The organism is Micromonospora cremea (genome assembly GCF_900143515.1).
GTDB lineage: Bacteria > Actinomycetota > Actinomycetes > Mycobacteriales > Micromonosporaceae > Micromonospora > Micromonospora cremea.
On record NZ_FSQT01000002.1, the window covers coordinates 2,901,372 to 3,356,388 of the forward strand.

At 71.6% G+C, this 455,017-nt stretch carries 432 protein-coding genes, 2 tRNA genes, 1 other RNA gene and 7 pseudogenes (2 of these 442 only partly in view); 273 read left to right on the forward strand and 169 right to left on the reverse strand.

Annotation, left to right across the window (positions count from 1 at the left end; translation table 11 throughout):
- Both BUS84_RS27080 and BUS84_RS27085 read right to left on the reverse strand, forming a co-directional pair.
- Positions 1–1,450: the 5' portion of a transposase gene (locus BUS84_RS27080; RefSeq protein ID WP_074316694.1), read on the reverse strand. Its footprint begins 971 nt before the window's first position; the window shows 1,450 of its 2,421 coding nt (coding positions 1–1,450); its start codon is at positions 1,448–1,450; its stop codon lies off the left edge, out of view.
- 39 nt (positions 1,451–1,489) lie between these two features.
- Entirely contained in the window at positions 1,490–2,449 is a 960-nt protein-coding gene (locus BUS84_RS27085) for a DNA primase (RefSeq protein WP_074316696.1), read from the reverse strand.
- Between the two features lie 168 nt (positions 2,450–2,617).
- Here BUS84_RS27085 and BUS84_RS27090 point away from each other — a divergent pair, with 168 nt between their 5' ends.
- On the forward strand, positions 2,618–2,959 hold the full coding sequence (locus BUS84_RS27090) for a PadR family transcriptional regulator (RefSeq protein ID WP_074316698.1): 342 nt from the start codon (positions 2,618–2,620) through the stop codon (positions 2,957–2,959).
- Between the two features lie 101 nt (positions 2,960–3,060).
- Here BUS84_RS27090 and BUS84_RS27095 read toward each other — a convergent pair whose 3' ends face one another.
- The 10 genes from BUS84_RS27095 to deoC all read right to left on the reverse strand — a co-directional run bounded on the left by BUS84_RS27095 (position 3,061) and on the right by deoC (position 14,968).
- Positions 3,061–3,735, reverse strand: coding sequence for a permease prefix domain 1-containing protein (locus BUS84_RS27095; protein ID WP_074316700.1), 675 nt, complete (start codon positions 3,733–3,735; stop codon positions 3,061–3,063).
- 68 nt (positions 3,736–3,803) lie between these two features.
- On the reverse strand, positions 3,804–5,645 hold the full coding sequence (gene cydC, locus BUS84_RS27100; protein WP_074316701.1) for a thiol reductant ABC exporter subunit CydC: 1,842 nt from the start codon (positions 5,643–5,645) through the stop codon (positions 3,804–3,806).
- Entirely contained in the window at positions 5,642–7,318 is a 1,677-nt protein-coding gene (gene cydD / locus BUS84_RS27105; RefSeq protein ID WP_074316703.1) for a thiol reductant ABC exporter subunit CydD, read from the reverse strand. Before cydD ends, cydC begins: the two co-directional genes overlap by 4 nt.
- Complete coding sequence (locus tag BUS84_RS27110) at positions 7,315–8,322, reverse strand: cytochrome d ubiquinol oxidase subunit II (RefSeq protein WP_074319150.1); 1,008 nt, start codon at positions 8,320–8,322, stop codon at positions 7,315–7,317. The genes cydD and BUS84_RS27110 overlap by 4 nt, the downstream gene beginning before the upstream one ends.
- A gap of 10 nt (positions 8,323–8,332) precedes the next feature.
- Positions 8,333–9,583, reverse strand: coding sequence for a cytochrome ubiquinol oxidase subunit I (locus tag BUS84_RS27115; protein ID WP_074316705.1), 1,251 nt, complete (start codon positions 9,581–9,583; stop codon positions 8,333–8,335).
- Between the two features lie 196 nt (positions 9,584–9,779).
- Positions 9,780–10,685: a M56 family metallopeptidase gene (locus BUS84_RS27120; RefSeq protein WP_074316707.1), complete on the reverse strand. Its 906-nt coding sequence runs from the start codon at positions 10,683–10,685 to the stop codon at positions 9,780–9,782.
- Between the two features lie 10 nt (positions 10,686–10,695).
- The gene (locus tag BUS84_RS27125; protein ID WP_074316709.1) at positions 10,696–11,157 is read right to left on the reverse strand and encodes a BlaI/MecI/CopY family transcriptional regulator; all 462 of its coding nucleotides are present in this window, start codon (positions 11,155–11,157) and stop codon (positions 10,696–10,698) included.
- Positions 11,158–11,751: 594 nt separating this feature from the next.
- Positions 11,752–12,579 carry an aldehyde dehydrogenase family protein gene (locus tag BUS84_RS27130; RefSeq protein WP_074316711.1) on the reverse strand — a complete coding sequence of 276 codons (828 nt, stop codon included), beginning with the start codon at positions 12,577–12,579 and terminating at the stop codon, positions 11,752–11,754.
- A complete protein-coding gene (locus BUS84_RS27135) occupies positions 12,572–14,002 on the reverse strand; it encodes an aldehyde dehydrogenase family protein (RefSeq protein ID WP_074316713.1) in 1,431 nt (476 codons plus the stop codon). Before BUS84_RS27135 ends, BUS84_RS27130 begins: the two co-directional genes overlap by 8 nt.
- Positions 14,003–14,008: 6 nt before the next feature.
- Positions 14,009–14,968: a deoxyribose-phosphate aldolase gene (deoC, locus tag BUS84_RS27140; protein ID WP_074316715.1), complete on the reverse strand. Its 960-nt coding sequence runs from the start codon at positions 14,966–14,968 to the stop codon at positions 14,009–14,011.
- Between the two features lie 136 nt (positions 14,969–15,104).
- On the opposite strand from deoC, the gene upp reads away from it, so the two are divergent.
- Entirely contained in the window at positions 15,105–15,737 is a 633-nt protein-coding gene (upp, locus tag BUS84_RS27145) for a uracil phosphoribosyltransferase (protein ID WP_074316717.1), read from the forward strand.
- Positions 15,738–15,811: 74 nt separating this feature from the next.
- Positions 15,812–16,489 carry a GOLPH3/VPS74 family protein gene (locus BUS84_RS27150; protein WP_074316719.1) on the forward strand — a complete coding sequence of 226 codons (678 nt, stop codon included), beginning with the start codon at positions 15,812–15,814 and terminating at the stop codon, positions 16,487–16,489.
- Positions 16,490–16,547: 58 nt separating this feature from the next.
- On the opposite strand, the gene BUS84_RS27155 is transcribed toward BUS84_RS27150, so the two are convergent.
- Together BUS84_RS27155 and BUS84_RS27160 are read right to left on the reverse strand one after the other, a co-directional pair.
- Entirely contained in the window at positions 16,548–18,266 is a 1,719-nt protein-coding gene (locus tag BUS84_RS27155; RefSeq protein WP_074316722.1) for a phospho-sugar mutase, read from the reverse strand.
- A 47-nt stretch (positions 18,267–18,313) separates the two neighbouring features.
- Positions 18,314–20,374: a serine/threonine-protein kinase gene (locus tag BUS84_RS27160; RefSeq protein ID WP_074316724.1), complete on the reverse strand. Its 2,061-nt coding sequence runs from the start codon at positions 20,372–20,374 to the stop codon at positions 18,314–18,316.
- 206 nt (positions 20,375–20,580) lie between these two features.
- Between BUS84_RS27160 and BUS84_RS27165 the strand changes: the two genes are divergently transcribed.
- A complete protein-coding gene (locus tag BUS84_RS27165; protein ID WP_074316726.1) occupies positions 20,581–22,164 on the forward strand; it encodes an acyl-CoA mutase large subunit family protein in 1,584 nt (527 codons plus the stop codon).
- Positions 22,165–22,706: 542 nt separating this feature from the next.
- On the forward strand, positions 22,707–23,966 hold the full coding sequence (locus BUS84_RS27170; protein ID WP_074316728.1) for an amidohydrolase: 1,260 nt from the start codon (positions 22,707–22,709) through the stop codon (positions 23,964–23,966).
- Here the strand turns inward: BUS84_RS27170 and BUS84_RS27175 are convergent.
- Positions 23,923–24,864 (reverse strand): DUF4349 domain-containing protein, encoded by a 942-nt coding sequence (locus tag BUS84_RS27175; protein WP_074316730.1) that lies wholly within the window; start codon positions 24,862–24,864, stop codon positions 23,923–23,925. The two genes, BUS84_RS27170 and BUS84_RS27175, sit on opposite strands and share 44 nt — an antisense overlap.
- Positions 24,865–24,977: 113 nt before the next feature.
- Here BUS84_RS27175 and BUS84_RS27180 point away from each other — a divergent pair, with 113 nt between their 5' ends.
- The 5 genes from BUS84_RS27180 to BUS84_RS27195 are packed head-to-tail and all read left to right on the forward strand — an operon-like array spanning position 24,978 to position 28,449.
- Complete coding sequence (locus tag BUS84_RS27180; protein ID WP_074316732.1) at positions 24,978–25,607, forward strand: MBL fold metallo-hydrolase; 630 nt, start codon at positions 24,978–24,980, stop codon at positions 25,605–25,607.
- Positions 25,608–25,611: 4 nt separating this feature from the next.
- Positions 25,612–26,574, forward strand: a complete 963-nt coding sequence (locus BUS84_RS27185; protein ID WP_074316734.1) for a hypothetical protein — start codon at positions 25,612–25,614, stop codon at positions 26,572–26,574.
- A 6-nt stretch (positions 26,575–26,580) separates the two neighbouring features.
- Complete coding sequence (locus BUS84_RS40765) at positions 26,581–26,703, forward strand: hypothetical protein (RefSeq protein WP_280175151.1); 123 nt, start codon at positions 26,581–26,583, stop codon at positions 26,701–26,703.
- Positions 26,700–27,440 carry an SCO6745 family protein gene (locus BUS84_RS27190; RefSeq protein ID WP_074316737.1) on the forward strand — a complete coding sequence of 247 codons (741 nt, stop codon included), beginning with the start codon at positions 26,700–26,702 and terminating at the stop codon, positions 27,438–27,440. Before BUS84_RS40765 ends, BUS84_RS27190 begins: the two co-directional genes overlap by 4 nt.
- Before the next feature lie 49 nt (positions 27,441–27,489).
- Positions 27,490–28,449: a GNAT family N-acetyltransferase gene (locus tag BUS84_RS27195; RefSeq protein WP_074316738.1), complete on the forward strand. Its 960-nt coding sequence runs from the start codon at positions 27,490–27,492 to the stop codon at positions 28,447–28,449.
- 72 nt (positions 28,450–28,521) lie between these two features.
- On the opposite strand, the gene BUS84_RS27200 is transcribed toward BUS84_RS27195, so the two are convergent.
- Positions 28,522–28,977, reverse strand: coding sequence for a gamma-glutamylcyclotransferase family protein (locus BUS84_RS27200; protein WP_074316740.1), 456 nt, complete (start codon positions 28,975–28,977; stop codon positions 28,522–28,524).
- 106 nt (positions 28,978–29,083) lie between these two features.
- Between BUS84_RS27200 and BUS84_RS27205 the strand changes: the two genes are divergently transcribed.
- Positions 29,084–30,487 (forward strand): NAD(P)H-quinone dehydrogenase, encoded by a 1,404-nt coding sequence (locus tag BUS84_RS27205; RefSeq protein WP_074316742.1) that lies wholly within the window; start codon positions 29,084–29,086, stop codon positions 30,485–30,487.
- On the opposite strand, the gene BUS84_RS27210 is transcribed toward BUS84_RS27205, so the two are convergent.
- Both BUS84_RS27210 and BUS84_RS27215 read right to left on the reverse strand, forming a co-directional pair.
- Positions 30,465–31,097, reverse strand: coding sequence for a DUF998 domain-containing protein (locus BUS84_RS27210; RefSeq protein WP_074316744.1), 633 nt, complete (start codon positions 31,095–31,097; stop codon positions 30,465–30,467). The two genes, BUS84_RS27205 and BUS84_RS27210, sit on opposite strands and share 23 nt — an antisense overlap.
- A gap of 92 nt (positions 31,098–31,189) precedes the next feature.
- Positions 31,190–31,810, reverse strand: a complete 621-nt coding sequence (locus tag BUS84_RS27215; RefSeq protein ID WP_074316746.1) for a DedA family protein — start codon at positions 31,808–31,810, stop codon at positions 31,190–31,192.
- Positions 31,811–32,324: 514 nt separating this feature from the next.
- Between BUS84_RS27215 and thrS the strand changes: the two genes are divergently transcribed.
- Positions 32,325–33,557: a threonine--tRNA ligase gene (thrS, locus tag BUS84_RS27220; protein ID WP_074316747.1), complete on the forward strand. Its 1,233-nt coding sequence runs from the start codon at positions 32,325–32,327 to the stop codon at positions 33,555–33,557.
- Positions 33,558–33,619: 62 nt separating this feature from the next.
- Here thrS and BUS84_RS27225 read toward each other — a convergent pair whose 3' ends face one another.
- The 4 genes from BUS84_RS27225 to BUS84_RS27240 all read right to left on the reverse strand — a co-directional run bounded on the left by BUS84_RS27225 (position 33,620) and on the right by BUS84_RS27240 (position 38,399).
- A complete protein-coding gene (locus BUS84_RS27225; protein ID WP_244298905.1) occupies positions 33,620–35,554 on the reverse strand; it encodes an ABC transporter ATP-binding protein in 1,935 nt (644 codons plus the stop codon).
- Positions 35,555–35,718: 164 nt separating this feature from the next.
- The gene (locus tag BUS84_RS27230; RefSeq protein ID WP_074316749.1) at positions 35,719–37,452 is read right to left on the reverse strand and encodes an ABC transporter ATP-binding protein; all 1,734 of its coding nucleotides are present in this window, start codon (positions 37,450–37,452) and stop codon (positions 35,719–35,721) included.
- Complete coding sequence (locus BUS84_RS27235) at positions 37,446–37,928, reverse strand: MarR family winged helix-turn-helix transcriptional regulator (protein WP_074316751.1); 483 nt, start codon at positions 37,926–37,928, stop codon at positions 37,446–37,448. Before BUS84_RS27235 ends, BUS84_RS27230 begins: the two co-directional genes overlap by 7 nt.
- 24 nt (positions 37,929–37,952) lie before the next feature.
- Positions 37,953–38,399 (reverse strand): DoxX family protein, encoded by a 447-nt coding sequence (locus BUS84_RS27240; protein WP_074316753.1) that lies wholly within the window; start codon positions 38,397–38,399, stop codon positions 37,953–37,955.
- 81 nt (positions 38,400–38,480) lie between these two features.
- Here BUS84_RS27240 and BUS84_RS27245 point away from each other — a divergent pair, with 81 nt between their 5' ends.
- Positions 38,481–39,041, forward strand: coding sequence for a TetR/AcrR family transcriptional regulator (locus BUS84_RS27245; protein WP_074316756.1), 561 nt, complete (start codon positions 38,481–38,483; stop codon positions 39,039–39,041).
- A gap of 97 nt (positions 39,042–39,138) precedes the next feature.
- On the opposite strand, the gene BUS84_RS27250 is transcribed toward BUS84_RS27245, so the two are convergent.
- Positions 39,139–40,578: a GuaB1 family IMP dehydrogenase-related protein gene (locus BUS84_RS27250; RefSeq protein WP_074316758.1), complete on the reverse strand. Its 1,440-nt coding sequence runs from the start codon at positions 40,576–40,578 to the stop codon at positions 39,139–39,141.
- 106 nt (positions 40,579–40,684) lie between these two features.
- The gene (locus BUS84_RS27255; protein ID WP_074316760.1) at positions 40,685–41,281 is read right to left on the reverse strand and encodes a LysE/ArgO family amino acid transporter; all 597 of its coding nucleotides are present in this window, start codon (positions 41,279–41,281) and stop codon (positions 40,685–40,687) included.
- A gap of 69 nt (positions 41,282–41,350) precedes the next feature.
- On the opposite strand from BUS84_RS27255, the gene BUS84_RS27260 reads away from it, so the two are divergent.
- Positions 41,351–42,244 (forward strand): LysR family transcriptional regulator ArgP, encoded by an 894-nt coding sequence (locus tag BUS84_RS27260; protein ID WP_074316761.1) that lies wholly within the window; start codon positions 41,351–41,353, stop codon positions 42,242–42,244.
- Between the two features lie 60 nt (positions 42,245–42,304).
- Here the strand turns inward: BUS84_RS27260 and BUS84_RS27265 are convergent, their stop codons facing one another.
- Entirely contained in the window at positions 42,305–44,053 is a 1,749-nt protein-coding gene (locus tag BUS84_RS27265; RefSeq protein ID WP_074316763.1) for an acetyl/propionyl/methylcrotonyl-CoA carboxylase subunit alpha, read from the reverse strand.
- 148 nt (positions 44,054–44,201) lie between these two features.
- Here BUS84_RS27265 and BUS84_RS27270 point away from each other — a divergent pair, with 148 nt between their 5' ends.
- The 3 genes from BUS84_RS27270 to BUS84_RS27280 all read left to right on the forward strand — a co-directional run bounded on the left by BUS84_RS27270 (position 44,202) and on the right by BUS84_RS27280 (position 46,668).
- Positions 44,202–44,813 carry a PadR family transcriptional regulator gene (locus BUS84_RS27270; protein WP_074316765.1) on the forward strand — a complete coding sequence of 204 codons (612 nt, stop codon included), beginning with the start codon at positions 44,202–44,204 and terminating at the stop codon, positions 44,811–44,813.
- A 122-nt stretch (positions 44,814–44,935) separates the two neighbouring features.
- Positions 44,936–45,895, forward strand: a complete 960-nt coding sequence (locus BUS84_RS27275) for an ATP-binding cassette domain-containing protein (RefSeq protein WP_074316767.1) — start codon at positions 44,936–44,938, stop codon at positions 45,893–45,895.
- Positions 45,896–45,912: 17 nt separating this feature from the next.
- Entirely contained in the window at positions 45,913–46,668 is a 756-nt protein-coding gene (locus tag BUS84_RS27280) for an ABC transporter permease (RefSeq protein ID WP_074316769.1), read from the forward strand.
- A 114-nt stretch (positions 46,669–46,782) separates the two neighbouring features.
- Here the strand turns inward: BUS84_RS27280 and BUS84_RS27285 are convergent, their stop codons facing one another.
- From BUS84_RS27285 to BUS84_RS27295, 3 genes are all read right to left on the reverse strand, one after another.
- Entirely contained in the window at positions 46,783–47,436 is a 654-nt protein-coding gene (locus BUS84_RS27285; protein ID WP_074316770.1) for an O-methyltransferase, read from the reverse strand.
- The gene (locus BUS84_RS27290; RefSeq protein ID WP_074316772.1) at positions 47,433–48,101 is read right to left on the reverse strand and encodes a Maf family protein; all 669 of its coding nucleotides are present in this window, start codon (positions 48,099–48,101) and stop codon (positions 47,433–47,435) included. Before BUS84_RS27290 ends, BUS84_RS27285 begins: the two co-directional genes overlap by 4 nt.
- A gap of 264 nt (positions 48,102–48,365) precedes the next feature.
- Complete coding sequence (locus tag BUS84_RS27295; RefSeq protein WP_074319152.1) at positions 48,366–49,502, reverse strand: S8 family serine peptidase; 1,137 nt, start codon at positions 49,500–49,502, stop codon at positions 48,366–48,368.
- Positions 49,503–50,429: 927 nt separating this feature from the next.
- Here BUS84_RS27295 and BUS84_RS40955 point away from each other — a divergent pair.
- Positions 50,430–50,582 carry a hypothetical protein gene (locus BUS84_RS40955; protein WP_159451071.1) on the forward strand — a complete coding sequence of 51 codons (153 nt, stop codon included), beginning with the start codon at positions 50,430–50,432 and terminating at the stop codon, positions 50,580–50,582.
- A gap of 292 nt (positions 50,583–50,874) precedes the next feature.
- Here BUS84_RS40955 and BUS84_RS27305 read toward each other — a convergent pair whose 3' ends face one another.
- Positions 50,875–51,333: a hypothetical protein gene (locus BUS84_RS27305; RefSeq protein ID WP_074316773.1), complete on the reverse strand. Its 459-nt coding sequence runs from the start codon at positions 51,331–51,333 to the stop codon at positions 50,875–50,877.
- An 88-nt stretch (positions 51,334–51,421) separates the two neighbouring features.
- Positions 51,422–51,634 carry an acyl-CoA carboxylase subunit epsilon gene (locus BUS84_RS27310; protein WP_074316775.1) on the reverse strand — a complete coding sequence of 71 codons (213 nt, stop codon included), beginning with the start codon at positions 51,632–51,634 and terminating at the stop codon, positions 51,422–51,424.
- A gap of 90 nt (positions 51,635–51,724) precedes the next feature.
- On the opposite strand from BUS84_RS27310, the gene BUS84_RS27315 reads away from it, so the two are divergent.
- Positions 51,725–53,725 (forward strand): serine/threonine-protein kinase, encoded by a 2,001-nt coding sequence (locus BUS84_RS27315; protein ID WP_074316776.1) that lies wholly within the window; start codon positions 51,725–51,727, stop codon positions 53,723–53,725.
- A gap of 89 nt (positions 53,726–53,814) precedes the next feature.
- Complete coding sequence (locus BUS84_RS27320; protein WP_074316778.1) at positions 53,815–54,048, forward strand: hypothetical protein; 234 nt, start codon at positions 53,815–53,817, stop codon at positions 54,046–54,048.
- A 108-nt stretch (positions 54,049–54,156) separates the two neighbouring features.
- Here the strand turns inward: BUS84_RS27320 and BUS84_RS27325 are convergent, their stop codons facing one another.
- Positions 54,157–54,912: a GH25 family lysozyme gene (locus BUS84_RS27325; protein WP_074316780.1), complete on the reverse strand. Its 756-nt coding sequence runs from the start codon at positions 54,910–54,912 to the stop codon at positions 54,157–54,159.
- A gap of 329 nt (positions 54,913–55,241) precedes the next feature.
- On the opposite strand from BUS84_RS27325, the gene BUS84_RS27330 reads away from it, so the two are divergent.
- From BUS84_RS27330 to BUS84_RS27345, 4 genes are all read left to right on the forward strand, one after another.
- On the forward strand, positions 55,242–55,985 hold the full coding sequence (locus BUS84_RS27330; RefSeq protein ID WP_074316781.1) for a M50 family metallopeptidase: 744 nt from the start codon (positions 55,242–55,244) through the stop codon (positions 55,983–55,985).
- A 159-nt stretch (positions 55,986–56,144) separates the two neighbouring features.
- The gene (locus BUS84_RS27335; RefSeq protein ID WP_074319155.1) at positions 56,145–57,128 is read left to right on the forward strand and encodes a ketopantoate reductase family protein; all 984 of its coding nucleotides are present in this window, start codon (positions 56,145–56,147) and stop codon (positions 57,126–57,128) included.
- 62 nt (positions 57,129–57,190) lie between these two features.
- Positions 57,191–57,694, forward strand: a complete 504-nt coding sequence (locus BUS84_RS27340) for a SigE family RNA polymerase sigma factor (protein ID WP_074316783.1) — start codon at positions 57,191–57,193, stop codon at positions 57,692–57,694.
- The gene (locus tag BUS84_RS27345; protein WP_074316785.1) at positions 57,687–58,559 is read left to right on the forward strand and encodes a hypothetical protein; all 873 of its coding nucleotides are present in this window, start codon (positions 57,687–57,689) and stop codon (positions 58,557–58,559) included. Before BUS84_RS27340 ends, BUS84_RS27345 begins: the two co-directional genes overlap by 8 nt.
- A gap of 99 nt (positions 58,560–58,658) precedes the next feature.
- On the opposite strand, the gene BUS84_RS27350 is transcribed toward BUS84_RS27345, so the two are convergent.
- Complete coding sequence (locus BUS84_RS27350; RefSeq protein ID WP_074316786.1) at positions 58,659–60,242, reverse strand: acyl-CoA carboxylase subunit beta; 1,584 nt, start codon at positions 60,240–60,242, stop codon at positions 58,659–58,661.
- 84 nt (positions 60,243–60,326) lie between these two features.
- Here BUS84_RS27350 and BUS84_RS27355 point away from each other — a divergent pair, with 84 nt between their 5' ends.
- Both BUS84_RS27355 and BUS84_RS27360 read left to right on the forward strand, forming a co-directional pair.
- Positions 60,327–61,202 (forward strand): biotin--[acetyl-CoA-carboxylase] ligase, encoded by an 876-nt coding sequence (locus BUS84_RS27355; protein ID WP_074316788.1) that lies wholly within the window; start codon positions 60,327–60,329, stop codon positions 61,200–61,202.
- A gap of 135 nt (positions 61,203–61,337) precedes the next feature.
- A complete protein-coding gene (locus BUS84_RS27360) occupies positions 61,338–61,910 on the forward strand; it encodes a PH domain-containing protein (protein WP_074319157.1) in 573 nt (190 codons plus the stop codon).
- A gap of 42 nt (positions 61,911–61,952) precedes the next feature.
- On the opposite strand, the gene BUS84_RS27365 is transcribed toward BUS84_RS27360, so the two are convergent.
- The 3 genes from BUS84_RS27365 to BUS84_RS27375 all read right to left on the reverse strand — a co-directional run bounded on the left by BUS84_RS27365 (position 61,953) and on the right by BUS84_RS27375 (position 63,823).
- Positions 61,953–62,513 (reverse strand): MaoC/PaaZ C-terminal domain-containing protein, encoded by a 561-nt coding sequence (locus BUS84_RS27365; RefSeq protein ID WP_208869739.1) that lies wholly within the window; start codon positions 62,511–62,513, stop codon positions 61,953–61,955.
- Positions 62,510–63,223, reverse strand: coding sequence for a GtrA family protein (locus BUS84_RS27370; protein WP_074316790.1), 714 nt, complete (start codon positions 63,221–63,223; stop codon positions 62,510–62,512). Before BUS84_RS27370 ends, BUS84_RS27365 begins: the two co-directional genes overlap by 4 nt.
- Before the next feature lie 63 nt (positions 63,224–63,286).
- Positions 63,287–63,823, reverse strand: a complete 537-nt coding sequence (locus BUS84_RS27375) for a GtrA family protein (protein ID WP_084757860.1) — start codon at positions 63,821–63,823, stop codon at positions 63,287–63,289.
- A gap of 439 nt (positions 63,824–64,262) precedes the next feature.
- On the opposite strand from BUS84_RS27375, the gene BUS84_RS27380 reads away from it, so the two are divergent.
- From BUS84_RS27380 to BUS84_RS27395, 4 genes are all read left to right on the forward strand, one after another.
- On the forward strand, positions 64,263–66,107 hold the full coding sequence (locus BUS84_RS27380) for a phosphoenolpyruvate carboxykinase (GTP) (RefSeq protein WP_074316793.1): 1,845 nt from the start codon (positions 64,263–64,265) through the stop codon (positions 66,105–66,107).
- Between the two features lie 37 nt (positions 66,108–66,144).
- Positions 66,145–67,005 (forward strand): hypothetical protein, encoded by an 861-nt coding sequence (locus BUS84_RS27385; RefSeq protein WP_074316795.1) that lies wholly within the window; start codon positions 66,145–66,147, stop codon positions 67,003–67,005.
- A 440-nt stretch (positions 67,006–67,445) separates the two neighbouring features.
- Entirely contained in the window at positions 67,446–68,588 is a 1,143-nt protein-coding gene (locus tag BUS84_RS27390; RefSeq protein WP_074316797.1) for an NAD(P)/FAD-dependent oxidoreductase, read from the forward strand.
- Between the two features lie 31 nt (positions 68,589–68,619).
- Positions 68,620–69,390, forward strand: coding sequence for an isoprenyl transferase (locus tag BUS84_RS27395; protein WP_074316799.1), 771 nt, complete (start codon positions 68,620–68,622; stop codon positions 69,388–69,390).
- Positions 69,391–69,395: 5 nt separating this feature from the next.
- Here the strand turns inward: BUS84_RS27395 and otsB are convergent, their stop codons facing one another.
- The 3 genes from otsB to BUS84_RS27410 all read right to left on the reverse strand — a co-directional run bounded on the left by otsB (position 69,396) and on the right by BUS84_RS27410 (position 71,246).
- Complete coding sequence (gene otsB / locus BUS84_RS27400) at positions 69,396–70,220, reverse strand: trehalose-phosphatase (protein WP_074316801.1); 825 nt, start codon at positions 70,218–70,220, stop codon at positions 69,396–69,398.
- 67 nt (positions 70,221–70,287) lie between these two features.
- On the reverse strand, positions 70,288–70,641 hold the full coding sequence (locus tag BUS84_RS27405) for a hypothetical protein (RefSeq protein ID WP_074316803.1): 354 nt from the start codon (positions 70,639–70,641) through the stop codon (positions 70,288–70,290).
- 161 nt (positions 70,642–70,802) lie between these two features.
- Positions 70,803–71,246 carry an XRE family transcriptional regulator gene (locus tag BUS84_RS27410; protein ID WP_074316805.1) on the reverse strand — a complete coding sequence of 148 codons (444 nt, stop codon included), beginning with the start codon at positions 71,244–71,246 and terminating at the stop codon, positions 70,803–70,805.
- 264 nt (positions 71,247–71,510) lie between these two features.
- Here BUS84_RS27410 and BUS84_RS27415 point away from each other — a divergent pair, with 264 nt between their 5' ends.
- The 6 genes from BUS84_RS27415 to BUS84_RS27440 all read left to right on the forward strand — a co-directional run bounded on the left by BUS84_RS27415 (position 71,511) and on the right by BUS84_RS27440 (position 76,870).
- On the forward strand, positions 71,511–71,855 hold the full coding sequence (locus BUS84_RS27415) for a hypothetical protein (protein WP_074319161.1): 345 nt from the start codon (positions 71,511–71,513) through the stop codon (positions 71,853–71,855).
- Between the two features lie 31 nt (positions 71,856–71,886).
- Complete coding sequence (locus BUS84_RS27420) at positions 71,887–72,222, forward strand: hypothetical protein (protein WP_074316807.1); 336 nt, start codon at positions 71,887–71,889, stop codon at positions 72,220–72,222.
- 419 nt (positions 72,223–72,641) lie between these two features.
- Positions 72,642–74,057, forward strand: coding sequence for an RNA 5'-3' helicase PhoH2 (gene phoH2, locus BUS84_RS27425; protein WP_074316810.1), 1,416 nt, complete (start codon positions 72,642–72,644; stop codon positions 74,055–74,057).
- Positions 74,058–74,334: 277 nt separating this feature from the next.
- The gene (locus BUS84_RS27430; RefSeq protein WP_074316812.1) at positions 74,335–75,024 is read left to right on the forward strand and encodes an aggregation-promoting factor C-terminal-like domain-containing protein; all 690 of its coding nucleotides are present in this window, start codon (positions 74,335–74,337) and stop codon (positions 75,022–75,024) included.
- Positions 75,025–75,142: 118 nt separating this feature from the next.
- Positions 75,143–75,796, forward strand: a complete 654-nt coding sequence (locus tag BUS84_RS27435) for a rhomboid family intramembrane serine protease (RefSeq protein ID WP_074316814.1) — start codon at positions 75,143–75,145, stop codon at positions 75,794–75,796.
- Between the two features lie 105 nt (positions 75,797–75,901).
- Complete coding sequence (locus BUS84_RS27440) at positions 75,902–76,870, forward strand: NAD(P)/FAD-dependent oxidoreductase (protein ID WP_074316816.1); 969 nt, start codon at positions 75,902–75,904, stop codon at positions 76,868–76,870.
- Positions 76,871–76,913: 43 nt separating this feature from the next.
- Here the strand turns inward: BUS84_RS27440 and BUS84_RS27445 are convergent, their stop codons facing one another.
- A complete protein-coding gene (locus BUS84_RS27445; protein WP_074316818.1) occupies positions 76,914–77,609 on the reverse strand; it encodes a TetR/AcrR family transcriptional regulator in 696 nt (231 codons plus the stop codon).
- Positions 77,610–77,746: 137 nt separating this feature from the next.
- Between BUS84_RS27445 and BUS84_RS27450 the strand changes: the two genes are divergently transcribed.
- A complete protein-coding gene (locus tag BUS84_RS27450) occupies positions 77,747–78,664 on the forward strand; it encodes an NAD-dependent epimerase/dehydratase family protein (RefSeq protein WP_074316820.1) in 918 nt (305 codons plus the stop codon).
- A gap of 34 nt (positions 78,665–78,698) precedes the next feature.
- Here BUS84_RS27450 and BUS84_RS27455 read toward each other — a convergent pair whose 3' ends face one another.
- Together BUS84_RS27455 and glpX are read right to left on the reverse strand one after the other, a co-directional pair.
- Entirely contained in the window at positions 78,699–79,670 is a 972-nt protein-coding gene (locus BUS84_RS27455; RefSeq protein ID WP_074316822.1) for a DMT family transporter, read from the reverse strand.
- Positions 79,667–80,698 (reverse strand): class II fructose-bisphosphatase, encoded by a 1,032-nt coding sequence (glpX, locus tag BUS84_RS27460; RefSeq protein WP_074316824.1) that lies wholly within the window; start codon positions 80,696–80,698, stop codon positions 79,667–79,669. The genes BUS84_RS27455 and glpX overlap by 4 nt, the downstream gene beginning before the upstream one ends.
- A gap of 159 nt (positions 80,699–80,857) precedes the next feature.
- On the opposite strand from glpX, the gene BUS84_RS27465 reads away from it, so the two are divergent.
- From BUS84_RS27465 to BUS84_RS27470, 3 genes are all read left to right on the forward strand, one after another.
- Positions 80,858–81,619, forward strand: a complete 762-nt coding sequence (locus BUS84_RS27465; protein WP_074316826.1) for a DUF4245 domain-containing protein — start codon at positions 80,858–80,860, stop codon at positions 81,617–81,619.
- Between the two features lie 93 nt (positions 81,620–81,712).
- On the forward strand, positions 81,713–81,844 hold the full coding sequence (locus BUS84_RS40770) for a hypothetical protein (protein WP_280175152.1): 132 nt from the start codon (positions 81,713–81,715) through the stop codon (positions 81,842–81,844).
- 18 nt (positions 81,845–81,862) lie between these two features.
- On the forward strand, positions 81,863–82,729 hold the full coding sequence (locus BUS84_RS27470) for a hypothetical protein (protein ID WP_074316828.1): 867 nt from the start codon (positions 81,863–81,865) through the stop codon (positions 82,727–82,729).
- A gap of 43 nt (positions 82,730–82,772) precedes the next feature.
- Here BUS84_RS27470 and BUS84_RS27475 read toward each other — a convergent pair whose 3' ends face one another.
- Positions 82,773–82,994: an exodeoxyribonuclease VII small subunit gene (locus tag BUS84_RS27475; protein WP_074319162.1), complete on the reverse strand. Its 222-nt coding sequence runs from the start codon at positions 82,992–82,994 to the stop codon at positions 82,773–82,775.
- A 46-nt stretch (positions 82,995–83,040) separates the two neighbouring features.
- Positions 83,041–84,255, reverse strand: a complete 1,215-nt coding sequence (gene xseA, locus BUS84_RS27480) for an exodeoxyribonuclease VII large subunit (RefSeq protein ID WP_074316831.1) — start codon at positions 84,253–84,255, stop codon at positions 83,041–83,043.
- Positions 84,256–84,418: 163 nt separating this feature from the next.
- Between xseA and BUS84_RS27485 the strand changes: the two genes are divergently transcribed.
- Positions 84,419–85,405, forward strand: coding sequence for a 4-hydroxy-3-methylbut-2-enyl diphosphate reductase (locus BUS84_RS27485; RefSeq protein WP_074316833.1), 987 nt, complete (start codon positions 84,419–84,421; stop codon positions 85,403–85,405).
- A gap of 58 nt (positions 85,406–85,463) precedes the next feature.
- Positions 85,464–85,907, forward strand: a complete 444-nt coding sequence (locus tag BUS84_RS27490; protein ID WP_074316835.1) for a hypothetical protein — start codon at positions 85,464–85,466, stop codon at positions 85,905–85,907.
- 53 nt (positions 85,908–85,960) lie between these two features.
- On the opposite strand, the gene BUS84_RS27495 is transcribed toward BUS84_RS27490, so the two are convergent.
- The gene (locus BUS84_RS27495) at positions 85,961–87,124 is read right to left on the reverse strand and encodes a DNA recombination protein RmuC (protein ID WP_074316837.1); all 1,164 of its coding nucleotides are present in this window, start codon (positions 87,122–87,124) and stop codon (positions 85,961–85,963) included.
- Between the two features lie 54 nt (positions 87,125–87,178).
- Here BUS84_RS27495 and BUS84_RS27500 point away from each other — a divergent pair, with 54 nt between their 5' ends.
- Positions 87,179–88,024, forward strand: coding sequence for a hypothetical protein (locus tag BUS84_RS27500; protein WP_074316839.1), 846 nt, complete (start codon positions 87,179–87,181; stop codon positions 88,022–88,024).
- 64 nt (positions 88,025–88,088) lie between these two features.
- On the opposite strand, the gene ppc is transcribed toward BUS84_RS27500, so the two are convergent.
- On the reverse strand, positions 88,089–90,875 hold the full coding sequence (gene ppc, locus BUS84_RS27505) for a phosphoenolpyruvate carboxylase (protein ID WP_074316840.1): 2,787 nt from the start codon (positions 90,873–90,875) through the stop codon (positions 88,089–88,091).
- 263 nt (positions 90,876–91,138) lie between these two features.
- Between ppc and BUS84_RS27510 the strand changes: the two genes are divergently transcribed.
- On the forward strand, positions 91,139–92,179 hold the full coding sequence (locus tag BUS84_RS27510) for a S66 family peptidase (protein WP_074316841.1): 1,041 nt from the start codon (positions 91,139–91,141) through the stop codon (positions 92,177–92,179).
- Positions 92,180–92,342: 163 nt separating this feature from the next.
- Here the strand turns inward: BUS84_RS27510 and BUS84_RS27515 are convergent, their stop codons facing one another.
- Positions 92,343–93,257 (reverse strand): cyclase family protein, encoded by a 915-nt coding sequence (locus BUS84_RS27515; RefSeq protein WP_074316843.1) that lies wholly within the window; start codon positions 93,255–93,257, stop codon positions 92,343–92,345.
- 374 nt (positions 93,258–93,631) lie between these two features.
- Between BUS84_RS27515 and mfd the strand changes: the two genes are divergently transcribed.
- The 5 genes from mfd (at position 93,632) to BUS84_RS27540 (ending at position 101,342) form a co-directional block, all read left to right on the forward strand.
- The gene (mfd, locus tag BUS84_RS27520; RefSeq protein ID WP_074316844.1) at positions 93,632–97,279 is read left to right on the forward strand and encodes a transcription-repair coupling factor; all 3,648 of its coding nucleotides are present in this window, start codon (positions 93,632–93,634) and stop codon (positions 97,277–97,279) included.
- Positions 97,280–97,413: 134 nt separating this feature from the next.
- Positions 97,414–98,190 carry a hypothetical protein gene (locus tag BUS84_RS27525; RefSeq protein ID WP_074319164.1) on the forward strand — a complete coding sequence of 259 codons (777 nt, stop codon included), beginning with the start codon at positions 97,414–97,416 and terminating at the stop codon, positions 98,188–98,190.
- A 2-nt stretch (positions 98,191–98,192) separates the two neighbouring features.
- Positions 98,193–99,185, forward strand: a complete 993-nt coding sequence (locus tag BUS84_RS27530) for a nucleoside triphosphate pyrophosphohydrolase (RefSeq protein WP_074316846.1) — start codon at positions 98,193–98,195, stop codon at positions 99,183–99,185.
- Positions 99,186–99,277: 92 nt separating this feature from the next.
- Positions 99,278–100,897: a DUF885 domain-containing protein gene (locus BUS84_RS27535; RefSeq protein WP_074316848.1), complete on the forward strand. Its 1,620-nt coding sequence runs from the start codon at positions 99,278–99,280 to the stop codon at positions 100,895–100,897.
- On the forward strand, positions 100,890–101,342 hold the full coding sequence (locus tag BUS84_RS27540; RefSeq protein WP_074316849.1) for a hypothetical protein: 453 nt from the start codon (positions 100,890–100,892) through the stop codon (positions 101,340–101,342). The genes BUS84_RS27535 and BUS84_RS27540 overlap by 8 nt, the downstream gene beginning before the upstream one ends.
- 41 nt (positions 101,343–101,383) lie before the next feature.
- Here BUS84_RS27540 and nudC read toward each other — a convergent pair whose 3' ends face one another.
- Together nudC and BUS84_RS27550 are read right to left on the reverse strand one after the other, a co-directional pair.
- Positions 101,384–102,250 carry an NAD(+) diphosphatase gene (nudC, locus tag BUS84_RS27545; RefSeq protein WP_074316851.1) on the reverse strand — a complete coding sequence of 289 codons (867 nt, stop codon included), beginning with the start codon at positions 102,248–102,250 and terminating at the stop codon, positions 101,384–101,386.
- Positions 102,247–102,939: a hypothetical protein gene (locus BUS84_RS27550; protein ID WP_074316853.1), complete on the reverse strand. Its 693-nt coding sequence runs from the start codon at positions 102,937–102,939 to the stop codon at positions 102,247–102,249. The genes nudC and BUS84_RS27550 overlap by 4 nt, the downstream gene beginning before the upstream one ends.
- A 213-nt stretch (positions 102,940–103,152) precedes the next feature.
- On the opposite strand from BUS84_RS27550, the gene eno reads away from it, so the two are divergent.
- Genes eno through BUS84_RS27570 form a run of 4 tightly spaced genes read left to right on the forward strand, consistent with a single transcriptional unit; the run spans position 103,153 to position 106,241 of the window.
- On the forward strand, positions 103,153–104,436 hold the full coding sequence (gene eno / locus BUS84_RS27555) for a phosphopyruvate hydratase (RefSeq protein WP_074316856.1): 1,284 nt from the start codon (positions 103,153–103,155) through the stop codon (positions 104,434–104,436).
- Positions 104,437–104,468: 32 nt separating this feature from the next.
- Positions 104,469–105,110 carry an FtsB family cell division protein gene (locus BUS84_RS27560; RefSeq protein ID WP_074319165.1) on the forward strand — a complete coding sequence of 214 codons (642 nt, stop codon included), beginning with the start codon at positions 104,469–104,471 and terminating at the stop codon, positions 105,108–105,110.
- A gap of 34 nt (positions 105,111–105,144) precedes the next feature.
- Positions 105,145–105,702, forward strand: a complete 558-nt coding sequence (locus BUS84_RS27565; protein WP_074319166.1) for a DUF501 domain-containing protein — start codon at positions 105,145–105,147, stop codon at positions 105,700–105,702.
- Positions 105,699–106,241 carry an amino-acid N-acetyltransferase gene (locus BUS84_RS27570; RefSeq protein WP_074316858.1) on the forward strand — a complete coding sequence of 181 codons (543 nt, stop codon included), beginning with the start codon at positions 105,699–105,701 and terminating at the stop codon, positions 106,239–106,241. The genes BUS84_RS27565 and BUS84_RS27570 overlap by 4 nt, the downstream gene beginning before the upstream one ends.
- Here the strand turns inward: BUS84_RS27570 and BUS84_RS27575 are convergent.
- Complete coding sequence (locus tag BUS84_RS27575) at positions 106,238–107,119, reverse strand: CE1 family esterase (RefSeq protein WP_084757608.1); 882 nt, start codon at positions 107,117–107,119, stop codon at positions 106,238–106,240. The genes BUS84_RS27570 and BUS84_RS27575 overlap by 4 nt on opposite strands.
- Positions 107,120–107,228: 109 nt before the next feature.
- On the opposite strand from BUS84_RS27575, the gene BUS84_RS27580 reads away from it, so the two are divergent.
- From BUS84_RS27580 to BUS84_RS27645, 14 genes are all read left to right on the forward strand, one after another.
- Positions 107,229–108,263: an ArsR/SmtB family transcription factor gene (locus tag BUS84_RS27580; protein ID WP_084757609.1), complete on the forward strand. Its 1,035-nt coding sequence runs from the start codon at positions 107,229–107,231 to the stop codon at positions 108,261–108,263.
- Between the two features lie 40 nt (positions 108,264–108,303).
- A complete protein-coding gene (locus BUS84_RS27585) occupies positions 108,304–109,233 on the forward strand; it encodes a Ppx/GppA phosphatase family protein (protein ID WP_074316860.1) in 930 nt (309 codons plus the stop codon).
- A gap of 76 nt (positions 109,234–109,309) precedes the next feature.
- Positions 109,310–109,843 (forward strand): hypothetical protein, encoded by a 534-nt coding sequence (locus tag BUS84_RS27590; protein ID WP_074316863.1) that lies wholly within the window; start codon positions 109,310–109,312, stop codon positions 109,841–109,843.
- A gap of 59 nt (positions 109,844–109,902) precedes the next feature.
- Complete coding sequence (locus BUS84_RS27595) at positions 109,903–110,235, forward strand: PadR family transcriptional regulator (RefSeq protein ID WP_074316865.1); 333 nt, start codon at positions 109,903–109,905, stop codon at positions 110,233–110,235.
- Positions 110,232–111,245, forward strand: coding sequence for an HAAS signaling domain-containing protein (locus BUS84_RS27600; RefSeq protein WP_074316867.1), 1,014 nt, complete (start codon positions 110,232–110,234; stop codon positions 111,243–111,245). The genes BUS84_RS27595 and BUS84_RS27600 overlap by 4 nt, the downstream gene beginning before the upstream one ends.
- Before the next feature lie 130 nt (positions 111,246–111,375).
- A complete protein-coding gene (locus BUS84_RS27605) occupies positions 111,376–111,858 on the forward strand; it encodes an LppU/SCO3897 family protein (protein ID WP_244298747.1) in 483 nt (160 codons plus the stop codon).
- A gap of 212 nt (positions 111,859–112,070) precedes the next feature.
- Positions 112,071–112,757 carry a dienelactone hydrolase family protein gene (locus BUS84_RS27610; RefSeq protein WP_074316869.1) on the forward strand — a complete coding sequence of 229 codons (687 nt, stop codon included), beginning with the start codon at positions 112,071–112,073 and terminating at the stop codon, positions 112,755–112,757.
- On the forward strand, positions 112,750–113,490 hold the full coding sequence (locus BUS84_RS27615) for a uracil-DNA glycosylase (protein WP_425293468.1): 741 nt from the start codon (positions 112,750–112,752) through the stop codon (positions 113,488–113,490). Before BUS84_RS27610 ends, BUS84_RS27615 begins: the two co-directional genes overlap by 8 nt.
- 20 nt (positions 113,491–113,510) lie before the next feature.
- The gene (locus BUS84_RS27620) at positions 113,511–114,308 is read left to right on the forward strand and encodes a DUF4129 domain-containing protein (RefSeq protein WP_074319170.1); all 798 of its coding nucleotides are present in this window, start codon (positions 113,511–113,513) and stop codon (positions 114,306–114,308) included.
- Positions 114,305–114,886, forward strand: a complete 582-nt coding sequence (locus tag BUS84_RS27625; RefSeq protein ID WP_074316873.1) for a hypothetical protein — start codon at positions 114,305–114,307, stop codon at positions 114,884–114,886. The genes BUS84_RS27620 and BUS84_RS27625 overlap by 4 nt, the downstream gene beginning before the upstream one ends.
- A complete protein-coding gene (locus tag BUS84_RS27630; RefSeq protein WP_074316875.1) occupies positions 114,886–115,893 on the forward strand; it encodes an AAA family ATPase in 1,008 nt (335 codons plus the stop codon). Before BUS84_RS27625 ends, BUS84_RS27630 begins: the two co-directional genes overlap by 1 nt.
- On the forward strand, positions 115,893–117,326 hold the full coding sequence (locus tag BUS84_RS27635) for a DUF58 domain-containing protein (RefSeq protein WP_074316877.1): 1,434 nt from the start codon (positions 115,893–115,895) through the stop codon (positions 117,324–117,326). Before BUS84_RS27630 ends, BUS84_RS27635 begins: the two co-directional genes overlap by 1 nt.
- Before the next feature lie 84 nt (positions 117,327–117,410).
- Positions 117,411–117,971: a hypothetical protein gene (locus BUS84_RS27640; RefSeq protein WP_425293510.1), complete on the forward strand. Its 561-nt coding sequence runs from the start codon at positions 117,411–117,413 to the stop codon at positions 117,969–117,971.
- Between the two features lie 103 nt (positions 117,972–118,074).
- Positions 118,075–119,406, forward strand: a complete 1,332-nt coding sequence (locus BUS84_RS27645; protein ID WP_074316881.1) for an NAD(P)/FAD-dependent oxidoreductase — start codon at positions 118,075–118,077, stop codon at positions 119,404–119,406.
- Positions 119,407–119,487: 81 nt separating this feature from the next.
- Here BUS84_RS27645 and BUS84_RS27650 read toward each other — a convergent pair whose 3' ends face one another.
- Positions 119,488–121,362, reverse strand: coding sequence for a DUF6311 domain-containing protein (locus tag BUS84_RS27650; protein ID WP_143728528.1), 1,875 nt, complete (start codon positions 121,360–121,362; stop codon positions 119,488–119,490).
- 101 nt (positions 121,363–121,463) lie between these two features.
- On the opposite strand from BUS84_RS27650, the gene BUS84_RS27655 reads away from it, so the two are divergent.
- From BUS84_RS27655 to BUS84_RS27670, 4 genes are all read left to right on the forward strand, one after another.
- A tRNA-Leu gene (locus tag BUS84_RS27655) sits at positions 121,464–121,547 on the forward strand.
- A gap of 111 nt (positions 121,548–121,658) precedes the next feature.
- On the forward strand, positions 121,659–122,474 hold the full coding sequence (locus BUS84_RS27660) for a Bax inhibitor-1/YccA family protein (RefSeq protein WP_074316883.1): 816 nt from the start codon (positions 121,659–121,661) through the stop codon (positions 122,472–122,474).
- 145 nt (positions 122,475–122,619) lie between these two features.
- Entirely contained in the window at positions 122,620–123,378 is a 759-nt protein-coding gene (locus BUS84_RS27665) for a Bax inhibitor-1/YccA family protein (protein WP_074316884.1), read from the forward strand.
- Between the two features lie 46 nt (positions 123,379–123,424).
- Positions 123,425–123,745 carry a hypothetical protein gene (locus BUS84_RS27670; RefSeq protein ID WP_074316886.1) on the forward strand — a complete coding sequence of 107 codons (321 nt, stop codon included), beginning with the start codon at positions 123,425–123,427 and terminating at the stop codon, positions 123,743–123,745.
- 12 nt (positions 123,746–123,757) lie between these two features.
- Here BUS84_RS27670 and BUS84_RS27675 read toward each other — a convergent pair whose 3' ends face one another.
- The 3 genes and pseudogenes from BUS84_RS27675 to BUS84_RS27685 all read right to left on the reverse strand — a co-directional run.
- Positions 123,758–125,020 carry an acetyl-CoA C-acetyltransferase gene (locus tag BUS84_RS27675; protein ID WP_074316888.1) on the reverse strand — a complete coding sequence of 421 codons (1,263 nt, stop codon included), beginning with the start codon at positions 125,018–125,020 and terminating at the stop codon, positions 123,758–123,760.
- A gap of 78 nt (positions 125,021–125,098) precedes the next feature.
- Entirely contained in the window at positions 125,099–125,911 is an 813-nt protein-coding gene (locus tag BUS84_RS27680; RefSeq protein WP_074316890.1) for an SGNH/GDSL hydrolase family protein, read from the reverse strand.
- Positions 125,894–126,960: pseudogene (locus tag BUS84_RS27685) on the reverse strand (SGNH/GDSL hydrolase family protein); the annotation flags it as partial. The pseudogene BUS84_RS27685 and the gene BUS84_RS27680, both read right to left, overlap by 18 nt.
- Before the next feature lie 150 nt (positions 126,961–127,110).
- On the opposite strand from BUS84_RS27685, the gene BUS84_RS27690 reads away from it, so the two are divergent.
- Both BUS84_RS27690 and BUS84_RS27695 read left to right on the forward strand, forming a co-directional pair.
- Positions 127,111–127,467 carry a YkvA family protein gene (locus tag BUS84_RS27690; RefSeq protein ID WP_074316895.1) on the forward strand — a complete coding sequence of 119 codons (357 nt, stop codon included), beginning with the start codon at positions 127,111–127,113 and terminating at the stop codon, positions 127,465–127,467.
- Positions 127,468–127,539: 72 nt separating this feature from the next.
- Entirely contained in the window at positions 127,540–128,910 is a 1,371-nt protein-coding gene (locus BUS84_RS27695) for a cystathionine beta-synthase (RefSeq protein ID WP_074316897.1), read from the forward strand.
- Positions 128,911–129,002: 92 nt separating this feature from the next.
- Here the strand turns inward: BUS84_RS27695 and BUS84_RS27700 are convergent, their stop codons facing one another.
- The 5 genes from BUS84_RS27700 to BUS84_RS27720 form a co-directional block, all read right to left on the reverse strand.
- Positions 129,003–129,959 carry a S1C family serine protease gene (locus BUS84_RS27700; RefSeq protein ID WP_074316899.1) on the reverse strand — a complete coding sequence of 319 codons (957 nt, stop codon included), beginning with the start codon at positions 129,957–129,959 and terminating at the stop codon, positions 129,003–129,005.
- 113 nt (positions 129,960–130,072) lie between these two features.
- Positions 130,073–130,588 carry a GNAT family N-acetyltransferase gene (locus tag BUS84_RS27705; RefSeq protein ID WP_074316901.1) on the reverse strand — a complete coding sequence of 172 codons (516 nt, stop codon included), beginning with the start codon at positions 130,586–130,588 and terminating at the stop codon, positions 130,073–130,075.
- On the reverse strand, positions 130,585–131,514 hold the full coding sequence (locus tag BUS84_RS27710) for a ribonuclease Z (RefSeq protein WP_074316902.1): 930 nt from the start codon (positions 131,512–131,514) through the stop codon (positions 130,585–130,587). Before BUS84_RS27710 ends, BUS84_RS27705 begins: the two co-directional genes overlap by 4 nt.
- 390 nt (positions 131,515–131,904) lie before the next feature.
- Positions 131,905–132,567 carry a peptide-methionine (S)-S-oxide reductase MsrA gene (gene msrA / locus BUS84_RS27715; RefSeq protein ID WP_074316904.1) on the reverse strand — a complete coding sequence of 221 codons (663 nt, stop codon included), beginning with the start codon at positions 132,565–132,567 and terminating at the stop codon, positions 131,905–131,907.
- Between the two features lie 72 nt (positions 132,568–132,639).
- Entirely contained in the window at positions 132,640–133,074 is a 435-nt protein-coding gene (locus BUS84_RS27720; protein WP_074316905.1) for an HIT family protein, read from the reverse strand.
- A gap of 67 nt (positions 133,075–133,141) precedes the next feature.
- Between BUS84_RS27720 and BUS84_RS27725 the strand changes: the two genes are divergently transcribed.
- From BUS84_RS27725 to ilvA, 4 genes are read left to right on the forward strand one after another with little or no spacing between them, the layout of a single operon-like run.
- On the forward strand, positions 133,142–134,284 hold the full coding sequence (locus tag BUS84_RS27725) for a cystathionine gamma-synthase (RefSeq protein ID WP_074316907.1): 1,143 nt from the start codon (positions 133,142–133,144) through the stop codon (positions 134,282–134,284).
- Between the two features lie 12 nt (positions 134,285–134,296).
- The gene (locus BUS84_RS27730) at positions 134,297–135,706 is read left to right on the forward strand and encodes an amidase (protein ID WP_074316909.1); all 1,410 of its coding nucleotides are present in this window, start codon (positions 134,297–134,299) and stop codon (positions 135,704–135,706) included.
- A gap of 46 nt (positions 135,707–135,752) precedes the next feature.
- Entirely contained in the window at positions 135,753–136,664 is a 912-nt protein-coding gene (locus BUS84_RS27735; protein WP_074316912.1) for a DUF4328 domain-containing protein, read from the forward strand.
- Positions 136,661–137,881: a threonine ammonia-lyase gene (gene ilvA, locus BUS84_RS27740; protein ID WP_074316914.1), complete on the forward strand. Its 1,221-nt coding sequence runs from the start codon at positions 136,661–136,663 to the stop codon at positions 137,879–137,881. Before BUS84_RS27735 ends, ilvA begins: the two co-directional genes overlap by 4 nt.
- A 61-nt stretch (positions 137,882–137,942) precedes the next feature.
- Here ilvA and greA read toward each other — a convergent pair whose 3' ends face one another.
- Positions 137,943–138,440, reverse strand: a complete 498-nt coding sequence (greA, locus tag BUS84_RS27745; RefSeq protein ID WP_074316915.1) for a transcription elongation factor GreA — start codon at positions 138,438–138,440, stop codon at positions 137,943–137,945.
- A 168-nt stretch (positions 138,441–138,608) separates the two neighbouring features.
- Positions 138,609–139,049, reverse strand: a complete 441-nt coding sequence (locus BUS84_RS27750; RefSeq protein WP_074316917.1) for a DUF4307 domain-containing protein — start codon at positions 139,047–139,049, stop codon at positions 138,609–138,611.
- 196 nt (positions 139,050–139,245) lie between these two features.
- Here BUS84_RS27750 and mca point away from each other — a divergent pair, with 196 nt between their 5' ends.
- The 7 genes from mca (at position 139,246) to purE (ending at position 148,210) form a co-directional block, all read left to right on the forward strand.
- Positions 139,246–140,127, forward strand: coding sequence for a mycothiol conjugate amidase Mca (gene mca / locus BUS84_RS27755; RefSeq protein ID WP_074319172.1), 882 nt, complete (start codon positions 139,246–139,248; stop codon positions 140,125–140,127).
- A 48-nt stretch (positions 140,128–140,175) separates the two neighbouring features.
- Positions 140,176–140,469 carry a hypothetical protein gene (locus BUS84_RS27760; protein WP_074316919.1) on the forward strand — a complete coding sequence of 98 codons (294 nt, stop codon included), beginning with the start codon at positions 140,176–140,178 and terminating at the stop codon, positions 140,467–140,469.
- 233 nt (positions 140,470–140,702) lie between these two features.
- Entirely contained in the window at positions 140,703–143,183 is a 2,481-nt protein-coding gene (locus tag BUS84_RS27765; protein WP_208869927.1) for a putative bifunctional diguanylate cyclase/phosphodiesterase, read from the forward strand.
- A gap of 131 nt (positions 143,184–143,314) precedes the next feature.
- Positions 143,315–144,202: a hypothetical protein gene (locus BUS84_RS27770; protein WP_074319173.1), complete on the forward strand. Its 888-nt coding sequence runs from the start codon at positions 143,315–143,317 to the stop codon at positions 144,200–144,202.
- Positions 144,203–144,294: 92 nt separating this feature from the next.
- Positions 144,295–146,331 (forward strand): thioredoxin domain-containing protein, encoded by a 2,037-nt coding sequence (locus BUS84_RS27775; RefSeq protein WP_074316922.1) that lies wholly within the window; start codon positions 144,295–144,297, stop codon positions 146,329–146,331.
- A 158-nt stretch (positions 146,332–146,489) separates the two neighbouring features.
- Entirely contained in the window at positions 146,490–147,665 is a 1,176-nt protein-coding gene (locus tag BUS84_RS27780) for a 5-(carboxyamino)imidazole ribonucleotide synthase (RefSeq protein ID WP_074316925.1), read from the forward strand.
- A 53-nt stretch (positions 147,666–147,718) separates the two neighbouring features.
- Positions 147,719–148,210 (forward strand): 5-(carboxyamino)imidazole ribonucleotide mutase, encoded by a 492-nt coding sequence (purE, locus tag BUS84_RS27785; RefSeq protein WP_074316927.1) that lies wholly within the window; start codon positions 147,719–147,721, stop codon positions 148,208–148,210.
- Positions 148,211–148,604: 394 nt separating this feature from the next.
- On the opposite strand, the gene BUS84_RS27790 is transcribed toward purE, so the two are convergent.
- Positions 148,605–153,500, reverse strand: a complete 4,896-nt coding sequence (locus BUS84_RS27790; RefSeq protein WP_074316929.1) for an SCO7613 C-terminal domain-containing membrane protein — start codon at positions 153,498–153,500, stop codon at positions 148,605–148,607.
- Between the two features lie 151 nt (positions 153,501–153,651).
- Complete coding sequence (locus tag BUS84_RS27795; RefSeq protein ID WP_074316931.1) at positions 153,652–155,079, reverse strand: UDP-glucose dehydrogenase family protein; 1,428 nt, start codon at positions 155,077–155,079, stop codon at positions 153,652–153,654.
- A 249-nt stretch (positions 155,080–155,328) separates the two neighbouring features.
- Between BUS84_RS27795 and BUS84_RS27800 the strand changes: the two genes are divergently transcribed.
- Both BUS84_RS27800 and BUS84_RS27805 read left to right on the forward strand, forming a co-directional pair.
- Positions 155,329–156,498: an acyl-CoA dehydrogenase family protein gene (locus tag BUS84_RS27800; protein ID WP_074316933.1), complete on the forward strand. Its 1,170-nt coding sequence runs from the start codon at positions 155,329–155,331 to the stop codon at positions 156,496–156,498.
- 228 nt (positions 156,499–156,726) lie between these two features.
- Entirely contained in the window at positions 156,727–158,019 is a 1,293-nt protein-coding gene (locus BUS84_RS27805) for a multidrug effflux MFS transporter (protein WP_208869741.1), read from the forward strand.
- 75 nt (positions 158,020–158,094) lie between these two features.
- On the opposite strand, the gene BUS84_RS27810 is transcribed toward BUS84_RS27805, so the two are convergent.
- On the reverse strand, positions 158,095–158,757 hold the full coding sequence (locus BUS84_RS27810) for a hypothetical protein (RefSeq protein ID WP_074316934.1): 663 nt from the start codon (positions 158,755–158,757) through the stop codon (positions 158,095–158,097).
- 23 nt (positions 158,758–158,780) lie between these two features.
- On the opposite strand from BUS84_RS27810, the gene BUS84_RS27815 reads away from it, so the two are divergent.
- Entirely contained in the window at positions 158,781–159,299 is a 519-nt protein-coding gene (locus BUS84_RS27815; RefSeq protein WP_074316936.1) for an acyl-CoA thioesterase, read from the forward strand.
- 193 nt (positions 159,300–159,492) lie between these two features.
- Entirely contained in the window at positions 159,493–161,475 is a 1,983-nt protein-coding gene (locus BUS84_RS27820; RefSeq protein ID WP_074316939.1) for an acetoacetate--CoA ligase, read from the forward strand.
- Between the two features lie 22 nt (positions 161,476–161,497).
- Here BUS84_RS27820 and BUS84_RS27825 read toward each other — a convergent pair whose 3' ends face one another.
- Positions 161,498–162,187, reverse strand: coding sequence for a TIGR03089 family protein (locus BUS84_RS27825; RefSeq protein WP_074316941.1), 690 nt, complete (start codon positions 162,185–162,187; stop codon positions 161,498–161,500).
- Between the two features lie 154 nt (positions 162,188–162,341).
- Between BUS84_RS27825 and BUS84_RS27830 the strand changes: the two genes are divergently transcribed.
- Both BUS84_RS27830 and BUS84_RS27835 read left to right on the forward strand, forming a co-directional pair.
- On the forward strand, positions 162,342–163,487 hold the full coding sequence (locus BUS84_RS27830) for a glycosyltransferase family 4 protein (protein WP_074316943.1): 1,146 nt from the start codon (positions 162,342–162,344) through the stop codon (positions 163,485–163,487).
- Positions 163,488–163,549: 62 nt separating this feature from the next.
- Entirely contained in the window at positions 163,550–164,641 is a 1,092-nt protein-coding gene (locus BUS84_RS27835) for a mannose-1-phosphate guanylyltransferase (RefSeq protein ID WP_074316945.1), read from the forward strand.
- On the opposite strand, the gene BUS84_RS27840 is transcribed toward BUS84_RS27835, so the two are convergent.
- On the reverse strand, positions 164,610–165,227 hold the full coding sequence (locus BUS84_RS27840; RefSeq protein ID WP_084757612.1) for an NUDIX hydrolase: 618 nt from the start codon (positions 165,225–165,227) through the stop codon (positions 164,610–164,612). The two genes, BUS84_RS27835 and BUS84_RS27840, sit on opposite strands and share 32 nt — an antisense overlap.
- A gap of 39 nt (positions 165,228–165,266) precedes the next feature.
- On the opposite strand from BUS84_RS27840, the gene BUS84_RS27845 reads away from it, so the two are divergent.
- Together BUS84_RS27845 and BUS84_RS27850 are read left to right on the forward strand one after the other, a co-directional pair.
- Entirely contained in the window at positions 165,267–166,325 is a 1,059-nt protein-coding gene (locus tag BUS84_RS27845; RefSeq protein ID WP_074316947.1) for a hypothetical protein, read from the forward strand.
- Between the two features lie 290 nt (positions 166,326–166,615).
- Entirely contained in the window at positions 166,616–167,602 is a 987-nt protein-coding gene (locus BUS84_RS27850) for a winged helix-turn-helix domain-containing protein (RefSeq protein WP_074316949.1), read from the forward strand.
- Between the two features lie 16 nt (positions 167,603–167,618).
- Here BUS84_RS27850 and BUS84_RS27855 read toward each other — a convergent pair whose 3' ends face one another.
- Entirely contained in the window at positions 167,619–168,707 is a 1,089-nt protein-coding gene (locus BUS84_RS27855; protein ID WP_074316951.1) for a coenzyme F420-0:L-glutamate ligase, read from the reverse strand.
- Complete coding sequence (gene cofD, locus BUS84_RS27860; protein ID WP_074319176.1) at positions 168,704–169,651, reverse strand: 2-phospho-L-lactate transferase; 948 nt, start codon at positions 169,649–169,651, stop codon at positions 168,704–168,706. The genes BUS84_RS27855 and cofD overlap by 4 nt, the downstream gene beginning before the upstream one ends.
- Before the next feature lie 99 nt (positions 169,652–169,750).
- On the opposite strand from cofD, the gene BUS84_RS27865 reads away from it, so the two are divergent.
- The 6 genes from BUS84_RS27865 (at position 169,751) to BUS84_RS27890 (ending at position 176,416) form a co-directional block, all read left to right on the forward strand.
- A complete protein-coding gene (locus tag BUS84_RS27865) occupies positions 169,751–170,716 on the forward strand; it encodes a hypothetical protein (RefSeq protein WP_074316952.1) in 966 nt (321 codons plus the stop codon).
- Between the two features lie 228 nt (positions 170,717–170,944).
- The gene (locus BUS84_RS27870; protein WP_074316954.1) at positions 170,945–173,455 is read left to right on the forward strand and encodes a bifunctional FO biosynthesis protein CofGH; all 2,511 of its coding nucleotides are present in this window, start codon (positions 170,945–170,947) and stop codon (positions 173,453–173,455) included.
- Positions 173,456–173,616: 161 nt separating this feature from the next.
- Positions 173,617–173,895 (forward strand): hypothetical protein, encoded by a 279-nt coding sequence (locus BUS84_RS27875; protein ID WP_074316956.1) that lies wholly within the window; start codon positions 173,617–173,619, stop codon positions 173,893–173,895.
- 50 nt (positions 173,896–173,945) lie between these two features.
- Entirely contained in the window at positions 173,946–175,340 is a 1,395-nt protein-coding gene (locus BUS84_RS27880; RefSeq protein WP_074316958.1) for a DUF4331 domain-containing protein, read from the forward strand.
- A gap of 20 nt (positions 175,341–175,360) precedes the next feature.
- Positions 175,361–175,690, forward strand: a complete 330-nt coding sequence (locus tag BUS84_RS27885; protein ID WP_074316960.1) for a phospholipase — start codon at positions 175,361–175,363, stop codon at positions 175,688–175,690.
- Between the two features lie 468 nt (positions 175,691–176,158).
- The gene (locus tag BUS84_RS27890) at positions 176,159–176,416 is read left to right on the forward strand and encodes a WhiB family transcriptional regulator (protein ID WP_007455784.1); all 258 of its coding nucleotides are present in this window, start codon (positions 176,159–176,161) and stop codon (positions 176,414–176,416) included.
- Between the two features lie 54 nt (positions 176,417–176,470).
- Here the strand turns inward: BUS84_RS27890 and BUS84_RS27895 are convergent, their stop codons facing one another.
- Positions 176,471–176,920, reverse strand: coding sequence for a metallopeptidase family protein (locus BUS84_RS27895; protein WP_074316962.1), 450 nt, complete (start codon positions 176,918–176,920; stop codon positions 176,471–176,473).
- 153 nt (positions 176,921–177,073) lie between these two features.
- Here BUS84_RS27895 and BUS84_RS27900 point away from each other — a divergent pair, with 153 nt between their 5' ends.
- Complete coding sequence (locus BUS84_RS27900) at positions 177,074–177,442, forward strand: DUF3499 domain-containing protein (RefSeq protein WP_074316964.1); 369 nt, start codon at positions 177,074–177,076, stop codon at positions 177,440–177,442.
- Between the two features lie 137 nt (positions 177,443–177,579).
- Here the strand turns inward: BUS84_RS27900 and BUS84_RS27905 are convergent, their stop codons facing one another.
- Both BUS84_RS27905 and BUS84_RS27910 read right to left on the reverse strand, forming a co-directional pair.
- Positions 177,580–178,986 carry an NAD(P)/FAD-dependent oxidoreductase gene (locus BUS84_RS27905; protein WP_074316966.1) on the reverse strand — a complete coding sequence of 469 codons (1,407 nt, stop codon included), beginning with the start codon at positions 178,984–178,986 and terminating at the stop codon, positions 177,580–177,582.
- On the reverse strand, positions 178,971–180,317 hold the full coding sequence (locus BUS84_RS27910; protein WP_074316968.1) for an aspartate aminotransferase family protein: 1,347 nt from the start codon (positions 180,315–180,317) through the stop codon (positions 178,971–178,973). The genes BUS84_RS27905 and BUS84_RS27910 overlap by 16 nt, the downstream gene beginning before the upstream one ends.
- Positions 180,318–180,812: 495 nt before the next feature.
- On the opposite strand from BUS84_RS27910, the gene BUS84_RS40270 reads away from it, so the two are divergent.
- Positions 180,813–181,133 (forward strand): DUF5753 domain-containing protein, encoded by a 321-nt coding sequence (locus BUS84_RS40270; RefSeq protein ID WP_244298748.1) that lies wholly within the window; start codon positions 180,813–180,815, stop codon positions 181,131–181,133.
- 84 nt (positions 181,134–181,217) lie between these two features.
- A complete protein-coding gene (locus BUS84_RS27920) occupies positions 181,218–181,412 on the forward strand; it encodes a DUF397 domain-containing protein (protein ID WP_074316969.1) in 195 nt (64 codons plus the stop codon).
- 88 nt (positions 181,413–181,500) lie between these two features.
- Here the strand turns inward: BUS84_RS27920 and BUS84_RS27925 are convergent, their stop codons facing one another.
- Entirely contained in the window at positions 181,501–182,013 is a 513-nt protein-coding gene (locus BUS84_RS27925; RefSeq protein WP_074316971.1) for an Lrp/AsnC family transcriptional regulator, read from the reverse strand.
- Between the two features lie 205 nt (positions 182,014–182,218).
- Here BUS84_RS27925 and BUS84_RS27930 point away from each other — a divergent pair, with 205 nt between their 5' ends.
- From BUS84_RS27930 to BUS84_RS27970, 8 genes are all read left to right on the forward strand, one after another.
- On the forward strand, positions 182,219–183,403 hold the full coding sequence (locus BUS84_RS27930; RefSeq protein WP_074316973.1) for a polyamine ABC transporter substrate-binding protein: 1,185 nt from the start codon (positions 182,219–182,221) through the stop codon (positions 183,401–183,403).
- Positions 183,404–183,407: 4 nt separating this feature from the next.
- Entirely contained in the window at positions 183,408–184,559 is a 1,152-nt protein-coding gene (locus BUS84_RS27935) for an ABC transporter ATP-binding protein (RefSeq protein ID WP_074316974.1), read from the forward strand.
- Positions 184,556–185,470, forward strand: a complete 915-nt coding sequence (locus BUS84_RS27940) for an ABC transporter permease (RefSeq protein WP_074316976.1) — start codon at positions 184,556–184,558, stop codon at positions 185,468–185,470. Before BUS84_RS27935 ends, BUS84_RS27940 begins: the two co-directional genes overlap by 4 nt.
- Positions 185,471–186,313: an ABC transporter permease gene (locus tag BUS84_RS27945; protein WP_074316978.1), complete on the forward strand. Its 843-nt coding sequence runs from the start codon at positions 185,471–185,473 to the stop codon at positions 186,311–186,313. It begins immediately after the preceding gene.
- On the forward strand, positions 186,310–187,731 hold the full coding sequence (locus BUS84_RS27950) for an NAD(P)/FAD-dependent oxidoreductase (RefSeq protein ID WP_074316980.1): 1,422 nt from the start codon (positions 186,310–186,312) through the stop codon (positions 187,729–187,731). Before BUS84_RS27945 ends, BUS84_RS27950 begins: the two co-directional genes overlap by 4 nt.
- Positions 187,731–188,933: a saccharopine dehydrogenase family protein gene (locus tag BUS84_RS27955; protein ID WP_074316981.1), complete on the forward strand. Its 1,203-nt coding sequence runs from the start codon at positions 187,731–187,733 to the stop codon at positions 188,931–188,933. Before BUS84_RS27950 ends, BUS84_RS27955 begins: the two co-directional genes overlap by 1 nt.
- Positions 188,930–189,943: an agmatinase gene (gene speB, locus BUS84_RS27960; RefSeq protein WP_074316985.1), complete on the forward strand. Its 1,014-nt coding sequence runs from the start codon at positions 188,930–188,932 to the stop codon at positions 189,941–189,943. The genes BUS84_RS27955 and speB overlap by 4 nt, the downstream gene beginning before the upstream one ends.
- An 892-nt stretch (positions 189,944–190,835) precedes the next feature.
- The gene (locus BUS84_RS27970) at positions 190,836–191,288 is read left to right on the forward strand and encodes an endonuclease domain-containing protein (RefSeq protein WP_244298749.1); all 453 of its coding nucleotides are present in this window, start codon (positions 190,836–190,838) and stop codon (positions 191,286–191,288) included.
- A gap of 201 nt (positions 191,289–191,489) precedes the next feature.
- On the opposite strand, the gene BUS84_RS27975 is transcribed toward BUS84_RS27970, so the two are convergent.
- Genes BUS84_RS27975 through BUS84_RS27985 form a run of 3 tightly spaced genes read right to left on the reverse strand, consistent with a single transcriptional unit; the run spans position 191,490 to position 194,665 of the window.
- Complete coding sequence (locus BUS84_RS27975) at positions 191,490–191,834, reverse strand: DUF779 domain-containing protein (RefSeq protein ID WP_074316991.1); 345 nt, start codon at positions 191,832–191,834, stop codon at positions 191,490–191,492.
- Positions 191,834–193,339, reverse strand: coding sequence for an aldehyde dehydrogenase (gene adh / locus BUS84_RS27980; RefSeq protein WP_074316993.1), 1,506 nt, complete (start codon positions 193,337–193,339; stop codon positions 191,834–191,836). The genes BUS84_RS27975 and adh overlap by 1 nt, the downstream gene beginning before the upstream one ends.
- A 48-nt stretch (positions 193,340–193,387) precedes the next feature.
- Positions 193,388–194,665 carry a GAF domain-containing protein gene (locus BUS84_RS27985; RefSeq protein ID WP_074316995.1) on the reverse strand — a complete coding sequence of 426 codons (1,278 nt, stop codon included), beginning with the start codon at positions 194,663–194,665 and terminating at the stop codon, positions 193,388–193,390.
- Between the two features lie 237 nt (positions 194,666–194,902).
- Between BUS84_RS27985 and BUS84_RS27990 the strand changes: the two genes are divergently transcribed.
- The 6 genes from BUS84_RS27990 (at position 194,903) to BUS84_RS28015 (ending at position 200,314) form a co-directional block, all read left to right on the forward strand.
- Positions 194,903–195,568, forward strand: a complete 666-nt coding sequence (locus tag BUS84_RS27990) for a response regulator transcription factor (protein ID WP_074316996.1) — start codon at positions 194,903–194,905, stop codon at positions 195,566–195,568.
- Positions 195,565–196,629, forward strand: a complete 1,065-nt coding sequence (locus BUS84_RS27995) for a sensor histidine kinase (RefSeq protein ID WP_074316998.1) — start codon at positions 195,565–195,567, stop codon at positions 196,627–196,629. The genes BUS84_RS27990 and BUS84_RS27995 overlap by 4 nt, the downstream gene beginning before the upstream one ends.
- 120 nt (positions 196,630–196,749) lie before the next feature.
- Positions 196,750–197,778 (forward strand): threonine ammonia-lyase, encoded by a 1,029-nt coding sequence (locus BUS84_RS28000; RefSeq protein WP_084757613.1) that lies wholly within the window; start codon positions 196,750–196,752, stop codon positions 197,776–197,778.
- Positions 197,775–198,905, forward strand: coding sequence for a D-alanine--D-alanine ligase family protein (locus BUS84_RS28005; protein WP_074316999.1), 1,131 nt, complete (start codon positions 197,775–197,777; stop codon positions 198,903–198,905). The genes BUS84_RS28000 and BUS84_RS28005 overlap by 4 nt, the downstream gene beginning before the upstream one ends.
- A complete protein-coding gene (locus BUS84_RS28010; RefSeq protein ID WP_074317001.1) occupies positions 198,902–199,573 on the forward strand; it encodes a M15 family metallopeptidase in 672 nt (223 codons plus the stop codon). The genes BUS84_RS28005 and BUS84_RS28010 overlap by 4 nt, the downstream gene beginning before the upstream one ends.
- Positions 199,574–199,636: 63 nt before the next feature.
- Positions 199,637–200,314 carry an RlpA-like double-psi beta-barrel domain-containing protein gene (locus BUS84_RS28015; protein ID WP_074317002.1) on the forward strand — a complete coding sequence of 226 codons (678 nt, stop codon included), beginning with the start codon at positions 199,637–199,639 and terminating at the stop codon, positions 200,312–200,314.
- Between the two features lie 62 nt (positions 200,315–200,376).
- Here the strand turns inward: BUS84_RS28015 and gabT are convergent, their stop codons facing one another.
- Together gabT and BUS84_RS28025 are read right to left on the reverse strand one after the other, a co-directional pair.
- Positions 200,377–201,648: a 4-aminobutyrate--2-oxoglutarate transaminase gene (gene gabT, locus BUS84_RS28020; RefSeq protein WP_074317004.1), complete on the reverse strand. Its 1,272-nt coding sequence runs from the start codon at positions 201,646–201,648 to the stop codon at positions 200,377–200,379.
- Positions 201,649–201,652: 4 nt separating this feature from the next.
- Positions 201,653–203,089 carry a gamma-aminobutyraldehyde dehydrogenase gene (locus BUS84_RS28025; protein WP_074317005.1) on the reverse strand — a complete coding sequence of 479 codons (1,437 nt, stop codon included), beginning with the start codon at positions 203,087–203,089 and terminating at the stop codon, positions 201,653–201,655.
- 142 nt (positions 203,090–203,231) lie between these two features.
- Between BUS84_RS28025 and BUS84_RS28030 the strand changes: the two genes are divergently transcribed.
- Positions 203,232–204,671: an aldehyde dehydrogenase family protein gene (locus tag BUS84_RS28030; protein WP_074317007.1), complete on the forward strand. Its 1,440-nt coding sequence runs from the start codon at positions 203,232–203,234 to the stop codon at positions 204,669–204,671.
- On the opposite strand, the gene BUS84_RS28035 is transcribed toward BUS84_RS28030, so the two are convergent.
- Positions 204,668–205,246: an SUKH-3 domain-containing protein gene (locus BUS84_RS28035; RefSeq protein WP_342199018.1), complete on the reverse strand. Its 579-nt coding sequence runs from the start codon at positions 205,244–205,246 to the stop codon at positions 204,668–204,670. The genes BUS84_RS28030 and BUS84_RS28035 overlap by 4 nt on opposite strands.
- 106 nt (positions 205,247–205,352) lie before the next feature.
- On the opposite strand from BUS84_RS28035, the gene BUS84_RS28040 reads away from it, so the two are divergent.
- The 10 genes from BUS84_RS28040 to ahcY all read left to right on the forward strand — a co-directional run bounded on the left by BUS84_RS28040 (position 205,353) and on the right by ahcY (position 215,172).
- Positions 205,353–205,955 carry a DinB family protein gene (locus tag BUS84_RS28040; protein WP_074317008.1) on the forward strand — a complete coding sequence of 201 codons (603 nt, stop codon included), beginning with the start codon at positions 205,353–205,355 and terminating at the stop codon, positions 205,953–205,955.
- Between the two features lie 56 nt (positions 205,956–206,011).
- On the forward strand, positions 206,012–206,314 hold the full coding sequence (locus BUS84_RS39110; RefSeq protein WP_208869742.1) for a hypothetical protein: 303 nt from the start codon (positions 206,012–206,014) through the stop codon (positions 206,312–206,314).
- A gap of 59 nt (positions 206,315–206,373) precedes the next feature.
- On the forward strand, positions 206,374–207,033 hold the full coding sequence (gene nfi, locus BUS84_RS28050; RefSeq protein ID WP_208869743.1) for a deoxyribonuclease V: 660 nt from the start codon (positions 206,374–206,376) through the stop codon (positions 207,031–207,033).
- A 162-nt stretch (positions 207,034–207,195) separates the two neighbouring features.
- Entirely contained in the window at positions 207,196–208,260 is a 1,065-nt protein-coding gene (locus tag BUS84_RS28055; RefSeq protein ID WP_074319179.1) for a hypothetical protein, read from the forward strand.
- Positions 208,261–208,328: 68 nt separating this feature from the next.
- Positions 208,329–209,714, forward strand: coding sequence for a phosphomannomutase/phosphoglucomutase (locus BUS84_RS28060; protein WP_074317014.1), 1,386 nt, complete (start codon positions 208,329–208,331; stop codon positions 209,712–209,714).
- A 61-nt stretch (positions 209,715–209,775) separates the two neighbouring features.
- Positions 209,776–209,961: a Trm112 family protein gene (locus BUS84_RS28065; protein WP_074317016.1), complete on the forward strand. Its 186-nt coding sequence runs from the start codon at positions 209,776–209,778 to the stop codon at positions 209,959–209,961.
- A complete protein-coding gene (locus BUS84_RS28070; RefSeq protein WP_074317020.1) occupies positions 209,958–211,154 on the forward strand; it encodes an SIS domain-containing protein in 1,197 nt (398 codons plus the stop codon). The genes BUS84_RS28065 and BUS84_RS28070 overlap by 4 nt, the downstream gene beginning before the upstream one ends.
- 67 nt (positions 211,155–211,221) lie before the next feature.
- Positions 211,222–212,229, forward strand: coding sequence for a cation diffusion facilitator family transporter (locus BUS84_RS28075; protein ID WP_074317022.1), 1,008 nt, complete (start codon positions 211,222–211,224; stop codon positions 212,227–212,229).
- 3 nt (positions 212,230–212,232) lie between these two features.
- Complete coding sequence (manA, locus tag BUS84_RS28080) at positions 212,233–213,396, forward strand: mannose-6-phosphate isomerase, class I (protein WP_074317024.1); 1,164 nt, start codon at positions 212,233–212,235, stop codon at positions 213,394–213,396.
- Between the two features lie 276 nt (positions 213,397–213,672).
- Positions 213,673–215,172, forward strand: coding sequence for an adenosylhomocysteinase (gene ahcY, locus BUS84_RS28085; protein WP_074317026.1), 1,500 nt, complete (start codon positions 213,673–213,675; stop codon positions 215,170–215,172).
- A gap of 110 nt (positions 215,173–215,282) precedes the next feature.
- Here the strand turns inward: ahcY and BUS84_RS38735 are convergent, their stop codons facing one another.
- Positions 215,283–215,441, reverse strand: coding sequence for a hypothetical protein (locus BUS84_RS38735; RefSeq protein ID WP_167627083.1), 159 nt, complete (start codon positions 215,439–215,441; stop codon positions 215,283–215,285).
- 157 nt (positions 215,442–215,598) lie between these two features.
- Between BUS84_RS38735 and efeU the strand changes: the two genes are divergently transcribed.
- The 8 genes and pseudogenes from efeU (at position 215,599) to hpf (ending at position 225,087) form a co-directional block, all read left to right on the forward strand.
- Complete coding sequence (gene efeU, locus BUS84_RS28090; protein ID WP_167627084.1) at positions 215,599–216,555, forward strand: iron uptake transporter permease EfeU; 957 nt, start codon at positions 215,599–215,601, stop codon at positions 216,553–216,555.
- Between the two features lie 22 nt (positions 216,556–216,577).
- Complete coding sequence (efeO, locus tag BUS84_RS28095) at positions 216,578–217,711, forward strand: iron uptake system protein EfeO (protein ID WP_074317028.1); 1,134 nt, start codon at positions 216,578–216,580, stop codon at positions 217,709–217,711.
- Positions 217,712–217,736: 25 nt separating this feature from the next.
- Positions 217,737–219,014, forward strand: a complete 1,278-nt coding sequence (gene efeB, locus BUS84_RS28100) for an iron uptake transporter deferrochelatase/peroxidase subunit (protein WP_074317029.1) — start codon at positions 217,737–217,739, stop codon at positions 219,012–219,014.
- Positions 219,015–219,235: 221 nt separating this feature from the next.
- Positions 219,236–219,925: an MtrAB system response regulator MtrA gene (gene mtrA / locus BUS84_RS28105; RefSeq protein WP_074317032.1), complete on the forward strand. Its 690-nt coding sequence runs from the start codon at positions 219,236–219,238 to the stop codon at positions 219,923–219,925.
- Positions 219,926–220,036: 111 nt separating this feature from the next.
- A complete protein-coding gene (mtrB, locus tag BUS84_RS28110) occupies positions 220,037–221,695 on the forward strand; it encodes an MtrAB system histidine kinase MtrB (RefSeq protein WP_425293469.1) in 1,659 nt (552 codons plus the stop codon).
- A complete protein-coding gene (locus BUS84_RS28115) occupies positions 221,692–223,497 on the forward strand; it encodes an LpqB family beta-propeller domain-containing protein (protein ID WP_074317033.1) in 1,806 nt (601 codons plus the stop codon). The genes mtrB and BUS84_RS28115 overlap by 4 nt, the downstream gene beginning before the upstream one ends.
- Positions 223,494–224,206: pseudogene (locus BUS84_RS28120) on the forward strand (ComF family protein). The gene BUS84_RS28115 and the pseudogene BUS84_RS28120 overlap by 4 nt, the downstream one beginning before the upstream one ends.
- A 245-nt stretch (positions 224,207–224,451) precedes the next feature.
- A complete protein-coding gene (hpf, locus tag BUS84_RS28125; protein WP_074317035.1) occupies positions 224,452–225,087 on the forward strand; it encodes a ribosome hibernation-promoting factor, HPF/YfiA family in 636 nt (211 codons plus the stop codon).
- Positions 225,088–225,175: 88 nt separating this feature from the next.
- Here the strand turns inward: hpf and BUS84_RS28130 are convergent, their stop codons facing one another.
- Entirely contained in the window at positions 225,176–226,282 is a 1,107-nt protein-coding gene (locus BUS84_RS28130) for a GNAT family N-acetyltransferase (protein ID WP_074319181.1), read from the reverse strand.
- 2 nt (positions 226,283–226,284) lie between these two features.
- Positions 226,285–227,436, reverse strand: coding sequence for a GNAT family N-acetyltransferase (locus tag BUS84_RS28135; protein ID WP_074317039.1), 1,152 nt, complete (start codon positions 227,434–227,436; stop codon positions 226,285–226,287).
- A 168-nt stretch (positions 227,437–227,604) separates the two neighbouring features.
- Between BUS84_RS28135 and secA the strand changes: the two genes are divergently transcribed.
- A complete protein-coding gene (secA, locus tag BUS84_RS28140; protein WP_074317040.1) occupies positions 227,605–230,532 on the forward strand; it encodes a preprotein translocase subunit SecA in 2,928 nt (975 codons plus the stop codon).
- Between the two features lie 497 nt (positions 230,533–231,029).
- On the opposite strand, the pseudogene BUS84_RS28145 reads toward secA, so the two are convergent.
- Positions 231,030–231,617: pseudogene (locus BUS84_RS28145) on the reverse strand (Rv3235 family protein).
- A 105-nt stretch (positions 231,618–231,722) separates the two neighbouring features.
- Complete coding sequence (locus BUS84_RS28150; protein WP_074317042.1) at positions 231,723–231,950, reverse strand: helix-turn-helix transcriptional regulator; 228 nt, start codon at positions 231,948–231,950, stop codon at positions 231,723–231,725.
- A 216-nt stretch (positions 231,951–232,166) separates the two neighbouring features.
- Between BUS84_RS28150 and BUS84_RS28155 the strand changes: the two genes are divergently transcribed.
- Positions 232,167–232,676, forward strand: coding sequence for a DUF6912 family protein (locus BUS84_RS28155; RefSeq protein ID WP_074317045.1), 510 nt, complete (start codon positions 232,167–232,169; stop codon positions 232,674–232,676).
- 19 nt (positions 232,677–232,695) lie between these two features.
- On the opposite strand, the gene BUS84_RS28160 is transcribed toward BUS84_RS28155, so the two are convergent.
- Positions 232,696–233,760 carry a hypothetical protein gene (locus BUS84_RS28160; RefSeq protein ID WP_074317047.1) on the reverse strand — a complete coding sequence of 355 codons (1,065 nt, stop codon included), beginning with the start codon at positions 233,758–233,760 and terminating at the stop codon, positions 232,696–232,698.
- 352 nt (positions 233,761–234,112) lie between these two features.
- Between BUS84_RS28160 and pruA the strand changes: the two genes are divergently transcribed.
- The 11 genes from pruA (at position 234,113) to BUS84_RS28215 (ending at position 243,760) form a co-directional block, all read left to right on the forward strand.
- Entirely contained in the window at positions 234,113–235,741 is a 1,629-nt protein-coding gene (gene pruA / locus BUS84_RS28165) for an L-glutamate gamma-semialdehyde dehydrogenase (RefSeq protein WP_074317049.1), read from the forward strand.
- A gap of 58 nt (positions 235,742–235,799) precedes the next feature.
- Positions 235,800–236,603: a tryptophan 2,3-dioxygenase gene (locus BUS84_RS28170; RefSeq protein ID WP_143728531.1), complete on the forward strand. Its 804-nt coding sequence runs from the start codon at positions 235,800–235,802 to the stop codon at positions 236,601–236,603.
- 143 nt (positions 236,604–236,746) lie between these two features.
- A complete protein-coding gene (locus BUS84_RS28175) occupies positions 236,747–237,262 on the forward strand; it encodes a PadR family transcriptional regulator (RefSeq protein WP_074317053.1) in 516 nt (171 codons plus the stop codon).
- A gap of 64 nt (positions 237,263–237,326) precedes the next feature.
- Positions 237,327–238,448 (forward strand): peptide chain release factor 2, encoded by a 1,122-nt coding sequence (gene prfB / locus BUS84_RS28180; protein WP_074317055.1) that lies wholly within the window; start codon positions 237,327–237,329, stop codon positions 238,446–238,448.
- A gap of 118 nt (positions 238,449–238,566) precedes the next feature.
- Positions 238,567–239,247 carry a cell division ATP-binding protein FtsE gene (ftsE, locus tag BUS84_RS28185; RefSeq protein ID WP_030331491.1) on the forward strand — a complete coding sequence of 227 codons (681 nt, stop codon included), beginning with the start codon at positions 238,567–238,569 and terminating at the stop codon, positions 239,245–239,247.
- A 67-nt stretch (positions 239,248–239,314) separates the two neighbouring features.
- Positions 239,315–240,190, forward strand: a complete 876-nt coding sequence (gene ftsX, locus BUS84_RS28190; RefSeq protein ID WP_074317057.1) for a permease-like cell division protein FtsX — start codon at positions 239,315–239,317, stop codon at positions 240,188–240,190.
- A 150-nt stretch (positions 240,191–240,340) separates the two neighbouring features.
- Positions 240,341–240,820 carry an SsrA-binding protein SmpB gene (smpB, locus tag BUS84_RS28195; RefSeq protein ID WP_074319182.1) on the forward strand — a complete coding sequence of 160 codons (480 nt, stop codon included), beginning with the start codon at positions 240,341–240,343 and terminating at the stop codon, positions 240,818–240,820.
- A gap of 105 nt (positions 240,821–240,925) precedes the next feature.
- Positions 240,926–241,301, forward strand: a transfer-messenger RNA (tmRNA) gene (gene ssrA, locus BUS84_RS28200).
- Between the two features lie 121 nt (positions 241,302–241,422).
- Positions 241,423–242,100, forward strand: coding sequence for a hypothetical protein (locus tag BUS84_RS28205; protein ID WP_074317059.1), 678 nt, complete (start codon positions 241,423–241,425; stop codon positions 242,098–242,100).
- Positions 242,101–242,234: 134 nt separating this feature from the next.
- Positions 242,235–242,750 carry a hypothetical protein gene (locus tag BUS84_RS28210; protein WP_244298751.1) on the forward strand — a complete coding sequence of 172 codons (516 nt, stop codon included), beginning with the start codon at positions 242,235–242,237 and terminating at the stop codon, positions 242,748–242,750.
- Positions 242,751–242,803: 53 nt separating this feature from the next.
- Complete coding sequence (locus tag BUS84_RS28215) at positions 242,804–243,760, forward strand: hypothetical protein (RefSeq protein ID WP_074317061.1); 957 nt, start codon at positions 242,804–242,806, stop codon at positions 243,758–243,760.
- Between the two features lie 27 nt (positions 243,761–243,787).
- Here BUS84_RS28215 and mdlC read toward each other — a convergent pair whose 3' ends face one another.
- Both mdlC and BUS84_RS28225 read right to left on the reverse strand, forming a co-directional pair.
- Complete coding sequence (mdlC, locus tag BUS84_RS28220) at positions 243,788–245,383, reverse strand: benzoylformate decarboxylase (protein WP_208869744.1); 1,596 nt, start codon at positions 245,381–245,383, stop codon at positions 243,788–243,790.
- Between the two features lie 142 nt (positions 245,384–245,525).
- Entirely contained in the window at positions 245,526–246,326 is an 801-nt protein-coding gene (locus BUS84_RS28225; RefSeq protein ID WP_074317064.1) for an S-methyl-5'-thioadenosine phosphorylase, read from the reverse strand.
- Between the two features lie 173 nt (positions 246,327–246,499).
- Between BUS84_RS28225 and BUS84_RS28230 the strand changes: the two genes are divergently transcribed.
- The 3 genes from BUS84_RS28230 to BUS84_RS28240 all read left to right on the forward strand — a co-directional run bounded on the left by BUS84_RS28230 (position 246,500) and on the right by BUS84_RS28240 (position 247,698).
- Positions 246,500–247,090, forward strand: coding sequence for a YqgE/AlgH family protein (locus tag BUS84_RS28230; RefSeq protein WP_074317068.1), 591 nt, complete (start codon positions 246,500–246,502; stop codon positions 247,088–247,090).
- A gap of 109 nt (positions 247,091–247,199) precedes the next feature.
- Positions 247,200–247,272, forward strand: a tRNA-Ala gene (locus BUS84_RS28235).
- A gap of 84 nt (positions 247,273–247,356) precedes the next feature.
- Positions 247,357–247,698, forward strand: a complete 342-nt coding sequence (locus BUS84_RS28240; RefSeq protein WP_074317069.1) for a VOC family protein — start codon at positions 247,357–247,359, stop codon at positions 247,696–247,698.
- 86 nt (positions 247,699–247,784) lie between these two features.
- Here the strand turns inward: BUS84_RS28240 and BUS84_RS28245 are convergent, their stop codons facing one another.
- Positions 247,785–247,907 carry a ribosomal protein bL36 gene (locus BUS84_RS28245; RefSeq protein WP_074317072.1) on the reverse strand — a complete coding sequence of 41 codons (123 nt, stop codon included), beginning with the start codon at positions 247,905–247,907 and terminating at the stop codon, positions 247,785–247,787.
- Positions 247,908–248,046: 139 nt separating this feature from the next.
- Here BUS84_RS28245 and BUS84_RS28250 point away from each other — a divergent pair, with 139 nt between their 5' ends.
- Positions 248,047–248,976: a lytic polysaccharide monooxygenase auxiliary activity family 9 protein gene (locus BUS84_RS28250; protein WP_074317074.1), complete on the forward strand. Its 930-nt coding sequence runs from the start codon at positions 248,047–248,049 to the stop codon at positions 248,974–248,976.
- Positions 248,977–249,003: 27 nt separating this feature from the next.
- Here the strand turns inward: BUS84_RS28250 and mgrA are convergent, their stop codons facing one another.
- Complete coding sequence (gene mgrA, locus BUS84_RS28255; RefSeq protein ID WP_074317077.1) at positions 249,004–249,999, reverse strand: L-glyceraldehyde 3-phosphate reductase; 996 nt, start codon at positions 249,997–249,999, stop codon at positions 249,004–249,006.
- Between the two features lie 70 nt (positions 250,000–250,069).
- Here mgrA and BUS84_RS28260 point away from each other — a divergent pair, with 70 nt between their 5' ends.
- From BUS84_RS28260 to BUS84_RS28295, 8 genes are all read left to right on the forward strand, one after another.
- Positions 250,070–251,050, forward strand: a complete 981-nt coding sequence (locus BUS84_RS28260) for an aldo/keto reductase (RefSeq protein WP_074317079.1) — start codon at positions 250,070–250,072, stop codon at positions 251,048–251,050.
- Between the two features lie 5 nt (positions 251,051–251,055).
- Complete coding sequence (locus tag BUS84_RS28265; protein WP_074317081.1) at positions 251,056–251,553, forward strand: hemerythrin domain-containing protein; 498 nt, start codon at positions 251,056–251,058, stop codon at positions 251,551–251,553.
- Between the two features lie 64 nt (positions 251,554–251,617).
- Positions 251,618–252,862: a histidine kinase gene (locus tag BUS84_RS28270; RefSeq protein ID WP_074317084.1), complete on the forward strand. Its 1,245-nt coding sequence runs from the start codon at positions 251,618–251,620 to the stop codon at positions 252,860–252,862.
- Complete coding sequence (locus tag BUS84_RS28275) at positions 252,859–253,509, forward strand: response regulator transcription factor (RefSeq protein WP_074317086.1); 651 nt, start codon at positions 252,859–252,861, stop codon at positions 253,507–253,509. Before BUS84_RS28270 ends, BUS84_RS28275 begins: the two co-directional genes overlap by 4 nt.
- An 80-nt stretch (positions 253,510–253,589) precedes the next feature.
- Positions 253,590–254,666, forward strand: coding sequence for a hypothetical protein (locus BUS84_RS28280; protein ID WP_074317088.1), 1,077 nt, complete (start codon positions 253,590–253,592; stop codon positions 254,664–254,666).
- 55 nt (positions 254,667–254,721) lie between these two features.
- Positions 254,722–256,182: a magnesium chelatase ATPase subunit I gene (locus BUS84_RS28285; RefSeq protein ID WP_074317089.1), complete on the forward strand. Its 1,461-nt coding sequence runs from the start codon at positions 254,722–254,724 to the stop codon at positions 256,180–256,182.
- Positions 256,183–256,184: 2 nt separating this feature from the next.
- Positions 256,185–258,137 carry a vWA domain-containing protein gene (locus BUS84_RS28290; protein ID WP_074317091.1) on the forward strand — a complete coding sequence of 651 codons (1,953 nt, stop codon included), beginning with the start codon at positions 256,185–256,187 and terminating at the stop codon, positions 258,135–258,137.
- A 112-nt stretch (positions 258,138–258,249) separates the two neighbouring features.
- Positions 258,250–258,711, forward strand: a complete 462-nt coding sequence (locus BUS84_RS28295; protein WP_074317093.1) for a hypothetical protein — start codon at positions 258,250–258,252, stop codon at positions 258,709–258,711.
- A gap of 104 nt (positions 258,712–258,815) precedes the next feature.
- Here the strand turns inward: BUS84_RS28295 and BUS84_RS28300 are convergent, their stop codons facing one another.
- Entirely contained in the window at positions 258,816–259,805 is a 990-nt protein-coding gene (locus tag BUS84_RS28300) for a GlxA family transcriptional regulator (protein ID WP_074317095.1), read from the reverse strand.
- A 71-nt stretch (positions 259,806–259,876) separates the two neighbouring features.
- Between BUS84_RS28300 and BUS84_RS28305 the strand changes: the two genes are divergently transcribed.
- The gene (locus BUS84_RS28305) at positions 259,877–261,181 is read left to right on the forward strand and encodes an MFS transporter (RefSeq protein WP_074317097.1); all 1,305 of its coding nucleotides are present in this window, start codon (positions 259,877–259,879) and stop codon (positions 261,179–261,181) included.
- A gap of 37 nt (positions 261,182–261,218) precedes the next feature.
- Here the strand turns inward: BUS84_RS28305 and BUS84_RS28310 are convergent, their stop codons facing one another.
- From BUS84_RS28310 to BUS84_RS28320, 3 genes are read right to left on the reverse strand one after another with little or no spacing between them, the layout of a single operon-like run.
- Entirely contained in the window at positions 261,219–261,923 is a 705-nt protein-coding gene (locus tag BUS84_RS28310) for an RICIN domain-containing protein (protein ID WP_074317099.1), read from the reverse strand.
- Positions 261,924–261,968: 45 nt separating this feature from the next.
- Positions 261,969–262,253: a DUF427 domain-containing protein gene (locus tag BUS84_RS28315; protein ID WP_074317101.1), complete on the reverse strand. Its 285-nt coding sequence runs from the start codon at positions 262,251–262,253 to the stop codon at positions 261,969–261,971.
- A gap of 49 nt (positions 262,254–262,302) precedes the next feature.
- The gene (locus BUS84_RS28320; protein ID WP_208869745.1) at positions 262,303–262,773 is read right to left on the reverse strand and encodes an aminoacyl-tRNA deacylase; all 471 of its coding nucleotides are present in this window, start codon (positions 262,771–262,773) and stop codon (positions 262,303–262,305) included.
- A gap of 93 nt (positions 262,774–262,866) precedes the next feature.
- Between BUS84_RS28320 and BUS84_RS28325 the strand changes: the two genes are divergently transcribed.
- From BUS84_RS28325 to BUS84_RS28340, 4 genes are all read left to right on the forward strand, one after another.
- Positions 262,867–264,264: an FAD-binding oxidoreductase gene (locus BUS84_RS28325; protein ID WP_074317106.1), complete on the forward strand. Its 1,398-nt coding sequence runs from the start codon at positions 262,867–262,869 to the stop codon at positions 264,262–264,264.
- Positions 264,261–265,604, forward strand: coding sequence for a class I SAM-dependent methyltransferase (locus tag BUS84_RS28330; protein WP_074317107.1), 1,344 nt, complete (start codon positions 264,261–264,263; stop codon positions 265,602–265,604). Before BUS84_RS28325 ends, BUS84_RS28330 begins: the two co-directional genes overlap by 4 nt.
- A 90-nt stretch (positions 265,605–265,694) precedes the next feature.
- Positions 265,695–266,252, forward strand: coding sequence for a winged helix-turn-helix domain-containing protein (locus BUS84_RS28335; RefSeq protein WP_074317108.1), 558 nt, complete (start codon positions 265,695–265,697; stop codon positions 266,250–266,252).
- Positions 266,245–267,123, forward strand: coding sequence for an SRPBCC family protein (locus tag BUS84_RS28340; protein WP_074317109.1), 879 nt, complete (start codon positions 266,245–266,247; stop codon positions 267,121–267,123). The genes BUS84_RS28335 and BUS84_RS28340 overlap by 8 nt, the downstream gene beginning before the upstream one ends.
- Positions 267,124–267,215: 92 nt before the next feature.
- Here BUS84_RS28340 and BUS84_RS28345 read toward each other — a convergent pair whose 3' ends face one another.
- Entirely contained in the window at positions 267,216–267,533 is a 318-nt protein-coding gene (locus BUS84_RS28345) for a helix-turn-helix domain-containing protein (RefSeq protein ID WP_074317111.1), read from the reverse strand.
- Positions 267,530–267,868, reverse strand: a pseudogene (locus BUS84_RS28350) (type II toxin-antitoxin system RelE/ParE family toxin). Before BUS84_RS28350 ends, BUS84_RS28345 begins: the two are co-directional and overlap by 4 nt.
- Positions 267,869–267,958: 90 nt before the next feature.
- On the opposite strand from BUS84_RS28350, the gene BUS84_RS28355 reads away from it, so the two are divergent.
- The 4 genes from BUS84_RS28355 (at position 267,959) to BUS84_RS28370 (ending at position 272,936) form a co-directional block, all read left to right on the forward strand.
- Positions 267,959–268,192 carry a zinc-ribbon domain-containing protein gene (locus BUS84_RS28355; RefSeq protein ID WP_074317112.1) on the forward strand — a complete coding sequence of 78 codons (234 nt, stop codon included), beginning with the start codon at positions 267,959–267,961 and terminating at the stop codon, positions 268,190–268,192.
- 668 nt (positions 268,193–268,860) lie between these two features.
- On the forward strand, positions 268,861–271,245 hold the full coding sequence (locus BUS84_RS28360; RefSeq protein WP_244298752.1) for a putative bifunctional diguanylate cyclase/phosphodiesterase: 2,385 nt from the start codon (positions 268,861–268,863) through the stop codon (positions 271,243–271,245).
- A gap of 50 nt (positions 271,246–271,295) precedes the next feature.
- Positions 271,296–272,054 carry a MerR family transcriptional regulator gene (locus BUS84_RS28365; protein ID WP_074317113.1) on the forward strand — a complete coding sequence of 253 codons (759 nt, stop codon included), beginning with the start codon at positions 271,296–271,298 and terminating at the stop codon, positions 272,052–272,054.
- Positions 272,055–272,162: 108 nt separating this feature from the next.
- Positions 272,163–272,936, forward strand: coding sequence for a hypothetical protein (locus BUS84_RS28370; RefSeq protein ID WP_143728534.1), 774 nt, complete (start codon positions 272,163–272,165; stop codon positions 272,934–272,936).
- A 7-nt stretch (positions 272,937–272,943) separates the two neighbouring features.
- Here the strand turns inward: BUS84_RS28370 and BUS84_RS28375 are convergent, their stop codons facing one another.
- Positions 272,944–274,092, reverse strand: coding sequence for a serine hydrolase (locus BUS84_RS28375; protein WP_074317116.1), 1,149 nt, complete (start codon positions 274,090–274,092; stop codon positions 272,944–272,946).
- A 78-nt stretch (positions 274,093–274,170) separates the two neighbouring features.
- A complete protein-coding gene (locus BUS84_RS38370) occupies positions 274,171–274,329 on the reverse strand; it encodes a hypothetical protein (protein WP_159451072.1) in 159 nt (52 codons plus the stop codon).
- A gap of 153 nt (positions 274,330–274,482) precedes the next feature.
- Here BUS84_RS38370 and BUS84_RS28380 point away from each other — a divergent pair, with 153 nt between their 5' ends.
- Positions 274,483–274,767: a putative quinol monooxygenase gene (locus BUS84_RS28380; RefSeq protein ID WP_074317117.1), complete on the forward strand. Its 285-nt coding sequence runs from the start codon at positions 274,483–274,485 to the stop codon at positions 274,765–274,767.
- 20 nt (positions 274,768–274,787) lie between these two features.
- Here BUS84_RS28380 and BUS84_RS28385 read toward each other — a convergent pair whose 3' ends face one another.
- The gene (locus tag BUS84_RS28385) at positions 274,788–276,338 is read right to left on the reverse strand and encodes a gluconokinase (protein WP_074319185.1); all 1,551 of its coding nucleotides are present in this window, start codon (positions 276,336–276,338) and stop codon (positions 274,788–274,790) included.
- Between the two features lie 233 nt (positions 276,339–276,571).
- On the opposite strand from BUS84_RS28385, the gene BUS84_RS28390 reads away from it, so the two are divergent.
- From BUS84_RS28390 to BUS84_RS38375, 5 genes are all read left to right on the forward strand, one after another.
- Entirely contained in the window at positions 276,572–277,711 is a 1,140-nt protein-coding gene (locus BUS84_RS28390; protein WP_074317119.1) for a hypothetical protein, read from the forward strand.
- A gap of 56 nt (positions 277,712–277,767) precedes the next feature.
- The gene (locus BUS84_RS28395; RefSeq protein ID WP_074317123.1) at positions 277,768–278,295 is read left to right on the forward strand and encodes a WapI family immunity protein; all 528 of its coding nucleotides are present in this window, start codon (positions 277,768–277,770) and stop codon (positions 278,293–278,295) included.
- Positions 278,296–278,424: 129 nt separating this feature from the next.
- A complete protein-coding gene (locus BUS84_RS28400) occupies positions 278,425–279,573 on the forward strand; it encodes an epoxide hydrolase family protein (RefSeq protein WP_074317125.1) in 1,149 nt (382 codons plus the stop codon).
- Positions 279,574–279,661: 88 nt separating this feature from the next.
- On the forward strand, positions 279,662–280,462 hold the full coding sequence (locus tag BUS84_RS28405) for a PPOX class F420-dependent oxidoreductase (protein ID WP_074317127.1): 801 nt from the start codon (positions 279,662–279,664) through the stop codon (positions 280,460–280,462).
- Between the two features lie 92 nt (positions 280,463–280,554).
- Complete coding sequence (locus BUS84_RS38375) at positions 280,555–281,799, forward strand: hypothetical protein (protein WP_159451073.1); 1,245 nt, start codon at positions 280,555–280,557, stop codon at positions 281,797–281,799.
- Between the two features lie 30 nt (positions 281,800–281,829).
- Here the strand turns inward: BUS84_RS38375 and BUS84_RS28415 are convergent, their stop codons facing one another.
- From BUS84_RS28415 to BUS84_RS28425, 3 genes are read right to left on the reverse strand one after another with little or no spacing between them, the layout of a single operon-like run.
- Complete coding sequence (locus tag BUS84_RS28415; RefSeq protein WP_074317132.1) at positions 281,830–282,267, reverse strand: VOC family protein; 438 nt, start codon at positions 282,265–282,267, stop codon at positions 281,830–281,832.
- A gap of 20 nt (positions 282,268–282,287) precedes the next feature.
- A complete protein-coding gene (locus BUS84_RS28420) occupies positions 282,288–282,656 on the reverse strand; it encodes a VOC family protein (protein ID WP_074317135.1) in 369 nt (122 codons plus the stop codon).
- Complete coding sequence (locus BUS84_RS28425) at positions 282,625–283,371, reverse strand: tyrosine-type recombinase/integrase (protein WP_143728535.1); 747 nt, start codon at positions 283,369–283,371, stop codon at positions 282,625–282,627. Before BUS84_RS28425 ends, BUS84_RS28420 begins: the two co-directional genes overlap by 32 nt.
- 155 nt (positions 283,372–283,526) lie before the next feature.
- Here BUS84_RS28425 and BUS84_RS37780 point away from each other — a divergent pair, with 155 nt between their 5' ends.
- From BUS84_RS37780 to BUS84_RS28440, 3 genes are all read left to right on the forward strand, one after another.
- Positions 283,527–283,727 carry a hypothetical protein gene (locus BUS84_RS37780; RefSeq protein ID WP_074317140.1) on the forward strand — a complete coding sequence of 67 codons (201 nt, stop codon included), beginning with the start codon at positions 283,527–283,529 and terminating at the stop codon, positions 283,725–283,727.
- A 739-nt stretch (positions 283,728–284,466) separates the two neighbouring features.
- Positions 284,467–285,246, forward strand: coding sequence for an alpha/beta hydrolase (locus BUS84_RS28435; protein ID WP_244298753.1), 780 nt, complete (start codon positions 284,467–284,469; stop codon positions 285,244–285,246).
- Positions 285,236–285,697 (forward strand): hemerythrin domain-containing protein, encoded by a 462-nt coding sequence (locus BUS84_RS28440; RefSeq protein WP_074317145.1) that lies wholly within the window; start codon positions 285,236–285,238, stop codon positions 285,695–285,697. The genes BUS84_RS28435 and BUS84_RS28440 overlap by 11 nt, the downstream gene beginning before the upstream one ends.
- On the opposite strand, the gene BUS84_RS28445 is transcribed toward BUS84_RS28440, so the two are convergent.
- Positions 285,690–286,187: a TetR-like C-terminal domain-containing protein gene (locus tag BUS84_RS28445; protein WP_074317147.1), complete on the reverse strand. Its 498-nt coding sequence runs from the start codon at positions 286,185–286,187 to the stop codon at positions 285,690–285,692. The genes BUS84_RS28440 and BUS84_RS28445 overlap by 8 nt on opposite strands.
- Before the next feature lie 123 nt (positions 286,188–286,310).
- Positions 286,311–286,631, reverse strand: a complete 321-nt coding sequence (locus BUS84_RS28450) for a GYD domain-containing protein (protein WP_074317149.1) — start codon at positions 286,629–286,631, stop codon at positions 286,311–286,313.
- A 208-nt stretch (positions 286,632–286,839) separates the two neighbouring features.
- Here BUS84_RS28450 and BUS84_RS40775 point away from each other — a divergent pair, with 208 nt between their 5' ends.
- Positions 286,840–286,968 (forward strand): hypothetical protein, encoded by a 129-nt coding sequence (locus BUS84_RS40775; RefSeq protein ID WP_280175153.1) that lies wholly within the window; start codon positions 286,840–286,842, stop codon positions 286,966–286,968.
- Positions 286,969–287,107: 139 nt separating this feature from the next.
- Here the strand turns inward: BUS84_RS40775 and BUS84_RS28455 are convergent, their stop codons facing one another.
- Positions 287,108–289,198, reverse strand: coding sequence for an MMPL family transporter (locus BUS84_RS28455; protein ID WP_208869930.1), 2,091 nt, complete (start codon positions 289,196–289,198; stop codon positions 287,108–287,110).
- 151 nt (positions 289,199–289,349) lie between these two features.
- Between BUS84_RS28455 and BUS84_RS28460 the strand changes: the two genes are divergently transcribed.
- Positions 289,350–290,660, forward strand: coding sequence for a sensor histidine kinase (locus BUS84_RS28460; RefSeq protein ID WP_244298754.1), 1,311 nt, complete (start codon positions 289,350–289,352; stop codon positions 290,658–290,660).
- The gene (locus BUS84_RS28465; RefSeq protein ID WP_074317153.1) at positions 290,612–291,256 is read left to right on the forward strand and encodes a LuxR C-terminal-related transcriptional regulator; all 645 of its coding nucleotides are present in this window, start codon (positions 290,612–290,614) and stop codon (positions 291,254–291,256) included. Before BUS84_RS28460 ends, BUS84_RS28465 begins: the two co-directional genes overlap by 49 nt.
- 189 nt (positions 291,257–291,445) lie before the next feature.
- Here BUS84_RS28465 and BUS84_RS40780 read toward each other — a convergent pair whose 3' ends face one another.
- Positions 291,446–291,811, reverse strand: a complete 366-nt coding sequence (locus BUS84_RS40780) for a transposase (RefSeq protein WP_143728536.1) — start codon at positions 291,809–291,811, stop codon at positions 291,446–291,448.
- A 49-nt stretch (positions 291,812–291,860) separates the two neighbouring features.
- Between BUS84_RS40780 and BUS84_RS28475 the strand changes: the two genes are divergently transcribed.
- The 4 genes from BUS84_RS28475 to BUS84_RS28490 all read left to right on the forward strand — a co-directional run bounded on the left by BUS84_RS28475 (position 291,861) and on the right by BUS84_RS28490 (position 298,401).
- On the forward strand, positions 291,861–292,979 hold the full coding sequence (locus BUS84_RS28475; RefSeq protein WP_074308194.1) for an IS630 family transposase: 1,119 nt from the start codon (positions 291,861–291,863) through the stop codon (positions 292,977–292,979).
- 110 nt (positions 292,980–293,089) lie between these two features.
- Positions 293,090–294,265 (forward strand): RNA-guided endonuclease InsQ/TnpB family protein, encoded by a 1,176-nt coding sequence (locus BUS84_RS28480; RefSeq protein ID WP_208869746.1) that lies wholly within the window; start codon positions 293,090–293,092, stop codon positions 294,263–294,265.
- A gap of 293 nt (positions 294,266–294,558) precedes the next feature.
- Positions 294,559–296,685 (forward strand): MMPL family transporter, encoded by a 2,127-nt coding sequence (locus BUS84_RS28485; protein ID WP_244298755.1) that lies wholly within the window; start codon positions 294,559–294,561, stop codon positions 296,683–296,685.
- Between the two features lie 375 nt (positions 296,686–297,060).
- Positions 297,061–298,401 (forward strand): nicotinate phosphoribosyltransferase, encoded by a 1,341-nt coding sequence (locus BUS84_RS28490; protein ID WP_074317159.1) that lies wholly within the window; start codon positions 297,061–297,063, stop codon positions 298,399–298,401.
- Between the two features lie 90 nt (positions 298,402–298,491).
- On the opposite strand, the gene BUS84_RS28495 is transcribed toward BUS84_RS28490, so the two are convergent.
- Together BUS84_RS28495 and BUS84_RS28500 are read right to left on the reverse strand one after the other, a co-directional pair.
- Positions 298,492–299,577, reverse strand: coding sequence for an endonuclease/exonuclease/phosphatase family protein (locus BUS84_RS28495; protein WP_074317161.1), 1,086 nt, complete (start codon positions 299,575–299,577; stop codon positions 298,492–298,494).
- Positions 299,578–299,893: 316 nt separating this feature from the next.
- Positions 299,894–300,436, reverse strand: a complete 543-nt coding sequence (locus tag BUS84_RS28500) for a hypothetical protein (RefSeq protein WP_143728537.1) — start codon at positions 300,434–300,436, stop codon at positions 299,894–299,896.
- 211 nt (positions 300,437–300,647) lie between these two features.
- Here BUS84_RS28500 and BUS84_RS39120 point away from each other — a divergent pair, with 211 nt between their 5' ends.
- Positions 300,648–300,911: a hypothetical protein gene (locus BUS84_RS39120; protein WP_074317165.1), complete on the forward strand. Its 264-nt coding sequence runs from the start codon at positions 300,648–300,650 to the stop codon at positions 300,909–300,911.
- Here BUS84_RS39120 and BUS84_RS28510 read toward each other — a convergent pair.
- The 3 genes from BUS84_RS28510 to BUS84_RS28515 form a co-directional block, all read right to left on the reverse strand.
- Positions 300,893–301,246 carry a nitroreductase/quinone reductase family protein gene (locus tag BUS84_RS28510; RefSeq protein WP_074317166.1) on the reverse strand — a complete coding sequence of 118 codons (354 nt, stop codon included), beginning with the start codon at positions 301,244–301,246 and terminating at the stop codon, positions 300,893–300,895. The genes BUS84_RS39120 and BUS84_RS28510 overlap by 19 nt on opposite strands.
- Positions 301,247–301,655: 409 nt before the next feature.
- Positions 301,656–301,820, reverse strand: a complete 165-nt coding sequence (locus tag BUS84_RS39125; protein WP_208869747.1) for a hypothetical protein — start codon at positions 301,818–301,820, stop codon at positions 301,656–301,658.
- A 174-nt stretch (positions 301,821–301,994) separates the two neighbouring features.
- Positions 301,995–303,422: a hypothetical protein gene (locus BUS84_RS28515; RefSeq protein ID WP_143728538.1), complete on the reverse strand. Its 1,428-nt coding sequence runs from the start codon at positions 303,420–303,422 to the stop codon at positions 301,995–301,997.
- A 238-nt stretch (positions 303,423–303,660) separates the two neighbouring features.
- Here BUS84_RS28515 and BUS84_RS28520 point away from each other — a divergent pair, with 238 nt between their 5' ends.
- The 4 genes from BUS84_RS28520 to BUS84_RS28535 all read left to right on the forward strand — a co-directional run bounded on the left by BUS84_RS28520 (position 303,661) and on the right by BUS84_RS28535 (position 307,886).
- Positions 303,661–303,978: a hypothetical protein gene (locus BUS84_RS28520; RefSeq protein ID WP_074317168.1), complete on the forward strand. Its 318-nt coding sequence runs from the start codon at positions 303,661–303,663 to the stop codon at positions 303,976–303,978.
- A gap of 202 nt (positions 303,979–304,180) precedes the next feature.
- Positions 304,181–304,486, forward strand: coding sequence for a hypothetical protein (locus BUS84_RS28525; protein ID WP_074317170.1), 306 nt, complete (start codon positions 304,181–304,183; stop codon positions 304,484–304,486).
- Positions 304,487–305,613: 1,127 nt separating this feature from the next.
- The gene (locus tag BUS84_RS39130) at positions 305,614–306,486 is read left to right on the forward strand and encodes a DUF2637 domain-containing protein (protein ID WP_208869748.1); all 873 of its coding nucleotides are present in this window, start codon (positions 305,614–305,616) and stop codon (positions 306,484–306,486) included.
- 464 nt (positions 306,487–306,950) lie between these two features.
- A complete protein-coding gene (locus tag BUS84_RS28535) occupies positions 306,951–307,886 on the forward strand; it encodes a replication-relaxation family protein (protein ID WP_074317172.1) in 936 nt (311 codons plus the stop codon).
- Positions 307,887–308,388: 502 nt separating this feature from the next.
- Here BUS84_RS28535 and BUS84_RS28540 read toward each other — a convergent pair.
- Both BUS84_RS28540 and BUS84_RS28545 read right to left on the reverse strand, forming a co-directional pair.
- Positions 308,389–311,019: a hypothetical protein gene (locus BUS84_RS28540; RefSeq protein WP_074317174.1), complete on the reverse strand. Its 2,631-nt coding sequence runs from the start codon at positions 311,017–311,019 to the stop codon at positions 308,389–308,391.
- The gene (locus BUS84_RS28545; protein ID WP_208869749.1) at positions 311,016–312,566 is read right to left on the reverse strand and encodes a hypothetical protein; all 1,551 of its coding nucleotides are present in this window, start codon (positions 312,564–312,566) and stop codon (positions 311,016–311,018) included. Before BUS84_RS28545 ends, BUS84_RS28540 begins: the two co-directional genes overlap by 4 nt.
- Positions 312,567–313,259: 693 nt before the next feature.
- Between BUS84_RS28545 and BUS84_RS37795 the strand changes: the two genes are divergently transcribed.
- The 12 genes from BUS84_RS37795 (at position 313,260) to BUS84_RS28600 (ending at position 327,345) form a co-directional block, all read left to right on the forward strand.
- Positions 313,260–313,580 carry a hypothetical protein gene (locus tag BUS84_RS37795; protein WP_143728539.1) on the forward strand — a complete coding sequence of 107 codons (321 nt, stop codon included), beginning with the start codon at positions 313,260–313,262 and terminating at the stop codon, positions 313,578–313,580.
- Entirely contained in the window at positions 313,577–314,776 is a 1,200-nt protein-coding gene (locus BUS84_RS28550) for a DEAD/DEAH box helicase (protein ID WP_074317177.1), read from the forward strand. The genes BUS84_RS37795 and BUS84_RS28550 overlap by 4 nt, the downstream gene beginning before the upstream one ends.
- Entirely contained in the window at positions 314,773–315,552 is a 780-nt protein-coding gene (locus BUS84_RS37800) for a hypothetical protein (RefSeq protein WP_143728540.1), read from the forward strand. Before BUS84_RS28550 ends, BUS84_RS37800 begins: the two co-directional genes overlap by 4 nt.
- Positions 315,549–317,048, forward strand: a complete 1,500-nt coding sequence (locus BUS84_RS28560; protein ID WP_074317182.1) for an ATP-binding protein — start codon at positions 315,549–315,551, stop codon at positions 317,046–317,048. Before BUS84_RS37800 ends, BUS84_RS28560 begins: the two co-directional genes overlap by 4 nt.
- Positions 317,049–317,708: 660 nt before the next feature.
- Positions 317,709–318,491: a ParB/RepB/Spo0J family partition protein gene (locus tag BUS84_RS28565; protein WP_074317185.1), complete on the forward strand. Its 783-nt coding sequence runs from the start codon at positions 317,709–317,711 to the stop codon at positions 318,489–318,491.
- The gene (locus BUS84_RS28570; RefSeq protein ID WP_074317187.1) at positions 318,488–319,411 is read left to right on the forward strand and encodes a ParB/RepB/Spo0J family partition protein; all 924 of its coding nucleotides are present in this window, start codon (positions 318,488–318,490) and stop codon (positions 319,409–319,411) included. Before BUS84_RS28565 ends, BUS84_RS28570 begins: the two co-directional genes overlap by 4 nt.
- On the forward strand, positions 319,408–320,790 hold the full coding sequence (locus BUS84_RS28575; RefSeq protein ID WP_143728541.1) for a DNA methyltransferase: 1,383 nt from the start codon (positions 319,408–319,410) through the stop codon (positions 320,788–320,790). The genes BUS84_RS28570 and BUS84_RS28575 overlap by 4 nt, the downstream gene beginning before the upstream one ends.
- 1,184 nt (positions 320,791–321,974) lie before the next feature.
- On the forward strand, positions 321,975–322,325 hold the full coding sequence (locus BUS84_RS28580) for a transposase (protein ID WP_074317191.1): 351 nt from the start codon (positions 321,975–321,977) through the stop codon (positions 322,323–322,325).
- 355 nt (positions 322,326–322,680) lie between these two features.
- Positions 322,681–324,732, forward strand: a complete 2,052-nt coding sequence (locus BUS84_RS28585; protein ID WP_159451075.1) for a DEAD/DEAH box helicase family protein — start codon at positions 322,681–322,683, stop codon at positions 324,730–324,732.
- A gap of 2 nt (positions 324,733–324,734) precedes the next feature.
- Positions 324,735–324,998 carry a hypothetical protein gene (locus BUS84_RS28590; protein WP_074317195.1) on the forward strand — a complete coding sequence of 88 codons (264 nt, stop codon included), beginning with the start codon at positions 324,735–324,737 and terminating at the stop codon, positions 324,996–324,998.
- The gene (locus BUS84_RS28595; protein WP_074317196.1) at positions 324,995–326,968 is read left to right on the forward strand and encodes an AAA family ATPase; all 1,974 of its coding nucleotides are present in this window, start codon (positions 324,995–324,997) and stop codon (positions 326,966–326,968) included. The genes BUS84_RS28590 and BUS84_RS28595 overlap by 4 nt, the downstream gene beginning before the upstream one ends.
- A 2-nt stretch (positions 326,969–326,970) precedes the next feature.
- On the forward strand, positions 326,971–327,345 hold the full coding sequence (locus BUS84_RS28600) for a hypothetical protein (RefSeq protein WP_074317198.1): 375 nt from the start codon (positions 326,971–326,973) through the stop codon (positions 327,343–327,345).
- 276 nt (positions 327,346–327,621) lie between these two features.
- Here BUS84_RS28600 and BUS84_RS38380 read toward each other — a convergent pair whose 3' ends face one another.
- The gene (locus tag BUS84_RS38380; RefSeq protein WP_159451076.1) at positions 327,622–327,789 is read right to left on the reverse strand and encodes a hypothetical protein; all 168 of its coding nucleotides are present in this window, start codon (positions 327,787–327,789) and stop codon (positions 327,622–327,624) included.
- Between the two features lie 127 nt (positions 327,790–327,916).
- Here BUS84_RS38380 and BUS84_RS39135 point away from each other — a divergent pair, with 127 nt between their 5' ends.
- From BUS84_RS39135 to BUS84_RS28610, 3 genes are all read left to right on the forward strand, one after another.
- The gene (locus BUS84_RS39135) at positions 327,917–328,579 is read left to right on the forward strand and encodes a DUF262 domain-containing protein (RefSeq protein WP_280175154.1); all 663 of its coding nucleotides are present in this window, start codon (positions 327,917–327,919) and stop codon (positions 328,577–328,579) included.
- Positions 328,580–328,984: 405 nt separating this feature from the next.
- Positions 328,985–329,581, forward strand: a complete 597-nt coding sequence (locus BUS84_RS39140; protein WP_208869751.1) for a hypothetical protein — start codon at positions 328,985–328,987, stop codon at positions 329,579–329,581.
- A gap of 411 nt (positions 329,582–329,992) precedes the next feature.
- Complete coding sequence (locus tag BUS84_RS28610; protein WP_143728542.1) at positions 329,993–330,460, forward strand: SLAC1 family transporter; 468 nt, start codon at positions 329,993–329,995, stop codon at positions 330,458–330,460.
- Positions 330,461–330,686: 226 nt separating this feature from the next.
- Here the strand turns inward: BUS84_RS28610 and BUS84_RS36825 are convergent.
- A pseudogene (locus BUS84_RS36825) lies at positions 330,687–331,539 on the reverse strand (IS5 family transposase).
- A gap of 680 nt (positions 331,540–332,219) precedes the next feature.
- Between BUS84_RS36825 and BUS84_RS28625 the strand changes: the two are divergent.
- Complete coding sequence (locus BUS84_RS28625) at positions 332,220–332,696, forward strand: YDG/SRA domain-containing protein (protein ID WP_084757619.1); 477 nt, start codon at positions 332,220–332,222, stop codon at positions 332,694–332,696.
- Between the two features lie 208 nt (positions 332,697–332,904).
- On the opposite strand, the gene BUS84_RS28630 is transcribed toward BUS84_RS28625, so the two are convergent.
- The 3 genes and pseudogenes from BUS84_RS28630 to BUS84_RS41355 form a co-directional block, all read right to left on the reverse strand.
- Positions 332,905–333,351 (reverse strand): flavoprotein, encoded by a 447-nt coding sequence (locus tag BUS84_RS28630; RefSeq protein ID WP_244298756.1) that lies wholly within the window; start codon positions 333,349–333,351, stop codon positions 332,905–332,907.
- 44 nt (positions 333,352–333,395) lie between these two features.
- Positions 333,396–333,944, reverse strand: coding sequence for a hypothetical protein (locus BUS84_RS37810; protein WP_244298757.1), 549 nt, complete (start codon positions 333,942–333,944; stop codon positions 333,396–333,398).
- A gap of 520 nt (positions 333,945–334,464) precedes the next feature.
- Positions 334,465–334,893, reverse strand: a pseudogene (locus BUS84_RS41355) (helix-turn-helix transcriptional regulator); the annotation flags it as partial.
- Here BUS84_RS41355 and BUS84_RS28645 point away from each other — a divergent pair.
- From BUS84_RS28645 to BUS84_RS28655, 3 genes are read left to right on the forward strand one after another with little or no spacing between them, the layout of a single operon-like run.
- Positions 334,883–335,128 carry a hypothetical protein gene (locus tag BUS84_RS28645; protein WP_074317210.1) on the forward strand — a complete coding sequence of 82 codons (246 nt, stop codon included), beginning with the start codon at positions 334,883–334,885 and terminating at the stop codon, positions 335,126–335,128. The pseudogene BUS84_RS41355 and the gene BUS84_RS28645 sit on opposite strands and share 11 nt — an antisense overlap.
- Positions 335,125–335,388, forward strand: coding sequence for a DivIVA domain-containing protein (locus BUS84_RS28650; protein WP_074317212.1), 264 nt, complete (start codon positions 335,125–335,127; stop codon positions 335,386–335,388). Before BUS84_RS28645 ends, BUS84_RS28650 begins: the two co-directional genes overlap by 4 nt.
- Entirely contained in the window at positions 335,385–335,672 is a 288-nt protein-coding gene (locus BUS84_RS28655; protein ID WP_074317214.1) for a hypothetical protein, read from the forward strand. The genes BUS84_RS28650 and BUS84_RS28655 overlap by 4 nt, the downstream gene beginning before the upstream one ends.
- 135 nt (positions 335,673–335,807) lie before the next feature.
- Here the strand turns inward: BUS84_RS28655 and BUS84_RS28660 are convergent, their stop codons facing one another.
- Positions 335,808–336,227 (reverse strand): hypothetical protein, encoded by a 420-nt coding sequence (locus BUS84_RS28660; protein ID WP_244298758.1) that lies wholly within the window; start codon positions 336,225–336,227, stop codon positions 335,808–335,810.
- A 175-nt stretch (positions 336,228–336,402) separates the two neighbouring features.
- Between BUS84_RS28660 and BUS84_RS28665 the strand changes: the two genes are divergently transcribed.
- The gene (locus tag BUS84_RS28665; RefSeq protein WP_074317220.1) at positions 336,403–336,642 is read left to right on the forward strand and encodes a hypothetical protein; all 240 of its coding nucleotides are present in this window, start codon (positions 336,403–336,405) and stop codon (positions 336,640–336,642) included.
- A gap of 302 nt (positions 336,643–336,944) precedes the next feature.
- Complete coding sequence (locus BUS84_RS38385; RefSeq protein WP_159451077.1) at positions 336,945–337,100, forward strand: hypothetical protein; 156 nt, start codon at positions 336,945–336,947, stop codon at positions 337,098–337,100.
- 8 nt (positions 337,101–337,108) lie between these two features.
- Here BUS84_RS38385 and BUS84_RS28670 read toward each other — a convergent pair whose 3' ends face one another.
- From BUS84_RS28670 to BUS84_RS28680, 3 genes are all read right to left on the reverse strand, one after another.
- Positions 337,109–341,095 carry an AAA domain-containing protein gene (locus tag BUS84_RS28670; protein WP_159451078.1) on the reverse strand — a complete coding sequence of 1,329 codons (3,987 nt, stop codon included), beginning with the start codon at positions 341,093–341,095 and terminating at the stop codon, positions 337,109–337,111.
- Positions 341,096–341,281: 186 nt separating this feature from the next.
- Positions 341,282–341,917 (reverse strand): DUF1643 domain-containing protein, encoded by a 636-nt coding sequence (locus tag BUS84_RS41360; protein WP_074317224.1) that lies wholly within the window; start codon positions 341,915–341,917, stop codon positions 341,282–341,284.
- 8 nt (positions 341,918–341,925) lie between these two features.
- Positions 341,926–342,180, reverse strand: a complete 255-nt coding sequence (locus BUS84_RS28680) for a GntR family transcriptional regulator (protein WP_074317225.1) — start codon at positions 342,178–342,180, stop codon at positions 341,926–341,928.
- 347 nt (positions 342,181–342,527) lie between these two features.
- Here BUS84_RS28680 and BUS84_RS28685 point away from each other — a divergent pair, with 347 nt between their 5' ends.
- The 4 genes and pseudogenes from BUS84_RS28685 (at position 342,528) to BUS84_RS28700 (ending at position 343,721) form a co-directional block, all read left to right on the forward strand.
- Positions 342,528–342,782 carry a hypothetical protein gene (locus BUS84_RS28685; RefSeq protein ID WP_074317227.1) on the forward strand — a complete coding sequence of 85 codons (255 nt, stop codon included), beginning with the start codon at positions 342,528–342,530 and terminating at the stop codon, positions 342,780–342,782.
- Positions 342,779–343,042 carry a DivIVA domain-containing protein gene (locus BUS84_RS28690; RefSeq protein ID WP_074317228.1) on the forward strand — a complete coding sequence of 88 codons (264 nt, stop codon included), beginning with the start codon at positions 342,779–342,781 and terminating at the stop codon, positions 343,040–343,042. Before BUS84_RS28685 ends, BUS84_RS28690 begins: the two co-directional genes overlap by 4 nt.
- A pseudogene (locus BUS84_RS40965) lies at positions 343,039–343,283 on the forward strand (hypothetical protein); the annotation flags it as partial. The gene BUS84_RS28690 and the pseudogene BUS84_RS40965, both read left to right, overlap by 4 nt.
- A 27-nt stretch (positions 343,284–343,310) precedes the next feature.
- Positions 343,311–343,721, forward strand: coding sequence for a GIY-YIG nuclease family protein (locus tag BUS84_RS28700; protein ID WP_074317230.1), 411 nt, complete (start codon positions 343,311–343,313; stop codon positions 343,719–343,721).
- A gap of 55 nt (positions 343,722–343,776) precedes the next feature.
- Here the strand turns inward: BUS84_RS28700 and BUS84_RS38390 are convergent, their stop codons facing one another.
- From BUS84_RS38390 to BUS84_RS28710, 3 genes are all read right to left on the reverse strand, one after another.
- Complete coding sequence (locus BUS84_RS38390; protein ID WP_159451080.1) at positions 343,777–343,929, reverse strand: hypothetical protein; 153 nt, start codon at positions 343,927–343,929, stop codon at positions 343,777–343,779.
- A gap of 171 nt (positions 343,930–344,100) precedes the next feature.
- Complete coding sequence (locus BUS84_RS28705) at positions 344,101–344,514, reverse strand: hypothetical protein (protein ID WP_074317232.1); 414 nt, start codon at positions 344,512–344,514, stop codon at positions 344,101–344,103.
- The gene (locus tag BUS84_RS28710) at positions 344,511–346,973 is read right to left on the reverse strand and encodes an AAA family ATPase (protein ID WP_084757621.1); all 2,463 of its coding nucleotides are present in this window, start codon (positions 346,971–346,973) and stop codon (positions 344,511–344,513) included. The genes BUS84_RS28705 and BUS84_RS28710 overlap by 4 nt, the downstream gene beginning before the upstream one ends.
- Positions 346,974–347,076: 103 nt before the next feature.
- On the opposite strand from BUS84_RS28710, the gene BUS84_RS28715 reads away from it, so the two are divergent.
- The 7 genes from BUS84_RS28715 to BUS84_RS28745 all read left to right on the forward strand — a co-directional run bounded on the left by BUS84_RS28715 (position 347,077) and on the right by BUS84_RS28745 (position 359,767).
- Entirely contained in the window at positions 347,077–347,877 is an 801-nt protein-coding gene (locus tag BUS84_RS28715; RefSeq protein WP_074317235.1) for a hypothetical protein, read from the forward strand.
- The gene (locus BUS84_RS28720; RefSeq protein ID WP_074317237.1) at positions 347,874–349,004 is read left to right on the forward strand and encodes a hypothetical protein; all 1,131 of its coding nucleotides are present in this window, start codon (positions 347,874–347,876) and stop codon (positions 349,002–349,004) included. The genes BUS84_RS28715 and BUS84_RS28720 overlap by 4 nt, the downstream gene beginning before the upstream one ends.
- Entirely contained in the window at positions 349,001–350,515 is a 1,515-nt protein-coding gene (locus BUS84_RS28725; protein ID WP_074317239.1) for a hypothetical protein, read from the forward strand. The genes BUS84_RS28720 and BUS84_RS28725 overlap by 4 nt, the downstream gene beginning before the upstream one ends.
- A 61-nt stretch (positions 350,516–350,576) precedes the next feature.
- Positions 350,577–352,916, forward strand: coding sequence for a GmrSD restriction endonuclease domain-containing protein (locus BUS84_RS28730; RefSeq protein ID WP_074317241.1), 2,340 nt, complete (start codon positions 350,577–350,579; stop codon positions 352,914–352,916).
- A gap of 5 nt (positions 352,917–352,921) precedes the next feature.
- The gene (locus BUS84_RS28735; RefSeq protein ID WP_084757863.1) at positions 352,922–354,316 is read left to right on the forward strand and encodes an AAA domain-containing protein; all 1,395 of its coding nucleotides are present in this window, start codon (positions 352,922–352,924) and stop codon (positions 354,314–354,316) included.
- 76 nt (positions 354,317–354,392) lie between these two features.
- Positions 354,393–357,752 (forward strand): helicase-related protein, encoded by a 3,360-nt coding sequence (locus BUS84_RS28740; protein ID WP_143728545.1) that lies wholly within the window; start codon positions 354,393–354,395, stop codon positions 357,750–357,752.
- Positions 357,749–359,767, forward strand: coding sequence for an AAA family ATPase (locus BUS84_RS28745; protein WP_074317244.1), 2,019 nt, complete (start codon positions 357,749–357,751; stop codon positions 359,765–359,767). The genes BUS84_RS28740 and BUS84_RS28745 overlap by 4 nt, the downstream gene beginning before the upstream one ends.
- A 59-nt stretch (positions 359,768–359,826) precedes the next feature.
- On the opposite strand, the gene BUS84_RS40275 is transcribed toward BUS84_RS28745, so the two are convergent.
- From BUS84_RS40275 to BUS84_RS28775, 9 genes are all read right to left on the reverse strand, one after another.
- On the reverse strand, positions 359,827–360,168 hold the full coding sequence (locus BUS84_RS40275) for an NUDIX domain-containing protein (RefSeq protein WP_244298759.1): 342 nt from the start codon (positions 360,166–360,168) through the stop codon (positions 359,827–359,829).
- A gap of 15 nt (positions 360,169–360,183) precedes the next feature.
- Positions 360,184–360,348: a hypothetical protein gene (locus BUS84_RS40280; protein WP_244298760.1), complete on the reverse strand. Its 165-nt coding sequence runs from the start codon at positions 360,346–360,348 to the stop codon at positions 360,184–360,186.
- Positions 360,338–360,490 carry a hypothetical protein gene (locus BUS84_RS38395; protein WP_159451081.1) on the reverse strand — a complete coding sequence of 51 codons (153 nt, stop codon included), beginning with the start codon at positions 360,488–360,490 and terminating at the stop codon, positions 360,338–360,340. Before BUS84_RS38395 ends, BUS84_RS40280 begins: the two co-directional genes overlap by 11 nt.
- Positions 360,491–360,504: 14 nt before the next feature.
- Complete coding sequence (locus tag BUS84_RS28755) at positions 360,505–360,822, reverse strand: hypothetical protein (RefSeq protein ID WP_143728546.1); 318 nt, start codon at positions 360,820–360,822, stop codon at positions 360,505–360,507.
- Positions 360,819–361,673 (reverse strand): hypothetical protein, encoded by an 855-nt coding sequence (locus BUS84_RS37815; RefSeq protein ID WP_143728547.1) that lies wholly within the window; start codon positions 361,671–361,673, stop codon positions 360,819–360,821. The genes BUS84_RS28755 and BUS84_RS37815 overlap by 4 nt, the downstream gene beginning before the upstream one ends.
- Positions 361,674–361,713: 40 nt before the next feature.
- Positions 361,714–362,763 carry a PDDEXK family nuclease gene (locus BUS84_RS28760; protein ID WP_074317248.1) on the reverse strand — a complete coding sequence of 350 codons (1,050 nt, stop codon included), beginning with the start codon at positions 362,761–362,763 and terminating at the stop codon, positions 361,714–361,716.
- An 18-nt stretch (positions 362,764–362,781) separates the two neighbouring features.
- Positions 362,782–363,750 (reverse strand): DUF4268 domain-containing protein, encoded by a 969-nt coding sequence (locus BUS84_RS28765; protein ID WP_074317249.1) that lies wholly within the window; start codon positions 363,748–363,750, stop codon positions 362,782–362,784.
- Between the two features lie 124 nt (positions 363,751–363,874).
- Positions 363,875–365,290, reverse strand: coding sequence for an ATP-binding domain-containing protein (locus tag BUS84_RS28770; RefSeq protein ID WP_074317250.1), 1,416 nt, complete (start codon positions 365,288–365,290; stop codon positions 363,875–363,877).
- Positions 365,291–365,318: 28 nt separating this feature from the next.
- Positions 365,319–366,224 carry a helicase domain-containing protein gene (locus BUS84_RS28775; RefSeq protein ID WP_074317251.1) on the reverse strand — a complete coding sequence of 302 codons (906 nt, stop codon included), beginning with the start codon at positions 366,222–366,224 and terminating at the stop codon, positions 365,319–365,321.
- Positions 366,225–366,851: 627 nt separating this feature from the next.
- Here BUS84_RS28775 and BUS84_RS36830 point away from each other — a divergent pair.
- Positions 366,852–367,661 carry a ComEA family DNA-binding protein gene (locus BUS84_RS36830; protein WP_084757624.1) on the forward strand — a complete coding sequence of 270 codons (810 nt, stop codon included), beginning with the start codon at positions 366,852–366,854 and terminating at the stop codon, positions 367,659–367,661.
- Between the two features lie 718 nt (positions 367,662–368,379).
- Here BUS84_RS36830 and BUS84_RS28795 read toward each other — a convergent pair.
- Both BUS84_RS28795 and BUS84_RS28800 read right to left on the reverse strand, forming a co-directional pair.
- A complete protein-coding gene (locus BUS84_RS28795) occupies positions 368,380–368,733 on the reverse strand; it encodes a nucleotidyl transferase AbiEii/AbiGii toxin family protein (RefSeq protein WP_074317257.1) in 354 nt (117 codons plus the stop codon).
- 82 nt (positions 368,734–368,815) lie between these two features.
- Positions 368,816–369,424, reverse strand: a complete 609-nt coding sequence (locus BUS84_RS28800) for a type IV toxin-antitoxin system AbiEi family antitoxin domain-containing protein (protein WP_074317259.1) — start codon at positions 369,422–369,424, stop codon at positions 368,816–368,818.
- A gap of 206 nt (positions 369,425–369,630) precedes the next feature.
- On the opposite strand from BUS84_RS28800, the gene BUS84_RS28805 reads away from it, so the two are divergent.
- Together BUS84_RS28805 and BUS84_RS28810 are read left to right on the forward strand one after the other, a co-directional pair.
- Positions 369,631–369,978, forward strand: coding sequence for a hypothetical protein (locus BUS84_RS28805; protein WP_143728549.1), 348 nt, complete (start codon positions 369,631–369,633; stop codon positions 369,976–369,978).
- The gene (locus tag BUS84_RS28810) at positions 369,933–370,535 is read left to right on the forward strand and encodes a hypothetical protein (protein ID WP_074317263.1); all 603 of its coding nucleotides are present in this window, start codon (positions 369,933–369,935) and stop codon (positions 370,533–370,535) included. Before BUS84_RS28805 ends, BUS84_RS28810 begins: the two co-directional genes overlap by 46 nt.
- A 340-nt stretch (positions 370,536–370,875) precedes the next feature.
- On the opposite strand, the gene BUS84_RS28815 is transcribed toward BUS84_RS28810, so the two are convergent.
- Positions 370,876–371,685 (reverse strand): hypothetical protein, encoded by an 810-nt coding sequence (locus tag BUS84_RS28815; protein WP_074317265.1) that lies wholly within the window; start codon positions 371,683–371,685, stop codon positions 370,876–370,878.
- Between the two features lie 169 nt (positions 371,686–371,854).
- On the opposite strand from BUS84_RS28815, the gene BUS84_RS28820 reads away from it, so the two are divergent.
- A complete protein-coding gene (locus BUS84_RS28820) occupies positions 371,855–372,484 on the forward strand; it encodes an 8-oxoguanine DNA glycosylase OGG fold protein (RefSeq protein ID WP_342199596.1) in 630 nt (209 codons plus the stop codon).
- Positions 372,485–372,489: 5 nt separating this feature from the next.
- Here the strand turns inward: BUS84_RS28820 and BUS84_RS28825 are convergent, their stop codons facing one another.
- The gene (locus BUS84_RS28825) at positions 372,490–372,858 is read right to left on the reverse strand and encodes a DUF4180 domain-containing protein (RefSeq protein WP_074317270.1); all 369 of its coding nucleotides are present in this window, start codon (positions 372,856–372,858) and stop codon (positions 372,490–372,492) included.
- Positions 372,851–373,303 carry a helix-turn-helix domain-containing protein gene (locus BUS84_RS28830; protein WP_208869753.1) on the reverse strand — a complete coding sequence of 151 codons (453 nt, stop codon included), beginning with the start codon at positions 373,301–373,303 and terminating at the stop codon, positions 372,851–372,853. Before BUS84_RS28830 ends, BUS84_RS28825 begins: the two co-directional genes overlap by 8 nt.
- Positions 373,304–373,507: 204 nt before the next feature.
- Between BUS84_RS28830 and BUS84_RS28835 the strand changes: the two genes are divergently transcribed.
- Positions 373,508–376,768, forward strand: coding sequence for an ATP-binding protein (locus BUS84_RS28835; protein WP_074317274.1), 3,261 nt, complete (start codon positions 373,508–373,510; stop codon positions 376,766–376,768).
- A 67-nt stretch (positions 376,769–376,835) separates the two neighbouring features.
- On the opposite strand, the gene BUS84_RS28840 is transcribed toward BUS84_RS28835, so the two are convergent.
- The 4 genes from BUS84_RS28840 to BUS84_RS41365 form a co-directional block, all read right to left on the reverse strand.
- Entirely contained in the window at positions 376,836–377,693 is an 858-nt protein-coding gene (locus BUS84_RS28840; RefSeq protein WP_074317275.1) for an ABC transporter permease, read from the reverse strand.
- Positions 377,690–378,703, reverse strand: coding sequence for an ATP-binding cassette domain-containing protein (locus BUS84_RS28845; protein WP_074317276.1), 1,014 nt, complete (start codon positions 378,701–378,703; stop codon positions 377,690–377,692). The genes BUS84_RS28840 and BUS84_RS28845 overlap by 4 nt, the downstream gene beginning before the upstream one ends.
- A 41-nt stretch (positions 378,704–378,744) precedes the next feature.
- A complete protein-coding gene (locus tag BUS84_RS28850) occupies positions 378,745–379,299 on the reverse strand; it encodes an NADPH-dependent FMN reductase (RefSeq protein ID WP_074317278.1) in 555 nt (184 codons plus the stop codon).
- Between the two features lie 62 nt (positions 379,300–379,361).
- Positions 379,362–380,066: a zinc ribbon domain-containing protein gene (locus BUS84_RS41365; protein ID WP_425293470.1), complete on the reverse strand. Its 705-nt coding sequence runs from the start codon at positions 380,064–380,066 to the stop codon at positions 379,362–379,364.
- Between BUS84_RS41365 and BUS84_RS28860 the strand changes: the two genes are divergently transcribed.
- A complete protein-coding gene (locus BUS84_RS28860) occupies positions 379,957–381,162 on the forward strand; it encodes an IS256 family transposase (RefSeq protein WP_244298909.1) in 1,206 nt (401 codons plus the stop codon). The two genes, BUS84_RS41365 and BUS84_RS28860, sit on opposite strands and share 110 nt — an antisense overlap.
- A 5-nt stretch (positions 381,163–381,167) precedes the next feature.
- On the opposite strand, the gene BUS84_RS28865 is transcribed toward BUS84_RS28860, so the two are convergent.
- Entirely contained in the window at positions 381,168–382,289 is a 1,122-nt protein-coding gene (locus tag BUS84_RS28865) for an IS630 family transposase (RefSeq protein WP_143728552.1), read from the reverse strand.
- A 143-nt stretch (positions 382,290–382,432) separates the two neighbouring features.
- On the opposite strand from BUS84_RS28865, the gene BUS84_RS28870 reads away from it, so the two are divergent.
- A complete protein-coding gene (locus tag BUS84_RS28870; protein WP_074317284.1) occupies positions 382,433–382,948 on the forward strand; it encodes a GNAT family N-acetyltransferase in 516 nt (171 codons plus the stop codon).
- A 31-nt stretch (positions 382,949–382,979) separates the two neighbouring features.
- Here the strand turns inward: BUS84_RS28870 and BUS84_RS28875 are convergent, their stop codons facing one another.
- Positions 382,980–383,966, reverse strand: coding sequence for an aldo/keto reductase (locus tag BUS84_RS28875; protein WP_074317286.1), 987 nt, complete (start codon positions 383,964–383,966; stop codon positions 382,980–382,982).
- Positions 383,967–384,046: 80 nt separating this feature from the next.
- Positions 384,047–384,799 (reverse strand): SDR family oxidoreductase, encoded by a 753-nt coding sequence (locus tag BUS84_RS28880; RefSeq protein WP_074319190.1) that lies wholly within the window; start codon positions 384,797–384,799, stop codon positions 384,047–384,049.
- Positions 384,800–384,901: 102 nt separating this feature from the next.
- Here BUS84_RS28880 and BUS84_RS28885 point away from each other — a divergent pair, with 102 nt between their 5' ends.
- Positions 384,902–385,744: a helix-turn-helix transcriptional regulator gene (locus BUS84_RS28885; protein ID WP_074317287.1), complete on the forward strand. Its 843-nt coding sequence runs from the start codon at positions 384,902–384,904 to the stop codon at positions 385,742–385,744.
- On the opposite strand, the gene BUS84_RS28890 is transcribed toward BUS84_RS28885, so the two are convergent.
- The gene (locus BUS84_RS28890; protein WP_074317288.1) at positions 385,702–386,709 is read right to left on the reverse strand and encodes an ArsR/SmtB family transcription factor; all 1,008 of its coding nucleotides are present in this window, start codon (positions 386,707–386,709) and stop codon (positions 385,702–385,704) included. The genes BUS84_RS28885 and BUS84_RS28890 overlap by 43 nt on opposite strands.
- A 130-nt stretch (positions 386,710–386,839) precedes the next feature.
- Between BUS84_RS28890 and BUS84_RS28895 the strand changes: the two genes are divergently transcribed.
- Complete coding sequence (locus BUS84_RS28895; protein WP_074317290.1) at positions 386,840–387,370, forward strand: nuclear transport factor 2 family protein; 531 nt, start codon at positions 386,840–386,842, stop codon at positions 387,368–387,370.
- A 78-nt stretch (positions 387,371–387,448) separates the two neighbouring features.
- Here the strand turns inward: BUS84_RS28895 and BUS84_RS28900 are convergent, their stop codons facing one another.
- The 3 genes from BUS84_RS28900 to BUS84_RS28910 form a co-directional block, all read right to left on the reverse strand.
- On the reverse strand, positions 387,449–388,144 hold the full coding sequence (locus tag BUS84_RS28900) for a hypothetical protein (protein ID WP_074317291.1): 696 nt from the start codon (positions 388,142–388,144) through the stop codon (positions 387,449–387,451).
- Positions 388,145–388,225: 81 nt separating this feature from the next.
- Positions 388,226–389,077, reverse strand: a complete 852-nt coding sequence (locus BUS84_RS28905; RefSeq protein WP_074317293.1) for an aldo/keto reductase — start codon at positions 389,075–389,077, stop codon at positions 388,226–388,228.
- A gap of 133 nt (positions 389,078–389,210) precedes the next feature.
- Positions 389,211–390,176, reverse strand: a complete 966-nt coding sequence (locus BUS84_RS28910) for a LysR family transcriptional regulator (protein ID WP_074317294.1) — start codon at positions 390,174–390,176, stop codon at positions 389,211–389,213.
- 51 nt (positions 390,177–390,227) lie between these two features.
- Between BUS84_RS28910 and BUS84_RS28915 the strand changes: the two genes are divergently transcribed.
- Together BUS84_RS28915 and BUS84_RS28920 are read left to right on the forward strand one after the other, a co-directional pair.
- Positions 390,228–391,151, forward strand: coding sequence for a serine hydrolase (locus BUS84_RS28915; protein WP_074317295.1), 924 nt, complete (start codon positions 390,228–390,230; stop codon positions 391,149–391,151).
- A gap of 154 nt (positions 391,152–391,305) precedes the next feature.
- Positions 391,306–392,283, forward strand: coding sequence for an MBL fold metallo-hydrolase (locus BUS84_RS28920; RefSeq protein WP_074317297.1), 978 nt, complete (start codon positions 391,306–391,308; stop codon positions 392,281–392,283).
- 47 nt (positions 392,284–392,330) lie between these two features.
- Here the strand turns inward: BUS84_RS28920 and BUS84_RS28925 are convergent, their stop codons facing one another.
- Genes BUS84_RS28925 through BUS84_RS28935 form a run of 3 tightly spaced genes read right to left on the reverse strand, consistent with a single transcriptional unit; the run spans position 392,331 to position 394,738 of the window.
- On the reverse strand, positions 392,331–392,870 hold the full coding sequence (locus BUS84_RS28925) for a DUF1697 domain-containing protein (protein WP_074317298.1): 540 nt from the start codon (positions 392,868–392,870) through the stop codon (positions 392,331–392,333).
- Positions 392,871–392,900: 30 nt separating this feature from the next.
- Positions 392,901–393,584 carry a response regulator gene (locus BUS84_RS28930; RefSeq protein WP_074317300.1) on the reverse strand — a complete coding sequence of 228 codons (684 nt, stop codon included), beginning with the start codon at positions 393,582–393,584 and terminating at the stop codon, positions 392,901–392,903.
- Positions 393,581–394,738, reverse strand: a complete 1,158-nt coding sequence (locus BUS84_RS28935; protein WP_244298761.1) for a sensor histidine kinase — start codon at positions 394,736–394,738, stop codon at positions 393,581–393,583. The genes BUS84_RS28930 and BUS84_RS28935 overlap by 4 nt, the downstream gene beginning before the upstream one ends.
- Before the next feature lie 169 nt (positions 394,739–394,907).
- Here BUS84_RS28935 and BUS84_RS28940 point away from each other — a divergent pair, with 169 nt between their 5' ends.
- Genes BUS84_RS28940 through BUS84_RS28950 form a run of 3 tightly spaced genes read left to right on the forward strand, consistent with a single transcriptional unit; the run spans position 394,908 to position 399,164 of the window.
- On the forward strand, positions 394,908–395,693 hold the full coding sequence (locus tag BUS84_RS28940) for an ABC transporter ATP-binding protein (protein ID WP_074319192.1): 786 nt from the start codon (positions 394,908–394,910) through the stop codon (positions 395,691–395,693).
- Positions 395,687–398,125 carry an ABC transporter permease gene (locus BUS84_RS28945; RefSeq protein ID WP_074317302.1) on the forward strand — a complete coding sequence of 813 codons (2,439 nt, stop codon included), beginning with the start codon at positions 395,687–395,689 and terminating at the stop codon, positions 398,123–398,125. The genes BUS84_RS28940 and BUS84_RS28945 overlap by 7 nt, the downstream gene beginning before the upstream one ends.
- A gap of 55 nt (positions 398,126–398,180) precedes the next feature.
- Positions 398,181–399,164 carry a hypothetical protein gene (locus BUS84_RS28950; RefSeq protein ID WP_074317303.1) on the forward strand — a complete coding sequence of 328 codons (984 nt, stop codon included), beginning with the start codon at positions 398,181–398,183 and terminating at the stop codon, positions 399,162–399,164.
- A 1-nt stretch (position 399,165) separates the two neighbouring features.
- On the opposite strand, the gene BUS84_RS28955 is transcribed toward BUS84_RS28950, so the two are convergent.
- The 4 genes from BUS84_RS28955 to BUS84_RS28970 are packed head-to-tail and all read right to left on the reverse strand — an operon-like array spanning position 399,166 to position 402,205.
- Positions 399,166–399,729: an SOUL family heme-binding protein gene (locus BUS84_RS28955; RefSeq protein ID WP_074317304.1), complete on the reverse strand. Its 564-nt coding sequence runs from the start codon at positions 399,727–399,729 to the stop codon at positions 399,166–399,168.
- Between the two features lie 33 nt (positions 399,730–399,762).
- Complete coding sequence (locus BUS84_RS28960) at positions 399,763–400,512, reverse strand: YqeB family protein (RefSeq protein WP_074317305.1); 750 nt, start codon at positions 400,510–400,512, stop codon at positions 399,763–399,765.
- Between the two features lie 2 nt (positions 400,513–400,514).
- Positions 400,515–401,312: an ABC transporter permease gene (locus tag BUS84_RS28965; RefSeq protein ID WP_074317306.1), complete on the reverse strand. Its 798-nt coding sequence runs from the start codon at positions 401,310–401,312 to the stop codon at positions 400,515–400,517.
- Positions 401,309–402,205 (reverse strand): ABC transporter ATP-binding protein, encoded by an 897-nt coding sequence (locus tag BUS84_RS28970; RefSeq protein ID WP_074317307.1) that lies wholly within the window; start codon positions 402,203–402,205, stop codon positions 401,309–401,311. The genes BUS84_RS28965 and BUS84_RS28970 overlap by 4 nt, the downstream gene beginning before the upstream one ends.
- Positions 402,206–402,337: 132 nt before the next feature.
- On the opposite strand from BUS84_RS28970, the gene BUS84_RS28975 reads away from it, so the two are divergent.
- The 4 genes from BUS84_RS28975 to BUS84_RS28985 all read left to right on the forward strand — a co-directional run bounded on the left by BUS84_RS28975 (position 402,338) and on the right by BUS84_RS28985 (position 405,167).
- Positions 402,338–403,591 (forward strand): sensor histidine kinase, encoded by a 1,254-nt coding sequence (locus BUS84_RS28975; protein ID WP_074317309.1) that lies wholly within the window; start codon positions 402,338–402,340, stop codon positions 403,589–403,591.
- On the forward strand, positions 403,570–404,298 hold the full coding sequence (locus BUS84_RS28980) for a response regulator (RefSeq protein ID WP_074317311.1): 729 nt from the start codon (positions 403,570–403,572) through the stop codon (positions 404,296–404,298). The genes BUS84_RS28975 and BUS84_RS28980 overlap by 22 nt, the downstream gene beginning before the upstream one ends.
- Positions 404,299–404,350: 52 nt before the next feature.
- Complete coding sequence (locus tag BUS84_RS37820) at positions 404,351–404,596, forward strand: DUF234 domain-containing protein (RefSeq protein ID WP_143728555.1); 246 nt, start codon at positions 404,351–404,353, stop codon at positions 404,594–404,596.
- 103 nt (positions 404,597–404,699) lie between these two features.
- Positions 404,700–405,167 (forward strand): hypothetical protein, encoded by a 468-nt coding sequence (locus tag BUS84_RS28985; RefSeq protein ID WP_074317313.1) that lies wholly within the window; start codon positions 404,700–404,702, stop codon positions 405,165–405,167.
- A gap of 96 nt (positions 405,168–405,263) precedes the next feature.
- Here BUS84_RS28985 and BUS84_RS28990 read toward each other — a convergent pair whose 3' ends face one another.
- The gene (locus BUS84_RS28990) at positions 405,264–406,052 is read right to left on the reverse strand and encodes a D-Ala-D-Ala carboxypeptidase family metallohydrolase (RefSeq protein WP_074317315.1); all 789 of its coding nucleotides are present in this window, start codon (positions 406,050–406,052) and stop codon (positions 405,264–405,266) included.
- Positions 406,053–406,356: 304 nt separating this feature from the next.
- Here BUS84_RS28990 and BUS84_RS28995 point away from each other — a divergent pair, with 304 nt between their 5' ends.
- Both BUS84_RS28995 and BUS84_RS29000 read left to right on the forward strand, forming a co-directional pair.
- The gene (locus BUS84_RS28995; protein WP_074319193.1) at positions 406,357–406,992 is read left to right on the forward strand and encodes a DUF6642 family protein; all 636 of its coding nucleotides are present in this window, start codon (positions 406,357–406,359) and stop codon (positions 406,990–406,992) included.
- A 42-nt stretch (positions 406,993–407,034) separates the two neighbouring features.
- Positions 407,035–407,499: a PPOX class F420-dependent oxidoreductase gene (locus BUS84_RS29000; RefSeq protein WP_074317317.1), complete on the forward strand. Its 465-nt coding sequence runs from the start codon at positions 407,035–407,037 to the stop codon at positions 407,497–407,499.
- Positions 407,500–407,582: 83 nt separating this feature from the next.
- On the opposite strand, the gene BUS84_RS29005 is transcribed toward BUS84_RS29000, so the two are convergent.
- A complete protein-coding gene (locus tag BUS84_RS29005; protein ID WP_074317319.1) occupies positions 407,583–408,224 on the reverse strand; it encodes an NAD(P)-dependent oxidoreductase in 642 nt (213 codons plus the stop codon).
- Positions 408,225–408,276: 52 nt separating this feature from the next.
- Positions 408,277–409,509, reverse strand: coding sequence for a serine hydrolase domain-containing protein (locus tag BUS84_RS29010; protein ID WP_074317321.1), 1,233 nt, complete (start codon positions 409,507–409,509; stop codon positions 408,277–408,279).
- A gap of 89 nt (positions 409,510–409,598) precedes the next feature.
- On the opposite strand from BUS84_RS29010, the gene BUS84_RS29015 reads away from it, so the two are divergent.
- The 4 genes from BUS84_RS29015 to BUS84_RS29030 all read left to right on the forward strand — a co-directional run bounded on the left by BUS84_RS29015 (position 409,599) and on the right by BUS84_RS29030 (position 412,219).
- Positions 409,599–410,192, forward strand: coding sequence for a pentapeptide repeat-containing protein (locus BUS84_RS29015; RefSeq protein ID WP_074317323.1), 594 nt, complete (start codon positions 409,599–409,601; stop codon positions 410,190–410,192).
- 195 nt (positions 410,193–410,387) lie between these two features.
- A complete protein-coding gene (locus tag BUS84_RS29020; protein WP_208869754.1) occupies positions 410,388–411,353 on the forward strand; it encodes a hypothetical protein in 966 nt (321 codons plus the stop codon).
- A 90-nt stretch (positions 411,354–411,443) separates the two neighbouring features.
- Complete coding sequence (locus BUS84_RS29025; protein WP_074317325.1) at positions 411,444–411,881, forward strand: nitroreductase family deazaflavin-dependent oxidoreductase; 438 nt, start codon at positions 411,444–411,446, stop codon at positions 411,879–411,881.
- 116 nt (positions 411,882–411,997) lie between these two features.
- Positions 411,998–412,219, forward strand: a complete 222-nt coding sequence (locus BUS84_RS29030) for a hypothetical protein (protein ID WP_244298762.1) — start codon at positions 411,998–412,000, stop codon at positions 412,217–412,219.
- A 137-nt stretch (positions 412,220–412,356) separates the two neighbouring features.
- On the opposite strand, the gene dacB is transcribed toward BUS84_RS29030, so the two are convergent.
- Both dacB and BUS84_RS29040 read right to left on the reverse strand, forming a co-directional pair.
- Positions 412,357–413,937, reverse strand: coding sequence for a D-alanyl-D-alanine carboxypeptidase/D-alanyl-D-alanine endopeptidase (gene dacB, locus BUS84_RS29035; protein WP_074317327.1), 1,581 nt, complete (start codon positions 413,935–413,937; stop codon positions 412,357–412,359).
- Positions 413,938–414,037: 100 nt separating this feature from the next.
- Positions 414,038–414,757, reverse strand: a complete 720-nt coding sequence (locus BUS84_RS29040) for an MIP/aquaporin family protein (RefSeq protein ID WP_074317329.1) — start codon at positions 414,755–414,757, stop codon at positions 414,038–414,040.
- 109 nt (positions 414,758–414,866) lie between these two features.
- Between BUS84_RS29040 and BUS84_RS29045 the strand changes: the two genes are divergently transcribed.
- Both BUS84_RS29045 and BUS84_RS29050 read left to right on the forward strand, forming a co-directional pair.
- Positions 414,867–415,940 carry an NAD(P)-binding domain-containing protein gene (locus BUS84_RS29045; protein ID WP_074317331.1) on the forward strand — a complete coding sequence of 358 codons (1,074 nt, stop codon included), beginning with the start codon at positions 414,867–414,869 and terminating at the stop codon, positions 415,938–415,940.
- A gap of 195 nt (positions 415,941–416,135) precedes the next feature.
- On the forward strand, positions 416,136–416,417 hold the full coding sequence (locus BUS84_RS29050; protein WP_074317333.1) for an adhesin: 282 nt from the start codon (positions 416,136–416,138) through the stop codon (positions 416,415–416,417).
- Between the two features lie 7 nt (positions 416,418–416,424).
- Here BUS84_RS29050 and BUS84_RS29055 read toward each other — a convergent pair whose 3' ends face one another.
- On the reverse strand, positions 416,425–417,525 hold the full coding sequence (locus BUS84_RS29055; RefSeq protein ID WP_074317335.1) for a beta family protein: 1,101 nt from the start codon (positions 417,523–417,525) through the stop codon (positions 416,425–416,427).
- A gap of 91 nt (positions 417,526–417,616) precedes the next feature.
- Here BUS84_RS29055 and BUS84_RS29060 point away from each other — a divergent pair, with 91 nt between their 5' ends.
- The 4 genes from BUS84_RS29060 (at position 417,617) to BUS84_RS29075 (ending at position 421,472) form a co-directional block, all read left to right on the forward strand.
- A complete protein-coding gene (locus BUS84_RS29060) occupies positions 417,617–418,510 on the forward strand; it encodes a sulfotransferase domain-containing protein (protein ID WP_074317337.1) in 894 nt (297 codons plus the stop codon).
- Positions 418,511–418,837: 327 nt separating this feature from the next.
- Complete coding sequence (locus BUS84_RS29065; protein ID WP_074317339.1) at positions 418,838–419,230, forward strand: cupin domain-containing protein; 393 nt, start codon at positions 418,838–418,840, stop codon at positions 419,228–419,230.
- 48 nt (positions 419,231–419,278) lie between these two features.
- The gene (locus BUS84_RS29070) at positions 419,279–421,078 is read left to right on the forward strand and encodes a glycoside hydrolase family 15 protein (protein WP_074317341.1); all 1,800 of its coding nucleotides are present in this window, start codon (positions 419,279–419,281) and stop codon (positions 421,076–421,078) included.
- 19 nt (positions 421,079–421,097) lie between these two features.
- Complete coding sequence (locus tag BUS84_RS29075; protein ID WP_244298764.1) at positions 421,098–421,472, forward strand: pectate lyase; 375 nt, start codon at positions 421,098–421,100, stop codon at positions 421,470–421,472.
- A 52-nt stretch (positions 421,473–421,524) separates the two neighbouring features.
- On the opposite strand, the gene BUS84_RS29080 is transcribed toward BUS84_RS29075, so the two are convergent.
- Both BUS84_RS29080 and BUS84_RS29085 read right to left on the reverse strand, forming a co-directional pair.
- Positions 421,525–422,715 carry a threonine synthase gene (locus BUS84_RS29080; RefSeq protein WP_074317343.1) on the reverse strand — a complete coding sequence of 397 codons (1,191 nt, stop codon included), beginning with the start codon at positions 422,713–422,715 and terminating at the stop codon, positions 421,525–421,527.
- A 14-nt stretch (positions 422,716–422,729) separates the two neighbouring features.
- Positions 422,730–423,779 carry a DNA polymerase ligase N-terminal domain-containing protein gene (locus BUS84_RS29085; RefSeq protein WP_074317345.1) on the reverse strand — a complete coding sequence of 350 codons (1,050 nt, stop codon included), beginning with the start codon at positions 423,777–423,779 and terminating at the stop codon, positions 422,730–422,732.
- A 94-nt stretch (positions 423,780–423,873) separates the two neighbouring features.
- Between BUS84_RS29085 and BUS84_RS29090 the strand changes: the two genes are divergently transcribed.
- From BUS84_RS29090 to BUS84_RS29095, 3 genes are all read left to right on the forward strand, one after another.
- On the forward strand, positions 423,874–424,659 hold the full coding sequence (locus BUS84_RS29090) for an aldo/keto reductase (RefSeq protein WP_074317347.1): 786 nt from the start codon (positions 423,874–423,876) through the stop codon (positions 424,657–424,659).
- Positions 424,660–424,785: 126 nt separating this feature from the next.
- On the forward strand, positions 424,786–424,938 hold the full coding sequence (locus BUS84_RS38740; protein WP_167627085.1) for a hypothetical protein: 153 nt from the start codon (positions 424,786–424,788) through the stop codon (positions 424,936–424,938).
- A complete protein-coding gene (locus BUS84_RS29095) occupies positions 424,938–425,903 on the forward strand; it encodes a golvesin C-terminal-like domain-containing protein (RefSeq protein ID WP_074317349.1) in 966 nt (321 codons plus the stop codon). Before BUS84_RS38740 ends, BUS84_RS29095 begins: the two co-directional genes overlap by 1 nt.
- A 49-nt stretch (positions 425,904–425,952) precedes the next feature.
- Here the strand turns inward: BUS84_RS29095 and BUS84_RS29100 are convergent, their stop codons facing one another.
- Positions 425,953–426,108, reverse strand: a complete 156-nt coding sequence (locus BUS84_RS29100) for a cellulose binding domain-containing protein (protein WP_342199599.1) — start codon at positions 426,106–426,108, stop codon at positions 425,953–425,955.
- 900 nt (positions 426,109–427,008) lie between these two features.
- Entirely contained in the window at positions 427,009–428,430 is a 1,422-nt protein-coding gene (locus BUS84_RS29105; protein WP_143728556.1) for a hypothetical protein, read from the reverse strand.
- Between the two features lie 613 nt (positions 428,431–429,043).
- On the opposite strand from BUS84_RS29105, the gene BUS84_RS29110 reads away from it, so the two are divergent.
- Positions 429,044–430,003, forward strand: coding sequence for a TAXI family TRAP transporter solute-binding subunit (locus BUS84_RS29110; protein WP_074317353.1), 960 nt, complete (start codon positions 429,044–429,046; stop codon positions 430,001–430,003).
- Positions 430,004–430,040: 37 nt separating this feature from the next.
- Here BUS84_RS29110 and BUS84_RS29115 read toward each other — a convergent pair whose 3' ends face one another.
- Both BUS84_RS29115 and BUS84_RS29120 read right to left on the reverse strand, forming a co-directional pair.
- Positions 430,041–431,522, reverse strand: a complete 1,482-nt coding sequence (locus BUS84_RS29115) for a sensor histidine kinase (RefSeq protein ID WP_074317355.1) — start codon at positions 431,520–431,522, stop codon at positions 430,041–430,043.
- A gap of 6 nt (positions 431,523–431,528) precedes the next feature.
- Positions 431,529–432,212: a response regulator transcription factor gene (locus tag BUS84_RS29120; RefSeq protein WP_074317356.1), complete on the reverse strand. Its 684-nt coding sequence runs from the start codon at positions 432,210–432,212 to the stop codon at positions 431,529–431,531.
- 164 nt (positions 432,213–432,376) lie between these two features.
- Between BUS84_RS29120 and BUS84_RS29125 the strand changes: the two genes are divergently transcribed.
- The 5 genes from BUS84_RS29125 (at position 432,377) to BUS84_RS29145 (ending at position 435,910) form a co-directional block, all read left to right on the forward strand.
- Entirely contained in the window at positions 432,377–433,399 is a 1,023-nt protein-coding gene (locus BUS84_RS29125; protein WP_074317358.1) for a tripartite tricarboxylate transporter substrate-binding protein, read from the forward strand.
- 1 nt (position 433,400) lies between these two features.
- Positions 433,401–433,862 carry a tripartite tricarboxylate transporter TctB family protein gene (locus tag BUS84_RS29130; RefSeq protein WP_074317360.1) on the forward strand — a complete coding sequence of 154 codons (462 nt, stop codon included), beginning with the start codon at positions 433,401–433,403 and terminating at the stop codon, positions 433,860–433,862.
- Between the two features lie 20 nt (positions 433,863–433,882).
- Complete coding sequence (locus BUS84_RS29135; protein WP_084757629.1) at positions 433,883–435,481, forward strand: tripartite tricarboxylate transporter permease; 1,599 nt, start codon at positions 433,883–433,885, stop codon at positions 435,479–435,481.
- A gap of 85 nt (positions 435,482–435,566) precedes the next feature.
- Complete coding sequence (locus BUS84_RS39155) at positions 435,567–435,716, forward strand: hypothetical protein (RefSeq protein ID WP_208869755.1); 150 nt, start codon at positions 435,567–435,569, stop codon at positions 435,714–435,716.
- Positions 435,716–435,910, forward strand: coding sequence for a hypothetical protein (locus BUS84_RS29145; RefSeq protein ID WP_074317361.1), 195 nt, complete (start codon positions 435,716–435,718; stop codon positions 435,908–435,910). The genes BUS84_RS39155 and BUS84_RS29145 overlap by 1 nt, the downstream gene beginning before the upstream one ends.
- A 162-nt stretch (positions 435,911–436,072) precedes the next feature.
- Here the strand turns inward: BUS84_RS29145 and BUS84_RS29150 are convergent, their stop codons facing one another.
- Positions 436,073–438,007 (reverse strand): NHL repeat-containing protein, encoded by a 1,935-nt coding sequence (locus tag BUS84_RS29150; protein ID WP_143728557.1) that lies wholly within the window; start codon positions 438,005–438,007, stop codon positions 436,073–436,075.
- A 491-nt stretch (positions 438,008–438,498) separates the two neighbouring features.
- On the opposite strand from BUS84_RS29150, the gene BUS84_RS40785 reads away from it, so the two are divergent.
- Positions 438,499–440,550, forward strand: a complete 2,052-nt coding sequence (locus BUS84_RS40785) for a ligand-binding sensor domain-containing protein (RefSeq protein ID WP_074319195.1) — start codon at positions 438,499–438,501, stop codon at positions 440,548–440,550.
- 130 nt (positions 440,551–440,680) lie between these two features.
- Here the strand turns inward: BUS84_RS40785 and BUS84_RS29160 are convergent, their stop codons facing one another.
- Positions 440,681–442,630, reverse strand: a complete 1,950-nt coding sequence (locus tag BUS84_RS29160; RefSeq protein WP_143728558.1) for an NHL repeat-containing protein — start codon at positions 442,628–442,630, stop codon at positions 440,681–440,683.
- 214 nt (positions 442,631–442,844) lie between these two features.
- Between BUS84_RS29160 and BUS84_RS29165 the strand changes: the two genes are divergently transcribed.
- The 8 genes from BUS84_RS29165 to BUS84_RS29200 all read left to right on the forward strand — a co-directional run bounded on the left by BUS84_RS29165 (position 442,845) and on the right by BUS84_RS29200 (position 450,568).
- Positions 442,845–443,039: a hypothetical protein gene (locus BUS84_RS29165; protein ID WP_074317368.1), complete on the forward strand. Its 195-nt coding sequence runs from the start codon at positions 442,845–442,847 to the stop codon at positions 443,037–443,039.
- A 249-nt stretch (positions 443,040–443,288) separates the two neighbouring features.
- Positions 443,289–444,530 carry an ABC transporter substrate-binding protein gene (locus BUS84_RS29170; RefSeq protein ID WP_074317370.1) on the forward strand — a complete coding sequence of 414 codons (1,242 nt, stop codon included), beginning with the start codon at positions 443,289–443,291 and terminating at the stop codon, positions 444,528–444,530.
- Positions 444,531–444,592: 62 nt separating this feature from the next.
- Entirely contained in the window at positions 444,593–445,522 is a 930-nt protein-coding gene (locus BUS84_RS29175) for a carbohydrate ABC transporter permease (RefSeq protein ID WP_074317372.1), read from the forward strand.
- Positions 445,519–446,418: a carbohydrate ABC transporter permease gene (locus tag BUS84_RS29180; RefSeq protein WP_074317374.1), complete on the forward strand. Its 900-nt coding sequence runs from the start codon at positions 445,519–445,521 to the stop codon at positions 446,416–446,418. The genes BUS84_RS29175 and BUS84_RS29180 overlap by 4 nt, the downstream gene beginning before the upstream one ends.
- Positions 446,415–447,419 (forward strand): hydroxyacid dehydrogenase, encoded by a 1,005-nt coding sequence (locus tag BUS84_RS29185; RefSeq protein WP_074317377.1) that lies wholly within the window; start codon positions 446,415–446,417, stop codon positions 447,417–447,419. Before BUS84_RS29180 ends, BUS84_RS29185 begins: the two co-directional genes overlap by 4 nt.
- A gap of 55 nt (positions 447,420–447,474) precedes the next feature.
- Positions 447,475–448,365: a Gfo/Idh/MocA family protein gene (locus BUS84_RS29190; protein WP_074317379.1), complete on the forward strand. Its 891-nt coding sequence runs from the start codon at positions 447,475–447,477 to the stop codon at positions 448,363–448,365.
- 123 nt (positions 448,366–448,488) lie between these two features.
- A complete protein-coding gene (locus BUS84_RS29195) occupies positions 448,489–449,505 on the forward strand; it encodes an NAD-dependent epimerase/dehydratase family protein (RefSeq protein WP_074317381.1) in 1,017 nt (338 codons plus the stop codon).
- A 10-nt stretch (positions 449,506–449,515) separates the two neighbouring features.
- On the forward strand, positions 449,516–450,568 hold the full coding sequence (locus BUS84_RS29200; protein ID WP_208869756.1) for a dihydrodipicolinate synthase family protein: 1,053 nt from the start codon (positions 449,516–449,518) through the stop codon (positions 450,566–450,568).
- A 51-nt stretch (positions 450,569–450,619) separates the two neighbouring features.
- Here BUS84_RS29200 and BUS84_RS29205 read toward each other — a convergent pair whose 3' ends face one another.
- On the reverse strand, positions 450,620–451,840 hold the full coding sequence (locus BUS84_RS29205; RefSeq protein ID WP_074317382.1) for a response regulator: 1,221 nt from the start codon (positions 451,838–451,840) through the stop codon (positions 450,620–450,622).
- A gap of 81 nt (positions 451,841–451,921) precedes the next feature.
- Between BUS84_RS29205 and BUS84_RS29210 the strand changes: the two genes are divergently transcribed.
- The 4 genes in view from BUS84_RS29210 to BUS84_RS29225 are tightly spaced (each overlapping or abutting the next) and all read left to right on the forward strand, a layout consistent with a single transcriptional unit that may run on beyond the window.
- On the forward strand, positions 451,922–453,097 hold the full coding sequence (locus tag BUS84_RS29210; RefSeq protein WP_208869757.1) for a DegT/DnrJ/EryC1/StrS family aminotransferase: 1,176 nt from the start codon (positions 451,922–451,924) through the stop codon (positions 453,095–453,097).
- A complete protein-coding gene (locus BUS84_RS29215) occupies positions 453,094–453,990 on the forward strand; it encodes a dihydrodipicolinate synthase family protein (RefSeq protein WP_208869758.1) in 897 nt (298 codons plus the stop codon). The genes BUS84_RS29210 and BUS84_RS29215 overlap by 4 nt, the downstream gene beginning before the upstream one ends.
- On the forward strand, positions 453,981–454,727 hold the full coding sequence (locus tag BUS84_RS29220) for an amidohydrolase family protein (protein WP_208869759.1): 747 nt from the start codon (positions 453,981–453,983) through the stop codon (positions 454,725–454,727). Before BUS84_RS29215 ends, BUS84_RS29220 begins: the two co-directional genes overlap by 10 nt.
- Positions 454,724–455,017, forward strand: partial view of an amidohydrolase family protein gene (locus BUS84_RS29225; RefSeq protein WP_074317386.1) — the 5' portion only. It continues 465 nt past the right edge of the window; only the first 294 of its 759 coding nucleotides appear in the window; the start codon lies at positions 454,724–454,726; its stop codon lies beyond the right edge, outside the window. The genes BUS84_RS29220 and BUS84_RS29225 overlap by 4 nt, the downstream gene beginning before the upstream one ends.

Consider the following 455,017-nt stretch of genomic DNA (forward strand, 5'->3'; position numbering starts at 1 on the left):
GCTCACCGTTGGTCTTGGGGCGGGGCGGGATGACCGTGCGCTGCCGCTCGGCCCGCGCGTTGTTGATCGCCGCGGTGGTCAGCGTCGGCCGGAACGGCTCGCCCGCCTCGGCCGGTGGCACCGCGCCGCGCTGCGACGGCGCGATCGGGGTGATCCCGGGCGGCGGTGGCGGTGGCGAGGAGACCGGCCGGTTGGTCGGACCGTCGATGCGGCTCGGGAGAGGCTCGCCGCGCCCGGGCGGGGCGGACACCGGCGGGCCGGCGACCGCTGCGGGGGCGACCGGAGCGGGTGCGACCGGCGGCGGGGTGATCGGCGCGGGGGCGACCGGCGGTGGCCCGAGCGGGCGCGGCGACGCGAGCGGAGCGCCGCCCGGGATCGGTTCGGGGCGGCTGCGCCGGCCTCCGCTGGGCGCGGGCTCGGCGGCGGCCGGAGTCGGCCGGACCGCACGCAAGCCGGTGCCGGTGGTGGACAGGCCGGCCAGCTCGCCGACCGACTCGCCACGGCGGGCGGCGGCGCGGCGGCCGGGTGCCGGCGCGGGCGTGCTGGCCCGCGCGCTGAGGGCGCTGACCAGCGCCTCGCACCCGGCGTCGCAGGCCCGGACGGAGGCGACCGCCTGCCGGACCGTCTCGGCCACGGCGGAGGTGAGCGCCCGGTTCACCGCGGCGCGGCGGGGCGTCTCGGAGATGGCGACCCGCAGCGCGGTGACCGCCTCGTTGATTTCGTCGGCGTCGGCCACCCCGTCCGCGGCGAGGTGCGCGGCGATGGAGTCCGCGGCCACCGAGACCTCACGGCCCCGGGCCACGGTGCCGCCCAGCATGCCCGGCTCGGGCAGCGCGTCGAGTACCGCCAGCGAGACCGGCTCGGCCGGGTCCGGGTATGCGCGCAGCGCCGCCGGGTAGAGCTCGCGCAGCACCTCGCGCAGCGCGACGGCGGCGGAGTGCCGGCCGCTGGCCAGCGCGGCGTGCGCCGAGAGCACCTGCTTGTAGCCGGCGAGATCCCGGGGCGCCGGCAGGGTGACCGCGGAGAGCGCGCCCGCCTGCAACGCGCGGGCCAGACCGACGGCCCGCCGTTCGGCTGGCGGCGACTGCATCTCCTCCAGGGAGTCGTCGTCGGCGAACCGCTCGGCGAAGTCGTCCACCGAGTCGTCGTCCGCGATCGCCAGCGGCCGACCCGCCGCGCTCAGCAGCGAGGTGACCGTGTGGTCGTCGCTGTCGGCGGCGATGGCCGCACCGCTCGGCCCGCCCGACCGCTCCACGAGCAGCGCGACGAGCTGGGCGTAGCCAGCCGCGTCGTCGCCGATCTCGCAGACATGCAGCAGACGGCCTGCGTCGTCGACCACAGCGGACGTCAGCGTCGAACCGGCCGAGGCCGGTCGGTCAGCCGGATCCGCCGAGGCCAGACCGCAGTACACGCGCACGAGCGCCACGGCGTCGTCCTCCTCCCGGGACAGGTCTTTCCTCTGCCAGCAACTGATGCTCCCCGGTACGGGTCAGTCGCGCCAGTCCACGACCGCAGAGATCTTGCCGACAATGGTGCGCCAACCCAAACTTGCGGTCTGTGCCCCGATTTTCTTGAGCCGTCGCCGACCCATGAAGCCGCCGATCCCACCGTTGGCGGTCGCCCGCAGCGCCTCGTCCAGGTCGTCGAGGCTGGAGTCGGCGGAGAGCATGTCCAGCACCGCAGGCAGCCGCAACGCGTACGACAGGTCACGTGCGGCCTCGCCGGCCTTGATCAGCAGGGTCGAATCCCAGGTGTCGTGCCCGCCGCGCAGGTTCTCCACGACGAGGTCGAGCTCGTAGGTGTCCTCGTCGAGCGGCGCGATGTCGGCCGGCTCCACCCGTTCGGACAATTCATTCCAGCTGTCCAGTTGGGACAGATCATTTGGAGCGCCGGAGCGGATGAAACTGACCAACGACTCGGGGGTCTTGAACAGCAGCAGCTTGCCCCGGTGGCTGAGGAAGATCGGCACTTCCTCGCCGTCGGCCTCGTCCGTGACGGTCTCGTCGTCCGCCTCGTCGACCGCGTCCGCGCCGTCGCGACGCCGTCGCGACGGCGTCTCCTCGTCGCTCTCGGCGAACTCCTCGGCCAGCTTCTCGTCGAGGATGACGACGGTCTCGTCGTCCTCCTCCTCCTCGATCACCTGGCGACGGGCGAGGAACGGGTCGTCCTGGTCGCGCTCGGTCACGTCGGTCGGGGTCAGCTCGTTCGCCGGCCGGTACGCCCGCAGCGTGAAGCCGCTGCCGGCGGGCAGGGCGATCTCCACCGGGTCGATGTGCAGCTCGTCCCAGAGCGACCGGTCGGTCGACGCCGACGCGCGGCCGGTCTCCTCGGCCTCGTCGAGATCTGGCTCGGCCGGGCCGGTGGTGTCGTCGAGCTCGGGCTCGTCGGCGTCGGGCCGTTGGGGCGACTGGCGGGCCACGCTGACCTCCGTGTGCTTCGGGTTGCCCACCCGCCGGCGTCTCGGACGGCGAGTGACTCTGGGCACATACCCTAGTCGGCGACCCTGGGTGACCGGTGCCGCACCCCGGTGACCGATTGGCGCACCGGGTCGGGCCTGCGGGTCGTCGCGGGTGCCTCCGGTGGCGTACCGGCGATTCGACAAGTAGCGTAGCTACGCATGAAGGCCCAGGAGTTGCACGGCCATCTCGACGCACTGCTGCTCGCCGTGCTCGAACAGGGCGCGCTGCACGGGTACGCCATCATCGAGGCGCTGCGGGCGCGCAGCGACGGCAGCCTCGACCTGCCCACCGGCACCATCTATCCGGCGCTGCGCCGGCTGGAGCGCGCCGGGCACGTGGCGAGCACCTGGAGCACGGTCAACGGCCGGGAGCGGCGGACGTACCAGCTCACCGACTCCGGTCGGCAGGCGCTGGCCGGGGAGCGCGCGGGTTGGCACGAGTTCCGCGTGACGGTCGGCCGGTTCCTCGACCCCGGCAGCCCACCCAGCACCCCGGCCTGAGCCGCTCGGCGGCCGTGGCCCGGTGCGCCCACCGGCCCGGCGCACCACGGTCAGCCACTGGCCTCGCGCCGACGGACGGGTGTGCGGCGGGTCGCCGTGGTTCAGCGGACGGTGGCCAGCAGCCAGCCGCGCGCCGCGCGGGCGAGTGAGAAGTAGGCGCCCCCGACCAGCACCGCGCCGATGATCATCGGCGGCCAGCTCAGCGCCGCGTCCCAGAGCCCGAGCGACCAGGCGAAGAGGGCGGTGCCGGCCAGCATGCCGAGGACCAGGATGCCGGTCAGGCCGGCGCCCACCGCGCGCTGCGCCATGGCCAGACCCGGCCGCGGGGACCGGGCGCTCGCCGCCACCACCAGCAGACCGGCCACCGCGAGCAGCAGCGCACCGCCCCAGATCCAGTTGACCGAGGCGGAGAGCAGCAGGTAGACGGCCGGCGGGTGCGGGCCGTCGCTCCAGCTCGCCCCGTGCCAGGTCAGGTCGCCGGCCACCACCAGCACTCCGGCCACCGCCAGCATCCGCAGGGAGAGCCCGCGCAGCGCACCCACCGCCAGCTCGGCCTGCCAGGAGGGGAGCAACTGCGCCGGGGAGCCGAACTCGGCCACCGCGCGCCGCTGCGCCTCGGTGGGCGGCACGCCATCCTCGCGGTACGCCTCGACGGCGTCCAGCAGGCCGTGCCGGGCCTCGGTGAGCAGGTCGGACTTCAGTCGGGCCGGCCCCTGCAGCCGGGCAGCAAGCTCCCGCAGGTGCTCCTCCACCAACACGTCCTCACAGCGCGGCATGGCACCACCCTGCCACGGACGGCGGTGCGCCGACGTCCGGGAGAACCCTGGTCCGTCCCGGAGCCCGGTCAGGGGGTGAGAGCCAGGTACCCGCGTTCGGCCGCCGCCTGGAGCAGCCACTGGTCCCGGTACCAGCCGGGGGCGGTGACCAGCTCGGCGTGCCGACCGCGCTGCACCACCCGGCCGCCGTCGAGGACGACGATCTCGTCCAGCCCGGCCAGCCCGCTGAGCCGGTGGCTGATCAGCAGTACCGAGTGCCCGGCGGGGGTGGCGGCGAGGGCGGAGGCGAGCACGGCGTCCGCGGCGGTCGGGTCCAGCCCCTCGGTGGGCTCGTCGAGCACCAGCACCGGCGGCGCGGCGAGCAGGGCCCGGGCGAGCGCTAGCCGTTGCCGCTGGCCCCCGGAGAGCTGGCCGCCCTCCTCGCCGACCAGCGTGTCCCACCCTGCCGGCTGGGCGTGCACCCACTCCAACAGGCCGGCCGCGGCGGTCGCCGCGATCAGCTCCTCCTCGCTGGCCCCGGCACGGCCGAGCAGCAGGTTCTCCCGCACCGTGGCGTGAAAGACGTACGCCTCGGCGAGCAGCCCGCCGACCGCGCGGGGCAGCTCCTCCTCGGCGTACGCCGACAGGTCGCGGCCGTCCAGGGTGACCCGGCCGGACGTGGGCTGGACCGCGCCGGTCAGCACGGCGGCCAGGGTGCTCTTGCCGGCTCCGCTCGGGCCGACCACCGCGATCCGGCGCCCGGCGGGCAGGTCCAGGCTCACCCGGTCGAGCGCGGGCGCGGCCCCGGCCCGGTACCGCACGGTCACCTCCGCGAAGCGCAGCTCGTGCGCGCCGCCTCCATCCACGGCACCGACGGTCAGGTCCGCGGCGGCACGCGGGGGAGTCGGCAGGTCCGCGTCGAGCAGGGCGGCCACCCGGGCCAGGCCGGGCCGCAGCTGGGTCCACTGCCGGGCCGCCGAGACCAGGGCCAGCGCCACCTCGACGGCGGCCAGGGTGCCGACGGCCAGTACGCCGACCAGCACCCCCGGCACGTCTGCGGCCAACGCGGCCAGCACCACCCCGGCGGCGGTCAGCCCGGCGACCAGCACCCCGGCCGCGTCGACCGCGAACCCGGTGGCGGCCAGGCGGCGTTCCAGCCGGGCCAGCCGGCCGGCCCGCTGCTCGGCGGCCCGCAGCGCGGCGTCGGTGGCGCCGAAGGCGGCCAGGTCCGCGGCGCCGTGGGTGAGGTCGACCGCGTCGGTGGCCAGCGCGCCGCGCAGTGGGGCCACCTCCGCCGCGTTGCGCCCGGTGACCGCGGTGGCCAGCGCGGGCAGCGCCACCCCGGCGATCAGCAGCCCGGCGGCGAGCGCGCCGGCGGCCGGCAGCGAGATCAGCGCCGCCCCGGCCACCGCGAGCACCCCGACCAGTGCCGCCGCCGAGCCCGGCACCAGCACCCGCAGCAGGAGATCCTGCACCGCCTCGACGTCGGAGACCAGCCGGCTGAGCACGTCGCCGGAGCGGTGCGCGGCGGTGCGGCGGGCGGCGAGCGTGGCGAAGACCCGGGCCCGGACGTCGGTGATCATGCAAAGGACCGCGTCGTGCCCGGCGAGCCGTTCGGTGTAGCGGAACACGCCCCGGCTGATCGCCAGCGCCCGGACCGCGACGATCGCCACGGTGAGCCGGTCCAGCGGCGGCTGGCCGGCGGCGCTCATCAACAGCCAGGTCGCGGTCGCCATCAGGGCGAGCCCGGCGAACTCGGTGGCGGCGGCGAGCAGTCCCGCGCCCACCAGCCGGCCCAGGTACGGCCGGGCCAGGCGCAGCACCGTCCGCTCGGCGGTCGCCCGCCCGGCCGGGGCCGCGTCGACCACCGGCTCCGGTGGCTCGGCCGGCGGGCCCGGCCCGCCGGCCGGCGGCTCGGGTGCCGCGTTCATCGGATCACCTTCCCGGTCGGTTCGGGCGTCAGCTCGGTGACCCGGCCATCCTCGATCCGCAGGATCCGGTCGGCGTCGGCCAGCAGTGCCGGGCGGTGCGCGACCAGCAGCGCGGTCCGCCCGGCGACCAGACGGCGGGTGGCGTCGAGCACCACCGCCTCGGCCGCGGTGTCCAGGCGTGCGGTGGGCTCGTCGAGCAGCACCACCGGGGCGTCCCGGAGGAACGCCCGGGCCAGGGCCACCCGTTGCCGCTGCCCGCTGGACAGCCCGTGCCCACGCTCGCCGAGCAGCGTCTCCAGCCCGTCCGGCAGGCCGGCCACCACGTCGTCCAGTGCCGCGTCGCGCACCGCGGTGGTGAGCGCGTCGGGCGGGGTGTCCCGCGCGCCGAGCCGGATGTTGTCGGCCAGCGAGGCGGCGAAGAGATGGGCCCGCTGCGGCACCCAGGCGAGCTGGCGCCGCCAGGCGTCCGGGTCGGCGGTGGCGAGGTCGACCCCGTCCACGGTGACCCGGCCGCTGGTCGGGGTAATGAAGCCGAGCAGCAGGCCGAGCAGGGTGCTCTTGCCGGCGCCGCTGGGTCCGATGATGGCGATCCGCTCACCGGGCCGGACGGTCAGCGTCACGTCCCGCAGCGCGGTGGTCCGCTCGTACGCCACGGTCACCGACTCGAAGCTGATCTCGCCACGGCCGTCCGGGGTGGCCGCGCCCTCGGTGGCCCGGGGTGCGGCGGGCGCGGCGGAGATGGTGAGCGCCTCGTCCAGCGCGGTGAGCCCCTCCATGCTGGCGTGGAAGCGGCTGCCGGCGGCGCGCAGCGGGAGGTACGCCTCCGGGGTGAGCAGCAGCACCAGCAGCGCGGTCTGCAGGGCCAGCCCGCCGCCGAGCAGCCGGATGCCGACCGGCACCGCGACCAGGGCCACGGAGAGGGTGGCGACCAGCTCCAGCACCAGCGCGGAGAGGAACGCGATCCGCAGTGTCTTCATGGTGGCGACCCGGTGCCCGTCGGCCATCCGGCGGACCACCTCGGTCTGCGCCCGGGCCCGGCCGAACGCGCGCAGCGTGGGCAGCCCGGCGACCATGTCCAGGAAGTGCCCGCCCAGCAGGGAGAGCCGGCGCCACTGCCGCTCCGTGGCGGCCTGCGCCTGCCAGCCGAGCAGCGCGCCGAAGACCGGGATCAGCGGCAGGGTCAGCGCGATGATCACCGCCGAGCCCCAGTCGGCGAAGACGACCCGGGCCAGCACCGCCACCGGCACCGTCACGCTGAGCACCAGCTGGGGCAGGTACCCGGTGAAGTACGCGTCCAGCGCGTCCAGCCCGCGCCCGGCCAGCGTGGCGAGCTGACCGGCCCGTTGCCCGGCGACCCAACCCGGCCCGTGCCGGCCCACCGCGCCGAGCAGGTCGGCCCGCAGCGCGGCCTTGACCGTGGCGGCGACCCGCGCCGAGACCGTGCCCTGCGCCCAGACCAGCGCCGAACGGGCGAGGACCGCCACCGCGAAGCCGGCCAGCGCAGGCCGGTTGAGGCGGCCGTCGACGGCGGTGGCCAGCACCGCCGCCAGCGCGGTGGCCTGCGCCACGATCAACCCGGCGGCGAGCACCCCGAGCAGGGCGAGCACGGCAAGATCGCGCCGGGCCGCGGGGACCCGGCGCAGCAGACGCGGGTCGAAGGGACGGCGGTTCACCAGTACACCGGTGCCCTGCCGTCGGTCCGTCCCCGGAAAACCCACCAGCACATCGCCTGGAAGCCTAGTAGGGCCGGCAGCAGCGGCAGCGCCACCCAGCCGAGTAGCCGCAGCGTCGGCGCGCTGGCGGCGGCGTCGGCCACCGTCAGCGAGGCACCCGGGTCCGTCGTGGACACCAGCACGTAGGGCCAGAGGGCCGCGCCGACCAGCGCCACCGGCAGCGCCAGAGCCGCGCCGGTGGCGACCAGGGCCCACCCCGGCCGCCGTCGGGCCAGCGCCGCGCGGGCCACCAGCAGCGCCGCGACCAGCAGCACCGGCAGCAGTACGGCCACCGCCGGCCGCTGGACGGCGTCGCGTACCCGGGCGGAGAGCAGCCCCACGACGGTGGCCAGGGCGACCGCGGTGAGCGCCACCGGCACCAGCCGGCGGGCCGACCGGCCGACCACGGCGGCGTCGGCGGTCGGCAGCCGCAGGGTGAGGAAGGTCGCACCGTGCACCGCGACCAGGGCGACCATGGCCAGCCCGGCGGCGGCCGCGAACGGGGTGGCCAGATGCGACACCCCGACGACGTGCCCGTCGGCCTCGCGGGGCACGCCCTGCAGCAGCGCGGCCAGCAGCACGCCCCAGCCCAGCGCGGCGAGCACGCTGCCGATCACCACCACCCGGTCCCAGCGGGCCCGGATCCGTTCGTCGGTCGGTCGGCTGCGCAGTTGCACTCCCGCGGTCACCAGGACCACACCGACCAGCGCGCCGGCGACCGCCGGGTAGCACCCGGAGAGCAACTCGCCCTCCAGCACCGGAAAGGCTCCGAAGAGGATGCCCACGGCGGCCACCAGCCAGACCTCGTTGCCGAGGAAGAACGGGCCGAGCGCGGTGAGCGCGGCCCGTCGCCCGGCCGGGCCACCGCCGCGGGCGAGCAGCAGCCCGACGCCGTAGTCGTAGCCGGCGAGCACCAGGTAGGCGCCGAAGAAGAGGCCGAGCAGGGCGTACCAGGCGAGGTCCACGGTGATCTCCTCAGGCGAGGGCGGGTTCGGGGTGAGCCGGCTCGTTCGGCGGTGCCGGCGGGCGGCCGAGCGGCGGGTCGCCCGCGCCACGGGCCGCGTGCCGGGCGAGCAGCACCCAGTTGGTGACGGCGAGGGTGCCCAGCAGGAGGCTGAAGCCGATCAGCGAGGCGAGCATCACCGGTGCGCCGACCGGGGAGACCGCCTGGTCGGTGGGGAGCAGCCCGTACGCCACCCAGGGCTGGCGGCCGACCTCCCGGGCGATCCAACCGAGGATCACCGCGACGAACGGCAGCGGCAGGGCGAGCAAAACCAGCCAGAGCGGGAAGCGCAGCCGGATGATCCAGTCCCGGAAGAGCAGCGGAAGCAGCAGCCAGACGCAGCCGAGCGTGAAGCCGATCAGGATCATGAAGCCCAGCCCGACACTGGCCAGCACGGGTGGGGTGTAGTCGCCGGGGCCGAACCGCGCCGTCCACTCGGCGATCAGCGCCTGGGCTTCCGGGCCCTGGCCGAACTTGGTCGGCTGCACCTCCCCGACCGGCCCGAACTGGGCGAACCCGAAGCCCTGCACCAGGGTGATCGCCAGCGCCGCGGTGATGAGGCCGATCCGCAGCGAGGTGCGAAAGAGCGCGTAGTCGAGGGTGCGCCGGATCAGGTGCCAGGCGCTGACGGCCGCCATCAGCATGCCGCCGACCAGCAGCGCGGCCGAGACCACGTGACCGAACGCCATGCCGAGGCTGGGATTGGTGAGCAGCGCACCGAAGTCGGTGAGGTGGGCGATGCCGTCGCGCACCTCGTACCCGACCGGGTGCTGTAGCCAGGAGTTCGCCACCATGATCCAGAACGCGGAGGCGTACGCGGTGAGCGCCACGCCCCAGAGCAGCGCGAGGTGGACGCCCTTGCGGAGCCGGTGCCAGCCGAAGATCCACATCCCGAGGAACGTGGACTCCAGGAAGAACGCCACCAGCGTCTCGATGGCCAGCGGGGCGCCGAAGACGTTGCCGACGTAGCGCGACAGGCCGCTCCAGTTCAGCCCGAACTGGAACTCCATCACGATGCCGGTGGCGATGCCGAGCACGTAGTTGATCACGTAGAGCTGGCCCCAGTACCGGGTGAGCCGCTCCCACGCCGGGTTGCCGGTGAGCACCCAGGCGGTCTGCATCCCGACGAGCAGGGTGACCAGCCCGAGCGTGACGACCACGAACAGGAAGTGGATCGAGGTGGTGGTGGCGAACTGCAGGCGGGCGAGGAGCAGGGTGTCCATGACCGGCTCTCCGTAGCGTTGGCTGCCTTGTCGTAGCCACCCTACACGTAGGTTGCCTACATGTTAGTTACTACGCCTTGTCGTAGATGACTCTACGACAAGGCGTAGTAGTTGTGGGGGGAGTTGGCCCTGGGCGTGACGGTGGGATCAGGAGCGCGCGCAGCGCCGGCGGGCGCCGGGCGTGGGCTGGGGCGGGTCAGCTCAGGAAGAGGGTGATCGGCAGAGCGACCAGCGTGGTGGCGACCGCGAGGGCGGTGGCGCCGAGCACCCGGGGCGGCCGGTCGCTGACCAGCAGCCGCTGTACCCGTACGTCCAGGTCGCGGTCACCCATCCCCAGTGCGCCCGCCGGAGTGATCCGGTGACCCGCGGCGGCGAACCGGCGCAGCGCGCCCGCCAGCGGCGCCTCGGCGTGCAGCTCGCGCGCCTTGTCGTCGGCGCGCATCTCGACCAGCAGGGCGACCCGCTCGTGCGCGTCGCGGACCCAGCGGAACCACGGCAACGCGCGGCGGAGCGCGGTGAACGGCAGCAGCACCAAGTCGTGCCGCTCGTGGGCGTGCGCGCGCTCGTGACTGAGGACCGCGGCGAGCTCGGCCCGGTCCAGCAGGCTCAGCGTGCCCGCGCTGACCACCACCTGCGGCTTCACTCCCGGCAGGCAGTACGCGGCCGCGCTCGGATGGTCGAGCACCAGCGCGCCGGGCGCGGCCGGGTCGTTCCGGGCGACCAGGGTGAGCAGGTCCCGGTGCCGGCGCTGGGCGCGTAGCGTGCCGTGGATGCTGCGCACGGTCGTGGTGACCAGCACCGCGCCGATGCCGAAGCCCACTCCAACGCTGGCCAGGTGGAAGGCGGTCACCCCGACCGGCAGCGTGCCGTGGCCGAGGTCGGTGGCCAGAGCGAGCAGTGCGCTCCCGGTCGGCAGGTCGTAGGCGGTCAACCCGAGCGCCATCGGCAGGCCCATCGCCGAGAGGCCCAGCGCCAACCCGACGGCCTGCCAGCAGACGATCGCCACCCGGGGGCTGCGCCACGTCCAGGTGGAGCTGGCCAACACCTGTGCGGTCAGATAGCAGGCCAGCATGGTGGCGGCGAAGTGCACGGCGTAGGCCATGGCGCGCGCCCTACCGCTCCGCTGCCTCGTCGGCCGGCCGTCGGCCCGCCGGCCCGTCCACCTGGTCGGTCAACTGCGCGCCGGCTCCCGCGGAGCCGTGCCCGGTCAGCCCGGCCTCGCTCCCCAGGGCCGCGCGCAGCACCTCGGCCTCGGTGCCGGTCACCGAGTGGGCGAAGCGCACCAGTGCGGCGTCGCGGCTGCCGCCAAGGTCGAGGGCGTCGAGCATGAGCTGGGCGATGTGCGCCTCACGGCTGGCCGCCGGCCGGTACCGCCAGGCCCGGCCCTCCCGCTCCCGCTGCACCATGCCCTTGCCGGCGAGCCGGTCCAGCACGGTCATCACCGTGGTGTACGCCAGCTCGCGGCCGTCGAGCGCGTCGGCCACCTCGCGCACGGTCACCCCGTCCGACGTGCCCGGGACCACGTCCCACAGCACGTCCATCACCGCACGCTCAAGATCGCCCAACCGAGTCACCCCGCAATCCTACCCCCGGTAGTAGACCCCCACCCCACAAGCCCGCCCCGACCCCACCCCGAACCCCACCCCCGACCCCCACCGTGCCCACCCCACCCACCCCGCCAGGTTGATCATGAGGTTGACGTGCCCCAGCGAGATCAAACCCCCCGCCAACCTCATGATCACCGGGGAGGGCCGGCGAGCCGGTCAAGATCCGCACAAGAGCGGGGAAGTTGTTGCCTCGGGCGCCCCGGAGGCAGCAACTTCACCGAAGTTGCGCGGATCTTGAAACGGCGCGCCGCCAGAGCGAGCGGATCGGCGCGGACGTCGGGAGCCTGCCAGCGGCCGGGGGAGGAGGACTGCGCCAGCACACCGGGGCTTGAGGGGCGCATGCGGAGGGTTGCGCGGAATCGGGGACCCTCTGCCATCACCCCCGCTGGCCGGTGACCCAACCCAGGGCACCGGCCAGCAAGACGAAACACCCGGGCGGACCGGGCCCACGTCAGGTTTTCCGGGGAGCCCCGCCCGCGCAGGGATCAAGCCTGACCGCCCGGAGCGGGTGGGGCTCCCCGGGAAACCCCAAGGCCGGGAACGGGAACGGAATCACACCCGTCACACCCCCTTGGGGTGCCACACCGTCTTGGTCTCCAGCAGGGTGGTCATCCGAGTCACGCCGGGGTCGGCGGACCAGTCGTGGTCGGCGGCCGGGGCCGGACGGAGCACCCGCTTCAGGTTCTCCGCCGCCTTGATCTCCAGGTCGGAAGCCAACTCGGCGTCGGTCACCCCGCTGAGGTCGATCGCGTTGACGTCCATGTGCGCGGCCAGCGTCGGCGCGGTCTCGGTGATCCGGCCGGTGAGGATGTTCACCACCCCGCCGGGCAGGTCGGAGGTGGCCAGCACCTCGGCCAGCGTCACCGCCGCCAGCGGCTCGGTCGGGGAGGCCGCCACCACCACCGTGTTGCCGGTGACGATCGCCGGGGCGATCACGCTGACCAGGCCGAGCAGCGCCGGGCGCTCCGGGGCGACGACCGCCACCACGCCGGTCGGCTCGGGCGCGGAGATGTTGAAGTACGGCCCGGCGACCGGGTTGGCGCCGCCGTACACCTGGGAGAGCTTGTCGGCCCAGCCGGCGTACCAGACCCAGCGGTCCACCGCGGCGTCCACCTCGTCGCCCGGCACGCCGAGGGCGACGAACTGCTCGCGGCGGCCCTCCAGCATCTCGGCGGCCCGGTAGAGGATCTGACCCCGGTTGTACGCGGTCGCCCCGGCCCAGCCCTTCACGGCGGCGCGGGCGGCGACCACCGCGTCCCGGGCGTCCTTGCGGGAGGCCAGTGACACATTCGAGGACTGCACGAGATACGACCGTCCCGACTCGCTGCGCGGGAACTTCCCGCCGATGAAGAGCTTGTACGTCTTGCGTACCGCGACCCGCTCAGACATTGAGGTAGCCCTCCAGCCCGTGCCGGCCGCCCTCGCGACCGTAGCCCGACTCCTTGTAGCCGCCGAACGGCGAGGTGGGGTCGAACTTGTTGAACGTGTTGGCCCAGACGACCCCGGCGCGCAGCCGGTCGGCCATCCAGAGGATGCGGGAACCCTTGTCGGTCCAGATCCCCGCCGAGAGCCCGTACGGCGTGTTGTTGGCCTTCTCCACGGCCTCGGCCGGGGTACGGAAGGTGAGCACGGACAGCACCGGGCCGAAGATCTCCTCGCGGGCGATCCGGTGCGCCTGGGTGACGCCGGTGAAGATCGTCGGCGCGAACCAGAAGCCGCGGTCGGGCAGGTCGCACGGCGGTGACCAGCGTTCGGCGCCCTCGGCCGAGCCGGCGTCGGACAGCTCGCGGATCCGCTCCAACTGGGCGGCGGAGTTGATCGCGCCGATGTCGGTGTTCTTGTCCAGCGGGTCGCCGACCCGAAGGTGGGCCATCCGCCGCTTCAGGGATTCCAGCACCCGGTCGGCCACGTTCTCTTGGACCAGCAGGCGGGAGCCGGCGCAGCAGACGTGCCCCTGGTTGAAGAAGATGCCGTTGACGATCCCCTCGACCGCCTGGTCGATCGGTGCGTCGTCGAAGACGATGTTGGCGGCCTTGCCGCCCAGCTCCAGCGTGAGCTTCTTGCGGGTGCCGGCGACGGACCGGGCGATGGCCCGCCCGACGTCGGTGGAGCCGGTGAAGGCGACCTTGTCCACGTCGGGGTGCTCGACCAGCGTCCGGCCGGTGTCGCCGGCGCCGGTGATGATGTTGACCACGCCGGCCGGCAGCTCGGCCTGCTGGCAGATCTCGGCGAAGAGCAGCGCGGTCAGTGGGGTGGTCTCGGCCGGCTTCAGCACCACCGTGTTGCCGGCGGCCAGCGCCGGGGCGATCTTCCAGGCCAGCATCAGCAGCGGGAAGTTCCACGGGATGACCTGCGCGGCGACCCCGATCGGCTTCGGGTCAGCCCCGAAGCCCGCGTGCTCCAGCTTGTCGGCCCAGCCGGCGTAGTAGAAGAAGTGCGCGGCGACCAGCGGCAGGTCGACGTCGCGGGACTCCTTGATCGGCTTGCCGTTGTCCAGCGACTCCAGCACGGCCAGCTCGCGGGACCGCTCCTGGATGAGCCGGGCGATCCGGAACAGATACTTGGCCCGGTCCCGGCCCGGCATCGGACCCCAGACCTTGTCGTACGCCTTCCGGGCGGCGCGCACCGCGCGCTCCACGTCCTGCGTGCCGGCCTCAGCGACCTCGGCCAGCACCTCCTCGGACGCGGGGTTGATCGACTTGAAGCTGCCGCCGTCGGTCGGGTCGACGAACGTGCCGTCGATGAACAGCCCGTACGTGGGCTTGAGGTCCACCACCGAGCGGGACTCGGGGGCGGGTGCGTATTCGAACATCGGCTCTCAGTCCAGGGTGAAGTAGTCGGGACCGGAGTAGACGCCGGTCGTCAGCTTGGTGCGCTGCATCAGCAGGTCGTTGAGCAGGCTGGACGCGCCGAAGCGGAACCAGTCCGGGTCGAGCCAGTCCGCGCCGACGGTTTCGTTGACCATCACCAGGTACTTGATCGCGTCCTTGGTGGTCTTGATGCCGCCGGCCGGCTTCACGCCGACCTGTCGCCCGGTGGCGGCCCGGAAGTCGCGGACCGCCTCCAGCATCACCAGGCTCACCGGCAGTGTCGCGGCGATCGGGACCTTGCCGGTGGAGGTCTTGATGAAGTCGCCGCCGGCCAGCATGGCCAGCCAGGAGGCCCGGCGCACGTTGTCGTAGGTGGCCAGCTCGCCGGTCTCCAGGATCACCTTGAGGTGGGCGTCCCCGGCGGCTTCCTTGGTGGCCACGATCTCGTCGTAGACCTCCTTGTAACGGCCGGCCAGGAACGCGCCCCGGTTGATCACCATGTCGATCTCGTCGGCGCCGGCCGCGACGGCGGCCCGGGTGTCGGCGAGCTTGATCTCCAGCGGCGCCTGGCCCGACGGGAAGGCGGTCGCCACGCTCGCCAGGTGTACGCCGCTGCCGCGCAGCACCTCCGCCACGTACGGGACCATCGCGGGGTAGACGCAGACGGCGCCGACATGCGGGCAGGACGGGTCGGCCGGGTCCGGGCGGACCGCCTTCGCGGCCAGCGCACGTACCTTGCCCGGGGTGTCCGCCCCTTCAAGGGTGGTCAGGTCCACCATCCGGATCGCCAGGTCGATCGCCTGCGCCTTGGCGGTGGTCTTGATGGAGCGGGTGCCGAGCTGCGCCGCCCGCTGCTCCGCGCCGACCTGGTCCACGCCGGGCAGGCCGTGCAGGAAGGTCCGCAGAGCGGTCTCGGATCGTCCCAGCTCGGAGAGCTCCGACCGGGCCGACGTCGTTGTCGCCGTCATGCGCTGAAGTCTACGCGCCGGAACGGTGCGTGATCTTGCTCACGTGGTCCCGCTGGGGCGGGTCCGGCGTGAGCGGCGTCGCTGGTCCGACCGCACCCGCACCACCCCGCGGGACGGACCGGTAGGTTGAGCGATCGTGGATGTACACGTCATTGACCACCCGCTGGCACAGTCACGGCTGACCGCCATGCGGGACGCGCGCACCGATTCCTCGACGTTCCGGGCGGCGCTGCACGAACTGACCACCATGTTGGTGTACGAGGCGGCACGCTCCTTCCCCGTCGAGCGGTACCCGGTGCAGACGCCGGTCACCGGCACCGTCGGCACCCGGCTGGCCAACCCGCCGCTGCTGGTGCCGGTGCTGCGGGCCGGCCTCGGCATGGCGGACGCCGCGCTCGGCCTGCTGCCCGAGTCCTCGATGGGCTTCGTCGGCCTGGCCCGGGACGAGGAGACGTACGAGCCGCGCGCGTACATGGAGTCGCTGCCCCGGGATCTGGCCGGCAAGCCGGTGCTGGTGCTCGACCCGATGCTGGCCACCGGTGGTTCGCTGGAGCACTCCTGCCGGCTGCTGGCCGACCGGGGCTGCACCGACATCACCGTGCTCTGCGTGCTCGCCGCGCCGGTCGGCATCGAGCGGCTGGAACGCTCCGGTCTGCCGTTGCGCCTGGTCACGGCTTCGATCGACGAGGGGCTCAACGACCGGATGTTCATCGTCCCCGGGCTCGGCGACGCCGGCGACCGCCAGTTCGGCGGCATGCCCCGGTTCTGACTCTTTACCCCGGTCGGTGCCGGGTCCGGCGGGTCCGCACACGGTGGTGCGCGGACCCGCTACCGTCTCCGGCCATGACTGGTGTTGCGCTCGCCGAGGAGCTTCTCCTCCTCGCCTACGACGACACGACCGGCAAGGCGACCATGCCGCGGATCAGCCTGGACCTCGGTATGGCCGCCGCGGTGCTGGTCGAGCTGGCCCTGGCCGGCCGGATCGCGTACGCCGACGGTTCCCTGACGGTGGTCGACCCGACACCCACCGGCGAGCCGGTCACCGACGAGGTGCTCGGCCGGATCGCCGCGGACACCCCGCACACCCCGGCCTCGTGGGTGCAGCGGCTGCGGCACGGCCTGCGCGACCGGATCCTCGGTGACCTGTGCCAGCAGGGTGTGGTCCGGGACATCGACGAGACCGAACTGGGCTTCATCCACGTGCACCGTTACCCGGTGGTGAACACCTCGGTGGAGGCGGACACCCGGCAGCGGCTGGCCGAGGCGCTGACCGGCGCGGCGGCGCCGGACGAGCGGACCGCCGCGTTGGCCACCCTCGTCGTGGTGCTGCGGATGGAATCCGCGCTCGGTATGAGCGGCGATGCCGCCGCCGACGCCCGCCGCCGGCTCGAGGAGATCGCCACCGGCGCCGGGTTCTCCGGCGAGGTGAGCATCGACGACTCGGTGGTCCGCCCCTCCGTCGGGCTGGTCGTCGCCGCCCTGGCGAAGGCCGTCGACCAGGCTCTCGGAAAACGCCACTGACCTGTTGGGAAGGGCCCCCTCCCATCCACCAGGGGGTGATAAGGGGCCCTTCCTCGCACTACAGGCCGAGGGCGGCGGCGATCTCGGTGCGGAGCTGCGCGATCGCCGCGGCGGCGCGGGCTCGCGCGGCGGCGACATCACCGTCGGACACCGGCTCGACCACCTCCAGGTACGCCTTGAGCTTCGGCTCGGTCCCGGACGGGCGGATCACCACCCGGGCGGTCCCGGTGCGCAGGATCACCACGTCCGCCTCGGGGAGCAGGTCCTGGGTGCTGTCGACCGGGTGCCCGAGCAGCGTGGTCGGGGTGGCCGCCCGGATCCGGGCCATCGCGTCGGCGATCTCCCGCAGGTCGTCCACCCGGACGGAGAGCTGGTCGGTGTGGTGCACGCCGAACTCGGCGGCCAGCTCGTCCAGCCGGTCCGTCAGCGTGCGGCCCTGCGCCTTGAGGCCGGCGGCCAGCTCGGCCACGGTCAGCGCGGCGGTGATGCCGTCCTTGTCCCGGACGTGGTCCGGGTCGACGCAGTAGCCGAGCGCCTCCTCGTACCCGTAGACCAGCGGCGCGCTCCCGCCGCCCGCCCGGACGATCCACTTGAAGCCGGTCAGCGTCTCGTCGTAGGCCAGGCCACGCGCCGCGCACATCGCCCGCAGCAGTGACGACGAGACGATGGTGGTGGCGTAGAGCCCGGTCACCCCGCGGCGCATCAGGTGGTCGGCCAGCAGCGCGCCCACCTCGTCGCCGCGCAGCATCCGCCAGGTCTGCCGGTCATCGCTCGCGGCTGCGGGGCTCGCCGGCTCACTCCTCGCACTCGGAGCACCGGTCCGGACCACGACCGCGCAGCGGTCCGCGTCCGGGTCGTTGGCGATGGCGAGGTCCGCGCCGGTGGAGTCGGCCAGCGCGATCAGCAGGTCCACCGCGCCCGGCTCCTCCGGGTTGGGGAACGACACGGTGGGGAACGCCGGGTCCGGCTCGGCCTGCTCGGGCACCACCCCGGGCACCGGGAAGCCGGCCCGGGCGAAGGCGGCGGTGAGCACCGCGGCACCGACCCCGTGCAGCGGGGTGTACGCCACCGTCAGGTCCCGCGGCCCGTCCGGCGCGATCACGGCGGTGGCCCGCTCGACGTACGAGGCGACCAGGTCGTCACCCAGCACCTCACCGGCCCGGCCCAGCGGCACCTCAGTCAGCGGGCCGACCGCCCGGATGGCGGCCTCGATGCCGGCGTCGGCCGGCGGCACGATCTGCGCTCCGGCGCCCAGCTCCCCGCCCAGCTCCGCACCGAGGTAGACCTTGTAACCGTTGTCCTGTGGCGGGTTGTGGCTGGCCGTGACCATCACTCCGGCCACCGCGCCGAGCTTGCGCACCGCGTACGCCAGCACCGGGGTGGGCAGCGGGCGGGGCAGCAGCAACGCCGGCCGCCCGGCCCCGGTGGCCACCTGGGCGGTCCGCTCGGCGAACTGGCGGGAGCCGTGCCGGGCGTCGTACCCGATCACCAGCGGGCCGGTGCCGCCCTGGGCGGCGAGCCAGCCGACCAGGCCGGCGGCGGCTTGGGTGACCACGGCGAGGTTCATTCCGTTCGGGCCGGCGCGCAGCGGGCCGCGCAGGCCCGCGGTGCCGAAGGTCAGCGGCCCGGCGAACCGGTCGGCCAGCTCCGGGGCGCTCGTCGGCAGCCTGTCCAACATCGCCGTCAGCTCGTCCCGGCTGGCCGGGTCGGGATCGTCGGCGAGCCAGCGCCGGGCTTGCTCGCGAATGTCGTCGATGTCAGTGGTGTCCGCCGCCATGCCCCTTGATAGCACGGCGGCGATCACCGCTGTCGGTTCCCTCCGGCTCAGCCGTTTCCGGTGAGCTGGAACGTCCGCACCATCTCGTCGAAGATCGGCTTGCTCTCGGCGAACTTGACCTCGTTCGAGGAGAGGTAGAACGAGTAGACCTTGCCCTCGCTGACCACGCCGCGCCAGATGCCGTGCCGCTGCGTGTCGCCCTCGCCGCAGGTGTACTCGAACTCGGCGGCCGGCTTGCCGGCCAGGTCCTTCTCGGCCATCGCGACCCGGTTGTACGGCTTGGGGCACGACTTCGCCTTCTTGAGACCGCCCTCGGCGATCTCGGCCCAGCGCATCGAGGTCGTGCTGAACTTCTCGGTGAGGACGCGCACCTTCCGGCCGCTGTCCTCCGGGTCGACATAGTCGAAGTAGAGCCCGCCGGTGGCCTTCGTCCAGCCCTTCGGCACCATGACCTGGATGCCGCGGGCGGAGTGCTCCTGCATCTCCAGGTCGGCGCCGGCCGGAGCGGACGCGCTCGGCTGCGCCTGCGTGCCGGTCGGAGCCGGATCGTCGCCCCCGCTGAACAGCGCGACCGAGCCGAGCAGCAGCACCAGGGCCAGGCCGCCGGCCGCGGCCAGCTGCACCTTGCGCGGCCAGCTCCTGACCGTGGTGACCAGCTGGCCACCGGTGGCGCGGACCTTGTCCAGAGCGCCGCCGCCGCCCGACGGCGCGGGCGTGGCCCAGGGCTGGCCGGTGCCCGGCACCGACCACTGGTTGCCGCCGCCGTACGTGCCGCCGATGCGCTGGGTGGCCTCCGGCGCGCCGCCGTAGCCGCCCTGCTGGGCGGCGTTGGGCCGGCTGCCGTAGCTGACCCGCTGGGTGGCGTCCGGGTGCCCGCCGGCGTCCACCCGCTGGGTGGCGTCCGCGGTGCCGCCGTAGGTGCGCCCGGCGCCCGGTCGGCCGGGAACGGGCATCGCGCCGGTGGGCGTGTGCAGTGGGCCGGCCAGCGCGTCGGCGCTGGTCTCGTCGAGCCCCGTGGCGCCGGCCGCGTTGGCGGGCTGCGGGCGTTCGCCCCGGCGCAGCGACGCCAGGCGGTCGGTCAGGGACTCGCCCGGGGCAAGCATCGCCGGGCCGCCGATCTGGCTGTCCGGCTTCGGCTCTGGCCGGGCCGGTGGGGCGACGGGCGCCGGGCGCTGCTGCACCGGAACCACGGCGTACGGGTCGGTCACCGAGTGCACGGCGGTGGCGGTGCTGCCCAGCGGGCCGGCGAGCAGCTCGCGCAGCATGGCCCGGGAGGTGTGCACGTCCAGCCGGCGGGCCGGGTCCTTCTCCAGCAGGCCCATCAGCACCCGGGTCAGGGGGCCACTGCGCTGGGGCGGGGCGGGCGGGTCCTCGACCACGGCGTGCATGGTCTCGATCGGGTCACCCTTGTCGAACGGTGGTCGCCCCTCGACCGCTGTGTAGAGCGTCACACCCAGCGAGAACAGGTCGCTCGGCGGGCCGAACTCCTGGCCCATGGCCCGCTCGGGCGAGATGAAGTGCGGCGAGCCGAGCACCATGCCGGGGGTGGTGAGCTGCACGTCGGTGGGCATCCGGGCGACGCCGAAGTCGGTCAGCACGCAGCGCCCGTCGGTGCAGATCAGCACGTTGGCCGGTTTGACGTCACGGTGCAGCACGCCGATCGCGTGCGCGACCTCCAGCGCGCCGAGCAGCGCGATGCCGATCTTGGCGACCGCGCGGGGCGCGACCGGCCCGTCCTCGATCACCATGTCGGCGAGGCTGCGGGCGTCCAGCAACTCCATCACGATCCAGGGCCGACCGGCCTCGGTGACCACGTCGTACACCTGCACGACCGCGGGGTGCTGGATGGCGGCGGCGGCGCGCGCCTCACGCAGCGTGCGCTCGTACATGGCGTCGCGGTCGCTGGGGGCCAGCCCCGGGGGCAGGACGACCTCCTTCACCGCCACGTCGCGGCGCAGCAGTGTGTCTGTGGCGCGCCACACCGTACCCATGCCGCCGTTGCCCACCGAGGACCGCAGCGAGTACCGGCCACCAATGGTGGTGCCGGGCGCCGCACGTCCGTTGGCGGGACTTACCTGTCCGCCGCTCCACGTCGGGATCTGAGTCACAGAAAAGCCACCGGGGGAAATCGAGGGGGGCTGGGACACAACCCCCCTATCTTGCTGGTTCCGACGCCCGATGCGAAAGCCGACGCGACGGACGTTTATCGAAGTCGACAGAACGTGCCCTGTCGTTCACCTCCTGTCGACCGGTCGGGACGCACTGTGCGGTATCCCTCACCCGACGACACGCCCAGGCGTCCTACCATCCGGGGATGAGCGAACGGCGGTCAAGCGAATCCGGTTTCCCGATCAAGGGCGTCTACACGGCGGCCGACCTTCCGGAGGACCTCGACTCCCGGCTGGGCGCCCCCGGCGAGTTCCCGTACACCCGGGGGGTCTACCCCACGATGTACACCTCCCGCCCGTGGACCATGCGTCAGTACGCCGGCTTCGGCACCGCCACCGAGTCCAACGCGCGGTACCACCAGTTGTTGCGGGCCGGCACGATGGGCCTCTCGGTCGCCTTCGACCTGCCGACCCAGATGGGCTACGACTCGGACGAGCCGATCGCCCACGGCGAGGTCGGCAAGGTGGGCGTGGCCATCGACTCCATCGAGGACATGCGGCTGCTCTTCGCGGACATCCCGTTGGACAAGGTCTCCACCTCGATGACCATCAACGCCCCCGGATCCGTGCTGCTGCTGCTCTACCAGCTCGTCGCCGAGGAGAACGGGGTGCCGGGCACGGCGCTCAACGGCACCATCCAGAACGACATCCTCAAGGAGTACATCGCCCGGGGGACGTACATCTTCCCGCCGAAGCCCTCGCTGCGCCTGGTGGCCGACACCTTCGCGTACTGCCGCAAGGAGGTGCCGAAGTGGAACACCATCTCCATCTCCGGCTACCACATGGCCGAGGCCGGCGCGACGCCCGCGCAGGAGATCGCGTTCACCCTGGCCAACGGCGTGGAGTACGTCCGGGCCGCGCTGGCCGCCGGGCTCGCGGTGGACGACTTCGCACCCCGGCTGTCGTTCTTCTTCGTGGCCCGCACGACGCTGCTGGAGGAGGTGGCGAAGTTCCGCGCCGCCCGCAGGATCTGGGCCCGGCTGATGCGTGACGACTTCGGCGCCAAGGATCCGAAGTCGATGATGCTGCGCTTCCACACCCAGACCGCCGGCGTGCAGCTCACCGCCCAGCAGCCGGAGGTGAACCTGGTCCGGGTTGCCGTGCAGGGGCTCGGCGCGGTGCTCGGCGGCACCCAGTCGCTGCACACCAACAGCTTCGACGAGGCGATCGCGCTGCCCACCGAGAAGGCCGCCCGGCTCGCCCTGCGTACCCAGCAGGTGCTGGCGTACGAGACGGACCTGACCGCCACCGTCGACCCGTTCGCCGGCTCGTACGTGGTGGAGGCGATGACGGCCGAGATCGAGGCCGCCGCCGTCGAGTTGATGGAGCGGGTCGCCGACCACGGCTCGGCGGTGGACGCGATCGAGGCCGGGTTCCAGAAGCGCGAGATCGAGCAGTCCGCGTACCGGATCGCGCAGGAGATCGACTCGGGTGAGCGGGTGGTGGTCGGTCTCAACCGGTTCGCGGTCGACGAGGAGGAGCCGTACGAGCCGCTGCGGGTCGACCCGACGATCGAGGCGGCCCAGGCCGAGCGGCTGGCCCGGTTGCGCGCCGAGCGGGACGCCGACGCGGTGGCGCGTGCCCTGACCGAGCTGCGGGCCGCCGCCGACGGCACGGACAACGTGCTGTACCCGATGAAGGAGGCGCTGCGGGCCCGCGCCACGGTCGGTGAGGTCTGCGGGACGCTGCGCGAGGCGTGGGGGCTGTACCGGCCCACCGATCGGTTCTGATCGGCCGACCGGCCGTTCTCCCAGGTCAAGGCGGGTTTGTTCGGCCCGGGCAGAGCTACAGTCGGAAGCGGATCCTCCACCGGCCGGGCCGAGGCGGCGTGGCCCCCGACGGCGTCCGGGGTGTGTCCACCGGGTTTGGGGGTACCCCGCCCGGGTGAACGGGGACGCACACCCTGTGCGGTCATCGCTGACGAGCGCGTGTGAGCGTCTTTTCCGGCTCGTTGCGGAGCGTGGTCGGCTTATTGTCGGAGTGTCAGTTCATCAGCCCGACTAATGCGACAATTCGCAACGTGGGCCGCGAGTGGCGCCGATTTCGTGACCACCGAGATCGGTTACGCGTTGTAGGAGGTGAGGGGCAGATGACGGCGTCCGACCGTGATCTACCTGCTGTCCCACGCATCTCCGAGCGCCCTCAGCAGGGCATACGTGACGCTGTGCGGTCTGATCATCACCGTAACGAGGTTGCGCAGCGTCACCGCCGGAGGTCTAGGCTGTCTGCTGTCCCCGATGATCCATCCATCTCTAGTGATCGAGAATTCGACGTGACGAGTGCGTTGACGCTGCCCACCGGCAGCCAGCTGGCGTCGTCCTGGCCGGAGCTGCCGCCCGGGTCCCAGCCCCTGCCCCGCGACCTGGACCACCTCCTCGCACTCCGGGTACCCGGGCTGATCGCCACCCGCCGTCACATCCACTCGCACCCCGAGCTCTCCGGCACCGAGTTCGAGACGGCCGCCCTGATCGCCCGGGAGCTCTCCCTGGCCGGGTTGAGTCCGCGCCTGCTGCCCAAGGGCAACGGCGTGATCTGCGACGTCAACGGCCGTCCGGACGGCCCGGTCGTCGCGCTGCGCGCCGACATCGACGCCCTGCCGCTGGACGACCCCAAGGACGTGCCCTACCGGTCCACGGTGCAGGGCGTCTGCCACGCCTGCGGGCACGACGTGCACACCTCGATCCTGCTCGGCGTCGGCATGCTGCTGGCCCAGCTCGCCGACCTCGGCGAGCTCGACGGCCGGGTCCGACTCATCTTCCAGCCGGCCGAGGAGATCCTGCCCTGCGGCTCCCTGGAGGTCATCGAGGCCGGCGGCCTGGACGACGTGGTGCAGATCTTCGCGCTGCACTGCGACCCGAACCTGCCGGTGGGTCAGGTCGGCCTGCGGGTCGGCCCGATCACCGCGGCAGCCGACAACGTCACCGTCCGGCTCAGCGGCCCGGGCGGCCACACCGCCCGCCCGCACCTCACCGTCGACCTCGTCGACGCGCTCGGCCGGCTGATCACCGAGGTGCCCGCCCTGGTCAGCCGCCGGGTGCCGGCCAACAGCGGGCTGCTGCTGGTCTTCGGCCACGCCTCGGCCGGCACCCGCTACAACGTCATCCCCTCCGAGGCGTCCGCCTCCGGCACCCTGCGGGTGATGGATCGCGACACCTGGGAACAGGCTCCCAAGATCGTGGCTCAGGTCGTCCGGGACGTGATCGCGCCGACCGGCGCGACGGTCGACCTGGAATACCTGCGCGGCCGGCCGCCGGTGTGCAACGACGCGCGGGCCATCCAGGTGCTGACCGCCGCCACCGCCGCCGCGCTCGGCCCGGACGGGATCGCCGAGACCCCGCAGAGCATGGGCGGCGAGGACTTCTCCTGGTACCTGGAGTACGTCCCCGGCGCCCTCGCCCGGCTCGGCGTGGGCCGTTTCGGCCCCAACGTCGACCTGCACCGCGCGTCCTTCGACGTGGACGAGGGGGCCATCCCGGCCGGCGTACGCGTCATGGTGCAGACCGCGCTGCGGGCACTGGCGGCGGTGCGCTGACCGGAGCGACCAGGGCCGGGGTCTTCTTCCGCCGGCGCAGCACCAGCAGCAGCACCGCCAGCGGTACGCCGAGCGCCACCAGCCAGGGCAGCAGCGCGCCCAGCACGGTGAGCAGGACGGTCAGCGAGACGACGAACGCCTTCCAGCCGCCCTTCAATCCGACCAGGAAGCCGGTCTCGGTCTTCTCCTCGGCGGTCTTCGCCGCCGGCCCGGCCAGCGACACGGTGATCGTGGAGAGGGCGGTCAGGTCGGCCAGTCGCCGCTTCTTGGCCTCCAGCGACGCCAGGTCGGCCTCGCGGCGACCCAGCTCGTTCTCCAGCGACACCAGGTCGGTGATCGAGGTGGCTCGGGCGAGCAGCCGGCGGGCGCTGTCCACCCGGGCCCGCTGACTGGTGATCCGGGCTTCCAGGTCGATGGTCTCCTCGGTGGCGTCCTGGGTGCTGATTTCCCGGCTCTGCTGCTTGCCGAGCTTTGCAACCTCCTCCACCACGCCGGCGAACTTCGCTGCCGGCACCCGCAGCTGCAACTCCGCCACCGCGTCAGCCTCGGCGCTGCGCCGCTGATCGCCGCCGATGAAGCCCCCCGCCCGGGTGACCGCGGCGGCGACCTCACGGGCAGCGGCATCCACATCGTCCACCTGCACCCGCATGGTTCCGTTGTAGATGATGGCCCGCTGGTCGACCCGCAGGTCTGGAGCGCCGGCCCCGGCCGCCTCCGGTGCCCCGGCGGCGCTGTCCTTGTCCGCCCCGCCGTTGTTCGCCCCCGGCACCTCGGCCGCCGTGTCTGCCGCGTCCCGTGCCCCGCTGTCGCCGGCGCCGCACGCTGTCAACGCGAGCGCCGCCGCCAGTGCCGTTGCCGCCAGCAGTGCGCTGCGGCGCCGTCCCGTCCGTCCGTCCATCCCGCTCCCATCGTCGTCAGCCGGTGTGGCGATACCTCGGACGCGGCGCGCTCGTCGGCTGGTTCCGGCAGACTGCGCTGAGGACGTCACGATTCGATAATCGAGGAGTCACGATGCGGCTCACCAAGTACGCCCACTCCTGCATCCGGGTGGAACACGACGGGGGAGTGCTCGTCGTCGACCCCGGAGTGTTCAGCGACCCCGCGGCGTTGGACGGTGCGGACGCGGTGCTGATCACCCACGAACATCCCGACCACCTCGATGTGGCGGCGGTGCGTCTGCAACTCGACCGGCGACCGTTTCCGATCCACGGGCCCGCCGCGCTCGCCGACACCCTGGGCGACGCGGCCGAGGCGTTGCGTCCGGTCGCGGCCGGTGAGTCGTTCACCGCCGCCGGGGTGGCCGTCCGCGCCTACGGCGGGAAGCACGCGGTGATCCACCCCGACATCCCGGTGGTGGACAACCTCGGTTTCCTCATCAACGACGTGGTCTACCACCCGGGCGACGCCCTGGTGGTGCCGGACGAGACGCCGATCGACACGCTCTTCGCGCCGATCCACGCTCCCTGGTCGAAGTTCTCCGAGGTGGTCGACTTCATCCGGGCGGTCGCCCCGCGCCGCGCGTACGCGCTGCACGACGGGTTGCTCAACGACACCGGGCTGCGCGCGCTCAACCGGCAGTACTCGGCGCTGTCCGGCACCGAGTACCAGCGCCTGGAGCACGGTAGCCGGGTGGACGTCTGAGTCCATGCCCGGCCCCTCCCCGGAGCTGGTGCAGCAGCTCTACCGCACCCCACCGGAGCGGTTCGTGGCCGCCCGGGACGCCGCCGTGGCCGAGGCCCGCCGCGCCGGCGACCCGGCCACCGCCCGGCAGTTGGCCCGGCTGCGCCGCCCCACGGTGGCCGCCTGGCTGGTGAACCTGCTCGCCATCCAGCGTCCCGAGCTGGTCGCCGACCTGGTTCAGCTCGCCGACGCGCTGCGGGCCGCCCAGCGGGAGCTGCGCGGGCCCCGGCTCCGGGAGCTGTCCGCGCAGCGCCGGGCGGTGGTCGGCGCCCTGGTTGCCGAGGTCCGCAAGCTCGCCGCGGCGGAGCCGGACGCGCCGCCGGCCGGCAAGCTGCCGTTGGCCGAGGTGGAAGCGACCCTGAACGCGGCGCTCTCCGACGCCGACGTCGCCGAGCAGGTCCGATCCGGGCGTCTGCAGCGGTCGGCCAGCTACGCCGGCTTCGGCGAGGTGCCCCGCCCGCAGCTGCGGCTGGTCACCGGCGATGACGAGGAGCAGGCCGCGGAACGCCCGGCCCGCCGACCGGGCGCCCAGCGGACGGGCCCCGAGGCGGCCCCCCGTACCGACCGGGCCGCGGAGCGTGCCGAGCGGGCGGCCCGGGCGGAGCGGGCACGGCAGCGCCGGGCACTGGACCGGGAACTGGCCAGGGCCCGGACCGACCAGGAGCGGGCCGAGGCCGAGTTGACCGACGCGACCGGGCAGGAGCGGGACGGCGCCGCCGTGCTCGACGAGATAGAGACCGAGCTCGCCGAGCTGGAGCGGCGGCGGGCAGTGGCGGAGCAGGATCTCAGCCGGGCCAAGCTGGCACGGCGTGCGGCCGAGCGGGCCGTCACCGTGGCCCGGCGGCGCGCCGGCGAGGTGGAGGCGGCGGTCGAGGCGTTGGCGGCCGAAGAGAGGGATGCGGACTCGGGCGGTGGCCCGGCAGACTGACCATCGATGGACGACGACGAGTGGCCGCACCGTCCCGCGCCGGCGGTCCCGGATCGGGAGGCCGCCGTGGCCGGCCGGCCCGTGCCCCCGCTGACCGGGCCGGTGCGCCACCGGATGGCGCTCGGATGACACCGGAGCAGGTCGCCGCCGCCAGCAAGCCCGTCGCGCTCGACCTGGGCGACCGATTCAGCCGGTGCCCGACCACGCTGCGCCGGGCACGGCTGCTCGGCATCTCCGGCTGGGCCTTCTACATCAGCGGGCGGGCCGGTGCCCTCGGCGACGTACGGGCCGAGACGGCCGCCGCGGCCCTCGGCTTCATCGCCCCGGACGCGGTCGCCGACGGCTGGGACGCGGCGGCCCGGGTCCTCCGGCCGGCCGAGGTCGCCGCCGCGAGCCTCGCGGAGTGCTGCCGGTGGGGGGCGCAGCGGTTGGGCGTGCTGCCCGGCGTCGAGCGCCTGGCCGGGCTGGTCGAGCGGGCGGTGGCGGCGGCGGACGCCAGCGGCATGCCGCTCTTCGCCGCGTGGCGGGCCATGCCCCTGCCGGATCTCTCCCCGGGCGCTCGGAGCGCCGCCGGGCTGCGGCTGCTCCGCGAACACTTCACCGGCGCCTACCTGCTGGCGGTACGCGCCGCCGGAATGACCCCGCTGGAGGCCGTACTGGCCGGGCCGGAGGGGGAGGCCGGTGCGGTGGCGTGTGGCTGGCCGCCGCCGTACCCGCCGGTCGGGCCGCTGGTGCGTCGACGGCTCTGGGCGGAGGCGGTCACCGACCGGCTGGCCGCACCGGCGTTCGCGGCGCTCGGCCCCGCCGACGGCATCGACCTGGTGGAGCTGCTGCACCAGACCCGGGCCGACCTCGCCGTCGCGTGAAAGGAAAATGGGCGGCGCAGGCTGCGCCCGGCTGCCAGGATCACCTGCCGTGACCCTTCCCGCTGGCTGGACCACGCGCCGACCCACCCTTGACGACGTGCCGGCGATCCTCGCGGTGGTGCACGCCGCGGACACCTTCGCCATCGGCCACCCCGACTTCGACGCCGAAGACGTCGCCGAGTCGCTGACCGCCCCCTTCTTCGACCCGGCCCGCGACTCCTGGCTGGCGGTGGACCCGGACGACACCGTGGTGGGCTGGGCGACCGTCGACAACCCGACAGGGGTGGGCAGGGAGTTCGTCGAGGTGTACGTCGATCCGGAACGCGGTGCCGCCGTCCGGGCGCCGCTGCTGGCCCGGCAACTGGACCGGGTCGCCGAGCGGGCGGCCGAGCGGGGGCTGCCCGCACTCACCGTCCGCTGCGCGGTCTTCGCGCCGGAACGCGACTGGGAACGCGACCTGCGGGCGGTCGGGTTCACCCTGGCCAAGCGGTACGTCCGGATGCGGCGCCCGCTTGCCGATCTGCCCACCGAACCGCCCCCGCCGCCCGGGGTGACGGTGCGGCCGGTGCGCGCGGACGACGAGGCCGAGCTGCGCGAGTTCCACCGGATCCAGGACACCGCCTTCCGCGACACCCCGGACCACGAGCCGCTGTCGTACGAGCGGTGGCGGGCCCGGATCGGTGACATGACCGCCTGGGACGAGTGGTTCGTCGCCGAGGTCGACGGGGTGGTGGCGGGCGCGTTGCGGTCCTCGGATCAGGCGCTCGACCAGCAGGAGGGCTTCGTGCGGAGCCTGGCGGTGCTGCCCGCGTACCGCCGGCGGGGAGTGGGCGCCGCGCTGCTGCGCCGCGCCTTCGCCCGCTACGCCGAGAAGGGCCGGCAGGCGGCCGGCCTGGGGGTGGACCTCGCGAACCCGACCGCCCCGCTGTCGCTCTACCGGTCCGTCGGCCTGCGGGAGACCCGGTGGACCGACATGTACCAGCTGCTCGTCCCGGCCGCCGGTGTGTGATTGACGACGCCGGTCGGGCCCGACGGACGGTCCGGCCGGCGCCGGTAGCAGACTGGTAGCGTGCGACAGCCTCTAGGCCGACGCGGTACCGGTGGGGCGGGACCGCAGCTCGGTGACGTAGTCGTCCGGCGCGCCCGCCTTCTCGGCGGCGGTGGCGATCTCGGAGAGATACCACGAGGTCGGCAGGCCGCCCTCGTACCCGTCGAAGACGTAGATCCACGCGGTCACGTCGCCGTCGAGGGTGGAGACCCGGACGTGCAGCTTGCGGTACGTGCCGGCGGTCACCCCCTCGATCTCGTCGAGCTGGGCAGCGTCGTACGGGTGGATGTCGTAGAGCGCCACGAAGACCCGGTCACCGGGGGACTCGACCAGGGTGCTCACCGCACCCTCCCAGCCGATCACGTCCGCTCCGGCGAAGGTCAGCCGCCACCCCTCCAGCCAGCCGACACCCACCATCGGCGAATGCGGGCAGTAGGCGCGCATCCGGGCGGGATCCAGGTTTGAGCCGTAGGCGGCGTGATGACGCACGGCGATGACGATAGCCGGCCAGGCGGGTGGGGGAGAATACGACTGTGCGTGTCGGGTGCGTTCGGGAGAAGAAAGTCGCTGTGAGCATCGACGAAGGGCAGACGCTGTGAGCCGGATCGTGATCATCGGCGGGGGGCCGGCCGGGTACGAGGCGGCGCTGGTCGCCGCCCAGCTGGACGCCGATGTCACCGTGGTGGAGGCCGACGGCGCGGGCGGGGCCTGCGTGCTCTCCGACTGCGTTCCGTCGAAGACCTTCATCGCCAGCTCCGGGGTGGTCACCGGCTACCGGGACACGGAAGAGTTCGGGGTGCACTCGGACGGCCTGGAGGCGGTCACCGTCGACGCGCGGGCGGTGCACGAGCGGGTCAAGCGGCTGGCGCTCGCGCAGTCCGCCGACATCCACGCCAAGCTGCTCAAGGCGGGGGTCGCCTTCGTGGCCGGCACTGCCCGGCTGGGCGAGGACACCCTGGGCCACACCCACCGGGTCATCGTCACCCCCGCCGACGGCGGCGAGGAATACTCGATCGCCGCGTCCACCGTGCTGGTGGCCACCGGCTCGACGCCCCGCCAGCTGCCCACGGCCGTACCGGACGGTGAGCGCATCCTGACCTGGCGCCAGGTGTACGACCTGCCCGAGCTGCCCGAGCATCTGATCGTGGTCGGCTCCGGCGTGACCGGTGCCGAGTTCGCCAGCGCGTACCTGGCGATGGGGGTCCAGGTCACCCTGGTCTCCAGCCGCGACCGGGTCATGCCGCACGAGGACGCCGACGCGGCATCGGCCATCGAGCGGGTTTTCCGCAACCGGGGCATGAGCATTCTGAACAACTCCCGGGCCGACGCGGTCCGGCGTACGGCCGACGGCGTCGAGGTGGAGCTCTCCGACGGCCGCAAGGTCTCCGGCTCGCACGCCCTGATCGCGGTCGGCTCGATCCCGAACACCGGCGACCTCGGCCTGGCCGAGTACGGCGTGGAGCTGGGCCGGGGCGGCTACGTCACGGTCGACCGGGTGTCCCGGACCAACGTGCCCGGCATCTACGCCGCCGGTGACTGCACCGGCGTCCTGCTGCTGGCCAGCGTCGCCGCCATGCAGGGTCGGATCGCGATGTGGCACGCCCTCGGCGAGGCGGTCCGCCCGCTGCGGCTGCGGACCGTCGCGGCGAACGTCTTCACCGACCCGGAGCTGGCCACCGTGGGCGTCTCCCAGGACGAGGTGGACGCCGGCAAGGTGCCGGCCCGGCAGGTGATGCTGCCGCTGTCGGGCAACGCCCGGGCCAAGATGGACGGCCTCTCCGACGGCTTCGTGAAGCTGTTCTGCCGGCCGGCCAGCGGCCAGGTCGTCGGTGGGGTGGTGGTCGCCCCGAACGCCAGCGAGCTGATCCTGCCGATCACCATGGCGGTGGAGAACAACCTCACCGTCAACGAGCTGGCCCAGACCATCACCATCTACCCGTCGCTGTCCGGCTCGATCACCGAGGCGGCCCGTCAGCTCATGCTCCACGAGTTGGAGTGACGACCCACCGGGCGACGGGCGTCCGGGCCAGGGCCACCGCGACGGTACCGAGCACGGCGACCTCGGTGAGGATGAGTAGGCGCTCGGCCAGGCCGATCAGCAGGCGGTCGCCGGGGTAGGCGGACCAGATCATCGCCGCCGCCAGGGCCAGGCTCAGCACGACGAGGGCGCGGAGCGTTCGGGCGGCGGGAGCCAGGTCGGGGCGGCGGGCGAGCAACCAGCCGGCGGCCGGCAACGCCAGGAAGGCGACCACCGAGGCGTACCGGTGCAGGTAGGCGGCGGTGGTCATGGCGGTGCCCGGCTCGTTCGTCGGCACCACCGCGGCCAGCACCAGCCCGGCCACCCACGCGCCGAGCAGCAGCTCGACCGGCCGGCAGGGCCGTGGCGGCCCGGCGCGGCGCAGTCCCAGCAGCAGCGCCACGGTGGCGAGCGCGAGCACCACCATCGCGACGTCGATGACGCCGCCCCGGTCGGAGACCGCGAAGTCGCTGATGGTCAGCGCCCACGGGCTGAGGTCGTCGTTGACTTCGAGGTGGCCGATCACGGTCAGCAGCGACGCCAGGGCGATCCCGCCGAGGGCGAGCAGGCCGGTGCTCCGGGTTCCAGGCATGCCTCAGCCTGTCGCTCCGGAGGCCCGAGCCGGATCCGGGACGGCCACCGAAATCGTCCCCGGGGACTACCCCTAGAGGCACCCGGGGAGCTTCAGTCGATGGGGATGTCGGTTGCGGCCGCGGCCCGGGCGTGCCGTGCGCTGACCAGGGTCATCGCCCACCCGGCGGCGGCGAAGCCGGCCGCTGCGGCGGTGGCGATGATGGCCAGCCGCCAGGCCGACTCGGTCAGCGCGGTGCCGCCCAGGTGGCCGACCAGCCCGCCGTAGGTGGCCCAGCCCAGCGCGGCCACCGTCTCGTAGAGCACGAACAGCCGGTACGGGTAGCGGCTACGGCCGGCGGAGAAGCAGGCGGCCATCCGCCCGCCGGGCACGAACCGGCACAGCAGGATGACCAGCGGCCCGGGCTGCCGCAACCCCTGGGTGACCCGGCTGGCGACCCGTCGGGCCCGGCTCGGTTCGGCGTGCCGGGGGGCCCGCCGGTCCGGTGCGCCGCGACCGAGCAGGTAGCAGGCCAGGTCGCCGGCGAAGACGCCGAGCGCGCCGACGGCGATGGTGACCGGCAGGCTGAGCCCGCCGTAGACGGTGAGCGCGCCGCTGGTGATCATGACGATCTGGGTGGGAATCACCGGGACGAAGGCGTCCGCGATCAGCAGGCCGAGCAGCACGAGGTACGCCCACGTCGGCGATGCGACGTCAGTCAGTAGTTCGGGCACGCGTGCCACCTCGCCGAATGCGGCCGATTGGGTGTCTCGAGCCTGACGGCGTGTCCGGCGTCACCGTGGACGGACCCACCCCGCCGTGACCGTCGACACGACTGGGCCACCCAGGTCCAACGAGGCGAACCGTCCTCGGGTGACGGTTCGGCAGCCGTGCGCCCGGCCTGCGCAGGTCGGCGGATCGGCGTCCGTCGGCGTACCGTTGTCGGCGCGGCCCCAGCACCGTCGGGTCCCCCGTTCCTGACGTTCCGGGCCGCCCAGGGCCGCCGGCGGGTCCCGCGCCGGCGGCCCGCCCCCTCCGCCCCGCAATATCCGGGTGCGTCTCCGATCGCCCGACGCGTACGGTCGCCGCATGCGCAGCGCGGTAGTGGTGACCACGACGCCGGGAGTCCCCGGCGTGCCGCTCTGACGTAACCACCGTCGACCAGGCCCCGGGGCGATCCGCCCCGAGGGCCGCGCGGCGTTCGGAGTCCAGGTCGCCTCCGGGTCGTACCCGATCCAGGAGCGCGACATGATCGACCACCGCAAGCTCGGCCGGGAGCTGGACCTCTTCGTCTCCGACCCGCTGGCCGGCGCCGGCCTGCCGATCTGGCTGCCGGCCGGCGCCGCCGCCCGGCACGCCATCGAGGAGTACGTCCGGGAGCTGGAGCGCCGGTCCGGCCACCAGCACGTCTACTCGCCGCCGCTGGGCAAGCGCGAACTCTTCGAACTCTCCGGCCACCTCGGCTACTTCGCCGACGACATGTTCCCGCCGATGCGGCTGAGCGCCGACGACGAGTTCGTGCTCCGGCCGGCGCTCTGCCCGCACCACGCGCTGGTCTTCCGGGCCCGGGGCCGCTCCTACCGGAAGTTGCCGCTGCGGATCGCCGAGCTGGGCGGAATGTACCGCTCGGAGCGCTCCGGGGTGCTCGGCGGGCTGTCCCGGGTGCGCGCCATCTCGCTCAACGACGCGCACACCTTCTGCGCGCCGGACCAGGTGGGCGAGGAGGTCGTGGAGATCCTCGGGTTGATCCGCGCCGCGCACGCCGCGCTCGGCGTCCGCCCGGCCGGCTTCCGGCTGTCGTTGCGCGGGCCGGGCGAGAAGTACGTCGGCGACGACGCGCAGTGGGCCCGTGCCGAGGAACTGCTCCGGGGCGCGCTGGCCGGGGTGGCGTACGTCGAGGCGCCGGGGGAGGCCGCGTTCTACGGCCCGAAGATCGATATCCAGATCGTCGACGCGGCCGGCCGGGAGTCGACCATCTCCACCATCCAGCTGGACTTCGACAAGCCGGAACGGTTCGACCTGTCGTACACCGACTCCGACGGCAGCCGGCGCCGGCCGGTGATGGTGCACCGCAGCCTGGTCGGCAGCATGGAGCGGCTGTTCGCGTACCTCATCGAGGTGCACCAGGGCGCCTTCCCGCCCTGGTACGCGCCGGTCCAGCTGGTGCTGCTGCCGGTGGACGACGGGCAGGCCGAGGCGGCGGCCGAGCTGGCCCGGCGGGCCGTCGCCGCCGGGCTGCGGGTCGAGGTCGACGGCGCCGGCTCGTTGGGCGCCCGGATCCGGGACGCGGCCCGCCGCCGCGTCCCGTACCTCGGGGTGCTGGGTTCCCGGGAGGCGGCCGACGGGCGCCTCGCGCTGCGCCTGCGCGACGGCCGCACCCTGGACCCCATGCCCGCCGCCGCCGCACTGACCCTGATCGCCAACCAGGTAGCGACCCGCACGCCCAACCTGCTCCCACCCCCACCCCCACCCGCGCCGTGACCCACCCGTCGTCGATCTAGGGTAAATCGCTGCCAGTCGATCTCCGCGCATGGCGATTCGCCCTAGATCGACGCGGGCTGGGGGACGGCCGTGGCGGCCGGGTCGGCGGATTCGTCGTCGACCGCCGCGCCGGTGAACTGGGAGCGGTAGAGCTGGTGATACGCGCCGTGAGCGGCCAGCAGCTGCTCGTGGGTGCCCTGCTCGACGATGCGACCGTTCTCCATCATCAGGATCAGGTCGGCGTCGCGGATGGTGGAGAGCCGGTGCGCGATGACGAAGCTGGTCCGGTCCGAGCGCAGCGCGGCCATCGCGCGCTGGAGCAGCACCTCGGTACGGGTGTCCACCGAGCTGGTCGCCTCGTCCAGGATCAGCAGGGACGGCTCGGCGAGGAACGCCCGGGCGATGGTGATGAGCTGCTTCTCGCCGGCGCTGACGTTGCTGCCCTCCTCGTCGATGACCGTGTCGTAACCGTCCGGCAGGCTGCGCACGAACCGGTCGACGAAGGTCGCCCGGGCCGCGGCGAGGATCTCCTCCTCGGTCGCGTCCGGCCGGCCGTACGCGATGTTGTCCCGGATGGTGCCGCCGAAGAGCCAGGTGTCCTGGAGCACCATGCCGATCCGACCCCGCAGGTCGTCGCGGCGCATGGAGGTGATGTCCACCCCGTCCAGGGTGATCCGGCCGGCGTCCAGCTCGTAGAACCGCATCACCAGGTTGACCAGGGTGGTCTTGCCGGCGCCGGTCGGGCCGACGATGGCCACCGTGTGCCCTGGCTCGGCGACCAGCGACAGGTCGTCGATCAGCGGCTTGTCCGGCTCGTACCGGAACGAGACGTGCTCGAACTCGACGCGGCCGTGCGGGTCGGCGACCCGGGCCGGCTGGACCGGGTCGGGGCTCTGCTCGTCGGCGTCGAGGACCGCGAAGACCCGCTCGGCCGAGGCCACTCCGGACTGGAGCAGGTTGGCCATCGAGGCGAGCTGGGTGAGCGGCTGGGTGAACTGGCGGGAGTACTGGATGAACGCCTGCACGTCGCCGAGGCTCATCGTCCCGGACGCCACCCGCAGGCCGCCGACCACCGCGATCGCCACGTAGCTGAGGTTTCCGATGAACATCATCGACGGCATGATGATCCCGGAGATGAACTGGGCGCCGAAGCTCGCCCGGAACAGCTCCTCGTTCTTCGCGTTGAACGTGGCCTCCACCTCGCGCTGCCGGCCGAAGACCTTCACCAGCTCGTGGCCGGTGTAGGCCTCCTCGATCTGGCCGTTCAGCTCGCCGGTGTGCTTCCACTGGGCGATGAACTGCTGCTGGGAGCGCTTGGCGATGCGCTGGGTGACCAGCACCGACAGCGGCACCGCGACCAGAGCCACGAGGGCCAGCAGCGGCGAGATCCAGAACATCACGGCCAGCACACCGACCACGGTCAGCAGCGAGGTGAGCAGCTGGCTGAGCGTCTGCTGGAGGCTGGTCGAGATGTTGTCGATGTCGTTGGTGACCCGGCTGAGCAGCTCGCCGCGGGGCTGCCGGTCGAAGTACGGCAGCGGCAGCCGGTTGAGCTTCTCCTCCACCTCGGCGCGCAGCCGCAGCACGGTGCGCTGGACCACCCCGTTGAGCAGCCAGCCCTGCCACCACGACAGCACGCTCGCGGCCAGGTAGAGCCCGAGCGCCAGCAGCAGCACCCGGCTCAGGGCGCTGAAGTCGATGCCCATGCCGGGCACCACGTCCATCCGGGCCAGCATGTCGGCGAAGCTGTCGTTACCGCTGGCCCGGGCCGCCGCGACGGCCTGCTCGGTGGTGGTGCCCGCCGACAGTTGCCGGCCGATCACCCCGTTGAAGATCAGGTCGGTGGCGTGACCGAGGATCTTGGGCCCGGCCACGCTGAACCCGACGCTCACCACGGCCAGGGCGATGATCGCGGCCAGATGCAGCCGGTGCGGGCGCAGCCGACCGAGCAGCCGCCGGGCGGACGGTCCGAAGTTCATCGACTTCTCGGCGGGCATGCCGGCGCCCGCCCATGGCGGCCCGCCGCCCTGGCGGCCCGGAGGCAGCCGCTTCGGCGTCGGCGCTTCGCCGCCGGGCTGTTGCGTGTCGTCCCCCGGCGTCCGCGTGTCGCCGGCCGGCTTCTGCGCGGGTACGGCCGCGGTCCGCGGCTCGTCTGGCTCGCTCATGCCGGCACCTCCGCCGTCTGCTGGGAGGCCACGATCTCGGCGTACGTCGGGCAGCTCTCCAGCAATTCCTCGTGTCGTCCCACTCCGACGACCCCCCCGTCCTCAAGCACGATGATCTGGTCGGCGTCGACGATCGTGGAGACCCGCTGGGCCACGATCACCACTGCGGACTGCGCGGTGACCGGGCGCAGCGCCGCCCGCAGCCGTGCGTCGGTGCCGAGGTCCAGCGCGGAGAACGAGTCGTCGAAGAGGTAGATCTCCGGCTGCCGGACCAGGGCCCGGGCGATGGCCAGGCGTTGCCGCTGCCCGCCGGAGACGGTGCTGCCACCCTGGGCGATCGGAGCCTCCAGGCCGCCGGGCATCTGGGCCACGAAATCCCGTGCCTGGGCGATCTCCAGTGCCGTCCACAGCTCCTCATCGGTGGCGTCCGGGTTGCCGTAGCGCAGGTTGCTGGCGACCGTGCCGGTGAACAGGTACGGCCGCTGCGGCACCAGGCCGATGCGCCGCCACAGCTCGTCGGGCGCCAGCTCCCGCACGTCCACCCCGTCGACCAGCACCGCGCCGGCGGTGACGTCGACCAGGCGGGGAATGAGCGACAGCAGGGTGGTCTTGCCCGCGCCGGTGCTGCCGATGATCGCCGTGGTGGTGCCGGGGGTGGCCCGGAAGGAGATGTCCCGCAACACCGGCTCGACCGCCCCCGGGTACTGGAAGCGCACCCCGCGCAGCTCCAACTCGGCCCTGGTGGGCAGCTCGGCGACCGGATCGGCGGCGGGAACCACCGAGGAGTCGGTGTCCAGCACCTCGACGATCCGCTCGGCGCAGACCGCGGCCCGCGGCACCATCATCAGCATGAAGGTGGCCATCATGACGGCCATCAGGATCTGCATCAGGTATTGAAGGAAGGCGGTGAGCGCGCCGACCTGGATCGCGTTGGCGTCAACCCGCTGCGCGCCGAACCAGAGCACCGCCACGCTGGAGACGTTCAGCACCAGCATGACCACCGGGAAGATCAGTGCCAGCAGCCGGCCGGTACGCAGCGCGGTGGCGGTCAGGTCCGCGTTGGCGACGGCGAAGCGATCCGTCTCGTACGGCTCGCGGACGAAGGCGCGGACGACCCGGATGCCGGTGATCTGCTCGCGCAGCACCCGGTTGACCGTGTCGATCCGGGTCTGCATCAGCCGGAAGCCCGGCACCATCCGACGAATGATCATGCTGAGCGCGATGGCCAGCACCGGCACGCTGACCAGCATCAGCCAGGAGAGCCCGAGATCCTCCCGGAGCGCCATCACCACACCGCCCACGCTCATGATCGGCGCGGCGACCAGCATGGTGCAGCTCATCAGCACGAGCATCTGCACCTGCTGCACGTCGTTCGTGTTGCGGGTGATCAGCGACGGCGCGCCGAACCGGGCGACCTCGCGGGCGGAGAAGCGGTTGACGTGCCCGAACAGCGTGGCGCGGACGTCCCGGCCGAAGCCCATCGCGATCCGTGCGCCCAGATACACCGCGGCGATCGAACAGATGATCTGGATCAGGCTGACCAGCAGCATCCAGCCGCCGATGCGCACGATGTAGTCGGTGTCGCCCCGGGCCACGCCCCGGTCGATGATGTCGGCGTTGAGGCTGGGCAGGTAGAGCGAGGCCATGGTGCCCACGAACTGGAGCAGCACCACCGCCATCAACGGGCGCTGGTAGGCGCGCAACTGGTTGCGCAACAGTCGGATCAGCACGCCGGGTCCTTCGCTTCGGTGGGGCGTCCGGTCATCCGCGGGTCGTCCCCGCTGCCGATGACCTCGAGCAGGAACTCCCGGATCACCTGGGCCTTCGCCGGGTCGGCGTCGACCGAGGTGAGCGGGCGTCCGGAGTGCATCAGCGTGGTGAGGGCGGCCACCCGCTCCCGCCCGGCGGGGGTGATGGCGAGCCGGACGCTGCGTCGGTCGCTGTCGTCGCGCTGCCGCTCGACCAGCCCGTCGCGGGCCAGTGTGTCCACGATGCCGGTCAGGGTGGCCGGGCGCACGAAGCCCCGCTCGGCGACCTCGCGGTGGGGCAGTTCGCCGTGTCGCGCGAGCGTCATCAGGGTCACCATGCCGGCCTGGGTGAGGCCGTGCTCCTCGGCGAGGTAGCGGTTCCACCGCTGCCCGACGAGGTGCCCGGCCACGACCAGCAGCCGGCCGAGCGGCACATCCTGGAGAGTGACGAGTTCCACCGCAGTAGATTAGCTCCCTGATAGTCAGGGGCCAAACGAAATAGCCGCCGCAGTGGTTACGAACACGATCTGCAGAGCGGTTCGCTGGACGAGCGGGGTGACCGGCTGCCCGGCCAGGGTCAGCCCTCGGCGGGCGGCCGAGACGTTGGCCGGGAACATCGCGAGCATCAGCAGGCCGAGCCCGGCGGCGGCCAGTGGGGCGGTCGCCGGGACCAGCAGGCCGACCGCCCCGGCCAGTTCCAGCACGCCGGTGACGGTGACCAGCAGGTCCGGCCGGGGCAGGCGGGGCGGAACCATCGCGATCAGGTCGGTGCGGCGCTGGCCGGCGAAGTGCGCCATGGCGGTCAGCGTGAACATCAGGGCCAGTCCGACCCGTAGAGCGGGGTGCCAGCCGTCCAGCGCGGCGACGCCGGCGAAGCCGGGCAATCGGGCCAGTGCGGTGCCCACCAGCAGGGCGATCAGGGGTGCCATCGGAATCCTCCTCGTGAACTTGTCACTGGCAAGATTGCCTCGGTGGGTGTCATCTTGTCAATGGCAAGATAGGATTCGGGCATGACCGGAACGCGCGCCTACCACCACGGCGACCTGCGCAATGCCCTGCTCGCCGCCGCGGTCGAGGCGATCGGGGAGGTCGGGCCGGCCGCGCTGAGCCTGCGCGACCTGGCCCGCCGCGCCGGCGTCTCGCACGCCGCGCCCGCCCACCACTTCGGCGACAAGGCGGGTTTGCTCACCGCGCTGGCCGCTCAAGGCTTCGACCTGTTGGCGCAGGCACTGACGGCGGCGGGCGACGACCTGCTGGCCGCCGGTGTCGCGTACGTCGACTTCGCCGTCCAGCGCCGCGCGCACTTCGAGGTGATGTTCCGGCCCGAGCTCTACCGGGCCGACAACGCCGAACTGGTGGCCGCGCAGGGGAGGGCCCGGGCCGCGCTGCGGGCCGGGGTGGCCGCACTGCCCACCCGTGGCGCGCCCGCAGACGCCGACCGGGACGCGCTCGCCGCCTGGTCGATCGCGCACGGCTTCGCGACCCTCTGGCTCGCGGGCGCACTGCCGGACCGGGTCGGTGACGAGCCGCGAGAGGCCGCCCGTGCCGTGCTGCGCCGGCTGGTCACCTGACAGCCGCCAAACCCACCCCGCCGCCCTCCGCCGGCGCCTGCCGCCCTCCGCCTGCGTCGATCATGGAGTTCTGGTGGGCGGTACGCCCAGGGTGGGTTTACCAGCTGGTGGGTAGTGGCATGCCCTCGGTGAAGCCGGCGGCACTCTGCACGCCGACGATCGCCCGCTCGTGGAACTGCGTCAGGTCCCGCGCGCCGGCATAGGTGAAGGCGCTGCGCACCCCGGCGATGATCTCGTCGATCAGGTCCTCGACGCCGGACCGGGCCGGGTCCAGGTACATCCGGGCCGAGGAGATCCCCTCCTCGAACACCGCCTTGCGGGCCCGGTCGTACGGGCTGTCGTCGGCCGTACGGGCACTGACCGCCCGCGCCGAGGCCATCCCGAAGCTCTCCTTGTACCGCCGACCGTCCGCGTCGGTGTACAGGTCGCCGGGGGACTCGTAGGTGCCGGCGAACCATGAACCGATCATCACGTTCGACGCGCCGGCGGCGAGCGCGAGCGCCACGTCACGAGGATGCCGTACGCCGCCGTCGGCCCAGACGTGCCGGCCGAGCTGGCGGGCCGCCACCGAGCAGTCGAGCACGGCGGAGAACTGTGGTCGGCCCACGCCGGTCATCATCCGGGTGGTGCACATCGCACCCGGGCCGACGCCGACCTTGATGATGTCGGCGCCCGCGTCGACCAGGTCGCGTACCCCCTCGGCGGTCACCACGTTGCCGGCCGCCACCGGCACTCCCGGGTCCAGCTTGCGGACCGCCCGCAGCGCGGAGATCATCCGCGCCTGGTGGCCGTGCGCGGTGTCCACGACCAGCGTGTCCACCCCCGCCTCCAGCAGCGCGGCGGCCTTGCCGGTGACGTCCCCGTTGATTCCGACCGCGGCCGCGATACGCAGCCGACCCCGGTCGTCCACCGCCGGCGTGTAGAGGGTGGCCCGCAGGGCACCCTGCCGGGTCAGCACCCCGACCAGCCGGCCGTCGGCGTCCACCACCGGGGCGAGCCGGCGCCGGCCCGCGGAGAGCAGGTCGAAGCCGGTACGCGGGTCGGCGTCCGCAGGGACCGTGTGCAGCTCGGTGGACATCACGTGCCGCAACTGGGCGAACCGGTCCACGCCCATGGTGTCGGCCTCGGTGACCACGCCCATCGGGCGGCCGGCCTCGTCGACCACGATCACCGCGCCGTGCGAGCGCTTCGGCAGCAGGTGGATGGCGTCACCCACGGTCTCGGTCGGGCCCAGGGTGATCGGCGTGTCGTAGACCAGGTGCCGCTGCTTGACCCAGGCGACGACGTTCGCCACCACCTCGATCGGGATGTCCTGCGGGATCACCGCGATCGCGCCCCGCCGGGCCACCGTCTCGGCCATCCGCCGGCCGGCGACAGCGGTCATGTTCGACACCACCAACGGGATGGTGGTGCCGGTGCCGTCGCCGGTGGAGAGGTCGACATCGAGCCGGGAACCGAGGTCGGAGCGGGCCGGCGCCATGAAGACGTCGGTGTAGGTCAGGTCGTGCGCGGGGGCCGCGCCGTGAAGGAACTGCACCCGGCCATCATTCCCGCTCGTGGGCCGTTCTGCCGTCGGTGGTCACGGAAAACACTCCCGCCGGCGTTCGCCTGGTCCCAGGAGGCGTCACCCGCCCCGGGAGCGGTCAGCCCAACAGGAGCGCCGCCGCGAGTGCGGCCATCACGACGGCGATGACCGCGTCCAGCACCCGCCAGGCGGCGGCACGGGCGAGCAGCGGCGCGAGACGCTGGGCGCCGGAGCCGAGCGCGGTGAACCAGACCACGCTGGCCAGGGCGGCTCCGGCGCCGAAGACCCAGCGGTGCGGGTGTTGCTGTGCCACCCCGCCGAGGAGCAGCACGGTGTCCAGGTAGACGTGCGGGTTCAGGTAGGTGAAGGCGGCGCAGGCGAGCAGGGTGGCCCCCAGCGTGGCCGGCGGCCGCTCGGTGGGGAGCAGGGCGCCGGGACGCAGGGCGCGGCGGGCGGCGAGCGCCGCGTAGCAGAGCAGGAACGCCGCGCCGCCCCACCGGATCGCCGTCAGCACGCCCGGCCGGCCCGTCACCAGCGTGCCGACGCCGGCGACGCCCGCCGTGATCAACAGGGCGTCCGACACGGCGCAGGTGAGCACCACGGGTACGACGTGCTCGCGGCGCAGGCCCTGACGCAGGACGAACGCGTTCTGGGCGCCGATGGCGACGATGAGCGCGATGGAGATCGAGAAGCCGGCGACGGCGGAGGTGAGCACGGGACAACGCTAGGGTCGGGGGCCAACACCAGTCCAACTAAACATTCTCACGTAGCTTAAGCTCTGCTGATGGAAGGTCTCGACTCGGCGCAGCTGCGGACGCTCGCCGCGGTGGTCGCGGAGGGCAGCTTCGAGGCGGCGGCCCGGCTGCTGCACGTCACGCCGTCGGCGGTGAGCCAGCGGATCAAGGCGCTGGAGGAGACCGTCGGCCAGGTGCTGGTCCGCCGGACCCGACCGTGTGTGGCGACCGAGGCGGGCCGACCCCTGTTGCGCCTGGCCGGCCAGCTCACGCTGCTCGAACGGGAGGCGCTGGCCGACGCCCGCGGTCCGCTGGCCGGCGGAGGTCGCGTCCGGGTCGCCGTGGTGGTCAACGCGGACTCGCTGGCCACCTGGTTCCCCGCCGCGCTGGCTCGACTGCCGCAGCGGAACGGACTCTCCTTTGACCTGCGCCAGGACGATCAGGACCACACCGCGGAGCTGCTCCGGGATGGCTCGGTGACGGCGGCGGTGACCGCCCAGCGGGAGGCCGTGCAGGGTTGCCGGGTGCTGCGGCTCGGCGCCATGCGCTACCGCGCGCTGGCCACGCCGGAGTTCGCGGCGGCCCAGTTCGCCGGCGGATTCACCCCTTCCGCGCTGGCGGGCGCGCCGCTGGTCGTCTTCGACCGCAAGGACCGCGTGCAACACCGCTTCATCCGGGCGGTGGCGGGTCGGCCGCTCGACCCGCCGGTGCACTACGTGCCGTCGGTGCCGGCGTTCAGCGAGGTGATCCGGCTCGGGCTCGGCTGGAGCCTGGTGCCGGAACAGATCGCCGAGGCCGACCTGGCCGCCGGTCGCTGTGTCGACCTCGCGCCGGGCCAGCATCTGGACGTCCCGCTCTACTGGCAGCACTGGCGGTTGGAGTCGGAGGTGCTGAACGCCCTGACCGCCGCCGTCCGCGGGGTCGCCGCCGAGACCCTGCGCTGACCGCCGGCACGTCGCGCCGACTGCCCGTCGTGCTGTTGGGAAGGGGCCCTTTCTGACGGCTCAGGCGATGGTGCAGATCGCGGCGCCGGCGGTGATCACGGCACCGACCTCGGCGGCGAGTCCGCTGACCGTGCCGGCCTTGTGCGCGTGCAGCGGCTGTTCCATCTTCATCGCCTCCAGCACCACCACCAGGTCACCCTCGGCGACGGTGTCGCCGTCGGCCACGGCGATCTTGACGATCGTGCCCTGCATCGGCGAGGTGAGCGTGTCGCCACCGACCGGTGCGCCGGCCTTGGCCCCACCACCGCGCCGGGCCGGCTTGCGGGAGGCGGGCGCGGCGGTGGTCGTACCCCCGCCGAAGCCGGCGGGGAGGCTGACCTCCAGCCGCTTTCCACCCACCTCGACCACGACGGTCTCGCGCTCGGCCGGCGCCTCGGCGGCGCTGGCGGCGGCGAACGGCGGCACGGTGTTGTGGAACTCGGTCTCGATCCACCGGGTGTGCACGGTGAACGGCTCGGCGGTGAAGGCTTCGTCCCGCACCACCAGCCGGTGGAACGGCAGCGCGGTGGCCATCCCGTCGACCACCATCTCGTCCAGCGCGCGGCGGGCCCGATCCAGCGCCTCCGCGCGCGTCTCACCGGTGATGATCACCTTGGCCAGCAGCGAGTCGAAGTTGCCGCCGATCACGTCGCCGGCCGAGATGCCGGTGTCCACCCGGACACCGGGGCCGGTGGGCAGCCGCAGCGCGGTGACGGTGCCGGGGGCGGGCAGGAAGTTGCGGCCCGGGTCCTCGCCGTTGATCCGGAACTCGATGGAGTGCCCGCGCGGCGTCGGGTCCTCGGTGTGGCGCAGCTTCTCGCCGTCGGCGATCCGGAACTGCTCGCGGACCAGGTCGATGCCTGCGGTTTCCTCGGTCACCGGGTGCTCGACCTGGAGTCGGGTGTTGACCTCCAGGAAGGAGATGGTGCCGTCCATTCCGACCAGGTACTCCACCGTGCCGGCGCCGTGGTAGCCGGCCTCGCGGCAGATCGCCTTGGCGCTGTCGTGGATCTGGGCCCGCTGGGCGTCGCTGAGGAACGGCGCGGGGGCCTCCTCGACCAGCTTCTGGTGCCGCCGCTGCAACGAGCAGTCCCGGGTGCCCACCACGATCACGTTGCCGTGCTGGTCGGCGAGGACCTGCGCCTCGACGTGCCGCGGCTGGTCCAGGTAGCGCTCGACGAAGCACTCGCCCCGGCCGAACGCCGCGACCGCCTCCCGGGTGGCCGATTCGAACAGCTGGGGGATCTCCTCCATGGTCCGGGCCACCTTGAGCCCGCGCCCGCCGCCACCGAAGGCGGCCTTGATGGCGACCGGCAGGCCGTGGTCGACGGCGAACGCCATCACCTCGTCCGGGTTGGCCACCGGGTCCGGGGTGCCGGGGACCAGCGGCGCGCCGGCGCGCTGGGCGATGTGCCGGGCGGTGACCTTGTCACCCAGGTCGCGGATCGCCTGCGGGGTGGGGCCGATCCAGGTCAGCCCGGCGTCGATGACCGCCTGGGCGAAGTCGGCGTTCTCGGACAGGAAGCCGTAGCCGGGGTGCACGGCGTCGGCGCCGGCCCGGGCGGCCACGTCGAGCAGCTTGTCGATGCGCAGGTACGTCTCGGTCGCGCTGTCCCCGCCGAGCGCGTACGCCTCGTCCGCGAGCGTGGCGTGCAGGGCGTCGCGGTCGGAGTCCGCGTACACGGCGACGCTGCCCAGGCCGGCGTCGCGGCAGGCGCGGATCACCCGGACGGCGATCTCGCCGCGGTTGGCGATGAGTACCTTGCGCACCTTCGTGGCTCCTCCCGGCAGGTTACTGACCGGGAGTGTATCGGCCACCCTGGTGGCCCTAACGATCGCTCAGTGTGGGATGGCGCACTGTGCCTGCCGCGTTCTAGTCAAACTTGCCTATTACGCTTGTCCGGTGTCTGCGACTCGGATGATGATCCTCGGTCTGGTGCGGTGGATGCAGCCCGTACACGGCTATGACGTGCGCCGCGAGCTGCTGAGCTGGAGCGCCGACAAGTGGGCCAACGTGCAGCCCGGCTCGATCTACCACGCGCTGCGCAAACTCACCGAGGAGGGCCTCCTCCGCGCCGTGGCCACCGAGCAGGTCGGCGCCCGTCCGGCGCGCACCACCTACGAGGTGACCCCCAAGGGCGAGGACGAGTTCGAGACGCTGCTGCGCGGGCTCTGGTGGAACTTCTCCGAGCCGGTGGACCCGTTCGCCGCAGCGTTCTCCTTCCTGCCCGCGATGCCGCGTCCCGAGGCGGCGGCGGCCCTGCGCAACCGCGCCAACCTGCTGCGCGCCGGCATCGAGTCGATGCGCGCCTCGCTGGATTCGGACTGGGTGCGCAACACCAAGCCGGTGCACGTCGGGTGGATGTTTGAGCTCTGGGCGGCGCGGGCGGAGGCGGAGATGGCCTGGTGCGAGCGGATCGCCGAGAAAATCGATTCCGGAGTGTCGTACCTGCCTGCTGAGCTGGAGAACGCCGAGGGTTGGCCGCAGTGGACGGACGGGGCCGAGCCTTCCGCTCCCAACGCGGAATAATCAACGTTGACCATAAGAGCTATATCGCGTTAGCCTGCTGGCGGCACAGCGGGGGAGTGCGCCGTTCGGCGTCGTCCCCTTCGACGGCCGGCTCCGGCCGGCCCGGACGACCAGGAGCAGAGATGATCGAGACCAGGGGGCTGCGGAAGTCGTTCCGCTCCCGCGCGGGTCGAGAGACGAAGACGGTGGACGCCGTGCGGGGCGTCAACCTTGAGGTCGCCGAGGGCGAGATCTTCGGCTTCCTCGGCCCGAACGGCGCCGGCAAGACCACCACGTTGCGGATGCTCGCCACGCTGATCGAGCCGGACGGCGGCGAGGCCACGGTCGCCGGCGCCGACCTGCGCAAGGACCCGGCCGAGGTGCGCCGCCGGATCGGCTACGTCCCCCAGGGCGGCAGCACCTGGGACGAGTCGACCGCCCGCGAGGAGCTGGTGCTGCACGCCCGGATGTACGGCATCGGCAAGGCCGACGCGCAGCGGCGCGCCGCCCGCGCGCTGGACGCCTTCCAGCTCACCGAGTACGCCGACCGCAAGTGCAAGACCTACTCCGGCGGCCAGCGCCGGCGGGTGGAGATCGCGCTCGGCATCATCCACGAGCCGAAGATCGTCTTCCTGGACGAGCCGACCACCGGCCTCGACCCGCAGAGCCGCGCGCACATGTGGGACGAGATCCGGCGGCTGCGCCGGGACGGGATGACCGTCTTCATCACCACGCACTACCTGGACGAGGCCGACGCCCTCTGCGACCGGATCGCGATCATGGACAACGGCGAGGTGGTGGCCGAGGGCACTCCCACCGAGCTCAAGCGGGAGATCTCCGGCGACGTCGTGCTGGTCGGCCTCGACCTGGCCGCCACCCCGCAGGCCGCCCAGGCGCTCGACGGCGAGCCGTACGTCAACAAGCTGGAGACCGCCGACGAGGGCGGCCTGCGCCTCTACGTCGACGAGGGCGCCACCGCCATCCCGCAGGTGCTGCGCAGACTCGACCAGGCCGGGCTCGACCTGCGCTCGATCGAGCTGCACCGGCCCAGCCTGGACGACGTCTTCCTCACCAAGACCGGCCGCTCGCTGCGCGAGTCCTGACCACCCGGAGACGACTCATGAAATTCGCCCGTGACACCTGGCTGATCTTCCAGCGGCAGACCCAGCTGCTGCTGCGCAACCCGGTCTGGGTCTTCGTCGGCGTCTTCCAGCCGGTGATGTACCTGCTGCTCTTCGCCCCGCTGCTCAAGCCGGCGCTGAACGCGCCCACCCAGGCCGCCGCCTACAAGATCTTCGTCCCCGGTCTGCTGGTGCTGCTGGCCATCTTCGGTGGCCTGTTCCAGGGCTTCGGCCTGATCGCCGAGCTGCGCGCCGGGGTCATCGAACGATCCCGGGTCACCCCGATCAGTCGGCTCGCCCTGCTGCTCGGCCGCTCGCTGCGCGACGTGGTCTCGCTGCTCGCGCAGGCGGTCATCATCACCCTGCTGGCGCTCCTGTTCGACCTGCGGGTGTTCATCGGTGACCTGCTGCTGGCGTACCTGATGCTCGCCCTGATCGCGCTGATGACCTCGGCCGTCTCGTACGGCGTCGCGCTGAAGGTCAAGAGCGAGGACGCCCTTGCCCCGCTGATGAACACGGTGGCGCAGCCGGTGCTGCTGCTCTCCGGCATCCTGCTGCCACTGACGTTCGCGCCCGGCTGGTTGCAGGCCATCGCCGACTGGAACCCGTTCTCCTGGGCGGTCGACGGCACCCGGGCGCTGTTCGCCGGTGACCTCGGCAGCGACAAGGTCTGGCAGGGGCTGACCATCACCGCGGTGCTCGCCGCGTTGGGTGTCGTCTGGGCCGCCCGCCAGTTCGCCCGCAGCGTCCGCTGACGTGGGCCTGCTGGCTTCGTCCGGCGGCCGCGCTTGATCAACACGAGTTCCTGAATATCGGGGTGTCCCTCGCACGAGGACACCCCGATATTCGCGTTCAGCGGTTGCCGGCGCTCAACGCACCCGAGCAAGCGTCAGGCCGTCGGCTACCGGCAGCATCACCGGGTCCACCCGCACATCGGCCAGCACCTCGTCGTTGAAGGCGGCGATGGCCCGGTCGGCCTCGTTCTGCGGCGCGATCACCCGGCCGCCGCGCAGCACGTTGTCGACGGCGATCACCCCACCGGGACGCATCCGGGGCACCAGCTCCGCCCAGTAGATCGGGTAGCCGGTCTTGTCCGCGTCGATGAACGCGAAGTCCAGGTACCGCTCGTGCGGCAGCTCCCGCAGCCGGTCCCCGGCCGGGCCGATACGCAGGTCGATCCGGTCCTGCACGCCAGCGCGAGCCCAGTAGCGCCGGGCGATGCCGGTGAACTCCTCGGAGATGTCGAAGCAGGTCAGTCGCCCGCCGTCGGGCAACCCGCGGGCGATCGCCAGCGACGAGAGCCCGGTGAACGTGCCGACCTCGACGGCGTGCCGCGCGTCGAGCAGCCGGGTGAGGAAGGTCAGGAACGCGGCCTGTTCCGGAGCCACCTGCATCGTGGCGTGCTCCGGCAGCACTGACCGGGTCTCCTCGGCCAGGTCCCGGATGATCTCGTCCGGCGGGGCGCCGTGCGCAACCAGGTACGCGTGCAGCTCATCGGTGAGCGGGATCGACTTGGTGGTCATGACCGGACGTTACCGAGCGGCTCGACCGACTGGCCGCCAGGCGCCACCTTCGTCCACAGATCCGTGATCTGCAGGCCCAGTTCGGCGAGGAGGCGGCGCAGCAGCGGCATCGACAGCCCGATCACCGTCCCCGGGTCACCCTCGATCCGCTCCACGAACGGCCCACCCAGCCCGTCGATGGTGAACGCGCCGGCCACCGCCAGCGGTTCACCGGTGGCCACGTAGGCGGCGATCTCGTCGTCACTGATGTCGGCGAAGTGGACGGTGGTCGAGGCGACCGCCTCAGCGCGCCGCCCGGCGACAACGTCGATCAGGCAGTGCCCGCTGTGCAGGACGCCACTGCGCCCCCGCATCCGCTGCCAGCGCCGGGTGGCGTCCGCCGGATCCGCCGGCTTGCCGAGAATCTCCCCGTCGAACGCGAGCACCGAGTCACAGCCGATCACCAACGTCCGCTGGTCGGTCGCCGGGCTGAGTCGGGTCAGGACGGCCTGCGCCTTGAGCCGAGCCAGCTCCAGGCACAGCTCCTCGGCCCGATCGGTCACCACCAGGGACTCGTCCACCCCGCTGACCAGCACGTCCGGCTCGATGCCGGCGGCCTGGAGTGACTTGCGACGGGCAGGGCTCGCGGAGGCGAGCACGAGACGGAGCGGTAGGGATGCAGACACCCGACCGACGTTACCGGTTCACCACACCCACCACGACCATCCGACCCGCACGCTCCCAGTCGGCGCTCTTGCCCGGGTTGATCCACTCCACAACGCCGACATCGCGCTATCCCACCCCCCGGCGGACACCCCCACATCGCCGACCTCGAGTCGATCATCCCGCCGCCGGTCTTGATCCACTCGGGTTCCTTGACGTCGGGCTGTCCCAGTGCCGAGGATGCCGCGACACCACTGATCCCGAGTCGATCACGGGTCGTCGACCAGTCAGCGACTGATGCGCGGCGGCGGATCGTCGCCGCGCCGCCTCCGCCGCACCAGCAGCGCCCATCCGACACCGGCTGCCACGATCACCCCGAGCGTGGCCAGGCCGCGTACCGCCGCGCCGTCGTCGTGGCCCGGCTGAGCCCGGGCCGTCGCGGTCGGGCCACCGCCGGCCGGCGCACTCGCCGACTCGAACCCCAGCGGGGGTACGTCTGCCGTCAGCGCCGCCACGAGGTCGATCACGCCATAGCCGTACTCGTCGTCGCGCCCAGGCGGACCCTTGTCGATGGCCGTGGCCGTGAGGCGGTGCGCCACCTCCTGCGCGGGCAGGTAGGGGTACTTCGACCTGATCAACGCCGCCGCCCCGGCCACGATCGCCGTCGCACTCGAGGTCCCTGTGCCCTTCGAGTACTTTCCGTCGTAGCTGGTGCTGTAGATGTCGACCGCCGGTGCTACTACGTCGACTTCCGGTCCAGTCACCGAGACAGCCGCATGCCTTCCTGCACGGTCGATACCGCCGACGGCGATCACGCCCTTTTCGGTAGCCGGATATCGAACACTGGCGTCCGTCGGCCGACTACCCGCTGCGGCAACGACGACAATATTGGCATCCTGCGCGACCTTCAACGCTTGCTGAAGCCGCACGCTGGCGCCGGCAACGGCTGAGATGCTTATGACATCGGCACCTCTCGCAACGGCAAACTCGATACCAGCGGCCAGCGCATCAGGATCGCCTTGGCCGTCAGGCGGGGTGTCAAGGATTGGAAGAATCTCGGCCTTCGGAGCAATGCCGAGGGCTCCTCGGTTGTTCGGCCTCCCGTGCGCAGCTATTAGACCGGCCATTGAGGTTCCATGGCTGTCTCGATCTTGGCGGCCATCGCCGCTGCCACCGGGAATTACATCGGTGCCGCCCAGAAGGTTTTCGCGTAGGTCGGGATGAGGGTCCACTCCTGTGTCCGGCACCGCTACGACCACCCGAGCCCCTTGGCTTACTGAGTGGACCTGCTGAATGCGTAGGAACGCTAGATGCCGCTGGTCGCCGCGTACAAGGTCTGCGTCTGATGGTGCCACGAAGGAGCCCGCCGGCAGCAATGTGGCGACCAGGGCCAGCTTAGGGATGCTGGCTCGGAGCCGTCTGATCACCTGTTAAAGCCGATAGCCGGCCCAGGGTCGATTGGATCGTCCCGGTCCGGAGGGAGGACCACGGGAGGAACGCCTTGGTCCGTCTCCCATGGGTGGTCCGGGTCCCAACGGCGAGACTCGGCCTCATCCTCGGACCGGACTCCCGGGCGACCGGCGCTTCCGTGTGACCCAGGTGCGCCACCGATCGGAAGGCCGCTCAGGTTCCCATTGAAGCTGCGGCCCCCACCCGGTCGAGTTCCTGCTGCCCCTGTTGGTGCAGTGCCGGCACCGCCGCCGCCAATAACACCGCCAATGGGGTTCACCCTTCTCGGTGAACCAGAGTTGCTGATGGGTTGCGCCGGGCTCAGGCCTGGGAATCCTCCGATCATGCCTTGAGAAGGGGCAGAGCGAATGGGCGGTGTGGGATGGGCGGCTTTACCATCAAAGCCTCCGCCGACCGGCTTTCCTGTTGCCCCAGGCTGGGTTGTCCGCAGGGTCGGCGATGGCGACGGGCCTGCAGATACCCCGGGCGGTTTGGGTGTTAGCCCAAGTCCGATGGCTGCTGCCGGGCCAGCCGTGCCCGGGGTTTGGATGCTGGGAGGGGTTGTGACGGCGGGTGCCGGGACTAGCCCCGGGGTGGCTCCGCCGAGTACAGGGCCTATCCCCCCCGACGCTGTGGGTACCGGAACTGACCGTCCTGCAGTCCTGCTGGGGGCGTGGGAGGTGGCGCGGGTAGAAAGAGGCACCGGAACGATCGGGGGAATAGCGGGCGCGGCATAGCCGCCATACACATCGGGGTCGTCCGGCTGCCTTGCATTCTTCGGCATTGCTGGTGGCTTTTGGAGGGTGGCTTGGGCTTGTTGGAGTTCGCCGCTGAGGTTGAACATCATGCCCCGCGCCTGCGCGTTCAGCCGTTCCAGTTCGGCGTCGGTCACCGGTGATTCCGTGACCCGGCTGCCCATGATCGCTTTCGGGTCGGCGGCCGTCGCCTCGTACGCCTGCTTCTGCTGGAGCTTGGCCGCGTACTCCTCGTGGACCTTGCGAAGCTCGGCGCGGGTGGTGCCGATGGCCTGGGTGGCGGCGGAGAGCGCGGTGTAGTTGGCGGCGGCGGCGTCGTGGGTGTGCCGCACCTTGTCGATCAGCTCATCGAGCTGCGCGAGGTACGTGCGGGAGGCGGCGCTGGTCTCGGGTGGCCACGCCTCGGCGAGCCCGCGCCGGTACTCCTGGAGCCGGCCGAGGTGGATCTGGGCCAGGTCGCAGACCTTGAGCCAGCCGGCGACCTGCTTCCAGTGGTTGGCGGTGTCGTGGTCCTGTAGGCACGCCCACATGCTGTTGACGTCCATGAGGTGCCAGTCGGTGACGCCGGAGGTGCGGCCTGTGCCCCGTTCGATCACGGCAGCACCACCGGCCTGTCCCCGTCGGGGCCGGTCGGGTCGGGCAGCATCGGGGTCGGGCCTCCGGGTAGGACGGTCCCCGGGTCGGCGAGGGCACGCTGCACGTCCACCACGCGGGCGGCCGAGAAGGCGTCGGCGTCGGAGTACTGGGTGGCGACGCGGTCGGCGACGGCGGCGAGGTGGCCGGTGGCACCTCGGACGGCGTACACCATGTCGGCAGTGGCCTGCTGCGTCTCGGGGTGCGCGTGGAGGAAGGTGACCAGCTCGATGAAGGCGTCGCACGGGTTGGGCAGTTGGGCGGACATGTCGTCAGCGATGTACGACAGGTGTGGCGCGTAGTTGCGTTCGACTTCCGCGGCGAGCCGGTCGGCGAACTCCCGGAGTTGGCGGATGTCGGCCTCGATCCCGCCGTAGTTGCGCAGCCAGGGGGTTGGCCGGTCCTCTTCGGGGATCATCGATCCTCCCTACCCGTCACTGCACCGTTTCCCTGAGTGAGGTTAACGGCTGGGAGCGACGCTGGCAGCCCCCGTGCGGTGGGTCGGGTCAGCGGGGCAGACCGGCGGAGCACCATCCGCCCGGGCCGGCCCTGAGCGCCGCGCCAGCCGGTCGGGCGCTGCGAGCCCAGGCGGACGTCGTCACCGGCGCGGGGGCGACGGCCGGACGGGACCGGAGGACGATCGCCCCCACCAGGGCGGCCAGTTCCTCGGCGGTGGGCACGCCGCGGACGACCCGGAACAGCGGCTCTTCGGCAGACATGACGCCAGGGTACGCGCCGCGAAGTTGCAGGGAACGCAGAGTGGCGTGCCGGCGGTGTGACGATCAGCGGGTCCGGGTACCGTCTCACCGATGTCGAACGCGCTTCCCCAACTCGTCGCTGACCGATACCGGCTTCTGTCGCCGCTCGGCCAGGGCGGCATGGGTCGGGTGTGGAAGGCGCGCGACGAGGTGTTGCACCGGGACGTCGCCATCAAGGAGTTGGTGCCGCCGCCCGGCCTCACCGATGAGGAACGCCGCGAGATGCGGGAGCGCTCGCTGCGTGAGGCGCGGGCCATCGCCCGGCTCAATCACGTCAACGTGGTCCGCATCTTCGACGTGCTCCGCACCGATGGCGATCCGTGGATCGTCATGGAGTACGTGGCGTCGAAGTCGTTGCAGGACACTCTCGCCGAGGACGGGCCGGTGTCGCCGGCCCGCGCGGTCGAGATCGGCCTCGGCGTGCTGGGTGCTCTCAACGCCGCGCACAAGGCGGGCGTGATGCACCGCGACGTCAAGCCCGGCAATGTGCTGCTCGGCGACGACGGCCGGGTGGTGCTGACCGATTTTGGCCTCGCGACCATCCCGGGCGACCCGAACGTCACCCGCACCGGCATGGTGCTGGGCTCGCCCGCGTACATCTCTCCGGAGCGTGCCCGAGAGGGCACCGCCGGGCCGGAGGCCGACCTGTGGTCGCTGGGCGCGACGCTCTACGCGGCGGTGGAGGGCAAGTCGCCGTACGCGCGGCCGTCGGCGATCGCCACACTGGCCGCGCTGGCCACCGAGCCGATGCCGCCGCCGAAGAACGCCGGCCCGCTCAAGCCGGTGCTCAACGGCCTCCTGCGCAAGGACCCGAACGAGCGGATCAACGCCGAGGTGGCCGAGCGGCTGCTGCGTCGCGCCGGTGGCAAGCGGGCGCGCAGCATCTCGCTGCTGGATGGCGTACGCCGGCCTGGGCCGAACGGTCCGCGCGAGCCGCGCGCGCCGCTCGTGCCGGCGCCGCGACCCGCCGACGAGCGCGCCGACCAGCCGGTGTCGCCGCCCGCGCCGCGCACCCCGCCGGCCGCCGCGGCCGCGCCCCCCGTGGTCGACGCCAGCCCGACGGCCAGCGATGCCACCCCGACGGCCCTCGTGCTTCCCGCCGTGGACGCCGAGCCGACAGCGCCGGTGTCGGCCGAGCCGACCGCCACGGTCGACCGCCCGACCACCGCGGATGCCGAGCCCACGGCGAGCGTCACGGCAGCGGGCGGCACACCCTCCGACGGTACGACGGACACCGACGACGAGCCGACCGCGGTGGACGGCCCGCCGGTCGCGCCGGAACAGCGCAGGCCGGCGGCCCCGACCTCGGTCATGCCGACCCCGGTGAGCCCGGCCGGGCGCGCGGCCGTGCCGCTCTATGGCGGTACGAAGCCGAACAACACCCGACGCAACCTGCTGATCGGCGCCGTGGTGGCTCTGCTGCTGATCGGCCTCGTGGTGATCGTGCCGAAGCTCGGCGGCAAGGACGAGGACACTCCGCAGGCGCAGCCGACGGGAGCCGCGGCGACGTCGGCGCCGGCGCAGACCTCCGCTCCGGCGGCGCCCCCGCCCACCACCGGTGCTCCCAGCCCGACGCCCTCGGCGACGCCCTCCGCCGACCCGAACACGCTGCCGCCGGGCTGGAAGCTGTACGAGGGGTCGACCTTCTCCATCCCGCTCCCGCCGGGCTGGAGCGGCGGGCAGACCAGCTCGGACACGGCCATCTTCCGGCAGAGCAACGGGGTGGGCGAGATGTTGGTCCAGTGGACCCCCAGCCCGAAGAAGGACGCTGTGGCCGACTGGAAGAGCATCGAGAGCGGCCGCAAGAACCTGGTCAACAGCTACCAGTTGGTGGGCACCATCAGGGGCTGCAACTGGTACCGGACCTGCGCCGACTGGGAGTGGTTGGAGACTCGGGACAACACCCGCATCCACGTGCGCAACCGGGGCTTCGCGACCGCCAGCAACCGGGGTTACGCCATCCGCTGGGAGGTTGCGGAGAAGGACTGGCAGGCCAACCTCGCCAACTTCGACCAGATCGTCAAGGGGTTCAAGCCCGACCGGGTGAACTGAACCACGGGATTCGCGCCGGCGCGAAATCCATTCGCATGACCTTGCGTCGTCCGGGGTATCTGATCTCCGACGACGGAAGGAGGTACGACATGGGTTACCGACGGAGGGACGCCCGGCCCCGGCTGGCACTGTGGATGCTCGTCGCGCTCGGCGACGCGGTCCTGCTGCTGGTCAGCGCGGGAATCTGGGCGCTCATCGCACTGCTCAGCGTCGTGACCATTGCCGTCTGCGGGGTGGCTGCCTGGCGGCTGACCCGGCGGGGCGCTCTGACCAGTGAGGACGCTCCGGTGGTGGTGCCGGCGATGAGCCGACGGCGGGCCTGACCCCTACCGATGGCGTGGCGGCAGCCGGACCGATTGTCGACCGTGAGGTGACAGCCGATCCCGCTGCCGCCAACCGCCTCCCCAGGCGGAACGGGCGGACCGGGCCGGTCAGGGCGTGTTGTTGGCCAGCGCGATCAGCCGCGACCGGTCGCCGTTCCAGTAGTTGCGGTCCACGCCGCCGCTGATCCCCGGGACCGAGCCGGTGCTGGTGTACTGCCAGAAGCTCCACACCGGCGCACCGGCCGGCAGAGCGCCCGGCGTGCTCGCCCAGCGGGCCAGCCAGAGCGGGTGGTTCGCCCACGGGCCGGTCCAGCTGCCGGTGCACTGGTTCCAGAAGCTCGTCGTGGTGTAGATGACCGCGTAGCGGCCGGTGCGGGAGCGGTAGGTGTTCAGGAAGTCCTGGACCCAGTTGCGCATCCCGGTGGTGCTGAGGCCGTAGCAGTAGCCGCCGGCGTACGGGTTGGCCTCCAGGTCCAGCGCGGCGGGAAGGGTCCGGCTGTCCGCCGACCAGGCGCCGCCGTTGGAGGCCAGGTAGTTGGCCTGGGTCGAGCCGGCGGAGATGTTCGGTCGGGCGAAGTGGTACGCCCCGCGGATCACCCCGGCGTTGTACGCGTTGACGTAGTTCGCGTTGAAGTTCGGGTCCTTGTAGCTGGTGCCCTCGGTGGCCTTGATGAAGGCGAACTGGATGCCGGCGTTGCGCACGCTGGTCCAGTTGATGGTGCCCTGGTAGCGGGACACGTCGACGCCGGGCGTGGTGGCGGCGGCCGCCGGTCCGGCGGTCGCGACCAGGGTCGCCGCCACGGTGGCGAGGAGGGTGACGCCGGCCGCGAGCACGCGGCGCAGCGGTGATCTGGTACGGGCCATGGCTGCCTCCAAGGACGTCGGTCTATTGACGCCCATCTTTGGAGGTAACTGCCCTAGATCACAAGAGATGTTGAAGAAACTTTCATCGACGGGTGTCGGTGGGCGCTGAACGTTGCGGTGGGATGGCTCAGCGTAGGGCGGCGGGGTCGAGCTGCCAGCGAAACGGCTCCACCGTGGTCGTTGCCTCGCCGGGCCTTGCCACCTGGTCCTCGACGTTGTCCGCGCTCATCGGCGGTCACCTCCCGCTCCGCTCGCCACCACAGCAGTCTCACCCGGTACGGGGCGGTGGCCCGGACCGACACCGAACGCCGCCGGTAGGCTCGCGCCCCATGATGTCGATCGACGGGCTGGGCGACCTGTGGGACACGCTGTTCGGCGCGCAGCCGGACCCGCCCCCGCTGCTGGTGCTGATCACCGCGGCCGTCGCGCTGGTGGTGGTCAGCACCCGACTGCCGTGGCGGATCGCCCGCAACGCCATCACCATCGCCCACGAGGGCGGGCATGCGCTGATCGCCCTGCTCACCGGCCGCAAGCTGCGAGGCATCCGGTTGCACTCGGACACCTCCGGGCTGACGCTCTCCGCCGGCCGGCCCACGGGGCCGGGCATGATCCTCACCCTGCTCGCCGGATACGTCGCCCCACCGCTGGTCGGGTTGGCCGGGGCCTGGCTGCTCGGCGGTAACCGGATCACCCTGCTGCTCTGGGTCGCGGTTGCGCTGCTGCTCGCCATGCTGGTCATGATCCGCAACGTCTTCGGCGTGGTGTCGCTGCTGGTCACCGGCGCCCTGGTGCTCGTCGTCTCGTGGTACGCCACCCCGCAGGTGCAGGCCGCGTTCGCGTACACCGGGGTGTGGTTCCTGCTGCTCGGCGGGGTGCGGCCGGTGGTGGAGCTGCAACGGCTGCGCTCGCGCGGCCGGATGCCCGCCTCCGACGCCGACCAGCTCGCCGGGCTCACCCCGTTTCCGGCGTTCTTCTGGGTGCTCTTCTACGCCCTGGTCAACCTGGCCGTCCTCCTCGCCGGCGCGCTGCTGCTCACCGGCCCGATCCTCACCGACGCCGGCCTGACCAGCTGACCGCCCCGCCCCCGAACAGCCGCGCCCGGTTGAGGAGGGCCTGCCCCTGGCGTCGATCATGGAGTCGTGGTGGGTGACGAAAGCCGCGATCCGCAGCCAAGCGGGCACCACAACTCCATGATCAACGGGGACAGGTTGGCGGAAGGGCAGAATGAGGCCATGCGATACGTGATCATCGGGGCCGGCGCGGTCGGCGGGACGATCGGGGTACGGCTGGCCGAGGCCGGCCGGGACGTGACCCTGGTGGCCCGGGGCGCGCACCTGGACGCGATCCGCGAGCGGGGCCTGACCCTGCGCCAGCCCGGGGGCGAGATCACCGCCCGGCTCGCCGCCCTCGACGGCCCCGGTGACCGCCCGCTGCCGGCCGACACGGTGCTGATCCTCACCGTGAAGTCGCAGGACACCGCGGGCGCGCTGGCCGCCTGGGCGGACGCGCCGGTGGCCGGGGGTGGCACGGCGGGTGAGCGGCTGCCGCTGGTCACCGCGCAGAACGGGGTGGCCAACGAGCGGGCCGCGCTGCGGCTCTTCGCCGACGTGCATCCGGTCTGCGTCTGGCTGCCGGCCACCCACCTGGACCCGGGGGTGGTGGTGGCCAACGGCTACCCGCACCCGGGAATGCTGCACGTCGGGCGCTACCCGACCGGCGCTGACGACACCGACCGGGCGATCGCGGCCGACCTGACCGCCGCCGGGTTCGTCGCCCCGGTCCGGGAGGACGTGATGCGCTGGAAGTACGGCAAGCTGCTCGCCAACCTCGGCAACGGCCTCCAGGCGCTGCTCGGTCGGGACATCCCGGAGGCGCTGGCCGAGCGGGTACGCGCCGAGGGCGTCGCCGCGCTCGCCGCCGCGCACATTGCGCACACCTCGCCGGACGAGGAGCGAGTTGAACGCGGCGACCGGGTTCAGCAGCACCCGGTCGCCGGTGCGGGCCGCTCCGGCGGTTCCACCTGGCAGAGCCTGGCCCGGGGCGCGGGCTCGACGGAGGTCGACCACCTCAACGGTGAGATCGCGTTGCTCGGCCGGCTGCACGGCGTACCGACGCCGGCCAACGTGGCAGTGCAGCGCGCGGTGCGCCGGGCGGTCCGGGAGCGGCTCGGAGCCGGCGCGTTCCCGCTCGCCGAGCTGGAGAAGATGGTCGCCTGACCGGGGCAACCGACCACCCTGCCCGGCGCGTGTTCCCTGCGACCGACACGGGGAGGTAGCGGGTGCCGGACGTCGACGGGTTCGACGAGTTCTACCGGGGGAGCCGACAACGGCTGCTCGGTTTCGTCTACGTGCTCACCGGCGACCGGGGCGAGGCGCAGGACGCCGTGCAGGAGGCGTACATCCGGGCGTGGCAGCGCTGGTCGACGGTCAGCCGGTACGACGACCCGGAGGCGTGGGTGCGAGTCGTGGCCAGCCGGATCGCGGTCAGCCGGTGGCGCAGCCTGCGCAGCCGCGCCCGGGCGTACCTGCGGCACGGGGCCACCACTGAGGCCGTTCCCGGCCCGGGCACCGACACCGTCGAGGTGGTCGCCGCGCTGCGCCGACTGCCCGAGGAGCAACGCACCGCCATCGCCCTGTACTACCTGGTCGGCATGCCGGTCGCCGAGGTGGCGCGGGAGACCGACGCCCCGGTCGGCACGGTCAAGGCCCGACTCTCCCGAGGGCGCGCCGCGCTCGCCGGTCTGCTCGCCGTCTCTGATCTGGAGGAGGCCACCGATGCGTGACGACCTGGCATTCGTCGAACGGGTCCACCGGGATCTGGGGGATGTGCGGTGGCCAGAGCCGCAGGAGATCCGGGCTCGCGCCCGGCGGCGCAGCCGGCGTACCGCCGTGGCGGCGACGGTCGTGCTGACGCTGGCGGGCGTGTCCGCCTTCGTCGTGGCCGGAGGCGGGAGAGAGTCGCCACCGCCGCACGTGGTGGCCTCGGCCTCCCCGCACGCACCCGTTCGTGGCGAGATCACCGCCGACTCCCTGGTGCAGCCGGCCGATCTGGGTCAGCCAGCGCAGGTGCAGCTCAGCCAGTCAGGGCTGGGGGAGCCGGTCCTCGTCGAGGACCTGCTGGGCTACTGCCGGCAGAGCCGGGGGATGACACCGGTCTGGCAGACGTCCCGCTGGTCACGATCGCAGACCCTGCTGCGGGAAGGCCCGCGACCCTATGGTGCCGCCCCCACCCCCGCCGACGTGCTGCTCAGCCAGGACCTGTACCGGGTGACGCCGGATGCGGCGGAGTCGTTCTTCGCCGACCTCGACCGGCGGGTGGCACCCTGCGCCGAATGGCGCAACGTCGGGCCCTATGAGGTGGCCGGAAGCACGGGTACCGGCGAGGTGGTGCACCGGTGGGCGGTGGTGCAGCGAGGCTTCGCGGGCGACGGAGCAGCCCTGCTGCGCCACACCGTCGCGCAACCCCGCGATCAGAAGACCGGCAAGGCCATCGGGTTCGGACCCCGGTCGACCAGCATCGCGGTGGTGCGGGTGGGCGACCTGATCGCGGTGCTCACCCTCGGCGAGGAGAGCGGCGAGCCGGAGCTGAGCCGCCTCGCCGAGAGGGCCGCCCGCCGCATGTGTCTCGCCGCGAATCCGCCGTGCTGACGGGAGCCGGTTCCTGATCCGCGCAACTTCAGGGATGTAGGCGCCTCCGGGCGTCCCGAGGCCACACTTTCCCTGAAGTTGCGCAGACCGAGAGCGCGCTCAGAGCGGGATGTTGCCGTGCTTCTTCGGCGGGAGGGTTTCGCGCTTGGTGCGCAGCACGCGTAGCGCCCGGACGATCTGGGTCCGGGTCTCGTGCGGCGGGATGACCGAGTCGATGTACCCGCGCTCGGCCGCCACGTACGGGTTGGCCAGGGTGTCCTCGTACTCGGCGATCTTCTCGGCACGGACCGCCGCCGGGTCCTCGGCGCCGGCCAGCTCGGAGCGGTAGAGGATGTTCACCGCGCCCTGCGCGCCCATCACCGCGATCTGCGCGGTCGGCCAGGCGAAGTTCAGGTCCGCGCCGAGATGCTTGGAGCCCATCACGTCGTACGCCCCGCCGTACGCCTTGCGGGTGATCACGGTGACCTTGGGAACGGTCGCCTCGGCGTACGCGTAGATGAGCTTGGCGCCGCGGCGGATGATGCCGTCCCACTCCTGACCGGTGCCGGGCAGGAAGCCGGGCACGTCCACGAAGGTCAGCACCGGGATGTTGAACGCGTCGCAGGTACGGACGAACCGGGCGGCCTTCTCCGAGGCGGCGATGTCCAGGGTGCCGGCGAAGTGCATCGGCTGGTTGGCCACCACGCCGACCGGGCGCCCCTCGACGCGGCCGTAGCCGACCACGATGTTCTGCGCGTAGAGCGGCTGGACCTCCAGGAACTCCCCGTCGTCGAGGACGTGCTCAATCACCCGGTGGATGTCGTACGGCTGGTTGGCCGAGTCCGGGATCAGCGTGTCCAGCTCCCGGTCCTCGTCGCTGATCTCCAGGTCGGCGGGAGCCTCGAAGACCACCGGCTCGTCGAGGTTGTTCGACGGCAGGTACGACAGCAGCGCCTTGACGTAGTCGACCGCGTCCTCCTCGTCGTTGGCGAGGTAGTGCGCGTTGCCGCTGCGCGAGTTGTGCGTACGGGCCCCGCCCAGCTCCTCCATGCCGACGTCCTCGCCGGTCACCGTCTTGATCACGTCCGGGCCGGTGATGAACATGTGCGAGGTCTGGTCGACCATCACGGTGAAGTCGGTGACCGCCGGCGAGTAGACCGCGCCGCCGGCGCAGGGACCCATCACCAGCGAGATCTGCGGGATGACGCCGGAGGCCCGGACGTTGCGGAAGAAGATCTCGCCGTAGAGGCCGAGCGAGACCACGCCCTCCTGGATGCGCGCCCCGCCGGAGTCGTTGATGCCGACCACCGGACAGCCGATCTTCATGGCCAGGTCCATCACCTTGACGATCTTCTCGCCGAAGACCTCGCCGAGGGAGCCACCGAAGACCGTGAAGTCCTGGGCGAAGACGCAGATCTGCCGGCCGTCCACCGTGCCGTAGCCGGTGACCACGCCGTCGCCGTACGGGCGGTTCTTCTCCAGCCCGAAGGCTGTGGACCGGTGCCGGGCCAGCTCGTCGAGCTCGACGAAGGAGCCCTCGTCGAGCAGCATCTCGATCCGCTCGCGGGCGGTCTTCTTGCCCCGCGCGTGCTGCTTCTCGACCGCGCGCGCCGACCCGGCGTGCACCGCCTCGTCGACCCGGCGCTCCAGGTCCGCCAGCTTGCCCGCGGTGCTGTGGATGTTGGTCCCGGTCTCGGTAGTCACCCAGGGAATATAACGATGGTTCAGGGCGACGCCGCTGTGCAGTACGCCTCAGTGCCGATGCGGCCACCGCCGTAGGCTGGCGGGATGCCGGGCTCCCCGTACACCGATCTGGACCGCCCGCCGCTGTCGATGACCCGGCTGCGGCGCGCGTTGGTCGCGCCGCACGGCCCGTGGGCCCGACTGGAGTTGCGCACCGAGACCGGCTCCACCAACGCCGACGTGGCCGAGGCCGCCCGGGCCGGCGAGCCGGAGGGTCTGGTCGTGGTCGCCGAGCGGCAGACCGCCGGGCGGGGCCGGCGTGGCCGGGTCTGGCAGTCGCCGCCGCGGGCCGGGATCACCACCAGCGTGCTGCTGCGGCCCGGCGAGGCCGTGCCGGACCGCGGCTGGCCGGCGGCGCCACCGACCGGGTACGGCTGGCTGCCGCTGTTGGCCGGCGTCGCGCTGGTCGAGGCGGTGGCCCGGCTGGCGGAGCTGGAGGCCACCCTGAAGTGGCCCAACGACCTGCTGATCGGCGACGCGAAGTGCGCGGGCGTGCTGGCCGAGGCGGTGCCCGGGCGCTCACCGGACCAGCCGCCGGCGATCGTGCTCGGTATCGGGCTCAACGTGACGCTGCGCGCCGACGAGCTGCCGGTGAATCCGACCGGGCTGCCGGCGACCTCGCTGCAACTGGCCGGCGCGGCGGCCACCGACCGGGACCCGCTGCTGCGGGCGTTGCTGCGCGCGCTCGCCGACTGGTACGACCGCTGGCGCGCGGCCGGCGGGGACGCCGTGGCCAGCGGCCTGCGCGACGCCTACCTGGCGGCCTGTGCCACGGTCGGCCGCGAGGTGCGGGTCCTGCTTCCCGGCGGTGACGACCTGACCGGCACCGCCACCGGTGTGGATTCCGACGGTCAACTCCTGGTCACCACCCCCACCGGCGACCGTGTCCTGGCCGCGGGTGACGTCCTCCACCTTCGGTGAAAGGAAGGGCACCTTCTTAACGCCTCCGGTGGAGGAAGGGTCCCCCGTCAACAAACGCACCCCGTGCGGATGACCCGTCCGGGCGGTTGGACCGGTTACCGTCTGCGCGTCGGAAAAATGGCAATGGAGGTTCCCGTGGCGTTCCCCGAAGACGTGCTCACCGAGGACGAGCACGTCGTGCTGCACCTGCACCCGCACTGGAAGGCGTTGATCCGGCCGATCGCGGTGCTGGTGCTGGCCATCGCCGCGGTGGTGGCGGGCGTGCTCCTGCTGCCGGCGGGTGGTGGTGGTTCGATCGCGCTGGCCGTGATCGGGGTGGTCGCCCTGGTCGCCGTGCTCTGGCTCGGGCTGTGGCCGTTCCTGGTCTGGCGCACCACGCACTACCTGTTCACCAATGAGCGGGTGCTGCTCCAGCAGGGTGTCTTCTCCCGGGACCGGCGGGATCTTCCGCTCACCCGGATCAACGACCACTCCATGAACCAGCGCTTCATCGAGCGGCTGCTCGGCTGCGGCACGCTCACCATCGAGTCCGCCGGCGAGCGCGGCCAGTCGGTGCTCGCTGACGTCCCGGGCGTCGGCCAGGTGCAGACCACCCTGTACGAGCTGGTCGAGGCGCAACACGACAAGCACTCGCTGGGCGACGGGGAGATGCGTGACATCCTCGCCGACATGCGCGAGGGCAAGCCGCTGCGCGACACCACGAGCTGAACCCGACTCCCACGACCGCCCCGGCCACCGCGCCGGGGCGGGTCAGGCGGGCGGTTCGGTCCCGGACGGGTCCGTGTCGGACGGTTCGGTCTCGGGCAGGGGTTCGGCCGGGCGCAGGGCGAACCAGCCGCGGAAGCGGGTCCGCAGCACCTCCTGTTCGGGCCGGTCGTCCGGGCCGAGGCGGAACATGGTGCCGGTGAGGCTGGCGGTGCCGAGGCCCGGGCGGGCGGTGGACGGCCGCGCGCCCATCACGTCGACCCGGACGGAGAGCCGGTCCCCGGCGCGCACGGGTGCGAGCCAGCGCAGCTCCTCCAGGCCGGGGGAGGCGTCCGCCGCCGCGCGGGACAGCAGGTGGTCGACGTAGGCCCGCATGAACAGGCTGACCGTGTAGAAACCGCTGGCGATGAGCCCACCGTGCCGGCTCGCTCCGGCCAGCTCCGGGTCGACGTGGTACCACTGCGGGTCGAAGCGGCGGGCGAAGGCGACCATTTCGTCGCCATCGACCGTGACCACGCCGAGGTCGACGGTGAGCCCCGGGACGAGGTCCTCGAAGAACAGCTCGGCGTGTGCCCCGGTGCCGGAACGGGCGACGGGTGGTGTCACCGGCGGGGCGCGCGGCGGGTGCCGGCGTGCAGCTCCGCGGCGAGTTCCGCGTCCAGGTCGGCGGAGAAACCAGCGCTCAGCGGCGTCGGCCTGCCCTGGGTGGGAGCGCCGATCGGGCCGGGTGCGGTCGCCGGACGGTCGCCGGACTGCGACTCCTCCAGCTCGGACACGGTTTCGGCCAGCTCGGCGACCGGGTCCATCTCGGCCATGGCGTCCCACTCGTCACGCGGGATGCTGTGCCAGGTGGGCTCGGCCTTCGCCTCGTCCTCGGCCGGTACGACGGGCTGGAAGACGAAGGTCCGGTACGACCAGAACCGGAACAGCGTGGCCAGCAGCACGCCACCGGTCTTGGCCACGTTCAGCGCCAGCAGGCCGTGCACGCCGAGGCCGTACTTGGCTGCGGCCAGCACGCCCAGCTCAATGAGCAGGCCGGTCGCGTTGAAGAGGAAGAACAGGACGTACTCCCGCCGGAGCGCCGATTTCGGGCGATCCCGGTACGTCCAGTGACGGTTCATAAGATACGACGTGATCGTGGCGACGATGGTCGCGATCACGGTGGCCTTCAACTGACCATCGGCAAAGACGGTGAGTGCAAGGACATTGAACACCGCGTAATTGATGACGGTGTTGATGCCGCCGACAATGCCGAATTTGAGCGCCTCGCGGATGAACTTCTGCCAGCGCTCAGGCAGCAGACGGACAAGACGCATGCGAAACACCTTAGGGCAGTCGGTGAAGCCGGCGATCACCGGCCGGACGAGGTGGGCGGCAGGTCACGCCCCGTGGTCTCGGTCGTGCTTCACCTGCGGAACGGACTGGGTTCCCGCTTCGACGAAGACGAACCGCCGGTAGGACCAGAATCGGAAGAGCGTGCCGAGACCCGTGCCGACGATGAAGCTGGCGATGTTGTCGGCCAGCGTCGTCTGGAACACGTCCGGCCAGATGGCGCCGAGCCCGTACCGGCTGATCGCGAGGCAGGCCACCGCGATGCCGAGGCCGACGGCGTTGAAGAAGAAGAAGAGCGCGTACTCCCGGGCCGGGTTGTTGCGTTGGCGGTGCCGCCAGGTCCAGAACCGGTTGCCGACGAAGGCGAAGGTGGCCGCGATGATGGTGGAGATGGTCTTCGCCGTCACCTGTTCGACGCCACGCACGGTCGTCATGTAGTTGAACAGCGCGAAGTCGATGAGGAAGGCGATCCCGCCGACCGTGGCGAACTTGCTCAACTCGCGGACGAGGTGACCGAAGCGGTCGAGCAGCGCCCGGACCAGACCCGGTCGGGTCTGCCGGGGACCCGGTTGCTCCCCGGTCATCGTGGCGGCCACGGGCCGAGCCTACCGGCTGGCGACCAGTCAGCGGGGTAGCAACGGCGAGCAGGCGTGGTCGCTCGTGCCGGGCTTGCGTCAGGTGTGTCGCTGTTGAACGCAGCGTAGCCAATCGGGAGGACTGACGCGCCCCGGAACGGGAATCCACGCACCGGTCGGCGGGGCCGGTCCGCCGCCCGACCGCAACTCACGTCGGTCGGGGTGCACAACAAGATTTGCGTGAAACTGCGCGGGAAAGCGGGTATCAGCTCCCAATGCCGCAGCGTAGCCGTACCTTGTGCAGTTCTTCACAACCAGTCCCACTGACTCGGAAGGCTGCCCGGTTTACGCTGAGCCCAATCCCAGGTTTCCACGAAGGCGACGCATCGCGCCGCTGAGACTCGTGCATCCCATAGATCGGTCAGCGTCGACCACAAGGAGATGTGTCATGGTTGCTCCGGCTGTTGTGCGGGGTATCGATCAGGCCCCGACGTCCCATCCGAAACTGCTCGCCTGGGTCCGTGAGGTCGCGGAACTGACCACACCCGACCGGGTCGTCTGGGTGGACGGGTCCGACGAGGAGTGGCGCCGCCTCACGGATGAGCTCGTTGAGGCCGGCACCCTGATCCGCCTGAACCCCGAGAAGAAGCCCAACTCGTTCTACGCGCGTACCGACCCCTCGGACGTCGCCCGGGTCGAGGAGCGCACCTTCATCTGCTCCGTCGACGAGGCGGACGCCGGCCCCACCAACAACTGGATGGCGCCGGCCGAGATGAAGCGGACGATGACCGACCTGTACCGCGGCTCGATGCGCGGTCGCACGATGTACGTCATCCCGTTCGTCATGGGCCCGGTCGAGGCCGAGAGCCCGATGTTCGGCGTCGAGATCACCGACAGCCCCTACGTGGTCGCCTCGATGCGCATCATGACCCGGATGGGCGCCAGGATCCTCGAGGCGATGGGTGACGACGCGGACTTCGTGCACGCGCTGCACTCGATCGGCGCCCCGCTGGCGCCGGGCCAGGAGGACGTCGCCTGGCCGTGCAACGAGACGAAGTACATCTCGCACTTCCCGGAGACCCGCGAGATCTGGTCGTACGGCTCCGGGTACGGCGGCAACTCGCTGCTCGGCAAGAAGTGCTACTCGCTGCGGATCGCCAGCGTGATGGGGCGCGACGAGGGCTGGCTCGCCGAGCACATGCTGATTCTCAAGATCACCTCGCCGGAGGGCAAGGTCTACCACATCGCTGGTGCCTTCCCCTCCGCCTGTGGCAAGACCAACCTGGCCATGGTGGAGCCGACCATCCCCGGTTGGAAGGTCGAGACCATCGGCGACGACATTGCCTGGATGCGGTTCGGCGAGGACGGGCGCCTCTACGCGGTCAACCCGGAGTACGGCCTCTTCGGCGTCGCGCCGGGCACCGACTGGAAGACCAACGCCAACGCGATGCGGACGCTGGACCGGGGCAACTCCATCTTCACCAACGTGGGCCTCACCGACGATGGGGACATCTGGTGGGAGGGCATGGGCGAGCCGCCGGCGCACCTGATCGACTGGAAGGGCAACGACTGGACGCCGGAGAGCGACAGCCTCTCCTCCCACGCGAACAGCCGGTTCTGCACCCCGATCACCCAGTGCCCGATCCTGGCCGACGACTACTACGACCCCAATGGCGTGCCGATCGACGCGATCCTCTTCGGCGGCCGCCGCAAGGACACCATCCCGCTGGTGACCGAGGCCCGCGACTGGGTGCACGGCGTCTACATGGGGGCGACGCTCTCCTCGGAGACCACCGCCGCCGCGTCCGGCGCGGTCGGCGTGGTGCGTCGGGACCCGATGGCGATGCTGCCGTTCATCGGCTACCACGCCGGTGACTACTTCCGGCACTGGATCGAGATGGGCAAGGGCACCGACGGCGACGAGGCCAAGTTGCCCAGGATCTACTACGTCAACTGGTTCCGTAAGGACCCGGACGGTTCGTTCCTCTGGCCGGGCTTCGGCGAGAACTCCCGGGTGCTGAAGTGGGTCGTCGAGCGGATCGAGGGCCGCGCCGAGGCGGTGGAGACGCCGATCGGCATGGTTCCGGCCCAGGACTCGCTGGACGTCGAGGGCCTGGACATGACCCCGGAGGACGTCCGGATCGCGCTGAAGGTCGACCCGGATGAGTGGCGCAACGAGCTGCCGATGGTCACCGAGTGGTTCGAGAAGTTCGGTGACAAGCTGCCCGGCGTGCTCTGGGCCGAGCTGGACGCGCTGCGGGCCCGCCTGGACGCCGCGCAGCCGCAACGGTAGGTGTGAACACCGCCCCTGCCGGGCATCATCGGATCCCATGAGGACGGCCGCCGAGACCGAGGTCCGGCGGCCGTCCGCCGTCCGGGTGCTCACCATCCTGCTCGCGACGACCGCGGCGGCCACCGTCGTGGTCGAGCTGCTCAACTGGTGGTACGCCCCGGAGCAGGGCTTCGGGTTGGCGGTGCGGACCGGCTGGGCGATGCTGCGCTCGTTCGGCTTCCTGCTGCTGATCGGGCACGTCCGACGGGGGCGTACGGTCGCCCGCCCGTTCGGGCTGATCCTCGCGGTCACCACGATCTTCGCCGTCGGCCGGCTGATCGTGCCCCGACAGGGAGTGCCGCCACTGCCCGGGTTGCTCGGCTTCGGCGCGCTCACCGCGCTCTGTGCGGCGGTGGTCTGGCTGCTCTACCGCTCGCCGACGCTGACCGGGCACCTGGTCCGGCACCGGCCGCGGCTGGTGATCGACCGGGCCGGCATCTCCTGGCGGGAGACCCCACCGAGCCGGCCAGAGGCCAGTGGCTGGCTGCTGACCAGTCGGGTGGCGGCGTTCACCTACAGCCCGCTGATGCTGGTGCCGGCGCTGGCAGCCGGGGGATCCATCCTGGACGGTCGCCTGAGCGCCGTGCCGGCCGTGCTGTTCTGGTTCGGCACCGGGATCGCGGTCAGCTACGCGGTGCTGTTCTGCACCGCGTTTCTGATGCGCGGCAAGCACTGGGCACGTGGCCTGCTGGTCGTCGTCACGGTGGCCGTACTCGCCGTGGACCTGCCGCTGTGCTGGTGGCTGCTGGGCGTGGACGGCCTGATCCGCGACGGCGCCCCGCTGGTCGCCGCGGCTGGGCTCGCCCTCTACGGCCTGCGCCGCGCCGCTCGCGCGGAGGACGAGGTCGCCCCGGCCTGACCGCCGCGCGGCGCGCGGCTCCCGTGCGGGCCTGCCACACCTCCCCGGCGCCCTGTCGAGCTGCCTCGGAAATGGGCCGTCCGACGCTCCGGCCCCCTGGGTGCCTCGTTCATGGGCAGTCTCTGCCGCGCCTGTCGAGCTGCCCCGGAAATGGACCGTCCGAGGCTCCGGCGCAATGCGTGCCCCGTTCGTGGGGCAGCTCTACAGGGCCCGGGACATGTACACACCGGGGACCGGCTGTGGCGCCGGGCGGCACGAGGGGCCCTCGGCGGGTCGCGGCGTCCCGGGCGGATCGCGTGCCTCGGTGCCGGACGACCCGAGCGGGCAGGAGGCAGGATGACGGGTGGCGTCGGTCACAGCGGCCGACGTCGGCGGCGCAGGCGGATCGCCGGGCAGGGCCGGGAACGGGCCGCGCCCGCCGAAGGGGAGGGAGGCGCGCGGTGGGCGACGAGTTCGACGTGGTGGTGGTGGGAGCGGGGCCGGCCGGGGCGGCCGCCGCACTGACCGCCCGCCGGGCGGGTGCCAGTGTGCTGCTGCTGGACCGGTCCGACTTTCCCCGCGACAAGGCGTGCGGTGACGGGATCGCCGCGCATTCGGTGGACGTGCTCACCGAGCTGGGGGTGACCGAGGCGGTGGCCGGTTACGCACCGCTGCCCGCGCTGCGCATGGTCGCGCCGGGCGGCGGAACGGTGGCCCGGGCGCTGCCCCGGCCCGCGTACACCGTGCCTCGGGAGGTCTTCGACGCGCGGCTGGTGGCGGCCGCCGTGGCGGCCGGCGCCGAGTTGCGCCGGCACACCGTGCGCCGGGTCGAGGCGCGCGCCGACCGGGTGGTGCTCGACGGGGAGTTGTCCGGCCGGGTGGTGGTGGGCGCGGACGGCGCCGGGTCGGTGGTGCGCCGGGCGCTCGGCCATCCGCAGAACCCCGACCGGCATCTGGCACTGGCCATCCGGGGGTACGCCCCGGCTCTGCCCGGCCCGTCCGAGCAGCTCATCGTCACCTCGAAGGCGCGGTGGCCGGCGTACGCCTGGTCGTTCCCGATCGGCGACGGGCGGGCGAACGTCGGGTACGGGGAGGTGCTGCGCGGTGAGCCGTTGAGCCGGGCGTACCTGCTGGACCGGCTGGCCGCGCTGCTGCCCGGCACCGACCTGGCGACGGTGACCGCGTTGCGTGCCCACCACCTGCCGCTGTCCACCCACCGGCCGGCACCGGGCCAGGGCCGCACCCTGCTCGCCGGGGACGCGCTGTCGCTGATCAATCCGTTCACCGGGGAGGGCATCTTCTACGCGCTGCTCTCCGGTGCGCTGGCCGGGGCGGCGGCGGCCCGCGCACCCGAGGTCGCCGCCCGCCGCTACGCCGACGGACTCCGTCGCCGCCTCGGCACCCATCTGCGGCACAGCTCGGTGGCGGCCTGGTTGGCGCGGCGCCGGCGGGTGGTCGACGCGGCGGTCCGGGCGGCCCGCCGGGACGACCGGGTGTTCGACGATGTGGTCGAGCTGGGGCTGGGCGACGGACGGCTCACCGCCCGTACCCTGGCCATGATCGGCATCGGACTCCCCGGCGGGGATGGGGCTCCGAGGCGGTGATCCGCCCGGCGGGTCGCTACGCTGCTAGGTGATGACGCTGCGGAACCTTATCTACTCCGTGTACGAGCGCCGGCTCACGGCGAAGCTCGCGGGTAAGCCGGTGCCCCGGCACGTCGGGGTGATGTGCGACGGCAACCGCCGGTGGGCGAAAGAGATGGGCTTCGTCGACCCGAACGACGGGCACCGGGTCGGCGCCGCGAAGATCAAGCATGTCCTCGGCTGGTGTGACCAGGCTGGTGTCGGGCACGTCACTCTCTACCTGCTGGCCACCGACAACCTGCGCCGGCCGGCCAGCGAGCTGGACCCGCTGCTCAAGATCATCGAGGATCTGGTGGTGGAACTGGCCGAGGAGGGCAACCCCTGGCGGCTGCGCATCGTCGGGGCGCTCGACCTGCTGCCCGCGCAGACCGCGGCGGCGCTCAAGGGCGCCGAGGAGCGCACCCGGGAGCGCAGCGGCGGCGCCGAGGTCAACATCGCGGTGGGGTACGGCGGCCGGCGCGAGATCACCGACGCGGTGCGCTCGCTGCTGCTGGAGCATGCCGCCTCCGGCGGCACCATCGAGGAGCTGGCCGAGGTGCTGGACGTCGAGCACATCGCCGAGCACCTCTACACCCGCGGCCAGCCCGACCCCGACCTGGTCATCCGCACCAGCGGCGAGCAGCGGCTGTCCGGCTTCATGCTGTGGCAGTCCGCGCACTCGGAGTTCTACTTCTGCGAGCTCAACTGGCCGGATTTCCGGCACATCGACTTCCTGCGCGCACTGCGCTCGTACGCCACCCGGCAGCGTCGTTACGGCGCCTGACCCGGTCAGGACAGGTGGGTCAGCGCCCGGGTGAGGAAGTCGCCCAGGGCAGCCGGGGAGTCGATGGTCAGATCGGCGGCGTTCGCCACCTCCTGGCCGGTTTCCGGGTTGGCCACCGCCACGCAGACACCGAAGAAGTCCGGATCGGCCGCGGCTCGGGCGCGCAGCGCGGCGAACGCCTTGATGTCCGAGACGTCGTCGCCGAAGTACCAGGCGCCGGTGGCCTCCCGGATCACCTCGCCGATGACCATGCCCTTGTCCCGGTCGACCGGCGGCTTGAGCTCCAGCACCATCCGCCCGGCCTGTACCCGCAGCCCCAGCCGGTCGGCCTGTGCCTGCCCCCACTGCTGCATGGTCGGGCCGAGCTGCGGCGCGGTACGCCAGTGCAGCGCGACGGAGAGGCGCTTGTACTCGACCAGCGTGCCGGGCGGCAGTTCCGCGCGGGCCAGGTCGGCCAGCTCCGCCATGGTCGGCACCCAGGGCAGCGCGGCCGGCTCGGTGACCGTCTCTCCACCGGAGTGGCTGTGCTCCAGCCCGTAGAGGCCGTAGAGGTCCACGCCGGCGAGCCCGCCGAGATGGTCCCGGAGGAACTCCACCGGTCGGGCGGAGACGATCGCGACCCGCTGCACCACCGGGGCCAGCGCCTCGATCGCGGCCAGCGCCGCGGGGGCGGGGCGTACCGCGGTCGGATCGTCGTCGACGGGCGCGAGCGTGCCGTCGAAGTCGAAGAAGAGGACCGTCCCGGCGGCCCGGCCGGCGGTGATCCGCCAGGCCTGGTCGGCGTTCAACGGGGTCCTCGGCTGCTGATTGCCCAGATTCAACGGCGGCACGCGCGTCAGCGTACCCCGGCGATGAGGGCTCATTCCTGGCCGAGCGGGGCCACTCGGCGGCGCATGATCAGCGTTCGGCGGCTCCTCGTCCGCGACGGCCGAACGGCACCACCGCCGCCTCCTGGCCATGACTCAGCAGATAGCCCTCCACGAACCCGGTGTTGCGATCGCCGGTGTGGTTCTCGATCTCGTTGAGCCGTGCCACCAGGAACTCGGTGAGTGCGCTGATCCGGTCGTTCAGCCGCTCGTGCAGCTCCGCCACGACGGCCAGGATGACCGCGGTGCCGGCGCTGGTGAGCGCGAGGAGGTTGACGAGCAGCGGAAGCTGCCCGCCGTTGACCACGAGGGTCACCACGTTGCCGGTCGCCCACAGTGTCATCGACACCGTGGCCACCACGACTGCCAACCACTTCAGGGTCATGGACAGACCCCTCCTTCTGTCCCGCAGGGCTGGGTTCGGCCTTGTCCCGTCCCCCGCCGACGACGAGCCCAAGCAGTACGAATAGGGACGCTAGCGTGCCCGTTCCGGCCCCGGAGGCAAACGAATGAACCTGACCAGGCGTTCTTTCGCCATCTGAGGAACTAGCCGGCCTGATTCCCTCTTTTCCGGACATCGGCCGGCAGCGTAGGGCGGTATGCGAGGTATCGAATGGTTTCGCGGATGTGGAACTTCTCCGCGTCCGACACGTTCGGGTCGACCAGCCGCCGCAGCAGTGCCTCCACGTCCGGGTCCATGGGCGGTGCCGGTTGGCCGGCGCGCGGGCCGGCCGCGGTGCGGTCCCAGCCGAGGGCGGCGAAGGCGGCGGCGGGGTTCAGCCCCAGACCCTCGCAGAAGGCGACCACCCGTTCGGCCTCCGGGTCGCTGGCCCAGTCGCCCCGGACCCACCGGTTGATGGTCTGCCGGGAAACGCCGGTGCGCCGGGACACCTCGGTGCCGCTCCAGGCCCGTGTCGCCCGGGCCTCGTCGAGCGCGCGCCGGACGAAGGTGGCGAAGGCGATCTTCCGCGCATTGGCCGTCTCGGTCACCCCGTGACGGTACGGCCAGTCGGTCGTTGGCGTGCGCCCGGGCACGCTGCCGTCACGCGCACGTGACGGCTTCTTCGGATTTCCGGTAAACGATCCAGTGCCACTGTTGAGGGGTGTCACCCGGGCAGAATAGATGCCCTTAGGGGCCGCGGTAAACGGACGAAAAGCTGATACTGTCACGCTCATGGGACAATCTACGGTGTGTCACGTGCATGAGACGACTGGTGCTCACATGCGTCACGCCCCCGGCGCGAGGGGGGTGTGGTGACCGAGCTCGCCACCCGAGCCCAGGCCTTCGGGCTGATTGCCGAGGGAGTGGCCGCGGGGCTGACCGCCCCGTGGCGCCTCTACCTCGCCCGAGGCTGCCGCTATCTGTCGCTGAGCGTCGGCGATCGCACCGAGTGGAACGCCTGGCGTACCCATCTCGGCTGCCCGGAGCTGAGCGTGCGGGTCTACGACGCTGGCGGAGAGATCCGCCGCTCGTCCGTCGCCGAGGTCGTGCTGGACGGCTGCCGGATCAGCGTCGAGCTGGTCGAGGAGGTCAGCACCGACGATCTGGACCGGCTCCTCGTCGCGGATCCCACCGCGGTCGAGCCGGAGGAGCGATGATCCGGCGTCCGGGCCGGGCCGGGGCCGCCCGATGAGCCCGTTTCTCGCGGTCTTCCTCGTCCTGGTGCTCGGCGCCACCAGCTACGCGGCCGGCCGTCTGCACGGCCAGCTCAGCTACCGCATCGGCTATCGCTTCGGCTACCGGCAGGGCTACTTCGACGGCGACCGGGGCGCCTGGAACCGGCGACGGCGCGACGCCCAGGCGGCCATCGCCTCGGCCCTGTCGGTCTCACCTGCGGGCGTGGTCCGCTCCGCGGGCACCGTCGCCCGCCCCGGCACCACCTACACCGGCTCGTCGTTCACCGCGCCGGCCGCCCCGATCACCGGGCGGCACCCGACCGGCACGCTCGTCCGACGGACCGGCTGAGGCCGGTCGGCGGGCCGCCGCGCGCGGTTCCGTCGACCGGCGCCACGAGCGCGGTGCGTCGTCCGCGGCGAACACGCACCGTCGGGGTCACGTCAGACCGGTGACGGTGGCCCCACCGGCCGGGATGCGCGCAGGGGGCATGCATCCCGGCCGGTTCCGCCGCGCCCGCCGGCGCCGACCCGGCCGCCGTCGCGTCGGCCTGTGGTGTTCACACGGCGGTCTCCGGAGATCCACGATCGCCCTCTAGCCGGGACGGTCCGCCGCCGCTAGCGTCTAGGCATGGCACGGGGTTCTCCCGGGCCAGCCGGTCCGCCCGGATCTGCGACCTCGCGCACGGGGTTCCGCATCCGACCCCGTGTCCCCGGGCACCGGAGGAGGCGGAACACGGGTGGCGGGTGCCCATCCGTCGGAGCAGGCCTGTGACGACTCGCCGTTCGACCGCCGGTGCCGATCAGACCCCGGCAGCGACTGCCACGACCCGCCGCGCCACCAGGGGCCGCCGTACGGCCGCCGCCGCGTCGGCCGACCCCAACGAGCCGCGACCAGCCGGCCAGGCCTTCGTCCTGGACACCTCCGTGCTGCTGTCCGACCCGGCGGCCTTCCACCGGTTCGCCGAGCACGAGGTGGTCCTGCCACTCGTGGTCATCACCGAGCTGGAGGGCAAGCGGCACCATCCGGAGCTGGGCTGGTTCGCCCGGCAGTCGCTGCGGATGCTCGACGAACTGCGCATCACGCACGGGCGACTCGACCGCCCGGTGCCCGCCAACGACCACGGCGGCACGTTGCGGGTGGAGCTCAACCACACCGACGACGGAGTGCTGCCGCCCGGGTTCCGCACCGAGAGCAACGACGCCCGGATCCTCTCCGTGGCGCTCAACCTCGCCGCCGAGGGGCGGGAGGTGACCCTGGTCAGCAAGGACATGCCGCTGCGGGTCAAGGCCGCCTCGGTGGGCCTGCGGGCCGATGAGTACCGGCACGGCCAGGCCAGCGACCCGACCTGGACCGGCATGTCCGAGCTGGAGCTGGGTGAGGAGCAGATAAGCCGCCTGTACGCCGGCGAGGCGCTTGACGTGGACGAGGCGGCCGGGCTGCCCTGCCATACCGGCCTGGTGCTGCACTCGGGGCGCGGCTCCGCGCTGGCCCGGGTGCTGCCGGACAAGTCGGTCCGGTTGGTCCGGGGTGATCGGGAGGCGTTCGGGCTGCACGGCCGCTCGGCCGAGCAGCGGATCGCCCTCGACCTGCTGCTGGACGAGTCGATCGGCATCGTCTCGCTGGGTGGCCGGGCCGGCACCGGCAAGTCGGCGTTGGCGCTCTGCGCGGGGCTGGAGGCGGTGATGGAGCGCCGCCGGCACAAGAAGGTGATCGTGTTCCGCCCGTTGTACGCGGTCGGCGGGCAGGAGCTGGGCTACCTGCCCGGGTCGGAGTCGGAGAAGATGTCGCCCTGGGCACAGGCGGTCTTCGACACGCTCGGCGCGGTGGTGCACGAGAACGTGCTGGAGGAGGTGACCTCGCGAGGCATCCTCGAGGTGCTGCCGTTGACCCACATCCGCGGGCGCAGCCTGCACGACGCCTTCGTGATCGTGGACGAGGCCCAGTCGCTGGAGCGCGGCGTGCTGTTGACGGTGCTCTCCCGGATCGGGCAGGGCTCCCGGGTGGTGCTCACTCACGACGTGGCCCAGCGGGACAATCTGCGGGTCGGGCGGCACGACGGTGTGACGGCGGTGATCGAGGCGCTCAAGGGCCATCCGCTCTTCGCCCACGTCACACTCAGCCGTTCGGAGCGGTCGCCGATTGCCGCCATGGTGACGGACCTACTGGAGGACATCCCGCTGTGATGGGGCTTATGTAGGTTTTCGTCCGCATTTTAAGTGTGGTGCAGATCACAAAGGGCTCGGTTGGTTTCCCATCGGCCTCACTGTGCGCAATGGTGTCCAACGAGCGCCCACGCACCAGAGGAATCGTTGGTGATCGTTCGTCCCGAGATGGACGACATCGGCGAAGGCCGGTGCGTCGGCGCGACCGGCAACCGGTCGGGGCGCTCGCGGCACGGCTGGCGGCCCTCGTGTGGCCGGCGCCGCGCCGCGTCCTTGCCCCCGACGAAGGGACCACTTCGTGAGTCGGCTGTGGAGCCGGTTGGGCGCCCGTACGGCTGCTGTCGCGCTGCTCTCCGTGGGCGTTGCCGGTGGCTTCTACCTGGGCGAAGACCGCGAAACCCAGCAGCAGGGCCTGACCGCGCAGGTCGGCCTTGAGGTCGACCGCGCCGATCTCGCCTACCAGCGCGAGCGGCAGGCCGCCCACCGGGTGAAGTTCGCCAAGCAGCGGGCCGCCGAGTACGAGGCCAAGCTCCGGGCGGCGCAGGCCGCCAAGGAGGCCGCGGAGCGCGCCCGCAAGGCCAAGGCCGCCGCGGCGTCCCGCAAGGCCGAGCGCGAGGCGGCGGAGCGGAAGGCGGCGGAGAAGCCCAAGCCGTACGACGGGCCGATTCCGGCGTCCTGCGCCGAGTACAGCGGCAACCGTAAGGTCGGCTGCGCCATGATGATCGACGCGGGTTTCGGCATCGCCGAGTTCCCGTGCCTGGAGAAGCTCTGGACCAAGGAGAGCGGCTGGAACCACAAGGCCAGCAACTCCTCGTCCGGTGCGTACGGAATTCCGCAGGCCCTCCCGGGCAGCAAGATGGGTACCGTCGCCGACGACTGGCGGACGAACCCGGCCACCCAGATCAAGTGGGGGCTGGGCTACATCAAGGGTCGGTACGACACGCCCTGCGGGGCCTGGGGCTACTTCCAGAGCAACGGCCACTACTGACGGTGTCGACGGCGGGGCGGGTGTGCGACGGCACCCCGTCCCGCCGTCGTGCGTTGCGGGTGCCGGTCCCACGGGACGTGAGTGGCGGTCAGCCCCTTTTACTGATAGCAGTTGGGGGGTGACCCTGCACCCCGCAAGCGGCGACCCCCACCGGTTCGGCACCGAGGCGTTCTACGCCGCGCTCGGCCGGGCCTTCGTCGCGATGTGCGCGGTGGTCCCGTTCCTCTTTCTCATCGAGGCCGTCGACCAGGGGCTCGAGTTCGGACTGGACGCCACCGCCGGCATCATTCCGCAGCGGATCGACGGGCTCGACGGGGTCTTCTTCTCCCCGTTCCTGCACCACGGCTTCGACCACCTCTACAGCAACAGCATCCCGCTGATCCTGCTGGGCACCTTCGTGCTGGCCGCCGGCGCCCGCCGTTTCCTCTGGTCGACGCTGATCATCATCCTGGTCAGCGGGCTCGGCGTCTGGTTCACCGGCTCGCCCAACTCGGTGGTGGTCGGCGCCAGCGGGGTGATCTTCGGGTACCTGGGCATTCTGCTCACCCGGGGCATCTTCGAGCGCAGCTGGTGGAACTTCGCCGTCTTCCTGCTGGTCGGCCTGCTCTACGGTTGGCAGCTGGTCGGCATCCTGCCCACCGACGAGCGGATCTCCTGGCAGGGGCACCTGTTCGGGCTGCTCGGCGGGGTGGTGGCCGCGATCCTGTTCCGTCGTCGCCGCCCGGTCGTCGGCGGCTCGGACTACACCGGGTCCACGCTCAGCCTGCCCTGACCGGTTCCTCGGCGCGCCTCTGGGACGTGCTTGCCCGACCGCTGCCACCCGCCTACCGTCGAGATCAGCAAGCGTTGATCCGTGAGCGGAAAGCGACGGTACGCCATGCGTGAGGTCGATGTTGCCGTGATCGGGGCCGGTCCGGCCGGCCTCTTCGCCGCGTACTACGCCGGGTTTCGAGGGCTGTCGGTGGCGGTGATCGACGCGCTGCCGGAGCCGGGTGGTCAGGTCACCGCGATGTACCCGGAGAAGCTGATCCTCGACGTGGCCGGTTTCCCCGCCGTCAAGGGCCGCGACCTGGTCGCCAACCTGGTGGCTCAGGCCGCCCCGTTCGGCCCGCACTACCTGCTCGGCACCCGGGCCGAGAAACTCTCGTACGCCGATGAGCGGCCGGTGCTCGGTCTGGCCGGTGGCGAGCAGCTCGGCTGCGGCGCGGTCGTGATCACCGGTGGGCTGGGCAGCTTCAGCCCTCGGCCGCTGCCCTGCGCCGACAGCGCGCCCGGCGCCGGGATCGTCTACTTCGTACCCGAGCCGACCGAGTTGGCCGACCGGGACGTGCTGATCGTCGGTGGCGGTGACTCCGCGTTCGACTGGGCGTTGACGCTGCAACCGCTGGCCCGCTCGGTGACCCTGGTGCACCGGCGGGAGAAGTTCCGGGCGCACGCCTCGACAGTGGCCCGGGTGCTGTCGCTGCCGGTGCGGGTGGTGGTCAACGCCGAGGTCACCCGGCTGTTCGGGGATGGCACGGTGAGCGGCGCCGAGGTGACCGTACGCGGTGGCGCGACCGAGACGCTGCCGGTGGACACCGTGGTGGCCGCGCTCGGCTTCACCGCCGACCTGGGCCCGCTCGCCGAGTGGGGGCTGCGGCTGGACCGCCGGCACATCCTGGTGGACAGCGCCATGGCGACGAACCTGCCCCGGGTCTTCGCGGCCGGCGACATCACCGAGTACCCGGGCAAGGTCCGGCTGATCGCGACCGGCTTCGGCGAGGCCGCCACGGCGGTCAACAACGCGGCGGTGGCCATCGACCCGAGCGCCCACCTGTTCCCCGGTCACTCGTCCGACGCCGGCTGACCGCGGTGCCGGCCGCGGGCCGGTTCGCGTCCGTGCCGGTCGCTCACTGCAGGTGGGGCAGGCCGATCAGGTCGGCCATCAGCCCGACCTGGTGGTCGAAGTACACGTCCCGGTGCGCGACGGTCTGGTTCAACCGGCCGAACAGTTCGAAGCTGATCAGCCCGAAGAGCTGCGTCCAACCAGCCATGCCCCGGGCGAGCAGGGCGGTGGGCATCCCGGGGAAGAAGGTGTCGGCCAGCTCGGTCAGGTCGGCGCGCACCGGCTCCGGCAGGTCGTCGGCGGGGACCGCGAGCAGGCCGTCGGCCAGGCCGTCGCGGAGGATGCCGACCAGGGTCAGCGGGGGGCGCTGGGCAGGTAGGACGGTGTCCTCGGGAGCGGCGTACCCGGGCACCGGGCTGCCGTAGAGCAGCGCGTACTCGGCGGGGTGGGTGAGCGCCCAGTCCCGCGCGGCCCGGCACACGGCGTGCCAGCGGCCGCGCAGGTCGTGCCGCTCGGCGCTGCCGTCGGCGGCCTCCACCGTGTCGCCGAGCGCGTCGTACGCCTCGATGATCAGCGCGGTGAGCAGGTCGTCCCGGCTCGGGACGTAGCGGTAGATGGCGGAGGAGACCATGCCCATGTCCCGGGCGACGGCCCGCAGCGACAGGTTCGCACCCTCGGTGGTCAGGTGTCGGCGGGCCACGGCCTTGATCTCGTCGAGCATCTCGGCGCGGACGCGGGCGCGGATCGAGGAAGCGGACATGGGATCACTCTGCCACGAAGCAGAGCACCAATCAAAATCGAGAGCACCGCTCTTGACGGATCGCCGGCCGGCGGGCATGGTGGTGGTGCGCAGAGAGCAGTGCTCTCGATTCGCACCCCTGCTTCGAAAGGTCTCCCATGTCGCTACACGTCATCGTCGGCACCGGCCCGGTCGGCACCGCCACCGCCCGTCTCCTCGCCGAGCGGGGTGAGCAGGTCCGCGTCGTCAGCCGCCGGGGCACCGGACCGGAGCACCCCGCCATCGAGCGGATCGCCGCCGACGCCGCTGACGCCGAACGCCTCACCGCACTCACCACCGGCGCCCAGGCGCTGTACAACTGCGCGAACCCGGCCTACCACCGGTGGTCCACCGACTGGCCGCCACTGGCCGGCGCACTGCTCGCCGCCGCCGAGCGGACCGGCGCGGTGCTCGCCACGGTCGGCAACCTCTACGGGTACGGACCGGTCGACGGTCCGATGACCGAGCAGAGCCCGCCGGCCGCGACCGGCACCAAGGGCCGGGTCCGCAACCGGATGTGGGCCGACGCGCTCGCCGCCCACCGGGCCGGTCGGGTCCGGGTCACCGAGGTGCGCGGATCCGACTACGTCGGCGTCGGCGGCACCTCGCTGGCGATGATGGTGCTACCCCGGGTACTCGCCGGGCAGCGGGTCTTCCTGCCCGTCAACTGGGACGCCCCGCACACCTGGACGTACATCGCCGACGTCGCCCGTACCCTCGTCGCGGCAGCCGCCCAGGAACAGGCCTGGGGGCGGGCCTGGCACGTGCCCAGCGCGCCGGCCGCACCGATGCGCGAGTTGGCCACCCGAGCGGCGGCGCTGGTCGGCGCACCCGCGCCGAAGCTGATCCGGATGCCCTACCCGGTGCTGTGGCTGGGCGGCCTGACCAACCCGCTCATCCGCGAACTGCGGGAGACCGCCTACCAGTTCGATCGCCCCTTCCTGATGGACTCGACCGCCGCCACCGCCACCCTCGGCGTCGAGCCGACCCCCCTGGACCGCGCCCTGAAGGACATCGTCGAGGCCCTGCACGGCTGAACCGCGCCCGTCACCCGCCGCGAGCCGGTTCAGCTCAGCGGCGCGCGGGCGGCGCGAGCGCGGCGATCAGCACGGCCACCATGGTCAGCGCGGCGCCGAGCAGGGTGTTCGGGCCGGGGTGCGAGGCGGCGGTGGGCAGCACCACGTCCAACAGGACGGCCCCCACGATCTGGCCGGCGATCGTGGCGAGGCCGAGCAGCAGCACACCGGTGAAGCGCACGATCGCCGCGGCGATCGCGATGAACACGATGCCGATCGGGCCGCCCAGGTAGAGCCACGGCTCGGTCGGCAGGTGGCCGGTCGGCCAGCCGCGTATCGCGGTGTCGACCGCGAACGCGGCGAGCAGGGTGACCGTGCCCACCGCGAAGTTGATCAGCGTGGCGGTCAGCGCGCTGTCGGCCGCCGCCCGGACCCGACCGTTGACCGCCTGCTGCCAGGCGGTGCCCACCCCGGCCACCAGCGGCAGCAGGGCCAGCACCAGCGTGCCCGGGTCACCGAAGCGGTCGCCGACCGCCAGGCCGACCGCCAGCACGGTGAGCACCGCGCCGGCCAGCCGCTGCCGGGTGACCGGCTGCCGGCCGGTCGGCCCGATCCCCGCCCGGTCCACCGCGAGACTGCTGCCGGTCTGCCCGGCGACCACCGCGACGGTGAAGACCGCCACGCCCAACGTGCCAATGGTGAGCCCCTGGGTGGCCACCAGCACCGCCCCGCACATGCCGCCGAGGCACTGCCACGGCCGCAGCGCGCCCGACGCGAGGGCGGTACGTACCCCGACCAGCCCGCGCCGCCCGCCGGGGGTGGCCGGCACCAGCACCAGCAGCACCAGCAGGCCGATGCCGAACGAGACGATCGCGGCGGCGAACCCGTCGGCCAGACGTACCCCCAGCTCGCCGTTGATCCGAGACTGCACCGCCACCGCGACCCCGGAGACCGACGCCAGCGCGACGCCGGTGATCCGGCGGGTTGCTGACAGGGTCTGCGGCGTCGCCGTGTCGGTGACGCTCACTCGTGCTCGGCCAGTGGACGACCGTCGAAGTCGACCGCGGAGTAGAGCGCCAGCTTCTCCAGCCGGTGGTACGAGTCGATCACGCGGATGGTGCCGCTCTTCGACCGCATCACGATCGACTGGGTGTACGCCCCGCCGGCCCGGTAGCGCACCCCGCGCAGCAGGTCGCCGGAGGTGACTCCGGTCGCCACGAAGAAGCAGTTGTCCCCGGTGACCAGGTCGTCGGTGCCCAGCACGCGGTCCAGGTCGTGCCCGGCGGCGAGCGCCTTCTCCCGCTCCTCGGCGTCGCGCGGCCAGAGCTTGGCCTGCATCGCCCCGCCCATGCACTTCAACGCGCAGGCAGAGATGATGCCCTCGGGGGTGCCACCGATGCCCATCAGCACGTCGACGTCCGACTCGCCCCGGGCCGCCGCGATGGAGCCGGCGATGTCCCCGTCGGAAATGAACCGGATGCCCGCCCCGGTCCGGCGGATCTGCGCGACCAGGTCGGCGTGGCGGCTGCGGTCCAGCACGCAGACCGTCACCTCGGAGACGTCGGTGCCCTTGACCTTGGCGATCCGCCGCAGGTTGTCGGCCACCCCGGCGTTGATGTCCACGACGTCGGCGTACGCCGGCCCGACCGCGAGCTTCTCCATGTAGAAGACGGCGCTCGGGTCGAACATCGCGCCGCGCTCGGAGACGGCGAGCACCGCCAGCGCGTTCGGCATGCCCTTGCTCATCAGCGTGGTGCCGTCGACGGGATCGACCGCGACGTCCACCTCCGGGCCGGTGCCGTCGCCGACCTGTTCGCCGTTGAAGAGCATCGGGGCGTTGTCCTTCTCGCCCTCGCCGATCACCACGACGCCGCGCATCTGGATCGAGTTGATCAGCTTGCGCATGGCGTCGACGGCGGCCCCGTCGCCGCCCTCCTTGTCGCCCCGGCCGACCCAGCGGCCGGCGGCCATCGCCGCGGCCTCGGTGACCCGGACCAGGTCGAGGGCGAGGTTACGGTCGAGATCCTGTGGGATCCGCGTCCTGGTGTTCGTCATGACGGCTGCTCCTCCTCGCGACGGTGCGGGGTGGACCGGCCGCGGGGCGCCTCCCGCTGCCGGCTTTGTCGCTGATCCTCACACGATGGCTGACCCGGCGTCGGCGCGGGGCGGTGATGGGCCGGATACCGCCGGTCGGGCGGCTGCGAAGATGGCAGGGTGGAACCCGCACAGCCAGCCGACCGCGTACCCGACGACCGCACGCCGCCCGACGGCCAGCCGCCGGCGGACCTTCCCGCCGGTTCCGGTGCTGAGCCGGCCGCGACCGGCCCGACGACACCGCCGGCCGCCGAGCCGGCCCTGGTCGAGTCGAGCCCCGCGGACGAGCCGGCCCGCAGCGGTCCCGCCATCGGGACCGACGCCGCCGCCGAGACCGGCGAGCGGCCCGCGCCGCCGCCGCGGGCGGAGGCCGCCCGATCCGAGCGGTCGCCCAAGGACATGGCGATCTCGCTGCTGGTGCTGCTGATCCCGATCGCGCTGCTGCTGGCGTTCTACCGGGGTTTCCTCGGCGGCGACGAACCGACCACGGTCGATCCGGCGCCGGCGATCGAGCAGGCCCGCTCGGCGAACGTCTTCCCGGTGAGCCAGCCGGAGGGCCTGGGTTCGGACTGGCGTACGGTCAGCGCCCGCTACCAGACGGTGGAAGGCGGCGCGAACCTGCGGATCGGCTACATCACGCCGGAGGGGCGGGGCGTCCAGCTGTTGCAGAGCAACGTGCCGGCGGAGCGGCTGCTCCCGGCCGAGCTGACCGGCCAGGGTCAGCCACAGGGCCCGACGGAGCTGGCCGGACGCACCTGGCAGCGCTACACCGCACGGGGCAACCAGCAGGCGCTGGTCCTGCTGGAGCCGGCCCGTACGGTCATCGTCGTCGGCGACGCCCGGGACAACGAACTGCGCCAACTCGCCGACGCGCTGCGCTGACGGCGGCCACCCCCGCTCCGGTCGGCGGTGGTACGACCGCACGAAGGTCGCCCCGTTCCCGTCGCACGGGCGCGGCGACAACCGGACAGTTGGGTGATTGTGCGACGTGTCGACTGGGAACAAGGAGGAAGTGATCCGGGTGCGCTGCTCGGCCCGGGTCGCGCGGCGCAGCCGAAGGTGCTGCTGCGTCGCCCGGTTTCCGGCGCCGTCCTGGTCGTCGGGTGACCCCCTTGGGAGACACGTATGACTGTTCGACGACTCAGTGCCGGCCTGGTAGCCGCCGCCCTGTTCACGCCCGGTCTGGCCGCCTGCAACAGCAGTGGGACCCCTACCGCCGGATCGACCGCGTCCCCGACGGTGAGCGCGTCCGGCGCGCCGAGCCCGTCCGGCACGCCGAGCCTGTCCGGCTCGCCCGTGGCGGGCGACGCCAAGCAGGCGCTGCTCGACTCCACCAAGGAGATCAGCAACGGAAACTTCCGCTTCACCCTCGCCGGCGCCGGCTCCACGGCGGAGGGCCAGGTGCACCAGCCGAGCCAGAGCGCGGCCATGAAGATCGCCATCGGCGGCCCCTCGTCCGACCTCGCCATGAAGCTCGACGTGATCCACTTCAAGCCGGACAGCTGGGTGAAGCTGGAGCTGAGCGGCCCCACCGCCGACAGCCTGCCCGCCATCAAGCAGCTCAACCTCGGCAAGTACCAGCACCTGGACCAGACCCGGATCAAGGGCAACCGGAGCCTCGGCTTCGACTTCGAGAAGGTCGACCCGGCCGGCAGCGCGGTGCTGACCCAGGGCATCACCGAGGTCCGCAGCACCGGCACCGGCACGTACGCCGGCACCATCGACGTCACCAAGGCGGCTGAGGCCGGCTCGCTGAACGCCGCCACGATCGCCGCGCTGGGCACGCAGGCGAAGACGGTTCCGTTCACCGCGAAGGTGGATCCGCAGGGCCGGCTCAGCGAGCTGGTGCTGCAACTTCCGGCCGCCGGGCAGACCGCCGCCCAGGAGATCCGAATGACGTACTCCGACTACGGTGCCGCCACCGCCGCGCAGAAGCCGCCGGCGAACCAGGTCGTCGAGGCGCCGGCCGAGCTGTACAGCCTGTTCAACTGAAGGTCGTACGCGGGTGGGGCGGCTCCGGTCGCCCCACCGGCGGTCAGGAGGAGGGCTCCTGCCGGGCGGCTTCGATCCGCGCCCGGGCGCCGTCCAGCCACCGCTGGCAGATCACCGCCAGCGCCTCGCCGCGCTCCCACAGCGCCAGCGACTCCTCCAGGGAGGTGCCGCCGGCCTCCAGCCGCTCCACCACCGAGGCCAGCTCTGCGCGGGCCTGCTCGTAGCTGAGCCGCTCGTCCGGCTTGGCCTTCGTGTCGTCAGTCATCGCGTCCATCTCAGCACACCACTCTCCGACCGCCGCGCCCCGCCACTCAGCCGTCCACCGTGGCTGCCAGCTCACCGTCGGCCAGGCGGACGCGCAGCGGGTCGCCCTTGCCGACCTCGGCCGCCGCGCGTACCACGTGACCGTCCGCGCGCTGCACGATCGCGTACCCCCGGTCGAGGGTCGCGGCGGGTGACAGGGCGCGTAGCCGCGCCAGGGTGTGCCGCAGCTCGTCGTCGGCCGCGGCGAGCCGGTGGTCCAGGCACCGTCCGGCCCGCTGACGCAGCGCGCTCAGGTCGGTCGCCCGCTGCTCCACCATCACCTGGGGTCGGGCCAGCACCGGACGGGAACGCAGCCCGTCGAGCCGGTGGGACTCCCGGTCGACCAGATTGCGCACCGCCCGCTCGAGGCGGTGCCGGGCCTGGCCGATGAGGCGTACCTCCTCGGTGAGGTCGGGGACCACCCGCTTGGCCGCGTCGGTCGGGGTGGAGGCGCGGACGTCGGCGACGTAGTCGATCAGCGGGGCGTCCGTCTCGTGACCGATGGCGCTGACCACCGGGGTACGGCAGCCGAACACCGCGCGGCAGAGCGCCTCGTCGGAGAAGGGCAGCAGGTCCTCGATGCCGCCGCCGCCCCGGGCGATGATGATCACGTCGATGCTCGGGTCGGCGTCCAGCACCTTGAGCGCGTCGATGATCTGCGGCACCGCGGACGGGCCCTGCACGGCCACGTTGACCGTACGGAACTCCACCGCCGGCCAGCGCCGCCGTGTGTTGGTCAGCACGTCCCGTTCGGCGGCGGACGCCCGGCCGGTGATCAGCCCGATCCGGCCGGGCAGGAACGGCAGCCGGCGCTTGCGGGCCCGGTCGAACAGCCCCTCGGCGGCGAGCAGCTTCTTGAGCTTCTCCAGCCGGGCCAGCAGCTCACCCAGCCCCACCTGGCGGATCTCGTCGGCACGCAGGCTCAGCGTGCCCCGGGCGGCGTAGAACTCCGGTTTGGCGTGCAGCACCACCCGGGCGCCCTCGCGTAGCTCGGGCGCGCCGGCGTCCAGCACGTCCCGGTTGGTGGTGACGGTCAGGCTCAGGTCGGCCGACGGGTCACGCAGGGTGAGAAAGACGGTGCTTGCCCCGGGCCGGCGGCTGATCTGCGCCACCTGTCCGTCCACCCACACCCAGCCGAGCTTCGCGATCCAGGCGCCCACCTTCTGGCTGACCACCCGGACCGGCCACGGCTCCTCCGCGCTGCTCCGCGCCCCGTCACTCACCCGCCCACCCTACGACCCACCCCACCCGATTCGTTGATCATGAAGTTGTCGCCCGCCTTTGGCGGTGTATCGCGCAACAACTTCATGATCAACGGGGGCTGGGCGGAGCTGGCGCGGGGTCGCAGCCGCTGCCGCCGGGAAATCGGACACGTACGATGGGTGGGTGACCGAGGCTCAGGCGACCCCCCAGACCGGCAAGCGCGTGCTCCTGGCCAAGCCCCGCGGCTACTGCGCGGGCGTCGACCGCGCGGTGCAGACCGTCGAGGAGGCGCTGAAGCTCTACGGCGCCCCGATCTACGTCCGCAAGCAGATCGTGCACAACAAGCACGTCGTGCAGACCCTGGAGGCCCAGGGCGCGATCTTCGTGGAGGAGAACGAGGAGGTCCCGGAGGGCGCCACCGTCATCTTCTCCGCGCACGGCGTGGCCCCCGAGGTCTACGAGCAGGCGAAGGAGCGCTCGCTGAAGGCGATCGACGCGACCTGCCCGCTGGTCACCAAGGTGCACCAGGAGGCGAAGCGGTTCGCCGCCGAGGACTACGACATCCTGCTGATCGGTCACGAGGGGCACGAGGAGGTCGTCGGCACCGCCGGCGAGGCTCCCGCCCACATCCAGCTGGTGGACGGCCCGGACGGCGTCGACAAGATCACCGTCCGCGACCCGGAGAAGGTCGTCTGGCTCTCCCAGACCACGCTCTCGGTGGACGAGACGCTGGAGACGGTCGCCCGGCTCAAGCAGCGGCTGCCGCTGCTCCAGTCGCCGCCCAGCGACGACATCTGCTACGCCACCTCCAACCGGCAGCACGTGGTCAAGGAGATCGCCCCGGACTGTGACGTGGTGATCGTCGTCGGCTCGCGGAACTCGTCCAACTCGGTCCGGCTGGTCGAGGTCGCCCTGGACGCCGGTGCCCGTGCCGGTCACCTGGTCGACTTCGCCCACGAGATCGACGACGCCTGGCTGGCCGACGCCCGCACCGTCGGCGTGACCTCCGGCGCGAGCGTCCCGGAGGATCTGGTCCGGGACGTGCTGACGCACCTGGCCGCGCACGGTTTCGGCGACGTCGAGGAGATCACCACCGCCAACGAGCGGCTCACCTTCTCGCTGCCGCAGGAGCTGAAGCGGGACATGAAGGCCGCGGCGGCCCGCGGTTGAGTGGCGTCGGCAGGGTTCGGGTGGGAACGGCCCGCCACCGCGGCGCGTCGAAACCGGCATGAGGACCTTTCGGCTCGTCGTCTCCGCCCTGGTGGTCTGCGCGGCGCTGAGCGCCTGCGGCGACACGGACGGGCCCGCCACCCCCACCCCGAGCGGATCGTCACCGGCGACCGGGCAGCCCAGCCCGTCGGCGCAGCCCAGCCCGTCGGCGACCGTCCCGTCGACCCCCGGCCCGGGGACACCCACCCCCTCCTCGCCGCTCAAGCCACCCGGTGGACCCACCGTCCCGCCGCCGGTCGGAGCCACCGAGCTCACCGGCACGATCACCCCTGGCGTGGAGCCGAACTGCGTGCTGCTCGACGGCTACCTGCTGCTCGGCGGTCCGCGGGACGTGCTGAGGGCCGGCGCCAAGGTGACCGTCACCGGCCGGGTGGAGCCCGGCATGATGACCACCTGCCAGCAGGGCACGCCGTTCGTCGTGGAGGGCGCGCACCGTAACTGACCCGGCTCCGGTGGGCCGGCGGGTGGCCCGCTGCCCACCAGCGGGCGAACCGGTCAGCGGTCGCGGTCGACGGGGACGGCGTCGTCCAACAGCTCGGGCGCCTGGGGCTGGCGGGGGGTCAGCTCGACCTGGGCCGGGCTGGCCAGCTCCTCGTCCGAGACGCCCAGCTCGGCGAGCTTGCGGGCGCTGACCAGCACCCGGGCCTCCAGCGAGCCGACCGCCCGGTTGTACGCGGTCACCGCCCCGGCCAGCGACGAGCCGAGCTTGCCCACGTGGTCGCCGAGGGTGGCGAGCCGGCTGTACAGCTCCCGGGCCAGCGTGTGCACCGCCAGCGCGTTGCGGGCCAGCGCCTCCTGCCGCCAGGAGTAGGCCACCGTGCGGAGCAGGGCGACCAGGGTGGCCGGCGTGGCCAGCACCACGTTGCGGGCGAAGGCGTGCTCCAGCAGCGTCGGGTCACGCTGGAGCGCGACGTCGAGGAACGGGTCGGCGGGGACGAACAGCACCACGAACTCCGGCGAGCTGTCGAACGCGGCCCAGTAGGACTTGGCCGCCAGGGCGTCGACGTGCCCCCGCAGGTGCCGGGCGTGCGCGTCGAGGTGGGTGTCCCGGCCGCGCTCGTCGCGGGCCTCCATCGCGGTGAGGTACGCGTCGAACGGCGCCTTGGCGTCCACCACCACCGACCGGCCGCCGTGCAGCCGGACCACCAGGTCCGGGCGGACGACCTGCTCGTCGGTGGCGGCGGTGACCTGCTCGGAGAAGTCGCAGTGCTCCAGCATGCCGGCCGCCTCGACGATCCGGCGCAGCTGGTGCTCGCCCCAGCGGCCCCGCACCTGCGGCGCGCGCAGCGCCGCCACCAGCTGCTTGGTCTCGGTGCGCAGCTCGCCGGAGACCGCGTTCATGGAGCGCACCTGCTCACGCAGCTCGGCGTACGCGTCGACCCGGTCGTGCTCCAGATCGGCGACCCGCTGCTCGTAGCGGCGCAGGGTCTCGTGCAGCGGCGCCACCGCACGGGCCACCGCCTCCTGGGACTGGGCGGTGGCCTCGTAGCTCAGCGCCCGCATGGACTGCTCCAGGCGCCCCTCGCCCTCGCGGGTCGCGGTCAGCGTGGCGTCCAGCCGGGCGATGTCGGCCGCCGACCGGGACCGGGCCGCGAGCCAGCCCACCGCCCCGCCGGCGCCGAGGCACACGATCACCAGGAGCAGCGTCGAGACGTCCATCACCGGAGCTTGCCAGACGGATACGACGTGGAACCCGCGGGTACGTTCGATGACATGGAACTTGTCCTGTGCCTCGCCATCGTGGTGATCGGCGCGGTGGCCGCCGCGGCGCTCATCCGCGCCCAGGCCACCGCCCGGCAGCGCACTGAACTCGGTGACGCTCGCGCGGAGGCGCAACGCTGGTACGAGCGCCTCGGCGGCCAGTTGATGACCCTGCACGGCGACGAGCCAGCGGTCCGCCAGGCGCTGTCCGATGCCGGTGAGCGGTACAACGCGGCGGGCTCGCAGCTGGAGCAGGCGCGTACGCCGCACCAGTTCGCTCTGGCTCGGGAGACCGCGCTGGAGGGGCTGGCGTACATCCGGGCGGCGCGGACGGCGCTGGGGATCGACCCGGGGCCCGAGGTGCCGGCGCTGGCCGCCGCGCGGGGCGTCGGGCAGCTCACCAAGGAGCGGGAGGTCGACGTGCAGGGGCAGACCTTCCGGGCCGGTCCGCAGCCGGGTCGGGAAACGCCCTACTACTACCCCGGGGGCCGTTACCAGGGCCGTCCGGTGCCGGCGGGCTGGTACTCGACGCCGTGGTGGAAGACGGCGCTGGGTGCCGGCGCCGGTGTGCTCGGCGGCGTCCTGATCGCCGACGCACTGTTCTCGCCGGCCTTCGCCGACCCGGGGTACGGCTACGACGAGGGCTACCAGGAGGGCTTCGGTGACGGCGTCGACCAGGGCGCGGACGGCGGTGACCAGGGCTTCGACGGTGGGGACCAGGGCGGCGACGTCGGCGGCGGTGACTACGCGGGCGGGGACTACGCGGGTGGCGACTTCGGTGGCGGCGGTTTCGGTGGTGGCGACTTCGGCGGTGGCGGTGACTTCGGCGGCGGTGACTTCGGTGGTGGCGACTGGTGAGCGCCGCTGAGTGACACGAGAACAGGCCCCGGTCGCGGAGACCGGGGCCTGTTCGTGCTGTCGCTCAGCCGGTGTTGCGCATCCCGGCGGCGATGCCGTTCACCGTGGTGAGCAGCGCCCGTTCCAGGGCCGTGCCGTCGCTCGGGGCGCGCCGGCCACCCGGCGCGGTCGCCACCGCCCGTCCGGCGGCACCGGACTCGCGGTACTGCCGCAGCAGCGCCACCTGGAGGTGGTGCAACGGCTCCAGGTAGGTGTCCCGCACCGCCAGGGTGCGCTGCAGCACCGGCGAGTTCTCCAACAGGGCGGGCGAGGCGGTCACCGCCAGCACCTCCCGCTTGGTCAGCTCGTACTCCTGCTCGATCTGCTCGAAGATCGGGTGCAGCTTCTTCGGCACCAGCGTCTCGACGTACCGGCGGGCGATGCTCAGGTCGGTCTTGGTCAACATCATCTCGACGTTGGACAGGAACGTGCGGAAGAAGTGCCAGTTGCGGTGCATTTCGGCCAGCACGTCCGCCAGCCCGGCCTCGCGGGCGGCGGCCAGCCCCGCGCCGACGCCGAACCAGCCCGGCACGATCTGCCGCGTCTGCGTCCAGCCGAACACCCACGGGATGGCCCGCAGCCCGGACAGCCCGGCACCGGTGTTCGGGCGCTTCGCCGGCCGGGAGCCGATGTTCAACGCGCCGAGCAGTTCGGTGGGGGTGGACGCCCAGAAGTACGCCGGCAGGTCCGGGTCCTCGACCAGCGACCGGTACGACCGGAAAGCCGACTCGGAGACCACGTCCATGGCGGCGTCCCAGCGTTCGAGCATCTCCGCCGGCTGCCGGGGGCCGGTGTGCAGCAGCGTCGCCTGGAGCACCGCGGCGAGGGTGAGCTCCAGGTTCTCCCGGGCCAGCGAGGGCAGGCTGTACTTGTCCGAGATCACCTCGCCCTGCTCGGTCACCTTGATCGCGCCGTCCAGCGTGCCGTACGGCTGCGCCAGGATCGCCTCGTGCGTCGGGCCGCCGCCGCGCCCCACCGTGCCGCCCCGGCCGTGGAACAGCCGCAGGTGCACCCCGTGCCGGGCGGCCACGTCGCGCAGCGCGCGCTGTGCCCGGTGGATCGACCACTGGCTGGTGGTGATCCCGGCCTCCTTGTTGGAGTCCGAGTAGCCGAGCATGACCTCCTGCACGTCACCCCGGGCGGCCACCAGCGCCCGGTACGCGGGCAGCGACAGCAGCTCGTCGAGGAGTTCGCCGCCGGCGTTCAGCTCGGCCGGGGTCTCCAGCAACGGCACGAAGCCGACCCGGGCCCGGCCGCTGTGCACGTCGACCAGCCCGGCCTCGCGGGCCAGCACCACCGCGGCCAGCACGTCGTCCACCCCGAGGGTCATCGAGATGATGTACGACTCGATGACCTCGTTGCCGAACCGGTCCTGCGCCTCCCGGATGGTGCTGAACACGTCGAACGTCTTACGGGTGGCCTCGGTCAGTGGGGTGTCCACCGTGGACAGGGGGCGGCGGCCGGTCAGCTCGTCGGCCAGCAGCTTGGTGCGCTCCAGACGGGTCAGCGCCGGGTAGTCGGAGACCTCACCGACGGCCCCGTACAGCTGGGCGAGCACCGCGTGGTGCGCCTCGGCGTGCTCCCGGACGTCCATCGTCGCCAGGTGCAGGCCGAACGCGGAGACCGTCCGGATGGTGGAGGCCAGCCGGCCGACGGCGGTGAGCTGCCCGGAGTTGCGGGCCAGCGAGGCGCGCAGCAGCTCCAGGTCGGCGATCAGCTCGGCCGAGCCCCGGTAGTCCCGGCCCGGCACGTGCGCGGTGCCCTGGCGCAACCGCTGCCGGGTGTTGGCCAGCTTCGCCTTCACGCAGCGCGCCTTGAGCCGGTACGGCTCCTCGGCGTTGACCCGGCGGAACCGGGGTGCCACCTCGGGCAGCGCGTCCAGATCGGCGGCGAGGCTGGCGGAGAGGTCCAGTGACACCCCGCGCAGCCGACGGGAGACCGAGACCTCGTTGATGAGGTGGTCCATCGCCTTCTCGGTGGCCGCGATGCCGTGCTCGTGCTGAATGGTCAGCACCTCGCGGGTGACCGCCGGGGTGACGAAGGGATTGCCGTCCCGGTCACCGCCGATCCAGGTGCCGAAGCTCAACGGGCGGGCCGTCGGCGAGGTTTCCACGCCGAGCGTGCGCAGCGTGTCGGCCAGGTCGTCGAGCACCTGGGGGGCGGCCTCGGCGTACAGGTCACGCAGGTAGTAGATCGCGTTGCGGGCCTCGTCGGTCGGGTCCGGCCGGTCCAGCCGCAGCTCGTCGGTCTGCCACATCAGGTCCAGAAGCTCGGCCAGCCGGCGGTTCGCCGGGCCCTCGTCGCTGGCGCCGTAGAGGATCGCGTTGGCGGTCTCGGTGTCCAGCTCGTCGGCGATGGCCCGCAGCTTGGACAGGATCGAGCGGCGGGCCGCCTCGGTGGGGTGCGCGGTGAAGACCGGCCGGACCGCCAGCCGGCGGGCCGCGGCGGCGATCTCCTCGGCCGGCACCCCGCGCTCGGCGATCATCTTGGCCGCCTGGTCCAGCCAGCCGCCCTGCACGGCGCGGCGGCGGCGCAGGTCCCGGGCACGGTGCACCTGCTCGGTGATGTTGGCCAGGTGGAAGTAGGTGGAGAAGGCGCGGGCCAACTTGGTGCCGGTGGTCACGTCCAGCCCGCCGAGCCGCTGGGCGGCCGCCGGGGCGTCGGTGCGGACCTGGGCGCGGATCTCCTCGACGAGGTCGAGCAGTGGTCGGCCCTCCTGGCGGGCCAGGGTCTGCCCGAGGAGGGTGCCGAGCCGGCGGATGTCGGCGCGCAGTGCGGCGTCCGGGCCGTCGTGGTCGTGCTGGTCGGTCACGATGCGCTCCTTACGTCAGTACGAAGGACAGCGCTGTCCGACTCCCTGGATGGTATCCGCGTCGGGCCGGATGGCAGGAGGGGCTCTCCGCATGGTGCGCCGTGACGCGGAACACCTCGGAGATCACCTCAACGCCCGCGGGTGTCGCCCGACCGCCCCGTCCGGCTCCTCGTCCACCAGGCCAGACTAGGGAGGCTTCCTGCCCGGCTCGCGGTGTTTCGGCGGGCGGAAAATCCGCTGGTTCTGCCCGCTACCGTCTGATCATGGATGCCCCGCGATATCCCACCAAGCCGAAGCCGGGCGACCGGGTCGCTGTCGTCTCACCCTCCGCCGGTCTGCCGGGCCTCTTCCCGCATGTCCACGAGCTGGGGCTGCGGCGACTGCGCGAGGAGTTCGGCCTGGAGCCGGTGGAGTACCCGACCACCCGCGTGATGGGAGCCGACCCGCGTGACCGGGCCCGCGATCTGACCGCTGCCTTCGCCGACCCGACGATCACCGCCGTGCTCGCCACCGTCGGCGGGGAAGACCTGATCACGGTCACCCCGCACCTCGACGACGACGTGCTGCGCGCCAACCCGAAGCCCTACTTCGGCTACTCCGACAACACCAACGTGCTCAACCACCTGCACCGGCTGGGGATCGTGGCGTACCACGGCGGGTCCGTGCTGGTGCACCTCGGCCGGCCGGGTGCGCCGCACCCGCTGACCTTCGACTCGCTGCGCGCGGCGCTCTTCAGCAGCGACTGGTACGACCTCACCCCCGCGACCGAGTGGGGCGACGAGCCGCGCGACTGGCGTGACCCGGCGACGCTCGCCGAGGAGCCGGTGATGCTGCCGGGTGAGGGCTGGCACTGGCAGGGCCCGGCGCGCGTGGTCCGGGGACGCACCTGGGGCGGCAACCTGGAGGTGCTCAACTGGCTGCTCGCCGCCGACCGGGTGGCCCCGGCCGCGTCGCTGGCCGGCTCGGTGCTGCTGATCGAGACCTCTCAGGAGTTGCCCTCGGGCACCGAGGTGTACCGGATCCTGCGCAACCTGGGGGAGCGCGGCCTGCTCGCCAGCTTCCCGGCGGTGCTGGTCGGGCGGGCCAAGGCGTGGGACTTCGACCGGCCGCACACCGTCGACGAACGCCGGGCGTACGTGGCGGCCCAGCGGGGCGCGGTGACCCGGGCCTGCGCCGAGTACGCGCCCGACGCCGTGCTGGTCTTCGACGTCGACTTCGGGCACACCGACCCGCAGCTGATCATCCCGTACGGCGGAGAGGCCCTGGTCGACGCCGAGGCCCGCCGCATCGCGGTCCGCTACTGACCTGTCCGGCCGCCGGGCTGGTTCTTCGCCACTTCCGGGAAGTAGTGGTGTCCGGGTGCACCGGAGGCCACTACTTCCGTGAAGTTGTGTAGATCTTGGGCGTGGGACGCGGCCTCTCCGGCGATGCGGCCAACGCTGGAAGGCTCGTCCGGTGTGAGCGCTGTCAGTTGTCGACGATGGCGAAGGCGCGGACCGGAAACGTGCCCATGCCGGCCACCATCGGTGGCGCCGCGGTGAACCGGAAGCCGCTCGGCGGCAGGGCGTCCAGGCCGGTCAGGTGCTCCACGATCGGGATGCCGGCGGCGAGCAGCGTGCTGTGCGCGGGGCGTTCACCGCCGGCCGCGGGGCTCATGTCGTCGATGTTGATCGAGTCGATGCCGGCCAGGGCCACGCCGGCGTCGGCCAGTGCCTGGGCGGCGTCCCCGGTCAGGTGCGGCGCCTCCGGCGCGCCGTACCGCTCGGTGCCGAAGTGCGCATCCCAGCCCGTGTGCAGCAGCACCGCGCGCCCCGCGACCTCGTACGGGGCGAGCATCAACCGGTCCACCGCCCGCGTGCCGGGCGGCACCCGGACCACGACGCCGGGCAGGTCGACGAGCCGGTCCAGCGGCACCCCGGCCAGGTCATCGCCGCCGGCCCAGCGGTGTGCCGGTGTGTCCAGGTACGTGCCGGTGTTGGCGATCATGTCGATCCGAGCCACCCGGAACTCGGTGCCCGGCGCATACCTCGCGCGGGACGCCGCGAACGTCAGCCAGTCGCCGATCTGCGGGGCGGGCCAACCGGGCAGGGTGCTCATCCCGTCACTGATCACGTGGCTCAGCTCGACCAGTCGCCGGCCGGCGCCGGGTTCGCCGACGGCGACGCCACGACCACCCTTGTGCGGCTCCTCGATGATCGTCTTCGCGCTGATCCGGACCTCGGCGACCATCAGCAGCCCGAGGTGTCGGACGAACAACGCCGCCAGGTCCTGGTCGGTGATCTCTCGACCGGGGATGTCCAGCCGGAACCCCTCGGTGCGCAGCCCACCGCCATTGGCGAAGCTCACCTCGGCGTCGAACTGCGCCCGCCACTGCCCGCTCATGCCAAGACCCGATCACGACCCCCGCTCCCCGTCAAGATCGATGTTCGTCCGGTCCGTCCGCGTGCTCCGCCCGACCGGACCCGGCAGCGCCGGCAGCGCGGGGAGGGTGTGAAGCGCGGGCAGCGCGGAGTGCGCGGGCAGCGCGCGGAGCGCGGGCAGCGCGGGAGGGCGTGAAGCGCGGGGGAGCGCGGGACAGCGCGAAGATCCACACAACTTTCAGGGAAAGGACGCGGGGGTTTCGGGGCGGCGCGGCGTGGACCTGGGCGGAAAGGGGTGGCTGTCGGTGGACGGGGATAGGCTGGTCGTCGTGCACCCCCCGTCCGACCGGACGAGGGGCAGCCGTCGTGTGCGTCGACTCCCCTGGAAGTGATCACATGCTCACCGGTCTGTTCTCCGCCGCCCTGGCCGACCCCGGGCTGGCCCGGGCGCGTGACCTGGCGCGCTCCGGTGCCGCCCAGGTCGACGGCCTCGACATCACCGCCCCACCGGCGCTGCGCCCGTTCGCGGTGGCTGCCGTCGCGGCCGACCCCGACGGCTCCGCTGGCGGGGCCGGCCGGCCGGTGCTGGCGGTGACCGCCACCACCCGTGAGGCCGACGACCTGGCCGCTGCGCTGGGCGGGCTGCTGCCGGCCGAGCAGGTGGTGGTCTTCCCATCCTGGGAGACGCTGCCGCACGAGCGGCTCTCCCCGCGTTCGGACACGGTCGGCCGGCGACTGGCCGTGCTGCGCCGGTTGGCGCACCCGGAGTCGGCCGACGCGCACGGCAGCACCGGGCCGCTGCGGGTGGTCGTGGCCCCGGTTCGCTCGCTGCTCCAGCCGCAGCTCAAGGGGCTCGGCGACCTGGAACCGGTGCAGCTCGCCGCCGGCGAGGAGGCCGACCTGGAGGAGGTCGCCCGCCGGTTGATCGACATGGCGTACGCCCGGGTCGACCTGGTCACCAAGCGCGGCGAGTTCGCGGTGCGCGGTGGCATCCTGGACGTCTTCCCGCCGACCGACGAGCACCCGTCCCGGGTCGAGTTCTGGGGCGACGAGGTGGAGGAGATCCGCACCTTCGCCGTCGCCGACCAGCGGACCATCGAGCAGGTTCCGCTGCTCTGGGCGCCGCCCTGCCGGGAGCTGTTGCTCACCCCGCCGGTCCGCGAGCGGGCCGCCGCGCTCGCCGAGCAGCACCCGGAGCTGGCCGAGATCCTGGACAAGCTGGCCGAGGGCATCCCGGTGGAGGGGATGGAGTCGCTGGCGCCGGTGCTGGTCGGCCCCGACTCGCTGGAGCTGCTGCTGGACGCCATGCCGGCCGGCACCCACGTGCTGCTCTGCGACCCGGAGCGGATCCGCACCCGGGCGCACGATTTGGTGCGTACCTCGGAGGAGTTCCTCCAGGCCAGCTGGGCCGCCGCCGCGGTCGGTGGCCAGGCGCCGGTGGATGTCGGCGCCGCAGCCTTCCGCACCCTGGCCGAGGTCCGCGCCGCCGCCGGCAAGCTCGGCCAGCCGTGGTGGACGCTGTCCCCGTTCGGCCTGGTCGAGGCGGAGACCGCCGAGACTCGGCAGCCCTGGGAGGACGCGCCGGAGCGGGCCGCCGTCACTCCGGACGACGCCATCGCGGTGACGCTCTCCGCCCAGCCCGCCCCGCTGTACCACGGTGAGACCGCCCGTGTCGTCGACGACCTCAAGCGCTGGGCCGGCGAGGGCTGGTCGATCGCGCTGGTCTTCGAGGGGCACGGCCCCGCCCAGCGGGCGGTGGAGGTGCTGCGCGACGCCGGGCTGGGCGCCCGGCTCGTCGAGGAGGTGCCCACCGCTCCCGTCGCCGGCGAGCTGGTGGTCACCTGCGGCGCGCTGAGCAGTGGGTTCGTCGACGAGGCGTCCCGTTTCGTGCTGCTCACCGGCAACGACGTCACCGGGGGTCGGGGCACCTCCACGCGGGACATGCGCAAGATGCCCAGCCGCCGACGCAACACGATCGACCCGCTGGAGCTCAAGGCCGGCGACCACGTGGTGCACGAGCAGCACGGCATCGGCCGGTACGTCGAGCTGGTGCAGCGCACCGTCAACGGCGCCAGCCGGGAATACCTGGTCATCGAGTACGCGGCCAGCAAGCGCGGCCAGCCCGGTGACCGGCTCTTCGTGCCGACCGACCAGCTCGACCAGCTCTCCCGCTACGTGGGCGGCGAGCAGCCGACCCTGCACAAGATGGGCGGCTCGGACTGGCAGAAGTCCAAGGCCCGGGCGCGCAAGGCGGTCCGGGAGATCGCCGCGCAGCTGATCCAGCTCTACGCCGCCCGCAAGGCGTCCAAGGGGCACTCGTTCGGCCCGGACACCCCGTGGCAGCGGGAGCTGGAGGACGCCTTCCCCTGGCAGGAGACGCCGGATCAGCTCGCCGCGATCGACGAGGTCAAGCGGGACATGGAGCAGACCGTCCCGATGGACCGGTTGATCTGCGGCGACGTCGGCTACGGCAAGACCGAGATCGCGGTCCGGGCGGCGTTCAAGGCGGTACAGGACGGCAAGCAGGTGGCGGTGCTGGTGCCGACCACGCTGCTGGTGCAGCAGCACTACAACACGTTCGCCGAGCGGATGAGCCAGTTCCCGGTGGAGATCCGGCAGCTGTCCCGGTTCCAGACTCCGAAGGAGACCGCGCGGACGCTGGAGATGGTCGCCGACGGCACCGTCGACATCGTCATCGGCACCCACCGGCTGCTCCAGACCGCCACCCGGTTCAAGCAGCTGGGTCTGGTGATCGTCGATGAGGAGCAGCGCTTCGGTGTCGAGCACAAGGAGCACCTGAAGACGCTGCGTGCCTCGGTGGACGTGCTGAGCATGTCGGCCACGCCGATCCCGCGCACCCTGGAGATGGCGATCACCGGCATCCGGGAGATGTCCACCATCGCCACCCCGCCGGAGGAGCGGCACCCGGTGCTCACCTTCGTGGGCGCGCAGGACGACCGGCAGGTGGCCGCGTCCATCCACCGGGAGCTGCTCCGCGACGGGCAGGTCTTCTACCTGCACAACCGGGTCGAGTCGATCGACCGGGCGGCGCGGCGGCTGCGTGAGCTGGTGCCCGAGGCGAGGGTCGCGGTGGCGCACGGCCAGATGGGCGAGGAGGCCCTGGAGAAGGTCATGGTCGGCTTCTGGGAGAAGGAGTTCGACGTGCTGGTCTGCACCACGATCGTGGAGTCCGGCATCGACATCCCGAACGCCAACACCCTGATCGTGGAGCGGGCGGACCTGCTCGGCCTGGCCCAGCTGCACCAGATCCGTGGCCGGGTCGGCCGGGGCCGGGAGCGGGCGTACGCCTACTTCCTCTACCCGCCGGAGAAGCCGCTCACCGAGCACGCCCACGAGCGGCTGGCCACCATCGCGCAGCACACCGAACTGGGCGCCGGCATGTACGTGGCGATGAAGGACCTGGAGATCCGGGGCGCCGGCAACCTGCTCGGCGGCGAGCAGTCCGGGCACATCGAGGGCGTCGGCTTCGACCTGTACGTGCGGATGGTCGGCGAGGCGGTGTCCGCGTTCAAGGGCGAGCGGCCGGAGGAGGAGGCGGATGTCAAGATCGACCTGCCGGTCGACGCGCACCTGCCGCACGACTACGTGAGCGTGGAGCGGCTGCGGTTGGAGATGTACCGCAAGCTCGCCGAGGCGCGCGACGAGGAGCGGCTGCGCGAGGTGGTCGCCGAGATGACCGACCGGTACGGCGAGCCGCCGGCCCCGGTGCAGAACCTGGTGGCGGTGGCCCGGTTCCGCCTGCTGGCCCGCCGGTACGGCCTGGCCGACGTGTCGATGCAGGGCAAGCACGTCCGGTTCGGGCCGTTGCCGCTGCCCGACTCGAAGCAGCTGCGGCTCAAGCGCTACCACCCGGACGCCGTCTACAAGCAGGCGACCGACCAGGTCAGCGTGCCCCGGCCGAGCACGCGTCGGGTCGGTGGCGAGCCGCTGCGCGACCAGGCTCTGCTGGAGTGGTGCGCCCAACTGCTCTCCGACGTGCTGGGCGCCCCCGCTCCGGCGGTGGCGGCGGGAGCGACCGCCTGAGCCCGGGGGCTTCGCGATCAGGGATGGTGTCGGTGCCGGGTGCGCCGGCACCATCCCTGATCGCCCGGACTGCGTGGGGCGCGTGAGGTGGGGGGCGTCACAGCGACGTGTCCTGCCGTGAGAGAGTGACCGTCATGCGTGCTCGCCGTCTTGTCGCCGTCGCCAGCGTGGCGGTCGGTCTCGTCGCCCTCTCCGGTTGCCGTGCCGAGCCCGGTATCGCCGCCTACATCGGTGATCACCGCATCACCGATGACCGCGTCGCGGCCGTGCTGAAGGACCTGCGGGACAAGAACCCGAAGCCGACCCCGTCGGCGACCCCGTCGTCCACCGTCAGCGGCCAGCCCGCGCCGCCGGAGCCGCAGCTGCCCGGGGCCGTCCAGGTGGCCAGTGTGCTGGTGCTGAGCGAGGTGTGCGAGCAGATCTCCGAGGAGAAGAACTACCAGCCGCGTGGCCAGGTGGCGCCCGAGCAGGTCGCTGAGGTTCTCATGCTGGCGCCCGGGACCGGGTACGTGCGGCAGGTGGCCGAGCTCTACACCTGCCTGTCCGGTGTGCCGTCCGAGCCGGTCGCGCCGACCGAGCAGGAGATGGCCGCTCTGATCGGGGTCGGCCGCGAGGCGGGCCTGATCCCGGCCACCACGACCGACGAGGACGCCGCCCGCCAACTCGACGGCGAGCAGCTGCGTGGCGCGCTGGCCACCCGACGGTCGCTGGTCGAGGCGGCCGAAGGCTACGACGTGACGGTCAGCCCCCGCTACCGCCCGCTCGAGTTCCCGGTGCTCAGCTTCCCCGGCGACGTGCCCGCCGTGAGCGTGCCGCTGGGTGAGCTGGGCTCCGACGCGGTCACCGACATCTCCACCCCGGAGCCGGTCCGGTCGACCGCCACTCCGGAGACCGAGGGCACGGCCAGCTGAGCATGGCCGCGCGGATCATCCTGCTGGTCACCTCGCCCCGGCTGCCGGCCGGTCTGCTGACCTCCGCCGCCTGGGACGTCGTACGCCAGCATCCGGTGCTGACCGGCGCGGAGAGCGAGCTGGCCACGGCCGTGCGCCAGGCGGGCGTCGAGGTCACCGTCGTGGACGGCCCGGCGACGCAGCCGCTGCTGGACGCGGTCGCGGCGCACGGGGCTGCGGTCTGGCTGGCCGGCCCGGCCGGCGACGAGTCCCTGGCCCGGGAGCTGGGTCTGCGGCTGGCCCGGGAGCCGGGGTTGGCCGATTTGGAGCTGATGTACGGCTCGTGGGATCCGCCGGGCGCCCGGCTGCTGGACGCGGTGGCCGTGCTGGACCGGCTGGCCTCGCCGGGCGGCGACCCGTGGAAGCGGGCGCAGACGCACCGCAGCCTCGCCGGTTATCTGCTGGAGGAGAGCTACGAGGCGTACGACGCGATCAGCGCCGGCGACACCGACGCGCTGCGCGAGGAGTTGGGCGACGTGCTGCTCCAGGTGGTGCTGCACGCCCGGCTCGCCGAGGAACTGCCCGAGGGCGAGCGGTGGAACGTCGACGACGTGGCGGGTGGCCTGGTCGACAAGATGATCCGGCGCAATCCGCACGTCTTCGCCGGCGCGGAGGCGGGCACGCTGGAGGAGATCACCGCCAACTGGGAGCGGATCAAGCGGGCGGAGAAGGCGCGCGACTCGGTGCTGGACGGCGTGGCGCTGAGCCAGCCCGCCCTCGCCCTGGCCGCGACGATCCTGGACCGCGCCGCCCGCGTCGGGCTGGCCGTTCCGCCGCCACTGGCCGACTCCCAGGTGGACGCCGAGGCGAGGCTCGGCGCCAGCCTCCTGGCCACGGTCGCGGCGGCCCGCCAGGCCGACCTGGACCCGGAGGCCGCGCTGCGCCGCACCACCCTGGCCTACGCCGAGGCGGTCCGCGCCGCCGAAGTCTCCACCCCGCCCGCCGAACCACGCTGATCATGAGGTTGACGGCCGGCGTTGGGTGCGCTGGCCTCGCCAACCCCATGATCGCCGCCGCCCGCGTCGGTGGGGGTCGGTAGGGTCGGGGGGTGGAAGCGTTTGGGGTTCTGGCGGAGCGGGTCGTCGAGGCGTTGTTGGAGAGTCGACCGGGTGTCGCGACCGCGGCGGGGGACCACCGCTACGACGACCGGCTGCCGGATCTGTCCGCCGACGCGCTGGCCACTGACCGGGCGATGCTCTCCGACGCGGCGAACGCGCTGTCCGAACTGGACCCTGACTCGCTCGACGTCGAGGAGCAGGTGGACCATGCGCTGCTCACCTCGTTCGTGGATCGGGAGCTGTTCGAGCTGACCGAGATCCGGTCGCACGAGTGGGATCCGCTGCACCACAACCCCGGCCCGCTGCTGCACCCGCTGCTGGCCCGCCCGTACGCCCCGGCCGAGGTGCGGCTGACCCACCTGGCCGGCCGGCTCGCCGCCGTACCGGACGCGCTGGCGACCGCCCGCGCGACGCTGCGGGACATGCCACGGATCCACGCCGAGACGGCGGTCGGGCAGTTCACCGGCACGGCCGCGCTGATCCGCGACGAGCTGCCGCCGCTGCTCGCCCAGGCGCCTGGCAGCTTCGACCGGGTGGAGCCGGCGGCCACCGCGGCGATCGCCGCGCTGGAGGAGTTCGTCGCCTGGCTGCGCATCGGCCTGGCCGCCGACAGCGGCCCCGGCCGTGACCCCCGCCTGGGCCGCCGCCGCTGGGAGGCCCGGCTCTGGCACACCCTGGACACCGAGCTGGGCGCCGCCGAGATCCAGCGCCGCGCCTGGGCCAACCTGGACCGGGTCACCGCGGAGATCCGCGAGGCGTCCGTCGAGCTGGTCGGCGGTCGGGCCGACGACGCGGCGGTACGCCGGGCGCTGGATGTGCTCGCCGCCGAGCACCCGGACGACCGGACCATCGTCGAGCTGGCCGGGGTGACCCTGGACGAGGCGACCGATTTCGTCCGCGCGCACGACCTGATCACCCTGGTCGACGACCGGTGCGTGATCCAGGAGATGCCGGAGTTCGCCCGGGGCGTCGCGGTGGCGTACTGCGACTCGCCCGGCCCGCTGGAGACCGCGGCACTGCCGACGTTCTACTGCATCGCGCCCACCCCCACGGACTGGCCGGCGCACCGGGTCGAGTCGTTCTACCGCGAGTACAACGACCACATGATCCGCAACCTGACCGTGCACGAGGCGATGCCCGGGCACTTCCTCCAGCTCGCCCACGCCCGCCGTTACGTCGGTGGCACCCGGGTCCGGGCGCTGGCCGAGTCGGGCCCGTTCATCGAGGGCTGGGCCGTGTACGCCGAGGAGCTGATGGCCGGGCTCGGCTTCGGCGGCCTGCCGGTGCGGTTGCAGCAGCTCAAGATGCAGCTGCGGATGACCATCAACGCGCTGCTCGACCAGTTGGTGCACGCCGAGGACCTGCCCGAGGCCGAGGCGATGGCGCTGATGACCGGGCGCGGCTTCCAGGAGGAGGGCGAGGCCGCCGGCAAGTGGCGCCGGTCGCTGCTCACGTCCACCCAGCTCTCCACCTACTTCGTCGGGTACAGCGAGGTGGCCGAGATCGCCGCCGCCCGCCCGCACGGGGTGTCGGTGCGTGACTGGCACGACGCGATGCTCGCCCACGACTGCCCGCCCCCGCGCCACCTGCGCACTCTGCTCGATGTCTGAGGAAACTGCCGGGCTGCACGCGCTCCCCCAGGTCAAGGAGTGGGTGGACGGTTGGGGGAGCTTCGATCACGGGTCCTTCGTGCTGGTCAACACCACTGTCGCGGAGGCCGTGGTGCTGGCCGACATCCTCTGGCCCCGGTTCGTCGAGTACCGCGGCGGTGTGTTCCTCGGCTTCCGCTTCGACGCCGAGGGGGTGGACACCTGGCTCGCCGAGCTGGATGGTGACGTCCCACGGGTGGAGTCGATGATCAACCACCTGCACCTGTGGGACATCATGAACCCGGCGGGCGACGCCGAGTATGTCGCGCTGTCGGCGCTGGCGCCGCGGATCGCCGAGGCGTGGCGGGCCGCACTACTGCTCCGGTTGCCCGACCGCGATTTCGTGGTCACCGTCGCCGACGACCCGGAGGACTACGGGCCCACCCTCTACCTGGCCTCGGCCTGACCGCTGCCTCCGGCGCACCCGAGGCAGCAACGTCGCGAAAGTCACCGCCGTCCGGCGGTCGCCGTCGCGTCGATCAGCCAGCGCGAGATGGAGTACGCGGGCGGCAGCTCCGCCGGCAGCGCGTCCAGGCCGAACCAGCGGGCCTCGGTCAGCTCCCGGCCGTCGACCACCGGCTCGGCCAGCGGGTCGGCGGCACGGGCGGTGAAGCCGGCGAGCAGCACCCCGGGACCGGAGATCGCCCACGGCTGGCTGCCGAAGTAGGCCATCCCGTCGACGCTGAGCCCGACCTCCTCGCCGACCTCCCGGTGCACTGCCGCCTCCAGGGTCTCGCCGGCCTCGACGAAACCGGCCACCAGCGCCCACAGCCCGGTCGGGCCGGTGGCGTGCCGGACCAGCAGCAGCTCGTCGGCGCGACCGGACGGGCCGGGCCGGGTGATCGCGACCAGCACCGCGGCGGAGAGCTGCATCGGGACGTATAGGCCGCAGTCGGGGCAGCGCCGGGAGGTCTCGCCGGGCTGGTCGGTCAGCTCGGCACGGCAGGCGCCGCACCACCGGTGGGTACGTCGCCAGGTGACCACGGCCAACGCCCGGCCGGCCAGCGTGGCGAGCGGCTCGGGCACCTCGGCGGCGAGCGACGCCCATCCCCGCGCCCGGCCGGGGACCCCGTCGGCGGTGGCCAGGTCGGTCGCCCACGCGGGCACCCCGTCGAGGGTGCCCAACGGCACCCAGGGGGTGTCGGCGGGCAGGTCGGCGACCCGGGCCACCGTCCCGTCGGCGGTGGTCAGCAGCTTCGCGCCGATCACCGGCAGGGCCAGGTCGGTGGGCGCGGGCGGGCGGCCGAGGTCGGCCCCCGGCTGGAACCCGGCGCGCTGCGCGGTGGGCGCGGACCCGACGGCAGGGCCGGTCACGAGCCGCCCGGCCGTTGGTCCACCACGCTGGCACCGGCGGGCGGGTCGAACGCGTCCTTCGCCACCGTGTCGGAGTAGCTGCTCAGCGCCAGCTCCATCGGCTTGCCGTCGACCGGGCCGGTGAAGCTGCCGAGCACACCGTCGGTCGTCACGCAGGCTGTGAGGTCGCCGTCGGACCGCTGCACCTCGACGCAGGTGGCGTGGTGCCCGGCGACGGTGGTGTCACTCTGCTCGATGACCGCCTGCGGGTCGAGCGCGGCGGCGGTCAGCAGCCCGACCACCACCGGCGGGGTGACCAGGCCCTGCTCGTTCGCCTCGGCGAAGAGCGCCACGGTGGGCTTGCTGCCCGGTGTGGGTGGCGTGACCAGCGTGCACGCCGTGCGGCCGCCGGCCGCCGTGCACCTTGTGATCCCGTCCGGGGTGACGGTGAGTCGCCCACCCGGGTAGCGGTACGAGGAGCGGGCCGGATCCTGGGCCTGCACGATCGTGGCGGTCTCTCCGCCGGGTAACTGGTATTCGGCCGAGTAGGTCAGCTCCAGCGCCCGGTCGAGCCGGGCGGCGAGGTCGTTGACCAGATCGGAGCGGCCCATGGCGCGTCCGGCGTCCTCGAATGTCTGACAGCCGGTGACCGTGAGCGACGCGATGACCGACACGGCGAGCATGCGGAGGGTGGTCGAGGCGGCGGGCATGGCGACCAGCCTGGTGGATCGGGTCGGCGCAGCGCAAACCCGTTGCCGGTTGACGCCCGGAAATCCGGGAATGTCCGTCACCGTGGGGCGACTCGGGTACGCGGGCGACGCCGTGCCCGTTCTCGTGGCCCGATACGCTGCGTTCAACACCTGCCTCAGCCGCACCGTCGCGGCCCACCCACGGACCGGATCACAACAACGAGGAGCGACTCAGTGGCAACCATCGAGGGAATCGTCGCCCGGGAGATTCTCGACTCGCGGGGCAACCCGACGGTCGAGGTCGAGGTCGGCCTGGACGACGGCACGGTGGCCCGCGCCGCCGTGCCCTCCGGCGCCTCCACCGGCGCCTTCGAGGCGATCGAGCTGCGCGACGGTGACGCCGACCGCTACCAGGGCAAGGGCGTGGAGAAGGCGGTCTCCAACGTCGAAGACAAGATCGTCGACCAGATCATCGGGTACGAGGCCAGCGAGCAGCGCCTGATCGACCAGAAGATGCTCGACATCGACGGCACCGACAGTAAGTCGGAGCTGGGCGCGAACGCCATCCTCGGCGTCTCCCTCGCGGTCGCGAAGGCTGCCGCCGGCAGCGCCGAGCTGAGCCTCTTCCGCTACCTGGGCGGTCCGAACGCGCACCTCCTGCCGGTGCCGATGATGAACATCCTCAACGGTGGCGCGCACGCCGACTCCAACGTCGACATCCAGGAATTCATGATCGCGCCGATCGGCGCGCCCACCTTCCGTGAGGCGCTGCGCTCCGGCGCGGAGGTCTACCACGCGCTCAAGTCGGTGCTGAAGAAGAAGGGCCTGTCGACCGGGCTCGGCGACGAGGGTGGCTTCGCGCCGAACCTGCCGACCAACGCCGCGGCGCTGGACCTGATCGCCGAGGCGGTCGAGAAGGCCGGCTACCGGCTCGGCAGCGACATCGTGTTCGCGCTCGACGTGGCGGCGACGGAGTTCTTCGACAACGGCACCTACACCTTCGAGGGCAGCCCGAAGTCCGCCGAGGAGATGAGCACCTACTACACCAAGCTGGCCGACGAGTACCCGATCGTGTCGATCGAGGACCCGCTGGCGGAGGACGACTGGACCGGCTGGCAGACGCTGACCGCCTCGATCGGCGACCGGGTGCAGATCGTCGGTGACGACCTGTTCGTGACCAACCCGCAGCGCATCGCCCGCGGCATCGCGGAGAAGGCGGCGAACGCGGTCCTGGTCAAGGTCAACCAGATCGGTTCGCTGACCGAGACCCTGGACGCGGTGGACCTGGCCCACCGGGCCGGCTTCAAGTGCATGATGAGCCACCGCTCCGGCGAGACCGAGGACACCACCATCGCCGACCTGGCGGTGGCCACCGGCTGCGGCCAGATCAAGACCGGCGCGCCGGCCCGTTCGGACCGCGTCGCCAAGTACAACCAGCTGCTCCGGATCGAGGAGGAGCTGGCCGACGCGGCGCGCTACGCCGGTGTCGGCGCTTTCCCGCGCTACCGTTCGGCCTGAGACGCGCGAAGCCTCGGGGGAGGGGTGTGACGATGCAGCAGCGCCGCACACCGGGTGGTCAGCGTCCCGCCCGCCGGCCGGGTCAGTCCGGTCGGCCGGGCGGCGGCCGCGCCACGCGGGGATCGGTCCGGGAGGCCGGCGTACGCGCCGAGCCGCGCGGCGCCGCTGGTCGGGCGCCGGGCGCGGCCCGGAGCGCCGAGGGGGTTCGCTCCGCGAACCGTCCGGCGGCGGCCCGGCGTACCGCCGCCGGTGGTGCCGTCAAGCGGCTCGCCGCACCCCACCCCCGTCGCTTCACCGGCCGGGCCACCGTGCTGTTCGCGGTCCTGATCGCGCTCGCCCTGGCCTACACCTACCCGGTCCGGGTCTACCTGGACCAGCAGGCCGACATCGAGCGGATGGAGGCCGCCCAGGCGGCGCAGGAAGAAGAGATCGGCAAACTCGCCGCCGAGGCCGCCAAATGGCAGGACGACGAGTACATCAAGACCCAGGCCCGGGAACGGTTCTTCATGGGCCGGCCGGGCGAGAAGATGATGGTGGTGCTCCACGACCCGGAGGGCGCTGCCCGGGACGCCGGAAAGTCGGCCGGAGCGGCCGCCCCGGCCGGTCCGGTGACCTGGTACGACACGCTCTGGTCGAGCGTTCAGGCGGCGGACAGCCAGCAGCCGGGTAAGTGAACCACCGACCAGCGCACCAGGAGAGATGGGCACCGTGACTGTCGCACCACCGCCGGAGTCGGCGGCGGATTCCGTACCCCTGCCGCACCGCGAGCCGGCCACCGAGGCCGACCTGGCCGCGGTGGGCGCGCAGCTCGGCCGCCCGCCACGTGGGACCCGGGCGGTGGCGCACCGCTGCCCGTGTGGTCTGCCGGACGTGGTGGAGACGACGCCCCGCCTCGCCGACGGCACGCCGTTCCCGACGCTGTACTACCTGACCTGCCCCCGGGCCACGGCGGCGTGCAGCCGGCTGGAGTCGGCCGGGCTGATGAAGGAGATGGCCGACCGGCTGACGACGGATCCCGAGCTGGCCGCCCGCTACCGGGCGGCGCACGAGGATTACCTCACCCGCCGGGAGGCGATCGGCGAGGTGCCCGAGATCGCCGGCATCTCGGCTGGCGGCATGCCTGGCCGGGTGAAGTGCCTGCACGTGCACCTGGGGCACGCGCTGGGTGCCGGCCCCGGGGTGAACCCGTTCGGCGACGAGACGCTGGCGCTGGTCGAACCTTGGTGGACGGCCGGCCCGTGCGTGGACGTGCCGGCGGGCGAATGAGCGCGGACGCCGGGTGGTCGGCACCGGCTGCCGAGAGCCAGATCCTGGTGCGGCGTGCCCGCACCGGGGACGTGCGTGGCATCCGGCGGCTGGTCGACACGTACACCGACGACCGGCGGCTGCTGAGCAAGGCCACCGTCACCCTCTACGAGGACGTGCAGGAGTTCCGGGTGGCGGTCCGCGCCGAGGACGGCGCCGTGGTGGGCTGTGGCGCGCTGCACGTGATGTGGGAGGACCTGGCCGAGATCCGCACGGTCGCGGTGGATCCGTCCTGCCGGGGCCAACGGATCGGGCACCGGCTGGTCGGTGAGCTGATCGACGCTGCTCGGGAACTGGGCGTGGCCCGCATCTTCGTGCTCACCTTCGAGACCCGGTTCTTCGCCTCGTTCGGGTTCCAGGCGATCGACGGCGCGCCGGTGCCGCAGCCGGTCTACGAGCAGCTGCTGCGCTCGTACGACGAGGGTGTCGCGGAGTTCCTGGACCTGGAGCGGGTGAAGCCGAACACGCTGGGCAACACCCGGATGCTGCTGCGGCTCTAGGTGGTGGCCTTGCGGGGGTGCGCGGCGAAGAACTCCCACATCAGGTCGGTGGCCGACAGACCGGCGGTGGGTGCGGCGAACTGACCGGTTGTCGCCCCCGGCCAGCTGTGGCCCATGCTGGCGATCGTGTAGATGCTGACCTCGCTGCCGTCCGCGCAGCGGGCCATGGTCCGGGTAACCCCCGGCACTCCGGAGGCCTTCGGGCTGGGCTTGCACCGGAGTCGCTGCTGCCAGGTCCGCATGCCCGCCTCGAAGACCGAGTCGTTCCGGTCCTGCGACCCGATGAAGGTGATCACCGAAACGGGGCTCTTCGGTATGTAGTTGTCGGGTGTGGTCATAGGGCCGATGTAGCCGCCGCTGACCACCCCGATCGCGGCGAAACGGCCCGCACTCTCCACCGCCGCCCGGAAACTCATGTCGGCACCGTTCGAGATGCCGGTGAGGAAGACCCGGGTCGGGTCGACCCGCCAGGTCTGTACCAGGTGGTCGGTGAGTGCGTTGAGGAAGCCGACGTCGTCCGTCTTGCCGCAGCAGATCAGCGCGTTGAAGCCGCCACCCTGCCCGTCGGGGTAGGCGACCAGGACGTTGTCCTTGTCGGCCTTGGCGTCCAGACCGGTCAGCTCCCGCATGGCGGAGCCGGTTCCGGGAAAGAAGTGCAGCGCGATGACCAGTGCGGGTGACCGGCTGGGGTCGTACCCGTCTGGTGCGTGCAGCAGGTAGGCGCGGTCGAGCCCGTTGTGCTTCAGGGTGAGCCGGTGATCGCCCGGCGCTGGGCGTTCAGCCGACGGGGAGGGTGCGGCTGAAGGGGCCGACGAAGGCTGCCCCCGCTCGCAGGCCGCGGCGGCCACGATGAGACAAAGCCCCGTCAACACTGCCATCGTCCGACGCACGCTGGCCACCCCCCGTCGATCCCGACGTCCACACTGGAGGCAGCCGGCGTCTGGATCAACCCTTTCGGTCCTGGCCGAAGGCAGGCAGGCTGTCCCCATGCTTCGCCTCGAGCTCGGGCCGGCGGACCTGTGCCGGGTGCGGTTCGCCGACCGGCTGCACCCGGTCGGGACCGCGCTGCTGGCCGGTCAGTGGCTGCGTGATCCCACGGTCGCGATGATGGCGCCGTCCCTGGCCGAGCACGCGGGGGCTGTCGAGGCTGTCGGCGTCGCCCAGGCGGCCACCGCGATTCTGCGGCACCTCCTGCCCGGTCGGGGGAGCCTGCCGGATTTCGTCACCCCCTTCGACGGCATGGAGTCGCTGGCGGCCGGTCTCGAGGCGATCCGGGCCACCCCGGCGCGCCGGGTCCGGGCCGAGATCACCGCCGCGTACGCCGATGTGGCCGCGAGCCCGCTGCGGCGACGGTTCGCGGCGGCCGACCCGGAGACGCTGGACCTGTTCGGCGGGGCCGTGCGCACCTGGTTCGAGGCTGTCCTGGCGCCGCACTGGCCCGATCTGGTGGCGGCGTACCGCCAGCAGGTGACCTGCGCCAGCCAGCGGTTGGCCCGGCACGGCCTGACCAACCTCTTCGACGATCTGCACCCGGCGATCCGCTGGCGGGAACCGGTGCTGGAGGTGCGGACCTGGTGGCACGGAGAGCTGACCGGCACGGGGCACGGGCTCATCCTGTCGCCCTCCCCGTTGGCGGGTCCCCGCCCCCGGGTGCTGTTCGAGCCGGGTCGGCCGATCCTGCTCGTCTACCCGGTGCCGATGCCTCGCCGGGCGGCCTCCGCGGGGGTCGACTCCCTCGGCCGGCTGCTCGGCACCACTCGGGCGCTGGTGCTCCGCCGGCTCGCGGACGACGGCGGGCTGACCACGACGGTGCTGGCCCGGGCCGTCGGGATCAGTCTCTCCTCGACGTCGGAGCACGCCAGCGCGCTGCGGTCGGCCGGGCTGATCGCCAGCGAGCGGGACGGCGGGGCCGTGCGGCACCACCTGACACCGCTCGGTGCGCAGCTGCTGGACGCCGGCTCGGAGGCGTCGGTGCCGGACCTCTCGGCGGCGTGGCCCTCGACCGGACAACCCGCCGGGTGACCGCCTGGCCTGCCGTAAGGTTGCTGCCGTGACGACGCGTGTGGCGGCCATCGACTGCGGGACCAACTCGATCCGACTGCTGGTCGCCGACCTGCCCGACCCAGCGGCCGGACCGCAGGCTCCGCTGACCGACCTGACCCGACGGATGGAGATCGTCCGGCTGGGGCAGGACGTGGACCGGACCGGCCGGTTGGCGCCGGAGGCGATCGAGCGGACCAGGGTGGCACTGGCGTCGTACGTCGCCGACATCGAGAAGCTGGGTGCGGAGCGGGTGCGGATGTGCGCCACCTCGGCGTCCCGGGACGCGGCCAACGCCGACGACTTCACCGAGATGGTGCGGCGCACCCTCGGGGTCGCGCCCGAGGTGGTCAGCGGTGATGAGGAGGCGCGGCTGTCCTTCACCGGCGCGGTGCGGGGGCTTCCCGCGGACGCGAAGGAGCCGTTCCTGGTCGTGGACATCGGCGGCGGCTCCACCGAGTTCGTGGTCGGTGACCGGGCCGGCGGGGTGCGGGCCGCGATATCGGTGGACATCGGGTGCGTCCGGATGACCGAGCGGCACCTGCTGGGCGATCCGCCGACTCCGGAGCAGATCGCCGCCGCGCAGGCCGACATCGCGGCGGCGGTGGACCGGGCGCTCGCGGCGGTGCCCGGCCGGGAGGCGGCCACGCTGGTCGGTCTCGCCGGGTCGGTCACGACCGTGGTCGCCATGGCCCAGGGCCTGCGGGAGTACGACCCGGAGCGCATCCACCACGCCCGGGTCTCCTACGACGCGGTGGCTGAGGTGACGGCCGACCTGCTGGGTCGGACCCGTGAGCAGCGGCTGGCGATTCCGGTGATGCACCCGGGCCGGGCCGACGTGATCGGCGCGGGCGCGCTGGTGCTCCGGCTGATCATGGAGCGGGCCGGGATGCCGTCGGTGGTCGCATCGGAGCACGACATCCTCGACGGGATCGCCTGGAGTCTTCAGTGAAGACGTCGCACTGATCGTCGTCGAACTGTGACGAGGTTGATGCCCCAGGCCGACGCTGGGCTGTGACCGTCGGAGGATGAGCCTTCACGCGCGGACGGTGTGCCGGGCGGCCGCTCGGCTGGCCGTGGCGGTACTGATCCTCGGCGGATTGACCTCCTGCTCGCCGGAGAGGAAGGGCATCACCGGCCTGACCGTTGATGCCGCTGGCCGCCCGCTCGCGGCGCTGGCCTGGTGTTCGGATCGGCCGCCCGACATCGTGTCGCTCTTCACCGTCAGGGAGGCGACGTCGCCGACCCCGTCGGGCCGGCCGACGCCGTGGCCGATGTGGCCGGGGGAGAAATACACCGTGCCACGTGCAGCGACCTCGCCCACCACCGTGCCCCTGGAGAGCTTCCCGCCTGGGTCGGGTGCAGACCCGGACGTCGCCTACGCGATGTATGGAGTCGCTGACGACAACAGCTTCACCACGCACCGGGTGGACTTTCGCGTTGGCGAACTGACCGATCTGGCGGCCGGATCGGTCCTGGTCACGGAGATCGTCGAAGGCGAGGAAGTGCAGGTGACCCTCTCCCTCGAGGAGTTCGCGCATCGAGGAGAGAACGAATGCTGACCGGCGCGTCGAGGCCGAATCGTTGACGCTATTTCGCATTGCACAGTAGTGTGCAGTGCGTGGACACCACACAGTTACTGAAGGGCGTGCTCGATCTGGCCGTCCTGGCCGTGCTCCGGGAGGAGGACGGCTACGGCTACGACATCCTGCGCCGGCTCCGCGAGGCCGGGCTGGAGGAGGTCGGCGACGCCTCGGTCTACGGCACGCTGCGCCGCCTCTTCGCGGCCGGCCTGCTCACCACCTACGTCGTGCCGAGCGAATCCGGGCCGCACCGCAAGTACTACTCGCTCAACGCCGCCGGGCGCGACCAGTTGACCCGCTCCGGCAAGCTCTGGCGCTCGTTCGCCACCACCATGGACAGTCTGCTCGACGATCGGGGGATGGCGGCATGACCGTCACGGAGCAGGAAATCACGGACTATGTGGCGCGGGTCCGAGCGGCGCTGGCCGACCTGCCGCCCACCCAACGCGACGAGCTGACCGAGGATCTGGCCGACCACCTCGCCGAAGTGGCCGCCGAGGCCGACGGCACCCTCGTCGAGCGGCTCGGGGAGCCCGAGACGTACGCCGCCGAGCTGCGCGCCGCGGCCGGCGCACCGGGCGGTGGGCGCAACCTCGACCAGCGGGTCGCCACCGCGGTGGTCCGGGTCCGCAGCCGACTGCGCTCGATCGACTCCCGGCTCGGCCCACCGCTGGGGTACGAGACGGCCAGCGACTTCCTCCGGTTGCTGCGCCCCGGCTGGTGGGTGCTGCGCGGCTACCTGGCGGCGATGCTGATCACCATGATCACCACTGGTGACGGCTTCGGGCTGCTGCCCCGGTTCGGTGGAGAGCTGCTCGCCGGCCTGATCATGCTGGTCGGTCTCGTGCTCGTCTCGATCTGGCTCGGTCGCCGCTCCGAGCGGTTGAGCCGCTGGCCGCGTTGGGCACTGCACGCCGGCAGCCTGGTGCTGGTGTTCTTCGCGCTCGCCGCGCTGGCCAACGCCGAGGACCGGCTCGGCTACAGCGACTACTACTACGACCAGACCTCGGTCGACAGCCAGTACAGCCAGGTCCGGGATGTCTTCGTCTACGACAGCGAGGGCCGGCTGGTGGAGAACGCCCGGCTCTTCGACCAGAACGGCGACCCGATCCGGCTCGGCCACCCGGACTGCGCGGACCCGGCCGACGTCTACGGCAAGCCGCTGCTGCGGGCGTACCCGTACTGCCCGGACCAGGCACCCTTCGGACCCTGGGCTCCGGGCGCGCCGATGCCGGCCCCGACCGCGACGCCGATGCCGGCCCCGACCGCGACGCCCGAGCCGACCGCGACGCCCGGGCCGACCGGGACGGCCACCGCTGAGCCCACGGTGGGCCCGACCGCGACGCCCACCGGCGCACCGACCCCCGCCGCGACGGGCTGAACGACGGTGTGAACAGGATCATGCACACGAAGCTGGGAAATAGCTGAACGGACGAGGCGAGCGGGACGACACCGGAAATCAATGATCGTTACGGTGTCGTCTGCTCATCAACCCCTCGGAAGGAACCCCCGTGTCAGAGCAGGTCGCACCGCCCCCCGCGTCCGACGTCGCGCCGCCCCAGCCGGCCGTCGAGACGCCGTCGCCGGTCGAGCCGGAGGCGAAGAAGCCCGGTGCAAAGAAGGCCCTCGGCATCATCGGCGCGATCGTCGTGTTCGTCGTCATCGCCGGCCTGAAGTTCGGTCTCGCGACCACGATCGGCAACTTCCTGAACAAGGACGAGACGGCCGACGCCAAGGCCGGCGACTGCATCGCCGAGCTGCCCGAGCTCACCGGCACCGAGGAGGAGGAGGTCGACGGCGCCAAGGTCGTCGAGTGCACCTCCACCGACGCGGCGTACAACGTGGTCGGTCGGCTCGACGGGCAGACCGAGGCGCAGGCCAAGGCCCCCACCGCGTGCGACCAGTACCTCAAGGAGGGCGAGGAGGGCTACGTCTTCTACAACATCGAGCAGGGCAAGACGGGCTACGTGCTCTGCCTGACCCAGAAGGCCTGACCGGAGCCTCAGCAGACCGGGCAGCAGCACCGACGGCGGCGGGGGAACCTACCCCCGCCGCCGTCGGCGTACGCGGAGTCACCACCCGGCGAACGGGAGGTGAATGCCACTGTTCCCGCGTCTTCCCGGCGGCGGCGCGGCATGGCAGGCTACCGGCACGTAGGACCACTGGGCGACCAGCCAACGATGACTGACCGCTAGGAGGACGGCCGATGGGCGAGATGGTGAGCTACCGCAGCAACGGGGGCACGAGCGAGGGGTATCTCGCGATACCCGCCAGCGGCATCGCCAGCCCCGCCGTCATCGTCATCCAGGAGTGGTGGGGCCTGGTCCCGCACATCCGGTCGGTGGCGGACCGGTTCGCCGAGGCCGGTTTCGTCGCCCTCGCCCCGGACTTCTACCACGGTGAAGCCACCAGCGAGCCGGACGAGGCGCAGCGACTGCTGATGGCGATGCGGATGGACGAGGCGGCCAAGGACATCGCCGGCGCCGCCGACTACCTCGCCGGGCGGCCGGAGGTCACCGGCAAGGTAGGGGCGGTGGGCTTCTGCGCCGGCGGCAGCCTGGCTCTCTGGTCGGCCACTCTCTCCGAGCGCATCGTCGCCAGCGTGGGCTTCTACCCCGTTCTGCCCTGGGAGTCGATGCGCCCCGACTGGGCCGACTACGCCGGCAAGGCCGCCGTCATCCACTGCTCCGAAGAGGACGGTACGTCCGCCGCCGATGGCGTGCAGACCGCCCACCGGGCCATCGAGGAGGCCGGCGGCACCTGCCACCTCTACGACTACCCGGGCACCTCGCACGCCTTCTTCAACGACGACCGGCCGGAGGCGTTCGACCAGCGCGCCGCCGCCAGCGCCTGGGCCCGCACCCTGGAACTCTTCCGGGCCAAGCTTGGCTGAGCCGCGTACCCCCGAGCAGGTGGTCGCCCGCGCCGCGCGGGCGACCGACCTGGCCGACCTGGACGCGGAGGTGAGCGACTGTTTCGCCTGCCCTCGACTCGTCCGGTGGAGGGAGGAGGTGGCCCGCACCCGCCGGGCCGCCTTCCGTGAGCAGGAGTACTGGGGCCGGCCGGTCCCGGGCTTCGGCGCCGTCGACGCGCGGATCGCCATCCTCGGGCTGGCGCCCGCCGCGCACGGTGGCAACCGCACCGGCCGGATCTTCACCGGCGACCGGTCGGGTGACGTGCTCTTCGCCGCCCTGCACCGGGCCGGGCTGGCCAACCAGCCGACCAGTATCGCCGCCGACGACGGGCTGACGCTGCGGGACACCCGCATCTTCTCGGCCGTCCGGTGCGCGCCGCCGGACAACAAGCCCACCCCGGAGGAGCGGGACACCTGCGCGCCCTGGCTGCACCGTGAGGTCGCGCTCATCCGGCCCACGCTGCGCGTCGTGGTCGCGCTGGGCGCGTTCGCCTGGACAGCGTGGTGGCCCGTGCTGCACCAGGTGTACGGGCAGCGCCCGCCCAGCCCGCGACCGAGGTTCGGCCATGGGGCACACTGGTCCGGCACGGCCGCACCGGAATTGCTCGGCTGCTACCACGTCAGCCAGCAGAACACCTTCACCGGGCGGCTGACACCAGAGATGCTGGACGATGTCTTCGGCAGGGCCAAGCAGCTGGCCGGAGTGGACTGAGAGTGCGTGGGGCGGTGGCCATGACGGACGGAACGCGCCCGCCCACGCCGTACCCCGCCGGCGAGCCTGGGGTGCTGCGCCAGGTGCTCGGCCTGCTCCGCCGATGGTGGCCGGTGGGTGCGGTCGCCGTCCTGCTCGCCGGGGCTGCGCTGGCGTCCGCGCATTCGTCGATCGGGGCCAGCCGGATCCCCCCGGTGGAACAGGTCCCGTGGGTTCCCGAGTACCCGACCGCCGAGCCGCCGGCGTCGATTCCGGTGGAGCCGCGCGACGCCGGCGAGGTCACTCAGGCGCACATCCCGCAGTGGATCGCCACAGTGGCGATGGTGCTGCTCGGGCTGGCCATCGTCGTTGTGTTCGGTTACCTCGCCTGGATCCTCATTCGCGGCGCGGTGCGCCGTACCACCCGGGCACTGCCGGCGCAGCGGGCCCGGCGTACGGCCGAGGGCACCGCCCGCGAGGTGGTCGCCGCCCTCGACGCCGGCCTGGTGGAGCTGGACGACCGGGACACCGATCCCCGGGTCGCGGTGATCGCCTGCTGGGTGCGCCTGGAGGAGGCCGCCGCCACGGCCGGTGTTCCCCGGCGGACCGGCGACACCCCCACCGACCTGGTCACCCGGCTGCTGCGCGGCGACCCGTCGGCCGGGGTGCCGGCGATCGTCAGCGCCGACGTGCTGGCCGAATTCGCGCACGTCTACCGGGAGGCCCGGTACGCGACCCGCCCGGTCGACGAACGCACCCGCGACCAGGCCCGAGCCGCGCTGCGCCGGCTGCGCCACGAACTGGCCACGGTGGCCCCCAGCCCGGAGGTGCCGGCTTGAGCAGCACCAGCATCGACGACCTGCTCGCCTTCGAGGAGGAACCGGCACGGGCCGACCCGCAGTCGCGTGGCGGTCGGGCCCGCCTGGTGCTGCGCTCGCTCGCGGTCGCGGCCGCGCTGGTCGCGGTGCTGCTCGCCGGGCTGCGCGCGGTCGGCCTCCAGGTCTCCCTGCCCGTGCTGATCGCCGGGGTGCTCGCCGTGCTGGCGGTCCGCCGGGTCACCGGCCTGCTCGCGCCGCCGCCCCCGCCGCCGGGCGGCCGGATGGCGACGGGCGAGGAGGACGGCAGCTACAACTGGGGCGCCCGGGACGCGCTGCGCACCGCGGTCAACCGCTGGGAATGGCCGCTCGACTGGTCCACGACGCGACCCGAACGCTTCACCGGAGTGGTCCTGCCCCGGATCGCTGAACTGGCCGACGAGCGGATGCGCCTGAAGCACGGCGTCACCCGCGAATCGGACCCGGCCCGCGCCCATGTCCTGCTGGGCGAGCGGCTGTGGACGTTCCTGGAGAGCCCGCCTCGCCGCCCCCCGTCGCCGCGCGACCTCGCGGTGATCGTCGCCGAACTGGAGAAGATCTGATGAACGACGTGGACCCGAGCATGCCCGCCGCCGAGGTCGGCCGTCTGGCCCGGGCGGTGCTGGACGCGGTCGGCACCGTCGTGGTCGGCAAGCGGGACGCGTTGGAGCTGGTCCTCGCCGGCATCCTGGCCGGTGGGCACGTCCTGCTGGAGGACCTACCGGGTCTGGGTAAGACGCTCACCGCCCGCTCCTTCGCCCAGGCGCTCGGGCTGGACTTCCGGCGGCTCCAGTTCACCCCGGACCTGCTCCCCGCCGACGTCACCGGCTCGTTCCTCTACGACCAGCGCAACGGCGACTTCACCTTCCGGGCGGGCCCGGTCTTCACCAACCTGCTCCTCGCCGACGAGATCAACCGGACGCCCCCGAAGACCCAGTCCGCGCTGCTGGAGGCGATGCAGGAGAAGCAGGTCTCCGTGGAGGGGGTGACCTACAAGCTGGACGAGCCGTTCCACGTGCTGGCCACCGCCAACCCGATCGAGTACGAGGGCACCTATCCGCTGCCCGAGGCGCAGCTGGACCGGTTCCTGCTCCGGGTCTCCTTCGGCTACCCGGAGCACGAAGAGGAGTGGGAGGTGCTGCGCCGCCGGATGGGCCGCCGCCGCGAGGAGGCGGAGATCAAGCCGGTGGTGGACGCGGGCACCCTGCGGGCGATGCAGGCAGCCCTGGAGGACGTGGTGGTGGAGGACTCCATCGGCCGCTACATCGTTGCGCTCACCGCGGCCACCCGGGAGCACCCGTCGGTGCTGGTCGGCGCGTCGCCGCGCGGCTCGCTGGCGCTGTTGCTGCTGGCCCGGGTCCGTGCCGTGTTCGGCGGCCGGGACTACGTGGTGCCGGAGGACGTCAAGGAGGTGGCGGCGCCCGCGCTGGCCCACCGGATCACCCTGCGCCCGGAGATGTGGCTGCGCCGGGTCGACCCGGCGTTCGTGGTCGGTGAGGTGCTGGAGGGCACCCCGGCGCCGGCCAGCGGCGCGCTGCCCAGCTACGCCGCCGGCGGGCCCCGACGCTGATGACCGGACCGACCGTGCCCGCGCAGCGATCCGCCGAGCCGGAGCCGTCCACCGGCTGGGCGCCCACCTGGGCACTCGGCCGGGCGGTGCTGCTCGCCGGCCTGTTGCTGGTGGCGGGGGTGCTGCTGGGGCGGGTCGACCTGATCGTGCTGGCCGCCCCGTTCGCGCTCGGCACCGCGTACGCGCTGCGCCGCCGGCCCTCCGCGCTCCCGCAGGTGTGGATCACCCCGGGTGACGACGGGCCGATGGTCGAGGGCGGCGAGGTGACGGCGGCGGTGAGCGTCGGCAACCCGGACACGGTCGACTACGACCTGGTGGTGGTGCGGTCCCGGGTCTCTCCATGGCTGCGGATCGAGCGGGCCGGCTTCGGCCTCGACGCGTCGTCCGGCGACGCGACGCCCAGCGGTGGTGCGGCACCGGCCGACGCCACGGGGCGCTCCGTCGCCGACCGGCCGTTCGTGACGTCGGTGCCCAGGGCGACGGCGGTGGACCTCGAACTGGCCGGCAGGGCCCTGCGCTGGGGTCGGCACCCGGTCGGTCCGGCCGGCGCGCGGGTCGCCACGGCGGGTGGTCTGCTGGTCTCCCGGGCGGTGATCACCGAGCCGGTCCGGGTCCGGGTCTATCCGCGAACCGAACCGTTCGAGGCGGTGGAGGCGATGCCGCGAGCCGCCGGCCTGGTCGGAGCGCACCACTCCCGGCGGCCCGGGGAGGGTGGCGAGCTGGCCGGCGTCCGGATCTTCGGGCCCGGTGACCGGTTGCGCCGCATCGACTGGCGGGTGTCGCTTCGTGCCCGGCAACTGCACGTGGCGGCCACCCTCTCCGACCGGGACGCCGAGGTGGTGGTGCTGCTCGACGTGCTCGCCGAGGCGGGCCGCTCGGGTGGGGTGGGCGGCGCGGCTTCCGTGCTGGACACCACGGTGCGGGCCACCGCCGCGATCGCCGAGCACTATCTGCACCGGGGCGACCGGGTCTCGCTGCTGGAGTACGGGCCGGCGGCCCGACGCCTGCGCCCGGCCGCCGGCCGCCGGCAGTACCTGACCGTGCTGGAGTGGCTGCTCGACGTACGCGCCGAATCCTCCCCGCACGAGCCGTACGACCAGGTGTTCGGCCCGCAGCTGCTCTCCTCGGACGCGCTGGTGGTGGTGCTCACCCCGCTGCTGGACGAGCGGTCGGCGCAGATGCTGGCCCGGCTGGCCCGCGCCGGGCGGTTCGTGGTGGCGGTCGACACGCTGCCGGCCGACCTGACGCCGCCGAAGGACCGGGGCTGGGCCGAGGTGGCGTACCGGCTGTGGCGGCTGGACCGGGAAATCATGATCGGGCAGCTCCGGGAGCACGGTGTCCCCGTGGTGCGCTGGGCGGGCGCCGGAAGCCTCGACCAGGTGCTGCGGGATGTCGCACGGCTGGCGATGGCACCGCGGGTCGGTGCCCGGTGAGCGCGAGGAGTGAGCTTGCAAGCCCCGCAGTCGCGAACGAAGGCGAATTCCGGTGAGCGCGAGGAGTGAGGGCGGAAACAGATGATCGACGCCGTCACCGGACGGGTCAGGGCGGCCCAGAACGCCTTCGCCCGGATCAGCCCCGCCCCGCTCATGGTTCGGGCCGGGATCTTCGTCACCGTGCTGGCCGGGTTCGCGGTGGCGTTCCCCGCCGAGGTGCTGTCCGGCCGGCCGCTCCTCTTCATGGCGGTGGCCGCGCTGCTGCCCGCGGTGGGTCCGCGTCGGGTCTGGCCGACCTTCGCGGCGCTGGTCACGGTCGGCGGCTGGCTGCTCGCCACCGACGGTTACGGCCGGCCGGTGGCGCTCTGGCGGCTGCTCGCCCTCGCCGCGCTGCTCTACCTGGGGCACACCCTCTGCGCGCTGGCCGCGCTGCTGCCCTACGACGCGGTGCTGGATCCGGAGCTGATCACCCGATGGCTGCTGCGGGCGGCCGCGGTGCTGCTGGGTACCGCCGTGCTGGGGGTGCTGCTGTTGCAGGTGGCGGGTTTGGGCGGGGAGAGCGGCCACCAGTGGGTGACCGTGCTCGGTCTGCTCGTCGCGGTGGGGATCGCCGCGTTGCTGGGCTGGCTGCTGCGACGCAAATAGCCCCGTGGGGTGCCAGGGTTACGCAGGTCACACGGGTTGTGCTCCGTCACAGATGAGGGCCGCAAGCGGGATTACCTGAGCCGACCGGGGAAAGATAGATGACGTGAATCCGAAGCGGATCCTTGTGGTGGGTGCCGGGCACGTCGGTCTCTATGCGGCCCTGCGCCTTTCGAAGAAGCTCAGCTCCCGTGAGGCTGAGGTCATCGTGGTGGACCCCCAGCCGCACATGACGTACCAGCCGTTCCTGCCCGAGGCAGCGGCGGGCAACATCTCCCCGCGGCACTCCGTGGTGCCGCTGCGACGGGAGTTGCGGCGGTGCACGGTTGTGGCGGGCACGGTCACCCGTGTCGAACACGAACGCAAGGTGGCCACCGTGCAGCCGATCGTCGGCCCGGCCCGGGAGATCGCGTACGACCACGTGATCGTGGCGCCGGGTTCGGTGTCCCGGACGCTGCCGATCCCCGGCCTGCACGAGCAGGGCATCGGGTTCAAGACCATCGGCGAGGCGATCTACCTCCGCAACCACGTGCTGGACCGGCTGGACGTGGCTGCCGTCACCCCGGACCCCGAGGTTCGCCGTTCTGCGCTGACCTTCACCTTCGTCGGTGGTGGGTACGCCGGCATCGAGGCGCTCGCCGAGATGGAGGACATGGCCCGGGACGCCATGCGCTACTACCCGGAGCTGAAGCCCGAGGAGATGCGCTGGGTGCTGGTCGAGGCCACCCAGCGGGTGCTGCCCGAGGTGGACCGGGACATGGGCGCCTACACGGTGCAGCAGCTGCTCAAGCGGAACATGGACATCCGGTTGGACACCAGGCTGGAGTCCTGCATCGACGGGGTGGTCAAGCTCTCCGACGGCGACAGCTTCCGCTCCGACACGATCGTCTGGACGGCCGGCGTGAAGCCGTCGCCGATGCTGGACGCCACCGACTTCCCGCGCGACGACCGCCGGCGGGTCACCTGCCTGCCGACTCTCCAGGTAGTCGACGGTGACCGGGTGGTCGAGGGCGCGTGGAGCGCCGGCGACTGCGCGGCGGTGCCCGACCTGACCAAGGAGCCGGGCAACTTCTGCTCGCCGAGCGCCCAGCACGCGGTGCGTCAGGCCGCCCGGATGGCCGACAACATCGCGGCGGTGATCCGGGGCCGCGAGCCGGTCGACTACAAGCACAAGCACGTCGGCAGCGTCGCCAGCCTCGGCCTGCACAAGGGCGTCGCCCAGGTGTACGGCGTCAAGATGACCGGCTGGCCGGCCTGGTTCATGCACCGGACGTACCACATGAGCCGGATCCCGTCGTTCAACCGCAAGATTCGGGTGGTGGTGGACTGGTCGCTGGCGTTCTTCCTCAAGCGTGAGGTGGTCGCCCTGGGCCAGCTGCACGACCCGCGCGAGGAGTTCGTCGAGGCGTCCCAGCCGGTCGGCGCCCCCCGCGTCTGACCCAGCTGCAAAGAAAGGGCCCCTTCCCGCCGTTTCCGGTGGGAGGGGGCCCTTTCTCACATCCGATCCGGGTCCGGGCGGTCAGACCCGCCAGATCCAGGCGTCGGCGATCCGGGTGGCCGGGCCATAGAGCTGCTCCAGGGTCGCGCGCAGGCTCTCCGCGTGGGGGGCGTCGTCCGCCAGCGCCACACAGGAGGCGCCCCAGAAGTCCGCGTCCCGGGTGGCCTGCCGGCGCTGCTCGTCGCCGATGGCCGGCTGGTCGCCGCGCCGCGCGACGTCCGCCAGCAGGGCGGAGGTGGGCTGCTTGAAGGTGCCCATCGCCGCAGTGCCGCCCCGCCCGTACGGCCCGATGAAGAATCCCTCGGGCAGACCGAAGCCGGCGTCGGCGGCGGCCGCCCAGCGCATCGGCCACGGTTCCTTGGGCGTGGGCAGCGGCACCGGGACCAGCACCCCGCCGGGGCGGACGCACTGCCGCCAGTGCCCGCCTGTGATGAACTCCGGCAGGGCGGGCCGCTCGGCGGTCGGCAGCGGGGTCGGGAAGATCGGCAGCAGTGCCGCGACGACGGCCAGCGGCACCAGCCGCCGCGCCCGACCGGTGCTTCGGAGGGCCTTGTCGAGTGCGAGCACCAGCAGCGTCGCGACGATCGGGAGCAGCGCCAGGCCGAACCGCATCGGCAGCGCGCCGTCCACCACCGGCAGACCGGCCAGCAGGGCGTACGGGCCGGGCAGCGCCGTCCTGGTGCCGCCGAGCACCACCTCCGGGCCGAGCGAGAGCGCGCCCATCACCAGCGCCGCGACCACGCAGGCGAGCACCAGCCGGCGCCGCCCCACCCAGACCCAGATTGTGCAGACCGCGGTGACCAGCAGCAGCGGCAGGCCGAGGAAAGTGTTGTACTCAGCCGGGCCGGTGGTCAGCCGGGCGGACCCGGCGCTGCCGGCCACCGACAAGGGGGAGACGGTCCACCAGCTGCTCAGGTCGGCGGAGAAGTAGGCCGGACTGAACATCCCGTCGGCGACTCCCTGCGGCCCGGCGAACTGGAACCACAGCGGATATCCGAGCACCAGCAGGGCCAGCCCGGCGGCGACCGCCAGCCCGCCGGCGAAGGTGGGCAGCGCCCGGCGGGCCAGGTCCCGGTCCGCCACGGCGTAGCTGACCGCCATCACCAGCAGCGTGACGGCGGCGAGGAAGAGCACCTCCTCGCCGATGAAGACCTGCGCGGTGACCGCCGTGGCCAGCCCGGCCGCGGAGCTGAGCATGCGCCGCCGGTCCGGTCCGGCGGGCAGCGCGCAGTCGGACCCGGCGCGGTTGGCGGGTGGCGTGGGCCCCGGGTCGGACGCCCGCAGCAGCCGGACCACCAGCCAGACGATCACCGGCACCAGCCACTGGGCGGTCATGTGCAGATGGCTGTTGGTCTGCGAGATCATGCCGGGGCCGAACCCGCACAGCGCTCCGCCGAGGGCGGCGGCGAGCCGGCGGGCGCGCATCGCCCGGTGGAACAGCAGGTACCAGGCGACGGCAGTGCCGGCCAGGTTGACGGCGGCGAGCAGCGCGAAGGTGACCGGGGCGCCGAGCAGCAGGGTGATCGGCGCGCAGACGATGCCGAGCGCGATGACCGTGGTGTTGGCCATCAGGTTGACCCCGTCGGGGGCGTTGAGCCGGTCGGTGAGCAGGCTGAAGTCGCCGAGCAACGCTCGCGCGTCGACCGCGAGGAACCACTCGTAGAGGGCCTGGTCCTCGGGGTTCAGCGCCAGCGTCCGGCCGGCCGGGTCGGGCCACAGTCCGTGGGTGAGCCAGCCGGCCACCACCGTGCAGATCAGCGCGACGAGCAGGTCCGCCCGGTGGCGGCGGACGGCGGCCAGCAGCCGGACGGCCCAGGCTTGGCGGTTGACCTGATCGGCGAGGCGGAAGGCCTGCTCAGGGGCGGCGTCGGGGGCCGTAGGGGCTGCGCTGCTCACGGCATCGACCCTAATGCGGCCTGCCTGGCGGGGTACGCCGGGTCGCCGCGAACCGGCTACGGTGACACTGCACCGTGCGTGTCGGCGCGCCGGTGTCACCCGCCCGGGTGGTGGAACGGCAGACACGGCCGCCTTAAAAGCGGCTGCCGCAAGGCGTGCGGGTTCGACCCCCGCCCCGGGCACCAGCGGGCGCGGGCGCGGACACATTCTCATTCGTGATCACCAGGAGTTGGTTGGGCCGTTTACTCTTGGAGGGCACGTTCACGTGCAAACGACCCCCTGAGGGAGGCCAGACAGTGAAGACCTCGAACCCGGTGCTCGCCCGGCTCGGCCAGGCGGCCGAGCGGGAGCGTTCCGCCGGGTACGCCCCGACCGGGCCGTACGGACAGCCCGGCATTCCCCAGCAGTACCCGTCCCAGGCCGGTTACCCGGCAGCGCCGCCGACCGTGGCGCCCATGACCGTCGACGACGTGGTGGTCAAGACCGTCGCCCTGCTCGGCATCCTCGGCATCTCCGCCGCGGCCGCCTGGGTGCTCGTGCCCGACGCGCTGGTCGGTGTCGCCTGGATCGGCGCGGCGGTCGTCGGCCTGGTGCTCGGCCTGATCATCTCGTTCTCCCGGATGGCCAACCCGGCGCTGGTCATCACGTACGCGGTCGTCGAGGGCGTCTTCGTCGGCATGGTCAGCAAGGCGTTCGAGACGGCGTACGACGGCATCGTGCTCCAGGCCGCGGCGGCCAGCTTCGGCATCTTCTTCCTGATGGCGATGCTCTACCGGGCGAAGGTCATCCGGGCCACCCCGGCCTTCGTCAAGGGCATGATCGCGGTGATGACCGGCCTCTTCGCGGTCATGCTGATCAACCTGGTGCTGGCCCTGTTCGGCGTCAACACCGGCCTGCGCGACGGCAGCCCGCTGGCGATCGGCTTCAGCCTGGTGTGCATCGTGGTCGCCTCGCTGAGCTTCGTGCTCAGCTTCAAGGAGATCGAGGACGGCGTCCGGATGGGCCTGCCGCAGCGCTACTCCTGGACGGCCGCCTTCGGCATCCTGGTCAGCCTGGTCTGGCTCTACATCGAGATCCTCCGACTGCTGAGCTACTTCCAGGGCGACGACTGACCTCGTCCGCGCTGCTGACCGGCGCCCGCCCCCGCTCCTGCGGGGGCGGGCGCCGTCGTCTGCGCCGGCCATGCCGTTTACCCGCCGCCGCCGGTCCGCCCGGGGCAGAGTGACTGCGAGGGGTACGCGGGCGAAGGAGGCGGCGGTGCGGAGCAACAACCCGGTGCTCAACCGGCTGGACGAGACCGGCCGGTTGGAGGCCCGGGTGCTCGGTGCCCGCGACGTCGAGGCGATGACCGTCGATGACGTGGTGGTCCGCACCGTCGGGTTGCTGCTGCTCACCGGCGCGGCCGCGGCGGTCTCCTGGGCGGTGGTGCCGGAGGCGGCCTGGGTGCCCGCCGCGCTGGCCGGTAGCGCGCTCGCCTCGATCGCGCTGGTCCTGGTCATCTCGCTGCGCGGGATCACCAACCCGGTGCCGATCGTCGGCTACGCCCTGCTCCAGGGGCTGCTGCTGGGGGTGGCCAGCCGTGCCTTCGAGCTGGTCTATCCGGGCATCGTGGTGCAGGCGGTGGCCGGCACCTTCGGCGTCTTCCTCGGCATGGCCGCGCTCTACCGGGCCCGGATCATCCGGGCGACGCCCCGGCTGGCCCGCCTGGTGATCGGCGCGCTGCTCGGCATCGCCGTGCTCAGCGTGGTCAACCTGGTGTCGTACCTGATCTCGGGGCGGCCGGGGCTGGCGGTCTACAGCGTCAGTGGCGAGGTCGGCTGGCTGCCGTACGCCTTCTCGGTCGTGGCCATCATCGCCGGCGCGCTCAGCTTCATCCTCGATTTCGACCTCGTCGAGCGCTCGGTGCGCGACGGCCGACCCCGCCGGTACGCGTGGCTGAGCGCGTTCGGCCTGCTCACCGGGCTGGTCTTCCTCTACTGGCAGCTGCTGCGGCTGCTCAGCTACCTGCGCCGCTGACCGGCCCGACGTCCCGCGGCCGGCGCCGGCCGTAGACTCGGCGGCGATGAGCGCAGCGGAGTTGGACCAGGCCGTGCAGTTGCTGGTCCGTCAGGTCGGGCACTGGCAGCAGCCCCGCTGGGCGGCGGCCGCGACCACTGGCAACATGTCCCGCGCCGACCTGGTGCACCGGCTCGTGCAGGAGATCGCCAACCTGGCCGCCGACGCCGAGGGCGAGCCTCGCCGGGTGGTGCCCCGGCTGGACAACGACCTGGCCCTGCCCGACCAGGTACGCGTGGTGGTGGCGGACCTGATCACCGCCGGGCCGGGTGCCGAGGTGCTGGCGCGGGCCGCCGCCGAGGTGACGGCGACCCGCAGCGCGCTATGAGGGACTGTCGGCTCAGCTGAGCCGCTCCAGCACCATGGCCATGCCCTGACCGCCGCCGACGCACATGGTCTCCAGACCGATGGTCTTGTCGTGCCACTCGAGTGCGTTGAGCAGGGTGCCGGTGATCCGGGCGCCGGTCATGCCGAACGGGTGGCCGACGGCGATCGCGCCGCCCATCACGTTCAGCTTCTCCTCCGGGATGCCCAGCTCCCGGTAGGAGGGGATGACCTGCGCGGCGAACGCCTCATTAATCTCGACCAGGTCGACGTCGTCGATGGTCATGCCGGCCCGGCGCAGCGCCTGCCGGGACGCCTCGACCGGACCGAGGCCCATGATCTCCGGCGACAGCGCGGTCACGCCGGTGGAGACGATCCGGGCCAGCGGGGTCAGCCCGAGCTCCTCAGCTCGCTGCGCGCTCATCACCACCACGGCGGCGGCGCCGTCGTTGAGCGGGCAGCAGTTGCCGGCGGTGATCCGCCCGTCCGGACGGAACACCGGCTTCAGGCCGGCCACGCCCTCCAGGGTGACGCCCGCCCGTGGGCCGTCGTCGGTGCTCACCACTGTGCCGTCCGGCGTGGTGACCGGGGTGATCTCCCGGGCCCAGAAGCCGTCGGCGATGGCCTTCTCGGCGAGGTTCTGGCTGCGGACGCCGAACGCGTCCATGTCGGCGCGGGTGACGTCGTACACCTGGGCCAGGTTCTCCGCGGTCTGCCCCATGGTCAGGTAGATGTCCGGCTGCTCGCCGGACTCGCGCGGGTCGGCCCACACCTCGGCGCCGCCCTGCGCGCGACGCTTCGACCGCTCAGCGGCCGCCGCGAAGCGCGGGTTCTCCCAGCCGCCGCCGACGAGCGCCTGCGCCTCCGGGGGCAGCCCGTCGGAGCTGCCCCGGGCGTACCGGGAAACCATCTCCACGCCGGCGGAGATGAACACGTCGCCCTCGCCGGCCCGGATCGCGTGCATGGCCATCCGGGTGGTCTGCAAGGAGGAGGCGCAGTAGCGGGTCAGCGTGGCGGCGGGCACGGTGTCCAGCCCGAGCAGCGTGGCCACCACCCGGCCCATGTTGAAGCCCTGCTCGCCACCGGGCAGGCCGCACCCGAGGTAGAGGTCGTCGATCGTGGTCGGGTCGAGCTGGGGGATCTTGTCCAGGGCCGCCTGGACGATGGTCGCGGCGAGGTCGTCGGAGCGGACATCGCGCAGGGACCCCTTGTGCGCCCGGCCGATGGGGGAGCGGGCGGTGGCGACGATGACGGCGTCGCGGGACGACTCAATCGGCATGGAACCACGTTAACCCGCCGGTAACTTGGCGCGGAAGAAGCCGGCCCGGCGGGAAATGTCACCCCGAGCCCGGTCGATCTAGCGCCGCGAGGCGACCGCCGCAGCGGCCGCGACGGCGGGGAGCAGGGCGTGCGCCCACACCCGGTAGCCGTCGGCGGAGGGATGGAAGCCGTCGTGGCAGAACGTCCCCGCGTCGGCCCGGAACACCGGCCCGGTCTCGGTGCCCAGATCGACCACCGCGCCGCCAGCATCCAGCACGGCCGTGGTCTGGGCGCGGGCCACGCGGCGCCCGGACCAGCCGACGAGCTGGCGCAACGGGGGCGCGAGGGCCCGTACGGCGCCGAGATCGGGGCAGGTGCCCACCACCACCTCGACCCCCGCCTCGCGCAGCCGGTGCACCGCCGCACCGAGATACGCCGCCGCGTCGGCGGGCCGGCGCAGCCCGGTGGCGTCGTTCGCCCCGATCAGGACCAGCGCAACGTCCGGCCGTTCGCCGAGCAGGGCTCGGGCCACCTGGGTGGTCAGGTCCGTCGAGCGGGACCCGGAGACGCCGACGCTGGACAGGTGCACCCGCCGCCCGGTCGGACCCTCGGCGAGCAGGTTGGCCAACTGCCCGCCGATGGTGTCCTCGAGCCGGTCGACGCCCACGCCCAACGCCGACGAGTCGCCGAGCAGCACCAGCCGCAGCGGCGGCGCGCCGGCCCGGCCGATCGTGGCTCGCAGCGCCAGCCCCAGCTCCGGCTGGGCGTAGCGCCGGTGCCGGGCGACGAACGCCTCGCCGGCCAGGACGGCAGCGCCGCCCACGGTGCCGGCGAGCAGCGAGAGCGCCGCCGCCCGACCCAGTCGGACCGGGAAACCGGCGGTCACGTCCCGCTCGCTGCGCTCGTTCATGCCAGTCCCTCCACTGTCGAGGTGTCCGGTGCGGCCCCGCGCTGCGGCACCGCACCGACACCGAAGAACGCCCGGCGGCGCAGCTGCGCCCACCGGCCGGCCGGCCCACGGTCGTGGCCCCGGACCTGGGTGCCGCTGACCTCCGTGCCGGCGTGCCGGGCCGCCTCCTGCGCGGCCTCCGGCAGCGACCGTACGCCCTCGCCCGGTGTCGGTGTGACCCGTCGTTCCTGCCCCGCGCCGAGTGCGGAGAGCATCGTCGGCAGCAGCGCGGCGGCGGCCACCGCGTACCCCTCGGCGGAGGGATGGAACCGGTCCCAGGCGAACATCCGGTGCGGCTCGGCGGCGAAGCGGGGGCCGAGCAGGTCGCCGAGGGAGACCGTCCAGCCGCCCGCCTCGACCACGGCCACCGTCTGTGCGGCGGCGAGCTGTCGGCTCCACCGGTGCGCCAGCCAGCGCAGCGGTGGCTGGATCGGGCGGATCGCGCCCAGATCGGGGCAGGTGCCGACGACCACCTCGCAACCGGCGTCGCGCAGCGTGCGGACCGCCTCGACCAGGTAGCGCACGGCCAGCCCGCGCGGGGTGCGGTTGGTGATGTCGTTGCCGCCGATCAGGATCACCGCGATGTCGGGCTGGCGCTCCAGCGCCGCCTCCACCTGGTGCCGGAGCACTGCCGAGATGGCCCCGACCACCGCGAAACGGTGCAGCCGCACCGGCCGGTGCAGCCTCCGGGACAGGCCCGTGGCGAGCAGCGCGCCGGGCGTCTCCCGGCGGCGGTGCACCCCGTAGCCGGCCGCCGACGAGTCGCCGAGCACGACCATGGTGAGCGCCGGGCCGGGGAACTTCGCGCCGTACACGCCGTCACAGCGCGGCGGCGGCGCCTCGGCCATCGGGATGGTGCGCCGGGCCTGGCGGGCCTGGCCGAGCAGCACGCCGCCGGTCGCGATCGCGGCCGCCGCCGTGGCGCCCGTCCCGATGGCCGCCAGACGGGCGACCCGCCGGGCCTGCCGCCAGCGCGGATCAACGGGTACGACGGAACCAGCCACCCCCATACCACGACATTATCTCGCCGGGCCGACACGCCGCTGTCGTCGTGACGGCTCGCGGGTGCCTGGAAACCGACGCGACGGGGTACCTGTCCGGGGGAGGCCGGCCGACTTGCGCCGACCCGCCACGCTGATCCGGCGGAGAGGAGCGCGACGATGGGGAAGACACTGAAGCGCAGCGCGGCGTTCACGGCCCTGGTCCGGGCACTGGCGGCCGGGGCACGCGGCGGGCCGTCGCTGGGCGCCCGGTTGGCGGCGCTGCCCCGGATGATGCGGGCCACCGCCCGTGGGCAGTACGACGGCGGGCTCCGGCTGGCCCTGATGACCGCGGCGACGGCGTACATCGTGTCGCCGATCGACCTGCTCCCCGAGATCCCACTGGCGATCTTCGGGCTCGCCGACGACGCGGTCATGATCACTTGGCTGGCCGGGAGCGTGCTCGCCGAGACCGACCGCTTCCTGGAGTGGGAGGCCCGGCGCAGCTCGGTCATCCCCGGGGGGCTGGTGCCCTGACGGCACGTACCCTGGGCGGCGAGGAAACGTCTGCCCGGCCGCCGTCGCCGGCGCCGCAACGAAGGGCACACCGTGCAGTACTACGACAACGTCGTCGACATGATCGGCAACACCCCGCTGGTACGTCTGCGTAACGTTACCGAGGGCATCCAGGCCACCGTGCTCGCCAAGGTCGAGTACGTCAACCCGGGCGGCTCGGTGAAGGACCGGATCGCGCTGCGGATGGTGGAGGACGCCGAGGCGGCCGGCCTGCTCAAGTCCGGCGGTACCATCGTCGAGCCGACCAGCGGCAACACCGGCGTCGGCCTGGCCCTGGTGGCCCAGCTCAAGGGCTACCGCTGCGTCTTCGTCTGCCCCGACAAGGTCAGCCAGGACAAGCAGGACGTGCTCCGGGCGTACGGCGCCGAGGTGGTGGTCTGCCCGACCGCCGTCGCCCCGGAGGATCCGCGCTCGTACTACAACGTCTCCGACCGGCTGACCCGGGAGATCCCCGGCGCCTGGAAGCCCAACCAGTACAGCAACCCGGCCAACCCGCGCTCGCACTACGAGACGACCGGCCCGGAGCTGTGGAAGCAGACCGAGGGCGGGCTCACCCACTTCGTGGCGGGCGTCGGCACCGGCGGCACCATCTCCGGCATCGGCCGCTACCTCAAGGAGGCCTCCGAGGGCCGGGTGCGGATCATCGGGGCGGACCCGGAGGGCTCGGTCTACTCCGGCGGCACCGGCCGGCCGTACCTGGTGGAGGGCGTCGGTGAGGACTTCTGGCCGGAGACGTACGACCGGGGCATCGCCGACGAGATCGTCGAGGTCTCCGACAAGGCGTCCTTCGAGATGACCCGGCGGCTGGCCCGCGAGGAGGGGCTGCTGGTCGGCGGTTCCTGCGGGATGGCGGTGGTCGCCGCGCTGGAGGTGGCTCGCCGGGCCGGCCCGGACGACGTGGTGGTCGTGCTGCTGCCGGACGGCGGCCGGGGCTACCTTTCCAAGATCTTCAACGACTCGTGGATGGCCCGGTACGGCTTCCTCGACAACTCCGGCACCGAGCCGACGGTGGCCGACGCGCTGGCGGGCAAGCCGGGCGGGCTGCCCGAGTTGGTGCACGTGCACCCGACCGAGACGGTCCGCGACGCGATCGACTACATGCGCGAGTACGGCGTCTCGCAGCTGCCGGTGCTCAAGGCCGAGCCGCCGGTGGTGACCGGCGAGGTGGCCGGCTCCATCGCGGAGCGGGACCTGCTCGACGCGCTGTTCACCGGGCAGGCGCACCTGCACGACACCATCGAGCGGCACATGGGTGACCCGCTGCCGATGATCGGTGGTGGCCAGCCGGTCAGCGAGGCCGTCGGCCTGCTGGAGAAGTCCGACGCCGCCCTGGTCCTCGTCGACGGCAAGCCCAAGGGCGTCCTCACCCGCCAGGACCTCCTCGCCCACCTCGGCGCCCGCTGAGCGGTAAGGAAGGGCGCCTTCTTGACGCCCCGTCTAGAGCAGGGGCCCCTTGTTGACACGCTCGGCCGCCGGGCAGCCGGCGGCCGAGAGCGTCAGGCGCGCAGCTCGGTCGGGACCGCGACGACGTCGACGAACGCGCCCTTGCGCAACACGGTCACCGGCAGCCGGGCGCCGATGGCCGGGCCGAGCATCAACCGCTGCAACCCCTGACCGTCTGCCACCGTCCGTCCGCCGGCGCTGAGGATGATGTCGCCCAGGTAGATTCCGGCCACTCCGGCCGGGCTGCCCGGCACCACCTCCACCACGCGCAGCCCGCGCCGCTGACCGGTACGCGCCGTCAGGTCCGGCGGCAGCGGCACGGGTACGCCGGCCACGCCGAGCCAGGCGCGGCGGACCCGGCCGGCGGTGGTCAGCTCGGCGATGATCTGCCGGGTGGTGGTGTTGATCGGCACCGCCAGTCCCAGTCCGTAGCCGGCGACGGCGGTGTTCACGCCGATCACCCGCCCGGCGGAGTCGGCCAGCGCGCCGCCGGAGTTGCCCGGGTTCAGCGCCGCGTCGGTCTGGATCACGTCCTCGATCAGCCGGGTGACCCGCCCGTCCCGGGCGGGTAGCGAGCGGCCGAGCCCGGAGACCACCCCGGCGGTCACCGAACCGGCCAGCCCCATCGGGTTGCCAACGGCCACCACCAGCTGGCCGATCCGCAGTGCGTCGGCGTCGCCCAGCTCCACCGGGGGCACGGTGGTCTCCTCGACCCGCAGCACGGCGAGGTCGGAGAGCGGGTCGGCGCCGACCACCCGGAACGTCGTCTCGGTGCCGTCGCCGAACGCCGCCGAGCCGCCGGCGGCACCCTGCACCACGTGCGCGCTGGTCAGCAGCAGGCCGTCGGTGCCCACGGTGACCGCGGAGCCGGCGCCGGCACCGCGCGCGGTCCGCACCGACAGGGCGGCCACGCTGGGCAGCACGCGGGCCGCCACGGTCGTGACCACCCGGGAGTACGCGTCCAGTGCGGCCTCCTCGGCCGGGTCGGACGTGGTGTGATCGGTGTCCATGCCCGGCCCAACGCCACCCGCGGCCCCGGCATGCCCCGATCCGCCGAGAGCGAACATCGACCGGCGCCGTGTCAACAAGGGGCCCCTGTACCACCGGAGGCGCTGATACGGCCTTACCCGGCCAGGGGGCGGGTGTAGCGGAGTTGTGGGGTGAGGGCGGCGCCGATGTGCTCCTCGCCTTCGGCACCCGTGGGGGTCCAGCCGCCGCGCTGGTAGAAGGCGCGGGCGTGGGCGTTGTCGCGGAGCACCCAGAGCACCGCTCGCCGCCAGCCCCGCGCCCGCATGGCGTCCAGCGCGTCCACCATCAGCAGGCGGCCGATGCCCCGTCCCTGCTCGGCCGGGTCCAGGTGGATGGCGTTGAGCAGCCCGGTCGCGGGGTCGTCCTCGTCGTCCGGGCCCAGGTGGCTGAACCCGACCAGCGTCCCGGCGCGCTCCGCCACGGTCAGCCGGTGGGTGTCCCGCTCCCAGATCCACCGTTCGGTCCAGTACCGGCCCATCGCTTCCGGCGTCGGGTCGGCCAGCGCCTCGGCCGGCAGGAAGGAGGAGTATGCGGCGACCCGGGAGCGCTGGTGCAGGGCACCCACCCCCATCAGGTCGTCACCGGTGGCGGGGCGGAGCGTGACGGTCACCCGGCCGAGGTTACCCGGCGTGGTGGGAGCTGCACGATGGTCAGGTCCTCGGCGATGATCAGGTCGCCGTCGAAGTGCGCGCGCGCCTCGTCGTGGAACCGGAGCGGGTCGGAATACCGCTGGGAGAAGTGGGTGAGCACCAGCCGGCGCACCCCGGATTCGGTTGCCACCCGGGCGGCCTGCGCCGCGGTCAGGTGGCCGACCTCGGCGGCGAGCGCCGCCTCCGACTCCAGGAAGGTCGACTCGATGACCAGCAGGTCGGCGTGCTCGGCCAGGGCGTAGACGCCGTCGCAGAGGCCGGTGTCCATCACGAAGGCGAACCGTTGCCCCGGCCGGGGCACGCTCACCTCGTCCCGGGTGACGCGGCGTCCGTCCAGGTCCAGGTGCCCCACCCGGATCAGCTCGCCGACGGCCGGCCCGGCGATGCCGTACTCGGCCAGCTTCTCCGGCAGCATCCGGTAGCCGTCCGGCTCGACCAGCCGGTAGCCGTACGTCTCGATGGGGTGCCGCAGCCGGCGCGCCTCCAGCGTGCCGCAGCCCAGGGTGATCCGCTGCCCGTCGGTCTCGATCGGCTCGACCCGCAGTTCGGCGGTCTCGTAGAAGGAGGTGGCGTGCCGCAGCCGGGCGAAGTATTCGGCGCCGCCGGCCGGGAAGTGCACGGCGACCGAATGCGTCACCCGGTCCAGCGAGAGCCGCTGGATGGTGCCGGGCAGACCCAGGCAGTGGTCGCCGTGGAAGTGGGTGACGCAGATCCGGGTCAGGTCGGTGGCGGTGACCGTGGTGTGCAGAAGTTGCCGCTGGCTGCCCTCGCCCGGGTCGAAGAGGATCACCTCGTCGTCCCAGCGCAGCACGTACCCGTTGTGGTTGCGCCGCCGGGTCGGTGCCTGGCTGGCCGTTCCGAGCACCACCAGCTCGCGCATCGACACGGTGCTCTCCTCCGGCTGACCTGACCGGCCCGGCCCCTGCCGGCAGATGAAGCGACCCCCGGGGTGTTCCGCGCTTTCGCGCGGGCCGGCTGGACTGGGCCGGCACCCCGGGGGTCGGGTGGCTGTCGTGGATTCGCCGCACCGCTGCCACACGGTCTCGACGTTTGGTACTGGTGCCCGCCTCGCGGCGGACCGATCACTGTCGAGGACAGCGGCTAGCGGACAGCCACCTCACGAGTCCGATTGCTATACAAGTCTGGACCACCTCCCTTCACGTGTACCGCCACGCTATCGAGTCCCGGCCGGGCTCTGCAACGGATTTCGATCACACGCCAGACGGGAATGCCCGGCCGCCTCTCGGCGGCCGGGCATCCTGGTCGTGCGGGTGGGTCAGCCGGCGGTGCGCGCCACGCCGACCGGGCAGCTCAGCCCGTTCGGGCCGTGGTTGCAGTACCCGTTCGGGTTCTTCGTCGGCGCCAGGTACTGCTGGTGGTAGTCCTCAGCGAAGTAGTAGCTGCCGAGCGGGGCGATCTCCGTGGTGATCTCGCCCTTGCCGGCCCGCGTCACGATGGGCTGGAACGCGTCCCGGGACGACTCCGCGATGGCCCGCTGCTCGTCGGTGGTCGTGTAGATCGCCGACCGGTACTGGGTGCCCACGTCGTTGCCCTGGCGCATGCCCTGGGTCGGGTCGTGGTTCTCCCAGAAGACCTTCAGCAGGTCCTCATAAGCGATCTTGCTCGGGTCGTAGACCACCTGGACGACCTCGGCGTGCCCGGTCCGGCCGGAGCACGTCTCCTCGTACGTCGGGTTCTTGGTGATGCCACCCGCGTAGCCGGCGGAGGTGGTGAACACCCCGGGCAGCGTCCAGAACAGCCGCTCGGCGCCCCAGAAACAGCCCATGCCGAAGACGGCGACCTGGAGGCCCTCCGGGAACGGCCCCTTGAGCGGGGTCCCGAGCACCTCGTGCCGGTCGGCGACCGGCATGGCGATCGGGCGGCCCGGTAGGGCCTGGTCGGGGGTGGGCAGCTCAGCCTTGGACTGGCGAAGGAACACGTGGAACTCCTCTCGTACCTCTGCCGCGTGCAACGCCGGCGGGCCCAGGTTCCTTACCCGCCAGGCCGGCAGTCAGGCCGCCGGCCCGGGCGGGGGTGGCAGCGCGTCGGCCACCCGGGCGGCGACGTCGCGGGCGTCTTGATCGCTCGGGTAGCGGGTGCGCGGCCAGAAGAACCCGCGCAGCCCGTCCTTCTTCGTCCGGGGCACCACGTGGGTGTGCAGGTGCGGCACCGATTGGGACACCTTGTTGTTCATCGCCACGAACGTCCCACCGGCGCCCAGGCCGGTTTCCACCGCCACCGCCAGCCGCTGGACCAGCGCGAAGTAGCCCGGCAGCAGGTCGGCCGGCAGCTCGGCCAGGGTCACCAGGTGGACCCGGGGGACCACCAGCACGTGCCCCTGGAAGACCGGGCGGGTGTCCAGGAACGCCACGCCGTCCGGCTCGTCGGCCACCCGGAACGCCGGCACCTCGGCGGCCACGATCCCGCAGAAGACGCACCCGCTCATCGGTCCAGGCTATGCCGGCTGCCCGGCCCCGCCCCAGACCGCCGGGCGGGGCACTAGCCTCACCAGAATGAACCACGGCTTCGAGACGCTCGCCATTCACGCCGGTCAGGACCCTGAGGCCCGCACCGGCGCGGTGATTCCACCGATCTACCAGACCAGCACGTACGCGCAGGACGCGGTCGGCGCGCCCCGGCTCGGCTACGAGTACAGCCGCTCCGGCAACCCGACCCGCGACGCGCTCCAGGAGTGCCTGGCCGCGCTCGAGGGCGGGCCCGTGGGGCTCGCCTTCGCCAGCGGCCTGGCCGCCGAGGACACCCTGCTGCGGGCCGTCTGCCAGCCGGGCGACCACGTGGTCATCCCGGACGACGCGTACGGCGGCACGTACCGGCTCTTCGCCCGGGTCGCCCAGCGGTGGGGCCTGGAGTTCACCCCGGCCAAGGTGTCCGACGCGGCCGCGGTCCGGGCCGCCGTGCAGCCGGGCCGCACGAAGGTCGTCTGGGTGGAGACGCCGACCAACCCGCTGCTCGGCATCGCCGACATCGCCGCCCTAGCCGGCGTTGCGCACGACGCGGGCGCGCTGCTGGTGGTCGACAACACCTTCGCCTCGCCGTACCTGCAACAGCCAATCGCGCACGGCGCGGACGTGGTGGTGCACTCCACCACCAAGTACATCGGTGGGCACTCCGATGTGGTGGGTGGCGCGCTCGTCGTCGCCGACGCCGCGCTCGGCGAGGAGCTGCGCTACCACCAGAACGCGATGGGCGCGATCAACGGGCCGTTCGACGCCTGGCTCACCCTGCGCGGCATCAAGACCCTCGGGGTACGGATGGACCGGCACTGCGACAACGCCGAGCGGCTCGCCGGATACCTCGACGGGCACGCCAAGGTGGCCCAGGTGATCTACCCCGGGCTGGCCTCGCATCCCGGTCACGAGGTGGCCGCCAAGCAGATGCGCCGATTCGGCGGCATGATCTCCTTCCGTGCGGCCGGCGGCGAGGACCACGCCGTGGAGATCTGCAACCGGGCCAAGCTCTTCGTGCTCGCCGAGTCGCTGGGCGGGGTCGAATCCCTGATCGAGCACCCGGGCCGGATGACACACGCAAGTGCTGCCGGCTCGCCGCTTGAAGTTCCCGGCGATCTCGTGCGACTGTCTGTCGGCATCGAGACGGTCGACGACCTGCTCGCCGATCTGGAGCAGGCATTGGGCTGACCGCTGGGGAGGATGGCCGTGCAGGACATCATGGCGACCTGGGTCGGAGCGACCGCCAAGCAGATCGCCCGGGGCGTACGCAGGGGAGACGTCTCGGCCACCCAGGTCGTCGCCGACCACCTCGAGTACATCGCGCGGGCCGACGGCGAGCTGGCCGCGTTCCGCGCCGTGCGCGGCGGCGAGGCGATCACCGAGGCGGAGAAGGTCGACGAGCAGGAGGACCTGGCCAACCTGCCGCTGGCCGGGGTGCCGGTGGCGGTCAAGGAGAACACTCCGGTCGCCGGCCTGCCCACCTGGAACGGCTCCGCCGCGGTGCGTACCGAGGTGGCCGAGGCCGACCACGAGGTGGTGCGCCGCCTGCGTGGCGCCGGCGCGGTGATCCTCGGCGTGACCCGGATGCCCGAGCTGGGGCTGTGGGCACTCACCGACGACAACAGTGCGGTGACCCGCAATCCGTGGGACAGCGGGCGTACCCCCGGCGGCTCCTCCGGCGGCGCCGCCGCCGCGGTGGCCGCCGGGCTGGTGCCGATCGCGCACGGCAACGACGGCCTCGGTTCGATCCGGATCCCGGCGGCGTGCTGTGGCCTGGTCGGGCTCAAGCCCGGCCGGGGCGTGGTCCCCTGTCAGCTCGGCGCGGAAGACTGGTTCGGCCTCACCGAGCACGGCATGTTGACGAGCACGGTGGCGGACGCGGCGGTCGGATTCTCGGTGCTCGCCGGTCGGCGACCGGAGAAGCTGGTCCCGCCGCAGCGGCTGCGGGTGGGCGTCTCGCTGCGCTCCCCGGTGCGCGGTGTCTCGCCGGACGCGCCCAACCGCGACGCGGTCGCCGCCGCCGGCCGGCTGCTCGCCGCAGCCGGGCACGACACCGTGCCGGCCGATCCGGTCTATCCCACCGCGCTGGGCCTGCAGGGCATCGCCACCTGGTTCGCCGCCGCTGCCGCCGACGTCCGGGCCGGCGGGCTGGACCGGCGCGACCTGCAGCGGCGCACCCGGCGACACGTCGCGCTGGGCGAGTGGGCGCAGCGCCGCGGCTACGTCCGGGAGGCCGACCGGGCCGCCTGGCGGCAACGGTCGATCGACTTCTTCACCGACCACTCCGTCGACCTGCTGCTCACCCCGGCGCTGGCCAGCGCGCCGCCGGAGGCCGCACGCTGGTCCGACCGGTCCTGGCGGGCGAACATGACGGCCAACATCCGGTACGCCCCGTTCGCGGCGCCGTGGAACATCGCCGGTCTGCCGGCGATCGTGGTGCCGGTGGGTCGCCGCCCGGACGGGCTGCCCGTCGCGGTGCAGCTGGTCGGTCCGCCCGGCTCGGAGCTGCTGTTGCTCGGCGTGGCCGGTCAGTTCGAGATGGCCGCCCCCTGGTCCCGGCACGCCCCCGGCTATCCCCGGGTCGGAACGGGGTCGCCGGCCGCCGCATGATCGCCTACGGTGTGCGCGCACAGTCGCGCGAACCCGAGGGACACCAATGGGCTGCCAGACCTGTGGGGACGCCGCGTCCCCCGAGCACCACGAATGCCAGCGTTGCTACACGCCCCTCGGTCAGCCCGCAGTCACTCCGGGGCTGCCGACCTACTCCGTACGCGGCATCGGCCTGGCTGCCCGCATCGCGGTTGGCGCGACCGCTGTTCTGTACCTCGTAGCGGCACTCGCTCCGCAGCTCGCGGGGTTGGTGCTGGCCCGGCAGGCCCGGGACGACGGCGACACGGATCTGCTGGTCGGCGCGGCGGTCGTCGAGGCGCTGTTGGCGTTGCCCATGCTCGCCGCGTACCTCACCGCCGCCGTGCTGGTGATCATCTGGACGTGGCGGGCGCGGAAGAACATCGAGGCGTTCCCCGGTGCGCTGCCGTCGCTCGCGGCCGGCTGGGCGATCGCCGGTTGGCTGGTGCCGTTCGCGAACTTCGTGATGCCGGCCCGGGTGATGGCCAACGTGGCCCGGGCGAGCCTCTGGCGACGATTCACGCCGGACCTGGTGTACGTCTGGTGGGCCGCCTGGTTGGTGTTCATCGTCGGCGAGCGGCTGGTCAGCCGCCTCGGCGGCCAGGCGTACGACAAGCTGCCGGAGATCCCCTTCACCGACGCCGGCTACCAGGCGTACATCGACTACTACCGGGACTCCCTGCTCCGCAACGCCGTGCCCGCGGTGGCCTGCGTGGTCGCCGCCGTGGCGCTGATCGTGCTGGTCCGGCGGATCTCCACCATGCAGGAGGCGCGCATCGCCCGGGCCATGCCGGCCTGGCCGGTCGCCGCGCCGGGCTGGCCGGCGCCCCCGGTCCTCGGCGCGCCGGTCCCGGGTGAACCCGCGCCGACCGCGTTGCCTCCGACGACCACGGTGTCGCCGCAAGGGGCGCCGGCGGCGGGTGGCACGATCGGTGCATGACGGAACTGGTCGGTCTCGACGACGTGCGGGCCGCGCGGGAACTGCTCGCCGGCGTCACCCGGACCACCCCGCTGGAGCCCTTCCGGCCGCTGAGCGCGGCGCTGGGTGGGCCGACGTGGCTGAAGTGCGAGAACGTGCAGCGGGCCGGCTCGTACAAGGTGCGCGGCGCGTACGTGCGGATCTCCCGGTTGTCGGCGGCGGAGCGGGAACGCGGCGTGGTCGCGGCGAGCGCGGGCAACCATGCGCAGGGCGTGGCGCTGGCCGCCGGCCTGGTCGGCACGCACGCCACGGTCTTCATGCCGGTGAACGCGCCGTTGCCGAAGGTGGCCGCCACCAAGGGATACGGCGCACAGGTCGAGTTGGCCGGCAACACGGTCGACGAGGCGCTGGTCGCCGCGCACACGTACGCCGAGCGCACCGGCGCGGTGCTGATCCACCCGTTCGACCACCCCGATGTGATCGCCGGCCAGGGCACGGTGGCGCTGGAGATCCTCGAACAGTGCCCGGACGTGCGGACCATCATCACCGGGGTGGGTGGCGGCGGTCTGATCTCCGGCATGGCGGTGGCCGCGAAGGCGCTGCGACCCGACGTCCGCATCATCGGAGTGCAGGCGGCCGGCGCGGCGGCCTTCCCGCCCTCACTGGTGGCCGGGGAACCGGTCCGGTTGCCCGCCTTCTCGACCATCGCGGACGGCATCGCGGTCGGCCGGCCGGGGGAGATCACCTTCAGCCACGTCCGCAAGCTGGTCGACGAGATCGTCACGGTCTCCGAGGAGGACATCTCCCGGGCGCTGCTGATGCTGCTGGAGCGAGGCAAGCAGGTGGTCGAGCCGGCCGGCGCGGTCGGCGTGGCCGCGTTGCTGGCCGGTGTGGTGGAGGTGGAGGCCCCAGTGGTCGCGGTGCTCTCCGGCGGCAACATCGACCCGCTGCTGATGCTGCGGGTGATCGAGCACGGTCTGGCCGCCGCGGGTCGCTACCTGAGGGTGACGGTGCGCTGCTCGGACCGGCCCGGGCAGCTGGCCTCGCTGCTCACCCAGATCGCCGAGCACCGGGCCAACGTGGTGGACGTGGGGCACCAGCGGGCCAACCCGCACCTCAGCCTCGGCGAGGTGGAGGTGGCGCTGTCCGTGGAGACGCGGGGCGTGGAGCACTCGGACACGCTGATCAGCGCACTGCGGGCCAGCGGTTACCAGGTGGTCTTCGCCGGCGAGGCGTGACACCCCGCAGGTGCCACGCCTCGGCGGCGTACGCCTCATCCTGTGGTGGGGCCGGTGGCGATCAGCCGGAGAACGGCTCGAAGCTGACCACCGTCACCTTGATGTCGGCGCCGCTCGGTGCCGTGTAGGTGCAGGTCTGCCCCGACCGACCGCCCAGGATCGCCTTGCCGAGCGCCGACTCGGGGCTGTAGACGGTCAGGTCGGTGGTGGCCGCGATCTCCCGGGAGCCGAGCAGGAAGGTCTCGGTGTCCTCGGTGTCGTCGTCGAAGTAGATCGTCACCACCATGCCGGGCGACACCGCGTCCGCGGTCGGCGCCTCGCCGACCTTGGCGGTGCGCAGCAGCTCCTGCAGGTAGCGGATCCGGCCCTCGGCCTTGCCCTGCTCCTCGCGGGCGGCGTGGTAGCCGCCGTTCTCCCGCAGGTCGCCCTCCTCGCGCCGGGCGTTGATCTCCGCGGCGATCGCCGGGCGGTTGGCGATGTGCTCGTCGAGCTCGGCCTGGAGGCGGTCGTACGCGTCCTGGGACAGCCAGGTGGCGGGCGCCTCGTTGCCAGTGGACACAGGCGGTCTCCTCAGTTGTGCGTGGCTGGCTGACAGGTGAACTACCAAGTTACCAGTGCGGTACGACACAGGGTGTCGGCGATCACCGCTGGTGTCCGCATCACACACCCGGAGTACGTGGCCCGCAGGGGCGTTCACAGCCGCCTGTCGCGGCGCTGTCCCGGCAGCTCAGGCCGGGGCTCGGCAGCGCAGCACCTCGCCGATGAACGGCCGCGCGGTGGTGGCCAGGCGGTGCCGGGTGGTCACGTGCCGGTTGCCCGGCCCGGCGTTCACCGTGACCTCCTCGCGGGCCACCTCGGAGCCGGCGCGGTCCCGGGCGCGCAGCACGCAGACCGCCGATCCGCCCGGTGGCACGGTCACCCGGAAGTCGACCAGCACCTGGTTGTCCGTGATGTCTGTATAGGTGATCACTTGGGCGTCGTAGACCGGGTCGCCGTACTGCCGGTAGAGCCGGACCGAGATCAGGCTCAGCGCTCCCACCAGCACCAGCAGCGCCAGCGCGGCCAGCAGCGTGCGGCGGCGCCCGCCGCCGGTCGCCCGACGGCGGCCGTAGCGGCCGGCCGGGAAAATCGGCTCGCCCGTCGAAATTGTGGCGTGCGTCTCGGTCACCGGCGGGTATCTCCTGGCGTTGTTGTCGGCGGCATCAGCAAGAATGACAGAGTCCATCCTCCCAGCCCAGCTCAGTGGCAGGAATGGCAGGTCGGGCCCGTGATGCCGACCGGCGAGCGGGTGCGGAGGATCCCGGCTGGTCAGCCGGTCGAGCCCGGTCGGGTCCACCGGCCGGCACAGACGAGGAGTGCCGAAGTTGGCAGAACAGCTGCGTCTCATGGCCGTGCACGCGCACCCCGACGACGAGTCGAGCAAGGGTGCGGCGACCATGGCCAAGTACGTCGCCGAGGGCGTGGATGTCCTGGTCGTGACGTGCACCGGCGGGGAGCGCGGCAGCGTGCTCAACCCCAAGCTCGACCGCCCCGACGTCTGGGCCAACATCGGTGAGATCCGCCGCGCCGAGATGGACGCCGCCCGGGCGATCCTCGGCATCGAGCAGGCCTGGCTCGGCTTCGTCGACTCCGGGCTGCCCGAGGGCGACCCGCTGCCGCCGCTGCCCGAGGGCAGCTTCGCCCTCCAGGACGTCGAGGTGGCCGCCGGCCCACTGGTGCGGCTGATGCGCGAGTTCCGTCCGCACGTGGTCACCACGTACGACGAAGAGGGCGGCTACCCGCACCCCGACCACATCATGTGCCACAAGGTGAGCGTGGCGGCCTTCGAGGCGGCCGGCGACCCGGAGCGCTACCCGGAGTTGGGCGCCCCGTGGCAGCCGCTGAAGCTCTACTACGACATCGGCTTCTCCAAGGCCAAGATCATGGCTTTGCACGAGGGCATGCTCGCCGCCGGCCAGGAGTCGCCCTACGAGGAGTGGCTCAAGCGTTGGGAGGATCGGCCGGACAAGGGCCCCCGGATCACGACCCGGGTGGAATGTGCCGAATACTTCCCGGTCCGCGACGACGCGCTACGCGCCCACGCCACCCAGGTCGACCCGGACGGCTTCTGGTTCCACGTGCCGATGGAGCTCCAGCAGCGCGCCTGGCCGACGGAGGACTACGAGCTCGCCCGTTCGGTGGTGGACAGCCCGATGCCCGAGTCCGATCTCTTCGCGGGAGTGCGGGAGACGGCGCACGCGCGCTGATTCCGTGCGGGGCTACCCTGGTAACCAACCGCACATCGGAGGAACGCCATGCTGACCGCTGCCCAGGTGCTCGCGGAGAACAACTTCGGGGACACCCGCACGGGTGGCCTGGCCGGCCCGATGGGCCTGTTCCTCATCCTGCTGCTGGCCACCGCGACCATCCTGCTGATCCGCAACATGAACGCCCGGCTGCGCCGGCTGCCCGACCGGTTCCCGCAGCAGACGCCGCCGACCGACCCGACCAGGGCCGAAGCGGCAGTCGCCGATCCGACAGACGGGACCGGAGCGCGTGATTCCTCCACGCCCGCTCCCAATGGGCACCAGCAGCACCGGAACGGGTAGTCCGCGCATGATTCACGCCGAACCGGGTGGTCGCCCCCTGTTGCGACCACCCGGTTTGGCTTAGCCTTCCGCCGGGGGGACCAAAAGTCCCCGAGCCGTGCGCGGAAGGGGGCGCCGATGACCGTCGCAGCACCGGCCGCCCGCCGTATCGTCGTCGGTCGGTCGGCTGACGGGGGAGGTCGATGACCTCCGGCCCGGCCGGCGACCCGTTCGACCGGCTCGGGGTGCGCGGCATGCCTGCCCGGCTGCTCGTGCTCACCGCCGCCGTGACGCTGACCGCCCTGGTCGCCGCCGCGGTCGGGTTGACCCTCCCGTACCGGCTGCCGGCCGACGATCCGCTCGGCGGTCCGGCCCGCTTCGGCATCGCCGTCGCCGTCTTCGCCATCGCCCAGTTCGCACGGCTGCGGTTCCGCTCGGCCGCCGGCATGGTCAGCATCACCTGGGGCGAGGCGGCGCTGATCGTCTGCCTCTACCTGGCCCCGGCCGGCTGGCTGCCGTCGGCCACGCTGCTCGGCGCCGGGCTGGCCTGGACGGTGCACTCGCTGCACAACGACCGCCGACCGGTGCTGGAGATCGTCCGGATCGCCGCGTCGCTGGCCGCAGCGTCGGCCCTGGCCGTGTCCGTGGCCACCGCGCTGGGCCATCCGCTGCTCGCCGCGCCCACCCCGATGCTGGCGCTGGCCGTGATCGCGGGCTCCGTGACGTACCTCCTGGTGACCGCCTGGCTCAGTGGGGTGACGCTGGGCCTGCGGCACGGGCTGCCGATCGGGCCGCCGCTGCTCGCCGCGCTGCGCGGCAAGCTGCTGATGTTCGTCGGCAACGTGGCGGTCGGCCTGGTGGTGGTCGCGCTGCTGGAGCTCGACCCACGCTGGTTGTTGCTGCTTCCGCCGCTGCTCTGGCTGCTTCAGCAGACCTACCGCTACCGGCTGCGCGCCGATCAGGAACGCCGGACGTGGCGGGCCTTCGCCGAAGCCACCGCGGCCCTCAACCAGCTCGACGAGCGGGGCGTGGCCAGCGCGGCGGTGAGCGGCGCGCTGGCGCTGTTCAACGCCGAGCTGGTCGATGTGGACGTGGCCCGGGCCGACGGCCGGTGGCGCCGCTACCGGGGTGACGCCGGCGGCCAGTTGGTCGACCGGGAGGTGGGCCCGCCGGACCGGTCGGAGCCCGACGAGGACGAGCTGATCCGTCCGCTGTCGGTGGGTGCCGCGCCGGTCGGCCGGCTGCGGGTCCGGTTCCCCCGGTCCGCTCCGCCCGCCGCCCGGGAACGCGACGCGGTGGCCGCGTTCGGCGACGCGCTCGCCGCCGCGCTGCACGACGCCGCGACCCACCGCGAGCTGCGGCTGGTCACCGCCCGATCGTCGTACGAGGCGGTGCACGACCCGCTCACCGGGCTGGCCAACCGGGCCGCCATGCTCGGCAAGGGCGATCAGGCGCTGCGGCAGCTCGCGCACGACCACCCGGTGGCGCTGCTGCTGCTGGACATCAACCAGTTCAAGGAAGTCAACGACACACTGGGGCACGCCGCAGGTGACCAGCTGCTGCGGCTGACCGCGAACCGGCTCGGCGCGCTGGCGCGCCCCGGTGACCTGCTCGGCCGGCTCGGTGGCGACGAGTTCGCCCTGCTGCTCACCTCGGTACCGGTGGTCGGCGACCGGGCCGCCCCGATGGCGCACGCGCTACGCCAGGCCCGGGAGATCGCCGAACGGCTGGCCGCGCCGACCGAGGTCGCCGGTGTGCGGATGTCGATCGAGGTCTCCGTCGGGGTGGTCGTGGCGGACGCTGGCGCCGCCGACCTGACGGAGCTGCTGCGGCGGGCCGACATCGCGATGTACCAGGCCAAGGAGGGCGGCGGCAGTGTCGCCGCGTACGACAGCGCCCGGGACGCGGCCAGCACCGATCAACTGGCCCTGTTGGCCGAGTTGCGCGAGGCGCTGAAGGTCGACGACCAGCTGGTGCTGGCGTTGCAGCCGGCGGTCGACCTGGCCACCGGCGCGCCCACCGGTGTGGAGGCGCTGATCCGGTGGCGGCATCCCCGGCGCGGCTGGCTGGGCCCGGCCGACTTCATCCGCCCCGTGGAGAACAGCGAGCAGCTCGGCACCTTCACCCGGTACGTGCTGGACAAGGCGCTCGGCGTGGCCGCCGGCTGGGCCCAGGAGGGGCTCGACGTCCCGATCTCGGTGAACCTGTCGGCGCGTAGCCTGCTCGATCCCCGGCTGCCGACGGAGATTGCCGACGCGCTGCGCCGGCACCAGGTGCCGGCGCGCCGGCTGGTCCTGGAGATCACCGAGACGGTGGTGATGAGCGAGCTGGAGGTCATCGACGAGGTGCTGGCCACGCTCCGGTCGATGGGTGTGCAGCTCGCGGTGGACGACTTCGGCACCGGCTTCTCCTCGCTGACCTTCCTCACCCGGATCGCGGTGGACGAGTTGAAGGTGGACCGCTCCTTCGTGATCCGGATGGCGGACTCGCCGGAGGCGGCGGCGATCGTGCGGACGACCGTGGGCCTCGCGCACGAGCTGGGGCTGCGGGTGGTGGCCGAGGGGGTGGAGACCGCCGAGCAGCGGATGGCGCTCGCCGAGCTGGGGTGCACCTCCGCGCAGGGCTACCACTTCTTCAAGCCGATGCCGGCCGACAAGATCAGTGCCGTGCTGGGGTCGATGCGCGACTCGGCGGAGTCGAACGTCTTCCGCCTCCGTGCCGACGGCGCCTCCTGACCGCCGGGACCATCCCCGCTGATCTGTTCCGGACGGGGCAGCAAGATCGTGCGTCGACGTCCTAGAGTCGATTGAGCTACGTGGATGTCGTGATCTACGGAGCCGCCACGTTCACCTGTCGGAGGGACAGCATGCGACGCTCCCGGAAACGTTCCACCCTGGCGGCGGCCCTCGCGCTGGCCGCGGCGACGCTCGGCGCGCTGGCCGCAGCCCCACCCGTGCAGGCCAAGGCGCCCCAGTCCGGCTCGCTGACGGTCACCGGCGACCCGGACGACCCGATCAGCGAGGGCCGGAGCTACTCGTTCGCCACGGCGGCCGGGGACGGCTTCAACGTCTGGGGCACGGCCAACCACCTCACCGTCCAGGTCTTCGACCCGCCCGCCGGCCCCTGGACGATCGACCTGAGCGCGCCGGTCGGTCAGCCGCTGACCGTGGGCACCTACACCGGCGCCACCGAGAACACCTACGAGAGCCCGCTGCCCGGGATCGCGCTGAGCGGCAACGACCGGATCTGCATGTACGGGCAGACCGGCTCGTTCACGGTCACGGACATCTCCTGGGGCCCGCACGGCTACCTGGAGCGGTTCGACGCCACGTTCGAGCAGCGCTGCAATTACAGCACCGGCTCGGCCCGCGGCGAGGTGCACGTCGCCAACCCACCGGCGCCGCCGGTGCTCGGCGTCGGCGTGGAGGTGGCGGCCTCGGGCACGATCGACTCCCAGACCGGCGAGGTGGCGGTGCGCGGCACGGTGACCTGCACGGCACCGGCGACGGTCTACGTGGAGGGTCAGGTCACGCAGTCCCGGCACGGGCAGGTCGCCGAGGGCATCGTCCGGGCGGAGGTTGCCTGCACCCCCGGCGAGCCGGTCGCCTGGACGTCACGTTCGCCCTCGTTCACCTCCAACCCGTTCCGGCAGGGCGACGTCGACGTGTCGGCCAACGCCAGCTCCTACGACACGACGTACGACGTCTTCGTTAGCGACTCCGAGACCGCGACGGTCAAGCTCAAGCGGAGCTGATCCGGGCCTGGCCCGGGCCCCCGTGGCCCGGGCCGGGGTGCTCGGCGGGTGACCGCCCGGCGTGACCGGCCGGGGCTGGTTATGGTCGTCGGGTGAACCGACTCGCCGGCGCCACCAGTCCGTACCTGCTCCAGCACGCCGACAACCCGGTCGACTGGTGGCCCTGGTGCGACGAGGCGTTCGCCGAGGCGAAGCGGCGGGACGTGCCGGTGCTCATCTCGGTGGGGTACGCCGCCTGCCACTGGTGCCACGTGATGGCGCACGAGTCGTTCGAGAACGAGCAGGTCGGCGCCCTGATGAACGACGACTTCGTGTCGATCAAGGTGGATCGTGAGGAACGCCCGGACGTGGACGCGGTCTACATGACCGCCACCCAGGCGATGACCGGTCATGGCGGCTGGCCGATGACCGTCTTCGCCACCCCGGACGGCACGCCGTTCTTCTGCGGCACCTACTTTCCGCGGGCGAACTTCGTCCGGTTGCTCCAGTCGGTCGCCACGGCATGGCGGGACCAGCGCGAGGAGGTGCTGCGCCAGGGGGCCGCGGTGGTCGAGGCGATCGGCGGCGCCCAGGCCGTGGGCGGGCCGACGGCGCCGCTGGACGCCCCGCTGCTCGACGCCGCGGCCGCGAATCTGGCCGGCGAGTACGACACGACCAACGGCGGCTTCGGGGGCGCCCCGAAGTTCCCGCCGCACATGAACCTGCTCTTCCTGCTGCGCCACCACCAGCGGACGGGCGACCCGCGCAGCCTGGAGATCGTCCGGCACACCGCCGAGGCGATGGCCCGGGGCGGCATCTACGACCAGCTCGCCGGAGGCTTCGCCCGGTACTCGGTGGACGCGCACTGGACGGTGCCGCACTTCGAGAAGATGCTCTACGACAACGCGCTGCTGCTCCGGGTCTACACCCAGCTCTGGCGGCTGACCGGCGACCCGCTGGCGCGCCGGGTCGCCCGGGACACCGCCCGCTTCCTCGCCGACGAACTGCATCGGCCGGGGGAGGGCTTCGCGTCCGCGCTGGACGCCGACACCGAGGGCGTCGAGGGTCTCACCTACGCCTGGACGCCCGCTCAACTCATCGAGGTGCTGGGCGAGGAGGGCGGCCGCTGGGCCGCCGACCTGTTCACCGTGACCGCGGAGGGGACGTTCGAGCACGGCACGAGTGTGCTGCGGCTCGCCCGGGACGTCGACGACGTCGCACCCGAGATCCGGGCTCGCTGGCAGCAGGTGGTGGGGCGGCTCCTCACGGCGCGGGACAACCGGCCACAACCGGCCCGTGACGACAAGGTGGTGGCCGCCTGGAACGGCCTGGCGATCACCGCCATCGTTGAGTTCCAGCAGGTCGTCGCGCTGTACGCGTCGCCCGAGGACGACGACGCGAACCTGATGGAGGGCGTCGTCATCGTCGCCGACGGTGCGATGCGCGACACCGCCGAGCACCTGGCCACCGTGCACCTGGTCGATGGCCGGTTGCGCCGGGTCTCCCGGGGCGGTGCGGTCGGTGCGCCGGCCGGCGTGCTGGAGGACTACGGCTGCGTGGCCGAGGCGTTCTGCGCGCTGCACCAGCTCACCGGCGAGGGCCGCTGGCTCACCCTGGCCGGCGGGCTGCTGGACACCGCGCTGGAGCACTTCGCCGCGCCCGGTGGCGCCTTCTACGACACGGCCGACGACGCGGAGCGGTTGGTCACCCGGCCGGCGGACCCGACCGACAATGCCACCCCGTCCGGTCGGTCGGCGCTGATCGCCGGGCTGGTCGCGTACACGGCGTTGACCGGGGAGACCCGCTACCGGGAGGCCGCCGAGGTGGCGCTCGGCACGGTCGCGCCGATCGTCGGGCAGCACGCCCGGTTCACCGGGTACGCGGCCACGGTCGGCGAGGCGCTGCTCTCCGGGCCGTACGAGATCGCCGTGGCGACCGACGACCCGACTGGCGACCCGCTGGTGGCGGCGGCCCACCGGCACGCCCCGCCCGGCGCGGTGGTGGTCGCCGGGCGTCCGGACCAGCCCGGGGTGCCGCTGCTGGCCGACCGGCCGCTGGTCGACGGGCGGTCCGCCGCGTACGTCTGCCGGGGCTTCGTCTGCCAGCGCCCGGTCACGTCGGTCGAGGAGTTGATCGCCGAGCTCGGCTGAGCGTCCCGCCGCCCGGCCCGACGGTTGCTCGGCGTAGCGGCCCGCGAGGTCGCCCCTGCCCCAGGTCCGGCACCGGGGGCGGCGCCCGGAGGGGTCGACGGCGGGAGCGCCGGCCCTGCGGGTGGCCGCGTCGGCGGCCCGGATAGGCTGGCTGCGCTATGGATTCCCGTACCGGTCTGCCTGTTGTCGGCATGGTGGGTGGCGGCCAGCTGGCCCGGATGACCCACCAGGCCGCGATCGCCCTCGGCCAGTCACTGCGCGTACTCGCGGTCGCCCCCGACGACGGCGCGGCGCTGGTCGCCGCCGACGTCCAGTACGGCGACCACACCGACCTGGCCGCGCTGCGCACCTTCGCCAAGGGCTGCGACGTGGTCACCTTCGACCACGAGCATGTGCCCACCGAGCACATCCGCACGCTGGCGGCGGAGGGTGTGACCCTGCACCCGCCGGCGGACGCGCTGCTGCACGCCCAGGACAAGCAGGTCATGCGGGAACGCCTGGCCGAGCTGGGCGCGCCCAACCCGGCGTGGCGGCCGGTCGGCGAGCCCGCCGACCTGGTCGGCTTCGGCGAGCAGGTCGGCTGGCCGGTGGTGCTCAAGGCGGCCCGGGGTGGCTACGACGGCCGGGGGGTCTGGCTGGTCGACGACGCCGCCCAAGCCGTCGAGCTGGCGCGGACGCTGCTCGCCGGCGGGACCCGGCTGATCGTCGAGGAGCGGGTGCCGCTGCGCCGGGAGCTGGCCGTGCAGGTGGCGCGCTCGCCGTTCGGTCAGGTGGCCGCGTACCCCGTAGTCGAGACGGTGCAGCGGGACGGCATCTGCGTGGAGGTGCTGGCCCCGGCGCCCGACCTGGACGAGGAGCTGGCGGTCACCGCCCAGCAGCTCGCCATCGACCTGGCCACCGCCCTCGGCGTGGTCGGCCTGCTCGCGGTGGAACTCTTCGAGGTGCGCGACGCGACTGGCCGACCGGCGATCGTGGTCAATGAGCTGGCGATGCGTCCGCACAATTCCGGGCACTGGACCATCGAGGGGGCCCGGACCTCGCAGTTCGAGCAGCACCTGCGGGCGGTGCTCGACTACCCGATGGGCGACACCTCGCTGGCCGCGCCGGTCGTGGTGATGGCGAACGTGCTCGGCGGCGAGCCGGGCGGGATGTCGATCGACGAGCGGCTGCACCACCTCTTCGCGGCCGAGCCGGGTGCCAAGGTGCACCTCTACGGCAAGCAGGTGCGGCCCGGCCGCAAGATCGGGCACGTCACGGTGCTCGGTGACGACCTGGATGACGTACGGGCGCGGGCCGCGCGGGCCATGCGCTGGCTGCGCGAGGGGCGCGAGTGACCGCGAAGCGTGAGCCCGCGAGCCCTGCGGTCGCGAACGGAGGAGACACCGGAGTGACCACGGTCGGGTTGATCATGGGTAGTGACTCGGACTGGCCGACCATGCGGGCCGCCGCCGAGGTGCTGGACGACTTCGGGGTGCCGTACGAGGTCCGGGTGATCTCGGCGCACCGGACCCCGGTCGCGATGATCGAGTACGGCCGCGACGCCGCCGACCGGGGCCTCAAGGTGATCATCGCCGGTGCCGGTGGGGCCGCGGCGCTGCCCGGCATGGTGGCCTCGGTGACCCCGCTCCCGGTGATCGGCGTGCCGGTGCCGTTGAAGCACCTCGACGGCATGGACTCGCTGCTGTCCATCGTGCAGATGCCGGCCGGGATTCCGGTGGCCACCGTCTCGATCGGCAACGCCCGCAACGCCGGCCTGCTCGCCGTGCGGATCCTCGGCGCGGCCGACGAGCACCTGCGCGCCAAGATGGCGACCTACCAGCAGGACCTTGAGAACCTGGTGGCAGCCAAGGAAGCCGCCCTCCAGGCCACTCTCAGCTAACCCGACGCGGGTCCCGGCCGTCCGGGTCCTGGCCGTGGGGTTTCGGGGACCCCGCCCGCTCCAGGCCGTCCGGGTTTCGGGGGGGAGCCCACCCGCTCCGGGCGGTCAGGCTTGATCCCTCCGCGGGCGGGCTCCCCCCGAAACCCTTCGCTCCGCCGGGTCCGCCCGGGTCTAGCGCACTTTCAGGGAAAGTGTGGCCTCGGAAGTGTTCGAGGCAGCTTCTTCCCTGTTGTTGTGCGGATCTTGGTTGTCGCGATCATCCTGACCCCGCGGGTTGGTAGGCCAGCCCCGCTCACCGCAACCGGCGCACCTACCTGCCACGCTCACCGCAACCGGCGCTCGTACCCGGCTTGCTCACCGTGCCCGGTCACCCAGGCCGCAGGGACCCTCGAATTCATCTCATGCCGCGGAGGGCGGTCTGTAGGCGTTCCTGGGCGCGGCGGCGGCGCTCGTTGCTGGCGCCGAGTATCAGCAACAGGATGCCCACCGGGATCAGTGCCAGCCACGGGCCGAGGCTGAACAGCGCGTGGATCGCGGCGATCGCGGTGACCGACGCGCCGACGATCACCGGCGCCTGCTGCCGGCTGGACGAGCCGAAGATCAGCACCGCCACCGCGCCGAGCAGCAGCAGCATCTGCCGCAGCGTGCTGGACTCGGTCGCCAGCACGATCGCCAGAGTGGGCACGAACGCGGCGACCAGCGCCGGCCCGTACGCCACCCAACTGCTCATGTCCGATCGGTGGCGTAGCTCCAGTACCCCGACCAGCAGGGCCAGCGCGGCGAACGGCAGCGTGTACGCCTCGGGCAGCGCCACGTTGGCGACCCGCATCAGGATCCACCAGGCGGTGATCTCGCAGGCCACCACCGCCCAGAACAGGATTCGCCGCTCCATCGGCCGGCGACCGGGTCGCGTGGCCGCCACCCCGAGCACCGCGCCCCAGGCGGCCAGCAGGGCGGCGATGTGCCGGGGCGAGTCGAAGGCGAGGGCCAGCGCGATCAGCGCGGCCGCGTACCCGCTCCACTCCACGGTCGCGGCCTCGCGCTGCGCCTCCGGGCGGCGCAGCCGGGGCAGGGTCGCCGCGAACACCTGCAGGACCGCACCGACCGCGAGCACCCCGAACGCCGACCAGACCGCGGCCAGCCCGGCGACCAGGCCAGCGGTGAGCACGAAGAGTTGCGCCATCAGCGAGGCGAAGAGCCAGCCGAGAATGCGGGCCCGCTGGGTGGCGCCGTACAGCGCCGCCACCACGCCCACGCCGACCGCGCCGCCGAGGGTGAACAGGGTCAACTCCCGGGTGGCCAGGCTGCCGGCCAGCCCGGCGCCACCGGCGGCCAGGCCGATGACGAACACCAGCACCCGGGCCAGCCGCAGCGAGCGGGCCGGCTCGACCAGCGGGGGAGGCGGGGTCAGTGCGAGGCCGAGCATCGCGATGGTGAAGACGGAGAGCGCGGCGAGGGCGCTCGCCGGCCAGCCGTTGCCCAGCGCGATGGGCGCGATCAGCAGCGTGACGGCGGCACCGGGCAGCACCACCGGCACGGCTCGGGACCGCCGTCCGCCGCTGAACCCGGTGGCGGCCAGCGCCGCGGTCGCGGTGAGCAGCAGCGCGGTCAGCACGTGGGTCGGGTCGACCACGTCCGGCGGCGGGGCGAGCAGTTCCGGTGGCGGGCCCTGCCAGATGCGGGTCAACACGCGGTGCGGCTCGACCAGGGCGGTGACCAGGGCGGGTGCGATCGAGGCGAGCGCGAGGGCGGTCGGCAGGGCTGCCGCGGCCAGCGCGCCGGCGGACGGGCTGACCCGCCACCGGCGCCGCTCCGGGTCGTCGGGCAACCGCCGCAGTGCGCCGTCGAGCAGCACCGCCCAGCGCCGGACCGGCTGGGCCGACCCGGTCGGGGGCACGGTGGCCGCGCGGATCAGCTCGGCCAGTACGCCGAGCAGCGCCGCGGCGGCCGCGTAGACGCCCGAGGCGAGGCCGGTGGGGATGGCGGCGAGCGCGCTGATGGTGGCCCCGCCGACCACGGCCACGCTGACCCAGGGCAGGTACTGCGGGACGTGCCGGCGGACCGCGGCCACGGCGGCCAGGCCGAGGCTGGACGCGGCCAGCGCGGCGGTCAGCACCACCTGTGCTGAGTGTTCGAACTCGGCGGCCAGTGCCGCCACCGAGCCGGGCAGGGCCAGCAGCGCGGCGCCGGCTGCCGCACCGCCGATCTGCACCAGGTGCGGTGGCATCCCCTCGGTCTCGATGTCGGTGACCTGTGGGCCGGCCAGTACGCGGGCCAGCGCGGCCACCACCACGCCGATCAGCGCGATGCTGCCCAGCGCCAGCGCGGTGGTCCACGGCCGGACCAGGCCGGCGCCGGCCGCGTGCAGCGCGACCACTCCCGCCACGGTGGCCCGGGACAACCCGGCGCGGGCCTCCTCGGTGGCCACCGCGGCCATTCCGTAGACGGTGGCGACCATTCCGCCGACCAGGACCGGTGACCACCAGGGCAGGTCGAACGCTGTCGGGGCGCCGATCGTGGCGAGCACCACCGCCGCGCCGGACACGTCCCACCGCCACGGAGGAGGTAGCAGGATGCCGGCGGCGACGGCCAGCAGGACCAGCGCGACCGGGGCCTGCCAGGTGGCGCCACCGGTCGGCGCGGCCGGCCAGCCGCTCAGGTCGCCGTCCCAGATCGGGCCGGGGGTCGCCAGCACGCCCAGCCCACCGCGCAGCGCCGTCCAGCCGGCGAGTATGCCGATCAGCAGGCCGCCGACGGTGATGCCGAGAATCGGCCCGCGCCGCCACTCCTCGGGCATGGCGCGGGCCCCGACAGCGACCACCAGCACCAGGCCGGCGGCGACCGCCAACTGACCGCCCGGGGTCAGCACAGCGGCGATCCGGACCAGTGTGGCGATCAGGGCGGTGGTGACCGCTGCGGCGGCCAGGTCCGAACCGTCCAGGGTGAGGTCGGAGCGGCGGCCGGCGTCGATCGACGGTGCCAGGAAGAGCAGCACGGCGGCGACGAGCAGCAGGGCGCCGACCCAGGCGTCGGCGACGGTCGCCCCGGGCGCGCCGAAGGCGGCGGCGGTGACCACCAGCGCGCCCAGCCCGGTGCCGACGGACAGCGGCGCCGGGATGCGCCGCTGGGACACCTGCACCACAGCGGCGTAGCCGAGGGTCACGCAGACGGCGAGGAAGCTCGCCGCCAGGACCGGGACGGTCACCTCGCGAAGGCTGGCCGGAGTGGGGGTCGGGTCGGTGGGCACGGTGGCGGCCACGAACGCGGCGACCGCCCCGGGCAGCGCGAACGCGGCGCCCCCGGCGGCCCAGGCGGTCACCGTGTCGGCGGCGGCCGAGGCGATCCGGACCCGGGGTGCCAGGGCGACCAGAGCGCCGGCCGCGAAGAGGGTGAGCAGGGCCGCGGCGGTGAGCGGCGGCGCGGCCAGGCTGGCGCCCGCACCGAACAGGCCCACCGCGGCGGCCCCGACGCCATGCGCCAGCGCGGCCCGGCTGGTCCGCGCGGAGAGGCCGATCACGCCGATGCCGACGGCGGTGAGCACCATCGGCCAGGGTGCCGACGCCCAGCCGAGACCGAACGAGGCCGGCACGGCCAGCGCGGTGAGCGCAGCCCCGGCGACGGCGAACTCGCGGCGGATGTCCGGGGGCAGGGCCAGCACCGCGGCGATGGTGAGCAGGAACGCGGCGGCAGCGAGCTGCCAGGTGGTCGGGCCGACCGCGGCGGCCAGTTCGGCCGGGTACCGGTCGAGGTCGGCGCCCCAGGCGGGCAGTGCTGCCCGGACCGGGGCCACGCCGGCGCGCAGCGCGCCCCCGGCGACCACAAGCCCGCTGACGGTGAGCGCCACCGCCGAGGCGACCTGCGGGCCTCGCCGGGCGGCCTCGGGAATCGCGCGCACCGCCAGCCCGGTCACCGTGATGACCGCCGCGATCAGCAGCAGAGCCCGGCCGGGCAGCGCCACCGAGGCGATCCGGCCGAGCGTACCGATCACGGCCAGGGTGAGGATGCCGGCCGCGACGTCGGGCAGCGGCGGGCGGCGCAGCACCAGCGCGCCGCCCAGTCCGACCGTGGCGGCCAGCAACAGCACCATCCCGGCGCCGGTCGCCGCCGGCACGGTCTCCGCCCCGAGCAGGGCGGTGACCGCGTACGCCAGGGCGACGGCGACCGCCACCGCGTGGAGCAGCCAGATCAGCTCGCGCAGCCCGGGCACCGGGCGGGTCGGCAGGATGGCGGCGGCGCCCGGGTCGGGATCGATCAGCTCGGCGGCCTCCTCCGGGTCGCCCTCGGGCCGGCCCTCGGCGCTGCGTTGCCGGGGCGCCGACGGGGTGCCCGGGTCCGGCAGGTCCTGCCGGACGGGTTGCTCCACGGTGACCCCGGTGCGGGTCAGCCAGAGGTCGAGGAGGGCGACCAGGGTGAGCACCAGGGCCCAGCCGCCCGGCCCGGTGATCCGGTCGTACGCCAGCAGCGGCAGCACCGGCTGCGCGGCGAGCACGGTGGCGAACCGGGGTGTGCGCAGGCCTGTCCAGCCGGCGTACCCGAACGCGACGGCGGCGGTGACCGCGAAGATCACTCCGGCGAAGACCGCGCCGGAGGCGCCGCCGTTGCCGATCCGGTCCACCGCCCAGAGGGCGTTTCCGGCCAGCGGCACCAGCAGCAGGCCGACCGCGGAGATCGTCTCGGCGGTCGAGGTGAGCCCGCGTCGAGCCAGCGCCGGCGGGGCGAGCAGCATCAGCACCGTGGCGAGGAGCAGGATGCCGAGCCGGGCCAGCGCGTCCATCGAGCTGGTCGCCACGGCGGCGAAGACCACCGCGGCCACCCCGAGCAGCAGCGCGCCCAGCCCGAGCGGGATGTTCTGCACCTCGCGGGAGGACGCCTCCGGTGGGTGCTCCGGGTCGTCCGCATCGAGCCAGGACGCCCGGGGCGGGGGCGGTGGCGGGTCCTCTGCGGTGGGCGGGGTGCCCTGACGGGGCACCCGGGGCGGGGCGCCGGTGGCGGCGGTCGGCGGCCGGCGGCCGGGACGGCGGCGCAGCACCCGGCGCGGCCGGGTGGCCTGCTTGAGCCGTTCCTCACCGGCGTGCGCGAGGATGTCGCGCTGGAAGAGGGCCGCCTGCATCTTGGCGGCGATCTGCCGCTGCTCACGGGCGATGGCGGCGTCGCGCGCCTTCATCTCCGCGATCGAACGCTCGATGTCGGCCAGGTGCTCGACCCACTGGGCCTGATCGGCCCCGCAGTGCGGGCAGCGGACGGCCGGCTTGATCTCCCGGCCGCACGAGGAGCACTGAAAGGTCGCCACGACACCCCTCCGCCCGCACTGTGGACTCCCACTGTCGCAGCATGCCCAAAGCTGGCGCGGATTTCGACACTTGTCGGCGGGTCCGGGGCAAACAACGACACCGGCCGGCCACGGGAGGGATGCTCCGTGACCGGCCGGTGGGTCGGATCCGTCAGGGGCGGCCCATGCCCCGGTACTCCCAGCCGGCCTGGGTCCACAGTGCGGAGTCGAGGCAGTTGCGGCCGTCGACCACCTTGCGGCCGGCGACCAGCTCGCCGAGGGCGACCGGGTCGGCGTTGCGGAAGTCGGCCCACTCGGTGAGGACGCAGACCAGGTCAGCGTTGGCGACCGCCTCGTTGATGCCGGTCTCGTAGGTCAGCTCGGGGACCGCGCGGCGAGCGTTCTCGGTGCCCTGCGGGTCGTACACGTGCACGTCGGCGCCGGCCTTCTGCAGCAGCGCGGCGACGGCGAGCGCCGGGGCGTCGCGGACGTCGTCGGTGTTGGGCTTGAAGGTGGCGCCCAGCACGGCGATCCGGGTGCCGGAGAAGTCCGGGCCGGCCGGCCCGGAGCGGCGGCCGAGCAGGTCCGCGGCGAGGTGGAGCACCCGGGTACGGCGGCGCAGGTTGATCAGGTCGACCTCGTGCAGGAAGCGCAGCGCCTCGCCGGCACCCAGCTCCTGCGCCCGTGCCTGGAAGGCCCGAATGTCCTTCGGCAGGCAGGCGCCGCCGAAGCCGAGGCCGGCCTGGAGGAACCGGTTGCCGATCCGCGGGTCGTAGCCGATCGCGCGGGCCAGCTGGGTGACGTCGCCGCCGGAGGCCTCGCAGACCTCGGCCATCGCGTTGATGAAGGAGATCTTCGTGGCCAGGAAGGCGTTCGCGGCGACCTTGACCAGCTCGGCGGTCGCGAAGTCGGTGACCACGAGGGGCACCTCGCGGTCCTCGGTGGCGGCCAGGTCGAAGACGCCCTTGTGCGCGGCGTAGAGCATGCCGTTGGCCCACTCGCTCTTCACGCCGACCACGATCCGGTTCGGGCGCAGCACGTCGTCGACGGCGAAGCCCTCCTGGAGGAACTCGGGGCTCCACGCCACCTCGACGCCCAGGTCGTTGGGAGTGTGCTTGCCGACCAGCTGCTCCACCCAGTCGGCGGTGCCCACCGGCACGGTGGACTTGCCGACGATCAGCGACTTGCGGGTCAGGTGTTGCGCCAGGCTGGTCACCGACGCCTCGACGTACGACAGGTCCGCGCCCATCCCGTCGGCCCGCTGGGGGGTGCCGACGCAGATGAAGTGCACGTCGCCGAACTCGGCGGTCTCCGCGATGTCGGTGCTGAACCGCAGCCGCCCGGCGGCCAGGTTCCGCTTGAGCAGCTCGTCCAGGCCGGGCTCGTGGATCGGCACCTGACCGGCGTTGAGCATCGCGATCTTGTCAGCGTCCACGTCGAACCCGAGCACCTCGTACCCCAGCTCCGCGTAGCAGATGGCGTACGTCGCACCGAGGTAGCCGGTCCCCAGGAAGGTCACCCGCGGACGGGGCGCGCCCGAGGGCGGCGTCACCGTGGCGATGGCGGGGGTCGGCTGGATGGTGGGATAGGGGATCGTCACGCCTGTCTTCTCCGCTCGCACTGGCGGCGCTTCGTCGCGTCGCATTCTGCTGCGGCGCCTGGCCGGGCACCGGAGGGGTGGCTCATTGTCCGTCTTCCATCATCGCTCAGCGGCGTGGGTGCTCCCTCAAGCCTGTACCTACGCGCCGGTAACATCCACCTGAACTGCAGTCGTTATCCTTCAGTCTGCGCGGTCGCGGTCAGGGGAAGCTACAGACTGCGCATGATAGCCGTGAAGGGGAGGGCCAACGTGGCCGCAGGGGAGTCGTTCGACGTCTACCGGTTGCCGGAGGAGCACGAGGCGATCCGGGAGGCCGTCCGGGAGGTCTGCACGGCGAAGGTGGCTCCGCACGCCGCCGAGGCCGACGAGACCGGTGAGTTCCCGAAGGCGTCCTACGACGCTCTGCGGGCGGCCGACTTCCACGCCCCGCACATCCCCGAGGAGTACGGCGGCGCGGGCGCCGACGCGCTGGCCACCGCCATCGTGATCGAGGAGGTGGCGCGGGCCTGTGCCTCGTCCTCTCTGATCCCCGCGGTCAACAAGCTCGGCACCATGCCGCTGCTGCTGGCCGGCTCCGAGGGGCTCAAGCGGCGCTACCTGACGCCGGTGGCGGCTGGCGACGCGATGTTCTCGTACTGCCTCTCGGAGCCGGAGGCGGGCAGCGACGCGGCCTCGATGACCACCCGCGCGGTACGTGACGGGGATCACTGGGTGCTCAACGGAGTGAAGCGCTGGATCACCAACGCCGGCGTCTCCGAGTTCTACACCGTCTTCGCGGTCACCGATCCGACCGCCCGGTCCCGGGGAATCTCGGCCTTCGTGGTCGAGAAGTCCGATGCCGGGGTGAGCTTCGGCGCCCCGGAGAAGAAGCTCGGCATCAAGGGCTCGCCCACCCGCGAGGTCTACCTGGACAACGTGCGGATCCCGGCGGATCGCATCATCGGCGCGGAGGGCACCGGCTTCGCCACCGCGATGCGGACCCTCGACCACACCCGGGTCACCATCGCCGCCCAGGCCATCGGGATCGCGCAGGGTGCGCTCGACTACGCCAAGAGGTACGTGGCCGAGCGCCGGCAGTTCGGCAAGGCGGTCGCCGAGTTCCAGGGCGTCCAGTTCATGCTCGCCGACATGGGCATGAAGCTGGAGGCGGCCCGGCAGCTCACCTACGCCGCGGCCGGCAAGTCCGAGCGCGGCGACGCGGACCTGACCTACTTCGGCGCGGCGGCCAAGTGCTTCGCCTCGGACGCCGCCATGGAGATCACCACCGACGCGGTGCAGCTGCTCGGTGGCTACGGCTACACCCGCGACTACCCCGTCGAGCGGATGATGCGGGACGCCAAGATCACCCAGATCTACGAGGGCACCAACCAGGTGCAGCGGATCGTCATGGCGCGGCAACTGCTCAGCGGCACCGTCTAGGCCGCAACCTGATCGAACCCGACCGCCCCACCGCCGCCCGGCGGTGGGGCGGTCGGCGTATGCACGTGAGTCCCCACACAGTCGCCATGTCAGACGGGTCTGCGACGTTAGGGGAAGACAGGATCACAGAACCCGATCGTCCGCCGCCACCACCGCTCGCCTCGTCCCCCTTCGCTGCCCAACGTCGGGCACGCCCAACGACGCCCGAAGCCACGCAGAGAAATCGAGATGATGAAGCAGTTGGTGGAGAAGACCCGCCCCGATTCCGTCGCCGGCCAGGAGACGCTGCCCGGCGACCTGATGAGCAACCGCCAGCGGGTCCAACTCGTCCTCGTGCTCGGCGCGATGATCGCGATCGGGCCGCTGACCATCGACATGTACCTGCCGGCGCTGCCCGCCATCACGGCCGGCCTGCAGACCACCGAGACCGCGGTGCAGTTGACGCTGACCGGCACGCTGCTCGGCCTCGCGCTGGGCCAGCTGCTGGTCGGGCCGCTCTCCGACGTGATCGGGCGGCGCGTGCCCCTGCTGGCCGGGCTGGCCCTGCACATCGCGGCATCCGTGCTGTGCGTGTTCGCGCCCACCATCGGCGTGCTCGGCGTGCTGCGCGTACTGCAGGGGCTCGGGGTGGCGGCCGCCACCGTCGTCGCCACCGCAATCGTGCGCGACCTGTTCAGCGGCGCCTCCTTCGCGCGGATCTTCTCCCGGCTGATGCTGGTCATGGGCCTGGCCCCGATCCTCGCGCCGACCCTGGGCAGCGGCCTGCTGCGCTGGACCGAATGGCGGGGCGTCTTCGCGGCGCTGGCCGTGCTGGGCGCGCTGCTGATCGTCGTCGCCGCGTTGCGGCTGCCGGAGACGCTTCCCGTGGTGCGCCGGCGGCACGGCGGAGTGGGGGCGACCATGCGGGACTACCGGCGGCTGCTCAACGACCGGGCGTTCGTCGGTCTGGTGCTGGTCGCCGGGCTGGCCATGGCCGCACTGTTCGCGTACGTCTCCGGGTCGTCCTTCGTGCTCCAGGAGCAGTACGGCCTCGACGAGCAGCAGTTCGGGCTGGCCTTCGGTGCGGGCGCGGTCGGCCTGATCGCGGCCACCCAGTTCAACGTCCGGCTGCTGCGCCGCTACACCCCGCAGCAGATCCTGATCAGCGCCCTGATCGGCGGAACCGCGGCCGGGCTGCTGCTGGTCATGTTCGCCACGACCGGCCTCGGTGGTCTGGGCACGCTGCTCGCGTCGCTGTGGCTCGTCCTGGCGGCGGCGGGCCTGGCCCTGCCGAACGCGCCGGCACTGGCGATGACCCGGCACAGCGAGGCCGCCGGGACCGCTGCCGCGCTGCTCGGCGCCGTGCAGTTCGGCATCGGCGCGCTGTCGGCGCCCCTGGTCGGCCTGTTCGGCACCGGGAGCGTACCGATGGCGATCGTGATCGCGGGCGGCATGGCCGCCGCGACGTTGGTCATGCTCCTCGTCGTTCCCCGCGCCGACCTCGGCGTCGTCGACCCGGACCTGGCCGTCGCACTGCACTAGCGCGGCCGGCGCCGGTTGACCGCGAGCGGTGGCCTCCGGGTTGGGGGCGGGCCGGTCGCCCGGCCCGCCCCACGGTCAACGGATCTCGGTGTCCTCCGGGCGCGGCTGGCCGCGCGGCGGCGCGGACCACGGCGACTCGCCACCGACCCGGCGGGGCAGTGGGTCGGTCGGCGTCGGCTCGGCCGGGTAACCCAGGGTGGGCGGGGTGGCGTCACGTTCGGCGGGCTCGGGGGGCGGCCAGTCGGTCAGGGTGAAGTCGTCGCTTCCGGGGCCACCCGCCGGCGCCGTTGCCGTTGCCGGCTCGGTCACCGGCCGCGGCCACTGCTGCCAACGTTGCCTGCTGAACGCCGCTACCAGCAGCAGCAGGCCGATCAGGAAGAGGGTGCCGTTCTCCACCGGAAGCCGCAGCGGCAGCGGATCGCCGAGCACCTTCCACCCGTGCGGGATCGCGTCCCGCACCTCGAACGGCGCCACGAACATCCCGACGTACGGGGTGACCAGCAGCAGCCCGGCCACCAGCGGGCCCAACGGCGAGACGCGCAGTGTGCCGAGCAGGCCCAGCAGGACACCGCCGACACCGAGGTACACGGCCGGCTCGATCAGGTTGGCGGTGTTGAACGTGCCGATCTCCACCCAGCGGTCGACCGTCCGGCTCGACCCGTCCTGCCCGAGTGTGACCAGCACCCACGTGATGGGCACCACCACCAGCCCGGCGAGGAAGCTCCAGAGATGTCGCATCCGCGCACCGTACCGTTTCCGGCATGACCGAGCACCCCTCCGCCGCTCCGACCGGCAAGCCGACGTCGTACTCCCGCGTCACCCTTAGCAAGATCATGACCGCCGTCGACGTGAACCTGTACGGCACCGTGCACGGCGGAGTTCTGATGAAGTTCGTCGACGACGTGGCCGGTGCCGCAGCCGCCCGGCACAGCGGCGGAACCGCGGTGACCGCCGCGATCGACGAGATCGTCTTCTCCGAGGCGGTCCGCGTGGGCGACCTGGTGCACGCGCACGCCCAGGTGAACTGGACCGGGCAGACCTCGATGGAGGTCGGCGTGCGGGTGGTCGCCGAACGGTGGGACTCGGCCGAGGACGCGCCGGTCCGGGTGGCCACCGCGTACCTGGTCTTCGTCGGGGTGGACGTGAGCGGGGCGCCACGGACGGTCCGCCCGGTGCTTCCGGAGACGCCGGAGGACGAGCGCCGGTACCGGGAGGCCGAGATCCGTCGCGCGCACCGCCTCGCCCGTCGCCGCGCCATCCAGGCGCACCGCGCCGGCTGAGGTGTGTAAGTACCACTGCAGGCGTTAAGAAGGTGCCCTTCCTTGTTGCTTCCCACATGGGCGGATGGGGTGGAGTGTGGGGTGGGCACGCGTCGGTGGCCGTACCCGGTGCGCAGAATGGCGCTTCGAGGTAGGGCAAGATGGCGCCACGGCCCATTCACAGTGTCGTGCCGGGCCAGGGGAGGGTGGAGCAGTGGGTGACGTGCTGTGGACGCCGCCGGCGGACGTACGCGAGCGGTCCCGGATCGGCGGCTACCTGCGCTGGCTGCGGGAGCACCGCGGGCTGGACTTCGCTGACTACGACGCGCTGTGGCGCTGGTCGGTCACCGACCTGGACGGGTTCTGGCGATCCATCTGGGACCACTTCGAGGTGATGGCGCACACCCCGCCGACCGCCACCCTGGCGGAGCGGGGGATGCCCGGGGCCCGCTGGTTCCCCGGGGCCACGCTGAACTACGCCGAGAACGTGCTGCGGATGCCGGGGCGCGCCGACGGCGACCCGGTGGTGATCGCGCACGGGCAGACCCGGGCGCCGGTCACGCTGACCGCCGGCGAACTGCGCGAGCAGGTCCGCCGGGCGGCGGCCGGGCTGCGCCGCCTCGGCGTCACCGCCGGTGACCGGGTGGCGGCGTACGCCCCGAACATTCCCGAGACGTACGTCCTGCTGCTGGCCACCGCCAGCCTCGGGGCGATCTTCTCGTCCTGCGCGCCCGAGTTCGGCACCCGCAGCGTCACCGACCGCTGGCAGCAGATCGAGCCGACCGTGCTGGTCGCCGTGGACGGCTACCGGTACGGCGACAAGCCGGTGGACCGCCGCGCCGAGGTCGCCGCCATCCGGGCCGCCCTACCGTCGGTGCGGCACACCGTCAGCATCGGCTACCTGGACCCGGTGGGCGACCTTGCGGCGGGCGCGCTGGGCTGGGCCGACCTGACCGCGCCCACCGACGAGCCGCTGACCTTCACGCCGGTGCCGTTCGACCACCCGCTGTACGTGCTCTACTCCTCAGGCACCACCGGGTTGCCCAAGCCGATCGTGCACGGCCACGGCGGCATCCTGCTGGAGCACCTGAAGATGCTCGCCCTGCATCACGACCTGGGCCCGGCCGACCGGTTCTTCTGGTTCACCACCACCGGCTGGATGATGTGGAACTTCCTGGTCTCCGGTCCGGCGGTGGGCGCGACCATCGTGCTCTTCGACGGCAACCCGGGCCACCCCGACCTGGGCGGGCTGTGGCGGTTGGCGGCGGAGACCGGCACCACGTACTTCGGCACCTCCGCGCCGTTCCTGCTGGCCTGCCGCAAGGCCGGGCTGGTGCCGCGGGAGGTCGCCGACCTGTCCGCGCTGCGCGGCGTCGGCTCCACCGGCGCGCCACTGCCCGCCGAGGGCTACACCTGGGTGTACGAGACCGTCGGCGACGACCTCCAGCTCCAGTCCCTGTCCGGCGGCACCGACGTGTGCACCGGCTTCGTCGGCGGGGTGCCGCTGCTGGCGGTGTACGCCGGCGAGATCGCCTGCCGGGCGTTGGGGGCCAAGGTGGAGGCTCGCTCCGCAGACGGCACCCCGGTGATCGGCGAGCTGGGTGAGCTGGTGATCACCGAACCGATGCCGAGCATGCCGGTGGGCTTCTGGAACGACCCGGACGGCACCCGCTACCGCGAGGCCTACTTCGACGTCTACCCGGGCGTCTGGCGGCACGGCGACTGGATCACCATCAACGACCGGGGCGGCTGCGTGATCACCGGACGCTCGGACGCCACGCTCAACCGTGGTGGGGTGCGGCTGGGCACCGCCGAGTTCTACTCGGTGGTCGAGGGGCTGGACGAGGTGGTCGACTCGGTCGTCGTGCACCTGGAGGACGACGAGGGCGGCGCCGGCGAGCTGCTGCTCTTCGTGGTGCTCGGCGAGGGTCTGGAGCTGGACGACCCGATGCGCGCGAAGATTTGCCGCGAGCTGCGTACGGCCCTGTCCCCCCGGCACGTGCCCGACGAGATCCACCAGGTACGCGCGGTGCCCCGCACCCTCTCGGCGAAGAAGCTGGAGGTCCCGGTCAAGAAGATCCTCACCGGCACCCCGGTCGACTCGGCGGCCGCGAAGGGCGCTCTGGCCAATCCCGAGTCCCTCACGGCCTTCGCCGCCTTCGCCCAACGCCGCGCCCCCAACAACACCCCAGCCTGACCACTGGCGGGTGGTGGGTGGGTCACGGGAGCGGGTGGGTGACCTGTTCCGCGGTCAGTCGGGCGGGCAGCCGGGCGGGGTCGAGGTTGGCGCAGAGCACGACGGTGGCGGCCCGGGTCAGCGGTGCCAGCAGCCAGTCCACCGGGTCGGGGTACGTCGCGGCGTCGACCAGGATCCGGGCGCCGGGCGTGATGCCCAGCTCCACGGCGCGGGTCTCGGCGCGGGCCAGCAGGGGACCGTCGGCGGGGCCCGGCCCGGGTTGCGCGGTGAAGTGGTCGCCGTGCCGGCGCACCTCGACCACGTAGTCGGCGAAACCGGGTGGCACCTGCCGCAGCGCGGCGGCGAGCGGCGACAGCCCCAGGGCGTACCGCTCACCAGCGGACCAGGACTGCGCCTCGTCGAGGCGGTCGGCGGCGGCGAAGAGCACGTCCACGTCGCCCGGCGTGTCGACCACGCTCAGCTTGGCCGACCAGCAACCCAGCAGCACCGCCGCGGTCTGCCAGTGCGGCGGCAGGAGCACGCCGGCCGGATCGCCGAGGGCGAGGGCGACCTCGTCGACGAGGAGGTTGGCGGTCTTCGCCACCCAGTTCGCCAGTGTGGCGCCGGAGAGTTCGGTGCGGTCGCCGCTGGCGTCGTCGTACCAGGTCAGCAACGGTCGGGTCGGGTCGGTCGCGATCGCGTCGGCGAACACCCGGGCAATGTTGTCGGCCATCGGCGCGAACGATACGCCCCTGTGGGCCGTACTCGAAGACGATGACAAGTCGGCGTACCGTCGGGTCGCAGTCAGCGTCGCCCCCGTGCTCCGGCGTAGGCTTGGCCCCCGGAGTGTTGTACCCCACAGACCCGCCAGTGCAAGGAGTCGCCCCGTGACCGCCGGTCGCCCGCCCCGCGTGCTCATCGACGCCACGAGTGTCCCCGCCGACCGTGGTGGTGTCGGTCGATACGTCGACGGTCTGCTCGGTGCCCTCGGCAAGGTGTGTGGGTCGGGGGTGGAGCTGGCGGTGGTCAGCCTCCGCACCGACCTCGAGCGGTACACCCGGATGCTGCCCGGCGCGGAGATCATCCCCGCCCCGGCCGCCGTGGCGCACCGCCCGGCGCGGCTCGCCTGGGAGCAGACCGGCCTTCCGCTGCTCGCCCAGCAGGTGGGCGCGCACGTGCTGCACTCGCCCTTCTACACCTGCCCGCTGCGGGCCGGGTGTCCGGTTACGGTCACCGTGCACGACGCGACGTTCTTCACCGAGCCGGAGCACTACGACAAGTCCCGCCGGACCTTCTTCCGCAGCGCCATCAAGACCTCGTTGCGCCGGGCGGACCGGGTGATCGTGCCCAGCAAGGCCACCCGGGACGAGCTGATCCGGCTGCTCGACGCCGACCCGACCCGGATCGACGTGGCCTACCACGGGGTCGACCACGCCGCCTTCCACGCGCCCAGCGAGGAGGAGAAGGCCCGGGTGCGCGCCCGCCTGGGGCTGGGCAACAGCAGCTACGTCGCCTTCCTCGGGGCCAAGGAGCCGCGCAAGAACGTGCCCAACCTGATCCGTGGTTGGGCCCGGGCGGTGGCCGACCGGGTCGATCCGCCCGCCCTGGTGATCGCCGGGGGTCAGGGGCACGACGACGACATCGATCGGGCGGTGGCCGAGGTCCCGTCCCACCTGCGGCTGTTGCGCCCCGGCTACCTGCGCTACGCCGACCTGCCCGGCTTCCTCGGCGGCGCGCTGGTCGCGGCCTACCCCTCCTACGGCGAGGGCTTCGGTCTGCCGATCCTGGAGGCGATGGCCTGCGCCGCCCCGGTGCTGACCACGCCCCGGCTGTCGCTACCCGAGGTGGGCGGCGACGCCGTCGCGTACACCTCGGAGGACGCGGAGCAGATCGGCACCGACCTGGCCGCCCTGCTGGACGACGAGCAGCGCCGGTTGTCCCTGGCGAAGGCCGGGTTCGACCGGGCCAAGGAGTTCACCTGGGAGTCCAGCGCGGAGGTGCACATCGCCGCGTGGAGCCGCGCCCGCTCGTGACCGTCCGGCCCCCGGATGGCGAGCCGCCCACCCGGCCGGGGTCCGTCGGGCATGATGTGCGGATGCTCTATGCGGTCATCCCGGCAGGTGGCAGCGGCACGAGGTTGTGGCCGTTGTCCCGCGCCGGTCACCCCAAGTTCCTTCATCCGCTGACCGGCTCCAACGCGTCGCTCCTCCAGGCGACCGTGGCGCGGCTCGCGCCGCTGACCACATCGGACCGCATCCTCGTGGTCACCGGAGCCGCGCACGTCGCGGCGGTGGCCCGACAGCTGACCGGGTTGCCCGAGGAGAACATTCTGGTCGAGCCCTCGCCCCGGGACTCCTGCGCGGCGATCGCGCTGGCCGCCGCGGTGATCGCGCTGCGCGACCCGGACGCGGTGATGGGCAGCTTCGCGGCCGACCACCTGATCGGCGACCCGGAAAGTTGGGTGCGGACGGTCCGCGAGGCGGTCCGCGGCGCGGAGCAGGGCATGCTGATGACGGTCGGGATCACCCCGACCCGGCCGGAGACCGGTTACGGCTACCTGGAGACTGGCGATCCGACCGAGGGCGCCCCCTGGCGTCCGGTGGCCGAGTTCAAGGAGAAGCCGGCTGCCGAGGTCGCCGAGGCGTACGTCCGTTCGGGCCGGCACCTGTGGAACGCGAGCATGTTCGTCTGGCGGGTGGACGTGTTCCTCGCCGAACTGCTCCGCCAGCAGCCGGCCCTGCACGCCGGGGTCAATGCGATCGCCGCCGCCTGGGGCACCCCGGAGCAGGACGACGTGCTCGGTACGGTCTGGCCGACCCTGCCGAAGATCTCCGTCGACTACGCGGTGATGGAGGGCGCGGCCACCACGGGCCGGGTGGCCACCGTGCCAGGCGACTTCGGCTGGAACGACGTCGGCGACTTCCACACCCTCGGCGAGGTGCTGCCGGCCGATGCGTCGGGCAACGTGGTGCTCGGCACCGACGCCAAGCCGGGGGTGCTGCTGCGGGACAGCAGCAACCTGGTGGTGGTGCCGCAGTCCGGCCGGTTGGTGGCCGCCCTCGGGGTGCATGACCTGATCGTGGTGGACACCCCGGACGCGGTGCTGGTCTGCCCGCGCGACCGGGCCCAGGACGTCAAGGCTCTGGTCGACGAGCTCAAGGAGCGAGGCGAAGAGGGCTACGTTTGAGGGCCGCGAGGGCCGGCGCGACCAGTTGCACGGTCCCGCCGGCCAGTGGCTCGGGGAGCCGGTCCGGCGGGAACCACCCCAGTGCCTCGGCCTCGTCGCTGACCTGCTCCACCGCGCCGGGCGGGGCGAGCACGGCGAACCGGACGTCGTGGTGCAGGGAGCCGCCCTGGCAGCTCACCGGGTGGATGTCCACGTCGATCGGCACCGGGTCGATGCGCAGGCCGGCGATCCCGGACTCCTCGGTGGCCTCGCGCAGCGCGGCGCCGGCCAGGGTCCGGTCGGTCGGCTCGCAGTGCCCGCCGAGCTGCACCCAGCGCCCGAACTTGCCGTGCAGGCAGAGCAGCACCCGTGAGCCGGTGGCGTCCAGCACCAGCGCGCTGGCGGTGATGTGCCCGGGGCGGTGCGGTCGGCTCATCGTGACGGGCCCGGCGTCGAGCAGTGTGCGGGTCCGGTCCCGAGCGGCGGCAGCGGCCGGGCTGGTGGGCCGCCAGCCGTCGAGCAGCGCGATGGCGTCGGCGTGCAGCGCCGCGTACGTCTCGGGGTCGGTCGGGTGGGCGGCGGGTCGGGTGAGCGCAGTGTCGGGCACGCCGCCACTCTACGAGCGCACGCTCCGTACGCTGGCGCGATGACCCTGCGAGTCCTCGAATTCGTGGTGGCCGGCAATGAGGCCAGTGATCTGCTGCCGGTGCGGTCGGCGGCGTTGCTGCGCGCACACGGCGCCCGGCGCGGTTTCTGGACCGTGTTGGACGAGGGACCGGTGGAGCGGTGCCTGGCCCTGCTGCTGGAGTTGGACGACGGCGAGTGGACGGCTCGGCATGTCGCGGCGGACGCCGGCGTGGAGAACGGCCGGACCGAGGATGGCGAGGCGCTCGCCCACCACGACGGCTGGGTGTACGTCTTCGGCTCCCACTTCGGCTCCAAGGCCGGTCCGCTGCGCCCCCGGCGCGCCTTCGTGGCCCGGTTCCGGGAGGACGACGCGGCGTCCGGGCCGGTGCCGGTGCACGTGGTGCGCAACCGGTTCCGTCTGCACCGGGCGGTGAACGACGCGCTGGCCGCGGCGCCGCTGACCCCGTTGCCGCCGGGGGAGCGGGTGCGGGCTCGGTTCATCGTGGAGACCCTGGCCCGGGGGACCGCCCGGGAGAAGAGTTGGGTGAGCCGGCTGGCCCCGGACGACCTGCCGCTGAACGTGGAGGCGGCCGCCTTCACTCCGGCCGGCACGGTGCTGCTGGGGCTGCGCTTCCCGGTCACCGTGGCTGGCGAGCCGATCCTGGTCGAGGTGGCCGGCGTGCCGGGCATGTTCGTGGCGGAGCCGGCCTGGCCCCGGGCGGTGGGGACGTACGCGGTGACCGGGGTGACGCCGCCGGGCGCGCTGACCGGTTTCCGGGCGATCGCCCCGACCTCGGACGGCGGGTACGCCGCCGTGATCGGCTCGATCGACGCGCTGGGCAAGGGATCGGTGCTGCTCGACGATCATCCGGGTGGGGGTGACGTGGCCTCCCGGCACGTCCGGTTCCGGCTGCCGGCGAGTGACTCGCGCGTCGTGGCCCCGGACCGGCACCTGCTCGCCGGTGAGCTGGTGGCAGACCTGGCACCGTTGCACCACGTCGAGGGGCTGGCCGAGCTGGATGGGCGGTCCTTCTACGTCACCGACGAGGACCACCGCGTCGCGCTCTGGGTCGGCTGAGCCGGGCACCATGTGATTCGACGACGGGGCGACCGGACGGCACCTCTGCGGAGCAAGGGCCGCAGACCCTCGTGGTGCCGCCCGATCACCGGTCCTCCCCCGGTCCCGGTGCCCGGCGCCGCGCGCGTGCGTGACGCGTGCGTGCCGTGCTCGGGCACTGGAAGCATGCCGAACCGGCCCGGGAGGCGTCGAGGTTTTTCAGTCCAGGCTTAAAGATGGAGATAAGTGCCGGCCAGGTAGAGTCGAACAGCCACGCGGCATCCCCCTGCCCGGCGGCTCAGGAGCGCTGCATGCTGAAGATCCACTTTTCTGGCGAGGACATCCTCCGGACCCGGGTGGCGCCGGCGGCGGACCCGGTCTGGGAGTTGGTCCTCAGCCTGCACCTGTTGCAGGGCCGCGGCCGTGACGCGCTGACGGACAACTGGCGGCGCGCAGTGTCCCGAGGGCTGCGCCAGGACGCCGCCTCCGACCAGCTCCGGCTGCTCTTCGCGCTGAGCCCGCCGCGTGGTTACTTCCCCGACTTCCTCACCCCGTACGCCAGCGTCGACGGCTTCGAGGCCGGGCTGGACGCGGTCCGCAGCACACCGACCCAGCGGCTGCACCGCGACCTGAGCGTGCTGGCCACCGAGAACCCGCTGCCGTCCTCGGCCAGCGCGCTGGCCCGGGGCGAAGCGCCGGCACTGCGCCACCTCGCCGAGTCGATGGAGCAGTACCGGTCGCTGGCGATCAGCCCGTACTGGAGCCGGATCCAGTCCGCGGTGGCGGCGGACCGGTCCCGCCGGGCCCGGGCCCTGCTCGACGGCGGCATGGAGGGGCTGCTCACCAGCCTCCGGCCGGCGATGCGCTGGGAGGACGGGGTGCTCGAGGTCCGCGACTACCCGCACAGCCGGGAGCTGCACCTGGACGGCCGAGGTCTGCTGCTCGTGCCGTCGTTCTTCTGCGCCGCCACCCCGGTCGCCCTGCTCGACCCGGCGCTGCCACCGGTGCTGGTCTACCCGGTGGACCGGCTGGGCGGGCTGGCGGCGGCCGATGGTGCTGGTCCGGCCGGCCGCGATTCCCTCGCCGCGCTGCTGGGTCGGACGAGGGCGGCGGTGTTGCAGGCCAGCGACGACGGCTGCACCACCGGCGAGGTGGCCCGCCGGCTCAACATCTCACCGGCGGCGGCGAGTCAGCACGCGACCGTGTTGCGCAACGCCGGCCTGCTGGTCAGCCACCGGGACCGCAACACCGTGCTGCACACGTTGACCCCGCTCGGCCGGGCCATGCTGGACGCCTGACCCGGCCGGCTTCACGTCACAGGGCGAGCGTGGCGCTGGCCGGGCTGCCGGCGGGCGGGGGGAGCAGGGTCGACCCGACGCCCTCCACGGCCAGGGCGATGCGCAGCCGGTGCATGTCCGCGCCGAAGCGGACCAGGTCCATCGGGTCCACCGGGGCCGGTGGCGAGCCGAGCACCAGGGCGGTCGCGCCGTCCGGCCAGCCGGGCACCTTGGCGATCAGGCCGGCGCGTACGTCCGCCTCGTCGACTAGGGTGAAGACCGTGCCGGGGGCGACCACCCCGGCGACCGCGTCGATCGCGCGTCGCGCCGCGGCCGGGTCGGCCGGCGCGGCCCCGGGAGCCTCGGTCAGGGTGGCGGCGTCGGCGAGCCCGGCCGCCCGAGCCTCGGCGGTCCCGAGTGAGAAGAGGTCCTGCGCGGCATCGCGGACCAGTGCCTGCGCCCCAGCGGAGTCGTCCGCGTGGGTGGCCGAGAGGTAGCCCCGCACCACCGCCACCGGCACCTGGTCGCACTTGCCCTTGATCAGCTCGCCGGCGCCCGCCAGCTCGTCCACCACGGCCATCTGGGTCAGTTGCAGCTCGTTGCCGTACGGGTCGACCTCGCCACGGTGGTCGCGGATGGCCGGCATCCCGGCCACCCCGAGCGCCACGTCGGTCAGCCCGTTGCGCCAGGGCCGGCCCATGGTGTCGGTGATGATCACCGCGACGTCCAGGTCGTAGCGCTCCCGCAGCGTGGCGCGCAGCGCCCGGGCGGAGGCGTCCGGATCGACCGGCAGCAGCACCAGCCGGGTCTTGTCCACGTTCGACGCGTCGATGCCGGCGGAGGCCATCACGAAGCCGTGGTGGGTCTGCACGATCCGGGTCGGCCCCCGGCTGGCCACCACCCGGGCGGTCTCCCCGGCCAGCACCTCGTCGCGCGCGGCGAGCCGCTCGGGCCCGTCCGCCGGCACGTCGACCAACCGCCCCTCCGCCTTGGAGACGATCTTGCTGGTGACGACCAGCACGTCGCCGTCGCGCAGCCAGGGCGCGGCGGTGGCGATCAGTGCCGCCAGGTCGTCGCCCTCGCTCACGTGGCCGATGCCCAGCACCGGCAGGATCTCCAGCCTCACGTCAACTCCACCGCGGCGCGGACCATCGCCGCCGTCGCCGCCTCGTCGGTCATCCGCAACGGCACCGCGCGGACCGTCACCTCCGGTACCAGCGTGCCCGCGTCCTCCTCGGCCACCAGCCAGCCGTCCAGCAGCCCGCCGGACGCCCGGCCGCCGTAGAGCCGGCCCACCCCGGCCGCGCTGCACTCGACACCGAGCACGGCGAGGCACCGGTCGGCCATCCCGCGGACTGGCGCGCCGCCAATGATCGGAGAGACGCCCACCACCGGGGCCGGGCCCGCCGCGACCGCTTCGCGCAGCCCCGGCACGGCCAGCACCGGCGCCACGCTCACCACCGGGTTGCTCGGCGCGATCAGCACCAGATCGGCCGTGCCGATCGCCTCCAACACGCCGGGTGCCGGCTTGGCCGTCTCGGCGCCCACGAAGACGAAGCGGTGGGTGGGGATGTCCGCCCGGTACCGCACCCACCACTCCTGAAAGTGGATCGCCCGCTGGCCTTGGTCGTCCTCAATGACAGCGTGCGTCTCGAGCCGGTCGTCGGTCGCCGGCAGCAGGCGTACGCCCGGCTCCCAGCGGGTCGCCAGCGCCTCGGTGACCGCGTGCAGGGGGTAGCCGGCGTTGAGCATCGTGCTGCGCACCAGGTGGGTGGCGATGTCCTTGTCGCCGAGGCCGAACCAGGTCGGCTCCGCCCCGTACGCGGCCAGCTCCTCCTTGACCGTCCAGCTCTCCCCGACCCGGCCCCAGCCCCGCTCGGGGTCGGCGCCGCCGCCGAGCGTGTACATGACGCTGTCCAGGTCGGGACAGATCTTCAACCCGTGCAGCCACAGGTCGTCGCCGACGTTGACGACGGCGGTCACCTCGGCGCCGACCTCGCGGGCGTACGCCCGGACGCCGAGCAGGAACCGGGCGCCACCGATGCCGCCGGCCAGAACCACGATGCGCATGTCGACCATCCTCGCGCACGTGACGCCTCCGGTCCGCCGGTGGCCCGGGAGACTAGGCTCACGTGCGCCCTGTCCGTTCATGCCCCGAAGGGGGAGCTCGTGACCAGCCCCGCCGAGCCCGCGTCCACCGACGCGACCCAGGCCCGCCAGCTGACCAAGCCACTACGCGAACTGGGTGCGCTCGCGCTGCTCGGCGCCAACGCGGTGTTCCTCTTCGTGGGCCTGCTCCGGCTGCTCACCCCGAACGACTACAGCTCCTTCACCGAGCGTGCGGGCAGTGCCTTCTTCACGTTCATCGGGTTGGAGGCGGTGGGCCTGCCGCTGCTGGCCGTGCTGCTGGCCACCCACGTCTCGCCGGTGCTGCCGAAGGCGAAACTGATCACACAGATGGCTCTCGGCGAGTACGCGGTCAGTGCGCTGCTCGGCACGCTGACCATGCTGATCTGGGCGGTGGGCCGGCTGGCCGAGGCTGAGGTGCTCGACGCGCTGCTCGGCGTACTCACCCGGTTCGCCTGGTTGATGATCTTCGCGGCCGCCGCCTGGGTCGTCTACGCGATCTGGCGGAAGCTGTACTACGTGCCGCGGCCGAAGCCCCAGCCGGGCGTCTACGGCCAGCCACAGCCGGGCTGGCCGCAGCAGCAGGGCGGCTGGCCGGCCCCGGGGCAGCCCGGAGGCCAGCCGGGCGGCGGTTGGTCCGCGCCGGGCCAGCCGGGCGGATACCCGCTAGCGCAGCACCCGGGTCAGCCGGGCGGATATCCGCCGGCGCAGCACCCGGGCCAGTACGGCCAGCCCTCGCCGCCGTTCGGGTCGGCGCCGCAGTCGGCGCCGCCGTTCGGTTCGCCGCAGTCCCCGCCACCGGTCAACCCGGCGCCGCAGTCCGCCCCGCCGTTCGCGCCGGCCCCGCAGTCCGCGCCGCCGTTCGGTCAGCCGCCGTCGGCGGACCCGACCCAGGCGATTCCGCGCCAGTCCGCCGATCCGACGCAGGCGATCCCCCGACCCGGCGACACCGACAGCGACCGGACTCAGCACATCAACCCGGGCGACAACCCCCAACAACCCCGCTGACCCACCCCCACCGCGTCCTCCCGCGCCCGTCCCGCCCGCCCCCCCCCCCCCGTTGATCATGAAGTTGTTGTCCGTCGGCACGGCGTGTCGTGGCAATAACTTCATGATCAACGGGGAGGGGCCGGGGAGGGCGCGGGGGAGGGCGCGGGGGGCGCGCGGGGGAGCAGCGTGGGTGGGGTTCGGGTGGGGACCGGTGGGGCGGGCGGGCGCAGCGCATAGGCTGAGCGGATGGTTGATCGCACCCACTCCGGCCCGAGCGAGGCGAGCGTGCGGCGGGCCCTGGGTCGGGCCGCGACCGGGCGGGCGCTGGACGTCGATGAGGCGACGGCGCTGCTCTCCGCCCGCGGTGACGCGCTCGACGAGCTGCTCCGGGTGGCCGGGGGGATCCGCGACGCCGGGCTGCGCGAGGCCGGTCGGCCGGGCGTGGTCACGTACTCGAAGAAGGTCTTCATCCCGCTGACCCGGCTCTGCCGGGACCGCTGCCACTACTGCACGTTCGCCACCGTGCCGCACCGGCTGCCGTCGCCGTTCCTGGATCGCGACGAGGTGCTGGCCATCGCCCGGGCGGGCGCCGCGCAGGGTTGCAAGGAAGCCCTGTTCACCCTGGGTGACCGGCCGGAGGAGCGCTGGCCGGCGGCCCGGAGCTGGCTGGACGAGCGCGGTTACGACTCCACTCTGGACTACCTGCGCGCCTGCGCGGTGGCGGTGCTGGAGGAGACCGGGCTGCTGCCCCACCTCAACCCCGGGGTGCTGTCCTGGTCGGAGCTGCAACGGCTCAAGCCGGTCGCGCCGAGCATGGGCATGATGCTGGAGACCACCGCGACGCGGCTCTGGTCCGAGCCGGGCGGTCCGCACTTCGGCTCGCCGGACAAGGAGCCGGCGGTCCGGCTGCGGGTGCTCGACGACGCGGGCCGGGTCGGGGTGCCGTTCACCACCGGCATCCTGATCGGCATCGGGGAGACCCCGGCCGAGCGGGTGGACGCGCTCTTCGCGATCCGTCGCGCGCACCGGGAGTACGGGCACCTCCAGGAGGTGATCGTGCAGAACTTCCGCGCCAAGCCGGACACCGCGATGCGGGGGATGCCCGACGCGGAGCTGCACGACCTGGCCGCGACGGTGGCGGTGGCCCGGCTGCTGCTCGGGCCGAAGGCCCGCATCCAGGCCCCGCCGAACCTCATCGCCGGCGAGTACGACCTGCTGCTGCGGGCCGGTATCGACGACTGGGGCGGTGTCTCCCCGCTCACCCCCGACCACGTCAACCCGGAACGCCCCTGGCCGCAGATCGAGGAACTGGCCCGGCACACCGAGCTGGCGGGGTTCACGCTGCGCGAGCGGTTGACCATCTACCCCGAGTACGTGCGCGCCGGTGACCCGTGGCTCGACCCGCGGCTGCTGCCGCACGTGGGCGCGCTGGCCGACCCGGCCTCCGGTCTGGCGGTCGAGTCCGCCCGGCCACAGGGCCGCCCCTGGCAGGAGCCGGAGGAGGTGTTCGGCGGGCGGATCGACCTGCACACGACCATCGACACCACCGGCCGTACGGAGGACCGGCGCGGCGACTTCGACAGCGTCTACGGCGACTGGGCGGAGGTGGCCACGAAGGTGACCGCCGGGCCGAGCGTCCTCGCCGGCGACCACGACCTGCGCGCCGGGCTGCGGCTCGCCGCCGACGACCCGGCCGCGCTGCTGGAGCCGGGGCACACCGACGCCGCGCTGGCGCTGTTCAACGCGGACGGGCCGGCGCTCGACGAGTTGTGCCGGCTCGCCGACGAGGTGCGTCGGGACGCGGTCGGTGACGACGTCACCTACGTGGTCAACCGCAACATCAACTTCAGCAACGTCTGCTACGTCGGCTGCCGGTTCTGCGCCTTCGCGCAACGCGAGCGCGACGCCGACGCGTACCGTCTCTCCGTCGATCAGGTCGCCGACCGGGCGGAGGAGGCGTGGGCGGCCGGCGCCAGCGAGGTCTGCCTTCAGGGCGGCATCGACCCGAAGATGCCCGTCACCGGGTACGCCGACATCGTGCGCGCGATCAAGGCCCGGGTGCCGGGGATGCACCTGCACGCGTTCTCCCCGATGGAGATCGTCACCGCCGCGGCGAAGGCGGGCGTGCGGGTGCGCGAGTGGCTGACCCAGCTGCGCGAGGCCGGGCTGGACACCATCCCGGGCACCGCCGCGGAGATCCTCGACGACGACGTGCGCTGGGTGTTGACCAAGGGCAAACTCCCGGCCGCCGCCTGGGTCGACGTGGTCAGCACCGCGCACGAGCTGGGCATCCGGTCCAGCTCCACCATGATGTACGGCCACGTCGACCATCCCGGGCAGTGGTTGGCGCACTTCCGGGTGCTGGCGGGTGTGCAGGACCGCACGGGCGGCTTCACCGAGTTCGTCGCGCTGCCGTTCGTGCACACCAACGCCCCGATCTACCTGGCCGGCATCGCCCGGCCCGGGCCGACCTGGCGCGAGAACCGGGTGGTGCACGCGATGTCCCGGCTGCTGTTGCACGGCCGGATCGACAACATCCAGTGCTCGTGGGTGAAGCTGGGCGACGAGGGCACGGTGGCGATGCTCCAGGGCGGCTGCAACGACCTGGGCGGCACGCTGATGGAGGAGACCATCTCCCGGATGGCCGGCTCGGGCAACGGTTCGGCGCGGACCGAGGAGCAGTTGCGGGCGATCGCCACGGCGGCCGGCCGACCGGCCCGCAAGCGCACGACCGCGTACGGTCACGTCCGGCCCTGAGTTCGAACCTTTTCCCGCCGCCGGCCGTACCACGCGGTGCCGGCGGCGGTCGCGGCGAGGACCGCCGCCGGTGTCCCCCAGGGGCCCGGCGGCGTCGGTAGGCGGCGCCGGACCCGTCCGTCCCCGCGGGCGCGTTCGCGCCACCGCCGGAAAGGTTGCCCATGACCAGTGATCAGCGGAAGCGGCCCTGGCCGCGACTGACCCGCCGGCAGACGTTGACCGCCGCGGCCAGCGCCACCCTCGGCGCCGCCGCGCTCACCGTGCCGGGCCTGTCGGCCGCGCAGAACGCTCCGGGCGCGGCCGGCCGCGCCGACGACCCGATCGTCGTGCACCTGCGTGACGCCGCCTCCGGAACGATGGACGTCTTCGTCGGTGACTCCCGGATCGAGGTACGCGACCGCGGCCTGGCGGATCGGCTGCGGCGCGCCGCCCGGCGCTGACTCGACGTTCCGCTCGTCATCCTGTCCCCGCCCAGTGAGGTTGGTCCGCCATGTCTTCCCACCGCGAGGCTCCGGAGATAGCCAAGGATCCGGTCGCCGACAGCTCCGACCTGTATGCGTTCGTCAGCCCCGACAAGCCCGACTCGGTCACGCTGATCGCCAACTACGTGCCGTTGCAGCTCCCCTCCGGGGGCCCGAACTTCTTCGAGTTCGGCGACGATGTGCGGTACGAGATCCATATCGACAACGACGGTGACGGCCGTCCGGATGTCACCTACCGGTTCGAATTCACGACCGAGATCACCAATCCGAACAGTTTTCTCTACAACACGGGCCCGATCGATTCGCTGGACAGCAGGAACTGGAACCGGCGGCAGTTCTACAGCCTGACCCGGGTGGCCGACGGCCGCGAGCACCGGCTGGCGCACAAACTGCCGTGCCCGCCGTGCAACGTGGGCCCGCTGTCCACCCCGAAGTACGCGGAGCTGGTCCGGCAGGCGACCTACTCGCTCTCCACGGGGGAGCGGGTCTTCGCCGGGCAGCGCGCGGACGGCTTCTTCGTCGACCTGGGGGCGATCTTCGACCTCGGTACGCTCCGGCCGTTCCAGCAGCTGCACGTGGCGGGCAAGAAGATCTTCAAGGCCGAGGGGGAGCCGGTCAACGCCACTGACCGGATGAACGTGCACAGCATCGCCGTGCAGGTGCCGTTGAGCCGGGTGCGCCGGCGCGCCAACCGGTACGGCGCGGCCGACCGGGCGTCGGTGATCGGGGTGTGGACGTCGGCGTCGCGCCGGCAGGTCCGGGTGCTCGGCGACGGCGTCGCGGCGGACACCTCCACCGGCCCGTTCACCCAGGTCTCCCGGCTGGGCAACCCGCTGTTCAACGAGGTCATCGTGCCGATGTCCAAGAAGGACCTGTGGAACTCCCTGCCGCCGTCGGAGGACAAGCGGTTCGCGCAGTTCGTCGAGCAGCCGGAGCTGGCCGCGTTGCTGCCGGCGCTCTACCCGGACGTCTTTCCCAACCTGGGCAGGCTCACCAAGGCGAAGAAGCCCCGGGCGGATCTGGTGGCGATCCTGCTCACCGGCGTGCCGGCCGGGCTGATCGACGGCTTCACCAACGCCACCGGCGACGTGCAGGCCGACATGCTGCGGCTGAACACCGCCATCCCGCCCACCCGGAGCCCGGACCGGTTCGGTGTGCTCGGCGGTGACCTGGCCGGCTACCCGAACGGCCGGCGTGTCGGCGACGACGTGGTCAGCATCGCGCTGCGGGCGATCGCCGGGGTGACCGTCCCGCTGGTGGACAAGACGTTCCGCCCGGACGCGGCGGCCGCCGCGGTCACCCCGGGGTTGAGCGCCGCCGACGTGACCGCGCCGTTCCTCGGGAACTTCCCCTACCTGGGTACGCCGTACGACGGGTTCAACAATCCGCCGGCGTCGTCCTGACCGGCGCGGGGGAGCAGCGGATGCACGAGCACGCGTACGGGCCGTCGGAGACCGGCAGCGTCGTTCTCGATCTGGGCGGCGAGACCGGCGCCCTCATCGTCTACACCGGCCGGAATCTGCACGGCCGGGAAATCGAGATCAGCTGGGACGAGGATCGGCGGACCCACTCGGCGGTGCGGGAGCGTCGGGTGCGGGACGGCTCGTTCCACAGTGCGGTCTACCCGGACCTTCCGGCCGGGAACTATACCGTCTGGTGGGACGAGAGTACGCCCGTGGGGACAGTTTCGGTCCATGGTGGAGCGATTGCCGAGTTCGTGTGGCCGAGCAGCGGGTTCGGGGCCGCCGACTGACCACACCACGCTCTTTTTCTGTCGCGCCCCGTCCACATTGTGGACGGGGCGCGTGCGGTGTCCGCTGCTCGACGGGCGGACTGGGCCGTGCCGCGTTAACCTGTCCCCCACCAAGATCAGCTTTGTTGGAAGGGGTCGTTCGGTGCTCCAGGCGTCGTCGCGGGGGTGGCCTGCCGAGGGAGCGCCACGGCAGAAAAGTCGGGCAACTCGCCGGAGAGGGCGTTACTCGGCCGGGGTCTGAATCGATAGGGCAGGTTGCGAGGCTGGACGGCCCGAGTGGCCGGCCGGGGGTGTCGGGAGGGCGACTCCATTATCAAGTTTGGCTTGACGGCGCACGCATTACACGCGTGTAATTTGAATGGGGTTGTTCGCACGGAACGCAACAAAACGGGACCGGACGGACAAGCACGCCTTTCGCGTGGGGGGTTGCAGCGGCGATGACGCCGGTGCGCGACAAGGAGGCATTTGATGGACGGCCAGCTTGAGGTGGCCGACCTGCTCGGAAACGCGCCGGAGTGGCAGGAGCGGGCGCTGTGCTCGCAGACCGACCCCGAGGCGTTTTTTCCCGAGAAGGGCGGCTCGACCCGCGAGGCGAAGCGCATCTGCTCGCGCTGCGAGGTCAAGACCGAATGCCTCGAATACGCTCTCGGTCACGACGAGCGGTTCGGCATCTGGGGTGGGCTCTCGGAGCGGGAGCGGCGCAAGTTGAAGCGGCGGGCCGCCTGAGCGGTGCGGAGTCGGGGCGGTGGGGGCCGCCCGGCTCGCCCGCGCGGCGAGGGCTCAGGCCAGCTCGTCGGGGTCGACCCCGAGCAGGTTCGCCACCTGTTCGATGATCACGTCATGCACCAGGTCGGCGAGGTCCTCGCGGTCCATCGCCCGGAACTCCAGCGGCCGCCGGTACAGCACGATCCGCGGCGGCACCTCCTGTCGGCCCGGACGGCCGGGCAGGAGCCGGGCCAGCGGGACCTCGCCGTCCTCCAGCACATCGGAGTCGTAGACATTCAGGTCCGGCGGGACGTCCTCGACCGCGAACTCGACGCCGGCCAGCTCCTTGGCGAACCGTCGCTCCAGCGTTTCGACGGTGTCCAGGACCAGGTCGTCGAAGACCTCCGCCTTGGTCCGCGCCAACGGCACGGTCGCCGGCACCAACCGCCCACGCAGCCCGCGCCCGTGCCGGTCACGGTGGGCGCGCCGGCCGGAACCGGGGCGGCGGTGTTCCGGGCTCGTCATGAGGCAAAGGGTAGCGCCCGCGTCGGGCTGGTCAGCGGCAGCGCCGCTCCCGTGGCGCGCCGTGCGCCGGACGGGTGGATTGTGATCACCACGACGGGCGTGTCGCAACGCGAAGCGATGCGCCGGACCCGGTAATGGAGATACCCTGCCGCCGTGAGGTCACCACGGCGCTGCTCCCGTAACGGCTGCCCCCGGCAAGCGGTCGCCACATTGACCTATGTCTACAACGAGTCGACGGCGGTGGTGGGTCCGCTGGCGGCGTTCGCCGAGCCACACACGTACGACCTGTGTGAGCCGCACGCCCGCAGCCTGACCGCGCCGCGGGGCTGGGACGTGGTCCGGCACGAGGGCGAGTTCGAGCCGCCCCCGCCGACCACGGACGACCTGGTCGCGCTCGCCGAGGCGGTCCGCGAGGCCGCCCGCCCGGCCCCCCGCCCGCCCGAGCCCGCCCAGCCCTCCGATCACCCCCACCACGCCACCGGCCGCCGAGGCCACCTCCGCGTAATCCCCCCCAACCACTGAACCCCCACCCCCGTCCCGGCTTCCGGGGCGCACCCTCGCGTTGATCATGAAGTTATTGCCACTCGCCTCGGCGTGTCATGGCGATAACTTCATGATCAACAGGGGGGACGGGCGGGGCGGGACGGCGCCGGGTGGGTTCAGTTGCCGAGGAGGCGGGAGAGGGTCGTCGCCTGGCGGGAGGGGCGGTTGGTGCGGATCTCCGTCGCGTCGGCGTTGGTCATGACGCGCAGGGCGGTGTTGACGGCCAGCCACCGGAGGGGTTCCGGCTCCCAGCGGGGGGAGCGGTGGTTCACCCAGGGCAGGGTGGTCAGCTCGGTGCGCTCCCCGCGGATCAGGTCCGCCAGGGTGCGGCCGGCGAGGTTGCTGGAGCCCACCCCGTCCCCGACGTAGCCGCCCGCCCAGGCCAGCCCGCTGGCCCGGTCGAAGCCGACCGAGGCCGCCCAGTCCCGGGCCACCCCGAGCGGGCCACCCCAGGTGTGCGTCACCGGCACGTCCGGGCCGAGCACCGGGAAGAGCTCCCCGAGCGTCCGCCGCAGCGCCGCGAAGACCCGTGGCTCCCGGTCGTAGCCGGGGGAGACCCGGGACCCGAAGTGGTACGGAGCGCCACGCCCGCCGAAGGCCAGCCGGCCGTCCGCGGTGCGCTGGCCGTAGATGATCACGTGCCGGTGGTCGGAGAACGTCTCGCGCTGGGCGAGCCCGATCCGCGCCCAGGTCTCCTCCGGCAGCGGCTCGGTGGCCACCATCAGCGAGTACACCGGTGCCACGGACCGTCGCTGACCGGGCAGCGTGGGCGTGTACCCCTCGGTCGCCCGGACCACCACCGGGGCCCGTACCGTGCCGAACCCGGTGACCGCCGCGCCGGCCCGGATCGCGGTGACCCCGGTCCGCTCGTGGATGGTGACCCCCAGCCGTTCCACCACCCGGGCCAGGCCGCGGACCAGCTTCGCCGGGTGCACCGCCGCGCAGTGCGGGGTGTACGTCCCACCGCGTACCCCCTCAGCGGCGCAGCGGGCGGTGGCCTCGCCGCTGTCGAGCAGCGCCAGGTGCTCGATGCCGAAGCCGAACGCGCGGGCCTCGTCCACGGCGGCCCGGGCCCGGGCGAGCTGCGGGCCGGTGCGGGCGAGCGTGACCGTGCCGCCGTCCGCCCAGTCGCAGTCGATGCGCTCTGCCGCGACCACCCGGCCCACCTCGCGCACCGTTTCGTGCAGGGCCCGCTGCATGGCGATCGCCGCGTCCCGGCCGTGCCGGCGGGCCAGGCCGGTCAGCGAGGTGGGGAAGAGCGCGGAGCACCAGCCACCGTTGCGGCCGGAAGCGCCGTATCCGGCGATCTCCTTCTCCAGCACGATGATCCGCAGCCCCGGCTCGGCCCGGGCCAGGTGGTACGCCGTCCACAGCCCGGTGTAGCCGGCGCCGACGATCACCACGTCGGCGTCGGCGTCGCCGGTCAGCGCCGGTCGCGGGGTCAGCGGCTCGTCCAGGGCGGACAACCAGTGCGACAGCTCCCGGTAGTGCCCGGCGGGGTCGCCGCTCAGAGTCGTGCCCATGCCTCGGTGAGCACCGTGCGCAGGATCTGCTCGATCTCGTCGAAGTGCTGCTGCTCGGCGATCAGCGGCGGCGCGAGCTGCACGACGGGGTCGCCCCGGTCGTCCGCCCGGCAGTAGAGCCCGGCCTGGAACAGGGCCGTGGAGAGGAAGCCGCGCAGCAACCGCTCCGACTCGGCCTCGTCGAACGTCTCCCGGGTCGTCTTGTCCTTGACCAGCTCGATGCCGTAGAAGTAGCCGTCACCGCGCACGTCGCCGACGATCGGCAGGTCGTGGAGCTTCTCCAGGGTGGACCGGAACGCGTCCTCGTTGGCCCGTACGTGCCCGACCAGGTCCTCGCGGGCGAAGACCTCCAGGTTGGCCAGGGCGACCGCGCAGGAGACCGGGTGGCCACCGAAGGTCACCCCGTGGGCGAACATGCCGGTCTCGGTGAGGAACGGCTCCATCAGCCGGTCGCTCGCGATCATCGCGCCGAGCGGGGCGTACCCGGAGGTGATGCCCTTGGCGGTGGTGATGATGTCCGGCTGGTAGCCGTAGCGCACGGCGCCGAAGTATTCGCCGAGCCGCCCCCACGAGCAGATCACCTCGTCGGAGACGAGCAGCACGTCGTACGCGTCGCAGATCTCCCGGACCCGCTCGAAGTAGCCGGGCGGGGGTGGGAAACAGCCGCCGGAGTTCTGCACCGGCTCCAGGAACACCGCGGCAACCGTGTCCGGCCCCTCCCGCTCGATCGCCCGGCCGATCTCGTCGGCGGCCCAGCGGCCGAACGCCTCGGGCGAGTCGCCGTGCTCCGGCGCCCGGTAGAAGTTGGTGTTCGGCACCTTGATCGCGCCGGGGACCAGCGGCTCGAAGTCGCTCTTGATGCCGGGCAGTCCGGTGATCGACAACGCGCCCATCGAGGTGCCGTGGTAGGCGATGTAGCGGCTGACCACCTTGTACTTGTTGGGCTGGCCGGTGCGCTTGAAGTAGGCCCGGGCCAGCTTCCACGCCGCCTCGACGGCCTCCGAGCCACCGGTGGTGAAGAAGACCCGGTTCAGGTCGCCGGGGGTGAGCGTGGCGATCTTCTCGGCCAGCTCGACGGCTTTGGGGTGGGCGTACGACCAGAGCGGGAAGTACGCCAGCTCACCGGCCTGCTTGGCGGCCGCCTCGGCCAGTTCGGTGCGGCCGTGACCGGCGTTGACGACGAAGAGCCCGGCGAGCCCGTCCAGGTAGCGGCGGCCCTGCGCGTCCCACACGTACGCGCCCTCACCGCGCACGATGGTCGGCACCTCGCCGGCGGAGTAGCTCGCCATCCGGGTGAAGTGCATCCAGAGGTGGTCGGTGGCGTTGGCCATGTCAGCCCCATCGGTCGTCGGGCCGGTCAAAGGGGTGAGGCCGGCCGCTCTGCCCACGGTTATCGCACAGTCTCGGGCCCCGAGGCAAGTGTTATCGGTAGCTCGCTGGCCGCTACGCAACGGAATCAGCGCACGGCGACAGTCCAGACAACGGAATTCGCACCCTGGGTGGTTGGCCTGGTCGGCGCCCGCCGCCCGCCGCCCGCCGCCTGCGGCCTGCCGCTTGATCCACTCGATATCGCCGACATCGGGGTGTCGGGCGGGGTTGATACCGCGATATCGGCGATGTCGAGTGGATCAACCGACCCGATCAACCGGGACGGGGGCGGGGCGCCTTCGGGGCGGTTGCGGAGCGTCCTGGAAGCGCGCCAACACGTCCCTCGCAACACGCCGGTAGGCGGCGGACACGGACACGGACACGGACACGGACACGGACACGCAGCGTGGCTGCGTGCGCCGCAGTGTGCACCCGGCGGTCTGCTCGCGTCGGCGGAGGTGGACCAGATCGTGGCGAGCCGGCTCGAGCGTCAGTCGGTTCTCGCCCGGGGAAACCCGCCGCAGCTCGTCGTGGTGATCGACGAGGTGGTGCTTCGGCGGCCGGTCGGCGATGGGTCGGTGATGGCCGGCCAACTGGCCCACCTCGCGGCGGTGGCCGACTGCGAGCACGTGCAGGTCCGGGTGATTCCGGCCGAGAGCCCGTGGCACACCGGCCTGGCCGGGCCCTTCGTTCTGGGCCGGCTGCCCGACGGGACGGAATTGGCGTATCGACAACCAGTTACGCGGTCAGGTCGTGACCGATCTGATCGACATCGCTAACCTGGGGCGCAGGTGGGAGAGCGTCGCCGGCGAGGCGTTGCCCCAGCGCCGGTCGATCGAGCTGATCAGGGAAGTGGCCAGGACATGGACATGACCGACGCGCGCTGGCGCACCGCCAGCCGCAGCAGCAACAACGGCGGGGACTGCGTCGAGGTGGCCGACAATCTGCCCGGCCGTGTGCTGGTGCGTGACAGCAAGGACCGCGACGGCGGCACCCTGGTCTTTGCGCCGGCCGCCTGGGCGTCGTTCGTCGGCGCGGTCCGCCAGGCGGCCCACTGATCCACTCGGGTTCACCGAAATCGGGCTGTGAGAGCGGTGCGGACACCGCGACATCCTGGGAAGTCGAGTGGACCAACCGGTATGAGCGTCAGGCCGTGCCCCAGGTGTAGGTCTGCTTGCGCAGCTTGAGGTAGACGAACGCCTCGGTGGACAGCACCCCGGGCACCGCGCGCAGTCGTTGCAGGATCTCCAGCAGGTGGTCGTCGTTGCGGCAGACCACCTCGGTGAGCAGGTCGAACGACCCGGCGGTGATCACCACGTAGTCGACCTCCTCCAGCTCGGCCAGCCGGTCGGCCACCGCCTCCAGGTCGCCGTCGGTACGCAGGCCGATCATCGCCTGGCGGGGGAAGCCGAGCTGGAGCGGATCGGTCACCGCGACGATCTGCATCACGCCGGCGTCGAGCAGCCGCTGCACCCGCTGGCGTACCGCCGCCTCGGAGAGCCCGACCGCCTTGCCGATGCTGGCGTACGGCCGCCGGCCATCCTCCTGGAGCTGTTCGATGATCCGCTTGGCCACGTCGTCCAGCAGAGCGTGATTGGCACCTTCACGGACAGCGACGCGTCGACCGCCGTTGCCGTTCTCGTGCTGCCGGTTCGTCATCGTCCGCTCCCCATGTCCCGAATCGTGATGTCGCGCGTGTGTCCTCGCGCAGTCTGGCGTATTTCGTCGTGCATCGCTATTCCCGCAACGGAATCCCTTGTAAGGAAGGTCACCTCATGTCAGGATCAGTCGTCCATGGCACCTGACCCTCCGCCGGCGCGCCACCCCCGTTCCGCCCGCCGACGATGACCCCTTAGGAGTCGTCATGCGTACTCCCCTCCGGCCCCTCACCCGGCGTGGACTGCTCACCGGCACTCTCGGTTCGGCCGCGCTCCTCGCCGCGGGCGGCAGCCTCGCCGGCTGCGGCACCAAGGGCGCGCAGCAGACCGAGGCCGGCTGCGTCAGCGAAGACCTTTCCGGCACCGAGAAGAAGCTTGCCTTCTCCAACTGGCCGCAGTACATGGACGTGGACGAGAAGGACGAGTCCAAGCGGCCCAGCCTGGACGGGTTCATCGCCAAGACCGGCATCCAGGTGACGTACACCGAGGACATCAACGACAACAACGAGTTCTTCGGCAAGGTGCAGAACCAGCTCGCGGCCTGCCAGAGCACGGATCGGGACCTCATGGTGCTGACCGACTGGATGGCTGCCCGGATGATCCGGCTCGGCTGGATCCAGAAGCTCGATCCGGCGAAGATCCCGAACGTCCAGGCCAACCTGCTCCCGTCGCTGCTCAACCGCTCCTTCGACAGCGAGAACCGGATCTCCATCCCGTGGCAGTCCGGCCTCGCCGGTCTGGCGTACAACGGCGACGTCACCAAGGAGCTGCGCACCGTCGACGAACTGCTCACCCGCCCCGACCTCAAGGGCAAGGTGACCGCGCTCAGCGAGATGCGCGACACGATGGGCCTGCTGCTCGGCTCCAACGGGCACGACCCGGCCAACTTCACCACCGCCCAGTTCGACGACGCGCTCAACAAGCTCAAGAAGGCCGTCGATTCCGGGCAGATCCGCAAGTTCACCGGCAACGACTACGCACCCGACCTGGCCAAGGGTGACATCGCCGCGTGCATCGGCTGGTCCGGGGACGTCATTCAGCTCTCCAGCGAGAACGCCAAGGTGCAGTTCGTCGCGCCCGACTCGGGCGTGATGCTGTTCAGCGACAACATGATGGTCCCCAACAAGGCCACCCACAAGGGCAACGCCGAGGCGCTGATCAACTACTACTACGAGCCGGCCGTCGCCGCGACGCTCGCCGCGTACGTCAACTACATCTGCCCGGTCAAGGGTGCCCAGGCCGAGATGGAGAAGATCGATCCCGAGCTGGCCGCCAACCCGCTGATCTTCCCCGACGAGGCGCTGCTGTCGAAGTCCAAGGTGTTCATGGCCCTGGACGAGAAGCAGGAGAAGGAGTACGAGGGCAAGTTCCAGCAGGTCATCGGGGCGTGACGGGATGACGCGCGAGACACCGGCCGGCGACCTGCGCCTGGCCAACCTCACCAAGCGGTTCGGCATCTTCACCGCGGTCGACGACCTTAGCCTGACCGTTCCGCAGGGCTCGTTCTTCGCCCTGCTCGGCGCGTCCGGCTGCGGCAAGACCACCACGCTGCGGATGATCGCCGGCCTGGAGGAGCCGACCAGCGGTCAGGTGCTGCTCGGCGACCGCGACATCGCGCGGCTGCGGCCGTACAAGCGGCCGGTCAACACCGTGTTCCAGAGCTACGCGCTCTTCCCGCACCTGAACATCTTCGAGAACGTGGCGTTCGGGTTGCGCCGGCGCGGCATCCGCTCGGTCGACGACGAGGTCCTGCGGATGCTGTCCCTGGTGCAGCTCGACGACTACGGCAACCGCCGCCCGGCCCAGCTCTCCGGCGGCCAGCAGCAGCGGGTCGCGTTGGCCCGCGCGCTGATCAACCGGCCGCAGGTGCTGCTGCTCGACGAGCCGCTGGGCGCGCTCGACCTGAAGCTGCGCCGACAGATGCAGATCGAGCTGAAGCGGATCCAGACCGAGGTGGGCATCACGTTCGTGCACGTCACGCACGACCAGGAGGAGGCCATGACCATGGCCGACACCGTGGCGGTGATGAACGCCGGCCGGATCGAGCAACTCGGCGCCCCGGCCGACATCTACGAGTTCCCCGCCACCGCGTTCGTGGCGAACTTCCTCGGCCAGTCCAACCTGCTTGCCGCCGAGGCCGCCGGCATCGCTGGCGACGAGGTGGCGGTGACGGCGCACGGCGCGCGCTTCTCGGTGCCCGCCGGCCGGGCCCGGGCCGACCGTGGCCCGGTCCACCTGGGGGTACGCCCGGAGAAGCTTCATCTGGTCGGCTCCGCCGACCAGGTGCCCGCCGGCCACCAGCACGTCACCGGGGTGGTCACCGACGCCTCCTACGTCGGGGTCAGCACGCAGTACCTGCTGCGTACCGGCTGGGGCACCGAGTTGTCGGTCTTCACGGCCAACAGTGGGGCGGCGACTCAGGTGCCGGTCGGCAGCGAGGCCGTGGCGTACTGGGACCCACGGCACGCGTTCCTGCTGTCCCGGGACGCCGCCGACAGCGACCGGACCGCGCCGGTGGTCGACGAACCGGTGGGTGCGTCGTCGTGACCGTCCTGGCCCAGGTGCCCACGGGATCGGGGCAACCGCCGCCAACGCCCCCGGCCGCCCGGTCCGGGCGGCACCGCCTGCTGCCGTACCTGCTGCTGCTGCCCGGGGCGGCCTGGCTGCTGGTGTTCTTCGGCGTGCCGCTGGTGCAACTCGCCGCGGCCAGCCTCTACGACCCCAGCGGCTCGCTCTCCACCGGGTACGCGCTGACCTGGGCGTTCGGCAACTACCCGGACGTGTTGCAGGCGTACTGGCCGCAGTTCCTGCGCTCGTTCGGCTACGCCGGAATCGCCCTGGTGCTGGCACTGCTGCTGGGCTACCCACTGGCGTACGCCATCGCGCAGAAGGCCGGCCGCTGGAAGAACCTGCTGCTGGTGTGCGTGGTCGCGCCGATGTTCACCAGCTTCCTGGTCCGCACGCTGGCCTGGAAGACCATCCTGTCGGACAACGGCGCGCTGGTCGGCCTGCTGCGCGACGTGCACCTGCTCGCCCCGGACGGCCGGTTGCTGGCCACCCCGTTCGCGGTGGTGCTCGGCCTGACGTACAACTTCCTGCCGTTCCTGGTCCTGCCGCTGTACGCGAGCCTGGAGCGGCTGGACCACCGGCTGCTGGAGGCGGCCAGCGACCTGTACGCCAGCCCGGTGCAGGCCTTCCGGCGGGTGACCCTGCCGCTGTCCATGCCGGGCCTGGTCGCCGGCACGCTGCTGTTCTTCATCCCGGCCAGCGGCGACTACATCAACGCCGAGCTGCTCGGCACCCCGAACGAGTACATGATCGGCAACGTCATCGACTCGGCGTTCCTGGTCCGGCTCGACTACCCGCAGGGCGCCGCGCTGTCGTTCCTGCTGATGGCGGCGATCCTCGCGATGGTCTTCGGCTACCTGCGCAGGGCCGGCACGGAGGAGGTGCTCTAAATGAGGGTGTCCCGCTGGCTGGCCGACCGCTGGGTGATGATCGTGGCGCTGCTCGTGCTCGGCTACCTGGCGCTGCCGATCCTGGTGGTGGCCGGGCTGTCGTTCAACCGCCCGTCCAGCCGGCTGTCGTACGACTTCAACGAGTTCACCCTGGACAACTGGCGCCAGCCGTGCGCCACCTCCGACATGTGCGACGCGGTCGTCCGGAGTGTGCAGATCGGCTTCATCGCCACCGTGGTCGCCACGGTGCTCGGCACCCTGATGGCGTTCGCGCTGGTCCGGCACCGCTTCCGCGGCCGGTCCGGCATCAACGTGCTGATCTTCCTGCCGATGGCCACTCCGGAGCTGGTGATGGGTACCTCGCTGCTGGCGCTCTTCGTCTCCGCCGGGGTGCCGCTGGGCTTCTGGACGATCGTCATCGCGCACGTGATGTTCTGCGTCTCGTTCGTGGTGGTCACCGTCAAGGCGCGGCTGGCCGGGATGGACCGGCGGCTGGAGGAGGCCGCCATGGACCTGTACGCCAGCGAGTGGCAGACCTTCCGGCGGATCACCCTGCCGCTGGTGCTGCCCGGCATCGTGGCCGCCGCGCTGCTCGCGTTCTCGCTCAGCTTCGACGACTTCATCATCACGAACTTCAACGCCGGCACCACCGTCACGTTCCCGATGTACGTCTGGGGCGCCGCCCAGCGGGGCATCCCGCCCCAGGTCAACGTCATCGGCACCGCGATGCTCGCGATCGCGCTGCTGCTGGTCGGGCTCAGCTCGCTGCGCGGCCGGCGGTCCCGCCGCGCCAACCTGCTGATCGGCCCGGGGCAGGGCCCTCAGGCGCGCCGGCCGTCATGACCCTTCCGCACACCGGCCGGGCGCTCGCCGACGCGGCCCCCGTGCCGTACTGGCTCGACCGCCCGGACCGCCCCGACCCACTGCCGCCGCTCGCCGGCCCGCAGCACGCCGACCTGCTGGTGATCGGCGGCGGGTACAGCGGGCTCTGGGCCGCCCTGCTGGCCAAGCAGGCCGACCCCGACCGCGACGTGCTACTGGTTGACGCGGGCACCTGCGGCTGGGCCGCGTCCGGGCGCAACGGCGGGTTCTGCGCCGCCTCGCTCACCCACGGCCTGGCCAACGGCGTCGATCGGTTCCCCGGCGAGGTCGGCGAGCTGGAACGCCTCGGCCGGGAAAACCTGGGCGCCATCGCCGCCACCATCGCCGAATTCGGCATCGACTGCGACTTCGAGCGCACCGGTGAACTCGCCGTCGCCGTCGAGCCGTACCAGCTGGCCGGGCTCGCCGCCGACGCGGAACTGGCCCGCCGGTACGGCCACCAGGTGCGGCTGCTGGACTGCGACGAGGTGCGCGCCGAGGTGAACTCGCCGACGTACCTGGGCGGGATGTTCGACGCCGACCGGGTGGCCATGCTGGACCCGGCGAAGCTGGCGTGGGGCCTGCGCCGCGCCTGCCTCGACCTCGGCGTGCGGGTGCACGAGCACACCCGGGTCACCGGGCTGCGCGCCGACGGCCCCGCGCTGCACGCGCAGACGACCGGCGGGTCGGACGGCGCGCCCGGGTCGGTGCGGGCACGGCGGGTGGTGCTGGCCACCAACGCCTTCCCGCCGCTGCTGCGCCGGCTGCGGGCGTACCTGGTGCCGGTCTACGACCACGTGCTGATGACCGAGCCGCTCACTCCAACTCAGCGGGACGCGATCGGCTGGCGCAACCGGCAGGGGCTGGCCGACACCGGCAACCAGTTCCACTACTACCGGATCACGTCCGACGGGCGGATCCTCTTCGGCGGCTACGACGCGGTCTACCACTACGGCAACCGGGTCGCCCCGGAGCTGGAGCAGCGCCAGGCCACCTTCACCGTCCTCGCCCAGCACTTCTTCACCACCTTCCCGCAGCTCGCCGACTTGCGCTTCAGCCACCGCTGGGGCGGCGTCATCGACACCTGCACCCGGTTCTGCCCGTTCTTCGGCACCGCGTACGGCGGTCGGTTGGCGTACGCGGCCGGCTACACCGGTCTCGGCGTGGGTGCCACCCGCTTCGGTGCCCGGGTGCTGCTCGACCTGCTGGCCGGCGGGGACACCCCGTTGACCGGGCTCGACCTGGTCCGCACCAAGCCACTGCCGTTTCCGCCGGAACCCGTCCGCTCGGTCGGCATCAATCTCACCCGCTGGTCACTGGCCCGCGCCGACGCGCGCGACGGCCGGCGCGACCTCTGGCTCCGTACTCTCGATCGTCTCGGTTTGGGGTTTGATTCCTGATGCGTGTCCTGCTCGTCGGCGCCGGTGGCGTCGGCTCCGCCGCCGTAGCCATCGCCGCCCGACGGTCCTTCTTCGAGACGATGGTGGTCGCCGACCACGACCCGGGCCGCGCCGAGCGTGCGGTCGCCGGGCACGGTGACCGCTTCGTCGCCGCGCAGGTGGACGCGTCCTCGGCCGACGCGGTCGCCGCGCTCTGCCGGGAGCACCGGATCACCCACGTGCTCAACGCCGTCGACCCGCGCTTCGTCATGCCGATCTTCGACGGTGCGTTCGCGGCCGGCGCGGACTACCTGGACATGGCGATGTCGCTGTCCCAGCCGCACCCGTCCCGCCCGTACGCCGAAACGGGCGTGATGCTCGGCGACGCGCAGTTCGCACTGTCCGATGCCTGGTCCGCGGCCGGCCGGCTGGCGCTGTGCGGCATCGGCGTCGAACCCGGCCTGTCCGACGTCTTCGCCCGGTACGCCGCCGACAAACTGTTCAGCGAGATCGACGAGATCGGCGTCCGGGACGGGGCGAACCTCACCGTCGACGGCTACGACTTCGCGCCCTCGTTCTCCATCTGGACGACGATCGAGGAGTGCCTCAACCCGCCGGTGGTCTGGGAGAAGGACCGGGGCTGGTACACCACCGAGCCGTTCTCCGAGCCGGAGGTCTTCCACTTCCCCGAGGGGATCGGGCCGGTCGAGTGCGTCAACGTCGAGCACGAGGAGGTGTTGCTCATCCCGCGCTGGGTCAATGCCCGCCGCGTCACCTTCAAGTACGGCCTCGGCGACGAGTTCATCGAGGTGCTCAGGACGCTGCACAAGCTCGGGTTGGACTCGACCGCGCCGGTCAGCGTGCGCGGCGTCCAGGTGTCGCCGCGGGACGTGGTGGCCGCCTGCCTGCCCGACCCGGCCACCCTCGGCGACCGGATGCGCGGCAAGACCTGCGCCGGCACCTGGGTGCGCGGCCTCGGCCCGGACGGCGAGCCCCGGGAGGTCTACCTGTACCACGTGGTCGACAACGAGTGGTCCATGCGGGAATACGGTCACCAGGCGGTGGTCTGGCAGACGGCCGTGAACCCGGTGGTGGCGCTGGAGCTGCTCGCCAGCGGCGCCTGGGCCGGCGTCGGGGTGCTCGGCCCGGAGGCGCTGCCCCCGGTGCCGTTCCTCGACCTGCTGGCCGGCTACGGGTCGCCGTGGGGAATGGAGGAGCGATGAGCCGCTACGGGACGATGTACGGGCCGGACATCACCTTCCTCGGGGTGGACCGGTGCACGCTCGACGACCCCGGGTCGTACGCCGACGCAGATGTGGTGATCATCGGGGCGCCCTTCGACGGCGGCACCTCGCACCGGCCCGGCACCCGGTTCGGGCCGTCCGCGATCCGCCAGGCCTGCTACCTGGCCCACGACGGCTCCCGCCCGTCCCTCGCGCTGCGCGTCGACGCGCTGCGCGACCTGCGGGTGTACGACGCCGGCGACGTGGAGATGTTCTCCGGCGACATCGAACGCTCGCTGGGCGCCCTGGAATCCGCGGTATACGCCGTGTCGTCCTCCGGCGCCATCCCCGTGGTGCTCGGCGGAGACCACTCCATCGCGCTGCCCGACGCCACCGGCGTGGCCCGGCAGCACGGGCACGGGCGCGTGTCGCTCGTGCACTTCGACGCGCACGCGGACACCGGAGAGATCGAGTTCGGCTCCCTGCACGGGCACGGCCAGCCGATGCGCCGGCTCATCGAGTCCGGCGCGGTACGCGGCGACCGCTTCCTCCAGATCGGGCTGCGCGGCTACTGGCCGGGCCCGGACATCCTGTCCTGGATGGCGGAGCAGCGGATGCGGTCGTACGAGATGACCGAACTGGTCGCCCGTGGGCTCGACCCGTGCCTCACCGAGGCGTTCGCGATCGCGGTCGACGAGTGCGAGGGGGTGTTCCTCTCCGTCGACGTGGACGTGGTGGATCCCGGGATGGCACCCGGCACCGGCACGCCCGAGCCGGGCGGCCTGACCTCGCGGCAACTGCTCGACGCGGTCCGCCGGGTCTGCTACGAGCTGCCCGTTGTCGGGGTGGACGTGGTCGAGGTCGCCCCGCCGTACGACCATGCCGACATGACGGCGTACCTCGGCAACCGCGTGGTCCTGGAGGCGCTCTCGGCGATCGCCCGCCGCCGCCGCGACGCGGCCGGCGGTCCACCCTGGAACCCCCAGCAGCCCCTCCTAGACGCCCGCTGACCCGTCCCCGCTCCCGTCCTCCCTCCACCCCGGCGATCTTGCACTTACTGCCGCCACATTCCCGGCATCTCGGGCAGTTCGGCGGCAGTAAGTGCAAGATCGGGTGCCAGAGGGAGGCGCTAGCAGAGACGGGGTGTGGGTGGGGGTTGTCCACAGGGGGTTGGTTGTCCACAGGCAGGGAGTGGGGGCTCAGATGGTGGGCCAGCGTGGGTCAGTCTGCCGGCATGGTTACTCAGTTGTGGCGTACCGACGCGCTGATGCGAGCACTCACCGTGCGGCGAATCCGCACCCGGCTCGGCCGCGAGGAGCTGATCAGGGTGCGCAGGGGTGTCTATGCCGACCGGCCCTGCGGTGACGATGACGAGCTGCGCGCGTTGATGCTGCGCCTGCCCGAAGGGGCCATGCTGGCCAGGCAGAGTGCCGCGCGACGACACGGCTTTGGCGTGCTGCGGGACGACCTGGTCCATGTCCAACTGCCTGCCGACGTCCCGAAGCCCCGCCTGCCCGGTCTGGTGGTACACCACACGGTCCTGCCCGTTCGGCCGGTCCACGTCGGGGGTCTGCCCTGCACCGCGGCGGCCCGCTGCGCCCTGCACCGCGGCGGCCCGCTGCGCCCTGCACCGCGGCGGCCCGCTGCGCCCTGCACCGCGGCGGCCCGCTGCGCCCTGCACCGCGGCGGCCCGCTGCGCCCTGCACCGCGGCGGCCCGCTGCGCCCTGCACCGCGGCGGCCCGCTGCGCCCTGCACCGCGGCGGCCCGCTGCGCCCTGCACCGCGGCGGCCCGCTGCGCCCTGCACCGCGGCGGCCCGCTGCGCCCTGCACCGCGGCGGCCCGCTGCGCCCTGCACCGCGGCGGCCCGCTGCGCCGTGGACCTCGCCCGCGCTGTCCGACGGATGGACGCACTGCCGGTACTCGACGCGGCGCTTCGGTCGGGTGTGGTCACCCAGGACGAGCTGCTCGCGGAGGTTTCGGCGCATCGGGCGCTGCGCGGCGTCCGGCAGGCTCGGGAACTCGTACCGCTGGCGGACGGTCAGGCGGAGTGCCGGCAGGAGAGCCAACTCCGACTGATCCTGATCGACGCACGCCTACCTCCGCCGGAGCCGCAGCTCTGGGTGTACGACCGTCACGGCATCGCTCTCTACCGGCTCGATCTGGGCTACCGCGAGCGCCGAATCGGCATCGAGTACGACGGACTGTCGCATCTGGATCGTGATCGGCTCCGATACGACCGGGAACGGGTCAACTGGCTCGACGCGAATGGCTGGCGGATGCGCTACTTCACCGACCGTGACCTCTACCGCCGCCCCCAATACATCACCGCCACCATCCGCGCCGCCCTCTCCTAATCCACCCCGCCCCTGCCCCTCCCCCCGCCCCCCACCCCTGCCCCACCCCCACCCCTGCCGATCTTGCACTTTCTGCCTCGACCATTGCCGCAATAGCGACATTCGAACGGCAGGAAGTGCAAGATCGCCGGGGCGGGGCGGGGCGGGGCGGGGCGGGGCGGGGCGGGGCGGGGCGGGGCGGGGCGGGGCGGCGGGGGTGGGTTAGGTGGCTAGGTGGGAGCGGATGAGGAAGCGGAGGCCGTCGGGGGCCTCCAGGGAGAATCCGCTGCCCCGGCCGGGGACCACGTCGACGGTCAGCCTCGTGTGCTTCCACAGCTCCCACTGGGACGTCGACATCCAGAACTCGACCGGCTCCGGCACCCCGTCCACGAGGAGCGAGGCGAGCAGGACGTCGGACGAGCCGGTGCGGAACTCGCCCGCCGGGTAGCACATCGGGGCACTGCCGTCGCAGCAGCCGCCGGACTGGTGGAACATCAGCGGCCCGTGCCGCCCCCGCAGCGACCGGATCAGGTCGGCCGCCGCAGGGGTGATGGAGACGACGGACATCAGAAGAAGCCGAGCTTCTGCGTCGAGTAGCTGACCAGCAGGTTCTTGGTCTGCTGATAGTGCTCCAGCATCATCTTGTGGTTCTCCCGGCCGATGCCGGACTGCTTGTACCCGCCGAAGGCGGCGTGGGCCGGGTACGCGTGGTAGCAGTTGGTCCACACCCGGCCCGCCTGGATGGCCCGCCCGGCCCGGTACGCGGTGTTCATGTCCCGGGTCCAGACGCCCGCGCCAAGCCCGTACAGGGTGTCGTTCGCGGTCTTGACGGCGTCGTCGAGGTCGGCGAAGGAGGTCACCGAGACCACCGGGCCGAAGATCTCCTCCTGGAAGACTCGCATCGAGTTGTCGCCCTCGAAGATCGTCGGCTCGACGTAGTACCCGCCGGACAGCTCGCCGCCCAGGTCCGCGCGGGACCCGCCGGTGAGCACCCGGGCGCCCTCCTGCCGGCCGATGTCCAGGTAGGACAGAATCTTCTCCAGCTGGTCGTTGGAGGCCTGCGCCCCGATCATCGTGTCGGTGTCCAGGGGATGCCCGGCGACGATCGCCTTCGTGCGGTCCACCGCCGCCGCGAGGAAGTCGCTGTAGTGGCCCTGCTGGATCAGCGCCCGCGACGGGCAGGTGCAGACCTCGCCCTGGTTGAGGGCGAACATGGTGAAGCCCTCGAGCGCCTTGTCGAAGAAGTCGTCGCGGGACGCGCTGACGTCGTCGAAAAAGATGTTCGGGCTCTTGCCGCCCAGCTCCAGGGTGACCGGCTTGATGTTCTCACTGGCGTACTGCATGATCAGCCGCCCGGTGGTGGTCTCACCAGTGAACGCCACCTTGGCCACCCGCGCCGAGGACGCCAGTGGCTTGCCGGCCTCCACGCCGAAGCCGTTGACGATGTTGAGCACGCCCGGCGGCAGCAGGTCCGCCACCAGCGACAGCCAGTAGTGGATCGACGCCGGGGTCTGCTCGGCCGGCTTGAGCACCACGGCGTTGCCGGCGGCCAGCGCGGGCGCCAGCTTCCAGGTGGCCATCAGGATCGGGAAGTTCCACGGGATGATCTGCCCGACCACGCCGAGCGGCTCGTGGAAGTGGTACGCCACGGTGTCGTCGTCGATCTCGCCGAGCGAGCCCTCCTGCGCCCGGATCGCCCCGGCGAAGTACCGGAAGTGGTCGATGGCGAGCGGGATGTCGGCGGCCAGCGTCTCGCGGATCGGCTTGCCGTTCTCCCAGGTCTCGGCGATGGCCAGCGACTCCAGGTTCTCCTGCATCCGGTCGGCGATGCGATTGAGGATCAGCGCCCGTTCGGCCACCGAGGTGCGCCCCCAGGCGTCGGCGGCGCCGTGCGCGGCGTCCAGGGCCCTCTCGACGTCCGGGGCGGTGCCTCGGGCCACCTCGGTGAAGGTCTGCCCGGTGACCGGGGTCGGGTTCTCGAAGTAGCCGCCACCGTGCGGCTTGACGTACTCGCCGCCGATGAAGTGGTCGTAACGGGACTGCCAGTGGGTGGGCGCGTCGTAGCGCGTCATGGTTACCTCCGCCGTCGTTGTGCGGGTGTGCCGACGGCGACGTTAGTTTCAGGAACGTTGCAGCCACGTTGCGCGCGTCAGGTCGTACTCCCCGGCGAGCTGGTCGATGCGGGCGAGCGCGAGCGGCCGGCGTGGCGCGCCCGTCGGCAGCGCCCGCGCCAGGGCCTGCCATGCGGTCAGGTCGTCGGCCCCGGCGGGCGTCGCGGTCCAGGCCGCGAGCAGCGCCGGGTCCGCGGCGGCCAGCACGGCCGCGCGGAGCTGGCCGTCAATGAGGCGGCGTAGTCGCGTCACTCCCGGCGCGTCCGAGCCGGGCAGCAACGACCCGGAGTACGCGTCGAGCGCGCCCGCCGGATCGCCCTGGTCCAACCTGTCGCTGACGGTGGTGAAGTCGGCGCGGACGGTGCCGCGCAGCCGGTACGGGCGGGAGTCGAGCAGCTCGGGGCCGAGGACCCGGCGCAGCCGGGACAGCTCCGCGCGCAGGGTGACCGGGTGCAGTCGGTCGTCTCCGTACAGGTCGAGGCCGAGCTGTTCGCCGGTGCGCCCCTCGGGATGGTGCAGCAGCAGCACCAGCAGTTCGCTGTGCCGGCGGCCGAGCCGGATCCGCCGTCCGTCGACCCGCAGCTCCGCCTCGTCCCGGCCGAGCGCGGTCACCGTGGCGACGCCGGGCTCCACCGGTCGGTCGGTGGCGAGCTGCGCCTCGGCGGCCCGGGCGGTGGCCCGGACCAGCGCCAGGCTGTGCGGGTTGGCCAGGTGGTCGCCGCCGGTGATGTCGACGGCGCCGAGCAGCCGCCCGGTGGCCGGGTCGTGGATCGGCGCTGCGGCGCAGGTCCAGCGCTGCACCGGCCGGCTGAAGTGCTCGGTGGCGAAGATCTGCACGCTGTGGTCGACGGCCAGCGCGGTGCCGGGGGCGTTGGTGCCGGCGTGTCTCTCGTCCCACAGGGCGCCGGGCACGAAGTTCATCCGCTCGGCGTGCCGGCGCACCCCCGGGTGGCCCTCCACCCAGAGCAGCCGCCCGTACGCGTCGCAGACCGCCATCAGGTGCGCGCCGTCCTGCGCGATGCCGCCCAGCAGATCCCGGAACAGCGGCAGCACCCGGGCCAGCGGGTGAGCGGCCCGGTAGCCCGCCAGCGCGTCGTCGGCCAGGTCGATCGGCGGGGTGGCCTCCGGGTCGAGCCGCGCCGAGCGTTCCCACGAGCGGCGTACCACCTCCCGCACCCGGTGCGGCGCGGCGCCGGCGGCGAGGAACGCCTCGTGGGCGGCGCCGACCTGCGCGATCCGCTCCGCCGGATCGACGCCGAACTCCAGGGCGAGCCACGGGTCAGCCATCGGGCGACCTCCTCGGCCCCCATCGTGACGCAGCTCACCTCTGATCGCCAACCGCCTGATCCGGTCGGGACGGTGGACGCAGAGAGCACGGCGCGGGTACGAAGCCGACGGAGCGTGGCTTGCGACGGTTTGTCCGGCAGGCGGTGCCGTGGAGGATGGTCCGGCGGGTGCTTACAGAACCCTTAACCCCGGCCTGCGACGGTATGCCGGACGAGCGGAACCACGGGGAGCGGAAACGTGCGGGTGCTGGTGGCGGACGACGAGCGGTTGCTGGCGGACACGGTGGCCGAGGGGCTGCGACGCCTCTCGATGGCCGTCGACGTCTGCTACGACGGCGACGGTGCGCTGGAGCGGATCGGAGTGAACCGGTACGACGTGGCGGTCCTGGACCGGGACATGCCCGGGCACACCGGCGACGAGGTGTGCCGCAGCATCGCCGGCTCCCAGGCGGGCACCCGGGTGCTGCTGCTCACCGCGGCGGCCGGCATCCGGGACCGGGTGGCCGGTCTGGACCTCGGCGCGGACGACTACCTGACCAAGCCGTTCGCCTTCGCCGAGCTGGTCGCCCGGGTGCAGGCCCTCGGCCGGCGGTCCACCCCGGCGCTCCCGCCGGTGCTGGCGCAGGACGGTGTGGTGCTCGACGTGGCCCGGCACGTGGCCACCCGGGACGGCCGCCCGCTGGCGCTGAGCCCGAAGGAGTTCGCCGTGCTGCACGTGCTGCTGCGCGCCGCCGGGCAGGTGGTCAGCGCCGAGGAGCTGCTGGAGCAGGCCTGGGACGAGTTCGCCGATCCGTTCACCAACGCCGTACGGGTCACCGTGATGACGCTGCGCAAGAAGCTCGGCGACCCGGCGGTCATCCACACCGTGCCCAAGGCCGGCTACCGGCTCGGCGGCGCGGCGTGAGCTGGACCCCCCGTCGCCGAGTACTGCTGGTGGGCCTGTTGGCGCTGCTGGCCGGGCCGCTGCTGCCGGCGGTCGGCGGGTGGCTGACCGGGCTGATCTGGTCCCGCGGCCAGGGGCTCTGCCACCTGCCCGTGCCCGGCCTGATGGACGTCTGCGCGCCGGTACGCCAGGTCGCGTTCGTACTGCCGGTGCTGGCCGTGCTGATCGTGGTCCTGGCCACCCTGGTGGCGCTCTGGTTCGGCGCGGTGTGGTGCCTGCGCCCGGTCCGCGACCTGGCCGACCCGATCGCGCACCTCGGCCCGCAGAACCTCGGCCACCGGATCCGGCCCCGGGGGCGCGACGAGCTGGCCCGACTGTCCCGGGCGATCGACGAGATGATGGAGCGCGTCTCCGCCGGGTATGAGGGCCAGCGGCGGTTCGCCGCGAACGCCTCGCACGAGCTGCGCACTCCGCTGGCGGTGCAGCGGACGCTGATCGAGGTGGGGATGGCCCGGTCGCTCACCGCCGAGCAACTGGAGCTGTTGACCGGCCAGCTGCTGGAGACCAACGAGCGCAACGAGCGGCTGATCGAGGGCCTTCTCGCGCTCAGCGAGTGCGAGCAGGGCCTGCGCTCGCGTACCCCGCACCGGCTCGACGAGATCGTCGGCGCGGTCCTCGCCGGGTATCGGGACCGCGCCCGGGACGCCGCCGTGACGATCTACACCCACTTCACGCCCCGGGTCGTCATCGGCGAACGGGTGCTGCTGGAACGCCTGGTCACCAACCTGGTGGAGAACGGGATCAAGTACAACCGGCGCAGCGGCTCGCTGACCGTCACGGTCGGCGGCACGCCCGCGCTGTCCGTGGTCAACACGGGGCAGCCCGTGCCCGCGGAGGCGGTGGCCAGCCTCTTCGAGCCGTTCCGCCGCCTCGCCCGGGATCGCACCTCGCACGGCGGCGGCGCCGGTCTGGGCCTGGCCATCGCCCGCTCGATCACCCAGGCGCACGACGGCATCATCGCGGCCCGGCCCGGCGAGCACGGCGGCCTGCGGGTGGACGTCCAGCTACCCAGCCCGCCCTAGCACTTCCACCCGCCGTCCCGGGGCCCCGCGTATCGCGGCGTCCCTGCCTTCGGCGTGCCCGAGAACAACCGTCTGCCGGCCGTGGACCCGGTCCCGGCCCAGCGCGACAGAAGGAGAACCATGTCCCGCACCGCTGCCCCGGCCGGTCTGCGCCGCGCCGACGTCGAGGAGGCCGCTTCCTGGCTCTCCGGCCGGGTGGTCCGTACCCCCGTGCTGCGGTCCCCGGTGATCGACAAGCTGGCCGGGGCCCGGGTCCTGCTCAAGGCGGAGAACCTCCAGGACGGCGGCTCGTACAAGATGCGCGGCGCGCTGCGGGCGGTCGGCCGGGTCGCCACGGCCGACCGCGCCGGGGTGATCGCGCAGAGCACCGGCAACCACGCGGTGGCCGTGGCGTTGGCGGCCCGGCAGCACGGGCTCGCGGCAACCGTGGTGCTGCCGGTCGACGCGGCGCAGACCAAGGTCGACCGGGCCCGGGCGGCGGGGGCGCGGGTGGTGTTCGCCGGCACCGGCGTCGAGGAGCGGGTCGCGGCGGCCCGGAGGCTCAGCGAGGAGACCGGTCACCCCGTCATCGACGCGTACGACCACCCGGACGTGATCGCCGGGCAGGGCAGCGCCAGCCTGGAGCTGATCGAGGAGGCCGAGCGTCTCGGCACTCCGCTGGACACGCTGGTGGTCCCGGTCGGCGGCGGCGGTGGAGTGGCGGGCGCCTGCCTGGCCGCCGCCGGCACCGGCATCGAGGTGTACGGCGTGGAGCCGGTGGGCTGCGACTCGTTGGCCCGCAGCCTCGCGGCCGGCGAGCGGGTTCCGGTCGCCCCGGCGCCCACGATCGCCGACGGACTGCGGCCGTCCTGCGTGGGTGAACTGCCGTTCGCCATCCTGCGGACCGCCCTGCGCGGGGTCGTCCGGGTCGACGACGAGGAGATCGCGGCGGCCTTCCGGCTGCTCCTGATGGAGCTGAAGGTGCTGGTCGAGCCGTCCGGTGCGGCCGGTCTGGCCGGTGCGCTCCGGCTCGCCGCCGAGTCCGGTGCGCGGCGGAAACGAACGGTCGGCGTGGTGCTGACCGGCGGAAATGTGGAGGCGGCGCTGGTGGCCCGGTTGACGGTCCAGCGGCTCGCCGAGCTGACGACTGTGGAAGGAGCGGCCGCATGAGCGCGCCAACTCGGATCGGAATCCTGTTCGGTGGCCCGTCGGCGGAGCACGAGGTCTCCTGCGCCTCCGCGCTCGGCGTGGCCCGGGCGCTGGCCGGCGGCGGGTACCGCACGGTCGCCATCGGCGTCACCCGCACCGGCGGGTTCCGGCTGATGCCGGACGCGGTGCTGGCCGAGCTGCGCGACCGGCCCGCTACCGAGCGGGCCATCGACGACCGGCTGACGGTGACCGGGCCGGCGGTTGAGCTACGCTCCGGCCCGCGCCCGGGCACCGTGCAGGTGTCCGCGGTGAACGCCCCCGGCGCGGTGCACGCGGAACTGGACGTGGTCTTCCCCGTGCTGCACGGCCCGTTCGGTGAGGACGGGGTGGTGCAGGGGCTGCTCGAGTCACTGAACGTGCCGTACGTCGGGTGCGGCATCCTGGCCTCCGCCGTGGGCATGAACAAGGTGGCGATGAAGCGGGCGCTGCGCGCCGACGGCATCCCGATCACCCCGCACGTCGCGTTCGAGGCGCACACCTACCGCGCCACCGAGGACCCGGAGAAGCTGGTGCTCGGCCTGCGCCGGCCACTGTTCGTCAAGCCCGCCAGCATGGGCTCCTCAATCGGGATCTCCCGGGTCGCGGAGGGCGACGACCTGGCCGCCGCCATCGAGGAGGCGCTCCGGCACGACCAGCTCGTCATGGTCGAGCAGGGAGTCACCGGCCGGGAGTTGGAGTGCGCGGTGCTCGGCGGCTGGCGCCCGGAGGCGTCGGCCGTGGGCGAGGTGCGCGTCGCCGGCGGCTGGTTCGACTACCAGCAGAAGTACTTCGGTGACGCCGACCCCATGATCGTCCCGGCTGTGCTGCCCGACGAGGTGACCGAGCGGGTTCGCGAGCTGTCGTTGCGCGCGTTCGCCGCGATCGGCGGCTGGGGCCTGGCCCGGGTCGACTTCCTGTACGACAAGACGACCGGTGAGCTGTACGTCAACGAGCTGAACACGATGCCCGGCTTCACCGCGCACTCCATGTACCCGAAGGTGTGGGCGGCGGCCGGCGTCGGCTACCGGGAGGTGGTGGACCGGCTGGTCGAGCTGGCCCGTACCCGGCACGCGAGCCGACCCGTGACCGCCACAGGAAGCGACCGGTGATCCTGCTCTCCGATCCCCGGGTGGCGGCGGTGCCCAGCGCCGACGACGGCTGCCCGCTGGTGGACCTGCGCGAGCTGCCGGAGCTGCGACTGGACGGGCGCGCGGCCGACCCGTCCGGCGCGTACACCCGGCTGCGCGCCGGTGTCGCGGACCGGCTCCTGGCCGCGCAGCGCGCGCTGCCCGCCGGGGTGCGCCTACTGGTCATCGAGGGGTACCGGCCGTACCAGGCCCAGCTGGCCATCTTCACCGGCTACCGGGACGAGCTGCGCCGACGGCACCCGGACTGGTCCCCGCAGCGGCTGCACCGGGAGACCACCAAGTTCGTCTCGCCGGTCGAGGTGGCCCCGCACAGCACCGGCGGGGCAGTCGATCTGACCCTGTGCACCAACGACGGCGTGGAGCTGGATCTGGGCACGGCCGTCGACGCCACGCCGGAGGACAGCGCGGACGCCTGCTTCACCGACGCCCCCACCATCGACGCGGCCGCCCGGCGGCACCGGCAGATCATGGTGGACGCGCTCGGCGGCGCCGGGCTGGTGAACTACCCGACCGAGTGGTGGCACTGGTCGTACGGGGACCGCTACTGGGCGCTGACCACCGGGGCGCCGCGCACCCGGTACGGGCCGGTGGATCTGGCCGCCGCAGCGATCGGTGCCCGTGTCGGCTGAACGGTAGGGCGCTCCCGTCCGTACCACGCGGTGAAGGACACACCGAGGACGGGAGTGACGGCGATGAGGGTGCAGCGCAAGCACGTGCTGGCGGCGACCGTGGCGGTGCTCGCCGCGGCGGGCGTGGCGGTGGGAACCGGTTTCGGGTTCGCCGGAACCGCACCGGCGCGGCAGTCCGTCTGCTCGGGCTCGGTCACCTTCTCGGCGGAGGGCGGGGCGCCGGCGGCGACCAGCGATCGTTTCCCGGTGGGTACGCGGCTGCGGGTGACCAACCTGGACAACAACCGGGCGGCCACGGTGACGGTGACCGGCCCGTCGGGCAGTTGCGTGCTGCTCAACGCCGCCGCGATGGAGCTGGTCCGCGAGCCGGGTAAGAACGTGGTCCGCCGCAACGTGGTGGAACGGCTCGACGGCGAGGCCGCTCCGCCCGCCGCCCCGCCGGCAGCCGGCACGATCCGCCCCGGCGCGGCGTCTCCCGGCGCGCCGGGCCCGGCGCCCCGTTCGGCCTGCTCGGGCGCGATCACCTTCTTCGCCGAGGGCGGGGCGCCGGGGGCGACCAGCGGGCAGTTCCCGGTGGGTACGCGGCTGCGGGTCACCAACCTGGACAACAACCGGGTGACCACGGTGACGGTGACCGGCCCGTCGGGCAGTTGCGTGCTTCTGAACACCGCGGCGATGGACCAGATCCGCGAGCCGGGCAAGAACGTGGTCCGCCGCAACACCGTCGAGGTGCTCCGCTGACACCGCCGTTAGGAAGGGCCCCTTCTTATGCACCAGGCGTTAAGAAGGGCCCTTCCTTCGGTTCAGCGGAAGGCGGCGTCGAGGATGTCGGCGCCGCGGGTGAGATGGGCGTCAGAGATCACCAGCGGGGGCAGGAAGCGCAGCACGTTGCCGTACGTGCCGCAGGTCAGGGTGAGCAGGCCTGCGGCGTGACAGGCGGCCGAGATCGCCGCCGTGGCCGATGGGTCGGGGATGAGCGTCCCCGGCTGCACCAGCTCAACGGCGAGCATCGCGCCCCGACCGCGCACCTCGGCGATCCGGGGGTCCCGGTCGGCGATGGCCCGTAGCCGGGGAGCCAGCACGGCCTCGATCCGGCGGGCCGCACCGGCCAGGTCCAGCTCGTGCATGGTCTCGATGGTGGCCAGCGCGGCGGCGCAGGCGAGCGGGTTGCCGCCGTACGTGCCGCCGAGCCCGCCGACGTGCACCGCGTCCATCAGCTCGGCCCGGCCGGTCACCGCCGCCAGCGGCAGGCCGCCGGCGATGCCCTTGGCCAGGGTGACCAGGTCGGGCTCGACGCCCTCGTGCTGGCAGGCGAACCAGTCGCCGGTGCGGCAGAAGCCGGTCTGGATCTCGTCGGCGACGAAGACCACCCCGGCCGTCGTCGCCCAGTCGCGCAGAGCCGGCAGGAAACCCGGCGCGGGCACCACGAAGCCGCCCTCGCCCTGGATCGGCTCGATGAGCAGCGCGGCGACGTTCTCCGCGCCGACCTGCTTCTCGATCATCTCGATCGCCCGCGCCGCCGCGTCCGCGCCGGACAGCCCGCCGTCGCGCAGCGGGTACGACATCGGCACCCGGTAGATCTCACCGGCGAACGGCCCGAACCGGTGCTTGTACGGCATGTTCTTCGCGGTCAACGCCATGGTCAGGTTGGTGCGGCCGTGGTACGCGTGGTCGAAGACCACGACCGCCGGCCGCCCGGTGGCGTGCCGGGCGATCTTCACGGCGTTCTCCACCGCCTCGGCGCCGGAGTTGAACAGGGCCGAGCGCTTCTCGAACCCGCCCGGCGTCAGCGCGTTGAGCTGCTCGCACACCGCCACGTACGACTCGTACGGCGCGACCATGAAGCAGGTGTGGGTGAAGCGCTCGACCTGCGCCCGTACCGCCTCGACCACCTTCGGCGCGGAGTTGCCGACGCTGGTCACCGCGATGCCGGCGGCGAAGTCGATCCATTCCCGGCCGTCGACGTCGGTGAGCGTGCCTCCGCCAGCGCTGTCCACGTAGGACGGAATGACGCTGCCGACGCCCCGGGCGACCGCCGCCCCGCGCCGCTTGTGCAGTTCCTCCGACGATGCCATCCGCTCAGCCTTCGATGTTGTGCATGACGTGCTTGATCCGGGTGTAGTCCTCCAGGCTGTAGACCGAGAGGTCCTTGCCGTGCCCGGAGTGCTTGAAGCCGCCGTGCGGCATCTCGGAGACGAACGGGATGTGCGTGTTCACCCAGACGCAGCCGAAGTCCAGCCGGCGGGTCATTCGCATGGCCCGGCCGTGGTCCTTCGTCCAGACCGACGCCGAGAGGCCGTAGTCGACGCCGTTGGCCCAGCGCACCGCCTCGTCCTCGTCGGAGAACCGCTGCACGGTGATGACCGGCCCGAACACCTCGTCCTGGATGATCTCGTCGGCCTGGCGCAGCCCGGAGACCACGGTCGGCGCGTAGAAGTAGCCGCGCTCGCCCTGGCGGGAGCCGCCGGTCTGGATCGCCGCGTGGTCCGGCAGGCGGTCGACGAAACCGGTGACCCGGGCGAGCTGGTTGGCGTTGTTCAGCGGGCCGTAGAGCACGTCGGCGTCGTCCGGTGCGCCGGTCTTCGTGCTGCGGGCCTGCTCGGCGAGCGCCGCCACGAAGTCGTCGTGGATGCCCGGCCCGGCCAGCACCCGGGTGGCGGCCGTGCAGTCCTGCCCGGCGTTGAAGTAGCCGCCCAGCGCGATGGCCTCGGCAGCCGCCGCCACGTCCGCGTCGTCGAAGAGCACCACCGGGGCCTTGCCGCCCAGCTCCAGGTGGGTCCGCTTCAGGTCGGGGGCCGCCGCGGCGGCGACCTCCATGCCCGCGCGGGTCGAGCCGGTGATCGACACCAGCTGCGGGGTCGGGTGCGAGACGAGGGTACGACCGGTGTCCCGGTCGCCGCAGACCACGTTGAAAACGCCCGGCGGAAAGAACTCCGCGGCGATCTCGGCGAGCAGCAGCGTCGACACCGGCGTGGTGTCCGACGGCTTGAGCACCACCGTGTTGCCGGCGGCGAGCGCCGGGGCGATCTTCCAGACCGCCATCATCAGCGGGTAGTTCCACGGGGTGACCTGCGCGCAGACGCCGATCGGCTCGCGTCGCACGTACGAGGTGTGCCCGGCCATGTACTCCCCGGCGGACCGCCCCTCCAGCAGTCGGGCTGCGCCGGCGAAGAAGCGGAACTGGTCCACCGCCGGCGGCAGCTCCTCCTCGGCGGTGAGCTGGCGCGGCTTGCCGGTGTTGCGGACCTCCGCGTCGACCAGCTCCGCCGCCCGGTCCTCCACGGCGTCGGCGAGCTTGAGCATCGCCCGCTGCCGCTCGGCCGGGGTGACCTCCCGCCAGCTGTCGAAGGCGGTCGCGGCAGCGGTCATCGCCGCGTCCACGTCCGCCGCGCCGGACACCGGGGCCTGGGCGAACACCTCACCGGTGCAGGGGTCGATCAGGTCGGCGTAGCCGCCGTCGGCCGGTTCGACGTAGGAGCCGTTGACGAAGTTGCGCAGCTGCTGCTGGTCACTCATGGCTGGTTCTCTCCGAGGGGGCCGGGGGTGCGGTCTGCGGCGGTTATCGCAATCTGTCTGCCATCTTGGCCACTGAATTCGCGGCAGACAAGGGTTGCGGCGACTGTTTCCGTCGGCTGCTCTCTCGTCTACGCTGCTCGGCGTGGAGCCCGCAGCCTTCTTCGTCGCCTCCCGCCCCGCCCACGGCGAGGGCGAGCTGACCGTCCACCACCCGTACGACGGTCGCCCGGTGGGGCGTACCACCCTCGCCACGCCCGATCAGGTCGAGGCCGCCGTCGCGGCGGCGTCCGGAGTGGCCGCGCAGGCTGCGGCCCTGCCCGCGCATGCCCGCGCGGCGGCCCTGGACCATGTCTCCCGGCGGCTCGCCGAACGCGCCGAGGAGGTCGCGGCGCTGATCACCGCCGAGAACGGCAAGCCGGTGAAGTGGGCCCGGGCCGAGGTCGGGCGGGCCGTGTCCACCTTCCGGTGGGCGGCAGAGGAGGCCCGGCGCTTCTCCGGGGAACTGCAACGCCTCGACACCGATCCGGCCGCCACCGGACGGATCGCGCTGGTGCGGCGAGTGTCGAAGGGGCCCGTGCTGGGCATCGCGCCGTTCAACTTCCCGCTCAACCTGGTCGCGCACAAGGTGGCACCGGCCATCGCGGTCGGCGCGCCGATCATCGTCAAGCCGGCCCCGGCGACGCCGCTGTCCGCGCTGCTGCTCGGCGAGCTGCTGGCCGAGACCGAGCTGCCGGCCGGCATGTTCTCGGTCCTGCCACTGCCGAACTCCCGCGCCGCCGAGCTGGTCACCGACCCCCGGCTGCCGGTCGTGTCGTTCACCGGGTCCGGGCCGGTCGGCGCGGCCATCCGTCGGCAGGCGCAGGAGAAGCACGTGACGCTGGAGCTGGGCGGCAACGCGGCCGCGGTGATCTGCGCGGACTGGACGGCCGACGAGGATCTGGCCTTCGCCGCGCAGCGGATCGCCACCTTCGCGAACTACCAGGCCGGCCAGTCGTGCATCGCCGTCCAACGGGTGTACGTGCACCACACCCTCTTCGCCGACTTCCTGCCCCGGCTGGTGGCGGCGGTGCGCGCGCTGCGCACCGGCGACCCGGCCTCCGAGCTGACGGACGTGGGCCCGATGGTGTCCGAGGACGCGGCCCGCCGGGTCGAGACGTGGGTCGCCGAGGCGGTGGCGGCCGGCGCCACCGTCGAGGTGGGCGGCGAGCGCGACGGCGCCACGTACCCCCCGACCGTCCTCACCGGCGTGCCGGCGGGCGCCAAGGTCGTCGCCGAGGAGGTGTTCGGCCCGGTGCTCGTGGTCGCCCCGGTCGCCGACGACCAGGCCGCGTTCACCGCGGTCAACGATTCGGCGTACGGGTTGCAGGCGGGCGTGTTCACCCGGCGCCTGGATGTGGCCTTCTCCGCCGCGCGGTCGCTGGAGGTGGGCGGGGTGATCGTCGGTGACGTGCCGTCGTACCGGGCGGACCAGATGCCGTACGGCGGGGTCAAGGGCAGCGGCGTCGGCCGGGAGGGGCTGCGCAGCGCCATGGACGATTACACCGAGCCGCGCGTCATGGTGCTGACCGGAATCGCGCTCTAGCCGACCTGCCAGGAGCCGTCGTCGTGGACCCGGGCGGGGGCGCGGCCTAGCAGCAGGGTGGTCAGCGCGGCGTCGATGGTGCCGTCGAGGAACCACTCGCCGGCCTGGTCCAGTGCGAAGACCCGGCCGCGCTCGTCCACCGCCAGGATGCTGTCCTGCTGCTCGGTGCCGATCGGGAAGAGCCGTACGCCGAGCACCGCCCCGAAGTCGCCGAGCGTGTCGGCGGTGTGCGCGATGGTGTGCGGACGGATGTCGAAGCGGGAGATGCACACCTGCTCGCCCGGGCCACGCCGCGCGCCGACCAGACTGGGGAACGCGGTCAGCGCCTTCACCGCGGCGGGAAAGACCGCGTGCTGATGGGCCCGCCCCGGCACTGCGGTGACGTCCCGCACCGCCGCCGCGGCCATGATCTGGTCCCCGATGTGCGGTCGCCAACCGGCCGCCACCAGCGCGTTGGCGACCTCCGACGGGAAGCGGCCCGGGTCGGGTCCGGCGCGGCCTCCGGATGCCAGGGCTCCGAGAAGGCCCGCTGCGAGATCGGCAACACGTTGGCGTGCACCAGGAAGTTGATGCACGAATCGCAGGGGCGTTCGGCCTCTTCAGGCGGGCGCTGGCGAGGACGACCGAATGCCACCGTGATCCCGGTTGCGGATTCAGCCAGGGATCGACGAGGGTTGCCGTATGGCTGACTCCCTCGCCGACCCCGGCGCCGGCGCGAAGACCTCTGACAGCGAGCCCACCAGGACCTTCGGCTGGTCGGACCTGTTCGTCCACCCGGACGACGACCCGCGCTCCCACCGCAACTTCGTCGATGAGCGGACCATTCTCATCGAGTACCTGCGCGACCAGCGGCTGACCTTTCAGCTCAAGTGCGACGGCCTGGACGCCGACCAGTTGGCTCGGCGGCCGGTTCCGCCCTCGACGATGTCGCTGCTCGGTCTGATCCGGCACTTGGCCGAGGTGGAGCGCGGCTGGTTCCGGCGAACTATGGCCGGCCAGGACACGCCCAAGCTCTACTGCTCCGACGACGATCCCGACGGGGACTTCGACGGTGCGGTGGCCGATCCGGAGGTGGTCGCGGAGGCGCGGCGTGCCTGGCGGACGGAGGTGGAGTTCGCCGAGCGGTTCGTCGAGGCGTCGGACCTCGGGGTGCAGGGGCGACAACGTAAGGGCAACACCATCGTGCTGCGTGAGCTGCTGGTTCACATGATCGAGGAGTACGCGCGGCACAACGGGCACGCCGACCTGTTTCGCGAGCGGATCGACGGCAGGGTCGGTCAGTGAGCCGCAGCGGAGTCCGGCTCGACGTGGGTGTCGCGGCGGGCGAATAACATCGAGGGATGGCAGCAGAACCCGGAACGGAGAAGAAGAGCCAGTCCAATGCCTGGGCCTGGCCGGTGGGCATTCTGCTCGGTCTGGCGATCGGCATTCCCTCGTTCGGTTCGACGGGCGGGGTTGCCTTCGGTGTCGCCATCGGTATCGCTTTCGCGCTCGCGTTCGGTGCGACGACGAAGAAGCCTGCCGAGGGCCACAGCGGTGGTGACCCGGATGGCGGCGCCAACGCCACCGGGAGCGGCCCGACTCGGGGCGGGCCGGAGGGCGACGCCACTGGGGACGATGCCGGCGGGTCGCGCCAAGGGTGACCGACTCCGGATCGGGGATATCGCGGCATCGAGGGCGGTGGGACAGCCCGATGTCGCCGATGTCGAGTGGATCATGGCAAGAAGCGGTGGCCGTGCAGGAGGAGTTGCGGCCGCTGGTCGACCTGGTCGGGCCGGGGCCGGCCGCGCCCGCCACGGTGGCTGGCCTGGACGTCGCGTACGAGAAGAGCGGCGAGCTCCTCGCGGCGGCTGTGACCGTGCTGGATGCCCGGACGCTGGCCGTGGTGGACTCCGCGGTCAGCGTGGGCCGGCCCGCGTTCGGCTACGTCCCGGGGCTGTTCGCCTTCCGTGAGCTGCCCGCGTTGCTGGCCGCGCTGGACCGGCTGACCACTCTCCCGGCCCTGCTGGTCTGCGACGGGCACGGGCTGGCCCATCCGCGCCGGTTCGGGCTCGCCTGTCATCTCGGGGTGGTCACCGGGCTGCCCGCGATCGGGGTCGGGAAGACGCCGCTGGTCGGCGAGTGGGCTCCGCCGCCCATCGAGCGGGGCGCGTGGTCACCACTGCGCGACGGGGGCGATGTCGTCGGCCGGGTGCTGCGGACCCGGGCCGGGGTGAAGCCCGTCTTCGTCAGCGTCGGGCACCGGATGAGCCTCGCGAACGCGACTGCGCAGGTGCTCGCGCTGACCCCGCGCTACCGGTTGCCGGAGACCACCCGTACCGCCGACCGGCTCTGCCGGGACGCCCTCGCCGGTGCGGTCTGACCAGCCGGAGACCGACGGCCGGAGGCACCCGCAGCGGGTCGGGGGTTGGGGTCGGAAAGCGTAACGCCGCACACATGCGGGCCGCTCTATGACCGGTGGTGGGGGCGGCCCGGTAGTAGCCTGACCCGCGGACCCCACCCGGGGAGGAACGGTGAGGTGATCATGACGGTACGTCGGCGCGCGGCGCGTCTCGCGACGGTCTGCGGTCTGGTGGGCGCCCTGGTGATGCTCGGTGCGTCGCCCGCGTTGGCCGACGACGATTCCGTCCGGGTGGATGCGGCCGGCAGCTTCGCCGCCGGCGGCTCCCCGCAGGGGGTGAACGTCGCCGTGCGCAAGCGCTCCGACGGGTGCGTCCTGCTGCGTACCGCCCTGAATCTGCGCCTCTCGGGTCTCCAGCCGGATCAGGTGACGGTGCATGTCAACGCGGGCGGTCGCTGGTTCCCGGTGCCCGTCTCCGGCGGTGGCGGCAGCGCGGTGACCGCGCAGACGTCGCCGGCGAAGCCGACCCTGTGCAAGGGCAAGGGCATCACCGTGCGGTACCGGGTGGCGTTCGCCGCCGGCGCGCCGGCTGGGCGGCTCGCGGTGACCGGCGTGGCGCTCAGCGCGACCGGCCATGAGTTGGGTCGGGGTTCCGACTCGTCGAAGCTGACCAGCCGGGCCTCCGCGTCGCCCACCCCGACGCCGTCGAAGAAGCCGTCGCCCACCCCGAGCGTGACCACCGAGGCCGCCCCGGCCGGCGACGCGGTGAACGAGGCCGCGCTGGGTGGCGCGCCCGACACCAAGGCGACCGCGGCCGAATCGTCCGGCGGCTCACCGGTGATGTTCTTCGGCATCGCGATGGTGGCGGTCGGGCTGCTGCTCATCGTGCTGCTGTTCCGCCGCTCGCGTCAGGACCGGAAGCCGGCCGACGAGCTGTCCGGGCCGCTACCGGGCAACCCCGGGGGCACCACCTACCGATCCGGGGGTGGGTCGCCGGCCGTGCCCGGTGCCCCCGGCCCGGTGTACGGGCAGCAGCAGGCGTCCGGCGGCTACGGCGCGGTGCCGACTCCCCGGCCCGCAACCGGCGGGGTCTACGGCGCCCGGCCGGCCGTGCCCCCGTCGCCGCCCGACGCGACGCAGGCCATGCCGGGTACTCCGGGTGCTCCAGGTGGCCGGCCGGGGCCCGACGACCCGCCCGCCGCTGCTGGCGGCGACCACACCGTCTTCATGCCTCGGCTGCCTGGCTGAGCGGGGCCGGACCCTGACCCTCCGATACGCTCAGGTCCGGTGAAACCTGCGGCCAAGGAGCGGAACCTGTGTCTGATCTGTCCCAGATCGTGAAGGCGTACGACGTCCGAGGGACGGTGCCGGACCAGTGGGACGAACGGGTCGCCGAAGCGCTCGGAGCCGCATTCACCCAGCTGCTTAACAGCACCGACGAGCCGGGCGACGCGGTCGTCATCGGGTACGACATGCGCGCCACCTCGCCGGGGCTGGCCGCGGCCTTCGCCGCGGGCGTTCGTGCCGAGGGACGCTCGGTGATCGAGATCGGGCTGGCCTCCACCGACCTGCTCTACTTCGCGTCCGGCTCCCTCGATCTGCCCGGTGCGATGTTCACCGCCAGCCACAACCCGGCGCAGTACAACGGCATCAAGATGTGCCGCTCGGGTGCCCGGCCGATCGGCCAGGCCAGCGGGCTGGCGGAGATCCGTGACCGGGCCCAGGCTCTGCTGGACTCGGGCGATGCCCGCCCGGCCGGCGACCCGGTCCGGCCGGCCGAGCGGCGGGACCTGCTGGCCGACTACGCCGCCTACCTGCGCAAGCTGGTCGATCTCTCCGGCATCCGGCCACTGAAGGTGGTGGTCGACGCCGGCAACGGGATGGGCGGCTTCACCGTGCCCACCGTGCTGGGCGACGCCGCCCTGTCGGCCCTGCCGCTGGAGATCGTGCCGCTCTATTTCGAGCTGGACGGCACCTTCCCGAACCACGAGGCCAACCCACTGGACCCGGCGAACCTGGTCGACCTCCAGCGCGCCGTCGTCGAGCACGGTGCCGAGATCGGGCTGGCCTTCGACGGCGACGCCGACCGCTGCTTCGTGATTGACGAGCGCGGTGAGCCGGTCTCGCCGTCGGCGATCACCGCCCTGGTCGCCGCACGTGAGCTGGCCAAGCACCCGGGTTCCACCGTCATCCACGGGCTGATCACGTCCAGGGCGGTGCCGGAGATCATCCGGGAGCACGGTGGGGAGCCGGTGGTCGCCCGGGTTGGACACTCCTTCATCAAGGCGGAGATGGCCCGCACCAACGCCGTCTTCGGCGGCGAGCACTCCGCGCACTACTACTTCCGGGACTTCTGGTTCGCCGACACCGGGATGCTCGCCGCGATGCACACGTTGGCCGCGCTCGGCGAGCAGTCGCTGCCGCTGTCCATGCTGGCCGGCGAGTACGAGCGCTACATCGCGTCCGGTGAAATCAACTCGACGGTCCTCGACCAGGCGGCGGCAATGGCCGAGGTGCGGGCCGCGTACCCCGATGCGGCGGTCGACGAGATGGACGGGCTCACCCTGCGTTTCTCCGACGGCGCCTGGTTCAACCTGCGAGCCTCCAACACGGAGCCGCTGCTGCGGCTCAACGTCGAGGCGCCCACCCGGGAGCGGATGGTCTCGCTCCGTGACGAGGTGCTGGGCCGGGTTCGCCGATAAGATCGCCTGCGCCGGTCGGCACCGCCGCCGGTGAAGCCGCACACGTGGAAGGAGCCGTGCCATGGCCCTGGATCCGCAGTTGCTCGAGATTCTCGCCTGTCCGGACACGCACCACGCCCCGCTCACCTACGACGCCGAGGCGCAGACGCTGACCTGTACGGAGTGCGGCCGGATCTTCGAGGTCCGCGACGACGTGCCGGTGCTGCTGCTCGATGAGGCGCGCAGCGGCCCCGGACAGCCGTCATGATCGACGGTACGGCCGGGGTCAGCGGACGTCGTGACGCCGACGAGGCCCTGCTCGACAACCCGGAGGCGCTGGCCGAGCACGACCCGGGCGGCATGCTCCGGCACACCGCCTCGGCCGGGGCGCAGGTCCGCGAGTCGGCCGCGCTGGCCGCCGAGGCGAACCTGGCGGTGCTCGCCGACGACGGGCGCCCCCGGGCCGTGGTGATCGCCGGCATCGGCACCGCCGGGCGTACCGGGGACGTGCTGGCCACGGTCGCCGGGCCGCGCTGCCCGGTGCCGGTCATCGCGCACCGCAGCGCCGGCGTACCCGGTTGGGTTGGCGCCGCCGACGTGGTCATCGCGGTGAGCGCGTCCGGTCGTAGCCCGGAGGCGCTCGGCGCCGCCGAGGCGGCGCACCGGCGTGGCGCCCGGCTGGTCGCGGTGGGTGCACCCGACTCGCAGTTGCAGTCGGTCGCCGAGCGGGCCCGGGCGCCGTTCATCCCGGTGCCCCGGCGCGCCCCGGCCCGGGCCAGCCTCTGGGCGCTCACCGTGCCGGTTCTGCTCGCCGCCCGTTCCCTCGGGCTGGTGAAGGTCAACGAGGCGGACCTGGCGGAAACGGCGGCCCGGCTCGACGCGGACGCCGACCGCTGCCGCTCCAGCGCGGAGTCCTTCGTCAACCCGGCGAAGTCACTGGCCCTGGGCCTGGCCGGCTCGGTCCCGATCGTCTGGGGCTCGTCCCCGCTGGCCACCGTGGCGGCCCGCCGGTTCGGCGACACCCTGTCGGCGAACGCCCGCTACCCGGTGGTCACCGGGGCGCTCGGCGAGGCCGGCCGCGGCCGGGTCGGGTTGCTGGATGGCGTCTTCGGTGGCCTGGCCGAGGGGGAGCGCGACATCTTCGCCGAGCCGGCGGAGGACGACGGCGAGGGCACCCGGCTGCGGCTGGTGCTGCTGCGCGACGGCGGGCTCAACGCCGAGGACGACACGGACGAGCCGCTGGCGGTCGAGGAGCGCCGCGCGGACGCGGTGCAGACCCTCGCCGAGCGCCGCGGTGTGCGATGCGACGTGGTGACCGCCGAGGGTGGGTCCGCGCTGGAACGGCTGGCCTCGCTGATCGCCGTACCGGACTTCGCCTCGATCTACCTCGCCCTGGCCCACGGGTTGGACCCGATGGCGGTACCGGCCATCACCGAGATGAAGGAGCTGTCGAACCAGTGAACGGACGTAGGGGGCGGCGCGGCACGCGCGCACCGGCCAGCGCAGTGCGGCAGGGCGGAGCGGTGGCGTGAGCGCGAACGGTGGGACGAAGGCGATCGTCGCCGCCCTGCTGGCCAACATCGGCATCGCCGTCACCAAGTTCATCGCGTTCCTGCTCTCCGGTTCGTCGTCGATGCTGGCCGAGTCGATCCACTCGGTCGCCGACTCCGGCAACCAGGGCCTGCTGCTGCTCGGCGGCAAGCGCGCCAGGCGGGAGGCGACCCCGCAGCACCCGTTCGGGTACGGCCGGGAGCGCTACATCTACGCGTTCATCGTGTCGATCGTGCTGTTCAGCGTCGGTGGCCTGTTCGCCCTGTACGAGGCGTACCACAAGTGGGACCACGAGGAGGGCATCAAGTCCTGGCACTGGCTGCCGGTGGTCGTGCTGGTGGCGGCGATCATCATGGAGTCGTTCTCCTTCCGGACCGCCATCAAGGAGTCCAACCACATCCGCGGTAATCAGTCCTGGGTGCGCTTCATCCGCCGGGCCAAGGCGCCGGAGCTGCCGGTGGTCCTGCTGGAGGACTTCGGCGCACTGGTCGGTCTGGTCTTCGCGCTGTTCGGCGTGGGCATGACGCTGATCACCGGCAACGGCCGGTGGGACGCCGCCGGCACCGCCATGATCGGCATCCTGCTGGTGACCATCGCCATCGTGCTGGCCATCGAGACCAAGAGCCTGCTGCTCGGTGAGGGCGCAGAGCAGCACGACCTGGACGCCATCGAACGGGCGATCACCGACGGCCCCGAAGTGGAGCGGATCATCCACATGAAGACGCTCTACCTGGGGCCGGAGGAGCTGATGGTGGCCGCGAAGATCGCGGTGCGGGCCTGCGAGAGCGCTCAGGACCTGGCCCGGGGCATCAACGCCGCGGAGGCGCGGATCCGCGCCGCGGTGCCGATCGCCCGGGTGATCTACCTGGAGCCGGACATCTACAGCGCCACCGCCGCCGAGGCCGGCACCGGTGCCGCCGCCGACACCGCCGTACCGCAGCCCCAGGACGCGTCGGGCGAGGCGGCCGGGCGGCCCGGGGGCTGACGGGTGGAGCTGCTGTACGGCCCGATCCGGGACTACGCCTGGGGGTCCCGCTCCGCGATCGCCCTGCTGCAGGGGCGGCCGGTGCCCAGTGCCGGCCCGGAGGCGGAGCTATGGCTGGGCGCCCACCCGAGCGCCCCGGCCAGCGTGGATCGTGCCGGTCTCCGGGTCAGCCTCTGCGACCTGGTACGCGACGAGCCGGGGCAGTGGCTCGGCCAGCGGGTGTCCGAGCGCTTCGGCACCCGGCTGCCGTTCCTGCTCAAGGTGCTCGCCGCCGACGCTCCGCTGAGCCTGCAGGCCCACCCGGACGCCGAACAGGCCCGGGTGGGCTACGCGGCGGACGCGGGGCGCCCGCCGGGGGAGCGCAACTACTCCGACCCGTACCACAAGCCGGAGCTGCTGGTGGCGCTCACGCCGTTCGAGGCGCTGTGCGGGTTCCGGGACCCGACGGTCTCGGCCGAGGCGCTCGCCGCGTTCGGCGTACCGGCGTTGGCGCCGGTGGTCGCCGCGTTGCGGACGGGGCCGGTGGGGCTGCGCACGGCGGTGCAGGCGCTGCTCGCCTGGCCGGTCGCGGAGCGCGACGAGTTGCTGGGCTCAGTGCTGGCGGCGTCGGGCGACGGCCCGGACGCGGAGCTGGCCCGCCGGCTGGCCGTGGCCTACCCGGGGGACCCGGGCGTGCTGGTCGCGCTGCTCCTGCACCATGTGGGCCTGGCGCCGGGGGAGGCGATCTGGATGCCCGCCGGCAACCTGCACGCCTACCTGAACGGCTGCGGAGTGGAGATCATGGCGGCCAGCGACAACGTGCTGCGCGGCGGGCTGACCCCGAAGCGGGTCGACGCCGATGAGCTGCTGCGGGTGTTGCGCTTCGAGGTGCTCGAGGATCCGGTACGGGCCGCCGAGCCGGTCGGGCCGGGGGTGGACTGCTGGCCGGTGCCGGTGGACGACTTCGCGCTGCACCGGGTGCGGGTCGGGACGGCGGTGCCCTCGGTCACGCTGCCGCTGCCCGGTCCCCGGGTGGTGCTCTGCGGCGCCGGCTCGGTCACGGTGGACGACGGGGCCGGCGCGTTGACGCTCGCGTCCGGCCAGGCCGCGATCGGCACCGCGGCGGGCGAGCCGTTGCGGGTCAGCGGTGACGGTGAGGCGTACGTGGCCACCGCGGGGCTGCGCTGACGCGCTCGGCGCCACGCCGCAAGTCCGACTTTCCCGGAATAGCTTGACGCTGCTCTGGCTGAGTGTGACTCTATGAGTACGCAGCGTTATCGCGACGACGGTCCGACAACGTGCGGGGAACCAAACCGGGGGGATGCACGGGGCGGCGGGAGTGGACGGTGTTTTCTGTCCATCACCGACCGCCCCGTGCGCTGTCCGCCGACCGTCCCCCGGGCGCCCGTCGCCGGCGCGCGTAAGGTGGAGGGTCGGCGCAGACATCGTTCGACAGGAGCTTTCATGACCAGCACCCTCCCGGCGTCCGCCAGCGGTACGCCGTCCGAGGCCCGGCCGAGCACGCTCGCCGAAGGCGACTTCAAGGTGGCGGATCTGTCGCTCGCCGAGTTCGGGCGCAAGGAAATCCAGCTCGCCGAGCACGAGATGCCCGGCCTGATGTCGATCCGCCGGGAGTTCGCCGAGGCGCAGCCGCTCGCCGGTGCGCGGATCACCGGCTCGCTGCACATGACCATCCAGACCGCGGTCCTGATCGAGACGCTGGTCGCCCTCGGCGCGCAGGTGCGCTGGGCGTCCTGCAACATCTTCTCCACCCAGGACCACGCCGCCGCCGCGATCGTCGTCGGCCCGAACGGCACCCCCGACGCCCCCGCCGGCGTCCCGGTCTACGCCTGGAAGGGCGAGACCCTGCCGGAGTACTGGTGGTGCACCGAGCAGGTGCTCGCCTGGCCGGACGGGCAGGGCCCGAACATGATCCTCGACGACGGCGGCGACGCCACCCTGCTGGTGCACAAGGGCGCCGAGTTCGAGAAGGCCGGGGCCGTGCCGCCGGTCGAGTCCGCGGACTCGGAGGAGTACGCGGTCATCCTCGAGCTGCTGCACCGCTCGATCGCCGAGGACGGCCAGCGCTGGACCCGGATCGCCTCCGGCATCAAGGGCGTCACCGAGGAGACCACCACCGGCGTGCACCGGCTCTACGAGATGCACCGCGCCGGCACGCTGCTCTTCCCGGCGATCAACGTCAACGACTCGGTGACCAAGAGCAAGTTCGACAACAAGTACGGCTGCCGGCACTCGCTGATCGACGGCATCAACCGGGCCACCGACGTGCTGATCGGCGGCAAGATGGCCGTCGTGATGGGCTACGGCGACGTGGGCAAGGGCTGCGCCGAGTCGCTGCGCGGCCAGGGCGCCCGGGTCGTGGTGACCGAGGTCGACCCGATCTGCGCGCTCCAAGCGGCGATGGACGGCTACCAGGTGGCCACCCTGGACGACGTGGTCGAGCAGGCGGACATCTTCATCACCGCCACCGGCTGCTTCAACGTCATCACCAACGAGCACATGGCGCGAATGAAGCACCAGGCCATCGTCGGCAACATCGGCCACTTCGACAACGAGATCGACATGGCCGGCCTGGCCAAGCGCTCCGACGTCGAGCGGGTCAACATCAAGCCGCAGGTCGACCTGTGGCGCTTCGCCGACGGGCACGCCATCATCGTGCTCTCCGAGGGCCGCCTGCTGAACTTGGGCAACGCCACCGGGCACCCGAGCTTCGTGATGTCGAACTCGTTTTCCAACCAGACGATCGCTCAGATCGAGCTGTTCACCAAGACCGAGGAGTACCCGATCGGCGTCTACGTGCTGCCCAAGCACCTGGACGAGAAGGTGGCCCGGCTGCACCTGGGCGCGCTCGGCGCCAAGCTGAGCACGCTGACCAAGGAGCAGGCTTCCTACCTGGGCATCTCCACCGAGGGTCCGTTCAAGCCGGACCACTACCGCTACTGATCGACGCTTCCGTACCGGGTCGGCTGTTCGCAGCCGGCCCGGTTCGTCGTCTCCGTGCCCAGCGGGGTTCGTCGTTCCGGCGCGGGGGGCGGTTCGGCCCGGCGGGTGGGTCAGCCCGAACGGGGGCCGCGGCGGGCGGGGCGGAACCAGGTCCAGATGCACCAGGCCAACCAGCCGAGCGACACGACGGTGGCCAGTGGCCGCAAACGCAGCGCGCTGAGCAGCAGCACCACGGCCAGCACCGTCAGCCACGGCAGGAATCCCTTCACAGCGGCGATCCTTTCACAGCGGGACCGCGGGCGGCTGATCGTCGACCGGCGGACGGCCGGTGAGCATTCCATGAACGACTTGACGAGGCCTCTGAACTGGAGGAAGGTATGGCTGCCCTAAGTTAGCTGAGGCAGGCCTAATGATCTCGGAGCTCGGATGTTCGCCACGTACCTGATCGGTCTGCGGGAGGGCCTGGAAGCGACCCTGGTGGTCAGCATCCTGGTCGCCTTCCTGGTGAAGTCGCAGCGCCGGGACCGGTTGCCCCAGGTCTGGGCGGGCGTCGCACTGGCCGTGGCCCTCTCGGTGCTCTTCGGCTGGCTGATCGAGTACACCTCGACGTCGCTGCTGGCCCGTTCCGAGGACCGCGAGCTGTTCGAGGCGATCACCTCCGTCGCCGCCGTGGTCTTCGTCACCTGGATGATCTTCTGGATGCGCCGGGCTGCCCGCACCATCGCCGGCGAGCTGCGCGGCAAGCTCACCGAGGCGCTGGCCGTCGGGTCCCTCGCGGTCGCCGGGATGGCCTTCCTGGCGGTGATCCGGGAGGGCCTGGAGACCGCGCTGATCTTCTACTCCGCCGCCCAGGGCGCGGCCGGCGACAGCGGACCGCTGCTCGCGCTGATCGGCGGCATCGCCACCGCCGTGGCGCTCGGGGTGCTGCTCTACGCCAGCGCCCTGCGAATCAACCTCAGCAAGTTCTTCACCTGGACCGGCGCGCTGCTGATCCTGGTCGCCGCCGGCATCCTCAAGTACGGCGTGCACGACTTCCAGGAGGCCGGTGTCCTTCCCGGCCTGAACGACCTGGCCTTCGACATCACCACCGCGCTCGACCCCAGCACCTGGTACGCCGCGCTGCTCGCCGGGATGTTCAACGTGACCCCCGCGCCCACCGTGCTGGAGACGATCGCCTGGGTCGCGTACGCCGTGCCCGTCCTCCTGCTCTTCCTGCGCCCGACCCGCCGTACGCCGGCACCCGTCGCGGCGCCGGCCGGCCCCGGAGCCGGGACGGCTCCGACGACCGGCGCGAGCGACACCGCGACCACCACCACCGCCACCGAGCGCGGGGCCGACACCGGCACCGGGGCCGAGGCGGCGTCCACGCCGCAGCGTGCCTGACCCACGAGGAGAGACAGCTCAGATGCGTACCACCCGATTCTTCGCGCTGGCCGCTGCCGGCGTGCTGGCGACGACCGGTGTCGCCGCCTGCTCCGACTCCGAGAAGGGTGACGCGGCCGGGGCCGGCGGCCCGATCGTGGTCAAGGCCACCGACACCGCCTGTGAGGTCGGCACGACCGACCTCGGTGCCGGGACCGCCACCTTCAAGATCACCAACTCCGGCGCGAAGGTGACCGAGTTCTACGTGTACGCCTCCGGCGACCGAGTGATGGGCGAGGTGGAGAACATCGCCCCCGGGCTGAGCCGTGAGCTGCACGTGGAGCTGCCGGCCGGCACGTACGAGACGGCCTGCAAGCCGGGGATGAGCGGCAAGGGCATCCGCGGCGCGCTTAAGGTCAGCGGATCGGCCGAGCCGCTGACCGCCGACGCCGCGCTGGCCGGCGCGACCGACAACTACCAGCGCTACGTCAAGAGCCAGACCGGCGCGCTGCTGGAGAAGACCGAGGAGTTCGTCGCCGCGGTCAAGGCCGGCGACGTGGCGAAGGCCAAGGCGCTCTTCCCGGTCGCCCGCACCTACTGGGAGCGGATCGAGCCGGTGGCCGAGATCTTCGGCGACCTCGACCCCAAGATCGACGGCCGCGAGGAGGTCATCGAGGAGGGGATGGAGTTCACCGGCTTCCACCGGATCGAGAAGGACCTCTGGCAGTCCGGCGACATCAGCAAGGACGGCCCGATCGCCGACCGGCTGCTGGTCGACGTCAAGGAGATCGTGGCCAAGGCCAACGCGGAGAAGCTCTCCCCGCTCCAGCTCGCCAACGGTGCCAAGGAACTGCTCGACGAGGTTGCCAGCGGCAAGATCACCGGCGAGGAGGACCGCTACTCGCACACCGACCTGTGGGACTTCTCCGCCAACCTGGAGGGTTCCAAGGCCGCCGTGTCCGCCCTCCGCCCGGCGCTGGAGCAGCGCTCGCCGGAGCTGGTCAAGCAGCTGGACACCGAGTTCACCAACGTCGAGGCGCTGCTCGGCAAGCACCGCGAGGGCGACGGGTGGAAGCTGCACACCGCGTTGAGCAAGGCCGAGCTCAAGGAGCTCTCCGACGGCATCAACGCCCTCGCCGAGCCGATCAGCAAGGTCGCCGCAGTCGTCGCCCGGTGACCGGAGGACAGGGAGGGTCGAGTCGATGAGCGGGAGCAGGTTGACCCGGCGGCGAGCGATCACGCTCGCCGGTGCCGGGGTGGCCGGAGTCGCCGGGGTGGCGGCCGGCGCGGGCGCGCTGATGAGCGGCTCCCGTGACCCGGCCGCGGCCAGCGACCACCCGGCGGGGGCGGTGCCGTTCCACGGCGAGCACCAGGCCGGCATCGTCACCCCGGCCCAGGACCGGCTGCACTTCGTCGCCTTCGACGTGATCACCAAGGATCGCGCCCGGCTGGTCGAGCTGCTCCAGGAGTGGACGGCCGCCGCCGCGCGGATGACCGCCGGGCGGGACGCCGGGGTGCTCGGTGCGGTGGGTGGGATGCCGGAGGCCCCGCCGGACGACACCGGCGAGGCGCTCGGCCTTCCCCCCTCGCAGCTGACCCTGACCATCGGCTTCGGGCCGACGCTGTTCCGCGACGCCGACGGCCGGGACCGGTTCGGCATCGCCGACCGGCGCCCGGCCGCGCTGGCCGAGCTGCCGAAGTTCCCCGGCGACGCGTTGCAGCCGCAGCTCTCCGGCGGCGACCTCTGCGTGCAGGCGTGCGCCAACGATCCCCAGGTGGCGGTGCACGCGATCCGCAACCTGGCCCGGCTCGGCATGGGCGTGGTGAGCGTCCGCTGGTCGCAGCTCGGCTTCGGCCGTACCTCGTCGACCTCCCGCGAGCAGGCCACGGCACGCAACCTGTTCGGGTTCAAGGACGGCACGGCCAACCTCAAGGCCGAGGCGACCGACCTGCTGCGCGACCAGCTGTGGGTGCAGCCGGGCGACGGGCCGGACTGGATGACCGGCGGCTCGTACCTGGTCACCCGCAAGATCCGGATGCTGGTGGAGACGTGGGACCGGACCTCGCTGGCCGAGCAGGAGGAGATCGTCGGTCGGACGAAGGGCAGCGGCGCCCCGCTGGGCCGTACCGACGAGTTCGACGAGCCGGATTTCGCCGCGCGCGGTGACGACGGGAAGCCGTTGATCGCCGAGCACGCCCACGTCACGCTGGCCCACCCGAGCCGGAACAACGGCGCGCACCTGCTGCGGCGCGGCTACAACTTCGTCGACGGCTCGGACGGCCTCGGCCGGCTCGACGCGGGTCTGTTCTTCATCGCCTACCAGCGGGATCCGCGCCGGCAGTTCGTGCCGATCCAGACCCAGCTGGCCCGGCACGACGTGATGAACGAATACCTCCGACACGTCTCCAGCGGCCTGTTCGCCTGCCCGCCGGGCGTGCGTGACGGCGGGGATCACTGGGGGCGGGCCCTCTTCGGCTGACCGCCGTCCGAATCGGGACAGCGCGACCGGCCGAAGCGGCGGTGGCGCCGGACGGCACCGAAGGGGGATCATGGGTGGTCCGGGTCGGGATCCATCCGTGCCGGGCCCCGCACCACGTGGCGCCGCCGCCACGGGTCGCGGTGACAAGCTTGCCGGCGGCGCTGGCCGTTACCGGGTGACGCCGGTCCCACCGAACTGAACGGGGATGCAATATTAATCCCATGAGAGCCCGGGTACTGGTGGTCGACGACGACCCCGCGCTCGCCGAGATGCTCGGCATCGTGCTGCGTAGCGAGGGCTTCCTGCCCTCGTTCGTGGCCGACGGCGAGCGGGCGTTGGCGGCGTTCCGCGACAGTCGTCCCGATATCGTCCTGCTCGACCTGATGCTGCCCGGTATGAGCGGCATCGATGTAGCTCGGTTGATCCGAGCCGAGTCCGGCGTGCCGATCGTCATGCTGACCGCCAAGAGCGACACCGTCGACGTGGTGCTCGGCCTCGAGTCCGGCGCCGACGACTACGTGGTCAAGCCGTTCAAGCCCAAGGAGCTGGTCGCCCGGATGCGGGCCCGGCTGCGCCGGGGCGAGGACGTGGCACCGGAGATGCTGACCATCGGGCCGCCCGGCAACCAGATCACCATCGACGTGCCCGCGCACACGGTCAGCCGCAACGGCGAGGAGGTGAAGCTGACTCCGCTGGAGTTCGACCTGCTGGTCGCCCTCGCTCGCAAGCCGCGTCAGGTCTTCACCCGCGAGGTGCTGCTCGAGCAGGTCTGGGGCTACCGGCACGCAGCCGACACCCGGCTGGTCAACGTGCACGTGCAGCGGCTGCGCGCCAAGATCGAGCCGGACCCGGAGCGGCCGGAAATCATCCTCACCGTGCGGGGCGTGGGCTATAAGGCGGGGACCGGATAACCTGGTCACACTGTGTCAACCTCCCCGCCCCCGCACCCTCGGACGACAGCTGCCCGCCTGCCTCGCGCCGGCTGGGAGTTCTGGCGTGCGCTGAGCGGGCGGGGTGCCCGGATGGTGGCCCGGGTGCACCAGACCTGGCGCCGCTCGCTCCAGGTGCGGGTGGTCACCATCACGCTGGTCGCCTCCAGCCTGCTGGTCGGCGGTTTCGCGTACCTGATCGCTGACAAGATCACCACGATCCTGCTCGACAGCGCCCGCACCGACGTCCGGCAGCGCGTCAACAGCGGCGCCAGCTACGCGGCCAGGCAGGTCTCCCTCTACGGTCAGCCGCAGGAGGCGCAGCTCCAGGAGACCATCGAGGGCACGGTCAACTACCTGGCCGGTGGCGACCCCCAGCAGACCAGTGGTGTGGTGGTGGCGATCACCGCCGACGGCTACCCCAACGCCATCCAGACCCGCACCGCGCCCGCGGCGAACGTCCAGCCGCTGATCAGCCGGGAGCTGCGGGCCGCGGTCGCCGACGGCAAGGTGGCCAGCCAGGTCCGCACCGGCCGGCTCACCGGGGAGCCGACCAAATACCTGGTGTACGGCTCGCCGGTGCCCACCCGCTTCGGCCAGATCGAGCTCTACTACCTCGTGCCGTTGACCCGGCAGGACGTCACGGCCGCCGACGCCCGAGCCACCGTGGTGGCGACCGGCGTCGCCCTGGTGATCCTGCTCGGGCTGCTCGCGGCCCTGGTCACCCGGCTGGTGGTCAATCCGGTCCGGGTCGCCGCGCGGACGGCCCAGCGGCTCTCCGCCGGCCTGCTCGACCAGCGGATGGTGGTCAACGGCGAGGACGACCTGGCGCTGCTCGCCGCGTCGTTCAACCAGATGGCGACCAACCTGCAACGGCAGATCCTCCGCCTGGAGGAGATGTCCCGGTTGCAGCGCCGGTTCACCTCCGACGTCTCGCACGAGCTGCGTACCCCGTTGACCACGGTCCGGATGGCCGCCGACCTGATCTTCGCCGAGCGCGACGAGTTCGACCCGGCGGTGGCCCGCAGCGCCGAGCTGCTCCAGGCCGAGCTGGACCGGTTCGAGGAGTTGCTCACCGACCTGCTGGAGATCAGCCGGTTCGACGCGGGCTTCGCCATGCTGGACGCCGAGCCGACCGACCTGGTGCCGGTGGTGCACCGGGTGGTCGACCGGCTCGCCGGCCTGGCCGAGCGGGTGGGCGTCCCGATCGAACTGGACCTGCCGAGCACGCCGGTGATCGCCGAGGTCGACCCGCGCCGGGTCGAGCGGGTGCTGCGCAACCTGGTCGGTAACGCCGTCGAGCACGGTGAGGCACGTCCGGTGCTGATCACTCTCGGCATCGATGAGACCGCCGTGGCGATCACTGTCCGGGATCGTGGCGTGGGACTCAAGGTGGGCGAGGAGAAGTTGGTGTTCAACCGGTTCTGGCGGGCGGACCCGTCCCGGGCCCGGCAGACCGGTGGCACGGGTCTGGGCCTGTCCATCAGCCTCGAGGACGCCCGGCTGCACGGCGGCTGGCTGGAGGCGTGGGGTGCGCCCGGGCAGGGCGCGCAGTTCCGGCTCACCCTGCCGGCCCGCGCGGGTGACCGGCTGACGACCTCGCCGCTGCGGCTGGTGCCCGCTGACGCCGCGCTGCCGTTCGGTGGCCCCCGGGACGGCGGCCCACTGGCCATCGGCCCCGGCACCGACGGCACGCTGGCGATCGGCCCGGCGCCGGCCGAGGACGGACAGCGTGCGGAGGTGCGATCGTGAGGCGGCAGCTCCTGATCGGGGCACTCGGCGCGGCGCTGCTGCTGGGCGGCGGATGCGGCATCCCGGCGTCGTCCGACGTGCGGGTGGACGGCAAGGGCGGGGCCGCGACGGAGGCCGGTTCGGTCGGCGGCCGTAGCAGTGAGCCGCCGACGCGTACGGCCAGCGGCAGCGACACCAACGCGTTCGTGCGCAACTTCCTGTCCGCCGCCGCTGGCGAGCCGGATCGGGCCTACGAGCGGGTCAAGCAGTTCATCGCCCCGGAGCACCAGTCCCGGCTGCAGGAGAAGAAGGGCAGCGAGGTCGCGCTGACCGTCGTCCGGCTGCGGGAGGCGGTGTTCAGGGGCGAGAGCGACTCGACCACCACCGTGACGATCAAGGTGCAGCAGATCGGCCTGCTGCGGGCCAACGGCACCCTGGCCCCGCCGGTGGCGACCGAGACGGGGTACCAGTTCTCGTTGCGCAGCGCGGCGTTCGGCGGTGACGACGAGCGCGCCGGCCTGTACGTCCTCGACCCGCCGAACGTGCTGCTGCTCACCGACAACGCCCTGCAGGAGTACTACCAGGACGAGTCGATCTACTTCTGGAGTTCCGACGGCAGCCGGCTGGTGCCCGATCAGCGTTACCTGCCGCTGGCGGTGCCGGACGAACGCCGCGTCAATGAGGTGGTGAAATGGCTGGTCGGCGGCCCGTCCGATTGGCTGCGCCCCGGCGTCGTCGGGCTGCCCGACCGCACCGAGCTGATCAACAACGCCACCGGCGCGAACGGCCGGTGGGAGGTCAACCTGGACATGTCCGGTGACGACCAGACCCAGATCGACCGGCTGATCACCCAGCTCGCCTGGTCGCTGGGCAACCGGCAGGGCGAGCTGGAGCTGAAGGTCCGCAACAACTCGCAGCCCGTGCGGGATCTGAACGAGCTCCGGCTGTCCGAGCAGCTCTACCCGATCAAAGTGGGCCCGCAGCGGTTCGGCGTGTACGAGGGTGCCATCCGCCCACTCGACTTCCCTGGAGAGCCCGACGGCGCTGTGCCGCTGGTGGCCGAGATCAACCGCAACATCGTGTCCGCCAGCCTCGCGCGGGCCGAGGACCGGATCCTCGCCGCGATGGTGGTGACCGGCGGCAAGGGCCGGCAGCGCCTCGCGGTGGGCACCGGCCGTGATCCGGTCCCCGGGCTCAACCGGAGCGTCTTGGATTACGCCTCGATCAGCCGTCCGGTCTGGCTGCGCACGGTCGACTCCCGACCGGGCCGGGGCCTGGTGGTGGCCGACGGCCGGCTCTACCGCTTCGACGAGGCCGCCCGGATGTACCAGGTGCCGCTCAACCTGCCCACCGCCGAGGTCACCGCGGTGGCCGCGTCGCTGGACGGCCAGCGGGTCGCGCTGATCGCCGGCGGCCGGCTCTACGTCGCGGCGGTCAACCTGGACGGCGGCGGGGTCTCCATCGGCCCGCCCCGGGCGCTGGTCACCTCGCTGACCGGCCTCAGCGCAGTCGACTGGAGCGGGGAGGCCCGGCTGGTGGTGGCCGGGTCGGCCAGCCAGCCGGCGATCTACGAAATCAGCGTGGACGGTGCGCTGGAGACGCCGCTGAAGACCGACGTGGGTGCCAGGGTCACCCACCTGACGGCGTACCCGACCAACCGCACGGTGCCGCTGCCCAGCGGGGCGTACATGTACGAGGCGAACGGGGTGGCCTACCGCAACAGTCCGTTCGAACGGATCGAAGTCGAACAGGTGCGGGACGTCACCCCACCCCCGACCGGGGTCCGCCCGAGCAATCCGTCGGCCCCGTTCTTCCTCTACTGACGTCGTGCGGGCTCTGGGCCGACCTCGGCGACCTGGTCCTGCCCACCGACTGTGCGGGCTGCCGGGAGCGTCGGCCCGGTCTGCGGCACGGAATCTGCCCGGCCTGTGTGGCGGCGCTGGACGCGCTGCGCCCTCGGTCGGTCCACCCGACCCCCGTCCCGCCGGGTCTGCCGCCCTGCGTCGCCCTCGGCCCATACGCCGGCCCGCTGCGCGAGGCTCTGCTGGCGTACAAGGAGCACGGCCGGCACGGGTTGGCCCGCCCGCTCGGCGCGCTGCTCGCCGAGGTCGTCGCGGCGGCGGTCGGCGGGGCCCGTCCGCTGGCGCTGGTTCCGGTGCCGGACACCGCGGCGGCGGCCCGGGCCCGCTACGGCGACCACCTGGACCGGCTGGCCCGGCACTGCGCGGCGCGACTCACCCGGGCCGGCTGGCCGGTGCGGGTGCACCGGCCGCTGCGGGCGCTGCCCCGGCCGACTCGGTGAGGCTGGACAGCGCCGGCCGGGCCGCGGCGGCCCAGGCGGCCTTCCGGCCCCGTGCCGGTGCCCGGGGCGGGGGCGGCACGTCGGCCGTGGCACCCGTCGTGGTGTTGCTGGACGACATCGTCACCACCGGGGTCACCCTGGCCGCATCTGCCGGCGTGCTGGCCGCGACCGGGCAGGCACCGACTGTCGCCGCGGTGCTCGCGGCAACCGAGAAAAGACGCCGTTCGTAACCGTTCGTGTTTCCGTTTCACCCGTTGGTGTATGAGCTGCGAAAAATTTCGGGCGGTCTCGGCAACTTGGGGTGACTGCCGGGCGAACAGGAGTTAGCGTTTCGCTGTCGGGGGTAGGAGGTCATCCCACCCGCCTCCGGCGGTGAGAGGAGGCGTAGCCGCACTGACCGGTCGACGCCAGCGGGGCTCCCCACGGCGCGCGACCGGGTAACCGGATCGAAGACCGTCCGAACAAGGGAGGTCACGTGGACATCGTGGTCAAGGGCCGTAACGTCGAAGTGCCGGACCATTACCGGGTGCACGTAGCCGAGAAACTCGCAAAGATCGAACGCTACGACCACAAACTCATTCGTGTCGATGTCGAGCTGTTTCACGAGCGCAATCCGCGCCAAGCCGACCACTGCCAGCGGGTGGAAATCACCTGCGTTTCCCGGGGCCCGGTGATCCGGGCCGAGGCATGCACGAATGACTTCTACAGCGCGCTCGACGCGGCCATCGCGAAGCTCGACACCCGGCTGCGCCGCGCAGCCGACCGTCGCCGCGTACACCGGGGCCGGCACGCGCCGATCTCCGTCGCCGCCGCCACCGCCGGCCTACCGGTCGAGGACCTGGTGGCCGCCCCGCTGAGCGCGCCGGGTGACGGCGCCCGCGCCGGCACCGCCGTCGCGGAGCGGGTCGAGGACGAGTACGACGAGCAGCCATGGCACATCGCCCGGGAAAAGGTGCACCCGGCGGAACCAATGACCATCGACGACGCGCTCTTCGAGATGGAACTGGTCGGCCACGACTTCTACCTGTTCCAGGACAAGGAGTCCGGCCGCCCCAGCGTCGTCTACCGCCGGCACGCCTACGACTACGGCATCATTTCCCTCGCCATCTGACGGGTCCTGACCCGGCTTGATCATGGAGTTGTGGTGGGTGCGGACGCCGCGAACCGGTGCGGAGCGCCCACCACGACTCCATGATCTGTCAGCGGAGGTCGGCGGGTAGCAGGGCGAAGGTCAGGTCGTCGAGCCGGGTGCCGGCCAGACCGGGCAGCCGGCCACGTTGCAGGGCCTCCCGGTGGAAGCCGACCCGCTCCAGCACGCGGTGGGAGGCGGTGTTCTCGGGCACGGTGCCAGCGGTCAGCCGGGCGATACCGGCCGGCCCGAACGCCCAGCCGGCGAGCAGCCGGACGGCCCGGGTGGCGTACCCCCGGCCCCGCCAGTCGGGCAGCAACGCGTAGCCCAGCGACGCCTCGCCGCTGGCCACATCGGTGTACGACAACCCGCAACTGCCCGCCGGCTCGCCGGTGGCCAGGTCGGTGATCAACAGTCGGGCGATGTCGCCGGTCAGCCACCCGCTCTCCGCGAGCCGGCAGCGCCGCTCGATCGCGGCCCGTTCCGGCGGCACCGGCGGCGCCTGGTTGGCCACCACCTCGGGCCGGCTGTGCAGCTGGTACATCAGCTCGGCGTCGTCCGGGGCGAGGCGGCGCAGTGCCACCACCTGATCGGTGAGCACCCCGCCGGGCAGGTCCGGCAGCAGCCGGGCGGTCGGGCCGGGCGGGTCGCCGGCGAGGCGTACCCAGGCCAGCAGGTCGTGCCGCCCGCCGCCCCGGCTCGAGCCGGCGGATCGGCGTACTCCCTCGTACCGGAAGCCGGCGGCCAGCGCGACCCGTTGGCTGGGCCCGTTCTCCGGGTCGGTGAGCAGCTCCAGCCGGATCGTCCCGGTGGCGAACGCGTGCTCGCTCAGCACGCGGGTGGCGGAGGCGCCCACCCCTCGCCCGCGCGCCGCCGGCCGCACCCAGTAGCCGATCTCGGCCTGACCCCGTTCTGGCACCGGGTTGCTCAGCCCGACCCCGCCGAGCAGCCGGTCGGTGGCCGGGTCCGCGATCGCGTACGCCGCGCCGCCGCCGGTCCAGGCCGCCGGGGCACCCGAGTCGATCCACCAGCGGGCGTCGGTTTCGGTGTACGGCGTCGGCAGGTTCGGCAGGAACCGCTGGCTGACCGGGTCCGCGCAGGCGGCGACCACGTCGGCGGCGTCGTCGGCGCGGAACGGGCGCAGACGTACCCCGTGCGCCTCGACGACGTGTTCGATGGTCACGTCAGGTCCTCGGCGAGCAGTGCGGCAATCCAGGCGTCCACCCGCTCACCCCGGTGCTGCACTCCGCCCCGGGCCGTCCCCTCGAAGGCGAAGCCCGCCTTCTCCGCCACCCGGCGGGAGGCCGTGTTGCCCACGTTCGCCTTCCACTCGATCCGGGCCAGGCCCAGTGTGGTGAAGCCCCACGCGCTCAGCGCGGCCAGCGCGGCCGGCATGTAACCGCGGCCGCGGGCCGCCGGGGCGGTCATGAAGCCCACGTCGGCCAGCAGCGGGTCGGCGGGGGAGAGCCGCAGGTCGATCGAGCCGGCGTACCGGTCGTCCGGGTCGGCGATCACGTAGCAGGCGGCGTCTCCCCGGGCCCAGGCTTCCCGGCTGAAACCCCGGTACCACTGCGCGTCGGCGCGCTCGTACGGGTCCGGCACCGTCGTCCAGCGGATGGTCTCCGGATCGTGGCAGGTCTCCACCACGGCGTCCAGGTCCTGCTCCTCCATCGGCCGGAGCAGCAGCTCGCCGGCCCCGGCGGTGGCGAAAAGGGTGGGCTGTGGGCGGCCGAAGACGGCGGCCCGCCGGGCGGCCAGGGTGCCCGGCCCGGCCGGCCCGGTGGCCCCGGGGGCGGGCACCTCGCCGGGCAGCAGCGACCCGATCCAGCCGTCCGCGCTGCCGTTGGGCGCTGGGTCGGCCAGCCGCAGCAGGCCGTCGATCCGGAACCCGACGCGGAGCGCGACCAGCCGGGAGGCGTGGTTGCCCACCTCGGCCTGCCAGATCAGCCGGCGCAGCCCGAGCGTTTCGAAGGACCAGCGGGCCACCGCGCGGGAAGCCCGGACGGTGACCCCGCGGCCACGCGCCCACGGGGCCGTCCAGTAGCCGATCTCGCCGGTGCCGGCGCCGCTGATTGAGACGAGCCCGCACGAGCCGAGGAGGTCGCCGGTGACCGGGTCGCAGACCGCGAATGGTGCGCCGGTGCCCTCCGCCCAGGCCCGCCGGCTCAGTTCGGTGACGAATCCGTGCGCGTGTTCCGGGAGGTATGGGCGCGGTACGGTGGTCCAGCGCTGGATGTCCGGGTCCTGGCACGCGCGGTGCACCGCGTCGGCGTCGGCTTCCCGCCAGGGCCGCAACAGCAGGCCGTCCTCGATGATCTCCACAGGCTCCACCCGTGCATCGTGCCGGAACGTTCGCCGACGGCGTAACCGGATAACCTTCGGTACGCACCCGGTGCGCGAGTTATGTCGGGTTCGGCGGGGTGGACCGCCGCCACCAGTGACCATCGCGCCGATGGAGCGCCTACGATGGTTCGAGACTGTCTAGGGGAGCGTTGATCCGTGTCGATTCTGGAAAAGGTCCTTAACGCGGGCGAGGGCCGCATGGTGCGCCGGCTCAAGGCCATCGCCGCCGCCGTCAGCTCGATCGAGGACGACTACGTCAACCTCACCGACGAGGAGCTGCGCGGCATGACCGAGCAGTTCCGCGAGCGGCTCGCCGACGGCGAGACCCTCGACGACCTGCTGCCGGAGGCGTTCGCGGTGGCCCGCGAGGCGTCCGCGCGGGTGCTCGGCCAGCGGCCGTACGACGTCCAGGTGATGGGCGGCGCGGCGCTGCACTTCGGCAATATCGCCGAGATGAAGACCGGTGAGGGCAAGACGCTGACCTCGGTCATGGCCGTCTACCTCAACGCGCTCTCCGGCGACGGCGTGCACGTGGTCACCGTCAACGACTACCTCGCCCAGCGCGACGCGGCCTGGATGGGTCGGGTGCACGAGTTCCTCGGGCTGACCGTGGGCGTGGTGCTGCCGAACCGGCCAGCCAGCGAGCACAAGGCCGCCTATGAGTGCGACATCACCTACGGCACCAACAACGAGTTCGGCTTCGACTACCTGCGCGACAACATGGCCTGGTCGAAGGACGAACTGGTCCAGCGGGGCCACAACTTCGCGGTGGTCGACGAGGTCGACTCGATCCTGATCGACGAGGCACGCACCCCGCTGATCATCTCCGGCCCGGCCGAGCACTCGGCCCGCTGGTACGGCGAGTTCGCCGGCGTGGTGGCCCGGCTCCAGCCCGGCACCGACGGTGAGGGCGACTACGAGGTCGACCACTCCAAGCGCACCATCGCGGTCACCGAGCGCGGCGTGGCCAAGGTCGAGGACCGGCTCGGCATCGACAACCTGTACGAGTCGGTGAACACTCCGCTGGTCGGCTACCTGAACAACGCCATCAAGGCCAAGGAGCTGTACAAGCGCGACAAGGACTACATCGTCAGCGACGGTGAGGTCCTGATCGTCGACGAGTTCACCGGTCGCATCCTGCACGGCCGTCGCTACAACGAGGGCATGCACCAGGCGATCGAGGCCAAGGAGGGGGTGGAGATCAAGCAGGAGAACCAGACCCTGGCCACCATCACCCTCCAGAACTACTTCCGCCTCTACAGCAAGTTGTCCGGGATGACCGGTACGGCGCAGACCGAGGCGAGCGAGTTCAACAAGGTCTACAAGGTGGGCGTCGTGAGCATCCCGACCCACCGCCCGATGGTTCGCGCGGACCGGCCGGACGTCATCTACAAGACGGAGAAGGCCAAGTTCAACGCGGTGATCGAGGACATCGCCGAGCGGCACCAGATGGGCCAGCCGGTGCTGGTTGGCACGGTCTCGGTGGAAAACTCCGAGATCCTCTCCCAGTTGCTGCGCCGGCGGGGCATCCCGCACGAGGTGCTGAACGCCAAGTTCCACGCCCGGGAGGCCGAGATCGTCGCCCAGGCCGGGCGCAAGGGTGCGGTCACCGTGGCGACCAACATGGCCGGCCGTGGCACCGACATCCTGCTCGGCGGCAACGCCGAGTTCCTCGCCGCGAACGAGCTGCGCCAGCGCGGCCTCGACCCGCTGGAGAACGAGGAGGAGTACGCCAAGGCGATGGAGGAGGTCCTGCCCAACTGGAAGCAGGCCTGCGACGCCGAGGCGGACGAGGTCGCCGCCGCCGGGGGCCTGTACGTGCTGGGCACCGAGCGGCACGAGTCCCGACGGATCGACAACCAGCTGCGTGGTCGCGCCGGCCGGCAGGGTGACCCGGGCGAGTCCCGCTTCTACCTGTCGCTGCAGGACGAGCTGATGCGGCGCTTCCGGGCCGGCGCGGTCGAGGCGGTGATGGAGCGCTTCAACATCCCGGAGGACGTGCCCATCGAGTCGAAGATGGTCACCCGGCAGATCAAGAGCGCCCAGGCCCAGATCGAGGGCCAGAACGCCGAGATCCGCAAGAACGTGCTCAAGTACGACGAGGTGCTCAACAAGCAGCGCCAGGTCGTCTACGCCGAGCGGCTGCGGGTGCTCAACGGCGAGGACCTCTCCGACCAGGTCCGCAACATGATCGACGACACGGTCGAGGCGTACGTGCGGGGCGCCACCTCCGAGGGCTACGGCGAGGACTGGGACCTCGAGCAGCTCTGGTCCAGCCTCAAGCAGCTCTACCCGGTCGGCGTGACGATCGAGGAGCTGGAGGAGGAGGCCGGCGGTTCCCGGGCCGGCATGGACGCCGATTTCCTGGTCGCCCGGCTCAAGGAGGACGCGCACGCCGCGTACGACCGGCGCGAGGAGCAGCTCGGCCCCGAGGGGGTGCGCCAGCTCGAGCGGATGGTGCTGCTTCAGGTGATCGACCGCAAGTGGCGCGAGCACCTCTACGAGATGGACTACCTCCAGGAGGGCATCAACCTCCGGGCGTACGCCCAGCGCGACCCGGTGGTGGAATACCAGCGCGAGGGCTTCGACATGTTCGCCACCATGATGGACGGCATCAAGGAGGAGACGGTCGGCTTCCTCTACAACGTGGACGTCCAGGTGACCGAGCCGGAGCCGGCCGCGGAGTCGGAGGAGGTCGCGCTGCTCGACAAGCCGGTGGAGATCCGGGCGAAGGGTCTCAACCGCGCGCCGCAGCGACAGGGCCTGCAATACTCCGGCCCCACCCACGACGGCGAGTCCAGCCCCGGTGCTGTGGCCGTCGAGCAAGCCGAGCAGCAGGCCCCTGCGCTTGGTGTGGGTCGACCGGCCCCGGGTGCCCCGGCGGCGCCGGGCAGGACGGCTCCGTCGGCTCCGCAGCGGCCGGCCTCCGGGCTGCGTGGCCCGGCGGTCCCGTCGGCCGCCGCCCGACGCCCCGCGCCGAACCAGGCCGAGGCCAGCAACGGCCCGTCCCGCAACGCGCCGTGCCCGTGTGGCTCGGGCCGCAAGTACAAGCGCTGCCACGGTGCCCCCAACGGCGGCAACTGACCGACAGCACTCTGACGGGCCCTGGCCGATCTGGCCGGGGCCCGTCGGCGTCTCCAGCACCGTCGCCGCGAGCCGGCCCGGACTGGCAATAGACACGGGCCGGTGGGGCTCGCCCGCCGCGCCGGCCGGTGTGAGGCGCCGGGATGCCCGCCGTGCCGGTCCGTGCGGGACGCCGGGATGCCCGCCGTGCCGGTCCGTGCGGGATGCCGGGGTGCCCGCCGTGCCGGGTCCTGTGAGGCGCGCGAGGCCGCCGTGCCGGATCCGCGGGGCGGGATCGGGCCCGCCAGTCGGGGTGATCGACTCGGTATCGGCGATGTCGTGGTGTCTTGGCGTGATGCCGCGATATCGGCGATATGGAGTTGATCAACCCCCGACCGGGCGCCGGGCAGCCGTTCCCGGGCCCGACCGGCGGCCGGGCAGCCGTCCCCGGGCCGACCGGCCGTCTCGGGCAGCCTTCCCCGGCCCGACCGGGAGTCTCGGGTGGGGTGATGGTCCGCTCAGAGGATGTGCAGGGCGGTGCAGAGCCAGCGGCCGCGGCGATGCTCGAGGCGGATCGCCCTCGCCCAGCTCCGGCTGCCCGCGCCGGTGAGCACCGCGGCCGCCTCCACGGCGGCCTAACGGGGCTCGCAGGCGCGCAACCGGAGTAGCCGGACCACCGGTCGCGGGGCGCGGCGGCGGGGCGACCCGGCCCGGCCGGACGCGCGGGCCAGCTCGGTCAGCAGCTCGGCGGCCCGGGCCGGGTCGAGCAGTGGCCGCACCTGCGCTGGCGACCGGTAGCCGTTGACCACCCCCAGGCAGGTGCCGACGAAGCAGTGCGCGGCCCGGGTCGCCTCCGGGGCTGTCGACGGGGGCAGCGGCGCGCCCGGGTGGGTGGCCGGCCGGGTGGGCACCCACGGCGGAGTGCGGCGCGGCGGTCCGGCGGCCGGACCGGATCCGGCCGCGTCGAGGCGAACAGGTCGAGGGCGAGCTGGCCGTGGGTCGGCGCCGGCCAGTACGCCCCGTCGGCCTCGTCGGCGTACGGCGGGTCGATCGGCGGGCGGGGCGCAGCCGCACGGGTGGCCGGGACGGACCGGATCGCGAATCACTCACCGCTGCCCCCTTCGATCTTGCGTTTGCTTCCGTTTGCCTTCGACACGCTCGACCCTGAGTGATGGAACGGCACCGGTCAATGGCAGAGGGGATTGCGGGGGCTACTCGGTGTCCCGGTCGATGAGTGGGTTGCCGCGGACCCAGTCGGCGGTCTCGGCGTACTTGTGCGAGATGTACTCCTCCAGCCGGGCGCGCTCGACCCGCCACTGGCCGCGGCCGCCGATCTTGATCGCCGGCAGTTCTCCGCTGCGCACCATGTGGTAGACCTGCGAGTCCGACACGTTCAGCTCGGCGGCGACGTCGGAGAGCAGCAGGAACCTCGGCTCCACAGGAACTCCCGGGGTTGATGTCGTTTGCCTCAGTTTGCCATCGACGGCCCTGGCCGCCCAGCACCCCTGCAGCCCGGCGACGAACCAGGTACGGCGGGACACACCGGCGGGGAACTTCCACCGGGCGGAGGCGAGGTGTATGACGGTCACGGCGTGCGGCATGATCTGCGCCCGTGCCGGCGGCCGCCGGTGGAGGACTGAGCGGGGAGACGACCGGTGACCGACGAGCTTGTCCGGGTGTACGTGCCGGCGACCGTACCGATGCTGGCCCGCCTGCGTGAGCAGGGGCTGACCGCCGACCAGGCGCACGCGGTGACCCCGGCGCTGCGCGAGTGGTACGCCGAGGGCGATGAGGAGGAGTTGGAGTACGTCGCGTTCACCCGGGCCGCCCAGGACGCGCTGCACCTGCTCCGGGCCGACCCGGCCGCGCCCCGCCGCCGGGTCGTCGTCTCGGCCGACCTCCCGCGCGCCGCGCTCGGCCGGGGTGATGGTGAGCTGGGTTCCAGCACGGTGACGTTGGCCGACGCGGTGCCGGTGAGTGCCGTCGCGGCGATCCACGTGGACGGCACGGACGCGGCCGAGGAGATCGCCGCGGCGGCCGACGTGGTGGCCGAGGCCGCCGCCGGCGACCCGGACGCCCAGTTCACCGTCGACGGCGCCGAGGACCACGAGCTGGAGTGGTACGACGTGAGCGAGATGGACCTGCTCCTGCGCGCGAGCGGCTGAGCCCGGAGGCCGGCCGGGGTCAGCGGGCCCGGTCCACCTCGGCCGGGTCCGCGTCGGTCGGGTCCGGCTGGTCCGCGTCCAGAGCGGGGGAGTCGTCGGCCGCGACGGGTTCGTCGTCGTCGGACCGGGCCGGGCCGAGCGTGCGGCCGAACGCGATGAGCGCGGTCAAAGCCCCGACGAAGAGCACCCAGATGCCGTTGTCGACCCGCGAGGTGCCCAGCGAGGTCTGCGCCACCGCGTCCGCCTCGCTCAGCGCGCCGGCCAGGTCCAGCAGCGACCGGCCGCCGATCCGGATGATCACCTCGGCGAGCAGCAGGAGCAGCCCCGGCCCGGCCCCGGCGAGCAGGTACGCCGGCCAGCGCAGCGCTGGCGTGCCCGGATCCCGCCGGAGGGCCCGCCGCCGTGCCCAGCTCAGGTAGCCGAAGGCGAGCAGCCCGGCCAGCAGGCCGGCGACGAGCGACTCGGTGCGCGACACCCACTTCGCCGCGTTGACCAGCGACTCCTGGCTGTCGCCCGCGCCGAAGAGGTTGAAGAGCGGGTCCCGGGCGCGGCTGAACGCGACCACGAAGACCAGCGTGCCCAGTGCGGCGGCCGACACCGCACCCACGGCCGCTGCCGTCCGCGCGCCGGCGACCGCGCCACCGATGATCGCCGCGGCGGCGGTGGTGCCGGCGATCACGTTGGTGGTCGAGGTGTCGAAGTAGGTGAGGTTGATCGCGAGCGCGGCCGCCAGGCCGACCAGCATCCCCGCCCCGATCGCCCCGACGAAGCGCAGGGTGATCCCGTCGCCGTACCGGCGGGACAGCAGGTTGCCGAAGGCCAGGGCGACGGCCGCCCCGGCCACCAGCGCGGCGGAGATCACGCCGGGCAGGGCGAACGCGGAGAGGCTGATCGCGGTGACCCCGGCCGCCGAGGAGGTGATCGCCTCGCGGGTCGACCAGAGCATGGCGGCCAGCCAACCGAGCGCCAGCAGCGCGAGCACCCCCGCGCCGGGCGCGGGCACGGGCCGGCCGTTGGGGATGGCCGGGTCGACCGCCGGCTCGTCCGACTCCGCGGCTGGGACGCGGCCGGGCTGCTTGGTCATCGTCTCCCCTTCGAGGCGGCAGGTCACCGACCATTCAGGGTACGCGGGCCCGGTGGACCTTCCGCTGTCACGGGACGGCGGCGACCGGTACCGTCCGGCGCGGCTCACGCCGGACGGGTGCCTGCCGTCCGGCCCGGGTCGCCCGCCCGCGCCTTGCCGGTAAGGGGAGGAGGGGTGGGGCGGTCCTTGGCGCGAGGACGGTGGTGGAGGTGAGGCGGGTACCCCCGCATGGAAGAATCGTGGGAGGTCCCGCCGCTGCTCGGCCCTCCCGCGTGGCGTCCGGTGTCCGGCTGTCCGGTCGGTGCCCGCGGGTCCGGTTTCGCCACCGCTGTCGAGATCGCCAGGAGCCTTGATGGATGCCGTGTTCTCCGTACCCGAGCCGCGCAACGAGCCGGTTCGCAACTACGAGCCGGGCAGCCCCGACCGGGACCGGCTCCAGCGGCGGTTGACCGAGCTCGCCGCCGAGCGCATCGACCTGCCGATGACCATCGGTGGCGAGCAGCGGATGGCCGCCGGTGACCCGATCAACGTCGTGCAGCCGCACAAGCACGCGCACGTGCTCGGTGTGACCGCGCACGCCACCCACGACGACGCCCGCGCCGCGATCAAGGCGGCCAAGGACGCCGCCCCGATGTGGCGGGCGCTGCCGTTCGAGGAGCGCGCCGCGATCTTCCTGCGCGCCGCCGAGCTGCTCGCCGGCCCGTGGCGGGACACGCTCAACGCCGCCACCATGCTCGGCCAGTCGAAGACCGCGATCCAGGCGGAGATCGACGCGGCCTGCGAGTTCATTGACTTCCTCCGGTTCAACGTGCACTTCGCCCGGCGCCTGCTCGAGGAGCAGCCCAGCTCCTCGGCCGGGGTCTGGAACCGCTTCGACCACCGCCCGCTGGAGGGCTTCGTCTACGCGGTCACCCCGTTCAACTTCACCGCCATCGCCGGCAACCTGCCCTCGGCGCCGGCGCTGCTCGGCAACACGGTGATCTGGAAGCCGGGCCCGACCCAGCAGTTCGCCGCGCACTTCACCATGCGGCTGTTCGAGGCGGCCGGCCTGCCGCCCGGCGTGATCAACATGGTCACCGGCCGGGGCGAGGAGGTCTCCGACGTCGTGCTCGCCGACCCGGACCTGGCCGGCATCCACTTCACCGGTTCGACCAAGGTCTTCCAGCAGCTGTGGCGGACCGTCGGCGACAACATCGCCCGCTACCGGGGCTACCCCCGGCTGGTCGGCGAGACCGGCGGCAAGGACTTCGTGGTCGCGCACACCAGCGCCGACGTGGACGCCCTGCACACCGCGCTGATCCGCGGCGCCTACGAGTACCAGGGCCAGAAGTGCTCGGCGGCTTCGCGGGCGTACGTGCCGCGCTCGCTGTGGGAGGGTGGCCTGCGGGACCGGCTGGCTGCCACCACCGACTCGCTCACCTACGGCGACGTGGCCGACTTCAGCAACTTCGGCGGCGCGGTGATCGACGACAAGGCGTTCTCCCGGCACACCGCCGCTCTGGAGCTGATCGCCGGCGACGACACCTGCCGGGTGCTGGCCGGTGGCACCGCCGACGACTCGGTCGGGTACTTCGTCCGGCCGACGCTCTTCGAGTGCAGCGACGCCGCCCACGAGACCTTCACCACCGAGTACTTCGGGCCGATCCTGGGCGTGCACGTCTTCGACGACGCCCGCTTCGACGAGGTGGTCGCGCAGGCCGAGTCGATCGCCCCGTACGCGCTGACCGGGTCGGTGTTCGCCACCGACCGTCGGGTGATCGACGCGGTTGGTGAGCGGATGCGGTACGCGGCCGGCAACTTCTACATCAACGACAAGCCCACCGGCGCGGTGGTCGGGCAGCAGCCCTTCGGTGGCGCCCGGGCCAGCGGCACCAACGACAAGGCGGGTTCCTGGCTGAACCTGGTCCGCTGGGTGTCGCCGCGCACGATCAAGGAGACGTTCGTGCCGCCGACCGACCACACGTACCCCCACATGGGCTAGGAGGCGGTCGACCGCCGGCGGCGCGCGTGGCGCGGCCGCCGGCGGTAGCCTGGCCGGGGTGACGCACCCCACCCCTGCGCCCGACCCCCGCTTCGGGGAACAGGGCGGCCGGCTCACCTACAGCGACTACCTTCGGTTGGCCGACCTGCTCGCGGCGCAGGTGCCGGAGTCCGATCCGGCCTCCCACGACGAACTGCTCTTCATCACCATCCACCAGGTGTACGAGCTGTGGTTCAAGCTGCTGCTCGCCGAGCTGTCCGACGCCCGGGACCGGATGCTGGCCGGCGAGACCTACCTGCCCCGGGTGCGGCTGGAACGCTGCCACGTGGTGGAGCGGGTGCTGGTCGGCCAGGTCGACGTGATCGACACGATGACGCCGCAGGACTTCCTGGCCTTCCGCACCAAGCTGGCTCCGGCCAGTGGATTCCAGTCGGTGCAGTTCCGGGAGATCGAGTTCCTCTCCGGGCTCAAGGACCCGGATTTCCTGCACCGGTTCCGCCGGTTGCCGCCGGCCGAACGGGACCGGCTGGACCGGCGACTGGCCGAGCCGAGCCTCTGGGACGGTTTCCTGGCCGTGCTCGCCCGGGCCGGGTTCCCGGTCGGCGACGCCGAGGCGCGCTTCGCGGCGTACGCCAGGATCGCCGCGGACCGGGAGCGGTTCGGGCCGCTCTGGGACCTCGCGGAGGCCCTGGTCGCCCACGATCAGGCATTTTCCCTGTGGCGGGCTCGGCACGTGCTGATGGCCGAGCGGCAGATCGGCACCAAGCCGGGCACCGGCGGGTCGGCCGGCGGCGCCTACCTGCGGTCCCGGGTGGAGACGCGCTTCTATCCGGAATTGTGGGAGCTGCGCAGCCGGCTCTGACCGGGCCGTCCTGACCGGCCCGCGCAATCCATCGATAGTCCTCAACGGACAGTCTGCCGCCGACAGTGCACATAGGAAGTCCTGTCGGGTGGCAAACTGCCAAATCCTGGACGCCGCGAGCGCAAAGTGGCAGCGTGGTGGGCATGGCGGATTCCGGAGTCAACCCCACGGCGGCGGCCCTGCTCGGGCTGCTCCATGAGGGTCCCATGACAGGCGGTCAGTTGATGGCCGCCGCTGAGCGCCGGCTGGCGCCGTACTGGTCGATGACCCGCAGCCAGGTCTACCGCGAGTTGCCGGTGCTGGCCGAGCGAGGTCTGGTGCGGCTCGGCAAGCCGGGCCCGCGGATGAGTCAGCCGTACTCGCTCACCGCCAGTGGGAAACGGACATTTTCCCGCTGGCTGACCGAGTACCCGGGGCGGGACACCATCCGCAACCCGATAGCGCTCCGGATGGCCTTCGGCGAGTTGCATTCCGCCAGCCAGCTCAAGAGCCTGTACGCCTCCGCCAACGAATACCACACCGAGGCCCTGGCCCAGGTGCGAGAACAGGTCAAGAACGCCAAACGGGACGGGGAGACCTACGACGCCAGCGCGCTGGAGTTCGCCGTCGCCTACCACCGCGCGGCCCTGTCGTGGCTGAAGTCCGCCCCCGTCGGGTGACCGCCGGCGGATTCGCGCATAGGGAACGAGCTGCTCCGCCCGCGGCACAGTACGCTTATCTGTCGTGACCGCTGCCGATTACGCCGAACAGCTCAAGGAACTCGACGCCACCCTGCGAAACATCGAGGCCGTCCTCAACCTGGACCGTCTGCACGAGGACAAGGCCCGGCTGGAGGAGGCGGCTTCCGCCCCCGACCTCTGGGACGACCAGGCCAAGGCTCAGCAGGTGACCTCGCAGCTGTCGTACGTCAACGGCGAGATCAGCAAGCTGGGCAGCCTGCGTTCCCAGCTCGACGACGCCAAGGTGCTGCTGGAGCTGGCCGAGGCCGAGTCCGACCCGGGCGTGCTGACCGAGGTCGAATCGGAGATCACCGGGCTGACCAAGGCCATCCAGGAGATGGAGGTCCGCACCCTGCTCTCCGGCGAGTACGACTCCCGGGAGGCGCTGGTCGCCATCCGGGCCGGCGCGGGTGGCGTGGACGCGGCGGACTTCGCCGAGATGCTGCTGCGCATGTACCTGCGCTGGGCGGAGCGGCACGGCTACCCGACCGAGGTCTACGAGACCTCGTACGCCGAGGAGGCGGGCCTGAAGTCGGCCACCTTCGCGGTCAAGGTGCCCTACGCGTACGGCACGCTGAGCGTCGAGTCGGGGACCCACCGGCTGGTCCGGATCAGCCCGTTCGACAACCAGGGCCGCCGGCAGACCAGCTTCGCGGGCGTGGAGGTCCTGCCGGTCACCGAGCAGACCGACCACATCGACATCCCGGAGAACGAGGTGCGGGTCGACGTGTACCGCTCCTCCGGCCCGGGCGGGCAGAGCGTCAACACCACCGACTCGGCGGTCCGGCTCACCCACATTCCGACCGGCATCGTGGTGACCTGTCAGAACGAGAAGTCCCAGCTGCAGAACAAGGCCTCCGCGCTGCGGGTGCTCCAGGCTCGGCTGCTGGAGCGCAAGCGCCAGGAGGAGCAGGCCAAGCTGGAGGGGCTCAAGGAGAACGCGGCCGGCTCCTGGGGCGACCAGATGCGCTCCTACGTCCTGCACCCGTATCAGATGGTGAAGGATCTCCGAACCGAGCAGGAGACCGGCAATCCGAGCGCGGTCTTCGACGGCGAGTTGGACGGCTTCATCGAAGCGGGTATCCGCTGGCGCAAGCAGCGTCAGCTCGCCGGCGACGGTGCGTGATCACACGCGGGCGGAGCGCGTCGTCGATCTCCTGGTAGAGCCCTAATTCGAGGACGCGCACCCTCTGTGCGGGGCGTGGGGCTTGGCTCTGTCGTCACACCGCGTAGACTCACCACCCGTGATTCAGCTTGAGCAAGTGACGAAGACGTACCCGAAGGCGTCCCGGCCTTCGCTCGACAACGTGTCCGTCTCGATCGAGAAGGGCGAGTTCGTCTTCTTCATCGGTCCATCCGGCTCCGGCAAGTCCACGATCATCAAAATGCTGCTGCACGAGGTCGCGCCTAACAAGGGGCGCGTCGTCGTCAACGGCAAGGACGTCACCTCGATGCGCTCCTGGAAGCGACCCCACTTCCGGCGCTCGATCGGCTGCGTCTTTCAGGACTTCCGGCTGCTGCCGAACCGCACCGCGTACGAGAACGTGGCGTTCGCCCTTGAGGTGATCGGCAAGACCAAGGCGGTTGCCCGTCGGGTCGTGCCGGAGGTGCTGGAGCTGGTCGGGCTCGGTGGCAAGGAGCACCGCTACCCGCACGAGCTCTCCGGTGGTGAGCAGCAGCGGGTCGCCGTCGCCCGGGCGTTCGTGAACCGTCCGCTGATCCTGCTGGCGGACGAGCCCACGGGAAACCTGGACCCGGACACCTCGATCGAGATCATGCGTCTGCTGGACCGGATCAACCGCACCGGCACGACCGTCGTGATGGTCACCCACGATTCAAACATCGTGAACCAGATGCGCCGCCGCGTCGTAGAGATTGAGAGCGGTCGCATCGTCCGTGACCAGGCCCGCGGCGTTTACGGGTGAGCCGGCGCTCCACCCCTGCGCAGCCTGACGACGAGAACCTCATGCCGGAGACCCGGAGGAACCCCCGATGCGCGTGAAATACGTCCTGTCCGAGGTACTGGTCGGACTGTGGCGCAACGTGACCATGACCATCGCGATGATCATCACGATGGCGGTCTCGCTGACCATGCTCGGCGCCAGCGGTCTCATGTACCGCCAGGTCGACGACATGAAGGACCTCTACTACAAGAACATCCAAGTCTCGATCTTCCTCAACACCGACGTGACCGAAGAGCAGCGCGCGCAGATGGACGCGAAGCTCAAGGCCGACCCGCTGGTCAGCGAGGTCATCTACGTCGACAAGGCCGAGGCGTACAAGCGGTTCCAGGAGATGTTCCAGGACGCGCCTGACCTGATCAGCGCCGTCAAGGAGGACAGCCTTCCGCCGTCGTTCCGGATCAAGCTGAACAACCCGGAGCAGTACAAGAACATCTACGACCAGTACAAGGACACCGAGGGCGTCGACGAGATCATTGACCAGAGTCGACTACTGGACAAGGTCTTCAACATCCTCACCGCGATCCAGAACATCGCCCTGGCCGCCGCCATCGTGATGGCGGTCGCCGCTCTGCTGCTGGTCGCCAACACCATTCAGGTGGCCGCGTACAGCAAGCGGCGGGAGGTGGCGGTCATGAAGCTCGTCGGCGCATCCAACTGGTTCATCCAGGCGCCGTTCGTGCTGGAGGCCGTGGTGGCCGGCCTGATCGGCTCGTTGCTCGGCCTGGTGGCCCTGATAGCGGCGAAGTATCTGCTCTTCGACGGGTCGCTCAAGGCCTTGGAGGGCCTGCTCTCGCCGATCAGCTGGGGCGACATCCTGTTCATCTTCCCGCTGATGGCCGGCGTCGGTGGCCTGATTAGCGCCGCCACCGCCTGGATCACCCTCCGCTTCTACCTGCGGGTGTAGCGACCGTACGGGTCGTCCCGTTCGTCTCCCGAGGGCCCTCCCGCGCCGGAAATAAACGGCGCGGGAGGGTCCTTGACATTCAGGTAGCATGATCGGTTGTCCGGCCGGGGTGACCCCGGTGGCGGATGATCAGGAGAGGGGGTGGCGCCGATGCCACGGGAAAAGGGGCGCAAGGTGGTCGCCTCCAACAAGAAGGCGCGCCATGACTACTCGATCCTCGACACGTACGAGGCGGGCATGGCGCTGACCGGCACCGAGGTCAAGTCGCTGCGGGCCGGGCGGGCGTCGCTGGTGGACGCGTTCGCCCAGGAGCGCAACGGCGAGTTGTACCTGCATGCGATGCACATCCCGGAGTACACCCAGGGCACCTGGACCAATCACGAGCCCCGGCGTACCCGCAAGCTGTTGCTCAATCGTGGGGAGATCGACCGGCTGATCGGCAAGACCCGTGAGGGGGGCCTGACCATGGTCCCGTTGCAGGTCTACTTCTCCGACGGCTGGGCCAAGGTGGAGATCGCCCTGGCCAAGGGCAAGAAGTCGTACGACAAGCGCCAGGACCTCGCCAAGCGGGACGCGGACCGGGAGATCGCCCGGGTCAGCGGCCGGCGCGGCAAGGGAATGGACGACTAGTTCGTCCCGTTTGTCCGGGTCGGCGAGTCGGCCCGGGGCTCGGGATGAAACCCGTTGCGGCAGGCGTTAGTCTTGTCAGTGCCGCCAACATCGGCGGCCCGTCGAGGGGGTGACTGGTTTCGACTTCGTACGCAGCGACAGGGGAAGCGAGCCGAGGAAGCCGACGTCGTCTCGAGAATCGGTCGTCGGAAACTTATAAGCGCCAAGAACAATCGCGCTGACTTCGCTCTCGCCGCCTGAGGCGAGTAGCTAAGTCTGTCGGCCTGGGAACGCCTTCGTCCCAGTAGCCGGCATCAGCTAGAAGGCTGGCCAATCGGACCCGGTCGCGGGGTCCGTGCGGCGAGATTAATCAGCGACTGGGCCCGTCACACCAACTTGCTCGCGTGAGCGGTGGGGCCGAGTAGAGGCACAGCGAGCTGCGCTCGGAGAAGCCCTGACAAACCGGCGAAGGACCCGGGTTCGATTCCCGGCACCTCCACCAAGCGATGCGCCCCGGCCCACCGGCCGGGGCGCATCGTCGTATCCGGGCCACGGCTCCGGTGTGCGCACCCCGGGGCTTGCCAGGACACGGCCGAGAGCCCCCTTCGCCTACGCTTCCGACTGTGCGGATCGAGAAACTGCGCCTGTCGGTCGGCGCGTCACCCGGCCAGCGCACCGTCTCGGTGCTGGCCGGCGTGTTCGTCGCCGCGGTCAGTGCCGCGTTCGTGGTGCTGCCCCTGGTCGCTGACGGGCTGCTGCGCCAGCTGACCGGTCCGGGCGACGGTTTCGCCTCCTATGAGCAGGCCCGCGACCTGCCGCCCGGGATGCTGCCGCCCGCGCTACGGGACTCCGGCGGCGGTGCAGGGGACCATTCCGGGTTTGGCCCGCTCGTCGGGCTGTGCGGGCTGCCGTTCGCCCTGCTCGGCGTCTACCTGGTGCTGCGGGTGCTGCGGACAGCCGCCTGGCTGGACGGCAGTCGGGCGCGGGTGCGCGGCGCGTTCGTCAGCCGGACCGTCGACCTCGCCACCGCCCGGATCGACGCCGGGCCGTACTGCGAGGCGGGGGACGACGACCCACGGGCGCGGGGGCACTGGGGGGCCATCGTCGCCACCGACCACGACAGCGGACGGCGGGTCACCATCCCCCTGCGCGGTATGGGGCTGCCCACCCTGCCCCCGTCCGAGTTGCGGGCGCTGGCCGACGCGATCACCACCGGGCGTCCCACCGACGGCCGGGACGGCGACGCGCATGCCATCGCCGGCGCGCTGCGTCGCCGCGCGGAGCATGCGCTGGAGGGCTGATCCGCGTACGGGTGGGGCCGGCGGGACTGGTGCGGCCCGTGGGGCAGAAGAGGCGGCCAGGGGGCCTGGACAGGGGCGGACGGGCGGGTTCACCATCGCGGTATGTGGTAGCAGCGCAAGCGCGGGAGGTGCCCATGGTCACCGGTCCGGTTCAGCAGCCGTCAGTCGTCGCCCGGCCCTGCGCCGCGCCACCGCATCCGAGCAGCCTCCCCACCGAGCGGCACCGCACCGGGCTGCCCGGTGACCCACTCCCGGCGGGGATCGCCGGTGACCTGCGCGCGCTCGCCCGGGCCATCGCCGCAGCGCCGACCGAGCCATGCTGGCGCGAACGCGTGCTGCTGCGACTGCACCCGGTCGGGCAGGGCTTCACCGAGCACGTCCAGGTCACCGAGGGTCCCGCCGGGCTCTACCGTGAACTGCTCACCCACGCGCCCCGGCTCCACCACGGGGTCCGGCTGCTCACCCGGGAGCACACCGCGATCGGCGCCGCGCTCCTGGCCGTGCGGCGGGTCGCCGAGCAGCCCGACGCCAGCCCGGACGAGTTGCGCCACCGGACCGCGTACCTGCTGCGGACGCTGGCACGGCATCGGCGGCGCGGCGCGGACCTGCTCTGGCAGGCGTACCAGACGGATCTGGGTGGCGAGACCTGAGCGCGGGCTCGCGCGGGCGGGAACCGGGGCGTCGGCGGGCACGTCGAACCCGTATGCGTCGATCGCTTCTGCCCCTCGGTCTGCCCCTGCTGGTGCTCGCGGCCGGCTGCGCCCCGACCGCTGGCGACCCGGCCGATGGACCCACCGCCCCAGAGCACCGGTGGGAGGCGTTCGACCAGCGGGCCATCGAGGTCGCCGAGGCGTGGCGTCCCGGCCCCGAGTGGCGCACCGGGTACGTCCCGTTGCAGGGGCCGACCGTGCTGACCGGCGACCCGCGCTTCACCCCCGACACCGAGGCCGCCTTCCTGGCCGGCTGGTACCGGGAGCGGGTGCCCATCCCGCCCACCCGGGTCGGCGGGGAGATCCGCTTCCCGGACGGCACGCTGACCGTGCCGTTGGTCAGCGCGGCGGAGGCGTACCGGCAGCTCGACCAGGGTGACCCGCTGCCCTGTCCCGGGCGGCCGAAGCGGCCCGGACTGCCGACGCCCGGCCCCAGCGTCGAACCGGGACCGGACGGCTGGGTCAGCAGCGCACCGGAGACCGGCTGCCTTCCGCTGACCGTCACCGGCGTCACGCTCGGCGCCGTGCCGGTCCGCACCAGCCGAGGCGAGGCGCAGGTCCCGGCCTGGCTGTTCACCGTCGAGGAGCTGGCCACTCCGGTGGCGCGGCTCGCCGTCGCGCCGGCGGCCATCACCCCGGTTCCCAAGCCCACCGCGCCCGCGCGGCCGCTGCCGGACCGACTGCGGTCCGCTCAGGACGTGATGGCCGTCGACGGCTCGCGGCTGACCGTCCGGCTCGGTGTCGGCGCCTGCGACACCGGGATCACTCCGCTGGTCCAGGAACGGCCGGACGTGGTGGTGGTCGGCGGCGGCTTCGTCGCCCAGTCCTACGGCCTCTGTCCGGACGTGCTCAAGCCGGAGCCGGTGACCGTCACCCTGGCCGCGCCGCTGGGCGCCCGGCCGGTGCTGGACGTCTCCACCGGTGCCCCGCTGTTGATCCGCCCGCGCTGACCGGGTGAGGCGGGCGGGGAGTGCGGGTCAGAGGATGCTGGGCACGTCGGTGTTGATCGGCACCGGCAGCACGGTGGGGCGGTCGGCGCGCAGTCCGGCGGCGAGCGCCGAGCCGAGCTGGTCGGGTGTCTCGACCACCTCGGTGGCGCAGCCGTAGCCGGCCGCGATCGCCGTGACGTCCAGGCCCGGCAGATCTAGTCCGGGCACCCCGGGCGTCTTCTTCAGCTCGGCGAACGCCTTGAGGATCGCGTACTGCTGGTTGACCGGAACGACCACCACCACCGGCAGGGACAGCCGTGCGGCGGTCCACAGCGCCTGCACCGAGTAGTGGAAGGAGCCGTCGCCGACCACCGCCACCACCGGTCGGCCACGGCCGGTGTCCCGCTCGGCCAGTGCCACCCCGACCGCGGCCGGCAGGCCGTAGCCGAGACCGCCGCTGGCCATCGTGAAGTACGACGCCGGGCGGGTGATCCGCAGCCGGCGGCGCAGTGCGGACAGGTTGGACGGTGACTCCTGGACCAGCACCCCGTCCGCCGGCCAGTGCGCGGCCAGCGCGGCGAACAGGGCGTCGGCGCTCAGCGGCGCGGTGACCTCCGCCGGCGCCGGCGCGGCCCGGGGTGCCGGTGGCGGCCGGTCGGTCGGCGGCGTCAGTTCGAGCAGCGCGGCCAGGGTCAGCCCGGGATCGCCGAGCAGGCTGTCCCCGACCGGGGCCCGGGCGGCCTCGTCCGGGTCGTCCGTGACGTGCAGCAGCCGGGTGCCGTCGGGCAGATGGTCGCCCGGCACGTACGGGTAGTAGCGGAACACCGGAGCGCCGACCACCAGCACGGTGTCGTGTCCACGCAGCGCCTCGGCCAGCGGCCCGATGGCGAACGGCAGCACCCCGCGAAACTGCGGGTGGTCCTCCGGGAACACGGCCCGCTCCGGCGCGGGGGCCGACCAGACCGGCGCGGCCAGTCGCTCGGCCAGCGCGACCGCGGTCGACCAACTGTGGGACCGGTCCACCCCGGGCCCGAACACCAGGACCGGGTCGCGGCTGCTGGCCAGGGCTCGGGCGAACTCGCCCAGCCGCTGCGGGTCCGGCGCGAACCGGGTGGCCACCGTGCGCGGCGCGGGTGGAGGGTCGGCCGGCTGGTCCCAGTCGTCCATCGGCAGGGAGAGGAACACCGGCCCGGCCGGCGGCTGCACCGCGGTCGCGTACGCGCGCAGCAGCGCCGGCGGGATGTCCTGCGCCCGGACCGGCTCGTAGCCCCACTTCACGTACGGCTGGGGCAGCTCGGCGGCCCGGCGGCTGGTCAGCCGGGGTTCGAGCAGCAGCATCTCGCGGGTCTGCTGGCCGGCGGTGACGATCAGCGGGGTCTTGTTGTGCCAGGCGGTGACCATGTTGCCCATGCCGTTGCCGGTGCCCGGGGCGGTGTGCAGGTTGACGTGGGCGGGCGCGCCGGTGACCTGGGCGTAGCCGTCGGCCATCGCGACCGCCGTGGCCTCGTGCAGCGCGTGGACGTAGTGGAAGTCGGCCGGGAAGTCCCGCAGGAACGGCTCCTCGGTGGAGCCGGGGTTGCCGAAGATGGTGGTCATGCCGAGGGTGCGGAGCACGTCGTACGTCGCGTCCCGGACCGTTGCCATCGCCACCCGCCTCCGTGTCGCGCGCAGGGACGACCGCGCCGCCCTCCCGATCAACCGAATCTATCGGGATGTGACGGACGTTTCGGGCGTTTCCGGGGCGTCGTGACCGGGCGCACCAGGGCCGGGCTGCGCCCGTGCCGGCTCAGGGCAGCGGAAAGGGCAGGGAGATGCCGTCCAGCGCCCGGCCGCAGGCGCAGTCCTGCGTGCCGGGCAGCCCGGCCAGCGCGTCCAGCAGCACGTCCCGCAGCCGGTCGGTGTTCGCCGCGAAGACCCGGAACACCTCGTCCTGGGTCACCGACTCGCCGGCCCGCACCCCGGCGTCCAGGTCGGTGATCAACGCGATCGACGAGTAGCAGAGGGCGAGCTCCCGGGCGAGCACCGCCTCCGGGTGGCCGGTCATGTTGACCACCGTGCCGCCGATCGAGGCGAACCAGTGCGACTCGGCCCGTGTGGAGAACCGGGGGCCCTCGACCACCACCACCGTCCCGCCGTCCACGGCGGTGACGTCCCGACCGGCGGCGGCGGTGAGCAGCGCCCGCCGGCCGCGCGGGCAGTACGGGTCGGCGAACGGCACGTGCACCGCGCCCCGGTCGTAGTAGGTCTGCGCCCGGCCGCTGGTCCGGTCGATCAGCTGGTCCGGCACCACGAACGTGCCCGGGCCCAGCTCCGGCCGGAGCCCACCGACCGCGCACGGGGCGAGCACCTGGCGTACGCCGAGGGAGCGCAGCGCCCAGAGGTTGGCCCGGTAGGGGATCCGGTGCGACGGGTGGCGGTGGTCCCGGCCGTGCCGGGGCAGGAACGCGACGCGCCGCCCGGCGATCTCGGCGATGGTCACCGCGTCCGACGGTGGGCCGTACGGGGTGTCCAACTCGTGGGTGGTGCCGTCGAGAAGGGCGTACAGGCCCGATCCGCCGATCACCGCGAGATCCGCCGTCGGTGCCAATCGACCCTCCGTCTCAACTGTCCGATCACCCGCCGGTCAGACCTTAGCCAGCACCCGGGACGCAGGCTATGGTGCCAGGCATGGCGTTGACAGCACGGATGATCCCGGTGCACCGTGCGGATCCGGTGGGTGACGGATTCCCGGCGCGGGTTCACGGTTGACGGGTGTGTGGAATGCAGGGAGAGGGCCAGGCGATCGGCGGACGGGCGATGGAGTCGATGACCGGGCGACTGCTGGTCGCGACTCCGGCGCTCAAGGACCCGAACTTCGACCGTACGGTGGTGCTGCTGGTCGCCCACGAGCCGGGCGGCGCGCTCGGCGTGGTGCTGAACCGGGCCACCGAGGTGCCGGTCGCCGAGGTGCTCGGCGACTGGAACGACCTGGCACGCCACCCGGCGGTGCTCTTCGAGGGTGGCCCGGTGCAGCCCGACTCGGCCATCTGCCTGGCACGGATGCGCCAGCCGCTTCGTCGGGTCAAGGGCTTCCATCAGGTCTCCGGGGCGGTCGGCACGATCGACCTCTCGGTCGACCCGGAGCGGCTGCGGGAGAGCATCGGCGGCATCCGGGTCTTCGCCGGCTACTCGGGCTGGGGGAGCGGCCAGTTGGAGCAGGAGATCGCCGACGGCTCCTGGTTCGTGCTGGACGCGCTGCCCGGTGACGCGTTCGTCGACCGGCCGGACGACCTGTGGCCGATGGTGCTGCGCCGGCAGGGCGGGATGATGGCGGCCGTCGCTCATTTCCCGCCGGACGTGGCGCTCAACTGACCCGGTCCGGTGCGAGCCTGGGGGGTGGCTCGGCGGGGACCCCGCGAGATGACCATGCCGGCCGGGATGTGTATAGTTTCCCAGTGCCCGGGCGACCGGGACAGAGCAAGGGGCCGTGGCGCAGCTGGTAGCGCACCACACTGGCAGTGTGGGGGTCAGGGGTTCGAGTCCCCTCGGCTCCACCTTGCGAAACGCCCTGGTGCGGGACCTGATCTCGCGCCAGGGCGTTCATCATTTCTGATCTTCTGGGGCCCTAGCATGGCCGCATGACTGTAGATCTGTTCGCGGGCGTCCCCGTCCGCGACTACGCCGCCGCGGCGGCCTGGTACGAGCGACTCCTCGGCGCCCCACCGTCGTTCCTGCCGAACGACGTGGAGGCGGTGTGGGAGCTCGCCGACCACCGGTACGTGTTCATCGAGGTGCGGCCCGAGCATGCCGGGCACGCCATGCACACCGTCTTCGTCAGCGACTTCGACGCCCGGATCTCCCAGATCGCCGAGCGCGGCTTGGAGCCGGCCGAACGCGAGACCTACGACAACGGGGTCCGCAAGGCCATCTTCCGCGACCCGGACGGCAACGAGATCGGATTCGGCGGCGAGCCGGCCTGAGGCTGGCAGAAGCCCCTGCGCATGCGAAACGCCCTGCCCGGAAATAAGCCGGTCAGGGCGTTTTCGACTGTATGTCCAGGGCGCAATCAGCCCTGGCGGCTCTTCCACTGCGGGTTCGCGCGGTTCACCACAAGGACCCGGCCGTGCCGGCGGACCACCACCGAACCCGGCTTCTGCTTGAGCGCGCGCAACGAGGTGCGTACCTTCATGTCTGCCTCCTCGGCCTGGGGGACTGGCCTCGATTCGTACCGCCTGTCGAAACGCCGTGGCCGGTGCCGCGATTCCCGGCCGCCCCGACGTCGAACCTTTGCCGCCCCGCGCCCGTACCACTGCGCGGGAGGTCACACCATGACCGTGCGCCGAATGCTCACCGCCGTGCTGGTCGCCATCGCGACCGTGCCGGTCAGCGCCACGCCCGCCGCCACGCACGGTGCCCCCACCAGCCCGATCAGCCGGGCCGCGGCCTGCGGACCCGAGGGCCGGTACGCGGCCACCAGCGCCTGCCGGGCGGCGGTCGAGGCGGGCGCGGCGGTCCGCGAATGGGACAACGTCCGGGTCGCCGCGATCAACGGCCGGGACCGGGAGAAGATCCCGGACGGTGAGCTGTGCAGCGGCGGGCTGTCCGCGTACCGGGGGCTGGACCTGCCCCGGACCGACTGGCCGACCACCGAACTGGCCGCCGGCGCCCGGTTCACCTTCCGATACCGGACCACCATCGAGCACCGGGGCACCTTCCGGCTCTACGTCACCCGGCCCGGCTACGACCCGCGGGCGCCGCTGACCTGGGCGGACCTGGAGTCGCGCCCGTTTCTGGCGGTGACCGACCCGCCGGTGCGGGCCGGGGCGTACCAGCTGCCGGGTCGGCTGCCGGCGAGCCGTGACGGCCGGCACCTGATCTACACGATCTGGCAGAACTCCAACACCCCGGACACCTACTACTCCTGCTCCGACGTGGTGTTCCGCTCGGCGCGCGGCGGCACGGCGACGGGTACGCCGCGGCCGGCCGCCGCGACGAGGGGCGCGCCGGCGGTTCCGCGTACCGCCGCGAGCCGGCCGGCCACCACCGAGCCGGCGGTGGCGGCGGCGGCCGACCCGGGCGTGCCCGTGGCATCGGTGACCGACCTCAGCAGCCGGTGGCCGGTGCTGGCCGGCGCCGCCGCCGTGCTGGTCATCGCGCTGCTCGTCGGCGCGGGTCGGCTGCGCCGCACCGGCGCCGTGCCGGTCGGTCGGCAGTGCGAGGTGCGTAACCACCGGGCCGGGCGGCGCCGGATCTGGTGACCCGGCCCGCCAGCGGCCCGGCGGTGCTCAGCCCAGGTGCCGGTCGATCTCGGCCAGTTCCTCGGCGCTGAAGTCGAGATTGTCCAGCGCGGCGATGTTCGTCTCCAGCTGCCCGACGCTGCTCGCCCCGATGATCAGGCTGGTCATCCGCGGGTCACGCAGCGCCCAGGCCAGCGCGAGCTGGGCCAGTGACTGGCCGCGCCGCTCGGCGACCTCGCCCAGCCCCCGGATGGTGGCCATCTTCTCCTCGCTGAGGTCGCTCTCGTTGAGGAAGACGCTGGTGCGCACCCGCGAGTCGGCCGGGATGCCACCCAGGTAGCGGTCGGTCAGCAGGCCCTGGGCAAGCGGGCTGTAGGCGATGCAGCCGGCGCCGGCCTGCTCCAGCGTGTCGAGCAGGCCGTCGGCCTCGGTCCACCGGTTGAGCATCGAGTACGACGGCTGGTTGATCAGCAGCGGCGTGCCCAGCTCGCGCAGGATCGCCGCGGCGCGAGCGGTCTGCTCGGAGTTGTAGTTCGAGATGCCGACGTAGAGCGCTTTGCCGGAGCGGACGATGGCGTCCAAGGCGCCCATCGTCTCCTCCAGCGGGGTGTCCGGGTCGAACCGGTGCGAGTAGAAGACGTCGACGTAGTCCAGCCCCATCCGGCTCAGCGACTGGTCCAGCGAGGAGATCAGGTACTTGCGCGAGCCCCATTCGCCGTACGGGCCGGGCCACATGAGGTAGCCGGCCTTGCTGGAGATGACCAGCTCGTCCCGGTACGGCTTCAGGTCGGTGGCGAGCATCCGGCCGAAGTTCTCCTCCGCGGCACCGGGTGGCGGACCGTAGTTGTTGGCCAGGTCGAAGTGGGTGACACCCAGGTCGAGGGCGCGCCGGACGATGTCGCGCTGCCGCTCGTACGGGCGGTCCGGGCCGAAGTTGTGCCACAGGCCGAGGGAGACGGCGGGCAGCCGCAGGCCACTGCGTCCGCTGCGCCGGTAGGTCATCGTTTCGTAGCGGTCATCCGCGGCGAGGTAGGTCACGATCATGAGCGTAGCTCCGGCTCGGGGTACGCGGGATCGGGCGTGTGAACCCGGACAAGGGGGTAGCTTCGAGACCATGCGTCTCATCGCGCTCGACACCCCCAAGCCGCTGTCCAAGATCGGGTTGGGCACGTGGCAGTTCGGCTCTCGGGAGTGGGGCTACGGCCCGGATTTCGAGCGCCAGGCGGCGCAGATCGTCCGGCGGGCCGTGGAGTTGGGTGTGACCGTCTTCGACACCGCGGAGATCTACGGCTTCGGGCGCAGCGAGCGGATCCTCGGTGCGGCGCTCGGCGACGACCGGCCCAAGGTGGTGATCGCGTCCAAGATCTTCCCGGTCCTGCCGGTGTCCGCGGTGGTGCAGCAGCGGGCGGTCGCCTCGGCGGCGCGGCTCGGCGTCACCTGCCTGGACCTCTACCAGGTGCACCAGCCCAACCCGCTGGTCGCCGACCACAGCACCATGCGCGGCATGCGCGCGTTGCAGGACGTCGGGCTGGTCGGCGAGGTCGGGGTGAGCAACTACGGGCTGCGCCGCTGGCAGGTCGCCGAGGCGGCGCTCGGCCGGCGGGTGCTCAGTAACCAGGTCCGCTACAGCATGCTGGACCGCGCGCCCGAGCAGGAGCTGCTGCCGTACGCGGGGCAGGCCGGTCGGGTGGTCATCGCGTACAGCCCACTCGCGCAGGGTTTCCTCTCCGGCCGCTATGACGCGAAGAACCCGCCGACCGGTGCGGTCCGGCGGGCCAACCCGTATTTCCTGCCGGAGAACCTGGAGCGGGGCGCCGCTCTGATCGACACGTTGCGCCAGGTCGCTGACGCGCACGACGCCACCCCCAGCCAGATCGCGCTGGCCTACGTGCTGCGCCACCCGAACGTGCTGGCCATCCCCGGCGCGTCCGGCGTGGGGCAGATGGAACGCAATGCCGCCGCCGCCGACATCGACCTCACCGACGACGAGTACGCGGCGCTGGCCGAGGCCGCCAAACGGTTCCGACCGGTCACCGGCCTCGCCGCGATGCCCCGAATGTTGCGCGCCCGGTTCACCGGCCCGACGGAGAAGTGAGCACAGTGGACGACATCACCGCAATGATCCTGGACGACCACGCCGCCTTCCGGCGTGGCTTCGCCCGTCTTGACGATGCCCGCGACGAGCAGGAGCTGTTGGCGATCTGGGACGCGCTCGCCCTGCACCTGGACATCCACGCCGAGGCCGAGGAGGCGATCCTCTACCCGCACCTGGTCAAGCACGGCGACGACGGCGAGGACGAGACCGCCGACGCGATCGGCGACCACAACAAGATTCGGGATGCCATCGCCGACTCCAAGCTGCATCCCGTCGGCTCGGATCGCTGGTGGGCGGCGGTCGGCACGGCTCGCCGGGAGAACAGCGAGCACCTGGCCGAGGAGGAGGACGAGGCCCTGCCCGACTTCCGCCGGCATGCCAGCGCGGAGCTGCGCGCCGAGTTGGGTCACCGCTGGCTGACCTTCTACGGCGAGCACAAGAACGGGCGTGACCTGCCCTTCCGGGACAAGGACCCACAGTCGTACGTGGCCGACCACCGCTGAACGCGGCTGGATCTCCCCGGCACGGGGGAGTCGCAGAGGTTGGCGATGGCAGCAGAATGACGGGGTGACTCCCCGAGCGGCGTTGGCCCCGTTGGTCGCCGGCAGCACCTGGCGGCGTGGCGTGTTCCTGCTGCTGGGCGGGGTTCTGGCGCTCCCGTACGCGCTGCTCGCGGTGACCTTCGCCCAGCTGCTCACCGGCGCGGAGATTCCCCGTTCGCTGGTGTTCGCCCTGTTGGTGATCGCGTTGGTGATCGCCGTGGTGCCGCTGCTGCTCGACGGTAGCCGGGCGCTGGAGATCGCCGCTGTACGGGCGCTGCTCGGCGTCGACCTGCCCGACCCCGCGCCGGGGCACCGCGGCGACCGGGACACCCGGCTGCGCAGCGCGCTCTGGATCGCCACACACCTCACCATCGGCGCGCTGGTGATGGTCGCGTTGATCACGGCCGTGCCGATGGCGCTGGCCTTCATCGCCCAGCAGTTCGGCATCGGCGCCGACCTGGTCAGCCGGGAACGGTTCGGGCCGCTGGACGGGCGCGACACCGGCTGGTTGACGCTGACCGGGGTGGTCCTGCTGGTCGGTCTCGGCTACGCCGTCGCCGGGCTCGGCGCGCTCGCCGGGTCGATGGCACCAGTGCTGCTCGGCCCGACCCCGGCGGAGCGGATCGCCGCACTGGAGGCGCAGGCCACCCGGCTCGCCGAACGCAATCGGTTGGCCCGGGAACTGCACGACTCGGTCGGGCACGCGCTGACGGTGGCCACCCTCCAGGCCGGGGCCGCCCGCGAGGTGCTCGACACCGACCCGGAATTCGTCCGGCGGGCGCTCGCCGCCATCGAGGAGGCCGGGCGGACCGCGATGGACGAGCTGGACCACGTCCTCGGGCTGCTCCGGGAGACCGGCGGTGACCGGCCCTCGGTGGCGCCGCAGCGTACCCTCGCCGACCTGGACCGGCTGGTCAGCGACGCCCGCGCGACCGGGCTGGCGGTGCACGCGCACCGCTTCGGCGACCCGGCGCGGGTGCCGCCGGCGGTCTCCCGGGAGGGCTACCGGATCGTCCAGGAAGGGTTGACCAACGCGGCACGGTACGGCCACGGGCCGGTGACGCTGCGGCTGGACCTGCACCCGGACGCGCTGGACCTGGAGCTGGTCAACGCGGTGGGCCGCGCTGGCCGCGCCGACCCTGGCCGGGGCGGACGCGGCCTGGACGGGATGCGCGAACGCGTGCTGCTGCTCGGCGGCCGGCTCAGCGTGGGCCCGCACGGCGGCCGGTGGCTGATCCGGGCCCGCCTGCCGTACGAGGGGACGCGATGACCACCGGTGTGCTGATCGTCGACGACGACGAGCTGATCCGGGTCGGGCTGCGGGCCATCATCGACGCCCAACCCGACCTGCGGGTGCTCGCCGAGGCCGCCGACGGCGCCGAGGTGCCGCCGCTGGTCGCCCGGCACCGGCCGGACGTGGTGCTGATGGACGTGCGGATGCCCGGCATCGACGGCATCCAGGCCACCCGACACCTGCTGGCCACCTCCGCCGACCCGCCCCGGGTGCTGGTGGTCACCACCTTCGCCAACGACGAGTACGTCTACGAGGCGCTGCGCGCCGGCGCGGCCGGGTTCCTGCTCAAACGGGCCCGGCCGGCCGAGGTGGTCGAGGCGGTCCGGGTGGTCGCGGCGGGGGAGTCGCTGCTGTTCCCGGCCGCGATCCGCCGGCTGGCCGGCGCGTACGGGCCGACCGGCGGTGACCGGCTGACCGCCGCGCGGCTCACCGAGCGGGAGGCCGAGGTGCTGCGGCTGATGACCACCGGCCGGTCCAACCCGGAAATCGCCGCGCACCTGGTGGTCGGGGTGGAGACGGTCAAGACGCACGTCGGCAACGTGCTGGCCAAGCTGGGCGTACGCGATCGAACCCAGGCGGTGATCGCCGCCTACGAGTCCGGCTTCGTCACCCCGTCCGGTTGACCGGTCCCTCCCTCCTACGGGGGAGCGGGTTCACCGCCGCCCGGGAGGGGCCGGGCCGGTTACCGGCCGAGGCTGGGAGCATGACGACGATCACTGCCTTTCGACCCCGTCCCGACTTCCGGTGGCCCGACCGGTTGGCTCCGCTGGCCGCCGGCTGGCTCGGCCTGTGGGGCGTGTTCGCCCTGCTCGGCACGATCACCGGCGCCGGCTACCCGTTCGGCGCGAACGACCCGCACGGCGGCGACGTCAACCTGCTGCGCCTGGTGCCGGTGCAGCTTGCCACCCCGCTGTTCGCCGGGGTGCTGCTGACCGCCGCGGTGGCGGCGCTGGCGATGAGCCGTCCGGCCGTACGCCCGCTCGGCGCGCCGCAGGCGCTGCTCGCCGGATACGGCTGGACGGTGGCGTTCGTGCTCGCCGTGGTCGTTCCGGACGCCCGGGTGCTGGTCATCCTCGGCTACCTGCCGATGCTGATCATCGGGGCGCCGTTCGGCTGGCCGCCCGTCGACTACTCCGAGGTCTTCACCTGGGCGCTGTTCGCCCGGTTCGCCGCGCTCGTCGGTGGGCTGCTGTTGGCCGGGGCGGTGCTCGCCTGGCAGCGCCGCACCGCCGGGGCCTGCGTCGGCTGCGGCCGCCACGACACCGGCCAGGGCTGGACCACCCCGGCCGCCGCCGTGCGCTGGGGTCGCTGGGCCGCCGGCATCGCCGCGGCCATTCCGCTGGCGTACGCGGTGACCCGGTTCGCCTGGGCGGCCGGCATCCCGCTGGGCATCTCCGCGGAGTTCCTGACCGAGATGCGGGAGACCGGGCTGGTGTGGGCCGGGTTGGGGCTGGGTGCGTTCGCCACCGTCGGCGCGATCCTCACCCTCGGGCTGGTGCAGCGGTGGGGCGAGCGGTTCCCGCGCTGGATGCTGGGGCTGGCCGGCCGCCGGGTGCCGGTGAAGCTGGCCGTGGTGCCGGCCACCCTGGTCGCCGTCGCGGTGACCGCGGCCACTCTGGGGCTGGTCAGCAACCCCGAGTTCTGGCAGCTCTCCCACGGTTTCAGCCTGGCCGGGGCGCCGATGCTGCTCTGGCCGTTCTGGGGAGTGGCGCTCGGCGCCGCCACGTACGCGTACCACCTGCGCCGCCGCGGAGCCTGCCGGCGCTGCGATCGGGGCTGAGGGTGGGAGCGGGGCGCCCCTCGAAGCCGGGGCGCCCCCGCGAATGTGAGCTAGCGTGGGTCGGGTGACTGCGCCCTCCCCGGTAATCCCGGTTCCACCGGCCGACCTGCCCGGCACGCTCGGCGCGCTACGGGCGGCCGGTCACCAGTACCGCACCGTCAAGCAGGAACTGCGCGAGAATCTCCTGGCCCGGATGCGCAACGGCGAGGCCCGCTTCCCCGGCATCGTCGGCTACGACGACAGCGTGCTGCCCGAGGTCGAGCGGGCGCTGCTCGCCGGGCACGACATGGTGCTGCTCGGCGAGCGGGGCCAGGGCAAGACCCGGCTGATCCGCTCCCTCGGCGCGCTGCTCGACGAGTGGACCCCGGTCATCCCCGGCTCGGTGCTCAACGAGCACCCGATGCACCCGCTCACCCCGGCGTCCCGCGCCCAGGTGGCCGAGGCCGGCGACGATCAGCCGGTCGGCTGGCTGCATCGCTCGATGCGCTACGGCGAGAAGTTGGCCACGCCGGACACCAGCGTCGGTGACCTGATCGGTGACGTCGACCCGATCCGGATCGCCCAGGGCCGCACCCTCGGCGACCCGGAGACCATCCATTTCGGGCTGGTGCCCCGTACCAACCGGGGCATCTTCGCCGTCAACGAGCTGCCCGACCTGGCCGAGCGGATCCAGGTCGCGCTGCTCAACGTGCTGGAGGAGCGGGACATCCAGGTCCGCGGCTACCAGCTGCGGCTGCCGCTGGACCTGCTCCTGGTCGCCAGCGCCAACCCGGAGGACTACACCAACCGGGGCCGGATCATCACCCCGCTCAAGGACCGGTTCGGCGCGGAGATCCGCACCCACTACCCGGTGGACCTGGAGTTGGAGCTGGAGCTGATCCGGCAGGAGGCCGACCTGGTCGCCGAGGTGCCGGAGCACGTCCTGGAGGTCCTGGCCCGGTTCGCCCGGGCGGTGCGCGAGTCACCGTCGGTGGATCCGCGCTCGGGCGTCTCCGCCCGGTTCGCCATCGCCGCCGCCGAGACCGTGGCCGGTGCCGCGCTGCGCCGCGCCGGCCTGCTCGCCGCCGCCGGCGCCCCGGAAGGACGCCCGGAGGCCGCGGTGGCCCGGGTCGGCGACGCGGTGTCGGTGACCAGCACCCTGCGCGGCAAGGTGGAGTTCGAGAGCGGCGAGGAGGGGCGGGAGATCGAGATCCTTGCCCACCTGCTGAGGACCGCGACCGCCGAGACGTTCCGTGCCCACCTGGCCGGGCTGGACCTGTCCGGCTTCACCGGCCTGGTCGAGGACGGCGCGGCGATCGAGACCGGCGAGCTGGTCGGCGCCGCCGAGCTGCTGCGTCAGGTGGGCACCGTGCCCGGGCTGGCCAAGGTGCTGGACCGGCTCGGCCTGGGCGACGCGCCCACCCCGGAGGAGGCCGCCGCGGGTGTCGAGTTCGTGCTGGAGGGGCTGCACCTGACCCGCCGGCTCGGCAAGGACGTCACGGACTCCGGGCGCACCGTCTACGGCGGCCGGAGCTGACCGTGGCCGGCAACCGGTTCCGGTACGGGCAGTGGCGCGGCGGCCCTGACCCGCTCGCGCCCCCGTACGACGTGCGCGAGGCGGTGGACGCGGTCGGCGCCGAGGTGCTGGCCGGCGGCAGCCTGCGGGAGGCACTGCGCGACCTGCTGCGCCGTGGTCCGCAGGGGCGTGGCGGGCTGGACGACCTGGCCGCCCGGGCCCGCCGGCTGCGCCGCGAGGCGCTGCGCCGGGGTGACCTGGACGGCGCGGTGACCCGGGCGCGGGCCCTGCTCGATCAGGCTCTCGCCGCCGAGCGGGACGAGCTGCGGGGCCGCGACGACGATGGCGCGCGGTTCGCCGAGTCGGTGCTGGACAACCTGCCCCGCTCCACCGCACGGGCGGTGGAGCAGCTGGCCGGCTACCAGTGGGCCAGCGCGGACGCCCAGAGGTCGTACCAGCAGATCCTCGACCAGCTTCGTGGCGACGTACTCGGCCAGCGCTTCGCCGGCCTGCGCGACGCGGTGCGCGCCTCCGCCGACCCGGCCGTTCAGCGGCGGCTCGCCGAGATGATGAGCGACCTGAACGACCTGCTGGCCCGGCACGGCCGCGCGGAGGACACCACCGACGCGTTCGCCGAGTTCATGCGCCGGCACGGCGACTTCTTCCCGGAGCGGCCGGAGACGGTCGACGAGTTGATCGACGTGCTGGCCCGGCGCTCGGCGGCGGGCGAGCGGCTGATGAACTCGCTCTCGGATCGGCAGCGCGCCGAGCTGGCCGGGCTGATGCGGCAGTCGCTCGGCGACCAGCTCGCCGGGGAGCTGTCCGCGCTCGACGAGAACCTGCGGTCGCTGCGGCCGGATCTGCGGTGGGGGCGCGGCGAGCGGGTCCGGGGCGAGCAGCCGCTGGGCTACGCCGACGCGGCCGGCGCGTTGGGCGAGATCGGCGAGCTGGACGACCTGCTGGACCAGCTCGATCAGGAACACCCCGGCGCCACTCTGGACGACGTGGACGTCGACGCGGTGGCCCGGACGCTGGGCCGCAGCGCCGCCGACGATGTCCGCCGGCTGCGTGAGCTGGAGCGGGAACTCCGCCGGCAGGGCTGGGTGAGCCGGGACGCGGACGGGCTCACGCTGAGCCCGAAGGCGCTGCGTCGGCTCGGCGGGACCGCGCTGCGGCGGGTCTTCGCCGACCTGACCGCCGGGCCGCGTGGCCAGCATGATCTGCGGTCGGCGGGTGCCGCCGGCGAGGTCAGCGGCGGGTCCCGACCCTGGCAGTACGGCGACGAGCAGCCGTTGGACGTGGTCCGCACGCTGACCCGGGCGGTGAGCCGGGCCGGGCCGAGCGTGCCGGTGCAGCTCGCGGTGGACGACTTTGAGGTGGTGGAGACCGAGAAGCGGGCTTCCGCTGCGGTGGTGCTCTGCGTCGACCTCTCGTACTCGATGATCTCCCAGGGGCGCTGGGGGCCGATGAAGCAGACCGCGTTGGCGCTGGCGCATCTGATGGAGACGCGTTTCCCGCAGGACGCCCTGCAGATCGTCGGTTTCGGCCGGGAGGCGATGACGCTCAGCCAGCAGGAGTTGGCCGCCGTGGAGCCGGACATGGAGCAGGGCACCAACCTGCAGCACGCGCTGCGGCTGGCCGGTCGGCACCTGCGTCGGCACCCGGACGCCGAGCCGGTGGTGCTGGTGGTCACCGATGGCGAGCCGACCGCCCACCTGGATCCGGACGACGGGGAGGCGCTGTTCCACTGGCCGCCGCTGCCGGAGACGATCGAGGCGACCGTCCGCGAGGTGGATCGGCTCAGCCGCTACGGCGCCACCCTCAACCTGTTCATGCTCGGCGACGACCCGGGTCTGCGCCGTTTCGTCGACGCGGTGGCCCGGCGCAGCCGGGGTCGGATGTTCACCCCGGACACCGACGATCTGGGCGAGTACGTGGTCAGCGACTACCTGCGCTCCCGCCAGTCCCGCCGCTGACCCACCCCTTGTCGATCATGGAGTTGTGGTGGGCGACACATCCGTCACGTCCGGGTGAACCGGGCATCACAACTGCATGATCGACGCGGTGGGGCGGGGTTGACTGGGGGACGTGGACAGCGGGGCGCTGCGGCGGGCGTATGGCGGGGTTTTTGCCGAGATCGACGGGGCGGCGTTCGGCCCGCCGCCGGAGGGGCAGCTCAGCGCCGAGCAGATCCTCGCGCACCTGGTGGCCAACGACGAGCTGATGATCCAGGCCACCGAGGCGTTGCTGGCCGGGTCGGGGTTCGCCTACTTCGACCTGAATGACATGCACCGCCCGCAGCTCGACGCGCTGGTCGCCGAGCAGGGTGGCCTGCGTGGCCTGGCCGCGTTGCTGCACGGCACCAGTGACCGCTTGTGCGACCTGGTCGACCAGCTCGGCCTGGCTGCGGAGACCCCGGTCGAGACCCACCTGCGGGAGGGCTTCGACCTCATCGTCGACGAGCGGCTGCCCTGGTCGCGCACCCTGGACCTGCACACCCGGGTCCACCTCCCCAAACACCAGGCGCAACTCCACATGCTCCGCACCTGACCCTCGCCGATCTTGCACTTCCTGCCTCGACAAAGAGGGCACAGCGGGCGAATGCGCGACCGAAAGTGCAAGATCGCGGGCGGGTGGGGCGGGCTCGCGCGGGGTCAGGTCTTTAGGAGCTCGGGGCGGGGGCGGAAGGTGCGGCGGTAGGCGGAGGGGGCGACGCCGATGCGTTGGTGGAGTTGCTGGCGCAGGGCGGCGGTGGTGCCGAAGCCGCAGCGGTGGGCGATCTGGTCGACGGTGAGGTTGGTCGTCTCCAGCAGCAGTCGAGCGTGGTCGGTGCGCTGTTGGAGCAGCCACTGTGCCGGGCTCAGCCCGGTCTCCGAGCGGAAGCGCCGGGTGAAGGTGCGCACGCTCATCCGGGCCTGTTCGGCCAGGTCGCGCAGCGCGATTGGCTCGTGCAGCCGTTGCCGGGCCCACTCGCGGGCGCCGGCGGTGCTGGTGTCGGTGGCCTTGGGCACCGGCCGCTCGATGTACTGCGCCTGGCCGCCGTCGCGCCAGGGCGGCATCACGCAGCGGCGGGCCGCCCGGTTGGCGACCTCGCTGCCGTGGTCGAGGCGGATGACGTGCAGGCAGAGGTCGATGCCGGCGGCCACTCCGGCCGAGGTGAGCACCCGCTCGTCGGAGATGAACAGCACGCCCGGGTCGAGGTCCACCCGGTCGTGCAGCCGGCGGAACTGCTCCGCGTACGCCCAGTGGGTGGTGGCCCGGCGCCCGTCGAGCAGCCCGGCGGCGGCCAGCACGAACGCCCCGGTGCAGATCGACATCACCCGGGCGCCCCGCTCGTACGCCGACCGCAGCGCCTCGGCCACCTCCGGCTCGACGGTGCCCGAGGTCAGCGCGCTGCCGTCGTGGATGCCCGCGACGATCACGGTGTCGGCGGTGTCGAGCAGCTCCAGCCCGTGGTCCGGGAGCACCTGGAAGCCGGCGGTGCTGCGGACCGGCTGGCCGCCCGGGGTGCACACCCGCACGTCGTAGAAGGAGCTCCCGTCGGCGCCCCGGGCGGTGCTGAACACCTGCGACGGGGTGCCGAGGTCCAAGCCGACCACCTGGTCGAGGGCGAGTACGGCGATCCGGTGCGGGCGTACGGTCATGGCCCGATTATTGCGCACGATGGCTTTCCGGCCACTCGTGGCTGCCGGCGGCGCCGCCCAGACTGATCCGCGTGACTAAGAACCGCCGCCTGCACCCCGCCTGGCTGGTCGCCGCCATCGCCTTCGTGGCGCTGGTCGGCGCGGCCGGCTTCCGCGCCACCCCCTCGGTGCTGCTGCACCCGCTGCACGAGGAGTTCGGCTGGCCGCTGGCCACCATCTCCGCGGCCGTTTCGGTCAACCTGCTGCTCTACGGGCTCACCGCGCCGTTCGCCGCCGCGCTGATGGACCGGTTCGGTATCCGCCGGGTGGTCTCGGTGGCGCTGCTGCTGGTCGCCGCGGGCAGCGGGCTGACGGTCTTCATGACCGCCTCCTGGCAGCTGCTGCTCTGCTGGGGCGTGCTGGTCGGGCTGGGCACCGGCTCGATGGCGCTGGCCTTCGTGGCCACCATCACCGGGCGCTGGTTCGTCCGACGGCGGGGCCTGGTCACCGGGGTGTTGACCGCGGGTGGGGCGGCCGGGCAACTGGTCTTCCTGCCGCTGATCGCGGTGCTGGTGCGCGACCACGGCTGGCGTACGGCGGCACTCGTCGTGGCCGGAGCCGCGCTGGCGGTCGTACCCCTGGTGGTGTGGCTGCTGCGCGAGCACCCGGCGGATCTCGACCTGCCCGCCTACGGCGCGAGCGAGGTCGTCGCGGCGCCGCCGGCGACCGGCGGCGCGGCGACCCGGGCGCTGGGTGCGCTCGCCACCGCGGCCCGGACCCGGCCGTTCTGGCTGCTGGCCGGCGGGTTCGCGATCTGCGGCGCGACCACGAACGGCCTCGTCGGTACGCACTTCGTGCCGGCCGCGCACGACCACGGCATGGCCGAGACCACCGCCGCCGGGCTGCTCGCCCTGGTCGGGCTCTTCGACATCGTCGGCACGATCGCCTCCGGCTGGCTGACCGACCGGGTCGACAGCCGGCTGCTGCTCGGCGCCTACTACGCGCTGCGCGGGGCGTCCCTGCTGCTGCTGCCGAGCCTGTTCGCCGGCACCGCCAAGCCCAGCATGCTGGTGTTCATCATCTTCTACGGCCTGGACTGGGTGGCCACCGTGCCGCCGACCGTGGCGCTGTGCCGGGAGTACTTCGGCACCGCCGGGGCGGTCGTGTTCGGCTGGGTGTTCGCCGCCCACCAGCTCGGCGCGGCGGTCGCCGCGACCGGCGCGGGCCTGGTCCGGGACCAGCTCGGCGACTACGCGATGGCCTGGTACGTGGCCGGCGGGCTGTCGATCGGCGCGGCCGGGCTGTCGTTGCTGCTGCGCCGGCGGCCGGGCCGGCCGGTGCCGGAGGCCGTCCTGGTCGCCGCGACCGCGCCCCGGGCCTGGAGCTTCCGGGGTTGAGGCGACGCGGCGCGAGCGCCGCCGGCCAGCCGGGCGGTCAGCCGAGGGTCCACTGCTGGGCGGGCCGGCCGTCGCAGGCCCGCTGCCGGACGTCGTCGCCGGCCTCGTCGCCGTCGTCGTCGGCCTGCCCGCACTTGCCGCTGTGCACCGCGACCAGCAGCACCGGGCCGGTGCCGGTGGCGGTCAGCCGCCACTGCTGGTTGGCCCCGCCGTGGCAGGGGAACTGCAGCATCCGGGCGCCGTCGTCCCCGCTGCCGCCCTCGACGTCGAGGCACTGCCCGTGGGCGGCGTTGGTCAGCGTCACCACGTCGGCGCCGGCCGGGTTGAGCACCCACTGCTGCTCCGGGCCGCCGGTGCAGGCCGCGAGCTGTGCCTGCGCCTCCTCGTCGGCGCCGTCGAGCCCGAGGCAGAGCCCGGAGGCGGCCCGCAGCACCCTGGGGCCGGTGGCCGGGGCGGCCGGCGTGGTGGCCGCCGGGGTCGGCGACGGGGCGGTCGTGCTCGGTTCGGCGGCCGGGGTGGTGGGCTCCGCGGCGCTGGACGGCGCGCCGACCGTCGCCGGGACGACCGGCTCGTCGCCACCGCCGAACGCCCCGGTGGCGAAGACCACCCCCAGGATCACGCCGACCAGCCCGACCGCCAGGGCCACCCGCAGCAGCGGGTCGGCCAGGGGGCCGGGGCGGGCTGTGCGCCGACCGCCGTAGACGGTGCCGGCGGGGTCGGGGCGTTCCTCGGGCGCGGACATACGCGCCATCCTCACCCACGTCGGCGGGCCGGTGCCAGTCCGCCGTCAGTCGACGACCCGGACGTCCTTCCAGAACGCCACCCGGTCACGCACCATCTCGGCGTCGGGCTTCGGCTCCGGGTAGTACCAGACCGCGTCCGCGCTGGTGCTGCCCTCGTGCTCGAGGGTGTAGTAGGAGGCGGTGCCCTTCCACGGGCAGACGGTGTGCGTCGCGGACTCGCGGATCAGGTCGTCGCGCAGGGCGGAGCGGGGGAAGTAGTGGTTTCCCTCCACCAGCACGGTGTCGTCGCTCTCGGCGACGACCAGGTCGTTCCACACGGCTTTCGGCATACGACCAACACTAGGCCGTGGCACCGACGGCGACAGCGGTCGCGACGGCTCAGCGGGTCGGCTGTGGATCGGTGACGTCGGCCACGGTGGCCGCGAGCGCGGTGATCGCGGCGTCGGCGTCGACCGCGACGGCGAGGCCGCGCTCGCCGGCGCCGAGGGTGATCTCCCGGCCGCGCAGCCGCTCGTCCGCGATCACCGGCCAGGCGGTGCTCGCGCCGAACGGGGTGATGGTGCCGCGCTCGTAGCCGGTGGCGGCGAGGGCGCCCGCCGCGTCCGGCATGGACATCCGGTGCACCCCGAGCAGGGCGCGCAGCTTGGGCCAGGAGACGACCCGGTCGCCGGGGGTGAGGACGAACAGGTGGTCGTCCGCGCCCCGGCGGACCACGATCGTCTTGACCACGTCGGGCACGGCCACGCCCCGGACGGCGGCGGCCTCCGCCAGGCTGCCGACCGCGCCGTGCGGGATCAGCCGGTAGGGCAGTCCGGCGGAGTCCAGGGCGGCGATCGCGGGCGACGGCATGCACGCCACGGTAACCGCCGGGCCTGCCAACGGACGGGAAATGGCCACCGTCGACATCCCACGGTTTCCGGGGTACGGGCGTAAGGTGATCACATGCGCGCGGAGCGTGTGGATCACTCGGTTGACCATGATCAAGCGGTGGACACGCTGCGGCGGTCGTACGCCGCGGTGCCCACGGGCGAGCCTGTCCGGCTCGCCAAACGCACCTCTAACCTGTTCCGCCCCCGGTCCGCTCCCCGGACCCCGGGGCTCGACGTGAGCGGCCTCGGCCGGGTGCTGTCGGTCGACCCGACCGGTCGCACCGCCGACGTGCAGGGCATGTGCACGTACGAGGACCTGGTCGACGCGACGCTGCCGCACGGGCTGATGCCGCTGGTGGTGCCGCAGCTACGCACCATCACCCTGGGTGGGGCGGTCACCGGCCTCGGGATCGAGTCGACCTCCTTCCGCAACGGCCTGCCGCACGAGTCGGTACGGGAGCTGGACGTACTCACCGGCTCCGGCGAGATCATCACCGCCCGGCCGGAGGGCGAGCACGCGGACCTGTTCACCGCGTTCCCCAACTCCCTGGGCAGCCTCGGCTACGCCACCCGGCTGCGCATCGAGCTGCAACCGGTCGGCCGGTACGTGGCGTTGCGCAACATCCGGTTCACCCGGTTGGAGGCGCTCACCGACGCGATCGCCGAGGTGACCGCGACCCGGTCCTGGGCCGGCGAACCGGTCGACGCGATGGACGGGGTGATGTTCAGCCCCGGCGAGGCGTACCTGGTGCTGGCCACGTTCACCAACGCGGCCGACCCGCCCAGCGACTACACCGGCCAGGCGATCTACTACCGGTCGCTGCGCCAGCGCACCCGTGACGTGCTCACCGCGTACGACTATCTGTGGCGCTGGGACACCGACTGGTTCTGGTGCTCGGCGGCGTTCGGCGCCCAGCACCCGGTGGTGCGGCGGCTCTGGCCGGCGCGCTACCGGCGCAGCGACGTCTACCACCGACTGGTCCGGCTCGAGCACCGGCACCAGGTGGCGGCCCGGATCGACCGGCTGCGCGGCCAGCCGGCCCGGGAGCGGGTGGTGCAGGACGTGGAGATCCCGCTCGAACGTACCGCCGACTTCCTGCGCTGGTTCGCCGGCGCGGTGGGGATGAACCCGGTGTGGCTCTGTCCGTTGCGGTTGCGTGAGCCGGCGGGTCCCGGCTCTGCGCGGTCCTGGCCGCTGTATCCGCTCCGGCCGGGGCAGGACTACGTCAACATTGGGTTCTGGGGGAGCGTGCCGATCGCGCCGGGCGCCGCCGACGGCGACATCAACCGCACGATCGAACGCAGGGTGTCGGAGTCGGGCGGGCACAAGTCGCTCTACTCCGACGCGTATTACGACCGGGACGCCTTCGATCGCCTCTACGGCGGCGACACGTGGCGCGCGGTGAAGGACCGCTACGACCCGGACCACCGGCTGACGGGACTGTACGAAAAGGCGGTAGCACGAGCATGAGCCTGACCGACCGAGATCAGGGGGCGGCGAGCGTCCCCGCCACCCCGCCGGCGGGGGGCCGGCGAACGGGTCCAACCGTGGCGGACGTCGTCCGCGCGGTCACCGCTGGGCCGCTGCCGGTGCGGATCACCGGGTACGACGGCAGCGCCCTCGGCCCGTCCGACGCCGGCATTACCCTGTCGATCCGCACCGAGCGGGGGCTGTCGTACCTGCTCACCGCCCCCGGCGACCTGGGCATGGCCCGGGCCTACGTCAGTGGTGACCTGGCGTTGCAGGGGGTGCACCCGGGTGACCCGTACGAGGCGCTGCAGGTGCTCAAGGACGAGCTGCGGCTGCGCCCACCGTCGCTGGCCGAGGGGCTGACGCTGGTCCGCGGGCTGGGCTGGGAGCGGCTGCTGCCGCCGCCGGCCCCGCCGCAGGAGGCGCAGCCGCGCTGGAAGCGGGTGATGAACGGGCTGCGGCACTCGCGGGTCCGGGACAGCACGGCCATCTCGCACCACTACGACGTCTCCAACGCCTTCTACGAGAAGGTGCTCGGCCCGTCGATGACGTACACCTGCGCGGTGTTCCGGTCTCCAGAGGACACGCTGGAGCAGGCTCAGGCGTCGAAGTACGACCTGGTCGCCGGCAAGCTGGCGCTCAAGCCGGGGATGCGGCTGCTCGACGTGGGCTGCGGCTGGGGCGGCATGGTCCGGCACGCCGCGCGCGAGTACGGCGTCAAGGCGCTCGGGGTGACCCTGTCGAAGGCGCAGGCGCAGTGGGCGCAGGCGGCGATCGAACGGGAGGGGCTGACCGAGCTGGCCGAGGTGCGGCACCTGGACTACCGGGACGCGCCGGCGGAGCAGTTCGACGCCATCTCCTCCATCGGGTTGACCGAGCACATCGGGGTGCGCAACTACCCGGCCTACTTCGCGGCGCTGCGGGACCGGCTCCGGCCGGCCGGGCGGTTGCTCAATCACTGCATCACGCGGGCGGACAATCGCGCGCCGCACCGCTCCGGCGCGTTCATCGACCGGTACGTCTTTCCCGACGGGGAGCTGGCCGGCCCGGGTCGGCTGATCAGCGAGGTGCACGACTCCGGGCTGGAGGTGCACCACGAGGAGAACCTGCGGCAGCACTACGCGCTGACGCTGGCCGCCTGGTGCCGCAACCTGGTCGAGCACTGGGACTTCTGCGTCTCGGAGGTGGGCGCGGGCACCGCCCGGGTGTGGGGGCTGTACATGGCCGGGTCGCGGATGGCGTTCGAGCGCAACGGCATCCAGTTGCACCAGGTGCTGGCCACCCGCAACGAGCCGGAGGGCAGGAACAGCTACCCGCTGCGCCCCGACTGGCTGCCCTGACCGTCGCCGCCTGAAGCCGCGCCGACGATCGGCGCGGCTTTTGGCGAACCCATTGACAAACAAATTTTGTACGTACAAACTGATTTTGCCATGAGAGACGTCCTGTACCTGGAACAGATCGAGCAGGCCGAGGTCCTGCTCAAGCCGCAGCGCGTCGAGGTGCTGCGGCAACTGGCCGAGCCGCGCACCTGCACCGAGGTCGCGGCCCGACTCGACCAGACGCCACAGCGCGTCTACTACCACGTCAAGCAGCTCGTCGCGGCCGGCCTGGTCGAGCTGGTCAACGAGCGCAAGGTCCGCGGCATCACCGAGGGCATCTACCAGGCCGCCGCCCGCTCCTACTGGCTCTCGCCCCGCCTGGTTGGCCGGATCGGGCTGCGGCGGGCCCGCGACGAGCTGAGCCTGGGCTACCTGCTGGACCTGATGGAAGAGGTCCAGGCCGACATCGCCGCCCTGGACCGGGCGGCGCCCGAGCTGCCCTCGATCGGGGTCTCCGGCGAGATCCGGGTGCCGGCGGAGCAACGCCAACAGTTCCTGCATGACCTGCAAACCGCACTTCAAGACCTGTTCACCCGCTACGGCGGCAGCGAAGGAGATGCCTTCAAACTCGCCGTGGCCTGCTATCCGAAAGGGAACGACCATGAGTGAACCGTTGAAGGTGCAGGCCCGCCTCTCCGCGCCCGTCGGGCGCGTCCGCCAGGCCCTGACCGATCCGGCCGAGCTGCGACTCTGGCTGTCCGAGCACGCCGAGGTCGAGCTGCCCCAGCGGTACGAGTTCTGGGGCCGGTACACCCCCGACGGCGACGCCCCGCACCAGCGGCTGCTGCACGCCGACGACGACACGTTGCGCTTCACCTGGCTGCTGGACGGCGTGGAGACCACCACCGAGTTCCAGCTGGCCGCCGAAGGCCCCGACAGCACCGTGCTGACGCTGACGCAGAGCCACTTCGACTTCGCCGAGGCGATGAGCGGCTCCAGCATCCGCGGTGTGCTCCAGACCTACTGGTCGCTGGCCATCGCCAACCTGGCCTCCCACCTCGAGGGCCGGCCGCTGCTGCCGCGGACCGATTTCACCTCCGCCGACCTGCGCGGCGAGCTGGTCATCGCCGCCCCCGCCGACATGGTGTGGCAGTCGCTGACCGACTCCGAGCAGGCCAGCGCCTGGTTCGGCTACCCGATCGGCATCGAGCCCTGGGTCGGCGGCCGGTACGCCATGGGCGGCTTCGACGCCGGGTACGCGGCCAAGGTGGTCGACCTGGAGCCGGGCCGCAAGATGTCCATCGACTGGGGACCCACCGGCGTCACGACCTGGGAGCTGGCCGAGTCCGGTGGCCGGACCACGCTGACCTTCGTGCAGAGCGGCTTCGACGAGGGCAACCCCCCGTACGCGGCCTGGACCGGGTCGGTGGCCGGCCTGTCGGAGCTGCGCCGCTTCCACGAGGTGCCCGACTGGCAGCCGATCTGGCTCGCCGCCGACGTGCCCGGCCTGGATCCCGAGCCCACCGCAGCGGCTGGCTGACGCGGTAACAGCCCTTGCGAGCGCCGGCCCACCCACCACGGGCCGGCGCTCGCCGCGCGTCCGGCCGGCGGGGTCCGGTCTCCGCCGGTGGCTCAGGCGATGGTGGCGATGTCGCCGTCATCGAAGTAGATGGCCTGGTGCAGCCGGCCGCCGAGCGCGGCAGCGTACCGGGCAACGACGTCCTGACCGGAAATCCGGCCCTGCTCGATCTGGGACACCCGGCCCTTGGTCACGCCCATCCGCTCGGCGATCTGTTGTTGAGTGAAGCCACGGGCGCGTCGCACCTCCGCGAGACGGTGCCCGACGACCTGCGCGAGCAACTCCTCCTTGCCCGCTTGGACAGCCGCCTCGCCGCCGGCGCGCTGCACGTACTCCGCCCGGATGTCCGTCCACCGCACGTGACCACTCACCGCTGTCCCCCCTCCTGTTGTGCGAGTTCCTTCAAGTAAATCTCGTAGCGTTGTTCGGCGAGCGGGATGGCCTGTCGATATCAACTCGACCACTGGCCCGCCTTGTCCCCGGCAACGAGCAGAATGCTCGCCCGCCAGGGGTCGAAGACGAAGAGGATGCGGACCGTGCCCGGCCCCAACTCCTTCAGGTTCGCTATCGACGATCCGGTGATCGTGTCGGCCAACGGCCGGCCCAGCCCCGGTCCGGCTTCGGCGAGCGCGTCGATTGCCTGCACAACCCGGGCGAACGTCGCTTGGTCCAGGCTGGCGCACCGAAGCAGTATACCAATTGCTATACCTGGCTGGCTGCGTCAGCAGCTCACCGCCGTTGCGATTCGCTGGCCGGATTCGGTGACTTATCCGCCTGAAGTGGGTACTGGCGTGCGATGTTCTTCATCTTTGGTCTCCGTACCAAGGTCGACCGATCGGGTGTTGTTCAGCAGGTCTGCCGCAACTGCGGCAACCACGCCGCGCAGGTGATCACCCGTCGGTCGACCAAGTTCACCCTCTTCTTCATCCCGCTCATCCCGATCCGCACCCGGTATGCACAGCAGTGCACCTTCTGCGGGGCGCAGTACGAGATCTCCAAGTCCGACGTCGACCGTCTCCCGGTCGGCTGAACCGCCGATGGCCCGCTTCCTCTGCTGGCTGATCCGCCGGCCACCGCCGCCGTCCGGCCCTCCGGTGCACACCGCCCCTCGCCCGCCCTGCACTCCCGGGCGGCGAAAGCGCCACCGCGCCCGCCGTCCGCTGGCCGGCACCAGGCTGCCCCGCTCACCCTGGAACCGCTCCGCCGGCCGCTGACCGCATCGGTTGCGCACCCACCTCCACCGGTGTGCGCCGTCCATCCGACTGTCGGGCGCCTCGTGTCAGAAAGGGCGTTGGCCGGCACCGGTGCTCGCCGTGCTCTGGCCGGGGCGGGTGTCACCCTCGGGTCCTGTCGAGCGCCCCGTATGTGGGGCACCGGGCACGACCAGCCCAGCCGGACGGATACAACCACCGGCGGGTGCAGCCGCGGAGCAATCGGGGCCAGCCCGAGCAAGCCGGGCCACCGGACCGGAGAAGCCTCGCCGTCCAAGCCTCTCGGCATGCCCCGTTCCTGGGGCAGCTCGACAGGAGCGCGTACCAGAGGAGGGCCGACCCGGCACTTCCTCCTGTGTGGCCGGACCGGCTGGATTTGCGCGGCCGTCCGGTCCCTGGCGGGTACCTCGTGCGCTGACTAGGCTTTTGGGGTTTGCCGTGGACCGGTCCGCCGAGGGTGCACGCACGACGAAGAGCCGGAGCGACCGTGTCGCCACAGGACGTGAAGCAGGCTGCGGGGGACCGCACCCCCGCCGAGCCGAACGGCGTGCCACCCGCACCCGGTGACCCGACCGATCCGGCGCCGGCCGCAGGAGCGCCGGCAGCCCGGGAGACGACGGGCGGACAGGCGATCAGTGTCGCGCTGGCGCGGTCGGGCCGCGCCGGGTTGCTCCTCGCGGGCGCGGTCCTGGTCGCGGAGGCGTTCTGGCTGGTTGCCGCGCTACCCGGCGCCGCGCTGGTCAGCGACCTGGGCGCGCTGCTGGTCGCCGGTTGGGCCACCGTCGCCTGCGCCGGGGCCGCTCGCCGTCAACCAACCCCACTGCGCCGGTTCTGGACGCTGCTCGCGGCCACCATGGCGCTCGCCGCGCTCGGTCGGGCGATCTGGACGGCGCAACGGCTCGGCGGTGGCGATCTGCCGCACACGCCGCTGGTCGGGGCGGTCTTCATCGCCGGCATCCTTACCGGGACCGCAGCGCTGCTCTGTTTCCCCTCCGCGCCCCGGACCGCGGTCGGGCGGGCCCGGACGCTGCTGGACGGGGTGATCGTGGCGCTGGCCCTGGTGCCGATCGGCTGGGTGCTGGTGTTCCGTGGTGTCGCCGCGGCCGAGCTGGCCGACCCGGCGCGCACGCTGGGGCTGCTCTATCCGATGTTCGACCTGATGCAGCTCACCATCCTGGTCGCGGTCGTCGGCCCGGCCCGGCCGGTGTGGCGGCCGTTGGGCGTGCTCGCGGCCAGCCTCACCATCCGGGTGGTCGCCGACGTCGGGTACGTCTCGCTGGTCGTGCGCGCCGACTACGCCGCCGGTCACCTGATCGACCTGTGCTGGCCACTGAGCTACCTGCTGATCGGCCTCGCCGCCCGGTACCCGCCGCCGCCGGACTGCGACGGCACCGACGACACCGCCGACTCGTCGCCGCCGCCGTGGTGGCGGGTGGCTCTGCCGTACCTGCCGGTGGGTGGGGCGATCATCGCGGTGGTGCTGGCCCGCCGGCCCACCGGGCAGACCCCGCAGCTGATCTTCGTGACGATGATGGCGCTGCTCGCGGCCCTCGCGGTACGCCAGGGGCTGGCCGCCAACGAGAACCTGCGCCTGGTGGTCAGGCTGCGCCGGCTCGCGTACGGCGACCAGCTCACCGGGCTGCCCAACCGGCTGTTGTTCAACCGGCGGCTGCGCACGGCCCTGCGCGACGGCCGGCCGGTGGCCGTACTGCTGCTGGACCTGGACGGGTTCAAGCAGGTCAACGACCGGTTCGGGCACGCCACCGGCGACACCCTGCTGACCGGGCTGGCGGCGCGGATGCGTGCCGCAGTCAACGGCGACGGCACCATCGCCCGGCTCGGCGGCGACGAGTTCGCGGTGCTGGTCCACGGCGACCGACCGGTGCCCCCGGAGCAACTCGCCGAGCGGCTGCTGAACGCCCTGCAACCCTCCGACGGAGACGAGGACGTCGGCGTGCACCCGTCGGCGAGCATCGGCATCGCCGAGTACGGCCCGCAGCACGCCTCCCACACCGACCTGCTGCGCGACGCCGACATCGCCATGTACGCGGCCAAGGCGGCCGGGAAGTCCGCGCACCGGACGTGCACCCCGGCGCTGCGCGAGTCGGCCGTCTCGCGGGCCGAGCTGATCGCGGACCTGCGCCGGGCCGTCGACGAGCAGCAGCTGCACCTGGAGTTCCAACCCATCGTCGACCTGGCCACCGGCGCGGTCCGCAGCGCCGAGGCCCTGGTGCGCTGGCAGCACCCCCGGCTCGGGATGCTGCCGCCGGCCCGGTTCCTGCCGCTGGCGGAGGAGACCGGGCTGATCCTGCCGATCGACCGCTGGGTGATCCACGAGGCGTGCCGGGCCGCGGCGACCTGGCGGGACCGGGCGCCGGAGGCGACCGTCGCGGTGAACATCTCCGCGGCGCACCTGCGCCGGCCGGACCTGATCGCCACGGTCACCGAGGCCACCGCCGAGGCCGGGCTGGCGCCGCGCGCATTGACCCTGGAGCTGACCGAGTCGGCGCTGATCGAGGGGACCGACGCGGTGCTGGAGCGGCTGCGCCAGCTCCGGGAACTGGGCATCGGCATCGCCATCGACGACTTCGGCACCGGCTACTCGTCGCTGAGCTACCTGCACCGCATCCCGGCCACCGAACTGAAGATCGACCGTTCGTTCGTGGCCCGGCTGGGCGCGGACGACCGGGCGTACGCCACGGTGGAGATGGTCACCCGGCTGGCCGACGCGTTCGACCTGGCGGTGGTCGCCGAGGGGGTGGAGACCGAGCGCCAGCACGCGGTGGTCACCGCGATCGGCTGCCCGCGCGGCCAGGGCTATCTGTACGGGCGGCCGGACGGCCCCGGCACGGTGGGTCAGAATCGGGCTTGACCCTCACGTAACGGCAGGCGGGAGCCTGGTTCCCGGAAGGGAGGGAAACCATGGCGTACACGGTGGGTCAGGTGGCGAAGGTCGCCGGCGTGACGGTACGGGCGCTGCACCACTACGACCAGATCGGGCTGCTCTCGCCGAGCGGGCGGACCACGACCGGCTACCGCCGCTACGACGACACGGACCTGGAACGGTTGCAGCTCGTCCTGTACTACCGGGAGCTGGGTTTCCCACTGGAGGAGATCGCCGCCATCATCGACGACCCGGCGGCCGACCCGGCCGCGCACCTGCGCCGCCAGCACGAGCTGCTGACGGTACGGATCAAGCGGTTGCAGGAGATGGTCACGGCGATCGAGTTCGCGATGGAGGCGAGCAAGTTGAACATCCAACTCACCCCGGAGGAGCGGTTCGAGGTCTTCGGCGACTTCAACCCCGAGGAGCACGAGGCCGAGGCCGAGCAGCGCTGGGGCGACACCGACGCGTATCGGGAGTCGAACCGGCGAGCGTCGCGCTACACGAAGGACGACTGGCTGCGGATCAAGGCGGAGAACGAGGACTGGGGCCGGCGGATCGTCGCGGTGCTGGCCTCGGGCGTCCCGGCGGACAGTCCGGAGGCGATGGAGCTGGCCGAGGAGCACCGGCAGATCATCAGCCGTTGGTTCTACGAGTGCTCGTACGAGGTGCACACCGGGTTGGCCGACATGTACATGGCTGACGAGCGGTTCACCAGGCACTACGAGAACATCGCCCCGGGTCTGGCGGCGTACCTGAACGAGGCGATCCACGCCAACGCGATCAGCCGCGCCTGATCGGCCGGGAACAGCGGTCGGTGCGGTCCGGCTACTCTGGCCGGACCGCACCGCGGTCAGCGTCGATCGGCCACCGGCCGGCGGGCGCGCCGCTCGGGGGAGATGACCGTGAACAAGCCGAAGCTGGTCGCCGCGGGCGCTGTCCTGGCCGTGGGGATCGCCGCCGGGGTGTGGGCCCTGGTCGTCGGGGGCGACGAGCCCGACGCGGGTCGACCGGCGGCCGGCGCGTCACCCGCCCCGGCCGCGACCGACCCGGTCAGCGTGCTGGTCGCCGCCGCGGCGAAGGTCGACCAGCAGACCTACAAGCTGACCCTGGGCGCCGGCGGGGACGGCACGGTGGTGCTCTGGGACCCGAAGGCGCGGCGCGGCCTGGAGACCACCTCGCTCAAGGTGCCCGCCGGCGAGGTGAAGATCGAGCGGCTGACCACCGGGCCGGACGTCTACGTGCGGGTCACCGCCCCGGACCGTCGGATCCCGGTCTGGGACGGCCGCACCTGGTGGCACGTCGGCGCCCCGGGCGCGCCGGCCGCCAAGCAGGGTCTGGACAACACCCGGCTGGCCGGCACGTTGACCGCGCCGGCCGAGGTCCGGCAGACCGGCGTCCGGGAGTACGCCGGCACGTTGGACCTGCGCGAGAGCGGCGCGGTGCTGGGCAGCGGGGTCGCAACCGTGCTCGGCGACCGGGCCGCGGCGGTGCCGTTCACCGCGACCGTCGACGAGCAGGGGCGGTTGGTCCGCTACCGGATCGAGCTGGCCAGCGAGCAGTCGCAGACCGCGCGGCTGGACCTGACGTACTCGGACTTCGGGCTGCCGGTGACGGCCGATCCGCCGGCGGCGGACCTGGTCGGTGAGGACCCGCCGCCGAACATCCCCGGCGCCTGAGCCCGGTTCACTCCTCGTACGCCCCCTCCGCCGGGGTGATGAGGAAGTCGTAGACGGTGCGGGCCATCCGGCGGACCGTTTCGTCGCCGGTGTCCATCGGCCCGGCGGTGAGGAACGCGACGGCGGTCTCCGAGCCGGGGATCAGGTAGTAGCCGACGTCGTGCGAGGCGTCCGGCAGGTCACCGGTCTTGTGCGCCACCGGCACCCCGGGCGGCAGCGCGGCCGGGATCTTGGTGTTGAGGGTCTGCTCCCGCATGAAGCCGATCATCAGGTCTCGGGAGGCGGGGCTGAGGATCTCTGCTTCCCAGACCGCGCCGAGTAACGACACCACGTCGTCGGGGCTGGTGTAGTTCTCCTCGCCGCGCAGGGCGGCCGCGCTGTCGAGCATCCGGCGGGCCAGGATGGTGGACCGCTGGTTCATCGAGTCGATCAGCGCGTTGACCGGGGCGAACCCGCCCAGGTAGGTGATCAGCACGTTCGCGGCGATGTTGTCGCTGTACTTGATCAGGTACTGGGCGAGCCGGCGCAGGGTCACCACCTGCGGGAACGTCTCGAACTGCAGCTGACCGGTGCCACCGACCACGTCGGCCGGGGTGACCAGCACGCCGTCGTCGAGGGAGACCCGTCCACAGTCGACCCGGCGGAGCAGCTCGACGAGGATCCACAGCTTGATCACGCTGGCCGCCTTGGGGCGGAGCGCGCCGTTGACCGCGATCTGCTGATCGCCGTACCGGCCGGACAGGTCCCGGACGGTGACCCCCGACGGGTTGAGGTTCGCGTCGGCGACCACCCGGGCGAGCTGCCCGCCGAGCGGGAACAGCCGGGCTCCCGCGACCGGATCGGTGGGCGGCTGCCGGCTGGTGACCACCACGCCGGTCAGCTCGGTCGTCCGGTGGTGGCGCCGGATCACCGCAAGCGTGCCCTGGCTCCGCCCGACCAGCGGCACCCGGTAGCGGTAGCTCCTGTCCCCGACGGTGACCTCGCCGCTGGCGACCCCGGCGGCGACGCGCATGTCCGGGTCGGCGACCCGGCCGGTGTCACCGTCGCAGGCCCGGTACCGCACGGTGTGCCCGAGCGAGTCCACCGCGAACACCCCGCCGGGGAACGACAGCCAGGACACCTCGCTGGTGGGCGCCCGCTCCGGCGTCGGCTCCACACCGGGCTCGTCCCCTTGCTCGGCCGCGTCCCCCGGGCCGGGCGCGGACCCTGGCTCGGCCTCGTACCCCGGATCGGCCTACTGGCTCGGCTCGGCCGCCGGCCCCGGGTCGGGGTTGTCCGAGGTGGCCGGCCCGGTCGTCGCGACCACGGCGAGCACGACCGCCGCCGCCATCCACCGCAGGCGTACGCGGGCGAACGGTTGGGAAGATGAAGACTTCTTGTCGCTTTTCCTCACGTTTGCACGATATGAAACGCGGGAGGTGGGTGGGGTCGTCGGGGCTGGCGTCAACCGTCTGGGCGGTCATGTCCCGATGACCGTCATACCTCACCGGTATGAATATGACCCTGCGGTATCAAACGCAGCAGAAGCACCAACCCCGGAGGGCACATGTTGATCATCGCGGGCAGTCTGCACGTCGACCCGGCCGGGCGCGACGACTATCTGTCGGGTTGCGGGGACGTCATCGCGCAGGCCCGTGCGACCGCCGGCTGTCTGGACTTCCTGCTCGCGGCCGACCCACTGGACCCGGGCCGGATCCACGTCTACGAACGCTGGGAGTCCCCGGAGCAGTTGGCGGCGTTCCGCGACTCCGGTCCCAGCGACGCGCAGACGGTCGCCATCCTCGACGCCGACGTGCACCGCTACCTGATCTCCAGCGTCGAGGCACCCTGATCCGGGAGTCGGCCGGCCGGCTATGCCGGTGGCGCCGCGGGGGAGTGCTCCGTGGGCAGGCCGGGCGCCAGCCGGCGCATGGAGAAGAACGTGGGCGCCAGCGCTTCGTACAGCTCGGCGAAGAGCGGCAGCAGCGACGCGTACGTGGCCGCGGCGGCCGGGTCGGGGCGGACGGTCTCCTCGATCTGCGCCAGATCGGTGGCCACGTCGATGCTGGGGATCAGCCCCAGCGCCTGCATGCCGAGCAGGGCAGCGCCGAAGCCCGACCCCTCGGGCCCGGCCGGGAAGCTCACCGGCAGGCCGAGCACGTCGGCGAGCATCTGCCGCCACAGGCCGCTGCGGGCGAAGCCACCGCCGGCCCGGATCTCGCGGACCTCGTTGCCGGCCGCGCGCACGGAGTTGAGCACCAGCGCCAGCTGCTGGCAGACGCCCTCGAGCGCGGCCCGTATCAGGTGCTCCCGGCGGTGCGCGTAGGTCAACCCCACGTACGCGCCGCGCGGCAGCGCGCTCCAGTGCGGCGCCCGCTCGCTGTGCAGGTAGGGCAGCATGATGAGCCCGCCCGAGCCGACCGGCGCCCGGGCGGCCAGCGCCACCAGCTCCTCCTCGGAGCGCTCGCCCAGGTCCGGGGCGAGCGCTTCACCGGCCCAGCGGAGCACGATGCCGCCGTTGTTGATCGCGCCGCCGACCACCCAGCGGTCCTCGGTCAGCGCGTAGCAGAACACTCCGCCGAGCGGGTCTACGCCGGGCCGTTCGACCATCACCCGCATCGCGCCGCTGGTGCCGATCGTGCAGGCCACCATGCCGGGGCGCACCGCGCCGAGGCCGAGGTTGGCCAGCGGCCCGTCGCCGGCGCCGACCACGACCGGGATGCGCTGCGGCAGGCCGGTCGCCGCCGCAGCCTGTGCGGTGAGCCCGGGCAGCACGGTGGTGGTGGAGACCAGTTGGGGCAGCTGCTTTTCGGTGATGCCGGCGATGGTCAGCGCCTCGCTGTCCCACTTCAGCTTGTGGATGTCCATCAGGCCGGTGCCCGAGGCGACGGAGTGGTCGGTGACCAGCGTGTCGCAGAGCCGCAGCAGCACCCAGTCCTTGATGCCGACCCAGTGGGCGACCCGTTCGAAGAGCTGCGGCTCCTGCTCGGAGTACCAGAGCAGTTTGGGCAGCGGCGACATCGGGTGCATCGGCGTCCCGGTCCGTCGGTGCAGGGCCAGGCCGGACGGCACCGCCCGCAGGCGCTCGGCCTGCCGGGTGGCCCGGGCGTCGGCCCAGGTCACCGATGGGGTCAGCGGGCTGCCGGCCGGGTCCAGCCCGATCAGGCTGTGCATGGCGGAGCCGAACGACAGCCCGGCCACCGGCTCGGTCAGCTCGGCCATCACGGCGCGGATCGACTGCAGCACCGCGTCGAGGATGAGCTGCGGGTCCTGCTCGGCGTACCCGGGCTGGGGGTTGTCGAGCGGGTAGCCGACCGATTGGCGGGCGAGTTGCCGGCCATCGGTGTCGTACGCGACGGTCTTGGTGCTGGTGGTGCCGATGTCGACGCCGATCACGACCCCGGGCCGGGTGTCCTGCGGCACGATCGTCACCCCCTCCGTACAGGTGCCGCGGCGTCGCTCCTCGGCTGCGGCTGACGTTACCGAGACAGCGGCCACCCCCGGAAGGGCACGCGGGAAGTCGCGCTATCGCCCGATCGTTCGGTTTGCTCCAACGATCGGTTAGTTCGACCCGTTCTGGCGTGTCCGGGTGGCGCGCCGCCGCTGTTAACACGTGTGACACCCCGGTTGGTGGCCTGCGCGACGAAGGAGTCGGCGTGGCAAAGACTGATTCGACGGGTTCCACATGGCGGTACCGGTGGGCGCGCCGGCAGAACGTTCGGCGGGTCAGCACGTTCCGCGGCGCGGAGGCGGCGTGGCGGCGACGCGACGACGAGTTACGGCGGCTGCGTGCCCTGGCCGCTGAGTTCCAGGGCTCCGTGGCGGCCGGTGCCGGCCTGCCGCTGGAGCTGGCCGACGACGAGGTGGTGCTCTGGGCGCTGCCGGCCGCGCAGTTGGTCGAGGTGCGGCACACGACGGTGCTGCCCGCGCCGGATCTCACGGTCGCTCCGCCGTCCGGGCCGCTGCGCCCGCGCCGTCCGGACGGTGTCCGGGTCGCCGACGCTGGCATGGCGGTGATCACCAGCCGTCGGTTGGTGCTGCTGGGCGGTCGCGGCCGGCGCGACTGGGCGTACGGCCGGATGACCGGCCTGGCCCACGACCCGGCGGCGCCGGTCACCCTGATCCAGGTGCTGGACCGGCGGCGTACCTCCGGGCTGATGCTGCCCACCGACGCGGCTGCGGACTTCCGGTTCAAGCTCACCCTGGCCTTCGCCGACGCGATCGAGCAGCGTGCCGCGGTGCTCGCCCAGCTCGACGAGCTGATCGCCGAGCACGCCCAGCTCAAGCCGTTCCGCCCGGCCGTGGCCACGCCCGGGCAGGCCCGGCTCTCCGCGCTGGTGCCCGGTGGGCGCCGGACGGTCGCGGTGGCCGCGGCGGTCGCGATCCTGGTGCCGGCGGCGCTGATCGAGTCCGACCCGTCCGACCCGACCGGTGGCAGCGAGGTCGCGGTCGCGGCCACCCCCGCGCCCACTCCCAGCGTGGTCCCGGCGTTGGTCCGCCCGGCGGCCCCACCGCCGGCGCCCCGCACATCGGCGAAGCCGCCGCGCCCGTCGCCCACCACGACACGCGACCCGCGCTGCGGCGCGCCGGTCAATCCGTTGGGGTACGACTTCTGCAGCGGCACGCGCATCCGCCGGCCGGCAGCCGAGGTGTGTGACTGGTTCGACTGTGTGCCGCAGTTCTGGGCCGGCCGGGGCTATCTGGTGCAGTGCCGTGATGGCTCGGTCAGCCTGACCGGCGGTCGGTCGAACGCCTGCGCCGAGCATCGAGGCGTGCGGCGAACCGTGACGAAATGACCGTTTAATGCCGGTTCAGGCCCCGCCCGTCGGCTTCGGTCGGCCAGAATCACCGGGTGGAGATCCGGTCCGACGACGGCGCCCGGGTGAGGATCAGGCCGGTCGGCTACCAGCCCGGCATCGACCCGCCCGACGATCCCGACCGGGCCGCGCCCGGTTGGCACGACTGGCTGCTCATCGAGGTGGACGCCCGCACCGCCGACGGTCAGACCTGGTCGCACCACTACCCGAGCCTGATGGTCGAGGAGGCCCGCGCGCTGGGCGGCTGGCTGCGCGGGCAGGCGAAGGCGGCCGTCGGGCCGAGCCCGCCACCGGCGATGGTCCGCTTCACCGAACCCAACCTGGCCCTGCGGACCCGGGTGATCCGCCGTCGCCGGCTGGAGCTGATCGTGGAGTTCTCCGCCGAGTCGCTGCCGCCGTGGATGCGCCGGCCGCCCACCGCGATCTATCCGCTCATCCTCACCGTCTCGGCGGACGCGCTGGCCGTGGCCGCCGAGCAGTGGGCCGAGCACTGCGAGGCGTACCCGCCACGCGCACCGTCGCGGTTTCCGGCCCGAGGTCCGTTGCCCGGCCCGCTCGGGTAGGGTGATCGTCGTCAGCCACGAGAGGAGGTGAGCCCGGTGATTACCAATCGTCATTCCTGGGCGCTCTTCTCGGCCGTCCCCCTCAGCTGACCTCTCGCGTCGGGGAGCGCCCTCCTTATCGGAGGATCAATGTCCTACTCCCCGTTCCGCATCGACGTACCCGATGCGGTCCTCGACGACCTGCGGGCCCGGCTGGCCCGTACCCGTTTCACCGACCGCAGCGGCGACCAGCCGTGGCAGGGCGGCGCCGACCCCGACTACCTGCGGGACCTGGTGTCCTACTGGCGCGACGGGTTCGACTGGCGGGCCCGCGAAGCCGAGCTCAACGCCTACCCGCACCACCTGGCCGTCGTCGGCGGCCGCAAGCTGCACTTCCTGCACGTCCGCGCGGTCCGTCCGACCGGCGCGCCCGCGCCGCTGCCGCTGATCCTCAGCCACGGCTGGCCCAGCAGCTTCGTCGAGATGCTGCCGCTGGTCGACCGGCTCACCGACCCCGCCCGGTACGGCGGCGACCCCTTCGACGCGTTCGACGTGGTGGTGCCGTCCCTGCCCGGGTTCGCCTACTCGGAGCTGCCGAAGGAGCCGCTGACCCGGGCGGTGCTGGCCCGTACGCTGCACGAGCTGATGACTGATGTGCTCGGCTACCGGCGCTACGGCGCCTTCGGCGGGGACGTCGGCGGGGTGGTCACCGGTTGGCTCGGTGCTCTGTACCCGGAGCAGGTGGCCGGCATCCACATGATCCATCCACCGTTCCCGGCCAGCTTCGACGCCCGACCGCTGTCAGCGGCCGAGCAGGAGTACCTGGACGCCGAGGCCGCGTACGACGAGACCGACGGCGGCTACAGCGCCATCATGGGCACCCGGCCAGACACCCTCGCGGCGGCGCTGGTCGACTCACCGGTCGGGCTGGCCGCCTGGCTGGTGGACAAGTACCGGGACTGGAGCGACAACCACGGCGACCTGGCGAACAGCTTCGATCGAGACACCCTGCTCACCATCATCACGCTCTACTGGGCCACCGGCACGATCGGCTCGTCATTCCGGCAGTACTTCGATTTCGACCACAACACCCCGCGACCCGACATCACCGTGCCCGCCGCGTTCACGGTGAGCACCGAACCCTCGCAGGCCAACCTCCCCCGGGAGATCGCCGAGCGGGCCTGCACCGACATCCGGCACTGGAGCGAACCGGGCCGGGGCGGGCACTTCATGCCGCTGGAGGAGCCGGACCTGCTCGCCGGTGAGATGCGGCAGTTCTTCACCTCGCTGCGTCCGTAGGGACCACCGGTGGAGCCGGGCTGTTCGTCGGCCCGGCTCCACCGCCGTTCGGCTGTCACGTTCAGCTGGGTGGACTCGTCAGGGATGTATGAGAACAATCGTGCGGCCCACCGCCGCCCTGCTCGGCCTGGCCAGCGCGGTCGCCGGGGTGTGGGCGCTGCTTTCGCCCGCCTCGTTCAGCACGTGGGCCGACTTTCCGCCACACCGGCACTTCGTGCACGACATCGGCGCCTTTCAACTCGGCATCGGCGTGACCCTGCTGCTCGCCACCATCTGGGCCGACGCCCTCACCGTGGCGCTGGCCGGCTACGCGGTCGGCGGGACGGCCCACACGGTGGTGCACGTCGTCGACCGCGATCTCGGCGGCGCCACCGGGCAGACCCTCGCCATCGCCGGTGCCGTGGTGGTGGCCGGGGTGGCGTTCGCGTACCGGTGGCGGGAACGCGGGTGGGTGCTCGGCACGGTCGAACCGGCCGGTGTGCCGGAGCTGACCCCGTTCGGTGCGCAGAAGACCGTCCTGCTGACCACGTACCGCCGCGACGGCCGCCCGGTCGCGACGCCGGTGAGCATCGCCGTGGCCGGCGACCGGGCGTACGTGCGCAGCTTCGAACAGGCCTGGAAGACCCGGCGGATCGGCAACAACCCGACGGTCACCGTGGCGGCCTCGACCGCCCGGGGCGTGCCGACCGGACCGGCGGTGCAGGCCACCGCCCGCCGGCTGACCGGCCCGGAGTACGACGCCGCCGCCCGCACGCTGCGCCGCAAGTACCCGCTGCTGCACGGGGTGCTCGTGCCACTGATGCACCGCCTCGGGCGGCGCAGGACCGGCCGGACCGTCCACTTTGCGATCGTCCCCGCTGAGGCGACGGCACGGCTTGAGATGCTCTAGCCTGTCAATTCTCTCCTTTCGGGAACAAAGGGAAGCATCGATCCCGTCGGCGTTGCCTGTCTCGTACATGAGCGGTTGTACCGCGTGTGACCGTGACCTCACGCCCCACCGCGACACCATCCCGTTGGCGGATCACCTGGGCCGAGCGCGAGAACGAGCGGCGACGGCGCGCGTACCGCGGCGAGACCGACGCCTGGCTCCGCCGCAAGGACCACCTGACCCGGCTGCGGATCGAAGCCGCCGGGTTCCTCGGGTGTACGCAGCCGCGCACCGGCCTGCCGGTGGACCTCGCCGACGACGAGCTCGTCTTCCGCGTACTCCCCATCGTGGAGCTGGTCGAGGCCGAGGCGCGACACGTCACCGGACTGCCGACGCCAGGCCCCGTCACCTTCGCCGACACACCCACCGGCGCCCTGCCGAAGGGCCTGCGGGTCGTCGACGCCGGCGCGGCCATCGTGACCAGCCACCGGGTGGCCTTCGCCGGTCGCGAGCACCGACGCGAATGGCGGTACGCGGATCAGGCCGCCGCCGCCCACCACCCCGACGTCCCGCTCACCCTGCTGCACACCACCGACCGCAGCCCGCTCGCCGGGCTGCTGGTGCCGGCCACCGCGGCGGTGAACGCCCGCTTCTACCTCACCCTCGCCATCGCTGCCGCCGCCGGGGAACGCGCCGCCGTCACCGCGCGGCTCGACGCCCTGCTGGACGCCCACCAGCGCACCCGGCCAACGCCGCTGCCGTTTGCTGTGCCGCAGGAAGCGCCGTTGACGGCGCTGCGCCCCGGTCGCCGGGTGGTCGCCGTCGCCACCGTCGCGACGGTGGTGTTCGCGACGCTGGGCCCCGGCGCACTCGGGCCCGAGCAGGCACGCACCGTGCAGCGGGCAGAAGAGACCGCTGTCACCACCCCAGACGCTCCGACGGCTGTCGACGCCCTCGTCCCGGCCCTTCCCGTCGGCCCGGTGGCGCCGGAGCCGGGGAGGGCCGGGTCGGTCGGCCGTACGGTGCCGGCCCGAACCACCGGCGGCGCGCCGGACGGCCCATCAAGCACCACTGCCGTCCGGCCGGCGGTCCCGGATGTGCCCTCCCCGTCCACCGCGGTGGACCCGCCGACCGCTCCGAGCCCGTCCGCGAGTTCGGCGCCGACGCCCGGTCCGGCTCTGACCACTGACCCGCCCCCGGTCGGCCGCCCGGCCCTGCCCAGCACATCGGCCTCGCCCACTGCTTCGGCCTCGCCTAGTCCATCCCCATCGCCGGACGCCGCCCTGATCACGCTCTGCCTGGATCCCCTTCAGCTACCGCTGCTGGACCGGCTGCTCTGCCCTCCGACCGAACCGTGACGCGCTGGTTTGCCGCCCTACTTGGGTGGCTCAGCCGGTGGCGCCGAAGTCGGGGACGGTGATGGTGCCGTCCTCGGCGAGGGGGAAGCCCGGGTTCCAGGCGATCTCCCACACGTGACCGTCGGGGTCGGTGAAGTAGCCGGCGTAGCCGCCGTAGAAGGTCTCCCGGGCCGGTTTGGTCACCTCGGCGCCGGCGGCCACCGCCGCGGCAATCACCTCGTCGACCTCGGCCCGCGAGCGGACGTTCTGCGCCAGGGTCATGCCGCCGAAGCCGCCGGTGCCCGGATCGTCGATGCCCGCGTCGGCGGCCAGCTTGTCCCGGCCCCAGAGCACCACCGCCAGGCCGCCGGCCTGGAAGAAGACCGTTTCCTCGACCTCCTGGCCGCGCCAGCCGAGGTGTTCGTAGAACGCTCTTGCACGCGCCACGTCGGTGACGCCGAGGGTGACCAGGCTGATCCGCTGCTCCATGTCGAAAACCTAACGCGTGATCACTCGGGGGCGTGGCAGACGGCTTCGACGTTGTTGCCGTCCGGGTCGCGGACGAACGCGGCGAAGTAGGTCGGGTGGTACTCCGGCCAGACCCGGGGCGCGTGCAGCACCTCCGCGCCGGCATTTACGGCCGCATCGTGGAACGCCTTGACGGCGGTCCGGTCGTCGGCGGTGAAGGCCAGGTGCAGCTCGCGGGCCTCGCCGGGCGGTGCGGTCGGGCCCAGCCAGAAGACGGGACGGTCTCGGCCGTAGCCGACGACGTTCGGGAACTCCAGCAGGCGGCGGCCGCCGAGCGGGGCGAGCACGGCGTCGTAGAAGACGGCGCTGGTCGGCACGTCACGAACCTGGACTGACAGGTGGTCGATCATCGCGGGCTCCTCCAGGCGTCACCGGGCAGGGCTGACGCCACGCTAAGTGCCCGGCGTTGTGCCGCAGGTCGGAGATGTTCAGGCCGGTGGCCTCGGAGACCCGCAGGCCGAGCGTGGCCAGCATGGTGACCAGCATCCGGTCCCGCTCCGCCGTACGCCGCATCGGGGAGCCGTAACCCCACCGGTCGACGGCGGCGTCGGCGGCCCGCAGGAACGCTCGGACCTCGGCGACGGTCAGCCCGACGGTGGCGGAGTAGTCCCGGTTGACCGGCGTCCGCTGAACCGCGGCAACTGGGTTGCGCGCGGTGATGTCGGCATCGATGAGGTAGCGGTACCAGCTGGACAGGGCGGCCAGCCGCCGGTTGAAGCTGGCCGGACTGGGTGGGGGTGTGTGGCGCTGCAGCAGGGCGACGTAGGTGTCGACGTCGGAGCGGGTGACCTGCAGCGGATCGCGGCCGACTGAGCGGAGCCACGTGAGGTAGTGGCCGAGATCGCGCAGATAGGCCCGCCGGGTGTGGGGGGAGCGTCGCGAGGTCAGCCAGGCCAGCGTCGAGTCCTGGGGAGCCCACCAGGTACCGGGCCAGTCGTCCGGCAGCGGCAGCGCGTCCACCGCGCGATGGGTCTGCACGGTTAGCTCCACCGGGGTCACCGGCGCAGGGAGTAGTTGCCCGAGGCTGCGGCCGAGGCCGCTGGAGGTGCCTGCGGGGGTGCTCACCCGCGTCAGGGTAGAGCGCGATGACCAGTGATAAGCGCGATTATCACTGGGAAGCTTGAACGTGTCCTCCGCCGCCGGAATCCTGCGGAGCAGGGCGGAGTCAGCCGACCATCCACCTCTCAAATGCAGGGGTGTGACCACTGAAAGGCTGACCGTTGACCAACCCCACCGTCCGCGGCCTCTGGCTCGCGATCGCCACCCTGACCGCCGGCATCGTCGCCGCCACCGCAGGGCTGCTCGCCTGGGCCGGCGGGATGAACCCACCCACCGCGATCCTCACCGCCGGCGGCGCCTTCGCCGGCACCCTCCTGCTCATCCTCACCGCGGTGCGGTTCGCCACCGGCCAGCCAGAGTGACGACTTGTTGCCCCGCCCTCGCCGTACGGTGCTTACCAGCACCCCAGGTCGTCGGGTATCCGCCGGGCGCCCCGGTCGGCGCGCGTCGAGCGGGTCAGCCCGGCGATTCCGTCGGCGCCGGTACCGGGTTAACCACCGCTGCGCGGTCCGCGGTGGCACCTGGGCCTCGCCAGCCGCGCTGGGCAGCGGCACTCGGTCCTCCAGGTGCGGGCGCAGCACGCGCCAGCGGCCCAGCCGTAGCTTCCAGCGAAAAATCAACGCTAAGGCGTTGATCCAGGAGGGCGAACTGCTGGCCGCGTGGGGAGCGAAGCGGCGCGGGCGCCGGTCCCGAGACAGCGTGTGGCCGGCACCCACCCCCTGGGTGCCGGCCGTGCTGCGCGTCGTCGACGGTGCGGTGCGGCAGAGGTGGCACATGGCCGTCGACGCGCGACCCCTTGTCTGGTGCATCGATCGGGCGCCGCCGGTAGTGACGGGTTCGCGAGGCAGAGGCCCGGCAGATCGTGGAGGCGGCGATCCGCAGGGAGGCGGCGGCGAAGAACCGTCCGGCGGATTTGATCAACATCGCGCTGGAGAAGGTGGTGGAGGCCGGGCTGGAGCTGCCTGGGTTCTCGACCTTCGACAAGATGGCCTCGAAGATCCGCCGCGAGGTGAACGCCTCGATCTGCGCAGTTATAGTTCCAGGCAGCGTCGCGTGCCGGTGGCGGATGGCTCGTCAGGCATGGAGGCGTCGTGTCGAAAGGTGGCTAGGGCCATTCCCACCCCAATTTCACAGAAGATCACGCTTTACCCCGCCGAGGACCGGTTCTTCGGCCCCCGACCCGCCGTCCTCGTCCTGCCCGGCGGCGGCTTCCGGGAACTTCCACCGCACGAGGGCGAAGGCTACGCGCGCTGGCTGTCCGGCCGCGGCATCCACGCCTTCGTCCTGTCCTACCGGCTGCTGCCGGACCGGTTCCCGGCCCCGCTTGAAGACGCCCGGGCCGGGTTGGACCACATCCGCAACGGCGACCACGGCCTCGACGTCGGCCGGGTCGGCGTCATCGGATCAAGCGCGGGCGGCCAACTCGCTGGCCTGCTCATGACCGGCCAGGTTCTGTCCATCGAGGAGGGCGTCGCCGACCCGCCCCGACCGGACTTCGCGATCCTGGCCTACGCGCTGGCCGACCTCGACCTGCTGCCGCCGCCGGTGGTCGAGAACCTGCTCGGTGACCTGCTGCCCATCAAGGACGAGCTATCCCCGGCCAAGCATGTGGACGCGTCGGTGTGCCCGACTTTCGTATGGGCCACCGCTCAGGACCCGCCGGGCTTGCCCAACGCCCTGGAGTGGACCCGGGCGCTGGCGGCCGCCGCGGTACCGGTGGAGTTGCACGTCTACCCGGGCGGCAGCCACGGCATCGGCTTGGCCGACGGCGTGGAATACGGCGGCGAGCCGCATAAGTTCATTGCGCGCGAGCCGCACACTGCGTCCTGGACGACTGCGTGCGCGGCCTGGCTGCGGCGGGAGGGCGTTCTTGCCGACTGACCGCGTCACCGCCTTGGGCGGGGAACTGCAGCGGGCGCACGGCAAGCTGCGCAATGCGTTGGCACTGGCGCGGGCGGGACTGGACGGCGGCGACCCCGCCGACGCCGCCATCGACCTGCTGTTGTTCTGCCACGGGTTCTGCGCTGCCCTGTCCGGCCATCATCGCGCCGAGGACGGTTCGCTGTTCCCGGAACTGGTACGGGCGCGACCCGACCTGGCGCCGGTGGTCGCGAAGCTGACTCAGGACCACAACATGATTGAGCACCTCATCGGTGGATTGCAGAAGGCGGTGGCCGACTCGACCGACCCGGAGGTGGCACACCGTCACCTGGACGGGATCGAGGCGGTCATGGAGACGCACTTCAAGTACGAGGAGAAGCAACTGGGAGCGGTGCTGGACGGCATGGATGCCGACTTCGACCGCACCGAGATCTTCGGCCCGATTAGCTGAGCCGCGTCCCGTTCGCGCCGCCCGCCGACGGCGCGAACGGGCATCCACCTGGGTTCGAGAAGGCGCCGGCGGATGCCGCAAGGGCGGCGCTCCTGGCTGCGTGGTCGGGCAGACGAGGATCGGGTGGCGTGCGGAGAAGTATCAGTTGGTGGTACAGCGGCGCGGTGGCGGCGATGAGCAGTTGCCGCGCGTTGGTGTGCGCAGGGATGTCCCCGCGCCGGGCTGCTCGCTGCACGACGATCTCGCAGCGTGCGTACCGGTCTTCCCAGAAGCGCTGTAGGGCGCGGGCGGCTTCGTCGGAACGGAAGGAGGCGGCGATCAAGGCTGTGGTGATCGGCGGCTGGGCGGTCAGTGCCGTCTGGATCTGGTGGTTCAGTGCCGCCAGGTCTCCTGGCAGGGAGCCGGTGTCCTCGGGCTGCCAGTCGTCGTAGCTCGCGGCGTCGAGGACGTCGGCGAGCAGTCCGCCGACGTCCCGCCAGCGTCGGTACACCGTCCGGCGGGGTACGACGCGCCCGCGTTCGTAGCGCCTCGCCGCGGGCCCGCGCCCCGCCGTTCCGCCCGGGTGCCGACCCAGCCGCGCTTCAATCGGCGCGTGCGCTGGATCGGCGGACGCTCACCTCCCCGGAGGCTGGTACTCGGCCTTCCGCTGGGTCGCCTCGTCGACCTCACTCGGGGTCAGCACCGGCGTGATCTTCGTGTCCACGCCGCCCGCCGCCCGGATCGCGATCGCCAGTCCGGCCGCAGCGCTGTTGTTGGGCAGGTCGCACAACACGTAGGTGTCATGATCCCCGAACCCGAAGTACAGCGACTCCATCTGCCCGCCGGCCGCCTCGATCGACTTGCGGACGACCTCGGCGCGCTTCGTACCGCCGTCGTTGGCCAATCCCTTGACCCCGTCGATGGTGTAGGTCGACCTCAACAGAAACTTCGCCATGCGTGTGTCTCCTCCCAGAGGTGTCGGCACCTGCCCGGTCGCCACCACGGTCGCGCGTACCCGGTCGCCGGGCGGCTAGTCATGACCCCGGGGCTGGTCGCCGAAGCGGGGACGGATTCCTCCCCCGCCGATGTAACGCCGCGCCGGCGACCCGTCGCCAAATGACCGGAAGCATCGATGATCTTGGGTCTACCCGGATTGCCGCGGGGTGGCCACAACAGGCCACGCCGAACTTTTCTCCACCACGTACCGGTTCACCGCGCCGGACACCGGTGACGACGCCACCGACTCCGACGTCTTCGTCACCTTCGACGTGCCGGACCAGCAGTCGGCGTAGTCCGACGCGGTGCAGCTCGCGCAGGGCGCCGAGACCGCCCTCGACATCGGTCTGGTCAGCGTCGGCTGACGAGGTCGCCCACGGGGGCCCTGACCGGCGCGCTGCCGCCGGTCAGGGCCCCCGTCTCCCGCGGGATCTCCTACGAGGCCGCCGGTGCCCGCTCGATCGGCGGTGCCGCGACCGGCCGGAACGTTGGCCGTGCCAGGGCGCTCGGCCACCAGGTGCGGGGGCCGATGTGCAGCGCCAGCGCCGGGACGAGCAGGCTGCGGACGAGGAACGTGTCGAGCAGCACCCCGACGCCGATGATGACCGCCGACTGCACGGACGGCACCAGCGGCAGCACGCTGAGCGCGCCGAACGTAGCGGCCAGCACCACGCCCGCGCTGGTGATCACCCCGCCGGTCACGGTCAGCGCATGCAGCACGCCCTGCCGGTGCCCGAGCCGCGCCGTCTCCTCCCGAGCCCTGGTGGCGAGGAAGATGGTGTAGTCCACGCCGAGGGCGACGAGGAACAGGAACGTCTGCAGCGGGATCCCGACGAAGAGCTTCGGGTAGCCCATCGCGTCGAGGATCAGCCCGGCCGCGCCCATCGCGGCGGCGTAGGACAGGACCACGCTCGCGAGCAACAGCAGCGGCGCGACCAGCGACCGCAGCAGCAGCACCAGGATGATGAAGACGACCGCCAGCACGAGCGGCACCACGACCCGGTTGTCCCGGCCGACCGTCCGCTCCTCGTCGAGCAGGTACGCGGAGTCCCCGCCGACCAGCGCCTGCGCGCTCGGCACCGCGTGCACCGCGGCGCGGAGCCGGTTGACGGTGTCCAGCGCCGCGTCGCTGTCCGGGGTGTGGGCCAGGACTGCCGCGATGCGCACCCAGCGGCCATCCGGCGAGGGCTCCGGCTCGCCCACCTCGGCAACCCCCGGCACGGTACGGGCGGCGGCCACCACCTGGTCGGCCGGACCGGCGGCGGCCAGGATCTCGGCGGGTGCGACCGCTCCCCTTGGATAGTGCGCCTCGATCATTCGTTGGCCAGTGACCGAGCCGACCTCCTTGGTGAAGGACTCGTCATGCGGCATGCCGATGCTGAGGTTGCCAATGCCGAAGCTGAGAACCACCAGCGCCGCCGCCGTGCCCAGCCACACCGCGCGGGGCCGCCGGCCAACGAAACCGGCGATCCGGCGCCACACCCCGTGCTCGGCCGCCACGTCGAGCCCGATCGCGTCCGGTGCGTATCGCGGCACGAACGGCCAGAACAGCCACCGCCCGAAGATGACCAGCACGGCCGGCAGCAGCGTGGTCATGGCGAGGAACGCCGCCGCGATCCCGACCGCGCCGACCGGTCCGAGCCCCCGGGTGGACGGCAGTTGCGCGGCGAGCAGGCACAGCAGGCCGATCGCGACGGTCGCCGCCGAGGCGGCGATCGCGCCGATCGACCGTCGCAGCGCGACGGCCATCGCCGCGTGCCGGTCGGCGTGCCGGCGCAGTTCCTCCCGGTAGCGGGCGATGAGCAGCAGGGCGTAGTCCACGCCGACACCGAAGACCAGCACGGTCAGGATGCTCTGGCTCTGGAAGTCCACGGCCAGCCCGGCGTGCCGGGCCAGCAGGTACACCACGGCGCTGGCGAGCTGGTTGGCCACCGCGACCGTGATGAGCGGGATCAACCACAGGACCGGGCTGCGGTACGTCACGAGGAGCAGCAACGCGACGGCGGCCGCGGTCGCCAACAGCAGCGTGCTGTCCATGCCGGCGAACGCGTCGAAGACGTCGTCCTCGCCCCCGGCCGGACCGGTGAGCGCGGTCCGCAGGCTGGCCGGTGCGTCCCTACTCAGCTGCTCCTTGACGTCGGCCACGGCGTCGGCCCGCTGGTCGGCGTCCCCCGCGATCGGGAAGGAGAGCAGCAGCGCCTGCCCGTCCTCGCTGGCCACCGGCGGGGGCACCTGGCCGTCGGCGTACCGGGCGAACGCCGTGCGGTCGCCGTCGACCTTCGCGCGGTCGGCGTCGGTGAGCCCGCTCTCGCGGACGTAGACGGCGACGGCCAATGGCTTCTGCGAGTCCGGGAACGCCTCCTCGGCCCGCTGCACCGCCCTGCTGGCTTCGGCGGTGGCGGGCAGCGCGCCGAGGGAGTCGTTGTCCTGCACCTCGGTGAGCTTGATCGCCAGCGGCCCGGCCGCCGCGACGAGGACGAGCCAGAAGACGAGCATCATGTACTTGCTGCGTCGGCCGGACGGCATTGCGGCCAGTCGGTGCCGCGCGGTTTCCTTTTGCCTGGTCATGCCTTCGATCCTTCGGCCGTCGCAGGTGGAAGGCAGGGGTGGCAGGTCCCGAAGGCAGGTGGTGGTAGCACCACCGATTCCGGTGGCGCATCGGGCGGAGAATGACGCCGTGGACCGCTCCGTACGCTCGACCGTCTGGCAGCAGATCCGGCCCGGCGCGCTCGCCGCCGTGCAGGGCCTGGCTGTGGCCCTGCTCAGCCTGACCACCAACGTGCTGCTGTTCGCGCTGTCGGTGGTCTCCCTCGCGCTCATCCCCGCCCTCGGCATCGGGTTCGCCCTCTTCCCCGCGGTGACCGTGCTCGTACGGCTGTCGCTGACGCTGCAACGGCGCCTGAGCCGGTCCGCCGGCGTGCTGATCGCCTCGCCGTACGCGCCGGTGCCCGCCGGCGCCCGGCTCGGCACCTGGCAGCGGTTCCGGTGGGTGGTCTCGGACCCGGCGACCTGGCGGGACCTCGCCTGGCTGATCCCCGGCGCGGTCACCGGCGGCGCCTGCGTGCTCGCGTTCGCGCTGGCCGCGTACGGGCTGGAGGGGGCCCTGTTCGTGCCGCTGGTGCTCTACCTGAGCATCGACTGGTACGGCTACGGCGTGTTCTGGCCGATGGACAACCTCGCGAAGGCGTGGCTGGCCGCGCCGCAGGGTTGGCTGCTCCTCGCCGGTGGGCTGGCCGTCGCACCGTGGCTGCTGTGGCTGCACTTCCGCTTCGCCGGCTTCTTCCTCGCCCCCACCCGGGCGCAGGAGCTGGCACTGCGGGTCCGGCACCTCGCCGCCACCCGCGCCGACACCATCGACACGCAGGCCGCCGAGCTGCGCCGCATCGAACGCGACCTGCACGACGGTGCGCAGGCCCGGCTGGTCGCACTGCGGATGAGCATCGGCCTGGCCGAGCAGCTCATGGCCAACGACCCGGCACGGGCGGCGCGACTGCTCAGCGAGGCGCAGGAGACCAGCGGCCACGCCCTCGCCGAACTCCGCCACCTCGTCCGCGGCATCTACCCGCCCGTACTCGCCGAACGCGGCCTCAACGGGGCGGTGCAGGCACTCGCCCTCACCGTCGCGCCGCCCGTGGACGTGGACGTCGACCTGGACCTGCCCGGCAGCCCGCCCGCGGCGGTCGAGTCCGCGGCGTACTTCGCAGTGGCCGAGCTGCTCACCAACGTGGCCAAGCACAGCGGCGCCCGGCGCGCCTGGGTCTCTCTGGTGCACCGGGACGGTGTGCTGCGCACGGAGGTCGGCGACGACGGGCGCGGCGGCGCCACGCCGGACGCAGGGACCGGCCTGGCGGGCGTACGACGCCGTCTGGCGGCCTTCGATGGCACGATGACCGTGACCAGTCCGCCCGGCGGACCCACCGTCGTGACCATGGAGCTGCCGTGCGAGTTGTCATCGCGGAGGACCTTGCCCTCCTCCGGGACGGGCTGACGCACATCCTCCACGCGAACGGACACCAGGTCGTCGAGGCCGTCGCCGACGGGCCGTCCGTGCTGCCGGCGCTCACCCGGCACCGCCCCGACATCGCCGTCGTCGACGTACGCCTCCCACCCACCTTCACCGACGAAGGCCTGCAAGCCGCCCTCGCGGCCCGGATGCAGATGCCCGGGCTACCGATCCTCGTGCTGTCCCAACACGTCGAGCAGCTGTACGCCCGCGAACTCCTCGCCGACCGCAGCGGGGGAGTCGGCTACCTGCTCAAGGACCGGGTGTCCAACGTCGGCCAGTTCATCGACGCGCTACGCCGAGTGGCTGGCGGCGGGATGGTGATGGACCCGGAGGTGGTCACCCAACTGCTGGCCCGTAACTCCGGCATGCAGCCACTGCGGGACCTCACCGCCCGGGAGCGGGAGGTGCTGGGTCTGATGGCCGAGGGACGGTCGAACGCGGCGATCGCGGGCCGGCTGTTCGTCACGGAGAAGGCGGTGAGCAAGCACATCAACAACATCTTCAGCAAGCTCGGGATGCCACCGTCGGACGACGACAACCGACGAGTGCTCGCGGTGCTCGCATACCTCAACGGCTGACGCAGCTACACCGCTTTCCCGGCCGGACCGGTCGACGCCCGGGCCCGGGCATTGCTCGCCCACCTCGCCGCGCGCCAGGTCTGCTGACATAGAACGCGGAGGGCGGGTCGCTCTCGACCGGCCCTCACCGACGTCGCATGGGGATTGGCGACGCTGTCTGTCCCCGCCAGTAGCCCATGCGATGGCCCCCTACCGCAGATGAAACCGTTCATCGACGGCGAGGACCGCCAGCTGCGGCACGGAAAGCGGCAGCGCAGTCAGCCCCGGCCGGTCGTCGCCGAGCTTCGCGCGCTGTGCAACGTAGACCATGACACCGTCCGGGTGCCAGTACGCCGACCACCGGTCGAACCGATCGTCGCGGCCGGGCCGCACCACCACCCCGACCTGTGCCAGGCCGACGGCCACCACTGCACACACGTCCCGCATGATCTGTTCGCAGCGGGTGAGGATCGGGTCGGTGAGCGCCCCACGCCGATACGTGGTGGTGAAGACCAGATGCACATGCAGGTTGTAGCTAGTGCCCTGACCACAAACGTTGGCCGGGTTGGGTGACACACCGGGCCGGGTCCGCTGCGTGGACCCGGGGCCGGTCAAGGCTGTGTAGGTGGCAGAACCCGTTCGAGTACGCCGATTGAGCGATCCAGAAGGCCAGAAGCTGCAACGCCTCGTGCGTCGCGGGACCGGTTCAGCGGTCCGGCTGCGCCGGGCGATGGTCGTGCTGGCCTCCGCCGGCGGCAACAGCGTGCCGGTCATCGCCCGGCTGGTCCAAGCCGACGAGGACTCCGTCCGTGGTGTCATTCACCGGTTCAACGAGATGGGAATGCCCAGCCTGGACCCTCAGTGGGCGGGTGGCCGTCCCCGCCAGATCAGTCCTGACGACGAGCAGTTCATCGTCTCGACGGCCAACACCCGCCCGACCAAACTCCGGCGCCCATTCACCCGCTGGAGTATCCGCAAACTCGCCGAGTACCTGGCCACCAACCCCGACCGGAGCGTCCTGGTGGGCCGCGAACGACTGCGGCAACTCCTGCGCAAACACGAGATCACCTTCCAGCGCACGAAGACGTGGAAGGAGTCGAACGACCCGCAACGTGAGGCGAAACTGGCCCGCATCGAGCACGTCATGCACCACTTCCCGCACCGGGTGTTCGCGTTCGACGAGTTCGGGCCGCTGGCGATCCGACCGCAGGCCGGGTCCGGATGGCAGCGCAAAAACCATCCGGACCGGCTGCCTGCGAACTACCACAAACTGCACGGCGTCCGGCAGTTCCACGGCTGCTACTCCGTCGGTGACGACACCATGTTCGGCGTCATCCACCAGCAGAAATCCGCGGCCAACACCCTCGCCGCCCTGAAATCGATCCGCGCGAAACGGCCGGACGGCGCCCCGATCTACGTCATCCTCGACAATCTGTCCGCGCACAAAGGCGCCGCCATCCGGCAGTGGGCGACCCGGAACAAGGTCGAGCTCTGCTTCACCCCGACCTACGCATCCTGGGCCAACCCGATCGAGGCCCACTTCGGCCCGCTGCGCACCTTCGTCATCGCCGGATCCGACCACCAAAACCACGTCGCCCTCGGTCGCCACCTGCATCAATACCTACGCTGGCGCAACGCCAACGCCCGCCACCCCGACGTCCTGACCGCTCAACGCCGCGAACGCGCACGCGTCCGCAGCGAACGACAACACCGCTGGGGCCACCCCGCAGCCAAGGCCGCCTAACCAACCCGGCGAACGTTTGTGGTCAGGGCACTAGGCTAACGCTGCGGCCACGTCGAACGTCCGGGTCTGGCGCCCATTTGGTGACATGGGCCAATTGCTACGGTGATCGCGTGGAGCTGGTGGTGCAGGTGAAACTCCTGCCGACGCCTGGGCAGGCGGCAGTGTTGGGGGCGACCCTGCGCGCGTGTAACCAGGCGGCCTGCGACGTGGCGGTCGTGGCCCGCGAGTCGGCCGTGTACCGCAACTACGACCTGCGCAAGCACGTCTACGCCGGGATCAAGGCCGACTACGGGTTGGGTGCCCAGGCGGCGCAGCACGTCATCAAGAAGGTCGCCGACGCCTACACAGTCCTGACGGCGAACCTCAAGGCCGGACGGTACGGCAAGCCCGGCTCGAATCGGCGCAGGCGGATCGAGGCCAACCCGATCGGGTTCCGCTGGGACGCCGCACAGCCCTACGACGCCCGGATGCTGTCCTGGCAGCACGACGCTCGGACGGTGTCCATCTGGACCACCGCCGGCCGACTCAAAGCCATGGCATACACCGGCTCGCCGACCCAGCTCAAGGCCGTCGCCACCAGCGTGATCGGCGAGTGCGACCTGGTGCACCGCGACGGGATGTGGTTCCTGTACGCCTCGATCGAGGTGGCCGAGACGCCGCCGTACGAACCGGATGGCTTCCTCGGCGTGGACATGGGCATCTCCAACATCGCCTACGACTCCGATGGCACCCGCTACGCCGGCACCCGGCTCAATGGCTACCGCCGCCGCCAGATGCGGCTGCGGGCTCGGCTGCAACATAAGGGCACCACGTCGGCCAAGCGGCTTCTGGTCCGGCGTAACAAGAAGGAAGCGCGGCACGCCGCGAACGTCAATCACCGCATCGCCAAGACTATTGTGACCGAGGCTGCACGCACCGGTCGCGGTATCGCCGTTGAAGAACTGACGGGGATCCGTGAGCGGGTCCGGCTGAGAAAGCCCCAACGGGTCACGCTCCACTCGTGGTCGTTTCACCAGCTCGGCGGGTTCCTTACCTACAAGGCCCGCCGAGCTGGTGTACCGCTGGTCCAGGTCGACCCGCGGTACACCTCCCAGACCTGCCACGGCTGCAAGCACCGCGACAGGCGGAACCGGCCGAACCAGGAAACCTTCACCTGTCGATCGTGCGGGGTCGTTGCCCACGCCGATCACAATGCGGCTCTCAACATCGCCGAGCGCGGTGTCGGGAGCTGGGGCGCAGTCAACCGCCCGCACGTGGCATCACCTCGCAGCCAGCGAGGGGATTGACCCACAAACCCGCTCATTCAGGGGCGGGTAGTTGACCAAGCTGGGTATGCCACCGTCCGATGACAACAATCGACGGGTGCTCCCAGTGCTCGAGTACCTGAACAGGTGAAACTCGGGCAGCCCCCGGAACCCAAGCATCCGAAAAGGAGCGCCAGCCGTGGGTAGTCTGCACAACGGGTAGCGAATACTGCCGGCAGAGTGATGGGCGGGTGCCCTGGGCGCTCCAGGCCCCAGACGTCGGTGGTGCCGAACACGCGGGGGAAACCATGTTCGAGCGGCTAGGCAGATTCGTGGTGGGCAGAGCGTGGTGGGTGATTGCCGGGTGGGTGCTCGCAGCAGCCGCCATCATCCTCACCACACCATCGCTGAGCGACATCACCTCCGCCGATCAGGAAAGCTTCCTGCCCCGCTCGTACGAGTCCGTGCAGGCCACCGAGCTCGGGCAGAAGGCGTTTCCGCAGCAGGCCACCGCGACGGCGATCATCGTGGTCAAGCGCGCCGACGGGCAGAAGCTCACGCCGGCGGACGAGGCGAGGGTGGGCCAGCTCGCCCAGTCGCTCAAGGCCAAGAACATCCCGCACACGTCCGGCTACCTGACCGGTCCGCCAGCTGTGGCGCCGGACAAGTCGGTGCAGGTGGTCAACGTCGGGCTCGACGCCCCTGCCCCAGACGACCCGGCGCTGCTCGAGGCCGTACGCGATCTGCGAGCGGACATCGGCCCGGAGCTGGCGAACAGTGGGTTGACCGCGGGCGTGGCCGGCGACGTGGCGAGCTTCGTCGACAACGAGGACACCTTCAACAATGCCTTCGCCGTGGTCGGCGTTGCGACGATCATCCTGATCATCGGACTAATCCTGATCATCTTCCGCAGCCCCATCGCCGCGCTGCTGCCCGTGGTGGTCGTCGGCGTCGTTCTGAGCATCACGACGGGTCTCGTCGCCGCCGCGGGCAAGGCATTCGATCTCAGTGTCAGTCAGGATCTGCAGACGATCCTGCTGATCGTGTTGTTCGGCATTGGCACCGACTACATCCTGTTCCTGCTCTTCCGCTACCGGGAGCGGCTGCGCGCCGGTGACGACAAGCGCACCGCGATGATCGTCTCCGTCCAGCGGGTCGGCGAGGTCATCACGTCGGCCGCCGGAGCGGTCATCGTCGCGTTCCTCGTGCTGCTCCTCGCCTCCCTGGGCTTCTTCGGCTCGCTCGGCCCGGCGCTCGCGATCGCGGTCGGTGTCATGCTGGTCACCTCGCTCACTCTCGTTCCGGCGGTCGTCTCGCTGCTCGGCCGATACGTCTTCTGGCCGTCGAAGGCGTGGCAGCGTGCGCCCAAGGCCACCATCTCGCACCGGCTCGGCACGGTCGTCGGGCGCAGGCCGGCACTCGTCGCGGCGGCATCCGGCGTCCTGCTGGTCGCGCTCGCCGCAGGCGTGCTGGGCTACAAGGCCGACTACGACTTCAGCGCCGGCTTCCCGCAGGACACCGAGTCGGCGAAGGCCGCGCAGGACCTGCAGCGCGGGTTCGCCGCCGGCGCGCTCGCCCCTACCGAGGTCTACCTGACCACCAGTAACGGGTCGCAGTTGACCGAGCAGCAGGTCAACGACTTCGCGGCGGCCGTAGCGAAAGCCCCGGGTGTGGGCCAGGCACAGCCCCCGGAGCGCAGCACCGACCCGAGTGTGGCCCGGGTCAACCTGCTGCTCGACGAGAACCCGGTCTCCAACGAGGCGATCACCCTCGTCCGCGAGGACCTGCGCGGTGCCGTGCACGCGGCGGCACCGCCCGGCACCCGGGCGCTGGTCGGCGGGACCACCGCGATCTTCGCGGACATCAACTCGGCGAACAACCGAGACCTGTCGGTGATCCTGCCGGTCGCGGCCGGCCTGATCGCGCTCATCCTCGCGCTGCTGCTGCGCAGCCTGGTCGCGCCGATCTACCTCGTGATCGCGGTGCTGCTCAACTTCGCCGCCACGCTGGGCGCCACGGTCTACCTCTTCCAAGGGCTGCAGGGCGAGCCCGGTGTCACCTTCCAACTGCCGATCATCCTCTACCTCTTCGTGGTGGCGATCGGGACCGACTACAACATCCTGATGATCGCCCGACTACGCGAGGAAGCGCGGGAAGGCAACGAGCCACACGAGGCTGCCGCCATCGGCGTGGAACACGCCGGCCCGACCGTCGCGGCGGCCGGACTGATCCTGGCCGGGACGTTCGCGGTGCTGCTGCTCGCGCCGATCTCGTTCCTGCAGCAGATGGGCTTCGCGGTGGCGATCGGCATCGTGCTGTCGGCGTTCGTCATGTCGATGTTCTTCGTTCCGGCGCTGACCGCGCTGATCGGGCACAAGGCGTGGTGGCCGGGGCACGGCGACGAGCGGCCGGTCGGCGGGCCGCGCACCCCGCCGGAGCCGGCGACCGTGGCGAAGGCGTAGCGCGAGTTGTCAACGCGGAGGGTCTCGACGTGGTGGGCCCAGTGGCGGACGGCGGCATGGTGATGCAGGCACCAAGCTGACCGTAGCGGCGCGGCGACCTCGACCTCGACCGCCTGTCCGGTCCGACCCGTCTGCGCTCGACAGTCTGATCGGCCCGGAGTGAGCGGACCGCGGCGAGGCGGCCGGCCGGCGTGTTCACCGCCGTCAGGTGTGCCGGCGACCGGAAGGGGTATGCGCGCACACCTGTTGTTCGCGGTGTGCTGGCTCGGAAGCCGGGGCCGGACGGCCTCGCCGGCGTCCGCCCCGGACCCGACGGGTTGGCATCACCACGATGCCACCGGCCCGTCGATGGTGCCCAGTGCCGATGGAGGAACCGTGACCGGGCTGCGTACCGACCTGTACGAGCTGCGGATGGCGGCCAGCTACCTGCGCCGGGACATGGTGCAGCGCGCGACGTTCAGCCTGTTCGTGCGGCGCCTACCGCCGCAGCGTGGCTTCCTGGTGGCCGCCGGGCTGGCCGAGGCGCTGGCGTTCCTGGAAGGCTTCGCGTTCGACGAGGGCGAACTCGGCTACCTGCGCGACACCGTCGGGCTCGACGAAGCGACGCTGGTGGCGCTTGCGGGGCTGCGGTTCACCGGTGATGTCTGGGCCGTGCCGGAGGGCCGCGTGGTGTTCGCCGACGAACCGCTGCTGGAGGTCACCGCGCCGATCGCCGAGGCGCAGCTGGTGGAGACCGGCGTGCTGAACCTGATCACCTTCCACACCACGGTCGCCAGCAAGGCCGCCCGATGCCGCCTGGCGGCCGGCGACGCGCAGCTGATCGACTTTGCGTTTCGCCGCACGCACGGTATCGAGGCCGGCGCGGCCGTGGCCCGGGCGTCCGCGATTGCCGGCTTCGCCGCGACCAGCGACGTCGAGGCCGCTCGACGCTACGGACTGCCGCCGTCCGGGACCATGGCCCACTCGTACGTCGAGGCGTTCCCGGACGAGCGCGCCGCGTTCCGCGCGTTCGCGACCGACTTCCCGACGAACCCGGTGTTCCTCGTCGACACCTACGACACGCCCGCCGGAGTGCGAGCCGCCGTCGAGGTCATCGCGGAGCTGGGACTGACCGGCCCGGTGGGCGTGCGGCTCGACTCCGGAGATCTCGCCGCGCTCGCCGTGCAGACCCGCGCGATCCTCGACGACGCCGGGCTGACTCAGGCCCAGATCGTGGCCAGCGGCAGCCTCGACGAGGATGTCATTGCGGCGCTCGTCGCCGCGGGCGCACCGATCGACGGGTACGGCGTCGGCACCCGCATGGGCGTCTCGTTCGACGCGCCGTCGCTGGACAGCGCCTACAAGCTGGTGGCCGTCGGCGACCGGCCGGTGCTCAAGCTGTCGCCCGGCAAGGCCACCCTGCCCGGTCCCAAGCAGGTCTTCCGCGATCCCACCGGTGCCGACGGCGACGTGGTGGGGCTGCGCGACGAACCGCCACCGGGCGACCGCGAGCCGCTGCTCGTGCCGGTCATGCGCGGCGGCCGTCGCCTGGCCGTCGCCGACCCGGCCGGTGAGGTACGCGCCGCGCGCGGCCGCTTCGACGCGGACCTCGCCTGGCTACCGGAGCCGGCGCGTCGGCTGGCGGACCCGGCGCCGCTCACCGCCGCCGTCAGCCCGGCCCTGGCCGCGCTGCACGAGCGGGTGGCCGCGCAGGTGGCGCGGGGCGGGACCTACTGACAGCCGGGCCGGTCGGACGCGTCGGGGCGGCTCTGCGCCGCTGGCAACTCCGGGCTGGCGCGTGGGCGCCAGCCCGGAGCAGCGTTCGCGCTACGGCAACGCCAGCACGGCCAGGTAGCCGAGGTGGTCCGAGGCCCACCGGCCGTCGGGGGTCTGCCGCTCGGTGCCGAAGATGAGGCTCGAGACGGGAACGACCGCCCCCCGGAACAGGACCATGTCGATGCGGTGTTCGACGGCGTCGGCGGGTTGGTTCAGGTCGTCGCCCAGACCCGCGGTGTAGCCGGGTTCGTCAGGGTGCAGGATCTGCCACGTGTCCCGCATCCCGCCGGCCACCAGGGCGGCGTAGGCGAGCCGGTTCTCGGCGACGGGCAGGTCGGGGCCCGTGTTGAGGTCCCCGGCGAGGATGACGTCACCCGGTGCCGTGGCGAGGGGGCCGGCCAGCAGCTCGCGCGCCTGCAGCACCCGGACACCAGGGTGGAAGGCCTCCAGGTGGGTGTTCACGAACCGGAACGGGCGTTGCCCGTGCACCACGTCCACCGCGGTCCAACCGCGGGTGCTGGTCACGGTCCCGTTCGTCGCCGCGAGCGTGAAGGTGAGGTTGTTGGCGAAGGTGCCGGACGAGGAGTCGGTCACCTTCACCCGGCCGCCGTGACGCACCAGGATCACGTCGCGCATCGTGAGCCGTACGTCGAGGAAGTGCGGCGCGCCCGCCGGCGCCTCCAGATCGGCCTCGGCCTGTACGACCGCGACGTCGTACGCGTGACCGGAGCGGCTCAGCTCGCCCATCAGCAGCGCCAGGTAGTCGTACCGGATTTCGGTGGCAGGTGCGGGGTCAGCGAACGTGCCGGTGCGCCACAGGGCGACCTCCTGCAGTCCGACCAGGTCCGGCTTGTTCTTGGTGATCTCCCGGGCGAGCAGCTTCGCCCGGGCGGGAAAGTCGACCAGGTCGACGTGGCCCAACAGCGCGGAGTTCGCGGCCAGGAACGCGCCCGTGGTCGGCGCGCCGATGGACGGCGTCAGATCGCCGCCCAGATAGAGGTTCCGGGTCATCACGGTGACCTTGGACTGTCCTTCGGCTTGGACGGGCGCGCCGAAAACGCCGAGGCTGACCAGGGCGATGGCGGCTGCGAGGGCGACTCTCGCCGTTCGCCAGGAGGTGGTGGGTGTCGGGAGCATCCTTGTCGATCCTCTCTCCCGGCGACTACGCCGGCGTTGGACGTGAGATCGATCCGGTGGTGCGGATGGGGACGCGTGAGGCGGCGTCGCGACCTGTCGGCGGGGCGCGGCCCGGGGCGGTGCGTGCACCGTATCGCCGCGAGGCGGTCGGAGACAGCCGCGGACATCGGCGGTTCGGCCCCACCCGCCAACCGGTACGGGTACTCGACGCTGACGTCGGCATCCGCGTCGGGCCGGCGGACGCCGATCAGGGCGGCGGCTGTCGGAGCCCGGTCCGGTCGGCTGCCCGCCTGCGTCGGCGGCGACGCTCGGCTCGTCAATCGGGCAGACAGGTCCCGTCGGGCAGGAGGCCGACGATCTCCTCGCCGCTCACACCGCTCGGCACCTGCTCGAAATGGCCGATGACACAGACGTCATCGAGGCGAGCCGCATAGAGCAGCCCGCCCACATGACCTGGATCGCCCTGACGAGCCAGCCGTGCCGTGCTCGCAGAGGCCTCCGTCCGGCTCAGCCACAGCCGAGCCGCGTCGACATCGTGCTGCGTCGGTTCGTGTGACGCCGGCTGACGGGCACATTCCGGCTGGGCGCCGGTCATGCACCAGCCGGCGTGCGACGCGGCGAGGCGAATGGCCCTGGCCCTGTCCCTGACCGCCGTCCGCTGCCCCTCGGTCACCGGTGCGCGGCGCGGGTCCAGGGCCGCGGGCGGACCGCACTCCTTCGGAGGGCCCGGGTCCGAGCCGAACACGGGGCAGCCGTAGCCGATCGACCGCTTCCCACCCGCGGCCGGATCGGGTTCGCCGACGAACCACCTGACACCCGCGGTGGCGGCCACGACGGCGACGACCGCGCCACACAGCACCAGGACCAGCCGGGTACGGCCCAGCCACCGCCGACCCGAACCGTCCTGGCCTGCGGGGAGCTCACCATCATCGCGCACAACGTGCATCGTAGAAGTCGATCGATCACCGTGGAGGAACGGGACGTGACGAACAGCGCCGCCACCCGGTGCGTCGTTGGGCTCTGGAGCGATGGCTCGCAGAGATGCCGATCATGGGCGAGGGGACCGAGTGATGGATGATCGGGCCGACTGGAACGACCTGCGCGAGCGCCGGATGGCAGAGCCGGGCGCCGCCGAGGCGTACGAGGCGGCCCGGATCGCGTTCGAGCTGGGCCAGACGGCGCGGGAACTGCGGGAGCGCGCCGGTCGCATGGTTCTGCGCCGGCGCAACGCGGTGGTCGCCAACCGACGGATACCGCCGGCGGCACCGGTGCTAGTCAGCGCCACCCAGGCCCCGGGTACCACCGCTCCACAGGGTTACCCGAGCGCGACCTGAACGGCGACGTCGCGCTTCGGGTAATGCGCCTGCACCTGATCCGCGCCGTACTTGTCGCAGAACATCTCCACGACGTGGTTGACCCGGTCGGCGTCGGTGATCGGGGTGGCGCTCGTACTCAACGCCGTGCCGTTCGAGGCCACCTGGATCATCGGTGTCCGCTGCACGTTCTTGTACCAGTCGCTGTCCGAGCCGGTGATCGGGACCAGGAACAGGCTCTCTTCCTCCTGCACGAACCACACCGGGTGCGAAATCTGCCGCCCGGTCTTCCGGCCGGTCACGGTGAGGTCGATCTCGCTGACGCCCTCCAGGGCGTCCCTGATGGCTTCGGTCACGGTGTCCTCCGTCGATCCTGCCGGAAGTGCTCCCGCTTCCCAGGCTATGAGCCTTGGCGGGCGCTCGCGGCGGATCCGGGACACCAGCAGTCGCACCTGTCACGGGCACCTCACGGGGGCGCGGGACACCGATCCGGCCGTCAGGGGCGAGCCCCGCGACCGCGTGCCGCAGCCCGGCCGGGGTCACCTCGTCCGCTGCGAGCTGTGGATCGTCACGCCTGGGATGCCCGGACGCGCAAGGCTTCGATGAACCGGTCGAGCGCCGGCGCCAGGCTCCCCGAGGCAGGCCAGCCGTTGATCACCGAGAGCAGCTGCAGTACCGCTCCCTGCGTGGGTCGTTCGCGGTCTGCAACTGGATCAACAGCCGGCGTCGAAGGTCGACGTCGTCGGGGCGACCCCAAACCTGCGCTCACTGAGCCGTGGCTGCCGCGACGACCGGATCATCCTGGGGCGAGGCCGGGTCGACGCTGGCTGCCAGGGCAGGGCCGACCTGGTCACGGACCACCGCGGCCTTGTCGCGGCGCACGCCCCGGCGGTCGCTCTCGGCGCGCTCCGCCGCATACTGCTCGACCATGCGCCGCATGCTGGCGCGGAAATCCGGGTCCTGGGACAGTTCGCCAAGTCCACCCACGCCTCGACCTGCTCAACCTCGGGATTGTCCGGCAGCTCGGGCGTCGGCGTATGCCCGAACGAGCGCGGTGCCGGGCGCGGCAGGCGGCCGCAGCCCGTCTTAGTTCAGTGCTGCCGTCTAGCGCTGCGGCAGGTACATCTCCCAGCCGGAGGTGGTGAGGTTCGGCACCGGAATCCGGTGCCAGTTCTTGGCCCAGTCGGGCGGGGCGGAGTTCCTGGCCAGCAGGGCGAAGCGTCCGGTCGCCGCGGCCTGCCGCAGCTGCGCGGTGCTCGCGTTGCGGTTGTATCCCCGGTCTTCCAGCGCCCGGCACCCCGCGTAGTAGGCGATCGGGATGGCCTCGTGGCCGGAGATCACGCACGGCGGTCGCACCTCGTGCGATCGCAGGGTCTGGACGAGGCGGATCCAGTCGCCTCGGCTGCGGACCTGCTCCGCGACGACGTGGTGCAGGATGCCGGCCTGGATGGCGAGGTGGCCGGCGAAGCCCAACGCCACCACGGCGGCGACGACCCGCCGCCGCTGACCGACGGCCGTGGAGAACAATGCGGCGAGCCCCGGGATGGTGCAGACCAGAGCAACGGCGTAGGTCGGCAGCAGGAACCGGGGTGCGGAGTATCCGATCAGGAACAGGTAGGGGAAGGCCATGGCGGCGGCGACCACGAGTGGCAGCCATGCCGTCTGTGCCCGGCCCGCCCGGTGGGCCGCCCGGACAGCCAGTGGCACCAGCACCGCCAGCGCCAGCCACCACAGCACCGCCGGCCACCGCACGGGGCTGCCGCACGGGCGGCACAGGATCGGCCCGTCCAGGGTGCTGATCACGTGTCCGAGAGAGAACTGCAGCTTCGTACCGCCCTGCACGTGACCGGCCTGACGGATGCGCTCCAGGAGCCCGCCGTAGCGCAGTTCGGCCTCGACCGCCCACGGTGCGCCGCCGAGCACGAGGCCTGCGACCACTGCCGCGGTCAGCCGCCACCGCCGGAACGCGGGCACCGCGACGGTGGCGGCGAGCAGCGGGAGCCCGAGCCAGAAGGCGTCGGCCGGACGCATCAGGGCGGCCACGGCGAGGGCGGCGACGAGCCCGAGGTACGCCCCGGGCCGGGCTGGCTCGGCCACGGCCAGCAGGAAACACCCGACCGCTGCCACCGCCGCCATCGCCGTGTAGTGGTTGGGCATTGCGGCGTTCGCGTAGAACAGGGCGGTCCAGAGGCTCGCGTACAGCCCAGCGGCGATCGCGGCGGTGCCGGGCCGCCGGGACACCCGCGACCACACCCAGAACGCCAGCCCGAGCGACGCCGCCGCGGTGACGGTGAGGAACAGCCGGAGGACGACGGTGGAATCGAGCCAGGACGCTACGGGCCACACCAGCAGGGTCACGCCCCGGGCGCGCGGCGCGCTCATGAACGCCGGCGGCGCATGGTTGCCGTGCTGGCTCACATAGACGACCTCGTCCCAGCCGAGGTCGAGACTGGCCGGCACCGCGACCAGCGATGCGGCGGCGAAGATCACGCACACCGCGACCAGGGGTCGCGCGCCGGACCGGGATGTCACGGATGAGGACAGCACCAACACCTCGCTCGACGAGTCACGCCAGGCCGCGCCCAGCGAGGAGGGTGGGGATTGTCCGAGCAGTCCTCACCTTAGTGGGAAACGTGACCTACTGGGTCTTCTCCACATGTCTGGGTCTTCTCCGCGAATCGACCATCGGTCAGACCTTGATCGGTCCGTAACCCGGTGATCTGTTCGGGGAAGCCGATGCCGAGCGGCACACGGCGCTCTCGGGCGTCACGTGGTCAAGGGCCGCAAACAGCCAGTCCGTCCCCGACCGGAGACGGGCGGCGCACTGCGGGCCCGGCTCGCCGCCGGCCCGGTGACACTGTCGTGGACCGGCATCGCGAACAGCCCGTACGTCTACAACCTGGCGCTGACCAGCGACCACAAGGTGCCGAACGTGCTGTCCTTTGGACGCCGCCGACTCGGCGGCGGCCGCGGCCGACAAGCGGCGGGCGGCGCGGCCACCACCATATCGACCGTGTCCAGTACCGCGTCGCCTGGCCGGAGCGTGGGCCAGGACCGCCGCGATACGGGCCCAGCGGCCGTCCGGTGAGCGCTCCGGCTCGCCCACCTCGCCGGACCCGGACACGGTACGGGCGGCGGCCACCACCTGGTCGGCCGGGCCGGCGGTGGCCAAGATCTCAGCAGGTGCGACCGCTTTCCTCGGGTAGTGCGTCTCGATCATCCGCTGGCCGGTCACCGAGCCGACGTCCTTCGAGGAGGACGGCTACGAGCTGTCCGACGCCGAGGCGGATATGCGCGCGGCGCTCATCGCCGAGGAGGAGGAGCGGAAGCGCGCCGAGGAGGAAGCCGAGCGCCTGCGGTACGAGGCCGAGGAGGACGACGAGGACGGCGGCGAGCCGCCGATCGTCGACGTGCGCCTGCCCGAGGAGGACGTCGAGCCCGACCCGGACCCGTGCGCCGAGGCCGACCTGACCCGGACGAGGCCAACGAGCTGGCGCACGACGAAGAGCCGCGCCGCATCGCCGCCGAGGCCGACGCTGAGCAGCCCGAGGCCCAGGGAGACGAGTAAGCCCGACGCTGACGCGTCGGCTCGCTGAGGAGGCGCGCACCTGGTTTGGCCAGGTGCGCGCCTCCGGCGAGTCCGACCAGCCGGTGCCGGAAGGCACCGCGGCCGCCGTGTGGCGGCGGATCACGACCGAAGCGGACCCGTCATGCCGATGTTGAGGTTGCCGACGCCGAAGCTCAGGGTGACCAGCGCCGCCGCCGTTCCCAGCCACACCGCGCGGGGCCGCTGGCCGACGAAACCGGCGATATCTTTAGCAAGCTGGGCATGCCCCGCCCGATGACGACAACCGGGGTGCTCGCGTACCTCACCGGCTGAGGCGCGGTAGCGGGAACGCGGATTGGTTAACAGTGTCTTGCCAGGTGGCCAGATCTGGACGTTTTTCGCCGACGTGGGGGGACGCAGGCGGACTGCCAGCGACAGGAACGGACTTGGCTAACACTCCACGGGACAGACGTCAAGGCTCCGTGGCGGATCCGCGCAAAGTGGGGGGTTGACTCGACGGTGTTCCCGGGGCGTACTGGATACACGTTCCCGCGCTGCCGGCTGGCGCGGTTGGCCAGAAAGAGGCGGGCAGGCACTCCTAGAGTCGGGTTGCCTGCTCTTGTTCGCGCCGACGGTGCTGGGACCGTCGAGAGAAGGAGGCCCCACATGAAGGATCGTTCGTCGGCGAGTTGAGCCGCCGCACCACCATGGCGCTTGTCGAGCGCTGCCGGTGTCCTGACCCCTTGTGGCTCGGCTTGGCCGTCCGCCCCCGTGTCCGCCTGTTGACCGCAGCCTGCTGTGCCGGTTGTGGCGACGCCTGCTGCCCTGGCCCCTGCCCCTGCGCATGACAGGAGGGGTTCCGCCCGGACGGGCGTCACCCGCCAGGGTCGCGCCTGCCCAAGCCCTGATCCGAGCGGACTGGACTGCGCCCTCCATCGCCCGCACCTTGAACATCATTCAACTGGAGCACGAACATGACATCAACAAATATCAATCACACGACGCCGACTGCCAGGTCGGTCCGCCCCTGTACGACCACGGTAGCCAAGATTGCGCACGTGCTACCTCACCATCGGAGGTGGGCCGTTGGCGACAACTGAACAGCGATCCCACGACGTCCCCGCCGATCAGCGGTCGGGGAGGGAGCGGCTGGAAAACCGCATCCAAGTGCTGATCATGTTGTTGATCGGCGGCGCGGCTGGCGCGGCCTCCTTCCGGCACGTGCATGACGTCGCGGCGGCACACGGCCAGCCGGGCTGGCTCGCCTGGGCCGACGCGGTCGTGCTGGAGTTGACGTCGATCGCTGCCGGTCTGGAACTGCGCCGCCACCGGCGCCTGGGCACCAGCGTCGCTTTCCCGGCGATTGTCCTGACAGTGGCGGTGTTCCTGTCCCTCGCCGCCCAGGTGGTGGAGGCGGAAGCGTCGGCGATCGGTTGGATCGCCGCCGCGCTGCCGGCGCTCGGCTTCCTGACGATGGTGAAGATCGCCCTCGGCCGCGCCGACCCCGCCCCATCCGAGCGCACCGGCCGCCCCACGCGGGTTGCCCCAGGACCGCCGCTGATCGAGGCCCGGGTCCCGGACACCCGCGAGCCGGTCCCCGCACCGCCACTGCCGGTCCCCACGAACACTGGCCCGGTCCGGGACTGCACCGCCCCGGTGGTCCCGGACCCGGTGGTCCCGGACCCGGTGGTCCCGGACCCGGTGGTCCCGGACCCGGTGGTCCCGGACCCGGTGGTCCCGGACCCGGTGGTCCCGGACCCGGTGGTCCCGGACCCGGTGGTCCCGGACCCGGTGGTGCCGGACCGACGGGTCGAGGGCACGCCGGTCCGGGACCGAGGCCCGGGGATCACCGCGCTGGTCCCGGCCGCCCGGAGCGCCGCCCGTACCCTGGACGCCCGCGGAACGCCCCTGTCCCGCAAGGCCCTCGCCGGGCAGTTGCGCGCGGACGGGCATCAACTGTCCAACGCCACCGCCTCCACACTCGTGCGTGTCCTGCGCGGGGAGAGCACCTCACCCGCGCCGGACCTGTCACACCGGGAGGCCGCGTGACAGAACCACAATCTGCGACCTTTGTCAGCCATAGCCGTCGCCGTGAGAGCAGCACACGGGTCTGTCAGGAAGCCCGTCTCCTGACAAACCTGACCCGACCTGGCAGAGCGAACACCGGCCCGCCCGTCAGGGCAGGGCGAGCAGTGCACACCGTGCTCTCCATCTCCCTGTTCGGATCCTCGAAGGAGCAACACGCATGCTGACGCAGCTCAGCGACCCTCACCCGCGCCACCAGAGTCGTCACCGACCTGCGGCGCTATCGCTGTCACAGCACTGTCCAGGCGGAAGCGGTGTGGCCGGCCGTGTCGACGTCGGTGTCGGTCTCCGGTGCACCGTCCGCCTTGATCCTGACCCCCAAACCGACCCGCCGATCCCGCCTACAGCCCAGGTCAGGCCCCCGTTCAGGAGTGCGGGCCGGCTCCAGACACACCCTCATGTGTGGGGTGTCCCCCCAGGGGCCACCCATGCGTAAACCGCTACCGGATCCGGACCCGCTGCTGCGCCTACAGGCCAGCATCACCGCCCGCGACGACCGCCTCCTCGGCTGGCTCTACGACCACGGCGTGCTCACCACCGACCAGATCGGCGCCGCCCTGTTCCCGTCCCTGGACTTCGCCCAACGCCGGCTACGCCGCCTCACCGTCCTGCGGGCGACAGACCGGTTCCGACCCAACCGGGCCTACGGCGGCTCCTACCCGTACCACTACGTCCTGGACCAGCTCGGCTACGACCACGTCCACGCCCAACGCGGACTCGGACGACCACGCCGGGACCAGGCCCGCCGCCGAAAGCAGTCCCTGACCGCCCGGCCGGACCTGCCGCACCTGCTCGGCGGCAACCAGGTCTTCATCGACCTCGCCGCCCACGCCCGCACCCACCCCGACACAGCCCTGGACCGGTGGCAGCCCGCGTCCGCCTTCCACAAGCCCGGCGTGTTCTACCGCCCAGGCAGCAACCCGCAGATGATGGTCCACGGACCGACCGGACTGCCCCGCCCCGACGGCGCCGGGGTGTGGACCGAGCACGCACGGTCCGTGCCGTTCTTCCTCGAGTACGACACCGGCCGCGAACGCCTCGACATCCTCACCGAGAAAATCGCCAAGTACGAACGGCAGGTCTGCCTCAGCAACTGGGCGTGGCCAGTCCTGTTCCACCTACCCTCCGCCCGGCGGGAGGCGAACCTGCACCACCGCCTTGCCGAGGTCGGTCCGCAGGCGATCATCGCCACCACCACCGCCGAGCTGCGTGCCGCACTCGATGCCAGCCCCGCTGACCAGGTCTGGCAACGGGCCGACAGCAGCGGCCGGCACCGCCTCATCGACCTGCCCTACACCGACACCGACCACGACGACGAGTTCCCCACCCACGCCGTGTCCGATCAAGAAGGTAGGACCGCCTGATCAGCGGGCGGATCAGGCGGCGCGTGCGGTGGCCTGGTGGCCCCACACGCCGCCGAACCCGCCCACACCCGCGCAACCCCCGGACGACGGCCCCCGCCCGCCGTGCGGCCCGCACCGAGGCGACGGTCCGGACCGCGCGGCCGAGGCGAGGCAGACGCCTCGCCGCCGGTCCAGGTCTGCCGGCGGCGGTCGCCAACGACAGACAGACCCCGAGACCGACCGCGCACTCACATATAGCAACGCGCGCTGTGAGTCCCTGTGACCGGGGCACGTCTTCTCTTCCGCAGCCACCGAAGTTGCAGTCCGCGGCCCTCCACCGTTGCCGACCCGCCGCCGTCTCCGGACGGAGCGGTCCAGCGATCTTCAGCGAATCCCTACCTACGACAAGGAGTTGCAGCTCACGCTGGTGACGAGAACTGCGACCAAGGGCCAGCCTCGTAAATGCCAGTCGCGAGGCCGGTCCTTCCAGCTCAGTTCCATCCGCTCCCTAGCCAGCGATGGCTCACCGGCTACTTCTGATCCGCCTCGCCAGTACCGCCAGGTCAACGCCTACCTGTTCACTCAGACCCCGCACCTCGGCCGGAGGCGATGTAAGTGGGGTGGTGCGAGCGCCCGGTGGCGGTCCAGGGCACTCGGCGGTCATCGAGAGCGGCGTCCGGGTACCGGACAGCTGATAGAGCCGCCAGACGGCCATCCGCGAGTCGACCAGCACCATCGCCCGATCGACGCGCGCGATGAGCACGGTGCACCGCGGGTTACGGGCCACCGCGACGACGCGGCCGGTTGTCCGCCCGAGTTCCGTCGCCACCCGAGCTGCCGCCCGGTACGCGTTACCGAACTCTCCCTCTACCCACCAGGCGCCCTCATCGAGACGGACGGCCAAACCGGCTTCCGCGAGCGTCGCCCGGGCCTCGGCGTAAGGATCCTGCCTGGTTTCCTGGGCCAGCACGATGGTGTCCCAGAGCTCCCGGGCGCTGACGACGCGGGCGAAGGGCTGGCTGGCGGGGAGGAGTTGCTGCTCGGCCAGCTCGGCGTCGGCCTCCGCGACCCACTCGGACGCGTCCCGCCAGGCGTCGGTAGCGAGCACGTCCGCCTCCCGGCCGCCCTGGAGGTGCGCGCCCTGGCGGAGCGTCGCCATGGCGACCGCCATCAGTGAGTAGAGGTGGTCGAAGGCCTCGGCCGGTAGCTCGTCGAGCATGGCGTCGTCGGGGACCAGCGCCCAGACCAGCCACCGGAGGTCGGTACGCCAGTCCTCGTCCTCCTGCCACACCCCGGCAGCGAGCAGCGTCAGGTACAGCGCGGTGACCGTCATCCGGAGGTGCACCGGCGGCAGGGTGGACCAGTCCTCCTCGACCGCCGGCTCGGCTGCGCAGGCGACCCAGCGGGCTGCGAAGCGGCGGTACCGGACGCGCTCGTCTGGACGGATGTCGGGCACGGACCTGACCGAGGCGGTATCCGGCTCCTCCACCAGGCCGTCGAGCACACCCTCGTCCTCGTCCTCCGTGAGCTCGCTCTCGTCAGTGTCGTCAATGGACCAGCCGGCTGCGGTGGCGTGATTCGTGGCCGACGTGCGCGGGAAGATGAGCCCGGACAGCCCCGGCCCGAGCAGCCGGTCGCAGTCTTCGAGGTAGTCCGCCCACCGGTCACCCGGTGCGACCTCGCTGCTCACTGTCGAGGTCGAGGATGCGGGCACGGACCCGCCGGTCGTGCCGGCCAGCTCCACCAGTCGAGCCAGGTCCGCGGTAAAACGCTGGGCGATCAGCGGATCGGTGAAAAGTTCGTCCGGCTCGTACGCCCGTGATAGCCGCGGTTCGTCGGAGACGTCCCGGCGGGGCCGGCAGCGGGACGGGTCGGTGATGAAGACGGCAGCCGACTCCCGGCACACACCGTCGATCTCGATGACACCGCGGACCGCGCCCCCGCTGAGCTCCGGGACCAAGAAGCGTGCTGTCTGCTGCCCGACGGGCACGGCGCCCACTGCGAGCCAGCTGCCGGGCACTGCCGACGGCGAGGTCTCCACGACCACCCGCTGCGCCGCCGGAGCGGCCAGCTCAACGACGAGCGTGCCGTCGCTCAGCGCGCAGCCGAGGAGCACCGGCGCGGCGCCGACGGGATCGGTCGCCGTGGGCGGGGCAGACGCCAGCTGCCGGAAAGTCGTATCGGGCTGCGGGTCGCCCTCTGGAAACAGCGGGTTGATGTGCGGCGCGATCACGGCAAGCTCGCAGTTGCCGCCCTGCGCGGTGCTGAGCAGCAGAGCGGACGCGGTGATGTTCGCGCTGCCGGTCATTCCGGCGGTCTTGCCGTCGGCGTCCCACTCGATCAGCTTGCCGTGCCGTGCCGGCCCCGGACCCAGCAGCCGAAACTCCCGATCAACGGTCGACTCGGTGGCCCGGACCAATGAGGCGCCGTCGAACATGGCGATCGAAGGCTGCACGGCCACGCGCACCGAGCGTGGTTTGGTCCGGCTGACCAGGGCGCTCACCGCGCGCGCGGGCGGATCGTAGAACGGGGCGGCAAGGCGCAGCTCGTCGATGGGATCCGTAGGCAGCCGTTCCAGCAGCGGTCGCCGCAGGTTGCCGTATGCGCGTACGGGCGACCAGCGCTCGTCGATAATGGCCGGCCGCATCCGGTCAGCCACCTGCCGCAGCGTCGCCGCGATCCAACTCGCCATCCCAACCACGTCGGGCAGGTCGTGCAGCCAATCCGCCACGTCCGCAACGAGCTGGGGCCCGTCCTGCGGGGTGCCGCGGGCAGTCACCCACAGCTCACGGTTGTAGCCCCAGCCCGACAGGGTCGGGTTGCCCGACCCGATCGCCAACCAGACATCGTCGTCGCCGAGCAGCACGACCAGCTTCGGGTGGAATGCGCGCGGGCAGAACGCATGGCCATGCTGGTAGGCCACCCCGGCCCGCCGCACGTCCACCGGGTCATGCACGGCCTGCCCGGCGTCGCCGAGCACGGTGATTCGCGCACCGAGCGCCCGCGCCGTTGGGATGGCGAACTTCTCCAGGAACCCGAGGTCAACCGTGTAGCCGGTGATGACGACCTCGCGTAGCCTCGCTCCGTCGGCCCGGTCGCGCCACTGCTCTAGGAGGGTCAGGGGTGAGCGGAAGGAACGGGACACGTCGCTCATGCCGTCACCTCCAGCAGTTGCCGCCCCCACGGGGTCACAGGCTCCTCCCGTTCGGGCGTGAGCAGGCCGACCTGTACCGCCATCTCGGCGAGCTGGTGGACGCGCAGGCCGATGTTGCCGCTGCCCTCAGAAGAGTCGGCGAAGTACACCCCGTTGCGCTCGTGCAACCGACTGAACAGCGAGATGGTGCCGTCTGGGTTGAACGCCACCTTGCGCAGCGCCACCCGCCGCGACTGGGCGAGCATGTCGTCGACGAGCCGTCGGCCCAACTCGGCGACCGGGCGCTGGGCGAACTCCCGCTGCAGTTGCGCCACCCAGGTGGGGTCGAGATAGGTGGGCCGCCGCCCCTTGAATGTGCGCAGGGTGAGGCCGGTCAGCGAGTCGAGTCGGCGGGCTCCCAGCAGCAGCAACGCCACGTCGGTGACCACGCCAGCGTCGTCACCGAATAGCGCGTCCTCGGCCGGCACTGGGTCGCCATGTCCGTCGACGACGGAAGGTAGGCCGGCCTCGAAGTCGGCAACGGAACCGCCGGGCAGCTGCCCAGCGATCCATTCGTGCAGGTGGCCCCGGGAGGCGTTCTCCGCATCGCGGACCTCGTTGACCAGCGCCGCCCAGAGGTGCCGCCACGCGCCGACGGAGTGGTGCCGGAGCACCACGCCTCGCCATGCGGCGGTGCGCTCCTCGCCAGCGAGCAGAGGGTCCTCCCGGGCCGCCGACCCGTATGCCACGCCGCTGGCGAACGCCTCCAGCCAGGTTTCCGCGTCGGGGTTGAGCTGCCAGGAGCGGGCCAAGATGCGCAGGGTGGCGCGTCTGGTCCGGTCGTCCCCGGTCCACGCCTCGGGAGTGTGTCGACCGTCAACGGTCGCGGTGAACACCTCGCTCAGCGGTTTCAGGTCGGGGGTGTCTTCGTCCTGTTGGAGGCTCAGCCGGCCGAGCGCCGCCGATGGGAGGGACAGGCCAGGCCGACGCTCGGCGGCCTCGATGAGCGGGGCATACATCTCAGTGATCTGCGGTGGACAGTGGTGCCGGCCGATGCGTAACGCACCGCCGTCCACCGCCACCGTGCCAAGCGCAACGCTGGGGCCGTTGTACTGTGACCAGAAGCCCCATGATCGCGGCGAGTAGGAGCGGGCGCCGGAGGCGTCGGCCACCGAGAACTCGTTGCCGCCGTCGGGGACGAGTCGCGCTAACGCGTCCACGCCGTGAGCCAGGCCGCGAGGGTGATCTGACTCGTCGTACTCCTGCGAGATCCGCGCCATGCCGACCTCCGCGCGGCGGACGAGACGTCGGCACGCGTCGCGGTCCAGGTCGACGCGGTCGGCGTGGGCGGCGAGTGCCCAATAGAGGCTGTAGTACCGGGCGTAGCGGGTCACGGTTGAGACGCCGGGGACGAGCATGTCGACGGCGGCCATCACCGGCGCCTCCACGGCGAGCGGGTACCGGCCGGCTCGGGCCAGCAGACCTGGCTCGCACCAGTCCGGTCCCTCGACGATTGACCGGGAGTCGGTCGCGGGTCCAGTCAACGCATCGATGGGTACGCTCGTCATGGCGGCCATCCTGGCTCAGCGGGAGCGCGCAGGGAATGCCCCATCTAGGTCGATCGAGAGCCAATCGGACCGGCCTGGGGTGACGAAATGGGCCTATGGGCCTTCGGAGAACAACCGAGATTGTCGTGCTGAACCAGGGCGGGGTCAACGTGCTGGAGCCGCTCGGCGAGATCGTGGGTGATCAGGTGCTGGTAGATGCCGCGGCCAAGATCGGTCACCCGGGGAAGCTAACCGGTTGACCGGTGGGCCGCTGCCCCTGCTGGAAGCCGCGCCTCTGCTCCAGCCCTGACCGGGTGGAGTCAGATCTCGGGCGGGATCTGCCTCGCCGCTGGTGGAACGAGCAGGCTGTCCCCGGACCCCGTACGTAGGCGTCCGCTATTAGGCTGCGAGGACGAGGTCGCCCGCCAACCCTCGTTGCAGCCAACCTGTGGTTGCTCTGGGCAAAGTCAAGATCCAGGACTATTGGCAGCGCATCACGGTCAGCGCGGACTGCCAAAACGGGTGAGTGACAAGGGGTCCCGCTGGCCGGACTTTTTCCGATATCGTGCGGTCACCGTCAGTGGGGAGGAACGGTGACTTGCCAAGCCAGTGCTTCCGCCTGTCTGCACACCCGACGTGGCGTCCAGGCTGATTGCTCTGCGCTCACCCGCCTCCCTGACGCCGAAGCTCCGCCTCGTTCAAGGATGCGCTGACATGGCGTTCGCGAGCACAGACGGGCCGCTCGGTGACCCTTTTCCCGACGTCCGAGCAGGCAAGGTGCAGGGCCCGGACTTTCAGCGCGACTGCAAGTGGGACGATGCGCGCATCGCCAGCCTCCTTGCAACCATTACCCGCGGCTATTCCATCGGCGTCGTCATAACATTTGAGACCGGCGGCGACGGGTCTCGTTTCAAGCCCAAGCCGCCGCCCTGGGTCCCAGAGCCCCTGGGGCCTTCCGCGCGAGTTATCGGGGGGAACGCTCCGGTCTGCCCGGACCGTGTGCGCGTCGCCTACCCGCTGGAGTCGCCAGCGTGACGAGGCCTGAAGTTACCCCAAGTCAATGGCCGCTCCGTCCCTGGCAGTCAGAGGCGCTGAGGGCGTGGCTACTGGCTGGTCGTCGAGGCGTGGTTGAAGTGGCTACAGGTGGGGGGAAAACGCGGTTCGCCTTGGCCTGCGTATCGGCCATCGGGCCGGAGATCCGCTATGTCCAGATCATCGTGCCTACTATTGCTCTCGCGGATCAGTGGCACATCGCGCTTGAAGAGGATCTCCGTGTTGATAAGTCAGACGTAGCCTCCCTGTCGTCCCGGTCACGCGCCACAAACCTCCGCAGATTCAACGTGTCTGTCATCAATTCGGCGAGAGAGCTAGAGCCGACACTTTGGACCGACGGTAGGTTCTTAATCGTCGACGAGTGCCACAGGGCTGGGAGCCCTGATAACGCGAGGGCCTTAGGTGGCACAGCCTCAGCAACTCTCGGATTGAGTGCGACCCCCCACCGTCAGTACGACGACTACTTCGGGCAGGTGATTGAGCCTGCTCTAGGACCGATCATCTATCAGTACTCGATACAGCAGGCCACGCTTGACGGAGTGCTTTCTCCGTTCCATCTGACGAACGTTCGCGTCCGTTTGAACGAGGACGAGCAGCGGGAGTACGACGCTCTAACCCGGCGGATCGGATTAGCCTACAGGTCTGACTTGGTGTCAGGGGAAGAACGAAGGCCGCGTCTACTTATTCGGCGTGCCCGCGTGGCCAACGATGCGTTGGTTCGCATCCCCGTCGCTGTGAGGCTCCTCGAGCGGCACCGAGGAGAGCGGAGCCTAATATTTCATGAATCTATCGAGGCGGCGGAAGGGATCGCCGACCTGCTATCTACCCGAGGGCACTCAGTGACTCTATATCATTCCGGAATAGGTGCGTCTATGCGCCGTGAAAACCTCCGGCTCTTCCGGCGCGGAGTCTACGACGTCCTCGTTACCTGCAAGGCCCTAGATGAAGGCATTAACATTCCCGAGGTCAGGGTGGCCATAATCGCTGCAGCCTCAGCGAGTGATCGCCAACGAATCCAGCGACTTGGCAGGGTCCTCCGACCTGCTGAGGGGAAACAAGTTGCCGAGGTATACACCATTTACGCAACAGATGCCGAGCAGGAGCGCCTCCGCGCGGAGGCTGAGGGCCTAGCCGGAATTGCAGACGTGGACTGGATGCGAGTAGGTGCGCCTGCGTGAGACTCTATCAGGATGGCGAGTGGTTCGACGCCCTCCCCCCCGGGGCGCTTTATGAGCATGAGTACGAGGGGATCGTCATGCAGCATCGAAACGACTTGTTCCCTGGATTCAAGGGTGCAAGATTTGATCCCGTCCTTGCGACTCAACTGGGGAACGTGCAGCCCGACATGATTCTCATCGACCACGAATATCGATCGATGTTCGTGGTCGAGGTCGAGCTGGCGTCACATTCGCTAACTCGACATGTCCAACCGCAGATAGAGAAAATTGTGTCGGCTCGACTTGGCGAGCGTCATGCCGACTGGCTCTACTCGCGAGAGCCAGGATTTAACCAAGATCGACTTCGCGCTCTCTTTCGAGACGTTCCTCATTCCACAGTTCTTCTTGCAAATGGCCCTACGCCTCACTGGGACGATGGATTGCGGAGCCTGCCTGGCGTATACCGCGCTGTCGTGCAGGTGTTTAGGAGTGCACGTAATCGAACGATTCTCCGAGTCAACGGAGCGCAACCAGAAGGTCCGGGTGAGGTGGTAAGCGTCTTGTCGGCGGGAAGCGGGCCACTTAGGACGTCATACAAGGTGAGCGTACCCTCGTCTGTCGATGCATCTCTTGAAAAACTTGATGCTCACCTTGAGGATCAGCTAATACGATTCCACGTCAGGGTAATGGGGGCGGAGAAATACCTCTTCTCGCGCCCTGCCATTAACGTTCCTGCAGGTGGAGCCCTACTCCTCCGTTCGGCCGGCGGCAGCTACAGAATCGAGATCATCGGATGAAGATTGTTCTGGGAAACGAAGCGATCCGCTCTTGGCGCAGACTTTCGTATAAAGCTTGGTATGCGTTCGCGGAGTTTGTTGACAACTCAACTCAGTCTTTCTTTGACAATAAAGAAGTTTTGAAGCGAGTCCTCGCCGAGGAAGGGCGCCAACTCGAGGTCTACATAACGTATGACAGTAAGTTGAAGGTCATCCGGATCGTTGATAATGCGATGGGGATGAACGAGCAAGACCTCGTCAATTCGTTGTATATTGGCCGCCCCCCTCAGAATGTGAGCGGGCGGAGCGAGTATGGCTTGGGCATGAAGACGGCTGCGAGTTGGTTCGGGAACGTTTGGTCCGTGACAACCAAGAAGCTCGGGGAGCGCGAGGAGCTATCAGTAGTTGTTAACGTGGATAAAGTCGCGGAGGGGCAAGATGATCTCGAGCTTCGGCGCCTAGAGAAGCCGGAGGATCAACACTACACGATTATCGAGATCTCATTACTAAATCACTTCCTAAACGGCTGGGCAATCAAGAATACGCGCGAGTTTCTTGCCAGCATGTTCCGGGAAGACCTAAGAGATGGCTTCCTTGACCTGCGTTTTAACGATAACAAACTGGAGACGCCATTCACGCCAGATGACAGTTCATTCCTCGTAAGGCTTGACGAAACGCCGTATAAGGCCATCGTCAACACCACAATTGGCGGTAAGCCGGTAACGGGATATGTCGGCGTGATGCGACCTGGAGTGGCCAGTCGCCGTTTGGCTGGCTTCAACGTTGTACGGCGAGGTAGGTGCGTCCAGGGTTGGCTTGACGCATGGAGGCCAGAGGACATCTTCGGCGCTGGCGGTCGCAATGACCTAGTCAACCAGCGACTCACGGGAGAGTTGGTAGTTGATGAATTCACGGCGAGTCACACAAAGGACGCGATCCTTTGGCAGAATGATGAAGAAGAGGAGTTGATTAAGTATTTGCAGCAGGTCGCAAATGAGCACGAGCTGATTCACGTGGCCCGTCACCATCGCGGCGAGGATGCCGTCGTGGCTAGTGCGAGTGAGCGGGAGGCGGCACGCGAGCAGATGCGAGCGACCATGACGAGTCCGGACATGGTAGACGCCATTAACGTCGAAGAAGTACCACCAGCGGAGCTGGAAAGCATCGTCGCCGAGCCTCTTCAAGTCGCTGCGTCTGGCGACGAGCCGGACGTTACGATTCCGCTTGGGGGGGACCTTAGAGTGGAGATCTACTGGCACGAGGGCCACATAAACGACCCGTACTACACATACTGGATCGTGGAATCGGGGTCGCTGAAGGTGGCTATCAACGAGTCGCATCCTGGCTACACTGAGCTCGAAAACGCCGCTGCGATTGTTGCCTATTCGAAACACTGCGCATTCGATGCGATTGCTGAGTGGAAGTGTCGGCTAAAGCAATCATCCGTGCAGCCCGAGTCGGTCAAGCAGATCAAGGATCATTACTATCGAGTAAGCGCGGCCATTGAGGCGAAATGAGTGCTGGCGGAAGCGTCCGTAGTTGCGAACGGCTCTAGAGCTAACCGTCCTGCTCGGTTCCCCGACCCCGGCTCGTTTGAGGTAATCCCAGCATGCCGGCCTTCCGGCTTCTGGCGTATCCCCTAAGTTTCGGCTGAAGACCGGATGTCGTCAGGAAGAGGGAACCGCGCTAATCGGCAGCCCACTTGGACACGTCACACGTGGTGCTCCGCCCTGACGTCACACCGTCGGGATGCGCCGGCTCCGTCGTGCGAGGTTGGCGGGAGGGTTCTAATCCCGTTTCCCGGCCGAAGGAGGTCAGGCTGACCCTCGGGGGCAAGCAGAGCCTCTGAGAGGTTCGGCTACCCTCGACCGTGGTCCTCGACCCCGTCGCGGGCCACCCGGCGCTGCGTGCCACAAGAGCGGGTAGCTCAGCGTCTCCCGCAGCATCACCGGCCGCAACGCCTTAATTGGGTGGTTTGGGCGCTGCTCGGCTTCGCGTCGCGGCTTCTTCGCGTGTCGGTCACGCAGACCTGTCGTACCGTTCCCCCAGAATGACAGCGGTGCAAGTTTAGGGAGGTAGTGGACGTGTCGAGAGATGCCCCCGTCCTGGCGAACGATGAAGGTACGGACCGACGGGAGCGGATCGACGGGGAACAGGCCATTTCCGAAGGTCCTGCGATGCACGTCCAGAAGATCCCCGTCGCACTGATTCGTCCGGAAGACGGCCTTGGTCGGAAGCGTGAGCCCGACGGCCACCGTGAGTTGCGCCAGTCGATCGAGCAGTTTGGGGTCTTGACGCCGGTGACGGTCCGCGTAGCGCCCGACGGCTCCGGCGATTACCTCCTCATCAAGGGCCAGGGGCGCACCCTCGCTTGCCGGCTCTTAGGCATCGATCAGATCCCGGCCATCGTCGTCGACGACGATTTCGCCGAGAACGAGAAGGTACAGCAGTTCCTGGTCGAGAATGTGGCGCGACTTCGGATGCGCCCGATAGACCGCGCTCTATTGATCACTCGCGCTCGACAAAACGGCGAGGAGACAGCGGCCGTCGCGAAGCGCTTTGGCGTGTCGGCCGCCACGGTGAGACGGCTCGAAGTGCAACTCGACGGCGCCAGTAATCGGGAGGTCACTGCGCTCAAGCAGGGGAATGTCAACCTAACGTTGCACGCCACCATCACCCGCTACGTGGAAGCCGCTGAGCGGGCCGACGTTGTTGCGGCTCTGGCGCCGTACTCGCTGAGAGCCAAGGAGACCGCGGCACTCTTTGAAGCGTTGGGCTGGCGAGACTTGGTCGAACTGGGCAGCGCTCATCGCATCCAGAGGTTGAAGCTATTGGTCTGGGCGTGTGACACCCTCAGCAATTTGCCGCCCGGTTCGATCCACGAGCGGCTCAGCCATCTCGCTGCATTGCTGCCGATCGACTTTGGCGGCGGCCCGCGTACAAGGGCGGTGGCCCAATGAAGCTTGTTAATCTCGACCCGGCGCAGCTGGTCGTTAGTCACGAACTGAGCCGGTCCGGCAGCGCCAAGCAATTTGAGGATCGCCTGCGCTCCTCGATCGAAGAAATCGGCCTTGCAGAGCCGATCAAGGTGGCACCATTACCGAGTGGTCAGTATTTAGTGGTCGATGGTACGATGCGCCTCCGCGCCATCACGGCGATTCGGGATGCAAACCCCGACGCCTTCAAAACCATTGCGGCTTACGTTACCGACTACGAGCGTCGGTTTGAGATCCGTTATCAGACGGACATCTATCAAGACCTTTTGCCGAGTCAGTTGGCTGCCCTTGTCGAGCACCTTCACAAAACCGAACGGGTCAGGAAGACGGATATCGCCCGCTACATCGGCGTTTCGCCTGCGACTCTGCGCAACTACACCGGTCTCTGGCGACTACTCCAGAGGGGTGGGTTGTTCGCCAAAATTGTTGAGCTGATGGATGTTGGCGTAATCCCGTCGTCCAACCCCTACGCATGGTTACGGCTAACGAGTGACGGCCTAAGGTGCGTGCTCAAGGACAGCTTCTGTGACGGCGAATCTATCGATGCGTGGGTTCAAGGGCGTATCTCGGCTGCTCGACAAGGCAACACTCTGCGGTTCACCACCAACTTCGTAGAGGCTGCTACCGGCGGGCTGGAGCCACGGTTCTACCGACAAGATGAAGATCTGCGCTCGGTGAAACGAGACTTGGGGCTCCGGCGTGCCGGAGATCCTCAACTCTTCGACGTACCGGTCACGCCCGCGGTGAAGTCCAAGACTGAGCGCAACTCTAGGGTGAAACGCGATGTGAAAACGGCGGTCCGCCACCTGTCGAATGTCACTAGGGAGTCTCGCGAACCCGTGTTGCAGACCGCCGCTCGCTCATTAAGGAAGTATCTGCAGTGAGCACCGCAGCTATGGATTGGCTCGAGGACGCCTTCTTTGAGGAGCCGGAGCGAGACTCGATCGATGGGGGCACGACCACAGAGGGCCACCTCTGGCATGTGGCGAATCCCCGTTGGGGCCATTCGATGCACACCATGTGCTCATATCACGGCATGTTCCCCGCCAAGCTCGCCCACTACTTCATTCAGCGCTACTCGCGGCCGGGCGATGTCATTCTCGATCCGTTCAGCGGGCGGGGGACGGTGCCGCTGCAGGCCCGCGTGGAAGGCCGGCGCGCGCTTGGCAACGACCTGAGTCCGCTTGGACACGTTCTGTCACGGGCAAAGGCGAACCCGCCTTCGTGGATCGCTGTGAACAAGTTCCTAGACAACCTTGAGAAGCGCTACAAACGAGCAACTCAAGCCGAACCGGACGTTTCACCCGACATCAGGATGCTTTACCATCCCAATACGCTGCGACAGATTTGTTATCTACGGGATGCGCTGCTTCAGCGACATCTCGACGAGTGGACTCCGGAAGCGGCGATGGTTGCTGGTTCGCTGGCCGGCATCATGCATGGTTCCTTCAGACGAGACGGAACGTCTCAATACCTGAGTATCAGCATGCCCAACACCTTCAGCATGTCGCCGACGTACGTCGAGAAGTTTATCCGCGAGAAGAACCTCATCGCTCCAGATCAAGACGTATTTGAGCGCCTGCGCGATAAGCTGGCACGGCTCTACCTTGATACCGTAGGCGGCCCAGCAGGAAAAGTTTTCTTCGCTGATGCGCCAGGACTGATGCAAAGCGGTGGTATCCAGCCCCACACGGTGGATCTTATCGTAACGTCGCCTCCGTATCTGCAGGTCGTTAATTATGGCACAGCGAACTGGATTCGGCTCTGGCTCCTAGGCATTGACGATGTTGGCCGTGAGCGAGGCCACGGCCGGCAGAAACTCGACGCCGAACTTGACCACCGCCACAACTACGACTCATACCGCACCTTCCTACTGCGCACGCTCCTAGGCATCCAGCATGTGCTGAAGCGCGATGGCGTAGCCGCAGTTGTCATCGGCGACGTCGCTGATCCCGGCAAGGAGGCACTGCCACTTGCAAAGAAAATCTGGGACGACGTCGGGGCGAAAACAGAGCTCCGACTCATCAGTTTGATCGGCGACCGGCTCCCAGTCGAGAACAAAGTTAGCCGTATCTGGGGCGGCACCAAGGGCCAGGCTACTGAGAGGGATTGCATCCTCGTCCTGACGCACCGGGGCGGGGAACCATGGGATGGTCCAGATGCCATTGATTGGGACGAGCCGTACAAGGACGGCGGCCCCGACGCGGCTCATGCTCGCTTGAAGTCGAGATTCAGCACCAGCGACGAACCCACGGCAGTGTGAAGTATGTCTGTACGTCGTCGACTCGTTCCACCGACTTCGATCCTCTAATATGCCAACGCACCACGTTTCTGGCATTCGAACCGAACAGCAAAGGAGGCCGACGAGAGCGCTGGACCTCATCCAGCAGTACCGTCGGTACCTGATTTATCCGAGTCAATCGATTAGGTGACAGAGGGCGCGCTTGCGGCTGAACCGCCGGCGAGGAGAAACCGTTGGCAGCCAAGCCCCAGACGAGTTAGTGCTTCGGTCACCGGGCCGGATTTACCTCATCGAGCAACTTGATCAAGTGATCCTCCGCGTGCAGTAGGGGCATCGGGGCACATCCAAGCCCGCCAAGGGGGCTTATCGAACCTTGCCCCGGATGCGAGCTCACGCACCTCTCGGGGATCGCTGCGCGTTGTTCTTTCAGGTAGCGCGTAGGTCATGGGCGTGTTTGGTGGCGTCCAGCATCTGCCTGAGCATCAAGAACGGCAAACTTTTTCAATGATCAGGACGATCATCGACATCATCGTTCGCGGCGGGGTCTGTGGAAGCGCGCGATTTTCGGCTGTGGGGCAGGAACGGTGGTGGGTCGGTCCTTGAGTGGCCGGTTGTGGGGCGGCATCCTGACGTCGGTGTGGCTGCAACCCGACCAATGACCGTGTTCCTGCTGCGACGGATCTGCGGCCTACGCCGAGGCAATCCGCGGCGCGCCGCAGGCGATGCAGGTCAGCGACCGGTGGTATCTGTGGCACAACCTGGCGAAGGCGGTCGAGAAGCTCGTGGTCGCGCACAGTGCCTGCTAGCGCCAGACCCACCCCCAACGGGACCGGCCGCTGGATGAATGCACCCGCGAGCGGCAATCTGTGCACGCCCTGCTCGACCAAGGCGTCGGTCTACTGGCATGTGCCCGCCGGCTGGGCTGGGCGCTGAACACCGTCGAACGCTACGCCGGCGCAGCCGCGGCCGAAGACCTGCAGCGTCCGCCGCTACCGCGAAACGCTGGTCGACCCGTTCCCAAGTCGTTGCAAGGTCACGTCCGTCCTGGTGGTGTAGAGCAGATCGAGGGCGCGTCGCCGGACGTGTTGCAGGCGATGGTACGCGTTCGCGCAGGCGTTGATGTCCGTCGAGGCGGACGCGATCTGCGGTGCTGGGCTACGGGCAGCGAAGCGACGAATGGGTAAACTCCCGCAACGGCTACCCTGATGCGGGAGTGGGACACCCGCGGCGGAACGATCGACCTGGCGCTCCCGAAGCTGCGGCAGGGCTCGAACTTCCCGGACTGTTTGCTGACCCATCGCCGGCAGGCTCTGGTTCCCGTCGAGAGGGGCCTCGTATCTGCTCGGGGTGTCAACCAGGCGGGTGAAAAAACGGATCGAGCATCTCGGCATTCGGCAGATGCCGAGTCACAGGTGTCGGAAATGGCGGCCCACCTAGACGCCCAGGTCGAGGCGTTCCGCAACCGGCTGCTGGACTCAGGGCATTACACGGCGCGGATGGACCTGTTGACGATGAAGGTCCGCGAAGCCGCCGCACCGTCAACGTCCACGCCCTGAGCGCTTCGGGGTCAACGCCGACGGGCAACGCGAGGTGCTGAGCCTGGACGTGGCTCTGTTCGCGGATCTCGCTCAGTAGGCGGCCCACCGCCACGATGGGGTTTTCGGCCAGGCGACGGCGCTAGTGATCGCGGGGGATTGTGACCCTGACAGAAGGGGCTGGTCGGCGCAAGGCGGACAATTTTGCCGAACGCATGTCTGAAGGCGGACCGTAGGTCCGACGAAACCAGGACTACTGGACATGGCGTACGTTGTGTCCGGCGTAGAAGGCTGTGATCATCTCGGTATTCGGCGAGCCCGAAGCGTCGGTGAGCGGCCCGCGCGCGCGGAGCCTTCGGGGGAGGGAGGGGCAGCGTTGGCGCTGCGGGACCTCGGACTTCGGCCTGCGTACCGGTCGGGCCGCGACATGCTGCTCGATGATTTCTACGTGCCCTGCCTCCAGGAGGCGGTGCTCTATGACCGCGCGGTGGGGTACTTCAGCAGCACGCTGTACCACGTCGTTGCTTTGGCCTTCTCCGATTTCGTCCGGCGGGATGGCCGGATGCGGCTGATCTGTTCGCCCGCGCTGGCGCCCGAGGACTTCGCGACGATGAAAGAGGCGGACGAGATCGGCCGCTACGCCCAGTCAACGATCCGCGCCGACCTGCAGATGCTGCTGACACGTCCTGAGGCGGTACCGGCCACCCGACTGCTGGCGACCCTGATCGCCAACGAGATCATTGACGTGCGCATCGCCTTCACCGACAACCCGAGCGGGATTTTTCACGACAAGCTGGGCATTTTCGAGGACACAGAGGGCAAGCGCGTCAGCTTCGTCGGCAGCGCCAACGAGACGTGGCGGGCGTGGGGTCTCAACCATGAGTCCTTTGAGGTGTTCTGCAGCTGGAAGAACGAGCCGGAACTTCTCCGCACCCGCGATCACGTCGATAACTTCCGGCGGCTATGGCGGAGCCAAGAGCCGGGTGTGCGCATCTCACATTTGGACCAAGTCACCCGCGAGCAACTCGTCGCGATCGCCGATGACGACCTGGACCATGCGATTAACGCCGTCCGGTCGCATCAGTTGAGTCGCCGGGCCCAGCCGACCGGGCGACCACTCATGGACCACCAGCGATTGGTGCTCGAGGACTGGGAGGCGAAGGGCCACCACGGCATTGTCAACTTCGCGACCGGTGCCGGTAAGACGCTGACCGCCATCGCAGGCGTCAAACGCTGGACCAGCGGTGGCGGCGCCACGGTAATCCTGACGCCGGGCCGCGACCTGCACGCCCAGTGGATACGTGAAATCGAGATGGAGCTCCCAGACGCGCAGATCCTGCCCGCAGGCGCAGGCAGCGACAAGGCCGACTGGCAGCGGTTACTGCCCATCTTCAGCGCGCCGGGCAATTCGGCCGAGCACCGCCGGGTCGTGGTAACGACTAATCACACCTTTGCCAGTGACGATTTCCAGCGCCGGCTCAAAAGCGGCGATCACTTGCTGATCGTTGCTGATGAGATGCACCGGGCGGGCAGCCCCCGGGTGCTGAATGTGCTGGAGCAGACCATGTGCGGCGCCACCCTCGGCCTGAGCGCCACGTTCCGCAGGCAGTTCGATGAGGACGGCACGAACCGGCTGATGGACTTCTTTGGCCCTGTGTTGATGCCAGTGATCGGCCTGGCCGAAGCGCTCATGCTCGGCCTGCTCGTCCCGTACGACTACCGCCTCCACGAACTGCGGCTAGACGACGACGAGATTGAGCAGTACGAGAACCTTACGAAGCGGATCGGACAGATGGTCAGCCAAGGCGCGTCGGTCAACGACGCCAGCAGCCCGCTACAGATGCTCCTGATCCGACGCGCACGAATACTAAAGCAGGCCCGCGGCAAGGTGCCAATGGCAGCCGACATCCTGCAGCGCGAGTACCAGGACGGCGATCGCTGGCTTGTCTACTGCGATGACGTGAAACAGATGAAGGCGCTGACCAAGGAGTGTCTCGCCGCCGGACTACCTGCACTTGAGTTTTACTCCGAGATGACAAGTGGCCGTGACGAAGTCATCCGCAGCCTGGGCAAGTATGGCGGCATCGTCATTGCAATCCGCTGCCTCGATGAAGGTATCGACATCCCGGTTACCGACCACGCCCTCATTCTCGCTAGCTCGACCGTGGAACGCGAGTACATCCAGCGACGCGGTCGCGTCCTCCGTCAGGCCCCTGGTACGAACAAGGTCAGCGCCGAGGTTCATGACCTCATGCTTGTCGATCAGATCGGCGGAGCACTCACCAAAAGTGAAGCCGTGCGCGCCTTGGAATTCGTGCGGTTAGCGCGAAATTCCGCAGCCCGAGAGCGGCTAAAGGTGATCGTTTCCCTGAGCCAAGACCCCGTCACGTTGCCTGACTGGATCGACTACGAAGAAGAGAGCGACTGAACATGGTCCAACCCGAGAACGACGAAGCCGGCCATGGCCGGGAAGGTGCGTTGGCGGCCCTGAACGAGGTCGCCACCGATCCCGAGGTAGTCAAGCAGTTCGGCACGGCGGCTGGCGCGTTCGAGCCAGAGGACTACCAGCAACTGATTGCTCTTGCCTGGCGCCACCAGTTCGACGATGACCGGACCAAGTTCAAGCGCGACCTCAGAGCGCTCCAGGAGCACGTCAGCCAGCGTATCCTCGACCGGGCGGAGTTGTCCGAATGAGCCTGCGATTCGAGAGCGTCAGCCTCAAGAATTTCGGTCCATACCGTGAGATCGACACGCTCAACCTAGAGACTGATCCGCACGCGCCCATCGTCGTGATCCACGGCGAGAACACCCTTGGAAAGACCAGTCTATTCCGGGCGCTGCGGTGGTGTCTGTACGGTAGCCCCGAATCGGGGAGGACGCCCGCCCAAGCCGCCCGGCATCTGTCCGAGTACATGAACCGCCCGGCGTGGAGAGACGGCGAGACTGACATGCAGGTATGCATGCAGTTCACAGCAAATGGGCACAAGTACCGGCTCGTGCGCACCGCGAGGTTCGAAGGCGGACCGCCAAAGGTGTCCGCCGACCTTCGGGTGGACTCAACGGTCGTTCAGCAGGCTTCAATCGAGGCGGAGATCGGACGTCTGCTGCACCCGCAAATCTCCGAGTTTTTCCTGTTTGATGGTGAGTTGCTCAAGGACTTCTACGACCGACTCAACACGGATCGTGAGAGAGACCTCCTCCGGGACAGCATCGACAACGTGCTCGGGATTCCGGCGTTGCAGCTGGCCGAGCGGGACGTTTCGACTCTGACCGAGCACGCAATTCAGAGGCAGGCTAAGGCACTTAAAAACAAGAAAGACGTCGAGAACGCGCGCAAGCAAATTCGCGAATTGAAGTCCAAGCAGGAGAGCTTGGATAAGGACCGAAAAGAGATGGAGCACGCGCTCGGCAAGGCCAAGGCAGCCCTGGAAGACGTCAAGGAGCGTATTGCGGGAGTCGAAGAGCTGAAGGCCGATGCTCGTGAGATGGAGGGGTTGGAGGTCCTGATCGCGGGCGGAAAGCAGGAAGAGGACCAGATCCGTGAGGACATGCGACGGTTGCTCACAACTGGCTGGCTCGCACCTGCCGCCGGCAAGCTCAACGGAGCCTTGCAGCGAGTCGTGGCCAAGAACGACGCGGCCCAGCAGCAGCAGAAGGCAATCCAGGTCGCCCGTGATCGTGTCGACGTGCTGCAGAAGCAGATCCAGGGTGGAATCTGTCCGGCCTGTCAACAGGAACTGCCGCCGCCGGACGAGTCGACCGAAAATGATTTGGCGAGAGCCGAAGCCGATCTGAAGCAGTTGAAGGAATCGGCAGGGGACGGGCCGGATCTCCGCCTTGAGCGGCGGATCCGGGAGTTGGTCGATACGACGACTGTCAAGGCGTACCAGCAGAAGCAGGAGCAGCTCAACAAGGTTGTCGCTACCCAGTTCGAACGCAATCGCAGGCTCAACGCTCTGAAGGATCGCTTGAAGGACAACGATGCGGCTAAGATCCGCCAACTTGGTGAGGAGCAGGATCGGCTCGAAGCAGCGATCGAGCGATACGGGCAGATCCTCAGGAACCAAAAGCCGAAACAGGATGAGATCAACAAGCAGCAGGACAAGCTCGCCGGCATTTTGCGGCGCCTGGGGGGCGGCGCCCAGCCAGAAGTTGCAGCCGAGGCGTTCTTCTTCGAGTACGTGCGCACCCTGCTGACGCGGACGATTGAGCGCTACCAGGAGCGGACGCGGGCTGAGGTGGAGAAGGCTGCCAGCGAGATGTTCGTGACGCTGGTCCGCGATCCGCAGGCCTACCAGGGGCTCCACATCAGCCGCGACTACCGGGTTGACCTTGTCGGTCAGTGGGGTGAGGCCATGAAGACCAGTGAGGGCGGTAAGCAGCTCGTCGCCCTCTCGTTGATTGGTGCGCTCAAGCGAGCCGCCGTCCGGGGTGGCCCCGTGGTCCTGGACAGCCCGTTGGCACGTCTTGATCTAGAGCACCGTGCCAACGTTCTAAAGACCTGGGTGCCAGAGCTGGGCAACCAGGCGATCTTGCTCGTGCAGTCAGGCGAGCTCACAGATGAGCAGGCTCGGGACATTATGGGCAATCGAATCGGGCACGAGTACAGGATTTACCGACCGAGCGATGATCCCGAAGAGGCCACAATCGAAAGGACTCAGTAGCCGTGGGGAAGGACCAGGAAGATAAGCAGCAGATCGGTCTGACTGCTAAGGGCGACGAGGCAATCCAGGTACTGGTCGCAGACCGGCGGTTCGCGAATCAGACGGACGCGTACAGATTCGCAATCTCGTACGCGGTGGCGGCCGGCCTTCATCCGGCAGATGCCCCGCAGGGCGGTTACAACACCAAGTTCAACGCCCTCGGCACATTGGAGAGTGGAAGCAGTGTCCGCGATCTCATCGACATCCTTGGAATCGGCGAGACGCATCGGCCGTTCGCCACGGCGGAGAAACTAGCCGAGCTAGGCGTGAGGGAGATCGCCCGCCGGCTTGAAGGCAACGAAAGCCTTGCCGACATCATGACTGATGCCTCTGGGTGAGCAGCTGACTACGGGCCGCCGCGTATCTGGCCGCTTGCCTACTCGTGGTTCATGCTAGTCCGATGTGAAATTAGGCAACGACGCTTTTAGGCGTGCCGAAACCTCTCGGCCCCTCCGCCACCGGTCCTGGTGCGACGCTCGCGCGATCCCAGCCGGGGCTGCCGACTACGCCACGGCACCTAATTCGTGCGGGATCGCGGAGGAGGGGCCGCTGCCGGTAGCGTCCGGTGATGCCCGACACCGCAGGACCACCTGTTGCCCGGCTCCAACCGGTGCTCAGCCATTCACGAGGATCGCCCAACGCTCCTCGCTCGCCCGGCCTTCAGATGGTCCTTCGATCGCGGCGTGGTCGTCTACGTCGGCACAACCGGGAACCTGCGGTGTCTCCGGCAGCACCCAGCCCGCAAACGGGGCTCGTCCGTGCTGCACGAGCAGGTCGGCCATCTCGTCGACAAGCCTGGTTACGAGGCGTCGGCCGCGGACATCGCTCGCTGCGAAGCTGCCGGGCGCGCCTACAAGACGACAGTCGTAGATACTGTGCTTTTTGCGAGTGCCGACGCGAGGGGCGCCAATGGTAAGCCGAACGGTTACTGCGAAGGATCCGAAGCCCACCTCTGAGCGTATAGAGCAGCTGGCGCAGAGGGTGCTGATCGGCGACATCATCCTTCCGGAGTTCCAACGCCCCTTCGTCTGGAAGCGGAGGCAGATCCTTGAGCTGGTTGACTCGATCTACCGCAACTATCCGATCGGCAGCATGCTCGTGTGGGAGTCACACCAGAAGCTAGCCAGCAAGCGATCGATTGCTGATCTGGAGGTGGCCCGGCGCGGGGAGACCTATCCCGTGAACTACCTCCTCGATGGGCAGCAGCGGCTGTCCACGATCTGCGGTGTCCTCTACTGGGAGCCAAGTGATCCCAACAGCGTTTGGAATGTCTACTTTGACCTGAAGGCCGGGAAGTTCCACCACGCGGGCAGCGAGGAGGACCTGCCGCTGCATCAGATTCCGCTGCGTCGTCTTGCAGATCCCGCCGATTATTTTCGCCGGCTAGCATCCTTGGATGACCAGCGGCTCAGGGATACGGCGGATCTTCTGTTCAACCGATTCAAGGACTACCAGGTCCCGTTGGTCACGTTGGGCGACATGTCGATTAATGACGTTGCCCCAGTTTTCGAGCGCATCAACTCGACCGGGACTCGGCTCACGATTTATGACCTCATGAGAGCCGCAACCTAAAGTCCGGAATTTGACCTGGGAAGGACTATCGTCGGCATACGAGAATCCCTAGAGGCAAAGAAATTCCATCAGTTCGATAATAAGACATTCCTGCGGGCGCTAGCCGCATCTGCTGGGGGCGATTTCTCCTCGGCTAGCATCGACGCCCTGAGAGACCTCAAACGCGATGATTTGGTTCGGGCTGCAAACTCGACCAAAAAAGCGGCAGAGCGTGCAGCTGACTTCCTAGCGACCGAAATTGGTGCGCCCCGAGCTGAGTCCCTGCCATATGCGAACCAATTTGCCTTCTTATGTGAACTCTTTCGGGTCCTGCCTCACCCGACAGGAGAGCAGCTTAACGAGATTAAGCGTTGGTTTTGGCTGACTACGTTGTCTGGGTACTTCAGCGGCTGGGATAGCGGCCAGATGGCGACCGACACTAGGGCCATTCGGCAATTCGCGGAAGGCAAGATTGCGAAGCTCAGTGTCCCTGCCGCTATCGCTTCTGCAAGCCTGTGGGAGGTAAAGCCCTTCAGGTCCAACAGTGCTGTTTCTAAAATGCTGGGCCTGATGCTGGCATTCAACAAGCCCCTTGACCTTCTGAATGGCCAGAGGGTCGACGTTGGGAAGTCGCTGTCGTGGTCAAACGATAAAGAGTATCACCATTTCTTTCCCCAGGCGTATCTGGCGCGTCGCCGTATAGGCGCTAGCAAGGCGAATGTGGTTGGAAACATCGTCCTTCTAACATCCAAGAGCAACATTGACATCCGCGACTCGGCCCCCAGTGAGTACCTCAACGAGATTATAGAGCGTGAGGGCAGGGATAACCTGGTACGGCGGATGGAGTCGAACCTTGTGCCGAAAGATGCCCTGGATGCGGCCCTCGCTGACGACTATGGCGCCTTCTTGAAAATCCGCGCGCAGCACGTCCATCAGGTCGCCCAAGCGATGGCGGGCATAAGCTACGGGCCTCCTCTGCGCCCCGAGGACATCGAAGACGCCGACGACGATCCGACAGAGTAGGGCATGTCGAAGGACCTGGCTGTCCTGCTTGTGAAGGAGCGCCAAGGGGAGGTTCAATCAAGCGTTGGCGCCCCACCGTTCCCTCGCCTATGCGCGGAGCCGCTCACGATCCGGTGGAAGCCACAAGACCCCCAAGCCTTGGTGGCCGTACAACTCACCGGTCTCGATGAGGATCGTGATGGCCTGGCGGACTGTCGACGCTGGCGGTGCGGGGCGCCGTCAAGGCGGACCTGCTCGACCCGGTCGCCCCACCGATCGCCTCGCTGGTGGTGATCACACCGATGCTGCTCGCCGCGCAGGGCATCGCGCCGCACGCCCCCACCGCCGGCCGGATCGTCTTCGACGTGTTCGCGGCGCTCACGGTGCTGCTGGGCGGCTGGCTCACCGGGCACTGGATGTACGGGGCGGGTGGTGCTGGACAAGATGCACCCGGGGTACTTCCTGCCCACCGTGGCCGGCGGGTTGATCGCAGCGGCCGGCGCTGCCGCACTGGGGCAGCAGCGCCTGGCCCAGGCCTTGTTCGGCCTCGGGTTGATCTGCTGGCTGATCCTCGGTTCGATCATGCTGGGTCGGCTGTTCGTCCGGCCGGTCCTGCCGGCTCCGCTCACGCCGACGCTGGCCATTGAGGTTGCCCCCGCGGCGGTGGCGAGCCTCGCCTACTTCGCGCTCAACGGCGACCGGCTGGACCTCTTCGCCGTCGCGTTGGGCGGGTACGGCCCGCTCATGGTGCTGGCCCAGATCCGGTTGCTGCCGGTCTTTTTGCGCCTGACGTTCGCGCCGAGCACCTGGGCGTTCACCTTCAGTTGGGCGGTTGTCGCCTCGGCCGCGCTGCACTGGATCCACGCCGGCCGGCCGGCCAGGACGCCTCGACGTATTTGATCCTCACCGGCGTAACCCTTGTCATCGGCGGCATCGCCGTACGGACGATGATCGCGGTCGTCCGCCGGCAGTACCTCGCCCCGCCGGTGGCCCAGCCCGTCGACTCGGCACACACCGCGGACCCTGCCCGGGCCCCGGCTCGTGCCGCCTAGGCTGCTGCCTATCGGCTGCGGTTGGCCCCGCGCGCGTCGGCGACGGCGGTTTGCAGGGCGGCCACTAAGAGCTCCTAACTCTTTGAGTGTTGGAGTCGGCGCCAGCAGATGATGGCGCAGGCGAGGGTGAGGAAGGCTTCGTGGATGTCGTCGCGGATCTCCCACCGCACCCGCAGGCGGCGGAACCAGTGCAGCAGGGCGATGGTCTGCTCGACGACCCAGCGGCGGGTGCCGAGTCCTGAGCCGTGTGGGTCGCCGCGTCGGGCGATGACGGGTGTGATGCCTCGGGTCCGTAGCGCGCGGCGGTAGATGTCGTAGTCGTAGCCGCGGTCTGCGTAGATCCGGTCGGGCCGTTGCCGGGGTCTGCCGCGGATGCCCTTGATTGGCGGGACTTTGTCGACCAGGGGCATCAGTTGGGTGACGTCATGGCGGTTGCCGCCGGTCAGGCTGACGGCGAGGGGGATGCCGCCCGCGTCGGTGAGACGTGGTGTTTCGAGCCTGGCTTGCGGCGGTCGACCGGGCTCGGGCCGGTTTTGGGCCGCCCTTGAGCGCCCGGACGTGGGAGCCGTCGATCACCGCCCGGGACATGTCCGGCTGCCCGGCGGCCCGGAGTTTGCCCAGCAGCACTTCGTGCAGTTGCTGCCACATGCCGGCGTCGTTCCAGTCCCGCAACCTGCGCCAGCAGGTCATCCCCGACCCGAAGCCGAGTTCCTGGGGTAGGTGCTCCCATGGGATGGCGGTGTAGAGCACGAACAAGATCCCGCACAACACCTTGCGGTCATCCAGCGGCTTACGGCCGGGATAGCGACGCCGACGTGGTGGTCGGGGTGGCAGCAACGGCGCGGTCTCGGCCCACAACTCGTCCGAGACGATCCACGGCGGCTGCTCACCCCTCCTCACGCCCGAGCACTCTAGTCGAGCGTCCATGAAGGACGAACGCCCCTAGATCATTCTGTTAGGAGTTCTAAGGCGCTGGCAGCAGAGGACCTCGTGGAGCTGACAGGCGAGATGAGTGAAGTGATCCCGGTTACCGTTCGACTGACTGTACCGGTGTCGTTGTTAACGCGGTTCACCCCTTGACCGACAAGATGGTCGTCGAAACGGCCGGCGGCGGTCGGCGCAAGAAGGTCGACTGGTTTGCTGTGGTGACCCAGGAAGGGCTCGACCTTGTCGCCTCGGCGATCGGTTCGCCCTGAGCCGAGTGACGATCCACCGCCATGGCTGCCTGCTGCTGCCTGATGCCGAGGAATCGACGGAGGCGGGCAGCCAGTTTTGGTTGGTCGGACGGTAATGGTGCGGCGCGAGCAACCGCCATCGACTTCGGCGAGACCACCCTCAGCGAGGAGGAACGCCAGTTTCTGCGTACCCGAATATGGTGCGACGCCAGGCTCGACGGCGCCAGCCGCTGCTGACGCCCCAACGACCACGAGGGCCCCTGCGGTTCCGCGGATAAGGAGCCGCCCCGGTAGCCTCTGGGATGCCCGACGCCACGATCGGCGGTCTGTTGGCGGCCTTCACGGCTAACAGCCGGACCGGCAACCAGAACGTTTCGCTACATCAGTACACGCGCCGGGAGCAGCGTTGTACCCGTGGCCTAGAGTGCCGCCATGGTCGATCGCACCTACGGTGACATCCCCGGTTTCCCTGTAGGCACAGAGTTCGTCAACCGGACAGCCTTGGCAGCATCCCAGGTTCACCGGCCCCGCCAGGGAGGGATCTGCGGCGGGGTCGACGGTGCCGAGTCCATCGTCGTATCAGGCGGCTACATCGATGATGAGGACTACGGCGATCAGCTCGTCTACACAGGCCAGGGAGGGAACGACCCGGCTACGAAGCGGCAGATCGCTGACCAGGAGATGACGCGCGGAAACGCTGGTTTGGCGCGAAGCCAACTCGAGGGTCGGCCGGTGCGGGTTATCCGGGGCGCTGGCGGAGACTCGAAGTACTCCCCTGCCAGCGGCCTTCGGTATGACGGCCTTTACCGGGTGGTCGAGCATTGGCCCGAGACAGGCAGGGACGGCTACCGGATCTGGCGTTTTCGGCTGGTGGCGCTCGACAGCGCCGACCTGCCGCCCGTCCCATAATCCGAAACGGTTCCCGCTGAGTGAGTGGCGACGGTGGTTCAGCGCCTTAAGCCGCAGCACGAAAGGTGGCTGTCCAGGTGAAGCAATGCATAACTTCACTCGCAAGGTCAGGACGCCTCGGCGAGGATCGAGCGGTTCAGCGGGAGCTCTTGGAGGAAGCGGGTCCGGGCCCGCCGTTGGCAGGAGGCAGCGGACATGTCGGCAGGGGCTACACGGGCACTTGGAGTTGGTCCGCGACCATCCGCCAGTTCAGCTCGGCGGGCAGTGGCGACACGATGACATTCGCCCCCTGAAGTAACCGTAGGTGCCGGTCATAACTCGGGTGGGCGCCAAGCTGTGCCTTGACGTTCGGGAACGCGTACACCGGGATGTCAGCACCGAGCGCCTCGTTGAGGATGCCGAGCGCGAGTGTGTCGTTGATCCCCTGAGCCCATTTGTTGATGACGTTGAACGTGGCCGGTACGACGGCAACGGCGGTCGCCGGAGGGTGAGGTTCCGGGTCAGCGGGCATCCGCCACTCGACCCGGACCGGATACCTGGTCTGCCGCGCGAGCGCTTTACTGTCGATCCAGGTGGCAGCGGTCGGCGTAGCGGTGAGGCAGACAGCCCAGCCGTCCTTCTGTAGCAACTCGATCAGCTCGCCGATGCGCAGCACGGGAGGAGCGGCGCAGGCGACCAGAGACAGCATGCCCCGCTGTGTCATGCGAGCAGTCCGGCCCGTTCAGCCAGCGGCCTCAGCCCCGGTGTCGCCGCTCGTCGCTCCTTCGCCAGCAGGTCCAGCAGGAGCGTGCGGGCCTGAACGTTGGCGTGGACCATCTCGGCGGCTATCCGCTCGGCTTCGAGCAGGTGCAGCACCGATACCGATTTGTCGCCGGGCGACCTCATCGTCGCTGCCGCCAGGTCGACCTGCACCTGTGCCCTTCGGCCAACCAACGCCGTCGGTAGCCGCGACGTGTCGAGCCGCGCTCCGATCTCCAGCGCCCGGTCCGCGTTGCCCGCCCGAACCGCAGCGGAGACTGCGTGGATAACGACGTTCGTCGGGCCAAATCCTGTCCACAACCGGTTGCGATCAGAGCCCAGCGTCGTTGCCAGCCCTTCAGCCTGCGCCAGGAGCTGACGTGCTTCCTTCGGATTGCCCTGTCCGGCCGTCATAACGGCAGCCAGAAGCAGCAATGCCCCATGAGCGGAGAGCAGGTCGGGATCGCTCGGAGGGGCAGTGGTTGTCAGCCGAGCGATGCTGGTCCGCACGACCTGCTCGGCCTCGGTTGCCCGTCCAGGCAGCCGCATGAGACCGCAGGCCGCCTGGTACGCCGCAACGGCCGCAAGCGCCTGGTCGTCGGCGAGCCGCGCCGCCGTGGAAGCCCGGTCGGCGGTCAGTAGCGGTCTCGCCGTCGCCCACCTTGGCCGCCAGCTTTGATGCCGCGATGTACGCGGCGGCGAGCAGCCGGAAAGCGCTGCTGCGATGCATCCCGGTGGACCTGCTCGGCAGCTCCGTCACCTGGCTGAGCACGTCCGGTAGCAGGCCGGCAGCGGATGTGTAGCTTGCCCGCTGGTAGAGGTTGTGCACTCGGCAGACGCTTCGCCGCACCTCGACGGCCGACTGAGCTGGCCCAGCGGGTGCTGTCAGGTAGTTGGTCAGGAAGGTTCGGAGTTCGTTCAGCAGCTCCGGCCGGGCAGCGCCGGAAGCGGGAATGCGACTCTCATCTCCCATGGCCTGCCCTCGATGAACTGCCAACGATACGTCGACGAGCATGTCGTCGAGATGTTCGAGCGTAACTCCCAACGCGGAGGCGATGCGGGCTCGATGCCAGGGCTGAGGATCCGTCTCGGCGTTCTCCCAGCGCACCACGGTCGACCGCTCCACGCCGAGAATTTCGGCCAGGCGCTCCTGGCTATACCCGAGGGCTTTGCGCCGCTGGCAGAGCCGATGTCGCTTCACGGCCACGACCCGATCTCCCTCCGTCTGCCGCCACTGTAGTAACAGTCCGTCGATCAGGCGGGTACGGGGACGCCTCATTTCTGCGTCACCGAGGCCTCTCGGACGCTGTAGTTCCTCGTCAGCTTCTTGCCGAAGCTTGGGGGCATGGCCCGGGGTGGGTGCTGGGCTCCGGTATCCCGTCGTACCCCGGACGGCGAGCCGCCGTCCCCGCCCGCCTCGGCGCCGAACCCGACAACCAGGGAGAACCATGGATTCCATCGACAAGGTTCTCGGCGAGATGCCCCTACCGACCTTCGTCACCGCTGAAGACGTCGGTCTCGCCGTAGAGGCGGTCACCGGGCACGCCGCGGAGCTGTGGCTCGATGGCCTGGGCTGCCGCAACGACCGCGCTCCTCAACCGTGCCGCCTGCACCGCTCGTTCCCGGCGAACATCGACCAGCGCGGCCTCACCGACCGGCAGATCCACGCCGAGCAGGAGGCGCCGCAGCGATGATCTACGTGACCGGGGAACGCGTGCACCCGCACCACGTCCGCATCGCCTCCTTCGACACCCGCTGGTGCGGCCTCGACCCCGCCCAGATACACGAATACCTCAACCGCATAGCCGACGAACTCGAACGCGTGCACCGCGAGCTGACCACGGCAAACACCGAGGCCGAACGCATCCGCCAGGCGCTGCGGCAGTGGCAGTCCCGGCACACCGGCTGCCGCCACACAGACCCACGTTCACCGAACAGCCGGTGGCAGCGATGACCACACCCCGCTGGATCATCCATCTCCCCACCACCCTGACCAGCCTCGAAGGGGCCATCACCCTGGCCGCAGCCCTACGCGACTCGCTCGGCCACGTCACCGCCATCGACTTCGGTGAGACCACCCTCAGCGAGGAGGATCGCCAGTTCCTGCGTACCAGGATCTGGTGTGACGCCAAGCTCGACGGGGCCGGCCGCTGCCGACGCCGCGACGACCACGACGGCCCCTGCGGGGCCTCCGAGCCAGATTCCGACCTCGCCGCAATGTCCGGCGCCGTCGAGTAGGTATCGCGGTGCTGCGGCTGGGAGCGGCCGACGTGGGCATGACCGTCGACACCGCCAACCGGCTCCAGGGCCGGGATTACGGGTTGGATCGATGTGTGGTTCCAGGGGAAGCAGGCCGGTTGACGGTGTTCAGTCTCAGTCTGCCGCTGGGCGCGTAGTCGTCTTCCGCTCGGGCACGCGGATGACGTCCGTGTCGATGCCTTCCCGCCGTGGGACGTAGAACCGGCCCTCCTCGGTGTCTGGGTCGTAGTGCAGGACAGCGTTCGCTCGCGCGAGGCGCTTGAGCCAGGCGTCCAGCTTGTCCCTCTCGTCATCGCGCAGATGCTTGCCGGAGCGACGGCGTGCTTCGGCACGAAGCATCTGGATTGGGAAGAGCCACCGGTGCTCGTCCTTGAGGAGCCACGGGATCAGCTCGTCGTTGCGGATGGTCCGCCGCTGAAGTCCTCGCCGCCGGCGGAAGTCTCCCCACAGCGACGGTACGGTCTCGATGCCGTACTTGCGGCGGTACTCCTCAACCACCCACTGGTAGGTCCGCCCCTCCTCGAACCACCGCATGACCTCTTGCTCATTCTGGATCTTGGTAGCGGGCATCGGTTGAGTTCGGCCTTCCTCGCGGCTGGCGCGCCAGCCCCTGCGACAGTGCTCGTAAGAGTGAACAACCGGATGATCATCACGTCAACCACCGTCAGTAGGCTGCAACGCAGGGTCGGCGACGTGGACAGGAGCCGTTGTGAAGGTCGGCACTGTGTGTGACGTGTGCCAGGACAGGCGGCGTGAGGCCAAGACATACGGGGTCGTGTCGGAGGGGCGGACCGCAGAGACCGACCGCTGCGCGGAGCATGCGGCTCCGTTCGAGGCGCTGTTCGCGGCGAAAGAGCCGCGCCCCGGGCGCCGCCCGTATCAGGCCACGACGATGGAAGAAATTGAGGCGCGCAAGGCGAACCAGGCCAGTGCCCGCTCGCGGGCCTGATTTACCAACTCCCTCATGCGCGCTCGCGGGCGAGACTGTATTGAGTACCCGTGGGTCCAGCCCTTTGAGTCGAGGATCTCGCCCGCTCTGGCCAGTACGGACTTCCACAGATTTGGCGCGACAGTTTCGCGGAGTAGTGCGACTACCTCCTCGGCCGCCAGGTTGACGAATCGCTGGGAGACGTGTCCTCGTGGTGGCGGGGCGTTGGGGGGCTCCACCCCTACCTTCAGTTGGGCGGTTGTCGCCTCGGCCGCGCTGCACTGGATCCACGCCGGCCGGCCGGCCGGGACGCCTAGACGTATTTGATCCTCACCGGCGTCACCCTGCTCATCGGCGGCATCGCCGTACGGACGATGATCGCGGTCGTCCGCCGGCAGTACCTCGCCCCGCCGGTGGCCCAGCCCGTCGACTCGGCACACGCTGCGGACCCTGCCCGGGCCCCGGCTCGTGCCGCCTAGGCTGCTGCCTATCGGCTGCGGTTGGCCCCGCGCGCGTCGGCGACGGCGGTTTGCAGGGCGGCCACTATCCGCGAGCCCCGCTTACGGAAACCAAGTTCCTGCATCGTCTCGGCAATCACGTCCGCCTCGGTCCGCAGGCGGCCGTCACTCTCGATCCACGCCACCAGCACGGCCAGATCTCGCCGGCTGTACTCGGTAATCGGTGCTCCCGGGTAGACGGGTGGTCTCGGCATGGTCCGAGTTGGCGCCGTGCTCGACTCGGTCGGCTTCTGCGTCCGGGGTGGGATCACTGGACGGCTCACCGGAGTAGGTTGATTCGCCTCCGCCACTGCGGTCTCGTAGGCGCTCTTGGCCCGGGCGACTTCCTGCTCCGGGTTACGGAACCAGGCGGTCGACCAGATGCGGTGGAACCGCCAGCCGAGCCGCTCCAGGTGCTCCTGCCGCAACCGGTCGCGATCCCGTGCGGTCGGCGACGAGTGGTACGCCGCCCCGTCGGCTTCGATTGCCAACACCATCTCTCCGGGCCGGTCCGGGTGTTGCGCCGCGAAGTCGATGCGGTAGCCGCTGGACCCGTACTGCGGGACGAGCGGAATGCCGGCGGCGGTCAGCCGGTCCCGGACATCGGCCTCGAAAGGGTTGAGCGCGGGAGTGGTGTCAACCGTGGAGAGCCGTTCGCCCTGACTCTCGGCGTATTCGAGGTAGCTGCGCAGCAGCTTGGCGCCATGCGCGTTGAGCCTGTTCGGGTCCATGTCTCGGGCGCTGAAGGAGCTGACCACCGTGGCGCGCTGCCGCGCGCGGGTCACGGCGACGTTCAGCCGACGGTGACCGCCGTTGTTGTTGATCGGCCCGAAACGGTAGAGCATGCGCCCGTCGGCGCCTTTGCCGTAGCCGACGGAGAGGATGATCGCGTCCCGTTCGTCACCCTGCACCCGCTCGATGCTCTTGACGAAGAACGGCTCGTCGTTCCGCTCCCGGAAGAAGTCGTCGATGCCACGTCGGTCGAGCAGCGCCCGCCGGAGCGCGGCCTCAACCCGCTCGGCGTGCTTAATGCCCATGGTGATGACGCCGAGCGACTCGCCGGGCCGCGTCTCCGCGTGCTCCAGGACCAGTTCCACCACCCGATCCACCTCTGCGCTGACCCGGTCACCCGGCCCGTAGCCGACCGGGTTGTTGTCGACCAGGACGTGGGCCAGGCAGCCTTCGGTTGCCGCCCCGGGGAACGTGACCAGCTCGTTGCCGTTGGGCGCGTAGATGTGCAGGTTCGAAAAGGCGATCAGCCGCTCGTCGCGGCTGCGGTAATGCCAGGCGAGGTGCTTGTTCTGTGACAGCGGCAGCGCCGTGGCGAAGGCCTGAAGCAGCGACTCCACGTCGTCGGTCAGCGCGGTCTCACCGTCGTCATCGCCGACGGGGTCGTCCTCGGTGGTGTCGAAGAACTGGGTGGGGGGCAGCTGGTGCTCGTCGCCGGCCACCACGACCTGTCGGCCCCGCATGATGGAGGTGATGCCGTCGACCGGCTCGACCTGACTCGCCTCGTCGAAGATGACCACGTCGAAGAGGCGCTGCGCCGGCAGCACCTGACTCACCAACAGGGGGCTCATCGCCCAACACGGCTTGACCGCCAACAGCACTTCCGGGGCGGCGCGGAACAACTCCCGTACGGGCAGGTGGCGGGCCTTCTTGGCGGCCTCCTTGCGGACGAGCTGCTGCTGCTCGGGCTGCGCGTCGAGGGTGGCGACCAGGTGAGCTGCCGCCAGCCGACGGATCCGGCCCGGAGTCGCTTCGATGTGCCGGTGGTCGGCCCGTTGGAAGTCCGCCACCGCAGCCGTCATCAGCTCTGCGTTCATCCCGGCGTAGCGGGCGTCGGTGAGAGCGATGTGGTCGAGGATGGAGTGCAGCCAGGCGTACTCCAACGCCTGCTCGGCTTCGACGGCACTGGCGCGGCGCTCGGCCAGGTCCGCGAGCAGTGCGTGCAGGTTCCAGCCCAACAGCGCCGCCCGCAGCTCGTTGTGCCGAGCCACCCGCTGCAACCCCAACTGGTCGCTTGCCAGGGCCGAGAGCTGCCGCTGAAGCCGCTCGGGAGCGTCGGTGAACGTTGCGGGCAGGATTGCCTCCAGCACCGTCAACGACCGGTCCAGGTGATCCGCGTTGGCCAGCGCCGCTGGCAGACATTCCGCTTCCCGCGGCAAGCTGCCATTTTCGCAGCAGCGTTGCCAGCGGCTGCGCTGATCGGCCACTGCCAGCAGCGCCGCGTGCAACTGGTCCCGAGCAGGCTTGACCGGCCCCGTCCACAGCGACAGAGCCTCCTTCACCGCCGCCCGCCGCTCAAACCACCCGAGGGGCACCGCCGCCGCCTTGCGGCCCCGCCGGTCAGCAGTGGCGGTGAGCCACCGACCGAGGTCTCCGGCGTACACCTCCGGCGCGAAGTTCTCCAACGAGCGGCTGACGTCGTGCACCAGGCGGAGCAGCTCACGCCACGCTGCTCGGCTCTGCGGCTGTCGCAGCCCGCATTCGCTGGTGAGCGTGCGCAACAACTGCTGCGCCTCCGGCAGGATCTGGTAGGCCGCGGTTCCCGTCGCCGCCATGACGTCAGCAACCGCCGCCTCGGCCGCGATCGTCGAGGCCTGCCAAGGGCTCGACGGTCGGGAGCCGTCGAAGGCGCCGAGACGGGCCAGTTCGCCGATCGTTCGCCACAACTGCTCAGCTGTCGCAGGGTTCAGGCGCTGCAGCATCGGCCCGCGCCAGCGGAATGCCGGCCGCCGGCCGCCCCCGAGGCCGATCACTCTGTCCTGAATCTCGTACGCCGACAGGCCCCACGGCTCGTGGCGGCGGTGCAGCATCTCGTTGTGCGCGACGAGCTGTTCCCGCCGGGTGAGCAGTTGCCGGCCGAGGTCCTGCAGCTGCGGCTGCCGCTCGTGCGCGATGCGCTGCAGCCGGCTGCCGAGCGCCTGGGCCAGCTCACGTCGGCTGGTGCCGCCGCCGTGCAGGTTCACCACCAGGTCGTCCAGATCGACCGAGGCGAGCCGGTTGAGCACCGCGTCGATGGCAGCGCGCTTCTCAGCGACGAACAGGGTGGTCCGGCCCCGGGCCGCCAGCGCGGCGATGATGTTCGCGATCGTCTGGCTTTTGCCGGTGCCGGGCGGGCCCTTGATGACGAGGTGTTGACCGACCACGACGGCGTTGATGGCGTAGCTCTGCGACGAGTCGGCGTCGAGCACGAGGAACTCGTCGTGGAGTGGCACGGCGTCCGGCGTGGAGGGCGGGATTGATACGGGCGAGGCCAACGCCGTGCCGGCCGCCACGTCGCCCGCGAGCGCGGCGATGGCGTCGCTGGCCGCCAGCATCTCCCCGTTCTTCTCGATGTCCTGCACCATCGGCAGCTTCTCGTAGAGGAACGTGCCGGCGACCTGGGTCGGGGCGGCCAGGAACTCGGGTACCCGTGACGCCGCCCGGGTGAGTCGGTTGAGGAGGGCGTCAGGGACGAAGCCAGCCTCGGGTAGCTCCGCGAGCAGCTCGTCCTCGGCGATGGTGACGCCGTAGTCGCGGGACAGCTTGAACAGCAGCACCGGGTTGACGATCGGCGAGGACTCGACCCGGAGCCGGAAGTCGGTCTCGGTGGCGCTCAACGCGTCGATCTGCAACGGATGCATGATCACGGGCGCGCGGGGCGTGCGGTCCGGCTCCCGCCACGTGGCCATGCCGGTGACCACGTAGCCGGCATCGAGACCGCGTTCCTCGGAAAGCTCGCGCATCTTGGCGCGGATGTTCCGCAGCCGCCGCTGGGCGTCCGACCGCGACTGCGCTTCCGGAAAGAGCTGCCCGAGCGTCTGCGGCTTGCCGGACAGCAAACGGGTGACGGCCATCGGGTCAGCCCCGGTCAGAGCGAGCGTGCCGGCTTTCAGATCGCGGTAGTAGAGCAGGCGGTTGTTGCCCGAGGTGTCGATGAGGGACTTGGCCCAGCGGTCGGCAGCCGCTGCGACGCGCCGAAGGCGTTCCACGTCAAGCACCGTCATCGGCTCCCCGTTCCTGCTCGACCTGCGCGCGCGTCAGGTCGTGCACCACTGCTGCCACCATCTCCCGCAGCCGGCGGAGCTCGCCCGCGGTGAGGCCGACCTCGTAGCTGTGGTGATGGCCCGCCCTGGACAGGGGCCGGAGGGCCTTGGTTCGGACGCGCTCGTGAGGCTTTAGACTCTCACGGCCCGAGTGGGAATGGTCTCTCCGTCGGGGCTGTGCTTTCCTATGACGCTCCATCGAAGAGCCGCAGAGAGTCGGAGTTCGAAGGTAGCCCCAGCGTAACGATCATGTATGGGACTGGTGTGTTGGCGCCATCGGGAGGGGTGCCTGGGAGCTTCGCCGACGTGTGCAATGCGTTCATGTCCGCCGGCTGCGACGCCCCGGACTGCCGCCTCGACCAAGGCTAGCCACTCGTGCTTGCGCCAGCCCGCGGGAGCTCCAGATCCCCAGCCAGCCAGAACCAGGTCAGCCGTTTGAGCCGCGGCCTTTAGTCGATGGGTTAGCGCCTCCAGATCCACCTTGCCAGCCACATGAAGCAGGTCGCTAGTCGACCGAGTGGGCTCGTCGATGAGATTGACGATGGCGACGGAGCCGGCACACAGCACGCCCGCCAGGACTTCCAGGTTGCGCCAGGATGTGGTGTCCCTCGCTGCTCGTAACGGTGGATTACACAGCACAGCGAGCAGACGACGTTCGGTTGGGGCCGATGGGCAAATAGGTGCTGGGCGCAGGTGATCCTCGCTGATCCCTCCGCTAGTCACGGAAAAGATCTTTCCATGCTTGGGCGCGCTGCCTTTGGACGCCACAATTCTCGTCAGCCTCCTGACTGTCTGGCGACCCGGTCGGCCACGAAAACGCCTAACCCTTGGTGGCCGTACAACTCTCCGGTCTCAATGAGGATGGTCACGGCCTGGCGAACGGTCGACTGGCTGCCCACCTCATACATCTCGGCTAGCGCCTTGGTGGACGGCAGCTTGTGGCCGGGAGGCCACTCCCCGGAGGCAACGCGCTCCCTTATGTCGGCGATGATCCGCCGGTAGTGCGGCTCGAATTTCCGTGGTGCGGGCATGCGAAGTACTCCCAGCTAGGCCCACATATCTGATCACGGCAGCCAGGAGAACTTCAAGCGCAACGTTGACCTTACCAGCAATGTCGGTAGGGTGCGAAGGCGAGGAAAGGCCCCAGCTAGGCACTGTGGTCCCTGCCTTCGTCGGAGCAGCAGTTACCGCCAGCGCGGCTACCCGACTCCGGGACCGGTGGGCTGCTCCGACGCCGAACATGTCTGCTCGGCTGCCTGTCAGCGACCGAGCAGGAAGCTGGCCCGGGGTGGGTGCTGGGCTCCGGTCGGTACGGACGCGTGGTCGTACCGACCGACCCCGCCCGCCTCGGCGCCGCAACAACCGTTGAAGGAGGGCCATGGACTCGACCGACGAGTTCCTCGGCGAACTACCCCTACCGCCCCACGTCACTGCCGAAGACGCCACCTTCGCGGTTAAGGCCGTCACCGTGCACGTCGCCAAGCAGTGGCCCGACGGCCTGCGGTGTCGCAACGACCGCGCACCCCACCCCTGCCGGCTGCACCGTTGGGGTCGCCGGGTCCTCGACCTACGCGGCCTCACCGACCGGCAGATCCGCACGCTGCTCGCCGAGCAGAATGCGCCGCAGCCATGATCTACGTGACCGGGGAACGTCTGCACCCACACCACGCCCGCATTGCCTCCTTCGACACGCGCTGGCGCGGTCTCGACCCCGCCCAGGTGCACGACTACCTCAACCGCTTAGCCGACGAACTCGAACGACTGCACCGCGACCTGACCACGGCAAACACCGAGGCCGAACGCATCCGCCAGGCGCTGCGGCAGTGGCAGTCCCGGCACACCGGCTGCCGCCACACCAATCCAGGTTCACCGAACGGTCGGTGGCAGCGATGACCTCGCCCCGCTGGATCATTCACCTCCCCACCACCCTGACCAGCCTCGACGGGCCATCGCCCTCGCCGCAGCCCTACGCGACTCGCTCGGCCACGTCACCGCCATCGACTTCGGCGAGACCACCCTCAGCGAGGAGGATCAACAGTTCCTGCGTGCCCGAATCTGGTGTGACGCCAAGCTCGACGGAGCCGGCCGCTGTCGACGCCGCGACGACCACGACGGCTCCTGCGGGGCCACGGATGAGGGCCCACGCCGGTAGCCTCCGGGGATGCCCGACGCCACCCACGACGACCTGCTGGCCGGCTTCACGGCTCCCCAGCCGTACACCATGGAGACCGTCGCCGACGCTCCCCGCGCCCCCGGCGTGCACGTGGTCCTCGACGGCGGCGTGGTCATCTACGTCGGCCGGACCAGGCGAGGTCTGCGGGATCGTCTCCGGCAGCACCTGACCGGCAACCGCGAGTCATCGGTGCTGCACGACCAGGTCGGACAGCTCCTCGACACTCCGCACAACGCGGCGTCGGCCGCAGACATCGCGGGCTGGCTGGGTCGGTGCAAGGTCCGATGGCAGGAGACCGACAACCCGGAGGGTGCGAAGGAAGCCTTGGTCCTAGCCCTGAAGCCACGCTTCAACCGGCAGATCCCCGGGCCCCGCCGCGCGGCAGGCGGCGGCGAGTAACGGAGGCGGCAGCCAGCCAAAGGCCCTCGTGGGCCACCTACTGCGCTGACAACGCTCACTTCCGCCAGGCGGGGGCCATCCGCTCGGACATCTCGCGCGAGAACGTCCGCAGGTCCTCCCGGTTGACCGCCTGCCAGTCCGTCCGCCCGGGCGAGCGAAACCAGTGCCCGACGAGGTCGATTTGGTGGGCGAAGAAGGTCTCGTCCATCTAGTACGGCAACTTGTCCCCCTTCGCCGGAAACGGGCACAGCCAGAACGGGCAGTCGTCGATGCAGGTGGAGCCCGGCTGAACGTCGTCAGCCTGGCGGCGGCTCAGGGTGACCCGAGGGACTTGGCCCAGCGATCGGCAGCCGCTGCGACGCGCCGGAGGCGTTCCACGTCAAGCACCGTCATCGGCTCCCCGTTCCTGTTCGACCTGCGCGCGCGCCAGGTCGTGCACCACTGCTGCCACCATCTCCCGCAGCCGGCGGAGCTCGCCCGCGGTGAGGCCGAGCTCGTAGCTGTGGTGATGGCCCGCCCTGGACAGCGCCGACCACGCGTAACCGGCCCGGGCGGCGATGTGCCGGCCAGCGTAGCGGTCAAGGACGAGAAATTGGGGCGACCGGGCGCGCATCGAAACGATCTCCGGGCGCGACCGCAGCCAGTAGTCGTCCATCGCGGTCTCCAACGCCAGCCGGAGCAGCCAGGCGCAGGCGCGCGGCCAAGCACCACGTGTACCGCGCATGACGCTGGTCAGCAGCTGGTCGGCGGTGTCCAGGCAGCTCTGCGCCGAGGCGGCGGTCGGAGTGGTCATCGCAACTCCTCGACGAGGCGGCGGCAGTCACGGACGAGCACCTCAAGATCGAACGTTCCGGGCTTGTGTACGCCCTGCTTGCAGGCCTGGAACGCGTCACCGGCCCACCCGCCGAACCTGTTGAGCCGGCCGAGAACCTTGCCGCCCTGGTGCAGGTCACCGAAGAGCGCCAGGGCGGCCACCTGGTTGAGCGTCAGCGCCTTCTCGATGAGCTCCTCGACGTCGCCGTGCCGTTCGCCGCGGCTGATGCGCTCCCGTCGGATCCGCTCGTGGCACGCCGCCTCCAACGCCGACCGACAGAAGCCGGACACCAGCGGGTAGCGGGCGTTGTCGGCCAGCCCCTCCGCCTTGAGGATCGCGGTGGCATCGTTGAGGTACCGCTCGATCGGGTCGCTGTTCTTCCGGATCTCGATCACGGACTCGTCGCGCCGGGTGACCGCCCAGATGGTGGCCTCGATGCGCAGCCGGCGGATCGCTTCCGGTAGCCGGTTGTCGTGGGTGAACACCACGACCTGCCGGCTCTGCGCCAAGCCGGCCAGCACCTGCGCCAGGCCGTCGACCTTCGACGGGTCCATGCTCTGCACCGGGTCGTCGATGATGACGAACCGGAACGGGCTGTCGTCGGCGCACGCGCGGGGCAGGAACACGGACAGGCCGAGCGCCTGGAGCTCGCCCTGGCTCATGACCGCCATCGCGGATGTCGTAGTGCCGTCGACCTTGGCCGGGAAGGAAATCTTGCGGCGGTTGTTGATGCCGTCGAGCCGCATCCCACTCAGCTCGACGTTGCTCTCCTGACGCAGCTCGTCCCAGATCTCCTGTGAGCGCTGGGCGAAGGGCTCGAACCGCTGGTCGCGCAGCGCGGTGATCGCGCTCCGCAGCCAGTCCCGGGCGGCGTTGACCCGCTTCAGCTTCGCGTCGTTCTCGACGCCGGTGCGGGCCCGGTTGAGCCAGTCCTGCAACGAGGCGGCATGCTCACGCCAGGCGTCGTGGCGCTGCCGCAGCCAGGCGCTCGTCCTGTCCTGCACCGCCGCGAACGCCTCGACCAGCGGCGGATACGCCGCCCCTAGGTGCGCCGCGAGTTGCTCGGGGGTGAGTTCGGCAGCGGGGGTGCGCAGCTCGTCGGCCTTCGTGCGGAACCGCTTCACCGCCTCCGGCTGGTCGAGGGCGGCGGCCATCGCCTCCAGGTCGTCGATGCTGACCCGCCGGTCGAGATCGAGCAGCCGCGCGGCGCGGGACTGCGCGTCCTGCAGCCGGCGGTGCGCCTGGTCAACGGCGACGGTGTCGCGCTGAAGCTGATCCAGAGTGTCGCCGGCACGAGCGCGCCAGGCGGCATCCAGTGCTCCGCTGCCGCAGACCGGACAGAGGCTCTCGCCGTGTTCGTCATGAAAGGCGACGGCCATCCGTAGCACTTGGGTCGCCTGGTCCGCGGTGCCGGCGCGGGTGGTGGAGAGCTCCGCGATCTGGGCCGCCGCGGCGGCGAGCTCGTTCGCAACCTCGATGGCGTATCCGTGGTCGGGGAGAGCGACGGCGACCACGCGGCGGGCCGCCACGGCGAGCGGGTCGTTGGTGTCGCTTCCGGCGTCGGCGAGTAGCTGGTCGAGAGCGTTGAGATCGACGGTTCGCTTCGCCAGGAGCGCGGCGATGGCCTGCGCCCGATGGTCGTCGACCCCCACGAGCGCCGTACGCAGCGCATCGCGCGCCGTCTTGACCGACGTGATCTGCTCGTTGAGCTCCCGTCGGACCCGCATCAGCCGCTTGTCCGCCTCGACGACCGGATCCATGCCGAGGATCGGTGCGAGGGCGTCGAAGAGGCCACTGGGGGTGGAGGTGACGAGGCGGCCGAGATCGCTCGCGGTGAGGAAGGGGCGGTACGTGTCGAGTGGCTCGCGCCAGCCCATCTCCGCCGTCTCCGTGTAGCGCTCCCCGTCGTCCGTCAGGACGCTGCCGATGCCTTGGTGGGCCTGGGTGTGTTCGTCGTGCCAGTTTCGCCGTACGCGAATGGGCTTGTTGGCTCCCTCGGCGCGGAGCTGCACCTCGACCTCGCAGGGCGACCCGCAGTGCAGGTTGCGCCAGCCGTCCTTGAAGACGCTGTTGCGGTCGGCCCAGCGGGCGCTGTCGCCGGTGAGGGCGAGCTCGACGGCCTCCGCATAGCTGGACTTGCCGGAGCCGTTACGGCCGACAACGAGGGTGAGCCCGGCGTGCGGCTGGAGCCGGAGAGCCTGTTGTGGACCGACGCCCCGGAAGCCCGCGACGGTGATGGACTCCAGGTAGAGCGGTCGCGGCCGTGGGCGGAGGGCGGGGTCGCGCTCCGGGAGGTCGACGGCCTCGCCGGCGAGGACTCCGTCGAGGGCGGCGTCGCCGACGTAGGCCGCAAGGACGAGGTCGATTACGTCGTCGGCCACGTTGCTCTCAGCCAACCGGTCGAAAACCTGGTCAAGTAGGGATTGGTCCCAGGCCATGCGGGTCTCCCTTCCAGGCGTAACCGTAAGTAGTGTTCCCGGTAGCAACAATCCTGGTTACGGGGGATTGCTGGGAAACACTGGAACTTGTAGCATGCTCGATGTGGCTGAGTCCATAGAGAACCTCGAACGTCGGATCGACGACCTGCGGGCGGCGGTCCGGCGGGCGGTCGTGGCACGCGACCAGGCCCGAGCCCGGGCCCTGCGCGCCGAGCTACGGTCCGCCGAGCGCGATTGGGAGCGGGCCCTCACCGATCTGGCTGACGACACGCCGGACGCCGGCCAGCCGGCGGCGGATGAGGCGCCTCTGGTGTCGGTGCGCGATCAGGTCCACCACGCTCTCACGCTCCTGTCCGCTCCCACCGCGCCGAAGCTCATCGCCGAGGTGCACAACGCCTTTTTCGGCGCCGCCGGTCCTGGCCTCGCCGCAGCCAAGCTGACCCACCTGCGACGCGACGAGGAACGCTCGTTTCGCACCGCGCGGCACTCTCGGCCCTACTACCTCTGTTCGGCGCTGACCGCCGAACACCTCGCGCCGGCCCGTGGCCTGCTCGGCGTGTCAACCTGGCCGCTGGAGCGGCGCATCATCAGCCCGCTCAGCCCCCGGGTGGACTTCCTGACGGCCGCCATCAAGGTCGCCGAGCAGGTCGGGCGCATGCCGGAGCGGACCCTCACGGTGGCCCGTCTGCTGCGCCGGTTCGCCACCAGCATCCCCGGCGCGGTCGACGGGCACGAGGCCGCGGATCCGGCGATCGTCATCAAGGCCGCTCATGCCGAGCTGGAGGTGCACGCCGACGCCGACCGGGCGCAGCGCGTCGCGGCGGCGGACCGCGCGCGAGCCCAGCTCGACGAGGCGGAACAACTCTTTGGTAGCCGGCTGAGGGTCATCAGGGGGCTGGCATGACCAGCACCAGCCAGCGGCTGGCCGCGATCCGGGGCGGCGTCGAGCCCGCCCGGCACAACGCCCGCACCATCGCTGCCCTCACCGGGAACCCGGGCTGCGCCCGCCGCGCCGTTCTGGACTGCGCCGGGGTCGACAAGCAGCGCCTCGCCGCGTACGTCGACTACCCCGCCCGGTTCGGCCAGTCGCAGTTCGCCATCACCCGCGGCAACGTCTTCGAGGCGCAGGTCAAGGCTAACGGCTGCGCCGAGCTGCTCGGCCTGCTCCGCGACCTGCTCGACCTGAGCGTCCCTGAGGTGTCTTACGACGACCTCGAATCGGTGGCGGGCCGGGAGAGCCAGGACGTGCGCTACTCCCGAGCGAAGGCCCTGCTGACTCGGGCCGCGGCCCAGGCTGACGGCGCTGGCACGCTCTTTGACCACCCGCTGCTGCGGCTCGAGGTTGCCGGTCAGCAGGCCTACCTGGAACCCGACCTGATCGCGTTCCAGCACGACGGCCTCTTCCACGTCGTCGAGATCAAGTCGTTCGCCGTCATCGACGGGCAGGCCGACTCCGGCAAGGTGGCCGCCGCAGCCACCCAGGCCGCCGTCTACGTGCTCGCCATGCGGGAGATGCTCGGTGAGGCCGGCTACGACCCGGACGTCGTGTCCCACGACGTGGTGTTGGTCTGCCCCCGGGACTTCTCCAACCGGCCGATGGCCGTCCGGGTCGACGTGCGCAAGCAACTCGCCGTGGTACGCCGGCAGCTGACCCGGATGACCCGCGTCGACGCCCTGCTCGCCGAGTTGCCCGCCGACTTGACCTTCGATCTGGCGCCCGACGACAAGGGCGTGCCCACCCGCTCGCCCGCCTCGCTCATCGCCGCCCTTGAAGAGGTCGAGGCCCGGTACTCGCCGGAGTGCCTGGCCAGCTGCGAGCTGGCGTACCTCTGCCGGCACGAGGCCCGCGGGTGCACCGCCGCCCTCGGCAAGGCGGCCCTGGAGGAGATGGGCGGCATCGACCGGGTGGAGACGGCCCTCGCTATCGCTCGTGACCAGCGGGCGCCCGCCGCGGACCAGCACGAGGCCGCGGAACTGCTGCGGGCCGCCGCCCGACTGCGGGCCGAGCTGATCAGCGGGGTGGCCGGATGACCACCCTCACCACCCTGGCGCGCGCCGAAGCCGTTGTCGAAGGCCGCGCACAGCGAACCACCCTGGTCCGCCACATGCACGTCGCCGAGCGGCCCCTGGTCTTCATCCCGCTGACCATGGCCGGTGAGGCGAACGCGCCGCTCGCCGCGATGGTCGGCGACGACCCGGACGCCCCGACGCTGCTGATCGTGCCGCAGCCGCGGAACCGGGATCAGCGCTTCGCCTTCGCCGCCGAGCTGGCCGCCGTCGTCCTGCCGTACATCGACAGCTTCCGCGGTGAGCTGGAGGCGGTGTCGGTGAATCGGGGCAAGGACATCCGGATCCGGTACGCCGACGCGCCCCAACTGCTCCTGCCCAACCCGGCCGGCGCCGGCTTCACCCGCCTCTTCGGCCGCTCCACCCGGTTCCGGCGCACCGACGGCGACTACCCGGTGCACCCGTCGGTGCCGCTGCTCGGCCGCTGGCTGACCTACTTCGCCGAGCGGGCCGAACATCCCGGCTCCTGCTCGCTCGTCGCGATGACGCAGGCGCTGACCCTGCACTGGGCGACCGGTCAGAGCCCGCTCGAGGACGCCCAGCTCGCCGCGCTCCTGGCATGGATCGCACCGCCGGACGGCCTGACCGGCGCACAGGCGGCGGCTGCCGCCGAGGACCCTGTGACCTGGCCGCCGGCTGGCCCGACCACCGACCCCAGCTTCGACAACGAGGTCCTGGCGCCGGCGATGACCGCGTACCAGCGGGCGGTCAGCACCGACTCGCTGGTCGACCGGAGACGCGCCGAGCTGGAGGACCTCCTGCGGTCGCAGCTCGAGCCGACCTGGCGGCTGATGTGGCAGGGAGTGTCGCTGCTCCGCGAGTTGCCCGTCGGGTCCCGGGTCGCCGGGCGCTGGGCTGAGGACTGCGACGCCTTCACCAACTTCACAGAGTACGTCGACGGGGGCGGTTTCCCACAGGCCCGCCGGGACGGAGCGGTGGCGGCGGCCAAGCGGCTGCACCGGCTCGAACGGGCCCAGGCCTCGTACGACGTGCAGCGCGCCTACGACGACCCGATGGTGATGGCCGACTACCGGCTCACCGGGGAGGCGTTCGTCGGCGAGGTGACCGCGGCCGACCCGACCCGGGTGGACAGCAGCGGCAAGAAGCGGGTCCTGCGCCCCTGGATCACGGTCACCACGGCCGACCCCGTGCTGGTCACCCCGGGTACGAAGCTGTTCTCGCCCGACCGGCCCGGCAACCAGAAGGCGACAGTCGTCTCGACGGCCCGCAAGGACGACGGCAGCGCCGAGGTGGTGCTGGAGCTGGCCGGCGGAATGGGGTCGTCGCTGACCCCGCCGCCGGGCAGCGTGCCGGGGGTGGGGGAGCAGCTTTGCTACACCACGCTCACCGACACGTTCTTCCCGGCCGGCGCCTTCCCGTCTCGGGAGGAGACGCCGTGGACCCACGGCGGCCCGCCGGCGCCGTACGAGGACAGCCCACCAACCGCCGAGGACGCCCGCGAAGAGTGGTCGTGACGTTTCGGTCCGCAGCAGCGCTAGTCAATGACCAACCATTCAGATCCGTGGGGGAGCTGAGTTGAGCAAGTTGGGCACCATCCTCGACCAGATTGACTCGGGCATCGTGCTGTTACCCGAGTTCCAGCGCGGCTACGTGTGGAACCGGGATCAGGTACGCGGCCTGATGCGCTCGCTTTACCTCGGCTTCCCCGTCGGCGGGCTGCTGGTATGGGAGACGGAAGCCGACCACGGCTCGGTACGGGGCAGCGACCACGTCGGTGGCGGGGTGAAGCATCTGCTCCTCGACGGGCAGCAGCGGATCACCTCCCTCTACGGGGTGGTCCGTGGCAAGCCGCCGGCGTTCTTCGAGGGGGACCCGGCCGCCTTCACCGGCCTGCGGTTCAACGTCGAGGAGGAGACCTTCGAGTTCTACGCGCCGGCGAAGATGAGGGACGACCCCACCTGGGTCGACGTCACCGAGCTTTTCATCGACGGCATCGAACCGCAGATCGGCAACCTCACGTCGCACCCGGACACCATGCCGCACTTCGCGACGTACATGGGTCGGCTCATCCGGCTGCGCAACATCCTCGAGCGCGAGTTCCACCAGGAGAAGATCACCGGCGCGGACAAGGGCGTCGACGTGGTCGTCGACATCTTCAACCGGGTCAACTCGGGCGGCACCAAGCTCTCCAAGGGTGACCTGGCGCTGGCGAAGATCTGCGCCGACTGGCCCGAGGCTCGCTCGACGATGCGCAAACACCTGGGCACCTGGTCGACCGCCGGGTTCCAGTTCAACCTCGACTGGCTGCTGCGCAACGTCAACGCGGTAGCGACGGGCCGGGCCCAGTTCGAGTCCCTGGAGGGAGTCGGCTCGGGTGACTTCGCGCAGGCGCTCACCTCCAGCGAGCGCTATATCAGCGGCTTCCTCGATGTGATCTCCGGCCGGCTCGGCCTGGACCACGACCGGGTGCTGATGGGCCGCTACGCCTTCCCGGTGGTCTCCCGCTTCCTGCACCTCAACGGCGGCACGTTCGCCGACGCCACCCAGCGCGACCGGATGCTCTTCTGGTACATCCACGCCGCCCTGTGGGGACGCTTCGCCGGCTCCACCGAGACGATCCTGACCCAGGACTACGACACGGTCGCCCGCAGCGGCATCGACGGCCTGATCACCAGCCTGACCCGTTGGCGCGGCGGCAACCTGGTGATCGACGGCCAGGACTTCGAGGGCTTCGGCCGCGGCTCCCGCTTCTACCCCCTGCTCTACCTGCTCACCCGGGTGCTCGGCGCCCGTGACTTCGGCTCCGGCCTGGAACTCAAGAGCGAGATGCTGGGCCACCTCACCTCGCTGCAGGTGCACCACATCTTCCCCAAGGCGCTGCTGTACAAGCACGGCTACGGCCGGTCCGAGGTCAACGCCGTCGCGAACTTCTCCTTCCTGACCCAGCAGACCAACCTTGCGATCGGCAAGCGGCCGCCGGAGGAGTACTTCGCCGAGACCGAGCAGAAGCATCCGGGCGCGCTCGAATCCCAGTGGATCCCGACCGACCCGCAGCTCTGGCGGCCCGACCGCTACCTGGACTTCCTCGCCGCCCGCCGGGAGCTGCTGGCCAACGCCGCCAACGGATTCCTCGCCGGCCTCCGGGACGGCACGAAGCCGGCCGCCGAGCCGCTGCGACCGGTGGTCGTGGTCAGCGAGGAAGAGGTCGACGACGTCCGCGCCGGGCAGGTGAAGGCCCTCGTCGAGGAGCTGGTGGCGGCGGGCTGCGCCGAACCCGCCCTCGACAGCGAGATCGCCGACCCCGCCACCGGTCGTCTGCTGGGCGTGGCGGAGGCGTACTGGCCGGACGGCCTGCAGCCAGGGCTGGGTAACCCGGTCGTGCTGGAGCTGGACGCCAACCCCGAGCTGGCCCGGATGGAGGAGCTCGGCTACGAGGTCTTCACCTCGGTCGACGCCCTGCGTGGTTACGTAGCGCGGCGCAATGAGCAGGCGGCGGGACTCGCCGATCCTGAGCCGCTCGTCGAGGAGCGGGACACCGGCGCCCAGACGACCACCGGTTCGGAGAGCGCGCCGGTCGTGCTGGCCCAGTCCGGCGGCGACCAGGGGACGGTCCCGGACTTCGAGCGGGCGATGCGCGGGGTATACGAGACGGCGCGGCGCGAGGCCGGCTACAACGCCACCTACTTCCTCGGCATGGTCGCCGAGCACGGCGGGCTCGCCACCGCCAAGAAGCTGCTCGCCAGCCCGGTGGTGTCCGACGGGTTCGCGGCGCTGTGGGAGCGCGGGCGACTCGACCTGACGGTGGAGGCCCTGGTGGTCATGGACGAGCACGAGTCGCTCTTCACGCCCCACGAGCTCGACATCGCCCGGCACCGACTGCGGCAGTTCGACTTCGACACCACGGCGCGGCGGTGAGCGCCATGACCACCCTGCTCCGGCCGGACGCGCCGGCGGACCCGCCGTCGGTCCAGGCCGAGCGCGTCATCACCGAGGTGCTGGCCGACCTGCGTTCCGGCCTGCACCGCGGCGTCGTGGTCGACTCGCCTCCCGGGGCCGGCAAGTCGACCCTCGTCGTCCGCGCTGCCGCCGAACTGGCCCGCGCCGGCGAGCCGCTGATCGTAATCGCGCAGACCAACGAGCAGGTCGACGACCTGATCGACCGCCTCGCGCAGAAGGCGCCCGACCTGCACATCGGGCGGCTCTCAGCGACCGACTACACGGCAACCGACCGGATCAAGCAGTACGCCACGGTCCGGGTCGCCGCCAAGGTCGCCGACCTCGGTGGTCCGTCCGTGATCATCGGTACGGCCGCGAAGTGGTCGATGGTGTCCGAGGGCTGCTGGCCCTGGGCGATCGTCGACGAGGCGTACCAGATGCGGTCGGACGCGCTGCTGCGCGTGGCCGGCCGGTTCGAGCGGGCGCTCTTCGTCGGCGACCCCGGCCAGCTCGACCCGTTCTCCACCGTCGACACCGAGCGGTGGACCGGGCTGACCTGGGACCCGATGCAGTCCGCGGTGGCGGCGCTGCTGCGGCACAACCCCGACCTGCCGGTGCACCGGCTGCCGGTGTCGTGGCGACTGCCTCCCTCGGCGGCGCCGGTGGTGGCCCAGGCGTTCTACCCCTTCACCGGGTTCCAGGCCGGGACGACCGCTGGTGAGAGGTCGCTGTCGTTCACCACGACGGGGTTCGGGCATGGGCCGGTCGACGCGGCCGTGGAGACGGCGGCGGCGACCGGGTGGGCGCTGTATGAGCTGCCGGCCCGGCACACGCTGCGGACCGATGCGGAGGCGGCTGCGGCGTGCGCGGCTCTGGCACGGCGGGTGCTGGAGCGGGGGGTGGTGGCGGTGTCGGAGCGGGAGCCGGGTGGAGCGCCGGTTACCGCTGAGCGGATCGCCATCGGGGCGGCGCACCGAGACCAGGTGGCGGCTATCCGCGCGCAGCTCGGCGCGGCTGGAGCGGGCATTACCGTCGACACCGCCAACCGGCTGCAGGGCCGGGAGTACGACGTGACGATCGTGCTTCATCCCCTGTCGGGGCGACGGGACGCAACCGCGTTCCACCTGGAGTCGGGGCGGCTCTGCGTGCTCACATCCCGGCATCGGCAGGCCTGCATCGTGGTGGCGCGTGCGGGGATCGCCGAGCTGCTGGACGCCCACCCGTCGGTCGAGCCGGTCCACCTCAACGTCCCGGTCAAGTTCCCCGACGGCTGGGAGGCGAACCAGTCGGTGTTGGCGCACTTGAAGGCATGCGCAAGTAAGGGTCGTCATGGCGGCGCCTTGAATCGCGGCGGCCAACGCGGGCTCTTTGACCGATAAGAGAGGTAATGGAGATCCAAGTCCATGTGGACCTGGTATTTCTACCAATATCTGTGGGACGGCAAGGAGTGCCTCGGTGACACCCACCTCATCGACTGGTGATGTGACGTTCGGCTATTTCCCCGACGACGAGCGAATCGACGTCGCGCTCGACCGCGGTCGGTTCGCGCGCGCGCTCGTTTTGGACACGCCCGTGCGGTCGCTCGCCGACCAGGTGAGCGAGTGCCGGGTGCTGTGGCACACGGACGTGGAACTGCCCGAGGGCGTCTACTGGTTCCAAGGGGTCGACGACGGACCGATCATCCTGCAGGTCGCCGGCGGTGCCCTGCCGGGTGGCGCCATGGTGGAGTCCCCCTACGGCCTCGACGCCGAGCATCCGCTACTCGCCGCGTGGGGCTGGGCGGAGGAGCTGTGGCACAAGGCCGCGATGGTCCCTGCTCCGCTCTTCGCCGTCAACGAGGCTGTCCTCACTCACCCCGGTGGCGTGGACGTGGTGGTGCGCGACCGCAAGTTCCTCCGCGAGCACTGGACCTACACGGTGATGGTCGAAGGCCGCCAGCAGGACGTCGTGGAGTCGCGGCTGCGGCCACGTCCGCAGATCGACGCCCCGCCGATGTGGGTGACCCGCGAACCGACCCCGGCGAGCAGGTTCGGTGCCACGCTGACCCGCGCGAAGCTGTTGGGCAAGTTCGCCAACACGCTTTTTTCGTTCCGCGCCACTCGGACGACGTTCCGGCCGTACCAGTTCAAGCCGGTGCTCAAGCTGCTGCAGACCGGCAAGGCAAGGTTGCTGATCGCTGACGAGGTGGGCCTGGGCAAGACCATCGAAGCGGGCCTTATCTGGACCGAAATGGAGGCCCGCGGCGAGGCCGACCGAGTTCTGGTCGTGTGCCCGTCGGGCCTGGTCGGCAAGTGGAAAGAGGAGATGGAGGACCGCTTCGAGTTCGAGCTCACGGAGCTCGACAGTGCGGGCCTGAAGTCTTTTCTCGAGCGCCATCAGCAGAATCGGTTGCCTGCCCGCCAGGCCTACATCTGCAGCCTGGAACGTCTGCGCACGTGGGGCGGGCTGGAGGATCTGCAGGTCGTTCCGCCCGAATTTGACCTGGTGATCGTCGATGAGGCGCACTCCATGCGCAACCAGGACACTAAGAACTACGCGCTCGGCACGGAGCTGGCGGACTGGGCCGCGAACCTGGTCTTTCTTACTGCGACGCCGATCAACCTCCGCGAGCAGGACCTGCTCAACCTGCTCGAACTCCTCGTGCCCGAGGACTACGGGAGCACCCTGGACCTGCAGCTACGGCTGGAGCCCAACCGGATCATCAACGCCGTCACTGCGCGCCTCGGCGAGAAGGGGGTCCGCGGCCGGGATCTGATCGCCCAGCTCGATGAGCTCAGGACCACATCGCTCGGTGGCGCGCTCATGCGGCGGCCCGACTTCGGGCTCCTGCGTGACGTGCTGGCCAAGGACCAGATGACGCCTCGCGGCATCGTCGACGCCAAGCGCTACCTGGCCGGACTGAACACGCTTTCCACCGTCATCACGCGCACCAAGAAGGTCGAGGTCGACGACCACAAGGCCAAACGCACCGAGAACCGGCAGGAAATCGAGTGGACTAACGCGGAGTTCGACTTCTACAAGGAGTACGTCCAGTGGTGCGTTAACCGGGCAGCGGCGATGGACAGCAACCTCTACTTCGCGATGCAGATGCCGCTGCGCCTGGCGAGCGCATGCCTGCCGATGGCGCGTCAGGCGGTGCTCGACCCGGACACCTTCGGCGACATCACCGACGCCGACTCGGATGCCGCCGCCTACCGACTCGAGCCGCACGCCGAGCTTGTCGCGGCCGCCCAGCGCCTACCAGAGCACGTCGACACCAAGTTCGACGCCTTGCAGGAAGTGCTGCGAGGGTTGCACCAGCAGGAGCGGCGGGCGCTACTCTTCACACACTCCCGCCCGACCCTGGCCTACCTCGCCGGCAGGCTCGGCACCGAGTTCAAGGTCGCGGTCATGCACGGCGGAGTCAGCCGCGAGGCGCGGCGCCAGATCATGGGCGACTTCCGTGCCCGTGCCTATGACTTCGTGCTCGCCAACCGGGTGGCCAGCGAAGGTCTGGACTTCGAGTTCTGCTCGGCGGTGATCAACTATGACTTGCCGTGGAACCCCATGGAGATCGAGCAGCGCATCGGCCGCATCGACCGGATCGGGCAGAAGGAGGAGACGATTCTCGTCGTCAACTTCGTCAACGAGGAGACCATCGACGAGCGCATCCTTGCCCGCCTGCTGGATCGCATCGAGATCTTCGAGTCGTCCATCGGTGCACTGGAACCCATCATCTCCGCGCAGGCGCCGAAGGCGCTGCAGGCTGGATTCGACTTCACGCTCACCGAAGAGCAGCGGGACCAGAAGCTACATGAGGCGCTGACCGCCATCGAGGAGCAGCGCGCCGGCCTGCGGGACGTCTCGGACGCGTCGAGCGCGCTGCTGGTGAGCAACGACGTCGACGTTGCCGGGCTCGAAGACGACCTGGTGAGGACGGGCCGCTACATCGGGCAGCGTGAGCTTGCTCTGCTGCTCGACGACTGGGCGCGCACCGATGCCGCGACCGGCGTGAGGTTCGCGCCCGACGGCCTCACCCTGGAGCTGCGTGGCAACGCCACCATGGCCGCCCGCGTCGACGATCTCGCCAAGTCCGCGCAGCGCTCCCGCACGGAGACGCGGTCGATCTCCGCCCAACTGCGCAACGAACTGCCGGTCACGCTCGTCCTCGACCAGGAGCACGCCCGCACCCACGGCGGCACCCTGCTCACCGCCACGAGCCCGCTCACTATGGCGGCAGCGGCGATTCCTGGTCACAGGCAGGCACGCTTTGCGTCGCTGCGGATCACGGCAGACTCGGACGAGGTCGCGCCCGGCACCTACGTCGTCGTGCTCGCGACGGCGGCGACCGCGTCCCGGCGTGGTGACGAGATCTGGGGCGCCGCCGTCACCCAGGCCGGGCGCAACGCCGGCGACGGATCCGTAGACGCCCTGCTGGCCGCGCTGGCGGAGGGGAAATTCGTTGATGCGCCGCTGCCCACCATCGACCGGCTTCCCACTCTCGCCGAGCGCGCGATGAACCGGTTGCACCTGCGCCATCTTGATGAGCAGGACAGGCGGGACGGCGAGTTCGATGCATTGAAGGAGGCGCGGATCGTCACGGTCACCGCCCAGCACGAGCGCAAGCTCGCGACGATCCGCAAGCGAATCGAGACTGCCCTGGCACGAGGCCGCGGGCAGAGGGTCCTCGCGGGATTCCGGGGCCAAGAACGCCGGGCGGAGGAGAAGTTCGCCGCATTGCTGGAAGACATTCGCACCGCGAGCCAACCGGAGATCCGGCTGGAGCCGCTCGCCGCATGTGTGGTCCAGATTGTCGACCGGATGGAGACGGGATGACCCTGGGTAGGAAGCAGCTCGATCTCGAAGACGAGCGGACCGCGCAGAAGCGCTACCGCAAGAAGATGCAGGACAAGGTCGTGTGGCCCGTCGCGCACTACGGTCCGAAGGGCACTGCCAAGACCGGCAACGGGGCGCCCCGCCGCTCGGTCATGTCGTCCGGTCAGCTCGTCGGTCGCGTCGCCCTGACAATGCCCGATGAGGACGTTCTTGACGGTCAAGCCGACTTCTATATCGGCGAGAGCTACGCCGACCTCGACGGCGTCAAAGTTTATAGCTGGGTTTCCGATGTCGCGTGCACGTTCTTCCGCGGGTCCAGGCATCACGAGTTCTGCGAGGACGTTGCCGTCATCCGCGCATTCGTCTACCGGCTCGACGAAATCGTCGACTTTCACGACGAGGAGATCGCAGACGAGATTCCGGTACAGCCCTTTCGCAAGCGCACGCTGACCGTTCCCACGGCGCCGGGCCGTACGGGCCCACGCCGCCCGCCAACGCCGCCTCTGGTGGCGCCACAACCTCCGGCCCTTCCGTCGGTGGCGCCCCGGTCCGCGCCGGCACACTTCGTACCGACACAACCCACTCAGCCCGCGACGTCGGCGCAGCCCGTACGGCCAGCGGTTCCGACTGCGCGAGCGGCTGCTGGGGCGGGGCGCGCGGCACCGCCGCCCGTGCGTGCTGGGGACCTTCTTCGCGCGCAGCTCACCGCACCTCGCACGAAGAGCCTCGCTCCCGTGCTCGCCACGCTCCAGCCGGACCAGTACGACCTCGTCACCGTGCCGGCGATGGACAGCATGATCATCGAGGGGCAGCCTGGCACCGGCAAGACCATCGTCGCCTCTCACCGTGCGGCCTACCTCGTCAGCGACGACACTCCTGGGGAGAAGAGCCTCGATGGCGACATCCTGCTTGTGGGACCGACCAGTGGCTACTCGCAGTATGTACAAGCGGTGATCGACCGGCTTACCGGCGGATCGGAGCGGGTCCGGGTGGTCTCGCTGCCTGAGCTGATGCGGCACCTCCTCGACCTGCGGCGCGAGCCAGGGGGCCCGATCTCCCAGTCCTGGCGGGATGTCGACAAGGACCTCGCCATGTTTGTGCGCGCGGCCGTCACGCGGATGAAGGCCAGCGGCATTACGCCCACACCGGACAACGTCTACGAGCACCTGCGTCGCAACGGCACTAGCGGCCACCCGGTGACCCGGGATTCGGAGTGGGCCGTCTATTTGCGCAGCCTTCCACCGGTTCGGGACGCGCGGACCATGCGGGCTCATACCCCGCTACTCGCGACCATCGAGTGGGAGGCCGCCAAGCCACGCGATCTCGGAGGTATCGAACACATCATCGTCGATGAGGCCCAGGACGTGACCCCGCTGGAGTGGCTCCTGTTGGCGTCGATGAACGAGGCCCACGCGTGGACACTCATCGGGGACTTGAACCAGCGGCGCTCCGACCACACGCTGGCGTCGTGGGCGCAGGTCCTGGATCTGCTCGCCGTCCCCAACGGCGATCCCCCGGTCCGCCGGCTCGAACGGGGCTACCGGTCTACCCGGCCGATCCTCGAATACGCCAACCGACTCCTTCCCGCCGCGGAGCGGGCAATACTGGCCTTCCAGGAGGAAGGGCCCGAGCCGACCGTCGAGAAGTGCCAGCAGTCGGGTCTGGGTGCCACAGTGCTCCGCCACGTCACCCGCCTGCAGGCTGCCTATCTTCAGGGCACCTTCGCCATAATCACCGCCGACCCGAAGGCCGTGGAGACCATGCTGCGGTTGGTGGGCTGGGCGAAGTCTCGGAGCGACCCCTTCACCTGGCAGCACTCGGGCCGTGAGGTGACCGTGGCCCATCCGGACACCGCCCGTGGGTTGGAGTTCGATGGTGTCGTCGTGGTCGAGCCCGCCGACTTCCCGCAGAACCTGGGTCGGCAGGGACCGCTCTACACGGCACTCACCCGGCCAAACCGCGAACTGACCGTCGTCCACACCAAGCCGCTGCCTGAGCGGCTAAGGAAGAGGTAGACGCTTTCGCGTGCCGCCAGCTTCGCGTCGTCAGCGTTCAGATCTGACGGCCCCTAGCCTCAGGCTCGGCGCCGTCGAGCAGATATCTCGGTGCCGCGGCTTCGGCGGCGAGGAGCGCCTGCGTCAACCGGTTCGTAGACGTACGGGCGGAGGAGCCCCCGTGCCGCTGCGAGTGAGTAGAACCGGCATGCCAGCAGTTCATCGTCCATAGGCCGGAGGATGGCGATCTGACGATCGCTCAGGATGCCACCGTCGAAGATGAACATCAGGCTGTCGTCCCATGCCCCGTGGGGGGCCAGCCAGTCGACCACCAGCATGGTCCGGATCCGCAGGTCGAGGCCGAGTTCCTCACGAAGCTCTCGTTCGGCGGCCTTGTGCGGAGGTTCGTTCGCCTCGGTCATTCCGCCGGGCAGGTCTCAGTCGGGCTTGTACCGCGGATTGACCAGCAGAATCTCGTCCCGCGGATTGCGGATCAGGACATCCGCGCCGACCCGCTTGCGGGGCTGCCTCGCGTTTCCTTCCGCCAGATAGGCCTGCCGTGCTGCTGGATCGCGCTCGTAGAGTGGACGGTCACCGCGCATGGGCCTGTCCCACATTGATCGGCGGGTGAAGCCTGCCCACGATGCCAATCCACGAATTCTCGCGGATGGTCTCGCCGATCCGCGCCAACGCCACCTGTGCTTCGATGGACCGCGCGGCGTACGGCTTGAGCAGCATCTCCACGTGCCGGAGCTGTTCTACGACCGTGGCTGAGGTAGGCCTGCGGCGCGTTCCGACACCTGGTGGGTGACGACGCACGCTTCATCGAGCAGCCCTCGTCCCAGCAGCGCCGTCACGAGCATCAGTTGAGCGAGCAACCCGCTCCGCACCCGCTCGGCGGAATGCCGGGTAAGGGCGTTTTCCAACCGCCTGTGCGCCTCGGTGAGATTGCCGATGCTGAGGAAGCAACGGGCGGCCTCGATGGCGAAGGAGGTCCCGTCGAAGGGGCTCAGCCTCTTGGACGCGACGACTGGCTCCTCGGATAGGGCGCGTTCGGCGTCTTCAAGCGCGCTCATCGATTCAACCGGCTTCCCACCGATGGCCAGGCCGCGGGCCTGCATGGCCAGTAGCCGTGCCCTGAGCGGACCGTGCGAGGGCGTCCTTCGCAGCGCCTCCAATCACTGATCGAGTACGCCAACGCGTCGTTGGCGTTGCCTTTATGGCTGGCGAGGTGACTGAGGCTGGCGTACACCTGCGCGGTGAGCTGCTGATCGCCGCTCTCGCGGGCCAGGTTGCTTGCCGCATCAGATGCTCTATGGCGATCGGGGCGGCACCGGTCGTGCGCCCATCCAACCCGCCATCTCGTGCAGGGACGCCGCAGCCGCGAGGAACGCCAGAGGCGCGGCCGTCGTCGAACACGCCGTGGTGCGGCCTGACGCCCTTGCAGCCACGCGAGGTCCCGCGCGGCCTGCTTCGCTCGCTTCCAATACAGGTTAAGCAGGCGACTGTCGAGGATGGGGAACAGTGCTGGACGCATGAGGTACAGCCGCTTACTCACCTTGGCAACGGCGATTCCCCTCACGAGAGCGTCATAGAAATGGTGGTAGAGCTGCAGAGCGCGGGCATAGAGACCATCAACCTGCACTGGGTCGGCGTCTCCCAGGTGGGCACCGTCGGCAACGGCCTGCCATGGGGCGGTCTCGCTCAATCGGAGCAAGTGCAGCCCCTCCTCATGGCTGATCCTGCTGCCCATCCATGGCGACCTGGTGGCCTTGATGAGCTTGGGCGTCAGAACCAAGCTTGAGTCGGCAAGCCAGTCGTAGTTGCGGATGGTGCCGCCGTTCCGCTGACAGTAAGCGATGAAGGGGGTAAGAGAATCTTCGATGATTCGACCGGCGACCTTGATTTGGGGGACTTCTGGCGTCATCTGGCGTTTCCTCCTACCTGCACCCTTGTCCGCAGCCGGATCAAGCGTTGGCTCGCTGAAAACTGACTCCGGCTGTGGGGAATGCGTCCCGCAGGGCAGAGAGGGTTGGCTCGGTGTTGCGGCCCCACATCTTTCGCACCACCCAGGTCATGCCGTCCTCGACCATCGCCTGGCCGGTGAACCAGCGGCTGACCTCCACCCCGGGGTACTGCTCAGCTAGCGCGGCCTGGACCTCCTCGTCACTGTGGTGCTCTCCCTCGAGAGGCCGGAAGCGCCCTGGAGTGAGGACCTTCCCGATGGCTGCGGCAGTCACTCCGCGCTCTACCAGCTTCTCGATCATCAGCCGCACCGTACGGCGCTTGTTTTCGTCCGGTAGCACCTGACCGTCGATAATGATGTGGTAGCGCGTCCAGTCCCGGCCGTCGGTGCTGCGCCGCTCCTGTTCTGTGACCTTCCGGCCCACCCGGATCTGATAATCGGCGGCCTCTGGGAGCGGGATAACCTGCTGAATGTCCAGCAGGACGCGCCCGTCGATCTCGTAGGGAATCAGCCGGACGCAGCGCACGTCCATGCCCTCGAAGCGGTTCAGCCACAGCACCGCGGTGGTGAGTTCCCGGCCGAAGTCCGCCGAGACGAGCAGGATCCGCACGTCGGAGGAGATGATCGGCGCGTCGTCGCTGTCGCTCAGGTCCAGCCAGCTGATGAGCTCGGTCCGCGCGTCGAGATCCGAATCCGGTCGCACCTTCGACAGGTGCACCTCAAAGGCGGCGACAACCTCGTCGAAGCTCATCGCGGACACCATCGCGGCGTACCGAAGAGCTTGCAGCTCCATGTGGCCGCCATCATCGGTGCGCTTTAGCTCGATGACTACCAGGTGCCCGGATTTGTCCACAGCGAGCAGGTCGATGCGACGCCGGGAGTCCTCCCAGTTCCCGAACTCCTCGGCGATGACGAGCAGATCCGGACTGAGCACAGCGATGTCGTCACGGAGAAGGCGCTGCAGATCGTTGCGCTCGTAGATGCCGAGAGCCGCGAACCGCGCGACGTCATGCCGGCGTAGCCGGTCCCCATGGATCTCGTACAACGGCATGCGTCCTCCTTGATGTGGCTAGGAGATGAGGGAGGGCAGGCCGCCAGCGGCGGCCACCGCCTGGCGGAGACGGAGCTGAGCAGCGATGAACCACTCGACGTAGTCACCCCACCCGTCGGTGTTCCCGATGTCGCCTTCTCGGTATTCGGCGATGCGGCACCCCTTCCTGCCGGTCAGTGGCTCGAAGGACAGGGTCGCCGGGTAGACCGGTTCGAGCTTCGACTGTGCCGCCGCGAAGCGAGTGTCATTGACTGCCGGATCGGGGTGCTGGAAGAAGATCTCGCTCGACAACCCGGCGCGACCGAACGTGCAGGCGTAGGACACCCCGCTCATGCCGCTCGGCAACGAGTACCAATTCTGCGGGTACCCCTTGCTAGAGGTCGTCCACTGGAGCTGACGCTGCTGGATAGCCGCCAGAAACATCGTCCAGAACGACTGGTAGGCCTGGTTGCGGCCGCTCGTCGCGGCGTCGTGGGTGCTCGCCCTTACCCTCTTGCCCCAGTCGTTCGGCTGCACGACCAGGCGCATGAGCGGTGCGGGAACAGACTGGCCGATCCGTACGGCGCTGATCTCGATGCCGAAAAACCGTGTGGTCTCGTCGGTCCTGGTGTTCAACCAGTCCAGGGCCGCGCGATGTTCCTCCCGGAAGCTGGTCGCGATCCACACCACGTTCACGGGGTCGGTCCCGCCCGCGTAGGTGAGCAGTTGGCCCAGATGGTTGTGGTCCGTTCTCTCCAGATGGTTCTCGATGATCACCGTCTCGTTGGTCGCCTCGTCGATGCCGATGAGGTCCAGCGAAAAGCCGCCCACCGGGTGCTCGGCGGCCGAAAGTGCCAGCTCCATCCCCAGCACATCACCGAGAACCTCGGCGTTGGCGAGCAGCCACGGCGTGAAGGTGTGCGCCTCGTGCTTCCAGACGTCACGGACCTCGACGCTGTCGAGCCTGCCCAGCGCGGGTAGACCGTTTGTCGTGTCCACTGTCGTCATGCGGCAGACCGTATCGGACCCGGGTCAGCGGACGCTGCCCCCAGCCCAGGCTGATCCTGAATCGGCCGGTCGATCACCATCGCCTGATACGACCGCACCGGTCGAGTCTTCGCAAGCCCGTGGATCAGCCCTCGGCGTCGAGGATCTCGCCCGCTCTGGCTAGTACGGACTCCCACAGATTCGGCGCGACAGTTCCGCGGAGTAGCGCGACCACCTCCTCCGCCGCCAGGTCGACGAACCGCTGGGAGACGTGTCCTCGTCGTGGCGGGGCGTCGGAAGGCTCCACCACCGTGGCAGGACGGACACGCAGGCCGTCCGTGCCGTCGGCCGCATCTGACCCATTGGCTGCAGCGAGGTTCGGAGCGAGCACCTCACGGAGGACTGGTCCCCACGGGTCCGGTCTGAAATCCAAGTCTTCCTCTGCGTGGGTGGCGTCGCCGGTCGCCGCAGAGGGCTCATCGGTGTCGTCCGACCCGCGGTCGTCGTTGCCCATGGCGAGCGGGTCTCCGACGCAGACGATGTCGAGATACCGCGTGGTTCTCGTCAGTGCGACATACAGCAAGCGGTGGCCCCGGTCGTCCTCAGCGACGATGTCTTCCGGCTCCATGACGACGACCGCGTCGAACTCGAGGCCCTTGGCTTCCTGAGGACCGACCACGTTGATTCCTGGGCCGAGCTCACCGGCGGACGCGGCACGCCAGGCCACGTCTTTGGCCTTCAGCTCTCGTTCCGTGTCCGGGCGGCCGGAAGCGGGGCAGATGATGGCCACGGAGCGGCCGTGGGCGGCGTGCCCCATCGCGACGCGGACGGCATCAGCCGCACGCTCGTCCCCGTCAATCCGGTGGACGAGAGGCTCGGCCGGACCGTCCCGGACGATTTGCGGTGCCTGCACCGTGGGAGCGGCGAGAGGCAGGAGCTGGGCGGCAAGCTCGAAGACCTGTCGGGGTACTCGGTAGCCGTAACGCAGTTCTTCCCGGACCTGGGGAAGATCGGCAGGTAGGTGATCGAGAACCTCGTCCCAGTCGTCGCGCGCCCAGTGACCGGTCGACTGAGCGATGTCTCCGACGATGGTCATGGATCCGTTGGCAGAGCGGCGGGCGATGGTTCGCAGTTGCATGGGGGAGAGGTCCTGCGCCTCGTCGACGACGATGTGCGTAAACCGGGCTTCCCCGCTGTTGATGAGGTGCTCGGTCTCGTCGAGCACCGCAAGGTCGGCGTCGCTCCACGTCTCTTCAGAGAGCCGATCGGCGGGCCGCCGGTGCAGCAGTGAAACTTCCCGGGCCGTGAATTCGTCGCCCGCCGCTCCCATCAGCCGGTCCCGCGAGCCGTAGAGCTCACGCAGGAATGATGCGGCGGTGAACGATGGCCAGAGCCGGTCCATGACGGGATCGAGTGCCGTCCGTAGTCGTTGCGGACTCACGTGGACACGGGGGGAGACGAGATCGGTCAGCAGATCCCGGAACAGGTGCCGGCGCTCGGAGTATGTGCCGGCGCTGGCACGGCACCGCGCTATCAAGGGCTTGAGTTCCTCGGCGGCCATCGGCACGGGGCGGCCTTCGATTTGCGCCTCAATCCAATGCTGTCCCTCGGGCGGCCCGACCCGAGCGTAGAGCGCCCGCCGTACGAGCCCAGCCATCCTGCCGTCGCCCTTCAGCCTCACGACTTCGGGATCCCTCTTGGCGACCACGTTTCACCGGTGGATGCAGCTGGTTGATGTCACGTTGCTCAATGCTCGTGTCACCCAGGCTGGGCAGCACCGTGCGGGTGTAGCGCGTGAAGGTGGGGCTCGGTCCGATGATGAGGACGTCCTGGGCCGAAAGTCGGCCCTGACTGTTGAACAGCAGCCACGAGACTCTGTGCAGCGCAACTGCTGTCTTGCCGGTGCCCGGCCCGCCCTGGATGACCAACAGCTGGTCGATGGGGGCGCGGATGAGATCGAACTGTGCTGCCTGGATCGTCCGGACAATGTCCTGCATCGTGCCGGTGCGGTTGCTGTTGAGGTCTGCGAGCAGCGCGTCGTCGACGTCCTCGTGCGCCTCCAGCTCGGCGACGTCAGCGGCCAACTGGGCGAACACCGTGTCGCTGAACGACGTGATCGTGTTGCTCGAGCACTCGAAATTGCGCTTGAGGCGCAGCCCAAGCGGGTCGGCGTGACTTGCCTCGTAGTAGCGGGCGGCGGCAGGCGCCTGCCAGTTCATGACGAGCAGCTCAGCATGGTCATCAAAGATCGCGTGATGGCCGATGTAGAAGGCCTCGCCGTCCTCGTAATCCATCCGGCCGAAGGCGACGGGTTCGTCCGCTCCGCCGATACGGTCAAGCCGCGCTTGGGTGTCCTGCCGGATCCTCGCGGCGGCGCCGCTGTTGGCGGCAGCGCCTGCGGCCTGACCCAGAGTCGTACGCATGCGCTCCCGGTGGTCCCAAGCCGCGTCGAAGTACTTCTGCTCGCGACTTAGCTCTTCCGAGACCGCATACATTGTGGACCTCCCGCTGACATGGCGCAGACCGTAGCGTCTCGCTACGACAAATCGGCCCTTCTCGCGCGGAGCCGAGGAAGCCAAGGTCGCTCAGCGAGTCCGCTCAAGATCCCTTGACCGTACGGTCGGTGAACGGTTCTGTCGCTCGGTCGAGTGCATGTTTGCCCGCTCAACCTTTCGGCGCTGGGGGCGACCGACCGGGCCGATAGACGAGCGCGATCAGTACGGTCATAGGCAACGGGTTTTCAGCTGTGCCCCGATCTGCCGGATGCGCTCGGGATGTTCCCTTTAGTTGACGTCGCGGCGGGCGAGGCTACAGAGACGGATGGCCGGTCGCAAGATCCAATCTTGCGATTGGAGCACCGGCAATGTCAAGATCGGGCCGGCTGGCTGTCGCGAGCCACCGTTCTGTTCACCTGGCCCTATCCGCCCCGACGATGCGCCGCCGCCTGCCCTGGTGGAAGATCATCAAGCCCTGGGACGGCGGCATGATCGAGAGGGCACGTTCAGCGTTCTGCTGATCCTCCTGCCGCTGGCCGAAGCCGCCGTGACGGCGGTTCAGGGATCGCTTGGACGGTCGAGACACGAGGACCACGGTGAACGTGCAGTGCCTGCAGGAGGAGCGGTATGTCGAGCGTGTCTAACGGGGGTTGGCAGCCTCCATCAGCGCCCCCGAGTCCGGCGGCGAGCCTCGGCTGGCGGATCCGGCACAGCCTCTGGCTGCTGCTGCCTGTTGCCGGCTGCGGCTTCCTGGCCGGCGCCGGGTTCCTCTACGTCGGCCTGCGCGCCCGGCGTCCGGCCTGGTGGATTGCGGGCATCGTCTACCTGGTGATCGGCTGGACATCCTTCGCCACTGTCGGTGAGGCGGACAAGACAAGCACCCTGAGCACGGTGGCAGCCGTCGTGCTCATGGCGCTGTGGGTGGCGAGCATCGTGCACGGTTTCGTCATCAACTCGTCCTGGCTGCGCTGGCGGGCCGGCCATGTTCCCTGGTATGCCCGGCCCCAGGCGCCGCCGCCCACCTGGCCTGGCAGCCAGCACCCACCAGCGCAGGCAGGACCACCGTCCCTGCCCACATCCGTACCGCCAGCCGTCGCCGAGATGATGCCGCAGCCCGGCGCCTACTCGGGTAACGGGACCACAGCGGCGCCCGTGCCCTCTCAACCGTCGCCGCTACCAGCGCCGCAACCGCCGTCGGCGCCAATGGCCGTGCCCCCGGGGGCCGTGGATGTCAACGCGGCAACGTTCGAACAGCTTGCCGCTCTTGCCCACTTTGACCCGGAGCGTGCGCAGCGGGTGGTGGCCGAACGGCAGGTGCGCCGCGGGTTCGGCAGCGTGGAGGAGTTCGCGGCCGTCGCGAACCTCGCGCCGCACGAGTTCGCTCATCTCAGAAACCTGTTGACCTGCGTACCGCAGCAAGGGCTGCCCGCCAGCTAGCCGCCTTCACCGAGCCGCATATTCGATGTGACCTCGACCCGACCGTGGCATACGCCTGCCTGATCGCAGACACCGACGCCGTTCCGCTCTGCACGTCGCGCCTGCCGAGGCGGTGGCATTGGCTCTCGCCGGCCAACATCCCCCGAGCTGGGCAGGGCCCAGGCAAAGTCGTCAGGTGATGCCGAGTAGGGCCAGCAGTGGACGGCTGCCGCGGGTGTGGTGGCGGTGGGCGGCGGCGATGTTGGTGACGTCGGCGTTGCGGAGGGCGGCCATGACCTGGGGCTCGATGCCGTGCGGATCTGGGAGCGGTCTTCGTCGTAGGTCACGTCGCGGACCCAGTGAATCTTGTTTCCGGCCGACCAGTGGCCGCGGGTCCAATCGGCCAGGTGGGCGGGTTTCGGCCCGTGCACGAGTAGGTCGGTGATGGCGTAGACGGTTTCGGTGGTGGTGCGTTTCGGCTGGTCCAGGCGCCGGCGACGGTGTCGGATCTGCAGCGCTTGCGCGGCGTGTGGGGAGTCGATGCCGGTGGCGAAAGCTCTGCGTCCGTGCCGGCCAACGTGGACATGCGCTATCGGCCACCCGGCGAGACATCCCGGCCCAGCGGCGCATCCCTCAACGCGCGGTATACCTGGGAGTGATAGTTATGACTCCCAGGTATACCGCTCATCAGGACAAGGCCAGCCGTCGAGCCGAGCCCTACCGCGAGACCTGAGGCCCTTCACTTAGCCGTCCAATGCGAGGTCGTCGCGATCCAGGCCCGGCCTCGGGAAAGCCCGGTCACGGCAGGGTCGGCAAGCGCAAACACCTGCTGTAGGACCTCGGCGAAGTCCTGGGGAAGACGATCGTCGAGGCGGTGCTTACGCCGCCAGGCGGCCCAGCGCGACTGCGCCAAGATCCCGTAACTATCAAGCGCCTGGCTCAGCGGCACGAGCGTCACCTCGCGATATTCCGCGACCCGCTGCAGAGCCGCCACCAGATCGTCGCCGTCGACGTCGTGTCTGCGTGACAGGAGGTAGACGTCGGCGAAATCGCGCCAACGGGTATTGGCCTCACCGCGCTGCAACGCCGTCACCAGCTTTTCCGCGTGCGGCGGGCCAGATTCTGAAGGTCGAGGTAGGCGCGACCGCCAACTGTGGCGCGGGTCGGACGTGCGGTCACAGCAGGATCTCCAGTGCCTCTCGGAGCGGTCGCTCTGCCTTGGGGAACTCCCGAGCGATCGTCAACAGCTTCGATGGTGATGCGTTGGGCCGTCTCAACCAACGCCGCAGCGCCGCGTACGCCAGGTCTGGTCCCTCACGGTGCCGTAGCCGGATCGCGTCAACGATGCTGCGCTCCGGGCCGTAGAGCCCGATGGAGATCTCCAGATCAAGCGGCAGCTCCGTACGCCCGATCTCGAAGGTCGTCGGGTCAAACCAATGCCAGGTGACGGGTGCGGTTGTAGCCGGCCGATGACGCCCACGGGGTAGTGCGACATCGATGCGGGAGGGGATTTCGTCAGTGAGGCCGTGACGAGCTAGCGCGGTGGTCAGGCACAGCGTGCCTGAGGGGGCGCGGCGGGCGAGTTCTATGAGGTCGAGGTCGACGATTGCGGCGTCATGCCGCCGGTAGAGACCGCGACCGACAGATGCGATGAGCCCTTGATCCCTCAACCGGTACAGCTGCCACTCGGAGAGGCCAGCGTCGAGGGCCTCGGAGTAGCTGAATGTGACCGGGAGGGCGCTAAGGGGGGAGCCCCCGGTTTCTGATCTTTCCTCCGACCCCACAAGGAAACTCTATACACATCGCCGAAACCTGTAGTGGATTTCCTTGGTGAGATCTACGTCGTCCGTTACACCGACGTAGTCGGTTTGGGGATAATGCCTGGTCAGGCCGCTACCTACCGTGAACCCGTCATCACGATCGGCCCTGGTGTCGGCACCGGTTCCCCCGAACCGGGCAGTCGCCACCGGGGCCTCAGACGGGAGAAAATATGCGTGATCAGAAGGAATCCCGGCGGTTCGGCGCCCGAGCGTCCGTACTCGTGCTCGGTCTCGTCGCGGCCGGAGCGGTGGTCACTCCGGCGAGCCCGGCGTCCGCCGCGGTCCCCGGCCTGGTGCGGATCTCCGCGACCAGCGTCACCAACTCCGCCGACTTCCACAGCGCCACCGCGACCTGCCCGGTCGGCAAGGTGCTGACCGGTACGGGCTACGAGCTGAACGGCGTCACCGGTGAGGGCGTCGTCGAGACCTACGCCCCAACGGCGGCCCGGCCACCGCGCCGACGGCCGTCACCGTGGGCGCCTACGAGACGGAGGCGTTCGCCGGCAGCTGGTCGGTGACGGCGTACGCGATCTGCGCCAACAACCCGCTGCCCGGCCTGGTGCGGGTCTCCACCACCAGCGTCAGCAACTCGGCAGACTTCCACAGCATCACGGCCACCTGCCCGCCCGGCAAGGTGCTCACCGGTACGGGCTACGAGCTGAACGGGGTCACCGGTGAGGGTGTTGTCGACGACTTCCGCCCCAACGGAGGTGTCGCGGCGGCGCCCACCTCGGTGAACGTCGGCGCCTACGAGTCCGACGCCACCGCCCTGAACTGGTCCGCGACCGCGTACGCCATCTGCGCCAACCCGCTGCCCGGCCTGGTGCGGACATCCGCGGTAGGTGCCAGCAACTCCCTCGACTTCCGCAGTGTCGTCGCGACCTGCCCGGTCGGGAAGGTGCTGACCGGTGCCGGCTACGAGCTGAACGGGGTCACTGGCGAGGGCATCGTGGACGACTTCCGCCCCAACGGTGGTCCCGCGACCGCCCCGACGTCGGCCTCGGGTGCATACGAGGAGGACGCGTTCGCCGGCAACTGGTCAGACACGACGTACGCCATCTGCGCCACGGCGTAACCACATCTCATCCGGTGTAGCCGCCCCGCGAACGCGCGGGGCGGCTGAACCGTTGACGTGTCAGATCAGGAGCCGCCCTGACGGTGTACCCGTCCCTCCCGGGCGACAGTGGATCGGCCCTGGTCGCGTTCCGTGCCGGCGGCGCCGGTCGCGGTACGGCGGTTCCGCATGTCCGGCGAGTGCTCCATGGGCGAACCCTGGCGGCCCGGAGCGCCGCTGCCCGGATGCCGCCGGCCTCGCGCCGACTCGCCGCCGCTGTCGTGTTTGTTCTGCTTGTGGCTACCCATGCATCGCGCGTACCCGGTCGCCGGGCGGCTAGTCACGAGCCGACCTGCGGACGTCAGCCGTTGGGTGTCCGTGAGGTGGGCAGGACTGGGGTCGTTCTTTGCAGCCGCTCGCGTTGCTCCAACGGGAGCCATTCACCCTCGGGATCGAGCAGTTCGATGAGCTCGACGAGTTCATTCTGTAGGCGTACCAGCCGCTCGTTTCCGCGCTGGCCTCGGGCTTCCACGTCGTCCACCTCCTTGAGGAGGCGGGCGAACCAGGACGCGAACGTCGGGTCGGTGTTGAGGCGGTCGCAGAAGGCCGCGTATCCCAGTACCTCTGTCACTGCGCCCTCAGGCGACTCGACCCGGTTGAGCATGACTTCGCCGATGGCGCGCTGGTGTCCCCTGAACACGCGGAACGGACCGGGCAGGGCGTCGGTCGCCAAGGGATGGTGAATCCGCTGGATTGCTGTGAAGAGCTCCTTGGTGCTCTTCACAGATTCAAGATCGAGGAAGCGCTGTTCCCGGTGGAGGACCTCCAGCCAGGCCAGGTGCTCGGCGAGGACGTACACGGTGTTGTGGCGGACGTAGTGCTGGTCCTCGCTGTCGCCGGAGTGCAGGTACTGGCGCAGGAGGTTTCGGCTGAGCGCGTTGTGCAGCCGATCCTGCAGCGCCTCGGCTGACCACAGCAGTGGCACCCGGTAACGCCGGAACAACTCCTCGGCGAGTTCCACCTTGTCGCGGCTGCGTGCCTGCTCCTGCAGGCGGTGGGTGACGACGGCAGTCCGATACGTCACCGCCACGCTGATCAGCGACACGGCGGCGGACACCACCGCGATGACGATTTCTGGCCCCATGGCGGACAGCTTGCCTGGCCCCTTCACCGCGGGATGCGTTCGACTCGCCGATCTGACAGTGCGTGGATGCGCGTAGGGCAGGCAGGCGTTCGATAACGCGATATGCCGTCAGCGGACGGCGTGCCCAAGTGCCCGACCGTAGCGTCCGAACGGTGCAGGTCCACAAGCGCGCGATCTGAGAGAGGCGACCGTGCAGATGACCGAAGGTGTGGTTTTACCGGGGGAGCAGGCCCCAATAACCGTGAAACTGAACCGGTGGCGGGCGGCGCTGCCGTCGGACGCCTGGCCCGATAACCTCCCGTCGAGTGGCGAGGTCTGGCGGCGCGACGTATTCGCCGTTGCCGATGCGTGCCGGGCCGGCTCCGCGAGCCCCCGCCAGCTCCTGACCGCCGTGCTGATCTGGGGCTACGGACCCATCGGGTACGGGCCGTGGCGCACCGCCAGGTCGCTCGGCGCCGACCCGGAGGGCAAACGTCTGGGGTACGCGCTTGAGGAGGTGTCCGCGTCAGCGCCAGATGAGGACGCGCTGCGCACGGCGTACCGCCGCTTCCGCGAGCCCAACCACGCTCGCCTGCCGTGGTTGGGGCCGGGATTGTTCACGAAGGTCCTCTACTTCGTCGGCTACCGGCGAGGGGTGGGCGGTGTGCAGCCGCTGATCCTCGACCGTGTCGTGGCGAGCCGTCTCCCTGCCGAGGCCGGTGTCAGCCGTCAATCCGACTGGTTGTTCGAGGAGTGGCTCGCGTACCTGTGCTGGGCGGCCGATCAGGCTCAGGCCCGAGGCATTGAGCCAGACGCGGTGGAGATGGCTGTCGTCCACGACCGCTGAGGCGGCTACGCCATGGCGCGGAGGCGGGCGTCGAGGGCATCGAGGTCGGGGACGAACCAGATGTGCTCGGCCCGGTTCGACTCGTGCACCAGGGCGCGCAGCGCCGAGCTCTCCGCCAGGTGAGCCGAGATGTCGCCGACCACGGCCAGTCGTAGCCGGTAGTTGACGAACTTCTGCATCACCTCGCCGGCGAAGCGGGTGCCCAGCGAGAAGAAGCGTTCGTCGAACCGGTTGGCCGGTACGGCCACCACCTGGGCGCCGAGGAAAGCGGCGCCGATGAGGTCCAACGCGTCCTGCTCGGTGGCCACCGGCGGGCCGGCCGGGTCGCACACCAGCACCTGCACCCCGGCGCATTCCTGGACCTCGTCAGGCATCGTTGACCTCCCGGTCGAATAGGCCGTTGTCGGCGTTGAGTACGGCGTCGAGCAGGTGCAGCAGCTCGGCGGTCGCGGCGGGGTCGCCGAGGATGATGATCTTCATGCGGTGCCGCTCCTCGTCGTGCACGGTCTGCACCCGCAGAGCGTTGGCCGGGTCGTGGCCAGTGTTGGCGCTGGCGAGCACGAGAGTGCCGAGCCGGTCGGCGGCGGCCCGGTCGACGCCGTCGATCTGCACGATGCTCGACACCTCCGCCGCCGCGGTGGTGGTCGTGGCGGCTCGGGCCTGCCCGGTGAGCGCGTCGAGGTCACGGGCGGCGATCCGGTACTGCTTGCCGATCCGCACCGCCTTCAGCCGGCCGGAGCGGATGTAGCCGCGCACGGTGCGCACGTGCAGCCCGAGCCGCTCGGCGACCTGCTCGACCGAGTGCATGTCTTCCTTCATCGCTCCCCATCCTACCCGCATAGGGGAGGTTAGGGAGTGATGGGGAGTGCGCACGGCATGAGTCGTGGACGACATCAGCTCCAAAGGGCCTGCAACACGCTCCCGGCGGCGCTGCCCGGGACGTCATGAGGCTTGAGCTGCGGGGCGGAGACCCGCGCCGAGGATCACCCGGGTGTCAGATGGGTCCAGTACCGTCTGGAAGCCATGGACGCGCGGCTCGGCGACGCCATCATCGGGCGGGATCATCCCGCAGGTCTGCTGCGCGCTGAGCTGGACCGGGCCGCCACCAGCCACGGCGGTCTCGTCCTGGTCACCGGCGAGCCGGGCATCGGCAAAACGACATTGGTCACGGCGGCAGCTCGGGAGGCCCGGCAGCGCGGGGCACTCGTGCTGGGTGCCGCCTGCTGGGATTCCGACAGCGCCCCCGGCTACTGGCCCTGGGTGCAGGTACTGCGCGGCCTACAACGCTCCGCCGACGACTGGTCGGTGGCGCGTCCGACCGCGGAGCCGGCGCTCGCGGCCCTGCTCGGCGAGGCCGGCACCGGTGCTGAGCAGGCCGGCCGGACCACCAACTGGGCCGGTGTCGACACGGGCGGCGACATCGCCGACCGCGAGGCGTTCGCCCTGTACGACGCGGTGACCGCCGCGCTGGTCGCGGTCTCCCAGCACCGGCCGGTCGTGGTCGTCCTCGACGACCTGCACTGGGCCGACCCGGCCTCGCTGCGGCTGCTCGCGTTCGCCGCCCAGCACACCTGGTTCGAACGGCTGCTGCTGATCGGCACCTACCGCGACGCGGAGGTCGAGTCGGGCGAGCACCCGTTGCGCCCGCTGCTGATGCCGCTGGTCACCAAGGCGACCACGGTCACCCTCACCGGCCTGTCCCGGGACGAGGTGGCCGCGCTGATGGCGCGTACCGCCGGGCGGGAGCCCGACACTGGCCTGGTCGACGAGGTGCACCGGCGCACCGGGGGCAACCCGTTCTTCATCGAGCAGACCGCCCGGCTGTGGCGCGCCGACGGCGCGGGCGGCACGATCGCACCCGGCGTACGGGAGGCGGTGCGGCGCCGGTTGGCCCAGTTGCCCGCGCCGGTGGTCGAGGCGCTCACTGTCGCCGCCGTGCTGGGCCGGGAGTTCCACCGTCGGGTCCTGGCGGCCAGCGCGGCTGCCCCGGCGGCGCAGGTCGACCGGCTGCTGGACCGGGCGGTGACCGCCCGGCTGGTCGTCAGCCGCGGCGGCGGCCGGTTCGCCTTCGCCCACGACCTGGTCCGGGAGACGCTCTACGACGGGCTCAGCGACGAGGACCGGCGGGCCCGGCACGCCGCGGTCATCCGGGCCGTCAACCCACCGGCGGAGCTCAGCGACCTGCTGATCCCGGCCGACCTGGCCCGCCACGCCTACCTGGCGGGCCCCGCGCTCGACCGGGCCCGGGTCACCGAACTGCTGGTCGCCGCGGGGCGGGACGCGTTCGCCCGGCTCGCCACCGACGAGGCGGGGGTGCACTTTCACCGGGCACTGGAGGTCGTCGAGGACCCGGCGCAGCGGGTGCGGATCCTCGTCGAGTTCGGTGAGGTGCGCTACCACCACGCCGGCCGGGAGGAGGCGGGGCAACTTCTGGCCGAGGCCGCGACGCTGGCCCGTACGCTCGACGACCCTGTGCTGCTGGCCCGCGTCGCGCTCACCGTCCACCGCTCCCGCCAGGTGGAGACCAGGCGCTCGGTGAAGGCGGCGGAGCTGGTGCGGGAGGCGTACCGGCGGCTCATCGGCGAGCCGGACGGCACCGCGTCGGTCGGCACGTTGATCGCCGACCTGATCACCGCCACCGAGACGATCGCCCGCCGGGGCCGGGACGACGAGACGCTCACCTTCAGCCTGTGGGCCCGCCACGACACCACCTGGGGGCTGGGCACCGCAGCGGCCCGGGCGGCACTCACCTCCGAGATCCGGGACGTGGCCCGCCGCACCGGCGACCGGGAGACCGAGCTGTGGGCCACCTCGCTGCGCTGGGTGGCACTGCTGGAACTGGGCGACCCCCATTTCGTCGAGGAGTTCACCTCCTTCGTCACCGGCGGCGGCCAGGACGACCTCGCCCGACACCGGATGGCCGCAGCCATCGACAGCGGAATCATCGCGGCATTTCGGGGTGACTTCGCCGAGGCCGACGAGCGGTTCACCATCCTCACCGACCTCGCCGACCCGGGGCACGCCGAATTCGCGTTCATGGGTCATCACGTGCGCTGGTCCCGGCTGCTGCTACAGGGCCGGTTCGACGAGATCGACGCACTGCTGGACGGGTTGGCCCCGACCGACTACCCCTACCGGGAGCTGCTGCGGGCGATCACCGCGGCCGAGCGCGGCGACGACGAGACGACGGTCCGGCTGACCGCCGGCATCGAAGCCGCCGACATCAGGTACCCACGTCCGGTGTCGCCGCTCTGGCTGCGGCTGCGCGCGCAGGCCGCCGCCACGGCCCGCGACCCGCAGCGCTGCGACGACGCGCGCGCCGCACTCGCCCCGCACCGTGGAGAGTGGACGGTAGGGCTCTTCGGCTGCGACATCAGCGGTCCCGTCGACCACTGGCTGGCCGTCGTCGACGCCGCTCAGGAGCGCTGGGACGACGCCATCGCCGGCTTCGCGGCGGCCCGCGACGCCGCCGACCGGATGGGCTCCCGGCCCTGGTCGCTCATCGCCCGCGTCGGGCTGGCGACCGCCCTGGCCGGCCGTGGCCAGCCGGGCGACGCCGAGACGCTGGCCGCGCTGAGGGCCACCACCGCCCGGGAGGCCACCGCCCTCGGCATGGCCCAGGTGCTCGACCGACTCGCCGACCCGGCACCCACCGCCGCCGTCGGGCCGGGTCGGGCCACCGAGCCAGGTCAGGCCGTCGGGCTGCGCCAGGCCGTGTCGGCCGGAGCGCCGGTCGAGGCGTACGAGTTCCGCCGCGACGGGCTGGTCTGGCAGCTCGCCTACGCCGGCGCTGTCGTACACCTGCCTGACGCCAAGGGGCTGCACGACCTGCACCTGCTGCTGAGCCGGCCGGGCAGTGACGTCCCGGCGGTCGAGCTGCTCGACCCGGCCGCCGGGCCGGAGCTGGTCGCCGCCCGCCGGATGGGCGGCGATCCGGTTCTCGACGACGAGGCGAAGGCCCGCTACCGGCGGCACCTGGCGCGCCTCGACGAGGAGATCGACCGGGCGGCCGCGCGCAGCGACGACCGGAAGGTTGCCGCACTGGACGTGGAACGCGGTGCGCTGCTCGACGAGTTGCGCGCCGCGGCCGGGCTGGCCGGTCGGAGCCGCCGGCTGGGCGACGAGGCCGAGCGGGCCCGCAAGACGGTCACCGCGCGGATCCGGGACACGCTGCGCAAGCTCGACGAGCGGCATCCGGCGCTCGCCAGCCACCTGCGCGAGTCGGTCTCGACCGGGAGCACCTGCCGTTATCTGCCGCCCGAGCCGCTGCTGTGGCGGCTATGAAGACCAGCGCGCAAACGACGGACGGGCGCCGCCACATCATTGGCGACGCCCGTCCGGTGCAGCAGGTTCAGCGGCGGTTGTAGCGGTACATGGTCAGCGTGCCGAAGACGACCACGAACCCGGCACTCCACACCAGCAACCACATCGTGCTGGACGCGTCCGACGACCCGGCCATCGCGGCGCGGACCGCGGCCACCAGTTGCGTCACCGGGTTGACGTTCACGAACGCCTGGAGCCAGCCGGGCATGGTGCTCGGCTCGACGAAGACGTTGCTCAGGAACGTCAGCGGGAACAGCACCATCATGCTGACGCCCATCACCGACTTCTCGCTTCGCAGGATCAGCCCGAAGAACGTCCACACCCAGGAGAACGCGAACGAGAAGATCACCAGCAGCCCGATCCCGAGGGCGACGCCGCCCACCCCGCCATCGGGCCGGAACCCGAGCGCCAGCCCGACACCGAGGATCACCAGCGCGGCCAGGATGTAGCGCAGCACGTCGCCGAAGATCATGCCGACCAGGGCGGCCGGCCGCCAGACCGGCAACGTCCGGAAGCGGTCGAAGATGCCCTTCTCGATGTCGGTGTTCAGGCCGACGCCGGTGTACATGGTGATCATCACGACGCTGGTCACCATGATGCCGGGCAGGAAGAACTGCAGGTAATCGCGCGGGCTGTCGGCGAGGGCGCCACCGAACAGGTACGTGAACATCAGCACCATGATGATCGGGAACGCGGTCACGTCGAAGAGCTGCTCCGGCACGTGCTTGATCTTCAACATGGCCCGCCAGCCGAACGTCAACGACGCACCCAGCGCGCTCGGCCGGGGCGGTCGGGCACCGGGCGCGAGCACCGTCGCCAGCGCCTCGGCGGACGGGACGTAGACCGACGGCGCCCGTTCGGTCGTGGTGGTGGTGGCGTTGCTCATCGGGCTGCCTCCAACTGGTCGTCCCGCTCGTCGGCGGGCACGGCGGGGTGGTCGGTCAGGGCCAGGAAAACCTCGTCGAGGCTCGGCTGGCCGAGGGAGAAGTCGTCGACGACGATCCCGGCGCGGGCCAGGTCGCCGAGCGCACGGGCGGCCTGCGCGCTGGCGTCGAGGTCACTGCCGGCCTCGCCGACGCGGGCGAGCAACGCGACCGGGTCGGCTTCGAGCTGCACCGGTACGCCGAGTGCCGCCTGCAGCACCTTCTCCGCCTCCGGCCGCTGCGCGGCGTCGCGCAGTCGCAGGTGGACGGTGCCGGACCCGACCGACGACTTCAGCTCGCCCGGGGTGCCCTCCGCGATCACCCGGCCGTGGTCGACGACCGCGATCCGCCCGGCGAGCTGGTCGGCCTCGTCCAGGTACTGCGTGGTCAGCAGCACCGTCGTGCCGTGTGCCACCACGGCCCGGACGATCTCCCACACCTGATTGCGGCTGCGCGGGTCCAGGCCGGTCGTCGGTTCGTCGAGGAAGAGCAGGTCCGGGGTGTTGAGGATGCTGGCGGCGATGTCGATGCGCCGCCGCATCCCACCGGAGTACTTCTTCACCTGGCGGTCGCTCGCGTCGGTCAGACCGAACGCGGCGAGCAGGGCCGCCGCGCGCTCGCGGGCGGCCGGCTTGCGCAGGCCGAGCAGGCGGGCGAGGAGCACCAGGTTCTCCGTGCCGGTCAGGTCCTCGTCGACCGAGGCGTACTGGCCGGTGAGGCTGACCCGGCCGCGGACCGCGTCGGCCTCGGTCACGACGTCGTGCCCGAAGACCCGTGCCGTGCCGCCGTCGGGCCGCAGCAGCGTCGCGAGCACCCGCACGGCGGTGGTCTTGCCCGCCCCGTTCGGCCCGAGCAGGCCGTAGACGGTGCCGGCGGGCACCTGAAGGTCGATGCCGGCCAGCGCCCGGGTGTCCCCGAACGAGCGGGTGAGCCCCTCGGCCTCGATGGCCAGGCCGGTGGTGCGTCTACTCATGATCCTTACCTTTCGTCGGACGTGTTCAGGAGGCGTCGTGTTCAGGAGGCGTACGGCCGGGCGGCGCGGCCGTCGCGCAACGCCAGACCCCACCAGCGGAGCTGATCGAGCAGGACGCGGGCGTCCCGGCGCAGCTCGTCGGTGCAGGGCGGCGTCGGCTCACCGGCGAGCAGGTCGATGCCGACGACGTCGCGCACCGTCATCGCGTGCAGCGCCGTGAAGACGGTGCGCAGCTGGTCGACCGCGTGCAGGCCGGTGGACCGGCAGCCGTACGACACGAAGCCGACCGGCTTGGCCTGCCACTCGTCATACGCGTAGTCGATCGCCTGTTTCAACGGTGCCGGGAAGCTGTGGTTGTACTCAGGGGTGACCACGACGAACGCATCCGCCCGGCCCACCTCGCGGACGAACGCCCGGATGGACGCCGTCGGCTCGGCGGGGTAGCTGGCCGGAAAGTCGTACTCGGTCAAGTCAACGACCGTCACCGCGAGGTCGTCGTGCCGCTCGGCCTGGGAGACGAACCAGCGGGCGACCCGGTCCCCGGCCCGCCCCTCCCGGGTGCTGCCGATGATCACGGCGATCCTGAGCAGCGTCATCGTTTCCCCCTCCCGGCCTCTCGGTCTCACCCATGAGGCGCTAGGAGACGGCTAGCGGCCCGCTAGATCGGATCTAGTGCGGTTTCCACGAAGGTGCACCGGGTGTCCGGTGGTTGGTTGTGGATCCTCGCCTTGTGGGCGAGCGACTCCCCTCCGGATGGTGGGGCGGGCCTGCGCGGGCCAACTGATCCTCGCGCCGCTCGTGGGCGGCGGGGGTCACGTCGGGACCGGCCGGCACCGGGAAGGTGCCGTCCGGCTCGACGGTGCGTGAGCACCTCCGGCAGCACAACGGCTGTCGGGGTGGTGGGTCCGCCGCCCGGGATGCGGGTGGCGATGGTGGCAGCCGCGACCAGGTCACGGTGCCCGGAAAACCGGCAGTGCGGGCAGGACAGGGTCCGCCCACGGGGTTTGGGTACCCGCCGCTGGCAGGCAGGGCAGGTCGAGGACGTGCCACGTTCGTTCACCAGGCGCAGCGTGATGCCGGCCAGGGTGGCCTTGTCGGTGAGGACCTGCAAGAGCCGGCCATCTGCGGGACTGTACAAATAACGGCTGATCGACCGATCAAGGGAGAGACGCCAGATGACGACCGAGATCACCTCTGGGCAGGAGCCGGCCGCGGGGCCGGTGGGTGCGGTCACGGATGAGCAGTTGATTGCGATGCTGGTCGATCGGGCTCGTGGTGAAGGGCTGAAGCTGACCGGTGAGGGTGGGCTGCTGCAGCAGCTCACGAAGCGGGTCCTCGAATCGGCCCTGGACGGTGAGATCACCGACCACGTCGGCTATGACAAGCACGATCCTGCCGGTCGGGGCAGCGGGAACACTCGTAACGGCAGCCGGACCAAGACCGTGCTCACCGACGTCGGGCCGGTCGAGGTTCGGGTCCCTCGCGACGCTGCGGGGACGTTCGAGCCGCAGATCGTGCGCAAGCGGCAGCGGCGCCTGACCGGGGTCGACGACATGGTCCTGTCGTTGTCGGCGAAAGGGCTGACGCACGGGGAGATCGCGGCGCACCTGGCCGAGGTGTATGGCGCCGACGTGTCGAAGCAGACCATCTCCACGATCACGGACAAGGTGATGGACGGGATGGCTGAGTGGCAGAACCGGCCCCTCGACCGCGTCTACCCAGTCGTGTTCATCGATGCTATTAACGTCAAGATCAGGGATGGTCAGGTCGCGAACCGGCCGATCTACCTGGCCATGGCGGTCACCGTCGACGGCCACCGCGACATCCTCGGCATCTGGGCCGGCGACGGCGGCGAGGGCGCCAAGCACTGGCTGCACGTGCTGACCGAGCTGAAGAACCGAGGCGTGGCCGACGTGCTCATGCTCGTCTGCGACGGACTCAAAGGCTTGCCGGAGGCGGTGGAGACGGTCTGGCCCCGCACCATCGTCCAGACCTGTGTGGTGCATCTGCTGCGTAACTCGTTCCGGTATGCGGCCCGGCAGGACTGGGACAAGATCGCCAAGGCGCTCAAGCCGGTCTACACCGCGCCGACCGAGGACGCCGCCACCGAACGGTTCCTCGAGTTCGCCGACGCCTGGGGCAAGAAGTACCCGGCGATCGTGAAGCTGTGGGAGAACGCCTGGGCAGAGTTCGTGCCCTTCCTCGCCTTCGACGTGGAGATCCGCAAGGTCATCTGCAGCACGAACGCGATCGAGAGCGTCAACGCCCGTATCCGCAAGGCCGTCCGCGCCCGCGGGCACTTTCCCAACGAGCAGGCCGCGCTGAAGTGCGTGTACATGGCGTTGATGAGCCTCGACCCGACCGGCGCCGGACGCCGGCGGTGGACCATGCGCTGGAAAGCACCCCTGAACGTCTTCCAGATTGCCTTCGAGGGCCGGCTCACCCTGGCCAACCACTGACCAACTCAACAACCAAGATCAGCCGTTAACTTGACACTCCCTCCTGCGCCGGAAATCCGCCTACAAAATCGGGCGAGTGATTCGAGGATCTCTTCTGCGGTCTTGGTCCAGATGAACGGTCGCGGATCGTTGTTCCAGTCGGTGATCCAGGAGCGGATGTCGGCTTCGAGTGCTTGGACGCTCTTGTGGGTGCCGCGGCGGATCTTCTGGTCGGTGAGGAAACCGAACCAGCGTTCGACCTGGTTGATCCAGGACGAGCCGGTCGGGGTGAAGTGCATGTGGAAGCGTGGGTGTTTCGCGAGCCAGGCCCTGACGGCGGGGGTTTTGTGGGTGCCGTAGTTGTCGCAGACGAGGTGCACGTCGAGGTCGGCCGGGACGGTCTTGTCGATGGTGATCAGGAATTTCTTGAACTCGATCGCGCGGTGCTGGCGGTGCAGTTCGCTGATGACGGTGCCGTCGGCGATGTCGAACGCGGCGAACAGGCTGGTGATGCCGTTGCGGTGGTAGTCGTGGGTTCGCCGTTCGGGCATGCCCGGCATCATCGGCAGGACCGGTTGCGAGCGGTTGAGTGCCTGGATCTGGGATTTCTCGTCCACACAGAGCACGACGGCCCGTTCGGGCGGGTGGTGATAGAGCCCGACGACGTCAACGACTTTTTCGATGAACTGCGGGTCGGTGGACAGCTTGAACGTGTCGGCCCGGTGCGGCTTGAGGCCGAAGTCTCGCCAGATCCGGCCGATCGTCGACTTCGACAGCCCAGACTTCGCGGCCATTGAGGTTCGGGACCAGTGCGTGGCGTTACGCGGTGTCTGCTCAAGGGTGGCGACGACCACCTCTTCGACCTTGTCCAAGGCGATTGACGGGGGCCGGCCGGGACGCTGTTCATCGATCAACCCGTCGAGGCGTTCGACCAGGAACCGACGCCGCCATTTACCCACAGTGGACAGATGAACATCCAGAGCCGTTGCCACATCAGTGTTCGAGGTGCCTTCGGCGCACGCCAGGATGATCCGTGACCGCATCGCGAGAACCTGCGAAGACTTCGCCCGACGCGACCAGCGGGTCAGCGTCGTGCGTTCCTCGTCGGTCAACACCAGCGGCGCGGTAGGGCGCCCGGTCCGTGCCATCACCTCACCCTACACCAACTTATTAGGCGAATTTCCGGCGCAGGGCACTAGCGGGCCGCGACCCGTCAGGCGCATGGGCGGCGGTTCAGGGATTCGGTGTCGGTGGGCTCGGCTTGAATGGGGCCGACGGACAGGGGGCCGGGATGGAACAGGTACGCATCGAGCCGTGGCACGAGGACGACCTCGACCTGCTGCGGCAGCTCAACTCACCGGATACGCGTAAGCACACCGGCGGCCCGGAGACCGACGAGCAGGTGCTCGCCCGGCACGACCGCTACGTGCACTTCGCCGAGGGCGGCGAGGGCTGCATGTTCACTCTGGTGCTGCCGGACGGCGCGCGGGCGGGCAGCGTCGGCTACTGGGCTCGGGAGTGGCGCGAGGAGCCGGTGTACGAGATGGGCTGGGCGGTGCTGCCGGCGTACCGGGGGCAGGGGCTGGCCACCGCCGCGGTGCGCGCGGTCGTCGACGTGGCCCGCGCCCGGCGGACCCGCCGCTACGCGCACGCCTACCCCTCGGTCGACAACCCGGCCTCGAACGCGGTCTGCCGCAAGGCCGGCTTCACGCTGCTGGGCGAGACGGGTTTCGAGTACCCGCCGGGGCAGATGATGCGGGCGAACGACTGGCAGCTTGACCTGACCGCCCCACCGGCGGAGGGCTGACGCCGGCGGGGCGGTCACCGCGAAGGCGCGGTCACCAGGTGGTGTCGAGGCGGTGCCGCTGCTCGGCGGTCAACTCCAGGTCCACCGCCGCCAGGCTCTCCTCCAGTTGGGCGACCGAGGAGGCGCCCACCAGCGGGATCGACGGCAGGTCGCCGCCCAGCAACCAGGCGAGCACCACCTGGTTGACCGTCGCACCGGTCTCACCGGCCACCTCGCGCAGCGCGGCCAGCCGGCGCGGCGCGCTCGGCAGGTCGTACGCCGCGCTGAGCGGCTTGTCCGCCCGGGTGAAGGCACCCTTGAGCAGCGGCGAGTACGCCACCAGGGTCAGCTCCGGCTCGGCGCGCAGGTAGCTGAGCAGGTCGCCGCTGACGCCGCCCGGCTCGCCGTCCGGGTCCAGCGCGCTGGCCAGGTCGGTCCGGTTCGGCAGGTAGCTGCGGTGGTACTGGAGCACCTCGTACCCCGGCAGGCCGGCGGCGGCGGCCAGCGCGCGGGCCCGCTCGACCCGCCAGGCCCGGTGGTTGCTCGCCCCCAGCAGGCCCACCGTCCCCTCGGCGACCAGCTCGGCGAAGCCTTCCACGGTCTCCGCCAGCGGCACCGTGCGGTCCTCGATGTGCGCGTAGAGCAGGTCCAGCCGCTGCACGCCGAGCCGGTCCCGGCTGCGCTCCGCCGACTCGCGGATCACCTTGGCGGACAGGCCCTCGGCGTTGTCCAGGTAGCTGGTCCCCGGGGCCAGCGGGCGGGCGCCCAGCTTGGTGGCGATGACGATCTCGGCGCCGACGCCCCGGCTGCGCCGCCACCGGCCGAGCAGCTCCTCGCTCTGCCCGCCCTGGCTGCCGTCCACCCAGAACGCGTAGTTGTCCGACGTGTCGATGAAGGTGCCGCCGGCCTCGACGTACCGGTCGAGGATCGCGTACGAGGTGGCCTCGTCGGTGGCGCTGCCGAACAGCATCGCGCCGAGGCTGAGCACGCTGACCTCGCGCCGGGTCGCCGGGTCGGTGCCGATCGTGCGGTACCGCATGGTGGTTCTCCTCTCGTGCGCCCTACCGGTGGGCGCCCGCGTGCCACCCTGCCGGCTGGAGCGCACTCCAGGTCAAGTGTTCACCAGGGCAGCACCCCGTATCCGCCGCCGGCGTCCATCTGGAAGCCCCAGAGCAGCCCGCTCGGTCCGTCCGCCGGCAGTGTCGCCAGGTGCACGCTCACCTCGGCGCCCTGCTCGGGGGTGCGGAAGCCGTTGTTGCCGTTGAGGTCGGTGGCGCAGTAGCCGGGGTTGGCCGCGTTTACCTTGATCGGGGTGTCCCGCAGCTCCTTGGCGTACATCGCGGTGAGCATGTTCAGCGCCGACTTCGACGACGGGTACGGCACCGAGGTCAACGCGAACAGCGCGCCGGCCGGGTCGGTCATCACGGCGATCGAGCCGACTTCGCTGGAGACGTTGACGATCCGGGCCGCTGGCGCGCGGCGCAGCAGCGGCAGCAGCGCGTTGGTCACCGCCACCACCCCGAACACGTTCGTCTCGTACACCCGGCGCAGCGTCGCCACGGTGGTGTCGCTGGGCAGCGCCCGCGCGCCGTCGCCGAGCGCGATGCCGGCGTTGTTGACCAGCACGTCCAGCCGGCCGTACTCCTGCTCGACCAGCTTCGCGGCGGCCTCCACCGATTCGGCGTCGGTGACGTCCAGCGGCACGAACCGGGCGTCCGCGCTGCCGGCGCGCAGCTTGTCCTGCGCTGCCCGGCCCCGCTCGGCGTCGCGGGCGCCCACCAGCACCGTCATGCCCCGCGCGCCGAGCTGTTCGGCGGTGGCCAGTCCGATTCCCTTGTTGGCCCCGGTGATCAGGGCGATCGTGTTTGTCATGCCGTCGAGCCTGCCTCCGTCGGCGGTGTCGGGGGAGGGACGGGCCGAGGCTGGGATCGGTGGTACCACCTTCGCCGGCTCCGGCGGGGGCATGCTGGAGGCATGACGAGCAGCGGCCTGCGCCGTGACGAACTGGCGGCGTTCCTGCGCGCCCGCCGCGCCCGGCTGCGCCCCGCCGAGGTCGGGCTCCCCGAGGGCGAACGCCGACGCATCCCCGGGCTGCGCCGGCAGGAGGTGGCCCAGCTCGCCGGGATGTCGATCGACTACTACATCCGGCTGGAGCAGGGCCGCGGGCCGCACCCGTCGCGGCAGGTGCTCGCCGCGATGGCCCGGGCGCTGCTGCTCAGCCGGGACGAGCGCGAGTATCTGTTCCGGATCGCCGGGGAGAATCCGCTGCCGGCCGGCGGGCCGAGCCGGGAGGTGACCCCGGGGCTGCGGCACCTGATCGACGCGATGACCGAGACTCCGGCGTACCTCGTCGACGCCGCGTATCAGGTGCTGGCCTGGAACCGGCTGGCCACGTACTTCATGGGCGACCTCTCGGCCGTGCCGGACGCGGACCGCAACATGATCCGCTGGACCTTCCGGCGTCCGGTGACCGACAGCCACTGGAGCGACGCCGAGACCATCTGCTTCGTGCGCAGCACCGTGGCGGACCTGCGGGCCGCCTACGGCCGTTACCCGGCCGACCCGGCGATCCGCGAGCTGGTTACCGAGCTGCTCGGCACCTCGCCCCGGTTCGCTCGGCTCTGGGCGGAGCACGATGTCGAGGAGCGCCGCCCCATCGTCAAGCGGGTGCCGCACCCGGAGTTGGGGTCGTTGGAGTTCGAGTGCCGGGTGCTGCACGTGCCGGAGACCGACCAGCGGATGATCGTCTACGTCGCCGAGCCCGGCTCGCCCACTCAGGCGGTGTTCCGCCGGCTCGCCGAGCGCGTCGCGCCCTGACCTGCCCGGCAGCCGACCAGCTCGTCCCCGTGGTCGGACCGCCGGTAGAGCACGCTGTGCCGCTCGCGGGTGCGCACCACCAGGCCGGAGCGCAGCAGCACTCCCAGGTGGTAGGAGACGGTGGCCGGGGCCAACTGGTGCCGCGCGCTGAGCTGCCCGGTGGAGCGGGGCACGTCCAGGTCCGCCAGGATCGCCGCGCGGCTCGCACCGACCAGGTCACCGAGCCGGCCCGCCCGGCGCTGGTCCGCCGGCCCGGCGCCGATCGGGTAGACCAGCACGGCGTTGCCCTCGTCGCAGAGCTGGGTGGACACCTGGGGCCAGGCCAGCGCCGACGGCGCGAGCACCAGCTCCGCGCCGGTCAGCGCCGTGGTGATCCGGTACGAGCTGTCGATGGTCAGCGACCTGCCGGTCCAGCCGACCTTCGGGTGCAGGCCGTTCAGCATGCTGCCCACCCCGGCGGTGGCCATCGCGGTGGCCCGCACGGCCAGTTCGGCCTCCAGCGTGGCCCGCACCGCCGGCCACTGCTCGGCGAGCGCGGTCTGCCAGAAGTGCCGCAGCCCGTCGGTGACCCGCCGGGCGAGGGTGCCGTCCTCGACCGCCGCGCGGACCCGCGTCGGCGTCGCGTCCGTCGGGAACCGCTCGTTCACCTGCGTCGCCACCTCGTTGGCCGGGGTCGCCGCCATGGCCGCCAACTGCTGCTCGAAGATCGCGTCGAGCGGGCCCCGCGGCGGTTTCGGCGTGAGCAGGTCCGGCGTGTAGCCGACTCGGCCGGGCGGGGTCACCAGCTCCGCGACCAGGGCCACGTCGGGGTGCCGCAGCGCGGCGCGGGCGGCCGGACCGGGATCGCCGTGCACCGGATGCCCGAACCGCGAGAGGGCGGCCCGCAGCCAGGACGTCACCTCCCAGGCCGGCGAGATCGCCAACCGGAGCCGGGCGAGGCTCGGGCCGTCCAGATGCGCGACCATCACAGCGCGGATCGTACAAGCGGTGGCATCGATGTGCCGTCCGCATTCGAGCTGGTTCGAATCACTGGCCGGCGACTCGGCGGGCCGGGTTGGCTGCGGTGGCACAACCACTCGTTCGAAGGAGAACCCGATGCGCCCACCCGCCTTCGCCCGTCCCGCCGGCCGGCTCGGCCGCACGATCGCCCTGCTCGGGCTCACCGCCGGCCTGCTGGCCGCCGCTCCCGCCGCGGTGTCGGCCGCCACGCCCGGTCGGGGCGACACCCCAACCGGGGACGCGGCGGCCCGCGGCTGCGAGCGGGCCTTCGACCGCGCCGTCCGGGCGTACGTGGAGACCACCGCCCGGCGCGACCTGGACGGCTTCGCCGCGCTGCTGCACCCCGAGGTCACCTCCGTCTTCGCCTCCGACGGGGAGGTGCTCGACGGCAAACGGGCCACCGTGGACTGGCTGCGCGGGTTCTTCGCCGACGACTCGTGGACCCAGTCGTTCAGGGTGGCCAAGCAGACCGTGGTGGGCTGCCGGACCGGGTTCGTGCTGTTCGACTCCGTCTACGCGGTGCCGGCCACCGGCACCAGGGTGCCGCTGCTGATCGGGGTCAGCTACACGTACCAGCACGGCCGGTGGCTGGTGCTGCAGAACCAGGACTCCGTGGGCCGGATCTGACCACGGAGGCTGGCGAGGGGTCGCCAGCCGGGGGGAGGGGCGGGCGCGCCAGCAGCGGCGCCCGCCCCGCGGCAGCGTTCAGACGGCCTTGTCGAAGGCGGCCACCGCCAGCGGCGCGATCTTCGCGATCAGCGCGGTGCCGGCCGCCAGGTCACCGTCGCTGGCCGAGGCGTCCACCTCCATGACGAAGTTGCCGCGCACCAGGATCAGCGTGCACTGGTGCCGGGTCGCCTTTCCCTTCAGCCGCTCGCAGAAGGTGATCACGTCGGGGCCGTTCGGCACCGGCGGGGGCGACGGCCGCACGATCGTCGACGTGCGCCCGTCGTCGGGCACCTCGTACTCCTTGCACGTCGACAGGACCGACCGCAGCTCGTCGGCGAGCTTGCGGCCGGGCACCTTCAGGTAGCCGACCACGTACTGCCGGATCCACACGCTCTCGCCGTCCCAGAGCCGCTCCCGGTAGGCGGTGCGTTTGATGTCCGACGGCAGGCTCGCCCTGCACAGGGAGATCAGCTTCCACGCCTCGGTGTTCTCGTCGGTGTACTGGGCGGTCTCCGGGTGGAACTTCGCGTCCAGGTTCAGCATCGCTGCGGTGACCCGGCTGCGGACCTCGGCGGTGGAGGTTGGCGCCGGACGCGGCTTCGGCGGGGTCGGCGAGGCCGACACCGACGGCGCGGACCAGCGGGGAGCCTCGGCGGCCTGGCTCGGCGCGCAGGCCGCCGAGCCGAGCAGGAGCAACGACAGCGGAAGCAGGATGGTACGGCGGAGCGACATCGCCGGGGGCGGTCCTTTCACGCGAAAAAGGGGGGCCCGACCGGGCCCCCCTTTTCAGTGGCGTCGTCGCCGGCCGTCGCGTTACGCCGGCAGGTACGCGAAGGTGTCCGGGTTCGGGCCCTGCCGACCGGCCTCGCCCTTGTCCAGCGTGGTGATCCGTTCCATCGCCGTGTCGTCCAGCTCGAAGTCGAAGATCCGGGTGTTCTCCTCGATCCGCTTCGGGGTGGTCGACTTCGGGAAGATGATGTCGCCGCGCTGCACGTGCCAGCGCAGCACCACCTGAGCCGGGGTCCGGCCGAGCTGCTCGGCGATGTCGACCACCGTCGGGTCGCCCAGCACCTTGCCCTGCGCGATCGGCGACCACGCCTCGGTGAGGATGTTGTGCTCCCGGCCGTAGGCGCGGACCTCCTCGTTGCCGAAGTACGGGTGCGCCTCGATCTGGTTGACCGCCGGCACCACGTCCGCCTCGGCGGCCAGCCGCTGCAGGTGCGACACCTGGAAGTTCGACACGCCGATCGAGCGGGCCCGGCCGTCGCGCTGGAACTCCTGCAGCACCTTCCAGGTGGAGACGTAGTCGCCGTCGTACAGGGTCGGCAGCGGCCAGTGGATCAGGAACAGGTCGATGTAGTCCATCTTCAGCGCCGCCAGCGTCGAGTCGAACGCCTTGCGGGCGTCGTCCGGGCGGTGAAAGGCGTTGTTCAGCTTGCTGGTCACGTAGACCGCGTCCCGGTCCAGGCCGGAGACCCGTACGGCCTCGCCCACCTCGGCCTCGTTGCCGTACATCTCCGCGGTGTCGATGTGCCGGTAGCCCACCTCCAGCGCCTTGGTCACCGCCTCGACGGTGTCCTTCGGCTCGATCTGGAACACCCCGAAGCCGAGCTGCGGAATGGTCGTGCCGTCGTTCAGGCTGATGTCGGGAATCGTGTTGGCCACTGCGGCTCCTTCGCGTCTTCGTCCGAGGCACCCGGGCGCGGGATCACGTCCACGCGTGCCACCTGTTATCCCTACCCGAGCGGGAGGTGGATTCACCGGCGTTCTCAGGGTGACGAGCGCAACGTGGACCCGCTCACCCGGTCGTGTCGAAGAGCACCGGCCAGGGGCGGGCCGCGGGCACCGACGGGGTTCCCGGCGCGGGCGGCGCGGGTTCGGCGCCGGCCAGCACCTCGGCGGCGAGCTGCCCGAACATCGGCGCCGCCGGGTGCGCCGCCCGGTCCGGCCAGGTCGCCGAGGTGCGCTTCGCCAGCGGCGCGTCGGCGATCGGCCGCCAGGCGATCCGGGGCTCTCGGCGGGCCACCGTCGCCGGCTCGACGGCCACCGCGCCACCGGCCAGCACCAGGCCGAAGAGGAACTCCGGGTTGCGCGCCGGCCGGACCCGCGCCGGCCGCCAGCCGTGCCGGCGGCACACGTCCAGCAGGTGGTCGTGCCAGCCCGGCGCGGTGGCCCGGGGCGCGGCCACCAGGTCGAGGCCGGCCAGCGCGGCGAGCGTCACCTCCCGGTCGCGGGCCAGCGGTGAGGTGCGCGGCAGCAGCACCCCCAGCGGTACGTCGACCGGGGCGCCGAAGCGCAGCCCGTCCGCCGCCACCGGGTGGTGCACCAGCCCTACGTCCAGGTTCCGTTCGGTGAGCATCCGCACCTGCTCGCTGCTGGTCAGCTCGTGCAGCTCCACGTCCAGTCCGGGCGCCCGGGCGGTGAGCGCGTCCAGCAGCAGGCGCAGTGTCACCGCTGGCGTCTCCGGTGGCACCCCGGCCCGCAGGATGCCCAGCTCACCCGCGCGGACCTGCCCCATCAGGTTGCGTAGCCGGCCCTCGCCGGCGAGCAGCTCCTCCGCCTCGCCGAGCAGCAGCTCACCGGCGGTGGTGAGCCTCACCTGGCGGCGGGACCGGTCGAACAGCTCGACCGTCAGCTCCCGCTCCAACCGTTGGATGGACTGGCTCAGCGGCGGCTGGGCCATCCCGAGCAGCTCCGCGGCCCGGCCGAAGTGCAGCTCATGGGCGACCACCACGAAGTGCCGCAGGTGTCGGAGCAGGTCCACGGCCGGACCCTACGCCAGCGCCGGCATCGTGCTGCTGGATACCGTGCCGGGGTGGACGTGGGGGAGCGCATCGAGGCCATCTTCGCCGGCGCCGGGGTGACCGGCAGCCTGCACGTCGTCGACCTGGACGCCGGGCACCTGACCGTCGGGGCCGCCGGCGACCCGGCGGGCGGCGGCCGGGAGGTCGGGGTGCGGGCCGACGAGCAGGTGGTGATCGCCTCGATCTTCAAGATCCTGCTGGTGCTGGAGTTCGCCCGGCAGGTCGTCGCCGGTCAGCTGGACCCGACCGAGCGGATCCTGGTCACCGCCGCCGACCGGCTCGGCGGGTGGGGGCTGGCCGGCTGCACCGACGACGCCGAGGTGTCGCTGCGCGACCTCGCGTACTTCGCCATGTCGGTCAGCGACAACACCGCCGCCGACCTGCTGCTGCGCCGGGTCGGCCCGGACCTGCTGCCGATGCTCGCCGCCGAGCTGGGGCTGACCCGCACCCGCGTCCTGGGCGGCCCCCGGGACCTGGTCGAGGCGATGCTCGCCGACGTGGGCGCGCGGACCGAGGCGGAGTTCGCCCGGATCTTCCCCACCCTGCCGGACGACCGGGTCTGGGCGATGCGGGTCTTCGACCCGTCGCGCACCACGTCCAGCACGGCCCGGGAGATCACCCGGCTGCTCACGCTGATCTGGCGGGACGAGGCCGGGCCGGCGGAGGCCTGCGCGATGGTCCGCACCTGGATGGCCCGGCAGATCTTCTGGACCCGGCTGGCCGCCGGGTTCCCGCCCGGCGTGCGGGTGTCCGGCAAGACCGGCACCCTGCCCGGCCTGCACCTGGAGGCCGGCGTCGCCGAGTACCCCGACGGTGGCCGGTACGCCATCGCCGTCTTCGCCCGCGCCGACCGGCTGGCCCCGCGCCGGATCGACGTGGACGTGGCGATGGGGCACGCCGCCCGAACGGCCGTCGAGGCGCTGCGCGGCGACTGAATTTTTCGCCCGTCCGAGCCTTGGCACACCGTCGCTGAGCCGGCCCGATATGCGGGTCGGTATCGGAGCGGGCGGTGTTGGATCTTGGACCTGGGCGAGGTGGCGCTGGTTGGCTCGGATCGACCAATCACCCGACCACGGGGAGTAGATCGTCATGCCCAGTCTCGACCGCCGCCGCTTCCTGCGCGACGCCGCCGCCACCACCGCCCTGGTCTCCGCCGGCGGCCTCGCCGCCACCTCCTCCGCCCCGGCCCAGGCCGCGCCGCCGGCCGCCGCCCCCGCGCCGACCACCCGCCGCCGCGGCGCGGTCAGCTTCCGCTGGTGGGGTACGGCCGGCTGGCGCATCGACATCGCCGACCGGACCGTGCTGGTCGACCCGTACCTCAGCCGGATCGACACCGGGCTGTTCACCGGGCCGTTCAACCCGGCCACAGCGTTGACCGTGCGCACCGACGTGATCGACGCGCGTGTCGAGCGGGCCGCCACGGTGCTGGTCACGCACACCCACTGGGACCACTTCATGGATGTGCCGCACATCGCCGGGCGCACCGGCGCGCGGGTGTTCGGCACGCTGACCGCGTACCACCTGGGACTGGCCTACGGGGTGCCGTCGACGCAGCTCAGCGCGGTCAGGGGCGGCGAGGTGCTGGACTTCGGCGACCACACCGTCGAGGTGGTCAGCTCGCTGCACAGCCGCAACGCCGCGTACTCGGTGGCGTTCCCGGGGGTGCGGGTCACCCAGCCGGCGCGGCCGGCGACCATCGGCGACCTGCCGGAGGGGGACACGCTGAGCTACCTGCTGCGGGTCGACGCCGGCCCGTCGGTCTACTTCACCGGCGCCAGCGACGTCGCCGAGCGGAACCTCACCGGCCTGGCGCCGGACGTGGCCATGGTCGCCATGCAGAGCGCCACCACCACCGGCGACTACCTGCCCCGGCTGCTGGCCGGCCTGGACTACCCGAAGGTCGTGGTGCCGGTGCACTGGGACAACTTCGAGACCCGGTTGCAGAACCCGCCGGTCGTCGCCCCGGCCGACCGCCCCCGGCTGGACGACATGATCGCCGCGGTGCGCCGAATCTCGCCGCGCAGCCGGGTGCTGGTGCCCGAGTACGAGACGGCGTACCACTTCTGACCGGCCCGGGTGGGGGTCGCGGCCTGACCGGCGCGACCCCCGCCGGGTCAGCCGGCGGCCAGCTCGGCGAGGGCGCGCACCGACTTCCAGTTCCGGGTGGTGGCCACCACGGCCAGCTTCTTCTCCAGGTACGCGTTGGTGAACTTCGACCGCCCGTAGCCACCGTCGGCGTAGTGCAGGTAGACCTCCCGGCCGGTCACCGTGAACGCCACGTTTTCGCCGCCGGGCACAGTCAGCGCGTCCACCGTGGACCGCTTCGGTGCGGTGGCGAGGAAGGCCACCAGCAGCCTCGTCGCGTCGTCCTCCCGCTCGGCGTACGGGTTGCCGCCGGCCACCGCCGCCAGCTCCCGGGCGCTGCGCACCAGCACCGGCACGCTCAGCCCCAGCTCGTCGGCGAGCGCCCGCTCGATCCCGGCGGCCAGCCGCTCGGCGTCGCGCACGGTGCTGCCGAACACCACGTTGCCGCTCTGCAGGTACGTCTTGACGTCCTCGTGCCCGAGATCGGTGACGAGCCGGCGCAGGTCGGCCATCGCGAGCCGGGTGGAGCCGACGTTGACCCCGCGCAGCAGGGCGACGTACCGGGTCATGCGGTCCTCCTCGATTGCCGGGCGACCTGCTCAGCGTAGGCCGACCGGCCCCAACCCGCCGGGACCCACCAGGCCAGTCTCGTAGGCGACGATGACGAGTTGCGCGCGGTCGCGCACCGCCAGCTTGGTCAGCAGCCGCCCGACGTGCGTCTTCACAGTGGCCAGGCTGAGGTTGAGGTGCGCGGCCAGCTCGGCGTTGGACAGGCCCCGGGCGATCAGCGCGAGCACCTCCCGTTCCCGTTCGGTCACCCCGTCCAGCCGGCGCGGCAGCGGCCGGGCCGGCTCCGGGCGCCGGGCGAACTCGTCGATCAGCCGGCGGGTCACCGTCGGCGCGAGCAGCCCCTCACCGGCGGCCACCACCTGGATGCCGGTCAGCAGCTCCGCCGGTGGGGTGTCCTTGAGCAGGAAGCCGCTGGCCCCGGCCCGGATCGCGCCGTAGACGTACTCGTCGAGGTCGAAGGTGGTCAGGATGAGCACCCGGGTGGCCGCGGTCGCCGGGTCGGCGCAGATCCGCCGGGTCGCCTCGATGCCGTCCATCTGCGGCATGCGTACGTCCATCAGCACCACGTCAGGCCGATGCTCGGCGGTCAGCGCGACCGCCTCCACGCCGGTGCCCGCCTCACCGACCGTGGTGCAGTCGGGGGCCAAATCGACCAGCAGCCGGAAGCTGCCGCGCAGCAGCGCCTGGTCGTCGGCGATCAGTACCCGGATCACGTGGCGACCCGGTACGGCAGGCGCGCCGTCACCGCGAAACCCCCGCCGGCGCGTGGCCCGGCCCGGAAGTCCCCACCGTGCACCGCCACCCGCTCGCGCATGCCGACGAGCCCGTGACCCTCCCCGATCACCTCGACCGGACGCCGGCCGTCGTCGATCACCTCGACCCGTACCTCACCGGGCGTGACGGTCACCGTCGCCCGGCAGGCGGCGGGCGCCGCGTGCTTCACCACGTTCGTCACCGCCTCCTGCACGATCCGGTACACGGCGAGGCCCACCGACTCCGGCACCGTACCGTCCGGTTCCTCCCGCCGGATGTCGAGCCGGACGTCGACGCCGCCGATGGTCGCCCGCTCGGCGAGGCCGCGCAGCTCGTCCAACCCGGGTGCCGGCGCGTACGGGGCTTCCTCGCGCAGCACGCCGAGCACCCGGCGGATGTCGGTGAGCGCGTTCCGGCCGGTCTCCTCGATCACCCGCAGCGCGGCCCCGGCCTCGCGTGGGTCCGCCTCGGCGACGTGGTTGGCGACGGCCGCCTTCACCACGATCAGACTCAACGTGTGCGCCACCACGTCGTGCAGCTCCCGCGCCACCCGCAGCCGCTCCTCGGTGGCGGCCTGGCGGATCAGGTGCTCGCCCTGCCGGGCGGCGAGAGCGCGTCGCTCCCGGATGGACCAGCCGAGCACCCACGCCGGCGCGATCATGACGGTGGCGTAGCCGACCGCGCCGGTCCGGGACCAGAGGTCACCGGCGGTCGTCACCAGCCCGACGCTGACCACGGCGAGACAACCGCCGGCAATGAGCACCGACCGCCGTGCGGGAATCGACACGGCGACCGTGTAGAAGGACAGCCCGATGGCGACCGCGGGCGCGGCGGCGGCGAAGTTGGGAATCACCCCGGTGACCAGCGCGGCAGTGGTGACGCAACTGATCACGATGGCCACCGCGACCGGCCACCGCCGGCGAGCGGCCAACGGCAGCCCGATGGCCAGCCCGACCAGCACGGACACCCAGGCCGGTTCGCGTACATCCCCGTGCAACGGCGACTCCAGCGCCGCGTACGCGCAGAGCATCCCGCCGACCACCACGGCCAGCACGGCGTCCACGATGTACAGGTCCACCGGCCGCAGCCGCCGGGTCAGCAGGAGAGCGGTCACCGGGCAGACGGTATCGGCCGGCCGAGGTCGGCGCGTCCACCCGTGGGCCGTCATCCTCGGGAACGACGCCCGGTCCCCTTTCGAGCCACGGCTCCGCCCGTAGCAGGGCCGGAAAGTGCCCGCCACGGCACGACGCGCGGCAGGCCCCGCGACCGGCACCGTGGCGGTCATGACCACAGACACGGTGACCCTGACAGGGCTGCGCGCGGTGTACGGCACCGGAACCCGCCGGGTGACGGCCCTCGACGGTGTGACGACCAGCTTCGCGAGCGGCACGTTCACGGCCGTGATGGGCCCCTCGGGCTCCGGGAAGTCGACGCTGCTGCACTGCGCGGCGGGGCTGGACCGCCCGGCCGCAGGGACCGTCACGATCGACGGCAACCGCCTGGAGGACCTGGGCGAGGACGAGTTGACCCGCCTGCGGCGCGACCGGATCGGTTTCGTCTTCCAGGCGTTCAACCTGGTGTCCACGCTGACCGCGGCGCAGAACGTCGAGCTGCCGCTGCGCCTCGCCGGGCGCCGCCCGCCGGCCTCCGACGTCGCCGCCGCGCTGGCCGCCGTCGGGCTGGCCGACCGGGCCCGGCACCGGCCGAGCGAACTCTCCGGCGGCGAGCAGCAGCGGGTCGCCCTGGCCCGGGCGTTGATCACCCGGCCGGCGGTGGTCTTCGCCGACGAGCCGACCGGCGCGCTGGACAGCGCCGCGTCCCGGCAGGTGCTGCGGCTGCTGCGGGCACTCGTCGACGACCACGGCCAGACGGTCGTGATGGTGACCCACGACCCCACCGCCGCCGCGTACGCCGACCGGGTCCTCCTGCTCGCCGACGGCCGCCTGGCGGACGAGTTCACCGACGGGATCACCCCCGCGGCCATCGCCGCGCGGATCGCCGAACAGGCCACGGATCCGCCGGGCGGCTCCCGCCCGCCGGCGCACGTGGCGGGGGAGCCGTCGTGCTGAGCGTCCGGCGATCCGCCGGCGCGTTCGCGGCCGTCGCCGTGGGGGTCGCGCTGGTCGCGGCGAGCACGCTGCTCCTGGCCTCCGGGCGTCCGCAGGTGCCGGACCGCCTGGCGCACGCGGCGGTCATCGTGCAGAGCCCCGAGGCGGACACGCCAGCCGATCCGTTCCCGCCCACCCGGCCCTGGTCGGCGAGCGTGGCGACCGAGCTCACCGGACGGCTGGCCGGTGTGCCCGGCGTCGCCGCGGCGGTGCCGGACCGCACCTTCTACGCCCAGCCGCTCGTCGACGGCCGGCCACGGGCCGCCGACGGCCAGCGGGAGGACGCCCACCAGGGGCACGGGTGGGTCAGCGCCCGGCTGGGTGGACTGCGCCTGACGGCGGGCGAGGCACCACGTCGTGCGGGCGAGGCGGTCGTCGACCGCGCGCTCGGGCTGCGTCCCGGTGCGCCGGTCACCCTGCTGACGGCGGCAGGCCCGGAGCCGTACACGGTCACCGGTCTGGTCGACGCGCCGGGCGTCCACGTCGCGGACGAGGTCGCCGCCGCGCTCGCGCCCGGTGTCCGGGCCATCGGTCTGGTGCTCGACCCGGGCACCGATCCGGAGCGGGTGGCCGTGGCGGCGCGCGGCGTGGTCGGCGGCGACGCAGAGGTGCACACCGGCGACGGACGGGGAGCGTTGGAGCCCCTGGGCGATGCCCGCACGCGCTGGATCGGCATGCAGGTGCTGACCGCCACGGCCGCCCTCGCCGGGTTCGTCACGGTCTTCGTGGTCGCCTCCACGTTCGCGTTCACCGTCGCGCAGCGTCGTCGCGAGCTGGGTCTGCTGCGCGCCGTGGGCGCCACCCCTGGCCAGGTGCGCCGCATGGTGTACGCCGAGGCGCTCGCCGTCGGCGCCGCCGCCGGGTGCGTCGGCCTGCTGGTCGGCGCGGCGCTCGCCCCGGCGTTGGGCCGGCTCCTGGTCGATGTCGGCTTCGAGCCGGCGACCTTCCGGGTCCGGTACGCCCTCTGGCCGCTCGTCGTCGCGCTCGCCGCCGGGCCGGTGATCGCCCTGCTGGCCGTCTGGTCGGCGTCGCGGCGGGCGGCACGGGTCCGGCCGCTGGAGGCGTTGCGGGAGGCGGCGGTGCAGCAGCGACCGATCGGGCGGCTGCGCGCCGTCACCGGGGCGCTCCTCGTGGCGGCCGGGGCCGCCCTCGGCCTCGCCACCGCGACCTCCGACGACGCCCAGGACGGCGCGACGTTCGCCCTCTACGCGGTGATGGCCCTGGTCTCCGGTGCCACCGTGCTGGCCCCGGCGGTCGTCGGGCCGCTGGTGCGGCTGCTGCGTTCCCCGGTGCGTCGGCGCGGCGGAGCGGTCGGGCTGCTGGTGCGGTCCGGGGCCCTGACCGCGACCCGACGGACCGCGTCGATCGCCGCGCCGGTGCTGCTCACGGTCGCCTTCGCGGTGCTGGTGGCCGGGATGGTGCGGACCTCCACCGCGGCGTACGCGGTGGGACGGGCGGACCGGGTGAACGCCGGATGGGTCGTCGCACCCGACGGGGCGCCCGGCCTGTCGGACCGGGCCGTCGCGGCGACACCCGGCACGGCACTCCTGCCGACCACGGTGTTCGTTCCCGGCTCCGACCCGGCGGCGATCCGGCCACTGACCGCGCTCGGCGTCGACCCGGTGGCCTTCGCCGCGGCGAACCGGGTGCTCACCGTCGTCGCCGGCTCGCTGCACGACCTGCGCGGCGACGACACGGTGGTGCTCACCGCCTCGGCAGCGCCAACGGCCGGACTGCCGTCGCAGCCGTACCCGGTGGTCTTCGCCGACGGGGAGCGGGTGTCGTTGCGCGTCGTCGCCGTGGTCACCGACGACTCGCTCCCCGGTGACCTGCTCCTGCCCCGCGCCGCCGTCCGGGCACACGATCCGTCGGCGCTGACCTCCGAGGTGTACGTCCGGGACCGGATCGATCCGCCGGTCGGGGCGCGGGTCGTCGACGTCACCGCCTGGGCGGCGGAGGCGGACCGCGCCGAGGACCGCCTGGTCTGGCTGTTCACGCTGCTGCTGATCGGGGTGTCGGCCGGCTATGGGGCCATCGCGGTGGTCAACACGCTGCTGCTGGCCGCCGCCGGCCGGGCCGCCGACCTGCGGCTGATCCGGCTGGCCGGCGCGACCCGGCGGCAGGTCCTCTGGCTGGTCACGGCCGAGTCCGCCCTGGTGGTGCTGATCGGCGCGGCGCTCGGCGCGAGCGTGGCGTTCGCCGGTCTGCTGAGCATCCGCGCCGGCCTCGCCGAGCAGGTCGGCGCGCCGGTGGACCTCGTCGTGCCGTGGTCGGTGGTCGGCGGCGTCGTGGGCCTGTGCCTGCTGCTCGCGGTGGTGGCGAGCGTGGTGCCGACGTGGCGGTTGCTGCGCCACCGTCCCGGCCGATCGCCGGTCGACGCCGTCGCCGGGTGACCCGTCCCGGCCCGAGGGGGCGTCGAGGTGGGCGCCAGGCCGCTACGGTCCACGGATGCGATCCGCGCGCCCGGTCGGGCTGCTCCTCTCCGCCGCCGCCGTGCTGCTCTGGGCGATCGGCATGACGGTGCTGCAACCGCTCACCGAGCCGATCGGCCCCTGGTCCGAGCGGCTGCCGGGCAACAACGCCTACTGGGCGCGGGACCTGCGGTTCGTGGCGATCGTCGCGGTCGTCCTCGGGCTGGTGCTGGCCGGCCACGGGCGCTTGCGGTGGACCGGGCCGGCGGTGCTGCTCGGCGGTCTCTGGACCGCCGCCGACGTGGCGATCGACCGGGCCGACCCGAGCGGTACCGGATGGACCGTGCTGCTCACCGCCGGCGGGTGGGCGGTGCTCGGCCTGCTGGAGGCGGTCCTGTGGTGGCGGGAGCGCGGCGCACCCCGAGCCGGTGCGGACCGGTGGGCGCTGACCGGCGCGGCCTGCGTGGCGGGGGTGCTGACACTGGTGGCCGCCGGCATCGAGTCACCGACCGACCGGGAGCCGGAGCTGAACCCGTCGGCCTTTGCCACCGGCGTGCTGCTGGTCGCCCTGACCATCGGCGCCGCCCTGGCCGCGGCCCCGGCCCGGACCCGGGCCCGTTGCGTGCTGGCGGCCGGGCTCGTCGTGGCGGCCGTGTTCGGCGTCGGACTGATCCGGACGATCACACCCGGCCCACGGGCTCTGCCGCAGCTGGCCCTCGGGGCGGTGCTGCTCACCGGGGTCACCCTGCTGGCGTGGGACTGGCCGGGCGGCCGGCCGGTCTGGCGGCGCCACGCGGTGGCCGCCGTCGCCGCGCTGGTGGGTCCGGTGACGATGCTGGTGCTCGTGGGCATCACCATGATCGTGCTGCTGCCGGTCGGCGCGATATTCACGGCGCTGGCCGGCAACAGCCCGATCAACGCGGCCGACTCCGACGTGCTGCTCTCACTGGTCGGGTTGCTCGCCGGACTCGGGATGGGGCTGCTGCTGGCCTGGCCGCCCGCCCTCGGCTACCGCCGCTGACTCACTCCACCACCGGCAGCACGACCTCGTTGCGGCGCAGGAACCACGGCTTCCACGGCGGGTCGAACCGGGCGTACCGGATGGCGCCGGTCGGTTGCAGCCCGGCTGCGGTGACCGAGCGGCCGAGCATGGTGGCCCGCTGGCCGAACGCCTTCTCCGTCCACCGCCCGGAGAAGCGCACGGCCGCCGCGAGCTGCGCCGGGACCTCCCGGATCCGCACCCGGGGGTCCACCGGCTCGGGCAGGGTGGCGGCGGTGAAGCTGGCCGGCATGACGAACTGGACCAGGTACGCGTCCGGCCGCTCGCCCTCCTCCTGGACCACCGGCGCGGTCATCGCGATCTTCTCCGTGCCGGTGGCCTCCTGCATCACCGGCGCGGTCATCCCGATCGGGTGCCGGGCCCGGTTGGCGCCCCCGATGTAGGCGGCCAGCGGCCGGAACGCCTCCATCGGGGCCCGGGTGAACGACGCCTGGATCTGCATCTCGGCCACCAGGTGGGCCGGGTACCGGCGCAGCTCGAAGCCGGGGTGTCGGGACACCACCCGGTACGGCTGCTGCTCGGTCATCGCGTGCTCCCAGGAGATCTTCTGGGACAGACGCTACCGCCCGTCCGGTCCCCGCTCGGCCGAAGTCGGCTCCTGCGCCCCGGGGGTGACCGCCCGCCCGGTCAGCCGCGAGTACTGCCGCTTGCCCTCGTCGCGCAGCACCACCCCGATCCGGCCCAGCTCCCGGCGCAGCTCCCGGGCGTCGTCGCGTCGACCCCGCTGGATCGCCCGATCCCGGGCCCGCAGCAGGGCGTCCGCCCCGGCGGGCAGTCCGGGCAGGTCGGGCACCCAGAGTCGGTACGCCGCCCGGTGCGGATCGCCGTCCGCCCACCCCCAGCCGTGCGTGCGGAACGCCGCCGCCAGCCGGGTGACCGGCAGGTCCGTCGACTCCCGGACCAGCTCCGCGCCGTCGGCGTCGAGCAGCACCAGCTCTCCGCTGTCGACGAAGACCACCCGGGTCTCGGCCCGCGCGACGTGCCGGTTCTCGCCGGCGCGGCGCAGTCGGACCTGCGCCGCGTCGACGGTGACCGCCAGCCGTTCGGCGGTGCCCACCCCGGCGAGGACCAGACCGGCCAGCGCGCCCACCGCTGCCGTGCCGGCGATCGCCTGCTGCTCGGGCAGCCGGTCCAGCAGGTTGAACAGCCACTGCACGGGCGCCCAGGGCAGCCCGGCGACCCAGCCCGCCACCAGTGCGAGCAGGCCGCCGGCACCGGCGCCGAGCAGCGGGAAGCCGGCCCAGAGCACGACCAGCTCGACCGGCCCGCCGGTGACGGCGGTGCGCGGGCCGTAGCCGTCGCCGGCCATGCTCAGGACACCTCGCGGCGCAGCGTCCGGACCAGGCCGGCGGCCAGCGGGAGGACCATCCAGACCAGCAGGGACACCGCTATCCGGCCCCACTGCTCGCCGGTGATCGCGTCGCTGCTGAACAACGGTTCCATGGTCCGGCTGGTGTCCAGCCAGCTGGCTGGACCGCGCAGGGGCCGGACCAGCTCGCCGAGCACACCCCAGAGGGTGGGCAGCAGCAGGTAGCCGACGATGGCCAGCGGCGGGTTGAGCAGCAGCAGACCGAAGGCGGCACCCATCAGCACGCCGGTGACCTGGAAGATCACCGCGTTCAGGATCAGCGACGCGTCGGTCTGCCAGGTGCCCGCGCCGCCGGTGGCGGACGCCACCAGCGTTCCGGTGGCGGCGACGGCCAGGCTGGCCAGCACCGAGGCGAGCGCGGCCAGCGCCACCGCGATCAGCTTCGCGGCCACCACCCGCTCCCGACGGGGCACCAGGGCGTACGTGGTGAGGGCCGTGCGCTGCGACCATTCGCTGGTGATCGACAGGATGCCGAGCACCGGCAGAAGCACCCCGATCGGCAGCAGCGAGGGCGTGAAGAAGTTGACGAAGGTCTGTTCGGCGTCCTTGGCGTAGATCAACTGGAGCGTGACGATCACGGCGGTGATCAGGCCGATGGTGATCAGCAGCCAGCGGCCGGCCCGGGTGTCGACGAGCTTGCGCAGCTCCACGGCGGTGAGCCGGAGCAGCGACGGGCGGCTGACCGGAGCGTGCTGCCGGGGCGTGACGGCGCCAGCGGCGGGAGCGGTGGTGGTGGTCATCGGACGGCCTCCTTGGTGGATTCGCCGGCGGTCAGGGTGAGGAAGAGCTGTTCCAGGCCACCGCCGCCGGCGGGGCGCAGCTCGGCCAACGCGACGCCGGCGTCCGCGGCGGCCTGGCCGACCACCTCGGCGTCGGCCTGCACCAGCAGCCCGTCGGCGCCGTCGGCGGCGGTCAGGCCGGCCGCGTCCAGCGCCCGGCGCAGCGCCGCGCCGTCGCGGGCCCGGACCAGCGTGCCGCCGCCGGCGAGCAGGTCGTCCTTGGTGCCCTGGGCCACGATCCGGCCGCCCCCGATCACCACCAGCTGGTCCGCGACCGCCTCCACCTCGCTCAGCAGGTGGGAGGAGAGCAGCACGGTGCCGCCCCGGTCGGCGAAGTCGCGCAGCAGGCCGCGCATCCAGAAGATCCCCTCCGGGTCCAGGCCGTTCGCCGGTTCGTCGAGGATCAGCACCCGCGGGTCGCCGAGCAGCGCGTGTGCCAGGCCGAGCCGCTGGCGCATGCCCAACGAGTACGCCCGTACCCGCCGCTTGGCGGCCACCGCGTTCAGCCCGACCAGGTCGAGCTTCGCGGCGACCTCCCGCCGGTCCAACCCCATGGTGTACGCGGACAGCGTCAGCGCCTCGCGGCCGGTCCGCCCGGCGTGCTGGGCGGAGGCGTCCAGCAGCACCCCGACCTCCCGCCCCGGGTTGGGCAGCTCCCGGTAGGGGCGCCCGGAGACGGTGGCGCGGCCGGCGGTTGGTGCGGTGAGCCCGCAGATCATCCGCATGGTGGTGGACTTGCCGGCGCCGTTCGGGCCGAGGAAGCCGGTGACCGTGCCCGGCTCGCACTGGAACGACACGTCGTCCACCGCCGGGTGGGGCCCGTATCGCTTGGTGAGGTTCTCCACGGTGATCATGTCGTCGAGCCTGCCCGGGCCGCCCGGCCATCCGCTGCGGCCACCGGTCGGTGCCGCACCGACCTTGGTCGACCAAAGGGTCTCGACTTTGGTAGCTGGTCGTGGCGGCGTTCGGCTGCCTAGCATGGCCTCGTGACCAGCCTCGCCGTGCCGGAACACCCCTGGCTGCTGCCCGGGGCGCTGGCCGACGCGGCCAACCCGAACGCGGCGACCCGGCGGCCACGCCGCACCACCCGGGACTGGGCGGTCGACACCCTGGCCTTTCTGCTCTCCCTGCTCTGGGTGCTGTTCGTCACCGCGGACGCCCTGTCGCCCGACCCGGCCATCACGCCCCCGCTGCCGCACGACTGGATGACCGGCGTGGACGCGCTGCTCGGGCTGGCCTGCTGCGGGCTGCTCTGGCTGCGCCGGCGGTGGCCGCTCGGGCTGGCGTTGGCGACCGCACCGCTCACGCTGTTCTCGATGGCCTCGGCCATCCCGCTGGTGATCCTCTACTTCACCGTGGTGGTGCACCGGCGTACCGCCGTGGCGGTGGCGGTGACCGGCCTCGGTCTGGTCACCAACATGGTCTTCAGCTGGCTGCGTCCGGACCCGAACATGTCGTACTGGGTCACGGCGGCGTGGGGCGTGGTGATCAGTTTCGCCGTGCTGGCCTGGGGGATGTTCGTGCGTGCCCGGCGGCAGTTGATCGTGTCGCTGCGGGATCGAGCCGAGCGGGCCGAGGAGGAGCAGCAGCTGCGGGTCGCCCAGGCCCGCCACCTCGAGCGCACCCGGATCGCCCGGGAGATGCACGACGTGCTGGCCCACCGGATCTCGCTGCTCAGCCTGCACGCCGGGGCGCTGGAGTTCCGCCCGGACGCGCCGGCGGACGAGGTGGCCCGCGCGGCCGGGGTGATCCGGGGCAGCGCACATGCCGCCCTTCAGGACCTGCGCGAGGTGATCGGGGTGCTCCGGGCGGAGGGCGACAGCGACGCCCCGGAGCCCCCACAGCCCACCCTCGCCGACCTGCCCGCCCTGATCGCCGAGTCGCGGGCGGCCGGGGTGCGGGTGAACGTCACCGACAGCGTCGTCGCGGCGCAGGAGGTGCCGGTGGCGCTGGGGCGGGCCGCGTACCGGATCGTCCAGGAGGGGCTGACCAACGCCCGCAAACACGCGGCCGGCGCGGCCGTCACCGTGGAACTCGCCGGTGGGCCGGGCACCGGGCTGACCGTGGCGATCAGCAACCGGTGGCCGGTGGGCACCCCGACCGGAGGTGAGCTACCGGGCGCCGGCACCGGCCTGGTCGGCATCACCGAGCGGGTCACCCTGGCCGGCGGCCGGTTGGCGTACGGCCGGGACGACGCGGGCGACTTCCGGTTGGCCGCCTGGCTGCCGTGGCCGGCGTGACCGGGCTCCCCGGCGAGACCGGGGCGGGCGCGGACATCACCCCGGTGCGGGTGCTGATCGTGGACGACGACGCCCTGGTCCGGGCCGGGCTGTCGATGATCCTCGGCGGCCTGCCGGACCTGATCGTGGTCGGCGAGGCGGCCGACGGCGGCGAGGTGCCGGCCGCGGTCGCCGCGCACGCCCCGGACGTGGTGCTGATGGACATCCGGATGCCACGGGTGGACGGGCTGACCGCCACCGAGACGCTGCGCGCCCAGCCGCACCCTCCGGAGGTGCTGGTGCTGACCACTTTCGACGCAGACGAGCAGGTGCTGCGGGCGCTGCGCGCCGGGGCGGCCGGTTTCCTGCTCAAGGACACCCCACCGGCGGAGATCGTGCGCGCGGTGCGCCGGGTGGCGGCCGGCGAGGCGACGCTCTCCCCGACGGTGACCCGGACGCTGATCGCCCATGTGACCGGCCCAGCCCCGGGCCCGGCCGGCCCCGACTCGCGCCGGGAGCGGGCGCTGCGGCTGCTCACCGGGCTCAGCGAGCGGGAGCGGCAGGTGGCGGTGGCGCTGGGTCGGGGCTGCACCAACGCGGAGATCGCGGGGGAGTTGTTCATGAGCGTGGCGACGGTGAAGGCGTACGTCTCCCGGCTGCTGACCCGGCTCGACCTGAACAACCGGGTCCAGGTGGCCCTGCTGGTGCACGATGCCGGCCTGGTCTGACTTTGCACTCATTGTTGAATGTTCCAGCGTTGGAAGTATCAGGGGTGACGGCATGGACGGCTTTGCGGGACGTGATCATGAGCTTTCTCTGCTGAACGGCATGCTCTCCCCGGTCGTCCGGGAGGTGCTGCGCCGGCTACCCGGCGATCTTCTGCCCGCGGAGGCGGCGGTGATCGGTGGCTACTGGACCAGGAGCAACGACCCGGAGATCGACGTGGTCGGCGCCGGCCCTGGCCGTGTCGCGTCGCGGCGCCGCCGTCGAGGGGATACCCGTGTTGTCTCCGGAGGATCTGCTTAACGCGTACCGGATTGAACTTTCGTCCGGTGTTGGCCGTACCACTGCCCGAGGATGTCGGTGCGGCTGGTCCGCCGTATCGCTGCCGAACTGCGGGAGGCCTGCCGTGCGAGTTGGTGAGCAGTCGACGGATCCCATCGACCAGGTGCTGGGTGAGGTGCCGGTGCCGGCGCCGCTGACCCCCGAGGATGTCCGGCTGGCGGTCCGGGCGGTGGTCGTGCACACCGCCGAGGAGTGGCCCACCGGGCCACTGTGCCGCAACGACGGCGCCTCCTACCCCTGCCGGCTGCACCGCTGGGGGCGGCGGGTGCTCGAGACACACGGGCTCAACGAGCGACAGATCGAGGCGTTGATTCGGCACGGCAACCCCTTCGTGCACGTGCCCTTCCCGTTCACCGCGACCGGGCCGTCCTCCGCCCGTCCCGCCGGCTACTCGGCCCAGGCCGCGCGTACCAACGGGCTGACGGTGCGGCACCCGGCCGCGCGGGTCGTGCCACCCGGGGTACGGCCCACCGCTCCCGGCCGGCCGGTGACTCCCCCCGTCACCGCGCCGCGCTGGCCCCGGGCGAGCTGAGCGCGCTACCCCCGCCCGCCCGTCCCGGGGCGACACGACGCCGGCCCGACGCGAGGTTCCCCACCCGCGCCGGGCCGGCGTCGTGCTGCCCGGGCCTCAGTCGTTGCCGGCCCCGACCCCGCAGTCCGGCGCGGACCAGCTCGTCGTGTTCGAGCTGTTGTCGCTGTTGTTCTCCCGCCGCGAGTCGACGTGCACGTGATCGTCGTGGTCGGGGTAGCCCGGCCCGTAGAGACCGCTGAAGCCGTTGTTGCGCGCGCTGCGGGCCACCTGGCACAGCGACGACGTCCGCGAGGTGACGTCGGCCGCGTTGCCGTACAGGTGCTGGCTGTCCGACGCGCCGCCGACCTGGTTGTTGCAGCTCCGGCTGCGGAAGCCGCCCGAGACGTAGAGCGGCTTGTCGCCGAGGCCCTTGCGCAGCGCCTCCAGCTTCCACATGGTGCGCAGCGCGTTCTGCCGGGTCTGGTCCGCCGACAGCGGGCCGCCGGTCCACCCGCCCCGACCGCACCCGTCGTCCAGCTCGCTGTAGCTGAAGTGCGCGGGCGTGCAGTCGTTGTCCTGGAGCTGGTACAGCTTGGCGTAGGTCTGCGGGCCGGCGATCCCGTCGGCCCGCAGCCCGTACGCCTGCTGGAACCGCTTGACCGCGGCGGCGGTCTTCGGTCCGTAGATGCCGTCGTTCTCGACGATGTCCCGGTCCCCGGCCCAACCGGCCACCCGGATCTGCAACTGTCGGACGTCGCTGCCCGAGCGCCCCTGCGACAGGGTGCGATCCCAGGTGTAGCAGCCGTCCGCGTGCGCCGCGGGCGCGGCGACCACTGAGGCGATCGCGGCCCCGGGCAGCGCCAGGGCGAATGCGACGGCAGCTCGCTTCAAGGTGTTTACGCGCACAGAAGTCCTCCCGATAGGAGAGCGAATGGGGTGGGTCCGGGACATCGACCGGGACGTCCCGCGATTTCCACCCTCGCACCGATCAGGGCGGTTGGCGGCAATTAACGAGAATTGTCCTCACGAACGGCCTTGCCTGGGTATTGCCTGGGAATTCGGCTGATTTGTGAAACAGCCATTCACCTCCGATCACCCCGCCGACGGGCAACCACACCGAACGTCGCAATCGGTCACACCGAGGGTGATGTTCCTCTGTCATAGGCGGCCGGTACCGTCAGCCTCGGGCGGCGGACTGGCGGAGGTGCACGTGGCACGCGGTGGCGTCTTCTGTGTCGAGGGCCAGTGGCACCGAGACCTCAACGAGCGCGGTTCCGTGCTGCCCACCCTCGAGTTGCTGGAACGGCTCGGCAAGATCCGCTTCATCCACAAGGACGCGGCCACCCGAGACGAGCTCTTCTACTTCCTGGACCGCTGGCTACTCAAGCAGTACGCCGACCACCGGGTCGGCTTCTTCGCCATGCACGGCGAGCCGAGCCGACTCTGCCTCACCGACTGGCAGTCCGTGGAGTTGAACGAGGTGGCCGATTTGATGGCCGGCCGCTGCGAGGGGCGCCGGCTCTATTTCGGCAGCTGCTCCGTGCTGCGCGCCTCGGACGCGGTGCTGCGCGAGTTCCTGGAAGTCACCGGAGCCGCGCTGATCTGCGGTTTCACCCGGGAAGTCGACTGGGTCGAATCGGCCGCTTTCGAAACCGTGCTGCTCGACGTGCTGGCCAATGGTCAGCGACACAATGCCGCCGAACTGCGGATGGGCTCGGCGCACTGGGCACCGCTCGCCTCGTACCTCGGTTTCCGGGTGATCTACGCCAACGGCCGGGCCTGGCGCCCCGCCGGTCGGCCCCGGGTGCCGGCCCAGGCGGTGCACCGCTCGGCCCGGCCCGGCTGACCCGCCGCCGCCGCGTCGCGGTCGCCCTGGTAGGAACGAATGATGGCGCGCAGCATCGCGAAGAACACCCGGGTCGACCGGGACACCCTGCTCGACTTCCTCCGGCCGCGACACCGCGTCGTGCTGATGACCACCCGGGCGGACGGTCGCCCGCAGTCCTCCCCGGTCTCCGCCGGCGTGGACAGCCAGGGCCGGCTGGTCGTCTCCACCTACCCGGAGCGGGCCAAGGTGACCAACATCCGCCGCGACCCCCGGGTCTCGGCCTGCGTGCTCTCCGACGACTGGGACGGGCCCTGGGTGCAGCTCGACGGCACCGCCGAGGTGCTTGACCTGCCCGAGGCGCTGGAGCCGCTGGTCGAGTACTTCCGCAGCATCTCCGGCGAGCACCCGGACTGGGACGACTACCGGGCGGCGATGGTCCGCCAGGGCAAGTCGCTGATCCGGGTCACCATCGACGCCTGGGGCCCGATCGCCACCGGCGGCTTCCCCGCCCGGCTCGCCGACTGACGGTTGGCGGGTGGCACCCCCTGGGGCGCGGGCTTGCTGTCGAGCTGCCCCACATCCAGGGCATCGACAGCGCGGAAGGGTGATCAGTACGCGGCGGTGAAGCGCGCGTTCTGGTGTCGCGGCTGCTCGATCTCGTCGACGATCGCCACCGCCAGGTCCTCGTACGTCAGCACCGAACGGCCCTGGTCGTCGGTGACCGGCTGGTCGGTGCCGGTGCGGTAGTGCCCGGTGCGCTCGCCGGGGTGGAACTCCAGCGGGGGCGGCGAGACGTACGTCCAGCTCACTCCATCGGCGGCGGTGCGGTAGTAGTCGAGGGCGTCCGCCTGGCCCAGCGACGAGTCCCGGTACTGCGCCGGGAAGTCCGGCTCGTCCAGGATGCGGGTGCCACGTGGGGTGAGCAGGGTCGACCCGCCGCCCAGGTGAATGATCCGCGGCGCCGCCGGCATCCCGCGCAGCGTGGTCACCAGGTTCTCCGCCGCGTTGCGCCACAGCTCGCGCCCGCCGCCGCCGATGGCCACGACCAGCGCGTCCGCGTCCGGCGCCAGCTCCCGGACGCTCCGCTCGCTGGTCGCGTCACCGGTGACCGTCCGCACGCCGGCCGGCAGGTACGAGGTGGCCTCCGGGCGGCGGACGGCGGCGATCACCCGGTGCCCCCGGTCGACCGCCTCGGCGGTGATCCGCGACCCGGCGGTGCCGCCCGCGCCAAACACGACGATGGTGCTCACCAGCTCAGGCTAGGGACTGGGTCAGCCGCCCGTCGGTGGAACGAGGATCCCGTCAGTCGACCAGGGCGGCGTAGACGAGCTGGCGCAGCTGGGAGCGCAGCGGGTACGTGCTCGACGGCATCAGCTGGGTGAAGAGAAGCGCGGTGATCTCCTCGGCCGGGTCCACCCAGAACGCGGTGCTGGCCACCCCACCCCAGTAGTACTCGCCGACGCTGCTCGGCACCCGGCTGGGAATCGGGTCGTCGACCACCGCGAAGCCGAGGCCGAAGCCGATCCCGTCGAAGGTGGTCTCGGCGAAGCCGCCGGTGGACAGGGTGCCCAGGTCCTGGCCGTTGGGCAGATGGTTGCGGGTCATGAAACGCACCGTGCGCGGCCCGAGCAGGCGTACGCCGTCCAGCTCGCCGCCGCGCAGCAGCAACTGGGTGAAGCGGTGGTAGTCGGCGGCGCTGGAGATCAGGCCGCCACCGCCGGAGAGCAGGGCGGGCTTGCTGTGGGCGAGCGAGCCGAGACTGTCGTAGCGGACCGCCCGGCCGCTGCGCGGGTCCGGCACGTAGAGCGCGGCCAACCGCTCGGCCTCGTCGCCCTCGACCCACCATCGGGTGTCGGTCATGCCCAGCGGGCCGAAGATCCGGTCGGCGAAGAACGCGTCGAGGCTCTGCCCGGAGACCACCTCGACCAACCGGCCGAGCACGTCGGTGGCGACCGAGTAGCCCCAGGCGGTGCCGGGCTGGAACAGCAGCGGCAGCTCGCCGAAGGCCGCGCAGGCGGTGGCCAGGTCGACGTCCGCCGGCGGGTACAGGTCGTAGCCGGCCGCCCGGTAGAGCCCGTCGACCACGGAGGTCTGCATGAAGCCGTACGTCAGGCCGGCGGTGTGGGTGAGCAGGTGCCAGACCCGGATCGGTTCGATCGCCGGCACGGTGTACGGCTTGAGCGCCGATCCCTTCGAGTAGACCCGCAGGTCGGCGAACTCCGGCAGCCAGCGGCTGATCTCGTCGGTCAGCTCGAAGCGGCCCTCCTCCCACAGGATCATCGCCGCGACCGAGGTGACCGGTTTGGTCATCGAGTAGATCCGCCAGAGCGTGTCGGCCTCGACCGGCGCGCCCGACTCCCGGTCCCGCAGGCCGTACGTCGAGGAGTGCGCCACCTCGCCGCGACGGGTGACCACCACCTGCCAGCCGGCCAGCCGGCCGTCGTCGACGTACCGGCCGAAGTGCTCGTCGATCCGGGCCAGCCGCGCCGGGTCGAAGCCGATCTGATCCGGGTCCTTGCTCCGCGCCACACTCACGCCGCCGAACCTACTAGCCGGTACGCCGATACCGGAAGGGGCCCGCCACCGGCCGGCCAGCTGTCGGTGCCCGGCACTAGCCTGACCGGATGCCGGAGCTGACCGAGGACGTGACCTTCCGCCACGAGGACTGGTACGGCGAAGAGCTGACCGACCGGCACTTCGTGGGCTGCGAGTTCTTCCACGTGGACCTGACCGAGGCGGTGAGCCGCGGCGCGGTCTTCACCGGCTGCACCTTCGGCAACGTCCTGTTCAACGCCTCCCGGCACGTCGATTCCGCCTTCACCCGTTGCGTCTTCAAGCGGTGCAACTTCTTCGAGGCCGAGTTCACCGGCTGCAAGCTGGTCGGCAGCACCTTCACCCAGTGCGACCTGCGCCCGTTGACGGTCGCCGGCGGCGACTGGTCCTTCGCCGCGCTGCCGGGCGCGGACCTGCGCGGCGTCCGGCTGACCGACGTGCGGATGCGCGAGGTCGACCTGACCGGCGCCAACCTCACCGGCGCCACGGTGACCGGCGTCGACCTCTCCGGCGCTCAGCTGCACAGCTCCCGGCTCAGCGACGCCGACCTGCGCGGCAGTGACCTGACCGCGCTCGACCCGACGGTCGTCGAGCGGGCCGGCGCCATCGTCGACGCCGAGCAGGCCGTGGTCATCGCGCAGGCGCTCGGCTTCCGGATCGGCTGACGCGAGGGCGCTCCCGATCGACCGACGTCCCCGTCCGGCGGGACCCGGCTGTCCGATACCGTCCGGTTCCGGACTGGACACACCCGCCCGTCCGGATCTAGCGTGTCGTCCACGCCGGATGCGAGCGCGGGCCCACAGTGGACGGTGCGATCCGCGACGCTCGATGGCGGCCGGGCGGTGGAGGTGGAGGGGTCGGTGGCGGACGAAGACCGCACGCGCGCGGATTCGCGGGCCGGGGACGATCCGCCCGACGGACCAGCGAGGCACCGACCGCGCGCCAGCATCACCGGCCACACCCGCAGCGCGCTGCGCCGACTCACCCGCACCCGGAAGCGGCGGCGCTGGGCGGTGGAGGCGCTCGCCGCGCTCGTCTGCCTGGTGGCGCTCGTCTCGTACCTCGGCACACGGTCCGGCCCTGAGTCCGGCGACGATCAGGAGGGCCGCCCGGGCGGCGTGCCCGCCGGGGCCGCCCGCCCCACCGGCTTCCCCGGCGCGGAGGGACGTACCAACGAGGCCGGGCCGGCGACGCCCAACCTCCGTCCCCGGCAGCGCCCGCCCTCGCCCGACCCGACACCGTCGGTCAGCACGCCAACCCCGCCGCCGCCGCCCCCGGCGGCGCCGGTGCTGTCGGTGAGCCGCGCGGAGGTGCCCGCCGAGGTCGACCTCACCGCCGTGGGCACCCGCGACTGGATGCACTGGGGCCTGCACGGCGACAACTCGACGGTCCGTAAGCGCGCCGGCTCCGGAGAGATCATCGACGCGGGTGGCACCGGCACCCGGGTCGGCTGGGACGGCAACCAGGAGGTCGTCAGCTGGCGGGACGGCACGTCGGAGCGCTCGGTGAGCGGCAGCCCGAACGGCGTCTACACCTGCGGCGCCGGCAGCGGGTTCAGCCTCGCCGTCGCCGGCAGCGGCGAACCGCGCGTCGTCCAGCTCTACGCCGGGACCTGGATGGCCCGCGGCCGGCTGGACGCCCGACTGTCCACCGGTGGACCGGTCAGCAGCGTGCGGCTGGAGGACCCCTACACCAGCCAGAGCGCCCAGTTCACCATCCGGTTCCGGCTACCGAAGGGCGCCCGGCTGGTGCTGACCTGGACCGTCGAGAAGGTCTTCACCGAGCACTGCGGCAACGTCGGCCTCCAAGCCGTGGCGGTGCGCTGACCGGCGGCCGTCGCCACGTGTTCGGGCTGCCCACCACCCGTGGCGGCAGTAGCCTGAGCGCGAGGGACCGCCGACCCGTGAGGAGTGCTCATGACATCCAGCGAGCAGGTGGTGGACAGCCCGACGGGCTGGGTCGCCGAGCACATCCAGCGGTACGTCGAGACCGGCGGCGCCGAGGGGCACGAGTGGCGGCCCGGGGTCTACACGCTCCTGCTGACCACCCGCGGCCGACGCAGCGGCAAGCGGCGCCGCACCGCGTTGATCTACGGCCGGGACGGCGACGACTACCTGGTGGTCGGCTCCGAGGGCGGCGCCCCGAAGCACCCGGCCTGGGTCCTCAACCTGCTGGCCGAGCCGCAGGTCGAGGTGCAGGTCGGCCCGGAGACGTTTCCCGCGCGGGCGCGCATCGCGACGCCCGAGGAGAAGCCGCGGATGTGGCCCACGATGGCCGCCATCTGGCCGGCGTACGACGACTACCAGGCCCGGACCGACCGGGAGATCCCGGTGGTGGTGCTGGAACGGCTCTGACCTGGCGTCCGCGGTGCCGCCCCGGACGGCCGGGACAGTTTGTCCGTCGCACGTCGTCGATGGCCACGTAACTTTCTGCTGTCCCCGTTCCACCATCCAGTGTGGAGGCAGCGCAGATGAGCAGCAGTACCGCCCACCGCGTCCGTCCGGCCGCCTCGTCCGGCGCCGGTGAAGCCCCGGGGGAGGTGCTCCGCAACATCCCCCTGCCGCCGTACGTGACGGGCGAGGACACCCAGTTCGCGGTACGGGCGGTGCTGCTGCACGCGCCCCGCCGGTGGTCCGGCGGCATGGTCTGCCGAAACGACGCCAGCCCGCACCCGTGTCGGCTGCACCGCTGAGGCACCCTGGCGCTGCGCGGGCTGCGGGCCGCCGAGATCGCCGCGCTCATCGAGCGGGGTGACCCCACCGCGGTGGTTCCCCCACCGAACCGCCCGGCCTGACCCGGCCGGGGGCGCGGTGCGCCCCCGGCCGTCGGTCAGCAGGTGATCGGCTTGACCCAGGAGCACTCCACGCCCTCCGGGGTTCGTGGCGTCTCCGGCACCGCCGGCGGTGCCACCCGTGCCGTGGCCGCGCCATCCTCGCGGTGGCCGGCCAACGCCACGGCGATCTGGTCCTCCAGCGCCTTGACGGACGTGGTGAGGTAGTTGTTCAGCAGGATGGAGAACGCCAGCAGCCGGCCGTCGGCGCTGGTCACGTAGCCGGACAGCCCGGAGACCCCGGTCAGGCTGCCGGTCTTGGCGTGCACGTTGCCCGCCGCCGCGGTGCCGGCCATCCGGCTGCGCAGCGTGCCGCCGACGAACCGGTCGGGTTGCCCGGCGATCGGCAGCGCCGCGTACCAGGTGGCGAACCAGGGTTCGGCCCGCACGGCGGCCAGCAGGTCGACGAACTCCGTCGCCGGGACCAGGTTGCGCCGCGACAGCCCGGAGCCGTCGCGCTGGCGCAGCGTGCCGGTGTCCATCCCGGTGTCGGCGACGTACTCACTGATCGCGGTCAGCCCGGCCGGCCAGGTGCCTGAGCCGGACAGCACCCGGCCGATCTCCTTGGTCAACACCTCGGCGTGCCCGTTGTTGGAGAGCTTGAGGAACGGCGTCATCAGCTCACCCAGGCTCATCGAGTCGTGCCGGGCCACGGGGTGGGCGGCATCCGGGGTGGGCTGGCCGAGCACGGTTCGACCGAGCACCCGCACGCCGTGCCGGTGCAGGGCCGCCCGGAACACGTCGGCCGCGTAGCCGGTGGGCTCCCAGACCGTCACCCAGTCGCTGGCCGGCTCGTCGCCGACCGCGATCTGCCCGCTCACCACGATGGTGTTGCCGCCGTGCTCGCGTTCGATCGAGATCGAGGTCTCGCCCGTGGCGACCGTCTCGGCGCGGTTGTCGATCCGGACGTAGCCGGTGGGTGGGGTGGTGTTGACCACCGGCGGGGTGCCGGCCCGGTCAGCCGGGGCGGCGTGCACGATCACGGTGCCGGCGTCGTAGTCGGTGTCCGGCGCGACGGTCAGCGCGGAGACCTGGGCGGCGTAGTAGTAGGGCTCGTCGTCCCAGGTCCAGTCGGGGCCGAGCCGGGTCCGGTCGTAACGGGTGTCGTCGGCGATCAGGTTGCCGGTCACCACCCGGACACCGTCGGCCGCGACCTGCGCGGCGAGCGCGTCGTAGTCGGCCGCGAGCATGGTGGGGTCGCCGCCGCCGCGCAGGTAGAGGTTGCCGGAGAGCAACCCGCCGCGACGCTTGCCGGTGGTGCGTACGTCGGTGCCGAAGCGGTGCCCCGCGCCGAGCAGCTCCAGAGCGGCGGTGGAGGTCAGCAGCTTGGTGTTGGAGGCGGGGATCAGCCGCCGGTCCCCGTTGCGGTCGTAGAGGGTCTGTCCCGTGCTGGTGTCGACCACGACCACCGACGCCTGCGCGCCGGTCAGTCGTGGGTCGGCGAGGATCGTGTCGATGGCCGCGCGCAGGTGGGTCGTCGCGGGGGTGGGCGACTCGGCAGTGGCGGGCGCGCCGGCGGTGGCCGCGGTGGCGACCAGCGCGACCAGCGCGAGGACCCGGGGAAAGAGACGGCGATGCATGCGCTGATGCTGCCACGAAGATTTCCGCCGGAGAAGAGCTGAAGCCGAAGGTTATTGCCGTTCATGTTCCGCCTGGACGGCTGCTACCGGGCACCCGGACTCAGGCGGTGTGCCCGCGCACCGGCTTCTCGTGCCCACCCCAGTAATGCCGCTGCGGGCCGATGATCAGTGGTGCCGCCAGTGCGGCGAGCGCCCCTCCGAGCAGCGGGAAGACGATGAACAGCCAGAGCTGCCGCAGCGCCGTTCCACGTTCGAAGAGCGCCGGGCCGAACGAGCGGGCCGGATTGACCGAGGCGCCGTCCAGCGTCACGCCGACCAACTGGGTCACGGCGAGGGCCAGCCCGATGGCCACCCCGGCGACACCGGGGTGCTCGGTGCGACTGGTCACCACCAGGACGACCAGCACGAAGAGGAAGGTCAGCACGATCTCCAGCACGGCCGCGCCGCCCCGGTTGATGTTCGCGCCGTAGCCGTTCGCGCCCAGCGCCCCGGTCTGGTCCACCACGTCGCCCCAGCGGGTCAGCGCCCAGAGCAGGAAGCTGGCCACGGTCGCGCCGGCGAACTGCGCGATCCAGTAGGCCACCGCGCCGAGCATCGAGATCTTGCCGAACAGCAGCGCGCCGAGTGTCACCGCCGGGTTGACGTGGCTGCCGGAGAGCGGGCCGATCGTGTAGACCAGGGCGAGCATGACGAACCCGAAGGCCAGGGCGACAACCACCACCCCGCCCTGGACGCGCGCCGCGATGGCGCTGCCGACCCCGAAGAAGACCAGCAGAAAAGTGCCGAGGAACTCGGCGACCGCGCGACGGGCGTCTTCCATTCACCGAGCGTAGGGACAATTCGGGCGACGGGGTGCTCAACTCATCGTCTGTGACCGGTGTGACGGCCAGGGCGGGCAGAGCGGCGGCACGTTCGGCGTTGTACACCGCGTGGACACCCACTCCGTCGACGTCGTGGTGATCGGGGCCGGCCAGGCCGGCCTGAGCGCCGGCTACCACCTGCGTCGTACCGGCTTGGCCCCGGGCACCGGCTTCGTCATCCTCGACGGTGACGACGGCCCCGGCGGAGCCTGGCAGCACCGCTGGCCGACCCTGCTGTTGGAGCGGGTGCACGGCATTCACGACCTGCCCGGGTGGCCCTTCCCACCCGGCGACCCGCAGCGGCCGGCGGCCGAGCAGGTCAGCGCGTACTTCGCGGGATACGAGCGGGCCTTCGAGCTGCCGGTACGGCGGCCGGTGCGGGTCCGCGCGGTGCAGTCCCGTCCGGACGGTCGGCTGGACGTGCGCACCGACGGCGACCAGTGGACCGCGCGGGCCCTCATCAACGCCACCGGCACCTGGACCCGGCCGTTCTGGCCGCACTACCCGGGCCGGTCCTCCTTCCGCGGCCGGCAGCTGCACACCGCCGACTACCGGGGCCCGGACGAGTTCACCGGCCGCCGGGTGGTGGTGGTCGGCGGCGGCACCTCCGCGGTGCAACTGCTCGCCGAGGTCTCCACCGTCGCGGCCGAGACCACCTGGGTGACCCGCCGACCACCCGAGTTCCGCGACGAGGAGTTCGGCACCGAGCTGGGCCGGGCCGCGGTGGCCCAGGTGGACGAGGCGGTACGGGCCGGGCGTCCGCCGGGCAGCGTGGTGGGCGTGACCGGGTTGCCGGTCACCCCGGAGATACGACGGCTGCGCGAGCGCGGCGTCCTCGACCGGCTACCCGTCTTCGACCGGATCACGCCCGACGGGGTGGCCTGGGCCGACGGGCGGTTCGTGCCGGCCGACGTCATTCTCTGGTGCACCGGCTTCCGTGCCGCGCTCGACCACCTCGCCCCGCTGGGACTGCGCGGGCCGGGCGGCGGTATCACGATGGACGGCACCCGGGTGGTCGCCGACGAGCGGATTCACCTGGTCGGGTACGGCCCGTCGGCCAGCACGATCGGAGCGAACCGGGCCGGCCGCGCCGCGGTCAACGAGATCCGTGCGTTGCTCGCCCCGGCCCACGCACTCGACTGATCCGGCTCTATTTGACGGATCGCCCGGCAGCGGGCACCGTAGGCGATGACGGGGCCCGTCAGCTGCCCCGACGCGATGCGACGGCGACGACCGTTCGCCCCTCCTGTCGCCTCCCACGTGTGCTCGTACGCGGACCGATTGTCCGGTCTGTGCGGTAACCGACCGCGAGCCGAGAATCCACGAGGAGTTCCGCCAATGCTCACCATGACCGACAACGCCGTGCTCGTCATCCGTGACCTCGCCAACCAGCAGGACGTCGCCGAGGACGGCGGGGTGCGTATCGCCGCCGACGCCGAGGCCGGGTCGCTCACCGTGGAACTGGTGCCTGAACCGGCGCAGGGCGACCACGTGGTCGACAACCAGGGTGCCCGGATCTTCCTCGACGAGGACGCCGTCGAACTGCTCGGCGACGCCTCGGTGGACGCCACCGTCGACGACGAGGGCATCATCCAGTTCGGCTTCACCGAAAAGGCGTAGCAGGGGCTCAGCCTGCCCGGCGGCTCTCACCGCCGCGCGACTGCCGCAGCGACCGCCCCCGCTGCGGCGGATCCGGCCGGGCGTGCCACCCCGGGGCCGCGTCGCCGCCCGGATGCAGCAACGCGGTCAGCACATGCGCTAGGTGGTGCGACGTGCTCCAGGCCGCCCAGTTGGCGGCCGAGCCGGCCCCGGCGCCCCGTCGGGCCCGACGCAGCAGCTCGTGATCCCCCCACGAGAAGGCCGCGCCGGTGCGCGGCCAGTGCGGCGCGGAAACCAACGTGCGGCACAGGTCAGCGAACCGGTCGTCGCCCCGCCCGCCCCGCCGCGACCAGCGGTAGACCCACCAACCACCATCGGCCGTGTATCGCACCGTGGGCAACCGGTCACCCGGGTCACCAGTGCCGGGTACGGCCGGGCCGACGCCGTAGTCGCCGTAGCCGACCCCGGCGTCGACGAGCCGCCGCCAGAGCTGCCAGTCCCAGCGGTCCAGCCGGACCGGCTCGTCGGTGGGCAGCCGGGACAGCGTCGGCGGCATCCCGCCGGCCGCCACCGTCACCGACCGCCAGGCGTGCCGACGGGCCCAGTCCAGCAGCCGGCGTACCCGCGGCTCGGCCAGTCGCACGTCCGCCCGGCAGCACACGTCCCCCGCGTCCACCAGCAGGTCGCACTCCTCCGGCGCCAGGCCGGTGAACCGCCAGATCCGCTCGACGGCGGCGGTGCTCTCGTCCGGCCCGGCCCGGTCCTGACCGGCCCGAAGCCGGACCAGCGCCCGCCGGGCGTACGCGCGCGCCGCCGCGCCGTGCGCGGCCAGCCGGCGGTCGCTCTCCGCGAGCCCGATCACCGGGACCAGCGGTACGCCCCAGCGGGCCAGCTCCGTGTCGGGGGCATCGGGCAGGGCGCTGACGTCGACGGCGGGCAGCATCCCGACCGGCAGGCGGCGTACGACGTCCACTGTCGCGCGGTCGACCGCGCCGACCTCCAGGATCGGGGCGAGCATCGGGGCGGCCGCAGGGTCGAGGTGGCTCAGGGCGTCCAGCTCGCCGCGCCGGCTGGCGAGAATGGGGCGGTAGACCGGTTCCGCCGCCCGTCTCCCGTGGGCGGGCACCATACTTCAATGTAGCCAGGCATTCGCATATGTCATAGGCCGTCGAGCCGGAATTCGGCTGCCCGGCTGTCGGCTCGACGACTACGCTCGCCCGATGCTCGCGCCAGCTCACCGCTACCGGTCGGACGACGAGGACAGCGCCCGCTGGGCCGGCTTCCCGTTCCGGGACGGCGACATCGTGATCAGCACCCGATCCAAGAGCGGCACCACCTGGATGCAGATGATCTGTGCGCTGCTCGTGCTGGGTACGCCGGACCTGCCGGCGCCGCTGACCGAGCTGTCACCGTGGCTGGACTGGCTCATCGAGCCGCAGGACGCGGTGTACCGCCGGCTGGCCGCCCAGCCGCACCGGCGGTTCATCAAGACGCACACGCCGCTGGACGGCGTACCGCTCGACCCCCGGGTGCACTACGTGGTGGTGGCCCGGCACCCGCTGGACATGGCGGTCTCCCTGTACCACCAGGGCGGCAATCTGGACCGGATGCGGCTCAGCGAGCTGACCGGCCAACCCGCCCCAACGGGACCGCCGCGAGCACGCGTGCCGGTGGGGCAGTGGCTGTCGAGCTGGGTCGACCGGGAGGCGGATCCGCGCGCCGAGCTGGACTCGCTGCCCGGGGTCCTGATGCACCTGGGCGACGCCTGGGCCCGCCGGCACGAGCCGAACGTCGAGCTGGTGCACTATGACGACCTGCGGGCCGACCTGGGCGGCCAGATGCGCCGGCTCGCCGCCCGGTGGGGCCTGGCGGTGTCTCCCGAGCGCTGGCCCGACCTGGTCGAGGCGGCGACCTTCGGCCGGATGCGGGAGCGCGCCGACCGGCTCGCACCGGACACCCTCGCTGTGCTGCGCGACCGCCGAGCTTTCTTCCGTCATGGCGGCTCGGGGCAGGGGCGCGACCTGTTGGACGCGGCCGCGCTGGCCCGTTACCGGGCGCGAACAGCGGCGCTCGCGCCACCGGACCTGCTCGCCTGGCTGCACCACAAAGGCTGACCCCGAAGGAACGGCACCTTATTAACGCCTCCGGTTGTACAGGGGCACCTTGTTAACACGGAGCGGCCGGCGTGGCACGCCAGCGGGGCGCGCACACGAGCGCACGGCGCCGCTTCGACCGTGGTCGGAACGTCGCCGCGCTCTGGCCGTCTCCCACCACCGCAGCCGTTCGGCGGTACGCCGGCAGGGACCTGGCTCGACCGGCCGCTCGCACCGGTCAGGCATGTCGATCCCCGGCCGGCGTGAATCCAAACCTGCCAACCGTGGGGAATTCCACCATCTGCGAGTCCCGGCGTGACGCGCCGCCGAACGGGGTATGAGCCCGGCATGGAGCATTTCACGATCGCGACCGTCGCCGAGAAGAGCCCGGACTTCCGGCGGGTGCTGTGGACGGGTCAGCACACCCAGTTGGTCATCATGACCATCCCGCCGGGCGGGGAGATCGGCGAGGAGGTGCACGAGGGCATCGACCAGATCCTGACCTTCGTCAGCGGCACCGGCGAGGCCCGGGTCGCCGGCGAGAAGCGGGAGGTCGTCTCGGGCGACCTGGTCGTGGTGCCGGCCGGCACCAGGCACAACTTCGTCAACACCGGACCCAACCCGTTGGTGCTCTACACCGTCTACGGCCCTCCGGAGCACGCCGACCAGGCCGTACACCGGACCAAGGAGGAGGCCGACGCGGCCGAGGAGGCCGGCGAGGACGAGCCACCCACCGCGTGACGCAACCGACGGCGGTCTGATCCGGGCCGATCCGGGTACCCGCGGCGGGTGGAGCAGCAGCCGGCGATCTCCGACTACGGATTCCTGTCCGACTCCCGCTCCGGTGCCCTGGTCGGCAAGGACGGTTCGATCGACTGGTGGTGTCCGCACCGATTCGACGGCGCCTCCGTGTTCGGGCGCCTGCTCGACCCGCACGCCGGACACTTCCGGTTGGCGCCGGTGGGCGTGGGCGGTCAGGGGCACCGGGTGGAGCGCGCGTACCAGCCCGACACCCTGGTGTTACGCACGGTGCACCACACCCCGCAGGGCAGCGTGGCAGTCACCGACGCGCTCGCCGCCGAGTTCGGCGCCCGCGCGCACGAACTCGGCATCAACTCACCCGCCGTGCTGATCCGGGTGGTCGAGGGGCTGTCGGGCCGGGTCCGCATGGCGCTGGACTTCGCACCCCGCCCGGAGTACGGCCTGCTCACCCCGTACCTGCACGAGCAGCCCGACGGCGCGATCGCGGCCGCCGCGGGCCCGGTGACACTGTTGCTGCGCTCTGCCGAGCTCCCGCTGCGGGCCGGCCGGGACCGGGTGACCCACGAGTTCGAGGTCTCCGCCGGCCAGGTGATCGGGGTGGACGTGGCGTACGCCGCGACGTACGGCGCCCCGCCGGTCCGGCTGGACCCGGTGGCCGCGCTCGCCGACACGGTACTTGCGTGGGAGGCGTACCGGGAGCCGCACCAGTACCCGGGCCGGTACCCCGCGCAGGTCCGGCACAGCGCGACCGTGCTGACCGGTCTCACGTACGCCCGCAGCGGCGCGATCACCGCCGCGCTGACCACGTCCCTGCCGGAGCGGATCGGCGGCGACCGCAACTACGACTACCGCTTCTCCTGGCTGCGCGACTTCTCGATGACCATGCGCGCGCTCTGGGTGGCGGCCTGTCCCCACGAGGCGTCTCGGCTGTTCGCCTGGGTGTCCCGATCGATCGGCCGCATCGGCGATGAGCCGGTGCCGGTGCTGTTCGGGCTGGAGGGGGAGCGGGACCTCACCGAGCACGACTGCGCGCAGCTGCGCGGCTATGCCGGCAGCGGGCCGGTCCGGATCGGCAACGACGCGTGGCAGCAGCGGCAGCTGGACGTGCCGGGGGAGGTGTTGTCGGCGGTCTGGCGGCTGCGCGACTACCTGGGCGGGACGTTCGACGGGGAGCTGCGCGAGATGGTGCTCGGGCTGACCGAACAGGTGGCGACCACCTGGCACCTGCCCGACCAGGGCATGTGGGAGGCCCGCGGCCCGGAGAAGCACTACCTCTCCTCCAAGGTGCTCTGCTGGCTGACCATGGACCGGGCGGTGCGGCTCGCCGACCGGCTCGGCGAGCGGGCCGACCCGGATCGCTGGGCCAGGATCCGCGACGAGATCCGCGATGAGGTGCTCCGGCGGGGCTGGAACGAGCGGATGGGCTCGTTCACCGGCGCGTTCGGCTCGGCCGAGCTGGACGCCTCGGCGCTCTTCCTGCCGGTGGTGCACTTCCTGCCGGCCTCCGATCCGCGGATGCGCTCCACCATCAAGGTGGTGGAGCGGGAGTTGGGCACCGACGACGGGTTGGTCCGGCGCTGGTCGACCGACCCGGCCGGTTTCGTGCTCTGCTCGTTCTGGTTGGTGGAGTGCCTGGTGCTGGCGGGTGAGCGGCGCCGCGCCAAGGAGCTGTTCGAGCGGGTGATCGGGCAGGCCAACGACGTGGGCCTGTTCAGCGAGCAGATCGACCTGACCACCGGGGTGCAGCTCGGCAACACTCCGCAGGCGCTGTCGCACATCGGCCTGATCAACGCGGCCTGGCGGCTGACCGAGCCGTACAGCTTCTGAACCGGTCGCCCGCCAGAAGGTGGATGCGACGATCTCGGCCAGCGACAAGGTCTTCCAGCACAACGGCTCCGGCACCGTGCACATCAAGAACTTCCGGGTGGAGAACGCCGGCAAGCTCTACCGGGCCTGCGGCAACTGCTCCACCTCGTACCAGCGACACGTGGTGATCGACAACGTGGTCGTTCGGGACACCGACGCGATCGCCGGCATCAACACCAACTGGGGCGACACCGCCCGGTTCAGCCGGATCACCATCGTCGGCGACCCCGACCGGCACACCTCGATCTGCGTCAAGTACCGCGGCGTGCCCAAGGGCAGCGAGCCGGTCGAGATCCGGGAGGGCGCCGACGGCGTCAACTGCCTCTACGCACCGTCCGACATCACCTACCAGTAGGCCGACACAGCGGCACCCCGCGGACCGCCCGGTCCGCGGGGCACCCGCCAGCTCAGGCCAGCACGGGTACGCCGGAGACGTCCACGGTCTCCGGATACTTCAGCCCCGCGCCGGTGTTGAGCACCACCACCCGCTCACCGGCCCGGATCCAACCGCCGGCGCGCAACTGCCGCGCAGCGGTCAGGCAAGCGGCCCCCTCCGGGCAGAGCAGCAGCCCCTCCCGGGCGGCGAAGTCCCGCAGATCGGCCAGGATGTCCGCGTCGTCGACGGCGACGGCGGTGCCGGCGGAGGCCCGCAGCGCGGCCAGGATCAACTCGTCGCCCAGCGGCGCCGGCACGGTGATGCCGAAGGCCACGGTGTGGGCGTCGGCCCACGGCTGGGCCCGCTCCTCGCCGGCGGCGAAGGCCCGCACGATCGGCGCGCAGCCGGTCGACTGCACCGCCACCAACCGGGGCAGCTTGTCGCCGATCCAACCCAGGTCGCGCAGCTCGTGCAGTGCCTTGTGGATGCCGATCAGCCCGACACCGCCGCCCGTCGGGTAGATGATCACATCGGGCGCCTGCCAGCCGAGCTGCTCGACGATCTCGTACCCCATCGTCTTCTTGCCCTCGAGCCGGTAGGGCTCGCGAAGCGTGCCGGCGTCGAAGATCGCCCCGGCGGACTCCGCGATCAGCTCGGCCACCCGCCGGCCCGCGTCGCTGATCAGCCCGTCGATCAGGCGCAGGTCGGCGCCGGCTGCGACGCACTCACGCCGGCAGATGGTCGGCGCCGCCAACGGCATGACGATGGTGGCCGCCATCCCGGCCCGCGCCGCGTACGTCGCCCAGGCCGATCCGGCGTTGCCGTTGGTGGGCATCGCGATCCGCTCCACGCCCAGCTCGCGGGCCCGGCTCACGCCCACCGCGGCGCCGCGCGCCTTGAACGAGCCGGTCGGGATCAGCCCCTCGTCCTTGACCATCAGGTCCTCGATGCCGATCTCGGCGCCGTACGTCGGCACGCGCAGCAGTGGCGTCCAGCCCTCGCCGAGCGTGGTGACGTGTCGGGGGTCGGCGACCGGCAGCAGCTCCCGGTAGCGCCACAGGTCGGCCGGGCGCAGCGGGAAGTGCTCCGGAGTGACCGCCTTGGCCACCGCCGGCAGGTCGTAGCGGGCCAGCAGCGGGGAGCCGCAGTCGCAGAGGTTGTGCAACTGGTCGGCGGCGTGCTCCCGGCCGCAGCGCGGGCAGTCCAGGTGGGTCAGGTACACGTCGCTCCTCGCCGTCAGACCGCATCGATGCTGAGCCAGCGCCGGCTGCGCCCGCCCGGCTCGTACACCGAGTCCAGCCGCTTGGCGATCACGCCGGGCAGGCCCTGCTCCCGCCCGGTGCGCAGCGCCTCGTCCCCGGCGCCGGGGAACCACGGCGGAGTCTGCCAGTGCGTACCGGTCAGCGCCAGCCCGTCGAGCAGCTCCCGGCGTTGCGCGTACGGCACGTCCACGCTACTCACGCCCTCGAGCCAGAGCAGGTCGACGAGCAGGTACTGGGCACCGGCCGGGACCCGGCCGCCGCTGCTCGGGCGTGCCGGGCGAACCCGGCCGGCACCGTCGATGCGGACCAGCACACCGTCCAGCACCGCCTCGGTCGGTGCCAGCGTCTCGGCGAGCGCGCGCAGCCACGGGTATCCGCCGGTGATCTCCTCGTCGGTCTCCGAGAGCAGCCGCAGCCGCCCGCCGGAGACGTACGCCATCGCCCGGACCCCGTCCCAGCGCAGCTCATAGCCCCACTCGGCGCGGTCCCGAGGGAGCCCCACAGCGGGCGTGGCGTGCATCGGGCGGACCAGCTCGGGCATCGGCGTCCAGCCGGGTGGGGCCGGGTCGGTACGCCGGACCATCCAGTCCCGGCCGCCGGTGGCGAACAGCACGTACCGCCCGGTGGTCCGCTCGCCGGCGAGGGTCACGATCACCTCGTCGTCGCGCCACTTCTCCGCGCGGTAGGTGCCCCGGTCGTGGACGACCATCCGGCCGCCGCCGTACTCGCCGGCGGGGATCTCACCGTGGAAGTCGAGGTACTCCATGGGGTGGTCCTCGGTGTGCACCGCGAGGTGGTTGCGGCCGGGATCGCGGGGCAGGCCGCGCGGCACCGCCCAGGACGCCAGCACCCCCTCATGCTCCAGGCGCAGGTCCCAGTGCAGGCTGCGGGCGTGGTGCTGCTGGATGACGAAGCGGGCGGCGCCGTCGCCGGGGCCGGCCGCCGTCGGGCTCCGGGCCGGCACCGGCTCGGGTGTGCGGGCCGCGTCCCGCCGACGCCGGTACTCCTCCAGCCGGTCCGTCACACCCGCATTCTCCGGTAAACCGGACCGTCGCGCTGGACACCGGAGTGTCCGGTTCGCTCGACGGCCGGGTGCGGGGCGGAGTAGAACGGTCCATATGGACAACACGGACCAGCCCACCGTCCTGCTCCCCGGTGACGTGCGGATGCCCCTGCTCGGTTTCGGCACCTGGAAGGCCACCGGCCAGGCCGGTTACGACGCGGTGCTGGCCGCGCTCGACACCGGCTACCGGCACCTCGACACCGCCACCCTGTACGGCAACGAGCGCGAGGTCGGCCGGGCGGTGAAGGAGAGTGGGCTGCGCCGCGAGGACCTCTTCATCACCACCAAGGTCCCGCCGGACCGGGTGGGTCGGGAGCGGGAGACGCTGGAGGCCAGTCTGGAGGCGCTCGGCATCGACCAGGTGGATCTCTGGTTGATCCACTGGCCGCCGTCCGCCATCGACAGCATCCCAATGTGGCGGGAGCTGCTGGCCGCCCGGGACGAGAACCTGACCCGGGCGGTGGGGGTCAGCAACTACAGCACGGCACAGATCGACGAGCTGATCCAGTCGACCGAGGAGAATCCGGCGGTCAACCAGATCCGGTGGGGCCCGATGTTGTACGACCGGCAGCGGCACGCCGAGCACCGGGACCGGGGCGTGGTGCTGGAGGGGTACAGCCCGTTCAAGACCACCGACCTGAGCAACCCGGTCCTCACCGGGATCGCCGGCGCGCACGGCGTTTCGCCGGCGCAGGTGGTGCTCCGCTGGCACATCGACCACGAGATCGTGGTGATCCCGAAGTCGGTGACCCCGGAGCGGATCACCGCCAACTTCGACGTCTTCCACTTCTCGCTGACGGCGGAGGAGATGCGCGAGATCGACGCGCTCGGCAGCATCTGATACGGCGAATTCCTTCAGAGCGCGGCTTGGTGATGAAGGGCATCGACATCGACGCTCGTGACGGTATAGCGTGCCCGTCATCACGTTCGTCGATGCGTTCGAACCCGCCGTCGCTGGAGGATCGCCATGGCCCGGTCACCATCCATCCGTCTGCGCCGCCGAGGGATGCTCGCCATCCCCGCCCTGGTGGCCGCCGCGCTGACCACCGTCGTCCGGCCCACCCCGGCGAGCGCCGCGCCGAAGCCCGAGTGCCTGGCCGACCTGCTCGGCGGCTCCTGATGGCCACCATCCCCTGGCTGGTGGACGTGCTGCGCGCCGCCGCGGTCCAGGTCGTCGTCGAGGGAGACTGGCTCAACCGGATGCGGCCCGGCTCCTTCGACCCGATCGGGGTGCTCTGGCACCACACTGCCTCGACCTCGAGCGCCAGCAACCCGCACCCCGCGCTCGGGATCTGCATCAACGGCCGGCCCGACCTGGCCGGCCCGCTCTGCCAGGCGCTGGTCGACTACAACGGGGTGTTCCACGTCATCTCGGCCGGACGGTGCAACCACGCCGGAGTCAGCGGCGGCAGCGGGCCGATCCCGACGGGAGACGGCAACACGCTGATGATCGGGTGGGAGATCGACTACAACGGCGTCAACCAGGAGATGACCGCCGCGCAGTACAACGCGTCGATCGCCGCCACCGCCGCCGTGCTCACCCGGCTGGGCAGGGACAGCAGCTACGCCCGGGGGCACCGGGAGACCAGCACCACCGGCAAGATCGACCCGTCCTTCATCGACCTGAACGTGATGCGGGCCGACGTCGCCGCGAAGATGGCCGGCGGCGGCACCGCATGGTCCTCCACTGTGGACAACACCACCGCCGGCCGGTTCACCGCCAGCGCCAACTGGGGCGTGTCGTCGTACTCCGGCCAGCGGTACGGCGCCGACTACCGGTACGCGGACCCGGTCGCGGCCAGCGACGTCGCGTGGTACCGGTTCGCCGTACCGGCCACCGCCAGCTACCGGGTCGAGGCCTGGTGGCCAGCGAACTCCGGCTACAACAGCGCCGCGCCGTACATCATCGCGACCACCACCGGCAACCAGACGGTCCGCGTCGACCAACGGATCACCGGCGGGCAGTGGCGGGTCCTCGGCACGTTCACGCTGCCGGCCGGGGACGCCAACCGGGTGGGCGTGAGCCGGTGGAGCAACGCCACCGGCCTGATCATCGCCGACGCCGTCCGGCTCACCCGGGTCTGACGAGGGCGGTAGCGACCGGGCCGCCGACTCGTCCGGTGGGGCGCGCTCGTCACGAGCGCGCCCCACCGGACGTCGTGCTCAGGTACGGGAGCAGGCAGCCCCCGTTGAGCGAGAAACTGGTCGGCGACGAGTAGGCCCCGCTCAACGTCCCCTGGTAGCCGAAGCTGGCCGTGCCTCCCGGCGCGAGCGTGCCGTTCCAGTTCAAGTTCCGCGCGGTCACCGTGGACCCGCTCTGGCTCACCGTGGCGTTCCACGGCTGGTGACCTGCTGTCCGCTGGGCAGGCCGTGCCGAACAGCACGGCGCCGGCAGTCACCAGCACGGACACGGCGAGACGGAGTCGTACGGGAAGGGTCACAGGCATCTCCTTCGACGGTGGGCGGAGTGGACTGACCCACTGAGCCGAGGGTGGTGGGAGGAGCCTGGGACAGAGCCGGAGCCGAGGGTGGGGCTGGTGTTCTTCCTACGCCCGACAAGAGATCGCGGCAAGGGCGGACCGTAGCCGTCCCGGCTCGACCACGGCCCGGTGATGAAACATCGGCCGTCGACCGGGTTGCGGGGCGAAAGCGCGCCCGACCGAGCACTGCGGCGACGCCACGCGGGGGGTCGACGCCTGGCGCCGACGTCCACGGTCCGGCGCCGCCGCGGGGTTTGGTCAGCGGCAGGCCACGCGGGCCGCTGACTCGCCGGTCGAGCGGGGGCGCGATGCGCCCGCCAGGCGCGCCACCCGTTGCGGCCCGCCTGGCCACACGACGCCCAGCTGCTACGCGCCCAGCTCGGCGCGGACCCGCTCCGTGACGACCGACCCCGGTGCGGCGTACGCCCGGATCCGGGGGAGGCCGACGCCGCTCGCCGCACTGCTATTCCCAGCCCCTGTGGCCGGGGCTGGGCTGATCCTCGTTACCAAGGCAGTCTTCCGCGCTGGCTTGCGACGTTGCCAGGCCGCCGGCTTATGCCGGCGGCCTGGGGCGCGGTTGTTTGTCTACCGTCGCGGCGGCCTACCGTGCCAGGCCTGGGGTACCGAGATTCGCCGTGCCGACCTCGCCGGCCAAACGCCCAGGCCCGGAAGCGCGGCGAGTCCAGGCGTGGGCGTTTTGGCGAGGGCTTTTACGTCCAGACGATCATATTGTCCCACCACTGGCCGGCGCGCATGAGCAGCTCGACATTTCGGCCACCGCTCGCGACGTACCCGTGGATAGCGATGCGCGAATAGACCGCCGACATGGCGCCTCGCCCCGACCCGTCGTACCAGCCGCCCCGATGGATGTCATCGTCCCCGGTGCCGGGGAACGTCGCATGGGGAACGTCGATCCAGGCGAAGTCGCTTGGTACCGGCAGCTGCGTCGCCTCCATGAACCGATGGGTATAGGCCACCTTGGCCGCCAGACCATCCCGGAACGATCGTGGGTCGAGGATCGAGTCCGGCGGGCTGCCCTTCCAGTACGTTTCGGCCCACTTCGGCGAGCGAGGCACCGTCACCCGGTTGTCGATCAGGGCCTTCAGTGCTGTGCCGAGGTCGCCGATCGCGTTCGGCGACCAGCCGTAGGTGATCAGGTAGGGGTGCTCACCGGTCTCCTCGCCGAACTGAAAGTCTGCGCCGTCGAGCGGGAATCCGGCAGGGCTGCCGGCATAGATGAGCTCCGGGTCGATCTCGTCGGTGGCCAGCAGCGGCCGCGCGGCTGCGGCAGCGGCTCGCTCGTAGGCCGGCCGGTGGTAGCGCCCGAACCCCTCTGCGAGGGCACGGACGGCCGAGTACTGCTCGATCGACAGCATCGCGGGGGACCAATTCGTCACGTCCCATGAACCCATCGTGCCGTCCGCGGTGTCGACGAGGTGCGGGAACCCGCCTACGAGCCTTGGGTTGTTGAAGCGGTCGGTAGCCTCGCCGAGCGTGAACTGCAGCTCGACCAGCCGGTCCAGCAGCGCCGTACCGACTTCGTCGATGTCCCGCAATTCGGACCACAGGTCGACGCGAGCCTGACCGTGGGCTTCGCGGAACTCATTCTCGAGGAACTTGGCGTATGCAACCAGGAAGCTGGCGTTGCCGGTCAGCGTTCGGATGTCACCCTGACGCAGAATCTGCTCGGGAGTTGCGGCGAATTTCTCGACCAGCCCGCTGGCGAATCCGCGCACGTTCGTGACCAGCGCCGGGTGTGAGAGCAGGAACGGGTCCTCGAGCACTTGCGCCCCCAACAGCGCGTTCATGTGAGAGGGGCGGGCGGTCAGCATGCGGTCGAGGAGCGCCTCGAAAACCGCCCGCTGATGGGGGTCACCGGTCACCTTGTGTATCGCGGCGTAGGCCGTCAGTGCGTGCCCGACGCCTTCCAGTCCTCGGCCGACATACCGGCCGTCCACCGTCACCTGCGTGTATGCCCCGACGACCGTGGGCTCCTGCACGGCCGTGCTGGCCATGCCGGCCGTGCCGGCGGCCGCCGGCGCGGCCAACGGGACCACCATGATCGTTGTGGCCAGCACTGCGATGGTGAACCGAGTTCGGCGCGATCCGAGAGTCCTCTGCGGACCAAACATCCGTTACCTCCTCCTCGCGACTGCTCTGTTGGCGCGTTCCTCCACCACCGTCCGTCAGCCGAGCGTCAACCCGGAGCCGCAATATACGGGCTAGACCGTTAATGAGACGATCTCTGCGGCTTCCAGCTAGGGGTAAAAGGCTGGTGGTTAGGGTCACGGCCGAAATGGTTGATCAGGAGGCTATCGACTTCGAGTGACCTTCGTCAAACTCCGAGTCTTCACGGTCCTGCGTTTGTCTGATCCGATCCGGACGGTGGTCTGCCCGTGTTAAGAAAAAAGCTACGAGGGTCTTCGGCGTGAGAGCTGGAACCCGGACCCCGAACCCCGAAGCCGAGCACCGGGCCTGAACCCAGTGGTCGGCCCGGTCCCGGTCCCTGAAGGCCAGCGCGACGACGGCGCGCCCGGATGAGTCCCCCAAAGGTGAACGTGACTCGCTTCATTTAGATGTAGGCGGCCCTGGTTCCCGACCATCCAGATCAAATGGGCGGGAACTGTCCTCAGCAGCTGGAGCAGAGCTGGATTGCGGCGGCCGTCGCGTTGGTAGGTATGTCCTGCACCGCGCCGTGGATCGCGCGCACCAGCAGCCCGCCGACGCCGTCCGTATCATCTCGGCATGGTGCTGAACCCGGAGGTGCGGTTCAGCCGGCGGGCGGTGCTCCTGGCCGCCGGAGGGCTGCTCGTCGGTTGCTCACCGCAGCCCGAGGTCGACAAGGTCCACCTGCGACTCGCCACCGGGCCGGCGGGGGCGGTGTACCGGCGCATCGGCGGTGCGCTTGCCGAACACATTTCCGAGCAGGTGCAGGGTGCCACGGTGACCACCGTGCCGAGCGGGGCGTCCACCGACAACATCCGGATGTTGCGAGCCGGCGAGGTGCACCTCGGGCTGACGAGTTTGGACGCGCTGATCACGACCGACGGCAGCGCGCCCGAGGGGCTCTCGGCGATCTGCCGGCTCTACGACAGTCACCTGCATCTCGTGGTCATGGCCGGTTCGGCGATCGAAGCGTTCCGGGACCTCGCGGGCAAGCGCATATCCCTCGGCGCCCACGACTCGGGCACGGAGTTCACGTCGCTGCGGGTTCTGAAGCTCGGCCCGGTGAAAGCCGACGGCCGGTACCTCAGCCAGGCCGAATCGGCGGCGGCACTGCGCGACGGCACGATCGACGCGATGTTCTCCCTGACCGGCGTCCCGACACCCGCCATCACCGAGCTGGCGCAGCGGCACACGATCCGGCTGATCCCGTTGGACGCACAGGCGGACGCGCTCTTCACCGCGTACCCCGGTCCCTACGCTCCGGCCATGATCCCCGCGACCGCCTACGCCGGCGTCCCGGCCACCCGCACCGTCGCCGTGCCGAACGTGCTGCTCGCGCGCAACGACCTGCCCGACGACCTGGTCTACGCCATCACCGACACGATCTTCACGCACACCGGCACGATCACCTCCGCCAGCCGCGACGGCGCCGAAGCCCTTCCCGAAGCCTGGCAGATCAACGCGCGCACCGGGATCTCCACCGGATCGGTCCCACTCCATCCGGGCGCGGCCGCCTGGTTCCGCGACCGCAAGCGCTGACCTGGGACAGCGGCGGGCCGGCGACGGGATCGGATTCTCAGACCGGCGACGGAGCCGGCGCGCCGGACGACGACGGCACCCGCGGAACGGCCGGCAACGCCACCACCGCGGCGAACCCGTGCCCGGAGCCGTCCGGACGCGGCAGTCCGTCCTCCAGCCGTAGCTCGCCTCCGGCCGCGCCGACCAGGTCGGCGCAGATCGCCAGTCCCAGGCCGGTCCCGGACACGTTCTGGTGCCGCGGCGACCGCCAGAACCGTCGTAGCGCCTGGGTCCGCTCGGATACGTCGATCCCCTGGCCGTCGTCCCGGACAGCAATCGTGACCACGCCGCCGGACGGGGAGCCCGTGCCCGGTCCGGCGCCCGCACCATCGGGGACGATCCGGGCGGTCACCTCCACCACCCGCGCGCCCGAGAGCCGCAACGCGTTGCTGATCAGCTCGTCCAGGATGCTGCCCAGTCCGCCCGGCGGCTCCAGCAGCCGCAACCCCGGCGGGACGTCGACCGCCAGTGTCTGCCCCGCCGTCGCCGTCAACGCCCGCCACCGGTCGACCCGGGTCGCCAGCACCGCGTCAAGGTCCACCGGCGACGCCGTCCGCATGCTCTCCATCCGCGCGCTGGCCTGCAGCGAGTTCAGCATCCGCTGCATCGCCTTCAGCTCGTCGACGGCCACGTCGTACACCTGCCGCCCGCCGCCCTGCGGCCGCAGGTGCGGTTCGAGGCTCTCCACCGCGAGCCGGAGGCTGGTCAACGGGTTGCGCAACTGGTGCGACGCGTCGGACACGAACGCCCGCTGCCGCTGCGCGGCGTTCTCGACGGCGTCCATCATGGTGTTGAACGACGCCGCCAGCCGCCGCAGCTCGACCGGGCCGGCCTCGGCGTCGGCGCGGATCGTCAGGTCGCCCTCGGAGATCCGCGAGGTCGCCGCGTCCAGCTTCCGCACCGGCCGCAGCACCCACGCCGACACCGGCCAGGCGACGGCCGCCAGCGCGATCAACGGCAGCAGCCCGAGCCCGGCGAGCCGGGCCCAGCGCACGAGGATGCGTTCACGCGTCGCCGACAGGTCGGAGATCGTCACGACGGCGCCGACGACCTCACTGTCCCGGCCCACCGGCTCGGCCACCACGAGTGCGGAGTCGTCCCATGGCGCCCATTCCCAGGACGGTTCGGACCGCGCGCCGGCCAGCGCCGCGGTCACGATCCGGGGCAACGCCGGCTCGGCGCGCGCCGCCTCCTGGTACTTACCGGCCGGCCCGAGCAGCACCTCGCCCGACGTGTCGATCACCGCGACCGGGATGCCGTAGAGCTCGTGGTAGCGCGTCAGCTCCAGCTGCAGCGCCTCGGTCCGCCCCCTCGACAGCGCGGTCTCGGCCAGCGACGCGAACCGGCCGACGTCGTTGAGCCGGTTGACGTACGTCTCCTGCATCTCCCGCTCGGCCACGGTGACGCTGAGCGGCACCCCGAGCGCCGCGACGAGCAGCACCGCGAGGGGAACCAGGACGACGAGCAGGCGGCGGCGCACGGCGCGTCAGCCGATCATCTCCGGCTGGTCGGCCAGGAGCCGATAGCCGACACCGTGGATCGTGCGGATGACCACGTCCGGCCCCACCTTGTGCCGCAACGCCGCGATGTGGGTATCCAGGGTGCGACTCGACGACTCCCAGGTCGCGCCCCAGATCTGGTCGAGGATGACGTCGCGGCTGACCACGTTCGGCGCCCGCCGGGCCAGCAGCAGGAGCAACTCGAACTCCTTGCGGGTCAACGGCACGGGTGTGCCGCGGACGGTGACCTCGCGGGTGCCGACGCCGATCCGCATCGGGCCGAGGACGAGCGGCTCATCCGGGTGGCTCAAGGCACGAGCGGCCCGGGTACGCCGCAGGACGGCGTCGATCCGGGCCAGCAACTCGGGGATGCCGAACGGCTTGACGATGTAGTCGTCGGCGCCGGCGCGCAGGCCACGGACCCGCTCGTGCTCCTCGGACCGCGCGGTCACCGCGATGACCGCGGTCTCCGGGCGGTCACGCAGCCTGCGGATCACGTCGAGCCCGTCGCCGTCGGGCAGGCCCAGGTCGACGAGGACTACGTCGGACGGCGCGGCACGCACGGCCTCCGCGGCGGTGGCGATGCGGTGGACCTCGAAGCCCGCCTGGGCCAGGACGGTCACCAGACCCCGCGCCACGCGGTCGTCATCCTCGATGACGGTTATCCGCATACCGGCGGATTGTACGGCCCGGATCGACGCCCATGTCAGCCCCGAGTTCTTGGGATTCCTCTGACATCCAGGGCATTCCTTGGGATTTCTCTGACACCATCCGCGTCTCCGCCCGCCGAGACTGAGGCCCGACAATGCGCACGCGCCGACGAGGAGTCCTCGACATGACAACGACCAGGCATCGGGTCGCCGCGCGGATGATCGCCGCGCTCGGCGCCCTTTCACTCCTAGCCGCCTGTTCCGGCAACGGCGGCGGCGGTGGCAGCGGAGGCGACGCCTCCAACTACCCGGATCAGAACATCACATTCGTCGTGCCGTTCAGCGCGGGCGGCCCGACGGACACCGTCACCCGCCTGATCGCCGAGCCGATGGCCGCCAAGCTCGGCGGCAAGATCGTCGTCCAGAACGTCGAGGGCGCCGGCGGCACGGTCGGCGCCGGCGAGGTCTCGCGAGCCGAGCCAGACGGCTACACCGTGCTCATGCACCACATCGGCATGTCGACGGCACCCGCCCTGTACAAGAGCCTGGGCTTCAAGCCGCTCGAGGACTTCGAGATGGTCGGGCTCGTCACCGAGGTGCCGATGACGGTCGTCGCCCGCAAGGACTTCGCGCCCGCGACGTTCCAGGACCTCGTGAACCACGTGAAGGCGAACGCCAGCAAGGTCACCCTGGCCAACGCCGGCATCGGCGCCGCATCCCACCTGTGCGGCCTGCTGTTCCAGACCGCTGCCGGTGTCAAGCTCCAGGAGGTCCCGTACGCAGGCACCGGCCCCGCGCTGACCGACCTCGTCGGCGGCCAGGTCGACTTCATGTGCGACCAGACGACCAACACCAGCGGCCAGATCGCCGCGGGCAAGGTGAAGGCGTACGCGGTCACCACCCCGGAGCGGGTGAAGAGCCTGCCCGACCTGCCCACCACGGCCGAGGCCGGGCTGCCCCAGCTCCAGGTCAGCGTGTGGCACGGGCTCTACGTCCCTGCCGGCACGCCCGACGAGATCGTCCAGAAGCTGTCCGAGGCGCTGAAGGTGGCACTGGCCGACCAGGCGGTCATCGACCAGATGGCCAAGCTCGGCACCGCGCCGGTCCCGGCCGAGGACGCGACCCCGCAGGCGCACCGGGCCAAGCTCGAAGAGCAGCTCGGCACCTGGGCAAAGGTCATCGCCGACGCCGGGGTCAAGGTCTCCTGAGGTGGAGCGCCGTCGGTCGTTCCCGGACGTCCTCGCCGGGGGAATCTTCGTCCTGATCGGTGGCGCATTCGTGCTGGGGTCGCTCGGCTACGAGCTGGGCACCCCACTGCGGATGGGCCCCGGCGCCTTCCCGCTGCTGGTCGGCGCGACCGTGGCCCTGCTGGGCCTGGCGATTGTCGTCAAGGGGCTCATCGCCGGCGAGGTGGTCTCGTTCGGGCCGATCCCCTGGCGTGCGGTCGCCGTCATCGTCCTCGCGGTCCTGTTCTTCGGATTCACCGTCCGGCGCCTCGGATTCGTACCGACGTCGGCGGTGACCGCCCTGCTCACCACGCTGGCCAGCTCACGCGTACGGCTGCTCACGGCCGTGGCCGTGGCCGCCGGACTGACCGTGGCCAGCACGCTCATCTTCGTCGTCGGACTTCAGCTGCGGATCCCGCTATGGGGCCCGTGGCTCGGGTTCTGACGCGGCATCCGGATTGAGGCATGGAACTTCTCGACAACCTCGCGCTGGGCTTCTCGACGGCCCTCCTGGTCCAGAACGTCCTCTACTGCTTCGTGGGAGTGCTGCTCGGGACCGCGGTCGGCGTGCTGCCCGGCATCGGGCCGACGGCGACGGTGGCGATGCTGCTGCCGATCACGTTCAGCTTCGAGCCGGTGACGGCGCTGATCATGCTGGCGGGCATCTACTACGGCGCACAGTACGGCGGCTCGACGACCGCCATCCTGATCAACCTGCCCGGTGAGTCGTCGGCGGCGGTCACCGCGCTGGACGGGCACGAGATGGCCCGGCAGGGTCGGGCCGGGCCGGCGCTGGCCACCGCCGCGGTCGGGTCCTTCATCGCCGGTACGGTGGCCACCGTCGCGCTGGCCGTCGCGGCCCCACCGCTCGCCAGCGTCGCGTTGAAGTTCGGCCCGGCCGACTACTTCTCGCTGGTGCTGCTCGGCCTGATCGTGTCGATCGCGCTGGCGCGCGGCTCGGCGCTCAAGGCACTGGCGATGATCGCGCTCGGCGTGCTGCTCGGCACGGTCGGGCAGGACATCTACACCGGCACGCCCCGGTTCGTGTTCGACCAGCGTGAGCTGTACGGCGGCATCGACTTCGTGTCGGTCGCCGTCGGCATGTTCGGGGTGGCCGAGATCCTGCGCAACCTGGAGAACGAGAAGACCCGCACGACGGTCGTCAGGACGGTGAAGAACCTCTGGCCGACCCGCGAGGACCGGCGCCGGATCGTCGGCCCGATCCTGCGGGGTACCGGTCTCGGCGCCGCGCTCGGCGTCCTGCCCGGCGGTGGCCACGTGCTGGCCTCGTTCACCTCGTACGCCGTCGAGAAGCGGATCTCGAAGCGGCAGCAGGAGTTCGGGCACGGGGCGATCGAGGGCGTCGCCGGCCCCGAGTCGGCGAACAACGCCGCCGCGCAGACGTCGTTCATCCCGCTGCTCACCCTGGGCCTGCCCGCCCATCCGGTGATGGCACTGATGGTCGGCGCCTTCATCGTCCACGGCATCACCCCCGGCCCCAACGTCATCACCGACGAGCCGGCGCTGTTCTGGGGCCTGATCGCGTCGATGTGGATCGGAAACGTGCTGCTCGTGCTGCTGAACCTGCCGCTGATCGGCATCTGGGTGCGCATGCTGCGCATCCCGTACCGGGTGCTGTTCCCGATGATCATCCTGTTCGCCGCGATCGGCACCTACTCGCTGAGCTTCAACGCGTACGACGTCTACGCGATCGCGTTCTTCGGGATCCTGGGCTACATCCTGATCAAGTGCGGCTGCGAGCCGGCGCCCCTGCTGCTCGGCTTCGTCCTCGGTCCGCTGCTGGAGGAGAACCTGCGGCGCGCGCTCATCATCTCCCGCGGCGACGCGTCCGTCTTCCTGACCCGACCGATCTCCGCGGTGCTCCTGGCCCTGGCCGTGGCGGCGCTCGTGGTCGCCGTCCTTCCGACGATTCGCAGGCGCCGGGAGGTCGTGTTCGCCGAGGAGGAGGGTCTCGACGGGATCTCGACCCCCGTGGTGCCGCCTAACCCACGGGCGCACGACGACCTCGACGAGCGGCTGCGACGGGTGCCGCCGGAAGGGTGAACCGCGCTCGAGGTCAGGCCGGGGGTCAGGTGTGCCGGCACCGCAAGCGGGTACGCCCTGCCGACCGGACCGGGGGGAGGCATGGATGGCGAGCGAGGCGCCGGACTACTTCCAGCCCGAGGGCGGGCTGGTGGTCACGCACCTGTTGATCGTGCGGGACGTGGACCGTTCACCTGGACGAGCCACGTCGATGTCGAGTCCGAGCCCGGTGCAGAATTCTCGTACCCCTATCTGATGCAGACCGGCGACGGCATGATCCACCTCGCCTACACGCACCGGCGCGAGTCCATGCGACACCTCGTCTTCAATGAGGAGTTCGTGCGGGCCGGCACCGACCTGCCCTCCGACGCGCGGCCGGTGCCCGTCGAGTTCCGGCACGGGTCGCTGAAGCAGCCCTCCGCCTGTCACTACGTGAACACCCCACGCTGACGGCCGCGAGTACGGACGCCACGACATCGTGGCGCCCGTACCGCCGGACTCCGAGACCCGGCTTGAGCTCGCGCTGGGTACCTGGACCCGCACGAGGCTGCGCCGGCGGCGTGGGGTGCCGCGCCGAAGACTGCGGCGCGGCACCCCACGCAGTACGACCCGTCAGGTGGGCAGTTCGATCAGAGCCAGGTTCCGGTCCACCGCCGTCCACGCCTCCCGGGCTCCTAGGACCGGCTCGATGCGAGGAACGGTGTACCAGTTGGTGCCGATGCCGGTATGTAGCGGCACCGCCGACTCCAGCCCGGGTCCCAGCTCGTAGATGTTGTCGCCGAAGTTCGCTCCGGCGTAGACCCGGCCGCGGTGGGCGACGACCTCCCCGTAGCCGCTGAGCTTGCCGGACCGCAGCACGGTGCCGGTGGTGAGGTCGTACGCGAGCCAGGTGCCGCTCGTGCGCTTGTAGAGCGCGTAGAGCACCCCGTTGAGCACCTCGACGTGTTGCATGCTGGGCTGGCCGGGCAGTGGCGCGAAGCGGTCGACCACCTCGCGGCGGTTGATGTCGAACACCGCCACCTGGGAGGTGGGCTCGGTGGGCGGCATGCCGTTCCCGCCCCAGGTGTCCCCGGCGATGTAGGCCAGATCCCCGTCCAACGCGATGGCGTTCAGCGCCTGGTTCGGCAGGATGTCGAGGCGTACGTCCATCTTCCCGGTCGCCGGGTCCAGGAGCGTGAGGGCGCCCTGCAAGCTGCCGTAGCGCGGGGCCGACGCGATCAGGACGAGGCCGGACGGCTTGTGGTGCACGACGTCCCAGGGCCGCTGCTGGTTGTTGCCGATCCTGCCGAAGCTGCGGACCCGACCGGTCCGAGGGTCCAGGTCGATGATCTCGCTGCTCGGGTACAGGGCGCTGATCATCCGGTTCCGCCACACGACGATGTCCTTCGCCTCGCCCCCGACGGGATACCGGCGGCTGATGCCGCGGGCGGGTTCGTGCACGGTGATCGCGAAGTGCCCGCCGACGTAGACCGCGCCGTCGGGCGCGGCGCACATCGACTGGAGGAGTTCGGGGCCGGCTGCCCGCGGGTCGTCGGTCAGGTCGTCCTGCTCCACCGTGTTCTGTCCGGGCGTGAGGATGGACACCCGGCCACTGCCGTTGGCGGCGAAGACGGTGCCGTCGGGGAGCAGCGCCACGCCACGTCCCTCGTCGCCTTCCGGGCCCTGCGCAATCTTGACCAACCGGTCGCCCTCCCGGCGGAGGATCGATCCGGTCAGCCGTCCGAGGGCGAGCAGCCCACCGTCTCCGGTGACGGTCAGCGAGTCGACCAGGTACTCCTCGTCGGCGGGCACCTCGACGTGGCCGGAGCCGTCTCGGGCGATGTCGTGGACCCCGAAGGCGGACGCGGCGTAGACCCGGCCGCCGCCCGTGGCCAGTGCGCCGAGCCCCGCGTCGAGTGGGGTGCCGGCGGGCATGATGTCGACCTTCGCCCCGGTGCCGCGGTCGATCCGGATGATGTGGGAGGGGATCGTGCCCGCGTACACGTAATTCTCGTCCGCGGCGAGCAGCCGGGCGTACTGGGATCCGGGGAAGGCGCGCCCGAGGTTGGTCAGCGCTCCGGTCGCCGGTTGCAGGGACCAGACCTCGCCACGGGGATAGGTGCCGAAGTAGACGACGCCGTCCGGTGCGGTGGTGGCCGCGAACACGTTCGTGCCGGACGGGCCGATGGTGCCGAGTCGCCGGGCGGTCCGGGTTGCCGGGTCGTACTCGACGATGTCGCCGAACGAGTACGTGCCGATGTAGACCTTGCCGCCGGAGACGGTGCAGGCCCACCCGCCGTCGCCCCGTTCCAGCGGGACCACGTCGGTCACGGCGCGGGAGACGATGTCGTACGTGACCACCTTCGGCGGCGTCTGCCCACGGGTGACGAAGTACCCGGTGGTGCCGTCCACGGCCATGCCGACGATGGCCGCGCTCAGCGACGCCGGGCCGAACTGCCCCGGCTGACGCGGGCCGTCGGCCGCGGCCGGCAGTTCGCCGAGCACGCTGCCGCCCAGTGCGGACAGTGCCGCGAGTTGGATCACGTTACGTCGGTTGAGACGCGTCATGCGCATGCTCCTCTTCGGAGAGAGATGCCAGCGAGCGGCGATCGGTGAGCGTGCCTTCGGGTTCGGCGGCGGCCCGGGCGCGGGCAGGGGCCGACGGGAGGAGTGCCGCTCCGCCGGTGAGTGCGGCGGCCGGCAGGAGATGGCGACGAGCGACCATGGGCGCTGCCTTTCGGCCAGGACCGGAATTGCGCAGAGTCTAGTACGACAGTCGGCCGTCGGGACATGGTCAATGGGGAATTGATTGATGAGTTCGAGGGCCAGACCCAACGCGATCCGTAGCTACCGGCGGGGGGCTCGGGCCGTTGACGTCGGTGGAGAGTGGGCCTAGGGTCATTGCGGCCCCGCCCGATATGGGTTGCGAAGGGTCGCACCAGCAACAGCTCACCGACACCCCGGGGGACCGCCCGCGGGGCCTCATCCAGATTCCGGTACTGACCGTCACGGCTCGGCCGCCGGCTCCCCGGCGGTCGCTGGAAGAGAAGCAGGCGCTCATGACGAACCGCCGCACGTTGCTCCGCTCCGCCGTCGCCCTCACCGCCGCGCCGGCCCTGGCCATCGCCCGGACCGCGAACCCCGCGACCGCAGACGTCTCCACCGCCGACTCCGCCGCCGGGGTGGCCGTCGACCCCTTCGGCATCCCGCTGCGCGACGTGCTGCTCATCGGTGGCACCGTCGCCCCCGGCCCGACCGGAAAGCCGGTGCTCTGGTCCGCGGTGTCCGGGGAGCCCGCCCGGCTGGCCGCGATCGACCCGGCCACCGGCCGGACCGTCTCCGCCCAGGACCTCACCGGCGCCCCCGGCTCGTACGCGGTGGCCGCCGCACCCGACGGCACCGTCTACGTCGGCGCGTACAACACCGGGGACCTGTACCGCCGCCGGCCCGGCCCGGACAGCCCGGTCGAGAACCTCGGCCGTCCACTGCCGTCCGAGACGTACATCTGGCGGATCGCCGTGGACGACGCCGGCGTCGTCTTCGGCGGCACCTTTCCCGGCGCGCGGGTCTTCGCCCGTGACCCGGCAACCGGGACGACCCGCGACTACGGCCAGGTGCTTCCCGGCGCCCAGTACGTCCGGAGCCTCGCCGTCACCGCCGACAAGATCTATGCCGGCACCCAGCCGGACGCCCACCTGTTCGAAATCGACAAGGCCACCGGCGAGCGGCGCGAACTGCCGCTGCCCGACGGCCTCGGCGCCGGCATCGGCCAGACGGTGTACGACCTCAACGCCCACGACGGCCGCGTGTACGCGCGGTTCGGCTCGGCCACCATAGGCCGGCTCGGCGTATACGACGTCGCCGCACGGCGGTGGACCGACCTGATCGACGACGTCGCCGGCCTGGACGTCTCCGCACCCGGCCCCGGCGGCCTGGTCTACCTCACCCGCGCCGGGCGGCTCACCGGCTACCACCCGGGCAAGCGGACGTTCACCGACACCCCGCTGGTCTTCCCCGGCCGGGTGGTCAACAACCGGGGCATCGGCTGGGTGAACCTCCGCGACCGTGACTGGCCGGGTCGCACGCTCGTCGGGCTGCTCTGGCGCGGCGACATGTTCCGCTGGAACCCGCTCACCGGGCGGGCCGACGTGGTGCCGACCGACGTGCCCGGCGCGCCGATCCCGATCGCGGCGCTGCACGTCGGCCCGACCGGCACCGTCTGGGTCGGTGGCTACCTCAACGGCGGCCTGGCCCGGGTGGACCCGGACACGGGCGTGTCGACCTTCCAGCGGTTCGCCCAGGTGGAGAGCGTGCTGGAGACCGGCAACCGGGTCTGGCTCGGGGCGTACCCGGACTCCCGGCTGTACCGGTACGACCCGGCCGCGCCGTGGCACAGCCCCGAGTATTCGCCCGGCCCGCCCGGCAGCGCCGACAACCCGGCGAAGCTGCTCGACCTGAAAACCGCCGACCAGGTGCGGGCCCGGGCGCTGACCGACGCCGGCGACAAGGTCGCGTACGGCACCATGCCCAACACCACCCTCGGCGGCGTGCTGGCCATCGTGGACAAGGTCACCGGCGCGTCGCGCGTGCACCGGCCGGTGGTCACCGACCAGTCGATCGTCAGCCTCGTCCATGTCAACGGCCTGCTCGTCGGCGGCACCTCCATCTCCGGTGGGTACAGCGTGCCCCCGCCCATCCAGACCGAGGCGATGCTGTTCGGCTGGGACGTCGCCGGCGACGCCAAGACGTTCGAGTTCGTTCCGGTGCCGGGCGCGACGGCGATCCCCGCGCTGGCGGTGGACCGCACCGGGCTGCTCTGGGGCCTGGCCGGCGGCCAGCTCTTCGCCGTCGACCTGGCCACCCGCTCGGTCGTCCAGCGCCTCCAGCTCGCCCCGGGTGTCGCCGACAGCCGCGGCAAGATCGGCTACGACGCCCCGCGTCACCTGTTGTACGCGCTGGTGCGCGGCCAGCAGGTCGTGCAGGTGGACTTGGCCACCGGCGCCACCCGGCAGCTGCTGGAGCAGCAGGCGGAGTTCCTCGCCGTGCACCCGGACGGCCGGCTCTTCCTCGGCGACGGCGAGCACCTGCACCGGGTCACCGTGACCGGCTGACCGCCGCCCGGGCCGGCAGCGGAGGCCGACGCCGACCGTCCGGGTGCATCAGCGCCGGCACGGACTGGAGCGGGCCGGCGATCCCCCCTCGGGATCGCCGGCCCGCCGCCGTTCGCACCGGGTGCGGGGTCTACAGCTGGATGCGGACCAGGTTGCGGCCGCGCAGGGCGTACAGCGCCGAGCCGTCCGGGGCGGCGGCGAGCAGCGCCCCGCCGCCGTACCACTGGGCGTTCAGGCCGGTGACGAACGGGGTGACCGTCATCGTCGCCGGGTCCAGCTTCCAGACGTCCCTGCCGTTGGTGCCGTAGATCGTCGGGCCGACCTGCACCAGGGTGTTCTGCCCGGACGCGACCGTGGTGGTGGCCACCACCTGGCGGGTCCGCTGGTCGACGGCGAAGAGCACGCCGGTCTCGGTGAGGCCGAGGATCCGGTCGCCGGTGGCGACGAGTTCAACGATCTGCCTCGCGCCGGGGACCGGGGTGATCTCCCAGGTCTTCGTCCGGGTGGCCAGGTCGAAGCCTGCGAGCCGGGCCTCGGTGGCCCGGGGTGTGGTGCCGAGTCCGCCGTTGATGCTGCTGCCGAGGAACGCGGTGCCGTGCTTGACCGCCACCGACCGGATCGACTGGTCGGGGATGACGTCGCGGTGCACGTCCAGCGCGCCGGACCGGGGGTCGTAGAAGGAGACGGCGCCGCCGTGGCGGCCGTACTCCGGTTCGGTGCCGACGGTGAGCAGCTTGTCGGCGGGGGACCAGGTCGCGTCGAGCGGCCGGTTCTGCTCGTGGCCGATCGTGGTCACCCGGCGCGGGTCGCCGTCGGATGCCATCCGGAACAGGTACGCCAGCGTGTAGACCGACATCCAGATCTCACCGGCGACCGGGGTCATCGCCTTGGCCTCGCCGGGCAGGAACCGGCGGGTTGAGGTGCCGGCGACTAGGTCGTGCACCTGCACACCGGCCTTGCCGGAGACGTACACCCGGGGGCCGTCGGTGGCGATCGCCATGGCCAGTTCCGGCGCCGGCGGCATGCCGGCCTCGGTGAGGTCGACCCCGGTCAACGCGCCGGTGGTCAGGTCGTAGGTGACGACGGTGTTGGTGACCACGCCGCGCAGTTGGTCGCCGGTGATGAAGATCCGGCCGAAGGAGGCGCCGTCGTAGGGCACGGCCAGGGTGCTGAGCTGCCCGGTGTCTCGGTCGTACCGGCGCAGCGTGCCCGAGGGCCGGGTGCCGACGTAGACGTCGTTGCGGCCGGGGTCGATGGCGATCGCGGTGATGTAGCTGTCCGGTGTCTGCACGACCTCGTAGCGCGACGGGTCCGCGGTGTCGATCAGCAGCATGGTGCCGGTGGGGGAGAGGGCGGCGGCGAGGAGACCGTCGGACAGGGCGAGGGTGCCGACGAAGGTACGGTCGGCGAATTCCGGCGGCAGGATCTCCCGCTTCGCGCCGGTGGCCCGGTCGATGGCGATCAGGTGGGCGTGCGCGCCGACGCCGGCGTAGATGGTGGTCGCGTCGACGGCGATGCTGCGCACGTACTGCTCGCCGGGGACGGCGACGCCGTAGTCGCGGGTGGTGCCGGTGGCCGGGTCGTAGGAGAAGACCCGCCCGTTGGGATAGGTGCCGCCGTAGAGGACGCCGTCGGGCGCGGCGGCCAGGGCCCAGATGAATTGGTCGGGGGAGACGTCGGCGACCTTGGTGACCGCGGTGCCGGTGGTGTCCACCCGGTACAGGTCGCCCGGGTCATAGGTGCCGACGTACAGGTCGGTGCCGACCGCCGCGGTGGCCCAGGCGCCACCGCCGGTCGGCAGTTCATAGCGTCGGTTCACCCGCTGCTCGGCCAGGTCGTAGCCGCCCACCACGACCGGCGTCACACCGCCGGTGGCCGTGTAGATCGTGCCGTCGATCAGCTCAGAGCCGTTGACGGAGGTGACCTCGGAGGCGGGCCCGAGGTCGGTGACGGTGCCGGGCGGTGCTCCGGCGTGGACGGTTGCCGCCGGAATGGTCATCTCGGCGTGGGCGGATGCCGCCGGGACCGCCAGCACGGCGGCGGCCAGCGCAAGTGCCGCGATCAGCGCGGTACGTCGCAACACGACCTCCAGGACTCACAGTTTCGGTCAGGGCTGTAACCGCTCCAGCGGACCATGGTGAGCGTGACGCGTCGAGGCCCGGCGCCAAGTTTCGTCATCGAATGCAAGCATCGATTGAGAACGCTGGAATTCCGGGCGCCACCGTAATAGGGTGCCGGCATTGTGGATCGTTGCGGCCGCTACGTCGGCAGCACCTCGGACCACGGCCTCTGGGGTGGCGCTGATCCGCGACGAGGCGCACTGGGACAGCCACGGCGCGTTCGTCGCTCACGTCGCCTCGGTCACCGGCGGCCTGGTCCTCGCCGGACTGCTCGGCGGAGGCGAGAGGGACGCGATCGTCGCGGCGGCCGTGGCTGGAGCCTGCGTCCGCCCCGTCGTCCGCGTGTGGGTGGTGACGGGGGCGCCTTGACGAGGGCGGTGACGCTGACCCGCTTGCCGCCGTCCGCCAGGCAGCCGTGCGTGCCCGGGACGCGGGTGTGCCGGTGGCCATCGGGGGCGAAGGCGCTCATCGGCTTCCTTCGCTATTACGGGGCTGGATCGATCCGGTGCGACTCTCGTACGAACAGTAACGGTGTGACCTCGATACTCTTCGCCCCTAGTATCGGCCCGGACCGTAAGTTAGTGTACGGCGAACCTGACTCCCCCGGAAGGATGCGAGATGCGTGTTCGCAAGAGCCTGTCGGCCGTCGCGGTGGCGCTCGTCGCCGCACTCGCGGCCACGGGCTGTGGTGGCTCCGGCTCCGGTGACTCCGACAAGAACACCGTGACGATGTGGATATACCCAGTGATCGTCGACGAAGCGAAGCACCGCGCGCACTGGGACGAGACCGTCAAGGCGTTCCAGTCCGCCAACCCCGACATCGTGGTCAAGACCGAGATCTTCCCCTGGGCCAACCGGGACCAGGCGCTGGCCACCGCCATCGCCGGCAACAAGGGGCCCGACGTCGTCTACCTCATCCCCGACCAGCTGCCCAAGTACGCCCGCAACATCGAGCCGGTCGACGAGTACCTCGACGACGCGACCAAGAGCGACTACCACGAGAACGTGATGACGTCGGTGAGCATCGACGGCAAGATGATGGGCGCGCCGATCCTCACCAGCGCCGCCACCCCGCTCTGCAACAAGAAGGTCTTCGCCGCCGTCGGCGAGACGACCTACCCCGCCAACTGGAACGACCTGCTCACCATGGCCCCGAAGTTCAAGGCCAAGGGCTACGACATCGCCGCGTACCCCGGTGACGCCAAGCAGACCTTGAACCAGACCTTCTACCCACTGCTGTGGTCGGCCGGCGGTGACGTGTTCAGCCCGGACGGCAAGTCGGTCGCCTTCAACAGCGACGCCGGGAAGAAGGCGCTGACTCTCGTGAAGCAACTCGTCGACGGCGGTTACGTCGACAAGAGCCTGATCACCAACCTCCCGTCGATCGAGCAGACCCGCATCGGCCAGAACAAGGTCGCCTGCGTCTGGCACGCGCCGGTGGCGGAGGTCGAGCCCCTGTGGGGCAAGGAGAACATCCAGGCCGTTCCACACTTCACCGACGTCAAGCAGGTCGGCTACGGCACCGTGGGCTCCCTGTCGATGCTGAAGGGCGCCAAGAACAAGGAGGCGGCCGGTAAGTGGATCGCCTTCGCGACCAACGCCGAGAACACCAAGAAGTACGACCTGGCCTCCAACTTCTTCTCCCCGCGGAAGTCCACCGGCACGCTCTACGCCGGTGACCCGGTCCTCAGCACGCAGGAGCAGCAGGTGGTCACCAGCACCGTCGGCCCGCTGCACGAGAAGGCCCGGGACGTCCAGGGCGTCCTCTTCCCGGAGATCCAGGCCGCTCTGCTCGGCAAGAAGTCGGTGGAGCAGGCGCTCGACGACGCGGCGAAGGCCGCCGCTCCGCTGCTCGGCTGATCCTGGCGCGGCTCGCGGTGGGCGTAACCTGCCCACCGCGAGCCGGCGAGAAAGGTTGTCAGATGGTTGCACTACCGGGGAGCCAGATCCGGCGGCCACGCCGGCCGGGGACCGCGGTCCGCCGCCCACGCCGGCCGTCCGCCCGCGAAGCCGGCACGGCCCTGTTGTTCGTCCTGCCGTTCCTGCTGCTCTTCGCCATCTTCCGGTTCGGGCCGGCGATCGCCGGGGTGATCCTCGGCTTCACCGACTACACCATCGGCGGTGAGACCAGCTGGACCGGCCTGGAGAACTTCCGCCGGCTCGTCGACGACCCGACCTTCTGGTCGGCGCTGCGCGTCACGGTCATCTTCACCGCGCTGTCCGTACCGCTGTCGATGCTGGCCTCCCTCGGCATGGCACTGCTGACCCGCCGCGCCTTTCGCGGCGCGAAGGTCTTCCGGTCCATCTTCTTCCTGCCCGTGGTGACCAGCCTGGTCCTCGCCGGAGTGGTCTTCACCTGGGTCTTCGCCGACGGTGGGCCGTGGTCGCGGGCGATGGGCGCGCTGGGCCTGCCCGCCGGCTCCTGGCTCGCCGACAGCGCGCTGGTGGTGCCGGCCCTGGTCCTGGTGTCGGTCTGGTCCCGCTTCGGCTACGGCATGCTCATCCTGCTCGCCCGGCTTCAGGACATCCCGGCGGAGCTGGAGGAGGCGGCGCTGACCGACGGCGCCTCGGCCTGGCAGCGCTTCCGGTACGTCACGCTGCCACAGCTGCGGCCCGCGCTGTTCTTCGTCGCCATCATCGAGACCACCGTGTCGTTCCAGGTCTTCGACATGATCTACGTGATGACCGGCGGCGGGCCGGTCCGCTCCAGCTACAGCCTCGTCTACCTGCTCTACGACCAGGGGTTCAAGTACTTCGACCTGGGCTACGCCAGCGCGGTCGGGGTCGCCCTGTTCGTGATGACGATCGTCGTGGCGCTGATCCAGCGGCTGACCCTGGGGAGGGAAGAATGACCGACACCATCACGCCCCCGGCCACCGCCGCGCCGGCCACCGAACGGCCCCGGCGGGCCTGGCGTCCCTACCGCGCGGACCGGGCCGGCCGGGGCTGGGTGATCGGGCGCACCGCGCTGCTGCTGGCTGGTGCCGTGCTCACCCTCTTCCCCTTCTACGCGATGGTCGTGCTGTCGCTCAAGCCGACCGGGCCGGTCACCTTCCCGGACAGTCTGCTGCCCTGGCCGTTCTCCACCGAGGCGTACGACCAGGTCATCGGTGCCAAGAGCGTGCTGCGCTGGATGGGGAACACGCTCGTCTACTCGGTGGTGTCGGTCGTCGGCGTGCTGCTGTTCGCCTCGATGGCCGGCTACGCCTTCGCCAAGAAGCGATTCCCGGGCAAGGAGACGATGTTCTGGTCGTTCCTGGCGATGCTGATGGTGCCGTACCACGTCACGATGATCCCGACGTTCATCATCATCTCCGAGATGAACGGCGTGGACACGTACTGGGGCATGATCGTGCCGACGCTGGCCAACGCCCAGGCGGTCTTCCTCATGCGCCAGTTCATCGCGTCGCTGCCCGACTCGTTGTTCGAGGCGGCCCGTTTGGACGGCTGCTCCGAGTGGCGGGTGTACGTCTCGATCGTGCTGCCGCTGATCAAGCCGATCCTGGCCACGCTGGGCGTCTTCGTCTTCCTCTGGCACTGGAACGACTTCCTGTGGCCGCTCATCGTCGGGCAGAGCCTCGACATGCGAACCCTCACCACCGGCATCGCCTCGCTGCAACAGGAGAACGTGCCGTTGAACATGCTGCTCGCCGGCTCGGTGGTGGCGTTCGTGCCGATCTTCATGGCCTACCTGATCGGCCAGCGGTACTTCCAGGAGGGCGTCTCCACCACGGGCATCAAGGGTTGAGCGTCATCGCCGTGGCGGCGACGCCGCACGTGCGCGAGCTGTTTCTCGACGCCGACACCTGGGCCGCGCTGCAGCGGCTGGGCGAGGTGCGGCTGCCCGCCGACGGCACCGACGTGGGCGACGAGGCCGTGCTCGCGGGACTGCTCGCCGACGCCGACGTCGTCGTCACCGGCTGGGGAACCGCCCCGCTGACGACCTCGGTGCTCGCCGCCGCGCCTCGGCTGCGGTTGCTCGCGCACACCGGGGCCAGCGTGAAACCGTTCGTCACCCCGGAGAGCTTCGCCGGCGGGGTACGCGTCACCCAGGCTGGCGACGCGATGGCGTACGCGGTGGGGGAGCAGGCTCTCGCGCTGACCCTCGCGCTGCTGCACCGGCTGCACCGGTTCGACCACGCGCTGCGTACCGGCGCCGACTGGGCGAGCGCAAAGGACGCCCCGCCCCGCCGGGAGCTGCGCGGGGCGACGGTCGGGGTGGTCGGCGCGTCCCGGACCGGCAGGGCCTACCTCGGCCTGGTGCGGGCGTTCGGCGCGCGGGTGCTCGTGGCCGATCCCTACCTGTCCGACGCGGAGGCCGTGACGCTCGGCGTCGAGCGGGTCGGCGTCGACGAGTTGCTCGCCCGCAGCCTGGTGGTCTCCCTGCACGCTCCGGTGCTGCCGGGGACCGTCGGGATGATCGGGGCACGCGAGCTCGCCCTGCTGCCCGACGGGGCGCTGCTGGTCAACACCGCCCGCTCGGCGTTGGTGGACGAGGCCGCGCTGCTGGCCGCGCTGGGCACCGGCCGGATCGACGCCGCGTTGGACGTCTTCGACGCCGAGCCGCTGCCGGTCGACCATCCGCTCCGCCGGCTGCCGAACGTGCTGCTGACGCCGCACGAGGCGGCCGGGACGGTGGAGTCGCGGCGGCGGGCCGGCGCGATCGTGGTGGCCGAGATCGACCGGTTCCTCCGTGGCCGACCGCTGGCCCACGAGGTGCGGCCGGAGCAGTTCGACCGAACCGGCTGACCCGGGCTGACCTGCGCTGGCGCGGCCGGAGGCCGGAGAAGTAGCCTCTGCGCTCATGCGCATCGCTCTGGCCGGACTCGCCACCAGTCACCCCTACACCGATGCCCGCGCGCTGCGCGACCACGCGGACCTGGTGGTGTGGGAGCCCGATCCGCAGCGGCTGGCACGGTTCCGGGCCGAGCAGCCGGAGGTCGCCGTGGTCCCCGACCTGGCCGCGTTGCTGGCCACCCGCCCGGACGGCGTGGTCCTCACCGTCCCCACCCCGGAGGTGCCGGACGCGCTGGCCCAGGTGTTGGCCCGCGGGCTGCCTTGCTTCGTCAACAAGCCGGCCGCCGCGACCCTCGGGCAGCTCGAGCGGTTGGAACGCGTCGTGCAGCGGGCGCCCGAACTCGTGCTCACCTCCTCGGTGCTGCGCTTCGCGCCGGACTTCGTGGCGTTCGACGTGCCGCGGGACGAGGTGCTGTCGGTCCGGGCCACGGTGCGGCACGACGTCGGCCTCTGGGCCACCGGCTACAACCCGTGGCAGGACGACCCGGCGGTGGGCGGCGGCACGCTGGTGATGATGGGGCTGCACGGCGTGGAGCTGCTGGTCGCGCTGCTCGGGCCGGCGGTACGGCTGGTCGGGGCCGCCGGCGCCGTACGCCGCCACCGGGGACTGCGCTCCGAGGACACCGGGCTGCTGGCGCTGCAGTGGGACGACGGGGTGCTCGGCGCGGTCGAGGTCCTCGGGGTCAGCGAGGGCGAGGCATACGAGGTGACCGTCCACACCGGCGGTGGAGAGCAGCGGGTGGTGCTGCGCGGCGGCCCGGACCAGCTCGGCTACCGGGCCACCATCGACGCGTTCCTGGGCATGGTCCGAGGTGGGCCGAGCCCGGTGCCGTGGGCGCAGACCCGGGCCGTGCTGGGCCTTCTCGCTGCGGCGCGCGCCACCGCCGGAAGCCGGTGAATACGAAGGGCAGACCGGCATGCCCGTCGGGCCGCGCCGGGCGACCCACCACCCCGGACACCTTGACGCTCCCGTGGCCGGAAGTTACGGTCATGACCGTTACTTCGGAAGGGGTGTGGTGGCATGCGGACGGTGGCGGACCTGGAGGAGCGACTCTCCCGCCCAAGGGACGTCCTGGTGGACGACCTGCGCAAGCTCGACGGCGACATCCTGATCCTCGGCGCGGGCGGCAAGCTGGGGCCCAGCCTGGTCCGGCTGGCGCTGCGGGGGGTCGCGGCTGCGGGCACCGTCGCGCGGGTCGTCGCCGTGTCACGCTTCTCCGAGGCCGGCCTAGCCGACGCGCTGCGCGACGAGGGCGCCGAGGTGGTCGAGGCGGACGTCGCCGACGACGCCACGCTGGCCGCGCTGCCCGACGCGGCGAACGTCGTCTTCCTGGTCGGCGCCAAGTTCGGCACCTCCGGCCGGGAGCACGCCACCTGGGCCACCAACACCTACCTGCCGGGCCGCGTCGCGCAGCGCTTCGCCGGATCGCGCCTGGTGGCGCTGAGCACCGGCAACGTCTACCCGCTCGTGCCGGTGACCGCCGGCGGCTGCGTCGAGCAGACCCCGGTCCAGCCGGTCGGCGAGTACGCAATGTCCTGCCTGGGCCGCGAGCGCATCCTCACCCACTTCGCGCTGCGCGACGACACCCCGCTGGCCCTGATCCGCCTCAACTACGCCGTCGAGATGCGCTACGGCGTGCTCGTGGACATCGCCCGCGCCGTGCACGCCGGCCAGGCGGTGGACCTCACCATGGGACACGCCAACGTCGTCTGGCAGGGCTACGCCAACGAGGTCGTCCTGCGCGCCCTGCACCACACCGCCACACCGCCGTTCGTGCTGAACCTGACCGGGCCCGAGCTGGTCTCGGTCCGCCAGGTATCCGCCGCGGTCGCCGCGCGGCTGGGCCGCGAGCCGATCCTCACCGGCACCGAGGCGCCGACCGCGCTGCTGTCCAACGCCCAGCTCTGCCACCGCCTGTTCGGCTACCCCGACATACCCCTCGCCGAGCTGATCGAGCTGACGGCGGACTGGGTCGCCGACGGCCAGCCCCTGCTCGACAAGCCGACCGGCTTCCAGCGCCGCGACGGCAAGTTCTAGGAGAGACGTGTTGACCGCATCGAGCACCCGACAGGCCGCCGCGCTGGCCCGGTTCCGGCACGGGTGCGTCATCCCCGCCCATCCGCTCGCCCTAGACGCCGACCGCAAGCTCGACGATCGCCGGCAGCGGGCGTTGACCCGCTACTACCTCGCCTCCGGCGCGGGCGGCATCGCCGTCGGCGTGCACACCACCCAGTTCGCCATCCACGACCCGAAGGTAGGCCTGCTCGCCCCGGTGCTGGAACTGGCCGCCGAGACCGCGGCCGGCTCGGACGCGATCCTGGTCGCCGGGGCCTGCGGGGACACCTCGCAGGCCGTCGCCGAGGCGGAGTTGGCGGCCTCGCTCGGCTACCACATGGTGCTGCTGTCGCCGTACGGGCCGCTGGACGAGGACGCTCTCGTCGAACGGGCCCGGGCGGTCGGCGAGGTGCTGCCGGTGATCGGCTTCTACCTGCAGCCGGCCGTCGGCGGCCGGGTGCTGTCCCGGGACTTCTGGGCCCGGCTGGCCGCCCTCGATTCGGTGGTCGGGATCAAGGTGGCGCCGTTCGACCGCTACCGCACGCTCGACGTGCTGCACGGCGTTTGCGCGGCCGGCCGCAACGGCGACCTCGCCCTCTACACCGGCAACGACGACCACATCCTGGCCGACCTGGTGGCGCCGCACCGGGTCGTCGTCGACAGGCGGGCGGTGGAGGTCGAGTTCGTCGGCGGCCTGCTCGGCCAGTGGGCGGTCTGGGCGCGCACCGCGGTGACCCTGCTCGACGAGGCCCGGCGGGCCCGGGCCGGTGACGACACCGCGCTGCGCCGGCTGCTCACCCTGGACGGTCACCTGACCGACGCCAACGCCGCCATCTTCGACGCCGCCAACGGCTACCACGGCTGCATTCCCGGAATCCACGAGGTGCTGCGCCGGCAGGGCCTGCTGGCCGGCCGGTGGTGCCTGGACCCGGACGAGGAGCTCTCGCCGGGACAGCTCGCCGAACTCGACCGGGTGCACCGGGCCTACCAGCACCTGCGCGACGACGACTTCGTCGCCGAGCACCTGGACGAGTGGCTGTCCTGACGCCTGCCGGGAGATTCGGTCCACGTCGACGGGGGCGTGGACCGGATCGTCTCAGAGGGTCAGCCGGTAGAGCGTCAGCGGGCGGCCGCTGGTGCCAGAGGCGAGGTTGCCGGTCCGCTCGGCCAGGCCGGCCAGCTCCAGCCGGTGCAGCATCCGTCGGGCGGTGCGTTGTTGCACGCGCAGCTGGTCGGCCACCTCCCGGCTGGTCAGCGGCTCGTCGCCGACCGTCGTGCGCACCTCCCGCAGCCGCAGCAGGGTGGGCACCGACAGGCCGACCCGCTGGGCGATGACGGCCAGGTTCACCTCCGACGGTGGCGGGGCCGGCGTGGTCGACTCGAGCACGATGTCGGTCTCGCCGCGCAGCGACAGCACCGCCGTGGTCGGGCCGACCCGGCGCGCCCGGCTCAGCGCCCGCCGCGCCAGGTTCTCCGCCTCTGCGGCGCTGCGTCCCAGGCCGAAGCCGATCTGCACGGTCTCGTGCCGGTCAGCGAGGCGGCGCAGCATCGGCAGCGCGGTGAACCCGCCGGTCGCGTCGTGCAGCGGGCCACGGGTGGTGACGATGAGGTACGTGTCCGGGGCGAACCGCGCGAGCGTGCCCCCGAGCCCGGCGACCTCCTTGAGCAGCCCGTCGTCGCCGTCGGAAAGGTTGGCCAGGCCGAGCGCGATCTGGGCGTCCTCCTGGGCCTGGCTGCCGACCTGCAGCAGGAGCTGGCGCAGCGCCGTGCGGACCGAGTGGTTCGACGGGGCCAGGCGGAACGCCGGCATCTCGTGGCGCAGCACCTCGTACACCGAGCTGATGCAGGTGACCGCGACGTCCGCGCCGGCCTTGCGCTGCCGCTGGTGGAATGCCACCACGTCCTCCGAGCTGAGGCCGCTGCGGTACGGCAGCGACCGGACCCGGTCCATCGGCAGGACCGCCTCGCCGAAGGTGGTCGCGACGTCGGCGCCGGTGACGGTGTCGATCGACATCCGGGTGACGTCGTGCCCGGAGCGCAACAGCCGTACGGCCGCCTGGAGCAGGGTCGCGCCGGTGTAGTCGACGAAGACCGCCGGGCGGTTGAGGGCGTTCCCCTCCCGAGCGAGGGTGTAGGGCACCACGCCGGTGAACAGCCATGCGTCCACCTGCCCCGCGTGCGCCTCCACGATCGCCGGAGCCTGCGACTCGTGGTCGTAGTGCAGCCGGCGGGCGGTGACGCCGGGCTGCTCCTCGCAGGTCGCGGCCACGTCGTCGACTAGGTCGTGCGGACCGATGACCCCGATCTCGATGGTCACCGCTGCCTCCTGTCGGGGGTTGCATTGTTCGCAGCACAAGATTACGGTCAGGCCCGGTATTACTGTAGCCCGGGAGGGTACGTGTCGTCGTTTCCCAGCATGGCCGACGCCAGCGGCCGGACGATCGGCGCGGAGGAGTTGGCCGCGGTCAGCCGGGTGCTCGAGTCGGGCATGCTCAGCTCGGTCTGGGGCACGGAGGTCCGCGCCCTGGAACGCGAGATGGCCGACCGCCATGGAGTGTCGCACGCCGTCGCCGCCAGTTCGGGAACCGCGGCCCTGCACCTGGCCGTCGCCGCCGTCGCGCCGGATCCGGGCGACGAGATCATCACCTCTCCGATCAGCGACTTCGGCACGGTCGCGCCCATTCTCGCGCAGAACGCGGTGCCGGTGTTCGCCGACGTCGATCCGTATACCGGCAACCTGGATCCGGCGGCGGTCGCCGCTGCGATCGGGCCGCGCACGCGGGCGATCCTCGCGGTGCACCTGTTCGGCGCCGCCGCCGACCTGCGCGCGGTCGCCGACGCCGCCGGCGTGCCGCTGATCGAGGACTGCGCCCAGGCGTGGCTCACCCGCTACCCGGACGGCACCCTCGCCGGCACGGCCGGCGCGATCGGGTGCTTCAGCCTGCAGCAGTGGAAGCACATCACCTGTGGCGACGGCGGTCTGGCCGTCACCGACGACTCGGTGCTGGCCCGCCGGATGCGGCTCTTCGCCGACAAGGGCTGGCCGCGCGACGAGTCCCGCCGGCACGTCGGCCTCGGCCTGAACTACCGGATGACCGAACTCGCCGGTGCCGTCGCCCGGGCCCAGCTGGCGAAACTGCCGGGGGTGCTCGCCGACCGGCGACGCACCGCCCGGCGGCTGGTCGACGCGCTGGCCGACCTGCCCGGCGTGCACCTGCCGGCGGACGTGGACGCGCACGCCTGGTGGCTGTTCCCGATCGTGCTGGACCCGCCGCTGACCAACCACGGGGTGGCCGGGAAACTAGCCGCCGCCGGGATCCCCGCCCGCGCCGGCTACCTGGAACAGCCGCTGCACTGCGCCCCGGCGCTGACCGAGGCCCCCGTCTACGGCGACTCCCGCTTCCCGCTGACCGTGCCACCGGCGGACCGGTTGCCGGCCTACGGACCCGGGTCGTTCCCGATCGCCGAGCGGATGATCGAGCGGACCCTACTGGTGGTCGACTGGAACGAGCGGTACACCGACGCCCACGTCGACGAGATCGCCCGGGCCGTCCGCGCCGCGGTGACGTCGTGATCGCTCCGGTCGCCGCCGCGCTGCGCGACCGGCTGCGCTGGCGGCTGATCGCCGCGACCGCCACCCCGGTGGACGCGACCGGCGCCGTCGACCCGGACGTGCTCGGCCGCTATCTGCGAGGGCTGGTCACCGACGGGGCGGACGCCTTGGCCGTGCTTGCGCACACCGGACGCGGCCCGTACCACGACGAGTCCACCCGCGCTCTGGTCATCCGCCGCGCCGTCGATACCGGGGCGCCGGTGATCGTCGGCGTCGGCGGCCGGCCGGGGGAGGGGACCGACGAGGTGGTTGCGCAGGCGGCGCGGGCGGCCGCCCTCGGTGCGGCCGGCCTGCTGGTCTTCCCGGTGGACGACGATCCCGTCGACCACCACGACGCGCTCTGGCACGCCGCCGGCCTGCCGATGCTCGCCTTCGACCTCTACCTGCGGCCGTACCCTGAGCCCGAGCTGGCCGAGTTGTTGGGGCACCCCGGTGTCGCCGGGGTGAAGGTGGCCCGGCTGCACGACGCCCTCGCCTGCCAGGCAGCCCTGGCCGCCGCGCACCGGGCCGACCGGCTGGCGGTCACCGGCGAGGACCGCATGTTCGGGCCGTCGCTGATGTGGGGCGCCGAGGCGGCCCTGGTCGGCCTGGCCGCCGCCGCGGTCCCGGTCACCGCCCGGGCGCTGCGCGCCTACACCGACAAGCGGTACGACCAGTTCCTCACCGCCTCCGCCGACCTCGACCGGCTGGCCCAGGTCACCTTCACCGAACCGATGGAAGGGTACGTGCAGCGCATGCTCTGGATCGCCGCCGAGGAAGGCCGGATCCCGGCGAGCCACGCGGACGACCCACACGCCCCGGCGCTGCCCGACGGGGAACGGGACCGGGTGCTGCGAGTGGCCGGGTGCCGGTGAACGACAACCCGTTCGTAGCCGGCGACCTACCGCCGGTGACCCTGGACATCGACGTGCTCGTCGGCCGGTACGCCGACCGGCCCGGGCCCACCGGCGAGCCGGCGGTGGTCGCCGAGACGCTGGCCGCCAACGGCGTGGAGCGGGCAGCCGTGGCTAGCCTGCGCGCCGCCCTGTTCGACGTGCGCAGCGGCAACGACGAGGTGGCCGCCCTCACCGGCCCCGGCGTGCTGCCGGTCGGCGGGCTGGACCTGCGCGACCCGCTCGGCGCCGAGCGGGAGGTCGTCCGGCTCGCCGAGCGCGGCTTCCGGGCCGTGCGGCTGTTCCCCGACGAGCAGCGCGTCGAGCCGGACTTCCCGTCCGTACGCAGCGTCGCCCGCGCGGCCACCGTGGCCGGCCTGGTCATCCTCACCGGCGGGGACGTCCGCCGCTTCTGGCGGCCGCTGCGCGGCGCGACCGTCGTCTTCCTCGACACGCACTTCTACCACCTGGGCGACTTCGTCGTGGTGGCCCGCGACGAGCCGGGCTTCCACACCTCCACCCGGCTGCTCAACTCGCCGGACGCGCTGGAGACCGTCGCCGCGCACGTCGGCGTCGAGCGCCTGCTGTACGGCTCCCGTGCCCCGTTCTACGAACCCGTCGTGCCGCGGCTGCGGCTGGCCCGGGGCGCGCTCGGCCCGTCCGGGGTCGAGGCGGTGACGGGCGGGAACGCCCGCCGGATCCTGGGGCTGGCCGGATGATCATCGACGTGCACGCCCACTGGGGCCCGTGGTTCTTCAGCATGGAGGTCGGCTCGGTCGCGACGAACCTCACGGTGATGGACCGGTACGGCATCGACCTGGCCGTGGTCTCCGCCACCGAGGCGGTGATCTACGGCGTCGCCGCCGGCAACCGGGCGCTGGCCCGGGTCCTGGAGAGCAGCGACCGGCTGCTCGGCTACCTGACGATCAACCCGCGCCGGCTGGACGACGCCGAACGGGACCTGCGCGAACTGCTGCCCACCGGTCGGTTCGTCGGCGTGAAGATCCAC

Coding starts and splice junctions, on each gene's coding strand:
- BUS84_RS27130 (WP_074316711.1), bottom strand. CDS start 12,579: ATGTCTGAGCGGGTCGCGGTACGCAAGACGTACAAGCTCTTCATCGGC.
- efeB (WP_074317029.1), top strand. CDS start 217,737: ATGAGCGGGAGCAGGTTGACCCGGCGGCGAGCGATCACGCTCGCCGGT.
- BUS84_RS27525 (WP_074319164.1), top strand. CDS start 97,414: ATGCGTGCTCGCCGTCTTGTCGCCGTCGCCAGCGTGGCGGTCGGTCTC.
- dacB (WP_074317327.1), bottom strand. CDS start 413,937: ATGCATCGCCGTCTCTTTCCCCGGGTCCTCGCGCTGGTCGCGCTGGTC.
- BUS84_RS28000 (WP_084757613.1), top strand. CDS start 196,750: ATGTCCCGCACCGCTGCCCCGGCCGGTCTGCGCCGCGCCGACGTCGAG.
- BUS84_RS28595 (WP_074317196.1), top strand. CDS start 324,995: ATGAGCCTGCGATTCGAGAGCGTCAGCCTCAAGAATTTCGGTCCATAC.
- BUS84_RS27450 (WP_074316820.1), top strand. CDS start 77,747: ATGTCGCTACACGTCATCGTCGGCACCGGCCCGGTCGGCACCGCCACC.
- BUS84_RS39155 (WP_208869755.1), top strand. CDS start 435,567: ATGGCGAGCGAGGCGCCGGACTACTTCCAGCCCGAGGGCGGGCTGGTG.
- BUS84_RS27890 (WP_007455784.1), top strand. CDS start 176,159: ATGGACGGCCAGCTTGAGGTGGCCGACCTGCTCGGAAACGCGCCGGAG.
- BUS84_RS27280 (WP_074316769.1), top strand. CDS start 45,913: ATGAAATTCGCCCGTGACACCTGGCTGATCTTCCAGCGGCAGACCCAG.
- BUS84_RS27570 (WP_074316858.1), top strand. CDS start 105,699: ATGAGCGCGGACGCCGGGTGGTCGGCACCGGCTGCCGAGAGCCAGATC.
- ftsX (WP_074317057.1), top strand. CDS start 239,315: ATGCGCGTGAAATACGTCCTGTCCGAGGTACTGGTCGGACTGTGGCGC.
- BUS84_RS28950 (WP_074317303.1), top strand. CDS start 398,181: ATGCGATCCGCGCGCCCGGTCGGGCTGCTCCTCTCCGCCGCCGCCGTG.
- BUS84_RS37820 (WP_143728555.1), top strand. CDS start 404,351: ATGGACGGCTTTGCGGGACGTGATCATGAGCTTTCTCTGCTGAACGGC.
- BUS84_RS28380 (WP_074317117.1), top strand. CDS start 274,483: ATGTTGATCATCGCGGGCAGTCTGCACGTCGACCCGGCCGGGCGCGAC.
- BUS84_RS28495 (WP_074317161.1), bottom strand. CDS start 299,577: ATGCTCCCGACACCCACCACCTCCTGGCGAACGGCGAGAGTCGCCCTC.
- BUS84_RS28840 (WP_074317275.1), bottom strand. CDS start 377,693: ATGAGCAACGCCACCACCACCACGACCGAACGGGCGCCGTCGGTCTAC.
- BUS84_RS28335 (WP_074317108.1), top strand. CDS start 265,695: ATGAGAGACGTCCTGTACCTGGAACAGATCGAGCAGGCCGAGGTCCTG.
- BUS84_RS29065 (WP_074317339.1), top strand. CDS start 418,838: ATGGAGCATTTCACGATCGCGACCGTCGCCGAGAAGAGCCCGGACTTC.
- BUS84_RS27590 (WP_074316863.1), top strand. CDS start 109,310: ATGAGCCTTCACGCGCGGACGGTGTGCCGGGCGGCCGCTCGGCTGGCC.
- BUS84_RS28835 (WP_074317274.1), top strand. CDS start 373,508: ATGGACGCGCGGCTCGGCGACGCCATCATCGGGCGGGATCATCCCGCA.
- BUS84_RS29175 (WP_074317372.1), top strand. CDS start 444,593: ATGGTTGCACTACCGGGGAGCCAGATCCGGCGGCCACGCCGGCCGGGG.
- BUS84_RS28275 (WP_074317086.1), top strand. CDS start 252,859: ATGACCACCGGTGTGCTGATCGTCGACGACGACGAGCTGATCCGGGTC.
- BUS84_RS28325 (WP_074317106.1), top strand. CDS start 262,867: ATGCGCGCGGAGCGTGTGGATCACTCGGTTGACCATGATCAAGCGGTG.
- BUS84_RS28580 (WP_074317191.1), top strand. CDS start 321,975: ATGCGGGAGTGGGACACCCGCGGCGGAACGATCGACCTGGCGCTCCCG.
- mfd (WP_074316844.1), top strand. CDS start 93,632: ATGCTCACCGGTCTGTTCTCCGCCGCCCTGGCCGACCCCGGGCTGGCC.
- BUS84_RS28560 (WP_074317182.1), top strand. CDS start 315,549: ATGAAGATTGTTCTGGGAAACGAAGCGATCCGCTCTTGGCGCAGACTT.
- BUS84_RS27895 (WP_074316962.1), bottom strand. CDS start 176,920: ATGACGAGCCCGGAACACCGCCGCCCCGGTTCCGGCCGGCGCGCCCAC.
- BUS84_RS29050 (WP_074317333.1), top strand. CDS start 416,136: ATGCTCACCATGACCGACAACGCCGTGCTCGTCATCCGTGACCTCGCC.
- BUS84_RS27825 (WP_074316941.1), bottom strand. CDS start 162,187: ATGGCCGACAACATTGCCCGGGTGTTCGCCGACGCGATCGCGACCGAC.
- BUS84_RS27885 (WP_074316960.1), top strand. CDS start 175,361: ATGCACGAGCACGCGTACGGGCCGTCGGAGACCGGCAGCGTCGTTCTC.
- BUS84_RS28660 (WP_244298758.1), bottom strand. CDS start 336,227: ATGCGGTGGTTCGAGGAGGGGCGGACCTACCAGTGGGTGGTTGAGGAG.
- speB (WP_074316985.1), top strand. CDS start 188,930: ATGAGCCGCTACGGGACGATGTACGGGCCGGACATCACCTTCCTCGGG.
- BUS84_RS28745 (WP_074317244.1), top strand. CDS start 357,749: ATGACCCTGGGTAGGAAGCAGCTCGATCTCGAAGACGAGCGGACCGCG.
- BUS84_RS39110 (WP_208869742.1), top strand. CDS start 206,012: ATGGCAGCAGAACCCGGAACGGAGAAGAAGAGCCAGTCCAATGCCTGG.
- BUS84_RS40275 (WP_244298759.1), bottom strand. CDS start 360,168: ATGACCGAGGCGAACGAACCTCCGCACAAGGCCGCCGAACGAGAGCTT.
- BUS84_RS28865 (WP_143728552.1), bottom strand. CDS start 382,289: ATGGCACGGACCGGGCGCCCTACCGCGCCGCTGGTGTTGACCGACGAG.
- BUS84_RS27285 (WP_074316770.1), bottom strand. CDS start 47,436: ATGACCACCAAGTCGATCCCGCTCACCGATGAGCTGCACGCGTACCTG.
- BUS84_RS28160 (WP_074317047.1), bottom strand. CDS start 233,760: ATGACCAAGCAGCCCGGCCGCGTCCCAGCCGCGGAGTCGGACGAGCCG.
- BUS84_RS28720 (WP_074317237.1), top strand. CDS start 347,874: ATGACCAGCACCAGCCAGCGGCTGGCCGCGATCCGGGGCGGCGTCGAG.
- BUS84_RS27115 (WP_074316705.1), bottom strand. CDS start 9,583: ATGGACACCCTGCTCCTCGCCCGCCTGCAGTTCGCCACCACCACCTCG.
- BUS84_RS28645 (WP_074317210.1), top strand. CDS start 334,883: ATGGATTCCATCGACAAGGTTCTCGGCGAGATGCCCCTACCGACCTTC.
- nfi (WP_208869743.1), top strand. CDS start 206,374: ATGTCGAGTGGATCATGGCAAGAAGCGGTGGCCGTGCAGGAGGAGTTG.
- BUS84_RS27835 (WP_074316945.1), top strand. CDS start 163,550: ATGCTCTATGCGGTCATCCCGGCAGGTGGCAGCGGCACGAGGTTGTGG.
- BUS84_RS28450 (WP_074317149.1), bottom strand. CDS start 286,631: ATGGCGAAGTTTCTGTTGAGGTCGACCTACACCATCGACGGGGTCAAG.
- BUS84_RS29125 (WP_074317358.1), top strand. CDS start 432,377: ATGACAACGACCAGGCATCGGGTCGCCGCGCGGATGATCGCCGCGCTC.
- cofD (WP_074319176.1), bottom strand. CDS start 169,651: ATGCGCATCGTGGTTCTGGCCGGCGGCATCGGTGGCGCCCGGTTCCTG.
- BUS84_RS27870 (WP_074316954.1), top strand. CDS start 170,945: ATGGTTGATCGCACCCACTCCGGCCCGAGCGAGGCGAGCGTGCGGCGG.
- BUS84_RS27155 (WP_074316722.1), bottom strand. CDS start 18,266: ATGGCGGCGGACACCACTGACATCGACGACATTCGCGAGCAAGCCCGG.
- BUS84_RS28860 (WP_244298909.1), top strand. CDS start 379,957: ATGCTGGTCGATCGGGCTCGTGGTGAAGGGCTGAAGCTGACCGGTGAG.
- BUS84_RS27240 (WP_074316753.1), bottom strand. CDS start 38,399: ATGGCACCCCTGATCGCCCTGCTGGTGGGCACCGCACTGGCCCGATTG.
- BUS84_RS27930 (WP_074316973.1), top strand. CDS start 182,219: ATGCGTACTCCCCTCCGGCCCCTCACCCGGCGTGGACTGCTCACCGGC.
- BUS84_RS28260 (WP_074317079.1), top strand. CDS start 250,070: ATGCGTCTCATCGCGCTCGACACCCCCAAGCCGCTGTCCAAGATCGGG.
- deoC (WP_074316715.1), bottom strand. CDS start 14,968: ATGACGGCGACAACGACGTCGGCCCGGTCGGAGCTCTCCGAGCTGGGA.
- BUS84_RS28895 (WP_074317290.1), top strand. CDS start 386,840: ATGCGCCCACCCGCCTTCGCCCGTCCCGCCGGCCGGCTCGGCCGCACG.
- BUS84_RS27355 (WP_074316788.1), top strand. CDS start 60,327: ATGCCGGGCTCCCCGTACACCGATCTGGACCGCCCGCCGCTGTCGATG.
- BUS84_RS28960 (WP_074317305.1), bottom strand. CDS start 400,512: ATGGCCGGCGACGGCTACGGCCCGCGCACCGCCGTCACCGGCGGGCCG.
- BUS84_RS27725 (WP_074316907.1), top strand. CDS start 133,142: ATGAACCACGGCTTCGAGACGCTCGCCATTCACGCCGGTCAGGACCCT.
- BUS84_RS28650 (WP_074317212.1), top strand. CDS start 335,125: ATGATCTACGTGACCGGGGAACGCGTGCACCCGCACCACGTCCGCATC.
- BUS84_RS28825 (WP_074317270.1), bottom strand. CDS start 372,858: ATGCCTGACGAGGTCCAGGAATGCGCCGGGGTGCAGGTGCTGGTGTGC.
- BUS84_RS28240 (WP_074317069.1), top strand. CDS start 247,357: ATGACTGTAGATCTGTTCGCGGGCGTCCCCGTCCGCGACTACGCCGCC.
- BUS84_RS28535 (WP_074317172.1), top strand. CDS start 306,951: ATGCGTAAACCGCTACCGGATCCGGACCCGCTGCTGCGCCTACAGGCC.
- BUS84_RS28210 (WP_244298751.1), top strand. CDS start 242,235: ATGGTCACCGGTCCGGTTCAGCAGCCGTCAGTCGTCGCCCGGCCCTGC.
- BUS84_RS29025 (WP_074317325.1), top strand. CDS start 411,444: ATGACATCCAGCGAGCAGGTGGTGGACAGCCCGACGGGCTGGGTCGCC.
- BUS84_RS28025 (WP_074317005.1), bottom strand. CDS start 203,089: ATGAGTGACCAGCAGCAGCTGCGCAACTTCGTCAACGGCTCCTACGTC.
- BUS84_RS39120 (WP_074317165.1), top strand. CDS start 300,648: ATGGATGATCGGGCCGACTGGAACGACCTGCGCGAGCGCCGGATGGCA.
- BUS84_RS28955 (WP_074317304.1), bottom strand. CDS start 399,729: ATGACCGAGCAGCAGCCGTACCGGGTGGTGTCCCGACACCCCGGCTTC.
- BUS84_RS27495 (WP_074316837.1), bottom strand. CDS start 87,124: ATGGACGTCTCGACGCTGCTCCTGGTGATCGTGTGCCTCGGCGCCGGC.
- BUS84_RS29110 (WP_074317353.1), top strand. CDS start 429,044: ATGGTGCTGAACCCGGAGGTGCGGTTCAGCCGGCGGGCGGTGCTCCTG.
- BUS84_RS27335 (WP_074319155.1), top strand. CDS start 56,145: ATGCGATACGTGATCATCGGGGCCGGCGCGGTCGGCGGGACGATCGGG.
- BUS84_RS27515 (WP_074316843.1), bottom strand. CDS start 93,257: ATGAGCGGGCAGTGGCGGGCGCAGTTCGACGCCGAGGTGAGCTTCGCC.
- BUS84_RS27670 (WP_074316886.1), top strand. CDS start 123,425: ATGAGCGCAGCGGAGTTGGACCAGGCCGTGCAGTTGCTGGTCCGTCAG.
- BUS84_RS27315 (WP_074316776.1), top strand. CDS start 51,725: ATGTCGAACGCGCTTCCCCAACTCGTCGCTGACCGATACCGGCTTCTG.
- BUS84_RS29040 (WP_074317329.1), bottom strand. CDS start 414,757: ATGGAAGACGCCCGTCGCGCGGTCGCCGAGTTCCTCGGCACTTTTCTG.
- BUS84_RS28680 (WP_074317225.1), bottom strand. CDS start 342,180: ATGCCCGCACCACGGAAATTCGAGCCGCACTACCGGCGGATCATCGCC.
- BUS84_RS27180 (WP_074316732.1), top strand. CDS start 24,978: ATGCGGCTCACCAAGTACGCCCACTCCTGCATCCGGGTGGAACACGAC.
- cydC (WP_074316701.1), bottom strand. CDS start 5,645: ATGAACGCGGCACCCGAGCCGCCGGCCGGCGGGCCGGGCCCGCCGGCC.
- BUS84_RS28830 (WP_208869753.1), bottom strand. CDS start 373,303: ATGAAGGAAGACATGCACTCGGTCGAGCAGGTCGCCGAGCGGCTCGGG.
- BUS84_RS28175 (WP_074317053.1), top strand. CDS start 236,747: ATGGCGGATTCCGGAGTCAACCCCACGGCGGCGGCCCTGCTCGGGCTG.
- pruA (WP_074317049.1), top strand. CDS start 234,113: ATGGATGCCGTGTTCTCCGTACCCGAGCCGCGCAACGAGCCGGTTCGC.
- BUS84_RS27470 (WP_074316828.1), top strand. CDS start 81,863: ATGACTGTTCGACGACTCAGTGCCGGCCTGGTAGCCGCCGCCCTGTTC.
- BUS84_RS27985 (WP_074316995.1), bottom strand. CDS start 194,665: ATGGCTGACCCGTGGCTCGCCCTGGAGTTCGGCGTCGATCCGGCGGAG.
- BUS84_RS28870 (WP_074317284.1), top strand. CDS start 382,433: ATGGAACAGGTACGCATCGAGCCGTGGCACGAGGACGACCTCGACCTG.
- BUS84_RS28965 (WP_074317306.1), bottom strand. CDS start 401,312: ATGACCACCACCACCGCTCCCGCCGCTGGCGCCGTCACGCCCCGGCAG.
- BUS84_RS29180 (WP_074317374.1), top strand. CDS start 445,519: ATGACCGACACCATCACGCCCCCGGCCACCGCCGCGCCGGCCACCGAA.
- BUS84_RS28070 (WP_074317020.1), top strand. CDS start 209,958: ATGATCGACGGTACGGCCGGGGTCAGCGGACGTCGTGACGCCGACGAG.
- BUS84_RS29060 (WP_074317337.1), top strand. CDS start 417,617: ATGCTCGCGCCAGCTCACCGCTACCGGTCGGACGACGAGGACAGCGCC.
- mtrB (WP_425293469.1), top strand. CDS start 220,037: ATGGTGGCCCGGGTGCACCAGACCTGGCGCCGCTCGCTCCAGGTGCGG.
- ilvA (WP_074316914.1), top strand. CDS start 136,661: ATGACGGAACTGGTCGGTCTCGACGACGTGCGGGCCGCGCGGGAACTG.
- BUS84_RS28690 (WP_074317228.1), top strand. CDS start 342,779: ATGATCTACGTGACCGGGGAACGTCTGCACCCACACCACGCCCGCATT.
- BUS84_RS27135 (WP_074316713.1), bottom strand. CDS start 14,002: ATGTTCGAATACGCACCCGCCCCCGAGTCCCGCTCGGTGGTGGACCTC.
- BUS84_RS40280 (WP_244298760.1), bottom strand. CDS start 360,348: ATGCGCGGTGACCGTCCACTCTACGAGCGCGATCCAGCAGCACGGCAG.
- BUS84_RS27770 (WP_074319173.1), top strand. CDS start 143,315: ATGCGACGCTCCCGGAAACGTTCCACCCTGGCGGCGGCCCTCGCGCTG.
- BUS84_RS28315 (WP_074317101.1), bottom strand. CDS start 262,253: ATGCCGAAAGCCGTGTGGAACGACCTGGTCGTCGCCGAGAGCGACGAC.
- BUS84_RS28770 (WP_074317250.1), bottom strand. CDS start 365,290: ATGGCCGCCGAGGAACTCAAGCCCTTGATAGCGCGGTGCCGTGCCAGC.
- BUS84_RS27550 (WP_074316853.1), bottom strand. CDS start 102,939: ATGCCCGCCGCCTCGACCACCCTCCGCATGCTCGCCGTGTCGGTCATC.
- BUS84_RS27920 (WP_074316969.1), top strand. CDS start 181,218: ATGGACATGACCGACGCGCGCTGGCGCACCGCCAGCCGCAGCAGCAAC.
- BUS84_RS28890 (WP_074317288.1), bottom strand. CDS start 386,709: ATGGTCGCGCATCTGGACGGCCCGAGCCTCGCCCGGCTCCGGTTGGCG.
- BUS84_RS37795 (WP_143728539.1), top strand. CDS start 313,260: ATGGCGTTCGCGAGCACAGACGGGCCGCTCGGTGACCCTTTTCCCGAC.
- BUS84_RS27385 (WP_074316795.1), top strand. CDS start 66,145: ATGAGGACGGCCGCCGAGACCGAGGTCCGGCGGCCGTCCGCCGTCCGG.
- BUS84_RS27095 (WP_074316700.1), bottom strand. CDS start 3,735: ATGCCGCGCTGTGAGGACGTGTTGGTGGAGGAGCACCTGCGGGAGCTT.
- BUS84_RS27310 (WP_074316775.1), bottom strand. CDS start 51,634: ATGTCTGCCGAAGAGCCGCTGTTCCGGGTCGTCCGCGGCGTGCCCACC.
- BUS84_RS29195 (WP_074317381.1), top strand. CDS start 448,489: ATGCGGACGGTGGCGGACCTGGAGGAGCGACTCTCCCGCCCAAGGGAC.
- BUS84_RS27850 (WP_074316949.1), top strand. CDS start 166,616: ATGCTGAAGATCCACTTTTCTGGCGAGGACATCCTCCGGACCCGGGTG.
- BUS84_RS27325 (WP_074316780.1), bottom strand. CDS start 54,912: ATGGCCCGTACCAGATCACCGCTGCGCCGCGTGCTCGCGGCCGGCGTC.
- BUS84_RS29015 (WP_074317323.1), top strand. CDS start 409,599: ATGCCGGAGCTGACCGAGGACGTGACCTTCCGCCACGAGGACTGGTAC.
- BUS84_RS27970 (WP_244298749.1), top strand. CDS start 190,836: ATGGACGCACTGCCGGTACTCGACGCGGCGCTTCGGTCGGGTGTGGTC.
- glpX (WP_074316824.1), bottom strand. CDS start 80,698: ATGACGAACACCAGGACGCGGATCCCACAGGATCTCGACCGTAACCTC.
- BUS84_RS27330 (WP_074316781.1), top strand. CDS start 55,242: ATGATGTCGATCGACGGGCTGGGCGACCTGTGGGACACGCTGTTCGGC.
- BUS84_RS27950 (WP_074316980.1), top strand. CDS start 186,310: ATGACCCTTCCGCACACCGGCCGGGCGCTCGCCGACGCGGCCCCCGTG.
- BUS84_RS29145 (WP_074317361.1), top strand. CDS start 435,716: ATGCAGACCGGCGACGGCATGATCCACCTCGCCTACACGCACCGGCGC.
- BUS84_RS28320 (WP_208869745.1), bottom strand. CDS start 262,773: ATGCCGTCGCCCGCGATCGCCGCCCTGGACTCCGCCGGACTGCCCTAC.
- BUS84_RS27875 (WP_074316956.1), top strand. CDS start 173,617: ATGACCAGTGATCAGCGGAAGCGGCCCTGGCCGCGACTGACCCGCCGG.
- BUS84_RS29190 (WP_074317379.1), top strand. CDS start 447,475: ATGCGCATCGCTCTGGCCGGACTCGCCACCAGTCACCCCTACACCGAT.
- BUS84_RS28545 (WP_208869749.1), bottom strand. CDS start 312,566: ATGACGAGCGTACCCATCGATGCGTTGACTGGACCCGCGACCGACTCC.
- BUS84_RS27345 (WP_074316785.1), top strand. CDS start 57,687: ATGCGTGACGACCTGGCATTCGTCGAACGGGTCCACCGGGATCTGGGG.
- BUS84_RS27630 (WP_074316875.1), top strand. CDS start 114,886: ATGAACGACGTGGACCCGAGCATGCCCGCCGCCGAGGTCGGCCGTCTG.
- BUS84_RS27610 (WP_074316869.1), top strand. CDS start 112,071: ATGGGCGAGATGGTGAGCTACCGCAGCAACGGGGGCACGAGCGAGGGG.
- BUS84_RS37815 (WP_143728547.1), bottom strand. CDS start 361,673: ATGACGCCAGAAGTCCCCCAAATCAAGGTCGCCGGTCGAATCATCGAA.
- BUS84_RS29055 (WP_074317335.1), bottom strand. CDS start 417,525: ATGGTGCCCGCCCACGGGAGACGGGCGGCGGAACCGGTCTACCGCCCC.
- BUS84_RS27880 (WP_074316958.1), top strand. CDS start 173,946: ATGTCTTCCCACCGCGAGGCTCCGGAGATAGCCAAGGATCCGGTCGCC.
- BUS84_RS27120 (WP_074316707.1), bottom strand. CDS start 10,685: ATGGCCTACGCCGTGCACTTCGCCGCCACCATGCTGGCCTGCTATCTG.
- BUS84_RS27380 (WP_074316793.1), top strand. CDS start 64,263: ATGGTTGCTCCGGCTGTTGTGCGGGGTATCGATCAGGCCCCGACGTCC.
- BUS84_RS27375 (WP_084757860.1), bottom strand. CDS start 63,823: ATGACCGGGGAGCAACCGGGTCCCCGGCAGACCCGACCGGGTCTGGTC.
- BUS84_RS27150 (WP_074316719.1), top strand. CDS start 15,812: ATGACTGGTGTTGCGCTCGCCGAGGAGCTTCTCCTCCTCGCCTACGAC.
- BUS84_RS27305 (WP_074316773.1), bottom strand. CDS start 51,333: ATGATCCCCGAAGAGGACCGGCCAACCCCCTGGCTGCGCAACTACGGC.
- BUS84_RS28065 (WP_074317016.1), top strand. CDS start 209,776: ATGGCCCTGGATCCGCAGTTGCTCGAGATTCTCGCCTGTCCGGACACG.
- BUS84_RS28250 (WP_074317074.1), top strand. CDS start 248,047: ATGACCGTGCGCCGAATGCTCACCGCCGTGCTGGTCGCCATCGCGACC.
- BUS84_RS27225 (WP_244298905.1), bottom strand. CDS start 35,554: ATGCCCGCCGAGAAGTCGATGAACTTCGGACCGTCCGCCCGGCGGCTG.
- BUS84_RS28760 (WP_074317248.1), bottom strand. CDS start 362,763: ATGCCGTTGTACGAGATCCATGGGGACCGGCTACGCCGGCATGACGTC.
- BUS84_RS28540 (WP_074317174.1), bottom strand. CDS start 311,019: ATGAGCGACGTGTCCCGTTCCTTCCGCTCACCCCTGACCCTCCTAGAG.
- BUS84_RS27530 (WP_074316846.1), top strand. CDS start 98,193: ATGGCCGCGCGGATCATCCTGCTGGTCACCTCGCCCCGGCTGCCGGCC.
- BUS84_RS27490 (WP_074316835.1), top strand. CDS start 85,464: ATGAGGACCTTTCGGCTCGTCGTCTCCGCCCTGGTGGTCTGCGCGGCG.
- BUS84_RS28455 (WP_208869930.1), bottom strand. CDS start 289,198: ATGCCGTCCGGCCGACGCAGCAAGTACATGATGCTCGTCTTCTGGCTC.
- BUS84_RS28570 (WP_074317187.1), top strand. CDS start 318,488: ATGAAGCTTGTTAATCTCGACCCGGCGCAGCTGGTCGTTAGTCACGAA.
- BUS84_RS27760 (WP_074316919.1), top strand. CDS start 140,176: ATGCTGACCGCTGCCCAGGTGCTCGCGGAGAACAACTTCGGGGACACC.
- BUS84_RS27805 (WP_208869741.1), top strand. CDS start 156,727: ATGATGAAGCAGTTGGTGGAGAAGACCCGCCCCGATTCCGTCGCCGGC.
- BUS84_RS27245 (WP_074316756.1), top strand. CDS start 38,481: ATGACCGGAACGCGCGCCTACCACCACGGCGACCTGCGCAATGCCCTG.
- BUS84_RS29030 (WP_244298762.1), top strand. CDS start 411,998: ATGAGCAGCAGTACCGCCCACCGCGTCCGTCCGGCCGCCTCGTCCGGC.
- BUS84_RS28415 (WP_074317132.1), bottom strand. CDS start 282,267: ATGGAGCAGCGGATCAGCCTGGTCACCCTCGGCGTCACCGACGTGGCG.
- ahcY (WP_074317026.1), top strand. CDS start 213,673: ATGACCAGCACCCTCCCGGCGTCCGCCAGCGGTACGCCGTCCGAGGCC.
- BUS84_RS27580 (WP_084757609.1), top strand. CDS start 107,229: ATGCTTCGCCTCGAGCTCGGGCCGGCGGACCTGTGCCGGGTGCGGTTC.
- BUS84_RS27810 (WP_074316934.1), bottom strand. CDS start 158,757: ATGCGACATCTCTGGAGCTTCCTCGCCGGGCTGGTGGTGGTGCCCATC.
- BUS84_RS28845 (WP_074317276.1), bottom strand. CDS start 378,703: ATGAGTAGACGCACCACCGGCCTGGCCATCGAGGCCGAGGGGCTCACC.
- BUS84_RS28300 (WP_074317095.1), bottom strand. CDS start 259,805: ATGACCGTACGCCCGCACCGGATCGCCGTACTCGCCCTCGACCAGGTG.
- BUS84_RS29150 (WP_143728557.1), bottom strand. CDS start 438,007: ATGACGCGTCTCAACCGACGTAACGTGATCCAACTCGCGGCACTGTCC.
- BUS84_RS27925 (WP_074316971.1), bottom strand. CDS start 182,013: ATGACGAACCGGCAGCACGAGAACGGCAACGGCGGTCGACGCGTCGCT.
- BUS84_RS29095 (WP_074317349.1), top strand. CDS start 424,938: ATGGCCACCATCCCCTGGCTGGTGGACGTGCTGCGCGCCGCCGCGGTC.
- BUS84_RS27600 (WP_074316867.1), top strand. CDS start 110,232: ATGACCGTCACGGAGCAGGAAATCACGGACTATGTGGCGCGGGTCCGA.
- BUS84_RS27445 (WP_074316818.1), bottom strand. CDS start 77,609: ATGTCCGCTTCCTCGATCCGCGCCCGCGTCCGCGCCGAGATGCTCGAC.
- BUS84_RS27945 (WP_074316978.1), top strand. CDS start 185,471: ATGAGGGTGTCCCGCTGGCTGGCCGACCGCTGGGTGATGATCGTGGCG.
- BUS84_RS28590 (WP_074317195.1), top strand. CDS start 324,735: ATGGTCCAACCCGAGAACGACGAAGCCGGCCATGGCCGGGAAGGTGCG.
- BUS84_RS27620 (WP_074319170.1), top strand. CDS start 113,511: ATGACGGACGGAACGCGCCCGCCCACGCCGTACCCCGCCGGCGAGCCT.
- BUS84_RS27815 (WP_074316936.1), top strand. CDS start 158,781: ATGACCGAGCACCCCTCCGCCGCTCCGACCGGCAAGCCGACGTCGTAC.
- BUS84_RS27780 (WP_074316925.1), top strand. CDS start 146,490: ATGGATTCCCGTACCGGTCTGCCTGTTGTCGGCATGGTGGGTGGCGGC.
- BUS84_RS28055 (WP_074319179.1), top strand. CDS start 207,196: ATGACGGTACGTCGGCGCGCGGCGCGTCTCGCGACGGTCTGCGGTCTG.
- BUS84_RS28245 (WP_074317072.1), bottom strand. CDS start 247,907: ATGAAGGTACGCACCTCGTTGCGCGCGCTCAAGCAGAAGCCGGGTTCG.
- BUS84_RS28280 (WP_074317088.1), top strand. CDS start 253,590: ATGACGACGATCACTGCCTTTCGACCCCGTCCCGACTTCCGGTGGCCC.
- BUS84_RS27165 (WP_074316726.1), top strand. CDS start 20,581: ATGAGCGAACGGCGGTCAAGCGAATCCGGTTTCCCGATCAAGGGCGTC.
- BUS84_RS27500 (WP_074316839.1), top strand. CDS start 87,179: ATGGAACTTGTCCTGTGCCTCGCCATCGTGGTGATCGGCGCGGTGGCC.
- BUS84_RS27175 (WP_074316730.1), bottom strand. CDS start 24,864: ATGGACGGACGGACGGGACGGCGCCGCAGCGCACTGCTGGCGGCAACG.
- BUS84_RS27275 (WP_074316767.1), top strand. CDS start 44,936: ATGATCGAGACCAGGGGGCTGCGGAAGTCGTTCCGCTCCCGCGCGGGT.
- BUS84_RS28565 (WP_074317185.1), top strand. CDS start 317,709: ATGCACGTCCAGAAGATCCCCGTCGCACTGATTCGTCCGGAAGACGGC.
- BUS84_RS27690 (WP_074316895.1), top strand. CDS start 127,111: ATGGGGAAGACACTGAAGCGCAGCGCGGCGTTCACGGCCCTGGTCCGG.
- BUS84_RS27440 (WP_074316816.1), top strand. CDS start 75,902: ATGCGTGAGGTCGATGTTGCCGTGATCGGGGCCGGTCCGGCCGGCCTC.
- BUS84_RS39125 (WP_208869747.1), bottom strand. CDS start 301,820: ATGGTCGAGCAGTATGCGGCGGAGCGCGCCGAGAGCGACCGCCGGGGC.
- BUS84_RS38740 (WP_167627085.1), top strand. CDS start 424,786: ATGGCCCGGTCACCATCCATCCGTCTGCGCCGCCGAGGGATGCTCGCC.
- BUS84_RS27675 (WP_074316888.1), bottom strand. CDS start 125,020: ATGCCGATTGAGTCGTCCCGCGACGCCGTCATCGTCGCCACCGCCCGC.
- BUS84_RS27935 (WP_074316974.1), top strand. CDS start 183,408: ATGACGCGCGAGACACCGGCCGGCGACCTGCGCCTGGCCAACCTCACC.
- BUS84_RS27405 (WP_074316803.1), bottom strand. CDS start 70,641: ATGACCCTGAAGTGGTTGGCAGTCGTGGTGGCCACGGTGTCGATGACA.
- BUS84_RS28705 (WP_074317232.1), bottom strand. CDS start 344,514: ATGACCACTCCGACCGCCGCCTCGGCGCAGAGCTGCCTGGACACCGCC.
- BUS84_RS28710 (WP_084757621.1), bottom strand. CDS start 346,973: ATGGCCTGGGACCAATCCCTACTTGACCAGGTTTTCGACCGGTTGGCT.
- BUS84_RS28525 (WP_074317170.1), top strand. CDS start 304,181: ATGCGCGCGGCGCTCATCGCCGAGGAGGAGGAGCGGAAGCGCGCCGAG.
- BUS84_RS40765 (WP_280175151.1), top strand. CDS start 26,581: ATGGACGACGACGAGTGGCCGCACCGTCCCGCGCCGGCGGTCCCGGAT.
- BUS84_RS28420 (WP_074317135.1), bottom strand. CDS start 282,656: ATGATCGACCACCTGTCAGTCCAGGTTCGTGACGTGCCGACCAGCGCC.
- BUS84_RS27700 (WP_074316899.1), bottom strand. CDS start 129,959: ATGGACACCGATCACACCACGTCCGACCCGGCCGAGGAGGCCGCACTG.
- BUS84_RS28700 (WP_074317230.1), top strand. CDS start 343,311: ATGCCCGACGCCACCCACGACGACCTGCTGGCCGGCTTCACGGCTCCC.
- efeO (WP_074317028.1), top strand. CDS start 216,578: ATGCGTACCACCCGATTCTTCGCGCTGGCCGCTGCCGGCGTGCTGGCG.
- BUS84_RS28920 (WP_074317297.1), top strand. CDS start 391,306: ATGCCCAGTCTCGACCGCCGCCGCTTCCTGCGCGACGCCGCCGCCACC.
- BUS84_RS27560 (WP_074319165.1), top strand. CDS start 104,469: ATGCAGCAGCGCCGCACACCGGGTGGTCAGCGTCCCGCCCGCCGGCCG.
- BUS84_RS36830 (WP_084757624.1), top strand. CDS start 366,852: ATGTCGAGCGTGTCTAACGGGGGTTGGCAGCCTCCATCAGCGCCCCCG.
- BUS84_RS29000 (WP_074317317.1), top strand. CDS start 407,035: ATGGCGCGCAGCATCGCGAAGAACACCCGGGTCGACCGGGACACCCTG.
- mgrA (WP_074317077.1), bottom strand. CDS start 249,999: ATGATCGTGACCTACCTCGCCGCGGATGACCGCTACGAAACGATGACC.
- BUS84_RS28230 (WP_074317068.1), top strand. CDS start 246,500: ATGCAGGGAGAGGGCCAGGCGATCGGCGGACGGGCGATGGAGTCGATG.
- BUS84_RS28400 (WP_074317125.1), top strand. CDS start 278,425: ATGTCCTACTCCCCGTTCCGCATCGACGTACCCGATGCGGTCCTCGAC.
- BUS84_RS28880 (WP_074319190.1), bottom strand. CDS start 384,799: ATGACAAACACGATCGCCCTGATCACCGGGGCCAACAAGGGAATCGGA.
- BUS84_RS27260 (WP_074316761.1), top strand. CDS start 41,351: ATGGAAGGTCTCGACTCGGCGCAGCTGCGGACGCTCGCCGCGGTGGTC.
- BUS84_RS28040 (WP_074317008.1), top strand. CDS start 205,353: ATGGCTGACTCCCTCGCCGACCCCGGCGCCGGCGCGAAGACCTCTGAC.
- adh (WP_074316993.1), bottom strand. CDS start 193,339: ATGACGCGCTACGACGCGCCCACCCACTGGCAGTCCCGTTACGACCAC.
- BUS84_RS28015 (WP_074317002.1), top strand. CDS start 199,637: ATGAGGGTGCAGCGCAAGCACGTGCTGGCGGCGACCGTGGCGGTGCTC.
- BUS84_RS28925 (WP_074317298.1), bottom strand. CDS start 392,870: ATGACCCGGTACGTCGCCCTGCTGCGCGGGGTCAACGTCGGCTCCACC.
- BUS84_RS28330 (WP_074317107.1), top strand. CDS start 264,261: ATGAGCCTGACCGACCGAGATCAGGGGGCGGCGAGCGTCCCCGCCACC.
- BUS84_RS40785 (WP_074319195.1), top strand. CDS start 438,499: ATGACGAACCGCCGCACGTTGCTCCGCTCCGCCGTCGCCCTCACCGCC.
- mdlC (WP_208869744.1), bottom strand. CDS start 245,383: ATGGCAACGGTCCGGGACGCGACGTACGACGTGCTCCGCACCCTCGGC.
- BUS84_RS27090 (WP_074316698.1), top strand. CDS start 2,618: ATGAAGGCCCAGGAGTTGCACGGCCATCTCGACGCACTGCTGCTCGCC.
- BUS84_RS27510 (WP_074316841.1), top strand. CDS start 91,139: ATGGATGCCCCGCGATATCCCACCAAGCCGAAGCCGGGCGACCGGGTC.
- BUS84_RS28850 (WP_074317278.1), bottom strand. CDS start 379,299: ATGACGCTGCTCAGGATCGCCGTGATCATCGGCAGCACCCGGGAGGGG.
- BUS84_RS38390 (WP_159451080.1), bottom strand. CDS start 343,929: ATGGACGAGACCTTCTTCGCCCACCAAATCGACCTCGTCGGGCACTGG.
- BUS84_RS28355 (WP_074317112.1), top strand. CDS start 267,959: ATGTTCTTCATCTTTGGTCTCCGTACCAAGGTCGACCGATCGGGTGTT.
- BUS84_RS28765 (WP_074317249.1), bottom strand. CDS start 363,750: ATGACGACAGTGGACACGACAAACGGTCTACCCGCGCTGGGCAGGCTC.
- BUS84_RS28405 (WP_074317127.1), top strand. CDS start 279,662: ATGAGAACAATCGTGCGGCCCACCGCCGCCCTGCTCGGCCTGGCCAGC.
- BUS84_RS27540 (WP_074316849.1), top strand. CDS start 100,890: ATGTCTGAGGAAACTGCCGGGCTGCACGCGCTCCCCCAGGTCAAGGAG.
- smpB (WP_074319182.1), top strand. CDS start 240,341: ATGCCACGGGAAAAGGGGCGCAAGGTGGTCGCCTCCAACAAGAAGGCG.
- BUS84_RS28625 (WP_084757619.1), top strand. CDS start 332,220: ATGGTCGATCGCACCTACGGTGACATCCCCGGTTTCCCTGTAGGCACA.
- BUS84_RS27370 (WP_074316790.1), bottom strand. CDS start 63,223: ATGCGTCTTGTCCGTCTGCTGCCTGAGCGCTGGCAGAAGTTCATCCGC.
- BUS84_RS28755 (WP_143728546.1), bottom strand. CDS start 360,822: ATGAGCGCGCTTGAAGACGCCGAACGCGCCCTATCCGAGGAGCCAGTC.
- BUS84_RS39135 (WP_280175154.1), top strand. CDS start 327,917: ATGGTAAGCCGAACGGTTACTGCGAAGGATCCGAAGCCCACCTCTGAG.
- BUS84_RS27210 (WP_074316744.1), bottom strand. CDS start 31,097: ATGCCTGGAACCCGGAGCACCGGCCTGCTCGCCCTCGGCGGGATCGCC.
- BUS84_RS27955 (WP_074316981.1), top strand. CDS start 187,731: ATGCGTGTCCTGCTCGTCGGCGCCGGTGGCGTCGGCTCCGCCGCCGTA.
- BUS84_RS28900 (WP_074317291.1), bottom strand. CDS start 388,144: ATGTCGCTCCGCCGTACCATCCTGCTTCCGCTGTCGTTGCTCCTGCTC.
- BUS84_RS27420 (WP_074316807.1), top strand. CDS start 71,887: ATGAGCCCGTTTCTCGCGGTCTTCCTCGTCCTGGTGCTCGGCGCCACC.
- BUS84_RS27395 (WP_074316799.1), top strand. CDS start 68,620: ATGACGCTGCGGAACCTTATCTACTCCGTGTACGAGCGCCGGCTCACG.
- BUS84_RS27905 (WP_074316966.1), bottom strand. CDS start 178,986: ATGGGCACGACTCTGAGCGGCGACCCCGCCGGGCACTACCGGGAGCTG.
- mtrA (WP_074317032.1), top strand. CDS start 219,236: ATGAGAGCCCGGGTACTGGTGGTCGACGACGACCCCGCGCTCGCCGAG.
- BUS84_RS27475 (WP_074319162.1), bottom strand. CDS start 82,994: ATGACTGACGACACGAAGGCCAAGCCGGACGAGCGGCTCAGCTACGAG.
- BUS84_RS27320 (WP_074316778.1), top strand. CDS start 53,815: ATGGGTTACCGACGGAGGGACGCCCGGCCCCGGCTGGCACTGTGGATG.
- BUS84_RS28735 (WP_084757863.1), top strand. CDS start 352,922: ATGACCACCCTGCTCCGGCCGGACGCGCCGGCGGACCCGCCGTCGGTC.
- BUS84_RS28005 (WP_074316999.1), top strand. CDS start 197,775: ATGAGCGCGCCAACTCGGATCGGAATCCTGTTCGGTGGCCCGTCGGCG.
- BUS84_RS27730 (WP_074316909.1), top strand. CDS start 134,297: ATGGCCGTGCAGGACATCATGGCGACCTGGGTCGGAGCGACCGCCAAG.
- efeU (WP_167627084.1), top strand. CDS start 215,599: ATGTTCGCCACGTACCTGATCGGTCTGCGGGAGGGCCTGGAAGCGACC.
- BUS84_RS28725 (WP_074317239.1), top strand. CDS start 349,001: ATGACCACCCTCACCACCCTGGCGCGCGCCGAAGCCGTTGTCGAAGGC.
- BUS84_RS38380 (WP_159451076.1), bottom strand. CDS start 327,789: ATGGCCGACCTGCTCGTGCAGCACGGACGAGCCCCGTTTGCGGGCTGG.
- BUS84_RS39140 (WP_208869751.1), top strand. CDS start 328,985: ATGGCGACCGACACTAGGGCCATTCGGCAATTCGCGGAAGGCAAGATT.
- BUS84_RS28655 (WP_074317214.1), top strand. CDS start 335,385: ATGACCACACCCCGCTGGATCATCCATCTCCCCACCACCCTGACCAGC.
- BUS84_RS27635 (WP_074316877.1), top strand. CDS start 115,893: ATGACCGGACCGACCGTGCCCGCGCAGCGATCCGCCGAGCCGGAGCCG.
- BUS84_RS27765 (WP_208869927.1), top strand. CDS start 140,703: ATGCCTGCCCGGCTGCTCGTGCTCACCGCCGCCGTGACGCTGACCGCC.
- BUS84_RS28685 (WP_074317227.1), top strand. CDS start 342,528: ATGGACTCGACCGACGAGTTCCTCGGCGAACTACCCCTACCGCCCCAC.
- thrS (WP_074316747.1), top strand. CDS start 32,325: ATGATCGACCACCGCAAGCTCGGCCGGGAGCTGGACCTCTTCGTCTCC.
- BUS84_RS27185 (WP_074316734.1), top strand. CDS start 25,612: ATGCCCGGCCCCTCCCCGGAGCTGGTGCAGCAGCTCTACCGCACCCCA.
- BUS84_RS27680 (WP_074316890.1), bottom strand. CDS start 125,911: ATGAACGAGCGCAGCGAGCGGGACGTGACCGCCGGTTTCCCGGTCCGA.
- BUS84_RS27910 (WP_074316968.1), bottom strand. CDS start 180,317: ATGGCCAACGCCACCGACCACCTCTGGATGCACTTCACCCGGATGGCG.
- BUS84_RS29170 (WP_074317370.1), top strand. CDS start 443,289: ATGCGTGTTCGCAAGAGCCTGTCGGCCGTCGCGGTGGCGCTCGTCGCC.
- BUS84_RS39130 (WP_208869748.1), top strand. CDS start 305,614: ATGTTGTTGATCGGCGGCGCGGCTGGCGCGGCCTCCTTCCGGCACGTG.
- BUS84_RS28875 (WP_074317286.1), bottom strand. CDS start 383,966: ATGCGGTACCGCACGATCGGCACCGACCCGGCGACCCGGCGCGAGGTC.
- gabT (WP_074317004.1), bottom strand. CDS start 201,648: ATGGCATCGTCGGAGGAACTGCACAAGCGGCGCGGGGCGGCGGTCGCC.
- BUS84_RS28885 (WP_074317287.1), top strand. CDS start 384,902: ATGACGAGCAGCGGCCTGCGCCGTGACGAACTGGCGGCGTTCCTGCGC.
- BUS84_RS27575 (WP_084757608.1), bottom strand. CDS start 107,119: ATGGCAGTGTTGACGGGGCTTTGTCTCATCGTGGCCGCCGCGGCCTGC.
- BUS84_RS29135 (WP_084757629.1), top strand. CDS start 433,883: ATGGAACTTCTCGACAACCTCGCGCTGGGCTTCTCGACGGCCCTCCTG.
- BUS84_RS27190 (WP_074316737.1), top strand. CDS start 26,700: ATGACACCGGAGCAGGTCGCCGCCGCCAGCAAGCCCGTCGCGCTCGAC.
- BUS84_RS28215 (WP_074317061.1), top strand. CDS start 242,804: ATGCGTCGATCGCTTCTGCCCCTCGGTCTGCCCCTGCTGGTGCTCGCG.
- BUS84_RS28805 (WP_143728549.1), top strand. CDS start 369,631: ATGCGTGATCAGAAGGAATCCCGGCGGTTCGGCGCCCGAGCGTCCGTA.
- BUS84_RS28970 (WP_074317307.1), bottom strand. CDS start 402,205: ATGATCACCGTGGAGAACCTCACCAAGCGATACGGGCCCCACCCGGCG.
- BUS84_RS27720 (WP_074316905.1), bottom strand. CDS start 133,074: ATGAGCGGGTGCGTCTTCTGCGGGATCGTGGCCGCCGAGGTGCCGGCG.
- BUS84_RS27845 (WP_074316947.1), top strand. CDS start 165,267: ATGACCCTGCGAGTCCTCGAATTCGTGGTGGCCGGCAATGAGGCCAGT.
- BUS84_RS27270 (WP_074316765.1), top strand. CDS start 44,202: ATGATGATCCTCGGTCTGGTGCGGTGGATGCAGCCCGTACACGGCTAT.
- BUS84_RS27975 (WP_074316991.1), bottom strand. CDS start 191,834: ATGTCCGTCGTCTCCATCACCCCTGCGGCGGCCGACCTGATCCGGTCG.
- BUS84_RS28775 (WP_074317251.1), bottom strand. CDS start 366,224: ATGTATGCGGTCTCGGAAGAGCTAAGTCGCGAGCAGAAGTACTTCGAC.
- BUS84_RS28310 (WP_074317099.1), bottom strand. CDS start 261,923: ATGTCCGCGCCCGAGGAACGCCCCGACCCCGCCGGCACCGTCTACGGC.
- BUS84_RS27735 (WP_074316912.1), top strand. CDS start 135,753: ATGGGCTGCCAGACCTGTGGGGACGCCGCGTCCCCCGAGCACCACGAA.
- BUS84_RS28340 (WP_074317109.1), top strand. CDS start 266,245: ATGAGTGAACCGTTGAAGGTGCAGGCCCGCCTCTCCGCGCCCGTCGGG.
- BUS84_RS29120 (WP_074317356.1), bottom strand. CDS start 432,212: ATGCGGATAACCGTCATCGAGGATGACGACCGCGTGGCGCGGGGTCTG.
- BUS84_RS28365 (WP_074317113.1), top strand. CDS start 271,296: ATGGCGTACACGGTGGGTCAGGTGGCGAAGGTCGCCGGCGTGACGGTA.
- BUS84_RS29090 (WP_074317347.1), top strand. CDS start 423,874: ATGGACAACACGGACCAGCCCACCGTCCTGCTCCCCGGTGACGTGCGG.
- BUS84_RS29105 (WP_143728556.1), bottom strand. CDS start 428,430: ATGTTTGGTCCGCAGAGGACTCTCGGATCGCGCCGAACTCGGTTCACC.
- BUS84_RS28820 (WP_342199596.1), top strand. CDS start 371,855: ATGACCGAAGGTGTGGTTTTACCGGGGGAGCAGGCCCCAATAACCGTG.
- BUS84_RS28940 (WP_074319192.1), top strand. CDS start 394,908: ATGACCACAGACACGGTGACCCTGACAGGGCTGCGCGCGGTGTACGGC.